Annotated in this window: 423 protein-coding genes, 1 tRNA gene, 81 pseudogenes, 1 riboswitch and 1 other annotated feature; of the genes and pseudogenes, 78 read left to right on the top strand and 427 right to left on the bottom strand. The window is 40.1% G+C overall.

What is annotated here, in order from left to right; all coding sequences use genetic code 11:
- Nucleotides 1–8 precede the first annotated feature (8 nt).
- Nucleotides 9–770: an MBL fold metallo-hydrolase gene (locus M5V91_RS10770; RefSeq protein ID WP_071156555.1), complete on the top strand. Its 762-nt coding sequence runs from the start codon at nt 9–11 to the stop codon at nt 768–770.
- A 39-nt stretch (nt 771–809) separates the two neighbouring features.
- Here the strand turns inward: M5V91_RS10770 and M5V91_RS10775 are convergent, their stop codons facing one another.
- From M5V91_RS10775 to M5V91_RS10785, 3 genes are all read right to left on the bottom strand, one after another.
- The gene (locus tag M5V91_RS10775; protein WP_071156557.1) at nt 810–2603 is read right to left on the bottom strand and encodes an ABC transporter ATP-binding protein; all 1794 of its coding nucleotides are present in this window, start codon (nt 2601–2603) and stop codon (nt 810–812) included.
- Nucleotides 2604–2607: 4 nt separating this feature from the next.
- On the bottom strand, nt 2608–4362 hold the full coding sequence (locus M5V91_RS10780) for an ABC transporter transmembrane domain-containing protein (protein WP_284522110.1): 1755 nt from the start codon (nt 4360–4362) through the stop codon (nt 2608–2610).
- Nucleotides 4363–4461: 99 nt separating this feature from the next.
- The gene (locus tag M5V91_RS10785) at nt 4462–4902 is read right to left on the bottom strand and encodes a DUF6376 family protein (RefSeq protein ID WP_232292452.1); all 441 of its coding nucleotides are present in this window, start codon (nt 4900–4902) and stop codon (nt 4462–4464) included.
- Between the two features lie 429 nt (nt 4903–5331).
- On the opposite strand from M5V91_RS10785, the gene M5V91_RS10790 reads away from it, so the two are divergent.
- A complete protein-coding gene (locus tag M5V91_RS10790) occupies nt 5332–6435 on the top strand; it encodes a DUF4236 domain-containing protein (protein ID WP_251175436.1) in 1104 nt (367 codons plus the stop codon).
- Nucleotides 6436–6553: 118 nt separating this feature from the next.
- Here the strand turns inward: M5V91_RS10790 and M5V91_RS10795 are convergent, their stop codons facing one another.
- The 5 genes from M5V91_RS10795 to M5V91_RS10815 all read right to left on the bottom strand — a co-directional run bounded on the left by M5V91_RS10795 (nt 6554) and on the right by M5V91_RS10815 (nt 9501).
- On the bottom strand, nt 6554–7471 hold the full coding sequence (locus M5V91_RS10795; RefSeq protein WP_284522111.1) for a helix-turn-helix domain-containing protein: 918 nt from the start codon (nt 7469–7471) through the stop codon (nt 6554–6556).
- On the bottom strand, nt 7461–7601 hold the full coding sequence (locus M5V91_RS10800; protein WP_251175433.1) for a hypothetical protein: 141 nt from the start codon (nt 7599–7601) through the stop codon (nt 7461–7463). The genes M5V91_RS10795 and M5V91_RS10800 overlap by 11 nt, the downstream gene beginning before the upstream one ends.
- A gap of 152 nt (nt 7602–7753) precedes the next feature.
- Nucleotides 7754–8491 (bottom strand): hypothetical protein, encoded by a 738-nt coding sequence (locus M5V91_RS10805; protein ID WP_284522112.1) that lies wholly within the window; start codon nt 8489–8491, stop codon nt 7754–7756.
- Nucleotides 8492–8936: 445 nt separating this feature from the next.
- Entirely contained in the window at nt 8937–9209 is a 273-nt protein-coding gene (locus M5V91_RS10810; RefSeq protein ID WP_251175430.1) for a hypothetical protein, read from the bottom strand.
- Between the two features lie 88 nt (nt 9210–9297).
- The gene (locus M5V91_RS10815; protein WP_251175429.1) at nt 9298–9501 is read right to left on the bottom strand and encodes a hypothetical protein; all 204 of its coding nucleotides are present in this window, start codon (nt 9499–9501) and stop codon (nt 9298–9300) included.
- A gap of 143 nt (nt 9502–9644) precedes the next feature.
- Between M5V91_RS10815 and M5V91_RS10820 the strand changes: the two genes are divergently transcribed.
- From M5V91_RS10820 to M5V91_RS10845, 6 genes and pseudogenes are all read left to right on the top strand, one after another.
- Nucleotides 9645–9860 carry a helix-turn-helix transcriptional regulator gene (locus M5V91_RS10820; protein ID WP_251175428.1) on the top strand — a complete coding sequence of 72 codons (216 nt, stop codon included), beginning with the start codon at nt 9645–9647 and terminating at the stop codon, nt 9858–9860.
- 12 nt (nt 9861–9872) lie between these two features.
- Nucleotides 9873–10019, top strand: coding sequence for a hypothetical protein (locus tag M5V91_RS10825; RefSeq protein ID WP_251175427.1), 147 nt, complete (start codon nt 9873–9875; stop codon nt 10017–10019).
- A gap of 10 nt (nt 10020–10029) precedes the next feature.
- Nucleotides 10030–10290, top strand: a complete 261-nt coding sequence (locus M5V91_RS10830; protein ID WP_251175426.1) for a hypothetical protein — start codon at nt 10030–10032, stop codon at nt 10288–10290.
- A gap of 30 nt (nt 10291–10320) precedes the next feature.
- A complete protein-coding gene (locus M5V91_RS10835; RefSeq protein ID WP_251175425.1) occupies nt 10321–10566 on the top strand; it encodes a DUF7662 domain-containing protein in 246 nt (81 codons plus the stop codon).
- Between the two features lie 160 nt (nt 10567–10726).
- Nucleotides 10727–11554 (top strand): annotated as a pseudogene (locus tag M5V91_RS10840) (ComEC/Rec2 family competence protein); the annotation flags it as partial.
- 331 nt (nt 11555–11885) lie between these two features.
- Nucleotides 11886–12098, top strand: coding sequence for a DUF3006 domain-containing protein (locus tag M5V91_RS10845; RefSeq protein WP_251175424.1), 213 nt, complete (start codon nt 11886–11888; stop codon nt 12096–12098).
- 545 nt (nt 12099–12643) lie between these two features.
- On the opposite strand, the gene M5V91_RS10850 is transcribed toward M5V91_RS10845, so the two are convergent.
- The gene (locus tag M5V91_RS10850) at nt 12644–13240 is read right to left on the bottom strand and encodes a restriction endonuclease (RefSeq protein WP_251175422.1); all 597 of its coding nucleotides are present in this window, start codon (nt 13238–13240) and stop codon (nt 12644–12646) included.
- A gap of 128 nt (nt 13241–13368) precedes the next feature.
- On the opposite strand from M5V91_RS10850, the gene M5V91_RS10855 reads away from it, so the two are divergent.
- Entirely contained in the window at nt 13369–14031 is a 663-nt protein-coding gene (locus M5V91_RS10855; protein ID WP_251175421.1) for a hypothetical protein, read from the top strand.
- A 49-nt stretch (nt 14032–14080) separates the two neighbouring features.
- On the opposite strand, the gene M5V91_RS10860 is transcribed toward M5V91_RS10855, so the two are convergent.
- The 12 genes from M5V91_RS10860 to M5V91_RS10915 all read right to left on the bottom strand — a co-directional run bounded on the left by M5V91_RS10860 (nt 14081) and on the right by M5V91_RS10915 (nt 26899).
- Entirely contained in the window at nt 14081–16570 is a 2490-nt protein-coding gene (locus tag M5V91_RS10860) for a phage tail tip lysozyme (RefSeq protein ID WP_284522113.1), read from the bottom strand.
- Nucleotides 16522–19044, bottom strand: a complete 2523-nt coding sequence (locus M5V91_RS10865) for a phage tail tape measure protein (protein WP_284522114.1) — start codon at nt 19042–19044, stop codon at nt 16522–16524. Before M5V91_RS10865 ends, M5V91_RS10860 begins: the two co-directional genes overlap by 49 nt.
- A 101-nt stretch (nt 19045–19145) precedes the next feature.
- Complete coding sequence (locus tag M5V91_RS10870) at nt 19146–19586, bottom strand: hypothetical protein (RefSeq protein ID WP_284522115.1); 441 nt, start codon at nt 19584–19586, stop codon at nt 19146–19148.
- 160 nt (nt 19587–19746) lie between these two features.
- Nucleotides 19747–20079 carry a hypothetical protein gene (locus M5V91_RS10875; RefSeq protein WP_251175419.1) on the bottom strand — a complete coding sequence of 111 codons (333 nt, stop codon included), beginning with the start codon at nt 20077–20079 and terminating at the stop codon, nt 19747–19749.
- The gene (locus M5V91_RS10880) at nt 20079–20393 is read right to left on the bottom strand and encodes a phage head-tail connector protein (protein ID WP_251175418.1); all 315 of its coding nucleotides are present in this window, start codon (nt 20391–20393) and stop codon (nt 20079–20081) included. Before M5V91_RS10880 ends, M5V91_RS10875 begins: the two co-directional genes overlap by 1 nt.
- Before the next feature lie 20 nt (nt 20394–20413).
- Nucleotides 20414–20563 carry a hypothetical protein gene (locus M5V91_RS10885; RefSeq protein WP_251175417.1) on the bottom strand — a complete coding sequence of 50 codons (150 nt, stop codon included), beginning with the start codon at nt 20561–20563 and terminating at the stop codon, nt 20414–20416.
- Nucleotides 20564–20635: 72 nt separating this feature from the next.
- Nucleotides 20636–21520: a phage major capsid protein gene (locus M5V91_RS10890; protein ID WP_251175416.1), complete on the bottom strand. Its 885-nt coding sequence runs from the start codon at nt 21518–21520 to the stop codon at nt 20636–20638.
- A 33-nt stretch (nt 21521–21553) separates the two neighbouring features.
- Nucleotides 21554–22135, bottom strand: coding sequence for a DUF4355 domain-containing protein (locus M5V91_RS10895; protein ID WP_251175415.1), 582 nt, complete (start codon nt 22133–22135; stop codon nt 21554–21556).
- 395 nt (nt 22136–22530) lie between these two features.
- Nucleotides 22531–22788 (bottom strand): hypothetical protein, encoded by a 258-nt coding sequence (locus tag M5V91_RS10900; protein WP_251175414.1) that lies wholly within the window; start codon nt 22786–22788, stop codon nt 22531–22533.
- A 72-nt stretch (nt 22789–22860) separates the two neighbouring features.
- A complete protein-coding gene (locus tag M5V91_RS10905) occupies nt 22861–23547 on the bottom strand; it encodes a hypothetical protein (RefSeq protein WP_251175413.1) in 687 nt (228 codons plus the stop codon).
- 288 nt (nt 23548–23835) lie between these two features.
- The gene (locus M5V91_RS10910; RefSeq protein ID WP_251175412.1) at nt 23836–25134 is read right to left on the bottom strand and encodes a phage portal protein; all 1299 of its coding nucleotides are present in this window, start codon (nt 25132–25134) and stop codon (nt 23836–23838) included.
- 13 nt (nt 25135–25147) lie between these two features.
- Nucleotides 25148–26899: a hypothetical protein gene (locus tag M5V91_RS10915; protein ID WP_284522116.1), complete on the bottom strand. Its 1752-nt coding sequence runs from the start codon at nt 26897–26899 to the stop codon at nt 25148–25150.
- Between the two features lie 393 nt (nt 26900–27292).
- Between M5V91_RS10915 and M5V91_RS10920 the strand changes: the two genes are divergently transcribed.
- A complete protein-coding gene (locus tag M5V91_RS10920) occupies nt 27293–27931 on the top strand; it encodes a recombinase family protein (RefSeq protein ID WP_251175410.1) in 639 nt (212 codons plus the stop codon).
- 23 nt (nt 27932–27954) lie between these two features.
- Here the strand turns inward: M5V91_RS10920 and M5V91_RS10925 are convergent, their stop codons facing one another.
- From M5V91_RS10925 to M5V91_RS10960, 8 genes are all read right to left on the bottom strand, one after another.
- Nucleotides 27955–28149, bottom strand: coding sequence for a hypothetical protein (locus M5V91_RS10925; protein WP_284522117.1), 195 nt, complete (start codon nt 28147–28149; stop codon nt 27955–27957).
- Nucleotides 28150–28187: 38 nt separating this feature from the next.
- Nucleotides 28188–28409, bottom strand: a complete 222-nt coding sequence (locus tag M5V91_RS10930) for a helix-turn-helix domain-containing protein (RefSeq protein WP_284522118.1) — start codon at nt 28407–28409, stop codon at nt 28188–28190.
- 53 nt (nt 28410–28462) lie between these two features.
- The gene (locus tag M5V91_RS10935) at nt 28463–28657 is read right to left on the bottom strand and encodes a hypothetical protein (protein WP_251175408.1); all 195 of its coding nucleotides are present in this window, start codon (nt 28655–28657) and stop codon (nt 28463–28465) included.
- Between the two features lie 53 nt (nt 28658–28710).
- Nucleotides 28711–28947 carry a hypothetical protein gene (locus M5V91_RS10940; RefSeq protein ID WP_251175407.1) on the bottom strand — a complete coding sequence of 79 codons (237 nt, stop codon included), beginning with the start codon at nt 28945–28947 and terminating at the stop codon, nt 28711–28713.
- A gap of 29 nt (nt 28948–28976) precedes the next feature.
- Nucleotides 28977–29612, bottom strand: a complete 636-nt coding sequence (locus tag M5V91_RS10945; RefSeq protein ID WP_251175406.1) for a hypothetical protein — start codon at nt 29610–29612, stop codon at nt 28977–28979.
- A 186-nt stretch (nt 29613–29798) separates the two neighbouring features.
- The gene (locus tag M5V91_RS10950) at nt 29799–30548 is read right to left on the bottom strand and encodes a hypothetical protein (RefSeq protein ID WP_251175405.1); all 750 of its coding nucleotides are present in this window, start codon (nt 30546–30548) and stop codon (nt 29799–29801) included.
- 130 nt (nt 30549–30678) lie between these two features.
- On the bottom strand, nt 30679–30942 hold the full coding sequence (locus tag M5V91_RS10955; RefSeq protein ID WP_251175404.1) for a hypothetical protein: 264 nt from the start codon (nt 30940–30942) through the stop codon (nt 30679–30681).
- An 86-nt stretch (nt 30943–31028) separates the two neighbouring features.
- A complete protein-coding gene (locus tag M5V91_RS10960; RefSeq protein WP_284522119.1) occupies nt 31029–31238 on the bottom strand; it encodes a hypothetical protein in 210 nt (69 codons plus the stop codon).
- A gap of 286 nt (nt 31239–31524) precedes the next feature.
- On the opposite strand from M5V91_RS10960, the gene M5V91_RS10965 reads away from it, so the two are divergent.
- Complete coding sequence (locus tag M5V91_RS10965; protein WP_251175402.1) at nt 31525–31884, top strand: hypothetical protein; 360 nt, start codon at nt 31525–31527, stop codon at nt 31882–31884.
- Nucleotides 31885–32099: 215 nt separating this feature from the next.
- Here the strand turns inward: M5V91_RS10965 and M5V91_RS10970 are convergent, their stop codons facing one another.
- From M5V91_RS10970 to M5V91_RS11070, 21 genes are all read right to left on the bottom strand, one after another.
- Nucleotides 32100–32678, bottom strand: coding sequence for a type II toxin-antitoxin system PemK/MazF family toxin (locus M5V91_RS10970; RefSeq protein ID WP_251175401.1), 579 nt, complete (start codon nt 32676–32678; stop codon nt 32100–32102).
- Nucleotides 32679–33139: 461 nt separating this feature from the next.
- Nucleotides 33140–33487 carry a hypothetical protein gene (locus M5V91_RS10975; RefSeq protein WP_251175400.1) on the bottom strand — a complete coding sequence of 116 codons (348 nt, stop codon included), beginning with the start codon at nt 33485–33487 and terminating at the stop codon, nt 33140–33142.
- Nucleotides 33488–33544: 57 nt separating this feature from the next.
- Complete coding sequence (locus M5V91_RS10980; RefSeq protein WP_251175399.1) at nt 33545–34042, bottom strand: hypothetical protein; 498 nt, start codon at nt 34040–34042, stop codon at nt 33545–33547.
- Nucleotides 34043–34243: a hypothetical protein gene (locus M5V91_RS10985; protein ID WP_251175398.1), complete on the bottom strand. Its 201-nt coding sequence runs from the start codon at nt 34241–34243 to the stop codon at nt 34043–34045. It lies immediately after the preceding gene.
- A 46-nt stretch (nt 34244–34289) separates the two neighbouring features.
- Nucleotides 34290–34365: transfer RNA gene (locus tag M5V91_RS10990), tRNA-OTHER, on the bottom strand.
- Nucleotides 34366–34371: 6 nt separating this feature from the next.
- Nucleotides 34372–34554 carry a hypothetical protein gene (locus tag M5V91_RS10995; RefSeq protein ID WP_251175397.1) on the bottom strand — a complete coding sequence of 61 codons (183 nt, stop codon included), beginning with the start codon at nt 34552–34554 and terminating at the stop codon, nt 34372–34374.
- Nucleotides 34555–34568: 14 nt separating this feature from the next.
- A complete protein-coding gene (locus M5V91_RS11000; RefSeq protein WP_251175396.1) occupies nt 34569–35147 on the bottom strand; it encodes a hypothetical protein in 579 nt (192 codons plus the stop codon).
- Nucleotides 35107–35616, bottom strand: coding sequence for a YomO family phage-derived protein (locus tag M5V91_RS11005; RefSeq protein ID WP_284522120.1), 510 nt, complete (start codon nt 35614–35616; stop codon nt 35107–35109). Before M5V91_RS11005 ends, M5V91_RS11000 begins: the two co-directional genes overlap by 41 nt.
- 61 nt (nt 35617–35677) lie before the next feature.
- Nucleotides 35678–36436 carry a YomU family phage tail tube protein gene (locus M5V91_RS11010; RefSeq protein ID WP_251175394.1) on the bottom strand — a complete coding sequence of 253 codons (759 nt, stop codon included), beginning with the start codon at nt 36434–36436 and terminating at the stop codon, nt 35678–35680.
- An 18-nt stretch (nt 36437–36454) separates the two neighbouring features.
- Nucleotides 36455–36958: a hypothetical protein gene (locus tag M5V91_RS11015; protein WP_284522121.1), complete on the bottom strand. Its 504-nt coding sequence runs from the start codon at nt 36956–36958 to the stop codon at nt 36455–36457.
- Nucleotides 36940–37197 carry a hypothetical protein gene (locus M5V91_RS11020; protein ID WP_284522122.1) on the bottom strand — a complete coding sequence of 86 codons (258 nt, stop codon included), beginning with the start codon at nt 37195–37197 and terminating at the stop codon, nt 36940–36942. The genes M5V91_RS11015 and M5V91_RS11020 overlap by 19 nt, the downstream gene beginning before the upstream one ends.
- A complete protein-coding gene (locus tag M5V91_RS11025) occupies nt 37194–37679 on the bottom strand; it encodes a YomW family phage-derived protein (protein ID WP_500797326.1) in 486 nt (161 codons plus the stop codon). The genes M5V91_RS11020 and M5V91_RS11025 overlap by 4 nt, the downstream gene beginning before the upstream one ends.
- A 187-nt stretch (nt 37680–37866) precedes the next feature.
- Complete coding sequence (locus tag M5V91_RS11030) at nt 37867–38040, bottom strand: helix-turn-helix domain-containing protein (protein ID WP_251175391.1); 174 nt, start codon at nt 38038–38040, stop codon at nt 37867–37869.
- Nucleotides 38041–38430: 390 nt separating this feature from the next.
- A complete protein-coding gene (locus M5V91_RS11035) occupies nt 38431–40077 on the bottom strand; it encodes a hypothetical protein (protein ID WP_284522123.1) in 1647 nt (548 codons plus the stop codon).
- Complete coding sequence (locus M5V91_RS11040) at nt 39990–41120, bottom strand: hypothetical protein (RefSeq protein ID WP_284522124.1); 1131 nt, start codon at nt 41118–41120, stop codon at nt 39990–39992. The genes M5V91_RS11035 and M5V91_RS11040 overlap by 88 nt, the downstream gene beginning before the upstream one ends.
- Nucleotides 41121–41201: 81 nt before the next feature.
- The gene (locus M5V91_RS11045; protein ID WP_251175389.1) at nt 41202–41765 is read right to left on the bottom strand and encodes a hypothetical protein; all 564 of its coding nucleotides are present in this window, start codon (nt 41763–41765) and stop codon (nt 41202–41204) included.
- 329 nt (nt 41766–42094) lie between these two features.
- Nucleotides 42095–42244: a hypothetical protein gene (locus M5V91_RS11050; RefSeq protein ID WP_251175388.1), complete on the bottom strand. Its 150-nt coding sequence runs from the start codon at nt 42242–42244 to the stop codon at nt 42095–42097.
- 43 nt (nt 42245–42287) lie between these two features.
- Complete coding sequence (locus M5V91_RS11055) at nt 42288–42470, bottom strand: hypothetical protein (RefSeq protein ID WP_251175387.1); 183 nt, start codon at nt 42468–42470, stop codon at nt 42288–42290.
- A gap of 579 nt (nt 42471–43049) precedes the next feature.
- Nucleotides 43050–43373: a hypothetical protein gene (locus tag M5V91_RS11060; protein WP_251175386.1), complete on the bottom strand. Its 324-nt coding sequence runs from the start codon at nt 43371–43373 to the stop codon at nt 43050–43052.
- 10 nt (nt 43374–43383) lie between these two features.
- Nucleotides 43384–43635, bottom strand: a complete 252-nt coding sequence (locus M5V91_RS11065) for a hypothetical protein (RefSeq protein WP_251175385.1) — start codon at nt 43633–43635, stop codon at nt 43384–43386.
- Between the two features lie 27 nt (nt 43636–43662).
- A complete protein-coding gene (locus M5V91_RS11070; protein ID WP_251175384.1) occupies nt 43663–43905 on the bottom strand; it encodes a hypothetical protein in 243 nt (80 codons plus the stop codon).
- Nucleotides 43906–44192: 287 nt separating this feature from the next.
- On the opposite strand from M5V91_RS11070, the gene M5V91_RS11075 reads away from it, so the two are divergent.
- On the top strand, nt 44193–44450 hold the full coding sequence (locus M5V91_RS11075; RefSeq protein WP_251175383.1) for a helix-turn-helix domain-containing protein: 258 nt from the start codon (nt 44193–44195) through the stop codon (nt 44448–44450).
- A 676-nt stretch (nt 44451–45126) separates the two neighbouring features.
- Here M5V91_RS11075 and M5V91_RS11080 read toward each other — a convergent pair.
- From M5V91_RS11080 to yneA, 8 genes are all read right to left on the bottom strand, one after another.
- Nucleotides 45127–45300 (bottom strand): hypothetical protein, encoded by a 174-nt coding sequence (locus M5V91_RS11080; protein WP_284522125.1) that lies wholly within the window; start codon nt 45298–45300, stop codon nt 45127–45129.
- 5 nt (nt 45301–45305) lie between these two features.
- Nucleotides 45306–46229: a tyrosine-type recombinase/integrase gene (locus M5V91_RS11085; protein ID WP_251175381.1), complete on the bottom strand. Its 924-nt coding sequence runs from the start codon at nt 46227–46229 to the stop codon at nt 45306–45308.
- A 194-nt stretch (nt 46230–46423) separates the two neighbouring features.
- Nucleotides 46424–46639 carry a YneF family protein gene (locus tag M5V91_RS11090; RefSeq protein WP_009330559.1) on the bottom strand — a complete coding sequence of 72 codons (216 nt, stop codon included), beginning with the start codon at nt 46637–46639 and terminating at the stop codon, nt 46424–46426.
- A gap of 86 nt (nt 46640–46725) precedes the next feature.
- Nucleotides 46726–47163, bottom strand: a complete 438-nt coding sequence (sirA, locus tag M5V91_RS11095) for a sporulation inhibitor of replication protein SirA (RefSeq protein WP_009330560.1) — start codon at nt 47161–47163, stop codon at nt 46726–46728.
- Nucleotides 47164–47439: 276 nt separating this feature from the next.
- Nucleotides 47440–49446, bottom strand: coding sequence for a transketolase (tkt, locus tag M5V91_RS11100; protein ID WP_071156563.1), 2007 nt, complete (start codon nt 49444–49446; stop codon nt 47440–47442).
- Between the two features lie 229 nt (nt 49447–49675).
- Entirely contained in the window at nt 49676–49909 is a 234-nt protein-coding gene (locus M5V91_RS11105; protein WP_035330672.1) for a DUF896 domain-containing protein, read from the bottom strand.
- 143 nt (nt 49910–50052) lie between these two features.
- Entirely contained in the window at nt 50053–50700 is a 648-nt protein-coding gene (locus tag M5V91_RS11110) for a YneB family resolvase-like protein (RefSeq protein WP_192908502.1), read from the bottom strand.
- A 9-nt stretch (nt 50701–50709) separates the two neighbouring features.
- Nucleotides 50710–51042 (bottom strand): cell division suppressor protein YneA, encoded by a 333-nt coding sequence (gene yneA / locus M5V91_RS11115; RefSeq protein WP_251175380.1) that lies wholly within the window; start codon nt 51040–51042, stop codon nt 50710–50712.
- A 155-nt stretch (nt 51043–51197) separates the two neighbouring features.
- Between yneA and lexA the strand changes: the two genes are divergently transcribed.
- A complete protein-coding gene (lexA, locus tag M5V91_RS11120; RefSeq protein WP_009330565.1) occupies nt 51198–51821 on the top strand; it encodes a transcriptional repressor LexA in 624 nt (207 codons plus the stop codon).
- Between the two features lie 284 nt (nt 51822–52105).
- Nucleotides 52106–52390: a DUF4257 domain-containing protein gene (locus tag M5V91_RS11125; RefSeq protein ID WP_009330566.1), complete on the top strand. Its 285-nt coding sequence runs from the start codon at nt 52106–52108 to the stop codon at nt 52388–52390.
- Between the two features lie 824 nt (nt 52391–53214).
- Here M5V91_RS11125 and M5V91_RS30440 read toward each other — a convergent pair.
- The 7 genes and pseudogenes from M5V91_RS30440 to hflX form a co-directional block, all read right to left on the bottom strand.
- On the bottom strand, nt 53215–53637 hold the full coding sequence (locus M5V91_RS30440; protein ID WP_369425959.1) for a CBO0543 family protein: 423 nt from the start codon (nt 53635–53637) through the stop codon (nt 53215–53217).
- A gap of 41 nt (nt 53638–53678) precedes the next feature.
- Nucleotides 53679–54170, bottom strand: coding sequence for a CBO0543 family protein (locus tag M5V91_RS11130; RefSeq protein ID WP_009330567.1), 492 nt, complete (start codon nt 54168–54170; stop codon nt 53679–53681).
- 121 nt (nt 54171–54291) lie between these two features.
- Nucleotides 54292–54522 carry an HNH endonuclease gene (locus tag M5V91_RS11135; RefSeq protein ID WP_019381829.1) on the bottom strand — a complete coding sequence of 77 codons (231 nt, stop codon included), beginning with the start codon at nt 54520–54522 and terminating at the stop codon, nt 54292–54294.
- Between the two features lie 470 nt (nt 54523–54992).
- On the bottom strand, nt 54993–56327 hold the full coding sequence (glnA, locus tag M5V91_RS11140) for a type I glutamate--ammonia ligase (RefSeq protein WP_009330568.1): 1335 nt from the start codon (nt 56325–56327) through the stop codon (nt 54993–54995).
- A gap of 105 nt (nt 56328–56432) precedes the next feature.
- Nucleotides 56433–56839, bottom strand: a pseudogene (locus M5V91_RS11145) (MerR family transcriptional regulator).
- A gap of 187 nt (nt 56840–57026) precedes the next feature.
- A complete protein-coding gene (locus M5V91_RS11150; RefSeq protein ID WP_251175379.1) occupies nt 57027–58298 on the bottom strand; it encodes a methionine gamma-lyase family protein in 1272 nt (423 codons plus the stop codon).
- A 13-nt stretch (nt 58299–58311) separates the two neighbouring features.
- On the bottom strand, nt 58312–59568 hold the full coding sequence (hflX, locus tag M5V91_RS11155; RefSeq protein ID WP_251175378.1) for a GTPase HflX: 1257 nt from the start codon (nt 59566–59568) through the stop codon (nt 58312–58314).
- A gap of 237 nt (nt 59569–59805) precedes the next feature.
- Between hflX and M5V91_RS11160 the strand changes: the two genes are divergently transcribed.
- Entirely contained in the window at nt 59806–60423 is a 618-nt protein-coding gene (locus M5V91_RS11160; protein ID WP_009330572.1) for a trimeric intracellular cation channel family protein, read from the top strand.
- A 17-nt stretch (nt 60424–60440) separates the two neighbouring features.
- On the opposite strand, the gene M5V91_RS11165 is transcribed toward M5V91_RS11160, so the two are convergent.
- Genes M5V91_RS11165 through M5V91_RS11180 form a run of 4 tightly spaced genes read right to left on the bottom strand, consistent with a single transcriptional unit; the run spans nt 60441 to nt 63327 of the window.
- Nucleotides 60441–61055: a TRAP transporter large permease subunit gene (locus tag M5V91_RS11165; RefSeq protein WP_284522126.1), complete on the bottom strand. Its 615-nt coding sequence runs from the start codon at nt 61053–61055 to the stop codon at nt 60441–60443.
- Entirely contained in the window at nt 61040–61720 is a 681-nt protein-coding gene (locus M5V91_RS11170; RefSeq protein ID WP_284522127.1) for a TRAP transporter large permease subunit, read from the bottom strand. Before M5V91_RS11170 ends, M5V91_RS11165 begins: the two co-directional genes overlap by 16 nt.
- A gap of 19 nt (nt 61721–61739) precedes the next feature.
- Nucleotides 61740–62312: a TRAP transporter small permease gene (locus tag M5V91_RS11175; protein ID WP_009330574.1), complete on the bottom strand. Its 573-nt coding sequence runs from the start codon at nt 62310–62312 to the stop codon at nt 61740–61742.
- Between the two features lie 19 nt (nt 62313–62331).
- A complete protein-coding gene (locus tag M5V91_RS11180; RefSeq protein WP_019381823.1) occupies nt 62332–63327 on the bottom strand; it encodes a TRAP transporter substrate-binding protein in 996 nt (331 codons plus the stop codon).
- 565 nt (nt 63328–63892) lie between these two features.
- Between M5V91_RS11180 and M5V91_RS11185 the strand changes: the two are divergent.
- Both M5V91_RS11185 and M5V91_RS11190 read left to right on the top strand, forming a co-directional pair.
- Nucleotides 63893–64803 (top strand): annotated as a pseudogene (locus tag M5V91_RS11185) (YeiH family protein).
- Between the two features lie 157 nt (nt 64804–64960).
- Nucleotides 64961–65656 (top strand): FadR/GntR family transcriptional regulator, encoded by a 696-nt coding sequence (locus M5V91_RS11190; RefSeq protein ID WP_009330577.1) that lies wholly within the window; start codon nt 64961–64963, stop codon nt 65654–65656.
- Between the two features lie 68 nt (nt 65657–65724).
- On the opposite strand, the pseudogene M5V91_RS11195 reads toward M5V91_RS11190, so the two are convergent.
- The 8 genes and pseudogenes from M5V91_RS11195 to miaA form a co-directional block, all read right to left on the bottom strand.
- Nucleotides 65725–66809 (bottom strand): annotated as a pseudogene (locus tag M5V91_RS11195) (Ldh family oxidoreductase).
- 73 nt (nt 66810–66882) lie between these two features.
- Nucleotides 66883–68040 (bottom strand): UxaA family hydrolase, encoded by a 1158-nt coding sequence (locus M5V91_RS11205; protein WP_009330580.1) that lies wholly within the window; start codon nt 68038–68040, stop codon nt 66883–66885.
- Nucleotides 68041–68042: 2 nt separating this feature from the next.
- A complete protein-coding gene (locus M5V91_RS11210; protein WP_251175376.1) occupies nt 68043–68387 on the bottom strand; it encodes a UxaA family hydrolase in 345 nt (114 codons plus the stop codon).
- A gap of 111 nt (nt 68388–68498) precedes the next feature.
- A pseudogene (locus M5V91_RS11215) lies at nt 68499–69565 on the bottom strand (hydroxyacid dehydrogenase).
- 196 nt (nt 69566–69761) lie between these two features.
- Nucleotides 69762–69995, bottom strand: coding sequence for a glutaredoxin family protein (locus M5V91_RS11220; protein ID WP_009330583.1), 234 nt, complete (start codon nt 69993–69995; stop codon nt 69762–69764).
- Between the two features lie 78 nt (nt 69996–70073).
- On the bottom strand, nt 70074–71024 hold the full coding sequence (gene spoVK, locus M5V91_RS11225) for a stage V sporulation protein K (protein WP_251175374.1): 951 nt from the start codon (nt 71022–71024) through the stop codon (nt 70074–70076).
- A gap of 414 nt (nt 71025–71438) precedes the next feature.
- Nucleotides 71439–71672 carry an RNA chaperone Hfq gene (gene hfq, locus M5V91_RS11230; RefSeq protein ID WP_009330585.1) on the bottom strand — a complete coding sequence of 78 codons (234 nt, stop codon included), beginning with the start codon at nt 71670–71672 and terminating at the stop codon, nt 71439–71441.
- A 27-nt stretch (nt 71673–71699) separates the two neighbouring features.
- Nucleotides 71700–72660, bottom strand: a pseudogene (gene miaA / locus M5V91_RS11235) (tRNA (adenosine(37)-N6)-dimethylallyltransferase MiaA).
- A gap of 276 nt (nt 72661–72936) precedes the next feature.
- Between miaA and mreBH the strand changes: the two are divergent.
- The 7 genes from mreBH (at nt 72937) to M5V91_RS11270 (ending at nt 77222) form a co-directional block, all read left to right on the top strand.
- A complete protein-coding gene (mreBH, locus tag M5V91_RS11240; RefSeq protein ID WP_009330587.1) occupies nt 72937–73944 on the top strand; it encodes a rod-share determining protein MreBH in 1008 nt (335 codons plus the stop codon).
- Between the two features lie 338 nt (nt 73945–74282).
- Complete coding sequence (locus M5V91_RS11245) at nt 74283–74513, top strand: hypothetical protein (protein WP_284522130.1); 231 nt, start codon at nt 74283–74285, stop codon at nt 74511–74513.
- A gap of 585 nt (nt 74514–75098) precedes the next feature.
- Entirely contained in the window at nt 75099–75674 is a 576-nt protein-coding gene (locus M5V91_RS11250) for a Ger(x)C family spore germination protein (protein WP_284522131.1), read from the top strand.
- 5 nt (nt 75675–75679) lie between these two features.
- Nucleotides 75680–76102 carry a Ger(x)C family spore germination C-terminal domain-containing protein gene (locus M5V91_RS11255; RefSeq protein WP_284522132.1) on the top strand — a complete coding sequence of 141 codons (423 nt, stop codon included), beginning with the start codon at nt 75680–75682 and terminating at the stop codon, nt 76100–76102.
- A 302-nt stretch (nt 76103–76404) separates the two neighbouring features.
- Nucleotides 76405–76593: a helix-turn-helix domain-containing protein gene (locus M5V91_RS11260; RefSeq protein ID WP_284522133.1), complete on the top strand. Its 189-nt coding sequence runs from the start codon at nt 76405–76407 to the stop codon at nt 76591–76593.
- Nucleotides 76594–76660: 67 nt separating this feature from the next.
- On the top strand, nt 76661–76933 hold the full coding sequence (locus tag M5V91_RS11265) for a hypothetical protein (protein WP_284522134.1): 273 nt from the start codon (nt 76661–76663) through the stop codon (nt 76931–76933).
- Nucleotides 76934–77015: 82 nt separating this feature from the next.
- A complete protein-coding gene (locus M5V91_RS11270) occupies nt 77016–77222 on the top strand; it encodes a helix-turn-helix domain-containing protein (RefSeq protein WP_284522135.1) in 207 nt (68 codons plus the stop codon).
- Nucleotides 77223–77254: 32 nt separating this feature from the next.
- Here the strand turns inward: M5V91_RS11270 and M5V91_RS11275 are convergent.
- The 31 genes and pseudogenes from M5V91_RS11275 to M5V91_RS11430 form a co-directional block, all read right to left on the bottom strand.
- Nucleotides 77255–78259, bottom strand: a pseudogene (locus tag M5V91_RS11275) (DUF3231 family protein).
- 308 nt (nt 78260–78567) lie between these two features.
- Nucleotides 78568–78771 (bottom strand): hypothetical protein, encoded by a 204-nt coding sequence (locus M5V91_RS11280; protein WP_284522136.1) that lies wholly within the window; start codon nt 78769–78771, stop codon nt 78568–78570.
- A 255-nt stretch (nt 78772–79026) separates the two neighbouring features.
- Nucleotides 79027–79716 (bottom strand): N-acetylmuramoyl-L-alanine amidase, encoded by a 690-nt coding sequence (locus M5V91_RS11285; protein ID WP_284522272.1) that lies wholly within the window; start codon nt 79714–79716, stop codon nt 79027–79029.
- A 122-nt stretch (nt 79717–79838) separates the two neighbouring features.
- Nucleotides 79839–80105 carry a phage holin gene (locus tag M5V91_RS11290; protein ID WP_076256814.1) on the bottom strand — a complete coding sequence of 89 codons (267 nt, stop codon included), beginning with the start codon at nt 80103–80105 and terminating at the stop codon, nt 79839–79841.
- A gap of 12 nt (nt 80106–80117) precedes the next feature.
- Nucleotides 80118–80381 (bottom strand): annotated as a pseudogene (locus M5V91_RS11295) (hemolysin XhlA family protein); the annotation flags it as partial.
- Nucleotides 80382–80565: 184 nt separating this feature from the next.
- Nucleotides 80566–80829: a hemolysin XhlA family protein gene (locus tag M5V91_RS11300; protein WP_284522137.1), complete on the bottom strand. Its 264-nt coding sequence runs from the start codon at nt 80827–80829 to the stop codon at nt 80566–80568.
- A 35-nt stretch (nt 80830–80864) separates the two neighbouring features.
- Nucleotides 80865–81068 (bottom strand): hypothetical protein, encoded by a 204-nt coding sequence (locus M5V91_RS11305; protein ID WP_076256810.1) that lies wholly within the window; start codon nt 81066–81068, stop codon nt 80865–80867.
- Nucleotides 81065–84532, bottom strand: coding sequence for a phage tail spike protein (locus tag M5V91_RS11310; RefSeq protein WP_284522138.1), 3468 nt, complete (start codon nt 84530–84532; stop codon nt 81065–81067). Before M5V91_RS11310 ends, M5V91_RS11305 begins: the two co-directional genes overlap by 4 nt.
- A gap of 133 nt (nt 84533–84665) precedes the next feature.
- On the bottom strand, nt 84666–85352 hold the full coding sequence (locus M5V91_RS11315) for a distal tail protein Dit (protein ID WP_284522139.1): 687 nt from the start codon (nt 85350–85352) through the stop codon (nt 84666–84668).
- Nucleotides 85349–87688 carry a phage tail tape measure protein gene (locus M5V91_RS11320; protein WP_284522140.1) on the bottom strand — a complete coding sequence of 780 codons (2340 nt, stop codon included), beginning with the start codon at nt 87686–87688 and terminating at the stop codon, nt 85349–85351. The genes M5V91_RS11315 and M5V91_RS11320 overlap by 4 nt, the downstream gene beginning before the upstream one ends.
- Before the next feature lie 4 nt (nt 87689–87692).
- A complete protein-coding gene (locus M5V91_RS11325) occupies nt 87693–87998 on the bottom strand; it encodes a Gp15 family bacteriophage protein (protein ID WP_284522273.1) in 306 nt (101 codons plus the stop codon).
- Nucleotides 87911–88294 (bottom strand): Gp15 family bacteriophage protein, encoded by a 384-nt coding sequence (locus M5V91_RS11330; protein WP_284522141.1) that lies wholly within the window; start codon nt 88292–88294, stop codon nt 87911–87913. Before M5V91_RS11330 ends, M5V91_RS11325 begins: the two co-directional genes overlap by 88 nt.
- Nucleotides 88266–88682 carry a hypothetical protein gene (locus M5V91_RS11335; RefSeq protein ID WP_284522142.1) on the bottom strand — a complete coding sequence of 139 codons (417 nt, stop codon included), beginning with the start codon at nt 88680–88682 and terminating at the stop codon, nt 88266–88268. Before M5V91_RS11335 ends, M5V91_RS11330 begins: the two co-directional genes overlap by 29 nt.
- A gap of 35 nt (nt 88683–88717) precedes the next feature.
- Nucleotides 88718–89169 (bottom strand): annotated as a pseudogene (locus tag M5V91_RS11340) (phage tail tube protein).
- An 11-nt stretch (nt 89170–89180) separates the two neighbouring features.
- Entirely contained in the window at nt 89181–89579 is a 399-nt protein-coding gene (locus M5V91_RS11345) for a phage tail terminator protein (protein ID WP_076256797.1), read from the bottom strand.
- A gap of 20 nt (nt 89580–89599) precedes the next feature.
- Nucleotides 89600–89950 (bottom strand): minor capsid protein, encoded by a 351-nt coding sequence (locus M5V91_RS11350; protein ID WP_076256796.1) that lies wholly within the window; start codon nt 89948–89950, stop codon nt 89600–89602.
- Nucleotides 89947–90284: pseudogene (locus M5V91_RS31110) on the bottom strand (putative minor capsid protein). The gene M5V91_RS11350 and the pseudogene M5V91_RS31110 overlap by 4 nt, the downstream one beginning before the upstream one ends.
- On the bottom strand, nt 90278–90652 hold the full coding sequence (locus M5V91_RS11365) for a head-tail connector protein (RefSeq protein ID WP_284522145.1): 375 nt from the start codon (nt 90650–90652) through the stop codon (nt 90278–90280). Before M5V91_RS11365 ends, M5V91_RS31110 begins: the two are co-directional and overlap by 7 nt.
- A 2-nt stretch (nt 90653–90654) precedes the next feature.
- The gene (locus M5V91_RS11370) at nt 90655–90855 is read right to left on the bottom strand and encodes a hypothetical protein (protein ID WP_076256791.1); all 201 of its coding nucleotides are present in this window, start codon (nt 90853–90855) and stop codon (nt 90655–90657) included.
- 17 nt (nt 90856–90872) lie between these two features.
- Nucleotides 90873–91853 (bottom strand): major capsid protein, encoded by a 981-nt coding sequence (locus tag M5V91_RS11375; protein ID WP_076256789.1) that lies wholly within the window; start codon nt 91851–91853, stop codon nt 90873–90875.
- Nucleotides 91854–91872: 19 nt separating this feature from the next.
- Nucleotides 91873–92451: a phage scaffolding protein gene (locus M5V91_RS11380; protein WP_076256788.1), complete on the bottom strand. Its 579-nt coding sequence runs from the start codon at nt 92449–92451 to the stop codon at nt 91873–91875.
- Between the two features lie 158 nt (nt 92452–92609).
- A complete protein-coding gene (locus M5V91_RS11385) occupies nt 92610–93650 on the bottom strand; it encodes a phage minor capsid protein (RefSeq protein WP_369425960.1) in 1041 nt (346 codons plus the stop codon).
- Entirely contained in the window at nt 93650–95152 is a 1503-nt protein-coding gene (locus tag M5V91_RS11390) for a phage portal protein (protein WP_076256784.1), read from the bottom strand. The genes M5V91_RS11385 and M5V91_RS11390 overlap by 1 nt, the downstream gene beginning before the upstream one ends.
- 14 nt (nt 95153–95166) lie before the next feature.
- Complete coding sequence (locus M5V91_RS11395) at nt 95167–96468, bottom strand: PBSX family phage terminase large subunit (protein ID WP_284522146.1); 1302 nt, start codon at nt 96466–96468, stop codon at nt 95167–95169.
- On the bottom strand, nt 96449–97183 hold the full coding sequence (gene terS, locus M5V91_RS11400) for a phage terminase small subunit (RefSeq protein ID WP_284522147.1): 735 nt from the start codon (nt 97181–97183) through the stop codon (nt 96449–96451). Before terS ends, M5V91_RS11395 begins: the two co-directional genes overlap by 20 nt.
- Before the next feature lie 81 nt (nt 97184–97264).
- Nucleotides 97265–97450: a hypothetical protein gene (locus M5V91_RS11405; RefSeq protein ID WP_284522148.1), complete on the bottom strand. Its 186-nt coding sequence runs from the start codon at nt 97448–97450 to the stop codon at nt 97265–97267.
- A 127-nt stretch (nt 97451–97577) separates the two neighbouring features.
- Nucleotides 97578–98045 (bottom strand): helix-turn-helix transcriptional regulator, encoded by a 468-nt coding sequence (locus tag M5V91_RS11410; protein WP_284522149.1) that lies wholly within the window; start codon nt 98043–98045, stop codon nt 97578–97580.
- Between the two features lie 131 nt (nt 98046–98176).
- The gene (locus tag M5V91_RS11415; RefSeq protein ID WP_284522150.1) at nt 98177–98956 is read right to left on the bottom strand and encodes a DUF3800 domain-containing protein; all 780 of its coding nucleotides are present in this window, start codon (nt 98954–98956) and stop codon (nt 98177–98179) included.
- Between the two features lie 68 nt (nt 98957–99024).
- Nucleotides 99025–99318, bottom strand: a complete 294-nt coding sequence (locus M5V91_RS11420; RefSeq protein ID WP_284522151.1) for a DUF3800 domain-containing protein — start codon at nt 99316–99318, stop codon at nt 99025–99027.
- Nucleotides 99318–99530 (bottom strand): XtrA/YqaO family protein, encoded by a 213-nt coding sequence (locus M5V91_RS11425; protein ID WP_284522152.1) that lies wholly within the window; start codon nt 99528–99530, stop codon nt 99318–99320. Before M5V91_RS11425 ends, M5V91_RS11420 begins: the two co-directional genes overlap by 1 nt.
- Nucleotides 99531–99618: 88 nt before the next feature.
- Nucleotides 99619–99774: a hypothetical protein gene (locus tag M5V91_RS11430; protein ID WP_284522153.1), complete on the bottom strand. Its 156-nt coding sequence runs from the start codon at nt 99772–99774 to the stop codon at nt 99619–99621.
- Between the two features lie 276 nt (nt 99775–100050).
- Between M5V91_RS11430 and M5V91_RS11435 the strand changes: the two genes are divergently transcribed.
- Nucleotides 100051–100146, top strand: coding sequence for an aspartyl-phosphate phosphatase Spo0E family protein (locus tag M5V91_RS11435; RefSeq protein WP_284522274.1), 96 nt, complete (start codon nt 100051–100053; stop codon nt 100144–100146).
- 1844 nt (nt 100147–101990) lie between these two features.
- Complete coding sequence (locus tag M5V91_RS11440; protein ID WP_284522154.1) at nt 101991–102122, top strand: hypothetical protein; 132 nt, start codon at nt 101991–101993, stop codon at nt 102120–102122.
- A 10-nt stretch (nt 102123–102132) separates the two neighbouring features.
- On the opposite strand, the gene M5V91_RS11445 is transcribed toward M5V91_RS11440, so the two are convergent.
- The 9 genes and pseudogenes from M5V91_RS11445 to M5V91_RS30445 all read right to left on the bottom strand — a co-directional run bounded on the left by M5V91_RS11445 (nt 102133) and on the right by M5V91_RS30445 (nt 109232).
- Entirely contained in the window at nt 102133–102399 is a 267-nt protein-coding gene (locus M5V91_RS11445) for a hypothetical protein (protein WP_284522155.1), read from the bottom strand.
- 108 nt (nt 102400–102507) lie between these two features.
- A riboswitch (cyclic di-GMP riboswitch) is annotated at nt 102508–102595 on the top strand.
- 945 nt (nt 102596–103540) lie between these two features.
- A pseudogene (locus M5V91_RS11450) lies at nt 103541–104350 on the bottom strand (hypothetical protein); the annotation flags it as partial.
- Nucleotides 104351–104358: 8 nt separating this feature from the next.
- Nucleotides 104359–104847: an HNH endonuclease gene (locus M5V91_RS11455; protein WP_284522157.1), complete on the bottom strand. Its 489-nt coding sequence runs from the start codon at nt 104845–104847 to the stop codon at nt 104359–104361.
- 176 nt (nt 104848–105023) lie between these two features.
- Complete coding sequence (locus M5V91_RS11460) at nt 105024–105932, bottom strand: recombinase RecT (protein WP_284522158.1); 909 nt, start codon at nt 105930–105932, stop codon at nt 105024–105026.
- Nucleotides 105932–106843: a YqaJ viral recombinase family nuclease gene (locus M5V91_RS11465; RefSeq protein ID WP_284522275.1), complete on the bottom strand. Its 912-nt coding sequence runs from the start codon at nt 106841–106843 to the stop codon at nt 105932–105934. Before M5V91_RS11465 ends, M5V91_RS11460 begins: the two co-directional genes overlap by 1 nt.
- 139 nt (nt 106844–106982) lie before the next feature.
- Nucleotides 106983–107186: a YqaI family protein gene (locus M5V91_RS11470; RefSeq protein WP_284522159.1), complete on the bottom strand. Its 204-nt coding sequence runs from the start codon at nt 107184–107186 to the stop codon at nt 106983–106985.
- Nucleotides 107187–107576: 390 nt separating this feature from the next.
- Nucleotides 107577–107840 (bottom strand): helix-turn-helix domain-containing protein, encoded by a 264-nt coding sequence (locus tag M5V91_RS11475; RefSeq protein ID WP_009330644.1) that lies wholly within the window; start codon nt 107838–107840, stop codon nt 107577–107579.
- 142 nt (nt 107841–107982) lie between these two features.
- The gene (locus tag M5V91_RS11480) at nt 107983–108684 is read right to left on the bottom strand and encodes an ORF6N domain-containing protein (protein ID WP_284522160.1); all 702 of its coding nucleotides are present in this window, start codon (nt 108682–108684) and stop codon (nt 107983–107985) included.
- A gap of 14 nt (nt 108685–108698) precedes the next feature.
- Nucleotides 108699–109232: a helix-turn-helix domain-containing protein gene (locus M5V91_RS30445; RefSeq protein WP_369425961.1), complete on the bottom strand. Its 534-nt coding sequence runs from the start codon at nt 109230–109232 to the stop codon at nt 108699–108701.
- Between the two features lie 157 nt (nt 109233–109389).
- Between M5V91_RS30445 and M5V91_RS11495 the strand changes: the two genes are divergently transcribed.
- The 4 genes and pseudogenes from M5V91_RS11495 to M5V91_RS11510 all read left to right on the top strand — a co-directional run bounded on the left by M5V91_RS11495 (nt 109390) and on the right by M5V91_RS11510 (nt 112039).
- A complete protein-coding gene (locus tag M5V91_RS11495; protein WP_284522161.1) occupies nt 109390–109737 on the top strand; it encodes a helix-turn-helix domain-containing protein in 348 nt (115 codons plus the stop codon).
- 85 nt (nt 109738–109822) lie between these two features.
- Entirely contained in the window at nt 109823–110356 is a 534-nt protein-coding gene (locus tag M5V91_RS11500; protein WP_284522162.1) for a hypothetical protein, read from the top strand.
- 65 nt (nt 110357–110421) lie between these two features.
- Nucleotides 110422–110913, top strand: a complete 492-nt coding sequence (locus tag M5V91_RS11505) for an ImmA/IrrE family metallo-endopeptidase (RefSeq protein ID WP_284522163.1) — start codon at nt 110422–110424, stop codon at nt 110911–110913.
- Nucleotides 110914–110927: 14 nt separating this feature from the next.
- A pseudogene (locus M5V91_RS11510) lies at nt 110928–112039 on the top strand (site-specific integrase).
- Between the two features lie 46 nt (nt 112040–112085).
- On the opposite strand, the pseudogene mutL reads toward M5V91_RS11510, so the two are convergent.
- The 6 genes and pseudogenes from mutL to M5V91_RS11535 all read right to left on the bottom strand — a co-directional run bounded on the left by mutL (nt 112086) and on the right by M5V91_RS11535 (nt 119485).
- Nucleotides 112086–113998 (bottom strand): annotated as a pseudogene (gene mutL, locus M5V91_RS11515) (DNA mismatch repair endonuclease MutL).
- A gap of 18 nt (nt 113999–114016) precedes the next feature.
- Nucleotides 114017–116616, bottom strand: a pseudogene (gene mutS, locus M5V91_RS11520) (DNA mismatch repair protein MutS).
- Nucleotides 116617–116992: 376 nt separating this feature from the next.
- Nucleotides 116993–117609, bottom strand: a pseudogene (locus tag M5V91_RS11525) (PH domain-containing protein).
- Between the two features lie 117 nt (nt 117610–117726).
- Nucleotides 117727–118176, bottom strand: coding sequence for a VOC family protein (locus M5V91_RS11530; RefSeq protein ID WP_372675451.1), 450 nt, complete (start codon nt 118174–118176; stop codon nt 117727–117729).
- A gap of 336 nt (nt 118177–118512) precedes the next feature.
- A pseudogene (locus tag M5V91_RS30450) lies at nt 118513–118776 on the bottom strand (VOC family protein); the annotation flags it as partial.
- Nucleotides 118777–118939: 163 nt separating this feature from the next.
- A complete protein-coding gene (locus M5V91_RS11535; protein WP_019381802.1) occupies nt 118940–119485 on the bottom strand; it encodes an outer spore coat protein CotE in 546 nt (181 codons plus the stop codon).
- 316 nt (nt 119486–119801) lie between these two features.
- Between M5V91_RS11535 and M5V91_RS11540 the strand changes: the two genes are divergently transcribed.
- From M5V91_RS11540 to M5V91_RS11550, 3 genes are all read left to right on the top strand, one after another.
- Entirely contained in the window at nt 119802–120176 is a 375-nt protein-coding gene (locus M5V91_RS11540; protein ID WP_009330658.1) for a hypothetical protein, read from the top strand.
- A gap of 44 nt (nt 120177–120220) precedes the next feature.
- Complete coding sequence (locus tag M5V91_RS11545; protein ID WP_009330659.1) at nt 120221–120517, top strand: hypothetical protein; 297 nt, start codon at nt 120221–120223, stop codon at nt 120515–120517.
- A 65-nt stretch (nt 120518–120582) separates the two neighbouring features.
- Nucleotides 120583–120933, top strand: a complete 351-nt coding sequence (locus tag M5V91_RS11550; RefSeq protein WP_009330660.1) for a hypothetical protein — start codon at nt 120583–120585, stop codon at nt 120931–120933.
- 100 nt (nt 120934–121033) lie between these two features.
- On the opposite strand, the gene M5V91_RS11555 is transcribed toward M5V91_RS11550, so the two are convergent.
- The 141 genes and pseudogenes from M5V91_RS11555 to M5V91_RS12230 form a co-directional block, all read right to left on the bottom strand.
- Nucleotides 121034–121459 (bottom strand): YlbF/YmcA family competence regulator, encoded by a 426-nt coding sequence (locus M5V91_RS11555; RefSeq protein ID WP_009330661.1) that lies wholly within the window; start codon nt 121457–121459, stop codon nt 121034–121036.
- Nucleotides 121459–123009, bottom strand: a complete 1551-nt coding sequence (miaB, locus tag M5V91_RS11560; protein WP_180321087.1) for a tRNA (N6-isopentenyl adenosine(37)-C2)-methylthiotransferase MiaB — start codon at nt 123007–123009, stop codon at nt 121459–121461. The genes M5V91_RS11555 and miaB overlap by 1 nt, the downstream gene beginning before the upstream one ends.
- Nucleotides 123010–123468: 459 nt before the next feature.
- The gene (locus M5V91_RS11565) at nt 123469–124335 is read right to left on the bottom strand and encodes a 2-oxoacid:ferredoxin oxidoreductase subunit beta (protein ID WP_009330663.1); all 867 of its coding nucleotides are present in this window, start codon (nt 124333–124335) and stop codon (nt 123469–123471) included.
- On the bottom strand, nt 124336–126072 hold the full coding sequence (locus tag M5V91_RS11570; protein WP_019381801.1) for a 2-oxoacid:acceptor oxidoreductase subunit alpha: 1737 nt from the start codon (nt 126070–126072) through the stop codon (nt 124336–124338).
- A gap of 300 nt (nt 126073–126372) precedes the next feature.
- Nucleotides 126373–127328 (bottom strand): annotated as a pseudogene (locus M5V91_RS11575) (dipeptidase).
- 121 nt (nt 127329–127449) lie between these two features.
- On the bottom strand, nt 127450–127710 hold the full coding sequence (spoVS, locus tag M5V91_RS11580) for a stage V sporulation protein SpoVS (RefSeq protein WP_009330666.1): 261 nt from the start codon (nt 127708–127710) through the stop codon (nt 127450–127452).
- Between the two features lie 280 nt (nt 127711–127990).
- Nucleotides 127991–128787: pseudogene (locus M5V91_RS11585) on the bottom strand (TIGR00282 family metallophosphoesterase).
- Between the two features lie 129 nt (nt 128788–128916).
- Nucleotides 128917–130479 carry a ribonuclease Y gene (gene rny, locus M5V91_RS11590; protein ID WP_019381799.1) on the bottom strand — a complete coding sequence of 521 codons (1563 nt, stop codon included), beginning with the start codon at nt 130477–130479 and terminating at the stop codon, nt 128917–128919.
- 774 nt (nt 130480–131253) lie between these two features.
- Nucleotides 131254–132294: a recombinase RecA gene (gene recA / locus M5V91_RS11595; RefSeq protein ID WP_009330669.1), complete on the bottom strand. Its 1041-nt coding sequence runs from the start codon at nt 132292–132294 to the stop codon at nt 131254–131256.
- Nucleotides 132295–132565: 271 nt separating this feature from the next.
- Nucleotides 132566–133815, bottom strand: a pseudogene (locus tag M5V91_RS11600) (competence/damage-inducible protein A).
- A 27-nt stretch (nt 133816–133842) separates the two neighbouring features.
- Nucleotides 133843–134421: a CDP-diacylglycerol--glycerol-3-phosphate 3-phosphatidyltransferase gene (gene pgsA, locus M5V91_RS11605; RefSeq protein WP_009330671.1), complete on the bottom strand. Its 579-nt coding sequence runs from the start codon at nt 134419–134421 to the stop codon at nt 133843–133845.
- A gap of 120 nt (nt 134422–134541) precedes the next feature.
- Nucleotides 134542–135462, bottom strand: a complete 921-nt coding sequence (locus M5V91_RS11610) for a helix-turn-helix domain-containing protein (RefSeq protein ID WP_019381798.1) — start codon at nt 135460–135462, stop codon at nt 134542–134544.
- 21 nt (nt 135463–135483) lie between these two features.
- Entirely contained in the window at nt 135484–136275 is a 792-nt protein-coding gene (locus M5V91_RS11615; protein WP_009330674.1) for a YmfK family protein, read from the bottom strand.
- Nucleotides 136276–136508: 233 nt separating this feature from the next.
- A complete protein-coding gene (locus M5V91_RS11620; protein ID WP_009330675.1) occupies nt 136509–136766 on the bottom strand; it encodes a DUF3243 domain-containing protein in 258 nt (85 codons plus the stop codon).
- 117 nt (nt 136767–136883) lie between these two features.
- Nucleotides 136884–137606, bottom strand: coding sequence for an elongation factor P 5-aminopentanone reductase (ymfI, locus tag M5V91_RS11625; RefSeq protein WP_019381797.1), 723 nt, complete (start codon nt 137604–137606; stop codon nt 136884–136886).
- Nucleotides 137607–137664: 58 nt separating this feature from the next.
- Nucleotides 137665–138952, bottom strand: a pseudogene (gene yfmH / locus M5V91_RS11630) (EF-P 5-aminopentanol modification-associated protein YfmH).
- Nucleotides 138952–140232, bottom strand: coding sequence for an EF-P 5-aminopentanol modification-associated protein YfmF (gene yfmF, locus M5V91_RS11635; RefSeq protein WP_071156598.1), 1281 nt, complete (start codon nt 140230–140232; stop codon nt 138952–138954). Before yfmF ends, yfmH begins: the two are co-directional and overlap by 1 nt.
- A gap of 588 nt (nt 140233–140820) precedes the next feature.
- The gene (locus M5V91_RS11640; RefSeq protein ID WP_009330679.1) at nt 140821–141780 is read right to left on the bottom strand and encodes an ABC transporter permease; all 960 of its coding nucleotides are present in this window, start codon (nt 141778–141780) and stop codon (nt 140821–140823) included.
- A gap of 5 nt (nt 141781–141785) precedes the next feature.
- The gene (locus M5V91_RS11645) at nt 141786–142826 is read right to left on the bottom strand and encodes an ABC transporter permease (protein WP_284522164.1); all 1041 of its coding nucleotides are present in this window, start codon (nt 142824–142826) and stop codon (nt 141786–141788) included.
- Nucleotides 142819–144354 carry an ABC transporter ATP-binding protein gene (locus M5V91_RS11650; RefSeq protein WP_251175177.1) on the bottom strand — a complete coding sequence of 512 codons (1536 nt, stop codon included), beginning with the start codon at nt 144352–144354 and terminating at the stop codon, nt 142819–142821. Before M5V91_RS11650 ends, M5V91_RS11645 begins: the two co-directional genes overlap by 8 nt.
- A gap of 238 nt (nt 144355–144592) precedes the next feature.
- The gene (locus M5V91_RS11655) at nt 144593–145699 is read right to left on the bottom strand and encodes a BMP family lipoprotein (RefSeq protein WP_009330682.1); all 1107 of its coding nucleotides are present in this window, start codon (nt 145697–145699) and stop codon (nt 144593–144595) included.
- A 69-nt stretch (nt 145700–145768) separates the two neighbouring features.
- Nucleotides 145769–146494, bottom strand: coding sequence for a GntR family transcriptional regulator (locus tag M5V91_RS11660; protein ID WP_009330683.1), 726 nt, complete (start codon nt 146492–146494; stop codon nt 145769–145771).
- A gap of 427 nt (nt 146495–146921) precedes the next feature.
- Complete coding sequence (locus M5V91_RS11665; RefSeq protein ID WP_439649966.1) at nt 146922–148757, bottom strand: DNA translocase FtsK; 1836 nt, start codon at nt 148755–148757, stop codon at nt 146922–146924.
- On the bottom strand, nt 148742–149074 hold the full coding sequence (locus M5V91_RS30960) for a hypothetical protein (RefSeq protein WP_439649967.1): 333 nt from the start codon (nt 149072–149074) through the stop codon (nt 148742–148744). The genes M5V91_RS11665 and M5V91_RS30960 overlap by 16 nt, the downstream gene beginning before the upstream one ends.
- Nucleotides 149062–149247: a hypothetical protein gene (locus tag M5V91_RS30965; RefSeq protein ID WP_439649968.1), complete on the bottom strand. Its 186-nt coding sequence runs from the start codon at nt 149245–149247 to the stop codon at nt 149062–149064. Before M5V91_RS30965 ends, M5V91_RS30960 begins: the two co-directional genes overlap by 13 nt.
- Before the next feature lie 164 nt (nt 149248–149411).
- A complete protein-coding gene (locus M5V91_RS11670) occupies nt 149412–149633 on the bottom strand; it encodes a YlzJ-like family protein (protein WP_019381792.1) in 222 nt (73 codons plus the stop codon).
- Nucleotides 149630–150382, bottom strand: a complete 753-nt coding sequence (locus M5V91_RS11675; protein ID WP_019381791.1) for a ClpP family protease — start codon at nt 150380–150382, stop codon at nt 149630–149632. The genes M5V91_RS11670 and M5V91_RS11675 overlap by 4 nt, the downstream gene beginning before the upstream one ends.
- A gap of 126 nt (nt 150383–150508) precedes the next feature.
- Nucleotides 150509–152176, bottom strand: coding sequence for a ribonuclease J (locus M5V91_RS11680; protein WP_019381790.1), 1668 nt, complete (start codon nt 152174–152176; stop codon nt 150509–150511).
- Between the two features lie 356 nt (nt 152177–152532).
- On the bottom strand, nt 152533–153399 hold the full coding sequence (gene dapA / locus M5V91_RS11685) for a 4-hydroxy-tetrahydrodipicolinate synthase (protein ID WP_009330688.1): 867 nt from the start codon (nt 153397–153399) through the stop codon (nt 152533–152535).
- A 126-nt stretch (nt 153400–153525) separates the two neighbouring features.
- The gene (gene dapG, locus M5V91_RS11690; RefSeq protein ID WP_009330689.1) at nt 153526–154770 is read right to left on the bottom strand and encodes an aspartate kinase; all 1245 of its coding nucleotides are present in this window, start codon (nt 154768–154770) and stop codon (nt 153526–153528) included.
- Nucleotides 154771–154811: 41 nt separating this feature from the next.
- Nucleotides 154812–155861, bottom strand: coding sequence for an aspartate-semialdehyde dehydrogenase (asd, locus tag M5V91_RS11695; protein WP_019381789.1), 1050 nt, complete (start codon nt 155859–155861; stop codon nt 154812–154814).
- Between the two features lie 290 nt (nt 155862–156151).
- Nucleotides 156152–156751 (bottom strand): dipicolinate synthase subunit B, encoded by a 600-nt coding sequence (gene dpaB, locus M5V91_RS11700; RefSeq protein ID WP_019381787.1) that lies wholly within the window; start codon nt 156749–156751, stop codon nt 156152–156154.
- Entirely contained in the window at nt 156748–157650 is a 903-nt protein-coding gene (dpaA, locus tag M5V91_RS11705) for a dipicolinic acid synthetase subunit A (RefSeq protein WP_009330693.1), read from the bottom strand. The genes dpaB and dpaA overlap by 4 nt, the downstream gene beginning before the upstream one ends.
- Before the next feature lie 366 nt (nt 157651–158016).
- Complete coding sequence (locus M5V91_RS11710) at nt 158017–158271, bottom strand: YlmC/YmxH family sporulation protein (RefSeq protein ID WP_009330694.1); 255 nt, start codon at nt 158269–158271, stop codon at nt 158017–158019.
- Nucleotides 158272–158419: 148 nt separating this feature from the next.
- Complete coding sequence (locus M5V91_RS11715; protein ID WP_251175176.1) at nt 158420–159655, bottom strand: M16 family metallopeptidase; 1236 nt, start codon at nt 159653–159655, stop codon at nt 158420–158422.
- Between the two features lie 40 nt (nt 159656–159695).
- Nucleotides 159696–160712 carry a polysaccharide deacetylase family protein gene (locus M5V91_RS11720; RefSeq protein WP_251175175.1) on the bottom strand — a complete coding sequence of 339 codons (1017 nt, stop codon included), beginning with the start codon at nt 160710–160712 and terminating at the stop codon, nt 159696–159698.
- A 180-nt stretch (nt 160713–160892) separates the two neighbouring features.
- Nucleotides 160893–163013: a polyribonucleotide nucleotidyltransferase gene (gene pnp, locus M5V91_RS11725; RefSeq protein ID WP_009330697.1), complete on the bottom strand. Its 2121-nt coding sequence runs from the start codon at nt 163011–163013 to the stop codon at nt 160893–160895.
- Nucleotides 163014–163330: 317 nt separating this feature from the next.
- Entirely contained in the window at nt 163331–163600 is a 270-nt protein-coding gene (rpsO, locus tag M5V91_RS11730; protein ID WP_009330698.1) for a 30S ribosomal protein S15, read from the bottom strand.
- Between the two features lie 122 nt (nt 163601–163722).
- A complete protein-coding gene (ribF, locus tag M5V91_RS11735; RefSeq protein WP_217025427.1) occupies nt 163723–164673 on the bottom strand; it encodes a bifunctional riboflavin kinase/FAD synthetase in 951 nt (316 codons plus the stop codon).
- Between the two features lie 65 nt (nt 164674–164738).
- On the bottom strand, nt 164739–165656 hold the full coding sequence (gene truB / locus M5V91_RS11740) for a tRNA pseudouridine(55) synthase TruB (protein WP_009330700.1): 918 nt from the start codon (nt 165654–165656) through the stop codon (nt 164739–164741).
- Nucleotides 165657–165719: 63 nt separating this feature from the next.
- Nucleotides 165720–166100, bottom strand: a complete 381-nt coding sequence (gene rbfA, locus M5V91_RS11745) for a 30S ribosome-binding factor RbfA (RefSeq protein WP_009330701.1) — start codon at nt 166098–166100, stop codon at nt 165720–165722.
- Nucleotides 166101–166116: 16 nt separating this feature from the next.
- Nucleotides 166117–166398 carry a DUF503 domain-containing protein gene (locus tag M5V91_RS11750; protein WP_009330702.1) on the bottom strand — a complete coding sequence of 94 codons (282 nt, stop codon included), beginning with the start codon at nt 166396–166398 and terminating at the stop codon, nt 166117–166119.
- Nucleotides 166398–168635 carry a translation initiation factor IF-2 gene (gene infB, locus M5V91_RS11755; RefSeq protein WP_009330703.1) on the bottom strand — a complete coding sequence of 746 codons (2238 nt, stop codon included), beginning with the start codon at nt 168633–168635 and terminating at the stop codon, nt 166398–166400. Before infB ends, M5V91_RS11750 begins: the two co-directional genes overlap by 1 nt.
- A gap of 19 nt (nt 168636–168654) precedes the next feature.
- Entirely contained in the window at nt 168655–168957 is a 303-nt protein-coding gene (locus tag M5V91_RS11760) for a YlxQ family RNA-binding protein (protein ID WP_009330704.1), read from the bottom strand.
- On the bottom strand, nt 168954–169238 hold the full coding sequence (gene rnpM / locus M5V91_RS11765; protein ID WP_009330705.1) for an RNase P modulator RnpM: 285 nt from the start codon (nt 169236–169238) through the stop codon (nt 168954–168956). Before rnpM ends, M5V91_RS11760 begins: the two co-directional genes overlap by 4 nt.
- Nucleotides 169239–169255: 17 nt before the next feature.
- Entirely contained in the window at nt 169256–170413 is a 1158-nt protein-coding gene (nusA, locus tag M5V91_RS11770) for a transcription termination factor NusA (protein WP_251175174.1), read from the bottom strand.
- Between the two features lie 258 nt (nt 170414–170671).
- Nucleotides 170672–171139, bottom strand: coding sequence for a ribosome maturation factor RimP (gene rimP, locus M5V91_RS11775; RefSeq protein WP_009330707.1), 468 nt, complete (start codon nt 171137–171139; stop codon nt 170672–170674).
- 412 nt (nt 171140–171551) lie between these two features.
- Nucleotides 171552–175876: pseudogene (locus tag M5V91_RS11780) on the bottom strand (PolC-type DNA polymerase III).
- 425 nt (nt 175877–176301) lie between these two features.
- A pseudogene (locus M5V91_RS11785) lies at nt 176302–178004 on the bottom strand (proline--tRNA ligase).
- Between the two features lie 139 nt (nt 178005–178143).
- Nucleotides 178144–179405, bottom strand: a pseudogene (gene rseP / locus M5V91_RS11790) (RIP metalloprotease RseP).
- An 81-nt stretch (nt 179406–179486) separates the two neighbouring features.
- On the bottom strand, nt 179487–180257 hold the full coding sequence (dxr, locus tag M5V91_RS11795) for a 1-deoxy-D-xylulose-5-phosphate reductoisomerase (RefSeq protein WP_439649969.1): 771 nt from the start codon (nt 180255–180257) through the stop codon (nt 179487–179489).
- Nucleotides 180254–180627: pseudogene (locus tag M5V91_RS30970) on the bottom strand (hypothetical protein). Before M5V91_RS30970 ends, dxr begins: the two are co-directional and overlap by 4 nt.
- A 132-nt stretch (nt 180628–180759) precedes the next feature.
- Nucleotides 180760–181554: a phosphatidate cytidylyltransferase gene (locus M5V91_RS11800; protein WP_009330712.1), complete on the bottom strand. Its 795-nt coding sequence runs from the start codon at nt 181552–181554 to the stop codon at nt 180760–180762.
- Between the two features lie 17 nt (nt 181555–181571).
- Entirely contained in the window at nt 181572–182351 is a 780-nt protein-coding gene (gene uppS / locus M5V91_RS11805) for an undecaprenyl pyrophosphate synthase (protein ID WP_009330713.1), read from the bottom strand.
- A gap of 350 nt (nt 182352–182701) precedes the next feature.
- Nucleotides 182702–183259: a ribosome recycling factor gene (gene frr / locus M5V91_RS11810; RefSeq protein ID WP_009330715.1), complete on the bottom strand. Its 558-nt coding sequence runs from the start codon at nt 183257–183259 to the stop codon at nt 182702–182704.
- Entirely contained in the window at nt 183259–183984 is a 726-nt protein-coding gene (gene pyrH, locus M5V91_RS11815; RefSeq protein WP_009330717.1) for a UMP kinase, read from the bottom strand. Before pyrH ends, frr begins: the two co-directional genes overlap by 1 nt.
- Before the next feature lie 119 nt (nt 183985–184103).
- Complete coding sequence (gene tsf / locus M5V91_RS11820; RefSeq protein ID WP_009330719.1) at nt 184104–184985, bottom strand: translation elongation factor Ts; 882 nt, start codon at nt 184983–184985, stop codon at nt 184104–184106.
- A gap of 187 nt (nt 184986–185172) precedes the next feature.
- Complete coding sequence (gene rpsB / locus M5V91_RS11825) at nt 185173–185874, bottom strand: 30S ribosomal protein S2 (RefSeq protein WP_009330721.1); 702 nt, start codon at nt 185872–185874, stop codon at nt 185173–185175.
- Nucleotides 185875–186021: 147 nt separating this feature from the next.
- On the bottom strand, nt 186022–186621 hold the full coding sequence (locus tag M5V91_RS11830; RefSeq protein WP_009330724.1) for a DUF6115 domain-containing protein: 600 nt from the start codon (nt 186619–186621) through the stop codon (nt 186022–186024).
- 9 nt (nt 186622–186630) lie between these two features.
- Nucleotides 186631–186942: a hypothetical protein gene (locus M5V91_RS11835; protein ID WP_019381776.1), complete on the bottom strand. Its 312-nt coding sequence runs from the start codon at nt 186940–186942 to the stop codon at nt 186631–186633.
- A 56-nt stretch (nt 186943–186998) separates the two neighbouring features.
- Complete coding sequence (locus M5V91_RS11840) at nt 186999–187358, bottom strand: hypothetical protein (protein ID WP_236888016.1); 360 nt, start codon at nt 187356–187358, stop codon at nt 186999–187001.
- A gap of 151 nt (nt 187359–187509) precedes the next feature.
- Entirely contained in the window at nt 187510–187671 is a 162-nt protein-coding gene (locus M5V91_RS11845; protein ID WP_019381775.1) for a hypothetical protein, read from the bottom strand.
- A 37-nt stretch (nt 187672–187708) separates the two neighbouring features.
- Nucleotides 187709–188464, bottom strand: a complete 756-nt coding sequence (locus M5V91_RS11850) for a FliA/WhiG family RNA polymerase sigma factor (RefSeq protein ID WP_009330732.1) — start codon at nt 188462–188464, stop codon at nt 187709–187711.
- A gap of 209 nt (nt 188465–188673) precedes the next feature.
- The gene (locus tag M5V91_RS11855) at nt 188674–189171 is read right to left on the bottom strand and encodes a chemotaxis protein CheD (protein WP_009330734.1); all 498 of its coding nucleotides are present in this window, start codon (nt 189169–189171) and stop codon (nt 188674–188676) included.
- Nucleotides 189164–189804 (bottom strand): annotated as a pseudogene (locus M5V91_RS11860) (chemotaxis protein CheC). The gene M5V91_RS11855 and the pseudogene M5V91_RS11860 overlap by 8 nt, the downstream one beginning before the upstream one ends.
- Nucleotides 189801–190276, bottom strand: a pseudogene (locus M5V91_RS11865) (chemotaxis protein CheW). Before M5V91_RS11865 ends, M5V91_RS11860 begins: the two co-directional pseudogenes overlap by 4 nt.
- A gap of 32 nt (nt 190277–190308) precedes the next feature.
- On the bottom strand, nt 190309–192345 hold the full coding sequence (locus M5V91_RS11870; RefSeq protein ID WP_284522165.1) for a chemotaxis protein CheA: 2037 nt from the start codon (nt 192343–192345) through the stop codon (nt 190309–190311).
- A 19-nt stretch (nt 192346–192364) separates the two neighbouring features.
- A pseudogene (locus M5V91_RS11875) lies at nt 192365–193461 on the bottom strand (protein-glutamate methylesterase/protein-glutamine glutaminase).
- 6 nt (nt 193462–193467) lie between these two features.
- The gene (locus M5V91_RS11880; protein WP_284522276.1) at nt 193468–194208 is read right to left on the bottom strand and encodes a MinD/ParA family protein; all 741 of its coding nucleotides are present in this window, start codon (nt 194206–194208) and stop codon (nt 193468–193470) included.
- A gap of 127 nt (nt 194209–194335) precedes the next feature.
- Nucleotides 194336–195483: pseudogene (gene flhF, locus M5V91_RS11885) on the bottom strand (flagellar biosynthesis GTPase FlhF).
- Nucleotides 195480–197516 carry a flagellar biosynthesis protein FlhA gene (flhA, locus tag M5V91_RS11890; protein WP_009330741.1) on the bottom strand — a complete coding sequence of 679 codons (2037 nt, stop codon included), beginning with the start codon at nt 197514–197516 and terminating at the stop codon, nt 195480–195482. Before flhA ends, flhF begins: the two are co-directional and overlap by 4 nt.
- 192 nt (nt 197517–197708) lie before the next feature.
- A pseudogene (gene flhB, locus M5V91_RS11895) lies at nt 197709–198793 on the bottom strand (flagellar biosynthesis protein FlhB).
- Nucleotides 198790–199568 (bottom strand): annotated as a pseudogene (gene fliR / locus M5V91_RS11900) (flagellar biosynthetic protein FliR). The pseudogenes flhB and fliR overlap by 4 nt, the downstream one beginning before the upstream one ends.
- A 4-nt stretch (nt 199569–199572) precedes the next feature.
- Nucleotides 199573–199842 (bottom strand): flagellar biosynthesis protein FliQ, encoded by a 270-nt coding sequence (fliQ, locus tag M5V91_RS11905; RefSeq protein ID WP_009330744.1) that lies wholly within the window; start codon nt 199840–199842, stop codon nt 199573–199575.
- A gap of 17 nt (nt 199843–199859) precedes the next feature.
- Nucleotides 199860–200525, bottom strand: coding sequence for a flagellar type III secretion system pore protein FliP (gene fliP / locus M5V91_RS11910; protein ID WP_009330745.1), 666 nt, complete (start codon nt 200523–200525; stop codon nt 199860–199862).
- Nucleotides 200518–200847: a flagellar biosynthetic protein FliO gene (locus M5V91_RS11915; RefSeq protein WP_284522166.1), complete on the bottom strand. Its 330-nt coding sequence runs from the start codon at nt 200845–200847 to the stop codon at nt 200518–200520. The genes fliP and M5V91_RS11915 overlap by 8 nt, the downstream gene beginning before the upstream one ends.
- Nucleotides 200848–200870: 23 nt before the next feature.
- Nucleotides 200871–201203, bottom strand: coding sequence for a hypothetical protein (locus M5V91_RS11920; RefSeq protein ID WP_284522167.1), 333 nt, complete (start codon nt 201201–201203; stop codon nt 200871–200873).
- A gap of 26 nt (nt 201204–201229) precedes the next feature.
- On the bottom strand, nt 201230–201592 hold the full coding sequence (locus M5V91_RS11925) for a response regulator (RefSeq protein WP_009330747.1): 363 nt from the start codon (nt 201590–201592) through the stop codon (nt 201230–201232).
- Between the two features lie 18 nt (nt 201593–201610).
- A pseudogene (gene fliY / locus M5V91_RS11930) lies at nt 201611–202907 on the bottom strand (flagellar motor switch phosphatase FliY).
- Nucleotides 202897–203893: pseudogene (gene fliM / locus M5V91_RS11935) on the bottom strand (flagellar motor switch protein FliM). The pseudogenes fliY and fliM overlap by 11 nt, the downstream one beginning before the upstream one ends.
- Nucleotides 203894–203933: 40 nt before the next feature.
- A complete protein-coding gene (gene fliL, locus M5V91_RS11940; RefSeq protein WP_019381766.1) occupies nt 203934–204362 on the bottom strand; it encodes a flagellar basal body-associated protein FliL in 429 nt (142 codons plus the stop codon).
- A complete protein-coding gene (locus M5V91_RS11945) occupies nt 204349–204573 on the bottom strand; it encodes a flagellar FlbD family protein (protein ID WP_009330751.1) in 225 nt (74 codons plus the stop codon). The genes fliL and M5V91_RS11945 overlap by 14 nt, the downstream gene beginning before the upstream one ends.
- Nucleotides 204574–204627: 54 nt before the next feature.
- Nucleotides 204628–205434, bottom strand: a complete 807-nt coding sequence (gene flgG, locus M5V91_RS11950; protein ID WP_009330752.1) for a flagellar basal body rod protein FlgG — start codon at nt 205432–205434, stop codon at nt 204628–204630.
- A 77-nt stretch (nt 205435–205511) separates the two neighbouring features.
- Nucleotides 205512–205901 (bottom strand): TIGR02530 family flagellar biosynthesis protein, encoded by a 390-nt coding sequence (locus M5V91_RS11955; protein WP_019381765.1) that lies wholly within the window; start codon nt 205899–205901, stop codon nt 205512–205514.
- A 14-nt stretch (nt 205902–205915) separates the two neighbouring features.
- Complete coding sequence (gene flgD, locus M5V91_RS11960) at nt 205916–206368, bottom strand: flagellar hook assembly protein FlgD (RefSeq protein ID WP_251175173.1); 453 nt, start codon at nt 206366–206368, stop codon at nt 205916–205918.
- A 12-nt stretch (nt 206369–206380) separates the two neighbouring features.
- Nucleotides 206381–207634: a flagellar hook-length control protein FliK gene (locus M5V91_RS11965; protein WP_009330755.1), complete on the bottom strand. Its 1254-nt coding sequence runs from the start codon at nt 207632–207634 to the stop codon at nt 206381–206383.
- A 29-nt stretch (nt 207635–207663) separates the two neighbouring features.
- A complete protein-coding gene (locus M5V91_RS11970; protein ID WP_009330756.1) occupies nt 207664–208275 on the bottom strand; it encodes a MotE family protein in 612 nt (203 codons plus the stop codon).
- 8 nt (nt 208276–208283) lie between these two features.
- A complete protein-coding gene (gene fliJ, locus M5V91_RS11975) occupies nt 208284–208727 on the bottom strand; it encodes a flagellar export protein FliJ (RefSeq protein WP_009330757.1) in 444 nt (147 codons plus the stop codon).
- A 3-nt stretch (nt 208728–208730) separates the two neighbouring features.
- A complete protein-coding gene (fliI, locus tag M5V91_RS11980) occupies nt 208731–210047 on the bottom strand; it encodes a flagellar protein export ATPase FliI (RefSeq protein WP_009330758.1) in 1317 nt (438 codons plus the stop codon).
- Nucleotides 210044–210829 carry a flagellar assembly protein FliH gene (fliH, locus tag M5V91_RS11985; RefSeq protein WP_009330759.1) on the bottom strand — a complete coding sequence of 262 codons (786 nt, stop codon included), beginning with the start codon at nt 210827–210829 and terminating at the stop codon, nt 210044–210046. The genes fliI and fliH overlap by 4 nt, the downstream gene beginning before the upstream one ends.
- Nucleotides 210813–211829 (bottom strand): flagellar motor switch protein FliG, encoded by a 1017-nt coding sequence (fliG, locus tag M5V91_RS11990; RefSeq protein ID WP_019381762.1) that lies wholly within the window; start codon nt 211827–211829, stop codon nt 210813–210815. The genes fliH and fliG overlap by 17 nt, the downstream gene beginning before the upstream one ends.
- A gap of 12 nt (nt 211830–211841) precedes the next feature.
- Nucleotides 211842–213443 carry a flagellar basal-body MS-ring/collar protein FliF gene (gene fliF, locus M5V91_RS11995; RefSeq protein WP_284522168.1) on the bottom strand — a complete coding sequence of 534 codons (1602 nt, stop codon included), beginning with the start codon at nt 213441–213443 and terminating at the stop codon, nt 211842–211844.
- Nucleotides 213444–213595: 152 nt separating this feature from the next.
- A complete protein-coding gene (fliE, locus tag M5V91_RS12000) occupies nt 213596–213901 on the bottom strand; it encodes a flagellar hook-basal body complex protein FliE (protein WP_009330762.1) in 306 nt (101 codons plus the stop codon).
- A 12-nt stretch (nt 213902–213913) separates the two neighbouring features.
- Nucleotides 213914–214366, bottom strand: coding sequence for a flagellar basal body rod protein FlgC (gene flgC / locus M5V91_RS12005; protein ID WP_009330763.1), 453 nt, complete (start codon nt 214364–214366; stop codon nt 213914–213916).
- Between the two features lie 2 nt (nt 214367–214368).
- A complete protein-coding gene (flgB, locus tag M5V91_RS12010; RefSeq protein WP_009330764.1) occupies nt 214369–214764 on the bottom strand; it encodes a flagellar basal body rod protein FlgB in 396 nt (131 codons plus the stop codon).
- Between the two features lie 430 nt (nt 214765–215194).
- A complete protein-coding gene (gene codY / locus M5V91_RS12015) occupies nt 215195–215974 on the bottom strand; it encodes a GTP-sensing pleiotropic transcriptional regulator CodY (RefSeq protein WP_009330765.1) in 780 nt (259 codons plus the stop codon).
- Between the two features lie 136 nt (nt 215975–216110).
- Nucleotides 216111–217513 (bottom strand): annotated as a pseudogene (hslU, locus tag M5V91_RS12020) (ATP-dependent protease ATPase subunit HslU).
- Nucleotides 217514–217531: 18 nt separating this feature from the next.
- On the bottom strand, nt 217532–218074 hold the full coding sequence (hslV, locus tag M5V91_RS12025) for an ATP-dependent protease subunit HslV (protein WP_009330767.1): 543 nt from the start codon (nt 218072–218074) through the stop codon (nt 217532–217534).
- 72 nt (nt 218075–218146) lie between these two features.
- Nucleotides 218147–219048: pseudogene (gene xerC, locus M5V91_RS12030) on the bottom strand (tyrosine recombinase XerC).
- A 64-nt stretch (nt 219049–219112) separates the two neighbouring features.
- A pseudogene (gene trmFO, locus M5V91_RS12035) lies at nt 219113–220419 on the bottom strand (FADH(2)-oxidizing methylenetetrahydrofolate--tRNA-(uracil(54)-C(5))-methyltransferase TrmFO).
- A 247-nt stretch (nt 220420–220666) separates the two neighbouring features.
- Nucleotides 220667–222741, bottom strand: a pseudogene (gene topA, locus M5V91_RS12040) (type I DNA topoisomerase).
- A gap of 499 nt (nt 222742–223240) precedes the next feature.
- Entirely contained in the window at nt 223241–224116 is an 876-nt protein-coding gene (dprA, locus tag M5V91_RS12045; protein WP_251175171.1) for a DNA-processing protein DprA, read from the bottom strand.
- Nucleotides 224117–224230: 114 nt separating this feature from the next.
- Nucleotides 224231–225133 (bottom strand): succinate--CoA ligase subunit alpha, encoded by a 903-nt coding sequence (gene sucD, locus M5V91_RS12050; RefSeq protein WP_009330772.1) that lies wholly within the window; start codon nt 225131–225133, stop codon nt 224231–224233.
- A gap of 133 nt (nt 225134–225266) precedes the next feature.
- The gene (gene sucC, locus M5V91_RS12055) at nt 225267–226427 is read right to left on the bottom strand and encodes an ADP-forming succinate--CoA ligase subunit beta (protein WP_009330773.1); all 1161 of its coding nucleotides are present in this window, start codon (nt 226425–226427) and stop codon (nt 225267–225269) included.
- Between the two features lie 304 nt (nt 226428–226731).
- Complete coding sequence (locus M5V91_RS12060; protein ID WP_009330774.1) at nt 226732–227028, bottom strand: EscU/YscU/HrcU family type III secretion system export apparatus switch protein; 297 nt, start codon at nt 227026–227028, stop codon at nt 226732–226734.
- On the bottom strand, nt 227025–228884 hold the full coding sequence (locus M5V91_RS12065; RefSeq protein WP_251175170.1) for a hypothetical protein: 1860 nt from the start codon (nt 228882–228884) through the stop codon (nt 227025–227027). Before M5V91_RS12065 ends, M5V91_RS12060 begins: the two co-directional genes overlap by 4 nt.
- Before the next feature lie 11 nt (nt 228885–228895).
- Entirely contained in the window at nt 228896–229675 is a 780-nt protein-coding gene (rnhB, locus tag M5V91_RS12070; RefSeq protein WP_009330776.1) for a ribonuclease HII, read from the bottom strand.
- A gap of 85 nt (nt 229676–229760) precedes the next feature.
- Entirely contained in the window at nt 229761–230633 is an 873-nt protein-coding gene (ylqF, locus tag M5V91_RS12075; protein ID WP_009330777.1) for a ribosome biogenesis GTPase YlqF, read from the bottom strand.
- Nucleotides 230634–230675: 42 nt separating this feature from the next.
- Nucleotides 230676–231227, bottom strand: a complete 552-nt coding sequence (lepB, locus tag M5V91_RS12080; RefSeq protein ID WP_009330778.1) for a signal peptidase I — start codon at nt 231225–231227, stop codon at nt 230676–230678.
- A gap of 199 nt (nt 231228–231426) precedes the next feature.
- A complete protein-coding gene (rplS, locus tag M5V91_RS12085; RefSeq protein WP_009330779.1) occupies nt 231427–231771 on the bottom strand; it encodes a 50S ribosomal protein L19 in 345 nt (114 codons plus the stop codon).
- A 137-nt stretch (nt 231772–231908) separates the two neighbouring features.
- The gene (gene trmD, locus M5V91_RS12090; protein ID WP_026041703.1) at nt 231909–232646 is read right to left on the bottom strand and encodes a tRNA (guanosine(37)-N1)-methyltransferase TrmD; all 738 of its coding nucleotides are present in this window, start codon (nt 232644–232646) and stop codon (nt 231909–231911) included.
- On the bottom strand, nt 232646–233167 hold the full coding sequence (rimM, locus tag M5V91_RS12095) for a ribosome maturation factor RimM (protein WP_009330781.1): 522 nt from the start codon (nt 233165–233167) through the stop codon (nt 232646–232648). The genes trmD and rimM overlap by 1 nt, the downstream gene beginning before the upstream one ends.
- A 12-nt stretch (nt 233168–233179) precedes the next feature.
- Nucleotides 233180–233564, bottom strand: a pseudogene (locus M5V91_RS12100) (YlqD family protein).
- A gap of 441 nt (nt 233565–234005) precedes the next feature.
- Complete coding sequence (locus M5V91_RS12105; RefSeq protein WP_009330783.1) at nt 234006–234236, bottom strand: KH domain-containing protein; 231 nt, start codon at nt 234234–234236, stop codon at nt 234006–234008.
- 11 nt (nt 234237–234247) lie between these two features.
- Nucleotides 234248–234520: a 30S ribosomal protein S16 gene (gene rpsP / locus M5V91_RS12110; protein WP_009330784.1), complete on the bottom strand. Its 273-nt coding sequence runs from the start codon at nt 234518–234520 to the stop codon at nt 234248–234250.
- A gap of 109 nt (nt 234521–234629) precedes the next feature.
- Entirely contained in the window at nt 234630–234953 is a 324-nt protein-coding gene (locus tag M5V91_RS30455; protein WP_369425962.1) for a hypothetical protein, read from the bottom strand.
- A pseudogene (ffh, locus tag M5V91_RS12115) lies at nt 234929–235980 on the bottom strand (signal recognition particle protein). Before ffh ends, M5V91_RS30455 begins: the two are co-directional and overlap by 25 nt.
- Nucleotides 235981–235992: 12 nt before the next feature.
- Nucleotides 235993–236324, bottom strand: a pseudogene (locus tag M5V91_RS12120) (putative DNA-binding protein).
- A 578-nt stretch (nt 236325–236902) separates the two neighbouring features.
- A pseudogene (locus M5V91_RS30460) lies at nt 236903–239307 on the bottom strand (VWA domain-containing protein).
- A gap of 40 nt (nt 239308–239347) precedes the next feature.
- A complete protein-coding gene (locus M5V91_RS12135; protein ID WP_217025445.1) occupies nt 239348–241120 on the bottom strand; it encodes a vWA domain-containing protein in 1773 nt (590 codons plus the stop codon).
- A gap of 7 nt (nt 241121–241127) precedes the next feature.
- A complete protein-coding gene (locus tag M5V91_RS12140; protein WP_284522171.1) occupies nt 241128–241334 on the bottom strand; it encodes a hypothetical protein in 207 nt (68 codons plus the stop codon).
- A gap of 136 nt (nt 241335–241470) precedes the next feature.
- Complete coding sequence (locus M5V91_RS12145) at nt 241471–241992, bottom strand: DUF58 domain-containing protein (RefSeq protein WP_284522172.1); 522 nt, start codon at nt 241990–241992, stop codon at nt 241471–241473.
- Nucleotides 241992–242996: an AAA family ATPase gene (locus M5V91_RS12150; RefSeq protein WP_251175166.1), complete on the bottom strand. Its 1005-nt coding sequence runs from the start codon at nt 242994–242996 to the stop codon at nt 241992–241994. Before M5V91_RS12150 ends, M5V91_RS12145 begins: the two co-directional genes overlap by 1 nt.
- A gap of 5 nt (nt 242997–243001) precedes the next feature.
- Nucleotides 243002–243940, bottom strand: a complete 939-nt coding sequence (locus M5V91_RS12155) for a DUF8809 domain-containing protein (protein ID WP_284522173.1) — start codon at nt 243938–243940, stop codon at nt 243002–243004.
- The gene (locus M5V91_RS12160) at nt 243937–244578 is read right to left on the bottom strand and encodes a hypothetical protein (RefSeq protein ID WP_284522174.1); all 642 of its coding nucleotides are present in this window, start codon (nt 244576–244578) and stop codon (nt 243937–243939) included. Before M5V91_RS12160 ends, M5V91_RS12155 begins: the two co-directional genes overlap by 4 nt.
- Nucleotides 244579–244643: 65 nt before the next feature.
- Entirely contained in the window at nt 244644–245492 is an 849-nt protein-coding gene (locus M5V91_RS12165) for an ABC transporter permease (protein ID WP_009330793.1), read from the bottom strand.
- Nucleotides 245489–246424, bottom strand: coding sequence for an ABC transporter ATP-binding protein (locus M5V91_RS12170; protein WP_009330794.1), 936 nt, complete (start codon nt 246422–246424; stop codon nt 245489–245491). The genes M5V91_RS12165 and M5V91_RS12170 overlap by 4 nt, the downstream gene beginning before the upstream one ends.
- Entirely contained in the window at nt 246421–248796 is a 2376-nt protein-coding gene (locus M5V91_RS12175) for a DUF8725 domain-containing protein (protein ID WP_251175164.1), read from the bottom strand. The genes M5V91_RS12170 and M5V91_RS12175 overlap by 4 nt, the downstream gene beginning before the upstream one ends.
- Before the next feature lie 292 nt (nt 248797–249088).
- On the bottom strand, nt 249089–250093 hold the full coding sequence (gene ftsY, locus M5V91_RS12180) for a signal recognition particle-docking protein FtsY (protein WP_009330796.1): 1005 nt from the start codon (nt 250091–250093) through the stop codon (nt 249089–249091).
- 71 nt (nt 250094–250164) lie between these two features.
- Complete coding sequence (locus M5V91_RS30465; protein WP_369425963.1) at nt 250165–250773, bottom strand: coiled-coil domain-containing protein; 609 nt, start codon at nt 250771–250773, stop codon at nt 250165–250167.
- A 35-nt stretch (nt 250774–250808) separates the two neighbouring features.
- Nucleotides 250809–253160, bottom strand: a complete 2352-nt coding sequence (locus M5V91_RS12185) for an SMC hinge domain-related protein (RefSeq protein WP_369425964.1) — start codon at nt 253158–253160, stop codon at nt 250809–250811.
- 5 nt (nt 253161–253165) lie between these two features.
- Nucleotides 253166–253728: pseudogene (locus M5V91_RS30470) on the bottom strand (AAA family ATPase).
- A gap of 43 nt (nt 253729–253771) precedes the next feature.
- Nucleotides 253772–254511, bottom strand: a pseudogene (gene rnc, locus M5V91_RS12190) (ribonuclease III).
- A gap of 615 nt (nt 254512–255126) precedes the next feature.
- Nucleotides 255127–255360 carry an acyl carrier protein gene (locus M5V91_RS12195; protein ID WP_009330799.1) on the bottom strand — a complete coding sequence of 78 codons (234 nt, stop codon included), beginning with the start codon at nt 255358–255360 and terminating at the stop codon, nt 255127–255129.
- Between the two features lie 90 nt (nt 255361–255450).
- Nucleotides 255451–256194 carry a 3-oxoacyl-[acyl-carrier-protein] reductase gene (gene fabG, locus M5V91_RS12200; protein ID WP_009330800.1) on the bottom strand — a complete coding sequence of 248 codons (744 nt, stop codon included), beginning with the start codon at nt 256192–256194 and terminating at the stop codon, nt 255451–255453.
- Nucleotides 256191–257138: an ACP S-malonyltransferase gene (gene fabD, locus M5V91_RS12205; RefSeq protein WP_019381745.1), complete on the bottom strand. Its 948-nt coding sequence runs from the start codon at nt 257136–257138 to the stop codon at nt 256191–256193. Before fabD ends, fabG begins: the two co-directional genes overlap by 4 nt.
- 26 nt (nt 257139–257164) lie before the next feature.
- The gene (plsX, locus tag M5V91_RS12210) at nt 257165–258169 is read right to left on the bottom strand and encodes a phosphate acyltransferase PlsX (RefSeq protein ID WP_019381744.1); all 1005 of its coding nucleotides are present in this window, start codon (nt 258167–258169) and stop codon (nt 257165–257167) included.
- Between the two features lie 13 nt (nt 258170–258182).
- Nucleotides 258183–258749 carry a transcription factor FapR gene (gene fapR, locus M5V91_RS12215; RefSeq protein ID WP_284522175.1) on the bottom strand — a complete coding sequence of 189 codons (567 nt, stop codon included), beginning with the start codon at nt 258747–258749 and terminating at the stop codon, nt 258183–258185.
- Nucleotides 258750–259012: 263 nt separating this feature from the next.
- Nucleotides 259013–261059, bottom strand: a pseudogene (gene recG, locus M5V91_RS12220) (ATP-dependent DNA helicase RecG).
- Nucleotides 261060–261291: 232 nt separating this feature from the next.
- Nucleotides 261292–262968, bottom strand: coding sequence for a DAK2 domain-containing protein (locus M5V91_RS12225; RefSeq protein ID WP_251175161.1), 1677 nt, complete (start codon nt 262966–262968; stop codon nt 261292–261294).
- A 16-nt stretch (nt 262969–262984) separates the two neighbouring features.
- Nucleotides 262985–263347: an Asp23/Gls24 family envelope stress response protein gene (locus M5V91_RS12230; protein WP_009330806.1), complete on the bottom strand. Its 363-nt coding sequence runs from the start codon at nt 263345–263347 to the stop codon at nt 262985–262987.
- A gap of 448 nt (nt 263348–263795) precedes the next feature.
- On the opposite strand from M5V91_RS12230, the gene rpmB reads away from it, so the two are divergent.
- On the top strand, nt 263796–263984 hold the full coding sequence (rpmB, locus tag M5V91_RS12235) for a 50S ribosomal protein L28 (protein WP_019381740.1): 189 nt from the start codon (nt 263796–263798) through the stop codon (nt 263982–263984).
- Nucleotides 263985–264130: 146 nt separating this feature from the next.
- On the opposite strand, the gene spoVM is transcribed toward rpmB, so the two are convergent.
- The 17 genes and pseudogenes from spoVM to M5V91_RS12320 all read right to left on the bottom strand — a co-directional run bounded on the left by spoVM (nt 264131) and on the right by M5V91_RS12320 (nt 282182).
- The gene (spoVM, locus tag M5V91_RS12240) at nt 264131–264211 is read right to left on the bottom strand and encodes a stage V sporulation protein SpoVM (RefSeq protein ID WP_019381739.1); all 81 of its coding nucleotides are present in this window, start codon (nt 264209–264211) and stop codon (nt 264131–264133) included.
- A gap of 177 nt (nt 264212–264388) precedes the next feature.
- A complete protein-coding gene (locus M5V91_RS12245; RefSeq protein ID WP_019381738.1) occupies nt 264389–265036 on the bottom strand; it encodes a thiamine diphosphokinase in 648 nt (215 codons plus the stop codon).
- A 70-nt stretch (nt 265037–265106) separates the two neighbouring features.
- On the bottom strand, nt 265107–265757 hold the full coding sequence (rpe, locus tag M5V91_RS12250) for a ribulose-phosphate 3-epimerase (protein ID WP_009330809.1): 651 nt from the start codon (nt 265755–265757) through the stop codon (nt 265107–265109).
- A gap of 3 nt (nt 265758–265760) precedes the next feature.
- On the bottom strand, nt 265761–266642 hold the full coding sequence (rsgA, locus tag M5V91_RS12255) for a ribosome small subunit-dependent GTPase A (protein WP_009330810.1): 882 nt from the start codon (nt 266640–266642) through the stop codon (nt 265761–265763).
- 15 nt (nt 266643–266657) lie between these two features.
- Nucleotides 266658–268647 (bottom strand): annotated as a pseudogene (pknB, locus tag M5V91_RS12260) (Stk1 family PASTA domain-containing Ser/Thr kinase).
- Nucleotides 268640–269404 (bottom strand): Stp1/IreP family PP2C-type Ser/Thr phosphatase, encoded by a 765-nt coding sequence (locus M5V91_RS12265; protein ID WP_019381735.1) that lies wholly within the window; start codon nt 269402–269404, stop codon nt 268640–268642. Before M5V91_RS12265 ends, pknB begins: the two are co-directional and overlap by 8 nt.
- A gap of 4 nt (nt 269405–269408) precedes the next feature.
- On the bottom strand, nt 269409–270494 hold the full coding sequence (gene rlmN / locus M5V91_RS12270; protein WP_019381734.1) for a dual-specificity RNA methyltransferase RlmN: 1086 nt from the start codon (nt 270492–270494) through the stop codon (nt 269409–269411).
- The gene (gene rsmB, locus M5V91_RS12275) at nt 270495–271850 is read right to left on the bottom strand and encodes a 16S rRNA (cytosine(967)-C(5))-methyltransferase RsmB (RefSeq protein WP_009330814.1); all 1356 of its coding nucleotides are present in this window, start codon (nt 271848–271850) and stop codon (nt 270495–270497) included.
- Nucleotides 271847–272796, bottom strand: a pseudogene (gene fmt, locus M5V91_RS12280) (methionyl-tRNA formyltransferase). Before fmt ends, rsmB begins: the two are co-directional and overlap by 4 nt.
- Nucleotides 272793–273278 (bottom strand): peptide deformylase, encoded by a 486-nt coding sequence (def, locus tag M5V91_RS12285; protein WP_009330816.1) that lies wholly within the window; start codon nt 273276–273278, stop codon nt 272793–272795. Before def (M5V91_RS12285) ends, fmt begins: the two are co-directional and overlap by 4 nt.
- A 187-nt stretch (nt 273279–273465) precedes the next feature.
- Complete coding sequence (priA, locus tag M5V91_RS12290; RefSeq protein WP_251175160.1) at nt 273466–275880, bottom strand: primosomal protein N'; 2415 nt, start codon at nt 275878–275880, stop codon at nt 273466–273468.
- A pseudogene (gene coaBC / locus M5V91_RS12295) lies at nt 275877–277084 on the bottom strand (bifunctional phosphopantothenoylcysteine decarboxylase/phosphopantothenate--cysteine ligase CoaBC). The gene priA and the pseudogene coaBC overlap by 4 nt, the downstream one beginning before the upstream one ends.
- A gap of 196 nt (nt 277085–277280) precedes the next feature.
- Nucleotides 277281–277502, bottom strand: a complete 222-nt coding sequence (gene rpoZ / locus M5V91_RS12300; protein WP_009330819.1) for a DNA-directed RNA polymerase subunit omega — start codon at nt 277500–277502, stop codon at nt 277281–277283.
- 2 nt (nt 277503–277504) lie between these two features.
- The gene (gene gmk, locus M5V91_RS12305) at nt 277505–278119 is read right to left on the bottom strand and encodes a guanylate kinase (protein ID WP_009330820.1); all 615 of its coding nucleotides are present in this window, start codon (nt 278117–278119) and stop codon (nt 277505–277507) included.
- Between the two features lie 10 nt (nt 278120–278129).
- Nucleotides 278130–278393: an extracellular matrix/biofilm regulator RemA gene (remA, locus tag M5V91_RS12310; RefSeq protein WP_009330821.1), complete on the bottom strand. Its 264-nt coding sequence runs from the start codon at nt 278391–278393 to the stop codon at nt 278130–278132.
- Nucleotides 278394–278453: 60 nt separating this feature from the next.
- A complete protein-coding gene (locus tag M5V91_RS12315) occupies nt 278454–279326 on the bottom strand; it encodes a YicC/YloC family endoribonuclease (RefSeq protein WP_009330822.1) in 873 nt (290 codons plus the stop codon).
- A gap of 178 nt (nt 279327–279504) precedes the next feature.
- Nucleotides 279505–282182: pseudogene (locus tag M5V91_RS12320) on the bottom strand (calcium-translocating P-type ATPase, SERCA-type).
- 459 nt (nt 282183–282641) lie between these two features.
- Here M5V91_RS12320 and M5V91_RS12325 point away from each other — a divergent pair.
- A pseudogene (locus M5V91_RS12325) lies at nt 282642–284356 on the top strand (Rqc2 family fibronectin-binding protein).
- A 54-nt stretch (nt 284357–284410) separates the two neighbouring features.
- Here the strand turns inward: M5V91_RS12325 and pyrE are convergent.
- The 24 genes and pseudogenes from pyrE to spoIIGA all read right to left on the bottom strand — a co-directional run bounded on the left by pyrE (nt 284411) and on the right by spoIIGA (nt 308308).
- Entirely contained in the window at nt 284411–285043 is a 633-nt protein-coding gene (pyrE, locus tag M5V91_RS12330) for an orotate phosphoribosyltransferase (RefSeq protein ID WP_019381728.1), read from the bottom strand.
- The gene (gene pyrF, locus M5V91_RS12335) at nt 285033–285749 is read right to left on the bottom strand and encodes an orotidine-5'-phosphate decarboxylase (RefSeq protein ID WP_009330826.1); all 717 of its coding nucleotides are present in this window, start codon (nt 285747–285749) and stop codon (nt 285033–285035) included. Before pyrF ends, pyrE begins: the two co-directional genes overlap by 11 nt.
- Nucleotides 285721–286662, bottom strand: coding sequence for a dihydroorotate dehydrogenase (locus M5V91_RS12340; RefSeq protein ID WP_251175159.1), 942 nt, complete (start codon nt 286660–286662; stop codon nt 285721–285723). The genes pyrF and M5V91_RS12340 overlap by 29 nt, the downstream gene beginning before the upstream one ends.
- A pseudogene (locus M5V91_RS12345) lies at nt 286659–287436 on the bottom strand (dihydroorotate dehydrogenase electron transfer subunit). Before M5V91_RS12345 ends, M5V91_RS12340 begins: the two are co-directional and overlap by 4 nt.
- The gene (gene carB / locus M5V91_RS12350) at nt 287433–290645 is read right to left on the bottom strand and encodes a carbamoyl-phosphate synthase large subunit (protein ID WP_009330829.1); all 3213 of its coding nucleotides are present in this window, start codon (nt 290643–290645) and stop codon (nt 287433–287435) included. The pseudogene M5V91_RS12345 and the gene carB overlap by 4 nt, the downstream one beginning before the upstream one ends.
- On the bottom strand, nt 290624–291730 hold the full coding sequence (locus M5V91_RS12355) for a carbamoyl phosphate synthase small subunit (protein WP_009330830.1): 1107 nt from the start codon (nt 291728–291730) through the stop codon (nt 290624–290626). The genes carB and M5V91_RS12355 overlap by 22 nt, the downstream gene beginning before the upstream one ends.
- The gene (pyrC, locus tag M5V91_RS12360) at nt 291727–293013 is read right to left on the bottom strand and encodes a dihydroorotase (RefSeq protein WP_009330831.1); all 1287 of its coding nucleotides are present in this window, start codon (nt 293011–293013) and stop codon (nt 291727–291729) included. Before pyrC ends, M5V91_RS12355 begins: the two co-directional genes overlap by 4 nt.
- Nucleotides 293014–293103: 90 nt before the next feature.
- Nucleotides 293104–293940: pseudogene (locus M5V91_RS12365) on the bottom strand (aspartate carbamoyltransferase catalytic subunit); the annotation flags it as partial.
- 122 nt (nt 293941–294062) lie between these two features.
- Complete coding sequence (locus M5V91_RS12370; protein ID WP_284522176.1) at nt 294063–295364, bottom strand: solute carrier family 23 protein; 1302 nt, start codon at nt 295362–295364, stop codon at nt 294063–294065.
- Nucleotides 295365–295503: 139 nt separating this feature from the next.
- Nucleotides 295504–296048 (bottom strand): annotated as a pseudogene (gene pyrR / locus M5V91_RS12375) (bifunctional pyr operon transcriptional regulator/uracil phosphoribosyltransferase PyrR).
- Between the two features lie 210 nt (nt 296049–296258).
- Entirely contained in the window at nt 296259–297170 is a 912-nt protein-coding gene (locus M5V91_RS12380) for an RluA family pseudouridine synthase (protein WP_019381722.1), read from the bottom strand.
- The gene (gene lspA / locus M5V91_RS12385; protein WP_009330836.1) at nt 297142–297639 is read right to left on the bottom strand and encodes a signal peptidase II; all 498 of its coding nucleotides are present in this window, start codon (nt 297637–297639) and stop codon (nt 297142–297144) included. The genes M5V91_RS12380 and lspA overlap by 29 nt, the downstream gene beginning before the upstream one ends.
- A 79-nt stretch (nt 297640–297718) precedes the next feature.
- A complete protein-coding gene (locus M5V91_RS12390; RefSeq protein ID WP_009330838.1) occupies nt 297719–298006 on the bottom strand; it encodes a hypothetical protein in 288 nt (95 codons plus the stop codon).
- A gap of 201 nt (nt 298007–298207) precedes the next feature.
- Entirely contained in the window at nt 298208–300979 is a 2772-nt protein-coding gene (gene ileS / locus M5V91_RS12395; RefSeq protein ID WP_009330839.1) for an isoleucine--tRNA ligase, read from the bottom strand.
- Nucleotides 300980–301074: 95 nt separating this feature from the next.
- Nucleotides 301075–301337 (bottom strand) — a binding site (T-box leader).
- 51 nt (nt 301338–301388) lie between these two features.
- Nucleotides 301389–301906 (bottom strand): annotated as a pseudogene (locus tag M5V91_RS12400) (DivIVA domain-containing protein).
- A gap of 253 nt (nt 301907–302159) precedes the next feature.
- Entirely contained in the window at nt 302160–302933 is a 774-nt protein-coding gene (locus M5V91_RS12405) for a YlmH family RNA-binding protein (protein ID WP_009330844.1), read from the bottom strand.
- Between the two features lie 62 nt (nt 302934–302995).
- Nucleotides 302996–303259: a YggT family protein gene (locus M5V91_RS12410; protein ID WP_009330847.1), complete on the bottom strand. Its 264-nt coding sequence runs from the start codon at nt 303257–303259 to the stop codon at nt 302996–302998.
- 6 nt (nt 303260–303265) lie between these two features.
- Nucleotides 303266–303709: a cell division protein SepF gene (locus M5V91_RS12415; protein WP_009330849.1), complete on the bottom strand. Its 444-nt coding sequence runs from the start codon at nt 303707–303709 to the stop codon at nt 303266–303268.
- A 4-nt stretch (nt 303710–303713) separates the two neighbouring features.
- Nucleotides 303714–304400 carry a YggS family pyridoxal phosphate-dependent enzyme gene (locus tag M5V91_RS12420; RefSeq protein WP_217025465.1) on the bottom strand — a complete coding sequence of 229 codons (687 nt, stop codon included), beginning with the start codon at nt 304398–304400 and terminating at the stop codon, nt 303714–303716.
- Nucleotides 304401–305227, bottom strand: a pseudogene (gene pgeF, locus M5V91_RS12425) (peptidoglycan editing factor PgeF).
- A gap of 69 nt (nt 305228–305296) precedes the next feature.
- A pseudogene (locus M5V91_RS12430) lies at nt 305297–305565 on the bottom strand (YlmC/YmxH family sporulation protein).
- A gap of 94 nt (nt 305566–305659) precedes the next feature.
- Nucleotides 305660–306439 carry an RNA polymerase sporulation sigma factor SigG gene (gene sigG / locus M5V91_RS12435; RefSeq protein ID WP_026041699.1) on the bottom strand — a complete coding sequence of 260 codons (780 nt, stop codon included), beginning with the start codon at nt 306437–306439 and terminating at the stop codon, nt 305660–305662.
- A gap of 167 nt (nt 306440–306606) precedes the next feature.
- Nucleotides 306607–307325 (bottom strand): annotated as a pseudogene (sigE, locus tag M5V91_RS12440) (RNA polymerase sporulation sigma factor SigE).
- Between the two features lie 44 nt (nt 307326–307369).
- On the bottom strand, nt 307370–308308 hold the full coding sequence (gene spoIIGA, locus M5V91_RS12445) for a sigma-E processing peptidase SpoIIGA (protein WP_009330859.1): 939 nt from the start codon (nt 308306–308308) through the stop codon (nt 307370–307372).
- A gap of 394 nt (nt 308309–308702) precedes the next feature.
- On the opposite strand from spoIIGA, the gene hmpA reads away from it, so the two are divergent.
- Entirely contained in the window at nt 308703–309932 is a 1230-nt protein-coding gene (gene hmpA / locus M5V91_RS12450; protein WP_284522177.1) for an NO-inducible flavohemoprotein, read from the top strand.
- A gap of 114 nt (nt 309933–310046) precedes the next feature.
- Here hmpA and ftsZ read toward each other — a convergent pair.
- The 25 genes and pseudogenes from ftsZ to M5V91_RS12575 form a co-directional block, all read right to left on the bottom strand.
- Nucleotides 310047–311191, bottom strand: a pseudogene (gene ftsZ / locus M5V91_RS12455) (cell division protein FtsZ).
- 151 nt (nt 311192–311342) lie between these two features.
- Nucleotides 311343–312629 carry a cell division protein FtsA gene (gene ftsA, locus M5V91_RS12460; protein ID WP_009330865.1) on the bottom strand — a complete coding sequence of 429 codons (1287 nt, stop codon included), beginning with the start codon at nt 312627–312629 and terminating at the stop codon, nt 311343–311345.
- Nucleotides 312630–312751: 122 nt separating this feature from the next.
- Nucleotides 312752–313120 (bottom strand): small basic family protein, encoded by a 369-nt coding sequence (locus M5V91_RS12465; protein ID WP_019381715.1) that lies wholly within the window; start codon nt 313118–313120, stop codon nt 312752–312754.
- A complete protein-coding gene (locus M5V91_RS12470; RefSeq protein ID WP_009330870.1) occupies nt 313120–313851 on the bottom strand; it encodes a DUF881 domain-containing protein in 732 nt (243 codons plus the stop codon). The genes M5V91_RS12465 and M5V91_RS12470 overlap by 1 nt, the downstream gene beginning before the upstream one ends.
- 74 nt (nt 313852–313925) lie before the next feature.
- Nucleotides 313926–314655, bottom strand: a pseudogene (locus tag M5V91_RS12475) (DUF881 domain-containing protein).
- Nucleotides 314603–315393, bottom strand: a pseudogene (locus tag M5V91_RS12480) (cell division protein FtsQ/DivIB). Before M5V91_RS12480 ends, M5V91_RS12475 begins: the two co-directional pseudogenes overlap by 53 nt.
- Before the next feature lie 287 nt (nt 315394–315680).
- Nucleotides 315681–316588 (bottom strand): annotated as a pseudogene (gene murB, locus M5V91_RS12485) (UDP-N-acetylmuramate dehydrogenase).
- Nucleotides 316589–316654: 66 nt separating this feature from the next.
- Nucleotides 316655–317756: pseudogene (gene murG / locus M5V91_RS12490) on the bottom strand (undecaprenyldiphospho-muramoylpentapeptide beta-N-acetylglucosaminyltransferase).
- 302 nt (nt 317757–318058) lie between these two features.
- Complete coding sequence (gene spoVE / locus M5V91_RS12495; protein WP_009330880.1) at nt 318059–319159, bottom strand: stage V sporulation protein E; 1101 nt, start codon at nt 319157–319159, stop codon at nt 318059–318061.
- A 169-nt stretch (nt 319160–319328) separates the two neighbouring features.
- Nucleotides 319329–320681 carry a UDP-N-acetylmuramoyl-L-alanine--D-glutamate ligase gene (gene murD / locus M5V91_RS12500; RefSeq protein ID WP_009330883.1) on the bottom strand — a complete coding sequence of 451 codons (1353 nt, stop codon included), beginning with the start codon at nt 320679–320681 and terminating at the stop codon, nt 319329–319331.
- Nucleotides 320682–321656 (bottom strand): phospho-N-acetylmuramoyl-pentapeptide-transferase, encoded by a 975-nt coding sequence (mraY, locus tag M5V91_RS12505; protein ID WP_009330885.1) that lies wholly within the window; start codon nt 321654–321656, stop codon nt 320682–320684.
- 2 nt (nt 321657–321658) lie between these two features.
- The gene (locus M5V91_RS12510) at nt 321659–322108 is read right to left on the bottom strand and encodes a hypothetical protein (protein WP_009330887.1); all 450 of its coding nucleotides are present in this window, start codon (nt 322106–322108) and stop codon (nt 321659–321661) included.
- A 1-nt stretch (nt 322109) separates the two neighbouring features.
- Entirely contained in the window at nt 322110–323570 is a 1461-nt protein-coding gene (locus M5V91_RS12515; RefSeq protein ID WP_019381710.1) for a UDP-N-acetylmuramoyl-L-alanyl-D-glutamate--2,6-diaminopimelate ligase, read from the bottom strand.
- A gap of 236 nt (nt 323571–323806) precedes the next feature.
- Nucleotides 323807–325721 (bottom strand): annotated as a pseudogene (locus tag M5V91_RS12520) (stage V sporulation protein D).
- 97 nt (nt 325722–325818) lie between these two features.
- Nucleotides 325819–328041 (bottom strand): penicillin-binding protein, encoded by a 2223-nt coding sequence (locus M5V91_RS12525; protein ID WP_019381709.1) that lies wholly within the window; start codon nt 328039–328041, stop codon nt 325819–325821.
- Nucleotides 328041–328403 (bottom strand): cell division protein FtsL, encoded by a 363-nt coding sequence (gene ftsL / locus M5V91_RS12530; RefSeq protein WP_009330899.1) that lies wholly within the window; start codon nt 328401–328403, stop codon nt 328041–328043. The genes M5V91_RS12525 and ftsL overlap by 1 nt, the downstream gene beginning before the upstream one ends.
- 54 nt (nt 328404–328457) lie before the next feature.
- Nucleotides 328458–329390 carry a 16S rRNA (cytosine(1402)-N(4))-methyltransferase RsmH gene (rsmH, locus tag M5V91_RS12535; protein WP_009330901.1) on the bottom strand — a complete coding sequence of 311 codons (933 nt, stop codon included), beginning with the start codon at nt 329388–329390 and terminating at the stop codon, nt 328458–328460.
- A 111-nt stretch (nt 329391–329501) separates the two neighbouring features.
- The gene (gene mraZ, locus M5V91_RS12540; protein WP_009330903.1) at nt 329502–329933 is read right to left on the bottom strand and encodes a division/cell wall cluster transcriptional repressor MraZ; all 432 of its coding nucleotides are present in this window, start codon (nt 329931–329933) and stop codon (nt 329502–329504) included.
- A 277-nt stretch (nt 329934–330210) separates the two neighbouring features.
- A complete protein-coding gene (gene bshC, locus M5V91_RS12545; RefSeq protein ID WP_284522178.1) occupies nt 330211–330894 on the bottom strand; it encodes a bacillithiol biosynthesis protein BshC in 684 nt (227 codons plus the stop codon).
- On the bottom strand, nt 330891–331844 hold the full coding sequence (gene bshC / locus M5V91_RS12550) for a bacillithiol biosynthesis cysteine-adding enzyme BshC (protein ID WP_284522179.1): 954 nt from the start codon (nt 331842–331844) through the stop codon (nt 330891–330893). Before bshC (M5V91_RS12550) ends, bshC (M5V91_RS12545) begins: the two co-directional genes overlap by 4 nt.
- 143 nt (nt 331845–331987) lie before the next feature.
- Nucleotides 331988–332374 carry a DUF3397 domain-containing protein gene (locus tag M5V91_RS12555; protein ID WP_009330907.1) on the bottom strand — a complete coding sequence of 129 codons (387 nt, stop codon included), beginning with the start codon at nt 332372–332374 and terminating at the stop codon, nt 331988–331990.
- 24 nt (nt 332375–332398) lie between these two features.
- Nucleotides 332399–333283, bottom strand: coding sequence for a 2-dehydropantoate 2-reductase (locus M5V91_RS12560; protein ID WP_009330908.1), 885 nt, complete (start codon nt 333281–333283; stop codon nt 332399–332401).
- Nucleotides 333284–333469: 186 nt separating this feature from the next.
- Nucleotides 333470–335010, bottom strand: a pseudogene (locus M5V91_RS12565) (acyl-CoA carboxylase subunit beta).
- A 106-nt stretch (nt 335011–335116) separates the two neighbouring features.
- Nucleotides 335117–335329 (bottom strand): acetyl-CoA carboxylase biotin carboxyl carrier protein subunit, encoded by a 213-nt coding sequence (locus tag M5V91_RS12570; protein WP_009330910.1) that lies wholly within the window; start codon nt 335327–335329, stop codon nt 335117–335119.
- 15 nt (nt 335330–335344) lie between these two features.
- Nucleotides 335345–336688, bottom strand: coding sequence for an acetyl-CoA carboxylase biotin carboxylase subunit (locus tag M5V91_RS12575; protein ID WP_019381703.1), 1344 nt, complete (start codon nt 336686–336688; stop codon nt 335345–335347).
- Between the two features lie 263 nt (nt 336689–336951).
- On the opposite strand from M5V91_RS12575, the gene M5V91_RS12580 reads away from it, so the two are divergent.
- The gene (locus M5V91_RS12580) at nt 336952–337425 is read left to right on the top strand and encodes an N-acetyltransferase (protein ID WP_009330912.1); all 474 of its coding nucleotides are present in this window, start codon (nt 336952–336954) and stop codon (nt 337423–337425) included.
- Nucleotides 337426–337502: 77 nt separating this feature from the next.
- Here M5V91_RS12580 and M5V91_RS12585 read toward each other — a convergent pair whose 3' ends face one another.
- The 4 genes from M5V91_RS12585 to M5V91_RS12600 form a co-directional block, all read right to left on the bottom strand.
- On the bottom strand, nt 337503–338135 hold the full coding sequence (locus M5V91_RS12585; RefSeq protein WP_217030318.1) for an RsfA family transcriptional regulator: 633 nt from the start codon (nt 338133–338135) through the stop codon (nt 337503–337505).
- A 134-nt stretch (nt 338136–338269) separates the two neighbouring features.
- Nucleotides 338270–339028: an enoyl-CoA hydratase/isomerase family protein gene (locus M5V91_RS12590; protein ID WP_284522180.1), complete on the bottom strand. Its 759-nt coding sequence runs from the start codon at nt 339026–339028 to the stop codon at nt 338270–338272.
- Nucleotides 339029–339169: 141 nt separating this feature from the next.
- Nucleotides 339170–339343 carry a 50S ribosomal protein L32 gene (gene rpmF, locus M5V91_RS12595; RefSeq protein ID WP_009791160.1) on the bottom strand — a complete coding sequence of 58 codons (174 nt, stop codon included), beginning with the start codon at nt 339341–339343 and terminating at the stop codon, nt 339170–339172.
- A gap of 118 nt (nt 339344–339461) precedes the next feature.
- Entirely contained in the window at nt 339462–339986 is a 525-nt protein-coding gene (locus tag M5V91_RS12600) for a YceD family protein (RefSeq protein ID WP_009330916.1), read from the bottom strand.
- Nucleotides 339987–340187: 201 nt separating this feature from the next.
- Here M5V91_RS12600 and M5V91_RS12605 point away from each other — a divergent pair.
- A pseudogene (locus M5V91_RS12605) lies at nt 340188–341401 on the top strand (nucleotidyltransferase).
- A 115-nt stretch (nt 341402–341516) separates the two neighbouring features.
- On the opposite strand, the gene M5V91_RS12610 reads toward M5V91_RS12605, so the two are convergent.
- Both M5V91_RS12610 and M5V91_RS12615 read right to left on the bottom strand, forming a co-directional pair.
- Nucleotides 341517–342527, bottom strand: a complete 1011-nt coding sequence (locus M5V91_RS12610; protein ID WP_009330918.1) for a SepM family pheromone-processing serine protease — start codon at nt 342525–342527, stop codon at nt 341517–341519.
- Complete coding sequence (locus M5V91_RS12615) at nt 342524–343315, bottom strand: patatin-like phospholipase family protein (protein WP_009330919.1); 792 nt, start codon at nt 343313–343315, stop codon at nt 342524–342526. Before M5V91_RS12615 ends, M5V91_RS12610 begins: the two co-directional genes overlap by 4 nt.
- A 337-nt stretch (nt 343316–343652) precedes the next feature.
- On the opposite strand from M5V91_RS12615, the pseudogene spoVV reads away from it, so the two are divergent.
- Nucleotides 343653–344868, top strand: a pseudogene (gene spoVV / locus M5V91_RS30475) (dipicolinic acid transporter SpoVV).
- A gap of 82 nt (nt 344869–344950) precedes the next feature.
- On the opposite strand, the gene coaD reads toward spoVV, so the two are convergent.
- From coaD to M5V91_RS12655, 6 genes are all read right to left on the bottom strand, one after another.
- Nucleotides 344951–345430, bottom strand: a complete 480-nt coding sequence (coaD, locus tag M5V91_RS12630) for a pantetheine-phosphate adenylyltransferase (RefSeq protein WP_009330921.1) — start codon at nt 345428–345430, stop codon at nt 344951–344953.
- A 60-nt stretch (nt 345431–345490) separates the two neighbouring features.
- Nucleotides 345491–346045 (bottom strand): 16S rRNA (guanine(966)-N(2))-methyltransferase RsmD, encoded by a 555-nt coding sequence (rsmD, locus tag M5V91_RS12635; RefSeq protein WP_009330922.1) that lies wholly within the window; start codon nt 346043–346045, stop codon nt 345491–345493.
- A 345-nt stretch (nt 346046–346390) separates the two neighbouring features.
- Nucleotides 346391–346726 carry a stalk domain-containing protein gene (locus M5V91_RS12640; protein ID WP_284522183.1) on the bottom strand — a complete coding sequence of 112 codons (336 nt, stop codon included), beginning with the start codon at nt 346724–346726 and terminating at the stop codon, nt 346391–346393.
- Nucleotides 346690–347349 (bottom strand): hypothetical protein, encoded by a 660-nt coding sequence (locus M5V91_RS12645; protein WP_284522184.1) that lies wholly within the window; start codon nt 347347–347349, stop codon nt 346690–346692. Before M5V91_RS12645 ends, M5V91_RS12640 begins: the two co-directional genes overlap by 37 nt.
- Before the next feature lie 109 nt (nt 347350–347458).
- Nucleotides 347459–347800 (bottom strand): hypothetical protein, encoded by a 342-nt coding sequence (locus M5V91_RS12650; RefSeq protein ID WP_284522185.1) that lies wholly within the window; start codon nt 347798–347800, stop codon nt 347459–347461.
- A 178-nt stretch (nt 347801–347978) separates the two neighbouring features.
- Entirely contained in the window at nt 347979–348197 is a 219-nt protein-coding gene (locus M5V91_RS12655) for a hypothetical protein (RefSeq protein ID WP_284522186.1), read from the bottom strand.
- A gap of 223 nt (nt 348198–348420) precedes the next feature.
- Between M5V91_RS12655 and M5V91_RS12660 the strand changes: the two genes are divergently transcribed.
- The gene (locus M5V91_RS12660) at nt 348421–348810 is read left to right on the top strand and encodes a DUF7147 family protein (protein WP_009330925.1); all 390 of its coding nucleotides are present in this window, start codon (nt 348421–348423) and stop codon (nt 348808–348810) included.
- Nucleotides 348811–348850: 40 nt separating this feature from the next.
- On the opposite strand, the gene M5V91_RS12665 is transcribed toward M5V91_RS12660, so the two are convergent.
- From M5V91_RS12665 to M5V91_RS12685, 5 genes and pseudogenes are all read right to left on the bottom strand, one after another.
- On the bottom strand, nt 348851–349126 hold the full coding sequence (locus tag M5V91_RS12665) for a YlbG family protein (RefSeq protein WP_009330926.1): 276 nt from the start codon (nt 349124–349126) through the stop codon (nt 348851–348853).
- Nucleotides 349127–349248: 122 nt separating this feature from the next.
- A complete protein-coding gene (locus tag M5V91_RS12670; RefSeq protein ID WP_009330927.1) occupies nt 349249–349689 on the bottom strand; it encodes a YlbF/YmcA family competence regulator in 441 nt (146 codons plus the stop codon).
- Nucleotides 349690–349748: 59 nt separating this feature from the next.
- Complete coding sequence (locus tag M5V91_RS12675; RefSeq protein WP_019381695.1) at nt 349749–350177, bottom strand: hypothetical protein; 429 nt, start codon at nt 350175–350177, stop codon at nt 349749–349751.
- Nucleotides 350178–350355: 178 nt separating this feature from the next.
- Nucleotides 350356–350598: a YlbE-like family protein gene (locus M5V91_RS12680; protein WP_009330929.1), complete on the bottom strand. Its 243-nt coding sequence runs from the start codon at nt 350596–350598 to the stop codon at nt 350356–350358.
- Nucleotides 350599–350610: 12 nt separating this feature from the next.
- Nucleotides 350611–351017 (bottom strand): annotated as a pseudogene (locus M5V91_RS12685) (YlbD family protein).
- Between the two features lie 162 nt (nt 351018–351179).
- Here M5V91_RS12685 and M5V91_RS12690 point away from each other — a divergent pair.
- Nucleotides 351180–351677: a PaaI family thioesterase gene (locus M5V91_RS12690; protein WP_009330931.1), complete on the top strand. Its 498-nt coding sequence runs from the start codon at nt 351180–351182 to the stop codon at nt 351675–351677.
- Nucleotides 351678–352083: 406 nt separating this feature from the next.
- On the opposite strand, the pseudogene M5V91_RS30975 reads toward M5V91_RS12690, so the two are convergent.
- The 3 genes and pseudogenes from M5V91_RS30975 to M5V91_RS12705 all read right to left on the bottom strand — a co-directional run bounded on the left by M5V91_RS30975 (nt 352084) and on the right by M5V91_RS12705 (nt 354509).
- Nucleotides 352084–353179: pseudogene (locus tag M5V91_RS30975) on the bottom strand (CAP domain-containing protein).
- A 235-nt stretch (nt 353180–353414) separates the two neighbouring features.
- Nucleotides 353415–353846: a CBS domain-containing protein gene (locus tag M5V91_RS12700; protein WP_009330934.1), complete on the bottom strand. Its 432-nt coding sequence runs from the start codon at nt 353844–353846 to the stop codon at nt 353415–353417.
- A gap of 3 nt (nt 353847–353849) precedes the next feature.
- On the bottom strand, nt 353850–354509 hold the full coding sequence (locus M5V91_RS12705; protein WP_284522187.1) for a CAP domain-containing protein: 660 nt from the start codon (nt 354507–354509) through the stop codon (nt 353850–353852).
- 216 nt (nt 354510–354725) lie between these two features.
- Here M5V91_RS12705 and M5V91_RS12710 point away from each other — a divergent pair, with 216 nt between their 5' ends.
- Complete coding sequence (locus tag M5V91_RS12710; RefSeq protein WP_009330936.1) at nt 354726–355085, top strand: YugN family protein; 360 nt, start codon at nt 354726–354728, stop codon at nt 355083–355085.
- A 100-nt stretch (nt 355086–355185) separates the two neighbouring features.
- On the opposite strand, the gene M5V91_RS12715 is transcribed toward M5V91_RS12710, so the two are convergent.
- Nucleotides 355186–355536, bottom strand: coding sequence for an Asp23/Gls24 family envelope stress response protein (locus M5V91_RS12715; RefSeq protein WP_019381692.1), 351 nt, complete (start codon nt 355534–355536; stop codon nt 355186–355188).
- 158 nt (nt 355537–355694) lie between these two features.
- Here M5V91_RS12715 and ytvI point away from each other — a divergent pair, with 158 nt between their 5' ends.
- Nucleotides 355695–356753 carry a sporulation integral membrane protein YtvI gene (gene ytvI / locus M5V91_RS12720; protein ID WP_009330938.1) on the top strand — a complete coding sequence of 353 codons (1059 nt, stop codon included), beginning with the start codon at nt 355695–355697 and terminating at the stop codon, nt 356751–356753.
- Between the two features lie 72 nt (nt 356754–356825).
- Here the strand turns inward: ytvI and M5V91_RS12725 are convergent, their stop codons facing one another.
- The 9 genes and pseudogenes from M5V91_RS12725 to cyoE all read right to left on the bottom strand — a co-directional run bounded on the left by M5V91_RS12725 (nt 356826) and on the right by cyoE (nt 364911).
- Nucleotides 356826–357575, bottom strand: coding sequence for a GNAT family N-acetyltransferase (locus M5V91_RS12725; RefSeq protein ID WP_284522188.1), 750 nt, complete (start codon nt 357573–357575; stop codon nt 356826–356828).
- An 8-nt stretch (nt 357576–357583) separates the two neighbouring features.
- Nucleotides 357584–357997 carry a GNAT family N-acetyltransferase gene (locus tag M5V91_RS12730; RefSeq protein WP_284522189.1) on the bottom strand — a complete coding sequence of 138 codons (414 nt, stop codon included), beginning with the start codon at nt 357995–357997 and terminating at the stop codon, nt 357584–357586.
- 128 nt (nt 357998–358125) lie between these two features.
- Nucleotides 358126–358593, bottom strand: a complete 468-nt coding sequence (locus tag M5V91_RS12735) for a DUF420 domain-containing protein (RefSeq protein WP_009330940.1) — start codon at nt 358591–358593, stop codon at nt 358126–358128.
- A gap of 234 nt (nt 358594–358827) precedes the next feature.
- Entirely contained in the window at nt 358828–359730 is a 903-nt protein-coding gene (ctaG, locus tag M5V91_RS12740) for a cytochrome c oxidase assembly factor CtaG (protein WP_009330941.1), read from the bottom strand.
- A 191-nt stretch (nt 359731–359921) separates the two neighbouring features.
- A complete protein-coding gene (gene ctaF / locus M5V91_RS12745) occupies nt 359922–360257 on the bottom strand; it encodes a cytochrome c oxidase subunit IVB (protein WP_009330942.1) in 336 nt (111 codons plus the stop codon).
- Nucleotides 360258–360261: 4 nt separating this feature from the next.
- On the bottom strand, nt 360262–360891 hold the full coding sequence (locus M5V91_RS12750) for a cytochrome (ubi)quinol oxidase subunit III (RefSeq protein ID WP_009330943.1): 630 nt from the start codon (nt 360889–360891) through the stop codon (nt 360262–360264).
- Nucleotides 360891–362683, bottom strand: a pseudogene (locus tag M5V91_RS12755) (cytochrome c oxidase subunit I). Before M5V91_RS12755 ends, M5V91_RS12750 begins: the two are co-directional and overlap by 1 nt.
- Nucleotides 362684–362784: 101 nt before the next feature.
- Nucleotides 362785–363861, bottom strand: coding sequence for a cytochrome c oxidase subunit II (gene coxB, locus M5V91_RS12760; protein WP_009330945.1), 1077 nt, complete (start codon nt 363859–363861; stop codon nt 362785–362787).
- A gap of 112 nt (nt 363862–363973) precedes the next feature.
- Nucleotides 363974–364911 (bottom strand): annotated as a pseudogene (gene cyoE, locus M5V91_RS12765) (heme o synthase).
- A gap of 648 nt (nt 364912–365559) precedes the next feature.
- Between cyoE and M5V91_RS12770 the strand changes: the two are divergent.
- Nucleotides 365560–366537, top strand: a complete 978-nt coding sequence (locus M5V91_RS12770; protein ID WP_009330947.1) for a COX15/CtaA family protein — start codon at nt 365560–365562, stop codon at nt 366535–366537.
- A gap of 197 nt (nt 366538–366734) precedes the next feature.
- On the opposite strand, the pseudogene pyc reads toward M5V91_RS12770, so the two are convergent.
- From pyc to glsA, 4 genes and pseudogenes are all read right to left on the bottom strand, one after another.
- Nucleotides 366735–370174, bottom strand: a pseudogene (gene pyc, locus M5V91_RS12775) (pyruvate carboxylase).
- Nucleotides 370175–370354: 180 nt separating this feature from the next.
- Complete coding sequence (locus M5V91_RS12780) at nt 370355–371557, bottom strand: FtsW/RodA/SpoVE family cell cycle protein (protein ID WP_009330949.1); 1203 nt, start codon at nt 371555–371557, stop codon at nt 370355–370357.
- A 258-nt stretch (nt 371558–371815) separates the two neighbouring features.
- Complete coding sequence (locus M5V91_RS12785; protein ID WP_019381685.1) at nt 371816–372097, bottom strand: Fpa/YlaN family protein; 282 nt, start codon at nt 372095–372097, stop codon at nt 371816–371818.
- A gap of 127 nt (nt 372098–372224) precedes the next feature.
- Nucleotides 372225–373156: pseudogene (gene glsA / locus M5V91_RS12790) on the bottom strand (glutaminase A).
- Nucleotides 373157–373294: 138 nt separating this feature from the next.
- On the opposite strand from glsA, the gene M5V91_RS12795 reads away from it, so the two are divergent.
- Complete coding sequence (locus M5V91_RS12795) at nt 373295–373792, top strand: molybdopterin-binding protein (protein WP_019381683.1); 498 nt, start codon at nt 373295–373297, stop codon at nt 373790–373792.
- A gap of 460 nt (nt 373793–374252) precedes the next feature.
- Here the strand turns inward: M5V91_RS12795 and M5V91_RS12800 are convergent.
- Nucleotides 374253–375583, bottom strand: a pseudogene (locus M5V91_RS12800) (PhoH family protein).
- A gap of 337 nt (nt 375584–375920) precedes the next feature.
- Between M5V91_RS12800 and M5V91_RS12805 the strand changes: the two are divergent.
- Complete coding sequence (locus M5V91_RS12805; RefSeq protein ID WP_217027488.1) at nt 375921–376526, top strand: YhcN/YlaJ family sporulation lipoprotein; 606 nt, start codon at nt 375921–375923, stop codon at nt 376524–376526.
- A 90-nt stretch (nt 376527–376616) separates the two neighbouring features.
- Here M5V91_RS12805 and M5V91_RS12810 read toward each other — a convergent pair whose 3' ends face one another.
- Nucleotides 376617–377072: a pyridoxamine 5'-phosphate oxidase family protein gene (locus M5V91_RS12810; RefSeq protein ID WP_019381680.1), complete on the bottom strand. Its 456-nt coding sequence runs from the start codon at nt 377070–377072 to the stop codon at nt 376617–376619.
- 237 nt (nt 377073–377309) lie between these two features.
- On the opposite strand from M5V91_RS12810, the gene M5V91_RS12815 reads away from it, so the two are divergent.
- Nucleotides 377310–377510, top strand: coding sequence for a YlaI family protein (locus M5V91_RS12815; protein ID WP_009330956.1), 201 nt, complete (start codon nt 377310–377312; stop codon nt 377508–377510).
- Between the two features lie 255 nt (nt 377511–377765).
- Here the strand turns inward: M5V91_RS12815 and M5V91_RS12820 are convergent, their stop codons facing one another.
- From M5V91_RS12820 to typA, 4 genes are all read right to left on the bottom strand, one after another.
- Nucleotides 377766–379124 carry an IS1182 family transposase gene (locus M5V91_RS12820; protein WP_009336809.1) on the bottom strand — a complete coding sequence of 453 codons (1359 nt, stop codon included), beginning with the start codon at nt 379122–379124 and terminating at the stop codon, nt 377766–377768.
- A gap of 125 nt (nt 379125–379249) precedes the next feature.
- Nucleotides 379250–379540, bottom strand: coding sequence for a hypothetical protein (locus M5V91_RS12825; protein WP_009330960.1), 291 nt, complete (start codon nt 379538–379540; stop codon nt 379250–379252).
- Nucleotides 379541–379555: 15 nt separating this feature from the next.
- On the bottom strand, nt 379556–379870 hold the full coding sequence (locus M5V91_RS12830) for a YlaH-like family protein (protein ID WP_009330961.1): 315 nt from the start codon (nt 379868–379870) through the stop codon (nt 379556–379558).
- 26 nt (nt 379871–379896) lie between these two features.
- Nucleotides 379897–381735: a translational GTPase TypA gene (gene typA / locus M5V91_RS12835; protein WP_009330962.1), complete on the bottom strand. Its 1839-nt coding sequence runs from the start codon at nt 381733–381735 to the stop codon at nt 379897–379899.
- A 214-nt stretch (nt 381736–381949) separates the two neighbouring features.
- On the opposite strand from typA, the gene M5V91_RS12840 reads away from it, so the two are divergent.
- Entirely contained in the window at nt 381950–382135 is a 186-nt protein-coding gene (locus M5V91_RS12840; RefSeq protein ID WP_019381679.1) for a YlaF family protein, read from the top strand.
- Nucleotides 382136–382173: 38 nt separating this feature from the next.
- On the opposite strand, the gene M5V91_RS12845 is transcribed toward M5V91_RS12840, so the two are convergent.
- The 3 genes and pseudogenes from M5V91_RS12845 to M5V91_RS12855 form a co-directional block, all read right to left on the bottom strand.
- Entirely contained in the window at nt 382174–382527 is a 354-nt protein-coding gene (locus M5V91_RS12845) for a GNAT family N-acetyltransferase (protein WP_284522190.1), read from the bottom strand.
- A 102-nt stretch (nt 382528–382629) separates the two neighbouring features.
- Nucleotides 382630–383429, bottom strand: a pseudogene (locus M5V91_RS12850) (inositol monophosphatase family protein).
- A gap of 225 nt (nt 383430–383654) precedes the next feature.
- Nucleotides 383655–383849: a YkzI domain-containing protein gene (locus M5V91_RS12855; protein ID WP_009330966.1), complete on the bottom strand. Its 195-nt coding sequence runs from the start codon at nt 383847–383849 to the stop codon at nt 383655–383657.
- 195 nt (nt 383850–384044) lie between these two features.
- On the opposite strand from M5V91_RS12855, the gene M5V91_RS12860 reads away from it, so the two are divergent.
- Nucleotides 384045–384665, top strand: coding sequence for a YktB family protein (locus M5V91_RS12860; protein ID WP_009330967.1), 621 nt, complete (start codon nt 384045–384047; stop codon nt 384663–384665).
- 78 nt (nt 384666–384743) lie between these two features.
- On the opposite strand, the gene M5V91_RS12865 is transcribed toward M5V91_RS12860, so the two are convergent.
- The gene (locus tag M5V91_RS12865) at nt 384744–385019 is read right to left on the bottom strand and encodes a UPF0223 family protein (RefSeq protein ID WP_019381677.1); all 276 of its coding nucleotides are present in this window, start codon (nt 385017–385019) and stop codon (nt 384744–384746) included.
- A gap of 57 nt (nt 385020–385076) precedes the next feature.
- Nucleotides 385077–386035: pseudogene (locus M5V91_RS12870) on the bottom strand (NAD(P)H-dependent flavin oxidoreductase).
- A 329-nt stretch (nt 386036–386364) separates the two neighbouring features.
- On the opposite strand from M5V91_RS12870, the pseudogene M5V91_RS12875 reads away from it, so the two are divergent.
- Nucleotides 386365–387833, top strand: a pseudogene (locus tag M5V91_RS12875) (aminotransferase class I/II-fold pyridoxal phosphate-dependent enzyme).
- A gap of 41 nt (nt 387834–387874) precedes the next feature.
- On the opposite strand, the gene M5V91_RS12880 reads toward M5V91_RS12875, so the two are convergent.
- Both M5V91_RS12880 and M5V91_RS12885 read right to left on the bottom strand, forming a co-directional pair.
- Nucleotides 387875–388009, bottom strand: a complete 135-nt coding sequence (locus M5V91_RS12880) for a GapA-binding peptide SR1P (RefSeq protein ID WP_019381676.1) — start codon at nt 388007–388009, stop codon at nt 387875–387877.
- Nucleotides 388010–388217: 208 nt separating this feature from the next.
- Nucleotides 388218–388517: a DUF3055 domain-containing protein gene (locus M5V91_RS12885; protein WP_009330973.1), complete on the bottom strand. Its 300-nt coding sequence runs from the start codon at nt 388515–388517 to the stop codon at nt 388218–388220.
- A gap of 170 nt (nt 388518–388687) precedes the next feature.
- On the opposite strand from M5V91_RS12885, the gene M5V91_RS12890 reads away from it, so the two are divergent.
- On the top strand, nt 388688–389125 hold the full coding sequence (locus M5V91_RS12890) for a DUF1885 family protein (protein WP_251175671.1): 438 nt from the start codon (nt 388688–388690) through the stop codon (nt 389123–389125).
- 38 nt (nt 389126–389163) lie between these two features.
- On the opposite strand, the gene M5V91_RS12895 is transcribed toward M5V91_RS12890, so the two are convergent.
- On the bottom strand, nt 389164–389982 hold the full coding sequence (locus M5V91_RS12895) for a polysaccharide deacetylase family protein (RefSeq protein ID WP_009330975.1): 819 nt from the start codon (nt 389980–389982) through the stop codon (nt 389164–389166).
- 409 nt (nt 389983–390391) lie between these two features.
- Here M5V91_RS12895 and M5V91_RS12900 point away from each other — a divergent pair.
- Nucleotides 390392–391916 (top strand): annotated as a pseudogene (locus tag M5V91_RS12900) (glycine betaine uptake BCCT transporter).
- Nucleotides 391917–392055: 139 nt separating this feature from the next.
- Here M5V91_RS12900 and M5V91_RS30490 read toward each other — a convergent pair.
- A complete protein-coding gene (locus M5V91_RS30490) occupies nt 392056–392208 on the bottom strand; it encodes a hypothetical protein (RefSeq protein ID WP_369425967.1) in 153 nt (50 codons plus the stop codon).
- A gap of 288 nt (nt 392209–392496) precedes the next feature.
- On the opposite strand from M5V91_RS30490, the gene M5V91_RS12910 reads away from it, so the two are divergent.
- Nucleotides 392497–392883, top strand: coding sequence for a hypothetical protein (locus M5V91_RS12910; RefSeq protein ID WP_009330978.1), 387 nt, complete (start codon nt 392497–392499; stop codon nt 392881–392883).
- A gap of 47 nt (nt 392884–392930) precedes the next feature.
- Here M5V91_RS12910 and lpdA read toward each other — a convergent pair whose 3' ends face one another.
- From lpdA to M5V91_RS12935, 5 genes are all read right to left on the bottom strand, one after another.
- Nucleotides 392931–394340 carry a dihydrolipoyl dehydrogenase gene (lpdA, locus tag M5V91_RS12915; protein WP_009330979.1) on the bottom strand — a complete coding sequence of 470 codons (1410 nt, stop codon included), beginning with the start codon at nt 394338–394340 and terminating at the stop codon, nt 392931–392933.
- 6 nt (nt 394341–394346) lie between these two features.
- A complete protein-coding gene (locus M5V91_RS12920; RefSeq protein ID WP_009330980.1) occupies nt 394347–395693 on the bottom strand; it encodes a dihydrolipoamide acetyltransferase family protein in 1347 nt (448 codons plus the stop codon).
- A gap of 86 nt (nt 395694–395779) precedes the next feature.
- Entirely contained in the window at nt 395780–396757 is a 978-nt protein-coding gene (locus M5V91_RS12925; protein ID WP_009330981.1) for an alpha-ketoacid dehydrogenase subunit beta, read from the bottom strand.
- A 3-nt stretch (nt 396758–396760) separates the two neighbouring features.
- Nucleotides 396761–397876, bottom strand: coding sequence for a pyruvate dehydrogenase (acetyl-transferring) E1 component subunit alpha (gene pdhA / locus M5V91_RS12930; RefSeq protein WP_009330982.1), 1116 nt, complete (start codon nt 397874–397876; stop codon nt 396761–396763).
- Between the two features lie 602 nt (nt 397877–398478).
- Nucleotides 398479–399147, bottom strand: a complete 669-nt coding sequence (locus M5V91_RS12935) for a YkyA family protein (protein ID WP_019381672.1) — start codon at nt 399145–399147, stop codon at nt 398479–398481.
- A 264-nt stretch (nt 399148–399411) separates the two neighbouring features.
- Between M5V91_RS12935 and M5V91_RS12940 the strand changes: the two genes are divergently transcribed.
- Together M5V91_RS12940 and def (M5V91_RS12945) are read left to right on the top strand one after the other, a co-directional pair.
- Complete coding sequence (locus M5V91_RS12940) at nt 399412–399546, top strand: YjcZ family sporulation protein (protein WP_019381671.1); 135 nt, start codon at nt 399412–399414, stop codon at nt 399544–399546.
- A gap of 169 nt (nt 399547–399715) precedes the next feature.
- Nucleotides 399716–400267 (top strand): peptide deformylase, encoded by a 552-nt coding sequence (gene def, locus M5V91_RS12945; protein ID WP_009330984.1) that lies wholly within the window; start codon nt 399716–399718, stop codon nt 400265–400267.
- 67 nt (nt 400268–400334) lie between these two features.
- On the opposite strand, the gene M5V91_RS12950 is transcribed toward def (M5V91_RS12945), so the two are convergent.
- The gene (locus tag M5V91_RS12950) at nt 400335–401111 is read right to left on the bottom strand and encodes a Cof-type HAD-IIB family hydrolase (protein ID WP_284522191.1); all 777 of its coding nucleotides are present in this window, start codon (nt 401109–401111) and stop codon (nt 400335–400337) included.
- A gap of 613 nt (nt 401112–401724) precedes the next feature.
- On the opposite strand from M5V91_RS12950, the gene M5V91_RS12955 reads away from it, so the two are divergent.
- Nucleotides 401725–401937 (top strand): DNA-dependent RNA polymerase subunit epsilon, encoded by a 213-nt coding sequence (locus M5V91_RS12955; RefSeq protein WP_009330986.1) that lies wholly within the window; start codon nt 401725–401727, stop codon nt 401935–401937.
- Nucleotides 401938–401940: 3 nt separating this feature from the next.
- Nucleotides 401941–403608: a ribonuclease J1 gene (gene rnjA, locus M5V91_RS12960; protein ID WP_009330987.1), complete on the top strand. Its 1668-nt coding sequence runs from the start codon at nt 401941–401943 to the stop codon at nt 403606–403608.
- 91 nt (nt 403609–403699) lie between these two features.
- Here the strand turns inward: rnjA and M5V91_RS12965 are convergent, their stop codons facing one another.
- From M5V91_RS12965 to M5V91_RS12975, 3 genes are all read right to left on the bottom strand, one after another.
- Nucleotides 403700–404359, bottom strand: a complete 660-nt coding sequence (locus tag M5V91_RS12965) for a potassium channel family protein (protein ID WP_009330988.1) — start codon at nt 404357–404359, stop codon at nt 403700–403702.
- A 133-nt stretch (nt 404360–404492) separates the two neighbouring features.
- Nucleotides 404493–406337 (bottom strand): ABC transporter ATP-binding protein, encoded by a 1845-nt coding sequence (locus M5V91_RS12970; protein WP_284522277.1) that lies wholly within the window; start codon nt 406335–406337, stop codon nt 404493–404495.
- Nucleotides 406327–408081, bottom strand: coding sequence for an ABC transporter ATP-binding protein (locus M5V91_RS12975; protein ID WP_019381670.1), 1755 nt, complete (start codon nt 408079–408081; stop codon nt 406327–406329). The genes M5V91_RS12970 and M5V91_RS12975 overlap by 11 nt, the downstream gene beginning before the upstream one ends.
- 337 nt (nt 408082–408418) lie before the next feature.
- On the opposite strand from M5V91_RS12975, the gene M5V91_RS12980 reads away from it, so the two are divergent.
- Nucleotides 408419–409279, top strand: coding sequence for a mechanosensitive ion channel family protein (locus tag M5V91_RS12980; protein ID WP_019381669.1), 861 nt, complete (start codon nt 408419–408421; stop codon nt 409277–409279).
- A 108-nt stretch (nt 409280–409387) separates the two neighbouring features.
- Here the strand turns inward: M5V91_RS12980 and M5V91_RS12985 are convergent, their stop codons facing one another.
- The 8 genes and pseudogenes from M5V91_RS12985 to M5V91_RS13020 form a co-directional block, all read right to left on the bottom strand.
- Entirely contained in the window at nt 409388–410512 is a 1125-nt protein-coding gene (locus M5V91_RS12985; protein WP_009330992.1) for an N-acetyldiaminopimelate deacetylase, read from the bottom strand.
- Between the two features lie 120 nt (nt 410513–410632).
- On the bottom strand, nt 410633–411343 hold the full coding sequence (gene dapD, locus M5V91_RS12990; protein WP_009330993.1) for a 2,3,4,5-tetrahydropyridine-2,6-dicarboxylate N-acetyltransferase: 711 nt from the start codon (nt 411341–411343) through the stop codon (nt 410633–410635).
- A gap of 92 nt (nt 411344–411435) precedes the next feature.
- Nucleotides 411436–412332 carry a transcriptional regulator CcpC gene (gene ccpC / locus M5V91_RS12995; protein WP_019381667.1) on the bottom strand — a complete coding sequence of 299 codons (897 nt, stop codon included), beginning with the start codon at nt 412330–412332 and terminating at the stop codon, nt 411436–411438.
- Between the two features lie 151 nt (nt 412333–412483).
- Nucleotides 412484–413982, bottom strand: a pseudogene (locus M5V91_RS13000) (MDR family MFS transporter).
- A 145-nt stretch (nt 413983–414127) separates the two neighbouring features.
- On the bottom strand, nt 414128–414574 hold the full coding sequence (gene cbpB / locus M5V91_RS13005) for a cyclic-di-AMP-binding protein CbpB (RefSeq protein ID WP_009330996.1): 447 nt from the start codon (nt 414572–414574) through the stop codon (nt 414128–414130).
- A 71-nt stretch (nt 414575–414645) separates the two neighbouring features.
- A complete protein-coding gene (locus M5V91_RS13010) occupies nt 414646–414789 on the bottom strand; it encodes a hypothetical protein (protein ID WP_019381665.1) in 144 nt (47 codons plus the stop codon).
- A 51-nt stretch (nt 414790–414840) separates the two neighbouring features.
- Nucleotides 414841–414990: a hypothetical protein gene (locus M5V91_RS13015; RefSeq protein ID WP_019381664.1), complete on the bottom strand. Its 150-nt coding sequence runs from the start codon at nt 414988–414990 to the stop codon at nt 414841–414843.
- Nucleotides 414991–415094: 104 nt separating this feature from the next.
- Entirely contained in the window at nt 415095–415331 is a 237-nt protein-coding gene (locus M5V91_RS13020) for a YkuJ family protein (RefSeq protein WP_019381663.1), read from the bottom strand.
- A 183-nt stretch (nt 415332–415514) separates the two neighbouring features.
- Between M5V91_RS13020 and M5V91_RS13025 the strand changes: the two genes are divergently transcribed.
- Together M5V91_RS13025 and M5V91_RS13030 are read left to right on the top strand one after the other, a co-directional pair.
- The gene (locus M5V91_RS13025) at nt 415515–416465 is read left to right on the top strand and encodes an MBL fold metallo-hydrolase (protein WP_019381662.1); all 951 of its coding nucleotides are present in this window, start codon (nt 415515–415517) and stop codon (nt 416463–416465) included.
- A 59-nt stretch (nt 416466–416524) separates the two neighbouring features.
- Nucleotides 416525–416767, top strand: coding sequence for a glutaredoxin family protein (locus M5V91_RS13030; RefSeq protein WP_009330999.1), 243 nt, complete (start codon nt 416525–416527; stop codon nt 416765–416767).
- Between the two features lie 85 nt (nt 416768–416852).
- Here the strand turns inward: M5V91_RS13030 and M5V91_RS13035 are convergent, their stop codons facing one another.
- The 3 genes from M5V91_RS13035 to M5V91_RS13045 form a co-directional block, all read right to left on the bottom strand.
- Nucleotides 416853–417560, bottom strand: a complete 708-nt coding sequence (locus M5V91_RS13035) for a DUF3993 domain-containing protein (RefSeq protein WP_019381661.1) — start codon at nt 417558–417560, stop codon at nt 416853–416855.
- 255 nt (nt 417561–417815) lie between these two features.
- Nucleotides 417816–418055, bottom strand: coding sequence for a hypothetical protein (locus M5V91_RS13040; RefSeq protein WP_019381660.1), 240 nt, complete (start codon nt 418053–418055; stop codon nt 417816–417818).
- A gap of 78 nt (nt 418056–418133) precedes the next feature.
- Nucleotides 418134–419351: an EAL domain-containing protein gene (locus M5V91_RS13045; protein ID WP_009331002.1), complete on the bottom strand. Its 1218-nt coding sequence runs from the start codon at nt 419349–419351 to the stop codon at nt 418134–418136.
- Nucleotides 419352–419531: 180 nt separating this feature from the next.
- Here M5V91_RS13045 and M5V91_RS13050 point away from each other — a divergent pair, with 180 nt between their 5' ends.
- A complete protein-coding gene (locus M5V91_RS13050) occupies nt 419532–420314 on the top strand; it encodes a C39 family peptidase (RefSeq protein WP_009331003.1) in 783 nt (260 codons plus the stop codon).
- A gap of 45 nt (nt 420315–420359) precedes the next feature.
- On the opposite strand, the gene fadH is transcribed toward M5V91_RS13050, so the two are convergent.
- A complete protein-coding gene (gene fadH, locus M5V91_RS13055) occupies nt 420360–421124 on the bottom strand; it encodes a 2,4-dienoyl-CoA reductase (RefSeq protein ID WP_009331004.1) in 765 nt (254 codons plus the stop codon).
- A 246-nt stretch (nt 421125–421370) separates the two neighbouring features.
- Between fadH and M5V91_RS13060 the strand changes: the two are divergent.
- The 5 genes and pseudogenes from M5V91_RS13060 (at nt 421371) to M5V91_RS13080 (ending at nt 425452) form a co-directional block, all read left to right on the top strand.
- A pseudogene (locus M5V91_RS13060) lies at nt 421371–422244 on the top strand (metallophosphoesterase).
- A 124-nt stretch (nt 422245–422368) separates the two neighbouring features.
- The gene (locus tag M5V91_RS13065; RefSeq protein WP_009331006.1) at nt 422369–422866 is read left to right on the top strand and encodes a L,D-transpeptidase family protein; all 498 of its coding nucleotides are present in this window, start codon (nt 422369–422371) and stop codon (nt 422864–422866) included.
- Between the two features lie 136 nt (nt 422867–423002).
- Nucleotides 423003–423617 (top strand): helix-turn-helix transcriptional regulator, encoded by a 615-nt coding sequence (locus M5V91_RS13070; RefSeq protein ID WP_009331007.1) that lies wholly within the window; start codon nt 423003–423005, stop codon nt 423615–423617.
- The gene (locus tag M5V91_RS13075; protein ID WP_009331008.1) at nt 423614–424888 is read left to right on the top strand and encodes an MFS transporter; all 1275 of its coding nucleotides are present in this window, start codon (nt 423614–423616) and stop codon (nt 424886–424888) included. Before M5V91_RS13070 ends, M5V91_RS13075 begins: the two co-directional genes overlap by 4 nt.
- Before the next feature lie 96 nt (nt 424889–424984).
- Nucleotides 424985–425452 carry a YkyB family protein gene (locus tag M5V91_RS13080; protein ID WP_009331009.1) on the top strand — a complete coding sequence of 156 codons (468 nt, stop codon included), beginning with the start codon at nt 424985–424987 and terminating at the stop codon, nt 425450–425452.
- A 383-nt stretch (nt 425453–425835) separates the two neighbouring features.
- Here the strand turns inward: M5V91_RS13080 and M5V91_RS13085 are convergent, their stop codons facing one another.
- The 4 genes and pseudogenes from M5V91_RS13085 to M5V91_RS13100 all read right to left on the bottom strand — a co-directional run bounded on the left by M5V91_RS13085 (nt 425836) and on the right by M5V91_RS13100 (nt 430127).
- On the bottom strand, nt 425836–426741 hold the full coding sequence (locus M5V91_RS13085) for a chemotaxis protein (protein WP_009331010.1): 906 nt from the start codon (nt 426739–426741) through the stop codon (nt 425836–425838).
- A 269-nt stretch (nt 426742–427010) separates the two neighbouring features.
- Nucleotides 427011–428325 (bottom strand): annotated as a pseudogene (locus tag M5V91_RS13090) (MFS transporter).
- A gap of 403 nt (nt 428326–428728) precedes the next feature.
- Entirely contained in the window at nt 428729–429193 is a 465-nt protein-coding gene (locus tag M5V91_RS13095) for a DinB family protein (RefSeq protein WP_019381656.1), read from the bottom strand.
- Between the two features lie 394 nt (nt 429194–429587).
- A complete protein-coding gene (locus tag M5V91_RS13100) occupies nt 429588–430127 on the bottom strand; it encodes an RDD family protein (protein ID WP_019381654.1) in 540 nt (179 codons plus the stop codon).
- 277 nt (nt 430128–430404) lie between these two features.
- Here M5V91_RS13100 and M5V91_RS13105 point away from each other — a divergent pair, with 277 nt between their 5' ends.
- Nucleotides 430405–430608: a protein YkzT gene (locus M5V91_RS13105; protein WP_009331014.1), complete on the top strand. Its 204-nt coding sequence runs from the start codon at nt 430405–430407 to the stop codon at nt 430606–430608.
- A gap of 108 nt (nt 430609–430716) precedes the next feature.
- Nucleotides 430717–431868 carry an aminotransferase A gene (locus M5V91_RS13110; protein ID WP_009331015.1) on the top strand — a complete coding sequence of 384 codons (1152 nt, stop codon included), beginning with the start codon at nt 430717–430719 and terminating at the stop codon, nt 431866–431868.
- Between the two features lie 8 nt (nt 431869–431876).
- Here M5V91_RS13110 and M5V91_RS13115 read toward each other — a convergent pair whose 3' ends face one another.
- The 14 genes and pseudogenes from M5V91_RS13115 to ykzS all read right to left on the bottom strand — a co-directional run bounded on the left by M5V91_RS13115 (nt 431877) and on the right by ykzS (nt 443803).
- Nucleotides 431877–432167, bottom strand: a complete 291-nt coding sequence (locus M5V91_RS13115) for a hypothetical protein (RefSeq protein ID WP_284522192.1) — start codon at nt 432165–432167, stop codon at nt 431877–431879.
- Between the two features lie 74 nt (nt 432168–432241).
- A pseudogene (locus M5V91_RS13120) lies at nt 432242–433071 on the bottom strand (NAD(P)-dependent oxidoreductase).
- A gap of 244 nt (nt 433072–433315) precedes the next feature.
- On the bottom strand, nt 433316–433777 hold the full coding sequence (locus M5V91_RS13125) for a hypothetical protein (protein ID WP_009331018.1): 462 nt from the start codon (nt 433775–433777) through the stop codon (nt 433316–433318).
- A gap of 500 nt (nt 433778–434277) precedes the next feature.
- On the bottom strand, nt 434278–435993 hold the full coding sequence (gene ptsP, locus M5V91_RS13130) for a phosphoenolpyruvate--protein phosphotransferase (RefSeq protein ID WP_009331019.1): 1716 nt from the start codon (nt 435991–435993) through the stop codon (nt 434278–434280).
- Nucleotides 435993–436259, bottom strand: a complete 267-nt coding sequence (locus M5V91_RS13135) for a phosphocarrier protein HPr (RefSeq protein ID WP_009331020.1) — start codon at nt 436257–436259, stop codon at nt 435993–435995. The genes ptsP and M5V91_RS13135 overlap by 1 nt, the downstream gene beginning before the upstream one ends.
- A 454-nt stretch (nt 436260–436713) precedes the next feature.
- Entirely contained in the window at nt 436714–437004 is a 291-nt protein-coding gene (locus tag M5V91_RS13140) for a hypothetical protein (protein ID WP_009331021.1), read from the bottom strand.
- 85 nt (nt 437005–437089) lie between these two features.
- Nucleotides 437090–437887 carry an ABC transporter permease gene (locus tag M5V91_RS13145; protein ID WP_009331022.1) on the bottom strand — a complete coding sequence of 266 codons (798 nt, stop codon included), beginning with the start codon at nt 437885–437887 and terminating at the stop codon, nt 437090–437092.
- Nucleotides 437888–437898: 11 nt separating this feature from the next.
- Nucleotides 437899–438558 (bottom strand): ABC transporter ATP-binding protein, encoded by a 660-nt coding sequence (locus M5V91_RS13150; protein WP_009331023.1) that lies wholly within the window; start codon nt 438556–438558, stop codon nt 437899–437901.
- A gap of 114 nt (nt 438559–438672) precedes the next feature.
- A complete protein-coding gene (locus M5V91_RS13155) occupies nt 438673–439638 on the bottom strand; it encodes a hypothetical protein (protein ID WP_284522193.1) in 966 nt (321 codons plus the stop codon).
- Between the two features lie 71 nt (nt 439639–439709).
- Nucleotides 439710–439910: a hypothetical protein gene (locus M5V91_RS13160; protein ID WP_284522194.1), complete on the bottom strand. Its 201-nt coding sequence runs from the start codon at nt 439908–439910 to the stop codon at nt 439710–439712.
- Nucleotides 439907–441103: a DUF58 domain-containing protein gene (locus M5V91_RS13165; protein WP_251175670.1), complete on the bottom strand. Its 1197-nt coding sequence runs from the start codon at nt 441101–441103 to the stop codon at nt 439907–439909. The genes M5V91_RS13160 and M5V91_RS13165 overlap by 4 nt, the downstream gene beginning before the upstream one ends.
- A gap of 1 nt (nt 441104) precedes the next feature.
- On the bottom strand, nt 441105–442043 hold the full coding sequence (locus tag M5V91_RS13170; RefSeq protein WP_009331026.1) for an AAA family ATPase: 939 nt from the start codon (nt 442041–442043) through the stop codon (nt 441105–441107).
- A 673-nt stretch (nt 442044–442716) separates the two neighbouring features.
- Nucleotides 442717–443460: an SDR family oxidoreductase gene (locus tag M5V91_RS13175; RefSeq protein ID WP_009331027.1), complete on the bottom strand. Its 744-nt coding sequence runs from the start codon at nt 443458–443460 to the stop codon at nt 442717–442719.
- A gap of 148 nt (nt 443461–443608) precedes the next feature.
- Nucleotides 443609–443803: a protein YkzS gene (ykzS, locus tag M5V91_RS13180; protein ID WP_009331028.1), complete on the bottom strand. Its 195-nt coding sequence runs from the start codon at nt 443801–443803 to the stop codon at nt 443609–443611.
- Between the two features lie 273 nt (nt 443804–444076).
- Here ykzS and M5V91_RS13185 point away from each other — a divergent pair, with 273 nt between their 5' ends.
- A complete protein-coding gene (locus tag M5V91_RS13185) occupies nt 444077–444265 on the top strand; it encodes a YkvS family protein (protein ID WP_009331029.1) in 189 nt (62 codons plus the stop codon).
- Nucleotides 444266–444464: 199 nt separating this feature from the next.
- Here M5V91_RS13185 and M5V91_RS13190 read toward each other — a convergent pair whose 3' ends face one another.
- Entirely contained in the window at nt 444465–444575 is a 111-nt protein-coding gene (locus M5V91_RS13190) for a DUF6254 family protein (RefSeq protein WP_019381647.1), read from the bottom strand.
- Nucleotides 444576–444827: 252 nt separating this feature from the next.
- On the opposite strand from M5V91_RS13190, the gene M5V91_RS13195 reads away from it, so the two are divergent.
- From M5V91_RS13195 to M5V91_RS13205, 3 genes are all read left to right on the top strand, one after another.
- The gene (locus tag M5V91_RS13195) at nt 444828–445439 is read left to right on the top strand and encodes a CPBP family intramembrane glutamic endopeptidase (protein ID WP_019381646.1); all 612 of its coding nucleotides are present in this window, start codon (nt 444828–444830) and stop codon (nt 445437–445439) included.
- Between the two features lie 198 nt (nt 445440–445637).
- Nucleotides 445638–445844 carry a hypothetical protein gene (locus tag M5V91_RS13200; protein ID WP_284522195.1) on the top strand — a complete coding sequence of 69 codons (207 nt, stop codon included), beginning with the start codon at nt 445638–445640 and terminating at the stop codon, nt 445842–445844.
- Nucleotides 445823–446320, top strand: a complete 498-nt coding sequence (locus M5V91_RS13205; protein ID WP_284522196.1) for a DUF8580 domain-containing lipoprotein — start codon at nt 445823–445825, stop codon at nt 446318–446320. Before M5V91_RS13200 ends, M5V91_RS13205 begins: the two co-directional genes overlap by 22 nt.
- Before the next feature lie 49 nt (nt 446321–446369).
- On the opposite strand, the gene M5V91_RS13210 is transcribed toward M5V91_RS13205, so the two are convergent.
- Nucleotides 446370–447428, bottom strand: a complete 1059-nt coding sequence (locus M5V91_RS13210; protein WP_009331032.1) for a YkvI family membrane protein — start codon at nt 447426–447428, stop codon at nt 446370–446372.
- 197 nt (nt 447429–447625) lie between these two features.
- On the opposite strand from M5V91_RS13210, the gene M5V91_RS13215 reads away from it, so the two are divergent.
- Nucleotides 447626–449770: an ATP-dependent Clp protease ATP-binding subunit gene (locus tag M5V91_RS13215; protein ID WP_251175669.1), complete on the top strand. Its 2145-nt coding sequence runs from the start codon at nt 447626–447628 to the stop codon at nt 449768–449770.
- Between the two features lie 50 nt (nt 449771–449820).
- Here the strand turns inward: M5V91_RS13215 and M5V91_RS13220 are convergent, their stop codons facing one another.
- The 3 genes and pseudogenes from M5V91_RS13220 to M5V91_RS13230 form a co-directional block, all read right to left on the bottom strand.
- Nucleotides 449821–451515 carry a M3 family oligoendopeptidase gene (locus tag M5V91_RS13220; protein WP_009331037.1) on the bottom strand — a complete coding sequence of 565 codons (1695 nt, stop codon included), beginning with the start codon at nt 451513–451515 and terminating at the stop codon, nt 449821–449823.
- A 135-nt stretch (nt 451516–451650) separates the two neighbouring features.
- Nucleotides 451651–452106, bottom strand: a complete 456-nt coding sequence (locus M5V91_RS13225) for a MarR family winged helix-turn-helix transcriptional regulator (RefSeq protein ID WP_009331038.1) — start codon at nt 452104–452106, stop codon at nt 451651–451653.
- A 102-nt stretch (nt 452107–452208) separates the two neighbouring features.
- A pseudogene (locus tag M5V91_RS13230) lies at nt 452209–453790 on the bottom strand (bifunctional metallophosphatase/5'-nucleotidase).
- Nucleotides 453791–453920: 130 nt separating this feature from the next.
- On the opposite strand from M5V91_RS13230, the gene M5V91_RS13235 reads away from it, so the two are divergent.
- From M5V91_RS13235 to M5V91_RS13245, 3 genes are all read left to right on the top strand, one after another.
- Nucleotides 453921–454265 carry a hypothetical protein gene (locus tag M5V91_RS13235; RefSeq protein ID WP_284522197.1) on the top strand — a complete coding sequence of 115 codons (345 nt, stop codon included), beginning with the start codon at nt 453921–453923 and terminating at the stop codon, nt 454263–454265.
- Between the two features lie 122 nt (nt 454266–454387).
- The gene (locus M5V91_RS13240) at nt 454388–454822 is read left to right on the top strand and encodes a hypothetical protein (protein WP_284522198.1); all 435 of its coding nucleotides are present in this window, start codon (nt 454388–454390) and stop codon (nt 454820–454822) included.
- On the top strand, nt 454774–455421 hold the full coding sequence (locus tag M5V91_RS13245) for an ATP-binding protein (protein WP_284522199.1): 648 nt from the start codon (nt 454774–454776) through the stop codon (nt 455419–455421). Before M5V91_RS13240 ends, M5V91_RS13245 begins: the two co-directional genes overlap by 49 nt.
- Before the next feature lie 36 nt (nt 455422–455457).
- On the opposite strand, the gene M5V91_RS13250 is transcribed toward M5V91_RS13245, so the two are convergent.
- Nucleotides 455458–456450, bottom strand: a complete 993-nt coding sequence (locus tag M5V91_RS13250) for a phosphotransferase enzyme family protein (protein ID WP_251175748.1) — start codon at nt 456448–456450, stop codon at nt 455458–455460.
- Nucleotides 456451–456596: 146 nt separating this feature from the next.
- Here M5V91_RS13250 and M5V91_RS13255 point away from each other — a divergent pair, with 146 nt between their 5' ends.
- Nucleotides 456597–457832, top strand: a complete 1236-nt coding sequence (locus M5V91_RS13255) for an MFS transporter (RefSeq protein ID WP_251175747.1) — start codon at nt 456597–456599, stop codon at nt 457830–457832.
- Nucleotides 457833–458010: 178 nt separating this feature from the next.
- Nucleotides 458011–458307, top strand: coding sequence for a hypothetical protein (locus M5V91_RS13260; RefSeq protein ID WP_284522200.1), 297 nt, complete (start codon nt 458011–458013; stop codon nt 458305–458307).
- A 467-nt stretch (nt 458308–458774) separates the two neighbouring features.
- Here the strand turns inward: M5V91_RS13260 and M5V91_RS13265 are convergent, their stop codons facing one another.
- The 3 genes and pseudogenes from M5V91_RS13265 to M5V91_RS13275 form a co-directional block, all read right to left on the bottom strand.
- On the bottom strand, nt 458775–459059 hold the full coding sequence (locus M5V91_RS13265) for a ferredoxin family protein (RefSeq protein ID WP_019381639.1): 285 nt from the start codon (nt 459057–459059) through the stop codon (nt 458775–458777).
- A pseudogene (locus tag M5V91_RS13270) lies at nt 459059–460353 on the bottom strand (FAD-dependent oxidoreductase). Before M5V91_RS13270 ends, M5V91_RS13265 begins: the two are co-directional and overlap by 1 nt.
- A 3-nt stretch (nt 460354–460356) precedes the next feature.
- Entirely contained in the window at nt 460357–461370 is a 1014-nt protein-coding gene (locus M5V91_RS13275) for an electron transfer flavoprotein subunit alpha/FixB family protein (RefSeq protein WP_284522201.1), read from the bottom strand.
- Nucleotides 461371–461373: the final 3 nt, after the last annotated feature.

Genomic DNA, 461373 nt, shown 5'->3' on the forward strand with positions numbered 1-461373 from the left:
ACATTTATATGAATATACAGCAAATCCGCAACGCTACACTAGTCGTCAATTATGCAGGGAAAAAGTTTTTAATTGATCCCTTTTTAGCCGAAAAAGGGACTTACCCGCCTTTTCCAAATTCATTAAGACAAGATGAAAACAATCCTTTAACAGAGCTTCCAATCTCCATTGATGAAATTATTCATAATGTGGATGCAGTGATTGTTACCCACCTGCATTTAGACCACTTTGATGATGCAGCCAAACAGGCATTGCCAAAGGACATTAACATGTTTGTGCAAAATGAAGTAGATGCTGCTGAAGTGAAAAATGCTGGTTTTAATAATATTGAAGTCCTCCATGAGAATACTGTTTTTGAAGATATCCAACTAATAAAAACAAAGGGCGAACATGGCAGGGGCGAAATTCTAAAAATGGCCGGTCTCGTTTGTGGAGTGGTCTTCAAACATCACAGTGAAAAAACACTTTATGTAGCAGGAGATACAGTTTGGTATGATGCTGTTCAGGAAGTTATTGAAACACACAGCCCTGAAGTCATTGTTGTAAATGGCGGAGATAACCAGTTTCTTGAAGGCGGCTCGCTTGTTATGGGGAAGAAGGATATCTATGAAGTTTCCAAAGCTGCCCCGGATGCCAGGATTATTTCTGTCCATATGGAGGCAGTCAACCATTGGACACTATCAAAGGAAGAGTTAAAAAGCTATAGTAAAGAAAACGGCTTTTCCGATCAACTATTAGTGCCTGAAGATGGAGAATCCTACTCCTTTTAAGAGATGAAAAGACGTGTGGCCATTCACACGTCTTTTCTATTACCCTACTGCATCCTCCACTTTTTCAGCAGACCCATTCTGCAGCAGATACATTTTATGATACAAGCCCCGCTTTGCAAGCAATTCCTGATGCGTTCCTCTTTCTACTATTTCCCCCTGATGAAGAACGAGAATCAATTCTGCATCCTGTATCGTAGACAATCGATGAGCAATCGCAATCGTCGTCCGGCCCTTCCGCATTTTTTCCAGTGCGGTTTGAATCGCTTCCTCTGTTTCTGTATCAATATTGGCTGTTGCTTCATCGAGCACAAGAATTTTCGGATTGGCAGCAATCGTTCTTGCAAAGGCAATAAGCTGTCTTTGCCCGCTCGAAAAAGTCGAGCCGCGCTCAACTACCGCATGCTCATATCCGTCGTCAAGCTTTTCTATGAATGCATGGGCCTGAACAAACTGAGCTGCAGCTTTAATCTCTACATCTGTCATTTTCTCATTATGAAGTCTGATGTTATCTTTAATCGTCCCGTAAAATAGGAAAGGATCCTGTAGGACGAGCCCCATCTTCTTGCGCAATTCTTCCGCTGGATAAGACTTAATGCTTTTTCCGTCAATGAAAATATCACCGCGCTCAAATTCATAGAATCGCATCATTAAATTAATGATTGAACTCTTGCCGCTTCCGGTATGTCCAACCAGGGCAACGGTTTCACCCGGCTTGGCTGTAAAAGAAATATTTTTCAACACATCCCGTTTGCCGTCATAGGAGAAGCTGAGGTTCCTGAACTCAATCTCTCCCTCCTTAATTCCATCAGACAGGTTATCCTCCTGTGCAGGAGCAAGCTCCTTTTCGTCCAGCAGTGCAAACGCTCTTGAAGCCGCAATGATTGCCTGCTGATACATGGAAAGCCTCATCATGATCTGATTCACAGGCTCAAAAAAGCGGTCCAGAAAACTGACAAAGGCATACAGCACACCGATTTCGATCGGACTGTTAAAAGAAGAAATACCAAAGAAGCTCAATACAATAATAAGTGCCAGAACATACACAAGGTCAATGGCCGGCCTTAACAGCAATCCATCCATTTTGATATTGCGCATACCTGCTTGGTAATGCTGCTTATTGATATCACCAAATTCCTTCCGCAGCCTTTTTTCCTGCCTGAAAACTTGTATGATGGACATTCCCTGCAGTGATTCACTCAGCTTTGCATTCAGCTGGCTCAGTCTTTCCCTTAAGTCCTTATAAAATACAGAACTGTATTTACGGTACGTACGAATGATCATAAAAAGAATCGGGAGAATCACCAGGCAGAATAGAGCCAGCTTCACATTCAGGATAAACATCGCCACAAAGATCCCTGTCAAAAGGAAGGCACCCTGAATAAAGGTAACCAGGACACTGACAAACATATCTTTAATCGCCTCTGTATCATTGGTAACCCTGGATACAATGCTTCCGGCAGGCGTTTTATCAAAGTATTTCAAGCCCAGTGACTGAACTTTTGAAAAGACATCCACACGCAGCTGCTGAATGATTTTAAGGGCAATTTCCTGAAATTTCAGCAGCTGAAAATAGGATACCAGCACATTCATGATCTGAATGCCCAGATATGCTGCACCAAGAGCAAATAACGGCTCGAAAACCAGGTTCCTTGGTGTTAAATAATCGTCGATAAAAATTTTGACAAGAATCGGCCCCAGTATGTCTCCAATCGTCGTTAACAGAAGCAGACTGAAGGCAAGTATGATTGTTTTCTTATGCGGTTTTGTATAGGAAAGCAGCCGAAAAAGGACCATCCGCTGCTCTTTCCCCTTCATAATCGGTGTCTTTTCCATCGTCTTATCCCCCATGCTCCACAAGCTCTTCCAGCTGCTGGCGCAGATACATATTCTTATACCAGCCTTCTTCAGCCATCAGTTCATCATGTGAACCCCGCTGAACAATTTTCCCTTCATCCAGCACCAATATCAGATTCGCATGCTGAATGGCGCTCAGCCTGTGAGCGGTTATGATCGTTGTCTTGCCTGCCCGCTCACCACGCAATGAAGTGAGAATCGCTTCCTCCGTTTTCGCATCAACGGCAGAAAGGGAATCATCCAAAATCAATACCTCCGGTTTCACCAGAAGGGCTCGTGCAATAGAAATACGCTGCTTCTGTCCTCCGGAAAGAGAGACCCCTCTTTCACCCACAACGGTTTTATAGCCATCTGTGAATTCGAGAATATCTTCATGGATATTGGCCAGTTTCGCCGCCGTATAAATATCTTCAAGGTCTGCATCCGGTCTCGTGAAAGCTATATTTTCAGCAACGGTGGCCGAGAACAGGAAGTGCTCCTGCGGGACATAGCCAATTGCTTCCCTCAGCTTATCGATTTTATAGCGGTTAATAGGATGTCCGGCAAAAAGAATTTCCCCTTTATAGCCTTCAAACTCACGGATCAATAGCTTCAGCAGTGTGGTTTTGCCCGCACCCGTTTTACCTGCTATGCCGAGAGTCTCTCCTCTTTCCAGCCTAAAATGAATATCCTTAAGAAGCGCTTCCTGTTCACCCGGATAGGCGAACTCCTCAATCCTGTACTCAATATCTCCGCTAGGAACTTCATTGATGCCTGTCTCATCATCCTTAATATCGATTTCTTCTGCTAGAAGCACAGAGACTCGATCATAGGAGGCGCGGCCTCTCTCGACAATGTTGAACAGCCAGCCAAATGCGAGCATGGGCCAAATCAGGAGACCTAGATAGGTAGTAAATGAAACCAGCTGCCCGATTGTCAGCTCTCCTGCAATCACATATCTTGATCCAAATGCAATAGATAGGAAGAAAGAGATCCCTACAATAATGCTGATCGTCGGATCAAACAAAGAATCAACACGTGCAACAGAAATGTTTTTTTGCACTACATCTTCAGACTGCCTGCGGAAATCTTCAATATCTTCTTTTTCCTGGCCGAATGTCTTAATCACTTTAATTCCTGAAACACTTTCCTGAGTTTTGTCATTTAGTGAAGAAAAAGCCTCCTGTGCTTTGTGGAACCGTTTATGAAGAAGTGTTCCATACCAGCTTGTCAAAAGTGCCATGAACGGCATCGGAATCAGACTGATAAGTGTAAGCTTCCAGCTGATTGTTGTCGCCATGGCGATGATAACGAACCCGCCTGTCGCCAGTGAATCGACAAATGTGAGGACCCCCGCTCCTGCCGTCTGCTGAATCGCCTGCAGATCATTTGTTGCATGGGCCATCAAGTCCCCCACCCGCTTTTTCTGGTAGAAGGACTGTGACATATTCGTAAAATGCTGATAAAGCCTGTTGCGCAGGAGTTTGGACAGCTTAACCGCTGATCCAAAAATCATGATGCGCCAATAATAGCGGAGCACATACATCATGAGGGCTGTAACAGCAAGTATTCCTATCCACATTAATAAGGCTTTTGCAGTCAGCTTGCCATTTTTAATCGAGTCGACCACAATGCCGACCACCTTTGGCGGAACCAGCTGAAGCATTGCCACAAATAACAGCAGAATAATCCCGTTTACATAAGCCTTTTTCTCCTGCTTAAAAAACCACATCAAATCCAAAAAACCTTCATACCCCATCCTCCGAAATTCGAAACATAATAGCTTAAATAGTTTATCAAATATTGAGAAAATAAGGAAGATTTTTTCTTGCAAGAAAAAAGCACCCATTTGGATGCTCTATTGCCCTAATGCTTCTATTCGGTTGATCAGGCTTGTTGCTTCATTAATGGTAGTGAATAGCTCTGAGTTCTCCAGCTGATCCAATGCTAGGCTGCCGTTCTCCAATACTTTATTGATCTCAGCCAGAAGCGCTTCATTCTGTGTAACCAGCTCCTGATGAACATCCTCTGCCAGCGTCGGGATATCCTGAAGGGCGATAAACTCTTCAACTTCCTGCTTAAGTGTCGTCAATCTGTCTTCAAGTTCCTGCTTTAATGCCGGATCCGCTGCCGCCTCCTGAATCATTTGCGGCGCCTCTTCAGCAAAGTCGCTTAATGTATTAATATGCTCAGTCGCTTCATTAACATAGTCAATGGAATTATTCACTTCTCCCAGAACGGAACAGCCGCTTAATAACATGGAAACGGTAAGGAGCCCTATAAGAATTACTTTTTTCATTTGCTCGTTCCTTTCATGATTTGTCATAGTATAAATACGGTCTGTTTCAAAGAAGGTTTCATTTTGGATATAAAAAAACCACCTTCCTTGTATTGTAACAGAAAAGTGGTTTCAGATGGGATGCTTGTCCCTGATTACTTGCCAGTCTGCTTGTTCATGGCATTCATCATTTGGTTGATCTTCTTCTGAGATGGCTTCATTATAAGACATTCAAAAACATTGATATATAAGGATTTATGTACGCTAACTAATCACTTTTTTCTATTGAGAAAAATATACCATTAATCTACCAATATGTCTACCATTCTTATAAAAATCGGTTTAACCTTCATATTATATATAATAGAAGAAACAAATTCTTTTTTATATAAACTTTCCATAAACTGTATTATAATTAGTACAATTATACCTTTGAAGGGGGAGCTTTAGGTGGGGTTAGGTTTTAGAAAAAGCTTTAAGATTGCTCCAGGTGTCCGTGTCAATGTTTCACATAGGAGTGTTGGAGTTAGTGCAGGAGTCAAAGGTTTACGCCACTCAGTAAATTCAAGAGGTCAAAGCAGAACAACAGCAAGCATACCAGGAACTGGTATCTCATACACTTCCACCTCAAGTTCGAAACGAAAGTATAAGAGTACTGCACATAATAATAGACAGCAGTTGATTAGACAGCAAAAAGAACTTGCTAAACTAGAAGAATTACAACGTGCTCAACATGAGGTCGAATTGTTTGAGAATAAAATTGACCTCATTAAATCAATTCATAAAGAATGTGATGATACTTTTGATTGGTATGAAATTAGTCAATCAAGGCATCCTTATCACACTAACAGTCAAGGAAAAAATGAATTAGAAGCAATGAATAAATTAGCAAACTTCAAACCATCCTTTATGCAGAAAATGCTCAAAACTGCTGATAAAGAAGAACAGAAATTAAGGGATGAAATTATACAAGCCATAGAGCAAGATAAATTGGAATTTGAAGAGCTAAAAAGGACTATTTCAATAGCAAATAAGGTACTGCAGCAAGATGTTGACATCTATTTTCAAGTAATTGATGAGTTATCCCCTTTGGATGACCTATTAGAGTTTGGTAGTGGTTTTGAATTTTTTATTGAAGATCCAAGAATACTAGAAGTTGATTTTAATGTTCACTCCAAAAACATAATACCTACACAACAAAAGTCATTGACTAAAACAGGAAAGTTATCTGTAAAAGATATGCCTAAATCAACTTATTTTGATATTTACCAGGACTATGTGTGCAGTTGTGCAATAAGGATAGCCAGAGATATGTTTGCCATTTTACCATTCGATCAAGTTGTAGTGAATGCCATGGACGAACTTCTTGATACTTCCACGGGAAGGGTTAATTCAGTCCCAATTTTGTCAGTAAAATTTGATAAAGAAAAATTAAACTATTTAAACTTTGAAACCATAGACTGTTCAGACTCAATGAGTAACTTTATTCATAATATGAACTTCAAGAAAACTCAAGGGTTTAAACCAGTAGAGAAAGTCCAAATCAACAATTAAAATGGAAGCCTTTAAAAGGGCTTCTTTTTTTGCTATTCATTAATTCTGAACAATTCAGAACCTACTTTCGAACCCCTTCCAAACCATTCGAAACCAAAAAAAGAGCAAGGAATAATCCTCACTCTCCATCGAACCACTTAAAAAATGATTTTTTTGAAATTTTTATTAACCTTCCGAGTTTTAAAGCATGGAATGGTGGATCCTCCAACATCTCATATGTCTTTCGCCTACTTATGCCTAATACCTCCTGAATGTGTTTTGGACTTAATGCATCCGGTAATTCATCCTTATTTATTGATTTGATTTTAGGCTTTTCTTTTATTATCGCGGGAGAATTGCCTTCCTTCCAATAAATACTTCCGTTTTTAAACTTTGTCTGATCAAGTTCATGTAATTGCTGAATTATAAGAATGTTGTTTTTGTCTGGGAACATTTCTTTTATTTCTTCCCAGGTCTTTTTAGTAAAATCTGTTTCAACTAACAATTTTAGCTCTTCTTTATTCCAATCACTTTTCATAGTCTGTCCTTTTTTCTTTTGATCTATTGTCTTATTAATCTCACGGATGAGCAGTTCCTTATACTCTTCAACTTTCGGATCATCTTCATTTATAAAAAAAGTTTCTAGCTGCATTCTATAAAAAATAGATTCAAGTTCTTTAGTATGCAATCCTATACCGATTTTCTCTATTAATTCTTGGTATTTTGGTTTTGAGATATCAATTATAGCTTTTCCAATGTTTCTAGAAACTCTTTCTTTTGCTTCGATTAGAGATAATCCACCTTTAGCTGGATAACTTGTAGATACAGTTGATTTCACTTTATTATAATTTACATAAGTAACTACCCAGGCATCTTTTTCATCATCATAATACTCAGCAATTAGTTCACTTTCTCGTTTTAATCCTAATTTTACTGCTCTACCTGTAATTTTCCCTTCTCCCTTACCTGGCAACATTTCAAGGAGATCTTCCCAGTTTGCCGAGGAAAAGTTTCCCCTTAGTATCTCATCTTCTTTTTTATTCCATTTATTTGACATTTGTGCTGTCACCATTATTTGAAAGACTTAATTCTAATTCCGCATATAAATTGATTAATGCTTTTGCCATTAATTCAAAGTTAGGTTCATTTATTTCTCTGATATTTATAATCGGTTCTATTATATTCAAATTTTGTACTCCTCAATAGTTTTTTTAATGTCCTGCAGAACACCTTGGTTATTATACGGGTAAAATTATATATTGTCAAAATTATCTGATTAATATAAAATAATTTAATATAAAAAAAGAGTGACTAAAAAAGCCACTCTTAGGATTAGTTATTATTCATACTTTTTTTCTGGATTACGATAAGCCTGTGAAGTAGCTAAAGTAGTCAATGTAACTTTACTGCGCTTTTTAAATGTAGATCCTTCTTTATAATACTTTTCTTTGAACTTTTTTGTTTCTTTTTGCATAGGTAGGGATGAAGGATCACTCATTAACCATTCAAAATTTCTTTGCTCCTTCTCAGATGGAGCATTTCTTTTTAACAATGATACAAGTACTTCGTATCTTCCTTCCTTAGTTTCCAACAAGTGTTTTTGACCTCTTTTTTCAAGAAGTTCAATAGTAGTCTTTCTAAAACGATTTGCAATTCTTACAGTCGGTAAAGGTAAAATTATTACTGGGTGATACAGTGTTCTAATATCCAACTCTGCACTTAGTTCTTTTTGTTTATTATCAAAGAATTTATTGCTGTCAGCTTGACTAGATGTTCCAGCAAATTGAATAAATCTTTTTATACAATCTGATCCGATTTTCAGAAGTTTTTTTGTGTTAGTATTTTGTATAAGCCAGTTTTCCTTGTAATTTCTATGGTTGCACAGTTCGCAGTTTTCAGCAAATTCATCTGAATCATTAGGAATATTCGTGACTAATTCCCATTCTTGTTTAGCTTCATCAAAAATATCATTTAAACTATTTTCAATTAATACTTTAATAACCAAGGGACCGGGAACAGTGGATAATTCTTGCTGCGATTTTTCTTCTGTAGCATTCTTATTAATAATTTGCCTCAAATAAAAACCTCCACAAAATAATATGCAAAGCCAAACAATCAGGAGAACAAGCGTTCTTTAACCTTATTATACCTGTTTTTCTATTAAATTCAAATAATTTAGTATAAAAGTATTAATTTAAAATTTAAAACTTAATTGCTCCATGTTGCCATATAAACAAAAAGTAATGTCTGTTTTAGCGCCTAAAAGTTTTTCCCCCTAAGATACCCTCAAATCAACATGCCTTTTACACTTCACACATTGAAACAAATTATGACTAACCTCTTTATGACGTTTCAACTTCCTACAAGTCTGGCATGATAACGTAACATGTCTCACGCTATAATCACATTCTGCACTATCCATTTCTTCATCTATCTCTACATCTTCCTTTTCACTACCTGAAAACAGAGCAAATGCCATTGCAGCACTCAAGATACCTGTACTAAAGCTGATCCAATCCATATTAAGCTCTTTCGTTCAAGGTGAATACCAATTCCCCTGAATTGAAGTCTTTAACTGGAACAACCTTATATGCATTATGAACACCATATTCTCTCTGTAATTGGTCAATAAATACTGGATTATTTAATCCAACCTCAACAATCATTCCTGCCAGAGTTGTAGGCTTTAAATTACATGATACAGCTAGTCTACATAATTTTTGATTTACTTTGTTGGTCAGTGAAATATTTACCCGATTAACCTTCTTATTACCTAACCCTTCCCCCTCTATCACAATAGCATCCCCTTTCAAAATGTCTTGACAATTGACAGTGTCAACCGTGTTACAGTGTTACACTCTAATCTGATGGGGAGGAGTAACATCAGCTTCCTATTACAATTTTAATACCGCCTCCATTGCTCTTATGGACAATCCTTCTCTCTGCGTTTCTTTTAGCTAGATCAGCCATAATTAACTCTTTAACATAGCCACTAAAGTTAACTGCTTTTATTTGCTCCAGACACGCTTTCTCGTCCTCATTGTTAATATTGAATGATACAGACTTAATACATTTGTTCTTGCTCATATTAACTCCTCCCTTTGTGTTATTAATACAAGGTATGACCTTTAATACTGGATTATTACAAGTTTGACTTGTATTATTATCACGTTTTAATCGTTAAAGGTAATTAGTATACCTTTGTAGAAATTGTTTATTAGGTGATGACAATGAATCTGAAAAGTAATATCGGAAAGATAATAGATGATTCCCCATATAAACGAGATTACATTAGAAAACACTTTAACAAGTCCAGAAATACTATTAGTAGTTGGTGCACAGGTAAAAGCTTTCCTTCTATTCCGGAAATTTTTGAGCTAGCTAATTTATTGGGAGTTAAGGTAGATGAATTGTACGAACGTGATAATTCAAAAGAAGGGAAATAGGAGGTTTTAAAAATGGAAAATGAACTATGTACATGCGAAAATAGTAATAGTGTATATCCGGTAAATGGTGAATGGGGATATTGGTTATACTGTGCTGAATGCGAAAAGAAAATTGAAGATGGATTTCATTATTATGATGAGCCAGAAGATGTTTACTAAGGAGATTGAAATGGAACTTTACTACATAAAAAGAACGGTATTTGAAAGCGATAATAATATATCAGAAATTATATACGTCACAAAGGAAATACGCACTCCTACCCACGCAACCCCTGAAATTCTTTGTTCATCAATAAAAGAAACTCCAATCAACAATGCTTCAAAAGAATTAATTGAATCTGTCTCAGATGAAACAAAACAATATATTTCAAAAGAACAAGCTTACAGTTTGGTAAGACGATTCAAAAATGAAGGAGCTTTTACTTTATAATCCAACTTTACAGGGGAAGGAGAATAAATTATGTACGATGGTAAATATTTACCTATTTATGATTTTCTTAAAAAGATCAAGACAAATGAAGTTACATTATCTTTTGGAGAGATCGAAGAAATATTAAAGTTTCCATTACCCAAATCGGCATATATTCATAGTGCTTGGTGGGCAAATGATATTGGAAATCACACTCAAGCAAAGTCTTGGTTACAGGCTGGATGGAAGACTAAAAACATTGATCTTAGAAAAACTGTTACGTTTGAAAAGTTTTAACCCTTCATTATTGAAGGGTTATTATTTTGTACAAATAATTAAAAGAATACTAATAGTTAAAGTAATATATTACTACCCTCTTCAAATTTATTTGGTAAAAAAGTAATTTTTTTATGGTATTTTTTGAAATCTAGGTAAAATCAGATTTGAGGGGAGAAAAATGAAAAGAAAACTACCAATACTAACTGTTGTATTAGCTTTATTAATTTCTTTATTTTTTGGGCTGAATAGTGTAACTGCAGCAACCAAAAATTTAACTGTCCATTTTATCGATGTTGGACAGGGTGATGCAATTTTCATTAAGACACCTAAAGGTGAAAACATATTAATCGATGCAGGAAATAAAGCAAAAGGGCATAACGTGGTTTCTTATCTAAAAAAGCAGAAAGTATCAACTATCCATGTTATGATTGCCACTCACCCTGATGCAGACCATATTGGTGGATTGGATGAAGTATTAGATGCTTTTTCGGTAAAAAACATATACGCACCGAAAGTATCACATACCACTCAAGCATATAAAGACTTCTTAAGTGCTGTAAAAAGAGAAAAGAAAACCATTAAAACTGCAAAAGCAGGAGTTTCCTTGCCTATAGATAAGTCTGTTCAAGCAAAATTTATTGCTCCTGTAAAAGAGTATTCTAAGAGTGATCTGAATAATTGGAGTGCTGTCATATCGCTTAAGTACAATAAAAACACTTTTCTTTTTGCTGGTGATGCTGAGTTAAAGTCCGAAAAGGATATGTTAGCTAAAAAATATTTATCTAAAGTAGACGTCTTGAAGGTTGGGCATCACGGAGCAAAAGAGTCCACTTCAAAGGAAATGCTTAATGTTGTTAAACCTACAAATGCTGTAATTAGTGTTGGTAAGGGTAATAGATACAAACACCCAACTACTGATACAGTAAACCGCTTAAAAGCAGTAAAATCAAAGGTATATCGTACTGATTCTCAAGGAAGCATTATTGCTACATCAGATGGTAAAACAGTGAAATTCAATACCAAACCTTCAAGCGATCCAACTGTCAGTAAACCAGCCGCTTATAAGTTAACTGCTACAGTTGATAATAAAAGTCCAAAACAGAACTCAACAATAAATCTTGATGTAAAAGGACTTCCGTCAGGTACAAAATATAAGGCTACTTTTAAATATAAAAGCACGAATACACCTTACACTGGTACAGTGGGAAAAAAACTGCCTGTAAGGATCGGAAGAGCAGCAAAAGGATTCACTGTCAAAGTAGATATAAATTCTACATATAAGGGAAAAACTTATAAAGCTCAAACCTCATTCACACCAAAATAAAGGAGTGTGGTCTATGAAAGGAATTATTGATAGATTCGAAGGCGATTGGGTAGTTGTAGAGATTAATGGAGAAACAAAGGATTTTAAAAGAAGCATATTTCCCAAAGAGGCATCTGTTGGAGATGTCGTGAAAATTGATGGGAGTACAGTAAAAGTGCTAAAAGATGAAACAGAAAAACTGCGTCATGAAATTGAAGATTTAATGAATGATGTTTGGGAAGATTAACTTTTAAAAGCTCTTCTAAAGTCAGAAGGGCTTTTCTTATTGAGTAATTGAGATATTTAAGAATCTCGATTATAAATTTAATTTACTTTGAAATCTATATATAAGAAAGATGGTTACAGATAATGAATGAAGATGAATATTACTCCAATGATGGAGGCATGGTATCGGATAGCGCTCTCCGCAAGCGTAAATCAGACAAAACTAAGATACCTAATTTTCGACCAATTGTTAGAAAAAAGTACCGCGTACAGAATTTGGAGAAGTGATGGGGAATCTTACTTTCGGAATGCTGTTTATATTCCCGTTAATAGCTTTTTTAACCATGTCGTTCCCTTTAGAAGTCATTTCAATCATTGGAGTAATTGCACTAGTTATATGGGGAATGTCTCAGAGATTTTCTAACGCAATAATATTTATAGGAATTTGTATAGGTATAGAACTTTTAGGATTTTTGTCCATTGGGATATTAATGGCTATATTGGGCTAAAGATTTGAAGTGAATATCTAGTATAAAATAAGCCCCTCTCTATTGAGAAGGGCTTATTTTATATGTACTCAGGAAGCATCTGCTTTATTTCCCGCTCATCGTCCTCTATACCATCCAACCAAATTTCAACTAATTTTACTCCATCAATTAATTCAATATTTAACCCTTCTGCATACTCTTTAGCATTACTTGTAAAAGAACCTGTAGTAATCACATATCCACCTACAGCCCCATGTTTAATCATATTAGAATGAATTATAGCAATTGGATTAAATGGCTGATCACCTTTAGAGCATTTTACTTGTCCAAGGAATTTGCCATCTTTTGTGTCATGTTCAAAATCAACTCCAAAATCGCCAATAGGTGGAGTTACCCATGTAACTCCTCCCTTAGCTTTTTCAATAACTCTGGCTACAAATGATTCAAAACTAATAGGGTCTTGTTTTATATACATCGACGAATACCCTTTTTCATTTATCTCATCGCTTGTAAATCTTAGATAAAGACCCATTGCCAATGTTCTTTTCATTTCCTCGCTTGAATCAATATGATTTGCTAATAATGCAGTCTTATAATTTGTTTGCCTTTTCACTCTTTGGAATTGAATAAAGGCTGCAACTAATACAACTGCAATCATTATTTCAACTAATAACATTTAACTACCTCCTTATCCTAAGGTATTGGTAATTAAGTGGAAAAATATTCATTAAACCTTTTACCCAGTCAAAAATTCAATTACCCTCTATGATATAATACCCATATATAGGAAATGGAGGGGGAATAATGAGTGTATTCAAAACAATTTTTACTTTAGCATGCATTATATGTCCATCATTATATTTCGGATTTACTGGAAAGCCAGCAGAAATGGGTATCTCAATTATTATGGGTGGTTTTGTCGGAGTGTTTTTAAACCTAGATAAATTTGAGCAATTTAGTGGAGCAGGATTTGAAGCAAAAATGAAAAACGAAGTGCAAGAAGCTGTCAATGAGGCTTATGCAACTTTAGATAGTTTAAGAGAGATTTCAAAGACTCTATTTCATACCACTCTATCAAATTTAACTTTTGGCGATCGCATGGCTGGTATGGATGATTACGAAAAACATAAGCACAAAGATAGAATTTTAGAACTGATGAATGATCTGCAAATTGAGGATGAAGCTATTTCTAAGACTCTGGAAACATTCTATAAATTGCATTCGTTTGATTTATATAATAACTTCGTAAACGGGATCTATCAGGAAACTGAAAATAATGAAGTAAGAGATGAAATGTATAATAAATCAGAAGGCATCTACTTACCTGATGAAGATAAAATTAGAGAAATTCTAAGTTCTCATCAAATTAATCTCTCTGCAGAAACTAAAGATGCTCTAAAAGATTATTTGTATTATCGAGCAAATCATCAATACAGAATATCGGATGAAGCTATGAAGGATAATTAAATTTTTACCACAAAAAATAAGCTCTCCTGTTAAAGGAGAGCCACACATATTACATTTTACCACCAATTATCTTCACACCACTAACCATATTTTCATAAGACTTCTTTAGAGCAGCCTCAGCAACTTTTTCCATAGTGTACTTAAGGCTGGAATCACCATTAATATTGTCAATATGTACATTAAAGTATGTATCCCCAACAGTTTTATTAGAAACATTCGGAGGAGACTGCAGTTTAGGCATTGCAACGTTTGGCAAGATAGAAGGAACTTTGAAATTAGAAAGTGCATTGACCAGCTTTTCAGACATACCCATTGCAGCTAAAAGGTTCTTCGTATCATGCTTATTTGAAATCATTTCTTCTTCATGAACAATCATAGCCTTACCCTGTGAACCCCACGAAGGCAAAATTCCGCCATTCTTAGCTTGTGCAACTTTAATAGGCTTGTAATCTTTCCCGTTTAAGTATTTATTAGCCTGATTAATAAGGTCAATGAGGTTGTTACTTAATGCCTTACCAAGGACATTAGCATTGGCTTTAATATTTGCATAATACTTTACCAGATCCTTTTGAATCTGTTTTGTATTACCGTTAATAATATCTGAGCGCATCTGAGCAAATTTACGTTCATCATTGATTAGATTATCGTAATCTGATTCAATATTCTCTTTCTGCTCGTTTAAGCTGTCAATTCTATCTTGTCTTGATTTTTCATCCTGCATATTTTCAATTGATTCTTCTTGTTCTTGGAATTGTTTTCTTAATTCTTCAATCCTCTTCTTAGCTGCGAAAGAGTCATCGATTGATAATTTTGCGATTTCATCAAGTATTTCTTGTCTGCTCTTCTGGGCATTTTCAAGCTTCTTCTTATAATCAGCCTCTTCTGCCTCTTTATTGATTCCATTTATAATTTCATCAATGGCTTTAATTGCAGCATTCTTCTGAGCTTCTGCAGCTTTCTTATATGTATCAATGGTCTGTTCAGCCATAGAAATACCTTCATCTAACAGATTTTGTTCAAGTGAGTACAGTTCTTGGTATCTATCCACTAATTGGTCTTCAAGCAGGGATCTCTGAGCAGCATTCAAGTCTTTATTTGCTTTTATTTGCTCCTTGAGAAACTTAACAGCCTTCTTCTCTTGTTCAATTTGTTTGTCAATAATGTCTTCTTTCTCAGCTTGTTGTATTAACCATTCCTTTGAACCCTGTGTTTCTCTACGCTGAATAAGATCAATTTTTGCTAAATCGTCAGAGTATGAATTTTTAATCCGATCAAAACTAGATAGCTGAGCATCCACTAAATCCATAAACAATTCTTGCATTTGCTGTTCAACAGCTATTGCATCTTGTTGTAATTGAAGAAGTTGCGATTTTGCAGAATCAACACTAGCCATGTTTTCTGGTACTTCTTTAGATGCTTCTGAGTATGTGCCCCCACTAGTACCCCTGAATTGACTTAAAAATTGATTAGCAAATTGTTGTCTTTGAGGTATATGAGTCCCTTCAGAACGCTCAAAGAGTCGATCAAATGCTGCAGCAATCGAAGCTTCACTTGCCCCTTGGTTACTATTTAAATAGTTAAGCGTTCTCTTTTCTGTGCTTTTCAATTCTTTCCATAAGAAGTTAAGCTGAGTATTTAAATCACTAATACTCGTTCCCATTGAAGCAGCATAATTACTTAGACCTGTTTTACGTCCGCCAAGCCATTGAGCAATACCAAAAGCACCTGAAGATTTGTTTAAAGCATTCGGATTTAATCCTGACTCAAGTTGCAGATTACCCATAATACCTGCTACAACACTATCTGTGAATCCTTTTGACTTAAAGAAATTCCATATCTGAGATGATGTGCCTCCAGATGAAACTGAGGTTGAGGAAGATGATTTTGATGTTACAACTCTTCCAACTTCCATAATCTTACCGGACTTAATCTGGGAATCTAATGACTTTGCTTGTTCTTGAATCAGCTTTTTCTGTTGATCCAGGAGTTTGATTTCATTTTTTAATGCATTTTGATATTCCTTGGAATGCTGAGGGAACTTTGCTTTAATGGCTCTTTGTTTCTCAAGCTGTAAATTTACAGACTCAAGAGCTTGTTTATACTTATCACTTATATAAGTAGATGACTCAAGAGCTTTTCCTGCTTTTTCAGTGGAGTCAGCCAATCCATTGTTTGCAATTGAAGCACCAGTTGCTAAATCTATCTGATCCATAAAAATATCATTAAATGACATTTGCATTCCTGCAAATGAACTAGCAATCTTAGATTGGTTTAACATCGCCAACAAAGATCCACTAAAATGATTACCAGTTGCCATTTGAATCGCAGATGCAGCATGCATAGCTTGAGTATAATGATTAGACCAAGCTTTCGAGATTTTCTCCAATACTCTTTCTTCAATTTTCCATTTAGCTGCTGCTAAGTTTTTAAAGGAGTTTAAATCAACACCATATAACTTATGGAACTGTTTCACTAATTCTGTATTGCCCTTTAAGGCTTGTTTGTAGAAGTGTTCATTGTACTGAAGTTTTGCAAGCATTGCTTGCTTAGCAATCTTCTCTTCTTTTGAAATCTCTTCTTGAACTTTTTTCTCAAAGTTGCTTCATCATTTATATAAGGTAGAAGATTATCATAGTTCTCAATCAAAAGGCTTAGGTTATCCGCAGAAACTGAATGATTTTCATTGAGGTCATTAATAATACTATTCAAATTTTTGATGTTTTCTAAAGCAGAATCAAATTTTTCAGCCTGCCCAGCTGCCGCTTTTTCAGCTTCCGACAATCCCTCTACTCCTTCAGCAGCTTCATAAGCACCATCTTTTAATGTTGAGAGTGAATCGGCATTCCTTTTATTAGCTGAATTACTGCCTTCTGTACTATTGATCAATTCATCTAATGCCTTTTTCCTTGCTTCAATTTCACCTTTCCTACCTTCAAGTTCTTGAACTTTAGCTATTTGATCATTGTAATCGGATAGTTTTCCACCTTTATCCTCAATAATCTTTACATACTCTGCATATTCATTTAGCATTTCAGTTAGCTGAAGGGTTATCTTATTTGAGAGTTCCTTATTCCCATCTTCAATAGCCTTAGATGCTTTATTAGCAAGCTCAATTTTACGCTTGTTGTATTCCTCTTCAGCATCAGTTAGCCCTTGCACATTGTACTTCTTTTGGTAATCCTGCATCCGATTAAAAGCATCTTTAACGCTGTTTTCTAATTTATTGAGCTTATCTTGCTCTTTATCTAAATCAACATTAATGGTACTCATTTCTATAGAATTAGCTGATTGTGCCATTGTAAATTGTTCTTTACTCATCGCTTTTAGTGATTCTATATATTCATCTGCCTTATCCTTATTTAACGTCAGAGCATCTCCATATTTACCAGTTGACTCAATTAAGTGAGGAGCTAAAGTTTTAATATCTGACAGGACACCTTCTAGTTCTTTTTGCTTTTCTGTGTTATTTTTGGCTTGTGGTTCAAGGTCGTTATAAGTCTGAACTAACTTTTGAAGCTCATCTTTCTGATCACTTGTTTTTTGAGCAAGTTCAGTCATAGCTTCTGTATTTAAATCAGCTGCAGAGGCAGATTTAGCAAACATTGATGCAATAGTTTCAACAGCAATTAAACCAAGACCGAAAATTCCCATAGCAGATTTTACACCAGTTAAAGCAACTTTTAAGGCTCCGAACGCTTTTACAGCTCCATATGCCAGTCCAATTAGAATAGGTAATTTGATATTATATCCGTTTGTTGCTTCCGTTACCTGAGTAAAACCTTGAGTCAAAGCAGTAACCGATTCAAGTATTTTTACAATTCCATCACGGGCACCATTTTCACCAATGGTCATGGCTAATTCCTGGAAGGAAGCAATCATGTTATTTGTTTTAAAGCGAAGACCTTCTTGGAATGTACTTAGTTCCTCTGTGGCAGAACCGTAACTATCCATACTGATATTTATATTTTTTAAGACATTATCTTGGTTCTCAAGTAAGCTTATAGTTTTTGCTACATGCCAACCACCACCAAGTTGAGAGGCAATAGCATTCTTCGTTTGAGCATCAAAGGTTTCCCATTGATCACCTAAATCCCTCAAAACATCTGTGGCAGATCTTAATTCACCGCTCATTGTCTTCGTTTCAATTCCTAAACTTTGAAGCATACTTTGTGTTTTATCACGTAAGAAACGAGAAAATAATGTCTTATAAAATGTTCCTGCTTCATTACCACTAATTTTCAATACTTCTTGAGTATTTGCGATCATACCATTTAGTTCATGAAACGATACACCAGCAGTTGCAGCAGTAGAAGAAGCTTTAGATAAACCTTGGCTCAATGATACTGTATCTGCACCAGTCTTGTTACTGACTTCATTTAGAGCATCAACAACTCTTGCTGTATCAGCTATTTCTAGTTTGTATTGTCTCATAATCGCAACAAGATAATTGGCAGCATCCGCATTAGACTTAAATTCACCTACGGTTGAAAGTAACATTGCGTTACTATTCAGTGATTCAGCATCAGCAGTACTAAACCCTAACTTTTGAATCTCACCAAGTGATTCCAATGTGCCATCAATTGTCTGTCCAAATTTTAATGCTGCCTCTGTTGCTTTATCAAATATAGATGCTAAATCAGCATTCTCTGATACTTTATCAATAGTAACTAATCGTTCATCAAGCAAATAAAGAGTGTCAATTAGTCTGTCTAATGCAACAAAAGGGGCAAACAAAGCAGCACTTGCAGCCATATATATTGGCATTCTTCCGAAAGCATTCTCCATTGTAGTTCCGAAACGACTAACTTGGGTATTTGAATTAGCTGCTTCAGACTGAATATTTCTGAATTGCATCCGTAACCTATCCATTTGCTGAGTAGCCATTGGAGTTGAAGTATTTAAAGCATTAACAGAGTTAAGCCAATTCTTTACTACATTATCATCGAAGTTCTTATTGTTTTGATTGGTATTTATTAAATTTTTCGCTTTAAGACTAGCTTCCTGTTTATACATTTCTAATTGATGCTTAAGTTTCTGGTTTTGCTGCTCAATTTGCCTGTTAATTTGTTGTTCCTGCTGTAATTGTTTTTCTCTAACCGATGCAATATTATCTTTTACTGATTCACCTGTAAGCGCATATTTCCCCGCCCCTGAATTCCTTTTAATTGGGCAAGATCATATTGTAATTCCTTTACTTTGCCGTCTGCTTGAGTGACAGCTAATTTAAATGCCTCAATTTCTTTTGTTACAGGATTAATCTTTTGACTATTCTTAACCTGACCAAGTTTACTGTATTTCTCTACTGCTTTATCAATTGAATCAACAAATACTTTCGCTTGCTTCGAATCTTTTTCAGATATCGGAGTAACCTTTCTGTTTAATTTACTTTGAATCTTCTCTATGTCACGAACTAAGCCAGCTAACTGCTTATTGTCTATTCCAATATTCAGTTTTAAGTTCTTTTCGATCTTCTTAAGTTGTTTATTTATAATATTCGTTGTTTTTGTTTCATCTAAATATCCAGTAATTAGTATTTTCATATCATCTTTCGCCATTATTTACACTCCTTATAAAAAATTAAAAAATAGGGCGCTTATACAAAAGCGCACATGAATGCAATTTTGTATAAACGCCCTATTGTATTTTTGAAATGGAATTGAGGAGAAGTTTATGGCTAGTAATAGAGGAAGGGAGTACTAGCCAGTGAGGAATAAATTAAGGTAAGAATTTTACTAAAACTTCAAAATGAGAATTGTAAGGAAATACCCAAGTAATTTTGTATTTCTTATTTTTTAACATTAGCTCTGTATTCAGAGTTAAGCGTTCATCAGGATCACAGAAGAACCTAAAATTAGACTCAACCGCATTTAATCCGAATTTATTATTGGCTTGGTGTGTGCCAAATGGCTGCCAACTTCTTAAAGCAAATGGAATATCAGGACTAGGTTCAGTCATTACTGGTCTGCCAAACTGATCCCTTACGATGTTTCCATTTGAATCATAAAGATATCCGCCAGGAGAAAATAAGTATGCTGTTTCTTCGTTCATTAGATAACCCTGATCTTTCTTTTAGAATCAATCTCATCAATAATCTCTTTAGGATAATCAGTTAAATAACTTTCTTGCATATCTCCCTCTTGCTTACTTTTTAAGAGTCCATTCTTACTGTTCTTTCTCTTTTGAAAGTCATGAATAACCATTTTAACTAAAGTTGAATTTAAGGTTTCTGGGACTATTTCAACTTTGAGTCGGTTTAGAATAAAATAGGTTGCATTCTCCTCCAGAATCTCTAAGACAGTATTATTAAGATCATCTTCTATATTTAGGAGAACTTTCACTTTCTCTCCAACAGATAAAGTCATATTGCTCACCTACCATTAGTTTAATTTTCATTACCCTTCACTTCTTCCTTACTTCCACTTTTCTTCTTACTTTTGGTAGCTAAAGTAAACCCTTGGGCTTTGTATAAAACATTAAATGCCTTTTCAGTAGCATGAATTTCTCTGCCATCTTTGTTAACATATTTATTCATGTATTCATCCCTTTCTTAGTTTTCGAAAATAAAATAGAGGTAAGGGAATAACCCCTACCTCTACATATGTATTTATGCAGTTTGTTTTGGAGTCAGTAGAGCAAAGGCATTTTCCTTTACCGGTAAGAATCCAATTCTCATTGTCGCCTTAATAGCAACCATATCTTGCTCAGCCAGAGACAAAGGCTTGCCATCTGTGTGTAAAGTATTCTGAAGGGTTGCTTCTGTTAAGATTTGATACTCAATACCTTGGCGAATACCAACAATAGAATAATCAAAGTTCCCAGCAATAAGCTCTGCTTTTGTCTTATCGAAAGAACCATTTCCTGAGTATTCGATTGCTTGATTATAAAGCTCTTTCTGATTTACACCTTCTACATAAAGGGCATTTCCATTGGCATCACGAAGTTTCCTTAATGAATTTTTCATTCCTCTATGTGCAACAAAACCGTTAACATCTAGACCACTATCTTCTACAAGAGCCATTACATCTGAAACGTCTAAATCTAAAGAAGTATTTGTGCCGAGTTCAACCTTACTTCCTGCAGCATCTGATACTCCAAAAATACTCTTTGCAAAAGGAGTATTAGTACCGAATAAACAAGCACCATCAATAGCTGTGTAGAATGCTTTAGCAATCTCAGGTGTTAGTTCTGAAAACACATCAATAGTAGTGTCATTAAGTTTTTCTTTTGTTACAGGGATAATTACAGCGAGCTTTTTAGCTTCAATTTCAGGATAGATCCATTTAGCCTCAGAAGTCTGAATACGCTCAGCTTCTCCTACCCAGTAAGCACCTGGTCCCTCTGCTAGTACTGAGAATTTCTTTTTCTCACTTTTCATTGGTTCTACTTTAGATAATTTCAAAATTGTAGATCCTTGAGTTACATCCTTCATAATTCCTGCTGCTTGTTCTGTTGGTACAAATCCTGATAATTGTTCTTTTAAATATGTCATAATAAAATAGCCTCCAATATTTTTATTTAGAAATTACTTTCTAGTTTGATTTTGTTTAATTGCACTAAAGAAATCTAAATTACTTCCACTACCGCTAGAAGCCCCTTCATCAATAGTGGTACCATTCTCTTTGAGAATTTCATCTTTAACTGCTTGAATCTGTGTCGTCCAAACCTCTTCAAATTTTGTTAAGTTTTGAGTAGTAACTTCCTCATCTCTTCCAATAAGGTAATCGACTAGGAAAGTAGGTAACTTCTTGTCAGTCAAAGAAGTGACAGCAGAAGATTTAAGATCCGAACGTAATTTTTCAGCTCTGTCATTAGCAATCATTTCTTCAAGTTCTCTAATTCTTTTTTGATCTGGTGTTTCATTTGGATTTTTCACCTTTGCTACCTCTTCATCAATGAGTTTTTGAAGATGGTTTGACTTCCAAGTTTCCAGACCTTTTGTAAAATTTTGATCCAGTTTTGGCTGAAGAATCTTTTTACCTTCTTCAGTATCTAGGTAAGCTTTTGCTCCTTCAGGTGTCACTTTTGATAACCCCTGTAGGTATGCTATGACTTCCTCATTTTCTTTTTGTTCCTCTAGGAACGTTTTTACTGCTTGTAAATCCATCTTTACCTCCTAACCCTTCATGTGCGAGCCATAAAGTGTCTAATTTGTTTATGTATCTATCCCACTAAATACACTTTTCTGCCCCTATCCTTTGCAGAAATCCCATAATAAAAAGCCACCTCAATAGAAGTGACTTTAATCAATATTGTCATTGAACCAATCATCAAACGATTTCATGGCTTTCCTTTTAGGGTTTTCGATTTTTGATGAGTATCAGCAACCAAGTAGACCTACACCTAACATGAGCAGGAAGAAAAGGCTTATCAGGATCATCTAGACTATACTGAATTCCATCATGATCTCTGCAAAAGTGAGTGGTACGGTTATCGAGAACGGCTGAAAACTCAACACCATCAACAATCTTACTACACTAAAAACATCCTCTTCTGCTCCAATTATTGTTGATCTAAGAACATAATCATCGTTTCTAAGACATTTTCTCGTGTCATTCCAGTTCTTTCAACTTGCTCATCAACATATTCCATTAAGACTTCTTCTTGATCTTCTTCAGGGATATCACTCATCTCTGTACACCAACCTTCATAAAGAAATGTTCCGTTTTCCTCCATACAATCACTATGAGTTAATCCTCCATCCACTGTACAACCAATTAATAAAAAGCATGATAATAATATTGCAACTGGTGTCTTCATGTGAGCATCCTCAATCCAATTTTTTATAATAGGACGGTAAAAGTCTTCTACTCTACCGTCCATACCATTAAACTATTCAACAGGAATAAACTTAGCAGAAGTCGTTAGTTCAATTTCATCTCCTTCATATGCATAAAACACATACTCAGATTCCCCAAATCCGCCACCACCAAGAATGATATTTACATCCATTCCATCATTAACAAAGAAATTCCCTTGACCGCCATTTGGAACAACCTTGTATCTTCCTTCTGGAATATCTTCACCTACCGTAAAGAATCCTGCTGAGAGTACTTTAGGTGCTTCTTTCTTTTCTTTAATCTTTCCTTCTACACTAGCTAACTCATTGTTTTTTGATTTTATCTTTTCATTTATTGATTTAATCTCACCATTCTTTGAATCGATTGTCTTCTGTAGTTCTTCTGTTTCAGATTTAATTGCATCTCTATTCTCAACTGCAGCTAATGCCTCTTCAAACTCTGGCTTTCTCTCATCCCATTGAGTTTGAATTTCAACCAATTCTTTTGTGTATGTCTCTGATTTTTTCTCCAACTCTTCTACAAGTGCAGATCTCTTCTCTATTTCTTTAACAAGTTCATCGTAATAAACTTTTTCTCCATCAATCTTTACTTGCGCTGCATTTTCTCCTGCATTACTACCTATCATGTAGGTAATGACCATAAGTACAATTAATCCTCCAACTGCTGACCATTTAAGAATCTTATTTGTGTTTTTTACATCTTTTGTTTCTGTCTCCATTTGTAAGTTCTCCTCATTTGATTATTTATGATATTAATAAATACAATCAAAATAATTTTACATTACTGAGGTAATTTATCCTATTACTTTCGGAATGCATATTTCGACAATTCCAATCGAAACTCTAGTTCAGTGTTATTAACTTTACTTTCTTTCCCTAATTCGACGAACAAATCATTAAAGTAATCAATAGTCTTATATTTTGATTTCTAATATGAATTAAGCACCTCAAGATGTTTATCTTCATTTTCCTCATACATTTCTTTAATCACTTTAATTAGTTCATCATTAAATTTTCTCATTCAACACACCATTTTGTTTCTTAAGGTGCTCATCAAGAGTATACAGTCCCATTGCATCTCGTTCATTTTTTAATTTTTGAATTGCCGATTGTGGGTTAGTTACCCGTGGAAGCCAAGAAATTAAATCCTCATGAGGCAGCATATCTTTAAGCAAAATAATCATATTCGCTATTGCAACCTCGTCCACAGGAACATTTCGAGTGAACGAAATGGACAAGTCTCTATAATCGAACTCGTTAGATTCAGCAATCATTAGCCATTCACAGAACAGTTTAAAGCGCCTTTTTAATGCTCTCTCAAAAATTGATTCTTTAATAGCCGAGAGGTTTTCTAATTCTTGTAACTTTAGTCGAATGCTCACACCTGAAGTATTTGATTGAAAGTTCTCATTCAAGTTTACAGTGTTTGTCTGAATATAAAATTCATCTTGCCATTGTTTAATCATGTCCTTAAAGAAAGCATTATTGACGTCTTTTACCGACCAATACACTTTGCTACCAGCAGGAGCCAGAATAATTCCATTCTGTTTCATTTTTATTGCCTCATCTAAGTCTAAATCTGCATTCTCTATAACTAAATATGCCGAACGATGATCGAGCATTTCATTTGCTGCAGAACTGTTTACAGCATTATAAAGGTCATTTATTCTAACAATCCCATCAAATGCTGAACGTTTAGAGTCATTGTTGACAACCTCATTAACAGGACAAATACTAAATATATGTCTTTTTCTGGATAGTTGAACTAATTTCTTATTGTTAAGAACATATTTAGTTAAGTACTTATCATCCCACACATCAACATAAGTTGAATCATCATATGGTTTCTGATATCTTCTCACTGCTAATGAAGTGTTCCTTTCAATTGTCCCATCATTTAGAGTGATCATTTCCAGAGGACTGAAGCAAGCACAGAGGAATTCTTTTTGGCTTGTTGAATAGCATACCTCATATGCCAGTCCGTAAATTTCAGTTAATTCCTTCAGCCGTATATTGTGCTCCTTTTCCCAGAAAGCAAAGTGCTTTTCAATAGAATTAATAAAATCCTTGTTCCCCGATTTAGATTGATAATTTATTGGCTTCCCTAATAGATATCCGACAAAGTTTTGAACCGTCTTTTGACAATAGTTAAAAATTGCCCTTTCGTCATTTCGACTGTCTTCAACTTTTGGCTGTTCAAACAATAATTTATGTCTTCCCTCATAATAGTCTAATAGCTTTTTATATTTAGGTGCCTGAACATCTAGTTCATGTAATAACTTTAATATCAAGTCTTCACTTGCCATCTATTTCCCTCCATTAAAATAAGACACTCCTAGGAAGTGTCTTAATTGGTTTTCTTACTTCAATTTCTAATACTTGTTTTGCAAATTCAGCCAAGCAATCCGGAAAGTCATCATATTTACTAAATTCGCAGCCAGCAAAATCCTGTAATTGCTCAATGGCCGCTTCATCTTCTTCGTTAAAAATAATTCTTCCCATATTTACGTCAGCAACGATGGTATCAATTTTGTCATCCTTATTCTTGGTTTGCTGCTTATTTATCCATGTAAACTTTCGCTTACTCAGTTCCTTGTCTGCTTTTACTAATTCCTGAAGCCTTAATACATCTGCCCCAGAGTATACATTCTTTTCAATAGATATATGTGTTATGTCTGGATAAGACTTTAGCAGTTGTAAAGTCTTATCCATATACTCATTGTATTCCATCTTATGTATTTCACTTTTACGAACATAGCGAATATTACTTTCACTTAAACTACCGACAATAAAGGCAAAGTAATTCTTTTTACTTTTTACCTTAACATCAGTACCAGCTGGATCTATAACCAGCATTGTCTTCGTAAAATCATGCTTTTCAATTGATTCAGGAGACTCTGTGATTACAGTTGTAAATTTCTTATGCCCTTTTGAATCTAGTCTAGCCTGTACTTCTTGGTTGAACGAAGCAGGATTAGAGAAGTAATCTAACGCATAATCTAAGCAATCCCAGTAACTATCCCATAGTAATGGGTACTTCATTTCTTCTTCATGATCATAATAGAACCGCTTAGCAGTATCTAATCTGTTTTTATCATCTTTGTTATTAAGTAATTTCTTAAATTGCATCCATAAACCTTCATTAAAAAAATCGTCTACATCATCAATTAATACACCTTTTTCTTTTCTGAACTTCCAAGTCGGATCATTATACAATCTAGAGTAAAAGTCTTCAGGATGCTGTAGAGTTCCGAGAGCAAGCATATGGGCTTGACGGATTATCTTCCCATTAGCATCTTTTTTAGGCTTCTGTATGGCTTTAGTAGCATCATCAGAAAACCTCTTCCACTTTTGATCACGAGCAGCTGCCATTCTTACATCGTCATCATCTTGAAAGTCATCCAGGACTAACAATTCAACCCGGACATTATTTTTAGTTTTACGCCCCCTCATTGGAGAAGTGGAGCTGATACTCTCTATAGTGACGTTATTAGATAGTTCAAGAGCTTCGCTATTGTTTACTAAAGACCTGTTTGAAGGATCAATAAGTTTACCAAAAGCAGATTCAATATAAATATTATCCTCAATAGCATCTTTAACCTGTTTAATAAACTTTCTGGCTGTACTACCTATACTTGAACCAATAAGGATATAACGCTTAATGCCATATACACTAGTCCACGTAACAGGAGCTAAGTTCCCAAATGCTGATTTTCCTGTACCACGAGGCAGGATATAACCTTGTCTACTATGTGTGTTTCTGACTACCATATCTTCAATGTCATCCCAAATTTGAAAATGAATTGGTGCAAGAGGAGCACAGTCGTCTTCATTAACAAATAAATCTTGCAAAAAATATAAATTAAAGAAAGTTAATGATCTCTTGCCTAAGCTCCATGCAAGTCCCTCTTCACCGAATAGGTTATCTGAATACTTTTGCATAAGATACTTCATTTTCTTCATTGCATCTTCTTTACTTAAACCTCGTTTTCTATAATCCTTGTATAGATACTCACGTAACAAATCACGATTTCTTTTAGTGTTAATTAATTTTGGGTATGACTGATCCATTGTCTCACCACCTCCATAAAAAAATTTTGTGAAAAATATTTGTAACCTGCTACATCATTTTTAGCCTCTAATTAATCAGAATGGTGGGGGGATGCTGCCTAATGATATAGCTATCCCATCCTTTAACTCTTCTCCACGAGCCTTATAAAGAGTCTGATCATATGCTTATTCTTCATAGAAACGAGTTAATTCCGCATTACCCACCGTCCATAAAGGTATAGTTTGCGGACAGTTACCTTTACTTAATTAATAACTCGATAAACCTTGATTTATTAAGGTTTTTATTTTCCGTAAAGGTATTAAAAAAGCAGTTAAATGTCTGTATAATAAATTGACCTTTACAGACAATTGGATTATAATTAAGGTAATCAATAAGAAAAGGGAGCGATTAAGATGGCAAATAAATACGGCTACATCCGTGTCTCCAGTAAAGATCAAAATGAAGGACGACAAGTTAAGAAAATGATTGATAAAGGTGTTGAAGCTAGACGAATCTTTATAGATAAAGCATCAGGAAAGGATTTCAATCGTCCACAGTACCAAACACTAATTAAAGTATTAGGCGAAGGTGATTTACTCTATATAGATGCCCTTGATCGCTTAGGACGTAACTATGATGCTGTTATAAACGAATGGAAATACATTACTCGTGAACTTAAAGCAGATATTGTTATACTTGAGAATGAAACCTTATTTGACAGCCGTAAATTTAGAGAAATGGGAGACATGGGAAAGCTTATGGAAGATCAATTCTTATCGCTGTTATCCTATGTAGCTGACCAGGAAAGAAAGAAAATTAAGCAAAGACAGGCTGAAGGAATTGCACTTGCTAAACAACAAGGAAAGCATTTAGGTAGACCTTCTGTAAGCCTTGATACTCTAAGTGAAAAACAAAAGAAGCTGCTAAATGATAACTATCAATCATGGAAGACTAGAGGTATGACAGCCATTGAACTTATGGAATTACTTAACCTAAAGAAAAGCTCATTCTATAAGATAATTAAAGAGTATGAAGAAACTATAAAAGCCTAACTACTTCATTGTAGAAAGGCTTTTTATTCGTCCTCATATTCATCTAATTTGTTTTCAAACTCCATGTCTTCCATGTCCAAGATATCTTTAGGTGTATCACCTTGATTACTGTTAGTCAGATTGGTTGTAACATGAAGACTTGAACTCGGCTTACCTACTCCATATTGAAGAACCCTATCTGCTGCTTTAAGACGGATAGAATCATCGGGAGAGTCCATTAACTCAGCTAAAGTTGCACTGGCTTTATCCAAACTTTTTAGCAGGAGGGACTTAGCCAGATTTTTTTCTCTTGTCTGTATTTGTCAATGGTAGCTATTACTTCTGGCTTCTTTAAATAGGTGTAAAGTGTTTGATGACTTATGCCAACTGTCTTTGATATTTGCCTTCGATCCATGCCTCCGTAAGCTTCTAATATGGCTACTTCATTTTGTTTATCGGTTAGTCCATCTGGAACATATTCTTTAACTTCATTACTCATATGTGTTTCACCTCTTTACAATTAGACACTATCCATTGTGTAATTTTACACTTTCATAGTGTTGTAAATTTACTTTCTTCAAATTCAATATCATCTTTAGTTATCCCTCTGCTATCACCATTAATAACCAATAATCGATTTTCTTGCATCTTAAGAAGATCCTTATTTGAAATCTCTTCACTAATCTCTAACAAGCTTTCATCATCCAATAATACATAGGCCTTATTTTCATTTCGGAGTACCTTCATTTTTCATTTCCGCCTCTTTTTCCCCATATAAAAAAGCCACTCGCTTGAGTGACTCAATGATTATTATTTAATTCATAACATTTCTCTTCAGCTTCTTCCCTGGTGGAGAAAACATTACTATTAGAATAAGATATCACATGTTGCTCATCAAAAGGTTTGTCCCAATATTCTTCGGGTAAAACTTCAATAAAATCAAACTTGGTTTGTCTTTTAAATTTGTACCTCTTCTTATTAACCTTGTACCTTCCACTGTCTTTAAGAATTGTAAAGCAAATCTGATTAGCTTCCATTAAATTCACCTCAATTATCGAGTGTCCCATTAAAATTCATTATTCTCTACTTGATTAATAAGATCTGATATTTCCCCTGACTTTTGTAATTTAGAAAACTGTCCATCGTTTAATAATGTTATTCCTATATCGCAAGTCTTACTAACATAATTAGATGTATCACTAATCTCTTTAAACACTAGTAGCATTTGATAAATAATTTCAGTAATCCTTCCATCCTTACCAAGATTTAAATCATACTTTTTCTCTAACTCTCTAACCTTCGTATAATCTTTAGGAGGTAACATAATTACTTTTTCCTTTTTTAACCCAGTGCATTTTCCGTTCCAAAGAAAACTCAAATTAAAATTTGTTGAAGGATCAAAAGATGATACCAAAATTGCCGTATTATCAATACCTTCAATTAGATGGGGATTACCAATCTTTATTTGTTCTAAAGTTCTTTTATAACTTTCAAGAACATTCATCTTATCCTCAATTAAATAATAAATAACTCTGTTTGCCACTTCATACAAACCTGAACCACTTGCCCAACCTACACCAAATTCTATTAACTTTTGTCCAGTATCCTGATAGCCCTTTTCTTGGTTGTTTCCAATGTTCAACCTTTTGTCAGCTAACATAATAGAACAATCATTCCTACAATAAGCAAGTATAACTGTCATATTCTTACACTCCCCTCATCTAATAATTAGACAAAAAGAAGGAATTTCCTACTTTAAATTTGAGTGATAAAAATTACAGAGACACTCGCTTATAAGTTGCCTGTTAAATTTCTTATCAAATATTTTGTTAATGTTAATTTCTCATTAAGTATTAACGATTCACCTTGAACTGGGTAGATACAACCTTTAAATAATTTCTATGTTATCAATATCACAGAAATCTTTACTATTCATTTTAATAAGGTTTATAAGCTTATCAAAAACTTCTGTAGTATGCCCACTTCCGTCATTATCACTATTTGCCCACCCTGTAAATTCCATGTAACATCCAGTTCTAGAAATCCTGTGTATCAATCCTGGTATTTCATCTGAATTAATATTTAAATCTAAAATTAATTTGTTTACATAATCGTTCCAATACTTATTTGAATTAATTAGTTTTATATATGTTCGATTATTACCTAAAATATCAGAACAAACTTCACTTTCAAATTCATGTAAAGTATATAATATATATATTTCTCTGTAAGTAAGCTCATCTAGAATTTTTAAATAGTCTTCAAACTCATTAATATTTTTCACTTCAGGTAAGTTGTTCAATAAACGAGCAAAGAATCGAATTTTAGCTTTCTGTCTAGTATGGATTGCGTTTTTAAATGTGGAAAAAAATGCATGTAAAAAATCTTCATTTTCAATTAACTCTGGAGTTAAGATGCACTTGCCAGTATTCAATTCATCAAAAAAGGTTTTAGATCTTTCGATTAAAATATTGTTGAAAGTGCTCGTAAGATAGGTGTCCAATACTCCTCCAAAAGGGAATATTTGAATCAAACTTCTTATTACAGATTGCTTATCGTAGTATCTTATTGTAGATTCTTGAACATTGTTTTTTATAAATTTTGCAGTATGAGATAATTCATTTTCATCCATTCCCACTTATATCACCCTCCCAAGGACAATCATACTACAAACAATTGTTCTAATGGAAGGATTATGTAATTACAAATTTTCGACAATATAAAAACAGTCCCTTAAGAAAAAGGACTGTCAAATAAGAGATATTATTTTATATATCTATTACTTCGTAATCAGCGATTAAGAGAAGGTTATTATATTGATCAACAATTCTTTCGGTTATGTGATATTTTGTAATAAAGTCTTTAACCATATCTTTATTGTAAATATCTGGCTTGATATTATAACTAACATAAGTATCAGTATTGGCGAAGACCTCTTTATTTACATCTAACTCATGTGTTGCTTTTCCGCCATCTGATATTAAAAAAACTGCATTTCTGTGCTTATGTATAAATTTCCAATCAATGTCCATTTATTTTTCACTCCTCATCAAATACTTACCAATATAATATTCTCCAAGAAATGACATTAATCCTACTTAAAACACAAAAATCTTTTCTATATTAATTTATCTATTTCCGGGGATCCATTAAGCAATAATTTTTCTATACTTCTTTTAATACCTGTATCCATGTCCTTTTCAACATGTATCACATGATTATCAGAGTTAGGAAACCTTGCAGTACAATAATAATAATTATCAGGTTGTTTCGCAGCCTTAACTAGAATATCAAAACCTTGAACATTATATAGTTCTTCCTTCATCATTATCACTCCTTAAGTTAATCCTAACACTCACCACCGAAAATATCGAAGGATTTATAAACAAAAAGTTTTCGACAAATGGCAAACAACTTAATCTTCTTGCCAACGTTATAAATCATTATTAAAACGACAAAAGTACTTTACTACGAACATGCGATAATATTATCCTTAGTAAATTTGTATCATTTTTTATATTAACTCTTTTATTTATGGTAATTTAATTCCAGTTATTCTAAAATATAGTAGATTAATAATTTAATCAAAATATCCCAAAATTGGAGGTAATTGTATGAAGAAAAGCTTTGTACTCTGTCTTGCTTTGATTCTAGCGTTTCTATCCTATAGTGCTCCTACAGAAGCAGCTACTATCATCGACAAATCTACCACAGAATTAAACATCAACGAATATTCAAAGGCTACTCGAACGTTAACATTAGTTTCTGGTGCTTCCCTTGGTATCTATGTTGATCTTAAAAATACGCCTACAAATTTTAAATGGTATTTAAGAGATACAAATTATAAAATTGTTGATCAAGGATATGGCGATGCGAACAAAATCATCGGTGCTCCAGCAGGAAATTATGTGTTAATATTAACTAGTAATGATGCAAATGCTATAGCTACTGGTATATTAAGCATTCAAAAATAATTAAATAATTTAATGTAAAACAACAAAAATCCACGAGAAGTTAATCTTGTGGATTTTTCTATCTACATATTAAGTTTTGGGTAATGAAAAAGACCTCTCACTAATAAAGTAAGAGATCTTTGCTTAGTTGGCAATTAAGCCAGTATGTAACTATTAAGTGGGCAATTAAGCCAAAGTTATCTTCTATTTAAGAATACATGTTTTCCCAAACTTTGTCAAACAGTTTCTTTAACTTTTATTCTTTCTTTAATTTGTTGTTGTCCAATCGAGTTAGTTATTGCATCCAAAATTGCTTTCATTTGATGAGCGTCTAACATCATTGGATAGTGTTTTCCTTCTTCCTTAACATAATAATCTGTTAAACGCTGCTTGCTAACAGTTTTCATTTGATTAACCAGTGCATAAACAGGTTTTTTATCTTTGGGCATGTCTTCAATAACACCTATAGGAATCATTAAATTGGAAGCACTTTTCCATTCTGGATCATTTTCTTTTTCGGTAGATAACGGAACAACTATTGCAGTATTATTAAACTCTTTAATTACTACACAGAAATGGAAATAATTAAACTCCCTTCCTATATTGACTCCGAAATCTATACAATATACATTCTGCCTAGGACGCTTAGTTGATTCAGAACGACTATTTTGTTTAATCCTATAGTTTCTTTTAACACTATTGTACAACCACTTTTTCAATTCTAAAATAAATCTAGATTTATCTTTAAATGAAAGGGTGTCAAATTTATTAATCTCATTTAGTAAATTTTTTACATTATCATCAACTACACTCATCCATTCCCCTCCAATCTTCACCATATTATACCATATTTCGAGATTAATAGGAGGATAGTTGTAATCTTCTGTAATAAATTGTTAGATTTTTATAGAAATTATGGTATAATTTACTAGAACCCTGCAGATGAAGCAGGGAGGTGATAAAATGGCTAAAACGCAAAAAGGCAAGAAAATCGTAACTGTCAAGCCTCATACTAAAAAAGTGGGAGGTAAAACTGTTAAGGTTCCTGGTCATCGTCGTTCTACTCCAAATTAATCCCTCCTGAGCCTTCAAACTCTCCAAAGTTCGCAGGGTTCACATTATTTAGGACATAAACAACCTTAAATTGGCATATAATGGATTAACTAAGGGACTTCGACCTCCCCTTAGTGCTGGTAAAATTACCAGATGCGACAATAGGTAAATCTTGGTGTGCGTTGGTGGATAAATATATAAATCCACCCTTTTTTATGTGTAGTTAATTAATTATCCCCTCATTTTGGCGCGATAAATTTAACTTCCTCACCAGACCTTTATTCGCCTTATCCAGTTCTTCCTTAGCAATTTCATATTCAATTAAATATTTCTGGTACTGCATCACTGTATACCTGTACATTTGCATTCCAACTTTGGCAAGTATCATTTTGTCATACCACTTATTTGTACTTGAGTGATACAGCCTCACTACATGCTCATATTCACAGTTAGGACACCTGTAAAACCACTTATAGACGGGCTCTCTATCCACATATCCTATAAAAGGCTTACTGTACTTCTTTACTTTAAACTTGGATGGACAGACATCACAGTTTATAAAGTTTCTCATTCGTTATTGACCAAGTATTTTAATTCACTTATCATAAATTTCTCCTCATCTCAGCCCTTAGATATATCTCTCACCGCTATGACTTACACTAATTTTCAATCTATGTGGATTGGTTGCATTAAATTTCCTCACAGCCTTCTTTACAAACTCAGTTCCTGGGTGATGAGTGAACATAGGTGCATCAAAATCAACTTTATCTCTAATATCCCAGCCCACTTCAAGCAACCAAGGTGTGTACCCTTTAGGCTGATCACCCATTACAGAATCATGATTAACTAACTCCTCATCAAAGTAAATTTCAATTGCCCATTCATTAATGCTGTGTTTTCTAGGCTCTCCCACTTTTATTGACTCAACAGTTTTACCAGTCCTCCTATACTCCTGTGGAGTATAGGAATTGAAATATTTATCTAATTCATTCTTCATATACTTCTCAAGTTGTCTTGCAGCTGATGATAATATTCGCTTAATTTTTGTTTCATTCATCACTGCATTTTGACCATGTTTTGTCTCAATCCATTTTTCAATTTGCTTAATCGACTGAAAAGTAGGCATTTATCTTTTCCTCTCGACCTTCTCTAAATCGCTTAATTTTAGAATATGCAACTGAGTCGTCCTAATTTGAAGATCCCTATTTTGACAAAGGATAAATTCCACCGCTGCAGATTTATCATGTATTCGAACACGCTTAACTTTCCCTTGCATTTTATTTTGATGAGAATAAACAAGATCACCATTTTCAATAACTGTTTTCATTTTAATCTCCCCTTATTTTTAATTGTTTCATTTTTTCATTAGGTTAACAGGACGATGGGACTCGAACCCACAATATACACCTTGATATACAATAGTTGCTCTACCAATTGAGCTACGTCCTGACAGTATCATTGGTAGCTTTTATATCTAATTTGCGTAAAGCCCAGGTTAATAATGAAGCCTTTGCTGTCATCATTGTTTGACTTTTTAAAGCCCCATTTTCTTTTTATTACCTTCGGGTTTACTCCCTTGGCTTTCAACGCCAAATAATCCTGCTTATGACTAATAATTGTAATCACCTTGTTCCCCATTCTTTTCCCCTCCTTCAGCTAATCTTCCTTACATCAATCACATGCCAATCTTTCCTCTTCAACAATTGCTTAACACAGTAGCAATAAAAATCTGGCTCAAATAACTTATCCGCCTTCTTTTTGTTTTTACGGCTTATGTAATCGTAATATTTAACTAAGTAATCTGGTCTTTCACGGAAAAAATCGACCATATCTCTAAAATGATTTTCTGCATTAAAAAAGACACCGTACATCCCATATTCATTTTTCCGGTGTATGTAACTGATGAGCCTTTTATCACCACTTAGATACCTTGCAACCCACTCCTCATGATCAAAAACTTCATCTGGTACAGAAATAACACTCAGATCAGAAACGTCACCTAGCCACTCAGGATATGCTACATATGCGGCTTCATTTTTCGGAACATATATCTGCTCGACTTGCCATTTATCAATATCTATCATTCTGTAAATCTCACCGATTTTTTTATCGCTATAGATAAAAGAAACATCATCAGCTTTTGTAACCGGATAATTACTATAAATCATGTAAAAATTAATGGTATACACCTCACTTTCTATTTTTCTTGGCTTCTTTAAGTTTTTTGACACCTTCACCATCAAACTCCTCGTTTACCTTTTTAGCAGCATTAACATAAGCCTCTAAAAGTCCACTGAGGTTGTTTACTTCTGCAATGCGCTCATGTAATTCTCTAAAGGTTTGTTCTGGAAATGTTTTAACAATTGCCTTAAACACTCGGGAATGAAGCAATTGCTTAAATTCCTGGTAAACTGTTTTTGCTTTCTTTGATTTGGTAAAAGTAACATCAGTACTATTCTTAACAAGGAAGTATGCCAACAGATCTGACTTTTCTTCTTCTAAAACATTTACTTTTTCTTGATTTGCATTTTGATAAAATGCTGAAAGTTGATCTACAATATTCGTTAATTTAACTGGGCTGACATACGGATAAGCCTTGATAATATATTCTTTCGCTTCGTACATAACCGGAATTTCAATAAACTCATCATAAATTTCATTTTCCTCAATCAGCATTTTGGTTGTAACTTTACTCATCATTTTCCTCCTTATTCAAATTAAAAGGACTCCACATTATGCGAAGTCCTCAAATATGTATTTATTATTCAGTTTCGAAAATATAGTCGATGTACTGTCCTTCACCGTTAGCATCTTTCACTTCATACATATCAAATGCAATTTCTAGATTGGTAGCTTCAGTTCCAGACATTGTAAAGCTCATATTTTGTTGTGGGCGAGCTTTAAAAACTTGAACGTGGCAAGGGTAGTCTTGTTCATCTTCTTGGTTGCGTGCCAAACCTGTACCATAGATAGCAACAGCTTTAGGGAATTTAGTGGATTTAACACTTACACGCTTAGAAGTTGCAGGTGCAGCATATTGATAAAACGCTACAACTTCTTCACCAGGAGCAGCAGGAGTATTTACATCAACAACCTTTCCTGAAACTGTGCCAATTGTAAACTCTTCACCGATATCTCTTAATCCTTCAAGCTTATATACTTTAACTGTACCAGCAAGAGGCTCTTTGGATAGGTTAATTTCTAAACTCCCTGCATTATCTTCAACAGTTAGAACTTCACGTTTGAAAATTTGTCCTACACCTTCCCCTAGTTCTTCACCAGTAAGAAGTGCAAGCAAATTCAAGTCAACAAGAGGAACAGTCAAGTTAAAAGTTGAAGCTTTAGAGTGGTCAAAAGACATTTGTTTTGCATTACCACGACCACCTGTTAAATCAAGACGATCACCTGTCACTTCATTTGAGCTTGCCTCTGCATAATCGATAAATGCAACAGGCTTTTTAGATTTGAAGTCAACGATGTTTACATCTAAGACTTCTTTAATACCAAATTGTAATCCCATTTTGAAACCTCCATTAAATTAATTTGTTTTATTTATATTAGTCGCCCAATGCTTTAAATCAAGCGAACTAGTATCAGAAGTATGAGGGAGAAGTGTAAATTTATTGTGATACTCATCCCAGATTATTAATCTTGTATATGTTTCATATAGCTGGCAAACTGTTAAATTCCACACAGTCAAAATATTGATGTCAGTGCTATAAGCAGAAACAATTGATATGATATCCTTTAAACCAAGTTGTTCTTCATTATTTTGTTTTTGGATCTTTGCTTTAACCTTTTGAAGCTTATCCATAAGCTGCTTAGCCTTACTATTAGCAGGTTTAAAAGATGAGGACTTTGAATCCTTTAAGAAATTTTGTCTAAAAATAACGGCCTTAACTTCTTCAAATAAGACGGAATTTAAAATAAAACTTCCTTGATCATTTTTAATTACTACATCTTCTTCATAAATGAATACTTCTGATTTAAGAAAAGTTGAAAGCGATTCAGTAAATGAGACCATTATTGTTGGATCTTGCATTCCCCAAAAATAATACATTCGAGGTTGGATAGATTATTTATTTCTCCTATTTCATCATTTGAAAAATCTGGAGAAGATAGTGCATTTATTAATAAATCCTTATTTATAGAAATCACAGATAAATATTGATTGTATTTTTGCTCGCCTAAATCAGCTATTTCACCTAAAGTTAAAGGGTAAATCCTCAAACCATTTTTAAGTTCTTGAGAATCACCTTTTAATAGCTTTAACTCATTCATTTCCTCATGCTTCCAAACGTATAGATATGCCTATAACCTACATAATTGTTAGGTACTGGGATTGGACTTCCTTGAATGTATTCAACTTTACCAATGCCAGTAATTCTTTCATGTACAAGTAATTCATTAATCCGGTCACTAATTCTCATTGAGCGTAAGTCTTTTTCAAAATCAATATGACAAAGAATATCTATGATTATTTGCTGGTTTGCTAATAAATAATTTGTATCTTTATCACGTCTTCCAGCGTAAAGATAAACTCTGCACAAAGGCTTATCTTCTAACTCCTCAGCTTTTGCAGCAGTTTTTAACACCTTATCTCTTATTGTCCAATCCGTATCAATAACTAAGATGTCTTCTAATAATCCGTCTAATGGATCAGGAATTTTTTTATAATGATCTTCAGGCCTATAATGTAATAACCGAAGCAATGTTTCGTCATTACGCAGAACTTGTACAATATCTTTAATGTTTTTAAACATACTCACTTTTGGTTCACCACCTTATTATGAATGCACGATCAACAGTCACCTGACATACCAAGCGACTGCTCATGCATTTAAGAGGAAAAATAAATGTTTGGCTAACATTTATCTCGTTTAACCTTTTATTTATTGACGCAGGATAAACAAGGCGACCAATATTAAACTGACCGATAACGTCAAAAAGCTAATCTATATTTTTAAAGATATCTCTAATCTTATGGTTTATTTCAGGGGTAATTTCTTTTTGCCCTCTTTCCAGGAGAGACAAATAAGATTGACTGACACCTAGCAGCAAACTCAAATGCTCTTGAGTCATCCCATTTAATACTCTCATTCTTCTTAATTTAGAAATTTTCAACTACGACACTCCCTCACCTACTTTTATTAGGATTAAATAAAATATTTTATTACGAAAAAAGTAGCCAGTTGAGGACTGGCTCAAAAAGGAGAAATAATAAGAAACCAATTAGTAAAACTGGTTATTGCTGTTACCGTGTATATAACAACAAAATGGAAGAAACCGATATTAAACTGGGGAGTTTAAATCTTACCTTGTTTGTTGAAATTCCACTTTTCATATGATAAACTATAATTACGGAATCGCATGCAAATATGCAAGTGTGAGGTAAAGAATAATACCTACTTCACCTAAACGTGTTCAGTATTCATCCTTTACCATATAGTCAGAACAAAAACAAGCCCAAACCATTGATATTACTAGGTTTAGGCTCTTCGCGGTGTGAATTTTTTATTGTTTGAGGAAGGCATTTAAGAATATTGTTTCTTGCGTTTTATATAATTGGTTCATCAATCTCACTAAACTCTTATTCTTTTTTACTTCCCCTCCCTCTTTCCTTTGTTTTTCTTCATCCCCTAGATTATTTATTACGACTTTCTCTTTCTCTTCAGGTTCAAACTCCTTACTTATCTTTGATAAAATTACGTACATTGTGTTCTCATTAATTTTCAACTTGTTAAATTTTGTTGTATATTCTTCTGTTGTGTCTTCAATTTTATTAAATTCCTCTTCTTTGCTTACTTTATAATTAACCCTCTCTTTTTTGATCTTAGTGATTTTATCTTGTAATTCACTTGCTAGTTCCTCTGCCCTTGGAATTTGTTTTCTATTCCCCTTCTTATAATCCCTCTTAACTAATAGCTCAGACACATCCAAGTGCTCTCTCGACTCAGCTTTATCTAACTCCCCCATAATTTCATATAGAAAATCCATAGGACAGTTATAATGTTTATAATGTGTATTTTTATTTTCAGTAACGTATCTCCAAAAGTTCGGCTTAGCTGAAACCTCTTTTACTTCTAACTTCTTTGTTTTCTTGTTCTCGATTTCAACTTTTTTCTTTTTTAAGATCAAGTCACTCCTTACTTCATCAATCTCTTCAGATAAGTCAATGTCATATGAACGCTTTGCACTATCAATCGCACACCCACTAAGAACTGTCATGACATCCACTTTTTTGAGCAACTTAACGGGTTTCTTATTTTTATTAAGCACATCAAAATAAAGCGATAACGCTAACTGCCCTAAATTTACAACTTCACCTATATTCATTTGACCATCCGAAAGCAAATTGTCGATTATAGAAGCTTGGGCTTTTGACAATGTATATTCTGTTGGATCAGCATCAATCCCATTTACACAAACATTAAATTTTTTATAGCAATTTTTAGCTAATTTCATTAAATCAGGGTTATCGAATATAGCTATGCAGTCAGAATCCATGTCAGCACCCGAAAGAATTTCAAGGATTAAAGAGCCAATTGTATTAATTACAACAATATTTGGAGTTAACTTAAAGTATGTTTCGATATCTTTATTCCTTACATTTTTAACAATCAAGACATTGGACATAGATGTATGCGGGTTACGAAACGCAACATAATCATTGCCAAATCCTTCATCACCAAAAAGAGTTGTATATACTTCATTATCCTTCAATGCCATAGGCCTATTTATTTCATTTCCAATTTCCCCAACAGCTTTATATAAATATTCCATAGGACAACTTAACAAAGTACAATAGTCACCAATTAAACGCAGCTTTCCTTTTTTGATGTGTTTAACATAATTACTAATCGTTTTTGCTCGAAAATCCCTGAACATTTTAGTTCTCACTATGTCTTTATTAATCTCGTATAAATTCACCAACATCATGTTACAGTTAACATCATTTGCTTCCTGCTTTATGTACTCAATAAACTTGTCATCATTATTTTTCAAATCCTTTATGAAATATATTTCAAACTCACTAAGCTTCCTCATGACTTCCTTATCTGCTCCAAGAGAGTTCAACATCTGGTAAGAAGTCTGCTGTAGTGGCTTATTTTCAAATTTCCCTCTTTTTGTTCCCTTCTCATGTTTACAAATACCAAACAAAGAACCATCTTCTTCAACTTTAATTTTCCAATGGTTATACATTTCACGTTGTTTTTTAATTTATCCCCTTCAAACAAATGACTAAATTTAAGTGCCTTTAAACAAGTTGGATTAATGATCATTTTTATGTCAGTCACTTTTATCAGATTGTTAAACATATCAGGGATGTATTTGGTTTCATAATCATCCCCAAAATGATCTCGGAAGAACAATTGAAGGTTAGTTGCAAACGCTGCTCCCTTGAACATGTGATGACGTAACAATTTCATCGACACACCATCTTCAAAAAATTCGCTTTGCAACAGACATTCGCCATCAAAAATACTATTAGAAATTTTATGTCTCCCTTCCTCAAAGCTATCTAACATTTTTCGCTTTTTATCCTTTTTGATAACATTTACAGTTTCATAAAAGGTCGAGAATACCTTATCAACTATCAGGATTGAAGAGGGGTCAATTTTAACTGTATCTTCTATACTAGATGTAACCAGCGATTCATAAGCTAACAACCCAGGCAGATCAACTTTTTCGTTTTCAACAAAAGGTAAATCCATCCTTGACCAGTTTTTCATAATTTCATGCAATTCTTCTCGAATAAACCAGCATTCACCCTTTCTCGACTTGCTGCTTGAGCGTTTATAAAATTCGTATTTAATTTTATCGCTTTGACCAGTCTCGGGATTCTTTATTTCAACGAAAAATCCATTTAGATATAATAACTCCCGAAGGCTCTTGCTTGATTTTTCTCTCCAAACCTCTTTTACTTTTTTATCTGTAGACTCAGATTCGATTTCAATTCTTTCTTTTAGAGACAGATTATATTCCAAACTTTTTCTTCTTTTATCTAATCGCTTGTGTAACCGTTCGAGATCTAATTTCATCTTCTTGCTTTCTGGATTCTCTCGAACTTTAATGTTTAGTTCATTTATTTCATTTTGAATTTCATTTATCTTATCTTCCCTATTTTTAATCCTGTCAGGAAGAATTTCTTTGAGAATGGATTTACCACTTCTAACCTTTGTATTGAATTTAACGTTAATCAAAGAGTTCGATAATTCTTTTTTGGGATGTTGGTTAGATGTAAAAGTTTTAAAATACTCTTCTTGTTGCCTTAGTTTAATTATTCACATATTTGAGGATAATCCCCACATCATATCATCAATTTGCTGCACATTAGGAGATTCTTCAGTTGCTTGCTTCATTATTCGGTAATCATTAAGATTCATTCTCTGCATCTTTTTAATAGGTAATTTAATATCTGAAAACGCAAAGTACTCATTAGTTATGTATGTGTTGGCTTTTCTTTCACCATCTTCAAGTCCAGGAACAAAGTAATCTTGATTATGTATGCAATTTACCATCCTATAACATCTAATTGCCTCAATGTCTTTCTCAAGAGTGCTTATAGGTATTGCTATTTCCTTAGACAAATTTTCAATTGAAACATCATATCCTTCACCGTAATATTTATTCATTCTTTCTAAGTAGCAATATAGGTAAAAACCTCTAACTCCAACCTCTTTCTTACCCATGCAGAATAAGAAAATCTCAAATGGGATTACGTGAAAATTATGCGGTTCATAAAATATGCCATCTAATATCCCTTCCTCATAAGACTCTGAATCTCTGTATAAATGTTTTAAAGGTATCTTTATTTTGAAGTTTCTCCCCTTCTGCTGAAGCAACATCTTTTGAATCTCTTTATCCATATCGCTAAAAAAAGTGAATTCAAGTTCTGAATCTTTAAATTCCCAAGTAATCGGATAATCATTAGTTGTTTCAGTATAGCCAATTTCATCAAGTATTCCGTTTTTCTTTATTATGTAGTCAACTTCCTGACTTTTTCTTGCATATGTTAAGACTTTCTTTATGTCCTCTATTGTTATGTTTATTTCTCCATATTTTGCATTTCTGTATAACCATGAGATTAAGTAATAATAGGAATACGCAAATGCAATATGTTTTGATATTGCATCCTTATTTCGTCCTCTCTTTTTCCTAATTCCCTTAACAGTTTCTACTTTAATAAAATTATTAGATTGCTCATTTTTTTATTTGCTGCCATTTGGATGAATGGTTTCTTGATATCATTAAATATTTCATTCGGCATAAAAACCTTTGATTCTTTTTCTCTGTACTGAAGTAATGTCTTTAAATCTTCTTCCATTTAATAACCTCCGATTGTTTAATTTGATTTTATTTGGATTATGTTATTTGCTTATTTTGTATTGATTCAAAACTGTTTGCAATTGATCATTTATGTAATATAGGCTGTATAAACGTTGACTCTTCGGCTCCATCCCAATATGGATGAATGGTATTCCATGCTCTGTGAGATAATCAGACACATGTTTGTTATAGCAATAGAAAAAGTCGCTACGTGATAAATTCATTTTTGATCCACCTCCTTTCCCAACTTAATCATTCTGTATTCTTCATGAAACATTCCTATAACAATTATTTGTTAAACTAAAGTTAGCCAAAATGCAGAATAAGCTTTAAAATCTAGACCCCCTATAGATATATTCAGTCCGATCACCTTAGTAGTGGTCGGATCTTTCTTTTGGTTGAATTACGGGTATAATCGTACTTATATAAGCAATTAAGTGTGATTAAGTGTTGACTTTGGAAATATTCAGCCTTATAATGTTGTTAATAGGAAAAGATATAAACTTTTCAAAGATCAGTAGAGCATCAGAAACAAGAGAATAAAAAGCCAGCCCTCCTTACTCAGAAGAGTAAACAAGAAGGGTTATTAGTCATTTATTCAGATGTTCATACTTAATTGTATTGAATTATTTAATTTTAGACAATACTTTTTGGATAAATATTTGTAAATAAATTCCTTGTATTTTCATTATTGACTATGTATAATAGCGTCCATAGAACACTAACAATATTAATAAGATTTCCAATTATGAAAATATCCTAAGCCTCCACAGCTAATACTTTCATAATTGGAAATTTTTTATTTATGCTCGTTTTGGTATACAGCTTAAAATATCTGGATTTGATTGCAATTTCTTCATCATCAACTCTTTTACTTCGAAAATCCCTCCACCTGAAATTAGTTCCAGTAATTGTTCTGATGTTTTGTCCTGATACAAGCCTGCCAATATCTTATATACAAAAGTCTCTAAAATGTATTCAGCTGAATATCCCTGAGACTGCTTTATAGAGAAAATAAGCATGTCTTTGTTTATGCTGACACATTCATCTATTAGTGCTTCAATATCCTTTAAATACGGGTTAAATGGCATTATATGTGATGTTTCTTGTACTACAACTTGATTCATGCCAATCCCCCTAGCAAGGTATCTTTATAAAATTTTCTGCTGCGAATGATATTTGATCTTCAGTTATTTGGAATTCCTGGATTAACTCTTGGATTTCTTCCTCAAAGCCTGCATATTCTTTTTCATCTAGATTACTTAAGTAGTTCAAATAATGGTCTTCAAGATCCCCCTGAAGGATGAAGTCTACTGCAAGAATATATTTTCTCATTAACTTTAATGGGGAATCGCTGTAATTATGATTTGTTGCATCTTTTGAATACATTATTTTACCTCCTAAGAATCTGTTGAATTACAAAGTGTAATCTATATCGTCACTGAGAATTGGTAAGCCTGTTTCTGGGCACAAGGTATCAAGCTGTACATTTTCATATTCATCTACATCTAAAGTAATTTCCTGACCATCTGCCAAAACTAGTTTGAGGTTGCCGCCGATAAGAGTTTGAGGATGAAGCTTAGTCTTTATATCTACTGAAGACATTCCACTTATTAGAGCAGAGACATTTAAAGTAATTGATCCATTTAAGAATTTCATTTTAACTCCCCCAATTATGTAATATTTAGTTTTTTAGCTGACCTGAACGATCCAGTCCTAAAAATAATCCGACAAAAAACGTGAACAGACTATATATCAGCATTCCAACGAACATTTAAACACTCCTCTTTGACAACGGTTTGTTGTCTATTTGATAATTCGATTATATTACGACTAATATTTGTTGTCAACAACATTTTGTAGTTATTTTCAGTTTTTTTACTACATTAAGTAGTCAATTTTTGATATACTACACCTATACAATTTAAAATCGGAGGAACAATAATTTGGTTAAACGAGCAAAATCAGAATTAAAAAAGATACTTGATCAAAGAAATATCTCTATTCGAAAACTTGCTGAAATGACAAAAGATGAAAACGGTGAAAATGGTATTAAGTTTGAAACATTAAGAAGACTTTATAATGACAACACAAGACAATATCAAAGGGATACAATAGGTCGAGTATGTGAAGTGCTTGAAATTGAGATATCAGACTTATTAACTCTTGAAGAAGTAAATAATAATGACCAGGACAGCAAATAGGCTGTCTTTTTTTGCTTATTTATGAAGTTTTCACTTGATTTTGTTTTTGATCTTTGGCTTGATGGGTTGAAAAGTTAGGAAACGGCTTGGGTGAAAAATCGGCTACCTACTAACGAAACAATAAAAAAAGAATCGTTAGCAAGTAGCAGACGATTCATCAATACTTGATGGTATATCAAGCTAGGTATCCGTATTGTAATGCCCTATCAATCGCTAGAGTTCCCTCTAAACAAGCCTACTGTAACAAGTAGCCCTAACAGTTTGGATTAACTTAAATCCTCTGTGGCTTGTCCTACAGCGTCCGTAAACGCTCTACCCTTCCTTCGATCAGCACTTAATGGCAGCTTTCTCCTTTCAGCAGGTTCAGTAATAGGAAACTGATTAACCTGCCTAGTCTTAATTATTGCATCGGTTAAGACATAACCTGACCAGTTTTATTTGAGAATGTGTTAATGGGCAACCACATTCGGAATAACCCTAAAAAAGACAATAAGAAACTAAGCCTTGCACATACGAATTTTTTTCGTAAAATGAAGACAGGGAAATTCCATATTCAATTTTAAGGATAGTTCCATATGTTTGTTTATGGGATTGATAATCGTCGAGATCCGAGCTGCAACTCGGGTCTTATTTTTTGTTTACTATTTGTTACCTTAAAAATTCTTCTTATAAAAATCTAAATTAGGTTTCTCTCCCTTATTATTTGATCTATCCAATTGCTCATTTCGCGTTGGTCATCTGTGAATCTGAAGTTAGGATTATGCTTGATGGTGTAACATAACTGTCTAATTTCTGTTAATATATCCTCTAATTCTGCTTCATCAATATTGTCTAAGTTGTCTGGATTCATTGTAATTATCTCCTGTTCATGTTCATTAATGGACTTGAGGGCATTGCTTTTTTTATAAGTTCGAAGTCCTCTAATGTTGATAAATATCGCTGGGTAGTACTGATTTCGGAATGTCCAAGTAGTTTACTCAATGTGTAGATATCTACATTCCCATGAAAGTTGGCATTTAATAAAAATTGTGTGGCAAAGAAGTGACGGAAACTATGAGGAGATATCCTTTTCCCTTCAACCCCTGCCTTATTTCCAGCTAATTTAATCACGTTGTCCAAACCAACGTGTGATAACTCGGTACCTTTATAGGATAAAAAGTAGTGATCTGTTGTAATCTTATCTTTAAAGTGTTGTGTCTTTACTCGCTCATACTTAATTAGGATCCGTTTTAGCGCTGGACTGACAAAAATTAATCTCTCCTTATTGCCTTTACCATTAACTAATATTGAGGTTTCCTTAACATTTACATTTAACAAACCTCTTAATTCCATTGCACGAAGTCCACAATCTGCGAGCATTGCAATAATCGCCTTATTCCTTGCTTCTATATAATTTTTAAAAGTAAAAGCATCTATCATTGCCTGAATATCACTCGCATTAAATCCTTTCAGAACCTTTTTCGGAACCTTTGGAGTCTCAACTCTTTTAGCTATATTCTCTTTTAAGTACCCTTCTTTTTCGCACCAGGAAAAGAATGCTTTTATCATCTTGAACATTGAAACGATACTCTGAGGCTGCAATCCCGCCTGCTGCTTAAATCGAACATAAGCCTTCAAATCAAATGGAGTAACACTTTCGAGTTCATTAATCCCTCTTCTCTCCACTAAATATTCCTTGAGTTGCTTCAGTTCCTGACGCTTATTTTTCATCGTCTTTGGTGGATACCCCTTTGCCATACAGTGATAGATATACTCCTTTAAAACATCCTCTAAAAACACAAAAAACCACCTCTCTCCGTTGAATCTCTCAACAGAAAAAAGTGGTTAGTTGTAAAATGATGAAGGATAAAGCAATTCGATAATAAATTATGATGAAAGATTCACCATTTCACACTTAAAGTTTGTGAATTTTATAAATCGAAATCACTTTTAATCCTTTAGAAACCCTTTTATATCAAGGTTTGTGTCCCTGATTACTTGCCAGTCTGCTTGTTCATGGCATTCATCATTTGGTTGATCTTCTTCTGAGATGGCTTCATGCCCATTTGCATCATCATCATTTTAAGCATTTGTTCATTAATTGGCGGATTTTTCTCCAGGTAGCTCATCATATATTTTCGAGCAATGAAAAATCCTAGTGCTACACCGGCAAGAAGCGCCAGTACACCAACTAGAATGTACATACCCATACTAACTTCCTCCTTCATGTTGTCTATCATACAGTGTACTAGACCAAAGGTTATTATACAATATTTGCTTCATTATTTCTCATATTTTAGACGAATTTTCTCTCTTTTATCGGTTTTAGCCACCCATAGCGCTTATGCTTGAGGTCAACAGCCAGGAAGGAGGACTCGCTTTTTCGCAGTACTTCGAAAAATACCGTCTCTGCCTCATAGCTGCCGGCCGCTTCTAAAACCAGGCTCCGTTCAAATACTTCAAGCTTCGCCCTGCTTCTTTTGCTCATCTCTATATAGTATGCACTTTTTTCTATTATAAAGTCCTTTTTTCGCTGCAGCTGCTGATGGATGTATTGATGCACTTTCAAACCCGGGATTGGCTTAGTCACAAAATCAATTTGCTTCGATAGAATAGACTTCATTTCACCTGACGAATGCTCATACTCTTCAAACAACTGAAAAAACATCCGCTCTCTGCCAAAATAATGGGCCGCAAATTCATCTTCTATTAAATACAATTGATAAGCTCTCATCTGGCCCCTCCTTCCGGGACAATCCATTTCTTTCAATTATAAGCAACCAAAAATAAGGAATGTGTCTGAAGATGTTAAAAACTTTCACTAATTTTGTCGAAAACGAAGAATTCAGTTGATTATGAGGATTCTTGCTGGGAGAACTGCTATAATAGCTGCTCAAAATATTTACTTCGTCATTTTCCCGCTTTTACTGAAATATAATCCTGTTTTTTTAAATATAAACCTATCTCACAAAAAAGGAAGAGCCTCTCAGCTCTCCCTTTCCGGTAAATATTATCCCTGCAGCAATGCTTTTACGCGTGCCACAACGTTTTCAACTGTGAATCCGTATTCTTCCATGATCTTCTCACCTGGTGCAGATGCGCCGAAGGTATCGATTGCAAGAACATCGCCTTCGTCTCCTGCATAGCGGTGCCATCCAAGTGAAGATCCCATTTCAATGGCAAGACGCTTCTTGACTGTCTTAGGAATTACGCTTTCTTTGTACTCTTTTGATTGAGCTTCGAAGCGGTCCCAAGCAGGCATGCTCACTACAGATGCATGGATGCCTTCGCCTTCAAGCGCTTTTTGTGCTTCAACAGCCAGGCTAACCTCAGATCCTGCAGCAAGCAATAATACATCCGCGTTGCTGTTGGAAGCTGGTGAAACAACATAAGCACCTTTTTGTACGCCTTCGTATGCCGCTGAATCCGTTCCTTTTAATGTAGGAAGGTTTTGACGGGTCAATACTAATGCAGTTGGCTTGTTTGTTGATTCAATTGCTGTTTTCCATGCAGCTGCTGTTTCATTTCCGTCAGCAGGGCGGACAACAGATAGGTTTGGCATTGCACGCAATGCAGCAAGCTGTTCTACAGGCTCATGTGTAGGTCCGTCTTCACCTACAGCGATACTGTCATGTGTGAATACATACGTAACAGGCAGGTTCATAAGTGCAGCCAGACGGATTGCCGGGCGCAAGTAATCAGAGAACACGAAGAATGTTCCGCCGAATACTTTTAATCCGCCGTGAAGGGCCATACCATTAAGTGCAGCACCCATTGCAAATTCACGTACACCAAACCAGATGTTGCGGCCGTCAAATGACTCAGCTGTAAAGTCGCCTGTACCTTTAATCATTGTTTTGTTGGAGCCTGCAAGGTCTGCAGAACCGCCAAAGAAGGAAGGCAGGTTTTGTGCGATTGCATTTAGCACTTCTCCGGAAGAAGCACGGCTTGCAAGGCTCTTTCCTTCTTCATAAACAGGGATGTCTTTATCCCAGCCTTCTGAAAGCTCGCCATTGATTGCCTGCTCCAGCTGTTTTCCTAACTCAGGATGCGCTTCTTTATACTGTGCAAAAAGGTCTTCCCATTCCTGCTGCTTCTTAGAGCCGCTTTCTACAACCTGCTGCTTGAAGTGATCATATACTTCCTGAGGAACATGGAAATCTTCTTCGAAAGTCCACTTATAGGCTTCTTTCGTTAATTTCAATTCATCAGCACCCAGTGGAGCGCCGTGAACATCAGATTTACCTGATTTGTTTGGAGAACCGTAGCCAATGACTGTTTTAACCTCAATCATTGTTGGTCGGTTTTCATCCTGCTTCGCTTCCTCAATTGCTTTTGCAATTTCGTGAAGATCATTGCCGTCTTCTACGCGGATATACTGCCAGCCGTATGACTTGAATCGCTGTTCAACACTTTCAGAGAAAGACTTATCAAGGTCACCATCAAGTGAGATATCATTTGAATCATATAGAACAACCAGTCTTCCAAGCTTTAAGTGGCCAGCAAGGGAAGCAGCTTCAGCCGAAACGCCTTCCATAAGGTCTCCGTCACCGCAGATGCTGTATGTATAGTGGTCAACAACATTGAAGTTGTCTTTGTTGTATGTTGCAGCCAGGTGGCGTTCAGCCATTGCCATACCAACAGCCATTGCAATACCTTGACCTAATGGGCCTGTTGTTGCGTCAACACCTGGAGTATGGCCATATTCAGGGTGACCTGGCGTCTTGCTTCCCCACTGTCTGAACTCTTTAATGTCATTCATGGAAACATCATAGCCAGAAAGATGAAGAAGGCTGTATAAAAGCATGGAGCCATGTCCAGCAGAAAGGACGAAACGGTCACGGTTGAACCATTCAGGATTTTTCGGGTTATGGTTCATGAAGCGTGTCCAAAGCGTATAAGCCATTGGCGCTGCACCCATCGGCATCCCCGGATGGCCGGAATTCGCCTTTTCAATGGCGTCGATTGATAAAGTACGAATGGAACTGATGGATAGTTCATCTGTGTGATTAAACATTCAATACATCCTTTCGAGTAGTAATTCTTTACTCTTTTAATATTATCGGGTGTCCTTTTTTTCACAACCAATAGGGTCAGGAAAAGGACAAAAAAGCCGGTTTGTTACTATATTGACACAAAAAGACCCGGCGTATGTAAAAAAAGCGGAGATAGCCGGTAATAGAAGTCATCTCCGCTTTCTATTAAAAGAAGGAATACAGCATTGTGTATCCCTTGCAATTATAATATTAGTGAAGGCGGTTTTTGTTTTGGAAGTCTTTTAGCTTTTTTGGAGTTACGTCATTTCCTTTCGGGTCAACGATTGTAACACCTTTAAGCGTGTTCAGCATGCCAGAGCGAAAAGTCTCCAAATACTCTTTACGGAGAGAAGTCTGTTCTTTTGCTTCTGCTTCTGTTAAACCTGATTCCTTTGCCTTCTTTGCCAGTTCATTAATTCGGGCAAGTTTTTGTTTTGGCAGCATATATTAAAGCTCCTTTATATCAAAAGTTTACCTTTGGATATTCTGATAGAAGTTTTTATTATACAATAGCTTCAGATATGGAACAATACTGAAACTCAACTGCCATCATACTAAAAAAGAACACTTTTGACAAGAAAAGTGCTCTATTCAGCAAGTGATTCCATATACTCTTTATACCTTCTGTGGACTGTTGCTTTTGAGATATTATAGCCAAAGCCTCTGAGTGTTGCAGCAATCTCTGCAAATGTTAACTCGTTTTTCCTTAGCCGGACAATTTCCTCTATCGGCACCTCTATTCTTTCCCTGCCGCCATTTGTTCCCTGATTGCTTAAGTTCTTCTCGGGGCGGTATCCCTTATCAACAGCCCGCTGCATGCCGCGTCTAATTTTGATGTTATGAAGCTTTCTCTGATATTCTTCTACCATCCCAACAATGTTCAGCACCATCGAATCTGATTCCGAAAGCTCGAGCTGGCCGTTATTCGAAATGCTGTACAGCTGAACTTCTTCCTTTAGGATGCAATGGAGTATCGCTATCTTTGCATTACCCCGCCCCAGCCTGGTTTCATCCTGAATGAGGACAACCTTGATATCCTTTTCTTTAATTAAGTCTAAAAGCTCCAATATACCGTCTCTTTCAAGGTCATATCCACTGGCCTGTTCGCGTATCACCTTGACTACTTCAAAATCATGCTTTTTCGCCAGATTCACCAGCTCTTCTTCCTGTCTTGAAAGGGACGTTTCCTGAGTATCCTTTGTTGTACTAACCCTGCAGTAAATAATTGCTTTCATAACTTCTCCTTATTCGTAAAAGTCTGAACTGGCAAGCTCTTTATAAGGCTCGTCATCCAGTGCTTTTACTGGAATAACAATTTCATCGCCCGGAAAAATCCTGCCTGCCGCTATCTCATTATTTTGTTCGACCCAATTAATAAATTGATCTGTAGACAGCGAATGTTCAGCCGAAAAACTCTCAGCAATTTCCCATAAAGAGTCACCTTCTGCAACAGTGACTTTCATAAACTTTTCCGTATCAGGTGTCTCTATCTGAATGAGCATAATAAACGATGCTGTCAGGCTTAAAACGAAGAGAATAATAGCATAAGAATATGATTTCCACAATTTTTTCAGCATGATATACCACCTCTAAAAGAATGTATGTTCGCATTTGATGTTTTTATTATAGACCGAACATTTGTTTTGTGTCAATAAAAATTCGAACTTATGTTTGTATCATATGGTAATTGATGCTATAATTGAGACAACAAAAACATACGAGGTGCGTAAAGATGGTGAAATTATCAAAAAGGCAGCAAGATATATTAGAGTTTATTAAAGAGGAAGTTAAATTGAGAGGCTATCCGCCTTCTGTAAGGGAAATCGGGGAAGCAGTCGGCCTGGCTTCAAGCTCAACAGTTCACGGCCATCTCGCCCGTCTTGAAAGCAAAGGGCTGATCCGCAGAGATCCTACTAAACCGCGCGCCATTGAAATTTTAGATCTGGACGAGTCTTCTCACATCCCTAAGGTCAGTGCAGTCAATGTTCCGATCGTCGGTAAAGTAACTGCAGGGCAGCCGATAACAGCCATTGAAAATGTTGAAGAATACTTCCCTCTTCCAGAAAGAATGGCACCAGCTGATGAGCATGTATTCATGCTTGAAATCATGGGGGAAAGTATGATTGAAGCCGGAATCCTTGATGGCGACTATGTCATCGTCAAACAGCAGAGCACTGCTAATAATGGAGATATCGTGGTTGCCATGACAGAGGAAGATGAAGCAACTGTCAAAAGATTCTTTAAAGAAAAAGACTATATCCGGCTTCAGCCGGAAAACTCTACAATGGAACCTATCATCCTTCGAAATGTTTCCATCCTTGGCAAAGTTATAGGTGTATACCGCCATATGCATTAATAGAATGATAAAAAGCAGGCAGCCACTGCCTGCTTTTTATTTTTCCAATTTTAAGAAGGTTATCAGTTCCTATTACCTGATGCTATTAGCGAAATCATACGAAAGTAACTGATACCTTTTCTGTTGGTACTAAGTTGCAGTCATGTATGACTATTTTATTATTCAGAAAATTCGGTATTTTTATGCATATTATTTTATAGCCACTTTCTATATAATGGTAATACACCGAGAATCAACCTAAGGTCGCTTGTCCAAAATCTCGACTTTAGGAGTGTGAAGAAAAAATGTTTTTGAACATTACCTTCGCTTTGTTGATTGGTGGGCTGGTCGGTGTCGTTGGACATATTCGGAAAGAAGGCAAAATGGTAAAACCCAGAAGGACAAAAAAATTCATCTATCTGGGGGTCTTTGAAGAAGTAATCATGGGGGCTTTAGCGGCTGTTTTTTTGGTCGTATCTTCAGATCCTGACTCTGCCTTAAAGGTAGTGCTCCTTGCGGTAATTGCAGGATTTGGAGGAGATGCACTGCTGACATGTCTCGATTTCCTAAAGATCAGACATAAAGAATAGAGAGATGCAGGGAAATACAAATTAGTTAAAACCTCGTTCACTTAGAAACGGGGTTTTTGTATTTTAGCTATGTAAAAACCCCTGCTCATGCAAACAGAGTGTTTTCGAATTTTTAAAGTAATTGCTCATGTAGTGTTCGTTGCTCCAAGGGATGTACCTGCGTACGAAACATAAATACTAATCCTTGCCGTTAGAAATCCTCTTTAACTATTTTTTCAAAACTGCTCCTTCTGCTGAACCAATGGGCAATTAAGTATAGTGAAACTAAGATAAAAAAGGAATAAGCAAAGGCCCAAAGGATTTTTTTATATAAGTGCAGCATTGGTGTTTTATATCTTTCACAAACCCTTGAAAACAGGACTAAACCGGCTAGCAACCATATTTATTCTTATCTTAGCTTTAGGGAATATTGTGACTGGCTTTATACCAGCAGATATAAATCTATTTTGGCATTCAATAGCAGCTCAACTTGACATGATAACTGTTTTGCCCGGTCTTTGGCTATACGCAAAATCTTTAGAAATTGGAAAACGCTGGACTCAATACTGTTTAGTTACATTACTAGTCATAGTCACACTCAATATGTTAATAATTTTCATCCCTATGCACGCCGGTCTATTGCAAAGGTTATTCTATTTAGTGATTTTCATATGGGGCACTGTACTGGCGTTTATTTTAAGTAAATGATTTGTTGCCACGCCTTTATCGCCTGAGCTCTTAATTCTTATTCTTAATTTACGCCCCCTGCCTTGGTTAAATTAGTCGTCTAACACAGAATCCTTACTCTTAATATTTCTCGGGGGGAACCTAGATATTTCAACTCGTTACACCAGACCTTTTTTAAACCAAAATATATATATCTTTACAACATAAAGAAGAATCATGTTGGTAATTAATCCAAAGAACCAGTTCCAGTGAATATAGTGATACAATGAACTAAATTTTTCGAGAAGATAGGAGTAAGTTGTTATCCCCATTGAAAATAGTAAGTAGTACAAAAATGTTCTTCTTGTCCCTTTTTCTTTTGGATAAAAAAGTATAAAAAACACCGCAATTGTAGGATAAACAATATAATGCAATGAAAAGCTCATATTTGTCGCTTTATTAAATTCTCTATACGGAAACTCAACTAATCCAAATACCAATTGTATATATTCATGTATCCATGCTATTGCTTGAACAAGTATAAAGGTTATCCAAGCTAACCTTTTACTTTCGGTTGGGATGTATCTTAACAACAAGTACAATGATAAAATCTACGAACATATTAAAATCAGGACTTCTCTGGTCATTTTAAGTCCACCAAAATTAATCTTTTAGAAAACCATCGATAAAATTTATCATTTATATATAGAGAAATCATTACTGTTACTAGTGTCCAATACCATTTCCATTCGTGGTACTCAACCAGTTTGGTTTTAGATTCTAATACAGCCTCTAAGAAGGTAAAAAATCCAGCAAAGAAAACATAATACAATAGTGAGCCAAACCCTTTTTTCTTCCTTGGAAAATACAAACTAAAAATAATGGCGACTACCGGGAATAGGAAGAACTCAAAGGAAAAACTAGTCCTATTATATAAATTTGCCTTAGGGTACAATTGAATCGGATATTCAATCCAACCCATTTCTACTGCTATTAAACCGGCTGGCCATGTAATGACCTGCAGAAATAAAAAGATAACCCACGCTTCTCTAACCTTGTCTCTCGGCACTAGAAGCTTGAGGCACATGATACTTAGTATTAATACCCCCAATATAATCCATCTTTCAAGATTCATTTAAGTCACCTTTCATTGGAATTATTTAATACTATTTGTTCACATAATTTAAAAAATCGATACTTAAAATTTCATCATGCTGCCATTTGTTTGGCTTCATATTTTTGAAGTCTGGGCCATGTTATTTGTTATGGCAATCGACACAAACAGTATCCATGTTATCTTCACCAAACGCTAAGTCTGGATGAAGCTCGAGCTCCTTGATATGGTGAACAAGCAACTGGATCTTCCTGCCCTTACCACTCTCACTGTATTCATTTGTTTCAATGCTTAAGCGCCCCTTCCGTTTACATTCCTGGCATTCATAGTTATCACGCTTCTTGATTACTACTCGTAGCTTCTTCCATTCCACACTGTTATAAAACTACTCATAATGTTGCCTGAAAATTACGATTATTTTTGGGAAGGTATAAATTTGGTTTCTTTTTACATCATTTTAGGAATCCATGTTACTTTAATAATTGATGCCCTTAATTTTGGAAATTTGGTATAATTCAGAAAAAGGTGTGATAAGAGTGTCACTTGCCTATTTGCTAACTTTTATTCCTCTTTTGATTATTGGTACGATAATTTCAAGATTTGAAAACCTCTCAGCTAATGCAAGGGTTTTTCTTCCCATATTACTTGTAATTCCAATTTATTACTTAATAACTAAGATTCCTGGAACCGATTATAGAATTAAAAAAGGTTACGGAATTACATCGATAGGCTTGATTGTTGTATTTTTTTCTTACTATGAACTAAGGTTCTTGTGGTAATTTTTTAAATAATTTACCCGAAAACAAAGACCCCTCAACACCAATGGTGTCAAGGGTTTACTTTTTAATACATGCTCAGGTACTGCTCGCGCTCCCATGGATGCACTTGCGTACGGAACATATCCCACTCAATTTCTTTCGCTTCAATGAAGTGTTCGAAGATATGGTCGCCTAGTGCGGATACGATGACTTCATCCTTCTTAAGCTCATCAAGGGCAGCAGCCAATGTAGCCGGAAGATCCTTGATGCCTTCTTCTTCACGTTCCTGCTTGTTCATTACATAGATGTTGCGGTCTACAGGTGCCGGTGGAGTCAATTTGTTCTTGATTCCGTCAAGACCAGCTTTTAGAAGTACAGCCATAGCAAGATATGGGTTAGCAGCAGGGTCAACGCTGCGAACTTCAACACGTGTGCTTACACCGCGTGAAGCCGGGATACGGATAAGCGGTGAACGGTTTTGAGCAGACCATGCAACATAGCAAGGTGCTTCATAACCAGGAACCAAGCGCTTATAAGAGTTAACGATTGGGTTTGTTACAGCAGTAAATGCTGTCGCATGGTTAATGATACCTGCGATAAAGTGGCGAGCATCTTCACTTAATTGAAGATCGCTTGTTTCGTTGAAGAATGCATTTTTGCCATCCTTAAATAATGAAACATTACAGTGCATACCTGATCCGTTAACACCGAACAGCGGTTTTGGCATGAATGTCGCGTGCAGGCCGTGCTTGCGGGCAATTGTTTTAACAACAAGCTTGAATGTCTGGATCTGGTCACAAGCTGTTAATGCATCCGCATATTTGAAGTCGATTTCGTGCTGTCCAGGTGCAACCTCATGGTGGGAAGCTTCAATTTCAAAGCCCATTTCTTCAAGCTCAAGCACGATATCGCGGCGGCAGTTTTCACCAAGGTCAGTTGGCGCAAGATCGAAGTATCCGCCATTATCGTTCAGTTCAAGAGTTGGCTCTCCAGCCTGGTCAAGCTTGAATAGGAAGAATTCCGGCTCAGGCCCTAAGTTGAAATCAGAGTATCCTAACTCTTCCATCTCTGCCAAAATACGTTTTAAGTTGCTGCGCGGATCGCCAAGGAAGGGAGTTCCATCCGGATTGTAAATATCACAGATCAGACGTGCAACTTTTCCTTTTTCTGCTGTCCAAGGGAATACCACCCATGTATCAAGGTCTGGATATAGATTCATGTCTGATTCTTCAATACGCACGAAACCTTCGATTGAAGATCCGTCAAACATCATTTTGTTATCAAGCGCTTTTTCAAGCTGGCTGATCGGAATTTCTACGTTCTTGATTGTTCCAAGAATATCCGTAAACTGTAAACGGACGAATTTTACATTTTCCTCTTCTGCAATACGCTTAATGTCTTCTTTAGTAAACTTTGCCACTGGTAGTTCCTCCCTTAAAAAATTACATGAGTGATTTATTTTTTGCTCTGTTAATGTTTCTCTCAGAAATCCAAGACAATATCAACGAGCTTAAAAACGGCGTTTTTAATGGAAAAAGCGGTGCATGTTGCCTTGCCTCAATGATGAGCGATTAAACCGGCCTGCCTGCACAATTTCCTTGCGAAGAAGTTTCCGGATTTCTTCATCTGATAGATCGCGTCTCGCTTTTTCTGCCTGCTTATTCAAGTTTTCAGTTATCGCTTGCTGTTCTTTCACGAAAAATAGCTGCTTGATCCCAGCCATGTTCACGCCTTGATCAATCAAATCTTTGATTTCCAAAAGGACATCGATGTCGTTTAAGGAAAAAGCCTTCTATTTCCGTCAGTTCTAGCTGGAGAAATTAATTGGTGCTCTTCATAGTAGCGAATCTGCCTGGCGGTCAGGTCAGTCAGTTGCATGACAGTACCAATCGGGAAAAGCGGCATGGAACGTCGAATTTCGCTTCCAGTCAACTATTTCTCCCCTTTTCAATTACTTCTTGAGATTATTATATGTAATGTCAGATAATCTGTCAACTATATGTTAGCTTTTATAACATGATTTTTTCAAAAAATTTTTGCCTTTCATATTTTCATATAATTCTCTGTAAAGCAACAGAAAAGGACAACTAACTATGTAGCTGTCCTTTTTAATATTCACCTAATTTATTTGGACTAAACCTTTTTCCAGCAATTGGTCCAGCGCGATGCATACAGCCATTTTCACATGTGAATAAGTCAGCCCGCCCTGAACATAAGCAACATAAGGCGGCCTGATAGGACCATCAGCGGTCAGTTCAATGCTTGCACCCTGAATAAAAGTCCCAGCTGCCATGATTACATCGTCTTCATATCCAGGCATATAAGCAGGATAGGCAGTTACATGTGAATTAACAGGAGATGCAAATTGAATTGCCTGGCAAAACGCCACCATTTTTTCTTTATCATCAAATTGAACAGATTGGATTAAATCAGTTCTATTACTGTCCCACTTTGGGTTGGAGTTCATGCCAAGCCGTTCAAGAAGCGCTGCTGTAAAAACAGCCCCTTTCAGCGCCTGGCCGACAACATGGGGAGCCAGGAAAAAGCCCTGATACATTTCCTGAAGGCTGTAAAGGGACGCACCCGCTTCTGCACCAATTCCCGGTGAAGTCATTCGGTAGGAGCAGACTTCCACCCATTCCTTCTTCCCGACAATATAACCGCCCGTCTTTGCAATCCCGCCGCCAGGGTTCTTGATGAGCGACCCGGCCATCAAGTCTGCCCCAACATGGCAAGGCTCACGGTCTTCAACAAACTCACCATAGCAATTGTCAACAAACACAATCGTATCCGGCTTAACTTCTTTTACAAACTGGATCATTTCTTCAATTTGTTCAATTGTAAAAGAAGGTCTTGTCGCATATCCTTTGGAACGCTGGATACCAATCATTTTCGTGTTCGGCCTGATTGCTTTTTCAACGGCAGGATAGTCGATGCTTCCATCTTCGTTCAGCGGGATGCTATTGTATCCAATGCCGAACTCTCTCAGCGAACCGTTACCTGTTCCCCGAATCCCAACAATTTCTTCCAGTGTGTCATATGGCTTGCCGGTGATATACAGCAATTCATCACCTGGCCGCAGTACACCAAAGAGTGCAATGGAAATGGCATGCGTGCCTGATATTATCTGCGGGCGGACCAATCCTGCTTCCCCGCCGAAAACTTCTGCATATATTCCCTCAAGCGTATCCCGGCCGATATCATCATAACCATAGCCGGTTGAAGGATTGAAATGCGAATCGCTGACTTTGAAATTTTGAAAGCTCTTTAAAACACGGAATTGATTCTCATCAATCCGCTCATCAATGCTCTTTAATACCTCTGAAATTTGCTGCTCCACTTCTTTTACAATCGGCTGGAGCTTTTCCCCTTGTGATAACTGTTGAAACATGATGTTCTCCTAACTATACGGTATATTTCATTAAAGGCCCTGAAATCTGATGGTCTTCGAGGTAATAGCCCTTGCAAACATAAAGTTCTTTGTCTTCGTTGAAAGTCAATTCCCGCAGGATGGTTTCGTTCTTGAGCTGCGACAGCAGCTTTCCTTCTGTTGACGGCACCTCCACATGGTAATGCTTCATCATTCCCAGAATCATCTGCTCGATTTTCCGTTTCAGCTCATTGCGGTCATCTTCTTCAAAGGCACTGATCTGAATCGTTTCTGTTCTGGCAGTCGGGACAAAATCAGGATGCTTTAAATCTCTTTTATTATATACCGTCAGCTGCGGTATTTTATCATTTTCCAAATCTTCTATCAGTTTATTGACTGTCTGCTCATGCTGGTAATAATCCGGGTTGGACATATCGACCACATGAAGAAGAAGATCTGCTTCATTAACTTCTTCCAGAGTGGAACGGAAGGCTGCAATAAGAGTAGTCGGCAAATCCTGAATAAAACCGACCGTGTCTGTCACAAGTGTAATAAATCCGCTTGGCAAAATCAGTTTGCGGGTCATCGGATCAAGTGTGGCAAACAACTGGTTCTCTTCATAGGATTCCGCCTCAGACAGCCTGTTAAAAATGGTGGATTTACCTGCATTTGTGTAGCCGACAAGTGCAATTTGAAATGCTTTGTTTTTCTTCCTTCGTTCACGATACCTGTCACGGTGCTGCACAATGACGGAAAGCTGGGTTTTAATATCATCAATACGGCGGCGGATATGCCTGCGATCTGATTCAAGCTTGGTCTCACCTGGTCCCCTTGTGCCGATTCCCGCTCCAAGTCTTGAAAGCTGAACACCCTGGCCTGACAGGCGCGGCAGCAGATACTGCAGCTGTGCCAATTCGACCTGCAGCTTCCCTTCTTTAGAGCGCGCCCTCTGCGCAAAGATATCTAAAATCAGCTGTGTGCGGTCAATGATCCTGGCATCCAAATCTGCTGATAAGTTGCGCACCTGGCTTGGTGAGAGCTCATCGTTAAAAATGATAATATCTGCTTCCATTTCTTCCTGAAGTGCAGCCAGTTCCTCCACTTTCCCCTTTCCTATATATGTAGACGGATGAACTCGTTCCCTTTTTTGAGTAATCGAAGCTAAAACTTTTCCGTTTGCCGTTTCAGTCAGCGATTCCAATTCTTCCATTGAATATTCAAACCGCTGGTCATCTTCATCAGTATGGCAGCCGACAAGAATGACTTTTTCATAATCTGGCTTACGTTCCAACCAGCATCCCTCTTTCATATGCTTATTTTAATTGATAACATCATAACAAAAATCATATTCAAATACTAATTTTTACCGCTAATCACAGGCCTTTGCACCGTCCATTTGAAATGATAAAAAAAATGGTTGTATTTCTTTTTTCCGTGTTAAAATCATATTGTTTGGAAAGAATTTACGTTTTTAAATAACTTAAACTTAAATAGATTTATAGATCTGCATCAAGAGGAGAAATGGCATATGACATGGGAAGTTTTAAGTATGATCGGCACTGTTGCTTTCGCTGTCAGCGGTGCAATTGTGGCGATGGAAGAAGAATATGATATTTTAGGTGTATATATCCTTGGGATTGTCACCGCTTTTGGCGGCGGAGCGATCCGAAACCTGCTAATCGGTGTTCCTGTCTCTGCCCTTTGGGAACAGGGTTTATTTTTTCAGATTGCCCTTTTATCCATCACAGCAGTAATGCTGTTCCCGAACAACCTGCTCAAACACTGGCAAAGATGGGGCAATTTCACTGACGCAATCGGGTTATCCGCCTTTGCCATCCAAGGAGCACTGTACGCAACGGAAATGAACCATCCTTTAAGCGCCGTAATTGTGGCTGCTGTATTGACTGGAAGCGGAGGGGGCATCATCCGTGACCTTCTTGCAAGAAGAAAACCGCTTGTATTGCGGTCTGAAATCTATGCGGTCTGGGCTATCCTTTGCGGTTTTGGAGTCGGACTCGGAATCGCCTCAGCACCATTTGAACTTTACACTTTGTTCATTATTATTACAGCTTTACGGGTTTTATCTTACACATATAATTGGAAGCTTCCGGTTAAGAGGCTGGGAACAAGTAAAAGCATCGGCTAGCCGATGCTTTTAAATATTTATAGGGTTGTTAAAAACATTGATATAGCAGGGAAATAAGTAATAATAAATAAATCAAAAACCATTACAGCAATAAAAGGAATTACAGCCTTTATTAATTTATCATAGGAAACTTCAGCTATTCCCTTCACTATAAACAAATCCAATCCAACTGGAGGTGTAATTAAACCGATTGATAAGTTAACAACCATGATTAATCCAAAGAAAACCGGGTCAATGCCTGCTCCGAGAGCAATCGGGAGAAGCAATGGCGTTAGGATTGTAATCGCTGCTGATGCGTTCAGGAAGCACCCTGCAATAAAGAAAATAATATTGAAGATAAATAGTATCAAATATTTATTTTCTGTTGCGTTCATGACAAGCTGTGCAAGCTGCTGCGGAATTTGTTCAGCCGTTAATAACCATCCGAATAAATTTGCCCCGGCTATAATAAAGACAACCATCGCAGACATTTTTCCTGCGTTTATAAACGCTTCGGGTATATCCTTCCAATCCATATCTTTATAAACAAACTTATTAATGATAAAAGCATATGCAGCTGCTACTGCACCGGCTTCAGTAGGAGTAAAGATCCCTCCCCTGATGCCGAAAATAATGATTAACGGCAAGAGCAAAGCCAATATCCCTTCATATAAAGTTTTCCGGAATGTTGTGAATTCGAATGTCCTTTTTCTTCAGAATAATTGTTTTTCCTTGTTAACCAGTAATTTAACATCATTAAAGACAAGCCTATTAATATCCCGGGTATGATGCCTGCTGTGAACAGGTCTCCTATGGATACTCCTGCGGTTACACCGTATACAATCATGGGAATGGATGGAGGTATAACCACAGCTATTGTTCCTGCACTTGCAACAGTGGCAGCTGCAAACCCTTTATCATATCCCTTTGACTCCATCATCGGTATCATCATTTTACCTACAGCAGCTGTATCTGCAGCACCTGAACCGGATATCCCTGCAAAAAACATACTTGTTAAGGTTGAAACCTGTGCAAGACCTGCCCTTACCCAGCCCACAGCAGCAAAAGCAAATGCTGCTATTCTTTTCCCCATGCTTCCTGACATCATAAATTCCCCTGTAAGCATGAAGAATGGAATTGCCAGCAGCGGAAATGAATCAACTGATGTAATCAAACGCTGTGGAACCACTTCAAGAGGAATATAATATATGCTTGATATAAATCCGGAAATGGAAGCTATAATTAAAGATATTGCAATTGGCACACCCAGAATCATTAATAAAAACAATACAGCCAATACTATTATTGCTACCGTCATCAATTTCCCTCCCTTTCAACTAACCCATATTTGTATTTTGGGATTCTGCTTGAACGACCACTCTTTCATCTCTTTTTGCAGTGCGGAGCTCCAAAATATTGACCGATGAGTGAACAAAACAGACAATTGAACTGACTAGGACTGCTCCGTAAATAAAAGTCATATTCAGCCCAAGCGAAGGAGAAATCTGCTGAATGGAGAACTTCAATATTCTTGATCCATAAATAATGAGAAACAGAAAAAGTGCACTGTTAATACATTCAACCAGCAGCATTACTTTACTTTTCCATTTTTCAGATAAATAATGATGGAGAATTTCTACTTGTGCATGCCCTTTGCTTTTATATACGATTCCGATTCCTAAGAACACGATCCATACAAACATGTACCTGATAAGTTCTTCAATCCAGGTTAAGTTGAAAATACTGAAATCTGCAAAAGGGAGTATACTTTTTGCAAACGCACTTTGCAGGACGTATCTTGAAAATACCTGATACACTGTGGAGATAAAGGCAATGACAAAAAACAAGATAACAATTTTTTTCGATATCTTATCCGCTTTGTCACTCAATTTCCTGAAAAATTCACTCATTTTTCTACACCCCCGCCATTTATTTTAAGCTTTCTATCTTATCAAACAGTTCCTTTCCTATCGTTTCTTCATATTCCTCATAAACCGGCTTTACTGCTTCTCTAAATGAATCCAAATCTGGATTTTCTTCAATTTCTATCTCCGTCTTTTTAAGGTCCTCCAACAGTTTTTTCTCATCCTCCATTGCTACTTTGCGTTCATAATCAACTGCTTCTGCAGAGGCTTCAGATACTGCCTTTTGCAGTTCTTCAGGCAATGTGTCGAATGTTGTTTTACTCATAAGAAAAACAGCAGCATCATAGTTATGGGCAGTTAATGTCAAATAGCTCTGCACCTCTTGAAATTTATTTAAATAGATTTGCGCAAGGGGATTTTCCTGGCCGTCGACCACTTTCTGTTCCAAAGCAGTATATAGTTCACCGAATGGAACAGGAACAGGAGTTGAGCCAAGAGCTTTAATGAATGAGATGTATGGAGGTGACTCCTGGACCCTCAATTTTAATTTCGCTGCATCGGCACTTGTCTTAATGGGTTTCTTATTATTCGTCATATGCCTCCAGCCGTTCTCCATATAGCCGAGGTTGATAAGGCCCCTGTTCTCTAAATCAGAAGCTATCTCTTTGCCGATCTCCCCATCCAGGACCCGAAAAGCATGCTCCCGGCTTTCAAATAAATATGGAAGGTTAAGCAAATTAAATTTAGGGGCGAAATTGGTTACTGGTGCTACTGAGCCAATATGAAAATGGATGGAGCCAATTTGCGCTCCTTCTATTTGGTCTCTTCCATTTCCTAATTGGCTGCTTGGAAATATATCGATTCTTATCCGCCCGTTAGATTTTTCTTCCACCAGTTCTTTAAACTTCAATGCCCCTTTGTGGTAAGGGTGAGTTTCCGTTTGAAGATGGCCCAGTCTCAAAACATATTCTGCATCCCGCTCTTTGCCATTAACATTGCTGGAGCAGCCGCTCACAAATATTAACAATAGGATTGATAAGATAGACAGGTATACTCTCATATAATTCGCCTCCCGCACTATATTGTAAGCCCTTACAAATACATGATTGAAAAACTGCTAATATCCTCAGATTTACCGCCGCCAGGTCTACACAAATAAGTTGTTAATATTGTTAATTGATTAGACTAAATTGATTTTCACTTAAAATTCCTCCTTTTTATTCACTAGCCTGCTGATCTATTAAAATCTTTATGGACTGACTTTTCTTAAAGGAGAATACTTAAGTTATGGTACAGTCACCCAACCACTATCCATATTCTATTTATAATTTTCTAAAAAATCAATACTTTCTAAATTTTTTTGTTTAATTTTTATATTTTTCTTGATAACTCTTTTTAAAAATGCTTAAATGAGATTATATTGGTTGGGTCTCCTGACCATTGGACCAATTTTGCGGAAAAGGAGGCAGAAGATTGAGCAATGCTGGAGCAACAAAACTGCATAAAGCAAAAACAGTTCCCCTTCACACAAGAAAAAAATTAAAACCCTAAAGCTGCAAAAGGGCTGGCTAAAAGGAGTCCTGCTAACTTTAATACTTGCTGTATTAGCTGGTTCCATAGCGAAATTGCCTGTTTTTTCAGTAATGGGAATTATGATTGTTTCCATACTGCTTGGCATGAGCTGGAAAGGAATAATGGATGTACCAGCCGATGCATCTGCAGGGATCACATTCAGCAGCAAGACTCTTCTTCGTGCGGGTATTATTCTGATGGGATTAAGACTGAATGTTGAACAAATCTTTGCCGCTGGTTTCTCTCTTATTATTGTCGATATCCTTGTAATCGCTTTCACTCTTGTCCTTATGATGTATATCGGAAAACTTCTCTCGATCGACCGCCATTTATCAGCACTGATTGCCGTTGGAACAGCAATATGCGGGGCTGCTGCCATAGTTGCTGTTGCCCCCTGATCCGGGCTAAAAATGAGTTTACTGCAATCTCCGTAGCTTTTATTGCCATTGTGGGTACTATTGTGACAATCATTTATACTTTTTTGTTCCCCGTACTGGGCCTGAGCCCTTATGATTATGGAGTTTTAACAGGGGCAACCTTGCATGAGCTTGCGCATGTCATTGCAGCTTCTGCTCCAGGAGGAGATGTGAGCAGTGATACTGCCATTCTGGTAAAACTGGGACGTGTAGCATTATTAATTCCTGCAGCGATTATACTTGGAGTGATATTTAATAAGAACAGCTTAAAGAAACAAAAAACAAGATTCAGAGATTTGCCGGTCCCCTGGTTCATCTTCGGCTTTCTGATTATGTGCCTGGTTAATACGGCTGGCATATTATCTGATAGAATGACCCAAATGCTGATCGCACTAAGTATCTTCTTATTATCCATGGCCATGGCAGGCTTAGGTTTAGGAGTTAATTATACTGAATTTAAAAAGTTAAACAGCAAGGTGATTTTTACTGGAACTTTCGGAGCTGCCGCCTTAGCAGCCTTGGGATTTTTAATCGTTTATTTCATTTAAAGCTGCCTATGAAGGCAGCTCTATTTACCTTTTTGAGAAAATTAAGATAGCGGTGTTGATTACTTGACCCGTTAATGATTTAATAAAATAGGTTGGGCCATTGAACCATTTTTCCTATATAAAAAGCCCATCAGTAAATTTGCTTGGAGGGGTATATTTGGACATTAATAGAAAAGGAATTTCGGAGCAGGTAGCCGATAGTATAAAGAAAAAGATCCACAATGGCGAATACAGAGCAGGTGAAAAAATCCCCGGCGAAAGAGAAATGGGGATGGAGCTTTCTGTCAGCAGAAATACAGTAAGGGAAGCCTATAAAATACTCGAAGCATATGGTTATTTAACCGCCAAACATGGAACAGGGGTCTTCGTCGCTTCTCCTGAGCAGCAGATACAAAAAATGACTGAAGCTTTTTTTGTATCCTCTGATCAATTTAAGGATTTCTTCTCCGTCAGAAAAATTCTTGAGGAATGGACAGTAAAATGGTCCATAGAAAATTCAAGCCCGGATCTTATTCAGCAATTAGATCAAATCCTAAAGGAAGCAAACGAAATTGTAAGCGGTGACCAGGATTTTGACCGTCTGGCTGAGTTGGACCATAAATTTCATATGACGCTTGCTGATCATTCAAATAATGTGGTTCTAGTAAGGATTATGCACTTTTTAATCGATCTTCTGTCAGAGTCACGTACAAAATCAATTAACATTCCGGGCCGTGCTTTAAAATCTGTCCAGGAGCACGAAAGGATTCTTGAGGCAATAAAACAGAACAACATTGAGTTGGCTCAGGAACGTATGATTGACCATATTGAAAGTGTAGAATGTTCGATTTCTCAAAATACATTATCCAGCTAAAAAAAGCTGTTATGGTGTTTATATGCCTCATCCAATTGGATGGGTCAATAATCACCATACAGCTTTTATTAAAGAGAAAGGCTTTTACTGGAATGATCAAGTGACCTTGCCTCAGGAAACGGGATATTGAACTTCTCCCCCAAATCTTTTAATTCCTGTTCAACATTGCCTGATAATTCAATACCTGTTAATAGCCTGCTGGCACTTTCTCTTTTTCTTCTTTCTCCCGGATAGCGTATTTCACTTACATCTGGTTTCTTAGGAACTTCTTTCATTTCCTGCAGCAGATTTTGAATAGAGGTAAAGAACAATGTTAAATCCATAAATTTTTTAATATCTAATAACAAAAAGAAGTGTCCAACATTCGCATTCTCTGTTTCATTGTCATCATAAAGATTTTTCACATGGGGACCAAATGCTGCTCCTGAAAGTACACCAGTTAATATCTCAACAGCAAGCGCGAGTGCAGCCCCTTTTGCTCCTCCAAGCGGTAATACAGACCCTCTTAAGGCAGCCGCCGGATCCTTGGTGGAATTCCCATCTACATCAATTGCCCAGTCACCCGGTATTTCATTCCCCTGCTTTGCGGCCAATATGATTTTCCCTCTGGCCACTATACTGGTTGATAAATCAATAATTACAGGCTGATCGTTGCCAGTTGGAAAGCCAAAGGCGATTGGGTTGGTGCCAAAGAAAGCTTCCTTCCCTCCCCAGGGTGCAATCCCTGGCGGGGAATTAGTAAAGCCTATACATGCGAGATTCTGCTCGCATGCCATTTGGCAAAAATACGCAGCAGTCCCAAAATGATTGCTATTACGAATTGCGATTGCTGCTGTGCCATTTTCTTTTGCAGCTTCCATGCCTTCTCTAATTGCCTTCCAGCTGACTACATGGCCCAGGCCATTATCGCCATCAATCTGGAGCACGGATGGGGCTTTTTTGTTACTTTTATATCCGGATTTACATTTATTCTTTTATCCATAAATCGTTTGGCATAAATGGGAAGTCTGCTGATCCCGTGGCTATCCGTGCCTTCTAGGTTTGCTTTTACCAGTGAATCCGCGACAACTTCATAATAATCTTTGGGCATTCCCATTTTTTCAAGAACTTTTTCACAGAATTCCTTTAGATCCGACTCATTATATGTGTTCATGTCTAAACTCCTTTTTTTGTACTCTCTTTAAAAAGGATTCTCCCTGCTCAAAAATGTGCAGGGAGAAATTGAATCAGGCGCTTCGGTATAGTTTTGTCATGACAAATTCACGATGTCCCAAAGCTTCAGCACTGGTCAAGCGGCCATTTACCGTGCGGCAAATAACTTCCATTAATTTGTCGCCTGCTTCTTCCAGGGAAATCTGACGGGACAATAATCCCTGTACATCTACATCAATATGCTCGCTCATTGTTCCTGCAGTTATGGGATTTGCGGTAATTTTCACAACAGGCTCAATTGGATTTCCGATAATGTTCCCCTGCCCTGTTGGGAAAAGATGGAGTACTGCTCCGCCAGCTGCCATTAACGTAATGCATTCTGCGGCTGCAGAAGAAGTATCCATAAAATACAATCCATTGCCATTATCTGGATTTTCTGCCGGATCAAGGACCCCAATTACTTCCTTTGTACCTGTTTTGGCGATATTACCAAGAGCCTTTTCTTCTATAGTTGATAGGCCTCCTGCAATATTTCCCTGTGTTGGCTGTGAACCTAGCAAATCTACTCCTTTGGATTCGATTTCACCAACATAATCTTCATAAATAGCCATAAACTTTTCATGAAGTTCAGGAGTTGCCATTCTTTGTGCGATTAGATGCTCCCCACCAGTCAATTCAGATGTTTCCCCAAAGAATACCGTCGCACCGGCATCAACCAGGCGGTCAACTGCCTGAGATACTGTTGGGCATGATCCCAGTCCTGTAGTCGTATCCGATTCCCCGCACTTAATGCTGATCGTTAAATCTTTTAGTTCAATCGGTTCTCTCTGCAGTTCAGATGCCCATTGAACATACTCTTTTGCTTTCCATGATGCTTGACGGATGGTTTCAAAGTCGCCATTTCCCTCGATAGAAAAATAGGATACAGGTTTGCCAGTTTCTGCAATACCTTCCGCGATCTTCTTGGACCAGTTTTCTTCAATGCCGATGACAATAACCGCTGCCACATTTGGATTTGAGCCGGTTCCTATCATTGTTCTGAAATGAAGATCAAGGTCCGGTCCATACTGGAGTCTTCCATATGCGTGTGGAAGTGCCATCGTTCCTTGAACTTGTCTTGCAACAGCCTCACAGGCAGCATTTGAGATATCATCAACAGGCAAAATGATGACATGATTGCGTATTCCAACTTTTCCATTTTCTCTGCGGTAACCCATTAGTGTATTATTCATTTCTACCACCTCGCCGTTTTAATATTATGAGTATGGACATAATCTCCTACAGCCCATTCTGTTGTAGTTAAGCCAATTTGAATTCCGTATTTTAAGACTGGCTGATTACTCTTTAAGTCTACTAATGAAATTTTATGCCCTAAAGGAATATCCCCACGAGACTTTACAGACACCTCAGAATTATCATCCATAAAGATTCCGATAACCTGTTCTCCTTCTTTTATTGGACTAGTCGCTACCCCTACATGATCTCCCTTATGATGAATTAAAAACTTATGTGTGCTAACCTCTTTAGACTCAGGAGAATGCGTGTCTGCCAGAGTTGTAGTTTGACTGTTATTACTCATTCAATTGCCTCCTTTTGTATTTGGTTGGGTGACCCAACCACTATTTATAGGTTAATTAAACCACTCCCAAATGTTAAAGTCAATTATTTATTTAAATTTTCGGAAACTTTTTTAAATTACACATAATGACGGCTGATTTTTCATAACCTTTGCTACTTCTTTTGCCACCAATAAGGAAGTTCTAATTTGTGATTCTTCAGTTAAACCAGCAATGTGCGGAGTAATAACAGCATTCGAGCATGTCAATAGTTTGTTCGACGGAAGGATTGGTTCTGTCTCAAGCACATCCAGAAACGCTCCTGCAATCGCACCATTGGTTAAAGCAGCTGCAAGATCACGTTCATTTATAATACCGCCTCGGGAGGTATTAATAATATAGGAAGAAACCTTCATTGATTGAAGTTCTGACTCGGAGATTAAATACTTGGTTGAAGGTGTAAGCGGAACATGCAAGGAAATAAAATCAGATTCAGCAAGCAGATCTGCTAATGATTCTATTATTTGAACCCCTGTTTCAGAAACAATGTGATCATAATCCGCAATAAAGGGATCATAACCAGCCACTTTCATTCCAAACGATATTGCTCTTTTAGCAACGCGATGAGAGATTTCCCTAATCCTATAAGGCCCAGCGTTTTACCCGCAAGTTCCATGCCGGTGTATGTTTTTCTATCCCAATTGCCGTTCCTGACATCATAATCAGCAAGATGAAGAGGCCGGGAAACACTTAACATGGCCATCATCACATACTCGGCCACCGAAGTAGCATTGGCATTTTTAGCATAAACCACTGGGATTCCCATTTTCTTTGCTGATGCTGTGTCTATATTATCAAGTCCAACTCCAAGCCTGCCTATAACCTTTAATTGAGGACCAGCTGCCATTAATTCCTGATCTGCAATTGTTTGATTTCTTACAATTAAACCATCGTAATTGTTAATTTTTCTTAATAATTCTTCACGGTTACTCCATAGATTCTCGTCATAATCCACTTGGAAGCCATTGTTTATTAACTCTTCAATTCCTTCTTTCCAGATTAATTCAGTAATTAGGATTTTCATTTTCTCAAGCTCCTTCCAGAATAAATGGTTAGGTGACCCAACCACTATAATTATTAAAACACCCCGGGAAGTTCGGTCAATGTTTTTAGAAAATTCTTTCTTTAAAATCAAAAACATCAGATTATCCTGATGTTTTTTTAAAGATGTTTATTTGCCGTTTTAAGCTGTTTGTTTGCAAGTTCATGCACTTTCTTTGCAAAATTTCCTATTAGTTTGCGAATACAGCTGCTTTTTTTGCTAGTATGCAATTTTATTTGCAGAGTTCACAATTCAAAAAAAGACCTGCTCAATCCACGAGCAGACCCCCTTTATATTATTGCTTCACATTCGCCATAATCGTATTTGGATCAAAGCCAATGACCCAATTGCCATTCACATTGATCTGCGGCACTCCCATTTGTCCGGTGGTTGCAACCAGTTTTTGTGCCTCTCGCTGGTCATTCTGCACATTAACCTCTTTATACTCCAGCCCTTTCTCATCCAGAAAATTCTTCACCATCGTACAGTAAGGACATGTATTGGTCGTATAAACCGTAATATTATTCATTTTATATTCCTCCTTCAGTAAAAAGACAATGCCAATGTTCTTTGACACTGTCTTTTTTATTACAATATCAATATCCCCTTAATCGGCTTCTTCAAACAACAAATCATTGCTTCTGATGGTCATCAGATCATGTTTGTCATAGCTGTTTTGCATTAATAGGCGCATGGCCTGTGCCCGGATTGATTTTTCAATGATATTCCGGATATAGCGCCCATTCGAAAAACTGTTTGGACTGAGATTATTTTTCACAAAGTGTAAGTGCTCTCTCAGCTTCTTTTCAGATTCGTGGCTTAATGTATATTCCCGTTCCTTCAGCATCCGCTCGCCGATTTCCATCAGCTGCTCAATCGAGTAGTCAGGGAAGTCAACAACCAGGGGGAACCGGGAATGAAGACCAGGATTCAGCGTCAAGAAGTGATTCATTTCTCTTGAGTAGCCCGCCAGTATCAGAATAAATTCATGCTGGCGGTCTTCCATATGCTTTACGAGAGTGTCAATGGCTTCCTTGCCAAAGTCTTTTTCTCCGCCTCTTCCTAAAGAGTATGCTTCATCGATGAACAGGATCCCGCCTATCGCTTTTTTCACCAGATCCCTTGTCTTCTGGGCAGTATGACCAATATATTCACCGACAAGATCAGCCCGCTCAGCTTCAATCAAATGGCCTTTTGACAGTACATTCATTTTTTGAAAAAGCTTGCCTATTAATCGGGCAACCGTTGTTTTACCGGTGCCGGGATTGCCTTTGAACATCATATGCAATGCCTGCTTTCCAGCTTTGAGACCGGCTTCCTCCCGCTTTTTATTCACATAAATCCACGCATAGATCTCCTTGATCATTTTCTTCATCTCTTCCATTCCCACAAGAGCGCCAAGTTCTTTTTCAATTTCTTTCAGAGCTGTATGCTCAGGCGGAATGGCTTTTGGAGCCGCTTGGGATTCGGGAAGCTCTTTTGTGTATGTTTTTCTCTTTTGTGAATTGAGCACGATGCTGATCTGTCCGTTATTCTTCAGGCGAATCGGCTGGTCCAAAAGCTATCACCTCACATTCTTAGCACAGTATACGCATAGAAGTAATCGTTGTGACAAAAGCCTATATGCATCCGCGAGATTACGGTTATTAGGCTAAAATCCGACAAGTTCCCGTGCGTTTCAGCAATCACTGATGCAGGAGTGTCGGTTCATGCGGTTTCCCGAGAAATAAGGTGAAATTTTCACCTCTTCGGGCTTTCCTCCGCTTTAGATGCTGCTGATACCTGGGAGCATACTGCCTGTTCATGGGAAACAAGGCCAGCAGTCAGGCTCCCTCATATCTACAATAAATTCTCATATCTATATGTATTCAGCCAACCTCCATTTCATTAAAAATATTTATGCTGTCTTTTCATAAGAAAATAGCCCGCTTCAATCAAAGCGGGCTTTTCTTCTGAATGTGCAACTTTTATATTATTGCTGGTTTTCCATATCCAGCTGAACATTGCGCTGTGGAACGAAGGTAGAAATGGCATGCTTATAAACGAGCTGCTGCTTGCCTTCTGACTCGAATAATACCGTGAAATTATCAAAGCCTTTGATTTGGCCTCTAATTTGGAATCCATTTAACAAAAATACAGTACAATTAATATTATCCTTGCGTAGCTGATTAAGAACCTGATCCTGAATATTGATTGCTGATTTCATTATAATCCTCCTCTTTTATCTCTATCATTATGTATTCGATTTTATTTTCAGCTTTCCTTCAATATGAGCAGAAATTTCAGCGAATTTTTTCAAACTCATGAGGGTCGGCTGTATCGGACATATCAAACCATTCCACATTCATCTTGTTTCGAAACCATGTTAGCTGCCTTTTTGCATATCTTCTTGAATTTTGCTTCAGATTTCCTACGGCATCCTCCAGTGATACACGTCCATTAAAGTATTCATACAGTTCTTTATATCCGATGGCCTGTATGGACTGGCAATCCTTTAATCCCAGATCATACAGGGCTCTCACCTCTTCAAGCAAGCCTTCCTTCATCATGATCTCAACCCGGAGATTGATGCGTTCATATAAGGTATCCCGGTCCATGGTCAACCCAATCAGCGCCGTATCATAAAGAAGTGCTGGATCCTGATTCTCCTGATACTGAGACATCGTTTTCCCTGTGCAATGGTAAATTTCCAATGCCCTGACCACTCTTCGAATGTTATTGGGGTGAATTTTTTCCGCACTTTCAGGGTCTATGGCCAAAAGCTCCTTGAAAAGGGCATCGTTCCCTTCACTTTCTGCGCGTTCCTCCAAAGTTTTTCTGAATTCTTCATCTGAAGGGGCATCAGAAAATTGGTAATCATAAATAACGGATTGAATATACAATCCAGTGCCTCCAACGATCATTGGAAGTTTGCCTCTTGAAGTGATCTCTGTGATTTTGCTGCGGACCAGTTCCTGAAATTCAGCTGCCGAAAAGGGATCTTCAGGATTTTTGATGTCAATTAGATGATGCGGAATTCCTTCCATTTCTTCTTCTTTAATTTTTGCCGTGCCGATATCCATGCTTTTATATATTTGCATAGAATCTCCGCTGATGATCTCAGCATTAAATCTTTTCGCCAGAAGAATGCTTAATTTTGTTTTTCCAACAGCTGTAGGGCCAATCAGCACTGCAAGCTTTTCTTTTTCACTCATCTGTTCACTGCCTTTACTGACATTCTAATTATTATCCCTACCATATAGCAGGAAAATTTTTCAGGTATCATCTTACCATTCTTTTTATAAAAACAGAACATTTATGCATTATGAACAAGTTTCACCTTTCCTATTCGACAAGTTTCCTAAAATTTTCTTATAAAATTACATTTTATTAACGATTCCATAACAAACAAAGGGTAACCCCCAAAATCATGTTAATTTATTAGAAGGTTATATTGTTACAATATAAATTTGAAATTGGGTGAAGAATTCATGTTAAATACATCTGAAATTGGAATTGACTTAGGAACTGCTAATATACTTGTATACAGCAAAACAAAAGGCATCATCCTTAATGAACCTTCTGTAGTAGCAATTGATACAGAAACGAAAAAAGTGTTAGCTGTTGGTAAAGAAGCAAAGGAAATGATCGGGAAAACACCAGGCCGCATCGTTGCCATCCGTCCGCTCAAAGACGGGGTTATTGCCGATTATGACACCACTACTGAAATGCTTCGCCAGGTTATGCGAAAAGCATCGAAAAAAGTAGGATTTGCAATCAGAAAGCCGAATGTCGTTGTTTGTACGCCATCTGGTTCGACAAGTGTTGAAAGAAGAGCCATCCATGATGCTGTCCGCAATGCGGGGGCGAAGAAAGTACATCTGATCGAAGAGCCTGTGGCAGCAGCAATTGGTTCAGGAATGCCTGTCGATGAGCCTGTCGCGAACGTGGTTGTTGACATTGGCGGCGGCTCAACAGAAGTAGCCATCATCTCTTTCGGCGGAGTGGTAGCCTGCAATTCCATCCGGATTGGCGGCGACAGACTTGACGATGATATTATTCAATATGTACGTAAAGAATACAACGTTCTGATCGGAGAGAGAACAGCCGAACATATTAAAATGGAAATCGGCTACGCGCTGGTTGACCATGAAGAACTGACAATGGAAGTGCGCGGCCGCGACCTTGTTACCGGCCTGCCTAAGACGATTACTCTAACTTCCTATGAAATCCGTGATGCAATCAAAGAATCATTGCTTCACATTCTTGAAGCAATCCGCGCAACATTAGAGGACAGCCCGGCTGAACTCAGCGGAGACATCGTAGACCGAGGTGTGATTCTTTCCGGCGGAGGTGCCCTTTTAAACGGCATGCAGGAATGGCTTTCACAGGAAATTGTAGTCCCTGTACACCTTGCACCTAGCCCGCTTGAATCTGTAGCGGTTGGAACAGGAAAAGCCCTGCAATTTATTGATAAGCTGCATACGGCAGTGAGATAAGCTATAAGAAAAGCATCCATTCCGCGAAATGGATGCTTTTTTGTTTTGTATATTGACATTTTGAGCGAAATAAAGTTTTATGAGCGAAAAAAGAAAAATTATGGGCCAAACACCACTTAGTTTACATAATAAAATTATCGTCGTCTATGAATAAAAAAACGCCGAACCACTCTGGTTCAGCGTCGTTCTTTTCTACATTACCCTCTTAAACATTTTCTCCATCTCATAAGTGGAGTAATCAGACTATATAATAGAAGAAAATAAAAGAAATCAAACATTGATATATTGATATTTTTACATTCTATTCGATATATAAAGAAGTGAAAATATGGGCAAAGATGGGCAAAAAGTGGGTAGAGTTAAATCAGACTTTCCAATACCCTATTGCTTCCGGCTGGGATCGAACCACCGACCTCTCCCTGTCAAAGTGGCAAACAGTCACGGAAGCAATAAAGTTATTAAGAAAATCCTTACATATTAAGGCTTCAGCAGGAATGAAGTATGTTCTTGTAGGTTTAAAACGGAAAGTTGTTGACCGTTTTCGTAAACAATTCGTCAAAACCCCATAATTTAGACCTCTCTTGCAAATCCTGAATAATACATAATTACAGTTGCCTAATAAAGATGTTCTAATGGTAAAGTTAATTAATGACATAGACTGCCTCCTAAGCTGTAGGTCGTGAGTTCGAATCTCGCCTGGGACGCTACAAAAGAAAAGCGCGAAACCCATATACATCAAGGGGTTCGCGCTTTTTATTTTATTCAATTATTTTATTCGTAAACCTTAAAATAGTAAGTTTGGGGTCGGTTTGGGGTCGAAACCATTTTTAGTGATCCATACCGTCATTCGGGTCTTGTTTTGGACATTTATACTTAGCTAGCGACTTCTTCCCCCGGATTCTTAATCTGTCTTCGTACCAACACTCAATTGACAACACACTATAAAGAAGTCATCCCCCTTAAGCTTCTACTTTCATCGAAATAACCAAAACTTCCTTATTATGAATATTCTCCCACACAAAGATAAATAATAATTTTGTACTCATTTTCATTACAATATTATCCCGTTTGGAATAATTGAATTTACTATTACTTAAAATATTCAAATGTATTTCATTGTTGTCATAATTCACAAAACTAAAGGTGAATCTGAAATGAAAAGCTTTATATTAATATGCCTCTCCATGCTCCTTTCAGGATGTGTGGAAAAAGAAATCATTGATGAAATTAATTTTGAGGCAGGAGTCGGCTTCGATTTAGCAGAGGATGAAGAAAATACCTATAGAGGAACTGTAGTATTTCAGGAATTCGAGCCTGACAAAAGCGTAATTAATAGGACATTTTCTGCAAATGGATTACTTAGACAAGACATGCGTCTAGATGTTTCCAAGCAGTCATCAGAACCACTTGTCACAGGCGGGCTACAGTTGGCTATATTCGGTCCTGAAATTTCTAAAAAAGGGATATATGACATTGTAGATTCTTTTCATAGAGATGCAAGTATTGGAGCGCGCGTATTTGTTGCTACTGCGGATGGGAAATCAGAAGACTTGTTAAAAGGTGAGTATGGCACGAGAGGGAATGCAACATATATCTATAATCTGATTCAACACAATATTGACCATCGTGATATTCCTTTAACCAATTTGCATATTTTTTCTCGTGACTACTATCAAAAAGGTAAAGACCCATTCCTGCCCCGACTAAAAAAACCGGCAATGATAAAGTAGAAATAGTGGGAATAAGTCTTTTCCAAAACGACAAAGAAGTTAGCACTCTCCCCGCAGAGGAATTGTTCTTTTTTAAATTACTCGTAGATAAATATAGCGAAGGAAACTTTGAGGTTAAGTTAAAAAAAGGAGATATTGCTGCTGTAGAGAGTATAAAATCAAAGAATAAAATCAATATGACTGATGATCTCGCTACCATAACCATCCATCTTAAAGGTATTATTCGTGAGTTTACAGGAGATTTTTTAACCCCACAGATTATTGGAGAGGTTGAAAAGTATCTAGAGAAAGAAATTGAGAAAACCTGCTTAAAATTGTTAAATCAATTTCAACATCTTAGAATAGACCCTGTTGGCTTGGGACACAAGAAAAAAACCAAAATCGGAACTTTGACTTTAAAAAGTGGGAAGACGATTACAAGATGTTAGACTTTGATGTTAAATGTAATGTAGTGATAGAAGAATCAGGCGTTCTTGAATAAGAGAGGACCAAATAAAGATAAACAATATAAATATGCTTTTAATAACTTCTCGTTTTAAAGAAAAACCCTGTTAACAAGCACACAAGTACAATTTGTGTTTTTAATTATTTTTATTCTATAATGATACTTGCAACGAGATAGTTGCTATGACTAGATAGGCCCTTTCCTAGGAGAGGGCTTTTTTTAATCAAAATTTACGAATCTTATCCGAAATAACTATTAGGTGATAATATGTATGGGAGTATAGGGATGAACTTAAGAATGCTTAGAGTGAAGAAGCGACTGACACAACAGGAAGTAGCTAAATCTATTGGGGTTTCTCAAGACACTATCAGCAATTACGAGCGTAACTCCCGTGTTCCTAAGAAGAGGAATTTAGTGAAACTTGCAGAGTTTTATGGGGTTACTGAGGAAGAAATCACTGAAGAAAGTAGTTGAACCTCCTCTCAAGTGCATTGAATTAAAAATTCTGAGTTAATTCCGATATAACTCAGAGGTGATAGATATGGAACCAATAAAAACATTTTACATTTTTAATCGGGTTGTTTTTAGACATGGGGATGGAATCTCAGAGCTTACTTCGGTTACGAAAGAAAGTTGGGTAGACAATATAGTCACTCCTGAGGTTCTTTGCTCCTCGTTAAATGAGACACCTTTTAATAAAGCTTCGAAAGAACTTAAAAGCAGTATTGGTGTAGTTTATAAGGAACATATTACAGAAGAACAAGCCTATGCCCTAGTAGTACGATTCGAAAAAGAGGGGAAATATTCCTACTGAACATCAGACTCTCTCGATTGAGAAGGGCTTTATTTTGCTTTGTCTATTATGTTTAAATTCTGAATAAAAAATAGGTGATAACATGTACGGCAGCATAGGAATCAACTTAAGAATGCTAAGGTTCCAGAAGAACATGACTCAAAATGAAGTAGCTGGAGCTACTGGAATCAATATTAGAAAACTCAGTTATTACGAATGCAACAAAACTAAGCCCTCATTGGAGGACTTAGAAAAGTTAGCAAAATTTTATGGAGTAACTGTTGAGAAAATCAAAGACGTAATATACTAACAAGCCCCTCTCAATTAGAAGGGCTTTTATATTTATACTTCTTTTGCTAATTCACTTCTATTTGGAGCAAGTGGCGGCTGTTCTAACCAATTATTCTTAACCATAAGATCAAACCATTTCTTAGTAACCATAAGGTTTTCAAGAATTGTGGTTTCATAAGTAGTTACAAGGTCTGTTCGCATAGCCGAAGCTAGTCCTGCCCCATGGTAGTTTTGAGAAGCTTGATACAGGAATCCTATGTGATGCAGCATTAGCTTATCGGTAAAAGGAGAATCCGTTGAAGTTGTCACTTCTGTTTCCCAAGATTTCGGAACTGGTAAATTATCTCCTTGCATGATCTTAGAAAATGTTTTTATTTGGGAATCAGCTGTTTTCTCTGAATCGGTTAAAAACTTCCTAACATCTTTCGATTGAGCAACTTGACTGAAAGCCATAGAAAGGGTTTTAGCCATAATGCTTTTTTAAAGATTTAATGAAATGCTAATGATTTCTGTAGAGGCTAATTTTCTGCCCTTTCCGAAATATCCATCAGTAAAATCTTGGCTAGTTACATATTCAGGGTTTTTAGTAGGATAAAACAAAGGATCTCTTTGGAAGTATCCTTTCTCAAGCAATAACTCAATTGTTCGATGATACATTATTTTTGCATCGGTATCACAAGAATCATAAAAGTCCCTTAAGTCTTTTCTAACGGAAACACCTAATGCTGTAGTATGACCTAGCATGCCGTGTAACGTCATGATATGTAAATAATTCAAGCAAAAAATATCCGTGAACAATCTTTCTTTGCCTTTATAGAGGTCAGATTCAGTAAATCCTATCGGAATTGGGAACCCCTCTTTTTCCAAAAAGGATACAATTTGATTCTTTTGTTTTTCAAATGTATTAATAGCATCCTCAAAAATGTTTTTTATTGTTTCATCCTCAATAATAGTGACCATATATCGATTTATCACGTCTACCAATGTGCCATTCACATATTCTCCCCATAGTGTACCTATCTCGGAAGATGTAAGTTTTAATATATTCTCTTCCACAAAGTCACCTCATATATCATATACTTATCGTTTTCATTCTTTTTTTGAGTTTTATAAATGTACTTTACCATCTGCATCGTTTTAAGACCTAAAACTGTAATAATGATGGTATATATTGTTGTTAAAATTATCGCAGAATATCCTAAATATGTAATGTTGCCTGTTGTTTTAGAAAATCTCAAAAGTCTCACTTCCTTTGAATGAACTTGTATAATATTGTTCCCAATCTAAAAGCTTCAATGTATTGTGAATACATTTTGTAAAAATTTTCATTTGATTAAGAGGCCCCTCTCGAGTGAGAAGGGCTTTTAATATTGATTTCCCAAAAGCGAACTATCGTTTCCCCGGTCTTCTCTTTCTATCAAGGTCAAGAACCAGACAATGAATCCAAACCATATAATTGAAGCTACCTCAGCAACACCACTCTCCCCTAATGAGATCAAATACCAAACCAATACGCAGAAAAATGTTGTTACTGCCAGGCATGCAACTGTATACAGAAGATTTAACATCTCCCGTGCCTCCTTTATAAACAACTAATACGCTAAAAATAACACAAAGGGCTCTTGAAATATTAAGATGTTCCAAAGTGGCACATTTTTATATTCCTAAATAAAATAAGCCCTGGACTATTCATCCAAGGCTGATCTTTCCACTTACTTTTAAGATATTTTGCACCAAGTATTCTTGTCTGCAATTCCAACAATAGCTAAACCACAACGGGCATGATATTCCATAACCTCTCTCGATTGAAAAGGGTTTGTTTATTATTTAACACGTATGCGCTGACCAACATAGATAGTATAGTCTGCATCAAGGTTATTCCAATCCCTAATCTGTTGGATATTACTACCGTAAGTTCTACTTAGAGAATATACTGTATCTCCAGAAACAACAGTATGGAAAACTGCTGAGTTCTTCTTAGGAAGATTAAAACTCTTAACAATTCCATTCACATGGCCACGTGCAAGATTCTCAATAAAAGTGCTTGATTTCAGCTTGGCTGCATCATTGGTATTATCAATAAAGCCATTTTCTGTTAACAATGCCGGCATGCTTGTTTCACGAAGCACATAGAAGTTTGCCTGCTTTTTACCACGATCATTAAAATTAACCAGCTTCATAACCTCTGCATGGATGTTATTTTGATAAGTGGTTGTTGGAGCCCCAACTCCTGGATATACATAATCTTCATATCCTGTTCCCCCGCCTGCGTTAATGTGAACTGATAAGAAGAAATCAGCTCCCCATGCATTCGCAGCGTTTGTGCGCTCTGATAAAGATACTGTTTGATCCCCTGTACGGCTCATGCGGATTGAAACATTATCATATTCAAGGGTTAAAATATCTTTTATACGTGTGGCGATTTGTAGTGTTAAATCCTTTTCCTGAAGACCATTTCCTACCGCACCTGGATCTGTGCCGCCGTGACCTGGATCAATAAAAAGTTTTACCATATTTAAATCACCTCTAATAATATTTTTATTCACAAATCGATTAACTGCTTGTACTGCTGTCCTTCCTTTTCACATAGCAATCACTCCTTTCAATGAACAAAAAAGCCACCCCAAAGGGCAGCTTATTTTGGCCATTGATAGCGTTTAGCTTGTTGGCTATCCTCTATTCCCCTTGTTGTAGGATCATTTAAGGCATTCCACACACTCACCATTATTAGCAGCAAAATATACGGATTAGAAAATGCTCCTACTAGCAAATTAAAAACAGAACCCCACGTAGTGAGGTCCTGTGCGGTTAATCCATAATAACCAAGTATAGGTGCAAAAAATGCTAAAAATAGTTGTGCTAGGAATATTGGATTTTTAAAGCGTACTTTCCAATTTATCAATTTATTGCCCCCTCTTAAAACATTATAGATAATAGCGATTGCTCCCCCGATAATACCGGTGCAAGTCGCAGTAATAATGGCTCCTGTAATAGTTCTTTTAATCCAGGTTGTATTTTCGTCAATTTTATTTAGCTTTTCATTTATTGAAAAAATTTGTTGATCCTGTCTAGTTGTAATTTTTTCAAGGTTATTCACTCGATTCTCAATATTTCTAAGATCACCTTTTATTTCTGCAATTTCTTTGTCGTATATATTTTCATTAACCGGCTCCTTCAAGATAACCACCCTCCTTATAAGGATATCTTGTGCTTGTCCAGCTACATGGACTTAAGTGGCTAAAATTTATATTCTTTTCCACATTGAGCACTCTATAAGGTAGTAAATGAAAACCTTCTGCATCAAGTAACGGCAACTATCTCCATTTTGCATTAATAGTTCTTTTACAAAGTAATTTATTTCACTAACCTTTAAACACTGTAAAGATAATTGCAATACCGCCGCCAATTATAGCAGTGAAAACGGACATAATAATGGCATTTGTAATTGTTCTTTTTAGCCATTTAGTATCTTCTTTAATTTCCTTTAGGTCACCTTGGATGTTCTGGATTATTTGGTCTTGTAAGAGTGTTTTATCCTGTAGCCGGCGAATATCACCTTTCATTTCTTCAATGTCTTTATTTACAGATGTCTTCCATAAATCCATTGTTTCCGCCTCATTTGTCACTTACAATACCTCCTTTGAAGGTAATAAAAAAACCCTTAAATCTTAGGTTCTTTTGTACCATTTGCTTCCTTTGATTCAATTAGTTTGTTTTCAAGTTCCTGGACTTTCTGCTGCAATCCTTTATTTTGAGAAACCAAATTATCATGTTGTGCCTTCAAGATAATATTTTCGTATTTTAGTTTTCCAAGTTCACTCTGAAAATAAGAGTCTATAGAAATTGTTTGTTTTTCTTCGCTCATTGAATACCGTTCCTTTCAAGCTTCATTTTTAGTTCTTCAAATTCAGCAAGAGCATTTGATAGTTTTTCGTCCATTTCCTGAACAGCCTTCCATATCATAGAAGACATTTGATATATATCAATACCATCAGGCATTTCTGCCGTGTCCCCTTTAATGACAATGTTTTCAGGCGCTTCATCGGCAATCATCCCCATGAAAATTTTAGAATCATCATAATTAACCATGTTGTAAGTGTATATTGGAGTTGCAAGCACTTTTTCCAACGCCGATTCTTCATAGGGGAGGATATTCCTCTTTAGTCGTCTGTCGGAAGCATTGGATATAATAGCCTGTAAAGTTCCATATGCCCCATCCGAAGAATTTCTTATTTGTATGGTGTCAGAAGAAGAAAGCCATTTTATAATGGCCCTGTTCGCCATTCTTAATCCATCATGCCCACTAAGGCCCATGAACTCAGCTACACCGCCATCAGATGTGTTTATTAAAACCCTTCCGATTGAGTTGGAAATGTTGAGATTGTCATTGTTCAGGCTTCCATATCCAAACCATCCGCTTCTTGCACCACCTGTTTTGAAAAACTCTATATAACAATGGGTAGATCCATAAAGTTGAAGTAAATCTGCATCAGCATCAATCCAAACTTTATCCTTGAAAACGAATTCTCCGCTGTTTATGCTTTTGAATGTGATTCCATCAGGAGTTGAAAGCAAAGTTCTATTGCCGAGATTCCTATCTTTTCTTATATCAAGAAGCAATCCTGTATATTCAGGATCTGTTTCATTCACTTTAGATTTTCCGATTCCCAGCCTGTCTACATGAAGGTACAAAGGCCAACCAGTTGAAGTTCCATCAAGTGAATCTTTAACTCCCACAATATCAGCAGCAATCAAGCCATTATCTATGATCATATCGCCAAATTCATACTTGTATTCATAAGGCAAAAGACTTCCTTTAACACTATAGGTAATGTAATCTTCTCTTAATCTTTCTCTGATGTTTACACCATTTGAATAATCCAGTCTCCCTGATCTAAGAAAAGTAGACCTAACACGAGTGTAATCTCCTGCAGTTTCATATTTATCTTGGCTTATCGAACCGTTAGAAATAATTGTTCTTTCGGTTTGGTTGTCGGGATCATCCACTGTATAATAAATGGCTTGTTCCCCATACATGTATATCCTTCCTCCAAAGAATTCCCCTGCGTTAATGGTAGGTGAATTGATGGAAACGCCCGCTTCAAGTGTTCCTGCAAATTTAACATTTCCGTTTTCATCAACAATGAATTGATCATTGACGTTTAAACCTTCCCAAGCTTTAAGGTTCTTAACTTCAAAATCACCTTGAACGACTAAGTTCCCTCTCAGCCTGATTCTTACGTCTGTATCTCTTACATAAAGTTCCGTTCCTGAAGTCGTTGTATAGAAAGACATTTCAAAATGGCTTGGTTTTTTACCTGAATAAGCACCTTCAGGAACCTTCCTTGAAAACTGTACCCTTGTAGGGGTATTGGCGGGAACAGGCTGAAATGTGTGTATCTGAAATGGATCCGTCCAACTTCCCCCGCCTTCAAAATAAACCGTTATTGTGGCAGTTAATGTTGGCGCTGCCCCTGAAGTGTTTTTCGCATAAAGAAGGAAATCAAAAGCTATTTCATCCCCTTCTTCAGGCGCTGGCCTGTTGTATTTGTCAGCTGTTGTATCTTCCATAAGATATATATAACTTTTATACGGCAGCCATTGATACCAATTTTCACCGTCCCCAATATCAAGGAAACCATGACCCATATATCCATAAAGTAATTCTTCAGCTGTTGAAATGTTGGCCCCAAGCTGTGCCCTAACGTCAATTCTTGCAGCGTTTAAAACCCCTGTGTCGATAACGTCAGCATTAACACTTCCGATCTTGGCCCTGCCTATTGAAGCATCAGCCATTTTCGCCCCGTCAATATTGGCATTTAACGCAATGAGATCATTTGTTATCACTTGGGGAGTTATATCTCCTGCAACAATTCTTGCTGTTGTGGCTGTTTTTTGATCAGAAAACGGCCCGGCAGTTCCCGCCCTGTTCATCCCTCTAACCCTAATGTAATATTGCTGATTTGGCTCACCTTCATAAACAAATACGCTTGTCGTCGCCCTGGCTACTAGATTTGATATGTCAGGTGTAAAGTTAGGAACTGTTGAAACGTAAACTTCATACTCTTTCACATAGCTACTTAAATCTGCATCCCATTCAATAATGACCTTTGAAAAGGCTCCTGAAGCAGTTACATTTGGTTTTTGGGGTGTAATATCAGCAAAATCGGTATCATCAATAGGGCCAATTTCTCCGGGATTATCCCAGACCCCGGTTCTTCCATCAACCTTGCTTTCAATATTTTTCAGCCTTGATGCAAGATCAGTAAACAAGGGAAGGAAATTCCCAAGAATTATTTCTGTGTTTTCAGGATTTACTAAATCCCTTTTGATTTCGATTACTCTGGCTTCAACTCTCAATTCAGGTGTAAATTCTTTATCAATGGCAAAAACAGTATCACCCAAGCGAACTTTTTCATGTGAAAGTCCTGTGATTTGCTCCAAGTCTAAAACATTCATTTCATAAGTGATTCTTGGTGTGTTTGTGCTTTGCAGGGCATTCCATGTTTTGTCCAATAAAGCTTCAGGATCTGTTTCTTCCCCATCCTCAAAGACTCCGAATCTGTGAATTTTCTTTCCTGTGTCTGGATCTATTCGCCCAAATTGTTCAAGGGCCACCGGATCCCCAACCCATTGTTGGCCTAAAGGTTTATCAACAGGATCAAGTCCGGAACCGTTCCAAACAACATCTGCAAAAGTTAAACGCCTTGTATATCCTCCCGTTTCTGTCTGTTCGCCATTCCCACGCCCATATAAGGCCGTTTTCAGGTTAGAAGTATCAACAGTTCTTTTAATGGAAACCAGATCTTTTGTGAATTCAAACCGCTTCCCGGTATCAGCTCCCCGCCTTGCAAGAAGATCCACAAAACGCCCTATAATGGCTGAACCGTCAAAGTTTATGCGTTTCTTTAGTTCCCCGCCCCATGTACTGATGATCTTCTGAATTGAAGAAATGGCAGATTCATAGTAAAAATTTGTTGTTCTTAGGCCGAGATCCGCAACAGTTCCTTTTTTGAACCGGCTTTTTGATAGGGCATCAGTCATAGCGCTGTCTGCTGTTCCGTCAACGGTTCGCAAGTCCTCGATAATATCATCATTCATTTCAAAGAAAGCATGTTCAGCATAAGCTTTTGTGACAATTTCAATTCCGTTGTGTTCTTCTTCGATTTTGTAAATCTGGAATAACTGAAAATCTCCATCTTCGTCTTTGAATGTGACAAGATTGTTTTCTTTCACGTGTGCAGCCGCTTCATGATCTGCGGGAACTGAAAACTCAAAAGTATGATCTTTATTTAATTGCTCTGTGTGAATGGCATCAAAAAAGGGCATTTCTTGCTGTTGTCATTTTGTAACACAGCAAGAAGCCCTTCAGATTGTCCATCCAATATAAAAAGTTTGTTCATTTATAGCCACCTTCTTACATAAACAAGGCTTACTGTACTAACCCCAGCAGGCGTAACAGTTAATGTTGTATCTCCTGGATCCAAAGAGAAAAATCTGAATTAATATCAAGTGCAGTAATTAAGTTTGTTTTGCCGTTATAAGTAATTGTGCCAACTTGACAATCAATCACAACTTCATCGCCAGCCACAAAATTACGCACAATCCGTAGAAATTCATTAGAATTCTTTTCAATCTTTAATTCAGTAGCTGAAGCTGAAAAATCGACAGTGATTATAGGAAATGCTTCTGCCGTTCCTGTATTATTTATTGTTGCAGAATCGTTTGAAATCGTTGCAGAACTTTCTGTTATGGAATAAGCAAATGGATCCGGGCAAAGGAATTCAATTTCTGCCACCCGCTTTGCAAAGATCCCTTCAAAATCTGTATTTTCGATTACAACCGCATAATATTTCTTATCAGTTTCATCATCAAAAATCAGTTCTTGTGGTCCATTTTTGGGATTCAGCCACGAAGCCAAATCCCTTATTTTTGTTCTGAAATTAAAAAGAGAAGCACCGAAAAGGTTAATTTCAACCGTTATTCTCCGCTCCATAAACCGAAAACCAAAGTAATGAACCCCATTTTTTGATGGCGCTTGTGCCGTTCGGCTTTCAATCTCCGGGAGTGTATCACGACCTTGTATATTCGAGATTCTTATCCCTTTTGATGTTGAATGAATCCCATTAAAGGAAAATCCCCAACTCATGGGCTAACACCCCCTACACGTAAAGACCTGCTTTCTAAGCTTGCCAGTTTTTGAGAAATGCACCTTGCATCATTTTCAGTTCGGACATTAGGCATAATTAGCTGAATGGTTTTATTGACCACTCCTGCTGCAGCACTTGAAGCAGTTTGTGCAGAATGAACTTTCTGCTTGGAAATGTCTAACCTGGCATCTTGCAAAGGTTTCCTTGTGCCGATTGCAACAGTTTCCCCTACTTGGGTTGCTGCTTTCATCAGCTGTTTGGCCCTTGCTAAAAGCCCATCCTCTAAACCTTCCGTAAAGAATGAACCTAATTCAATAGCTACCCTTGAAGGGCTATGAATATCTAGAGCACTCTGGATCTTGTTTGCTATGCTTTTCGCAATGCTTCTGGCTGTGTCCATCAGGCTTCCAAACATGCCCCACAATCCACGAATAAGACCGCTTATGATGTTTCGCCCTATCCATTCAAGATCAACACCTTCTAGCCAATCTTGGGCCTGATTCCATATGTCCATGATCTTCTGTTTGACTTCATAAAGCTTTTCTTGAACCCCTTGCCTTAAAGCAACAAATTTTTCAATAGCAGTTCTGCGTATGGCTTCAGCTGTGTTTTGGACAATTCCCTTTGCTTCATTCCAAGTATTTTGTATTTTGGTTTCTATGGAATTGTATATTTCATTTGTTTTGTCCTTTAACGCTTGCCATTTTCCAGAAACATAGCTCCTTATATTCTCAGCTACATTATTTGCAGTGTTTTTCATGGCCAGCCAAGTATTGGAGAAAAATGTTTTTATTCCTTTCCACGTATTTTCTGTTACTGTTTTAACAGCTTTCCAAGTTTTATCTATGAAATCAGATATGAACTTTAGGGATTGCTCAAATAAAATCTTGGTTAAACTCCACATGTTAGAAAGGAAGTTTTTTACCTGTCCCCATTTTTCAGTTGTCCATTTGCTTATAGAATCCCAATTTTCATAGATTAAGAGTGCTAAAGCTACAACGATTCCCGAAATAATACCAACCGGGCCTGTGAGTGCAAGCATTGCTGTTCTGATTAACGGGAATATCGCCTTTACTTTAGATAACCATTGCCAGGCTGTTGTTAGTGGACCAATCATTGCCCCTAATACGGTTAAAAACGGGCCTATTGCAGCTGCTATTAGTCCGATTCCAACAGTTATTGCCTGCATAACTGGATCCATTTTTGCAAAGGCATCAGAAACAAATTGGATTGCTTGGGAGACATACGGGAGAACTGCCATGGCAAAGTCTAAAAGAACTTTCCCTAAAGGCTCCAGGGCAATCAAAGCTTCCCTTGTGAATTGCTTCCACTTGGTCCCAAAGGATTCTTCAGTTACCCGGTTCATTTCATCCATGGAACCTTTGACTCCTTTGACCCCTCCATCAATATTTCCAAGGGCATACATGGCATCAGCTTCAAGATCTTCCCACTTAGTCCCGTATAGACCAACACCAATTTCATTGGCTTTAACCTGATCATCCATTCCTTTTAATTCCGCTATGACTGCATTGTGAACGTCTTTAACCGTACCCTTACCGGCTAAGAAATCCTTCCATACCTTCTGGGTACTTTTAGACATTTGGCCCATAGCATCAGAAGTTGATTTGGATCCGTCTTTAATTTTGATTTGAAATTCCTTCATTGCATCATTGATGTAATCGAGGTTATACACTCCAGCTTTACTGCCTTGTTCTAACAGCTGAAAGTATTCAGAAGCAGAAAAGCCCATTTCAGCAAACAAAGGCGCATATTCGCTGAGATTATCGAACATTTCATTAGAGAAGTTCAGTCCGTTCTGCGCCCCATGTGCCATGAGATCAAATGCCTCTTCTGCAGAAATTCCAAACCCTTTTATAAGGTTTCCTCCAGCCCTTGTAACCTCATTTACATCTGCATCAAAGGTTTGGGCCAAGTTCATGGCTGATTTTGTTACGGTTTCAAGTTCTTCTTGATCCAATCCCTTGATATTTTGCCGGGTTTGAATCAAGGCGTTTGAAACATCTTCAAGGCTTTCACCGAATCCCGCTGTATAAATGTTTTTGGCTGTTTTGGTTAGTCTTTCAGCCTCTCCTTTGGTAAGTCCCAAACTATTTCTTATTTTCGCTTGTGCATCACTAACGGAAGTTGCAGCAGCAATCCCAGCAGCTCCCATTGCAGTAAGAGGAACCGTTACGGCCTTGGACATGGTTTCCCCAATGGATCCCATTCTGTCAGCTACATCTTGTACCCGGTTTTCAATCTGCTGAAGCCCTGACTCCACGTTATTTGTGTTTATTTCTGTATTGATGACAATGCGCCCATCACTCGAAGCCATGTTTTCACCTACCCTTTTTGTAGGATTTCTTTAACGCGTTACCTATCGCTGTTAAAGTTGCATCAGCTTCTTCAAGGGAAGGCCATTCATTTTTGAGCCTATAAATCCGCTTCAATTCAATAATCCTGTTCCGTTCTTGCTGGTTGTATTTAGTAGGTGCAGGGATTTTCTGCGCTCTAATTGCCACAACCTCTTTAAATTTCGTATTATCAGATAAGCTATCTAATAATGCCAAAAACTTCTGCCAATGCAGTTTGCCTTGCATTTCAAAAAGGTCAATCTTGTAATCTTGGAGGAACGAAGCATAAATAAAGGCAGCATCTTGTTCAAAATCAAAATAGCTTTTTCCACCGTTTTCAGGTTTCTTAGGAAATAGGATTTCGTCAAAAGAAAGCCTATCAATTGGCTTATCTCGAAAATAGAGAGTTCCAATTCATAGGCATTTTTCACAAGCATTTCAAATAGAATATCAAGCTTTTCTATTTCATCAAACGTTTCATCAGATAGGAGTTCAGAAACCCGTAGAACATTATCAAAGGCAAGATTTAGCTTAATTATTTGGCCTTGAAATTCTGTTTCATCTATAAATCTTTCCGTAAGTTTCATAAGCTTTATTTCCCTGTGTAATAGGCTTTTTCTCTCTTTTAAAGGCCTGCATTCTCTTTCCGACTACTTCCATCAGCTGCATGATAATATCAGCCATAACAAGCAATGAATTCCCAGTATCTTTATAGACCTTTTCAAAGGATCCTTCACCCAAAAGAAGTTCCACAACGCTAAACATAATTTCGTAATTCTCTTTTTCCGCTGACTTTTGTTCTTTATCCGTCATTTTGGAATAATCCCTTTCGCTCATTTTCACGGATTCTTTACGGAACTTTCTAAAGACCTTGTCATATTCCCTCAATTTCGCATCATTGAGATACATTCTATAAATCTTGTCTGCAATCTTAACTTCTTCATAAGTTTTTTGAACATCAATTTTGATTGCCATTGTTTTGCTCCCCTTTGTCAGGTAGGTTTGATTAATTAAGCACCTGTTGTTGGTGGCGTGTAAGTTGGTTTTCCATTGAAATGCACCTCAAAGCTGAATGTACTTTTTTCATTAGCAGCTCCTGAACCTGCAACTATATTTGCAATAGTTGCCCAACCTTCAAATGATCCCCCGTCAGGTTCAGTCCAACGGAAATTAGTTTTTCGTGCTTCCCCATTTCAATTTGAAGGCCAGCAATAAAATCTTGAGCAGCATCACCATATTTTCTGTGGCCCTCAAAGGCAATTACTAATTGTGCACTTGTTACATCAGAAGAACCGAACCCATCACCATCAAAATAAGGAGTTTGATCAATTTCCTCATTCCATTGTGGATCGAATGTGTTGATACCAGCTGCAACCCGCTCATAAGTTGAAGCAGTTGCGCTTATATCCTGTGCTGTATCAATTTCAAATTTGTGTGCTGAATTGAGTTCAAAACCCGCCATTCATAATCCCCCTAATTTTTAGTTATAGTGGCATTAAATAATGCTGAATAGATATAACTGCCCCGGCTGTCTTTCTCAACCAAAATAGGCATTGTATAAATCTCTGACTTAATAAATTGATAGGATCCTTCAGCAGAAGTAACCGCATTCGGTCCCAATTCATCAAGGTAAATGGTTAATTGATTCATAGTATCGATGGCTTGGCCTTGATTTTGATGTTTAACAAGGATTTGAAAGGCTATGATCCAATCCCTTGAATCGTCCAAATATCGCTCCAAAGGTGCAGCTGGCGTTCTTCTGATTGTGATAGCATTTAAATCCTCTGGCAGAACATCAACTGACAGAGAGTCAAATAAAGAAAAGTTTTCTTCCAAGTGATTTGCCATGTCATCAATAAAATCTGAAGGCATTGGGAAAAATCATCCCTTTCTTACAAGTGCCGATTAATGGCCTGTTGTGTCATGCGCACCCAATCACTAAGGAACCTGGCTTTTGCAGCTTCAAACCATAGCCCTTGTGCATTTGGGTTTGCATCTTTGGAGAAGTTATATTGCGGGTTGTAATAAAGCTTTCTGGCATATGGTTGATCCCAAATAATCTTTCCATTTCCGATTTGTGAAGCCCGAATCCCTGAACGTTCAAGTTCCCCGGTATCTTTGGGAATGAAATAGTTTGAACCCTTCAAAACTTCCTGATCCAGCTGTGTCTGTCCAGCATCTACCGCTTCTTCAACCCGTTGTTGGATATTCCCCAATTCCAAATTCACGCTGAAACTGATCATATTAACTCCACCTCATAATGATGAAGGGTGTCGGTATACAGAGGATTAACCCGCTGAACTTGCATCGGTACGCCCTGGAATGTCACCTTTGATTTTTCCTTGAATTCAAATATGCCAGAGGAACTTGAATTATTTTGGTCAAAGAATAATAGGGCTTTTACACTTTTGCTTTCTGTATCTCCTGCCCGGCTAAAGCTTTTTCAAAGTTGATCCTGATGTTTTTTAGGGTGACGGCAGGCAAATAAGTTTCACCATACCGCCCATTCTCTTCAAACTGTTCATAAGTAGCTTCATGGATTAATAGATTCCGGGGAATCGGCCTTATTCTTAGCATCTAACCTCAACTCCCATGTACAGCAATCCCGTTGGCCTTAAAAAACTGCGGGCCATTTCAGAAACTACTTTCACACCGGATCCTTTGGTATAACTAAAGCCCCCTACACTAACTGAAGAAGGGGAACCGCCATGAACTGACAATTCCCCACCTTCTGAATACATAAATTCAATTTGGGCTGCAACCGCCTTTTTAACATTGTTTCTAATTAGTTCTGGCTTATGTGAAAGGTCTACTCTGACTAACCGATAATTTGTTATCATATCAACGACATCTGAAGCCCTTTCTTCAAGCATTGTGAAGGTTTCAGCATCCATGGGAGTACCTTTGTACACATCATTATAAAAAGCCTGATCAATATAAGGCATGACTACTCATCCTTCTTACCTTCAGGCTTTTTAGCTTGACCTTGGTTCTTCTTTTTAGGCTCTTTAGATTCCTCAACTGTATAACCTTTATTCTTAAACCACTCGACCAACCATTTATTATCGGTTTCAGCCTCTCCATTAACAAATTGAAGGGATGCGCTATTCCCATTGTAATTAGGGTTAGGGCTTTTAATTTTAACCATATAAAAAGCTCCCTTCTTTATTGAACTTTAATATTTCGGAGAACACCGGCTTTTCGGGTAGCTTTAAGGGCTACAGCAGCCACCATTTCAACCTCGCCTGTCTTAACCGCTCCTGGAGAGTTGAAATCAGGCAAGAAAGTACGAATTACTTTATTACCGGTAGGTGATACACCATGAAATCCATCCATTCCAAGGGAAACAGCATAAAGATCTGTTAATCCTGTTTGCTCGGTACCAACCGTACGATTAATGATTGGAACAACTGGAATTGTTGAAGTACCGTCATAGAAATACTCAAGATCAACCAGTGGGATTCCATCATACCCTGTTACTGTGCGTCCAAAGCCATCCTCAGATTTTGTAGCATAACCAGCCCGGCGGGCAACCGATTTGATTTTGGTGATTAATTTACTGTTCCCCATCAGCATCGTTGGCCGGCCATCTAGTTCCGCTAAGAAATTATCGATTTCATCCAACAAAGCAAACTTCTTACTTTCTAATCCTGCTTCATCTGAGATATCAATTACAGAATCAGTGTTTAATTCTGTATTAGAACCAGTAAGCGCCTTGTCTAACCCATCAAACGCTTTGGAATCGACAGCTGAATCTCCATTAATTACAGTGTAATGAAACAGATTGGCAGCACCTTTAATCTTTTGCTGCATTTGAAAATTCATTTCGTTGATTTGACCACTAGTATCTTGAATTACACGGTCAATTTTAAACGCTCCACCAAATATTTTAAGATTCACATATTGGTTTTCGCGGTCTGCTTCATTTGCTGTGTATTCGCTATTAATTTCACGGAAACCAGCAGTTGAAGGAGTTTTTAAACGGGTGTAACCGTATGTTAAAGTTGATCCACCTGTACCAGGTGAAACAGCATTATCGAATGTTAGCTGATCTAATAGGAAGGAAGCACGACGAAATTCATCGATAACCTGCTGGTCAATATGGTCTGCCATTCCAACCTTTGCTTGCTCTAAAGTAATTGGCATGAGCAATCATCTCCTAATCTTAATTATTGGTTGTTGAAAACCTTTGATTTAGTGCATCTAAAAGAGTGCTAGGCTCACCACCTGAAGTGGTTTGGTGTTGTCCTTGAGAGAATGTTGGCTTACTTACCTGCTGCTCTGTTTCAAATAAATAAGCATCGCTTTTCTGCAATGCTTTCAACTGATCTTCCAAGCCAAGGAGCTTATCTCCATCAAGCTTGATAGAATCCTTATTTAAAAGAGCTTCAACTGCTTTAGGGTTCTTGGCCTTTGCACCCGTTAATGCCGTTTTAAGGGCAAAATTAAAAGCCTGATCTTGGATCTTGGCTTCATAGTCTTGAACAGTCTTTTTATTTAAGTCGGTAAGTTCTTGAATCTTGGCTGTTAATTCCTCATTGCCTGTAGCTTTGGCTTTAAGATCTTCAAGCTGAGAGTCGCGATCTTTTAGCTGTTTTTTAAGATCCTTTGCGTTATCAAGGGCATCATCAAACTTGCTTTTCGGGATCCAATTTCCATCAGAAACAATCGCAATCTTATTATCTCCCACTTTTTCCATGACTTGCTTATAAAGTTCTTCACCAAGTAATTCTTTTAAATCCATCTATATTAATCTCCTTTTTAATGTTTTTTAACGTGTCACACCTCACGCAAAAGGTTCCGTTTCTTTATGGCGTCTAACCTTTAAAAAGACGCACTACTATTAATAAGCCTTTTCTCGCTCATACCGCCTTGTTCGGCCAGTATCGTCAATAAAATCTCTCATGTTAGCTTGTCGCTGCCGTACTTTCTTTTAGCAGCATCAATGGCTTCAGATTCACCCAGGGCTTCAGCAACGGCTAATTGTCTTTTAGCTTTCCTGATTTCCCTTTCTAAGTGCCTCTGTTTCTGGCTTTCCTCGTAGGCCTTCCTGTTTTCTGCAGCTGGGTAAGGCCTATAGACACGCTTTGAAAAACCTTCAATAAAGGGATAAAAAACATGCTGGCAATTAATCCCCCTAAGTCCATCGGGTTCGCCATAGCTAGTAGATGAAAGAGGAGGGTATTTATTACTGCTCCCTGATCTTGAAAAGATTTTCCCCTGGTACTTTGCACATTTTGGCCTTGCTCCTATATGGGAACTGACTTCAACCAAATCTGCGCCGTATTCTTCCATTCGAGCAAATTGCATTTCATTGGCAACACTGTTTGACATTGACCTTGTAACCATAGATACATAGGCTTCCGTTGACATTTTGGCCCCATCTTTTCGAATAAGAGCAGGAACTCCGTGTTCTGCCCATCTTGCAGCTGTCTCTGCCAGCGCTTGTCTTGGTGTTTTTGTGCCGGCCAAGACCTTTCCTGTTGTTTCATTCAAGATATTTAAATATATTTGCTGAGACTGATTTAACATAGTTGTATTGATCAGGTTGAAAGATTCCCTTGCTTGCCTTTGAAAAGACACTAATACCGCTTCAAGAACAGGGCTTTCTTTAGGTAAAGGAGGTTGCAGCAAGATTCCTTGAGCAACAGCTTCTATCAGTTCCATTTCTGAATCAGTGACAGCCTCATATCCAGCTTCCTCAAGCATAGCTGTTACAGTTTCTACCGAAAGTTCCGCGTATTTTGCTATGGTTATAATATTTTGCTGTGTTAATTTTCCTAATTGTCCAAGCTTCTCGGTTTGCCACCTTTCTACATCTTCTTCCAGCAGGCTTTTTCCTTGTTTCAGGATCTTGGCTATGTTTAAAAGGATTTCTTCCTCAATAGATAGAAAGACTTCGATAACAGGCATTGTTAATTGCTGCTGCCTTAGTGGTTCCATTAGGTCCCACCCTGGTCTTGTCTATCTTTGTTAAGACCAAAGAAATCAATTGCTTCAGCCGTTGCTGTTTCATTTTCTTCTGCAATTTCCTTCAGTAATTGCTCAGCTTCTTCTTCTGAAAAACCATGGATCTTCATAATCGCCTTTTTCTTAGAAGTCAGTTGATTGGTAACCAGCTGAACCTGCTTTGCAATCTCTGCGTTTTGGTCTTCTGCTATAGAATCATCAAAAGCAACTGTGACTTCATATTCTCCTTCTGGCCGAGAAAATAACTGATATAGCTCAGCGACCTGAATGATACATTCGACTAGTTCCTGAATGCCTGCTTCAATGAGGTTTTCATGACTTTGCTTCGTACGGAAAGTCTTAGAGTTTTCCGAAACAACCTCTGTTGCTGTCTTAACTCCCTGGCCATCAAAAGTGAATGCACCTGAAGAGAAGCCTATTTGCATTGCCAAGACATTGAGCAAGGAATTGATAGCTGAAATATGTTCCTCTACTCGAAGTGTTGCTGAAATGTCTGCTATTTTATTGGCATCCATATCGCCAAGAGCCATTGCCTGGTAAACTTCATCTTCGGCATCAAAATAACGGTGCATCTGACCAGTTAGTGGGTCAATAACGGTTTGAATAGCTGTATCCGGTACTAAGATCCTCTTTTTCCCAAGCTTGAATTCCCGTTGATAGGAGTCAAAAGCGATATCCAAGGAGTGCAGCGTATCAAGTGCATTAGCGAAAATCGAAATACCTAATGGACTTGTAGTATCCAAGTTATTGGCTATGTTTGGCTTAAAGTAGACAAAACCCGGTCGCTTGTAATTGGATATCCTAATCTCCTCTTCAAGATTCGGGAAAAATTGCTTCAGTGGAACCTTAACCCCTAATTCCTCACCTGGATTATTTTCATAGACTTCATTCCGGATTAGATAGGTCTCCCCATCCCACAGGTGCCATTCCAGGTGAGTGTATTTCTTTCCTTTCTTAGAGAATTCATTTATGAAAACAGCCTCTCGAATGGTGTTATGGTCCCAGCTAATCGGGATAAAACAATCAGCTGTTACATAGGAGAGCTTTAATTTTCCATCCTCTACATAAGGCTTGATCACCATGCCACCCATAGCAAACTGGTATTCTAAGTAATCCTGAAATTTCTTAACGAAATTATTATTCTTAAAGACATCATGAATGTTCTCAGACAAAGTCTTGTCTGAAATATTTATCTCGCAGCGCTCATTAAAGATTAATGTGGCTAGCTCCTGTGAAACCACCTTTGGCATGTTCAAGGAAGCCATACGGCGTTTTTTCTGCCCAGAAATCGTTGTATATTTGATATCATGCCATTCGCTAAAATACCCTTTATAGAGAGCTTTCCAATTCCCAATATCTTTGTAGAAATCCTCATTAATCTGGATATCCTTGTGATCAGCCAGCTTCTGAATACCTTTAATTAATCCCATTCTGTACATCACCTGCCTTATGCGGGCCAGCATGTTTTTAAACATCGGTTGTCACCGCCTTAATATTTCAATCCAAGCTTCCTCAAATTATCCTGAACATAATATTGGAATGCATCGCAGGTATGATCATCAATCTTTATAACCTTCGGATCATCGCTCTGTAAGGTATCAGCATCCCATTGGTATTTTTTATGTTCAGTCAGGAAAATCTCATTGGCTGCTGTTTTAAGCACAAAAAAACGCCCCTGAGCTAATAAGTCCTGGACGTTGTCGATCATATCTATTTTCTTTTTCTTAACTACCGGATGAAGACGTATTCCATAATCTTTAAAGAATTGGTTCCGCAAAGCTCCATCTGCAGAATCGATGGTTTGCTGATCAAAGTGCCGATGATAGGTTTGCTGGATTTTATCCATCCATTCTCTTAAATCCTTTGACAGCTCGCTCGGAGCCTTTTTTACGACTTTATTTTCCGGGCTATAGTAAAAGGTATCAAGTAGAATTACATTCCGTTTTTTCGTAAATCCGAAGGCCAAGAATGTGGTCGCAGAAACTTGGTGCCCTGTATCAATGGCAATATCGATAAGAACAATATCGTCATCTTTCGGCAGCTCATCGATCTCTTTAAAATGAGCCATATTGTACACCATGTCACCAAGACCAATAACCTCACCGGCATACATCCAACGCCAGTAATCCTCATCATTCTCTTTGTACTTCTCAATCTTCCGGATCATCTGCTCGGATAAAAACCCTTTTTTATCATCAAGGTACGTTGAATGATGAATGAAATAATCATCATCCCTGGCCTTAGTTTCTAACCACTCATTAATCCAACTATAAGGATTTCTGGGAGGGTTGTATGAGAAATATACCTTAACCTCTTTGCCTTCAATCTCCTGCCGGATAAAGGTATCTTCTACAATATCAATATCTTCCACACCTGCAAATTCAGCAGCTTCCTCAAACCAGAGGGCCATGACATACCCTTTTGCTATTTTGGCCGACTTAATCTTCATTGGATCGTCAACGCCATAAAAATAAAAGGCTGTATTGGTGGCCTTATGACGAATTATGAGGGGAGACTTTCCGAAATAGAACTCATCCTCAACACCAAGCATGTAAATGGCCCATTTAATCTGCTCATAAATAGAGGTAGAAAGATATTTTCCTACTTTCCTTAAACAAACGACATTGCCCTGGTCATCTTCCAAAAAATCAACCACAAGCTTAAGACTAATCACTGAGGATTTCATTGAGGAACGGCCGCCTTTTGCGACTATATGAGACTGTTCAGCAAGCCAGAGGGAATAGAAATTGACGTTCATTAGATCCATGACATTAATTGTGTTGACTGTCATTTTCTAACGCCTTCCTCATTGCTTCTTTGTCATTAACAATAACGACCTTGCTGGCATCTCCACCCTCTTGTTTGATTTCAGCTTTAGTTTTCTCAATATTAGCCCTCATAAGTTCAAGTTTCATCCTGCGCTCATCATGAATGTGTGCCATCTCATCAAATTGCTTAATAAGGGAACGCAGCTCACCCATAGCCCTGGACTGAGCATTTAAAAAGTTAGCATGCTTATCCCAAGCGAATTGATATTCCCATTCTCTTTCCTCGCCAAAATTTGAGTCCTTTTTCTTTTTTAAGACCTTAGTTATATCGTCTTTGTTTTCAACAAACATGATTTTCTGTGCACGAATAATAGCAGCATATTGAATCTGTATTTGATCCCAGATTAAATCAGCTGGGGAATGCTCCTGCAAATGGTTCATGATTTCTAATGATTCATCTGGAAGGAACTTAGAAAACAATCCATGAGTAACTGCATTTGAGTTTCCTTTTGGTGCAGCTCCTCCTCTGTTGCCTTTTGCATTGATATTTCCTTTTGGAGCACCTCGCTTTTTTGTGTGCACACCTTTTTCTTTTGGTGCACCCCTTTCACGTTTCCAGCCATATCTCTTTTTCCACGACTTGACAGTATTCAGTGACACCTGATATTTCTCAGCAATGTCTTTGTACTTCATGCCTTTGACGTAATCTTTTTCAGCAAAAACATATTTCTCAGCCATGCTACATCACCTGCCACCTCCAAGTATTTAAGTTTGTTTGGGAGCAAAAGAAAAAGCACCCATAAGGATGCCCTCATCATATTAGTTTTCTTCATTAATTTGAAACGACATTACTTTCTCCATATTGTAATAAATATCTGTATCCTCATCTTTAACCCATTTATTTTTCTGCAAATAAGAAAGTGCATCCGCCATAACATTACACTTTACCTTGATGAAAATTCTACTTTCTCTATCATAATTAAGCTGCACACTAAAAATCTTCATAGTAATCACCCCTTATCAAAATAATACGACAAAAGGATATATTTCCCTGCAACTTTTTTACCATAAGCTAATTAATAATAAATAAAGGAAACAGCCAGTTAACCGCCTCCCCGTCCTGCCTTCAAGTTTAGCAAGCAGATTTATGTTTTAGCAATTTCGTATCATTTGTACCGTTTGTAACATTTGGAACATATTCACTCATTTTCTTTACTATTGAATCTTTAATGCGTCCAATGTGAGAGTGAGATAAACCCATATGCATAGCAATCCACCGGTAGCTTTTACCCTCAAGTAACCAATGAAGAACCTCAATTTCTTTATTATCCGTAATAAGATGCATACAATCCTGAATAACAGAAATCTTAGCCTCGTACTTTTTTATAACAGAATATCTCCTTTCTCTGCGGGCAATCTCTTTATAAACAGGATCACTTGTGGTGCCTTTTGCCTTCGGCATTCCAGCTGCGACTCCATATTGACCCACTAGCCCTTCTCCTGCATCTTTGATCGAGTCCCTGAGTACTTTTATTGAGTTCATCATCCAATGATAATCCTTAAGAATGGATTCAATTTGTTTGCTGGCAGCTTCTTTCATTGAAAACACTCCTTTTCAAAATAAAAAAGGACACCAAACGACGCTAAATATACGTCATTGGGTGTCCTCCAGATGGCTGGTAAAACGTAATTTCCATTTTAGAATAGTTGATGGATTTAGTAATAATTTATTTAACTTTTATATATTGATAAACCAGGAAAATCACTATAATCATTTATAGGTAATTCACTGATTAAGCCATGATTATACAACAACTTTTCTTTAAAATATTGTGAGCTAATTAGATCACAGAACCTATCCACCCCAGATTGTTCACTTGCTAATAGACCTCCGATTAATAATTTTCCAAGCTCTTTTAGCTCCGGAGACAGTTTCTTTTCATGTATGGTTTTTGTAGCATACATATTAATAAAACTAGCTAAAAGATCAGCAGCTTGGATTAACGGTGAATCCTTTGAATCAGAAAAGCTGATGCTCCGTAGTGACTTTAAAGAAGACAATAAAACCTGTCCATTCTCTAAAACAAATTCAATATCTTCCTTCTTCTTTCTACTATACCAACTAAATGCTTCGGGATATGCCAATTCAAATTGTTTAGTATTGTCGTGAAACATCTTCACATTTTTAATCCCTACATTAGATGTGAATTTTTCAATTAACTGTATAAAAGCTGTAAATACAGGAAGATTTAAACTCCTCATTGCTTTTTGAGGCATATAATCTATCATTGAGAATTCTTCTTTAAAAATATCCTCCATGTAATCATATGCACCTGTAAATATATCTGCTAATTCTTTGAAACCATTTATTAATAAATTATTTATTACAATATCAAGTGATTTTGAAAAGTTTTCTAATGAAGGATTTTTGTATGCACTTCCAAATTCTCTTAATCCTTCTTCGCAAAAATTATATATTAAATCTGCTATTTTTTTCCTCTCTTTGTTCATCCATGTATGTGATTTTGGAACAAGAGGATTATGGATAGGATCTAAATATGTTTCTACTATTTTAGCAGCTAAGCAATATTTTTTTCAGCAATTATAAAAAAAGGACTACAATATTCTCCTAATTCTTTAAATAGATTATTAGCATTATGTTGACCTATGTTACCTTTTAGGATTTCCACCCCCTTTAGTTCATCCTTGTTTGGGTAATGTTTACCTTTAAAAAAAGTTACCCTATTTTTAGCTCTATAACTTAAATTCCTCTCAACAATCCATCCAACCAATACATAAAACGGTTGCTGCTCATCCAAAAAATTCCCACCACTATTACCAGATTCATCACAATATAAATTAAAGTTGGCCACTAAAACTCTTCCCCTTCATCAAACTTTACCCTTTTTACTTTACCCTGATGTGTGATAATCTTGGTTTCACCATATAGAGGTAGTTCTGTTAACCTGGCTTTACCATCACACACCACAACCACAAAGCTTCCTTTTTGTTCCATTATATCGATTTCCAGTCTGTTTGTCCTAGGATTTATTTGAATCGTTTTTAACCTGCCAGCTTCTTTCATTAGAACCCCTCCCATGTTATAATTTGATGTAGGTATGTCAGGAGAAGTCCTGGCTTTTTTTGTGTTTACAAATCATTTTTTATTTTTTTCAGGTATCCTGGAATGATTGATCTATTTCCACAGTTACAGCAATAAACCCCGTCAACCCCTTTGATAAAGTAAGTTTCCATAATGTATGGTGGGATTGGCCGAGGAATGCCACATTTAGAGCAAAACAATAAATAGCTTGTTTTTTCTCGTTCATAACCCTTCCCCCTTATATATAGTACTAAGTGAAATTCTTATTAATATAGTTCGGGAAGTCCTTAGCTTTTCCTGTTTGAAAGACCGTAAATCAAAACATCTATTTACCGCATTGTCATTGTCGTTTACAGACAAGTTTTGTCGAAGTGATTTTTTATTTCTCCTTAATCTGCAATAATGGCTCTATGACTTTTATTGGGTAAAGGAGCAAATTAATGTGTAGCACGTGTCATGAGCTAAAAAAAGGATCCAATTCCTTAGAAGAGTCCTAATAAGTATAGGGCTAAATAAAGGGTTAAAGCATCCTGCGACTATAAAAAATAGTCAGATGCTGGACGAGCTGATTTTTAGATATCAATCCAAATGTAAGTAGTAATATCTACAGAATCTCTTTTAAACTTTTAATAATTCACAGTATTATCCCCCATTTTGGGGATTTTTTTATTTTCAACACCACTTATGATTCACATCTTGGTTCAAATTAATATTTAAATTTCAGAAAGTGGGCAAGAATAGAAAGAACTTAAATTTTAACTAGATGGAGAAAAAAATGGTATACTTCTTTACTATTACTTCGCTTGTAGTCAATTTAATTTTGATATTAATCATCCCATTAAAATTAACGCGTCAAGAACTTTACACAACCTGGCTTGCTGTTACGTTAAATGTATTATTCGCAGACCTTTTCTTAGCTGATGTACTTGACTTATATGATTTAATGGATCCTGGTCCTCAAATATATGACCTGTTGGTTCAAACAACCATACCAGCAACATTCGGTATTCTTTATTTAAATTTCATGCCTAAGTCTAAGAAGAAATTTATATTCTACCTCATTTTTTGGGTTGCCTTTTCGGTATTTTACGAAGTTTTATCCAGTTACTTTGGCTACGTAGTGTACAAAGGTTGGAAGGTATGGTGTTCAGCAATTTATTATTGCCTTGCCTGTCTATATATGCGTTGGCATTATTTCTTTATAAGAAAAGAAATAAATGTATAGAAAATGAATATAATTACTCGAAAAAATTGAATACATTAAAAGAAGTTGGTAATGATAATTTACAGAGTAAGGTCAGGTTCGTTCGTTCCTTCTTTCAAACCTCAATGGCTTTAGAACTTAGACCTTACTCGCACTAATTTTTATATAAGGTCATATACTACAAAGCATGAATCGCTCACTTACCGCAGAGATGCGGTTTTTTTAATGGAATAAAATATTTTCATGCTATCTGCACGAGCAGGGCCAATCCTCCACTAACCATATCCAACACCATTTGTTCCTTGCTCGCATACTGATGAGGTGATATCGTTTCGAACTAAGGCTAGCGTTTTTAGCAAGGCTCTTTTAAAATCTCCTCCTACCTTGTTAACTAACGTATAATCACCAGGAAATTACATACCTTAAAGATAATCGAGGTGAATGAAATGCCCGCCAATTTTTTTAGAATATTTAATGCAATCGTTTTATGGGTAATTGTTTTAATCTTTCTGCCTAAACAATCTTTTAGAAGGTTTTTGCCAGTAACATTTTTTTGCTCTTTTCTTCTACTTATTTTAGAAATGTTAAGTCCAATATTTAATTGGTGGAAAGTAAAGGGTGGATACAAATATATGGTATTTGACGCATTAGCATTTATCTTAGGCCCCTTTTTTACAATTAATTTATGGGCATTCCATTTTACATTTGGAAAATTTTCTTTATATGCTATCTCAAATCTCATTATGGACTTAATTTTTGCATATATTTTATGTCCACTTTTCCAAAAGATTGGACACTTTAAATTAAAAAAATTCACATCAACTAAAATTTTTATCCTTTACTATTCCCTTTCTCTACTGAATTACGGATTCCAAAAATACATCGAGAAACCAACCGAAAACATACATAGATAATTTTTCATATAGTCCTCTCATTTTGTATTAAATGTATATTTCTGTAATTAAAAGGAAAGTTTAATCATACCGAGCAATGGCGAACTCCACACTTACAACTCCATTTTGATTCCAGCCCTTGCTCGCACCCTTTTTGATTAATGGGTATATAATACAGGGCACACATTCAAACACCTTATCAATTTGCCGCAATTTTGCGGCTTTTTTATTTGTGCATATTTCACTCACTTTAGTAAAAGATAAATTTAGCGAGCAGGATCACCCTTCCTAATGACCGGCTGTAATTGCTTCAGATCCTTGCTCGCGTACTAATGAGGTGAAAATATGTTTGACTGGATTGATCAATATACTTTAAAAAATGTATATTTCGTGACACTTGGAGTTCCAAGTATGTTGACAGCTTTTTGGCTTTTAGTAGTTGCTTGGACTTTTAGAGCTGAGAAAAAAGGTAAATAAAACTATTTGCTTATTTGGTTTCATTCCAACTCCCGTTATCTAGCCAATGCTCTATTTTTCCTACAAAAGTATCTAATCCACTAAATACACCCTTTTCACTAACATGAAGCGCGTATCCGGAGAAGTCAGGTCCCTGATAAAAGTAAACGTCCTTGTATTTCTCATGTTTCCGAATAAGCAGCCGTTCATTTCCCTTGAAAAATTCCAACTCCTCACCCTGTTTTAGTCTAAAGATTTGATCTTCAAAGGAGAAGGAGAACAAGTCTAATTGCTTCATTCCCTCACCGCCAGTACGCCTAATAATGTTATTTCCCATTTGTAAACATCATTTCATTATTATTACAAATTCCAGCAAATTACGACATCACACCTAAATTATGGTAGTATTTCCTCTGGGCAAATTTTACGAAAGTAAAAGACGCAAAGCCACGGGCCTAAAACAGCTTATTTGTCATGGCAGCCGGGTTGCACAAGTATATTACCTATACATTACCTTTCTAGTTTGCCTGTATTTTAGCTAAGAAGGGTTGGAAGTCATGATTTTCCCGACAGTTTACTGTAAAGGAACAGATATAAGACATGTAGTTAAAGACCGAAACACATGTATATGTGGTTTTAAATATCATGTGTTTTCTACTTTTACAAAAAGTGATTTTAAGAAGATTCAATTTAAGAAAGTAGATAATGTCTCCTGCCCTAAGTGTAAAGCCATTATAACTGCTCATCACTCTAAAACTACTACATACCGATTTTATTAACTTCAGACGGCATTATGTTTTTCTGAATAACATTTTACGCAGGGACCCTCAACGTAGAAAAAATTTGGCTTTCCACAAACCTTGCAGGTTTTTGAGTAAGTATTCCAGCGTTTATTGCAGTCCCTGCATTCAAGTAATAAGAGATTATTTCGATGTCCTATCACTGTCCCCTTGGCCAGACATTTTGGACAGCGAGTAACTAATTTAACATTTGTGATAGTCATTTTTCATATCTCCCTTCAAAACCAGTTATTTTGTGTAGCCTCTGTATTAATCTCCCGAAAAGATGCCAGTAAAAGCTCATATTTCAGTTCCTCGTAATCACAATCGTGGAATCTCTTTCCTGACTGAGCCTTAGAAATATTCAGTTCTGACAATCTCTTGATGAGGATATTCCTTTTCTGTTGCATAACGGATTCATATAGGATCCCCATGGTTTCAACTCCCTGATCTTAATATTTTTAGCTTTTCATTTAGTTCTGCCTTTTTACGGGCCAGCTCATCTTGATTGCTAGGCACTTCCCGCTCTTGCATTTTCCTCAGCATTTCATCAAGTTCAGCCTTATCGGCAGCAATTTGGTCAGGTGATTTTTCCTTTATCGGTTGTTTTGGTTGCTCATTTTCATAAAACCAATCTGGCAGCATTTCCGTACGTATTGGCTTTGATCGCATACCCTTTGGCTTATAAGAATTATTGCTTTTAAAAGGCTTAACGTTTTTAGCTGCCTCCTTTGCCTGCTCTCTTGCTATTAAGGCTTCATAATGATCCATGATGTATTTTTCACAGTAACCAAAGGCTTTAATGGCTCCATTTGGCTGACGTTCTTTATATTCAGCAAAACACTGTTCAAGCAATTTGATTGTTTGTGGCAACGGCATACCACGGGCGACAATCCGGGCGATTGCTTCATAATCTTTTGTAGTTGGGTAAACAGAACGTCCTTCTTGTATCGTTCGTAACTCTATGAATCTTTCAGCAATAATATCTACTGGGTCATTTTCTTTAGTAATAGTAATAGTAGTATTATTTATCTTTGTAATATCTTTATTAGAGTGGACACTTTTGTCCACATAACTGGACATTTCTGTCCACTCTGGACTGGACGTTTTTGTCCGGTCTCCATCAGACTGGACATTTTTGTCCACTCTCTCTTTATTGTATTTTTTGGAGTTTTTCACAGTTAAAATGTAGCCATAAGGAGCACGGGTGATCTTTATGTAACCATGTGTTTCCAGATCATCCAGCCACCTTTGAACAGTTCTTTCGCTCACTCCAAAAGGTTCTGCCAACTCGGAGCGTTTTAATGGCTTATTTCCTAACACGATGCCCCAGGTTACTCCATCTCGTTCAATTTCTTTTGTAGTGGAGCTGACGCACCAGAGAAAAAGCCACAATGCTGATCCAATTTTTTTGTAATGTTTCGGCTCTAATAATCCTGAATAGGTCGGAAATGGATAACTTTCGGGCACCGTATCACCTACTTCCTATGGACATTTTTATGACATGGCACGCATAAGGTTAGACCATTTGAAACTTCGAATCTTAAATTCTCATATTTAGCAAACGGTTTTATATGATGAGCGTTTAACTCTCCCCCAACTTGCCCACAATGCTGACATGTGTATTTGTCTCTTTCCAAAACCGTAGTTCGCCATTCTTTATATTTACCGGAGCTCCTAATATCCTTATTTGTCTGCTCCCAGGGTGGTTTACTGCCTATCCATATCAAGATTTCCCCATCAATTACCGAAGCATGAGAATTTGGTACGGACACCCCTGAACATTTTAGGAACTCCACTTCCGTTATCTTTCCTAAAATGAAACTGCATTCCCAACAATAATGTTTTTGCTCCTCTGGTATGTGTGGATCAGATTCCCCAATAGTTTCATCGCATCTATCACATTTGAATATAAAATACTTTGAAAACATATCTCCATTTGGTATACGAATGGTCTTAACAAGCATGTGACTCACTCCCTCTCACAGACAGCAAATCCGTTTTTAACCCCTTTTACTTTGTAATCCGGATACCGCCGCATATACTCTAAAACAAGCATTTTCAAGTGTTCTTTATCTCTAGCCTCCTCCCAGATCCATGCTGGAAAGAGGACTTTTGTTTGGTTACTCTGCAGCTTCAAAATCTATGTCCAATGATTCCTGGGCGGACATATTTTTGCTAGTTTTTTCTTCTTTTGATCCGTGTCAATAATTTCAGGCTCTTCATCTGATACATGCTCTTGCTTGCTTGGAGAGTCGTACTGAATTGGCTCATCAAACTCATTAGCCTCATCCGTAATATCTTTTACCTCACGCTCCTGCTCGTCTTCTGAGAATGCTTTTTGCATATCAATGGACAAGATACCCCATTTGCCTAACATGTTCCTAAGAACTGTTTTCATTGCCATGGCATCATAATCAGTACGCCAAACATTATTAAGTGACTTCTTATCTTTTGCCTTGTTATGCTTAATCCTGTGCGCCTCGACCTCATCTCGGGTCCAATAAACCGTTTTTTCAAAGCCATTGACCAACCTAAAGTAGCCACAATAACCGATGACCTTATCACTTTTCCTGGCATCCAAATCAAGGTCAATTTCCTCCGTTAGACGATTCCACTTTAGGAGTTCTCCTTCATATACCGGTATTACATTTATGGCCTTGTACTGGCCACTTCTTAATGCCAACTGAATGTATCCTTTGTATCCCAGCTGGAACTGTGCTGTCTTATACCCCTTTTTAGAATCATAAAAAGCAACAATCCAGGCGTAACCTAAGTTTTTATCAACTGGTAAATCGAGAGATGCAGCAACCATTGCACTGGACACTATGGACATAGGCTCAGCTTCTCTTAGGCCAGGATCTCCGTTATACAAATTAAGAACGGAAGCCATAAATTGAGGAGCTTTATTGGCCAATACCTGCTCAAATTTCTTTTGCATTGTTGGCGTATTTAATAAACTTTTAAGTCCAAGTGATTGAGCTGATACCTGCTTTGCTGCTGTCTCCTGCCTATTAGCTAATTGATTTTTCAATTCTGTATTAGTCGCCATCAATTAATCTCCTTTACAGCAAATTTTCGGAACGAGGATTCTTTCAAAACTTTTTTGTATATGTCCGGAAATTTCTCTTTCAGAGCTTTCGAATCCACACTTTTTCTACTCTGATTCTTCCAAGTGACGATAAATTGATCAGTAATACCTGTTTCAGCATCCTTCAATACTTCTTTTAATTTGTTTTCAATTTCCCTTTTTGCTGTTTTTATCAGCTTTTCATCGGATTTCACTTTCTCATATTGGACCAGTAAATCTTTATAATCAGCTGAAAGGACAATTTCTTTATCCTTCACAGCGCAATCGTACCTCTCTTTTAAATACTTCTCAGCTGCACTGGATCCATCAAGTTCTGGAGCATGCCCTTTCAGTACGTGATATTCCCAAAAGTGCTTTTCAGCATTGAAAATCAGCTCGATAAGCTCCTGGTCTCGCTCTACTTCCTTCCAGATGAACTTGTTTCCGCCGACAAGGACAGCGATATAACCCTTTTCCTTATCTGTAACTCCAAGATAATGTTGGAGCTGCACAAGGTAGCTTGCCGGAACTTCTTCACCTTCCCACTCTTTAGCAAGATACGCGCTAGCTGTCTTGCATTCCAAAACTGCTGATTCTCCAACAACTAAACGATCAACGTTTGCTTTTATAAATGGATACTTGGCATGGCTGTACATGAAATTTGTTCGGCGCACTTTTTTACCTGTACGCTTTTCAAACTCCTTGGCAACCACATTTTCCATTTGATTTCCCCAGTAAATTGCTTCATTATCAGTTTCCTGTGGTTCGACCTGGCCAGTTTTTTCTAGCCAAAGCTCAAAAGGTGTACGAAACTTATTAACACCAAGGATGATTCCTGCATCACTCCCGCCGATTCCTTTAGCCCGTTCTTGCAGCCATTCATAACGGCTCATTTCTTTTGTACGTACTGCATTAATGGCCACTATCGAGTCCTCCCTTTACCGCCAGGGGCCTGTATGCTACAATGACGGTACTATAATTGTTTTTCGATTTTCATCGAACCCGGACACCTGCCTCCCAACAGGTGTCTTTTTATGCAGTTTTAAATTCAAATTCCATGACTTGTGTTAAATACCGCTCCAAGTTATCCCTCAAAATGATTTCACCGTCATATTCCACTATGTCGTCACCATCTAGGATCTCGTCACCAAAATAATCAATTCCTACATGTTCAGGCTGTTCAACCATATTCGGGTATCCAGACTTCTCTATTTGGTCAATCATAGGATGATTCATTTTTATCCTCCTCTCTATGTATTAGGTGCTTTATTCACACCGCGATAAGCCTAAACGTAGATGATGGGGGAAAGGTAGATATTCGTTCCGACTTATCGCGGCAGGAACAAAGATTCTTGCCGCCCTATTCTAGTGGTGGTAGAATAAGCTTATCGATATTCAGTGGCAGTGAGCTGTGGTGAGCTTACTGCTTTTCTTTTTGATTTGAAGTAAAATCTCCAATTAAAATGCCCATAATGAAAATAAAATAGGTTCCGAAAATCATAGCTAGGACATAACCCAAGTCCACTTATGAACCCTCCTTTGAACTACAGATTCTAACTGCCCACTCAATCTTGACTCCTTGGCTCTTTAATTTCTTAATCAATTGTTCCAGCTTCTCTTTTCTGGTTAGAACCATTGGATTATTCCTCCTATCAACGGCATTAACTGTTGCAATATCATCACTGGATCTACCCCTGTAACAATGGCACATGCCACATCTTTAGCTGAGGTAACATCTGCCCACTTAATTAAAGTAGCGACATCCAGTGTCTTTTTATCTGTTTCAAATTTTGAAATACAACTCCGTGAACGATGAAGCTTTTCTGCGATTTCCTCCTGTGTAAGACCTGCTCGCTCCCGGCATGCTTTCAATACCGCGCCGAAAGTCAATCCATTCTCCCTCCCTTCTTTGTTCCAATTTGGAAACGTTCCAGTATGGAACCGACAAATTAATAGATTGCTATTAAAATTAATAGATGAAAGGAAGTGCACCGAATTTTTTGAGCCTGGCAGCTTCGTTTGGTGCCTTCGCTCATGAAACTTTTCTTGGAAACCAGTTTTCTATATAGCTGAGGGCTGATTGAAGCTCCTTTCTCTTAATATCTTTGTAGCTTGCTACACCAAAACGGTTCTTTAATTCTCGATGCAGTTCCCTAAATAGCTTTGAACGGAACTCTGGATTACTTTCCAGCTCATAAACCTTTTGAGCGATTCCTTTCTGCACACGTCGTTGTTCGCCACTGGATAAAGTGATATGCTCTTCGACTTTATTATCAATCTCATAGACTAGCTTTCTGATTTTATGTTGTTCAGCTTTAATTGTTTGAGTATCCTCCATAAGATCTGCAGTTGTTCTCAGCACTGTGACAAGAGCCTGATCTTTTGATAGAGGAACAATGTCTTCCTTAATCGAGTAGTATTCATCGACCAGCATTTCGTAAGCATCCCATGCTTTCTCAGTATTTAAAGATTTAGCATGAAGCCAAGCTCCTATTTCTGTCCAAAGGTAGAGAATAGAAGTAAATTTAAGGCTGTCGTCAATTTGACGTGACCCTTTGAATTCCCGTAATTCTTCTCCGGATAAGGCAAAATAATGTTTGCCTTGAACATACCGATCAGCATTTCTCTGGAAGTTTCGGTTTATGATTTTTGCTTCTGTTCCAAAAACTTCAGCCAATTGGATAGTAGTTAAAACTCGCTTTCCTCCCTGGCTAATTGGTTGAAGATGATTCATAACATCAGCTCCTTTTAATAGTGAGGTTGTTCTTTTAACCATTTGATTAAAAAATCTTCTGTTTCCTTTGCTGGGAATAACCATTTCCGTCCAACCCTGAATTTTGGGAAACGAGGATCGAAAAAGAATTGCTCTTTAATGAATGGTTCACTCATGCATGTCTGTTGACATAGCATTTTCATGTCCCAAAAAACTGTACGATATTGAATTTCATTTAGGTGCTTGCGTAACTCTTCATGAAACTGCTGTTCAATTGTTTGTTTATCAACCTGCACACTTAACATTTGAAATACCTCCTTATGCACTTTGATTTTTTGCCATTTTGGCAATTTCATCTTCAAAAAAAGTTCTGTTATAGGGACTTTTAAGATTTCCGAAACTCTGGCTAATGTCTCGGCTGGGAACTTGCCACGACCAATTTCAAGATAATAGTATCCATTTGGGCTCTCGTACCCCAAATGCTTTGCCATTTCTTCAAGTGACAAATTATGTTCTTTTCTTAATTTTTTTATTTTTACTAGATCCACTTTCAACACTTTCTGTTTCATTGTTTCACCTCCGTTTTTGCCATATCGGTAACTCATGTTTATAATATATTACCATTACGGCAAAGTCAATCGGAAAATTACCTTTTTGGCAAAAATATTTATTACCATATTGGTAAATGATATGATTTAATCAGTTAATAATTAGAGGGGTTTTTTAATGTCATCTTTTGGAAATCGAATTAGGAAATTAAGAGAGAAAAGTGGAATTAATCAAAAAGATATGGCGAAAAAATTGGAACTTTCCAATGTCCAACTATCGCGATATGAATCAGATGAACGTAGACCTGACTTCGAGACATTAAAAAAAATCTCGGAAATATTTGATGTTTCAATTGATTATTTGATTACTGGTAATGAAAAAAACAGCTCTAGCGATGAAATGTGGAGAGAGATACTTAATCCTAAAACACAAATCTTTTTTAAAGATTTAATGGATGCTCCAGAGGAAAAGATAGAAGAACTCATCAAGTTCTGGGAGATTATCAGAGATAGAGATAAAAAATAACACGCGCTTGCGTGTTTTTATTTGAGGATATAATGGGTTATTTACCCATAAATACATAAATTTATTAAAAGGGAGATTAGATAAGATGAAGTACAAATTTTTACTAGTTATCTCTGTTCTATCTCTAAGCTTTATTTTAGGGGGATGTTCAGGTACAGAGGAAACTAAAGAGCCGGTAGACAAGCCTGTTGAAGAAAATACAAAATCAGAAGAACCGAATGTAACTGAAAAACAAATATCCGATCAACAACAGAAAACTATTGATTCTTTAAATAATTTTCCGGAGTTCATTAATAATTATAAAGAACTCGGTGAAGACAGAACACCAACTTGGGATAATTACCTATACGGACAAGAAGTAACTTGGTCAGGAACTATAATGGAAATAGGTTCTTCACAAATTTGGGTATTAGGTGCAGGAGAGTACACCGGTCAAACGTGGGATGATGTTAATACATCAGGTAATGAAGCTTACAATGTTTTTGTTGCAGATTTTACGAGTAATCTTCTAACCGATCTAAAGCCAGGTGATAGTGTTACAGTCAGGGGTACATTAGAATCACGCGGGGACTTCGATTTGAATTACCATTGGAAAATTTATAATTCAGAGATTCAATGATTAGCCCTTTTGGGCTTTTCTTTTCAAACTAAAATAGAACACACATTCCCATCCGGAGGTTCAAAATGAATTACCGCACAACTTTGCTAGAAGATTGGATAAAAGACTTTTATTACGATATTGGAATCTTACATCCCCATCAAATTGATATGCACGATATCATTTATCGCTTAGGGATGTCCGTGAAATATATGAATATATCAAGTCGTATCTATGAAGATGAAGTAATCATTGATGAAAGACTTAGTAAGGAAGAACAGTGGGAAGAATTTGGACACGAATTTTGCCATTTTAAAAGGCACTTTGGAAATCAACTAATTATGCCTGAAGAATTTTTAAAACTTCAAGAATTCCAAGCCAACTATTTTTCTTATCATTTCTGTGTCCCGACTTTTATGTTAATACAACTGACATTTCCTCCTACCAGAGGAGAGGTTATTAAACAAGTTGCACAAATGTTCAAGGTAACTTATAAGTTTGCTGAAAAGAGATTTGTAATGTTTGAGAATAGAATCAATTCAATGATATTTTTCAAAAAATTACATACTTACATATAGAGGTGAAGGTATTCATGGCTAGTTTCAGAAAAAGAGGTAATTCATGGCAATACAGAATTAAATATATAGACCCTGCTACTGGAAAACCAAAAGAAAAAAGTAAAAGTGGATTTAGAACTAAAAAAGAGGCACAGATTGAAGCAGCTGAAGTGGAGAAAAAGTTTTATCTCCGGCAACATTCTGTTATTGCAAATAGCGAAACTATACTTAAGGATTGGCTTACCGAATGGTTAGAAATTTATGGAGCCCAATGCGCAGAAAGAACATTATTTAATCGATTTTGGTATATCAATAATCATATTATCCCAAGTCTCGGAAATTATAAAATGAATCAGTTAACACGGATGGAATATCAAAAATTTATTAATACATTAATTGAAAAAGGATACGCTAAAAAAACCATCCAGACGATTCATTCTATTTTTTGTACTGCAATCAATAAAGCTGTTGAACTAGAAATGGTTACATATAATAAGTATCAAGGGATATCTATAAAAGTTGAGGAACAAGAAAAAATTAATTATTTATCGAGAGATGAAGTAGAAATCTTCATGGATGCAGCTAAAAAATCTCCATATCATCATTATATTATCGCATCAATTTTACTCCGAACAGGAATTAGAAAAGGTGAAATGTTAGCCTTAAAATGGGAGGATATTGATTTTGAAAATAAAACTATTTCCATCACAAAAACGAGAAGTGACAATGGTGTAAAAAAACCAAAAACCAAATCAAGTAACCGCACAATTGGGATTGATAATACTTTAATTGCTGATTTAAAACAGTATCAGTTATGGCAAAAGAAAAATAAAATGAAACATGGTGCCGATTACCATAAATCAGAGTTCTTAGTAAGGTGCCCAAACGGAAAAGAAATTGGAGAATACGGAGTCAACAAGACGATTGATTCTATTTTAAAAAAGCTAAAACAAACCTCCCCCACATTTCCCCGCATGGATTGCGTCATACTCACGCAATTATGCTGCTGGAAAGTGGTGCAGATATAAAGTTTGTTAGTGAACGATTAGGGCATTCAACTGTCAATATGACAGCCGATGTCTATGTTCATATTACAAAAAAATATGAAACTGAAAATTTACTAAAATTAGAGTCATATTTAAGATAAATGGGCAAAAAGTGGGCAAGGAGAAATTCCCTTGCCTCAAATCCCACTACATTACACGTTTGAACATCTTTTCCATTTCATAAGTGGAGTAATGTATGATGATCGGCCGTCCATGCGGGCATGTGAACGGATCGGAAGACCTCCGCAATTCATCAAGCAGCGCCTGGATTTCATCATTGCGGAGATGGTGATTCGCTTTAATGGAAGCTTTACAGCTCATCATAATGGCAGCTTCCTCACGCAGCTTTTTAATATCGACTCTCTTCATGGCTAAGAGCTGTTCAATCATATCCTCAATAATTTCCTGTTCTTCGCCTTTAGGCAGCCATTGCGGATGAGAACGGACAATAAAGCTGTTATGTCCGAACTGCTCCAGAAATACCCCCACTTTTTCAAGCTCGCCTTTGTATTCATCAATTTTAATATAATCATCCGTTGAGTATTCAAATGTCAGCGGTATAAGCATTTCCTGCAATTCACTTTCAACCTGGCCGACTTTCTCCCTGAAATACTCGTACTTGATCCGCTCCTGGGCGGCGTGCTGATCAATGATATAAAGGCCCCGGTCATTTTGGGCAAAAATATATGTCCCATGCATTTGCCCAATCGGATAGAGCGGCGGCACCCGGGATGGCTCCTCCACTGTGGCGGTCTCTGCAAAAAACTGTTCCAGTCCTGCAGCTCTCGGCTCTTCGGGCTGGAATATGTGCTGATCAGCTTCAGGCAATTCTTCAGCTGAGGGGCTTAAATCTATGAGAGGAGCATCCTGCAAATCAGGATATCCAGCTGCTGCCGGTTCACCTGATAGACTTTGCGGATCTGCCCCATTCGGGTACTGCCGGATAGCATCCTCCCTCGCTTCACGAACAAAAGAAGGCACATGCTCCCGATGCTCAGGCAAATGATCCAGTTCAAGAGCCGTCTGTTCTGACTTAGGCTTCATGGTCTTCGGCTGTGTAAATCCGGATGGGATCAGTTCCTCTTTTTAAATGCAGCCTTCAAAGCACCTGATACAAGCTCATTCAATTCATGTTCCTTGCTTAAGCGTACCTCCATTTTCGACGGATGGACGTTCACATCGACAAGGAGCGGATCCATTTCAATGTTCAGGAGCACAATCGGGTAGCGGCCGATTGGCAGCAGAGTATGATACCCCTCCTGAATGGCTTTGGCCAAAGAATAATTCTTGATGAAGCGGCCGTTGATCATGGTAGAAATGTAGTTTCTTGATGCTCTTGTAATCTCCGGCATTGCTGCATATCCGCTGATTTTAAAATCAAGTGAGCTTGCTTCAATCCGAACCATCTTTTTCACAATATTGAGCCCATAAATAGCTGCAAGCACCTGCCGGACATCCCCGTTTCCGTTCGTCTGCAGGAGCTTTCGCTCATTATGGATCAGGCGGATGGCGACCTCCGGATGGGCGAGCGCCAGCCTGTTAACCACATCTGTAATATTGCCAAGTTCTGTGTGAATCGTCTTCATATACTTAAGCCTTGCCGGCGTGTTGAAAAATAAATCCGTCACGGTCAGGTCAGTCCCTTTTCTGCCGGGTGCCTTTTCCATCACTTCCACTTTTCCGCCTTCTATGACAACACGTGTGCCGTCATCCCCAGTTGAGGTTTTCATTTCAATCCTCGATACCGACGCAATACTTGGCAATGCCTCGCCGCGGAATCCGAGCGTGCGGATGCGGAAAAGGTCATTTTCGTCTTTAATTTTACTGGTGGCATGGCGATGAAAGGCATTCAGGACATCATCTTCCTCAATGCCATCGCCATTATCGATAATGCGGATTTTGGCCAGGCCGGCTTCTTCCGCTTCAATTTCAATAATAGTACTTCCGGCATCGATCGAATTCTCCATCAATTCTTTTACCACCGATGCTGGCCGCTCCACCACCTCGCCGGCAGCAATTTTATTAGAAAGCGCATCATCCAGCTGAATGATTTTCCCCATCTCGTCACCCCCTGTTTATTAATTCTTCAATTTTCTGTGCAGTTCATATAATGTATTTAATGCCTGCATTGGCGTCATATCAAGGATATCGAGCGCTTTGACTTTATCAATAATCTTTTTTCCTTAGAGCTTATTGAAGGTTTCTTCACATCTTCAGAATCCTCAAAGAAAGATAATTGGGCAGCAGGCTCTGCCATTTTTTCTGCGGCAGGAATCTCTTTTTTCACAGGAGCGGGATCGTTCGATTCCAGTCCCGTTAAAATTTCATTTGCCCTTACAATTAGTTCATTAGGGAGCTCTGCAAGCTGGGCAACATGGATTCCGTAACTCTTATCTGCCGCTCCTTCCTTAATTTTATGAAGGAACACAACCCGTCCATTTTGCTCGACTGCGCTGACATGGATGTTTTTCACCTTCTGCAGTTCTTCTTCAAGCACCGTCAATTCATGATAGTGCGTGGAAAATAAAGTCTTCGCACCAATCCGGTTGTGAATATACTCAATGATTGCCTGCGCCAATGCCATCCCATCATAGGTGGATGTTCCGCGCCCGATTTCATCGAACAGAATCAAACTGTTTTGAGTGGCATTCACAATAGCATTTCGCGCTTCAAGCATCTCGACCATGAATGTACTCTGGCCGGAAATAAGGTCATCGGCGGCTCCGATTCTCGTAAATACCTGGTCAAAAATCGGCAGCACGGCTTCAGAAGCAGGTACATAGCAGCCGATTTGGGCTAAAATCGCAGTCAGGGCGATTTGCCGCATATACGTACTTTTACCGGACATATTCGGCCCTGTAATCAGCAGCACTTCCCGGTCCGCATCCATATAACAGTCATTCGGCACATATTCTTGTGCGTTCAGCACTTTTTCAACGACTGGATGGCGGCCGTCTTTGATATAAACCCGTCTTTCATTTGAAAAACTTGGCTTTATATAATGCCTTTGCTCGCTGACAGCGGAGAAGCACTGAAGAACATCCAGCTCACTTACCGTTTTCGCCAGCTTTTGCAATCTCGGAATAAATTCTTTTACATGTTCGCGGACATTCGTAAATAATTCATACTCGAGCTCCACACACTTTTCCTGTGCTTCCAGTATGAGTGATTCTTTTTCCTTTAATTCAGGCGTAATAAATCGTTCGGCATTGGTCAGGGTCTGTTTGCGCTCATATTGCCCTTCTTTTAGAAGATGAAGGTTAGCGCGAGTAACTTCAATATAATAGCCAAACACACGGTTAAAACCGATTTTCAATGATTTAATGCCTGTTTTTTCACGTTCCTGCTTCTCAAGCTGGGCAATCCAGGTTTTCCCGTTGCGGCTGGCATCACGGTATTTATCCAGCTCTTCATGATAGCCGTCCTGAATGATGTTTCCATCCTTCAATGACAGCGGCGGATTTTCCATTATCGCGCTTTCCAAAGTATCCGTGACTTCTTCACACGCATCCAGGCGCTCAGCAAGCCTCACTGCTTCCTCATTCGGCAGATTTGAGACCATTTCTTTTAGAACAGGTATCTGCTGAAGAGATTTCTTAAGCTGCACAAGGTCGCGGGCATTTACATTTCCAAACGCCACTCTTCCTGCAAGGCGTTCCAGATCATAGACTTCCTTCAGTTTTTCCCGGATTTCTTCCCGTTCAAAGAAAGAGTGAATAAGCGTTTCAACCAGCGAATGGCGGCGTTTGATTTCCTGTTCATCAATAAGCGGCCTGTCGATCCATTGCTTTAAAAGCCTGCCGCCCATGGCAGTCTTCGTTTCATCCAGGAGCCATAACAGCGAGCCCTTCTTGCCTTTGCTGCGGATGGTTTCTGTCAGCTCAAGATTCTTTTTAGAAAAATAATCGATTTTCATGTATTGATTAATCTGATAAGTAGCCACCTTTTGAAGGTGATCCAGGCTCCTCTTCTGCGTACGGTACAGGTAATTAATCAGTCTGCAAGAAGTTGTCCTGAGCTTGTCCTGATTTAAATCAGCCAGAAGTCCCTCGAAAGAGTCCCGGACTCCGCAATCATCCTCGAATGAAATCGCCATGACGGAGCGTTCTTTCATTCTCCTCTGCCATTCTCCATCAAAGTCGGAAGAGATGACTACTTCCTTTGCACCTGACATAGACAGCTCGTTTAAGACCTCATCAAACCCGCTGCTTAACATCGTTACCTTCGTCTCACCTGTTGATAAATCATTGGTGGCAAATCCAAAGGTTTCATCTTCAAAGACCGAAATCGATGCAATATAGTTGTTTTCTTTTTCCTGAAGGCCTTTGCCTTCCATCATTGTTCCAGGTGTGATAAGCTGAACGACTTCCCGCTTCACAACTCCTTTTGCCTGTTTCGGATCTTCTGTTTGCTCGCAGATTGCGACTTTGTATCCTTTTTCAATCAATTGTTCAATATAAACCGGTGCTGAATGATACGGCACCCCGCACATGGGAATCCTTTCTTCCGTGCCTCCCTCGCGGCTGGTTAATGTGATTTCAAGCTCCTGTGATGCTTTAAGTGCATCATCGAAAAACATTTCGTAAAAGTCTCCAAGGCGAAAAAATAAAAAGGCATCCTGATATTCTGCCTTTACCCTTAAATATTGCTGTATCATAGGCGTGTATGCTGCTGCCATAACTTCCTCCAACGATCCATAATCTATTATTTTATAATCCTGTTTTAGAGATTTCCTCTAAAAACGTCTTTTTCATTATATCATAGATTATCGGCTGACTCAGAGGTGCAATATTTGCCTTGGCTATTCTCTTATATTGATAGGCTTATATATTATGCCGTTGATTTCAGCACGGGACACTTGCTTTCCGCGGGTAGGTTCCCGAGCCTCCTTGGCTTTGCCTGCGGGGTCTTTCACTTCCCTCTCCTCCCGCTTGAGTCAAATATCCTCCGCTGCGATCAAAGCAGTGGTTAAACTATACTTGCGTTTAATGAGCAGTAGAAAGTCTTGCCACAAAAAAAACAGCAGCCCCCAAATGGAGAGCTGCCAGGATTTCTTAGTTATTTATGTATTTTTCAAACACATATCCGAAGTCTTTCACATTATATTTCTTGCGGCTGTTCATCAGCCAGTTGAAGGCTGTTTCATTTAGTACACGGAAATTGTCCACCACATTGGCGTCCTGATTGGACACTGAACGTCCAAGAGTGCTTGATGCCAAATTCAGGCTTTTTTCAGCATACTCCATGGACACTTCATTTTCGCGGCAGATTTCGGAAATGCGGATCAGTGCTTTATATAAATCTTTCAATTCTTCGATATGCTTTTTATGTACGTCAATAGAGAATGCCTGAGATCCAATCACGAATTTGATTTCCACATCCAAATCGACTGTACCAGCTGTTTCAGCATCACATTTGAAATGCTGTATTCGCGGTAGCTGTAGCGCTTTAGAGTTCGTTTTTTGCTGACAGCACTTGTACCATCCAGATGAATTAGCGCCTTATTCGTAAAGCAGTATTCATCCGATTTGGACTTAATCAGGAAGTAAATTTTCTCATTATCTTCGTGAAGGACGTAATCGTCAGCATCAACTTTGTCATAGTCAGCCGGCTGGATGACGCTTCCCACATCGCTTAATCCCAGCACATCAGAGGCAACCTTTTTAAACATAACCCCTCAACCTTTCTGCATTCATTTTACTACTTTGCTATTTTAACATATTTAGGAAAACGATGGCTTATTCAATTAAAAATTTACGCTGGAAAAGCTCCCGGCAAACCGGAAGCTTCATATTCCTGGCGTATTCATTAATACAATCGGCCATCCATCTGGATCTTCTATTGTCACTCCGCCTCTGCCCCAATATGGATTTTCCGGTTCTGTTTCCATATACCCATAAGCAGCAAGCCTTTCGGCAATGTTATCACGCTCCAGGCGGTCTCCCACATAAAAAACTAATAGATGCTCCTTTGTCGGCTGCGGAAGCTCCATTTTTTCCTTAGATTGAGTAAATTCAAGATGGTATTGGCTATCAGGCAGACCAATCATAATACCATCATAGCCTTCATGATTCCAAAACTCGCCAACTCTCTTCAGACCCAGTCCTTTTTCATAAAAGGAAATGAGTTTATCAAGCTGGTTTGTCGGACGTGCAATGCGAAATTGCACAGCCGGGATGCTCCCTTCCCATTCCTTCCTCACAATCACTTCATAAGGATATTCCTGATGCTGAAACATAACATCCCTTGGTCCTGATGCAAATACTTTAATTGGTGAAATAACGGAAGCCCTTTCTGTTGGATACCAGTTCCGCCCTTCCTTTACAAGCACAAAAACCCCTTTCCTGTCTCCGTAAAAAGCAAACGTCTCACTGGAATCCATCTGTTCATTGTACAGATACTGATCTAATTCCTGCTCCATTGCAGCTACATCATTGACTGGCAAGCCAACTTCCCCAACATCATGCCAGCGGAGACCATCCTTTTTCACACCATCCAAAGGCCGCTCGAGCATCTCCATAATATTTCCGTCCGGATCGATAAAATATGCCTGCTTTCCTTTCCAAAACATACTGTACTCGCCGCTCTCATTTGGCAGCAGCACACTTTCAGCACCTAATTTCTGATACATATGTTCAAAGTATTCAGCATTAGTCCGGAAACACACATGATAAAAGGGGATTGCTGCATCTTTCTCAAAAAGAATCTTTGTTGAACCGGCCATAATCGTAAAATAACTCTGAGTCTCCGTCAACAGTTCCATCTCCAGCACATTTGTATAAAATTCTTTCATCCTGTCTAAATCATGGCACTTCAAATTCAATTGAAATATTTTCATCCTCGCCTCTCCCCTTTACATCTTATACCTCCATTCTAAGGTAAGGCTCTGCAGATGCATTCAGACTAAAGGCGGAAGGTGCTGTCATTAATTCGCTTGAATTTGGCTGACATTATGAAAATATAAAAAGAAAAACTAGGAAGCAAAACCTCCTAGTTTGTCATTACTCTTCTTCAGTTCCCACCAAGAAATCCGGATTTAAATCCTCGAATTCTTCATCCTCCACATCAAGTCCCCAAGCGTCATCATCGCACTCGCACTTGTCTGGATGAACAGCTACACAAACTTTTGTTTCGCCGATCACCTCGACCATGAACTCTCTTTCCACAGTGACGATGATTTTGTTGCCATTTGGAGAAATGACTGCTTCACAGCAGCTCGGCTGCTGCAGAACACGGGCGATGACATCATGATCATCCAAACAGTCCGGATCACGGTACTTCAATTTAATGACATCTTTATACTCAACCCGTTCGGTAACAACTTCGGTTTTTGTATTATTGTTGAAAGAGTACCAAACGTTAATGTCATAATGGCCGCAGATTTCCACTGTTTTTCCAGCTTTTTTCGCCTCGTACGTATGGTTTATGATCCAGCAGCCAAGTATGCTTGACGGATGGTGTGACGGGCAGATCGTATGATTGGACTGTGTGAATTTACGTCCTTTCGCAACGACCGCTTTCGTTATAATCTCTCTGTAATCTCCCATTGCGAGCGAACCCTCCTCATTCATTTTCAATTCATCCTATGCGGGATATTAGACTAGTGTGCGATAATTTTTATGAATGTTAGGCAAAAGTATTGGCATGATTTATAGTATGCCGGGAGCGGGCGAATGTTCCGGTCTGAACAAATCCAGCAGGAGAATTCTCTATATAAATAAGGAAACTGCCTGCCTATGGTAAGGACTTAAAACTCACTAATAGGTATGTAATTGAAAAATGCACGTTTGTCCTACTGCATTTGCGGAGACAGCTTGGCTCTTGAATCAATATAATAAACTATCGATAAGGAGGTGAACAGGAATGGCAGACAAGGAGAACTCCAACTATAAAGTTTCAATCAATGGCAAAGAGATGACAGGGGAAGAAGCAAAACAATATGCAGAAGAAATGGTGGCCAAGTTTACGGAAACATTGGGCGGATTCTATACAAAAGGATTAGAAAAAATTCAGTCTGAAGAGTTAAAAGGAAATCTTATGGAATCTCTTAAGCCGTTGAGAAACTTAGAAGGGCTCTTCACAAAAAATTCCTCCGGGATCGGGAATATGATTCCTGCATTAAAAAATCTGCTGCCTGTTGTGGAAACATCCGAGGATTATAAACAGGTGAAACTATCTGTAAACGGTAAGAAACTTCTGGATCTGGATCTTTCAGACATGATGAAGAAAGACTCATAATCTGGAAAACAGCCACTTCAATCAATTGAAGGAGGTGAAAAAATATGCTATCAAGATGCTATGATGATTACGAAAAAGACAATGGCGTATTGCCGAGCGGCGGAGCAGTAAATGGAGCAGACAGCGGCAATGAAGCGGAAGCTTTTACTTTCGCTGCACAAGCAAACCTTCCTCAAACAAACCTAAACGGCCAATTGCCGATTTCTGGTGGAGGATTTGCTGTTAACGCTGCACTGATCAACATTCCAATTCTTTCAGCCCAATACAATATTGCAAATGGAGGAGACTCCACAGCCATTTCTGTGAACACTACAACTCAGCAGCAAAGCAACAAAGCGTAATTAAAGATAAAGCAATTCTTTCTATGCAGAGTCTAAAAATGTCCAAAAAGAAGGGAGGGAGTACCATGCTAAGTCAAAATATGCAAAAGCTGGATCTGGATCCGGAAGTCCTCAAGCAGCTGGGTATTCCAAAGGAGTTTATTGATATGGCTGCAGAAGCCGGAATACCGTCGATTAATAACCATGCTGCCGGCGGAAAGGGCGGACGGGCCATCAATCTCACATATGTGGATAATTACTCGACATTGCTTCTTGTGTATACTTTTCTCCTCAACTTTTTGGACAAAAAATCTGATGATGCAGGGACTAAAATGCTGAATCAATCCCTGCTGTCAACGTTAAATGCAGCAATCATCGAACAGCAGGAGTACAGAAAAGAATTTTTAAAGGCAGTAGAACTATTGCGAAACCAATAAAAGGCCCCCACAACCCATGGCCAATACCAATTCCTCCCTTAAATATAGAACGTAAAAACACCCTGCACCAATTGGTGCAGGGTGTTTCACTATCTGTTTATTAATGTGTACAGCTGCTGTTGCTGATTTTTGATCCTGTTTCGCCGCTCAGGAGATTTCCGCCTGTAGAAGTAATGACTTCGTCTGTTACAGTGTTGGAAATCGTATTAGCCACAATCTGCAGCAATTCATTAACATCCACCTGGGATTGCTTGAATTCCTGAACAACCGGGATTTCATCCAGCTGCTGTTCCAATTGGGCAATTTTTTCTTCCGTTTTCTTTAATGCTTCAGCTTTACCATAGTGCTGAAGATTCACAGCCTGCTTTTGCAAGCCTTTGATTGTTGTAATGGTAGCACTAACCTTATCGTTTTCATTAATCTGTGCTTCAGCACGCTTGAAGAAATCCACTTCTTCTGTCTCTGCAATCATGCGTGCCAATTCCTTAGCACGTTCTACAATCTCATCTTTTGTGTATTTAGCCATTACTGCTTCACCTCAACCGCGTCTAGTTCTTCTACCATTTCTCCGTTTAGGGACCAAGTCTTCGCATCAGTTACTTTGACATTCACAATTTTGCCGATCGCTGTTTTCGGTCCCTTAAAGTTTACCAGCTTGTTCTTTCTTGTGTACCCTGCAAGAATTTCAGGATTGTTCTTGCTTTCCCCTTCCACAAGAACTTCGACAGTCTGGCCTTTATATTTTTTCATTGCTTCTGCCGATAATTCATTAACAACTGCATTCAGGCGCTGAAGACGTTCTTTCTTCACTTCCATTGGCACATTATCCACCATTTTGGCCGCTGGTGTGCCTTCACGAGGTGAGTAAATGAATGTATAAGCAGCTTCAAAGCCTACCTCCCGATACAGGGATATTGTTTCTTCGAATTGCTCTTCTGTCTCATTAGGATAGCCGACGATGATATCAGTTGTGAAAGTAGCCTCTGGAATAGCCGCTTTAATCTTGCGAACAAGTTCCAAGTATTGTTCCCTTGTATATTTACGGGCCATGATTTTCAGTACATCTGTTGAACCCGATTGAACTGGAAGGTGAATATGCTCTACCAGATTGCCGCCTTTGGCCAGCACTTCAATCAGATGATCATCAAAGTCGCGCGGATGACTTGTTGTAAAGCGGACTCGCGGAATGTCTATTTTGCGCATTTCATCCATTAAATCGCCAAGACCGTAATTCATATCCTCAAAGTCTTTTCCATACGCGTTTACGTTTTGCCCAAGCAGGGTAATTTCCTGGTAGCCCTGTGCCGCTAACTGGCGCACTTCCTGAATGATATCCTCAGGACGTCTGCTCCGCTCTTTTCCTCGTGTATAAGGTACGATGCAGTACGTACAGAACTTATCACAGCCATACATAATGTTGACCCATGCTTTAATATTGCCGCGGCGCACTTTTGGAAGGTTTTCAATAACATCCCCTTCCTTAGACCATACTTCTATAACCATTTCCTTCGACATATACGCTTCTTGAAGAATGTTAGGAAGACGGTGGATGTTGTGTGTTCCAAATATCATATCTACCTGGTTATATGTTTTAAGAATCTTGTTAACAACAGATTCTTCCTGTGACATACATCCGCAGACACCAATTAGAAGATCGGGATTTTCCTTTTTTAAATGTTTAAGATGGCCAAGTTCGCCAAATACTTTATTCTCCGCATTTTCACGGATGGCACATGTATTAAGCAAAATGACATTTGCATCTTCCACTGATTCTGTATGCTCATAGCCAAGACCAAGGAAAATACCAGCCATAACTTCGGTATCATGCTCATTCATCTGGCAGCCGTAAGTGCGGATATAGAATTTGCGGCCATTCCCCATTCCATGAAATTCTTCTGGAATGTTAAAGTCTTTATGATATTTCACTTCTTCTTTACCGCGTTTTTTCGCTTCCTTTAAGGAAGGTGCAGTATAAACAGTTTCAAAGTATTTGCTGTAATCCTTGACGGATTTTTTGTCCGAAGGATTTGCTGTTTGCACTTGCTGGCTTTCTAAACGCTGTTTTTCGTTCATCATGTATCCCCTTTCTCTTTCTCCTGAGCAGCATCTATCATTTAAACTCATTTTTCAGCTATTATTGGTGTGCATTTTATATATGTGCACATTATTATAGTATAAGGCTTTCTTATAGTTAAAACAATAGAAAACCGCACTCAGCCTCTTATCAGCAGCTATTACTTGTATGTACGTTCTGGTAAAGTTTTAACCCTTCACAACCACTAATACTAGACTAAAATTAACATTTTGTGTGTGATAAGTGTCACATTATATTCAATCTCCCTAAGCTTCGTCTCTGGTGGAATGCTTTCCCCATTTTGCAGATTTTTATCCCGGATTACTCTAAACTTTCCCTATTTTTCTGATTGCTACTTCAATCCTGCTTTCATATCCCCAGTTTTTACATATTATTCGCCAAATTCACAATAGCCGTATCTGCCTCAAAAAAGAAGCCCGGGAGCCCCGAGCTTCTTTCCATTACATAAATTCAGCTGCAAGTTTATCAAAGTGAGCTTGATCTAGTTCAAGATCTGCTTGTGATAAAGGAGTTTCAGAGTAACCTGAAAGCAATTCCTGATAAGACTTCCGCTCTGTGTCCTGATAGATTAATCCAGTTACAAGGCCGCTGTGCTTCATAAGAGTCTGCATGGCCATTTCACGGCTTGAATTATCATAGCCTTCCACATCGCTAAGCTTTGTCAGATTTTCTTTAAACCAGTCATATGTGTTTACTTTATTGTATGTAACACATGGGCTGAACACATTAATTAAAGAGAAGCCATCATGCTTAATGCCAGCTTCGATTAACGCAGTCAGATCTTTAAGGTCAGTTGAGAAGCTTTGTGCCACGAAAGTCGCACCAGCAGTTAATGCCATTTCCATTGGAGAAATCGCCTGCTCAATAGAACCTTGAGGAGTGGACTTAGTTTTGAAGCCAGCCGCAGAACGCGGTGAAGTCTGTCCTTTTGTTAAACCATAGATTTGGTTATCCATGACGATATAAGTGATGTTCACATTACGGCGGATCGCATGGATCGTATGGCCCATACCGATCGCGAATCCATCTCCGTCACCACCGGATGCGATAACTGTTAAATCGCGGTTTGCCATTTTCACACCCTGGGCGATTGGAAGTGAACGCCCATGAATGCCGTGGAAACCGTAAGAATTGATATAGCCGGAAATACGTCCGGAACATCCGATGCCTGATACAACAGCTAAGTTCTCAGGCTCTAAACCAACATTTGCTGCCGCACGCTGAATCGCAGCCTGCACGGAGAAGTCTCCACAACCTGGGCACCAGTTTGGTTTTACATTATTACGAAAATCTTTAAATGTGGCCATTTAGAACAACTCCTTGCATTTTGTGTGAATTTCATGCGGCAAGAATGGATTTCCGTCGTACTTTAATAGCTTATGTACTTTCTCAGCATGTCCGACGTTCATCTTCATGATGTTCGCTAATTGTCCTGTAGCGTTGTTTTCAACTACAGCGATTTTCTTAGCTGATTTCACAAGCGGCAATAACTCATCAGTTGGGAAAGGATGAATCAGGCGAACTTGTGCATGGTTCACTTTAATACCGTCCTGTTCCAGTCTGCTCATTGACTCCTCAATTGCACCGCGTGTTGAGTTGAAGCCGACAATCAGCAAGTCTGCTTCTTCATGAGGAGCATGCTTGTGAACAGGTGTATTGAATTTAATATTTTCAATCTTGCGGAAACGCTTATCCATTTGCGCATTCCGGTTTGCAGCTGATTCTGAAGGTTTTCCAGTTTCATCATGTTCCACACCTGTCACATGGTGAATTCCGTTCTTCATACCTGGGATTACGCGAGGTGAAACTCCATCTTCTGTAACCTCAAAGCGCTTGAAGTAGCCTTTGTTTTCAATTTCAGGAAGATCTTCTGTAACAAGCTTTCCACGGCGGATTTCCACTTTGCTGAAATCAAGCGGCTCCACTGTCTGCTTTCCAAGGGAAAGCTGCAAATCTGAGAGAACAATAACCGGGCACTGATATTCTTCCGCAAGGTTGAAAGCTTCAGCCGTATCATAGAATGCTTCCTGTACCGTACTTGGAGCAAGCACGATTTTTGGAATTTCGCCATGAGTTCCGTAAATCATTGCCATTAAGTCAGATTGCTCCTGCTTTGTCGGAAGTCCTGTAGAAGGGCCGCCACGCTGCGTATCAACGATAACAAGCGGTGTTTCAGTAATCCCTGAAAGGCCTATCGCTTCCATTTTAAGGGAAAGTCCCGGACCAGCAGATGCTGTAAGTGAGCGGACACCTGCGTAGTTTGCACCTATTGCCATAGTAACTGCGGCAATTTCATCTTCTGTCTGGATGACAGATCCGCCAAGTGCCGGAAGCTTTTTAATCAGATATTCCATGATTTCGGATGCAGGTGTTATTGGGTAAGCGGCCATGAAGCGGCATCCGCCTGCCAGCGCACCAAGAGCGATTGCATCGTTTCCGATCATGAATAAACGCTTCAGCCCGTCAGCTTTTTCAAGCTCCATTAATTCCACATCATCACTAAGCTTTTCTTTCATGAAATCAAAGCCAGCCTGAATGGCTTCCATGTTCTTATCGACAACCTGCTGTCCTTTTCGCCCAAAAATCTCTTGAACTACTTCTTCAAATACTTTAATATCTAAATTTAGAACCGCACATGTTGCACCAACAGCAACCATGTTTTTCATCAGGGATGTTCCAAGCTCTGTAGCAATCTCTGTAAAAGGGACTGCAAACAAAGCTGCATTCGTATCTTCTGGCTGTTTAGGATCAAACTTTGCATCTGCAATCATGATCCCTTTATCGTGTAGTTCTTTGTAGTTTAAATCGATTGTTTCCTGGTCAAAAGCTACCAGAATATCTAAATCGTCCGAAATAGAACGAATTTGTGACGTGCTGACGCGAATCTTGTTGTTCGTGTGCCCGCCCTTAATACGTGATGAAAAGTGGCGGTAACCGTACAGGTAGTAGCCTAAACGATTTAGCGCAATGGAAAAAATCTCCCCGGTACTTTCAATACCTTCCCCTTGCTGTCCTCCAACTTTCCATGAAAGTTGATTGATCATGTCTTACACCCCTTTAGATACGTTAAGAAATTATGTAAAAACGTTTATTTAATATAAGTGTAGTACTTGTCCAGTCAAACCGGTCATTCAACATGCCTTTAAGGCTATATTTTTGGAAGATGGATGGGTACTAAACGCTTTCAATTCTAGACCTATGCGTCTAAAAAAGCAACCCTTTCTGAATATTTATTGGCTAAAAGATGAATATTTTTTTATTTTTTGAAAAATACTAAAAAGATCATTCTATTTTGGATTCAATAGGTCTCTAACAACCCTTGATATACAGTTTTTTCACCATTTTCACCTTGGAAATCTGCTATAAAAATTCCGAAATAGAAAATTTTCAGCTTGTATATCAGAATAATATTTTATTAGTTCATTTATCAGGCTGTCGTATTTTCTTGCATCTTCCAAACCTGTAACTCTTCCATCGGTGCCGTCAAAATCCGAACCAAATCCAACATGATTTTCTCCTCCAAGTGAACAAACATGTTCAAGATGTCTTAGGATATCAGTAATTGTGGCTGATTGTTTTCCTGATAAAAACTCCGTCACAAATGTAATGCCCATAACACTGTCCCGGTCAATCAGGGCTTCAATCTGTTCGTTTGATAAATTGCGGGGATTTGGGCACAGCGAATAGCAGTTCGAGTGAGAGGCAAAAGGATAATCCGCCCATTCTATCACATCCCAGAACCCGCGTTCAGAGAGATGGGATACATCGCACCATGCTTTGCTGGCATTTAATTCATAAACCACTTGTTTGCCAAACGAGGAAAGCCCTGCCCCCTTTCTTCAAGCACTCCATCAGCAGCACAGTTTGCATAATTCCAGGTCAATCCCACTGAAGACACCCCCAGCCTGAGAAGCGTCTTTAATTTCAGCAGATCGCAGCCAACTGCATCACATCCCTCCAGTGTCAGCACTGCCCCTATTTCATCATCCTGCAGCAGGTCGATGTCCCGGCAGCTTCTAATGAGCTTTAATTGAGGGCTGGGCTTAAGCACTTTGTCGTAAAACAGATCGGCCATATATAGGGCCGCGTTGAACTTCATTTCCGGATGTACAGATTCAGGAACATATATGGCAAAGCACTGAACTTTGAAACGGGAGGCCTGCAGACCTTCCATGTTTACCTGAAGACTTCCTGAATTTTTAAAATCAACCTCTCTGTTCAAAAACATTTTATATAGGACATCACAATGTGCATCAAATATTTTCACGCTGTCTTCCTCCCTTTTTCTGTATAGCTTCATCTTATTAAAAAAAGAACCTGTTTGCCTATGATGCAAACAGGTTTTAATATTTTTTCACGAATTTATATTTTGCTGACTTATGCATATGACAATGGATGATTTCCCATTCTGAAGCTTTTGGCTAACGCGGCTCCACAATCAGCTTAATGGCAGTCCGCTCTTCGCCGTCAATCAGAATATCCGTGAATGCAGGGATACAAATTAAATCCACTCCGCTAGGCGCTACGAATCCTCTTGCGATCGCTACTGCCTTAACAGCCTGGTTCAATGCACCCGCACCAATTGCCTGGATTTCTGCATTTCCTCTTTCGCGAAGAACTCCAGCAAGCGCACCAGCTACAGAATTAGGATTAGATTTTGCTGAAACTTTTAATATTTCCATTCCTAGCTCCTCCTCGTTTTACCCCTCCTGTATGCATTGCTCAAAGCGCTGATTCGCCTTCTGCAAAGGCCGAATGCCTTCAGAGAGGCAATTACTTTCCGTTCATGTCATACTGCTTTGATGGAATTTAGCACCAGGTCTATATATCATTCCATTGCTACTATATTCAGCTTGGAATTCACATATTCCGGCTTGGACAAAAAAAGCAGGGTTTCAGGCTGATTTTCATTAAAAAAACTAAAAACTGCATTCGGACATCCGAATGCAGTTTTTTATCTGTTTATGTGTAAAAAGGATGGTCATCGTTAATTAAGATCCGGTCAATTTTTTTGCGAGCCCCGTTTTTGGGTTCAGCTCAATGAATGCTGCACTTAATTGGGTCCTGCCTTCTTTCGGAACCTCAAATCGAACCGGTAATCCAGTCAAAAACCTTTTGATCACAGCTTCTTTTTCAACACCAAGGATACCGTCATAAGGGCCTGTCATTCCTACATCAGACATAAAAGCTGTCCCGCCAGGCAAAACACGGTTATCGGCTGTCTGCACGTGCGTATGCGTACCTACTACTGCTGATACTTTTCCATCCAAATACCAGCCCATTGCCTGTTTTTCACTTGTTGCTTCCGCATGAAAATCAACAAAAATGAACGGAGTCCTTTCACGGGCTTCCTTTATCAGTTCATCCGCCTTTTGGAAAGGACAATCACTTGTATTCATAAAAGTCCTGCCCTGAAGGCTGATAACCGCTACTTCCTCTGTATTGAATTTTAAAAACACCATGCCTTTGCCAGGATTATTTGAAGGAAAATTGGCCGGACGGACCATGTATTTAGCGCGGTCAATGAATTCAAAAATCTCCCGGTTATCCCATGTATGATTACCGAGCGTTACCGCCTGAGCACCGGCCTCCAGAAATCCCCGGTATATCTTTTCTGTTATTCCCTTTCCCCCTGCTGCATTTTCCCCATTAATAATCGTGATATGCGGGCGGTATTTTTCTTTTAGCTTCGGTACATATTCAGTGATCATATCACGCCCCTGGGATCCCACTACATCTCCGACAAACAATATATTCATGTCATATCCCTTTCTGCTTTTAAAGATATATGTATGCTTTTCCAGTCTTTTTTATTAGTTTAACACAGTTTCCTGCATCAATATAAAGCACACCCCGAAAAAGAAATAAAGCGATGCATGTGCATCGCTTTATTTTGCATATTCAACGGCCCTCGTTTCACGGATAACCGTGACCTTGATGTGGCCCGGGTAATCAAGTTCCTCTTCAATCTTCTTACGGATATCCCTTGCCAAACGATGAGATTCAAGGTCATCAATTTGTTCAGGCTTAACCATAATGCGAATTTCCCGTCCTGCCTGAATGGCAAATGATTTTTCAACGCCATCATAGGATTCTGAAATCTCTTCAAGCTTTTCCAGACGTCGAATATAATTTTCAAGAGTCTCTCTTCTTGCTCCAGGTCTTGCTGCTGATAAAGCATCAGCTGCAGCGACAAGCACGGCAATGATCGAAGTAGGCTCTGTGTCACCATGGTGGGAAGCAATACTGTTGATGACAACAGGATGCTCCTTATACTTAGTGGCAAGTTCCACACCGATTTCAACATGGCTTCCTTCCACCTCATGGTCGATTGCTTTTCCAATATCATGAAGCAATCCAGCACGGCGTGCCAATGTTTCGTCCTGTCCTAATTCGGCCGCCAGCAAACCTGAAAGCTGAGCCACTTCCATTGAATGCTTTAACACATTCTGACCGTAGCTTGTACGGAATTTTAAACGGCCAAGAATTTTGATTAAATCTGGATGCAGACCGTGAACACCAACTTCGAAAGTAGTTTGTTCACCAATTTCGCGGATGTGTTCATCCACTTCACGGCGGGCCTTATCAACCATCTCCTCAATCCGAGCTGGATGGATGCGTCCGTCCTGAACCAGTTTGTCTAAAGCTAAGCGTGCAGTCTCACGGCGAATCGGATCAAAACCGGATAAAATAACCGCTTCCGGCGTATCATCGATTATGAGATCAATTCCAGTCAGAGTTTCAAGAGTACGGATATTACGGCCTTCACGGCCAATAATGCGCCCTTTCATCTCATCATTTGGCAGGTTGACAACTGATACTGTAGTTTCTGCTACATGATCAGCTGCACATCTTTGGATAGCCAGTGACAAGATTTCCTTCGCTTTCTTATCTGCGTCCTCTTTCGCTCTAGTCTCGCTCTCTTTTACCATAATAGCGACATCGTGAGCCACTTCCTGCTCCGTGCGCTCTAAAATGATGGACTTTGCCTCTTCACGAGTCAAGCCTGAGATGCGTTCCAGCTCAGCTTGCTGCTCTTTAATCATCTCGTCCACTTTGCTTTCCATCTCTTCAATATGCTGTTGTCTTTTGCTAAGAGAATCGTCCCTCTTTTCTAAAAGCGCTTCACGTTTATCTAACGTTTCATCTTTGCGATCAAGGTTCTCTTCTTTTTGCATTAAGCGATTTTCTTGTTTTTGCAGTTCATTTCTTCGATCACGAATTTCACTTTCCGCATCTGTGCGAAGCTTGTGAATTTCATCTTTCGCTTCAAGCAGGGCTTCTTTCTTCGTAGCCTCAGCTTCTCGCTTTGCGTCTTCCAAAATCTGCTCAGCAGCATCTTTAGCTCCTGCAATTTTTGCTTCGGCAATAGATTTGCGAACAAAATAGCCAACAATAGCACCGACGATTAGGCCAAGCAAAATGGAGATGATTGCTGTTACTAGATCCATCATTTCACCTCCTCTTGCTATGAACTTGTTTGTGTTACGTTTTTTAAAGTGTCGGCATGTACATTGTCCAATTCAACATACAGCACTAAGGCTTTTAAACGTTTCAATCTCAATAAAGCACTGGGCATCCATTTGAGGGCTGGCATAATATTAACGTATGAATAGCCAATGGAGCCTGGAGAAAGACAAAGTCTAACTCAGTAAGAATTTCTTTACATATAAAATGTAAAATATACATTTTTAATTGTAAAGCTGTGGAATTTCATTGTCAAGGGTTTGTCCTATAGGCTTTTCTTAATATTTCGATTGGTTTGAACACTTTTGATCATTTAGTCAATTCATTTTTTTATGTCTTAAGATTACAACTGGTTACAATTAAGATTTTGTTTAGCGTCCGTTGAATATGGGTGTTGATTTCTGATGCAGTCACTCAGCGGCCGAGGGCGGTCCGGGAGCCTCCTCAGCGCATTCGCGCCAACGGGGTCTCCCGTTTACCGCACTCCCGCAGGACATTGAGTAAGCTCCTCTGTTAAACACCGCACGAAGAAAATGCGTTAGCATTTTCGAGGATCTCGCGCCTTCCACTACAATCAGCATGTACTAATTAAGTAATTTTAGTTATCAAAACCCTTAAACCGATATTTCAAAGGATATTTTCAATACTACTGATGAACTGTCGTACCATGAGCTCAAATCCACATGTAACCTTCCCGTTTACATAATTTCATACCTATAAGAAAAGCAAAGCCGCCCGGGCTTTGCTTTTGCTTTGTATTAATCGATCAGCTCGAATTCTTCCTGCTCTTCGTCTCCGCTGATTACTTTATCTCCATCAAGTCCATAGTGTTCACGGATTTGTTTTTGGATAGTGAGGCGGATTTCAGGGTTTTCTTTTAGGAATACTTTGGCGTTTTCACGGCCTTGGCCAAGGCGCTCTTCATTGTATGAGTACCATGAGCCGCTCTTTTGGACAATATCCAGTTCAGAGCCAAGATCGATGATTTCGCCTTCCTTAGAGATTCCTTCACCGTACATGATATCTACTTCCGCCACTCTGAACGGAGGAGCGACTTTGTTTTTGACAACTTTGATCTTTGTCTTATTACCAACCATTTCATTGCCCTGCTTAAGAGTTTCTGCACGGCGCACTTCAAGACGGACAGAAGAGTAGAATTTCAAAGCGCGTCCGCCAGGAGTGGTTTCAGGGTTTCCGAACATAACTCCGACTTTTTCACGGATCTGGTTAATGAAAATCGCAATGGTTTTAGATTTGTTGATTGCGCCTGATAGTTTACGAAGTGCCTGGGACATAAGGCGGGCCTGCAAACCAACATGGGAATCACCCATTTCCCCTTCAATTTCAGCCTTTGGCACAAGGGCTGCAACAGAGTCAATTACCAGAATATCAACAGCTCCGCTTCGAACAAGTGCTTCTGCAATTTCAAGCGCCTGCTCTCCTGTATCCGGCTGGGAAAGTAAAAGCTCATCAATATTCACACCAAGATTTTGTGCATAAACAGGGTCTAGAGCATGTTCAGCATCGATAAAAGCAGCTTGTCCGCCGCTTGCCTGAACCTCTGCAATTGCATGCAGGGCTACAGTTGTTTTACCTGAGCTCTCAGGTCCATAAATTTCAATAATGCGTCCTCTTGGATAGCCCCCTACCCCAAGAGCTGCATCAAGGGCAAGGGATCCGCTTGGTGCAGTGGAAATTTTCCGGTCAGTCTGTTCACCAAGCTTCATAATAGAACCTTTACCAAATTGCTTTTCTATTTGTTTTAACGCCATTTCAAGAGCTGCTTGACGATCACTCACTAATAGTTCCTCCTTTTATATAGACGAATCTATCTTTTGATTAGATTCGTTTTGTCTCATCTCAAAACCTAACTCTACTATAAACCTTTTCAATGCATTTGTCGAGCAAAAAGTCGAACATCCATTCGATTTTTTTCACCAGGACATTTTGCCCGAAAATATCAATTCATGCTGTGGAAAATGTAATTTTCAGATGTGAATCAATAGAAGAAATGGCATTTCGATAAGAATTCTGTCTATTTTTCAGGCTATTAAAAAATCAGAACGCTTTTCAGGCGCTCTGACATTCTTTTAATGCTTTTATAAGAAAATGGCAGCCATATTTTACCGTACGGACACGGTTTGCCGCCCTGGTTCCCCCAAGGTTCAGCTTTTCAGTCTGGACAGGCTTACCTTTTATCCAGATGCCTATATATACGGTTCCCACCGGGTTGCCTTCCAGTTCGTCAGGACCAGCAACACCTGTGAAGCTGATTCCGATATCTGAGTTAGTCAGACTGGCGACATTCTCAGCAAGCTCTGCTGCACACTGAGCACTGACGACCCCGTAGTTATCAATCGTTTCTTTGCGAACTTTTAAAACCTCAGCCTTAACTTCGTTTGTATAGCAAACCACTCCGCCTTTTAGAAGTCCGCCTGCTCCCGGAATGGATGTAAACTCCTGCTGAAACATGCCGCCTGTTAAACTCTCAGCAGCGGAAATAGTCATATTGTTTTCCTTGATCAGCTTGGTGAGCTCATGCATCAAGGAAGTGTCATCGTAGCCATAGAAGAAATCGCCGACACGGCCGAGGATTTTAGCTTCAGTTTCATCCATCAGCATCATTGCCGTGTTAGGCTGGCTATGCTTTGCCGTAAGCCTTAGCGTGACTTCTCCGTCAGAGGCAAGCGGAGCAATTGTTGGATTACTCTGCGCATCGATAATATCTTCAATCTCAGTTTCAAGCATGGCTTCTCCAATCCCGAAAAAGTGCAATACCCGGGAAACAATCACATCATCTGTGCCCAGCTTGGATTGCAGGGCCGGAAAAGCATGTTTCAGGAACATAGGCTCCATTTCATTTGGAGGTCCCGGAAGTAGCATAAAAACATGCCCGCCATTATCGGAAATCATTCCAGGAGCCATTCCATGCTCGTTAGGAAGTACTTGTGCATCCTCAAGTACAAGTGCCTGTTTTTTATTATTCTCAGTCATCTCTCTGTTGGTCCGTTTAAAATACATCTGTATGGATTCAAGCGCCTGCTCATCCATGACAAGCTCTTTGCCTAGATGGCGGGCAATCGTTTCTTTCGTCAAATCATCCTTTGTCGGCCCCAGCCCCCAGTGAAAACGATCAGATCTGATCGATCTTCCGCAATTTTGATCACAGACTTCAGGCGCTCAGGGTTATCGCCAACCACTGAATGGTAAAAAACATTAATGCCCAGTTCAGCAAGCTGCCGGGAAAGAAAGCGGGCATTTGTATTAACGATTTGTCCAAGTAAAAGCTCAGACCCGACAGCTATAATTTCTGCATTCATTCAAAAGCCCCTTTCTGGCTAAAAAAATTATTTTGAGTTAATGAAGGCCTGCTTGTTTTTTGCAAAATAGTCCCAGCCGGACCAGATGGTAAAGAACATCGCAACCCAAAGGGCAATCAGATCAAACGGAATTGAAACCATTTCAAAAATAATATTATGTAAAAGCAGTGAAGAAATGGCCACAATTTGAGCCCAAGTTTTGATTTTGCCTAGCTGATTCGCTGCGACTACTTCTCCTTCCCCCGCCAGAACAAGCCTTAAACCTGTTACGGCAAATTCACGGCTAATGATAATAATCACAATCCAGGATGGAGCCAGCTCAAGATCAACAAGGACAATCAATGCTGCAGAGACAAGGAGCTTGTCTGCAAGCGGATCAAGAAACTTACCTAAATTTGTAACCAGATTGTATTTGCGGGCAAAATAGCCATCAACCCAATCGGTAACTGAAGCAATGATAAAGATAAGAGCTCCAATCAGGTGGGTTACCGGCATTTCCGCTCCAAGGAATTCTATATTTCCCCACGAAAAAGGAACAAGCATTACGAGCAGAAATACGGGTATCATCATGATACGTGACACTGTAATTTTATTTGGCAGATTCATGTTTTACCTCCAAGTATAGTAAATGAAGCTTCTTGCAGAAAAAGGTGTTAGACATTCGCTGCAAACCTTTTAATGATAATTTTTACATAAAAAGCGAAAATAGTCATCTAAAGAAGATGACTATTCGGTCTTCGGCGCGTACTTAATGGTTATATCCTGCTTGACGGATTGTGAAGGCGGCACCTTATACTCAATTTTTTCGCCGTTTACATAGATTTCAGTTTGAGTCGAATTTCCGACTACAATAGAAGCTTCCGTTTCCTTTGAAAAGTCTACCTTCTGGCTTTTCGTGCCATCAGCTGTCAGCATTCCCTGGTAGAAGGAATTTCCTTTGCCGTTTTTGATATTCACCCAAGTTTCTCCTGTAGACACAACTTCCAGTTCAAACTTGTCCGCATTTTTCAATTCATAAACCGTTCCATTTCCGCTGGATTGCACCACAGCAACCTCCTGCTTTGGCGCTTCCTCGGCTTCTTGGTCCTCGGCAGTTTCCTCAGCAGAGTCTTTGTCAGCAGATTCTTCTTTCTCTCCTGCTGATTCATCTTTATCATTTTCATCTTTTTTACTATCTGAAAGGTTTTCAGACTCTTCTATGACCGTCTGCCCATCTGTCCGATCAGATGGCTGCTCTTCATTATCCGCCTGATCTTTGGCACCCAGGAAATTATAAAGGACTGCGATGAGACCAATTATAAAGACACCAATAAGTACCTTTGGGAGAATATCGAATACCTTTGAAGTCCTGCCAGAAAGATCTTTTCTGGATTGAACACGGGATAGCTTTTCCGGAATATCATCATTCATCTGTGCCGGAATGTCATTTTTATACTGCTCGAAAATTTCTTCAGGCTCAATTCCCACCGCTTCAGCATACTGCTTTATAAATGCCCTGACATAAAACTTCCCGGGCATCATGCTATAATCGCCCTCTTCAATACCCATCAAATAGCGCTTTTGTATTTTTGTGACCTTTTGCAGATCGTCAAGGCTCATATCCTTAGCCAGCCGCGCTTCTTTTAAACGATTTCCTAGTTCTGTCAATTTACAACACCTTCCAACTTACTAAAAATCAAAGCCTCCAAAATCAGATTCAGAGAACATACTGTTTTTCTCTACTACATCATAAGTAATCTCTTCCTCAGGATCGTGTCGGAGCTCAATAATATAATCGAAATCATTAAGGGAGTATTCAGTGTTTTGCACAAAGATATCCGGATGCTCTACTACCTTTACTGCAGGAAGGCGCATAATTTCCCGCACAAGCTGCCAGTGACGTTCATTTGCACGTCGGGTTGAGACAATTCCGTCTATTATGAACAAATTGTTTTCATTATATTCATCCTCGATCAGCTGGTTGCGTATCGTCTGCTTTAGCAGAGTGGATGAAACAAATAGCCATCGTTTGTTGGCACAAACACTTGAGGCCACAATGGATTCAGTTTTTCCAACCCTTGGCATTCCCCTGATCCCTATAAGCTTGTGCCCTTCCTGTTTAAATAATTCCGCCATGAAGTCGACTAATAAACCAAGCTCGTCCCTGACGAACCTGAACGTTTTCTTGTCGTCGGCATCCCTTTGAATGTATCTTCCATGGCGCACAGCAAGACGGTCTCTAAGTTTAGGCTCCCGGAGCTTAATCACTTTAATTGTATCCATAGTATTTAAAATCGATTTTAAGCGTTCAATCTGTTCGTGGTCTTTAGCCAGAATCAGCAATCCTCTTCGGCCTTCATCCACACCATTGATGGTAACGATATTAATGGAAAGCATACCCAGCAGGGAAGAAATGTCACCAAGCAAGCCGGGACGATTCTTTTGGATTTCATATTCCAAATACCATTCTGTTTTCTCCACCGGAAAACCTCCTCCTGCATGATGCGCGGCTCATTGCGCATTTTATATGTATATGTATATCTTTTATTAATGTAAATTTTTATTAAACCTACCCTGAATTTTCATCTAGATTCTATAATATATGATTTTTTACCAATATGAAAGGAAAAACCCGTCTGGCTGTGGAGGAAATTCTTTTTGGGGAAAACGAAAAGAGAGGATTTCCTCTCTTTTCGCTGATTTACATTAAATTCTTATTGAGAGCCGTCGTTTTGAACAAGCTTTACCATCATATTTGCAATGGCATGCTGCTCATCCGGGCTTGCTACAGACCAAAGATCAGCCAGGATTTTTTCCTGGTCATTCTTCGGCTCCACTTGCTTGGCTAAATAATCGCCGATTTGGTAAGCAAGGTCATTTACAGTTTCCTTATTCATTCCCTGGTTCTGTCCCTGATGAAGACGATCTCCAAGGAAGTCTTTCCACTGCTGCCAGTTATCTAGTACAGACATAATTATTGCCTCCTTTAAATGTTGTACAATTATATTGTGCTTAGGGGCTGAATAAAATATGCATGCACTAATACACATGAACAAAAAATATGTGAAACTTCAATGAACGATAGGCAGTTACGTATACCAGCCGCCATTTACAGCCAAGACCTGTCCGGTAATATACGAGGCCCTTTCTGAAAGAAGGAAGGAAACGGAGTTGGCAATGTCAGCAGGCAAGGCAAGCCTGCCCATAGGAATATCGCTTTTTACGGCATCCAGCTCCTCTTCAGTAAAATCATTCAGCATAGCTGTCTCGACTGCACCTGGGGCAACCGCATTAACCCTCACTCCGCTTAGGGCAACTTCCTTGCTTAAAGCTTTTGCAAAAGCAATTTGGGCGCCCTTTGCTGCCGAGTAAGCAACTTCACAAGCAGCACCCGTCTGGCCCCATATAGAGGAAATAACGATGACATTCCCGCTGCCCTTTGAAATAAGTTTTGGCAGAAGCTCTTTGGTCAGCAGAAGAGGTGAGGTCACATGAAGGTTCATCAGCGCCTCAGTTTCCGCTTCCGGCAATTCCGTCAGAAGTCCGTATTGTGCTGACCCGCTATTATGGATAATGGCATCAAGCGAAAAGATATTTGGTATAATTTTTTTATAGCCGCCTTGTACAGACAGGTCTGCCTGGATTGGAATATATTCTCCATCAAAGGCCTGCAGGCGGTCCAGCAGACTGTTTATACTTCGCTTATTTTGATTGTAATGCAAATAGAGCGAATAGCCTTCCTCCGCCAGTTTAATGCTGATTTCCTGGCCGATTCCTCCGCTCGCTCCAGTTATTAACGCAAATTTCCTCATTTCATACACTCCCGAAAAAAGCAAAGCGCCTTTTATGGCGCTCTGCTGAAACAGCTTTTTATTTTTTAGGCACAACCTGACAAACCGTAAATCGTTCTTCGCTAATCAAATGACCAGCCGCATTTTCCACATCCTCAAGTGTGATGCTTTCAAGCGTCGGCACAACATCAAACAAATCCATTTCATTAAAAGCATACCGGGTAAATTGATTGGCTATATACTCAGGTGAATTGACAGCACGCAGGAATGCACCTATTTTCTTCTTTTTGTCCGATCAAGTGTTTCCTGTGAAATAGCTCCCTTTTCCCTTGCATCCAGCAGCATCTTTTGCAATGTATCAGCTAAACGGTCAGGATCATTTGTGTCCCCGCCGACCATGGCAAATCCAAAGCCCTGTTCCTGTGTATAATCAAAGGAGAATGTGTCATCAATTAACCCTTCATTATACAGTGAGCTGTAGTGCTCAGAGCTTTTACCGAATAAGATATCCAGCAGCACATTCAGACTCAGTTCATTTTTGAGCATTTCTTTGCCGGACTGATTTGCATTACTGCTCTTTATCCCAACAAGACACTTTGAGGTCTGAACATTCATCTCAAGAACCTTTTTCTTTTCGGCCGCTTCAGCAGGCTCTTCTTCGAATTGGCGTTTAATTTCCGGCATCTCTTTATAATCCTTCTTGCTTTGATTCGTTCGAACCTGAGACATAATCTGATCCGGATCAACGGGTCCAACGATGAACAGCAGCATGTTGCTTGGGTGGTAGAAGGTTTCATAGCATTCATACAGCATATCTTTTGTAATATGGGAAATGGACTCGATCGTACCTGCTATATCGATTTTAACCGGGTGGTTTTTATACATATTTTCGATCAGTCCAAAATATAAGCGCCAGTCAGGATTGTCATCATACATGGTGATTTCCTGGCCGATGATGCCTTTCTCTTTTTCAACAGTCTTTTCTGTAAAATAAGGGTCCTGCACAAAATCAATCAGCGTCTCAAGGTTCAACTCTACGTTCGATGTGCTGGAGAATAAATAAGCAGTCCTCGTAAAAGAAGTAAATGCATTGGCTGATGCTCCCTGCTTGCTGAATTGCTGGAATACATCTCCGTCTTCTTTTTCAAAAAGCTTGTGCTCCAAAAAATGGGCAATCCCATCAGGAACATTTACAAAATCATCTTTCCCGGGGGCAGGAAATGATTGTCGATCGAACCATATTTCGTTGTAAACGTGGCATAGGTCTTGTTAAATCCCTTTTTCGGCAAAACATATACATCCAGCCCATTTTCAAGGTTTTCATAATACAGCTCTTCCTGAAGCTGGTCAAAAGTGATTTTTTCCATTACTTGCCCGCCTCCTTTCCTGTCAGGAAATACACTGTATCCAAACTGACCTTCTTAGCTGTTTCGGCAATTTCCTCTTTAGTTACCTTATCCATTTCATCCATCCAGGTTTGAAGCGTAATTTCTTTGCCTGACACAACATTATGATAGAGGACTTCGACAATCCCGCGGGCTGTATCAACAGTCTCCAAAAGCTGATTTTTTATGACAGCTTTGGTCTGCTCCATTTCCTGTTCCGTAAAGTCCCCGTTTTTCATGGCTTCCAGCTGTTCTTTAATAATATTAACTGCCTGGTCATAATTACTATTATCGATCCCCGACATAACCATCATTAAGCCTTTATGGCTTTCAAGACGGCTGGCTACATAGTATGCGAGACTGGCTTTTTCGCGGACATTCAAGAACAATTTTGAGTGTGAAAAGCCTCCAAAAATTCCATTGAATACCTGCAGGGCATAATAATCAGAATCACCGTAAACGACTTTTGTCCGATAGCCGATATTTAGTTTCCCCTGCTTCACATCCTGTTCTTCCCTGACTTCGTTAACAGATTCTCTGATTCTTCCTCCAGATGCCGGCGCTGCCTGCGGGGTTCTTTCCTCTAAAGATAAAAGCTCCCTTGCGTAGGATTCGGCATCTGCCTCGTCCACATCACCTATTACATATAAATCAAGTTCATCCTGCGCCATTGCCTGCTGATAATATTCATATAGACTTTCAGGCGTAATTTTATCCACATCTTCTTTTTCGCCATGCACATGGAGCGCATATGGCTCATCCTTGCACATTTCCTGTACCAGCCGAAAATTGGAATAGCGCATTTTATCATCATAAACGGATTGAATCCGCTGTTTCAGCGTCCTTTTTTCTTTTTCAACCGTATCCTGGTCAAAAGCCCCGCCTTGCACATTTGGCTTAGTCAGGATCTCCGATAAAAATTGGAACGCTTTTTTCAATAGAGGCGTTGGGTCTGAAAGAAACTTCTCATTTGCAATTTCAACAGAAATGGTAATGACATGATACTCACCCTTTTTCGCCAAATCGACAAAAAGAGTTGCACCATATAATTCATCTAGATAAGAGCGCAGCTTTCCGGTTGCAGGGTATGACGAACTGCTGCTTTGCAGGACATGCGGCAATAAAGATCTTAATGTAACAGTATCCTTTTCAAGCGGAGCTTTCATTTTCCAGACCAGTGTATTGGTTTTATATTTCTCTGTTTTAACTACATGAAGCTTAAAGCCATTCATGGCTTTTACGGATTCAGAGATTACAGCCATTTCTTTTCCTCCTGTCGGTAGATTGATGAGTCCAAAGTACGGTCAGTATTAAGAATTGGGATCAACACCTATATGTAAACACTTTGCTGCTATCTTCTATAATATCCTTTGTATTAAATCATATTCTTACTATACCTTGCCCTATTTCTTTATTTCAAGTTATTGGCTGTCTTGGAAGGTTATAGAACAAAATAAAAACCCCTTTTAGGGGTTAGCTTACAAAGACTGACTTAAGTTTAGTATCATGATTTTTCATCACTTTTCCGCATTCAAAATGCACCTGGTTTTTCCCGGTATTCTTCGCCTGATACAGATACTAAACGATTCACTATTCCATCCTAAAGTGCCGGAAGATACCGGCAAATAAAACAATAAAGCCGCAGCGGCAAAAAAAGCCAGCGCAAATAGGAAAAAATCTTTTCTGTTTCATAATCATCCATATATAAGGAAAAACGCATAATCAAACCTCTAATCTCTTATCTAATTAACAAAATATTAACACATTTGCCTCAATGAATCACAAATTAAAATAGGATAAGATTTGCGCTGAAAAAAGCCCCATTTCTAAATGAAATGAGGCTTTGCTGTTTAGCGCTTTCCTTTTATATATGGAGTGCCAGATGCTTTTGGAGCATCGGCGCGTCCTATGAAACCAGTCAATGCCAGAATCGTTAAAACATATGGTGCAATGAGAAGATATACATTTGGAATATTCTCAAGGAATGGAAGGCTCGAGCCGATGATACTCAAGCTTTGCGCAAACCCAAAGAATAGAGCCGCCCCCATAACACCAAGCGGATGCCATTTACCAAAGATCAATGCTGCCAATGCCATAAAGCCCTGGCCGCTGATCGTTGCATGGCCGAAATCTGAAGAAATGGATTGTGCATACACACCGCCGCCAATTCCTGCTAGGGCACCGGAGATTAATACCCCAATGTATCTCATTCGGGTAACATTAATACCCATTGTATCTGCAGCCATTGGGTGTTCACCAACCGCTCTCAGCCTTAGCCCGAATGGAGTTTTAAACATCACAAACCAGGCAAGAAATGCCACGGCAATCGCTGCAAATGAAGTATAGTATGTGTTTGAGAAAAACAGTTTTCCTATTACGGGTATATCGCTCAAAAATGGTATATCCACCTTGCTGAACCCTTTTTGAATAATATCCGTCTGGCCTTTTCCATAAATGAATTTAACCAGGAACAGTGCAGCTCCAATTGCCAGAAGGTTAATCGCAACACCTGAGACTACCTGGTCTGCTCTAAACGTAATGGAAGCAACAGCATGCAGGATGGATAAAAGTGCTCCTACAACCATAGCTGCCAATAATGCTACCCATGGGGTCATGCTGCCAAATACATCTACGAACGTAAGGTTAAAGACTATGGCAGTGAATGCTCCAATTACCATCAAGCCTTCTAAACCAATATTTACAACACCGGAGCTTTCTGAAAAGTTTCCGCCCAAACCAGTGAAAATAAGCGGGGCTGCCCAAAGCAATGTTGATGGAATAATAATTAATAGGATCTCCATTAAGCCCACTTACTTCACCCCTTTTTGCTGATACGGTCAATAAAGATGCGAATCATATAGCTTGCTGCAACAAAGAACACAATAAGAGCAATGATAATATCCACCAGTTCATTTGGAACTCCAGCTTCAAGCGGCATGTTTAAGGCGCCGACCTTCAAGCTTCCGAATAGCAATGCTGCAAAAATAATTCCGATTGGACCGTTACCGCCCAGAAGGGCAACCGCAATACCATCAAACCCTACTCCGGTAAATCCGCCTTTGATGGCTGCGTATCCGAATGTACCCAAAGCTTCCATCGCACCTGCAAGACCAGCAAATGCTCCTGAGATTACCATTGAAAGAATAATGTTTTTGCTGACGCTCATGCCTGCATATTCAGATGCATGCTGGTTAAAGCCTACGGAGCGCAATTCGTATCCCTTTGATGTTTTTTCTAATAGGAACCACATTATAAACACACAAGCTAAAGCAATTAAAATTCCCCAGTGCAGACGGGAATAGTCAGTTAAGCCCTCAAGAAATGGGGAACGCAGTGATGCAGAGTCTGCAATCATCTCAGTACGGTCACTTTTGTCTGAAAGGACCGTACGGATTATATAGTTGGTTACATGCAATGCCACATAGTTCATCATGATCGTGACAATTACTTCATGGACTTTAAACTTGGCTTTCAGCAATCCCGGAATAAATGCCCATAGTGCACCCGCTGCTGCAGCTGCAAGAACTGCCAGCGGCAGATGGATGAACTTTGGAAGTTCAAATGCAACCCCTACCCAAACAGCAGCAAGCCATCCGACGATCAGCTGCCCTTCAACACCGATGTTAAATAAGCCTGTACGGAAAGCAAATGCAACTGCCAAACCGGCAAGAATATAAGGTGTGACCTGTCTGACGACTTCACCAGTGTAGTAGATTTCTCCAAAAGCACCGTTCCATAGGGCATTAAATGCAGATCCGGCATTATACCCTGTTGCTATCATTATGATTGTACCTACTAATACGCCGAGCAGAACGGCAACTAGAGGCACGACAATATTCTTCATGCGATTAGACATGGTTTTCGCCACCCGCTTCCTTCCGTTTAGAACCGGCCATCAATAAACCTAATTCTTGTTCAGTTGTTTGTTTCGGGTCAACTACTGCTACAATTTCACCCTCATAAATAACAGCAATACGGTCGCTGACATTCATGATTTCATCCAATTCAAATGAAATAAGCAGCACAGCTTTCCCCTGGTCACGCTGTTCAATCAGACGCTTGTGAATGTATTCAATTGCTCCGACATCCAATCCGCGTGTCGGCTGAGCAGCGATCAGGAGATCTGGATTGCGGTCAATTTCACGTCCGATTATGGCTTTCTGCTGGTTACCTCCGGAAAGTGCCCTAGCAAGTGTATATTCACTTGGGGTTCTGACGTCGAATTCTTTAATCAGCTTTGTTGCTTTTCTGTAGATTTCTTTAAAGTTCAGAACACCTTTTTTAGAGAATGGAGCTTTGTAATAGGTTTGCAGAACCATATTCTCTCCAATTGGAAAATCAAGTACAAGTCCATGCTTATGACGGTCCTGAGGGATATGCCCTACGCCCGTCTCCGTTACTTTCCGCGGTGACATATTAATAATTTCTTTGCCATTCAATTTAATTGAACCGCTTTCAGACTTCCTCAAACCTGTAATAGCTTCTATTAACTCAGACTGTCCATTTCCATCTACACCGGCAATACCGACAATTTCCCCGGCCCGTACATTAAGGTTAAGCTTATTAACCACGCCAAGCCCCCGGGAATCTTTTACATTTAAATCCTGAATTTCAAGCACTTGCTCCTGTGGCTTCGATACTGTTTTATCCGTTTTAAAAGTAACTTCCCTTCCCACCATTAGACTGGCAAGTTCATTAGGATTCGTCTCGCTGACATTAACCGTACCGATGCCGACCCCTTTGCGGATGACCGTTACTCGATCACAAACTTCCATTATTTCCTTCAGCTTGTGGGTGATTAAAATAATAGATTTGCCTTCCTGGATTAAGGTTTTCATGATCTGAATAAGCTCTTTAATTTCCTGTGGAGTAAGAACTGCAGTAGGCTCATCAAAAATAAGGATTTCTGCTCCCCGATAAAGGGTCTTTAAAATCTCTACCCTCTGCTGCATTCCTACAGAAATATCTGAAATTTTCGCCTGCGGGTCAACAGCAAGTCCATATCGCTCAGAAATTTCCCTGACTTCCTTCTCAGCCTTTTTAATATCTATTTTTCCGCCTTTAGTCGTTTCTTTTCCTAGAATAATATTTTCAGTGACGGTGAAACGGTCTACTAGCATGAAATGCTGGTGGACCATCCCGATGCCCAAGTCGTTTGCTATATTTGGATCGGTGATGCGCACCGGCTTTCCTTTAACTTTTATTTCACCCTTTTCAGGCTGATATAAGCCAAAAAGGACGTTCATTAATGTTGATTTGCCCGCACCATTTTCGCCAAGCAGCGCATGAATTTCACCTGGTTTCAGCTGAAGCGTGATATTATCATTTGCTACGATTCCAGGAAACTCCTTGCGGATGTTGAGCATTTCAATAACATAATCCATTTGTTTCACTCCTTGCTCAAAATATATGGAAATCATTAGTAGTAAGAGGTCAGACCTTGGCAATTCTTAGAAAAACCTGGCCAAAATGCCAAGCTCATCTTAATGAATAGAAAAATATGATTATTGCATTAAAAATCTAAGTGAAATACAGAATTTTTTCTGTCCTTCAATTAAACTTTTAATTTTAAAAAAAGGAATAAGAGGCCGCAGTGCAACCTGCTTATTCCTTGTAAGTTAATTATTCAGCTGAAAAAGAAGCCAGTTCATCTTTTGTAGATGGAACAGTCAGGTCACCATTCTTGATCTTTTCCTGCCATTCTTTAACTGCACCTTCGATTTCTGCTTTAGTAGATACTTCCGGATTGATAGTAGCAAGGCCTACACCGTCTTCAGCCAATCCGTAAGTAGTCGTTTCTCCGCCAGGGAAGCTGCCGTCTTTTGCCTTTGTAGAAAGGTCCTTAACAGCATTGTCTACACGCTTAAGTGCAGATGTAAGGATTACATTGTGCTCTTTGCCATCGATTTCAACTACACCTTCAGCTGTCTGGTCTGAGTCAACACCAATTGCCCAAAGTTCTCTTGCCGGGTCTTTCTTTTTAAGGTCACGAGCTTCCTTGAATAGACCGTTGCCTGTTCCGCCAGCAGCGTGGAAGATTACGTCTACGCCAGAAGAGTACATTTTAGAAGCAATTGTCTGACCTAATTCAGCTTTATCAAATGCTCCAGCATATTGAACTTCTACTTTAATATCAGGGTTTACCGCTTGAACACCAGCAAGGAATCCAGATTCGAATCGCTCGATAACCGGAATCTCCATTCCGCCGATGAAACCGATTTTGTTTTCTTTAGTTGCTTTTGCTGCAGCAACACCTGCAAGGAATGCAGCTTCCTGCTCTTTGAACATGATGCTTGCTACGTTTGGCTGATCAACAACCGCGTCAACGATTCCGAAATGCGCATCCTTTTGCTGCTGGGCAATCTCATTGATTGCACCTTCCATTAAGAATCCGATACCGAAAACAAGATCAAAATCTTGACGAGCTAATGTATTAAGGTTTGTAGAATAGTCAGCATCTGACTGTGATTGAAGATAGTCAAATCCGCCTTTTCCTTTTTCAAGTCCATTCTCTTCACCAAATGCCTGTAATCCTTCCCAGGCAGATTGGTTAAATGATTTATCATCTACACCGCCGACATCTGTTACCATCGCTACAGAGAATGCTTTTTCTTTTTCGTCTCCGCCAGCTGTTTCTCCGCCTTTTTCTTCGCTTTTGCCGCAAGCACCCAGAATCGTTCCAGCAGCAAGAACTAAAGATAGCGCCAATCCGAATTTACGCTTTTTCAAGGTTGGTACCCCCTAAGAAATTGTTTTTGCATTAGCGGAATAATTGTGTTTTCGTATATCCCCCAAAAGCTAGATTCTCTTTCTGAGGACATGGAAACTGAACTTATCAGCTCTGAAATAATTGACCGAATAGAGAATCGGTGTATCCGCTTCATCGAAATGCATCTGCTTTAATACCAGCAATGCAGTTTCAGGGTCACATTCCAGAATAGGTGAAATTTTCTCGTGATAGCCAATAGGCTCGATTTGGGCAACAGCATAGGTGATTTTCCGGTTTGCCTCTTCTTCAAGCATGTTGAGGAGCGACTCTTGTTCGTGGGAAAATGTGTCCGGGAGAATATCCTCAGGAACTTTATCCACACAATAAACGACCGGTTCACCATTTGCAGTTCTCACCCGCTCAATCACGGCAATCTCCTGGTCTAACGAACATGAGAATCTGCGGATATCATCTTCAGTCGGTCCCATAGTTACAGAACTTAAGAAAACGGTTCCCGGCTTCATCCCTGCCTGCAAAATCATATTTGTGACACTATTAAGCTGTTCGATGCCTGATGTGAAAAGCGGCTTTGCATTGACAAAGGTGCCTACACCATGACGGCGGATAATTACGTTTTCTTCTTCAAGAATGCGCAATGCCTCCCTCAGTGTAGCTCTGCTAACACCAAGCTGTTTGGCAAGATCAAATTCAGACGGAAGTTTTTCTTTTTCTTTATAAACTCCATCTTCAATGTCTTGTTTTAATCGATCGATGACTTGCAAATATAAATGCCGGTTATCTGACTTAATAGACATGCAGGGTTCCTCCAACTTCAGTTCTCAAGACATCAGACCTCTGATGTTCAATCATTCCTACTAATCGAAAATACTATAACACTTTTTACCCAATAAAGAAATAGAAATTTATCAATTTGTCGAAAAAAGGTGAAAAGAACAAAATGTTTGTGAATCCCTCTGTACCAATTCCTTTTTTCTGGTATAATACTACTTTGAAAACGATTACATTTAAGATTTCTGCTAAAAAAGTAACTGACAATGAATCCTATTTTGTGATGAGTTTAAAGTACCATACCTCTTCATTTTATGTAAGCGTTTTTAGTAGTATGGCATATTCCCATACCTTTTTTTATTGACGTCATTTTTTTGCCCTATATCTCTCAAATACATTAAAAAATGGCCGTCCGAAGACTGGCCATTTTTTAATGTGTCATTCTTATAAAGTTTAGGAACTTGCTTCTTCCGAAGGCTTGCCCTGCAGCACAGCTCTTGGCTTGCTGCCTTCATATGGACCGACAATGCCCCTTGCTTCCATTTCATCAATCAGCCTTGCAGCTCTGGTATAGCCGATCCTGAATCTCCTTTGAAGCATGGATACAGAAGCAGTCTGCATTTCCAGAATCAATTCAACAGCTTCTTCATAAAGATCATCATCCACTTCTCCTGACGCTTCAGGGATATCCTCTGGAATCATCTCTTCCTGATATTGTGCCTTCTGCTGACCAATGACGAAATCCACGATCTCTTCTACTTCTTCATCAGACAGGAATGCACCCTGTACACGGACTGGCTTGGAAGCACCTACAGGCAGGAAGAGCATATCGCCTCTTCCCAGAAGTTTTTCAGCACCGCCCATATCTAAAATGGTTCTGGAATCCGTCATGGATGAAACGGCAAATGCAATCCTTGATGGTATATTCGCTTTGATCACACCTGTGATAACATCTACTGACGGACGCTGGGTTGCGATGATTAAATGGATGCCCGCTGCCCTTGCCATTTGAGCAAGGCGCGTGATGGCATCTTCGACATCGGAGGACGCTACCATCATTAAATCTGCAAGCTCGTCCACTATAACTACAATGTACGGCAGAAGGGGCTGCTGTGCTTCCTCTTCGGCATTATGCCTTTTTACATACTCATTATAGCCTTCGATATTTCTTGTCCCGGTATGGGAGAAAAGCTCATAGCGCCTTTCCATCTCATTGACGACTTTTTGCAGCGCCTGAGCTGCTTTCTTCGGATTTGTCACTACCGGCGCCAGCAAATGCGGCACCCCGTTATATACATTCAATTCCACCATTTTTGGATCGATCATCATTAATTTTACTTCATGCGGTTTTGCCCTCATCAAAATGCTGGTAATGATTCCGTTAATGCACACACTCTTTCCGCTTCCTGTTGCACCGGCAACAAGAAGATGGGGCATTTTGTTGAGTTCTGCAAGGACAGCCTCTCCGGTAATATCACGGCCAAGCCCGATTAATAGCTTCGAGTCCGGTTTGTCGTTTTGCTTGGATTCAATAACTTCCCTAAGAGAAACCATGGCTACTTCAGAGTTAGGAACTTCTATTCCTATGGCGGATTTTCCGGGAATTGGTGCTTCTATCCGGATATCCTTGGCTGCCAGTGCCAGTGCCAAATCATCATTCAGACTAACGATTTTGCTTACCTTTACCCCAACATCGGGATGAACCTCATATTTTGTAACAGCGGGTCCTAAATGAACCTGTGTCACTCTCGCTTTTACCCCAAAACTCTGAAATGTTCTTTCGAGCTTAGCAGCATTCGCATGGATAAGCTCATACTCACCACTTTGATCCGTCTGCCTTGGCAATTTCAATAGTCTGATTGGCGGCAGCTCATAGTCTTTGTTTTCCACTTCAGTAAACGTAATTGGCGGCGCATTCTCATCCTCCGGTTCAGTCTCTGCTGCTTCCTGAACCTGATTAGAAGCCGCTTCCTGAGGATCCTCCTGATAAGCTCTTTCGGCAAAGCTTGAAATAATCGGTTCTGGCGCCGGTTCAGCAGTATTATTGATGGTAATAACAGTCTCTGGTTCTTCTTCGTGCTGGAGAGCCTGCTGTTCTTCTTCTCTTCTTGACTGTCTTTCTTCTCGTCTTGCCCTGCTTTTTTGTTTCCATTCTTTCATATCATCTATAAAAGCAGCCCATTGTTTTTTACAGAAATTCAGCATTGCGGCCATCATTTTTCCGGCAGCATCTCCGAACGTTTTTCCTGTAATGAGAACGAAACCGATAATAATTAATAAAAAGGCCACAATCTTTGAACCTGCTTCATCAAAAAGATAATAAAACAGTGCGAAAAAATTGCCCCCAGCATTCCGCCGCCTAAATCGGTTGTGCTTGTTTCTCCCCGGACCTCCATCCGGAATAGTTCCCATGTATTGGCTATCACACTTGGATCATCAAACTTCCCGCCATTTGAGAGAAGCTGAAATAATGTGACATGGCTTAACAGCAGCAGGGAGCTGATAATGAGATAAATGCCAATTAATTTTGTGTGGAATAGATAGGGAAGAGATCTCTTCCACATCAGGTAACCTGAAAATATGACTAATCCTATCAGGCTGAGCATGTACCATTCTCCCATAAAGAAACGGAAAAAAGCACGGTTGCTTTGCCGACCGCTCCCAGTTTAGCAATTGATATTACAGCAAGTGCCAGTATGATCAGCGCAATAAGTTCAAATTTCATTGTCCGTTTCAGTGTTTCGCTCTTTTTAGATTTTCTTTTCTTTCTTTTGGCCATTTTATCACCTTATCATTGTTCTTATTAACAGCATCATCAAAAATCCATTATGTAATACATCATGTCTGCTATGAAAGAAGAAGCAGCCATTTTTTGGCTGCTTCTAAAGTTACTTTTATTATATCATATCAATTCTTAATTAAGTTGTTTTTTGAATGTATTTCTCAGCTTAACTGCGTCAAGGTGATCATGGACCCGGGAGTATATCTTTCATCCATATAATGGGAGGGGTCGCTGCTCATGATTCTTAAGATTCGGCATTCCTGTCCTGAGTTCATTTCAACTAAGAGCGGGATTCCTTCATAAGACACAATTTTCTGTTTGCCAAAATCATCCTGCTCATTTTGGTAAATGAGCTCTTGGGGCATCATTGTATAAATGATCATTGAACCATCACTTCTTCTTTAGGTTTATTCATATCTATCAGCTCATTCAGCTTTGCCAGCGCAGGCCCTACCCCGCCAACTTCATCAATCAGGCCATATTCAACAGCATCCCTGCCGACCACGTTTGTCCCAATATCCCTGGTTAGGTTGCCTTTATCAAACATCAGGTCTTTAAATTTCTGTTCGGAAATATTTGAATGCTTTGTTACAAAATTAATAACCCGATCCTGCATTTTATCCATATACTCAAAAGTTTGCGGCACACCGATTACCAGGCCGGTCAGTCTTATAGGGTGGATGGTCATCGTAGCCGTCTCTGCAATAAATGAATAATCGCATGAAACAGCAATAGGCACACCAATGGAATGGCCTCCTCCAAGGACAATGGAGACGGTTGGCTTTGATAAAGATGCCAGCATTTCTGATATTGCCAGTCCGGCTTCCACATCACCGCCTACTGTATTCAAAATGACCAAAAGACCTTCTATCTTTGGGTTTTGCTCAATCGCTACAATTTGAGGAATTAAGTGTTCATATTTTGTTGTTTTATTTTGCGGCGGAAGCTGAAGATGTCCTTCTACTTGTCCGACAATGGTCAGGCAATGAATTTTGGAATCCTGAGACAGCTGAGGCACATTCGTTTGTCCAAGCTGCTGAATCTTCTCCATAAGAGCAGATGGTTTATCCTCTTTTGGCTGTTCTTGCCCTTCCCCGCCCTCATTGCGGTTATTTTTCATATCGTTTTCCATCCTTATTTCTCCCTTCAAGCAATATATTGTTAGTATGAACGCGGGATTCTTTTTCATGCGTTTTATTGCTGAAGACAGAAGGCAAAAAACACAGCCTGGCATGAATTCCAGGCTGTGTTTTATTTGTTATCCCTCCATCAGAATTGGAAGGATCATTGGTCTTCGTTTTGTTTTTTCATACAGATACTGATTCAGGCTGTCACGCATATCCTGCTTAATGCCGGACCAGTCAAAGGATTCTCTGGCAAGGTTTTGCTCTACCGCTTCCTTTACTATTTTTACAGCTTCCTCCAGAAGCTTTTCTGATTCCCTGACATATACAAAACCTCTTGTAATGATTTCAGGGCCAGCTGATATTTTCTTTTCCTTTTTATTAAGAGTGACCACCACTAATAAGATTCCATCCTGCGAAAGCAGCTTTCGATCCCTTAATACGATATTTCCGACGTCGCCGACACCGATTCCATCAATCAGCACATTTCCTGAAGGGATTTTTCCTCCGGGAACGATTACACCATCTTTAATTTCTGCTACATCGCCTTTATCAGGGATGAAAATTTGTCCGCTTGATATTCCGCAGTCCCTGGCAATTTTAGCATGCGCTTTCAGCATACGGTATTCCCCATGAACTGGAATGAAGAATTTCGGACTCATCAGATTAATCATAAATTTAAGTTCTTCCTGGCTGCCATGGCTGGAGGTATTAAAAGTTCCCTTTCCAGGGATGACTTCAGCACCAGCTCTAAACAGCATATCAATCGTTTTAAAAATTAATACCTCTGTTCCCCTTAATGGAGATGCGGCCAGTAAAACGGTATCATCCTTTTTGATATTCACCTGTCTATGAGACTGCTTCGCCATTTTTTGAAGGGCTTCAATCGGCTCCCCCTGATTACCTGTGGTAAGAACAACGATCTGGTCATCACTGTATTTGCTGATTTCAGCGACAGGTATTATCACATCTTCTCCGACCTGCAAATATCCAAGCTGCATGGCAATATCAAAGATCTTTTGCAGACTTCTCCCGACCACTGCCACTTTTCTGCCCGTTTCCATGGCCGCATCAAAAATATGCTGTATGCGGATTAAGTCAGAAGCAAAGGAAGCTGCAATGACTCTCCCCTTAGCAGCATAGAATGCAGCTGTCATCTCTCTGGCCACTTTCGATTCTGAGTTGGTGTACCCCGGCTTTTCTGCTTCTGTACTGTCAGATAGCAGGCAAAGAACCCCCTCTTCCCCTAAGCGCGCCATTTTGCCGATTTCAGGTTTGTATAAGGCAGTCGCTGCCTGATCAAATTTGAAGTCTCCTGTATATACAATCGCACCTTCGGAAGTATGGATAGCCACTCCGACACTATCCGGTATGCTATGGCCAGTCCTGAAAAAAGTTACATCTGCCGAATCAAATTCAACCTTGGTATCTGAATTTATTTCAATAAACTTTGCTTTGCCTCTGTATTCCTGTTCCTTCATTTTGGCTTTGGCCAGCGCCAGAGTCAGCTTTGTCCCATAAACAGGAACATTGACCTTTGTCAGCACATAAGACAGGCCGCCAATATGATCCTCATGCCCATGTGTCAGAAAAATTCCTTTCACTCTTTCCTTGTTTTGAACTAAATATGTAATATCCGGTATCACGATGTCAATTCCGAGCATTTCATTTTCAGGGAACATTAATCCGGCATCGATTACATATATGTCCTCGTCCACCTCTGCCAAATACATATTCTTCCCAAGTTCTCCGACTCCTCCGAGTGCTGCTAGCTTGATGCTTTCATTCTGTCTCTTTTTCAATGTACGTATCCTCCCATGCATGTTCAGCCGATCAAGATCAGTTATCCATATTATACTTGAAGTCATAAAACCATGACAACCAAATTTATACATAGGGCTTAATAGGGCGGGCAAGATACTTTTGCCTTCTCATAAACTTACAGAGTTTCATTGTAGAAAAATGTTGGCTCTGGTTTAGGGTACTTGGAAGACCCATGACGACCATTTCCACTTTCAGCTTTTGATTTTGGGCTTCATGCGGGCTCCATGGCCATTCATCTCAAGACATTATATTTCTGGTTTCATGGAAGCTCGAAAGACGGCTTATTAACAAAAATAAAAACCAACCAGCAAAACACTGGTTGGCAAGCACGGAATTATTTAAATAGGGCAGCAACTGCGCTGCGTTCCTGTTCTGTTAACGGAACCATAGGAAGACGGACGGATCCGACATCCAGCCCTCTAAGCTGCAGCGCTGTTTTTACAGGCACTGGGCTTGGGGCAGCAAAAAGGCCTTCCATGATCGGAAGAATTTTCTGATGGATTTTTGCAGCCTTTTCATTTTCACCATTCAGGTAAGCTGTGATCATTTCCTGCATTTCATTGCCAATCACATGGGAAGCCACAGACACGATTCCAGTTCCCCCAATTGCCATGCATGGAAGAGTAAGGCCGTCATCACCGCTATAAAGCATAAAGTCCTCATCCGTATTGGCAATGATTTTTGCCATAGCATTCAGATCTCCGCTTGCTTCTTTAACTGCCGCAATGTTTGGAATTTCCGAAAGGCGGATGATCGTTTCAGGCAGAATATTGACCGAAGAGCGTCCAGGAATATTGTAAACCATTACTGGGAGGCTCGTGTTTTCTGCAATTGCCTTGAAATGCTGATAAAGCCCTTCCTGATTTGGCTTATTGTAATAAGGTGCAACGATCATGATGGCATCTACACCAATTTGCTCTGCTTTTTTCGTTAATTCAATGGATTCGTACGTATTATTGCTTCCAGTGCCTGCAATTACAGGCACACGTTTGTCAGCCACTTTCACTGCGTGTTTGAATAATGCCAGCTTTTCCTCTTTGGTCAATGTTGGCGACTCGCCGGTAGTTCCGGCAATAACCAATGAATCTGTACCGTTTTCAATAAGATGATTGATAAGCTGTGTTGTTTTAGGGAAATCAATATGTCCCTTATGATCGAATGGCGTTACCATTGCTGTTGATACTCGGCCAAATAGAACCATGTTTACACTCCTTGCAGATGTTTAAAAGACCGGAAGAAACGGGCGGATCTGCCGAATAGGATGCAAATCCGTCGTTAACCGCTGAAGGGCTTTCTTCCCCTTTTTAAACATGATATTTTTCTTAGATTAAATGTCTGTTCTCTCATATTCTGCCAAATCTTCTTCCAGGCGAAAAGCATCGTGCAATGCATTAACAGACTTTATCAAATCTGCCTGCTTCACCAGAACCCATATTGTTGTATGGCTGTCTGCAGATTGCAAGATACGAATTCCCTGCTCGGACAATGCTGTCACAATTCGTGAAGCCACACCAGGAACACCCTGCATTCCTGCACCTACAACCGAAACCTTTGCGCACTCTCTTTCAACCAGTGGATCGTGACCCAGGCCCTTTAGAATACTAATCGCTTTATCAGTCATTTCTTCCGTAACCGTGTAGTTGACGCCATTTGGATATATATTGATAAAGTCGACGCTGATCCCCTGGTTTGCCATCGCTTTAAAGACCTCAGACTGAAGATCATATTGATCTTTCTTCGCAAGAACCTTTATTTGAGTCACATTGGATACGTGGGCAATTCCTGTTACGGAGCGCTCTTTAATATCTGTCCCGCGCCTGTTCTTATTCAAAGTTGTGACAAGTGTTCCGAGACTATCGGAGTATGTTGAGCGGATTCTGATCGGAATCTTGGCCTGCATGGCAATTTCGACAGCACGAGGGTGAATAACCTTAGCACCCTGATACGCCATATTGCAGACTTCCGTATAAGTGACAACTGATAATGGGCGTGCATTTTCGGCTATGCGCGGATCAGCAGTCATGATGCCTTCCACATCAGTAAAGATATCAATCCACTCGGCATTTAGGGCTGCGCCAAGAGCCGCTGCGGAGGTATCACTGCCGCCCCTTCCGATCGTTGTGACATCACCGGTTTTAGAAGAACCCTGAAAACCTGCAACGACGATGACATCTTGATTCTCAAGCTCTTTCAATAGTCTGTCGCACTTCATATCGATAATTTTTGCATTTGTATGATCATTATTTGTTCTAAATCCTGCCTGTGCCCCTGTTAAAGCTGCTGCTGTGATTCCATGTTCATTCAGCATGTTTGAAAAAACGACACTTGAGATGACTTCACCGCAGGATAAAAGCAGATCCGTTTCGCGTTTGCTGATCTTGCTGTTATTGCCTTCTACAAGCGAAAGCAGTGTGTCTGTTGCATAAGGATCGCCTTTTCGGCCCATCGCTGAAACAACAACAACAACCTTATATCCGTCAGCCAGCGCTTTTTTTATGTGCTTAAGCGCATGTTCGCGGCTATTTTCATCGCGAACTGATGTGCCTCCATATTTTTGAACGATGATATTCATTAAAACACCTCTAACCTCTCAACATAAAGAGAATACGTTAACTATTTCACTATTCCAAGTTTAATTAAGCTTTCGGCGATCTGCACGGAATTCCATGCAGCCCCTTTAAGAAGATTATCAGAAACCACCCACATATGGAAGCCTTTATCCTCATCCAAATCTTTGCGGATACGGCCGACAAACACATCATTTTTACCGACACAATCAGCAGGCATTGGGTAAATCTGATTATCCGGATCATCCTGCAGGACAACACCTGGTGCACTTTCAAGAAGGCTCTTTATTTCATTTGCAGCAACGCCGTCTGTATCCACTTCAAAATAAAGGGACTCTGAGTGTCCGGTTGCCACCGGGAGACGCACACATGTAGCAGCCACTTGCAGCCCTGGCATATGCATGATTTTCTTTGTCTCATTGATCATTTTCATTTCTTCAAAAGTGTAGCCATTATCCTGAAACTTATCAATTTGCGGAATCGCATTGAAAGCAATCTGATAGTGTTTTTTATCGCTCTTAACAGGAAGAATTGCAGGCTCATACTCTTCATTATTTATAATGGCTTTTGTCTGCTCATTCAGCTCTTGAACTGCAGCTGCTCCTGAACCTGAAACAGCCTGGTAAGTAGAAACAATCACTTTTTTCAAACCGTATTTTTCTTTAACCGGCTTTAGTGCTACAACCATTTGAATCGTAGAACAGTTTGGATTGGCGATAATGCCATTATGTGTATGAAGGTCGTCTTCATTTACTTCAGGTACGACAAGAGGCACATTTGGATCCATACGGAATGCACTTGTGTTGTCTACCACAATGGCACCATGTTCAACCGCATGTGGAGCAAGTTCCTTGGATACGCTTCCGCCGGCACTGAATAATGCGATGTCCACGCCTTTAAAGCTCTCTGGCTTTGCTTCCTGAACCGTATACTCCTGTCCATTGAATGTTACCTTCGAGCCTGCAGAACGGGCTGATGATAAAAGTGTTAATTCAGAGATTGGAAATTCTCTATTTTCAAGTGTTTGAATCATTTGCTGACCAACTGCACCTGTTGCTCCAACTACCGCGACATGAAATCCTTTTTTCTGTTCCAAATTTCTTTTCCCCTTCCAGTACCATTATATTTTTCTAGCAAAATTAGTTTTTTAGTGAAAAAGCAATATGCCCAAAATTCAATAGAACGGCAGCCAAATACAATTGGCAGCCGTTTTCCTGCCTGATTTTGAAGATGGCAGGCTTCCATTTATATTATCAGCATATTGTCATTACTCCAAGGTGTTAATATTAAATTAAACACAGCTTGGAGGTTGGTTATCTTAATAACCTTTATTCTAACATATTCGTTCACTAAAGGACTAAAAATTTTTGCTAGAAAAAATAGGGGCTAACTTTCGTCTTTATATCTTTCCACTAAAACAGGCTGCAGCTGCTTGCCTTCCATGGCATGAATCACTGTGTCAGATAATGCTGTCATTCTTGCCACCATTGAATTTGGCTTCTTTACAGGATCGTCCTGGCCATATGGAATAAAATAAATATTTTTCGTAGCCATTAGTCTCATTAAGTTTACCCCGTTTAAACCCAATGCATCATTGGTGGATATTCCGAGCACAACTGGTTTGCCGTTTCTTAAAGTTGCCTTTGCTGCCATCAGGACGGGCGAATCGGTCATGGCATTGGCAAATTTGCTCATGGTATTTCCAGTTAGCGGGGCAATCACCATACAATCTAGAGGTATCTTAGGTCCCAGCGGTTCCGCTTTCACAATTGAATCGATCACTTTATTTCCAGTCAGATCTTCAATTCTTTGAACCCAGTCTTCCCCTTTCCCGAATCTAGTCTCAGTGCTCTTTACCGTAAAGGTTACAACCGGAAGCACTTCAGCCCCTGCAAGAACGAGCCTTTCTATTTCCGGAAACACTGCATCGTATGTGCAATGTGATCCTGTTAAACCAAATCCGATTCTTTTTCCTTTCAAACTCATTTTGTATTCCCCTTTCTCTTTTGCAAATCTTCCATAATCAATTGAGAAAGAACATTCGCCAGTATCTGCCCCGCTGTTTTCGGAGCAACGATTCCAGGCAGGCCTGGTGCGAGCAGCGCTTTCACTCCCCGTTTTTCCGCATAGCGAAAATCGGTTCCTCCGGGCTTTGAAGCCAGGTCAATGATAAGCGTATGTGTAGGCATTTTCGAAATGACGGACGCTGTTACAACTAAATGAGGAGCAGTATTTATGCAAATATCAACATCTTTTACAGCATCTTCAATCTCTTTCAGGTTGAATGGGGTAAGACCCATTTCTGTTATCCGGGCAATGTGTTCACTTTTTCTCGCGCCTACTTTTACTTTTGCACCCAGTGCACGAAAGGTTCTTGCTACACTCATTCCAACTCTGCCAAGGCCGATTACGGCTATATTAGATCCATGAATGGTGAAATCAGTATGCTGGATCGCCATCATGATAGTTCCTTCTACTGTTGGAATTGAATTGTAAATGGCTACATCATCTCTTTCAAATAATTGAACAAGACGGCGGTCTGCCGACTTGGTAACTCCTGTTAAATACGAGTTGGTTATGCCGGAATAAACTGTACAGTGTGCTGGAGTCTGCGAGAGAATTTCCTCTTCAAGAGTCACCTTTTCATTGGAAAAAATTGTTTCAATCTGCCCCTCAAGGCCCGTGCCGGGAACAGGCAAAATAATCGCGTCTATATGGGAAAAATCCACTTCATCTATTTTTTCTTTTACCGCACCAGAGAACGCATGATCCAGCTGCTCAAATCCGATTAATGAGAGCTTTGCATCAAGCTCAGTCAGTTTCCGGATGATTTCGAGCTGCCTTGCATCACCGCCGATGACTGCTATTTGGGTTCCTGTCAGCATGCAACACTCACCTTCTTTTTCTTTCTTTTTAAGAAAGCATTTATTTTTGAAGCCAATGACCGCATGACTCCTGGTAAAAAATATCCTCGCACCGGCATCGCCACTATACAACAGCTGCGGCACGAGACAGCAATTGCACAAGCAGATTTATCTTAAACGAAATGTGGCGTTTTTTTGGCCGGCAATTCATCTAATAACCATAAGGGAATTGTTGTATTGAACTACTTCAACATCTTATGTATGAAGGGGGCAATAGGTGAGTTTTCCATTTAAAAGAAAATGGATCAGCGTGGAAAGAAATTTTTAGACATTAAGGAGATGAGATTCCAAAAAACAAAAAGGACCTAATCGGCCCTTCTTTCAAGATTATTCCTGCTGACCATCATTTTCCGGAATATCAATAATGATCATGTCATTGCCTATCTTTCTTATATGCTGCCATGATACCCGAATTTCGTCTCCTTGCCGCTTGAAGCCGAACCACTTTAATGAAGGAATGAGCAATGCCTGGATCTGTCCACTTTTTTCATTTATTTCAAGATCTGTCTGCCCAAGCACCCCAAGCCGTTCCGCACGCTTCACATCCACGATTTCCTTTCCGCTCAGCTCACTTAATCTCATCCTCTGCCCTCCTCTTTTCTCTTTCTCTATATTTTTATCGTTCTGGGAGAAGTTTTAGAAGTCCAAGACAAAAGAAAACAGCCTGCAGAATACAGGCTGTTTCTCTCATGTTGATTTCCGGTTTTGCAATCGGGACACATCAAATTTATTAAAGGTTTTTCGGAAGTTCTCCCTCCGGGCTGATTAAAGCCACAGAGTAATGCTCTGTGAAAATGGAATTCGCCATGTCATTCACGCCTTGCATGGAAACTGCATCGATTTCTTCTACAATTTCATCCATAGAACGATGGCGGCCCAGCAGAAGTTCGTTTTTGCCATTGCGGCTCATTCTGCTGTTTGTACTTTCAAGGCTAAGCATCAAGCTTCCTTTAAGCTGTTCTTTGCTGTTATTCAGCTCTTTATCTGTGATGCCTTCTTTTTTAAGAGTGGCAAGAGTTTCCTGAATCGTATCAAACAGTACATCCAGCTGTTTAGCGCCTGTTCCGCCGTATAGCGTCACTATACCGCTATCCTGGAAGGCAGAATGATAAGAGAAAACAGAATATGCCAATCCTTTTTGTTCCCTGACATCCTGGAATAAGCGGCTGCTCATGCTTCCGCCCAAAATATTATTTAAAACAATCAGATTGTATATATCCTCATGCCCTACCTGCAGCCCCTCGAACCCCAAGCAAAGATGTGCCTGCTCGGTATCCTTTTTACGGGCAAGATGGTTTGAATGGAATTCTGGCTTCTGCTCTGGGCGTTCTCTATTTCCGCCTTCATAGGATCCAAAATATTTTTCTACTTCTTTGATGAAAGACTCATCGATATTTCCGGCAATGGAAATCACAACGTTTTCAGGTGTATAGGTTTCATGCATATACTGCTTTAATGTTTCACCATTAAACGTGGCTAGCGTTCCCTCAGTGCCAAGGATCGGATAGCCAAGAGAGTGGTTCTCATAGATTGCCTTACTCAAAAGATCATGTACAATATCATCAGGCGTGTCTTCATACATTTTGATTTCTTCATAAACAACATTCTTTTCTTTGTTCAGTTCCTCATCCACAAACGTGGAGTTAAAAAACATATCAGAAAGGACTTCAAGAGCAAAGTCAGAATGGGTATCGAGTACTTTTGCGTAATAACATGTATATTCTTTTGAGGTGAATGCGTTCACCTGGCCGCCAATGCTATCAAAGCTCTCGGCAATTTCCCGGGCTGATCTTGTTTTCGTTCCCTTAAAAAACATGTGCTCGAGGAAATGAGAGATTCCATTATTTTCGGGAATCTCGTTTCGTGAACCTGTTCCGATCCATACTCCGATCGCAACAGAACGGACGGTTGGAATGTTTTCTAGTACGACTCTTACTCCGTTTTGGCATGTATATTTCTTGATCAAGTAAATTCCTCCTGTTCTGAAACCCAAAGACATACGTCCATTAGTTTATATTATTATTGTTATTTTTTCCAAAATCCTGATTATTATTTTCCCGATTCTGGATTCTCTTCTCGCTTAACAATTCGGATACAGTTCCAATCTGAAGGTTCTTTTGCTTAAGCCCCGTAATAAGTCTATCGAGTGCTTTTTCGGTGGAGTCAGTAGGGTGCATCAGAATCAGTGCTCCATTATGAACCTTTGATAACACCCTATTTATCAGCACATCCGGGGATGGCTTTTTCCAATCCACTGTATCAACAGTCCACATAACAGTGCCGAGGTTCTTCTCAGCAGCAATCTTCACTGTTTCATCTCTATAGCTGCCGCTTGGAGGAGCAAACCATGTAATGGGCTTACTCAGTTTTTCATCCATCGTGGCTTCAATCACATCATTTGTCTTTTGGATTTCTTCCCTTGTTTTAGCAGAAGAGATCACCTTCATATCCGGATGAGTGTACGAGTGGTTGCCCACTTCATGTCCTGCATCCATAATCATTCTGGCAAGTTCCGGATTATTCTTTACCCATCTTCCTTCAAGAAAGAAACTTGCTGACACATTATGTTCCTTTAAAGTTGCCAGCATACCGGACAAATATTCATTTCCCCATGCCACATTGATAATGAAACTGACCATCGGTTTATCGGGATGGCCTTTATATACAGGTGACGGAGGGAGGTCCTTTAGCTTCACCTTCGGTTCAATTTGTTTAAATACAAGCTTATCTTCATTGAACCTCTTCTCTGATTTCATCTTTTTATAAGATGCCTCAACATCTACTTCAATTCCGTTAAGCCCTGGAATGGCTTTCCATACACGGTCTATTTTTGCATCCTGTGCAGGAATGCTGTATTCATCTTTTTTTGCTGTAATCTCTTCATAAAGTAAATCCTTAGACTTGGAAACAGGTACGGCTCCCGTCTCCTGTTTGAGGCCAGATACATACTGATCAGTAAAAGGATTATTGATAAAAGCAAGTGCCATAACAAACATGATGGCGATATGGATAAACTTTCTCATTCTTCATGCCTCCTTCAATTCATAGTATGATTCAAAGGGACAAGGTAGAACGGAAGCAAATTACAAAGGTATAGGGCAAACGCCCCCATGGATATTCGTATATGTAAAAAGCCAGGGTTTCCCCTGGCTTCTAGGAAATTCAGCCCAGCAAAATGCTTCTCTTCTAAATAGAGGTTAGTATTATTGCTGTGCTTTTTCCTTTTGCTCACGCTGTTCACGCAATACGGCTTTGCGGGAAAGGTTTACGCGGCCTTGCTTATCGATTTCAGTAACTTTTACGAGAAGTTCGTCACCGATGGATACAACATCTTCCACTTTTCCTACACGCTCTTCAGCAAGTTCAGAAATGTGAACCAAACCATCTTTACCGGAGAAGATTTCAACAAATGCACCGAATTTTTCAATTCGTTTCACCTTGCCAAGATACATTTGTCCAACTTCCACTTCACGTACGATATCTTCAATAATCTTCTTCGCTTTTTGATTCATCTCTTCATCTACAGATGAGATGAATACTGTGCCATCTTGTTCGATATCAATCTTAACGCCTGTTTCTTCAATGATCTTATTGATCTGCTTTCCGCTTGGCCCAATGACATCACGGATTTTATCAGGGTTAATTGACATCATCAGAATCTTAGGAGCATATTCAGACAGCTCTTTTCTTGGCTGCCCAATAGTGCTCAGCATGGAATCAAGAATCTGCATGCGGCCTTTTTTCGCCTGCTGCAATGCTTCCTCAAGAATCTCACGAGACAAACCTTCAATTTTAATATCCATTTGCAGGGCAGTAACACCCTTGGATGTACCCGCCACTTTGAAGTCCATGTCACCCAGGTGGTCTTCCATACCCTGAATGTCTGTCAGGATTGAATAATGCTCGCCTGATTTAATAAGACCCATTGCTATACCGGCAACTGGCGCTTTAATAGGCACACCTGCATCCATCATTGCCAATGTACTTGCACAAATACTTGCCTGTGATGTTGAACCATTGGACTCTAATACCTCTGATACTAGACGGATTGTATAAGGGAAATCCTTTTCAGATGGAATGATCGGCTCAAGAGCGCGTTCTCCAAGAGCTCCATGTCCGATTTCGCGGCGTCCTGGCCCTCTAATTGGCCCAGTTTCACCTACACTGAAGTTAGGGAAATTGTAGTGGTGCATGAATCTCTTTTCTTCTTCAATGCCCAGACCATCAAGAATCTGTACATCTCCAAGAGCTCCTAATGTACAAATGCTCAGAGCCTGAGTTTGTCCGCGTGTAAACAAACCGGAACCATGTGTGCGCGGCAGAAGGCCTACCTCTGATGATAGCGGGCGGATAACATCCAATCCGCGTCCATCCGGGCGAACTTTATCTTCTGTGATTAGACGCCTCACTTCAGCTTTAACAATTTTATCAAGAATCTGCCTGATTTGCTTCAGCTTGTCATCGTCTGCTTCTTCACCTTCATATTTAGCTGTAATTTGTTCTTTAACGGCTTTAATGGCAGCTTCTCGGGCATGCTTCTCCTGCACCTGGATAGCTTGAATCATATCTTTCTCACAGATGCCGCGTACTTCAGCCTCAAGGTCCTGATCAACCTGGTATAGAACAATTTCCATTTTCTCTTTGCCGATTTCAGACGCAATTTCTTCCTGGAAAGCAATAAGGCGTTTGATTTCCTCATGGCCAAACATAATCGCCTCAAGCATTGTTTCTTCAGGCACTTCATCTGCACCTGCTTCTACCATGTTAATTGCATCTTTTGTACCGGCTACAACCAGGCTGATATCGCTCTTTTCAGCCTGATCCACAGATGGATTAATGATGAATTCTCCATCGATGCGCCCTACGCTGACCCCTGCAATCGGTCCGCCGAATGGAATATCCGACACAGAAAGAGCTAATGATGACCCAAACATTGCAGCCATTTCAGATGAGCAGTTTTGATCCACACTCATCACCATGCTTACAACCTGTACATCATTTCTGAAACCGTCAGCGAATAATGGACGGATTGGCCTGTCAATCAAGCGGCTGGCCAAAATCGCTTTTTCACTTGGACGTCCCTCTCTCTTAATAAACCCGCCGGGAATCTTACCAACAGCATATAAACGTTCTTCATAGTTAACTGTCAGCGGAAAGAAATCCAGATTTTTCGGTTCTTTTGATGCTGTAGCAGTACTTAATACTACAGTATCGCCATAGCGCACTAAAACTGCACCGTTAGCCTGTTTTGCAAGCTGGCCAATCTCAACGGTCAATTTGCGCCCAGCCCACTCAAGGCTGTAGACATGTTTATCTTGTCCCATATTTGTACCCCTCTCTGCTTTCACTTAAGGACAGGCGTCTATTCTGCCTGGTCCGTTCAATTGTTATTTATCCTGCATTAGCTGCAGATAATCCTGCCATGACATCAGCATAGACTGATATCCTCTGCATTGCCAGCAGTCCAGTTTTATATAAAAGCATGAAATGCTCTTTAATCATAATAAAATTAGGCATCTTATAGTATGCACAATTTTTCCGTTTGCTAAAATAAGAATAACTTATGTATGTACATGATTAGGAACAAAATTCAAGTTTTTAAAGCTAATAAAAAAGCGGGAAAAAATCCCGCTTCTGTTGATTATCGACGTAAGCCAAGCTTATTAATTAACTCACGGTAACGAGCAACGTCTTTGTTGCGAAGGTAAGTTAATAGGTTACGGCGCTTACCAACCATTTTCAAAAGACCGCGACGTGAATGGTGGTCTTTCTTGTGAGTACGTAAATGGTCGTTCAAATTGTTGATTTCTTCAGTAAGGACAGCGATTTGAACTTCTGGAGATCCAGTGTCGCTTTCATGAGTTTTGAACTCATTGATTAGCTCATTTTTACGTTCTTTAGTGATTGCCATCCGGTTCACCTCCTAAATTTTCAATCCCCTGTTACTGAGCAAGCGTCGGTGACTCGACTTGCCAAGCAAAGGTTCATTTGGTACGTTACTTAGAATACAACTTTTTATGACAAAAAGCAAGGCTAAACCCTGTTTTTCTCAAAATATTGCTCAGTCTGCTGTTTATCCTTCGCAATTTGGGCGATTAATTCCTGAACGCCAGCAAATTTCCTTTCGTTTCTAAGATGTTTATGCCATTCAACCGTAACTTTCCTGCCATAAATATCTGAAGAGAAATCAAAAATATGGACTTCAACCGATGGCCTATCCCCCTTTTCCTTATTAAAGGTAGGTTTGTAGCCAACATTGCATACCCCTTCATACCAGCTGCCATCTACTAAGAATCTCACAGCATATACACCTGGCGGTGGGATGATACAGTCATCCGAAACATCCACGTTCGCAGTAGGAAAGCCGATTGTACGGCCCCTCTTATCGCCATGGATAACGGTACCTGATGTTTTATAATATCTTCCTAAAAGGTCGGGAAGCTCAGCTGTTTTCCCTTCCCGGATGTATTTCCTTATAAGCGTAGAGCTGATTTTTTCGTCTTCTTTTGCAAGCTTTGCAACGACCGAATAATCAAATTGATCCCTTGAATGGAACAATAGTGTTTCCATTGTACCGCGCCCCATTCTCCCATAGGAATAATCAAAGCCTGCTACAACATGCTTTGCATTAAGACCAATCAGGTATTGATCAACAAACTCCTGCGGCAGGAGATTTGCAAACTCCCTTGTAAAATTGATGATAAACAAATAATCTATGCCCAAATCAGCCATGATAGCAATTTTATCCTCAAGAGGCGTAATATACTCCACATGCTGAACGCTTTTCCCCAAAACAACCGATGGATGCGGGTCAAATGTCATAACAGCACTTTTTAATCCTTTTTGTTCCGCTATTGATTTTGCTTCACGGATGACTTTCTGGTGACCCAGATGAACACCATCAAAATATCCAAGTGCTATTGCCATTTCAGGCAATACGGTTCTATCCATTCGATGGGGATGATTTATATGAATAACTTCCATATTATTGATTCACCTTTTTCTACAGAGCCTGGACCTATAAAAATGCACAGCTTTTTAACGAGTGCTTATTGATCATTTCTTAACACCTTTACTGGCTTCATCATCCCAGGTTTGCGCGGATGATGCTCATAGATAGCCAGCACGAGGCCTGCCTCTGTTTCCACTGCAATTGGCCCTTTAGTGTTATGCAAATGATCAGGGATAGTTAATACAGCCCCATTTTTTACTTTCTCTGCTACTTTATCACTTATTTGAAATTTCGGCAAATGAGAAAGCGCGGCTTCCATAGGACGAAGAACCTCGTCCATTGTCCCCTTCTCCACTCTTTCTTCTATTTCTTCAAAAGTCAGGCAATCATCAAGTGTCAATGAGGCAGACTGGATTCTGACCAGCTCAGACATATGAGCAGGGTATCCCAGTTCACTTCCAATCATGACAGCAAGAGTACGTATATATGTTCCTTTGCTGCAGGCTACACGGAAACGGAAGGTAATATTCTCACCCTCAAACATTTTTCTGCCATCGAGCAGTTCGATAGAGTAAATAGTAACTTTCCTGGACGGTCGTTCTACTTCTATTCCCTGTCTTGCATATTCATAGAGGCGTTTCCCATTCACTTTTACTGCTGAAAACATAGGAGGTGTCTGAGTAATTTCCCCGGTCAGACTTTGAAGTGCATCCATTATTTGATTTCTGGCAATAGGTGCTGTAACATCTTTTCTCTCCACGACTTCTCCTGATGCATCTTCTGTTGTCGTAGAAAAGCCTATTGTGACTTCTCCCTCATATGACTTTCCAGCATCTGTTATGTATTCAGCCACCTTTGTTGCCCTCCCAAGGCAGATTGGGAGTACACCAGTTACGTCTGGATCGAGTGTGCCAGTGTGGCCGATTTTTTTCATCCGCAAAATCTTCCGAAGCTTAAAGACACAATCATGGGATGTCATTCCTTTAGGTTTAAAAAGCGGCAAAATTCCTTCCATATCATGTACCACCTTGTCTTGTAATTAGAAAAAAATGGATAGACAAAATGTCTATCCATTCCATTATTCTTCTTCATTGGAGCGATCCTCATCTTTGGAACGGCCTTCGTCCTGAATTTGATGGAGCAATGATTCTATACGGTTTCCGTAGTCGATTGATTCATCAAATTCGAAAAGAATTTCCGGCGTTTTTCTCAGCCGGATTCGCTGGCCAATTTCAGATCGGATAAAGCCTTTTGCTTTAGCCAGACCCCGAAGCGTATTTTCCCTTTGTTCCTCATCACCCAGAACTGAGATAAATACGGTTGCCTGCTGGAGATCCCCAGTAACTTGAACATCGGTAACTGTTACAAATCCAACCCGCGGGTCCTTTATTTTCCTGCCGATGATTTCGCCCAGTTCTTTTTTCATTTGTTCTCCAACTCGATTTGCTCTAAGGCTCATTCTATATCACCTCTTCTTAAAGCCACTCTAAATCTGTAATTGTCCGTTCTATTTCCGGGAACGAATCAATCATCTTAAGCGCATTTTGCAGCTCGTGTTCCGTTGAAACCTGGGTGGACGAAACGGCCACAATGGCAATTTTTGTCCGCTGCCATAGGTCCTGATAGTCCACCTCAGATACAGATACATTGTATCTTTGCTTCAGCCGGGTGAGAATCCGCTGCAAAACAGCCCGTTTCTCTTTCAAAGAATGTGTGTCATAAATGATACATTCACAGGCTGCAAGCCCAATTATCATTAACGTTCCACTTCTTCCATAATATATGCTTCGATAACGTCGCCTTCTTTAACGTCATTGAAGTTTTTGATGGTAATACCGCATTCATAGCCTTGAGCTACTTCTTTAGCGTCATCTTTGAATCGCTTAAGAGCATCAACTTCCCCTTCAAAAATAACAACTCCATCGCGGATTAAGCGGACACCGCTGTCACGAGTGATTTTTCCGTCTGTGACATACGAACCTGCAATGGTACCGATTTTTGAAACTTTGAATGTCTGGCGTACTTCGGCCTGGCCGATGATTTTTTCTTCGAACTCAGGGTCAAGCATACCCTGCATCGCCAGTTCAATTTCCTCAATTACTTTGTAGATGATGCGGTGCAGACGGATATCCACATCTTCAGCTTCTGCTGCACGTTTTGCATTATTGTCAGGACGTACATTAAATCCGATGACAATAGCATTGAAAGCTGCAGCTAAAGTGATGTCAGACTCATTAATGGCACCGACACCTGTATGAAGGATACGAACATTAACACCCTCTACATCTATTTTATGAAGCGCAGCAGTTAATGCTTCCGCTGAACCTTGAACATCCGCTTTAACAACGATGTTTAAGTCTTTCATTTCCCCTTGTTTCATATGTTCAAACAAGTTATCAAGACTTACGCGTGTTTTTTCGTTTCTTTGGGCCTGTAATGCCTGCTGGGCACGAGCTTCACCAATCTGGCGGGCTGTCTTTTCATCATCAAGTACAGCAAAGCGGTCACCAGCTTGAGGAACATCGTTAAGACCTGTAATTTCAACAGGTGTTGAAGGTCCGGCAGTTTTCACCCGGCGGCCAAGATCATTAACCATTGCACGGACACGTCCAAATGTGTTGCCGACAACGATTGGATCTCCTACTTTCAATGTACCGTTTTGCACAAGCAGAGTCGCAACTGAACCGCGTCCTTTGTCAAGCTGTGCTTCGATAACTGTACCAACGGCATTGCGGTCAGGATTAGCCTTGTATTCTTCCACTTCACCTACAAGAAGAATCATTTCAAGCAGTTCATCAATTCCATCGCCTTTTATAGCAGAGATTGGAACAAAAATTGTGTCTCCGCCCCATGCCTCAGGAACTAGGTTATGTTCAGTCAGTTCCTGCATGACACGGTCAGGATTTGCTGCTTCCTTATCCATTTTGTTAACAGCCACAATGATTGGCACTTCTGCTGCTTTTGCATGGTTGATTGCTTCAACCGTTTGCGGCATAACACCATCATCTGCTGCAACAACGAGAATTGTAATATCGGTAATTTTCGCACCGCGGGCACGCATAGTCGTAAACGCTGCGTGTCCAGGAGTATCAAGGAAGGTTATCTTTTTGCCGTTCTCTTCAACTTGATAAGCTCCGATATGCTGTGTGATCCCGCCAGCTTCTCCCGCTGTTACTTTCGTGTTGCGGATGGAGTCTAGCAATGTTGTTTTACCATGGTCAACGTGTCCCATGATGGTTACAACAGATGGACGTTCCACTAGTTCGGCATTTTCATCTTCTGTGAAGTATACTTCAAGATCGGTTGTATCAACCAGCACCTCTTCTTCTACTTCTACACCATATTCACCTGCAATCAGCTCAATGGCATCTTTGTCAAGATCCTGGTTAATGGTTGCCATAACACCCAGCATGAATAACTTTTTAATGATTTCAGAAGGTTCGCGGTGAAGCTTCTTTGCCAGTTCCGCTACAGTCAGTGATTCGCTGAAAGTAATTTTTGAAGGAAGCTCCTTCACTTTTTTAGGAGCTGGGGCCACAAAAGTCTGCTGCTGTTTGCCTTTGTTGTTTTTATTCTTATTGTTGTTTCGGTTATTGTTTCGGTTGTTGTTATTGTTGCTTCTATTGTTGTTATTATTGTTTCTATTGTTGTTGTTATTGCCCCGGTTATTGCTGGACTGGCTGCCCTGCCCCTGGTTTCTGTTTTCACCTGGTTTATTCTGGGGCTTGCCTTTAACAGCTGTTGAACTGGCAGCACTATTATTTGAAGCTGGTTTTTGATTCCCTTGCGGTTTTTGCTGGTTTTGAGGTTTGCTCTGTTTTTGAGACTGGCTGTCATTCTTGATAAAGATGCCGTCAAGTTTCTGGACTGCAGCCGGCTCAATCGTAGTCATATGATTGGAAACCTCAATATTCATGTCTTTTAATTTTGTAATAACATCCTTGCTTGAAATGTTATGTTTTTTCGCATATTCATATACGCGCATTTTACTCATACTTTCACCCCCGCTAGTATTAATCGAGCAACGTTAACAGCTTTTTTGCAAATCCGGCATCTAACACTGCCACAACAACGCGGGCTTCCTTCCCTATAGCCTTACCAAGCATTTCCCGGTTTTGAATCAGCTTATAAGGAACCCCGAATGATTTACATTTATCTGTAACTTTTTTTGCCGTATTTGCGGATGCATCTGCAGACAGCAAAACAAGCTTTGCTTTGCCATTTCTGATCTCTTTAACAGCAAGCTCTTCTCCCGAAGTAATTTTCCGTGCCCGATTGGCTAAGCCAAGCAATGACATCCATTGATTTGAGTTCATTTGGATTGCCGTTTCTCCTTCTCTATTAACTCCAAGAGTTCTTCATAGATAGCATCATCTATGGAAACTTCTAAATGATTGGCTAAGATATTCTTTTTCTTTGCTAATAAAACTGCTTCCTTTTCTTTGGAAAGATAAGCCCCGCGCCCTGATTTTTTTCCGGTCGGGTCTACAGATACTTCCCCTTCTTTGGAGCGAACGATGCGAACGAGTTCTTTTTTCGGCCTCATTTCACCGGTAGCGACACATTTTCGCAAAGGAACTTTTTTACGATTGTTCACGATCATTCACCTCTTCCCTATTCTTTTCCCTCTAAAAGATTATCCTGAAAATCGAAGTCTGCATCATTTTCGTAGTCTTCGTTTTCGTAACCATCATTATCAAAGTTCAACAGTGTTTCATCCCGCGGATAAATTCCGGCTTCACGGGCATCTGTTTCTGATTTGATATCAATTTTCCAGCCTGTAAGCTTGGCTGCAAGTCTTGCATTCTGGCCGCGCTTTCCGATTGCCAGGGATAGCTGATAATCCGGGACTACAACTGTTGTTGCTTTGTCAACTTCATTTACGATTACGTCAAGCACCTTTGAAGGACTAAGTGCATTTGCAACGAAAACTACCGGATCTGAAGACCACTTTACAATATCAATTTTTTCGCCCTTAAGCTCATTTACTACCGCCTGTACACGTGTTCCCTTAGGGCCTACACATGAACCTACCGGATCTACTTCTTCATTGTCTGAATGTACGGAGATCTTAGAACGGTCCCCTGCTTCACGCGCAACAGATTTGATTTCAACAGTTCCATCATAAATTTCTGGAACTTCAATTTCAAATAATCTCTTCAGCAGACCAGGATGCGTTCTGCTAACAAAGATTTGTGGTCCTTTTGTTGTCTTTTCTACTTTTGTAATAAAGACTTTAATGCGGTCATGGGGCTGATAACGCTCATTTGGCATTTGTTCGTTCGCCGGAAGGATTGCTTCAATCTTTCCAAGGCTCACATAGATGAACTTAGGATCTGTACGCTGAACAATTCCCGTCATGATATCTTCTTCACGGTCGATAAATTCAGAATAAATGATGCCTCTCTCCGCTTCACGGACACGCTGTGTAACAACCTGTTTGGCCGTTTGGGCAGCAATGCGCCCAAAGTCCTTAGGAGTTACTTCCATTTCGACGACATCTTCCACCTGGTAGTTCGGGTTGATCTTTTGAGCATCTTCAACTGAAATTTCAAGACGCGGATCAAATACTTCATCCACTACCTCTTTGCGTGCAAAGACTCTCATCGTTCCGTTTCCTAGGTTTAAATCAATGCGCACATTCTGTGCCTGGTTAAAGTTTCTGCGGTAGGCTGACACCAATGCAGCTTCAATTGCTTCGATAATCACATCGCGAGAAATGCCTTTTTCTTTCTCAAGCAATGTCAGAGCATCCAAAAGTTCACTGCTCATGAGATTTATATCCCCCTTTATTTCTCTTATAAAAATGATCAACTCTAAAGTAGCAATTTGCTTTAATTAATAAGACAAGTAAGTATTGGTTTTTGAACGTCAATAACTGTCTAGCTCAAGCTGCCTCCCCCTCGAGGTGAGGCCCCAGGATGAGGGTCATGCAGACGTTGCCACAGGACACGGCGCTCTTAGTCTGCGTTCCTTCGTGGGCAAGACGCTTCCGCTTTTCTTAATAAGCAAGCCCGCAATCAGCCGTCATTAGAAAACAACGGCTAAACGGGCATTCGCTACCTTCTCATAAGGAATTTCGATCCTTTTCTTCCTTGTTTTGATTGTCACTTCAACCGTAACGGTCTCCCCGTCAAATTGGGTTAATACACCTTCGAACGTCTTTTCTCCATCAATCGGCTCGTATGTTTTTATGAAAACATTCTTGCCGACTGCCTTAACAAAATCACTGTCTTTCTTTAGAGGGCGTTCAGCTCCCGGCGATGAAACTTCCAAGAAATAGTTGTAAGGAATCGGATCTTCAGCATCAAGCTTTTCACTAAGCCTTTCACTGACCGTTCCGCATTCCTCGATATCAACACCAGTTTCTTTATCAATAAATACGCGAAGGAACCAGTCTTTCCCTTCTTTTACATATTCAATGTCGACTAATTCTAAATTAAGTTCATCCACAATAGGGGTGACCAGTTGTTCCACCGTTTCAGTCACTTTGCTCATTCATTTCCCTCCTTTTTACTGGATTCTTAGCTCTTGTTTTACAAAAGTTTTATTTTGATATACAGGAAGACTTTTTCGGATATATTGTTGTTTTTCATCTATCTATATTGTCCTTTGATTTTCGCTCCAGGCTGCTCAGCGAACCGCGTGGCGGGCGGTGAGCCTCTCCCGCATAAGTCTTCGCACCTTCCGCTACAATCAACTCAGCAAATAATATACAAAAAGCAACAAAACTTACGAAAACAATCTTCAGGAAAAAACCGTACACAACACGAAAGAGTGGGTTGCCCCACTCTTCCTTTTGCGAGAGTTATTCTTAGTATTTCCAATAAAACTATACCATAACCAATTTTTTTATGCAAATGGAATAGCTGTCAGCAGAAGGGGGCGGACCATTTGCCTGCCCTCTTTTTTAGAATAGTGAAAGCTGATTTTGTTCAGGAAGAGATTCAAGGCAGCCGTGATTATCCAGATACTCGATAATCGTCTTGGACACTTTTCCGCGCTGCTGCAAATCTTCTTTGGATAGGAATTCTCCTTCTTCCCTTGCTTTAACAATATTGAATGCTGCGTTTGTACCCAATCCTGGAATGGAATTAAACGGCGGTATCAAAGAATTTCCATCAATGATAAACTCATTTGCGCTAGAGCGGTATAAGTCCACCTTTTGGAAGTTAAAGCCCCTTTCGTTCATTTCCAAAGCCAGCTCCATTACAGTTAATAGATTTTTTCTTTCGTAGAAGCATCAAGTCCCTTTGCATTGATTTCTTCGATGCGGGAACGTATCGCCTGGGATCCTTTAACCATGGCATCAACGTCAAAGTCCTCTGCACGAACAGTGAAGTATGCTGCATAGTAAAGAAGCGGATGGTGCACTTTAAAATATGCAATCCGGACTGCCATTAATACGTAGGCTGCCGCATGGGCTTTAGGGAACATGTATTTAATCTTTTTACAGGAATCAATATACCATTCCGGCACTTCATTCTTTCTCATTTCAGCTTCCATTTCATCGCTCAGGCCTTTACCCTTACGAACCGATTCCATAATTTTAAAAGCAAAAGCAGGCTCAAGCCCCTGATAGATTAAATAAACCATAATATCATCGCGGCACCCGATTACTTCACTTAAGTTACAAATATTATTATGGATCAATTCCTGGGCATTCCCGAGCCAAACATCTGTACCATGAGAAAGACCCGAAATCTGGACAAGTTCTGAGAAAGTGGTCGGCTTTGTATCTTCAAGCATCTGGCGGACAAATCGTGTACCAAATTCCGGTATGCCTAGTGTTCCAGTTTTACACATGATTTGCTCTTCTGTCACACCAAGTGATTCCGGCCCGCTAAAAATTTTCATTACTTCAGGATCATCTGTCGGAATCGTTTTTGGATCAATACCGCTAAGATCCTGAAGCATCCTTATGACGGTTGGGTCGTCGTGCCCCAGTATATCGAGTTTTAATAGATTATCGTGAATTGAATGGAAGTCAAAATGAGTCGTTTTCCATTCAGATGTCCGGTCGTCAGCAGGGAACTGAATAGGCGAAAAATCATAAATATCCATGTAATCCGGCACAACAATAATACCGCCAGGGTGCTGTCCAGTTGTCCGCTTTACTCCTGTGCAGCCGGAAGCAAGCCTGTCAATTTCGGCACCCCTGATTTGAAGATTATTATCCTGCTGGTATGCTTTGACATAACCATAAGCTGTTTTGTCTGCCACAGTACCGATTGTTCCTGCACGGTATACATATTCCTCCCCGAATAGCACCTTTGTATAGTTATGTGCCCTCGGCTGGTATTCCCCCGAAAAGTTCAAGTCAATATCGGGAACCTTATCTCCCTTGAAACCAAGGAACGTTTCGAACGGGATATCATGTCCATCTTTTTTATATTTTGCTCCACAGTTCGGGCAGTCTTTATCAGGCAGGTCAAAACCGGAGCCAACTGACCCGTCATTGAAAAACTCGGATGTCTTGCATTCCGGGCAAACGTAATGGGGAGGCAGCGGATTTACTTCAGTTATTTCGGTCATCGTCGCAACAAAAGAGGAGCCGACTGATCCACGGGAACCAACAAGATAGCCATCATCCAGTGATCTTTTTACAAGCTTATGTGAGATCAGATAGATAACCGCGAACCCATGCCCGATAATACTCTTAAGTTCTTTTTCAAGGCGGGCTTCAACGATCTCAGGTAGCGGATCACCATAGATTTTCCTAGCCATTCCGTAACTCATGCTGCGCATTTCTTCATCTGCGCCTTCAATTTTTGGTGTATACAAATCATCTTTAATCGGCTTAATTTCTTCAATCATATCCGCTATTCTGTTCGTATTCTCTACCACAATTTCCTTCGCTTTGTCTTTGCCAAGGAATGAAAAAGCATCAAGCATTTCATTAGTAGTCCTGAAGTGAACATCCGGGAGCTGATGGCGATTCAAAGGATTTGCTCCTCCCTGTGAATTAACAAGGATTTTCCGATAGATTTTATCATTTGGATTCAAGTAGTGTACATTGCCTGTCGCGACAACCGGCAGATCAAGCTTTTCTCCCAGCTTTACAATATTGCCGATAATCTCTTCCAGCGCTTTTTCATCTCTTACAAGTTCAAGCTCCAAAAGGTGTGCATAGACAGCTTTCGGGTGCACTTCAAGATAATCGTAGAATTGCGCTGTATCTTCCACTTCATCTGGAGATTTCTGCATCATGCCTTCAAAAACTTCGCCTTTGTCACATCCCGATCCAACCAGAATTCCTGCACGATGTTTTTGCAGGACTGACCTCGGAATGCGGGGCACTCTGTAAAAATATTCAAGATGCGAGATGGATACGAGTTTAAAGATATTTTTCAAGCCTTCTTCTGTCTGAGCAAGCAGGGTGCAGTGCGCTGGTCTTGCACGCTGATAGGCATTTCCCTGACCCATATTATCATTGAATTGATCATGATATTCGATCCCTTTTTCATCTGCATGCTTAAGCATCTTAAGAAGCAGATAACCTGTGGCTTCCGCGTCATATATAGCACGGTGATGCTGGGTGAGTTCAACGTCGAACTTTTTGGCAAGCGTGTTCAGACGATGATTTTTCATGTCCGGATATAGAAAGCGTGCAAGTTCAAGAGTATCTATTACAGGATTAGACGCTTTGCCTATGCCCATTTTTTTATAGCCTACATTTAGGAAGCCCATGTCGAAGGATGCATTATGAGCTACTAAAACAGCATCTCCTGCCCATTCATGGAACTTCTTCAGTACCTCTTCCACTTCCGGTGCATTCTCCACCAGATCATCGGTGATTCCAGTCAGATTGATCGTTGTTGCCGACAAAGGGTGATGAGGGTTTGCAAAGGATTCAAACCGATCAATGATTTCACCATCATGAATCTTAACCGCGGCAAGCTCAATGATCGTATCATATACAGCTGATAAGCCTGTTGTCTCAACGTCAAATACAACATACGTATCTTCAGTAAGCTTGCGATGCGCATCATTATAGGCAATCGGCACACCATCATCCACAAGGTTCGCTTCAATTCCGTATAAGATCTTTATATCATTCTTTTTCCCGGCACCATAGGCTTCAGGGAATGATTGAGCAACAGCATGATCAGTAATGGCAATAGCTTTGTGTCCCCACTTTTTCGCCTGTGAAACAAGTGCACTGACAGATGAAACTGCATCCATTTGGCTCATCGGTGTATGAAGATGAAGTTCAACCCTTTTTTCTTCAGCAGGTGATGTATCCTGTCTTTGAATAGGTTTAATTTCATTGATATCGTTCCCGATCATTACCAGGTCACGTACAAATGTATCGTTTTGTATGCTGCCTCGGACCTTTAGCCACATACCTTTTTGCACATGCTGAAATAAAGCAGCATCCTCTTTGTCCCGCGAGAACATTTTTACAAGAATGGAGCTGGTATAATCAGTAATTTTGAAAGTTAAGAGTGTCCGGCCGCTGCGGAGTTCTCTCGTTTCAGCAGCAAACACATAGCCTTCAACGGCTACTCTGCGCTCTTCATCAACTATATCAATCAATTTGCGGTAATCTGCATCATCCTTAATGGTAAGACCGATTGTAAGCGGCCCCTGAGGTGCTGAAGGATCTGCTGATTCAGCTTCTGCTTCTTTCTTCTGCATCTCGATTGCTGCCTGGAGACCGCGCTCCTGATCTTCTTTGCGTTTGGCCTCCATGAATTTTTCATATTCTTCATTGGATCCTTCAGAAGATACTTCTGTATCAACTGTTAAGGCCGGAAAGCCAAAAACTTGAAAAACATCTGAAATAGTGCCGGCATACTTTTTCTTGATAGACAATCCTTCCAATTCATTTCGGACCTTAATGATAAGTTTGTTGCCCTGAACAGAAGGAACCTGTTCATTCAGAAGCTTTATGAGCGGGGGCGCCATGCCATCCATTTCTTTGATGCAGTTGTGCCAGTATTCAAGAACAAGCTGTTCAGTAAAATCCTGATTTTTCACAGATATGCTGTAGGAAATTTCTGCAATATGGGAAAATGTCTTTTCCAGCTGATCTGTGAAGCGGCTATATACACTGCAAGGCACAATCTTTGGAAAAGCAAAATAAAAATGCCATTTCCGTGACTGTCTTTCGACTATGACCCTTTCGATCTGGGCATCATGAAAGTGCTGCACAAAGGCATCTTCAGTTAGCTGCATCTGCTGGAGCAAGAGCTGAAATCTAGAAGGTTCGCTCATCTTTCTCTCTCCCATCTAATAAACTTGGTTTCTATGTTTTACACTTTTGTTATAATCCTTGTTTTAATTCAATATTCTGCCCGTTGATTTCATCACGTGGCACTTGTTTCCCGCGGGGAGGAACAGGGCTCCTCGGCTCCGCCTGTGGGGTCTCCCACTCCCTCTCCTGCCGCAGGACTTTGAATAATCATCCTGACTTAGCACCGCACGAAGAAAATGCGAAAGCATTTTCGAGGATCAAGTACCCTCCACTCCAATCAACTCAGCATTAGAAATATTGTTATAATGTTAGAAAACTGAAAATAAATAAGCACCGCCATATTTAGAAATGGACAGACGGACTTAATTATAACATATCGAATCAGATAGTGAATGAAAAAACGGATTCCATTTTGGAACCCGTTTTTTCGTCTAAATCAAAATGAACACTGCCCATATTTTTATATTGCAGACATCATTTCAGCAATTTTATCTGCAAGCTGATCTTTGTGAATTTCCTGCATTTCACCTGTTTTTCTAACTTTCACTTCGACGATGCCTTCAGAAGCTTTTTTGCCCACAGTTATGCGGATTGGCAAACCGATAAGGTCGGAATCTGCAAATTTGACACCGGGACGTTCCTGGCGGTCATCCATTAATACTTCATAGCGATCACGCTTTAGCATTGTATATAATTCCTCAGCAACTGCAGACTGAGTTTCGTCCTTCATGTTAATAGGGATGAGATGCAAGTCGAATGGAGCCAGGGAGCGCGGCCAGATAAAGCCGTTCTCATCGCTGAACTGTTCGGCAACTGCAGCCATAGTACGGGAAACTCCGATGCCATAGCAGCCCATAATCATTGGCTGTGTTCTCCCATTTTCATCTAAAAAAGTCGCTTCCATTGCCTCACTATAGCGGGTGCCCAGCTTAAAGATATGTCCAACTTCAATTCCTTTGGCAAATTGAATCGTTCCTTGTCCATCTGGTGAAGGGTCGCCCTCTTGAATGAAACGGAGATCTGCATATCGGGTTACATAGAAATCACGATCTGGATTAGCATTGACATAATGAATTCCTTCTTCATTTGCGCCACATACACCATTCACAATGGCTTCCACTGCATGATCTGCAATGATCTCAATATCCTTCACTCCAATAGGTCCCAAAGAACCAACAGCACAGCCAAGAATTTGCTTAGTCTCTTCGGCATCAGCTAGCTCAACGGCAGCGGCTTCAAGCAGATTTTTAAGCTTGATGTCATTTACTTCATGGTCACCGCGGACAAGAACAAGAACATATTTTTCATCAGCTTTAAAAAGAAGCGTCTTTATGCACTGCTCTTTAGCCACGTTTAGGAAAGTTGAAACTTCTTCAATTGTTTTTTTGTTTTCTGTTGCTGCCTTTTCCAGTTCCTGAGGCTCCTCATTGCTCTTTGAGTATTGTGCAAGAACCGGAGCCATTTCAATATTGGCAGCGTATTCGGAAGTATCTGAGTATGCGATAGTATCTTCTCCAACTTCTGAAAGAACCATAAACTCATGTGTGTCTTTACCGCCCATTGCACCCGAGTCAGCAATGACAGCTCTGAAATTCAGGCCGCAGCGTCTGAACACATTAGAATAAGCTGTAAAAAGTTTATCATACATTTCATCAAGGCTTTCTTGATTTGAGTGAAAGGAATAGGCATCCTTCATGATAAACTCACGCCCGCGAAGAAGCCCAAAGCGAGGACGCTTCTCATCACGGAACTTTGTCTGAATCTGATAAAGAGCCAATGGTAATTTCTTATATGATTTTACTGCATCACGAACCAGGCTGGTAATCACTTCTTCATGAGTGGCACCCAAAGCGAACTCTCGCTCATGGCGATCCTTCATTCTCATCAGTTCAGGTCCGTATGTATACCAGCGCCCGGATTCCTGCCATAGTTCAGCCTGCTGAAGGGCTGGCATCAGAAGCTCGACAGCCCCTGCATTATCCATTTCTTCTCTGATAATAGCTTCAACCTTTTGCAGAACTTTTTCGCTAAAGGCATATAGCTATAAATTCCGCTTGCGTTCTGGCGGATAAAACCAGCCCTCAGCAATAATTGGTGGCTTCTGGTTTCCGCATCTGCAGGCACTTCTTTTAATGTAGGAATAAGCGTCATGCTCTGTTTCATTTATTTGCACCTCAATTAAAAATATGTAATGAATCTGCTTCCTCAACAAAAGAAGGGTCTCCCGGTCTTCAGAAAAAGCTAATAGCTTCCTAAAGACCAGAGCCCTCATCCTTCTTCTGCATGCAGCTCTGCTAAGTTTTTACAGGAAAAATCTCTGAATATCATTCCAAGTGACCACGAGCATTAATAGCATTAAAAGGGCAAACCCAATAAAGTGGACCATTCCCTCTTTATGGCGGTCAATTGGCTTCCCTCTTACAGCTTCAACAGCAAAGAACATTAATCTTCCGCCATCGAGAGCCGGAATTGGAAGCAGGTTCATAATTCCCAGATTTATGCTTAGGATACCTGCCCATTTCATTAAGTAATAGATACCTGATTTGGCTACTGTATCTGTTGAAACATAGATACCTACCGGGCCTGATAATGCATCAATTGAGAACTGTCCAGTGACAAGCTTGCCTAGCATGACAAAAATCTCTTTAGTCCAGAAATAGGTTTCCTTAGCTCCATAGGTAATGGCCTTTAAAGGTGATTTCTCCATTGGACTATATACTCCAATGATTCCAATCTTTTCGCCTTCAACATCCTGAACCTTCGGAGTAACCGGTATTGTATGTTCCTGGCCGTTTCTTTCCACCAAAAACTCCAATTCTTCACTTGGGTTTTGTCTAATGATTTCTACTACATCTGACCAGCTTGAAATTTCTGCTCCATCGACACTTTGAACCAAATCGCCTTCCTTAAGCCCAGCTTCATAAGCTGCACCATCAGGGGTCAGCTTGCCTAGTGCAGGTTCATTAGTCGGAATACCCTGCAATAAGGCTATTAGTACAAAAACAATAAAAGCCAGAACAAAATTCATCATCGGGCCTGCGAAAATCGCCATTGTTCTCTGGCCCAATGTCTTTGATGCAAATTGACGGTCATACGGGGCAATGAGCGTCTCTGTTCCATCCTCAACCAGCACAGCTGAACGGCTGATTTTAAAAACTTGGATTGACTCTTCCTCTTCACCCTCAACATACCCTTTTATTTCAAGGGCATGCTCAATGTCAGCATCTTCAACTTCAACTATTCTTGCATCTGGATATTTATCCTTATTGTTTAAAATAATTTTGCTTACTTCCTCGTTATCATCAAGGATCAGGCCGATGCGGTAGCCAGGTTTAATTTCCACCATCTCGGGATCTTCACCGGCCATGCGCACAAACCCGCCTATTGGCAATAGACGAATCGTATAAACTGTTTCATCTTTTTTAAAGGAAAACACTTTAGGGCCGAATCCAATAGCGAATTCGCGGCAGAGAATTCCTGCTCTTTTGCAAAAATTAAGTGTCCCAGTTCATGGAAAAATACCAGTGCCCCGAAAATAACAATAAAGGCTATTACTGTACTCAAGTTTTAACCACCTTTTTTTAGAGGTTGTTCAAATGTGCTGGTGAGTGTTAATAAATTTATTGCAGCCATTTGAACGCAAGCTTATAGAAGCGAGTTAACATATTTCCTCGTTTCCAAATCTGTTGCCTGGATCTCATCAAGACTTGGATTTGAGATAATATTATGGCTGGCCAGTGCTCTTTCGATGAAATCTTCTATTTGCAGGAAGGTAATCTTTCCATCTAAGAATGCAGCAACAGCAGCTTCATTTGCAGCATTTAATACAGCTGGCATTGATCCGCCAGCTTTTCCGGCTTCATAGGCAAACTTCAGGCAGCGAAAGCGCTCAAAGTCCATTTCTGCAAAATGGAGCTTGCCAATTTCAGCAAGATTCAGCCGGTTTGCTGTTCGGAGCGGGAGCCTGTCAGGATAAGTTAAAGCATACTGAATCGGTACTCTCATATCCGGGGTGCCAAGCTGTGCGATTACACTGCTGTCATGAAATTCAACCATGGAATGGATAATACTTTCTTTATGAAGAAGGACGTCAATTTTACTGTAATCCATGGAGAAAAGCCAATGTGCTTCAATTACTTCAAGTCCCTTATTCATCATGGTAGCAGAATCGATGGTGATTTTTGCTCCCATTGACCAATTCGGATGATTAAGTGCCTCTTCAACTGTCACATTTTCTAATTCCTTGCGTGAGCGGTCTCTGAAGCTTCCTCCAGAAGCTGTCAAAATGAGCCTTTCAATATTTTTCTCTTTTTCCCCCTGAAGGGATTGAAAAATAGCCGAATGTTCACTGTCTACAGGAAGAAGCATAACACCGTTTCGCTTTGCTGCTTCCATGACCAGATGGCCGGCAGTCACAAGGGTTTCCTTATTTGCGATGGCGATTGTCTTTTTTCCTCAATCGCCTGCAATGTGGAATCAAGTCCTACGCTGCCTAAAACTGCATTAACCAGTATTTCAGATTTTGGATAAACAGCTACTTCTATCAAACCTTCATGTCCATATGTAAATGTTATGCCGGGAAACTCAGCTTTAAGAATATCTGCAGAACTTTTTCTGATAGTGAGACAAGTTCCGGCTGAAAGTCAGAGATAATTTTCCGGGCAAGGTCTATATTTCTGCCTGCAGACATGGCTGCTAGCTTAAATTCTTCTGGGTGTTCCTTAATGATATCAAGGGTCTGTGTCCCAATCGACCCTGTTGCACCCATTAAACTGATATGTTTCATAGTCTCCTCCTAAAAGAAAAGCGGAAGCGCCTTGCCCACCTCCGAATATTGGTTTGACACCATTAGGGGGCAGGCGCTGGAGCTAGACAGTTATCTATTAATCAAATGCGGACTGCTCCCTGGCCACCAGCTTTAGAGCAAGTGAAAAAAGTGCAGCAATGGCAGGACGAATAATAAGCTGTCAAAGCGGTCCAGAATTCCGCCATGGCCAGGCAGAATATTTCCTGAGTCTTTTACATTATAATGACGCTTTAATGCTGATTCCACTAAATCCCCTATTTGCCCGAACACTGACAAGATTGCTGTAATCACTAATAATCCCAGCATGGACTCATCAATATCTGTGAAGATAATAAATAATACCGCAACGGCAAGAGCACAGACCACACCACCAAGTGACCCTTCCACAGTCTTATTCGGGCTGATTTCAGGCCAAAGCTTCTTCTTTCCCATTGCTTTTCCTATAAAGTAGGCACCTGAATCTGTTGCCCAAATAAGAAATAATGCAAAAAAGAGATATGTCAAACCCTGATCTGCGAAGCGGGTCTCAATAAAATAGAAAAACCCAATGCCAACATATAAAGTAGACATAATCGAAAAAGCCACATCATCAAAAGTAAATTTATTTTTTGTTGCAACAGTATACGTTAGGAAAAGAAGCACCCCAAAAAGAGCTACCTCAATTTTTGTATAATTCAAATCATCCAGGATTGACTGAAATTCTTTAGGCAATAGGAAAACCCACAATAATAGTAAAGAAATAATGCCTGGAATCGAGAATAAACTTAAATTTCTCATTTTCAATAGTTCATATAGTGCAATGGATGCCAGCAAGTATGCCAGGATGATTATAGGCATGCCTCCAAAGATAATGACTGGCAGGAGGACTGCACCGAATATAATTGCTGTGATAATACGCTGCTTCATTCAATTTTTCAACACCTTTATTGTACTCCCCCAAAACGCCTTTGGCGGCTTTGGAATACTTCGATTGCTTCGAGCATTTGCTCTTCATTGAAATCCGGCCACAATACATCTGTAAACCAGAATTCCGTATACGCAAGCTGCCAAAGCATAAAATTGCTTAATCTGATTTCACCGCTTGTACGAATCAGCAGATCAGGATCCTGCAGTCCGCCCGTCATGAGGTAGGATGAGAATTTTTCTTCATTCAATTCATTTTCATCCATTATACCACTTTTGCAATCATTTAAGACATGCTTGACGGCTTCGAGTATTTCGGCTCTGCTTCCATAATTAAGTGCAAAGTTCAACACTAGGCCTGTGTTATTTTTTGTCTCTTCCATCGCTTTGGAAACTGCATTTCGGGTATGGGCAGGCAGGTGGTCAAAATAACCAATCATTCTTACTTGCACATTCTCTTCTACCAGCTCTGGCAGGAAAGTTCCCAGAAATTCCTCAGGCAGTTTCATAAGAAAGTCCACTTCCATTTTAGGCCTTTTCCAATTTTCAGTAGAGAATGCATATAGAGTTAAGGTCTTTACTCCAATATCGCTTGCAAATCTGGTAATTTTTCGGACAACTTTCATTCCCTCATGATGGCCGGCAACTCTTGGAAGAGCTCTTTTCTTCGCCCATCTTCCATTTCCATCCATAATGATGGCAACATGCTCAGGGATTTGCAATTCTTTTATTTTTTCAACTCTCTCTCGGAGATCGGAAGAACTGTTTTGGGACTTCCATAACTTCATTTTATCAAACATAAGTCTGCTCCTTTAAAATAGGTTAATCCTCCGATAAAAGATAAGTGAAACTTCAATCAGCAGGGGCTTGATCCCGGATGATTGATAGCTGATATTCATTCATAGTATCTTTTAGAGATTATTCTAATGGTAAATTATGATATTGCCTCTTTCCGCATGATAATATCATACCAAAAATAAAAAAATATATCTCTATAAAAGAGTATGTTACCAGAAACTAAATTCAGGATAGGAATACTGGCTTCTATACATATTCCAGCGAAGTCAGCATGCAAATACACAAACTGATTATGTAGCTCCCAAAGAGTAAAAGAACCCCCTATTGATAGAGGGTTCTCAGTATAGAGTCATTAGACTGCAAGAATTTCTTTTTCTTTTTCTTTTGTTAATTCGTCAATCTTACTGATGTGATCATCAGTAAGTTTTTGAATGTCATCAGAAAAACCGCGAAGATCATCTTCTGTGATATCTCCATTTTTTTCAAGCTTTTTAAGGTCATCATTGGCATCGCGGCGAACATTGCGGATAGCAACTTTTGCGTCTTCCGATTCTTTTTTGACAACCTTCACGAGGTCTTTGCGGCGTTCCTCAGTAAGCTGAGGAATAGCCAGTCTGATAACACTGCCGTCATTAGACGGATTTAAGCCGATATCAGATTTAAGGATGGCTTTTTCAATTTCTCCAAGAATGGATTTGTCATAAGGAGTAATGACTAAAAGGCGCGCTTCTGGAGCAGATACCCCGGCTAGCTGATTTACAGGAGTCGGTGCACCATAGTAATCAACAGTAATGCGATCAAGCAATGAAGCATTTGCTTTACCTGCTCGGATGCTCGCAAGCTCCCTTGTATAAGCTGAAATTGCTTTAGTCATTCTTTCTTTTGCATCTGCAATAACTTGTTTTGGCATTATTTTTTCCCCCTAACGATTGTTCCGATTGTTTCACCCATTACGGCGCGGTTAATATTGCCTTTTTCCATAATTGAGAACACAATTAATGGAATGTTGTTATCCATGCATAAAGATGAAGCTGTAGAATCCATAACAGCCAATCCTTCTTTCAAAACATCAAGATAGGAAAGCTCATCATATTTTTTAGCATTTTTATCAATGCGAGGGTCAGCTGAATAGACGCCATCCACATTGTTTTTCGCCATTAGAATTACTTCTGCTTCAATTTCTGCAGCTCGCAATGCTGCTGTTGTATCAGTAGAGAAGTAAGGATTTCCGGTTCCTGCAGCAAAGATCACAACCCGCTTTTTCTCAAGATGGCGGATGGCTCTTCTGCGGATGTACGGCTCAGCGACCTGCCTCATCTCGATTGAGGTTTGAACTCTCGTCTCCACTCCGAGATTCTCGAGGCTATCCTGCAGCGCCAATGAGTTCATGACAGTAGCAAGCATTCCCATATAGTCGGCATTTGCCCTGTCCATACCCATTTCTTCTCCAATCTTTCCGCGCCAGATGTTTCCTCCGCCGACAACAACGGCAACCTCAACACCTAATGCAGCCAGATCCTTAACCTGTGCAGCAATTGATTTAATCACTGAAGGATTAATTCCAAATCCTTGCTCCCCTGCTAAAGCTTCTCCACTTAATTTCAAGACCACGCGTTTGTATTTAGGGCTGCTCATAAGAACCTCCATATGTAGTATAAAAACTCACCATTGCTTTTTAATTTTATCTCATTCTTGAAAAACAGGGAACACAAAGTGTTCCCTGAATCATAGCTGAATTAATTAATATTAAAAAATTACTTCTTAACTTGGTTCATTACTTCTTCAGCGAAGTTGTCTTCACGCTTTTCAATACCTTCTCCAACTTCGTAGCGAACGAACTCACGGATTTTTCCGCCTTTAGATTCAACGAATTTCCCTACTTTTTGATCAGGGTTTTTAACAAAAGCCTGGTCATTTACGCAAACATCTTCGAAATATTTGCCAAGGCGTCCTTCTACCATCTTAGCAACGATGTTCTCAGGCTTGCCTTCGTTAAGAGCTTGCTGAGTCAATACTTGACGCTCGCGCTCTACTTCGTCCTGTGATACTTCATCACGAGATACATATTTTGGGTTTAGGGCAGCAATATGCATTGCAACATCTTTCGCTGCATCCTCGTCAGTTGTTCCTTCAAGAACTGTTAGCACACCAATGCGTCCGCCCATGTGAAGGTACGCACCGAAAGCATCGCTGTCAGTTTTTGTTTTGATTTCGAAGCGGCGAAGAGAAAGCTTTTCTCCGATTTTAGCAATCGCACTGTTGATGTGAGATTCTAATGTTGCACCGTTAGCCATTGTCTGGCCAGCTGCTTCTTCAACAGAAGCAGGCTTTACAGAAAGCAAATGCTCTGCGATTTCTTTAACAAGAGTTTGGAACCCTTCGTTTTTGGCAACGAAATCTGTTTCAGAGTTTACTTCAAGGATAACAGCTTCGTTTCCGTCTACTTTAACAGAAGTAAGACCTTCTGCAGCAATACGGTCACCTTTCTTAGCAGCTTTAGCGATTCCTTTTTCACGAAGGAAGTCGATTGCTTTTTCCATATCACCTTCAGTTTCCTGAAGTGCTTTTTTGCAGTCCATCATGCCTGCGCCTGTTTTTTCACGAAGTTCTTTAACCATTTGAGCAGTAATTGCCATTATGAGATCCTCCTTAATGAGTTATGTAATAATATCTTTACCATTTATAGCTGTATGGAAAACTAAACTTTGCCTTTTCTTTAAAAAGGTGATAAAGGGTGCTCCCTCTTATCACCTTCTTTTAAATCAAGAAAAAGCACCTTAGAGCAGTTCAGCTCCAGCGCTCCAAGGCGCCTCCGCTTTTCTATTAAGCAGTTGTAACTTCTTCACCTTGTTTAGCTTCAAGGATAGCATCTGCCATTTTGCCTGTTAACAATTTAACAGCGCGGATAGCATCATCGTTTGCAGGAATGACAACATCAATTTCATCCGGATCACAGTTAGTGTCAACGATACCAACGATAGGGATGTTTAATTTATGTGCTTCTGCAACAGCGATGCGCTCTTTGCGTGGGTCAATGATGAATAGAGCATCCGGAAGGCTCTTCATATCTTTGATTCCGCCTAAGAACTTCTCTAAGCGCTCTTGCTCTTTCTTCAATTGAACAACTTCTTTTTTAGGAAGAACTTCGAAAGTTCCGTCTTCAGACATTCTTTCGATATCCTTTAAACGCGCAATACGCTTTTGAATTGTTTCAAAGTTTGTTAAAGTTCCACCCAACCAGCGCTGGTTCACATAGAACATACCAGAACGGATTGCTTCTTCTTTAACAGAATCTTGAGCTTGTTTCTTAGTTCCTACGAAAAGGATTGTGCCGCCGTTACCAGCAAGCTCCTTAACGAAGTTATAAGCTTCTTCTACCTTCTTAACAGTCTTTTGAAGGTCGATGATGTAGATGCCGTTACGCTCAGTGAAGATATATTTCTTCATCTTAGGGTTCCAGCGGCGAGTCTGGTGTCCGAAGTGTACACCAGCTTCAAGCAATTGCTTCATTGAAATTACTGACATTTGTGTTTCCTCCTAATGGTTTTTAGTTCCTCCGCCCATATCATTTTCAGCCGGCAACTGCATTTGAACAGCACCATCCGGCTAAATCCATAAGCGTGTGTATTAACACCATTTGTTAATATAGCATAAGTGTTTTTCACAATCAAGCTATTCTTGCTGATTTTGACGAAATTTAAGCATTAACTCGATTTCTGTCTTCCCTTTTCCTAATTTCTTTGCAATATCTTCCACATTCAGTCCCTGTTTTTTCATCATAAGCACTTGATCTTCCATTGATGAAGGAATCTCTTCTTTAACCCGCTGACTGTTATCTGACTGCATTACAGATTCAGGTACCTTTAAAGATGCTAAACCTTCTGATTCATTCGATTCTTCCTCCGCAGCCCTCAAGTTCTTTTTGTAGGCTTTAGATGCCTGATATACGGATGCTCTGGCTAATCGCAATGATTTCTCAGCAGCTTTAGCTATATTTTCATCACTTTTTCTTTCGGGATTTACCCTGATGCTTTTTTCTTTTACAAATGATTGGTTTTTAGCATTTATCTGCGAAAATTTGTTAATAAAGTCATCGTTTTCTTCCTTCATTTGAATTAGGTAAGAAGATATGACTTCTTCCATTTCAACAAGCATTTTTTCCTGTTTTTTCTCTGTTTCCATTAATTTGTTCTGACGCAGAAACAGCAAAATAATGGCTAATAACGCTACAATATTCAGCAGCAGGCTAATAGCTAATAGAAAAGCTGTCATGATATCCCTCTATCCGCTGTAGTCAATAACCTTCCCTTTGTATGGATGGTTCTGTATGTCATTGCTGTCTTTTTTCTGATTATCTTTCCGTTCATGTCCCCCGGCATCATTTTGGCTTTCGCTGTCATCATTGCCAAGATTGACATTTTGTTTTTGCTCATGTTTGATCACGGTCTTCCGCTGCTTCTCAGCATTTTCCCGTATACTCTCGGCAGCAAACCCGCTTATTGTCTGTCCCCTCTGCTGAAGCTGTTCCTGGATTTTACCTGCGTCAAACGTTCTCGGCAGTGCTATCTGCATTTCTATTGATTTTAAACTCATCCCGGATCACTTCCTTAATAAAGGATCGTTTCTCCCTGTTTCTAAAGGATTACTTCTTATTTCTCCCTTTGAAAAATGGAACTTTGAAGATTTGAACTGTCTGGCGAATCACTTTTGAATATTTTCCAAAATGCATAGAAGTGTTTGGATAGACCTTCCCATAAATAACAATCGAAGCTTTCATTTTTCATCTTTATCTTTTTCCAGTTCGGTAGCTCTTCATTTATTTTGGTCAATTTAACCTGCAAATGAGCTTTGGTTGCCCTTTGTTTGAGAATAATGATTCTATGTTCTTCCGACAGCTTTCCTGTAAGCCTTGCCATTTCTGTCAGTCTTCCATCAATACTATCCAGCTTTTTGATTGCTTCCTGCAGTTTGGCTGATTCGTTTAGGAGAGCTTTATCGGCCTTATCCAAATCGGTGTCCATCCCTGTAAAAAGCTCCGTTTTAGTAAATAGGTGATTGCCCAGCTTTTAATTTTAACAGATATGCATCACTGCCGTTTTCTGCAGGAATTCCTTTTGATAATAGAATGGGGTATTCCACTGAGAAAGGATTTCTGCAGATTCACTGGATTACTTCTTCGCTCATACCAAATGTGATTTTTTCGTCAGCAAGCAGTTTGTACAAATCTTCAGGGTGGACGGCTCTATCAAGTTTAATATCTGACGGCTGAATCAATGCAGCTAAACGTTGAGCATCAACTAAAATTTGAAATTGGCTTTTCATGCTGATTCCTTCCTTTGCAGAAAGAAATGACACTAGATTATATTGCTTTTTCCAGCAGCTGCCTCAGCTTAAAAATTGACTTTGAATGAATTTGAGATATACGGGAGGTAGATAGGCCCATCACTTCGCCAATTTCTGTCAGTGTTAATTCCTCTTTATAAAATAAACTTAGCACCATCTGCTCTTTTTCATTTAATTGTAAGATTTTTTCAGCCATTTCTTCCAAAAGTTCATTCTTTAATACCTTTTCTTCTGGAATAATTGCTTTTTCATCCTTAATGGAGTAGCTGCCATCCTTTTCGTCAGCATCGGGCTGTTCATCAATTGAAAGGATGTTTGCGTAAAAATGTTCATTCATAACAGAATACACTTCATCTTCCTGCATCTCTGCTTCTTCAGCAATTTCATGCACAGTTGCATTGCGCATCAGCCGCTGCTCCAGCTTCTCAATGGCAGCATCTATTTTTTTCGCTTTATCCCTCGTACTTCGCGGAAGCCAATCTTCCTTCCTTAATCCATCCAGAATTGCACCGCGAATGCGAAAAGAAGCATATGTATCAAATTTCAAATCTCTTGCAGGATCAAATTTTTCCAGAGCGTCATATAACCCCATTAGCCCCAGGCTACGAATATCATCTCTTGAAACATTCTTCGGCAGGGTAGCGGATATCCGCTGTACATGATAGCTTACAAGAGGCAAATATTTTTTCACAAGAAAATTCCCCGCTTGAGCATCACGAGAGTCGACCCATTTAGCCCAGTATGTGCTTTCTTCGGTTATCAGGTCTGTCATGGCCATCCTCCTCAAACGTTTCCATTTCTATTAACTATTGTTAGTATATCAAAATGTTTCCTATAAAAATATTAACTTCAGCCTTCACCGCTCGCTTTTAACCCATAAAGAGGGGACGTGTTCTTCGGAGAGGTTATTGGAGAGATTTATAAAAAAGCCGGAAAAAAAAGCTGATTCTCTAAAAACTGCACATAATTAAAAACAGGAACTTAAATAATCATTTGGCCTTTGTTTACAGTCCGAATCATCAATTCACCTGATTGAGGGTTGAATTCGATTGTTCTGCCGCTGTGGCCCCCAACATCTTCACCTAAAATGGCAATTTTCAAGAATGAAAGTTCCTGTTTTACTGCCTCTACGTTCCTGGGACCAATCCTCATTAAATCACTTCCGGAGGAGTACTTAAACATTTGGGCTCCACCGGCAATCTTCGCTTTTAATCCTGAAGGCCTTGCCCCGCCTTTCGCCAGAAGGCTCACTAAGTCCCTGATTGCAGTATCAGCATATTTAGCTGAATTAAAGCTTGCACCTTTGGCAAGAGAGGAGTCAGGCAGCATAATATGTGCAAGTCCGGCAATTTCTGCGCTAAGGTCATAAAGAACCACACCTACACAGGAACCAAGTCCTGATGTCCTGATTAAGCTGGGGGTTTTAACAATATTCATATCTGCGATGCCTACTTTTACAACTTCAAGAAGATTATTCATGATCCGGGACTCCCAAGGCCTTAAAAATGATTTGAAATGATTCAGGATCGGGAAGCAAAAAAAGTGGCCATTTACAGCATCCGTATTTTGAAATTCTTCATTTAAAGCTGTATCAATTACAATCGCGTAATCGCTCAACTGTGAAATTTCCAGCAGCCCCGTGCCAATTATTGCTCCCACCATATCAATGCTCAGCATTGGCACAGAGGGGAAAAGTGATAGTTTGGTAAAATCAGATAAAGAAGATAAATAAGAGCCTGAGAGAATGTTTCCAAGCTCCTGCAGTGCCGATAGGGCAAGCTCATCATATGGCAATTCATCTGCACAGAAAGGTATGTTTCCAGGCAGTTCCCGAATGAAGATTTCAGCCTGTTCAAGAGGCAGTACAAAAAACATGCTGCCTGGGGCGTCTCCGTCTATCCTCAGAAACACCCCGGCCACTACATTGTCTGCCCCTCCAGCCATATCGATCATTTCATCAAAAGAAACAATTTTCACATCCGGCACAGACATATCAATTTTTTTATTGAGAAGCGTTGATAATGCAGTCGCCGCATGCCCAGCTCCAATATTCCCGATTTCTTTAAGAATATCCAATTTCAAGCTGCTGATATTCTTGTCTAGAAAACTCATCCCGCTATCCCTTGTCCATCATGGGCTGTCAACTCTTCAGGATTCAGGACTCTTTCCAAATCTATCAGAATAAATAATCGCTTATCGATTTTCGTTACACCTTTGATAAAATCGGCCTCTTCAGTACCGATTACCTCCGGCGGGGTTCAATAGATTCAAGGTCCACATCAATGACATCATTTGCAGAATCTACAATCAGGCCAACTTCCATATCATCCAATACCGCGATAATTACTCGTGAATGCTCATTATATTCAGCCTCTTCCAGATTAAATCTGCTTCTGAGACTAATAATCGGCGTTACAACCCCCCGTAAATTGATTACTCCTTTTACAAAGCCTGCTGTTCGTGGAACCCGGGTTATATGCTCAACCTTTTCAATTGAACGCACCTGATTCACCGGAATTGCATACTCTTTCTCTTTCAGCTGGAATACAATCAATTTTAAATCTGCGGCTGCCGTTTCACTCATCCTGTTCACTCCTTTATAAACGTCAATCTTAATTATTTAATCAATGCATTGCAGTCCACTATCAGGACGACCTGTCCATCACCTAAAATGGTTGCACCGGAAATGGCAAATACGCTGGTTAAGTAGTTTCCAAGGGATTTTAAAACCACTTCCTGCTGTCCAATAAAGGAATCTACAACAAGCCCTGCCATCTTTTCCCCTTTTCTGACGATGACAACGGAAATGAATTCTTCTTCATGATTCTCAGATGGCACTTCAAAGATTTCCTTCAAAGATAGGAGCGGAACCACTTTTCCTCTGAAATCAATCACCTTTTGATTATGCGCACTTAAGATGTCTTCTTTTCTGATAATAGCTGTTTCAATAATAGACGATAGAGGGATTGCATATTTTTCCTTCTCAATCTCAACGAGCATGACTGAAATAATGGATAAAGTTAATGGCAGCTGTATGGAGAAAATGGAACCCTGCCCCATTTTTGAATCAATTGAAACTGATCCTCCCAATGACTCGATTGTATTCTTTACAACATCAAGCCCCACACCCCGTCCGGAAACATCTGAGATTTTATCCGCAGTCGAGAAGCCAGAAGCAAAAATCAGTTCATAAGCCTGTTTGTCCGTTAGAGCAGAAGCTGTTTGCTCTGTAATGATGCCGTTTTTCAGTGCTTTCTTTATAACCTTATCTTTGTTTATACCTGCACCATCGTCCTCTATTTCAATGAACACATGATTGCCGCTGTGATATGCCTTTAATACGACATTTCCTTCTTCACTCTTTCCGTTTTCTTTGCGGACTTCCGGCGTTTCAACCCCATGGTCCAGTGCATTTCGAATTAAATGAACAAGCGGATCGCCAATTTCATCAATAACAGTCCGGTCTAGTTCGGTTTCTGCCCCGACTATTTCGAGATTGATCTTTTTATTTAAATCTCTTGCCAATTGTCTGACCATTCTTGGGAAACGATTAAATACCGTTTCTATTGGGACCATGCGCATATTCAGAATAATATTCTGAAGGTCTCCTGAGATCCTTGACATATGCTCAACCGTTTCATGCAGTTCCTGATTGTTTAATTCCTTGGATATTTGTTCAAGCCGTCCCCTGTCAATCACCAATTCTTCAAACAAATTCATAAGGATATCCAATCTCTCGATATTTACCCTAATCGTTTTATTGCTAACCTGCTTTACTGTTGGGGCTTTTTTGTCCTCTTTTGGCATATCTGAAGCAGCCTCTGCGGCCACTTCCGCGGCAGGCGGTGCAGCTTCTGCCTCTTTCAAAGCTTCCTGAGTGCTGTAGTTCTCCATAGATAGCCGCAGCACTTCAATTCTTTCCACTTCCGATACCTTCAAAAGTTTTTGACGGATATCTTCAGGCGTTTCTTTGGTAACAATTGTTACAGAAAATTCCTGATCAAATTGCTCTTCTTCAAGCTGCTCAACTGAAGGTGTGGCTTTGATCACTTCCCCGCTCTTCTCAAGTACTTCAAAAACCATAAATACTCTGGCGGCTTTCAGCAGACAATCTGCCCGCAATGCTATTGATATTTCATAGGATTCAAAGCCCTGCTCCTTGGATTGCTGAATAACTGTCCATTCAAAATCATCATATGTACTCTTGATCATTCCTTGCGGTTCTGCAATTGCTGCTGCCGTTTCGGCTCTTGCTGCAGACTGCACCGGACTTTCCCCTTTTTCGATCAGCATTAATTTTTCTACAGCTTCGGAAACATCCCTTTTGCCGTCACCGCCTTCTGCAATTGACTGGACCATTGCTTCAAGATCATCAACAGCCAGAAAAACGACATCCAGAATTTCAGCATTCACTTTTATTTTCTGATTTCTGATTGCATCAAGCACATTTTCCATTTGATGGGTTAGATTTGCGAGATCTTCATACCCCATAGTGGCTGACATGCCTTTTAGCGTATGCGCTGATCTGAAGATCTCATTAACTATTTTGATATCCTCAGGATTTTTCTCTAATTCCAGAAGCTGCTCATTGCACGCCTGCAAATGCTCCTTGCTTTCTTCAATAAATACCTCTAAATATTGATTCATCTCCATGTGCCTGCACCCCTCGGCTTTAAACAAATTTCAATATGGATTCTGCTATATGTTCAATATTCTGCACATCATCTGCCAGACCGGATTCAATCACTGCTCTTGGCATTCCAAATACTATCGATGTTTCTTTTGATTCAGCAATAGCCTTTACTTCACCGTTTTTCTTCATTTCCATCAGGCCATTTTTTCCATCTGCACCCATTCCTGTCATGATGACAGCAATTTTTTGAATCCCTTTGATTTCACCTAAGGACTCAAACATCACATCAACTGAAGGCCTGTGTCCGTTCCTTGGCGGTGAATCATCCAGATGGATAACAAGATCCTTGCCTAATCTTGCAGCTGTCAGATGAAAGCCTCCTGGAGCTATATATGCCGTGCCGTTCTGAAGAATATCACCATCCTCGGCTTCCTTTACCGATAAATCTGATAAACCATTAAGTCTGCTGGCCAGCGATTTCGTAAATCCGGCAGGCATATGCTGAACAATGAGTACCGGCGCATTCAGATTTCCAGGGAGGTCACACAGCACTTTTTGAAGAGCCCGCGGTCCGCCTGTGGAAGTACCTATGCAAATTAACTTTCTGAGATTTGAACTCGATACGGAAGAAGAACGGCCGATCTGCATAAATTGACATGGTTCTATTTTACTAAATTTTTGCTGTAATACAGCAGTTTTTTTCCTTTAGCCGGAAATTTAACCAGCCCTTTCATATTTGCATTGCTCGCCTGCACTATTTTTTCTGTTAATTCAGTTTTTATTTTATGCAGGTCCAGTGAAATGGGACCTGATGGCTTGGCAATAAAATCTACTGCACCATATTCCATAGCTGTGAAGGTGTTTTCAGCACCTTCCTTCGTGGTGCTTGAAAGCATCACTACAGGGACCGGCATGGTCTTCATAATAATTTTTAGAGCTTCCAGGCCATTTAGAACCGGCATTTCAACATCCATGGTTACTACATCAGGATTTAATTCTTTTATCTTCCTTAGTCCCTCTTCCCCATTTCTGGCTGTCCCGACAACTTGAATTCTGTCATCTTCAGAAAGGAAATCCCCAATCAGTTTTCTCATAAAGGCTGAATCATCTACTACAAGCACTTTGACTGTCTTCATGCTGGTTCACCCCCTATTAAAAAGAAATTCTTTCAGTTTTGATATAAATTGGACAGAATGGTGTTCACCAGTATGTCCGATAGGCCTGCCGCCAACTTTCTCAGTCATATTCCGAATTGCTTTTGAAGCAGCTGAATTCCCTTGATGCAAAATGAAAGGGATTTGCCGTTTAACAGCCTGCTGTACGCTGCGATCATCCGGAATGATTCCTAAGAGGTCAGCCTTTCTCCCTAAAAATCTTGATAAGACAGCTGAAATCCTCTTATACGTTTCCTTCCCTTCTCTCTCTCCTTCAGATCGATTAATGACCAAATGAAATGGGATTGTCCCATCCAAAAGATGTATATGTTTCATTACAGAGTATGCATCAGTGATAGACGTTGGTTCAGGTGTCGTAATAACTGCAATTTCCTGGACCGAGAGTATGAACTTAGCCGATTCCTCTGTAATGCCTGCACCCATATCAAAGATGATATAATCATAGTTTTGGATGAGATCAGCAAGTTCGTCTGTGAATCTTGAAATTTGCCCAGCATCCAGTTTCACAAAATGCGAAAGGCCAGTCCCTCCGCCAATATAGTCAAGTCCAAAAGGACCCTCAGAAATAATATTTTTCAATGGGATATTCTTTTCTAAAAAGTCAGCAATCGAATATTTAGCCGACCTTCCCATTAGAATTTCAAGATTCCCCATACCAATATCCAAATCGAATAACAATACCCTGTGGCCAGTTCTGCATAGGGAAATGGAAAAATTTAATGAGAAATTGGATTTGCCTACTCCCCTTTTCCGCTTACAACTGCTATTGTTTTAACTTGATGATTTCGGCTGTCTTCTTCTTTCAGCCTGGTTCTTAGCCTTTCTGCCTGATCGTTCATTTCTTATTCCCCATTAGTTGTTTTACAATAGCCTCTGGCCCTGCCATCAGAATATCATCAGGAACATCCTGTCCATTTGTAATATACGCGGCACCTTTTTTATATTTATGAATTATGTTGTACATGGAACCATAAGTTGACGTTTCATCTGCCTTTGTAAAGATAAGCTTATCAATGTCTATAATTGAAAATTGATTATAGATCTCTTCCATATCCTTTTGTTTCGAGGTTAGTGAAAGCACTAAAAAGGTTTCCATTTCATTTTCAAAATCAATGACATTCTTTAAATCTTCTACATACTGTTTGTTTCTGAAATTCCGCCCTGCTGTATCAATTAAAACCACGTCAAATTCTTTCAGTTTATCGGCAGCCTGTCTGAAATCTTCTATTGTATAGCAAACTTCCAAAGGCATGTTCAGGATACTTGCATAGGTTTTTAATTGATCGATCGCTGCTATCCTGTAAGTGTCGGCTGTGATAAATGCAGCCTTTTTTCTATGTTTAATAACACACTCTGCTGCCATTTTCGCCAATGTAGTGGTTTTTCCAACTCCTGTTGGGCCTGCTACATTGATATATTTTTTGCTGAAAGAAATCCCTTCGAATGGAATATCCTCTATTTGCTTTATAAGTTCTTCGTGCAGCCAGGCCTCTATTTCAGAATCCTTAGCATTCGCACCGCGCAGGTACCATTTTTCCAGCAATGCTTGAAGAACATGATCCTGAACGGACTTATCAATTTCCTGTTCATCAAGAATGAACTGGGCTTTTCTTATCGCTTCGGGATGAACAGGAATTGCCTGGTTTGAACTGGCCAAAGAGGACATCATCTGTTTCAGGCTGCTTATCTCCCTAATCAGCTCATCTGAAGTTTTCAAGCTGGAAAATTGAGCATCTTCTGTATTCCCCTTGTAATCGTCTGAATGATCTTGGACAGCTGCCGGCTTTACCGAAGGCTTTTGTTCTGATTCCTGATTTGCATCCAGCGCGGCCATTACTTCAATATTCCTTTTTTAAAAAAGCCCAGAACTCCGCCGGTATATACTACTCTTGAATTTAGAATTACAGCATCCTTGCCTAGCTCCGTCCGGATTTGTTTCATCGCATCAGGCATCGATGCTGCCATAAACTTTTTTACCTTCAATCAATATTCACCACCCCGACACTCTGAACTTCCGCATTTGCTTCCAGTTCGTTATAGGAAAGAATCGGTATTTGCGGAAAATACCTTTCTGTTAATTGCCTGACGTACATTCTGACTGCTGGAGAACAAAGGACAATTGGCGTCTGCTCCATCAGTGAAAGCTGTTCCACCTGCGAAGCAATGGATTCCAGGATATTCTGCGATACTGTTGGGTCCATGGATAAATAATTGCCATGCTCTGTCTGCTGAACACCTTCTGCAACCAATTTCTCGACTTTCCCTGATAGGGTTACGACTTTTATGGAGTCACCCTGCTGTGAAAACTGGTTAGTAATTTGTCTGGCCAAAGCCTGACGGGCATACTCGGTAAGCAGGTCTGTATCACTTGTAGATTTTGCGAAATCAGCAAGTGTTTCAAAAATAACCGGCAAATTCCGGATTGAAACGTTTTCCCTTAATAATTTCGCAAGCACCTTTTGAACTTCCCCCACTGACAATGGGTTTGGGGTCACCTCTTCAACAAGGATTGGATAGCTTTCCTTGACATGGTCAATCAGCTGTTTTGTTTCCTGGCGGCCTAATAGCTCATGGGCATTGCTTTTTATTACTTCTGTAATATGAGTAGAAACAACAGATGGAGGGTCAACGACTGTATAGCCAAATATTTCTGCCTGCTCTTTCATTTCTTCTGTTATCCATTTTGCCGGCAGACCAAATGATGGCTCAATCGTATCAATACCTTCTATGCTATCATCTTCAATACCAGGACTCATGGCTAAATAATGATCGAGCAGAAGCTCGCCGCGTGCCATTTCATTTCCTTTTATCTTCAGCCTATATTCATTCGGCTGCAGCTGAATATTGTCACGTATCCTTACCACAGGTATGACAAGTCCCAATTCGATCGCCAGCTGTCTCCTGATCATAACAATCCTGTCCAGAAGGTCACCGCCCTGATTCGTATCGGCAAGAGGAATCAGCCCATAGCCAAACTCGAATTCAATTGGATCTACATTTAAAAGATTAACCACACTCTCAGGACTTTTCATTTCATCGGTTTCAATTTCTTCTTCCATCTCCAGCAATTGTTCCTTATCAGGCTGGGGAGTCTTTGCAATCGTGTAACCTCCGAAAATCATTAAGCCGCCAATCGGCAAAGTTAGCACTAGCCCTATTGGTGTCAGTAAACCTAAAAGAATAATAGTACCGCCAGTAACATATAACATTTTCGGATAAGCAAACAGCTGGGAAGTAATATCTTTACCAATATTTCCATCAGATGCTGCCCTTGTAACCACAATACCTGTTGCAGTGGAAATTAACAGTGCCGGGATTTGGCTGACAATTCCGTCACCAACCGTAAGCGTCGAATATTTCATGGCTGCCTCTCCAAACGGAAGCCCAAGCTGCATCATCCCGATGACCACTCCGAACAGAAGGTTTATTAGAGTTATGATGATCCCAGCAATGGCGTCACCTTTAACAAATTTGCTCGCACCATCCATTGAACCGTAAAAATCAGATTCACGGCTGATTTTTTCGCGGCGTTCCCGGGCTTCATGCTCTGAGATCATACCTGCATTCAAGTCTGCATCGATACTCATTTGTTTACCCGGCATCGCATCAAGTGTAAAACGCGCAGCTACTTCGGAGACCCTCTCAGATCCCTTCGTAATAACGATAAACTGGATAATGATGAGTATTAAGAAAACTACAAGACCAACAATGACGTTTCCTCCGGTTACGAAAGAGCCAAAAGTTTCAACAACTTTACCGGCTTCCCCTTCTGATAGAATGGATCTGGTCGTAGAAACATTTAACCCCAGCCTGAATAATGTCATTAACAATATTAACGAAGGAAAAATGGAAAATTCGAGCGCTTCCTTCATATTCATGGCTGTCAGCAAAACCATAAGTGCAAGCGCAATATTAATGATGATCAGTACACTTAAAAGCCATGGCGGAAAAGGTATAATAAGCATGGCTACTATTAAAATTACACTCATCAATACTGATAAGTCTCTTACTTGCATCGAAACTCTCTCCTTACAAGAAAAGCGCAAGCGCCTTGCTCACCCCCGACACCTCGAGGGGCTAGGCGCTGGAGCTAGACAGTTATCGCAGTTCAAAGATCAATACTTTCTTATTTTACAAAAAGCGGAAACGCCTTGGCAGCCATTCAACAGCTTCCTAAGACCAGCTATTTCTAATAAATATTTATCTGGTTAAATTTTGTTTTTGGTTCTGTACACATAAGCTAAAATCTCTGCAACAGCTTTAAAAAATTCTTCAGGGATGGCCTGGCCAATTTCCGCCTGGCTGTATAGAGCCCTTGCAAGCGGCCTGTTTTCAACAGCAATCACATCATGTTCCTTTGCGATTAATTTAATCTTTTGGGCAACAAAGTCAACACCTTTTGCCACTACGATGGGGGCATCACTCTTGGTTTCATCATAGCTCAGAGCTATCGCGAAATGAGTTGGATTGGTGATGACCACATCCGCTTTAGGAACTTCCTGCATCATCCTTCTCATCGCCATTTCCCTCTGCCTCTGCTTCATCTTGGATTTTATTAATGGATCCCCTTCAATATTTTTGTACTCATCTTTAATATCCTGTTTTGACATTCGGATGTTCTTTTCAAAATCATATTTTTGATATAGATAATCCAGGACGGATAAAAACAGGAGTGCCGCTGAAGCAATTAAACCCATTTGAACGGTCAGGCTGGCAAGTGTGGCCATCGCTGTTCCAACCGATTTTTGAGAAAGAATTAATATTTCATCTATCCTTAACCATAAAACAGCAAACGCAGCGACACCTACGAAAGCAATTTTGAGCATCGACTTCAGCAGCTCCACAATCGCTCTCATGGAAAAAATCCGCTTGAATCCTTTTATTGGATCCATTTTCTCCAATTTAGGCTGTATAGCTTCTGTTGAAAAAAGAGTGCCCACCTGCATAAAGTTTGCAGTAATCCCCGCCAGCATAGCAACCAGCATAATTGGACCTAAAAAAAGAACCAATTCTTTTAAGACATCGAGAAAGATTACCTGTATATTCGCCTCTGTCAGCGGCATCAACATATAATCATTAAATGAGTGCGTAAAAATATATAAGATGATATTCTTCAAATACGATCCCGCAAACAGCAGAAACAGAAACACTGCAAGAAGGACGATGGCTGTATTAACATCCTGGCTTTTTGCTACTTGTCCTTTTTTCTGGAATCCTGCCTCTTTTTCGGTGTGGCTTTTTCTGTTTTTTCTCCGGAAAAAAGCTGAAGATCTAAAGAGAGCAATAACTTCATTCTATGACCCCCATAAGTTCCATGAGCCCTCTCATTGTCTGCAGCATCGTTTCAAACGCAAGGGAAACAGCATACATTAATACGCTCATAACAATGACTAGAACAATAAAACTAACGCCAATTTTCAAAGGAAGGCCGACGACAAAGACATTTAGCTGCGGAACTGTCCTGGCAACAATCCCTAATGCGACATCTACAAGAAATAGACTGCCGACAACAGGAATGGACATCTGAAAGGCAATAACGAACATTGTATTCAGGGCTTTTATGACATATTCAGCCATATCCTCATCTCCAAAAGAAATCCATGCCTGATCCAGAGGAATAAAATCGTAGCTGTAGAACACTCCATCAAGCATTAAATGATGCCCATTGACAGTTAATAGAAAAAAGAGCGCTATCGTATACAAATACTGTCCCATTAATGGACTTTGTGCGCCTGTTTGAGGATCAATCACATTTGCAATGGCAAAACCCATCTGGAAATCAATGAATCCCCCGCAATTTGAATCGCAGAAAGAATCAAATACGCTATAAATCCGACCATCAGCCCTACTAATGCTTCTTTAATTATTAAAAGAAAATATGTGCCGTCAATTTCTAGCATTGGCACATCCATTCCCAGGAACATTATCCATGCCAGAAAGAAGCCAAGGCCAATTTTATGTGCGGCCGGGATGGATCTGTATGAAAAAAGGGGCATCATTAAAAAGAAAGATGTCACCCTTACAAAAATAAGTAAAAAGGCAGGAAAAGAAGGCAGAAAATCTAACATGTCATCAGCCAACAAACCTGGTCAAATTAGAAAATATTTCATTTGCATAAGAGAGCATATGACTAAGCATCCATGGCCCAAAGAAAACAACACCTACAAGGACCGCTACAATCTTAGGAATAAATGCCAGAGTTTGTTCCTGAATTTGTGTTGTTGCCTGAAAGATACTGACAACCAAGCCTACTACTAGAGCCAGAATTAGCAAGGGACCGCAAATCATAAGTACGGTGATAATCCCTCTTTCTGCAATGGATATAACTGTTTCTGGAGTCATTCTGAATGTTCACCTGCTTAAAAGCTTTGTAAAAGGGATTTAACTACTAAATACCAGCCGTCTACAAGTACAAATAATAATATTTTAAACGGCAAAGAAATCATAACCGGAGGAAGCATCATCATCCCCATGGACATTAATACACTGGCTACAACCATGTCGATAACGAGAAATGGAATAAAAATCATAAAGCCAATTTGGAAAGCTGTTTTGATCTCACTTATGGCAAATGCCGGAACAAGACTTGTAAGCGGAATATCTTCAATGGAAGATGGCGCTTCCGCTCCGGAATATTGAAGAAATAAAGCCAAATCTTTCTGTCTTGTGTGGGCACTCATAAACTCTTTAAAAGGGATTGAAGCTTTTTCATAAGCTTCTTCCAGATTAATTTCTTCATTAAATAAAGGTGTTAAAGCCTGTTCGTTCACTTCTTGCATCGTCGGTGCCATTATAAAAAATGTCAGGAACAAGGACAAGCCGATTAAAACTTGATTCGGCGGCATTTGCTGAGTAGCCAGCGCCGTTCTGACAAAGGAAAGAACGATGATAATCCTTGTGAAGCACGTCATTAAAATTAGAATACTGGGCGCGAGAGAAAGTACCGTCAGCAATAAAAAAAGCTTCACAGATGTAGATACATTTTCAGGAGAACTGCTATTAAAAAACTCCATGAATTCATTCATCTTTCTTCTGGCCCTTTCTTTCTAACTCATCAAACAGTTTCTTTCTGCCCTTTTTGATATCGTCCAGCTGCATCCCGAGCAGCGAGCTGAAGTTTGGGCTGCTTTGCTTGCTTCCTTCTGTTTGCTGTGTTCTTTTCATCACCTTTGTCACAATATCGCTTGGACGGATAAGCTGTTCCAGTTTGTCATTATGCTCTTTGATGATTTGACTGTATTCTTCCGAATCGTCTATTTCTTTTAACAGCTGAATATTTTCTCCTACCCCTACTACAAAAATGCGATTCCCCACTTTTATCAGCTGAACTGATCTGTTCGCACCCAAAGCTGTACCCCCGAGGTTTTCAACTAACTGCGACCTGTTATATACCTTACTTTTTTGTTAATGAACTTTAGAAGAGCGTACAAAAGTCCGATAGTAAAGCCTGTTGCTAAAATCATCTTTATAAAGTCCCAAAAAGTAAGACCAATTTTGCCGCTTTTATCCTGCTGAATCTGCCCTTCGTCTGTCTTTAAATCTTTTGATTCCTTTGTTTCCTGCTTCTCGCATTCCTTAGGATTTTCCATACATTCTTTAACACTATTATTCAATTGCTCTGCCTGGGCCAGCGGCTGCAAGCCCAGCAGAACAATTGAAAACAACAGCAGCAAAGAAATCACTTTCTTTACATTCAACACCATTTTGCACCCTCTAAAAAGAATAATCACTAGCCCAAAGTTTTGCCGATTGCCTCAAGCACTCTATCAGCCTGGAAAGGTTTTACGATAAAATCCTTGGCGCCAGCCTGAATGGCATCTATGACCATTGCCTGCTGGCCCATAGCAGAACACATAATGACTTTTGCACTCGGGTTTAATTTTTTGATTTCTTTTAGAGCTGTAATTCCATCCATTTCCGGCATGGTAATATCCATTGTGACAAGATCAGGCTGAGTTTCCTTATATTTTTCAACTGCTTGTGCACCGTCAGCAGCTTCACCCACTATCTCATAGCCATTCTTGGATAAAATATCTTTTATCATCATTCGCATAAAAGCTGCATCATCAACTATTAAAATTTTATGTGCCATTTTAATAACCCCCGCTTATCATCTTAGTTTTTTTATTCGGTCGCTCTGGCTGATAATATCTGTAACCCTCACACCAAAGTTTTCATCAATGACAACCACTTCACCCTGGGCGATTAATCGATTATTCACCAGAATGTCAACAGGTTCACCTGCCAGTTTATCCAGTTCAATAATCGATCCTGAAGACAGTTCAAGAATTTCCTTAACGGAACGTTTGGTCCTTCCAAGTTCGACCGTTACCTGAAGCGGTATATCCAAAAGCATATCTAAATTCTTTGTTTCATGATCCTGCATGTGGTATGGTTCAAAGCTCGAAAAGGCTGCCGGCTGCACATTCGGCTGTACTCCATTTGCATAAGAGCCTCCGAAATGCTGTGGACCGGATTGCTGAGCCTGGTTTTGAGCCGGTATATAGTTTTGAGGGCTTGATGCCTGATTCATAACCGGCTGTGAATATGCCGGCTGCTCTCCGGAAAAACCTGTTTGAGTGTAAGACTTGTCTAATCCGCCTGTTTGTACTTCAGGTTTCTTATCAAACGGAAGCTGGCTTTCCTGATAATCGGGCTGTCCTTGCGCTGCTTGATTCTCTCCTGAAACAGCGCTATCTGCCGGAAGATCCTGACCCGGATTCAATAATTCATTTACTAGGCTTTTGCCAAATTCCAGAGGAAGCAGCTGCATAATATTCGAGTCGATCAGACTTCCTATTTTTAGTCGGAATGAAATCCTTATAAGCATGTCATCAGCAGGAACCCGATCAGCCCCTTCTCCCTGCGGCAAATCAAGTATATCAATTGCCGGCGGTGAAATATCAACCTTTTTCCAAAGATGGTTGACATCGAAGTTGCTGCAGAACCCATCATCTGGTTCATTGCCTCCTGAACCGCGCTTAACTGAATTTCACCCATTAGTTCAGCCGGGTTGGTTCCATCTCCCCAAGCATCAAGTCAGCAATGATGGCTGCATCCGATTGCTGAATTACAAGCAGGTTGCTTCCGAAGAAACCTTCCGTATAATTCACTTGAATTGCTACATAAGGATGCGGGAATTCCTCAGCTAATTTCTGACGCAAAACAACTGAAACAGCTGGAGTTGTGATATCAACTTTCTGATTCAATAATGTAGACAATGCTGTTGCAGAGCTCCCAAATGAGATATTGCCGATTTCCCCTAACGCATCCTGCTCCATATGGGACAGATAATCTTCAGTTTGAAAAAATGCCTCATTATAACTTTCTGTTTCATCGCTGTCGTCAGCTGCTCCCCTTAATAGAGCATCAATTTCATCTTGCGAAAGCATATCATCACTCATCATCCTCATCTCCCCCTTTCACAGTGTCTAAAATTTGCACGGCCATTTTTTTATTCATTTTCCCAGGCTGTCCGATGAATTTAGGAATATTACCGACTTTTATTATGAGCGCCTGGTCAATTCCCTGATTTAACTCAATGACATCACCAATATCAAGAGATAAGAAATCCTGAATGGCTATGTCAGAACTGCCGAGTTCACATATGACTGGAACTTCCGCCTTATGAATATTTCGTTCTAGCCGGGCAATGACCTCCGGCTCCCTTTCCTTTTTGTCCGTCTGCATCCAATAATGTACAGACAGCTTTGGAATAATGGGCTCGAGAACGACGTGAGGTATACATATATTAATCATCCCGCTTGTTTCCCCGATAGTCGTGTTTAATGAAATAACGACGACTGTTTCATTTGGAGAGACCATTTGCAGAAATTGCGGATTCACCTCAAAATCAGCCAAAAGCGGATCAATATCCGCGATTGTGCTCCAGGCTTCCCTTAGGTTTTCAAATGCCCTTTCAAATGTAGCAGACATGATTTTTGTTTCAATTTCTGTTAAATTGTCAACCTTATTTATGCTTGTCCCCCTGCCGCCCATCAGTCTGTCCATCATGGCATAGGCGACATTTGGATTCACTTCCATAAGAATTCTTCCATCCAGAGGCGGCACTTCAATTACATTAAGTATTGTCATTTTCGGGATGGACCGGATAAATTCCTCATATGGTATCTGATCCGCAGAAGCAACCGATATCTGCACATAGGTCCTCAGCTGGGCAGAAAAAAGGTGGTTAAGAGCCTGGCAAAATTCTCATGTATTCTTGTTAAGCTGCGAATCTGATCTTTAGAGAATCTTAATGCTCTCTTAAAATCATAAACTTTTACTTTTTCTCTGTTTGTTCTTTTTTCAGCTCATCTGCATCCATTTCTCCTGTAGAGAGAGCGGAAAGCAGTGCATCAATCTCGCTTTGCGATAAAACCTCACCTGACATGAATCCTCACCTCCATCTATTGCAGTTAGTTATTTGGTTATCACTGGAGGAGAGATTCAGTAATGTACACCTGAACGATCTTTCCTTCTTGCATTAAACCGTTAATCTTGGTTTTCAAATCTTCCTGCAGCTTGATTTGGCCTTCTTTTCCCTGTATATCCTCTGCTTTCATTTCAGACAATTCCTGAATGATGAGGTTTTTCACCTGAAAATCTCTTTTCTGCAATTCCTCTTTAGCTTTTTTGTTTTCAGTCTGGATTTTAAAGGAAATCCTTATATAATCATCACTCGCTAAATTGGCTGTAATTTGCGGGATATCAACAGAGGCTTCCAGTACATCATCAATGGTCGGCTCTTTTGTTTCATCCTCACCCGAAAATTTCATCACAATCACCAGAGCAATAGCTCCTACAAGTGTGATCGCTACAAGCATCATCAACATTATCATTAACAGCTTATTGTTCTTCATTTTCATTTCCCTCCGCCAGCTGCTGCCCCAGAAGATTAACAGATTGATAGAATCCTAGTATCGATTGCATGACTTGATCTTCAGATTCCTTTACAACATACTTCTTTCCATTTGTGAGCGTTATCGTCGTATCTGGAAAAGATTCCACTGTTTCTATGTACAAAGCATTTAATATAAAAGTTTTGCCGTTCAGACGAGATACTTTAATCAATGTTTATTCTCAGGGCTAAAGATTCTTTGCCTTCAGCCCTGACCCTCCTTTAGATTATCGTTTTAAATTAACAAGCTCCTGCAGAATTTCATCTGATGTTGTAATAATGCGAGTATTTGCCTGGAACCCGCGCTGAGCTGTAATCATTTCAGTGAATTCTTCTGAAAGGTCTACGTTGGACATTTCCAGGGTTCCGGAAACGAGTATTCCTGCACCGTCTTCTCCTGGGGTTAATGGGACTGCATCACCTGAGTTTACAGTGTCCTTATATAGATTGTCTCCAATTTTTTCAAGACCGCCATTATTATTAAAGCGTGCTATTCCAATTGGTCCGGCAGCCTGCAATGTATCGTTACCATCTATTAAGAAGTTTATAGTTCCGTCATTCGATATACTTAAGCTTTTAATTACGGTAGCATCCCCTCCATTTAATTGGATAGCTGCCCCATCAGCTCCTTTTATTTTATCTCCTGATGCCGTAACAAGGTTTGCATCATCATCAAGATACAAATTTCCAGCGCGGGTATAATAGGTGTTATTCCCTCGCTGAACCATCAAGTAGCCATCACCTTGAATCCCTATATCCAATACACGGCCAGTGGTTTGCAGGCTCCCCTGTGTATCAATTGTATCTATAGATGATAATTGCGAACCAAGACCTACCTGCTTAGGATTGATACCGCCCGAATTTTCTCCGCTTCCTGTTGCACCTGAAATAGTCTGACTCACCATATCTTTAAAATTCACGCGACCTTTTTTATATCCAAATGTATTAACATTCGCAATATTATTCCCAATAACATCCAGCTTCGTCTGAAAGTTTTTCATCCCGCTTATACCTGAATACATTGAACGTAGCATTAATTTTTGCTCCTCTCTTTAATGCTGCTTCTGTCAGTCGGCAGCATAGGCTTCCTTAAAAGGTCCAGCCCTTATTTTTATTGATCCAGAATTATGGTTCCGTCAATATTAGTGAATATTTGTGTTCGAGTTTCCTTACGATCCATCGCAGTGATTACTTTATTATTCTTAGCACTGACTACAAGTGCTGCGTTATCGAGCAATACCAAGGATTCTTTAACACCCATTGCCTTGGCTTCCTTTACCTTTTCTTCAATTTGCTTCCACCGCTCTGCACTTATATGTATACCTCTCTGTTCAAGTCTCTGCTTTGCATGTTTGCTGACAATTAAATCGCCCTCAGTCTGCAAGGCTGTTTGGAGGTGGTCAGAGAATTTATTATGTGATTGCTTAGAAGTTTGAACAGCATTCCCCTTTGGTGTAATTACCGGCTGGGTGTGGATCGGACGAAAAATAAGTTTATCCACCCACTCACTTCCTTTTATTCATTTAGTTGAGAAATATTTGCAGGTTCAAGCTTTGTTCCATCATCCAAAATAAATACTGCTGTATTATTCTTATACTGGATAGAAACTACTCTTCCAGTTCCCTCTTCAATAATTGGCTCCTCGTTTGGTTCACTTGATTCAGTCAATTTATGCCAGGTGACATTTTTGCCTAAAAAGTTATTGTAAGTCATTAGCTGGTTCTGTTCCTGAAAAGCCACTAACTTCTCCATCGTCTTATTCATATTAGTCATCTGCTCCAATGATGAAAAGGTTGCCATCTGTGCAATAAAGTCCTTGTCATGCATAGGGTTCATTGGATCCTGGTTTTGCAGCTGTGTCATTAGAATTTTTAGAAAATCATCTTTGCCTAATATATCTGAGCCCGTTTTTCGGGGTTGGCTTTGGTAGTTTGATAGCATTAGGGAAGAATCTATTGTGTTTGCCAATTACTATCACTCCTATGCTTCTGTATTAAGAAGTGCTTCTTCAAAAGAGCTGTTAAATTCGCTCTCAGGCTGCAGATCATTCTCATCCTTGTTCTGCTGCTGCCTCTGTTCCTGCTGCTGGGGGTCCCTGTTAAAGGAGCGATCCTGCTGCGTCATTTGCTGAGAGATTTCAATTCTCTCAATCTGAATGTTTTGTGAACTGAAGGCCTGCTTTAGACCATTAATATGTGAATCAAGAATTTCTTTGGCGGAGCCAGTTGATGTAAGTATCCTGGCAATCATTGCAGAGTCCTTTTGAATAAGCTCTATGCGCAGCGCTCCAAGATGTTCAGGATTCAGCTTGATAAATAACTTTTGTGTTCCTCCCGTTTTGAGAAAGCTGCTCTTGGATAATATGTTTTCAAATTGCTGCATAAGCTGATCTGGACTTACTGTCCTTCCCTGCGGATTCAGCAGAGCCATCTGTTCCGGTTTTGAAAATGATTGGACCTGAACGAATCCCTGCAAAGCAGTTTCCGGTCTGTTAATGATTTTATAGGCTCCCTTACCCAAATTTTCATTAGCAGAGCTATTTTGTTGTTTTGCAGTGTTTAATTCGTTTGCAAGCGGGGTAAAAACCTTTTGTATCATACTGCCTTTATCAACAGAAGTACTGTTTATTAACCCATCAATTTTTACTTGGACATGATTTAGAAATTCCTTCAGATTGATTTTGCTGCTGAAAAAATCCTTCTTTGCAGACAGAATATCAAACAATTTCAAAGCTTTTAATGCTCCGCTAAAATCTTTTCCCTGCAGGATCATGCCTTCTTTCTGATCAAAATTTGAGATTGCTGAAATTAATAATTGGATTTTGCTGACACCATCTAAATCTTCTACAGAATATACATCTTCAAGCTTTACACCCGGCAGAACCTGGTCCATAAAACCCTCCAGCATCTGCACCAATTCTTCCTGTGAAAGATTTAGCTGCTCTGAAATGACCACTATAATGTCAGATTCTGTTTGCAGGGAAATCTTCTCCAAAAGCCCACTTCCGTTTTCTAATTCGGTGATCTCACTCACTTTAAGAAACTCCATTAATTCTTTTAACTGTTCGATCTTCTCCTCATCAGCTGCTGCAGGTAAGCTTTCTGCTTGCGGTTTGGCAGTTCCGGTTAAAGAAAAGAAAAGACTCCCAAAACCAGTGCTGCTCATATCTTGAAGAGATCTTTTATCTTCCGATGAATATTGTGCCTGAATAAATCCTAATCCTCCGATTTGCACTTAAATTCACCTCCTCTCAAGACTTTTTGTTAATTATTCGAACCGCTTTTTTCTTTGGCAGCGGTCAGGAGTGCTGTATACCGTGCTGCATCCTCCGGGTTCATCTTCTCCATAATGGCAGCCAGCGTGTCAGAATTAACATTTGATAATATTTTTACAGCTTCTTCATCCTTCATCTCTGTTAAAATGGGTGCTGCTTTTTTAGCGGAAATATTTTCATAGGTCTTTACGATATCTTTAAATGCTCGCTTGTTTTCTTCCTTTATTGCCGTAAGCTCGTTGATTTCTTCTTCCAGCCTCTGCTTTTCGAGCCCTGCTCTTTCTAATTCCAGGTCTTTGCTGTCAAGCTGGCTTTCCAGTTGAGATATCCTTGCTTCTCGATCCTTAACTTCTGCCTGCAGTCCGATGAGCTCCTCCTCCATCACTTCCTGTGAATGGGATTTCTTGTCATCAAAAACGGAAGCTAAAAATGGCACCTTTTGGCTATATTCTCTGGCTGTTTCAAAAATATTGTTTCCTGATAATGTAAAAACCAGCAGGGCTACAGTTATTCCAAAAAGGATCGGAATCAAGAAAACGAATATAAACCATTGAAACCTGCTTGTTTTGGGTGTCTCTTGTTCTTCTGGCATTCTTTCCATTTAACCACCTAATTTCCTCGATTCATATACAGCTGAATCGAGATATCATCCATTTGCCTTCCTTCTGCTTGTTTCATGCTTTCCAAAAAGCCAGTTAAATCTTTTTCCTGCATTTTTTCATATTTCTTTACTTCAATATTCTTTTCCATTAGTTTTTCCTGCTGGAAATTCATTTGGGTTCGCGCATTGGCGACCATTTTTTGATAATGGTCAATGGTTTTTTCAAGGCTGCTCACAAAATGCTGGTGATGCCTGATTTCCTGAACCGGAAGACCTTCAGCCAGTCTTGATTGCTGATATTCCTCCAGATCCTCTTTCTTTTTCAGAAGATCGTACAGTTTCCTGGCAGTTTCTTCAAATCGTTTGACAGCCTGATTGTATACATCAAACGCCTGATCTTTTTCTCTTTCTTTTATCTTCAAGATTTTATTGAACTTAAATTGATACTGCAATTTTTATTCCCCTTTTCCAGCTAATCCTTTTAATTGGCCAATGCTTTCCAAGATAGAAATTTTTTCATTCGTTTCTTGTTTCAAGAAAGAGATAATCGAAGGATATAATCGAATGGCTTCGTCTATTTCCATCGATGATCCGCGCTTGTAGGCTCCAATATTAATCAAATCCTCTGCATTTATATATGTGCTAAGCAGTTCCCTTACTTTTTCTGCTGATTTAATATGGGAGGCATCTGCAATATGGTTCATAACCCGGCTTACACTTTTCAGGACATTAATAGCCGGATATTGCCCTTTGTTCGCTAACGCCCGATCCAGAACAAAGTGTCCATCCAGGATTCCCCTGACTGTATCAGCGATTGGTTCATTCATGTCGTCACCGTCGACCAATACGGTATAAAATGCAGTTATAGAGCCATATTCATTTGTTCCTGTTCTTTCAAGCAGCTTAGGAAGAACAGCGAAAACCGAAGGTGTATATCCTTTTGTTGTTGGCGGTTCACCGACTGCGAGGCCGACTTCACGCTGCGCCATAGCCACCCTGGTTACTGAATCCATCATTAACATGACATTTAAGCCTTTGTCCCTGAAATACTCAGCAATTGCTGTGGCAGTGTATGCACCTTTAATTCTCATGAGTGCCGGCTGGTCTGACGTAGCTGCCACCACGATGGACCTTTTTAATCCTTCCGGGCCGAGATCCCTCTCAATAAACTCCCTAACCTCTCTGCCCCTCTCACCAATAAGTGCTATCACATTTAAATCTGCATTAGTATTGCGGGCTATCATTCCAAGAAGTGTACTTTTTCCGACACCGCTTCCGGCAAATATCCCGACCCGCTGCCCGTTTCCAACTGTCAGCATGCTATCGATCATCCTTACTCCTACTTCAATAGGTTCAGAGATTGGCGGTCTTTTCAAAGGATTAGGAGGCGTTTGTTCGGTTAGTACTGGCGTTAAACCCTTTGGCAAATTTCCCCCATCAAGAGGCTGTCCCAGTGAGTCTATTGCCTTTCCTATAAGAGCAGGACCAATTTTCACCTCAAGAGGTCTCGAGGTTGTCTCGACAAGAGAGCCTGGTGAAATATCCTGTACGTCTGTATAAGGCATAAGAATCACATTCTCATTCTTGAAACCGACTACTTCAGCCTGGATCCTTCTTGTCCGTCCTTTGCCAATATGAATAATGCATACATCCCCTATTGAACTTTCCGGACCTTGAGACTCAATCATCAAACCGACTACTCTTTTTACTCTGCCAAAACGCTTAAAGCTATCAATTTTATCCACCTCGTGGATCAGCTGTTCAAGTTTCAATTGAGTTCACTCTCCAGCATCTCAAAGAGTTTTCTTTTTATTTCTTCTAACTGGCTGTCAACACTGGCCTCAATTCGTCCATTTGCTGATTCAATAATGCAGCTTGTGTTGCTTAGTTCCTCATTTGGATATATATATAAATCTGTCTCTTTTGGAAATACCCTGGTTAGTTCGTCCTTATGGGATAGAATCATATCATAATGCATAGGGTGTACATGGAGCTGAATCTCAGTGTATTCTCTCGCTTCCTTTATTGCTCTTTTTACAATGGAAAGGAATTTGTCACTATTTTGTTCAAGAACTTCTCCAAGAATTCTTTCTGCAACCTTTAACCCCAAATTTAGAATGGTCTGTTCTGATGATTCGATATGCTGCTGATAATCATGTTTGGCTGAGTTTACAACTTCTCTTGCCATATGAATCAGTTCGCTGTATTCCCGGAGACCGCTTTGTCTGCCTTCATCAGCTCCAGCAGCAAATCCCTCAGAGCGGGCTTCCTCAAGAACCTTTTGTTTTTCCTTTTCTAGCGCTCCTAGCTGCTCCTCAATTTGCCGTGTCATATTTTCTGAATCTACTCTCGCAGTATTCACAATCCTTTCAGCTTCCTCACGGGCACTTTTCAGCATGGCCTGAAGTTCTTCGTCAGTTCTAACCGCGTTTTGCTCCATTGCATCAGCAATTTGATTTGAATTGCTTTGCAGAAGTCTAATAGAAATGACTTTCTTTTCTTCTTTCGGCACTGCGGAAGAATATGATTTAATAAGCCTAGACAATAATATCATCCCCTCCGCCGCGAGCGACGATGATCTCTCCTGATTCTTCTAGTCTTCGGATAATGCCGACTATTCTTGATTGAGCTTCCTCAACATCTCTTAATCTTACAGGACCCATATATTCCATCTCGTCCTTAAAGGTTTCAACCATTCTGGATGACATATTTTTAAAGACGATTTCCTTAACTTCATCACTGGACACCTTCAATGAAAGCATGAGGTCCTCACTTTCACAGTCGCGGATAACACGCTGGATGGCGCGGCTATCAAGCGTTACGATGTCCTCAAATACAAACATTCTCTTCTTAATTTCCTCAGCAAGCTCTGGATCCTGAATCTCCAGTGCATCCAGAATAGTCCTTTCTGTCGCCCGGTCAACCCCATTAAGAACATCGACAACTGATTCAATTCCGCCAGTCTGAGTATAATCCTGTGTTACAGTAGAAGACAGCTTTCTCTCGAGAATCTGTTCAACTTCATTGATAATTTCCGGAGATGTACTATCCATAACGGCAATCCTTCTTGCAATATCCGCCTGCATTTCCTGCGGCAGCTCTGACAGGATTTGCCCGGCCTGCGCTGGATCCAGATAGGACAAGATCAATGAGATTGTTTGCGGATGTTCATTTTGTATGAAATTCAAAATTTGTGCCGGATCTGCCTTTCTGGCAAAATCGAATGGCCTTACCTGAAGGGAAGACGTCAATCTGTTAATAATGGCTGAAGCCTGCTCGGTGCCAAGTGCTTTCTCGAGAACTGTTTTCGCATAACCAATACCGCCCTGAGAGATATAGTCCTGTGCCAGTGCAATTTGATGGAATTCTTCAAGTATTTCTTCTTTAGCAAACGAATCAACTTTTCTGACCCCGGAGATTTCCAGTGTAAGCTTCTCAATTTCATCCTCGCTTAAATGTTTATAAACAGAGGATGCAACATCAGGACCAAGTGAAATAAGAAGAATTGCCGCTTTTTGTTTACCTGTTAGTTCTCTTTGCTCTTTTTTTGGCATTTTTCATCCTCCTTAGTCTTCTGCGATCCAAGTGCGAAGCAGTTTTGCAAAGTCTTCAGGCTTTTCCTTCGCCATTTTTTCCAGCTGCTTGCGTCTCACTGTACTTTCTGTTTCATGCTCTTCATTTACATCCGGAAGATTGAATGTCTCTGCAGTTTGTACTTCCATCTCTTCTTCTTGCTTCTGCCTCTTTCTCGCTTTAACAAAAAGGAAGATTAATAGAACAATGATTAAAAGCAGTACTCCTCCGATTGCATAAATCCACCAAGGAATGCTGGTGCTTGTCTCATTTGTGAACTCAACTTTACCATTGAAAGGCTGTACTGAGACGACAATCTTATCCTGAATTGCCTCATCTGTTAATTCTGCATCAGCTGCAGCATCCTTATTAATGGTTGTACGAACAACAGTCCCAAGTATCTGGGTAATATCATTAATTCTTTCCTGCGGAAGTGATGCAGGATCATCTGCCGTCGGCGGCTCCACCATTACCTGAATGCCTAGGTCTCTGACTTTATACGGGCTTTCGACAATTTCCCTGCGGATTTTATTTACTTCATTATTAATAGTCTCTTCTATCCGTTCATAATCACCGCTTGAATCCCCGGTCGCTACATATGAATCTGTCCCAGCTGGTTCATCGTTTCCTCCCAGCGCCGGAGTTCCTCCTGCCCCTTCGCCATTGCCGGTAAAAGTCTCCGTAATCTTTTGAGCACTGATAGCTATACCTTCCATATTTTCTTCATCAACAGGCGTAACCAGGTTTTCTTCCCTGTTTTCCTGTGTGAAGTCAATATCAGCGGTTACAGATACAACAACCTTATCCTGCCCCATTAAAGTGCCCAGCATATTTTGCACCTGGCGCTGTACATCGCGTTCTATTTCTTTTTTAATTTCGTGCTGTGCTGCAAAAGTGCTTTCTGATGAAGAATTTTGTTTATTTTTTAAGTCAAAATACTCAAAAAACTGATTGGTAATGACGATATTATCAGTGGGAAGATTTGGTATACTTTTCGCAGCCAGGTGATAAAGCGCCTGGATTTGCGATTCTTCAAATTGATAGCCTGGCTTGGTGTTAAGAACAATAGAGGCAGATGCTTCCTCCGAAGAATCATTTACAAAGATGCCTTTCTCCGGAAGGTTAATCATTACCTTGGCATCGTTTACTCCATCGATCCCTTTCATCAAATTCGCAAGCTCAGTCTGCATTGCTTCAAGCTTTAGTACATTAAATTCGTTTTCAGTCATACCGATGCCGGCATTCTGGCTGAAAAATGAGTAATCAATGCTTCCGGATTTCGGAATTCCTTCAGCTGCCAGTTCCACTTTCAGAGTATCCACTACCTCTTCAGGTACTTTGATCGTTGTTCCCCCATCTGCAATTTCAGATACAACGCCCCTGGTATCGAGACTTTCTTTGATCGTCCCAGTCTCCGAGGGTGTTAAATTGCTATAAAGAGGAACTAGAGTAGTCCTGGTACTTAGGAATGCGGCAGCCGCAATCAGCAATATACATATCGCAGCGGCACCAATCATAACCGTCTTTTGTTTTTTTGTCCTGCTGCTCCAGTATTCTTTCACTTTACCTATATATCTCTGTAGTGTCTCATTCATTACAATCCTCCGGTTATTCTGTCTAAGCTAATAACCGCCATAACTAGTTTTTAGCTTTAATCATTTTCATTCATGAAAAAATTGAAAAAATCTCACCATAAGTGGATCCTTTCAATTTTTTTAATTTTTATTCCAAGGGAACAGCTGTAAAATTAAACTTGCATTCTCATCGCTTCCTGATAAGCTTCAATTACTTTATTTCTGATTTCCAGTGCAGCCTGCATTGTAATGCTCGCTTTCTGTGATGTAATCATCACCTGGTGAAGATCGACATTTTCTCCCTTTGCTAGCTTTTCAGTCATAACATCTGACTGAATCTGTGCATTATTAATTTTTTCAATTGATTGCTTTAAAACGGACGAAAAACTTTGCTGAGCATCGAATGCTGTATATGTATGAGTCTTTTGATTTTCAGCAGGCTTTAAAGCATTCACTGGCATAAAAGTTACATTATTCATTTAACGTTCTCCTTATTTGCCGATTTCCAAGGCTTTCATCATCATGCCTTTAGAGGCATTAAAAACAGTTACATTGGCTTCATAAGATCTTGTCGCACTAATTAGATCCGTCATTTCTCTTAAAGGGTCCACATTTGGCATTTCAACATATCCATCCTCATTAGCATCGGCATGGGTGGGATCATAAACCATTTTAGTTGGCGTCTCCCGATCTTCTACAATTCTTGATACCTTTACACCGTTTCCTGCAGAGCTTTCGCCTCTTCGGCTCATTGCCATATTTAAAAAAGATGAAAATTGTCCTTCTTTCGGTTCCAATACTACTGATTTCCTTCTGTAGGGTCCATCTCCATTCACACTTCTGGTAGAGTCCGCATTGGCCATATTAGAAGAAATTACATCCATGCGGAGCCTTTGGGCAGTAAGTGCCGATGCTGTGTTATTCATACTATGAAACATAGACATTACTATTTTCCTCCCCGCAATACATTCTGCAGACTAGAAAACTTGCCGCTAACCCGTTCAATCACTGCATTATAGTAAATCTGATTTGTAGCTAATTCCGCCATTTCCTTATCTACATCTACACTATTGCCATTATGATTGTAAGAAGCATTGCGTTTTGTAATTACACCTTGCGCTGAGGATAATCCATTCTTAAAATCGTAATGCCTGATGTCACTTTTGTTTGCTTCCATTGATCCTTCTAGAGCGCTCTGAAAAGCCTCTTTAAAGCTTGCATCTTTTGCTTTATAGTTTGGAGTGTCTGCATTTGCAATATTTTGAGATATTACCTTTTGCTTCAGCGAAGAGTAATCCAATGCTTTTTCTAAAGTTGATATAGTGCCTGAAAACAGTTTCAATCATAACACCTCATATAAAAACAATTTTTATCATGGTAATTATTGTAGAAATTTGGTGATAATGGACAAATTATGTCATCATAAACATTATTGTAATGAATATGAAATAATATGTCTATGAACATAAGGTTAATTTTAATGATTCTTTTGTCCTATTTTCCGCAAATCCTTTAAATATGCTGAAAGTTATATTGATTTATTTCTATTAATTACCAATGGCACATGATTCTTTCTCCCAACTGAAATTTACCTACATCCTCTTCGTGGTTCTTTTGAACTATCTATTATAAACATGGCAAATGCTTATAATGTAAAATAAGTCTAAAATCCTTATAAAAAATGATAAAAATGCATAAATTTACCAACAGCTTATGTAATCTATTTGTAATAAAAAAACCCGTCATTTAAGGACGGGTTTTAGAGGACTATATTAGTTAGATTTAAGTTTTTCTAATTCAACCAGAAACTTATCGTTTAGAACTTTGATATAAGTACCTTTCATACCTAAAGAGCGGGATTCAATAACCCCTGCACTTTCCAGTTTTCTTAGAGCATTTACGATTACTGAACGCGTAATGCCTACACGATCAGCAATTTTTGATGCTACAAGAAGCCCTTCGTTGCCATTAAGCTCTTCAAAGATATGCTCGATCGCTTCCAGCTCACTGTATGAAAGTGAACTGATTGCCATTTGTACAACAGCCTTGCTGCGTGCTTCTTCTTCAATTTCTTCAGCTTTTTCACGAAGGATTTCCATACCAACTACAGTAGCACCATATTCAGCAAGAATTAAATCATCATCATGGAACTGTTCCTGTAATCTGGCAAGAATTAATGTACCCAGACGCTCACCGCCGCCGATGATTGGAACAATAGTAGTCAAACCGCTTGCGAAAAGATCCTTGTTTTCAACCGGGAATGCAGTATATTCGCTTTCTACACCCAGATTTGATGAAGTTTCCTGGATGTTAAATAAATTTTTAGTATATTCTTCAGGGAATTGACGATCTGCAAGCATTTGCTTCATACGCTCATTTTCAATTTGCTGGTTTACAGCAAATCCAAGCAGTTTGCCTCTTCGGCTCACTACGAAGATATTTGCTTCGATTACATCACTTAGTGTTTCTGACATTTCTTTGAAGTTAACCGGTTTTCCGGCCGCTCTTTGGAGCATTGCATTAATTTTTCTTGTTTTTGTTAATAAATCCATTGTATTTCCTCCTATTTGCTACAACCATAAACATATATTTTGTTAAGATTAAATAACTTATTACTTCTTGAAGATTCGTAAAAAATTTAAGATTCATTCCTCGTGTACCCTATGACATGGTTCTTTAAACAATGGGTCATAGAATAAACTGGCTTAAATCCTTATTGCGGGAAATGGCTCCCAGTTTCTCCTCAACATACTGAGGGGTAATTGTGATTTTTTCCATTGTGACATCCGGTGCTTCAAATGATAGATCCTCAAGCAGTTTTTCCATGATCGTATGAAGACGCCTAGCACCAATATTATCTGTATTTTGGTTAACTTCGAAAGCAAATTGAGCAATCCTACGAATAGCATCGTCAGAAAATTCAATTTGTATACCTTCAGTTACCAATAATGCTTCATATTGTTTTATTAATGCATTATCGGGCTCAACGAGTATTTTGTAGAAATCTTCAACGGTTAGTTTCGTGAGCTCCACACGGATCGGAAAACGTCCCTGTAATTCAGGAATCAGGTCGGAAGGCTTAGCCATATGGAATGCCCCGGCAGCAATAAACAATACATGGTCTGTCTTTACAGAACCGTATTTGGTTACTACTGTTGAACCTTCTACCACCGGCAAAATGTCTCTTTGAACCCCTTCCCTTGAAACATCAGCTGAAGAACCTCCGCTGTTTTTGCTAGCTATTTTATCGATTTCATCAATGAAAATAATTCCTGACTGTTCAGCGCGGAATACAGCCTCCTGGCCGACTTCGTCCATATCAATCAGCTTTTGGGCTTCTTCATTTGTTAAGATCTTTCTTGCTTCCCGTACAGTCAGTTTCCTTTTCTTCCTTTTTTCGGCATAAGGCTGCTGAGAGCATCCTGCATATTCATGCCCATTTGCTCCATACCAGAGCCCTGCAGCATATCAAACATGGAAGGCTGCTGCTCCTCTACTTCAACGGTAATTACTTCATTTTCCAATTCGCCAAGAGCAAGCTTCTCTTTTACAATCTTGCGTTTTTCCTGGAGGTTTAAATCTTCTGTCTGATACGTATCCTGCTGCTGATCATTACCTCCGCCAAATAGCATTTCGAGAGGATTTTTATAGTTAGCTGCCTTTTTGGCACCCGGTACAAGCAGTTCAAGTATGCGGCGGTTGGCACTTTCTTCTGCTCTTTCCTTTACACTGGCCATCTTCTCTTCTTTAACCAAACGGACGGATGTTTCTACAAGGTCCCTGACCATGGATTCAACATCCCTGCCCACATATCCGACCTCGGTGAATTTGGTTGCCTCCACTTTAACAAATGGTGCACCGACCAATTTAGCCATTCTGCGCGCAATTTCAGTCTTTCCTACACCAGTCGGGCCAATCATCAGTATATTTTTAGGATTTACTTCATCCCGTAATTTTTCTTCAAGCAAGCTGCGGCGATAGCGATTTCTAAGTGCAACAGCGACTGCTTTTTTTGCATCTTTTTGACCGATGATAAATTGATCCAAACGCTCAACAATTTGGCGGGGAGTTAAATTTGTTCCTTTACCCATGCAACAGCACTCCTTTTATTAGAGTTCTTCCACAATGATGTTGTGGTTTGTATATACACATATTTCCGCAGCCATTTCAAGCGAGGCCTTCGCAATTTCTCTTGCTGACAGGTGTTCGCCTGCAAATCTCTTTAAAGATCTTCCAGCTGCGAGGGCATAGTTGCCTCCTGATCCAATAGCCAGAATTCCATCATCCGGCTCAATCACTTCACCTGTACCGGAGATAAGCAGCAGACTATCCGTATTCATAACAATAAGCATTGCTTCGAGCTTGCGCAAAACCTTATCGCTTCTCCACTCTTTTGCAAGCTCAACAGCTGCTCTCTCAAGGTTTCCATTATACTCTTCAAGTTTTCCTTCAAACATTTCGAATAATGTAAATGCATCGGCTACTGAGCCTGCAAATCCAGCCAGCACCTTACCATTAAATAGCTTTCTGACTTTTCTTGCAGTGTGTTTCATCACAACTGCATTTCCAAAGGTAACCTGGCCGTCGCCGGACATTGCACATTCTCCATTATGATGCACAGCAAATATTGTTGTAGCATGAAATTCGGACATGAAAGACTCCTCCTTTGGAGCATATTGCCTTTGATTTTTTTCTGCAGACTAGTTGGTATTGACTTTCTTTTGCTAAGCCCGCGGATGATGGGCCATATAAGTTTTTTTCAAGTATTCATTCGTAACATGTGTATATACCTGGGTTGATGATAGAAATGCGTGTCCAAGTAATTCCTGAACTGTTCTCATATCAGCCCCATTTGCCATTAAATGCGTCGCAAATGTGTGGCGAAGCATATGGGGATGAATTTTGCCTGTTAAGGAGGATTTCTCGATTATTCTATCCAGTATAGTCCTGATTCCCCTTGCTGTAAGCGGACCACCCCGGGCATTCAGAAACAAATTTTCCTGCACGTTCCCATTGGCAAGCAATTTTTTACGTCCATGGTTTATGTATGTGTCAAGTGCATCCTGGGCAAAGCTTCCGAAAGGGACATACCGCTCTTTACTGCCCTTGCCGCGGACTAGAACCGTTGATAGATACATATCCAGGTCTTTTAAGCGGATTTGGCTGCACTCGCTGACGCGGATGCCGGTTGCATACAATAGTTCAAGAAGTGCCTTATTTCTTTGCCCTAGAGGAGTGCTGGCTTCACAAGCATTGAAAAGCTGCATCATTTCCGCCTCATAGAAAAATTCCGGCAGCTTTTTCTGCGCTTTCGGAATCGAAACAAGTGCAAAAGGATTTTCAGCGACTTTTTCTTCTCTGAGCAAAAATTTAAAAAGCTCCTTAAGCTTGATATTTTCCTGGCAACTGACTTACGGGACATTTTTTTATCGTAAAGTTCAGTAAGATATATCCTGACATCCTGATATGCGACTTTGGTTAAATCAGCAATGGCTTGTTCAGCCATGAACATAAAAAATTCACTAATATCATGCTGGTAATGCTCAATAGTATATTGTGAATAATTTTTCTCAATTTGTAAATATTCAATAAACAACTTTAAAGAAACGTTCACATTTTCAGACATTAAATGTTCACCTCGCAAGGGCTACTAAATAGTATCACAACTCAGCAGCCCAACGCAACATAATTTACAAATTTTTCACAAAGTTCTGAATTGTTCCTAATGCTCTCTCCGCATGCTTCTCATTTCTTTCTTTTTTCCTCTGATTTTTTCAGGAAGTTCAGGAAACAAACCAAAATTAGCGTTCATTGGCTGGAAACTTTTCGGGTTAGCAGTGGTAATATAACGCGCCATGCTTCCAATCGCTGTCTCATGAGGAAACTCTATAGGATCTTCTCCTTTAACAAGCCTTGCAGCATTGATGCCTGCCACAAGTCCGCTGGCAGCAGATTCAACATACCCTTCAACCCCTGTCATTTGCCCTGCAAAGAACAAATCATCCCGGTTCTTGAATTGATATGTTGCGCGCAGAACTTTTGGAGAGTTGATAAATGTATTCCGGTGCATAACGCCATACCTTACTATTTCAGCATTTTCGAGACCAGGAATCAAGCGTATTACTTCTTTTTGCGGCCCCCATTTCAAATGTGTCTGGAAACCTACAATATTATAAAGAGTTCCGGCAGCATCATCCTGTCGAAGCTGAACAACTGCATATGGCCTTTTTCCTGTTTTCGGATCTTCTAAACCTACCGGCTTCATCGGGCCAAAGAGCATTGTTTTCTTTCCCCTGTTTGCCATGACCTCTATTGGCATACAGCCCTCGAAAAAGATTTCCTTTTCAAATTCCTTTAATGGAACTGTTTCGGCCGTGGTAAGAGCCTCATAAAAACGGTCGAATTCTTCTTCTGTCATAGGGCAATTCAAATATGCCGCTTCTCCCTTATCATACCGTGATTTCAAATAAACTTTATTCATATCGATTGAGTCTTTTTCTAATATTGGAGCAGCCGCATCATAAAAATATAAATAATCTTCTCCGGACAGCTCTTTTAATTTTCCGGATAGGGCTTCACTTGTCAGCGGTCCAGTAGCAATTACAGTTGGCCCTTCCGGAATATCTGTCACTTCTTCGTTGATTACCGTTACATTCGGATGATTTTTGACTTGCTCTGTAACACGAGCGGCAAAATCATGCCGGTCAACTGCCAATGCGCCCCCAGCAGGAACGGCACTGCTGTCAGCTGAATGAATGATAACAGAATTCAGCTTCCGCATTTCTTCTTTTAATACACCAACTGCATTTGTTAAAGTATTTGCACGCAGAGAGTTGCTGCAGACAAGTTCTGCAAATTTATCTGTGTGGTGGGCAGGAGTCTGCCTTACTGGCCTCATTTCATAGAGCTTTACTTTTATTCCCCTGCTGGCCAGCTGCCACGCGGCCTCACTGCCTGCTAATCCCGCTCCTATTACATTTACTGCTGTATCTTTCATAAAATGAACCTCCATATATACTTATGATGACGATGTCATGATTAATTTATATTTTTTAAAAACAGTCTCTCTTACTTTACCCTGTTCTTATTCATTTTGCCATTTTACAATACGATTTAAAAATAAAAAAGTTTCGTGAACGATTTGAAGCTAATATACTTTGAAACAAACCAAAAGGAATACACCGGCTGGAAGTATTCTGGATACACATCCCGCAATAGAAAAGAGTGAGCATTTAAGCCCACCCTTAACTTTGCTTTTCTTCCTTATAGTCGCATTCAACACACTGAACCTGGACACCTTTTTTGAGTTTTTTCTCAACTAGAAGGTTATCGCATTTAGGACAGCTTCTTGGCAGCGGCTTATCCCATGAAATAAAGTCACATTCAGGGAATCTGTCACAGCCGTAGAAGATCCTGCGTTTTTTGCTTTTTCTTTCTATAATATTTCCTTCTTTGCACTTCGGACACTTCACACCAATATCCTTTACAATTGGTTTGGTATTGCGGCAGTCAGGGAAATTGCTGCATGCCATGAATTTTCCATAGCGCCCCATCTTGAACACCATTGGATTTCCGCATTGCTCACAATCTTCACCTGCAGGTTCATCCTTAATTTCTACTTCCTGCATTTCTTTTTCCGCTATCTCAAGATTCTTTTCAAAATCTTTATAGAATTCATCAATGATCTGTACCCAATTGACCTTGCCTTCTTCAACATAGTCCAGGTCCTTTTCCATCTTTGCTGTAAACTCGATATCAAGGATTTCAGGGAAGAATTCCATGATCAGCTCAAGAACAATTTCCCCCAGTTCAGTCGGAATAAAACGTTTGTTGTCCAGAGCAACATAACCCCGTTTTTGAATTGTGTCAAGAGTCGGAGCAAAAGTGGATGGCCGCCCAATTCCCTGTTCTTCAAGTGTTTTTACCAGCCTCGCCTCAGTATACCTTGGAGGAGGCTGGGTGAAGTGCTGTTTGGGTTCGATGTCTTTTTTAAGGACTTCATCCCCTTCTCTCAGGTCTGGGAGCATATTATCTTTTTCCTCTGACTGATCATCTGTGCCTTCAACATAGACTTTCATAAATCCAGGGAACTTCACTTTTGAGCCTGTTGCCCTGAAGATCACTTCTCCATTCTTTAAATCTACACTCATTGTATCCATAACAGCTGGTGCCATTTGGCTTGCAACAAAGCGTTCCCAAATGAGCCTGTATAATCGAAGCTGATCACGCGACAAGTATTCTTTTAAACTTGCAGGCGACCTTAGTGTGCTTGTCGGGCGGATGGCCTCATGGGCATCCTGGGCGTTGCTGTTTTTCTTTTCTTTTTTCTTTTCACCCTGCAGGAATTCTTTTCCGTAAGAATTTTGAATATAATCTGCTGCTTCATTTTGCGCAATTTCAGATATGCGTGTTGAATCAGTTCTCATATAAGTAATTAAACCAACAGTTCCTTCTTTGCCGAGGTCAATTCCCTCATAAAGCTGCTGTGCAAGCATCATGGTTTTCTTGGCACGGAAATTTAATTTCCTTGCAGCTTCCTGCTGAAGTGAGGACGTAGTAAAAGGGGCGGCAGGATTCCGCTTTCTTTCCTTCTTGGTAACCGATGCCACCTTAAATTTATTGCCCTTCATTTTACTTAATATATTTTGAACATCGCTTTCAGACTTCAATTCCACTTTTTCATTCTCCAGCCCGTAAAAAGCTGCATCAAAGGCTGTTTTTCCTTTTAGGAACTCTCCGTCAATGGACCAGTACTCTTCTGGTATAAAGTCCTTAATTTCCTTTTCGCGGTCGATAATCAAACGGACTGCAACAGACTGTACTCTGCCCGCACTTAATCCTTTTTTCACTTTCTTCCATAATAATGGGCTGATATTATAACCGACTAACCGATCAAGCATCCGTCTTGCCTGCTGGGCATCAACAAGATCCATGTTGATTGGCCTTGGATGCTTAAAGGATTCTTTAATGGCATCTTTCGTAATTTCATTAAAAACAACACGGCAGTCCGAAGTAACGTCCATGTCCAGGCTATGTGCCAGATGCCATGCAATTGCTTCCCCTTCTCTGTCGGGGTCAGCCGCGAGATATATTTTCTTGGCTTTTTTGGCCGCTGACTTAAGTTCCTTTAAAACTGGGCCCTTTCCACGAATGGTTATGTATTTTGGTTCAAAATTATTTTCCACATCTATGCCCATTTGGCTTTTAGGAAGATCCCTGACATGTCCCATGGAAGCTTTAACTTTATATTTTTTCCTAAATAACGCTCAATCGTTTTTGCCTTTGCAGGTGACTCAACGATTACAAGAAACTCTGACATCAGTAGTCCTCCTTGAGAGGGATTTTTAAACATTCAGGCAAAATCATCTTTGAATGCTGCATTTTTTACATGCTAAACTTGCCTGCTTTCATTTATCACTAACCTATATTAAACAGCCTCTGGGTTGGATATTTACATCCTGAGGAGCGGCTTAAGTGTCTTATAGCATAATTGAAGTAATATTGCTTATTCTTCGCCAGCTTGCTGATATCATCAGCTTTACTGCTTGAGTATTGAAATATTCATTATTATTCTACATTCTATTCAAGTTTGTCAAACTTAAGCGGATTATTTCCGCAACCGTTTCCAAGAAAATATTCTAAAGCGAATAAAGAAGCAGACTTTTTCTTTCCATAATACCTGTTGCAAAATGTATAACAGTTTTAATAGAATTTCAACCTTTTTGTAAAAAATCCTTTAAATTAACACATTTAAAATGAGCTGAAGTAAGAAAAAGGAGCACTTAATCTATAGCAAGGCTCCTATTTCATTTTCCTGATTAGTAAAGGAATTCTTCTAAGATCTCCTCAGCTGATTTTACCAATTTAGCGCCTTGCTGAATTAATTCATTAGTTCCCCCAGAGAATGGGCTAAAGATATTTCCAGGGACTGCAAAGACTTCTCTTCCTTCATGAACCGCATAATTTGCTGTAATAAGGGAGCCGCTTTTGCTTTTAGCCTGGATTATCAATGTGCCTCTGCTAATGCCGCTGATGATTCGGTTTCTCATTGGAAACTGCCATCTCGAGGGTCTTGTGGCTGGCGGATATTCAGAAATAACCAGCTGATTTTTCATCATTTCATATGCTAGCCTTTGATTAGCCTGAGGATAAATATGGAACAGCCCGCCAGCTATGACACCAATTGTTTTCCCTTTATTTTTGATTGCTTCCTTATGTGCAATGGCATCAATACCAGCTGCCAGCCCGCTTACAATAATAACCCCTTTTTCGATAAGCTTTGGAAACATGTATTGAATTGCTTTTTCTCCATACTCTGTTGCCTGTCTGGAACCGACAACGGCCAGGTGAGTTCCGCTATTCAGAAGACTGATATCACCTCTTGCATAAATAACCCATGGCGGCTGATACGTTTCTTTTAATAGAATCGGATATTCCTTATCAAAAATTGTAATGGTTTTAATGCCATTTGGTGAATATTGGCGAATTTGTTCCTGGATTTGATCTGAATGAAGATCTTGGAGTACATTTGAAAGAGAATCTTTGGTGGTGAATAACTGGGGTATTATTCGGAAAAGGGTATGATTATACATACAATTTAATTGGGGATCTTTCTTAAGAAAGTTATAAATCATCTTCCAGCTCATTCCTCTGCAATGATGGAGATGGGTGAGCCTCATATTAAATTCATTCATGGGGAGCCTCCTGAATTTTTTTATAAAGCGGGGTATGTGCGGGGATAAACGGATTTGGCAATGCAGAAATAGTCCCTCAAACAGAGGGACTACTCTTAAGTTATTTAAATAGGATTAATGAGTTTTACACTGATCATAAAGGCCTTTTTCTTTTAAAACCTTTATCAGGGTTTCACCCATTACGGATGGAGTATCTGCTACTTGAATACCGCATTCATTCATAACACGGATTTTTTCATCAGCTGTTCCTTTGCCTCCTGAAATAATTGCACCGGCATGGCCCATACGCTTACCTGGAGGTGCAGTGCGACCGCCGATGAAGCCTACAACAGGCTTAGTCATGTTTGCTTTAACCCACTCTGCAGCTTCTTCTTCAGCTGTTCCGCCGATTTCACCAATCATGATTACAGCATAAGTTTCTGGATCTTCATTAAATGCTTTTAATACATCAATGAAGTTTGTTCCGTTAACCGGGTCTCCGCCGATACCAACAGCAGTGGACTGGCCGATTCCAGCCTGTGACAGCTGGTGTACCGCTTCATATGTCAATGTTCCAGAACGGGAAACAACCCCAACATGACCTTTAGTATGGATATATCCAGGCATAATGCCGATCTTACACTCATCAGGAGTAATAACACCAGGGCAGTTAGGACCTACAAGGCGAGTCTTCTTGCCTTCCATATAACGCTTAACTTTAACCATATCCAATACAGGAATATGCTCGGTGATACAAATGGCAAGATCCAATTCTGCATCTACCGCCTCAAGAATAGCATCTGCAGCAAATGGAGCTGGAACATAGATAACGGAGGCATTGGCACCTGTAGCCTTAACTGCTTCCTCCACAGTATTGAAGACAGGAACACCTTCTACTTCAGTACCGCCTTTACCAGGAGTTACACCGCCGACAATTTGCGTTCCGTATTCAAGCATTTGCTTAGTATGGAAAAGGGCTGTTGAACCAGTAATCCCTTGAACTATAACTTTAGTATCTTTATTAATAAATACGCTCACGTTAATTCTCCTTTCTGGTCTAAAGAGTGCCATTCTGTACTCAAAGGTCATAAGCAAAAGCTCTTTCAGGCAAACAAGCCTTTCGGATTCCGCCAAATGCCTTAGACACTGAACGGCCGCTCATTTTTGATTCCTAGCCTACTAAAGAAACGATTTTTTGTGCGCCGTCGGCCATTGATTCAGCCGCAATGATATCGATATCGGATTCAGCAAGGATCTTCTTGCCCAATTCAACATTTGTACCTTCCAGACGTACAACTAAAGGCACAGTCAAGCCTACTTGCTTCGCTGCTTCCACTACGCCAGTGGCGATGACGTCGCACTTCATGATTCCGCCAAAGATATTAACAAAAATACCTTTTACGTTTTTATCAGAAAGGATGATTTTGAAAGCTTCAGTAACCTTTTCAGCAGTTGCACCGCCCCCAACATCAAGGAAATTGGCCGGGTCTCCGCCATAGTGTTTGACGATATCCATAGTAGCCATCGCCAATCCTGCACCGTTAACCATGCAGCCGATATTTCCATCAAGGGAAATATAGCTCAGGTCATATTTGGATGCTTCGATTTCCTTTGCATCCTCTTCTTCAAGGTCACGAAGAGCCATGATGTCCTTTTGACGGTAAAGAGCATTTCCATCAAAGTTCAGCTTTGCATCCAGAGCCATTACCTTGCCGTCTCCAGTTACTACTAATGGATTGATTTCAGCGATAGAGCAATCTTTTTCAATGTAAGCTCTGTATAAGCCCATCATGAATTTAACAGCTTGTCCGACAAGCTTTGATGGGATATTGATATTAAAAGCGATTCTGCGCGCCTGGAATGCTGTTAAACCAAGCACAGGATCAATTTCTTCCTTGAAGATTTTTTCAGGCGTCTGTTCAGCTACTTCTTCGATTTCTGTGCCGCCCTCTTCAGAAGCCATTAAAACTACGCGTGACGTTGCGCGGTCCAAGACTAGACCAACATAATATTCCTTCTTAATGTCACAGCCCTCTTCAATCAGTAAACGCTTTACTTCCTTGCCTTCCGGGCCTGTTTGATGTGTAACAAGTGTTTTCCCCAGGATTTCACTTGCATATGTACGAACTTCGTCAAGATTTTTGGCAACTTTTACACCGCCAGCTTTACCGCGTCCTCCGGCGTGGATTTGTGCTTTTACCACACATACCTCAGTGCCAAGTTCTTTAGCAGCTTCAACAGCTTCTTCTACTGTAAATGCCACTTTTCCGTTCGGAACTGCGACCCCGTATTGTCTGAGGACTTCTTTACCTTGATACTCATGTATATTCATTTCCCATCCTCCTATCTAACTCTTCAAAAAAATAACTGCGCTTTCATTTTATAAAATGACACAACCCTTGTCTACCATTTACTCTAAAATATTATATTTCTTTAAAAATTAAAAATATTAAAAAGTGCAGAAACCCTGTCATAATAGATGTTTTACACTTATTTTATTTTAAAATTATTTTTTTAAAATAAAGAAAAACTGCCTTTTCGACAGTTTTCTTTTTTATTAGACTCAAGTAAAATCCCGCTGTCATCCCTTCGAATTGAATTACTGAGAATAAACCATATTGGTTTACCAGAATAGATTATTCTTCATTTTCCCTCTTCCCGGCTTCCTGATCAGCCCTGTAGATAAAAACAAACACCTCAGCAACAGCCTGATATAGTTCTTCCGGTATACCCTCATTGATGTTAAGCTTGCCAAGAAGCTCTACAAGAGCAGGATCTTCCTGCACCGGAATATCATGTTCCTTAGCCTTCACAAGGATATTTTCAGCAACCAGTCCCTTCCCCTTTGCGGATATCCTTGGTGCTCCCTGATTCACAGGATCATAGGTTAATGCTACCGCTTCTTTCCTTTTTTGATCATGAACTTTTTTCATATCCTTATATCTACTCCGCTGAATTGATTTGATTGCACAATCGATGTCATTGTATCTTTTCCAATAGGTGAATCCCCTGCAGACTCCGGCTTTTGGACTGAAACAGAGGACAGCTTATAATTTAATTTTAATAGATTTTCTTTTAGTTCAGCGGCAAATGGAGCTGTTAAATCCTTTATTTCTTTGTGCTCATTAATAACTGAAATTTTAATAATTCTGTTTTGAACTTGAAGATCGACAATAGTTTCATTCAGATGCTCTAAATTCAAATAAAATATAACCCGGCAATGGCTGGGATCAATTTTCCCCTCTTCCGTTTTGCGGCCCCTCCATTGCATTGTCAAATCGGAGATTTTCCCCCATAAAGAAACAGGAAGCTGAAAAATATAGTGCTGCAATGGGCCGGATTCCTGCGAGAGAGCCTGAAAGCCGGTTAATTTATGCAGAAGCCGTTCAGCTGCATCTTTAGCTATGTGCGAAGTTTCTTCATTTATAAAGCCCATCAGGAGCGGTTTAAGGGTATCCAGCTTTTTGGAAGCTCCTTCATCGGAATGTTTTAATAAATTTATGAAGTCATGTTCATAAGAAAGCCCCAATGTTCTGATTATTCTCTTCAATTCACTATGAATATTCCGCTGGTCATATGTAAGGTTAACCTCTGTTTGCAGGCTATTTTTCAGTTCTTCCATCATTGTCTTTTCCCGCAGATTGAGAGCCGCTGCTGCCAAAGGTTTCTCACCTGCCAGTAATCTCCCCGCCTGAACAGCAGCCTGCTTTATCCCATAAGCATCTGACAATAATTGGTCCAAATCATCATTTAATGTGTGGGAAAGAACTGATTTGAAAAAGGTGTTAAGCAAATTCTTTTCTGCTGGAAAAGAATTCTTTCCATTTCGAATATCATTGAATAAGATTTCCAGAGTTTGAGATAGTCCACTGCTTTCCGATCTTTGTGCAATAAATCCATTTAGCTTTGCCAAGTTCAATATAAATTCCTGCCTGTTCCCGGAATCGTTTGCTTTCATAATTTCCGTCAGGACATGACTAATCGGTTTATTTTGGATGCTTACCTCCATAAGCTGCTGTAAAGCCGCATCCTCGGCCGTTTCACCCGGCATCAGCCCCAATACTTTCAGGAGCTGGAAAGCAGTGTGTGAACTTGCCTGGTTTTTTGTATTCAGCCATTCAGAAAACAATCTGTATATTGCCTGCTGACCCCATTTTTCTCTTGAAGGCTTTGTCAGATCACCAAGCAGCGAATATATTTGCTGCCCTTTAGTTGATAAACCACCACCCTTTAATTCATCCAGCAATTCCCCCATAAGGGATGAAAGAGAGTCCCCATGCAAGACTGAGGATATCGCTGAAAAAACATCCTTTGAAAAGGGAAGCTGCCTTATAAACAGCTCTTTTACTGTCCGCAGTCCATCTTCAGCTGATCGGCTTTCCTTGATCCATTCAGATGCCATCTTCAGAGTTTCACCTGTAATCGGAAGCTGTTCTCTAAGAAAAAATTGAATAAGCATCTTATTTTCTCTGGATAACTGCATTCCCAGCTGTCTTAGAAGGCTTTCAGCCGGGGCTTCCGCACCTGGTCTGTCTGCTGATTCCATTACCTTTAAGCGCAGCATTCCCTCACCTGGCTCAACTTTAAACCAATATCTGATGTTGGCTGATAAAGGGATTTCCAGCTGCGCTATCGCTTTATGTGACCCAATTTGCACCTCTGCCGTCTGGTTTGGAAATAGCTTTACTATCTTTCCGCTGACAATTTGGCCAGGTATAAATGCAGCCGTTTTTACTGCATTGTTCTGGTCATGCCTTATTATTCTTTGGATAATATCAGACGGCTTCATGCCTTCACCTTCTATTCTATTTCACTAATAAGATTTTTTATTGGTGCAAAGCTTTTCCGATGATAAGGAGATATTCCATGCAGTGTGATGGCTTCAAGATGCTCCTTCGTCCCATAGCCCATATTTTTCTCGAATCCATATTGAGGAAACTCTTTACCTATTTCAGCCATCATTCTGTCTCTCGTGACTTTAGCTATGATAGAGGCTGCAGCAATCGATATGCTTTTGCCATCTCCCTTAATGATAGCTTCCATTGGGTAAGGAGTTAATAGTTTTACGGCATCTGCAAGCAGGAAGTCCGGTTTTGGGCTCAGCCCTTCAATTGCTGAAAGCATTGCTTTTTTTGTCGCTTCAAATATATTGATGCGGTCGATTTCTTCCGGATCAATGATTCCAACGCTGAACGCTGCAGCCTTAGCCTTAATTATCTCAGAAAATTCTTCTCTTTTGCTCTCCGGCACCTTTTTTGAATCATCTAAACCCGGGAGGAAGAAGTCTTCTGGCAAAATAACTGCTGCAGCTACCACTGGTCCTGCAAGCGGGCCCCTGCCTACTTCATCAATTCCGGCAATAAACTGAAAACCCTGGCTCCGGTAACGAACTTCATACTGACTCATTTCTTTATGCTTTTCATATATCTTTTTTTGCTGCAGATTTCGGGAATGCCATCTTTCTAATAGCTGCTGTACTCCTTTTCTTTCATCATGCTTTATGGAATAAAGGAAAGGGTCATCCTCTGACTTAATTGTTTTGATTTTTTCTTCTATTTGACGAATAGTTAATTTTTCCATAGACTTCTCCATTTCAATCTAATGTATGTATCGGCATTTCCGCAAAAAATAAAGGCCTCCTGTGAACAGAAGGTCTTCATCTAAATTATTCAGCTTCACTCCGAACTCCCATCTCTTCGGGCAATTCCAAAGTGATTGGCCCCAATTTTTCAGAACGGAATTCTCTGATTACCAGCTCTGTTACCTTATCATAATCAATTTCGCCGCCGCCCATCAGGCAGCCGCGCAGCCTGCCGATTTTATCAAATACTTCCACAATATCCTCCGGAATTTCATCAAGCTGATATCTCTCATGCAGGCGATCTGGATACCTGAGGCCGAGAAAGCGCAGAGCATATACTGCAACATCCTGAAGATTTAATATAGTATCTTTTATTGCTCCAGTCAGAGCAAGCTTAAGACCTACTTCCTGATCTTCAAATTTTGGCCATAGAATCCCAGGGGTATCGAGAAGCTCCAGCTCTTTCCCTACCTTTATCCATTGCTGGGCTTTCGTAACGCCGGGGGTATTTCCTGTCCTGGCTATATTCTTTTTGGCCAGGCGATTGATAAGGGTGGACTTTCCAGCGTTTGGAATACCTACTATCATTGCCCGGATTGCTCTAGGCTTAACACCCTTCGCCTTCATTCGATCGAACTTTTCCTGAAGAATACTCTGAGATGCGGAGACGATTTCCTTCATGCCTTGTCCCGCCTGCGAGTTTATCGCAAGAGCTCTTATACCCTTATCTTCAAAATGTTTGATCCACTTTTTTGTCGCTTCTTTATCAGCCATGTCAGCTTTATTCAATAAAACAAGCCGCGGTTTGTGCTGAATAATTTCATCGATCATCGGATTTCGTGATGAATAAGGGATCCTTGCATCAACGAGCTCAAAGATGATATCGACCAGTTTTAATTTTTCTGTAACCTGCCTGCGGGCTTTCGCCATATGGCCGGGAAACCACTGGATCGTCACAGCTGGTCACCTCCATCCAATATGTATTTATTAAAGAAAGAATCAATCAACGATTCGAATGTCCTCTATAGGCCAGTATATTACTCCGGCATCACCCAGTACTTCTTCCATCGGAACAGGGCCAATGTGACGGCTGTCCTTGCTGAAGCGGCGGTTGTCACCCATTACAAATAAGTGGCCTTCAGGCACTGTTTCCTGTCCTATCTTTTCTTTTAAAGTAAACGGCTCTGTCAGCGGCCCATCGATTACCTGTTTTTTATATTCCTCCAGGTAAGGCTCTTCATAAGCTTTCCCATTTACATAAAGAGTATCATCTTTGTATTCAATCTTATCTCCAGGAAGGCCTATTACCCTTTTGATGTAATCTTTGTTTTCAGGTGCATGGAAAACAATGATGTCGAAGCGCTCGGGCTCGCCAATCTTATAACTGAACTTATTAACAATCATTCGATCCTGATCATGCAATGTTGGCATCATGGACAAGCCGTCAACCACAATCGGAGCAAATAAAAAATATCTGATGACTGCTGCTAACAGGACTGCGATTACAAGTGCTTTTGTCCATTCCCATAATTCATTTTTCTTTTTCGCCATTAAATCCCCCACCATTCTTCTAAGCCATTAATTAATCTGCATGGAAAGTGTTGTCTTTTTTATTTTACAAAAATTCTTCTTAATAAACACGATGGGAACCTTATTTATATATTATTTAACATTTATGTAATATTATTTATATTCTGCTGTTTCATGAAAGAAAAAGGAGCTTGATTTAACAAGCTCCTTCTTTTCTTTATTATCGAATTTCTTTGATACGAGCTTTTTTACCGCGAAGGTTACGCAGGTAGTAAAGTTTCGCACGGCGGACTTTACCGCGGCGGATAACTTCAAGCTTCGCAATCTTAGGTGTGTGTACAGGGAATGTACGCTCAACGCCTACACCGTAAGAAATCTTACGAACTGTGAAAGTTTCGCTGATTCCACCACCACGACGCTTAATCACAACACCTTCATATACCTGAACACGCTCACGAGTTCCCTCAACAATACTTACGTGTACACGTACAGTATCACCAGGACGGAAAGACGGAAGGTCAGTACGAAGCTGTTCTTTTGTGATTTCTTCAATTAGTTTTTGCATCGTTTTCAACTCCTCTCAGCAGACGCTCTTGCACAACCTATATGTTTGCAGCGGAACATCTTTATCAGACGAAAACTGAACAAGTTCAGCCTAAGTCACAAAAAGTATCATACCATACTTGGACGGCAACTTCAATGTTATTTATCTTCTTTTTTAATTTCATCCAGCCACTTTTGCTGTTCTTTTGTTAATTCTGCACCCTCAAGAAGATCAGGACGCCTTAAATACGTCCTTCTTAAGGATTCTTTGGCTCGCCACTCGTCGACAAGGCGATGATTCCCTGACATGAGGACATCCGGCACTTTAATGCCCCTGAATTCCGCTGGACGGGTGTAATGAGGGTGTTCAAGAAAACCTGTGCTGAAAGAGTCCTTTATGTGTGATTCTTCGTTGCCCAATACACCTGGCAGCAAACGGACAACACTATCGATTACGACCATGGCTCCAAGCTCTCCTCCAGTCAGCACAAAATCACCAATCGAAATTTCATCGGTTACCACATGTTCACGTATTCTTTCATCATACCCCTCGTAATGTCCGCAAACAAAAATCAGGTGATCCATTTCAGCAAGCTCTTCAGCTTTCTTCTGTGTAAAGCGTTCTCCTTGAGGACACAGGAGAATAACCCTCGGGGACGCCCCGCTTTTACTGCGAAGATCATCTACAGCATCAAATATGGGCTGGGGTTTTAAAACCATTCCCGCCCCTCCGCCATATGGATAATCATCTACGGTTTTGTGCTTATTGTCGGCATATTCCCTAAAGTTGACCACGTTGTAATTCACTGCTTCATTTTCAGCCGCTTTTTTTAGGATGGAATGTCCAAAAACGCCTTCAAACATTTCAGGAAACAGAGTGAGCACATCAATATTCATCATGAAAGCAATCCTTCTATCGCATTAATTTTCACAAGTTTGTCTTTCACATTAACTTCCTTAACAACATCTTCAATATACGGGATCAGTATTTCCTTCCCGCCTTTTGCTTTGATTACCCATACATCATTTGCTCCAGGAGAAAGAATTTCCTTGATTTTACCTACTTCCGCTCCATCAAGCGTTTCAACAGTACACCCTATGATTTCATGGTAGTAAAACTCATCTTCTTCAAGATCGCCTAGCTGATCTTCCGAAATTTTCAGGATGCCGCCCTTCATTTTTTCAATCCCATTAATATTTTCGTATCCTTCAAAGGTAAGCAAATCGAATGTTTTATGGGTACGGTGAGTTTTCACTGTCAGCTCAATTGGATCACCTTTTGTATCAGGCATGAACAAATAAAGTTTATTTCCCGGCTTATACCTTTCCTCTGCAAAGTCTGTTTTGGAAATGACCCTTGCTTCCCCTTTTATGCCATGGGTGTTCACGATTTTTCCTACGTTGAACCATTTCTGCATGTACTATCACCTCTAGCGTATTTCATCAACAATTCCATCTCTTATGATGATGGTTTTCCCTTTTTCTATGTCTTCCCAGCGGGTACCCTTTTGAACCTCAATAATCGCCTGGACTTCTTTTTCTTTCAATTCGCTTCCTAACGGTAGCATATGTAATTGTTCTATTTGAAAATCGAGCAGCTGGACTTTTTCCTGCCTCATTTGAATTTCCTTTTCAAAATGCTTTTTTAGACTGGCCGGATGCAGTTTTTTGGTTTTTTCCTGTTTTTTCAGTTCAAACCTCAGCTGATCACTTTCTTTCTGCAGCTGCTTTTTTGGCCATATAGCCTTCCAGCAGTTCTTTCTTGCTGTTCTCTGTCAGCACCTGCTTAACTGTAACCGATTGAATGATGTTCACGTACAGCGCCTCCCAAATTGATCCGATTAAAAAAACGGCTTTACTGACTGCTGTCAAATTCTTAGTTGGCGATGTTTATATTTTAACTTTTCTGGTGTAATGCTGTGTTACTTTATATATTCTGCCCGCTGATTTCAGAACGGGTCACTTGCTTTCCGCTGGGAGAGATGAGAGCCTCCTCGGCTTCGCCTGCCTGTGAGGTCTTTCACTTTCCTTACTTCCCGCAGGAAATTTGATAAGCTTCCACGAAATTACACCGCACAAAGGAAATGCGTCAGCATTTTCGAGGATCAAATGCCCCTCCACTCCAATCAACTCAGCAGATTGAATAATATTTTAAATCAGAGGACAATAAAGTTCAAACAGCAGGATTTTTTAGATTGTAAAAAAAGGAGGGGAAGCCCCTCCTTTTTTGGTAATACCCTGCTCAATGCAGGATAATTATTCTATGATCTCTAAAAAGATCTTCTTTTGTTCTGATGAACCTGCTGCATAGACAACGGTCCGTATTGCTTTCGCAACGCGCCCTTGCTTCCCAATTACTTTCCCCATGTCATTCTTGTTGACGGAAAGCTGATAGGTTACGCGCTGATCCTCTTCTTGGACATTCACTTGAACATCTTCCGGAAAATCAACTAGGGGCTTAACAATCGTTTCGATAAGCTCTTTCATCTTATAATGAATTACTTACCGTTTTTAGCGTTATGGAATTTCTCCATAATGCCTTGCTTAGAGAAAAGGTTGCGTACTGTATCAGATGGCTTAGCACCTGTCTGAAGCCATTTAAGAGCCAACTCTTCATTGATTTCAACGATCGCTGGTTGAGCAACCGGGTTGTAAGTTCCTACTGTTTCAATGAAACGTCCGTCACGAGGAGAACGAGAATCAGCTACAACAATACGATAGAAAGGGTTTTTGTGAGCACCCATACGCTTTAAACGAATTTTTACTGCCATTTTAAATAAGCACCTCCGAATAGTTTCACACAAGATAGTATAATATCAGATTGTTAATTAGTTTGTAAAGGTTTTTTCTTTACATCTTATGAAAAGCTTTGCTGACAGCTTAAAAAGGGTTAAAAGGAAGCTTAAATCCGCCTTTTTTCTTGCCTTTTTGCTGCATGCCAGCCATTTGCTTCATCATCTTTTTCATGTCTTCAAATTGCTTCAGCAGACGGTTAACTTCAGGCACGGTTCTTCCGCTTCCCTTGGCAATCCGTTTGCGGCGGCTTGCATTGATGATTTCAGGGTGAGTTTTCTCTTCCTTCGTCATCGATTTAATAATCGCTTCAACATGAGTGATTTGCTTCTCGTCGATTTGGATATTATTCAAGCCTTTGATTTTGTTTGCACCAGGCATCATTTTCAGCAGCTCATCGAGCGGTCCCATGCTGCGGACCTGACCAAGCTGATCCAAAAATCATCGAATGTGAAAGAAGCCGTGCGCATCTTCTGCTCAAGCTCTTTTGCCTTTTCTTCATCCACATTGGCCTGTGCTTTTTCAATTAGGGATAGGACATCTCCCATACCTAATATACGGGACGCCATCCGTTCTGGATGGAACGCTTCAAGCGCATCCAGTTTTTCCCCAAGACCGACGAATTTAATCGGCGTGTTTGTTACGGATCTAATGGATAGAGCGGCACCGCCTCGAGTATCGCCATCCAGCTTCGTCAGGACAACCCCAGTAAGACCCAGCAGATCATTGAAGCTTTGCGCTACATTAACCGCATCTTGACCAGTCATGGCGTCTACAACAAGGAAGATTTCATCTGGATTGGAAAGCTCTTTGATTTGCTTTAGCTCATCCATTAAGGCTTCATCCACATGCAGCCTTCCTGCTGTATCGATCAGAACATAATCATGATGATCCTCTTTTGCCTTTGCGATTGCCTGTTTTGCAATTTCAACAGGACTGACTTGATCACCAAGGAGAAGACCGGCATATTAAGCTGTTTGCCAAGTGTTTCGAGCTGTTTAATCGCCGCAGGGCGGTAAATATCTGCAGCAACCAGCATCGGATTGCGGTTATACTTTTTGCGGAGCAGGTTTGCAAGCTTTCCGGTTGTAGTCGTTTTACCGGCACCCTGAAGACCGACCATCATAATGACTGTCGGGGGACGATTGGAGACAGCAATTTTGCTTTGCTCTCCGCCCATCAGTTCCGTTAATTCTTCTTTAACAACCTTAATGACTTGCTGTCCTGGCGTCAGGCTCTTTAATACTTCCTGTCCGACAGCACGTTCGCTGACTTTTTTAACAAACTCTTTGACGACTTTGAAGTTTACGTCCGCTTCCAAAAGGGCGAGACGGACTTCACGCATCATTTCTTTTACATCCGCTTCATTGATTTTGCCTTTTCCGCGGATCTTCTGAATTGTATTTTGCAGTCGGTCGGCCAATCCTTCAAATGCCATATATGCCGCCTCCTAATCTAATTTCTCAAGCTCTGCCACTGCTTCTTCCAATGCTTCTCGGGAAGGGAGCCTTCCTGAAGCATCACTTTTATTTCTGCAATCAGCTTGCTGCGCTCTTGAAATTTATGAAATAATAATAGCTTTTCTTCATACTCTTCAAGCATTGCTTCTGTTCTTTTAATGTTGTCATATACCGCTTGCCGGCTAACATCATATTCCTCGGCAATCTCTCCAAGCGAAAAATCATCCAGGTAGTACAGGGACATATAGCTTCTCTGCTTAGGAGTTAACAACGATTGATAGAAATCATATAGGTAGTTCATCCTCGTTGTTTTTTCGAGCATTCCCTATTCCCCCTTGTTAAGTGAAAAGCCTTTACAAAGTAAGTTTACATAGAAGTTCATAGCATGTCAAGAAAATATCTTTACAGGGTTAATTATTCATTTTATTTTCACTTTATAATTTAGCCCGTTGATTTCAGCACGGGGCACTTGGCTTTCCGCGGGGAGGAACGGGAGCCTCTGAGCAGGAGTCAAGTGCGCTGCAATCAGCTCAGCGATCTATAATACTTTTCTAAATCCAGCATACGTTATTGAAAAATCCCCACTTACTTTTTCCTGTTTTTTGCATCCAGCAGCCTTTTCATGCGTTCTTCTCTTTCTTTCGGCGAGGATTCTGCTGGAGGTTTTGGCCGGTTTGTTTTTTCTTTTCTTTTGTTTTTTCCGGTGTTTCTTTTACAGTAGTTCCCCCTTGAAGTTTATCAGGCATCTGCACGGAAGGAGATTTTTTTCCCTGGAAGCTTTAAGGTTTTGAATTTTAATAGGAGCCTCTGGCTTTTCCTTTTTATTTCTGTTTTTCTTCAAAATTCCCGCAGCGATAGCAGTCAAGCCAAAGCGCCTTAAAGCGATTTCTGAAAAAAAGATCAGGAATGCAGCGAGAAGCAGCCATTCGCTGATTGGCTGTTTGGTGCTGGCTGGTTTTTGAGCGGTCGGAAAGCTTCTTCTCCGCTTTCCAGCTCCTTGCCGCCAGTCATTTTTGAGAGTGTCTCCAAATGCTCTTTATTTGTACCCTTTTGCAAATACTCTTCTGAATAGGGAATAGTAAAACCAGTCTGATGAACCTGTATATTCCCATTTTGATCTGTCTGTTTAATATTTAAAAAATACATTCCTGCACTTTCAGGCATTGCCGCCTCATATTTACCTGGAGCAGTAAGCCTAATATTGGCTTCTATCTGATCGCCCGTTTCCGATACAATGGATGCCTCAATTGGCAAAGATCTGCTTGCCGCAGACTCCAGGCTGAGCACTGTATTGCCATCCTTATTCTCAACAGCAACCCTGTATGGTTCACTTTCATATTGCGGCAGGGTTTTGGTGACAAGCTGATTAATAAATGATGGCCACTTTTCCCATCTGGCCCAATCTCCTGACCATTTGCCCGAGGAGTCGGATGTAAAGGCAGCTGCCCGCCCCATTCCGTATTGCCATTCAGCAAGTACAGGATCCTCTATTTCGCTTAACAGCGGCACCTGTGCTCGCGGCTTGGCCGTAGCAGCTATATAGGCATTCATTTCCGGAACACCTTTTTCAAAGAGTGAGGACCAGTCCGGGTAGGGCTGAACACTTGGAAAGAATGGATTGTCTTCGATATAGGTTCTCGTAGCCATTACGGTTTCACGTGATAAAATGCTCGGAATGACGGAAGAGTCTGTAACATCATAAAAACGCCCTGATCCCATTCCCGCAAGATCTTCAAGAAGCCCTCTATCAGCATCCTGACCAAGTGCAACAGTTGATAGAGTGATATTTTTCTCTTTCCCGTCTTCGATTAAAAGCTCATAGTCTCCATTTGTGGCAGATTGGCCATCTGTCAGCAAAATAATATGCTTTCTCTGAAGCTGCAATTCTTCAAGCTCACTGTAGGCTTGTTCCAGAGAAGTAAAGATTTCTGTCCCCCGCCTGGAGTTATAGATCTGATTTTTTCAATTGCCTTCTTTTTATCTTTGAGAGGCTCGGTTTCAAGGATTTCCCATGGCCGGTCATCAAATGCAATGAATCCGAGTGTATCTTCTTCACGCAGCAGTTCCACTGATCGGACAGCCGCTTCTTTTGCCAATTCAATTTTATTCCCGGCCATGCTTCCAGAGCGGTCCATAACTAATACCAGGCCTAAGGAAGGCATTTCTTTCTTGCCCTTGATATCCATATCCACAGGCAGCAATTTCTCAATCGGAGTTTTAAAATAGCCCCCCAGCCCGAAGCTTTCTTCACCGCCGAACATAATAAAACCAGTGCCGAATTCCTTAACTGCCTTCTCCATCAGCGTCATTTGATGCTCTGAGATAACTGTTGCAGGAACATTATTAAAAATAATCGACTGATATTGCAAATACCCTGAGAGAACGGTTGGAAGCTTCTCTGGGAGAACCGTGTCTGTCTCGAGGCCTGAACCTTTTAACAGATTCGCAATATCACCCGCGTCCTTCCCTTGTACGATCAGGACCTTAGGAGTTCCCTTAACATTAACAACCGAGTGCAGTGTATTGTTTTCAGAGAAGGTGTCCTGGTCAGCAGCTATCTCTGCCTTATATACCGTTAACCCTGCAGTATCTGCCTTGTGAGTAAAGGTATATACATTTTTCCCTTCATTCACTTGAACGCTTTCCTTTAAAACCTCTTTATGATTTACAGATAATCTGATATCAGCTTCTTTGGCAATATTGCTGGTAACTTCTATTGTAATCGGAGCCTCTTCTCCTAAATAAAGTGATGGAGGCATCTTTAATTCTGAAATTGATACATCGTCACCTGCTGCTGTTCTTAATGGCACATGGTCAATCTCGATATTTCGATTCTTTAAAACTGAGGCAGCCTCCAGGCTTTTGCCTGCCGTTTCATTTCCGTCCGTCATCAAGACAATTCTGCCAGAAGAATCCCTCGGAATGAGTGAAGCGGCAAATTGCAGGCCTGCTTCCAGATTCGATTGAGAATCATCTGCTTTCCCGTTAAATTCGGTAATAGCTTCACGGTTCCTGCCCAAATTCTGTTCAAGCACCACATTTTTGCCAAAAGCCGCCACCGCAAATTGATCCTCACTTTTCCTTTTGCTGGCACTGTTTTCTATCCAGGCAAGTGCTTCATCATTTGAACCGATGCTTGCAGAGCGGTCTGCAAGATATACGACGGTCTGCCCCTTAACCGGAAGGAGGACCTGCGGGACGGTTAGTGCAAAAATTAACAATGAGAAAATGACCAGTCTTAGACTGGCAATCCAAAATTTTTCGTTGCCTTTTCCTCTGTGATTTCGAATAAACAAAAAAACCATAATGACAGCAGGAATCAGGAACAGAAACAGGAAGGGATATTTAACCTCGATGCCCACGGCGATATACCTCCCATTCGATAGCAATCAGTATAAAAGCAATTAAAGCCAGCCAGAACCAGAGGCTTTCGTTGGGCCTTTGGATCATGCTGTTTTTTTCAGATGATTTGTCATTCACTGTAAAAGATTCTGCTATTTCTGCATTTTTCTCCCTTTCATCCAGAAGGACAGAAAAATAATAAATTTGATTTCCTGATACCGCCTGGTAAGTTCCGGGAATCACAGGAGCTTTAAAGTTTTCTTTGTTTAGATCAAGGGAGTAGAGATTTTCGTCTTTATTATTGAAAATCTCCCATCTTCCATTTCCTTTGCCAATATTTATCCATCTCTCTTCTCCGGCGCTGAAATATCCAAGGAAATCTGATTGCTGGGATAACCACTGGTAAGAGTTATACAAAAAGATCGGAAAACCTGGCAGGAGCGGCCAATCTGTGTCGGATAGATCGAAATTGACAATAATAATTGGCTGTCCATTCTGCATTCCCCTCTGTATTAAAGGAATGTCTCCACTTTTCAAAACAGTCTCCCATTCTCCTTTCAATGCAGCGGAAGCGGAACTGATATACACACGCCCAAAGTCTGCATATTCAAATAAAGGATCCTCATCCCCCGAAATTGCCTCTTTTAGTTTTGTTTTTTCCTTGCCTGTGTTAAAAAAGATCATTGGCAGCTCTGGAAGTTCCGATAATGTGCTTCCTTCTGCTACAACCACACCCTTCATTTCAAAACCTTTGAGAGCAGCTGGATCCGTCTGCAGCAATTCGGCTCCTATGGTTTGAAAGCCCTTCACCGCAAACGGATTTACATCCCCCATTGTGTATACCTTTGGTTTTGGGTCTGTGTAAATAGAGGCTGCGAAATTATCTGCTCTGTAGCCGTCATTAATGGAAACGGATGCCTCATAATAAGGTTTTTCAGGCAGGTTTTTAATTTGGACGGTTGTTTGTTCATTTGCTTTCAATGATAAATTTTGTTCAAACAAGACTTCATCCTCAAATTGGACGGTAAAACCTGTTTCTATATTTTCGGAAGACTGGTTTTCTATCACGGCAATGGCTGAGATACCATCACCAGCTGCAGCTGTCCCAAACGATTGCAGCGAGACGTTCCTTGCATCCTCTCCGATATTATGTGCAACAGTGTATAGGCCAGCCAGTTCCTCCATTAAATCATTCTTTACAGCCGAATCTGAAAAAATATGAAGAGCTGTGTCTTTTCCAGAAGATAAGGAACCTGCCAAAAGAATGGCTTTATCCATATTTTCATGTTCATAAGTAAGTTTCAGCCCATCAATGGTTCTGCGAATGGCATTTGGATCATCTTCACGGCTTAATAGGATCTCATTTTTCTCTCCTGCTTTAATCAGGGTTACCTGATGGCCATTAAGTTTGCCGGCAAGGTCAAGCATTTCCTCTTTTGCCATCTCAAAACGGCTCTTTCCTCCGTGTTCAGCCGACATAGAGGCGGATGGGTCTATAATGATGATTAAATGTTCTCCTTTTAAAGAATCTTCAAGCCAAAATGGGCGCACAAGGGCCAGCATCAATAAGATCAGAGCCAATAATTGCAGCCAAAATAATAGATTCTGCTGAAGATTTTTCAGCCAAGGGGAAGCCTGCCATTCGTTCAGCACCTGCTCCCAGAGCAGATTGGATGAAACGGTCTTTTCAGTGTACTGCTTCCGAAAGAAATAAAATAAGATAACAGCCCCTATGAAAATGGCTAATACAAAATAGATAGGATTTAAGAATTGCATTGTGTCCTCACCTGACCAGCCCCTTCGCATACAGATCCCTGAAAAGAACGGACTGAAGATCTCTTGTTTCCGGAGCAAAGATATACTGGCCGCCATACCGTTTGCATAAAATCTCAAGCTGTTCATTATGTTCTTTTAGGCGCTTTTCATATTCAGCTAATATGGAAGGGCTCATGCTGACATTTACAGCAGTCCCAATTTCACTATCAATCAACTTTATATCTCCAGAATATGCAGGAGTAAGCTCTTCATCTGCCTGCACCTGAAATAGCCAGAACTCCTGTTTTAACCCCTGAGCTTCCTAAAAAGGCTTTCCCAATCCTGAAGGGGCTCAAAGCCATCCGCTATTATTACAGCAAGCTGCTGATGTTTAGAAAGAGTTTCTTTAAGACAGCCCAGAAAGTTTGTGGACTGAGCTGCAGGTTCAATTTTTGGATTTCCATGAACGTTCGCCTGCTGTAAACAGAGCCTTTCCTTTTGATAGGCTGTACGCCTGCAGAAGAAACTGGTGAAAAGAAAAGCCGGTCTTCACTTGAAAGCACCATAAAGCTTAAAGCTGATGCCAGCGCTTTGGCATATTCCCATTTCTGCTGGATTTTTGTCATTGAAGACGTTGCATCCAGGTAAACTGCAATAGAAAGCTCCTGCTCATCCAGGAAGCGTTTAATATAATGTTTTTGTGTTCTGCCATAGACATTCCAATCTATTTGCCGAATATCGTCACCAGGCTGATAGGCCCTGAAATCAGAGAATTCCATGGAAGATCCGAATTTATGGGATTTCCTGGACCCTGAATGATATCCTCTTTTCCTTGTCTTTGCAGCAATCTTTCGTTTTTGAAGCTTTCCAAGAATAGCTTGATGGCTGTTCATCAGCTCTTAGCTCCCCAGGAAGTTTCTTTTAACAAAACTTCAATAATTGAATCCGCTGAAATACCCGCTGCTTCTCCCTCAAAGTTCAAAATAAGACGATGCCGCAAAACCGGATAGGCAACGTTTTTAATGTCCCCTATTGATACATGGAATCGTCCGGAGCACATGGCTCTTGCTTTTGCCATACTTATCAGACTCTGAAGGCCGCGTGGACCGCTCCCATATTGGACGTGCTTTTTCACTGTTTCTGGTGCCCCCTCTGAATCCGGGTGCGTTGCAGTGACCATCCAAACGGCATAATCCAGGATTTCATCTGATAGGAGAATTTCTCTCGAAAGCTCCTGAAGAGCAATGACATCCTTCAATCCGGCAGCTTTATTTAAATGGATTTTTTGCGACCCCGTTGTCCTCCTGGCAATTTCTTTTAATTCTTCTTTAGTCGGATACACAACATTCACCTTGCATAAAAACCGGTCCGTTTGTGCTTCCGGCAAGGGATAAGTCCCTTCCATATCAATCGGGTTTTGAGTTGCGAGTACAAAAAATGGCTTTTCCATCTTTTGGGTTTCGCCCATAATCGTGACCGTTTTTTCTCCCATTGCCTCGAGCAGGGCACTTTGTGTTTTTGGTGTTGCCCTGTTAATTTCATCTGCCAGAATGATGTTGGCGAAAATGGGCCCTTTATGAAAACTGAATGTTTGCCTGCCAGCTTTATTAGGCTGAAGCAGCATGGTTCCAGTTATATCTGAAGGCATAATATCAGGGGTGAATTGAATGCGTGAAAATTTAAGATCAAGTACTTCAGCAATGGTTTTAATGAGCATAGTTTTACCCAGCCCTGGCAAACCTTCAAGCAAAACATGCCCTCCTGAGAATATGCTCCATAGTACATGTTCGACCACTTCTTCCTGGCCGACTATAAATGATTGAATTTCATCTTTTACTCTTGCAATGATATCTGCCGCTTGTGCGAATTGCTGTTCTTTTTCCTGTGTTACCGACATTGCAGTCACTCCTTGTCAGGATCTATACTAGTAAAATAACTTTTAACGATTTCCTCTAAATCAGCCGGAAGCTTGTACCGGTCCGTACTTTGCCTGTATGCCTTTTCATAATTCCCAAAAACTTCACTGTATGGTCTGATATTCCCTTTTAAGACAGGGCCTTCCCCTTCAAACTGTTGTCCTGGATTCCCCTGTCCAAGGCTGCCGTTGTCATTTTCAATATTCGTCTTCCCTTCCATGCCAGATGGGATGGTGAGCAGCTCCCTAGACCCCTGTCCGAGCCCGGCACCTCCTCCAAGACCGCTGCCTGAACCATTCCCTGAGCCAGCCCCGGTACCAGATCCCGAACCATTTCCTGAGCCGGCTCCATTTCCTGAGCCGCTGCCTGAACCCGCTCCGCTGCCATTGCTGCTGTTTGAGCTATTGCCAGCTTGATTTTGATTATTTTGCTGATTTGAATTATTCTGCTGCCCCTGCTGAGGCGTATTGGAGGCGTTTCCTGAACTGCCAGGCTGGCCAGGCGGCGAAAACGCTAGCTGTCCCGAGGGCATTCCATTCGCAGCCATCTGCTGCTGTAAAGAAACCCCTGAACTCTGCAGAGCTTCCTGTGCTGCAGCCAGCTGTTTTAAAAGCTCTTCTGATTGCAATGCCTTTTCGAGCTGATCCAGGAGACTTGTCAGCTCTTCTTCAGACAACTGTGCATCACTTCCAGTAAGCTCTTTCAAGGCATTTCTTTGATATTCATTAAGTTCCTTTCTCTGCTTATCAAGCTTTGAAAACTCTTCCCTAAAGGAAGCCAGATCTTTTTCTTTCAGCATTCGGCTTAATTGTTCTAACCCGCTCTTATCAAGATTATTTTTAATATTATCCAGGGCTATTGATTTTTCTTTTTCTTTAATTGCTTTCAACTCAAAGCTTTTTGTTTGTTTCTCTAATTCCTTCAAAGCTTCCTCAGCTGACTTTTTTCTGCAATCTTGTCTTTTGCTTCTTCTAATGCTTTTTTCACTTCAGGATTCTTTTCTTTCTCAGCTTTTTTCTCAAGTTTCTCTTTAGCTTCTTCAATTATCTTGATTTCTTTTTCCTGTTTTAGCGCCAATTCCATTTTCTCGCCGGGAATCATGTACAAAAGCACTGCCAGACCTAGGAAAGACAAAAACATTAGAAAAGGTTTAGGAAGAATGAAAGTTTTCTTCCTGCCTAAAACCTGATGATGCACCTTTTTCATATGCTTTACTGCATCTGCCAGCTGCAATCTTGCAAGAATGCCATCATCGTGAAGGAAAGAATGGGCTGTAATGACCCTGTCTTCAGCTACAAACGTGTTATACAATGATGCAGTCTGGATCATGTCAGGACGCTTCTTCCAAATTCGAAAAGCTGCATAAATAGCAGACAGAAATAAAATCAGCAGGAGATAATTTTGGAGAAATGGGATAACAAAAAATCTTGCAGCCATCATAAGAAAAAAGGCCAAGACAGCAGCCGATAAAAGGAACACCTGGAATTCCTTAACGATCAGCTGAAATAGGAGCTGTCTTTTTACCGGTTTTAAAAGTCTAAGATATTGATTGCGGTTTTCCACCGATATCATTCCCTTATTAAAATTTACGGGCAATCCCGTCTCCCAGGGATTTGCCCGAATAAATACTAGCCCTTTTTCATATTGGGACGGAGTTTTTTTATGCTCAGCAGAATAGCTCCAATGAAAATCAATGTGTACGAAATTAAGTATGAAATCCATAAAGGAAATTCAATGCCTGTTGATCTAGTAATTTCATTGGTCATTTCCGGCTCAAAGGTGCTCATTAGAATAATGACCGGGTTAAGCATAGCCGGGAAGTATGCAAGAGGATTTGTTGGCTGAGTCCCTGTATAGCCATATGCATTGGTTAATTGCATAAAAATCAAAGTCAGGAATGCCGTTCCTCCAGCTAGAAATAAAGTAACCCCATAGGTGGTAACCATCGAGACAATTGTTTTTCTAATGAGCGTTGAAAATAAGACCCCGAGACTTCCATAAACCAGGATGGTAAATAAATAAAATCCCATTGTCGTAAGCAGCTGACCTGGGGAAATACCTCCAAATAAAAACACAAAGCTATAGAGAGGCAAACTTGCCGCAATAAGCAAAATCAAATATGAAATGGAAGAAATCAGCTTGCTCAAAATAATGCTAGAAGAGCTTTGGGTCGTCGTGAGCATGATATTTAAGGTCTGCCTCTCTCTTTCACTGCTGATAACCCCAGCTGTTAAACCGGGAGTAATAAACAGAATTAAGCCAAGCTGCAATATAGATAGGACCATAAACATTGTCCGGCTCTGATCAGGTTTAAAAAAGCCCTGCATATTATTTGACAATGATTCTATAAAGATAAAACCAACAATGATCAGCCCTAATGCCAAGAGGTAAAAGAGTACCCCCAGGTAGCTTTTAAAGCTGCGGAAGCGGAGCTTAAACTCTTTATTCAGAACAGGATTTACGACTAAATTCTTCATGTCAGCTCAACTCCCTTTGTAATTTCCATAAAGACATCTTCCAGATCCGTTTCTGCTTCTGCAAAGCTGGTGATCGCTAAATTATTTAAAATGGCTCTTTTCAGCAGTTCTGTTTGTTCTTCAGCTGTCCCTTTATAAATAAACTGAAAAGATGCTCCGTCTTCCAGTAAAGCCAATTTAAATATATTAGGATCATCCTCAAAGAAAGAAACGGCCTTTTCTGAACTTCCATGAACTTTTACAATGATCAGCCTTTCTCCCCTCAGCTGTGACTGAATATCAGCAACAGACCCCTGAGCCACCAGTTTTCCCTGGTCAATAATGCCGATGGTATCGCACATTTCTGCAAGTTCAGGCAGTATATGTGAAGATATTAAAATTGTTTTGCCCATGCTTTTCAATTCTTTTAATATTTCCCTCATTTCAACCCTTGCTCTTGGGTCAAGTCCTGATGCAGGTTCATCCAGAATCAGCACTTCAGGATCATGGATAAGACACCTGGCCAGGCAGAGACGCTGCTTCATGCCTCTTGATAATAGGTCTACATATGACTCTCTTTTATTTGACAAGTTGACTAGGTCGAGAAGCTGCGGTATCAGCTTCTCGCGTTCTGCGAATGGTATGCCGTAACTCGCACCGTAGAAGTGCAGATATTCATCAGCCTTAAGCTGGTCATAAACCCCGAAGAAATCCGGCATATAGCCTATCTGCTTCCTCACGAGTTTTGAATCCTTTTGAACATCATACCCGTTTACGTACGCAGAGCCCGAAGTGGGGGCAAGTAAGGTTGCCAAAATGGAGAAGGTTGTGGATTTTCCTGCACCATTCTGTCCGACAAAACCAAATACACTGCCTTTTTCTATATTTAAATTTAAAGAATCAAGTGCTGTAAATTTTCCGTATCTTTTCGATAAATCCATAATTTCGATCATTTTGCCACCTCCCCTTTGATCGTAACAGCCGGCAATTGAACGAAAGGATCACCCTGAGCTGATTTATTCAGCTTCATAATAAAACGGCCTTCTTTCGAAACGTACTGGGTTAAGTCATCTTTACTTGTCAGCTTTATGCTCCTTTGATCTGGTTCAATCGGCAGCCACTCACCCGTTTTATGGTTTTTTATCGAATACTGTACGTTTTGGCTATTGATCCTTACCGAAATTTCTTCTAATCTATATGTTTTCTCTTTTAGCTGCTTCGGGAGGCTGAGAATATATTCATATTCTCCGTCTTCAAGCATCATTTCTGCATTCGTGCTGCCCATGCCTTTTTCATAAATCTGACCCTGGATCACATTCCAATCAGCTGCCATCATTCCATCCTTCAATGTAAAGGATCCGGAGAACTCATTTATGGCCTCAAATGGCTGAAGGATCAGATTTGTGTTATTCTGTTTTTCCTTCTTCCCTCTCATGGCTACATCAATAATTGATTCTTTTGTAATCCCCGCAAGGACTGGCTGAGCAACATCCCCAAGCAGAAATGTAGTGGAGGCATATTCAAGCTTTTCTCTTCTTAACCTATTTATATCATTTTGGCCATTGGCAGGATATGCCCCATTAAAAGTTCCTCCATATGGTCTGCTCAGCAGGGACTGCTTTATGGTTTTATCCACTTTAATTGCCTCATCTTTCTTGATTGGCCCTAATTTGATTGCTTCATTGCCTGACCAAATATATAATTCTTCAAAATCATACTCACTTTCGTTTTTGATTGTTCCAGTTAATCTCTTTTCCTTAAGGGTGAGGTCCGCTTTAAACTTCCCATTGATATCGGTCTGGGCCTTTCCGTAAATTGTTTTGGATGACCAATATTCTACCTCAGGGAAAATAATCTCATTGTTTTTTACCTTTTCAGCCATGATTCCGCCTCTAAGGGGATCTGATGTATTGGAATTGTTTGAATAAACCACTGCATTAAATTCACCTTTGGGCATTGAGAGGGTATATTCACCGCTTTTATTTGAAAGCAGGGTTGATGCCTGATATCCGGTAAGCAGATTGTTATTCACTTTATAGATCCCCATCTGGTTCAGCTGCGGCTGAGAAATTCTATCTTTTGCTCCCATTCCAAAGACAGCTGTCCCCATTAATATGGCGATGGAAGGAATGATCCACCAGGAATGCTCCCGTTTATCAAGCTTTCTTAATACAAAATAAAGAACAGGCACTATCAGAATAATATAACCGGCAAAAAGGCCAATAAGCTGCCCGATTGAAAAATTGGATGCAGGAAAGAATTCATTCACTTCTGCAAATTCCCAATACAGCTGGTCCAGGTAATCCTGAGAATATGGGCTGGATCCAATGCCGGCACCTGTTGCCTGATTAATAAAGTCTGCAAACCATGTGTCGTATCCCTGCCATGAAGATAAAGGCTCATCTCCCAGTGAAAAAGCTGTCTGCAGAATTGTCCCGCTTCCATACTCCTTTTTCACTGCTGCTGGAAGATCCCCGCTTTCAGCGATAACTTCTGCACCCGCTTCAATGGGACCAGTAAAGAAGTTGAGTTCTTTAAAATCCGGCTCCTCGCTCTTTGCTGACTGCAGGAATTTTACTGTACCGGCGGCCTCGTTTTCAGATTTCATTGGCAGCAAAGAATATAGTTCTCCATAGGCACCGCTTGCATCAGGTCCTCCTCCGGCAATCAATGCTCCACCGTTGTAAACCCAGTTCCTTATAGCTTGTTGCTGTTTGTCACTAAGCTGGGATATCTTGAATTCATCAATCAGCAAATAATCGAGTGTTTCCAATCCTGTCGCTTCATCCGGCAAATCTTCCTTATTAAGTTCAATCATCGATTTTGAAGGAAGCGTCCTCAATTCTTTTACACGGTCATAGTTTTCACTGAGAACACCAATTACTTCAGTTGCCGTATCTATAAATTTCGGCTTTAATGTATTTTCGCCTTTAAAACTAACCTTTTTTCCGTCTTTCCAATCACCTTCATAAAGAGTCAGTAAAGGAATGTTCTGATACATGGAAGGGTGGTCCTCTGTCATGCCAGGGATGGAAACCAGGTATTCCTTAGCTGTTCCGGCAGGAAGCTCTACTTTTACAGTAACCGCACCGCTCGTATTGTAGGATGGATGGTAACTTATCAGCAAATCCCCGCTAAAAGCCTCTCCTGTATTTTCCATCTTAATCCGCAGAGGAAACCCCTCTCCTCTTTTCACTTTTCCGCCAAAGCCCTCATCTATAGAAACTTTGATGTCTGTGCTGGCAGCTTCTGCTGTTTGGAATGGATGAAACATTAATACAAAACAGAATAAAGCCATGATGAACACTTTTAATTTTCCGTGCAACCCAATCTCCCCCATTAAAAATCTTAAGTATCTGCCTTATGTTTTTTTTAGGCAGTCTTTAAAAATATAAATTATTGCCAGCCTGATGACTTCTTCCTTAGTATAGACGCTGCCGGCTGACAAAAAGTTCCTGCGGATATTTATTTAATTTGTTTGTCAGACCAAACTTGAAAGACATTTATTAACACAGTGTAATTTTACACTAAAAAATATAAATTTCAAACTATTTTTTATATTGTAAATTTCGTAAAAAAAACAGCCGGAGAACTCGCTCTCCGGCTGTGTAACAATTTTATTCTTCCTCTTCTTCTTCTGCTTCTCTTTCGACTATGTCGGCAAAGAGTCCATAGACATACTGTTCTGCATTGAATTCCTGCAGGTCATCCATTTTTTCACCTAAACCTACAAATTTCACCGGGATTTCAAGTTCATTTCTGATTGCAAGAACGATGCCGCCCTTTGCAGTTCCATCCAGTTTTGTAAGAACAATACCAGAAACATCAGTAGCTTCCTTGAAGGTCTTAGCCTGAATCATGGCATTTTGTCCAGTTGTAGCATCAAGTACTAGCAATACTTCATGCGGGGCCCCCGGTACTTCCCTTTCTATTACACGCTTTACTTTCTCTAATTCTTTCATCAGATTGACTTTATTCTGCAGGCGTCCCGCAGTGTCACAGATTAAAATATCAGCTTTGCGGGACTTGGCAGATTGAACGGCATCATACATGACAGCTGCAGGGTCAGAGCCAGCTCCCTGCTTAATGACATCAACGCCGACACGTTCTCCCCACACCTCAAGCTGTTCAATCGCTCCTGCACGGAAGGTATCTCCTGCTGCAAGCAGGACATTTTTTCCTTCATTTTTGAACTTATGGGCAAGTTTTCCGATCGTGGTCGTTTTACCGACTCCGTTAACACCAACAAATAGGATAACAGTTAGTCCCTCAGATTGAATATTTAATTCTGTGGAGGTTTCGCCTGCACTGTCATAAATTTCTACAAGCTTTTCTGAGATGACAGCCTGCACATCGCGAGGATCCTGAATATTCTTGCGTTTTACTTCCCTTCTCAGCTCTTCGACCAATTCCATGACAGTATCGAATCCAACATCCGCCCCAATTAAGATTTCTTCCAGTTCCTCAAAAAATTCCTCATCCACTTTACGGTACCTGGATACAAGGTCATTTACCTTATTTGAAAAATTATCGCGCGTTTTGGTTAATCCGTCTTTAAACTTTTCAGTAACACTATCTGTCTGCTTAGTAATTTTTTCTTTTAGTTTTTTAAAGAAACTCATGTTTTCACTTCCTTATAAAAGCAATATGTATTAGTGCGGAACAGGTTGTAAACTGTCCCGCATTAAAGCTGCTATTGAGTAATTAGTTCCCTGGTTTCTTCCAGACGTACAGATACCAGTTTGGAAACACCGGATTCCTGCATGGTTACACCGTAAAGGACATCCGCTTCTTCCATTGTTCCTTTTCTGTGGGTAATAACGATGAACTGGGTGACGTCGCTGTATCTCTTTAAGTATTGGCTGAACCTTTGCACGTTTGCTTCATCCAAGGCTGCCTCTACTTCATCAAGGATACAGAATGGAACAGGACGTACTTTCAAAATGGAAAACAGCAATGCAATTGCTGTAAGTGCCCTTTCTCCTCCAGATAATAATCCGAGGTTCTGCAGTTTCTTGCCTGGAGGCTGTGCGACAATTTCCACACCTGTATTCAATAAATCATCAGGCTGGGTCAAGCGTAAATCGGCTCTGCCGCCGCCGAATAAAGATTGGAAAACCGACTCAAAATGGAAACGGATCCCTTCGAAGGTTTCTTCAAATCGCCTTTTCATTTCAACATCCATTTCATCGATAACCTGGAATAACGTATCTTTTGCTTCCTGAAGGTCTGTTTTTTGTTCAAGCAGGAATTCATATCGTTCAGATACTCTGTCATATTCTTCGATTGCCCCGAGGTTCACAGCCCCAAGCTCTTCGATTGCCAGCTTTATGAGTTTTACTTTTTTCGTGCTTCATCAATCTCAATCTCCAGCGGATATTCCTCTTTAGCTCCTTCAAAAGAAAGCAGATATTCTTCCCTTAAATGATTCAGCTTATTTTCCAGCTCAACATCAAGCCGGTTCTGCTTAACTTCCTCATCTTTCAAAACTTCTACCAGCCCTTTATGCTGGCGTTTTAATTCTTTTGCCTCAAGTTCCAAGTCCTCTAAAGATGTTTGGAGCTTTAAGCGCTCATCCCTTCTTGAAGCAATCAACTCAAGCGTTTCATTCTTTTCCTTTAATTTTTGCTGTGCTGCCTCTTCCAGATGCTGCTCACCTGAAGAGCTATTCGTCATTTCAGATGATAGCAGTTCTAAATCCTCTTTTACTGTTTTCAGCTTATCCCTGTTAGCAGCAAGCTCAGAAATTAGTGCGGCTAGTTTGTCCTCAGCATGATTCAGCTGTTCACTTTTGGAAGCGAAGCTGATTTTCAGCTCATTTATTTCAGATACAAGAGTTTCCTTTGAAGTCTGCTGGGTGTTTTTTCTTTCTGTTAATGCTTTAATCACATTATCAAGATCAGCTATTTGTTTTTGCTGCTGCTCCAATAGATCTGCAAGCTCACTCTTTCTGGTCAGCAGTCTTTCTCTATCTTCCGAAAACTGTGCTTTGTCCATATCATAAAGAGATAAGCGCTCATTAATGCTTTTCTCCTCAAACTCTACTTCTAGAAGCTCTCCTTTTACCCTCTGTTCCATCAAACGAAGCTCTTCACCTGTTTTTCTAAGCTGTTCAATGCGTGTTTCCTGTTTTTGAATTTCGCTTTTTTGCAGTTTCACTTGTTTTTCGAGGTTAGCTGTTTTGGATTCCATGTCCAAAATTCGTGATTTCAGCTCTTCAAGTTCACCTTTGCGTGAAAGAATGGAAGTGCTTTTCTGTTTCAGGGCTCCTCCCGTCATGGACCCGCCGGGATTAACCACATCTCCATCAATAGTAACGAGTCTCACACGGTATTGAAGAAGCTTCGCCAGTTCATTGGCTCCTTTAAGGTCACGTGCAATAACAACATTGCCAAGCAGGTTTTCAATAGCAGACTGATGCCTTCCTTCAAACCGGATCAGCGTAGCAGCTTCACCAATAAAGGCGGGATGGCCTTGAACCGATTGCAGTTGCCCGGCATTAAGCCTTTTCCCCTTCACTACGCTTAACGGCAGGAAAGTTGCTCTTCCGTATGAATTCTTTTTCAGGAATTGGATGGCACTTCTCCCATCCTGCTCATTTTGTACGATGATATGCTGCATGGCACCGCCAAGAGCAGTTTCAATCGCCGTTTCGTACTCTTTTGGCACCTGAATTAATTCCGCTACGGCTCCTTCAATTCCCTGCAGCTTGCTGCCCCTTGCTTTCAATATTTCCTTTACACCTTGGAAAAAGCCCGAAAAGTCTTCTTCCATTTCTTCAAGCATTTCCTGCCTGGATTTTGCCTGCTGCAAATACTGATAAGCCTGATACAATGTTTTTTCCTGCTTTTGATAATTATTCTTTAATGATTCAAGCTTGCGGTCTTCCGTTCGAAAAACATGTACCTGACTCTCTATTTCTTTTTGCAGGCTTTCAAGTTCTGATTGTATCTTTTGCTTTTTCTCTTCATTTTTCTTGCGGTCGGCAATATACTTTTCGTTATCCATCTCAAGCTTAGAACTGCGCTGACCCTGCTGGCTGAGCTGCTGATCAATATTCTGCAGTTCGTTTCTTGAAGCCGCCTGGCTATTCAGCACTTCAATATAATCACTTTTCAGCGATTCAATTTTCTCTTCCGTATTTTCACTGAAGAGTTTGAGCTGTTCCTGCTTTTCCTTTAATGCTTTCTGAAGTTTAACTGCTTCTTCCTTTATTTTTCCTTTGAGAGCCGACTGCTTTTCTTCTTGCTCTTTTAATTCAGTTATCTTCGAAGAAAGTTCCTCCATGTTTCGATGAAGCTGGTCTTTATTCTGGCTGGCATTTTTCTTTCGCTCTTTTAGGACTTCTTTTCTGCCTTCCAGTTTTTCAAGCTCTTCACTGGCATGAAGGAGTACGTCCTGTAAATCATTTACTGATTCATCGATTGCAGCAATATGATCCTTTAACTCTTCCATTTTGGCTTCTTTGTTCTGAATAACTGCCGATAGCTTCATTTCATCTTCTGTATGCCGTTCAAGCTGACGTGAAAGCTGCTCCCATTTTGAATGCAGGTCTTCTATCTCATAGACTGTAAGGGCAACTTCAATTTTCTCAAGCTCTTCCTTCTGCTGCAGATAATCTTTTGCAATCGAAGCCTGAATTTTCAAAGGCTCTACCTGGCTTTCAAGTTCATGAAGAATATCATTCACCCTGTTTAAATTATCCTGGGTTTCAGAAAGTTTGCCTTCCGCTTTTTCTTTCTTGTCTTATATTTAAGCACACCAGCCGCTTCTTCGAATATCGTCCGGCGTTCTTCAGCTTTGCTGTTTAGAATTTCCTCTACCCTGCCCTGGCTTATTATTGAAAAAGCTTCCCTGCCAAGGCCTGAATCCATAAATAAATCTACGATATCTTTTAATCTGCATGTTTGCTTATTGATTAGGTATTCACTGTCTCCAGATCGGTAAACCCTTCTTGTAACACTGACTTCACTGTATTCAATCGGCAGACCCTGATCGCCGTTATCAAGGGTCAGTGTAACCTCAGCAAAATTCTGCGCTCTCCGGGAATCACTGCCAGCAAAAATGACATCCTCCATTTTCGCGCCGCGAAGGACTTAGCTGATTGTTCCCCCAATACCCAGCGTATGGCATCTGTTATATTGCTTTTTCCGCTTCCATTTGGACCTACAACTGCCGTAACGCCTGGAACAAAATCAACCGTGATCCGCTCAGCAAATGACTTAAAACCAATAACATCAAGCCTTTTTAAAAACAACCTTGCTCCCCCTCTGTCTCCTCCAAGTTTCTATTCTTCGATGTCACTTGATATGATTCTTCAATACTTCAAGGGCCATTTGGGCTGCATGCTGTTCCGCTTCTTTCTTTGATCGGCCGGTGCCTGTCCCAAGCTCCCTGCCATTTAGGGAAACAGTGGAAACAAATTCTCGATTGTGGGCAGGCCCTTTTTCCTGAAGGATTTTATATTCAATTGTACCTGCACCATCCCGCTGCACAAGTTCCTGCAGCTGGCTCTTGAAATCCATCACATGCGAAAAAGCACCTGAATCAATCTTCGGAAAAACAACTTTCTCCAAAAAACCGACAACCGTATCTAATCCTTTATCCAGGTATAGTGCACCTATAAAGGCTTCAAATACGTCTGCAAGCAGGGCCGGACGGGTTCTTCCTCCTGTCATTTCCTCCCCTTTTCCAAGCAGTACCAGGCTGCCGAAGGACAATGCATGGGCAAATGAGACCAGGGATGGTTCGCAAACAACCGCTGCCCTCAGCTTAGTTAATTCCCCTCGCTCATCATGGGATATTTTAGGTAAAGGAACTTCGAAACAGTCAGTTCAAGTACAGCGTCACCCAAAAATTCCAGTCTTTCATTGTCTTCATAGGGCTTTCTCCGATGCTCATTCACATAAGATGAATGGGTAAAAGCTTGCTTTAATAATTTTTCATTTTCAAATTGGATTCCGATTTCCGTCTGGAATTCTTTAAATTGTTTTTCGATTGCGCGAAATGATTTTCTTTCCTTATCCTTATTGCTGCGCATAATGCATCCACCTTGCTAATATTAATATTCTTTTTATTATTAGGGACATCTCAAAATGATGTTCTAGTTTTAACTAAGCCTGTTGATTGCCGCTGCATGTACTCAAGCTTCCGTGTGGGCTGCCTGGACTCCTCGACGCTCTGCGTCTGCGGGTCTCCCTTGGTATGCTGCTCCCGCAGGAAAGCTTCCTCGAACAACTGCGCACGAAGAAAATGCGGTAGCCTTTTCGGAGATCTCGCATCTTCCGCTCCAATCGCTCAATGTAAATATAGATAACTGCTCAAAACCCGCAAAAATTAAGTAAACTGAAATTCATATAAAGCTTAAATGGTCTTTTCTAAGTTTACGTAATAAAAATCAAAAACGCAAAAAAATTTCTATTTACAAAACACTTTTAAGTTTCATTCGGATACAGCCATCTTCACAGAAGAAAGCCCCGTTATTCAACGGAGCTTTTGCCTAACATATTTACTGTCCACAGCCACCTGCTGCCGTGCGACAGCTTTATCCATGCTGTCCTCTATGCCACAGGTAACACCGGACAGTAAACATCTGCTGATAAAAAATTGCTGCAGCGAGGGGTATACCCTCACTGCAGAGTGGTCCAACTAACGATTATTGGCTAGCTTTTATGTAATTTACAGCGTCACCGACTGTTGCGATTTTTTCAGCATCATCGTCAGAAATTTCCATGTCGAACTCGTCTTCTAATTCCATTACTAATTCTACTACGTCAAGGGAATCAGCACCCAGATCATCTTTGAAAGAAGCTTCCAATTTCACTTCAGACTCTTCTACACCAAGACGGTCCACGATGATCTTTGTTACACGTTCTAATACTTCTGCCATGCTTGTCACCTCCCCTCAAGTATTATAGATTATTTTTAGCCTTTATTGAAAGGTTTTATAAAAAATTTTGCATTACAAGCCTGTTACAAACTACATGACCATACCGCCATCAACATGAAGGGTTTGTCCTGTCATATAGCGGCTGTCCTCTGAAGCAAGAAATACTGCCACATTCGCAATATCTGCAGGGTCGCCAAAACGCGCCAAAGGAATTTGCTTAAGCATCTGCTCTTTTACATCCTCGTTCAGCTTATCAGTCATATCAGTTGTGATAAAGCCTGGTGCAATAGCATTGACCGTTATGCCTCTTGTTGCAAGTTCCTTTGCAGAGGTCTTTGTCAGGCCAATAACACCTGATTTGGCAGCGACATAATTAGCCTGGCCAGGATTGCCGCTGACACCAACGATGGATGAAATATTGATAATGCGGCCGCTGCGCTGTTTCATCATCTGCCTTGTAACAGCTTTTGTACAAAGGAATACACCTTTCAGGTTAATGTTAATAACATCATCCCATTCGTCTTCCTTCATTCTCATAAGCAGGTTGTCCCTCGTAATTCCAGCATTATTAACCAAAATATCAAGCTTGCCAAACTTTTCTACTGTTTCTTTAACCATGCTTGCCACGGAATCACTATTTGACACATCGCATTGGATAGCAAAAGCATTTCTGCCTAATGCTTTTATTTCATCAACGACTTCGTTCGCCCTTGCCTCACTTCCGGAATAGTTAACCGCGATATCTGCACCTTGCTTAGCAAGACCCAAAGCAATTTCTCTTCCGATTCCGCGGGAAGCTCCCGTTACTAATGCGGCTTTTCCCTCTAGCTTCATCTCAATTCCTCCTTTAAGGATTCTGTAACTGCCTGGCAGGATTCAGCATCGGAAACGGCATACGTTTTAAGGGAACGATCTACCTTTTTCACTAAGCCTGACAGTACTTTCCCTGGTCCAATTTCAATAAATGTATCTACTCCTAGCTCTATCATCCTGCGGATTGAATCCTCCCAGAGTACAGGTGAATACAGCTGTTCAATTAATCTGCTGTTTATTTCTGCAGCAGAAGTCATTTCAGAAGCTTTTACATTTGCAATGACAGGAACAACTGCATCTTTGATCTCAATATCGTCCAGGACTTGCCTGAACTTCTCCGCAGCAGGCTTCATTAATTCAGAATGGAAAGGACCGCTTACCTCCAGTGGAAGCACTCGCTTGGCACCTTCTTCTTTAGCCTTTGCAGAAGCTTGTTCAACACCTGCCCTTGAACCTGAAATAACAATCTGTCCAGGACAGTTCAAATTTGCGAGCTGAACCGGATTGCCGCCTGCAGTAACCTCTTCTGTGACAGCAGTAAGCTTGTCCCTGTCCAGTCCCAGTACCGCTGCCATTGTTCCCTCACCGTTAGGAACTGCTTCTTCCATGAACTCTCCTCTTTTACGGACAGCATAAACACCGTCCTCAAAGGATAGTGCTTCCGCTGCAACGAGTGCAGTATACTCTCCAAGGCTGTGGCCAGCCACAAAATCAGGTGCTACGCCAGATCTTTTAAAATAATCGAGTATGGCAATGCTAGTAGTCAACAATGCCGGCTGTGCATTTGTTGTTAACGTCAATTTTTCCTGAGGCCCTTCAAAAATAAGTTGTGATAGTGAAAAGCCAAGTTTTTGATCAGCACTCTCGAAAAATGATTTTACTTTCTCATCCTGTTCGGCTAATGCTTTTCCCATTCCCGCAGCCTGTGATCCCTGCCCAGGAAATAAAAAGGCGATTTTACCCATCGTGATTCCCCCCAAATAAAATAAGTTTATTTAACGGCTGTTTTTTCTGCTTCTTTTTCAACAGCTTCCTTAATCGTTTGAGCGACATGGTTTTCTACCATAACCCTGGTCTGTCTGACTGCACTGAATAAAGCAGTCGCATCTGAGGAACCATGAGCCTTAATAACAGGCGCCTTTAATCCGAATAATCCAGCACCGCCGTATTCCGAATAATCCATCTTAGATTTAAGCTGGTATAAATCAGGCTTTAAGGCAGCTGCTGCCAATTTCGTTTTAAAGCTGCTGGTCAGAGCTGTTTTTAGCATTTTAAACACAGAAAGAGCAGTACCCTCAATTGTCTTTAGGACCATATTTCCGGTAAAGCCATCTGTCACTACAACATCTGCAGCTCCCTCAAGCAAATCGCGTGCTTCCACATTACCGATAAAATTGATATCAGCATTCTTCAGCAGGTCAAATGTATTTTTCGCCAGTTCATTGCCTTTTTTCTCTTCAGTTCCTATATTTAGAAGGCCCACTCTAGGATTGGAAACACCCCGGACTTTTTCTGTATATATCGATCCCATGATCGCATATTGAAGAAGATGCTCAGGTTTCGCGTCAACATTCGCCCCTACATCCAGCAAAAGGAACCCTTCCCCGCCTATCGTTGGAAGCGTAGGTGATAATGCCGGGCGTTCAATGCCATCAATCCTTCCTACCACAAAAAGGCCTGCTGCCATAAGAGCACCCGTGTTTCCTGCAGAAATGCATGCATCCGCTTTACCGTCTGAGACAAGCTGCGCTGCAAGCACCATTGATGCATTTTTCTTTCTGCGCACAGCCCTCACTGGTTCATCATCCGGCAAGATGACTTCATCTGTATGTAAGATCTCAATCCGCTCGTTTGAAGTAAGGTATTCCTTTATTTTTGACTCATCGCCAACAAGAGTAATGTGTATATCCTTAAACTCTGCGGCAGCTTTCATTGCGCCAAGGACAATTTCCTTCGGGGCATTGTCGCCTCCCATTGCGTCTATGGAAATTTTCATGATGCTTCATCCTTTAGTGATTATTTTTTCTGAACATGTCGAATTCGCCCTTAAATACCTGTTCGTTATTCACAAAGCTATTGACTTCAACAATCGTCCTCCCGCTGTCAACATCAATTGTAAGGACCTTGGCTTTAGCTATAACACGTTCATTTAATCGCACTGGCCTTGTGAATTGAATATTGGCTTTCGCTGTCAATGCCAGTTCATCATTTATTACAGCAACTGCCAGTGAGTTGGCCTGTGCAAACAAGTGATGCCCCCGGGCTATTCCATTCCGCTTGAATACATGTTCATTTTTTACATCGAAAATGGAAATTGCCGTTTTATCCAATTCTATATCTATTATTTCACCGATTATTTCTTCTATGGGTAAAGATCGGACTTCATCCTCGAAAGTTTTTTCAGCAACATGCTTGATTCTTTCCCGCAATTCCGGAATAGATAATTCCAGGCGGTCGAGCCTTATTGTCTGGACGCTGACAGTGAACTTTTCTGCAAGTTCCTCGTCCGTGACAAATGGATTTTCTTTTATTGTGTCCGTTAATAAATGCTGGCGTTCTTTTTTATTTCTTTTCATTAAAAATCCCACCGTCCGAGATATTAAGACTAGGTACTAATAGTAGTATATAATCAAAAAAAGCAGATTGCAAGGAAGAACTTTTCTGCAATCTGCTTTAAGTGTGATTGAATATTTGTTTAGCTTACATATTCTGTCCGTTGATTTCCGCTGGGAGGAACAGGAGCCTCCTCAGCCAGCACCGCACGAAGGAAATGCGAGAACATTTTTCGAAGATCAAGCTCCCTCCACTCCAATCAGCTCAGCGTGTGACATTCGATCCTTTAGTCCAGTTTTTCCCCTTCCAGCACTCCTGTTTCCTTTAAATAATTTCTCAAAGGCAGGTACTCATCTGAATGCCAGAATTCATGGGATTCAACAAGAGAAGCTGCATCGTTTCTGGCGGTTTCGAGAGCGCGGTAATCATGGACCATATCGGCGACTTTAAATTCCGGGAGCCCGCTTTGTTTTTCCGAAAAAGTCCCCAGGTCCCCTCAGCTCAAGGTCCTTTTCACTTAGTGCAAATCCGTCATTGGTTTCCGTCATGATTTTCATTCGTTCTTTTCCAACTTCCGATTTGGGGTCTGCTAAAAGAACACAATAAGATTGTTTATCTCCTCTCCCTACCCTGCCCCTTAATTGGTGCAGCTGTGCAAGTCCAAAGCGCTCAGCATCATAGATCACCATCATCGTTGCATTTGGGACATTTACACCCACCTCGACAACTGTAGTAGAAACAAGAATTTGAGTTTCATTTCGGCTAAAAGCCTTCATTACATTTTCTTTTTCATCTGGGTGAAGCCTGCCATGCATGAGGCCCACATCATAGCGGCCATGAAAATGATGCATCAATGTTGCATGGACATCTATAGCATTTTGAACATCCAGCTTGTCCGACTCCTCAATTAGGGGACATATCACATATACTTGCTGGCCTGCTGAAAGCTCCTTTTCCATAAAACCAAGTACTCTATCAAGCATTTCAGGTTTTGCCCAATAAGTTTCAATCGCTTTTCGCCCTGCCGGCATTTCATCTATGATGGAAACATCCATTTCCCCAAAAACAGTAATGGCCAATGTTCTCGGGATTGGCGTGGCAGTCATAAACAGAACATCCGGACTCTCGCCTTTTTCCCTGAGGATGCGCCGCTGCCCGACACCAAATCTATGCTGTTCATCAGTAATAACAAGCCCCAGTTTATTAAATTCCACTTCTTCCTGGATAAGTGCATGTGTGCCTATAAGAACATCAATTTCTCCATCCTTTAAATGCTGAAGAATTTCTCTTCTGCGCTTTCCTTTGACGGAGCTTGTCAGGAGTTCACATCGCAGGCCAAATGGCTCAAGCATCGTTTTTAAAGATTCCGCATGCTGCTCTGCAAGGATTTCGGTCGGCACCATTAAAGCTCCCTGGAAATCTGCTGTCCTGCTGGCAAATAGGGCGATCGCCGCAACAGCCGTTTTGCCGGAACCAACATCCCCCTGTAATAGCCTGTTCATCCGATAAGGCGATTTCATGTCAGTCAGAATCTCATTAACCACCCTTTTCTGGGCATTGGTTAAGGCAAATGGCAGAGAGTCTATAAACTCCATCAGCCTCGAAAGATCATAAGCTTGCGCAATCCCTTTAGACTGCTCTCTTTCAATCTTTCTTAGTGCCTGCATTTTTAATTGAAAATAGAAGAATTCTTCATAAACAAATCGCCGTCTTCCCTGTTTAAGTTCCTGATCATTGGCAGGAAAATGGAGCGATCTCATAGCATCTCGCCTATCCAAAAGCCTATATTGCAAAAGATATTTTTCAGGCAAAGTTTCTGATATCTCATTTCCATACTGTGAAAAAGCCAGTTTTATAAAACGTCTGATTCCCTTGACAGTGATATTTCCTTTCACAGCGTAAACAGGCTCAAAATCCTTGTTACTGGAGGCACTCCCTATTTTTAATTCATTGGCTGTTATGATCTGGCGGTGCTGGTCCCATTTGCCTGTCACTGTCACAGTTTCGTTCAATGTAATTTTATTCTTTAAATATGGCTGATTAAACATGACCACTTGTATCAGATATCTGCCTACAAGAACTCTCACAGTCAGCCTGGACCGTTTCCTTCCATAATAGGCGAGTGAAGGTTCACTGTGGATCCTTCCTTCCACAGTTACTCTTTCATCATGCTTAATCTCTTCCAGATCCTTGAGCCTGTAATCCTCATATCTATATGGGAAATATTCAAGCAAATCTTTTACAGTGTTTATGTTCATTTCAGCAAGTGATACTGCTGTTTCCTCCCCGATGCCTTTAACAGCTGTAACAGACTGATTATAATTTGGATTCACGTTTATTGAACGGCTGCCAAATATATTTTCTCAAGGCAGTCCGCCACCCCTCCCTGCTCAATTACTTTTAACTGCAGGCTTATACAGCGCCTGCTTTATAACTAGCACACTATAATCTAAATAGGCAAGTAAGCAATCTTTAACCAAATAAATTAATATTTCCGAAGTTCACTAAAATGTAATCGTTTTAAATGGACAAAAGCGAAGGCTGGGCCCTCGCTTTTTTTATTGTTTATTCGATTGAAAATATAAAAGAGTATAGCGGCTGTTTGCCATCATGCACTTCGACTTCAACATCTTCATACTTATCTTCAATATAGCTGATAAGTGAATCCACTTCCTCTTCTGCCGCATCTTCACCTTTTAATACGGTTAGGATCTCAGAGTCTTCATCAATCATTCCATCGAGAAGATCTTTGGCAGCCTGCACTCTATCCTTGTTCTTGACAACAATTTTCCCATCTGAGATGCCCATAAAATCATCTTTTTCAATTTCGAGGCCATCGATGCTTGTATCACGGACAGCAAATGTAATTTGGCCTGTCTTCACATGCTGAAGGGCATCTGTCATGCCTTCTTCATTTTCTGCGAGTCCGGCACTTGGATTAAAAGCAAGCAGGGCAGCCATTCCCTGAGGGACGGTCTTGGAAGGAACAACTACTGCTTCTTCTTCAGTCACTTCTGCAGCCTGCTGTGCAGCCATGATGATATTTTTATTGTTTGGCAAAATGATTACTTTCTTGGCATTCACTTCTTTGATGGCCTTTACAATATCTTCCGTACTAGGATTCATCGTCTGGCCGCCCTCAATGACTGCATGTGCTCCGATGCTTCGGAAAAGATCCGCAATCCCGCTGCCCATTGATACTGTAACGATTCCGTATTCCTGCTTTTCCTTTGGCTTAGCTTCAGCTGCCAATGGTGTAGGAACGTCATCAATCAAATTGGTGTGCTGCTGGCGCATGTTTTCAATCTTCATATTGATTAAGCTCCCATAGCGCTGTCCGTATGTCAGGCAATCTCCTGGCTGTTCAGAGTGGATATGTACTTTTACAAGCTGTTCATCCGCAATCACAAGAAGCGAGTCGCCATATTTGCTTAAGTCCTGGCGGAACTTGTCTTCTGAAAAAGGATTAGCAGATAGCTTTTCAGTTTCGAACTTGACCATAAACTCTGTGCAATAACCAAATTCAATATCTTCAGTGTTCATAAAACTATGAACATTTTTATGGTGTTCTGCGTTAACCAGGTCATCCATCTTTGGAAGGGCTGCTGGTGTATCAGGAAGTTTTTCGCCCTTGAGCTCTGCAAGGAATCCTTCATATACAAAAACAAGACCCTGCCCGCCGCTGTCTACAACCCCAACTTCTTTTAAGACAGGAAGAAGATCCGGAGTCCGGTTTAAAGAAGCCCGTGCTTCTTTTAACACTTCCTCCATAATCACTACGATATCATCTTCATTTTTTGCAGCCTGCACCGCTTTTTTAGCGGAATCTTTAGCAACGGTTAAAATTGTTCCTTCAACCGGCTTCATAACAGCTTTATAAGCAGTTTCTACACCTGAATTCAAAGCATCAGCAAACTCTTTGCCATTGATGGAAGATTTCTGTTCAATATGCTTTGAGAAGCCTCGGAACAGCTGGGAGAGAATTACTCCAGAGTTCCCGCGGGCCCCCATCAGCAAACCTTTAGAAAGAGCAGAGCCCACCTTCCCAATATGTTCCTGAATATTAGCTTTTACTTCCTTTGCACCGGAAGTCATTGACAAATTCATGTTCGTTCCTGTGTCTCCATCAGGAACAGGGAAAACATTTAACGCATCCACTAATTTTGCATTAGCAGATAAATGGTTCGCTCCTTGTATGACCATTTCGGCAAAAAGCTTCCCATCTAAATCTCTTTTTGACACAAGTCTTTCCTCCTCACTACGGGTTCGTTACACGAACTCCCTGAACGTAAATATTAACCGAGTCCGTACTTAGCCCAACTGTTTTATCAAGGGTGTATTTCACTTTAGATTGCACATTGTGGGCAACCTCGGAAATTTTCGTTCCGTAACTTACAATAATATACATATCGATATGTACTTCATCTTCTTCCTGGCGTACAATAACACCGCGGGTAAAATTCTCTTTTCGAAGTATATCTGTAAGGCCATCTTTAATTTGATTTTTAGAGGCCATCCCTACGATGCCGTAGCAGTCAACTGCTGCTCCGCCTGCGATTGTTGCAATTACGTCATTAGAGATATCAATTTGCCCGAAATTCGTTTTTAATTCGATGGACATGGTTCGTTCCCCCTTTGGAAATTGCTTTTAATAAAAGCTTCTTCAAGCGCTCCCGCTTTACGGAAACGCTGGCGTTCCCCCTTAATTGTAAAATGGAGGCAAGCTTGCTGTTAAAGGAGAATGCATCCTTTTCAGCTGGGCAGCGATCTTTCTAACTCCAAAGCTTTATGCATACCTTATGATATTTTACTATATGGGCTGTAATATTGAAAGCCATACTTCCCCATCCCTATTATAGCTCATGTTCCATACCCCTATGTCAAGGAAATTTTCTTGAAAGCAAACTATTGCAATCAGAAGGGTTGTATGATAAATTATTAAAGTATCTTTTAATGTCGAGATCCGAAACGGAATTCCTCATTAATTCAGATGGATGAATCTGACTATTGCAAATGAAAGCATTGAAAAATAGTTTCAGCTTATGCTTTTAGTAAGGAGGGAAACATACATGCCACGCAAATGTGTTGTAACTGGTAAAAAAACAACTTCAGGTAACGCACGTTCTCACGCGATGAACGCTAACAAGCGTACTTGGGGTGCTAACCTTCAAAAGGTACGTATTCTTGTAGACGGTAAACCTAAACGTGTTTGGGTATCTGCAAGAGCACTTAAATCAGGTAAAGTTGAGCGCGTTTAATCTGCTCAGGGACATCCTTTTAGGATGTCCTTTTTATTTTCCTTTTTATAATCCACTATTCATTCTCCCCCATTGAATCAAAAAATAAAAGCACCCCAGAGAGGTGCCCAGTTTTTAATGCTATTTTCTTTTTCATTTATGGGAGTTTACCCCTTTTTGAAGGTCCCTAACATGGCACGCACAATGCCCCCTAAAAATTTAGGAAGTTTGATTGTATAAAATCTCATTACTCGTGTCCCTCCTCACGATCTTACGCATCCATTCTGTCCTTAAATCGTCTTTACCATCTTATTCAAATAACGAAAGATGAGTACTCATGATTACAAAAAATGATCAGAAAGCAATTCATGCCAGCACTCATATCCAGATTCCCAGCACCTTGCAGGGCAGTACTGGCCCGGCTCTTAATCCTTGCTTCTTACAACCATTAATATGCCTTCAGTAAAAGAAAAAGTACCACAATCATCAATAAGTTCATTGCTGATACAAAGAGTAGAACCGGCAGAGACGGTCCGATCTGTGAGCGGATACTTGAAATTTCTTAATGTGAGGCCCTTAATTTCCATTGTGATCGGGACAAAAGAAATGTATTTGAAATTTGGATTTTGCTTTATGGTGTATTCACCTGGAGCTTTAATATTAATCTTATTTTTTTTGTCAATAATTTCGACAGGAACAAAGTTTCCTTCAAGTACAGGCTTTATTAACAGCTGAATATTTGCAAATAAGTGGTCAAGCCGGCCGCCTGTGGCGCCAAACAGACGGATTTTCTCAGGATTTTGTTCCAGTGCCCAATTCAGGGCAAGCTCCATGTCGGTTTCGTCTTTCTCCGGCTTGAACCTGTTCAGCTCTTTTACTTTTTCTTCAATGATTAATAGTTCTTCATTTGACACAGAATCAAAATCGCCAAATGCCATTTTCGGCTGCATGCCATTTTGAATGAGTGTAAGCACTCCTCTATCTACCCCGACCCAATTGTCACCGGCATTACTGAATGAAGACAGTTCAGGCAGCAAATCCTCAGGGCCGCCAGCTAAAATATTTATAATCATTTCATATTGCTCCAATCATGATATATATCTTATATTATAAAAAGCCAGCTCTATTCAAGCTGGCTCTTTTTTATTTCGAACCTTTTAAAGCAGCAATCGCCACGGCTCTGTCTTTCTGATTATAAATTGCCGACCCGGCAACAAGCACATTCGCTCCAGCTTCAATGCACAATTGTGCTGTTTCTTCATTCACTCCGCCGTCCACTTCAATTTCAATATTTAGACCTTTTGCGTCAGCCATTTCCTTAACCGCCTTAATCTTAGGAAGAACGCCAGGGATGAACTTTTGTCCTCCAAAACCAGGATTAACAGTCATAAGCAATACCATATCAATATCATCAATAATATGCTCAATCATATTAACTGGTGTAGCCGGGTTAAGAACCACTCCTGCCTTGACCCCGAATGATTTAATAAAATGAATCGTTCTGTGAAGGTGTTTGCATGCTTCTGCATGTACAGTGATATAATCTGCCCCCGCATTAGCAAATGCCTCAATGTAGTTATCCGGATTTTCTATCATCAAATGAACATCCAGGGGCAGCTTTGTCACAGGACGGATTGCATCAACAATTAATGGACCAATTGTAATATTCGGTACAAAATGGCCGTCCATTACATCGACATGAATATAATCAGCTCCGCCGCGCTCTACATCTTTAATCTCTTCTCCCAATTTGGAAAAATCTGCCGATAAAATCGAAGGTGCGATTTTTACCATGAATTAATACCTCGGCTTTCTATCTTTTATTTCCTGCAGAAAGGTTTTGTAGTGTTCGTATCTGTAGGAAGGAATTTCACCGTTTTCACTGGCGGCCTTTACAGCGCATTTCGGTTCTGCCATGTGCAGGCAGCCTCTAAATTTGCATTGATCGCTTTTCTCCTGAATTTCCGGAAAGCAATAATTCAGATCCTCCAATTCGATATCTGTAAATTCAAGGGAGCTGAATCCCGGGGTATCAGCAACAAGCCCTTTCCCAACCTCTATCAGTTCTACATGCCTGGTTGTATGCTTTCCCCTGCCCAAATGTGAAGAAATATCATTTGTTTTCAGCTCTAAATCTGGTCTTAATACATTTAACAAAGATGATTTCCCCACACCTGACTGTCCTGCAAAAACGGAGATCTCGCCTTCCAGATATGGCATTAAGTCTTTAACGCCTTCTTCTGTTTCGGAGGAAGTCAGCAAAACATCATAGCCGGCTTTGCGGTAATCTGATGCATATTGCTGGATTTCCTTATACCCATGTTCGTCTGTCAGATCTATTTTAGTAATGCAGATGATTGGCTTTATACGATTGAATTCAACCAGCACCAGGAAACGATCTAATAGAGAGGTGCTGAAGCCCGGTTCAACAGCTGAAAACACTAGAATGGCCTGATCAACATTTGCAATTGGCGGACGGATCAACTCATTTTTCCGTTCTTTTACTTCTAAGATGTATCCTTCTGTAATACTTTCTGCCTGAAACACGACTTCATCACCGACCAGCGGGTTAACCTTATTTTTCCGGAAAACTCCGCGGCCTCGGCACTGAATGATTTCATCTCCGCTAAAAACATAATAAAACCCGGCTAAGGCTTTAATAATTTTGCCCTCAGGCATAGCAACACTCCTTGCTTATGATTCTTCTTCCGGATAAGGGATTTCCTTTTCTTCAAAAACCTGGCCATCCCGCAGAACCTTATAAGTGGCATTCTGTCCGGGAGCAATTGTTATATCAATTGGGATTACCGTATCTTCATAAATCAGCTCTGTATGAACTGGTTCAGAACCAGGATTATTCATATCCTTAATGATAATCTGAACTTCATTTGGCTCACCTTCGGCTGCAGGCTCATAGGGAACGCTGATCTCAATATTTTCTGTCTTAGGAAGAAGTTCTTTTTCCCTTTTGAAAGAACCACCGTCACTTTCTGTCCGCTTGCCAGGTTTGTGCCTGGTGCCGGATCCTGATTGATGACTAGTCCTTCTGGGACTTCCTCATGAAATTCTTCTTCTCCATATTCTACTTTTAATCCCGACGATTCTTCGTACTCCTGCAGCCCCTTTTCGTTATAGCCGCGCAGGTCTTTTAAGGCAATTGGCGCCGGACCTTTGCTGACAGTAAAAATCAATTCTGTATCCTCGGGAACGACAAGATCGCCTTCTGAGAAGTTTTGGTCCAGGATTGTCCCAGCCGGCTCACTCTCATTATTTTCTTCTGTTTTTTCAATGCTTTTAAAATTTTTGCTTTCAAGCAAGCGGACTACATCGTCGTATTGCCTGCCCTGGTAATCAGCTAATTCAAATTTTTCCTTGCCAGTGCTTTCATAGATATCAATGGAAGTTCCTTCTTTTACGGTTCTGCCTGCTTTCGGATCTGTTTTTACTACCAGACCTTCTTCCACATCAGGGTCACTTATCGGCTTTGTATCCCTAACCGTAAACCCAGCGGCAATAAGCTCTGCTACTGCGTCTTCCACCTCTTTTCCTGACACATCAGGAACCTGGACATCCTTGGGCGCAATAAGATCAGGTAAAACAGTTATGGCCAGGATGCCTAACACAGCCAGAAACAAAAAGACGGATACCAGAATAATTGGCCATTTCTTTTTCTTCTTTTTTTCTTTTTTCCTTCTTCTTCTTTTCAGGAAGAGGTTTTGCCACAGGCTGCGTGTCTCCCTTTGGATCCTTAGCATGTACAAGTGTTTCGTCCATGCTTTGGTATGGGCGGTCATCCGTAATAACAGGGATTGCCTTTGTAGCATCATCGTCAATCGGGACCATAAACTTTCCTTCATGAAGCCTTTCGGGTTCAAGCGCTGTACTGATATCCTCTTCCATATCTTCAACAGAATCATACCTGTGAAAAGGATCTTTAGCTGTCGCTTTTAAAACGATATTTTCAACACTTTGCGGTATTGAAGGATTCCATCTCTTAAGGGAAGGCGTCTCTGACTGCAGATGTTTGAGAGCTATTGATACAGCGGATTCACCTGAGAAAGGAAGCCTGCCTGTCAAAAGCTCAAACATAACAATGCCAAGGGAGTAGATATCAGACTTTCTGTTGGCCATCCCCCCTGGCCTGTTCCGGAGAAAGATAATGAACAGAGCCTAAAACAGAATTGGTCTGAGTTATACTGGTAGCGCTTAATGCCATGGCAATTCCGAAATCAGTAATCTTTACATTACCATGCCTATCTATCAAAATATTATGCGGTTTAATATCCCGGTGTATGATATGGTTTTGATGTGCATGAGATATGGCTGAGGTGAGCTGTTTCATAATTTCCAGCGAATCATCTATGCGAATCGGGCTGTTTTGCTGTATGTATTGCTTTAACGTTTGTCCATCTACATATTCCATCACAATATAATAGATTGAATCCTCTTCGCCAACATCATAGATACTGACGATGTTCGGGTGGGCTAAGCTGGTAGCTGATTGGGCTTCACGATGAAAACGGCGGATAAATTCTTCATCTTCGGCAAAATCCATCCGAAGCACTTTCACCGCTACATCTCGATCCAGAATCATGTCATGGGCCAGGTAGACATTTGCCATGCCGCCTCCGCCAATCATATCAAGAATCTTATAGCGGCCGCTTAATCTTCTTCCCTTAATCATCATTTATCATCCCGCTCTCATTGCTTTCAAAATACTCAGCAATCACGAGCGTAATATTGTCTTCGCCGCCATTATTATTGGCCTGTTCAATCAGCACTGAGGCTTTTTCCTCCAGAGTTCGTCCGCTTTTGAGGATTTCAATCATTTCAGCCACATCTACCTTGTTGGACAAACCGTCAGAGCATAATAATAATAAATCGCCCTCTTCAAACGTTATGGTTTTGATATCCATCTCAACCGCTGCTTCAGTTCCCAATGCCCGGAGGAGCACATTTTTTCTTGGATGATGCTCAGCATCTTCCTTGGTAATCTGCCCGGACCTTACAAGTTCATTCACTAGGGAATGATCTTCCGTCAGCTGCTGAAAACCCGATTCATTCAAGATATAACATCTGCTGTCGCCGATATTGGCAATTGTCGCAAAACGATCAGTACAGATTGCAGCCACAACAGTTGTTCCCATGCCTTCACATTGTTCATTTTCTTTCGAATGTTCATAAAGAATGGTGTTGACCTCTGCAATATACTTCCGCAGCCATCCTTCCGCCTCTTCGGCAGTCTGAAAGTCATCTGTCTGATCCCAGAATCCTTTTAAACTTGTTAGCGTCATTTCGCTTGCCACATCGCCAGCCCGGTGGCCGCCCATGCCATCTGCTACGATGGCAAGGCGCTGCCCCTTGCTGTTCACATAGATGCCGCCATTATCTTCGTTATGCTGCCTGACTTTGCCTTGATCTGTCATAAAAACAGCTTTCATTCTGTCACCTCGTCTCCTCTTTTCGCTCCTTTGCACGAAGTTGTCCGCATGCTGCATCTATATCATGACCGTGCTCCCTGCGAATGGTTACATTAATGCCGTGGTTCTTCAGTGTCTTTTCAAAAGCAAAAATTTGATCCTTGGGTGTCCTCACATAATCTCGTTCAGGCACATAGTTTACTGGAATCAGGTTAACATGGCACTTCACATTTTTTATTAGCTTTGCCAGCTCTTCGGCATGTTCCACCTGGTCATTGACCCCTCCGAATAATCCATATTCGAAACTCACTCGTCTGCCTGTTTTATTTATATAGTACCTGATTGAATCCATAAGGTCCGGCAGCTTATAAGCTCTATTTATTGGCATCAGGCGGCTTCTGATTTCTGTGTTTGGAGCATGTAATGAGATCGCGAAATTGATCTGCATATTTTCATCTGCAAATTTATAGATTTTTGGGATGATTCCGCTAGTCGAAACAGTGATATGGCGCGCACCGATATTCAGCCCTTTATCATGGTTGATTATCTTCAGGAATGACAGCATACTGTCATAATTATCAAATGGCTCACCGATCCCCATAATAACAACCGAGCTGACCCGTTCATCTGTCTCATCTAGTGCCTGTTGTACTTTTACGACCTGAGCAACGATTTCTCCTGCTTCAAGATTCCGTTTTAATCCGCCTAAAGTTGAAGCACAGAATGTACAGCCGATTCGGCAGCCCACTTGAGTAGTTACACATACTGAATTACCATAGTCATGCCTCATCAGTACGGTTTCAATGGAATAGCCATCATGAAGTTCAAATAAAAATTTTATTGTCCCATCAGCTGACTCCTGCTGAATGATCGTTTTAAGAGTTGTCAGCGAAAAATTTGCTGATAGCGTATCTCTTAACCCTTTTGACAGGTTCGTCATATCCTCAAATGATGTGATTCTTTTTGTGTAAAGCCAATCAAAAATTTGCTCAGCCCTGAAAGCTTTCTCATTATTTTCTTTAAGCCAATCCTTCAGCTCATTCAGCTGTAAAGTATAAACGGATGGTTTTTGTTCTGCTTCTGTTATTTTCTCTGCTGCTGTTTGTTCCATTTATTGCACCTTCTTTCTCAGACAGGCTATATAAAACCCGTCCGAACCAATATCCTGCGGTAAAATCTGCAGTTCAAAATTATCTATAAACGGAGCAATTGCTTTAGGCATTCGCTCACGAACTGATATATCTCCCTCAAATTCCGCATTATTCTTTAAAAACGACTGGACAACATGCTGATTCTCTTCCTTGTCCACTGTACATGTACTATAAACAAGAATACCACCTTTTTTCAGCAAAGGTGAAACGGCATCCAAAAGATTTCTTTGAATCTTATGAAGATGATATAAATCATCTTCTTTTTTTGTGTATTTCATATCAGGCTTTCTTCTCATAACTCCAAGGCCTGAGCATGGGGCATCCACTAAAATACGGTCAAATGATTCTTTTTCATAATGCTCCTGCACTTTCCTGCTGTCAAGGGCATTTGTCTTAATATTCGATAGTCCCAGTCTATCGGCATTATCATTAATCAGCTTTACTTTATGCTCGTGAAGGTCCAGCGAAATGACTTGTCCAGTATTTTGCATTTTTTCTGCAATATGTGTGGTTTTTCCTCCGGGTGCTGCGCAGGCATCCAGAATCTTTTCATTTGGATTTCCTCCAAGGGCATAAGCAGCGAGCATGGAGCTTTCGTCCTGAATAGTAATCAGGCCATCTTTGAAGACACGCGAATTGGCAAGGTTTCCTCTTAAACATTTAATGGCAACTGGTATAAACTGACTTGGTTCCACTTCAAATCCTTCTTCCTTAAGAAGTGACAAGCATTCTTCCCTCGAGGCCTTTACCTCATTTACCCTTGCAGTCTGAAGTGGAGCAGTCAAGTTAATTTCACACATTTTCTTTGTTTCTTCAAACCCAAGCTGATCGGCCCATCTTTTTACAAGCCACGCGGGATGACTAGTCTCAATGGAAAGGCGTTCAACACTGTCTTCAATTTGCTCAAGATCAGGAAGCCCCTTTCTTTGAACGTTCCTGAGCACGCCATTGACCATGCCGGAAATCCCTTTATGCCCCCATCGTTTTGCTATTTCTACTGCCTCGAAAATAGCTGCGCGATCTGGAATTTTATCAAGAAAAACCATCTGATACAGTGTAAGCCTTAAGAGCTGGTTTACCCAGCTTTCAATTTTTTTATTGCCTGCTAAAAAAGGCTGCAGGTAAAAATCGAGTGTCATCCGGCGTTGAAGGGTACCATAAGTCAGTTCAGTAAGAAGACCGATGTCCTTCTGGTCAATTTCGTTCTTTTTTATGGCGTTATTAAGTAATAGATTGCTGTAGGACTGATTTTTTTCAATGGCTTCGAGAAGTTCCAGTGCAGTTTCTCTTACATTTTTCTTTTTTAGCTTTTTCATTCGGAGTCTCCCAAACGGCCGCCGGGAGTTAGATGGGATCCTGAGCCTCTTAAAAATTGTTCTGCTGGCATCTTTTTCTTTCCGGAAGGCTGCAGTTCTGTAATTTTAATGGCTGTCTCATTCCCTGCTGCCACAACGATTCCATCTTCCTCAAGCCTGATAATTGTTCCCGGTTCTTTGTTTTCAGCAGATTTAACCTTCTCCGAATTCCAGATTTTAATCACTTTGCCGTCAAAAGTTGTATAGGCAACCGGCCATGGATTTAACCCTCTAATGTGGTTATAGATTTCTTCACCAGTTTTGCCCCAGTCGATTTTTTCCTGTTCTCTTTTAATGTTATAAGCAAAAGTGGCTTCTTCATCATTTTGCCTGATGGGAGTGAGTTCACTATTCAGGAGCTTTGGCAGTGTTTCAGACAAAAGCTTTGACCCAGCAGCGCTAAGTTTATCGTGAAGAGTGCCAACTGTATCTCTTTCCGTAATCGGCACTTCCACTTGTGTTAAAATATCGCCGGCATCAAGCTTCTCAGCCATGTACATAATGGTGATTCCCGTTTTTTCTTTCCCCTGCAGAATGGAGTAGTGAATAGGTGCACCGCCGCGCAATTCAGGAAGCAATGATGCATGTACATTTATGCAGCCGAACTTGGGTGCATCCAAAAGCTCCTTCGGCAAAATTTGTCCAAATGCAGCCGTGACAACCAGGTCAGGCTTAAGAGCAAGAACTTTCTCCAGCTCTTCTGGCTGGCGGATTTTTTCGGGCTGATACACAGGGATGCCCTGTTTTTCAGCTTCGACTTTTACAGGCGGGGAGTAAGAACCTTTTTCCTTCCAACAGGCCTGTCGGGCTGAGTAACCACTCCGATTACTTCATATCCGTCCTCTATTATTTGCTTCAGTACAGGCACTGAAAAATCGGGTGTGCCCATAAATACGATTTTTGTCATTCAGCTTCCAATCCTTCCAACTCTTCTTCGTTCAAGTATCTTGTAACTTTTGAGGTAAATAGCACCCCATGCAAATGATCAATTTCATGGAGGATCGCTCTTGCCAGGAAATCCTCAGCCTCGAGGGTAAAATATTTCCCTTTTCGATCCTGCGCCTTGATTTTTACATATTCAGGCCTTGTTACTTCACCATATAACCCAGGAAAGCTCAGGCACCCTTCAGGGCCTGTCTGTTCCCCATTCGTTTCAAGGATTTCCGGATTTATTATTTCAATTGTTCCAAATTCATCATCTATATCAACAATGGCAATTTGCCTGCTAAGCCCGATTTGCGGAGCAGCAAGCCCGACACCATCGAATTCGATCATCGTATCATACATATCATTTAACAGCTTGCCCAGTTTTTTATCAAACACCTTAACGGGTTCGCATTCTGCCTCCAGAACCTCAGCCGGATAAGATACAATTTTTTTTACTGCCAAAACATTTCCTCCATTTTTATCTATTTTCAACCAAATTGAGTTTATTCATAACCACAAAAACAGAAGCTCCTGAGAAGCTCCTCCTAAATAGCTAACGCTTTTAGACGTATGATTTGATGCTGTAAAACGTTCTTAGTAAGGCCAACAGTTCTGTAAGTTCAAACAAACTAACCTTATGGTTAAGAAATTACATTAAAATATAAGGATTCAGGTCAATTGAGACGGATAGGCCCCCAGTAGCAATATCCTGCTGATAATTATCCAGGACTTTCTTCAGCGCCAGGCCAAGTTCCGGCTCCCGCTTGTATTTTATCAGACATTGATACCGATATCTATTATTGATCCGCGGTATCGGCGATGCAACTGGACCAAGGACTTTACTCTCTGCAGATAATTTTGACTGAATATACTGCGTGATCTTCTCAGTTACCGAAACAGCCTTCATTAATTCCTCGTGGCTGACGGTGACAAGGGATATATAGTAGAAAGGGGGATATCTATGAATTTTGCGGACCATCATTTCTCTTTCATAAAATTTATCGTAATCCTGCTCCCCCGCCAGTTCAATACTATAATGTTCAGGAGTGTAGGTCTGAATAATTACCTCCCCTTCCAATTCATGCCTCCCTGCACGCCCGCTTACCTGAGTCAGAAGCTGAAAGGTTTTTTCAGAAGATCGGAAATCAGGCAGGTGCAGCATCGTGTCTGCCGATAGTACGCCTACTAAGGTAATATTGGGGAAATCAAGACCCTTAGCAATCATCTGAGTCCCAAGAAGAATATCTGCATGCCCTTCCTGGAATTGATCAAGGAGCTTTTCATGTGCTCCCTTCCTGCTGGTTGTATCGACATCCATCCGGATTACCTTCGCTTCCGGCAAAATTTTCGCCAATTCCTCTTCCACTTTTTGAGTGCCTGTTCCAAAATAACGAATATGCTCACTTTCGCATTCCGGACATGCATTTGGAACTGGTGCCTCATAGCCGCAGTAATGGCATTTCATCTGCTGGTTATACCGATGATAAGTCAAAGATATATCACAATGAGGACAATTAATAACATATCCGCAGTCCCTGCACATAACAAATGAGGAATGTCCTCTTTTATTTAAAAATAATACGATCTGCTCTTTTTTCCCGAGACGGTCTTTAATTTTTTCGAGGAGTTTCCTTGAGAACATCGAGCGGTTCCCTTCACGCAGCTCTTCCCGCATATCAATGATATCAACGGAAGGGAGAGCCTGATTGTTCATTCTATTTTCGAGAGTGAGGAGATGGTAAACTCCTTTATGTGCTCGCGCAAAAGATTCCAATGAGGGAGTTGCACTTCCAAGCACCACAGGACATTTATGATTTCCCGCTCTTTCGATGGCGACATCCTTTGCATGGTATCTTGGGTTCTCTTCCTGCTTATAGCTGGTTTCGTGCTCTTCATCAATGATAATGATTCCGAGGTTTTCAAAAGGGGCAAAGATAGCCGATCGCGCTCCCACAACAACCTTGACTTCCTTCCGCTGAATCTTTCTCCATTCATCATACTTTTCTCCAGCTGAAAGGCCGCTGTGCATTACGGCAACCTGATTGCCAAATCTGCCCTTGAAGCGTTTGACCATCTGCGGAGTTAAAGAAATCTCAGGAACAAGGACAATGGCTTCTTTGCCATTCTCAAGCACTCGCTGAATGGATTGCAGATACACCTCAGTTTTTCCGCTTCCTGTTACCCCATAAAGCAAAAATGTTTCATGCCGGTTATTTTCAATAGAATTAAGGATCGGGATTATAGCCTTTCTCTGTCCATCGGTCAAAAAGAGCGGTTCAGTTCTTTCGAATTCACGGTCTCCAAATGGATTTCGATAAATTTCCACGTCCCTCTGCCCAAGCAGCCCTTTTTGCATAAGCCCTTTTATGGTGGACGATGTTATTCCAAACAAGGAAAATAACTCTTTCTGATCGACCGGTCCTTCCTCATGAAGAAAATACTCAAGCACTTCTTTCTGCTTGGTTGCGTTGCCCGGAAGCTGTTGAAGATAATCAGCAAGCTTATTAGGGTCAGCAGCCGCGAATACCTGCTTTACTTTTTTCTTTTTCACTCGTTCTTTTACTTGGTAGATAATTTCGATATTTCCATTGGATGCTTCCTTTTGAAGAAGCGGCAAAGCTCCGCTCTTTACTGCATCATCCCATAAAATTTCTTCAGTTTTCTGGAAGAGAGCAGATACTCTTTCAGGAAGCAGTTTACGATCTGCATTTTTTGCCATTACAAGCTTCTTTTCGTATTTTGCCTTCAATGCTGCAGGCAGCATTGCCTGAAAGGCAGAGATTTTGTAGCATAATGTTTTTTCTGTCAGCCATTCACCTAGAGTCAAGAGCTCCTGATTAAGGACTGGATTTAAGTCCATCGGCTCTGAAATGGATTTAAGCTGCTGAAAATCGGACTCTGCTTGTAATGCTGTTACAAACCCCTGGATCTTCCTAGGTCCAAATGGAACAACAACCCTCATGCCGGGGAGAATGACACCTTCCAGATGAGAGGGTATTTTGTAGTCAAATGCCCGGTCTGTCTGTTTGGCAGGTACATCGACAATGACTCTCGCAATATTCATTCATGCTCATCCTTTAGCAAGATCGCAGCTTCTTCAAGAATTTTTACTGCAACATCCTTTTTTGCCATAAGCGGAAGCTTTTCCGAAGACCCATCTTTTTTAAAAAATGTAACAATATTGGTGTCTGTTCCAAAGCCTGCTCCTTCTGCAGTTACATTATTGGCTACGATCAGATCGGCATTTTTCCTCTTTAGCTTGCCCTGTGCATACTCATCAACCTGTTCAGTTTCAGCCGCAAACCCTATAAGGATTTGCTTCTTCTTTTTTGTCCCAATTCGAATAATATATCTTTTGTTCTTTCAAGTTCCAATAATTCATCCCCGGGCTGTTTTTTCATTTTTTGCGCAGAAGTCACCTTTGGACGATAATCGGAGACTGCAGCGGTCTTAATGACAACATCCGCATGATCAAATTCGCTTATTGCCGCTTGATACATTTCCTCAGCAGATTCTACCTTTATCAGTTTTAAGCCAGCAGGAGCATTAATTGTAACCGGACCGGATATCAATACAACTTCAGCTCCTGCAGATACAGCTGCTTCCGCAATTGCATAGCCCATTTTACCTGAAGAATGGTTTGTAATATAACGGACAGGATCAATTTTTTCCCTTGTTGGGCCGGCAGTTATGACCACTTTCCGGCCAGATAGCTCCAATCTGGAAGGCTTAAAAAATTCTTCAATTGTATCTATAATTTTCTCTGGTTCTTCCAGCCTGCCTTTTCCAACATAGCCGCATGCAAGATACCCTTCTGAAGGCTCTATGAATCTGCATCCAAAACGATATAAGGTTTCAATATTTTTCTGGACAGCAGGATGGCTGTACATATGTACATTCATTGCAGGCGCAATCCAGATTGGTGATGAGGCCGCCAAAAGGGTTGTTGTGATCATATTGTCTGCAATTCCATTGGCCAGCTTTCCGATTACATTTGCTGTAGCAGGAGCAACTAGAATCAAATCGGCCCAATCAGCCAGGTCGATATGAGCAATTACTTTCGAATCTTTTTCATCGAAAGTGTCGGTGTAAACATCATGTCTTGAAAGAGCCTGAAAGGTTAATGGTGCTACAAACTTAGCAGCCGATTCACTTAGGATAACTTTCACCTGCGCTCCAGCCTGAGTAAGCTTGCTCGTTAAGGCTGCAGCTTTATAAACAGCAATTCCGCCGGTTACACATAATAATATCTTCTTTCCAGTCAGCATTATATGACCCCACCAATCTAAAAAAATAATTCATCTCTATGAAAAACGGCCTGCTATATATTTCTATAAGCAGCACTGGCCGTTAATGGCTTAGTTTTCATGATAGTTTTATTATGCAAGAAGAGCAGTGAATTTTCATCTAATAAAACCTTTAAACAAAAATAACAACCTTTTAAAAGGTTGTTATTCAGCGATTTTACTCGTATGATTCATTCGCAGTCTTTTCACCAAGCCGATAATGAAGCTGGTCCGCATGGATTTCCTCAAGTGCTTTTCCCACATTTTTATGTGATTTATAGCTCTCAAGCTGTGGTCTGGCATTAAGCTGAAGCTTACGGGCACGCTTGGCAGCAACAGAAACAAGTGAATATTTGGAATCAATCTTTGTCATTAGAGAATCAATAGAAGGATAAAGCATATTTATTCTACCTCCAGCATCTTTTTGTATTTAGGTTCTACACGTTCCCTGCGGCAGTGTTCTGCTACTACAATGGATTTAATTCTTTCGCAGGCAAGATCGATTTGATCATTCTCTACAACATAATCATATAAGTTCATCATTTCGATCTCTTCTTTCGCTGCACTCATGCGATTGTTAATTATATCTTCTGTCTCTGTTCCCCTGGTTACGATACGGTTCTTAAGCTCGGATAAACTAGGTGGAACCAGGAAGATGAACAAGCCGTCAGGGAATTTCTCACGCACTTGGCGGGCACCCTGAACTTCGATTTCAAGAAAAACATCTTTGCCCCGGTCCAGTGTTTCTCTTACATAATCAACTGGCGTTCCGTAGTAGTTACCGACGAACTCTGCATATTCAAGCAGCTTATCCTGCCTGATCAGCTCTTCAAACTCTTCACGCGTTTTGAAAAAATAATCAACTCCATTGACTTCTCCTGCTCTCGGAGATCTCGTTGTCATTGATATGGAGTATTCAAACGCAGTATCAGGCTGAGCAAATATCTCTTTTCTTACTGTTCCTTTTCCTACACCTGAGGGTCCGGATAGAACAATCAATAACCCTTTTTCTTTCATTTATAAAATCCTACCCTTCCTCAACAATTTCATCACGGTCATTTAATCGGTGCGCAACAGTTTCCGGCTGGACCGCAGACAAAATGACATGGTCACTGTCCATAACGATAACAGCCCGGGTGCGCCTTCCATATGTAGCATCTATTAAAGAGCCCCGGTCACGTGCGTCCTGAATGATCCGTTTAATCGGGGCAGATTCTGGACTGACTATTGATATTATCCGGTTGGCAGAGACAATATTGCCAAATCCGATATTGATCAGTTTAATTGACATTTGGGTCCTCCAATCATCAGTTATTTATTTTGACCCCCAGAGCCGGAATCTAAACAACTGCTATTCAATATTTTGAACTTGTTCCTTCATTTTTTCCAGTAAACTCTTTATTTCAACCACTTCGGCAGCTATCTCTGCACTGTTTGCCTTGGAGCCGATTGTATTGGCCTCCCGGTTCATTTCCTGCAGAATAAAGTCAAGTTTTCTTCCAGCCGGTTCTGAAAGCTGAAGGGTCTTTTCAAATTGGCTAATATGACTTTGAAGTCTTGTCAGTTCTTCACTGATATCCGCTTTATCAGCGAACATCGCTACCTCTGTTAAAATTCTCGGTTCATCCACCTGGCCATCAAGAAATTCTCTCATACGCTTTTCCAATCTCTCCCGGTAAAGCTGCACGACTTTTGGAGTGTACTCTCTCAGCTTGAGGACCCTGCTGCTTAAAAGACTAAGATGGCTTCGTAGATCTTTTTCCAGCTCATCCCCCTCAAGCCTCCTCATCTCAGTTAACTGCAGGCATGCTTCTTCAGCAGCAGAAAGGACCAGCTGGCTCAATTCTTCATTGCCGGACTCCTTTTCTTCTATACCAATCAGTTCTTCCCGTATGATATTCCCGATGGATAGATCCGTTGAGATTTGGTACTTTGTTTGAATTGCAGTTATGTATTGATAATATTCATCCAATAGTTCCCAATCAACATTAACTTTCCTGCTGGACAGGCCATCGCCGTCAATGGTGATATAAACCTCGATTCTGCCTCTTTTGATATGCCCGTTAAGCTTTTTCTTAATCTTGTCTTCGATATGCATCAGCTGTCTGGGCATTCTGATCTGAAACTCGGAAAAACGATGGTTTACAGTCTTTATTTCAACCGTAATGGAACATTGCCCGGATTCTTTCTTGCTTCTGCCATAACCAGTCATGCTTACTGCCATTTCTCACACTTCCTTTTGGGAAAAGCACAGCTTATAAAAAGCACTATTACTTTCAGTTAGCGGCATGATGCCTGTGCAGTTATGTATAAAAATCAAGTAATGATGTAGATTTATATGTTTGCGCAAAAAAGAAAGGTAATAGAGTTCTTCTCTACTACCTAAAGGATTATAACATATTTCATTTTGTTTTTCTTGCCAAAAATGTGCCTGCCAGTAAAAATGTTGGTACGGCTGAGAGTCCTGTGATCATAAACCAGTCGCGCAATTCAATTGGGACGGTGTGAAAAATTGGCTGAAGCGGCGGATAGTATATGACAACCAGCACTAAAGCAAGGGACGAGATGACTGCCCAGACTAAATATTTATTGCCGAAAGGATTTCTCGAGAATACAGATTTTTCACTGCGGCAATCAAATACATGAATCAGCTGTGCCATTACCAATGTAGCAAATGCTACTGTCTGTGCATACGCAAGATGTTCCGGATTTGCCCTATAGGCAAAAATGAACGCCAGCAATGTCACAAGGCCAATTAAAAAACCTCTGGAAACTACTTTCCAGCCAAGCCCTCTTGAAAATACACCTTCCTTTGGACTCCTCGGCTTCCGCTTCATCACATTTTCCTCTGGCTGGTCAAGGCCAAGAGCCATTGCAGGAAGTCCATCCGTTACAAGGTTCACCCAGAGAATCTGGATTGGCACTAAGGGCAGCGGAAGGGCAAGAAGCATAGCAAACAGCATAACCAGAATTTCACCAACATTGGATGCAAGCAGATATCTGATAAACTTTCGAATATTCTCGTAAATATTTCTTCCTTCTTTTATCGCGGCTTTTATGGTAGCAAAATTGTCATCGAGCAGTACCAGAGCGGAGGCCTCTTTGGCAACATCGGTCCCTGTTATGCCCATCGATATTCCGATATCTGCTGCTTTAATGGCCGGGGCATCATTGACACCATCCCCTGTCATGGCAACAATATGGCCTCTGTTCTGGAGAGCCTTTACAATTTTCAATTTATGCTCAGGTGATACTCTGGCAAATACTGCGACATCCTCAACCACATCTTCAAGATCTTCAACCGCCATCTCTGCCAGGTCTTTGCCCTGAAGGACTTTAGAGCCTTGTGTTAAAATGCCTAACTGCTTGGCAATTGCCTGTGCAGTAATCACATGATCTCCTGTAATCATGATCGTTTTAATTCCTGCTTCCTTGCATTCCTTGACTGCTTCCCTTACCTCAGGCCTTGGCGGATCAATCATCCCCTGCAGCCCGATAAATGTTAATCCCTTCTCCGCCTCTTTCTCATCAAGAATGACATTTTTTGAGGGGATTTCCTTAAAGCCAATCGCTATCGTTCTCAAGGCTTGAGAAGCTAGATCTTCTATCGCTCCCTGAATTTCACCTGTGAGCTCCCTCGAAAGAATCTGACGCTTCCCCTCCCAAAGAACCGATTCACTCTTTCCGACTAATACATCGGGTGCTCCTTTGGTTACTATAAATTGCCTTCCGTTATGATCCTTTACCACAACACTCATCATTTTTCGGGCTGAGTCAAACGGAAACTCATTGATAATCTGGAATTGGTTTAACAGACTGCTCCTGTTATAGCCCGCCTTCATGGCCGCTACTAGCAGAGCCCCTTCTGTCGGATCTCCATCAATCACAAACTCATTATTTTTCTGCTGTATTTCAGCATGGTTGCATAACATGCCAAACATCAGCATTTGCTGGAGTGCTTTATCACTTTTCGGTTCAATTTGATTCTCATTTCTATAAAAATGGCCTTGCGGCTCATAGCCGATACCATCTACTCTCCACTCTTTCCCGCCGCTCCAGAGATGCGTAACTGTCATTTTGTTTTGAGTCATAGTGCCAGTTTTGTCTGAACATATCACAGATGCACAGCCCAGTGTTTCAACCGCTGGAAGCTTCCGGACGATTGCTTTTTTCTTATCATTCTTTGTACCCCAAGCGACAGAGCTACCGTCACGATGGCCGGGAGCCCTTCTGGAATGGCTGCTACTGCCAAGGAAACACCGGCAAGGAACATTGTATATAATTCCTGCCCCTGCACCACACCAGCCACAACAACAAGGACAGTCAGTAAAATCGCTGCCGTAATGAGGATTTTGCCCAGCTGTTCCAATCTTCTCTGAAGCGGAGTCGTCATTGTTTCAGCATTCTGCAGAAGATCAGCAATCTGCCCCATGGCAGTATTCATCCCTGTTCCGACAACTACGCCCAGTCCATTGCCACGGGTTACCATAGTCCCCATAAAAGCCATGTTCTCCATATCTCCAATAGCCAGATTAGCAGTTTTCAAGGAACCGGTCCTTTTTTGGACAGGAAGAGATTCTCCAGTCAAAGCGGATTCCTCAATTTCCAGGCTATTGGACTCTACGATTCTCATATCTGCTCCAATTCTGTCACCTGTCGCAAATTTCAATAGGTCCCCTGCCACCACTTCTTTGGAAGGGATCTTCTTCCATTGTCCATCACGCAATGCAATAACTTGAGGAGCTGATAATTCCTTAAGTGCGTGCAAAGACTTTTCCGCTTTTCTCTCCTGAAAGAAACCCAAAAAGCCATTTATGACTACAATTGCAATAATGGCAATTGCATCAATATATTCACCAAGCAGCCCTGATATTAAGGTTGCTGCTAACAGGACAAGAACCATGAAATCTTTAAATTGACTAAAAAATAAGAGTAAAGCTGACTGCTTTTCTCCCTCTTTCAACTCATTATAACCATATTGTTTATGCCGTTTTTTTACATCATCCTCTGTTAAGCCCGCCTTAATATCTGTATTTAAGGCTTGCTCAACCTCCCTTTCATTCATTTCATGGAACTTCATCCGGACATCACACTTCCTCCTTTGTGGTTTGAGAAAAGCCATGAGCTGCATGGAGAAGGGATACAATAGTAAAGAAATTCATCAGCACTCACAGCCAGACTTTAAGAGAATCCGCCAGATGGCAGACCGTCCTGCTTCTTCTGGTCAATCAAGTGAAGCAGAGTTGTCCAATCTCACTCTAAAGAAAGCATATTCAGCCCTGTCCAAAAAAATGCTATTATTAAAAAGAAAAGCGGAAGCGCCTTGCCCACCCCCGGTATCTCGAGGGGGTAGGCTGCTTGCGCCAGACAGTTATCGAAGTACGAAGATATATATTCTGATATTATAGAAAAGCGGAACCCCCTAGCGAAGACATTAAGCCAAGTCTTAAAACTTGATTTTTATTATTTAAATGAAAGAATAATGTATATCTGCAGCAAGTGATAGGCTGTTATTTTTAATAGAAGAGGATGTTCCAATATGTCATTTGATGGTTTGTTTACAAGAGCAATGACGAAAGAGCTTATAGATACTTTAAAGGGCGGCAGAATCAATAAGATTCAGCAGCCTTATAAGAATGAAATTATTTTAGTTGTGCGGGCAAATGGGAGGAATCACAGGCTCTTGCTGTCAGCCCATCCAAGCTATGCGAGAGTCCAGCTTACCAATGAAGCACATGAAAATCCATCAGAGCCTCCGATGTTCTGCATGCTTTTAAGAAAGCATCTGGAAGGATACATACTTGAAGATGTCCATCAAATCGGGCTTGACCGTATAATCGTGTTTGAAGTTAAAGGCAGGAATGAGATTGGTGATACATCCTATAAACAGCTGATTGTTGAGATAATGGGCAGACACAGTAATATTACATTGGTGGATAAATCCCGCAATATTATTCTAGATAGCGTCAAACATGTATCTTATGCAGTTAATAGCCATCGTGCGATTTTGCCTGGACAGGAGTATATTCTCCCTCCGTCCCAGGATAAAATGAATCCTTTCGAAGCAGACAAAGACGATATACTTCGTAAGATCGACTTTAACAGCGGGAAAGTGGATAAACAGCTCGTAGCGAGCTTCGCTGGAATTTCACCGCTTTTTGCAAAAGAAGTCATACACCAAGCTGGTCTTATAAACAGAACAACTGTTCCAAACAGCTTCCAGCAATTAATAGGCTCCCTAAAGGACCATTCCATAAGGCCAGCCATTACAGCAGGTGAACAAAAGGAAAGCTTTTATTTATTGCCTCTCCAGCATATAAAAGGGGAAAGCAGGGAATTTAATTCCTTGAGCGAAATGCTGGACCGCTTTTATTTTGGAAAAGCGGAAAGAGACCGGGTCAAACAGCAATCCAATGACCTTGAACGATTTATAGTAAATGAGAAAGAAAAGAATGAGAAAAAATTGAAAAGCTAAAAAGAACCCTCCATGAAGCAGAAAATGCCGATAAACATCAATTATATGGAGAATTAATCACAGCCAATATTTATGCGATCCAAAAAGGGATGAAGGAAGCGGAAGTCATCAATTATTACGATGAAAATGGCGGAGCGGTTATCATTCCGCTGGATCCACAGAAGACTCCTTCAGAGAATGCACAAAAATATTTTACAAAATACCAAAAAGCAAAAAATGCAGTAATTGCCGTAAAAGAGCAAATTAAGAAGGCGGAAGAGGAAGCGTCATACTTCGATTCTCTTCTGCAGCAAGTAGAAACTGCATCAACAAGAGACATTGCCGAAATTAGAGAAGAGCTTGTTGAAGGCGGTTATATTAGAGAAAGGCAAAGACGGGGCAATAAAAAACAGCAGAGCCTTAAGCCTGTTCTTGACCGCTATACTTCCACAGACGGAACCGAAATATTGGTTGGAAAAAACAACAAGCAGAATGATTATTTAACGAACAAGTTGGCCGCAAGGGATGAGATCTGGCTGCATACAAAGGATATCCCTGGTTCACATGTGGTTATCCGAAGCAAGGAACCGGCAGAAAATACAATTCTTGAAGCTGCATCTCTCGCAGCATACTTCAGCAAAGCCCGTAATTCCAGTTCAGTACCAGTTGACTTCACCCAAGTCCGGCATGTTAAAAAACCAAGTGGAGCGAAACCTGGATTTGTCATATATGACCATCAGCAGACAGTTTACGTTACGCCTGATGAAGAAACGGTGCTGTCATTAAAGCAAAGTCTGTAAATAAATGAAAAAAGCAAGCTCAGATGCTTGCTTTTTCATTTATCAAAAACTGCTTTATTGTGTTACTTTTCCCCACTCTGCAGGATCTTTTCGCCATTCTACCAGCTTCTTCATATCCTTTTCCTGAATATAGCCATTTTCAACGGCTACTTCTGTCAGAGCTTCAATATCGGTCAGGGTATATGCTTCAATTTTCTCTTTGTCCAGCATTTCCTTTCCTTTTTCCAGCTGGTATGTAAAGATAGCTGCAACACCCAGCACTTCACAGCCCGCTTCTCTTAAAGCCTTGACAGCAGTGATAGCACTTCCTCCTGTTGAAATCAGATCTTCAACAACAACAACCTTCTGGCCTTTGTCAGCTTTTCCTTCAATTTGCTTGCCTTTCCCATGGCCCTTAGCCTTTGAGCGGACATAGCACATAGGCAGTTCCATAATGTCACTTACCCAGGCAGCATGCGGAATGCCTGCTGTTGCTGTACCTGCAATTAGTTCTGCTTCAGGAAATTTGTCCAGAATGATTGATTTAAGGCCAGCAGCTATTTCTTTTCTAACTTCAGGGTATGACAATGTAAGACGGTTATCGCAATAGATTGGAGCACGTAATCCTGAAGACCATATAAATGGATCGTTTGGGTTTAATGCAACTGCTTTTATATCTAATAATTTTTCTGCTATTTTACGCTTCATTTAGAACGCCCTCCCAAGATTGCTTGCATTGAATATATTTTTCAAATGGATTTTCCGCTCTTGTAATCGATCGGCCTACTACAATTGCGGAAGCCCCTTCCTTTCTGGCGAATTCAGGTGTTGCCACTCTTTTCTGATCTCCGGAGTCGTCAGATAACAGTCGTATTCCCGGTGTTACAGTCAAAAAGGAAGATCCTATTCGCGAACTTATCTCCCTTGCCTCAAGACTTGAACATACTACCCCATCAAGTCCTGCTTCTTTGGCAAGCTTGGCATAATGAAGAACAGATTCGTTTAATGAAGCAGGAATTAACTGCTCTGATTTCATTTGCTGTTCGGATGTGCTTGTCAGCTGCGTCACAGCAATACAAGATGGCCTTTTCCCTGAACTACCGGCTTCAAGTCCTTCACGTGCTGCTTCCATCATGGCTTTTCCTCCTGCGGCATGGACATTAACCATATCGCAGCCAAGCCCGGCAAGCCTCTTCATTGCACTTTTAACAGTATTAGGAATATCATGAAGCTTGAGATCAAGGAAGATCTCATGCCCTTGTTCTTTTAGTTCGTGAACGATGGAAGGACCCTCCTGATAAAATAACTCCATGCCGACCTTTAGAAATAATTTTTCATTTTCAAAGTTTTTCAGAAAATGATTAACTTCCATTTTCCCTGAAAAATCAAGAGCAATAATGAGCGGCTTTTTCATTCTTCTTCCAGCTCCTTCCTATACATTCTGAAATATGTTCATATCCAAGGTTTTCAATAAGTTCGGGCAGCCTATCGATAATTTTCGGACACACAAAAGGATCTACGAAGTTAGCTGTTCCAACCGCTACTGCACTTGCACCCGCATAGAAGTATTCGATTACATCCTCTGCAGATTCAATGCCGCCCATTCCGATTATAGGAAGGGACACCTGCTGGCTCACTTCATAAATCATCCTTAGCGCGACAGGCTTAATGGCTGGCCCTGAAAGTCCCCCTGTTCTATTTGCCAAAATCGGATTGCCTGTTTTTAGATCGATTCTCATGCCAACAAGCGTGTTGATCATTGTTAAACCGTCAGCTCCGCCATCTTCCACTGCTTTCGCCATTTCTACAATATTTGTGACATTTGGTGAAAGCTTTACATAGACAGGAACCTCTGAAACCTCTTTTACTTTTTTCGTTAGGTTTTTAGCAATTTCCGGTATAGTCCCAAAGGCAATTCCGCCTGTTTTTACATTCGGACAGGAGATGTTGAGCTCAAGCGCATGTACATTCGGGCTTTCAGAAATTCTTTTGGCAACCGCAACATAATCCTCTTCCTGCGAACCAGCTACATTGGCAATGATCGGTACATCATATTGTTCAAGCCAGATCAGTTCTTCATTCACCACTTTTTCCAGTCCTGGATTCTGCAGTCCTATTGCATTCAGCATTCCTGCTGAGGTCTCAGCCACTCTTGGTGTTGGATTTCCAAAACGGGGCTCAAAGGTTGTCGCCTTAATCATGATCGCACCCAATTGGCTCAAATCATACATTTGGCTGAATTCTCTTCCGAAGCCAAAGCATCCTGATGCAGGCATGATTGGATTTTTTAATTCCAGTCCAGGCAGATTGACATTTAATGAGTTCATAGAACTACCTCCCCTGCTTTAAAGACCGGTCCGTCACTGCAGACTTTTTTATAACTGTATCCATCAGGATCATCCCCTGTATGGCAAACGCATGCAAAGCACGCTCCGATGCCGCAGCCCATTCGTTCTTCCAATGAAAGGTATACCGTTTTATGAGAGTATTGATTTTCAAGCGCCTTCAGCATCGGCGTTGGGCCGCATGAATATAAAACATCGAAATTAATATTAAATTTATTAATAACATCTGTAACAAAGCCTTTCGTTCCTGCACTTCCATCAGCTGTAGCCAGATAGGTCTCGCCCAGCTGAGCAAACTTTTCTTCATAGAAAACCGCACTTGCTGACTGAAAGCCAAGGACATGTATCACCTTAACACCATGGCTTACAAGCTGTTTGGACAACTCATATAAAGGGGGACTCCAATTCCGCCTCCCACAAGAAGTGCTGTATCCCCCCGGCCAGCTTCACTGATAGGAAACCCATTTCCCAGCGGCCCCAATACATCTGTGTAATCGCCAGGTTTTTTTCTGAAAGCATCACCGTTCCCCTGCCTTCAGCACGATATATCATCTTAAACTGGCTTTCATCAGGTAAAATCTCTGCAATGCTGATCGGCCTTCTTAGCATCGGGTCATAACCCCCGGATATTTTCAAATGCACAAATTGCCCGGGCACTTTCATTTCATGAACAAGCTCACCTTGAAGGGTGAGCTCGTAAATGTTTTCGGCAAGTTTATTTTGCGATATTACAGTGCAGTGTTCCTGTCTGATCAAGATAAAACCGCCTCCCGGACTTGTTCTGGCTTATCCATCGCATCTGCTGAGAAATTCATTGATTCGATTACTTGAAGGATTGCTTCTGCCGTATCCAGGGAAGTAAGGCATGGCACGCCATTTTCCACCGATTCACGGCGGATGCGGAAGCCATCTCTGGCAGGCTGCTTTCCTTTTGTTAGAGTATTTATAACAAATTGCGCTTCGCCATTTCTGATGACATCCAGAAGGTTTGGCCCTTCTGAGCCGATCTTTCCAGTCACCTTTACAGGAATGCCGGCAGATTTAAGGAATAACGCTGTTCCGCTCGTTGCCATTAGCCTGTAGCCGATGGATACAAATCTCTTTGCCAGCTGCAGCGCCTCATCCTTATCCTTATCTGCGACAGTCATTAGTACGGTTCCAAACGGCTGGATTTTCATGCCGGAAGCAACAAGGCCTTTATAAAGGGCTTTTTCAAGCGTTGAATCTTTTCCCATAACTTCTCCAGTTGACTTCATTTCAGGCCCTAAAGTGATGTCTACTCTTCTTAATTTTGCAAAAGAGAACACTGGGACTTTTACAAACACGCCTTTTCTCTCCGGCAGGAGGCCAGATCCGCAGCCCTGCTGAGCCAATGTTTGGCCCATGATAACTTTCGTGGCGATTTTGGCCATTGGCACGTTTGTAATCTTGCTCAAGAAAGGAACCGTCCGGCTTGAACGCGGGTTGACTTCCAGGACATATACTTCCCCTTTTGCCACTACATACTGGATATTCAGGAGACCTATAATGCCAAGGCCCTTAGCCATCTTCTCGGTATACTCAACAAGCTTGTCTTTGATTGCTTCTGATATATTTTGCGGAGGATAGACGGCAATGGAATCTCCTGAGTGTACTCCAGCTCTTTCAATATGCTCCATGATGCCTGGAATAAGCACATTTTCTCCATCCGAAATGGCGTCCACTTCTATCTCCTTCCCAGTCAGATACCGGTCGATCAATACTGGATGCTCTGGATTTACTTTAACAGCGTTTTCCATATAATGAAGAAGCTCGGCTTCTTTATATACTATCTCCATGGCCCTTCCGCCAAGTACATATGATGGTCGGACAACTACGGGATAACCGATTTCACCAGCAACCGCTACTGCCTGCTCCACTGATAAGGCAGTCTTTCCTTTTGGCATCGGAATGCCAAGCTCTGCAAGAGCTTGCTCAAATTTATCCCGGTCTTCTGCCCGGTCTACATTTTCAAGAGAAGTTCCGAGAATTTTCACGCCTCTCTTTACCAGATCTGCTGCAAGGTTAATCGCTGTTTGTCCGCCAAATTGCACAACTACACCTTCTGGCTTCTCAAGATCAATGATGTGCATAACATCTTCAATCGTCAGCGGCTCAAAATATAGCTTATCGGAGATGCTAAAGTCAGTAGAAACAGTTTCCGGATTATTATTAATGATGATTGCTTCATAACCTGCTTCCTTGATGGCCCATACTGCGTGGACAGTTGAATAGTCAAACTCCACTCCCTGGCCAATTCGGATAGGTCCTGAGCCGAGAACAACAACACTTTTGCGGCCGGTTACATCCGATTCGTTCTCATCTTCGTAAGTTCCATAGAAATACGGTGTTTCAGATTCAAATTCTGCTGCACATGTATCAACCATTTTATAAACCGGTACAATATCTTGTTCTTTTCTCCAGCTGTATACTTCCATTTCACTTGAATCCCACAGCCTGGCAATCACCAGATCGGCAAATCCCATTTCCTTTGCAGCTTTCCCTGTTTCAGGGTCAAAAGGATTTTCTGTTAATACACTCTCAAAATCTATGATTTTCTTAATCTTATGAAGGAAGAATAGATCAATCATACTCCATTCATGGATCGTCTCGATGGTGACTCCCCTTCTGATGGCTTCTCCGATATAAAACAAACGTTCATCGCCTGCTTTTCGAATCCGCTTTTCGATCAATTCATTCGAAATTTGGTCAGCGTCCTTCAGCTCAAGATGATAAATGTTGGCTTCAAGTGAACGGACTGCTTTCAGAAGAGATTCTTCAAATGTGCGGCCTATTGCCATCACTTCACCTGTAGCCTTCATTTGGGTCCCAAGCGAACGGTTCGCAGATTCAAATTTATCGAACGGCCAGCGTGGAATTTTTGAGACAATATAATCCAATGCCGGTTCAAAGCAGGCATATGTTTTTCCTGTCACAGGATTCATCATTTCATCAAGTGTCAGCCCCACCGCTATCTTGGCTGCCAGTTTGGCAATCGGATATCCTGTTGCCTTGGATGCAAGTGCTGATGAACGGCTGACACGCGGGTTAACTTCAATGATGTAATAATTGAAGCTATCCGGATCAAGTGCCAGCTGGACATTGCATCCTCCTTCAATCTCAAGGGCGCGGATAATTTTTAATGAAGTGTTTCTAAGCAGCTGATATTCACGATCACTTAAAGTTTGGCTTGGAGCTACAACAATGGAATCACCTGTGTGGACACCTACAGGATCGAAGTTTTCCATATTGCAGACAACAATCGCATTGTCATTGGAGTCTCGCATCACTTCATACTCAATTTCTTTGAAGCCCGCAATGCTCTTTTCAAGCAGGCACTGTGTTACAGGGCTGTTCTTCAAGCCGCTTGTCACAATTTCGATTAACTCTTCTTCATCGTGGCAGATTCCCCCGCCTGTCCCCCCTAATGTAAAAGCAGGGCGTACGATGACCGGATAGCCAATCCTATTTACAAATTTATAGGCTTCTTCAAGATTATGGATAATTTCACTTTCAGGCACCGGCTCGCCTAGTTCATTCATCAGATTCCTGAAAAGATCCCGGTCTTCCGCTTTTTGAATAGCAGATAATTTTGTACCGAGGATTTCAACCCCGCATTCTTCCAACACACCTGATTCAGCAAGTTCTACTGCCAGGTTTAATCCTGTCTGTCCCCCAAGAGTAGGTACAAGGGCATCAGGGCGTTCTTTTCGGATGATGCGGCTGACGAATTCCAGCGTAAGCGGCTCAATATATACAGCGTCAGCAATTTCAGTATCTGTCATGATGGTGGCAGGATTGGAATTTACTAGAATGACACGATAACCTTCTTCTTTCAATGCAATGCAGGCCTGTGTTCCAGCATAATCAAACTCTGCTGCCTGTCCGATGACAATTGGTCCTGATCCGATAACTAAAATGCTTTTTATATCTGTACGCTTTGGCATGCTGCAGCACCTTCCTCTTTATGTGATTCAATCATTTGCAGGAATTGTTCAAATAATCCATTTGCATCCTCCGGTCCCGGTGAAGCCTCAGGGTGATATTGCACAGTGAACGCCGGGACTTCTTTATGTTTCAAACCTTCAATCGTTCCATCGTTTAATGCAATATGTGTTACTTCCAGAGGACTACCCGAGATGGAGTTTTCTTCCACTGAATATCCATGGTTTTGAGATGTTAATGCGACTTTTCCGGTTTGCAAATCTTTTACCGGATGGTTTGAACCGCGATGGCCGAATTTCATTTTTTCTGTATTGGCACCGCATGCGAGGGCAAAAAGCTGATGTCCCAGGCAAATCCCAAAAATCGGCACGTTTCCTAACAGACCTTTAATCATTGTGATGGCTTCCGGAACATCTTTCGGGTCTCCCGGCCCATTTGAAAGCATAACCCCATCCGGGCTCATGCTGAGTATTTCTTCAGCTGTTGTATTATATGGTACAACAATCACATCACAATCCCGTTTGTTTAATTCTCTTAAGATACCGTGTTTCATGCCGAAATCTACAAGGACTACCCTTCTGCCGCGTCCGGGGCTTGGATAAGGTGTCTTAGTTGAAACTTTCTTAACCTGATCGTTTCGCAGCTTGGTTGCCCGCAGTTTTTCTAAGATTAATTCCGGGTTTTCACTTATGCTGCAAATAGCACCTTTCAGCGTACCATGCTGCCTGATAATCCTTGTTAATTTTCTAGTATCAATCCCAGCGATCCCAGGGATGTTTTTCATCTCAAAGTATTCAGCAATTGACTGTTCATTTCTCCAGTTTGATGGAAACTCGCTTGCTTCTTTTACAATGAACCCGGAGATGGCAGGGGAGATGGATTCAAAATCATCTCGATTAATTCCATAATTTCCGATTAAAGGGTATGTCAATGTTACAATTTGTCCACAGTAGGAAGGGTCAGAGAGAATTTCCTGATAACCCGTCATTCCTGTATTGAATACTACCTCTCCAATCGAATTCGTATCGCTTCCAAAGCCTTTTCCAATAAAAATTGTTCCGTCTTCCAGAATCAGCTGTTTTTTCATGCTTTTACACTCCTTCTGTTCCAAACAATTTTTCCTTCAGCTATTGTCATGACTGGCCAGCCTTTACAATCCCAGCCAGTAAATGGCGTGTTTTTCCCTTTTGATAAGAACTGAACAGGGTCAATCTTTTCCTGGCGGTTTAGATCAAGCAGGACAAGATCAGCGATTCCACCTGCTTCCAATTTTCCTGATTGAATGCCGAATGCCTTTGCTGGCTTGATTGTTAAATAATCAATCAGCTGTTTTAGCGTGAATATTCCCTTCTCGACAAAGTGTGTGTATAGAAGCGGGAAGGCTGTCTCAAGTCCAACAATCCCAAAAGGCGCCAGCTCCATCCCCTCTTCTTTTTCCGCTGCTGTGTGAGGTGCATGGTCGGTCGCGATAAAATCAATCGTGCCGTCCAATAATCCTTCTATTAAGGCAGCTCGGTCATCTGCCCCTCTTAATGGAGGATTCATTTTAAAGTTTGCATCCAGACCTGGGATATCCTCTTCACATAGAAGGAGGTGATGAGGTGTCACTTCGGCCGTTACCTTGATGCCTGCCCGCTTTGCATCTCTTACCACCCTGACAGACTCTTTCGTGCTGATATGGCAGACATGATAATGGCAGCCAGCAGCTTCGGCAAGGAGTACATCCCTTGCGATTTGCACTGATTCACAGACGGAAGGGATACCATTTAAACCATTCTCTTTAGCAAAAACTCCATCATGTACGGAACCTTTGTTAATGAGGGTATTTTCTTCGCAGTGCGCAACAATCGGCATTCTTATCTCTGCGGCATTCCTCATTGCCTGCAGCATCATGGCTGCTGATTGAACCCCAACTCCGTCATCTGTAAAAGCAAACGCTCCAGCTTCTTTCAGTGCTTTAAAATCTGTTAATTCCTGGCCAAGCTCACGGATCGTAATCGATGCATATGGCAAAACCTTGACCGACGCAGTCTCTTCAATACGGCAGTTCAATTTATCAAGCTGTTCTTTCGTATCAGGTACAGGCCGGGTATTCGGCATGGCAGCAACCGTTGTGAAACCGCCTTTGGCTGCTGCTTTAGTGCCAGTTTCAATGGTCTCTTTCTTTTCACCGCCAGGTTCACGCAAGTGTACATGGAGATCTATAAAGCCTGGTGCAATCAATAAGCCTTCAGCATCAATCACTTCCTGTGCCTTTTCCTCGATACCTGCACCTATCCCGGCAATTTTTCCTGACTTTATGTAAATGTCAGTTTTTACAAAGTTCCCTTCTTTAGTAAGCAACTGGCCATTTTTGATTAATATTGACATGATTAGCTCCCCTTCAATATGTTCAATCGATCTTTTTAGTACAGCCATTCGGATGTACACACCATTTTGCATTTGTTTGAAGATTCTGGAACGCTCACATTCCACCAGGCAATCTGCTATTTCCACACCCCGATTTACAGGGGCCGGATGCATGATAATGCTGTTTGGCTTCATTTTTGTTTCACGCTCTTCTGTAAGGCCGTATGCCAGGTGGTATTCTTCAGCCGTTTGATTGGCTTTGGATTCATGCCGCTCATGCTGGATTCTCAGCAGCATGACAGCATCAGCGGTTTCAATAGCTGTATCAACATCTTCATACATGCCATTTTCAAGCAATTCTTCATTGAACCATTCTTTTGGTCCGGAGAAAACAACCTTCGCACCGAGCCGGACAAGTGCATCTGCATTGGATCTTGCGACACGGCTATGGGCAATATCACCGATGATGGCTACTTTTAATCCTTCAAAGGAACCGAATTCCTGTTTAATTGTCAGCAGGTCTAGCAGGGATTGTGTTGGATGGTGGCCGCAGCCATCCCCTGCATTAAGGATAGAAACACCGCTTTTATCTGTTAATTCGTCAAAGTAGCGGTCCTGGCTATGGCGAATGACTACTGCATGCACTCCGATTGCTTCAAGTGTTTTTACCGTATCGTATAGTGACTCACCCTTCGATACACTTGACGTACTGACTTCAAATGGGATTATGTCCAATCCAAGCCGCCTTTCCGCAACTTCAAAGCTGCACTTTGTCCTTGTGCTATTCTCAAAAAAGAGGTTGGCGACAAAAACCTTTTGTTCAGGAGTCCATGTTCCGCCGTTTAAAAAGTATTGTGCATCATTAAGTATTTTATTGATTTCTTTAATCTCTAGCTCTGAGGTAGTGAGCAAATGTTTCAATTTTTTCCTCCTCTTCAAAAAAAGCACCCTGCCGATTTGGTCAGGGTGCTGCAAAGTTGAGGCAGCCAGATATACGGATACACTGATCCCCGTATAGCAGGTTTGCCGCCAACACCCTTATAAGCCTCTCGGGACTTAGTTAAAAAGCGTTAAGCTACATTATTTTTTTCATTTTCAGCTTCAAACATATCTTCCTTAGCCTCTTCTCTTCCAGGGAGAATCAGGTTCAGGAGAACGCCGCTGATCGCTGCCAGAGCCATTCCTTCCAGTTTGAATGCCCAAATTTCGATATGGGCTCCGCCAATTCCGAGTACAAGGATGACGGATGCGATAACCAGGTTACGGTTGTTTCCAAAATCCACCTTGCTGTCAACAAGCATTCTTAATCCTGATGAAGCGATGATCCCGAACAGCAGGATCGACACGCCGCCCATTACTGGAGTAGGGATCGAGCTGATCAGTGCTGTTACCTTGCCAATGAATCCGAAGATGATGGCGATGACTGCAGCACCTGCCAGTACATAGACACTGTATATTTTTGTGATGGCCAGTACGCCAATGTTTTCACCGTAAGTTGTCTTTGGCGGACCCCCGATTAATGCCGAGATCATTGTTCCTGTTCCATCAGCAAGGATGGAGCGGTGAAGACCCGGTTCTTTAATATAGTCTCTCCCAACTACTTTTCCAAGGACAAGCTGATGACCGATATGTTCAGAGATTGTCACAACAGCCACCGGAATCATTAGAAGTGCCAGATCCAGGGTTATCCTCACTTCATAATCAGCGAACGGAATTATGAACTCCGGCATTTCGAACCAGGCTGCCTGCTGTACAAGTGAGAAGTCTATAAGGCCCACAGCCAGTGAGTAAACATACCCGATGATGATACCTGCAAGAATCGGCACCATGCTGAGCATTCCTTTTGCATAGATGGAGAAGATAATTGTTGCACCTAAAGTGATGAGCGCCGCTGAAAAATGCAGCATGCTGTATTCACCCGTTTCAGGGTTGTTCATGGCCATACCGACTGCTGTGCCTGCTAATGCCAAACCGATTACGATGATAACCGGGCCGACCACGATGGGTGGAAGCAGATTCATAATCCAGCGGTAGCCTGCTTTTTTGATGATTAATGCTACGGCTCCATATACTAGCCCTGCCATAAAGCTTCCGATCATGGCAGCACCTGGTCCGCCAGCTGCTTTTGCTGCTATGATCGGAGCAATGAAAGCGAAAGATGACCCTAAGTATGCCGGTACCTGCCATTTTGTTATGATGAGGAAAGCGATTGTTGCCAGTCCGCTTGAGATTAAAGCTATGGCAGGATTTAATCCTACTAAGAAAGGTACAAGTATAGTGGCTCCGAACATTGCGAATAAGTGCTGTAAACTTAATGTCAGCCAATGGGCTGGTTTTGGAACATCTTTTATATCTAGAATAGGCTTATGCATCCCAATCTCTCCTCTTCATTTTATTAAAAAACCCTCCTTGCCAGATCCGCAAAGAGGGTATAAGAGCACAGCAAAAGACAGACTGCTTCTGCTGAGTTCCCCTTTGCCAGCCTCTCTGGACTGCATTTAAAAGGGCTATTTAATTTTCAAAAATGCTTACTTGATCGTTTTCATCCACTTCCTTCAGCTCAACAACAATTTTCTCCGAACTGGAGGTTGGAATGTTTTTTCCTACATAATCAGCTCTTATCGGAAGCTCTCTATGGCCCCGGTCCACGAGTACTGCCAGCTGAATCTGCGATGGCCTTCCGATGTCAATCAGCGCATCAAGAGCGGCTCTGACCGTTCTTCCTGTATAAAGAACATCATCGACCAAGATCACTTTCTGATCATTTATATCTTTTGGAACATCTGAGCCTTTGACTAGCGGCTCCTGATTATCAGTCTTTTTTGTAAGATCATCTCTATAGAGAGTGATATCAAGTTCGCCTACATCAATTTTGGCACCTTCTATTTGTTCGATCCGCTCGGCCAGGCGGTTCGCCAGGTAAATCCCCTTGTGCGGATTCCAATCAGGATGCAATGTTCGATCCCTTTATTTTTCTCTATGATTTCATGAGCTATCCTTGTCAGCGCTCTCCTGATTGCCTGGTCATCCAAAACAATTGCTTTTTGCTGCGGCATTCTGACTCACCTCTATTATCTGATTCTCTTCTGTTAATGTTATATATATAAAAAACCCTCTCACCGATCGGGCGAGAGGGTAAACGATTCTGCTGCTGCAGAATAAGGGATACAAATTTCCTTATTCAATCCGTTTCCTTCCCAGCCTCACGGGACTGTTTTAAAGGACTTATTCAACTATTGTCATCTTAAAGCACAATTGGACAATTGTCAACGATTATTTGCCAGTTTATCTAATAGCTCCTCGAAATAAGCAGGTATAGATGCCTCAAATTCTAGGTACTCTCCTGTTCTTGGATGTTCAAATCCAAGAACACCTGCATGCAGTGCCTGTCCGCCAATATCAAGAGTCTTTCTTGGACCGTATTTAGGATCTCCTGCCAGAGGATAGCCAATATATTTCATATGAACACGGATTTGATGAGTTCTTCCCGTTTCCAGCTGGCATTCCACCAGTGTGAAATCCCTGAAACGCTCCAGGACCTGAAAATGAGTAACCGCATGTTTTCCATTGTCAACAACGGTCATGCTTTGACGGTCTTTGGGATCGCGGGCAATAGGCGCATCAATCGTACCATAATCATGGGGAATAACTCCATGAACAACGGCACGGTACTTACGTGTAACCGTTTTATTCATCAGCTGGTTCACAAGACTTTCATGTGCCATATCATTCTTAGCAACCATAAGAAGTCCTGATGTATCTTTATCGATTCTATGAACGATTCCTGGCCTCATAACCCCATTAATTCCTGAAAGATCTGTGCAATGTGCCATAAGTCCATTAACAAGAGTGCCAGTACCATGCCCGGCTGCCGGATGGACCACCATTCCTTTTGGTTTGTTTACCACCAGGACATCTTTATCTTCATAATAAATATCCAGATCCATTTTTTCCGGCACGACATCTAATTCCTCAGGTTCAGGAATTGATATTTCAATTTTATCATTTGCCGTACATTTGTAATTGGTTTTCGGCTTCTGCCCATTTACAAGGACATTGCCGTCTTTGATCCATTGCTGAACCTGCGTTCTTGACCAATCCGCATTCAGTGTGGATAACACTTTATCTATTCTTTCTCCTGCCTGTTCATCAGGAATGATGTGTTCCATTTTCTCCATAAGATTTCTCCTTTTTCTTTGCTTCTCTCTCTTCAAGCAGCATCTGAATCATCAATAATCCTACACCAATGACCAGTGCCGAGTCAGCAATATTGAAAACGGGAAAGTCATAGCCAAAAATATAAGTGTTTACAAAATCCACCACTTCTTTTCGAAATACCCTGTCAATAAAGTTTCCAATCGCTCCGCCCAGCATCAGGCCCAAAGAGACTCCAAGAAGCAATTTGCCTTTGGCTGCTTTTTGAATGTAATAAATGATACCAATTATGACAATAACGGTTATTACGTAGAAAAACCACATTTGCCCCTGCAGGATGCCCCAGGCAGCGCCACGGTTGCGGTGCGATGTAATATAAAGAAAGTCCTCAATAACTTTAACACTTTCCCCTAATTCAAAGTTCTTAACAATCAGCCATTTCGTAAACTGATCAAGTGCTATCACGAACAATGCAATTATGTAATAAAACACAAAGGCAACCCCCAAATCTCATATCATTACCTTTGCATTTTAGCACAAACTGAATAAAAAACACAGCACACGCCTAAACTCAGTGGAAAATAGATTTTCTGTAGAATTTCCCAAGCCTGCTGCAATCCTCCATTGTTTTTAAAGTAGGGATCATATGAAGCAAATCTGACGGGAGCAGCTCACCTGAAATTTCACATATGCCAAAGCTTCCAGTTTCAATTTTGCTGAGTGTTTGCTCGATATCATGCAGTTCTTCCAATAAAATAGGTTTTATCAAAGCGGAACTATTGCCTTCCATTAGTCTTTCCAATATTTCCTGTCTTGTATTACGGAGTTCTGTATATAGCCCTTCTGCCTTTGCATCCATGCCGTTTCCTCCGTTCTATGATGTTTACTTTATTATCTTCTCGGAACGGATTTCAGACACGGGCAAACTTTTAGCAAACGGCACAACATTTAGTGAAGGTGGAATTATTTATAAAATGGATTTCGCATTCGCCTTAGGATAAAAAAGAACGTCATTTATCAAAAAAAACAGTCCCCCAAATATTTGAGGGACTGCAGGTATTTAAGCCAAGTGGCTATAATTATTCTTTACAACCTCAGCACAGCGGGGGCAAAGAGTGTCATAGCCTTCTGTCTGGCCGACTTCTGGAGTAACTGTCCAGCAGCGATCACATGTTTCGCCTTCTGCTTTGGAAACCACAATTGCAGTATTTTCAAATTTCACGGCATTTTCAGGTGCATCTGACAGGCTGCCTGCAACCTCAAATCCAGAAACGATAAAGATTTGCTGAAGATTTTCCTGAATTGAATCCAGCAGGCTCTTTGCTTGATCGTTTACATAAAGTGTCACTTTAGCAGTCAGAGATTTGCCGATCACCTTTTCATTACGCGCTTCCTCCAATGCTTTAAGAACATCATTGCGAAGCTTCATAAATGCAGTCCACTTTTCTTCCAGCTGTTTCGCGTTCGGAAGCTCTTGATATTCAGGCATATCCGTCAATTGTACACTTACTTCCTTCACATTCGGAATAAAGCTCCAAACTTCATCTGAAGTATGGGAAAGGATAGGTGCAACAAGTTTTGTCAAAGCAATAAGGCTCTCATATAAAACAGTTTGGATAGCACGGCGTTCTGCATTATCTTTCGCTTCAATGTATAGGACATCTTTTGCAAAATCAAGATAGAATGCACTTAGATCCAATGTACAGAAATTATTGACAGCATGGTAGATGCTGGCAAATTCATAGCGGTCATAAGACTCGCGAACATTCTTGATCAGTTTATTCAGCTTAACAAGCATAAACTGGTCAACTTCACGCAGGTTTTCAAATGAAACCGAGTCTGTTGCCGGGTTAAAATCATCCAGATTTCCAAGCAAGAAGCGGAACGTATTGCGGATCTTTCTATATACTTCTGCAACCTGCTTCAGAATAGCATCAGATACCCGGACATCTGCCTGATAATCAACTGACGCCACCCATAAACGCAGAATGTCAGCACCAAGCTGATTCATGACTTTTGCCGGAACAACTACGTTTCCGATGGATTTACTCATTTTTCTTCCTTCGCCATCAAGTGTGAACCCGTGGCTCAGGACACCTTTATAAGGAGCTTTGCCTGTTACTGCTACAGCAGTTGAAAGTGAAGAGTTAAACCAGCCTCGGTATTGATCAGAGCCTTCAAGGTATAAATCTGCAGGACGCTGTAAATCGTCGCGCTCTAAAAGAACTGCCTGATGGGAAGAACCGGAATCAAACCACACGTCCATGATATCCGTTTCTTTTGTAAACTGGCCATTCGGGCTTCCTGGATGTGTAAATCCTTCAGGCAGCAGTTCTTTCGCTTCTCTCTCGAACCAGATGTTCGAACCATGTTCACGGAAAAGATTAGACACATGTTCAATGGTTTCATCTGTGATAATTTCTTCTCCATTTTCCGCATAAAAGACAGGAATTGGCACGCCCCATACACGCTGTCGGGAGATGCACCAATCACCGCGGTCCCTGACCATGTTAAATAGTCTTGTCTCGCCCCATGCAGGATACCAATTTGTTTCCTTAACAGCTTCCAGAAGTTCATTGCGGAAATCTTTAATGGATGCAAACCATTGGGCAGTAGCACGGAAAATAACTGGTTTTTTCGTTCTCCAGTCATGCGGATAAGAGTGAGTAATAAAAGTAAGTTTTAATAAAGCCCCGGCTTCCTCAAGTTTTTCAGTAATCGGCTTATTGGCTGCATCATAGAATAAACCTTCAAAGCCAGGAGCTTCACTAGTCATGTTTCCTTTATCATCAACCGGGCATAATACGTCTAACCCGTATTTCATGCCTACATGGAAATCGTCTTCCCCATGGCCAGGGGCAGTGTGAACACACCCAGTACCAGCATCAGTTGTAACATGCTCACCCAGCATGACAAGGGAATCACGGCCATAAAGGGGATGCTCGGCAACTACATTTTCGAGGTCGGTCCCTTTTACTGATTGGACAACTTTATAGTCTTCCCATTCAAATTCTTTAGCCACTGAAGCCAGTAAATCTTCAGCAACCATAAACTTTTTGCTGTTTGCCTCAACTACACTATAGGTAAGGTCCGGATGAATTGAAATTCCAAGGTTTGCCGGGATAGTCCATGGAGTAGTAGTCCAGATGACAATATGAGTGTCCTGATCCAATACGTTCTTGCCATCTTTTACTTTAAAAGCAACATAGATGGACGGTGAACGCTTATCTTTATACTCAATTTCAGCTTCAGCCAGAGCTGATTCAGATGATGGTGACCAATATACAGGCTTTTTGCCTTTGTAGATATAGCCTTTTTTCGCCATTTCCCCAAATACTTTTATTTGCTGGGCTTCGTACTCAGGCTTTAGAGTGATGTATGGATTCTCCCAGTCACCGCGGACGCCTAAGCGCTTAAATTGACCGCGCTGGCTGTCAATCTGCTCGTATGCATACTCTTCACAAAGCTTGCGGAACTCAGCAATACTCATTTCTTTCCGCTTTACGCCTTTGTTTGTCAAGGCCTGCTCAATTGGCAAACCATGTGTATCCCAGCCAGGAACATATGGAGCATTATAGCCTGTCATTGACTTAGAGCGTACGATGAAATCCTTTAAGATTTTATTCAGCGCATGGCCGATGTGGATGTCGCCATTCGCATATGGAGGACCATCATGCAGAACAAACATTGGACGGCCTTTGGTCCGTTCCTGGACCTTCTCATAAATATTCATCTCTTCCCATTTTGCCTGAATTTCTGGTTCGCGCTTTGGTAGATTGCCGCGCATTGGGAATTCGGTTTTTGGCATTAATAAACTATCTTTGTAATCCATTCCTTTGCCTCCTGTTTATAACTCATTAAATACCATGATAGCCAATGAGAGCTGATAAAAACCACAGTAAAATACAAAAAAACCTTCCCATCCCAAAAAGGGACGAGAAGGTTATATTCTCCCGCGGTACCACCCTTGTAGATGAAAAATGATTGTATTTCATCCGCTCAAAGAATTCTTAACGTGAATGAACCGCCTTGGCCTACTGATGGTTATACGTTCGGCAAGGAACTCAAGGGTGATTTTCCAGCTTTTGCTTATACCCGGGCTTCCACCATCCCCGGCTCGCTTACAGAGTAAGAATGCCATTCTGTACATAAGCTTTGAAAGACTGTACTGTCCCTCTCATTGTTGATAAACATCGTATTTTACTTTGTTTTAAAATTATATGCGATATTTCCAGCTTTCGTCAAGCCAGTGATTCTTCTTCTTCTCTTAATGACTTAAGTTCAGTGGAATCCAGCTTATATTCCATTAAATGATCCCAATCATCGTTGTTTAGCATATCCAGCTGTGCTTCAACAAGCATCTTGAAACGTGTTCGGAATACTTTGGACTGTTTCTTTAAATCTTCAATATCCAGTGCGATTTTTCTCGCTTTAGACAGGGATTCGTTCACAATTCTGTCAGCATTCTTTTCAGCTTCTTTAATGATTAGCTTCGCTTCTTTATGGGCATTGCGCTTTACTTCCTCTGCTGCTTCCTGTGCAACCACAATAGATTTATTAAGTGTTTCTTCAATTGTAGTAAAGTGGCCTATGCGTTCGTTTGTATCATTGAGCTTTTCTTCAAGCTCCTTTTTTCCCTGATCAGGATTTCGTAGTCCTTTATGATCTGGTCGAGGAATTCGTTTACTTCATCTTCGTCATAACCGCGGAATCCTTTGCTGAATTCCTTGTTATGAATATCTAACGGTGTTAATGGCATGTGTGCCACCTCCCAGGTCTGTTGATCTTATGTAAATTGGTTTGAGCCTGCTGGTTCATTTTAATTATAGCAGACTCCGTAGTCTTTTGATTATTTATTCGACAGGTTGTTTCAAATTCCTTCAAGATTATAAAAAATTTTATCTGTTTGCTTAAGTGTTGACTTCCGCTGCAGGCACTCAGCGACGGCGGGCTTCCGGCAGCCTCCTGAGTGCGCTGACCCCAGTAGTCTCGCTCCATACTTCGCATATAGGCTATCTCTGCCTCCCAGCAATAATCCTCCATTTGTCCTTCTTTGTTTTCCCATCTATATCTATGATTTTGGAACGGCCTTGACCCCTGACTGAGATGATGTCGCTTTGCTGGCATTCAAATGAGGGGTTTTCTATTTGCGTCCAATTGACTTTGACTAATCCCTGCTGGATATAGAGCTGGGATTTTTGCCTGGAGATATTGTAGATGGCTGAGATGACTGTATCCAATCTCAGGGATGAAGAGGTGATGGAGCTTTCTTTCCACACTTCTGCTGATTGGATTGCCTCTGAAAAGGGCAGTTTTTTCAGGGACACGGAAGCTCTGCCAATTGACTGCAGCTGCAGGCTGATGTAATCTTCAATTTCTTGTGCTGCAAAAAACTGGATTCTGTCGTCTTCAAAAAGGATATCACCGAATTTCCCTCTTTTTAGCCCTAGAGACATTAGACTGCCCAGGACTTGCGGGTGTTCTATGGTGACAAACTTTTTTGGGTATTCCAGTTCAAACAGCCGAATTTGAAAATCTCCCTCATCGCTTTCATAGTAATCCGGAAATATGAGGGCTCTCTTTCTCTCAGCATTTGGAGTTCCGCCAAATAAAGCAAATAAGATTCCGGCATGCTGCCCTATGACGCTTTTAAGGATTTGCTGCTCCCTTGGGTCAAGAAAATCAGTAAGCTTTGGTGCATATGTATTTTCTACAAGGTCTTTCCAGTTAAGAACCTGATCGATAAATTCTTTTTCTTCCGGCCGGAAGTGCTGATAAATGGTCATCTTTAAGGAACCTCCTTTTTACACAAATAAAAAAGGGCCATTTGATAGCCCTGTTTGTAGTCTTATGAAATCCAATAAAAAAGCTGCTGCAAACCTCCAGTGGCAAATCGCAAAACTAAGATAGCCACAATAGGAGAGATATCAATCATTCCAAGCGGAGGTATGATTTTGCGGAATGGCTCAAGGTACGGTTCACAAATCCTTGCAAGAAACTGGCCAAAAGCTGATTCCCTGGCATTAGGGAACCAGGACAGCAAAATATAAATAATCAGTGCCCACGAGTAATAATAAATTGCAGATGACAATATCCCAAATACTAATTCCATTAAATGCTACCACCTCGTATTTTCTAATTCTTGTTCTTTCATCAGCTGAGAGATGTTTCCTGATACCTCAACATTGTCAGGGGTACATAGAAAAATATCAGTTCCAATCTTTTGAATATCTCCGCCGATGGCATAAACGGTTCCGCTAAGGAAGTCAACAATCCGCTTTGCCTGATCTTTTTCTATTCTCTGCAGATTGACAACAACAGCTCTTCTGTTTTTCAGCTGATCCGCAATATCCTGTGCTTCTGCATAAACACGCGGTTCAACAAGAACTACTTTAGAAGATTTCTGCACACTTTGGAGGCTGACGATGTTTTGTTTTTGAACTGGCTGCTGCTTCTGCACCTGCTTCACCGGCTCTCTTTCTTCTTCGATGATTTCCTCTTCCTTATAGTCATATTCATCATCCAGGAAGAAAAATGTTTTAAATTTTGATTTTATACTCATTTTATCAAACCTCCTGACTCTTTTGACCTACTAAAGCAGTACCAATCCTCACCATTGTGGCACCTTCTTCAATTGCCAGGGAAAAATCATTAGACATGCCCATTGAAAGCTCAGTACAAGGAGCAAAATCAAACCCCAGATCTTTCACCTTTGTTTGCAGGTTCTTTAGCTTCCGGAAACAGGAACGAAGCAATTCCTCGTCATCTGAAAGAGGTGCCATTGTCATAAGGCCGATAACATTGAGATTTTTATAATCAGCCAGGCATGAAATAAAGTCAGCTACCTCTTCAGGATTTATTCCCTGTTTCGACTCTTCCCCTGAGACATTAACCTGAACAAAACAATTTATCTTTCGATCAGCCCGCTTGTCGATTTCCTTTGCGAGGGAAAGCCTGTCCAGTGAATGGATATAATCAACTTTATCAATTATATTTTTCACTTTGCGCGTTTGCAGCGTTCCAATAAAATGCCATGTCGGCTTGTCCTTTAACACATCCCACTTGGCAAGCAGTCCTTCATCCCTATTTTCACCTAAATGAACAATTCCTGCTTCAAGTGCTTCTTGTGCCCGTTCGGCTGATACATACTTAGTAACAGCAATGAGGGTAATTTCTTCTGGCTTACGGTTGGCCTTTATGCACGCTTCCTTTATAGCTGACTCAATTTGCTTTAAATTATCTTCTACTCTCATTTAGCTTCCGACTTCCTCCTTCCAGCCAATAAAGCTCATCATTCTGCCCGTCTTTCCCCTATCTCTTCTGTGGGAGAAAAAATAGTTTTCATGACAGCTTGTGCAATAATCAGTAATCATAATATTTTCATGAGGAATTCCTGCATTTGTCAGAATTGTCCGGTTTAGTTCTTTCAAATCAAGCTGGAATTGATTGTCACTAATTTGATTATATGGCTTAATATCGACATCTTCTAGTATTTTTTGCACTTTTGAAATAACATGGTCATCAACTATATAACAATTACCGCAAATGGAAGGGCCAATCACGGTTTGGACCTCACTTAAGTCAATGCCTTCTTTGGCAAATAGCTCGGCCATCTTCCTGCCAATCCCCCGACAGTACCTTTCCAGCCTGCATGGGCCATGCCTATGGCTCCTGTCTTTTCATGCAAAAAGTAAAGCGGCACACAATCTGCATAACAGAGAGTCAGCATGACACCTTTAGAATAAGTGAAAAACCCGTCAGTACCAGAAAAGGAATCCTCGTAAACAAGAGCACCTTTCCCTTTATCTTTTCTGGTAACTTTTTTTATGTTTATTTCATGAGTTTGTTCAGCACCAACCCATTTTTCATGAGAAAACCCAAGCAAGTCAGCCACATGCTGCCGATTTCGGCTGACTGCTTCATTGCTGTCGTTCACGTGCAATCCTACATTAAGCGTTTTGTATTCATTACGGCTGCAGCCGCCATTTTTAGTTGTAAAACCGGCAGTTATATTAGGAAAACGATCTGCCCACTCTTTTATGACAAAATACTCTTCCGTTTTTAAAGAAAATGGTTCCATGCGATTAACCCCATCTTATTTTTCTATAGTTTACCACAAGGCAGGCAGTGATGACACCATTAACAACTCTTATGCTTCCTCCTCAATATATTTTGGCTCAATCGCATCCTGATAGCGGACCAGTATGACATCCTCACCAATTTTTATAATATTTTTCCACGGTATGACAATATCAGCATCTCTCCCAAAAAACCTAACACTTTTCCCGTTCCCCCGATAATGACGGCTTCAATTTTTCCTGTATTTATATTAATATCTATATCCCCAATATTTCCAAGCTTTTTGCCGTCAGCTACATTTACAACATCCTTCATTTGAAATTCAGATATTTTCACCATCGACATTTCACTCCCAATTTATGTTCTTATTCAATATATGTTTGCCCCTATAGGAAAAATGTTTGGTAAATATAAAAAGCAGCCAAATTGGCTGCTAGCTTTGAATATTTTTATTCATTTGTTTGATTGCCGCTTTTTCAAGCCTTGAAACTTGAGCCTGGGAAATGCCGATTTCCTCTGCCACTTCCATTTGAGTTTTGCCCTGGAAGAAGCGTTTTCTAAGAATCAGTTTTTCCCGTTCATTCAGTCTTCTCATTCCCTCTTTTAAGGCTATCTCTTCAATCCATTGAATATCTTTGTTCCGTTCATCACTCAGCTGATCCATCACATAGATCGGATCTCCGCCATCATTATAAATGGGTTCAAATAAGGAGACAGGATCCTGAATTGCATCTAATGCAAAAACGATTTCTTCATGAGGCACATCCAGCTCTTTTGCTATTTCTTCCGCCGTAGGCTCTCTGGATGTTTTGCTCATTAAACGTTCTCTTACCTGCAGAGCTTTATAAGCAATGTCCCTTAATGAACGCGAGACGCGGATCGGGTTATTATCACGCAGATACCTGCGTATTTCCCCAATGATCATCGGAACTGCATAGGTGGAAAACTTAACGTTTTGACTTAGATCAAAATTATCAATAGATTTCATTAGACCGATACAGCCGACCTGGAAAAGGTCATCAACAAATTCGCCTCTGTTATTAAAACGCTGAATCACACTTAATACGAGACGCAAATTGCCGTTGACGAGTTTTTCCCGTGCGGTTATATCCCCCTTATGCATTTGCTTGAAGAGCTCTCTCATTTCTTCGTTTTTTAAAACTGGAAGCTTTGAAGTATCAACACCGCAAATTTCTACTTTATTTCGAGTCAATCCATTTCCCTCCTCACAGGAGCTGCTGTACAAAAAACAGTATCTCCTTGGAAAGGAAAAATATGCACCGGCTAATCTGACTGCCGGATGGGGAAACGGTCAAAGCATCATAAACACTAGGTTTTCTCCTTGCAAAATTTTGTAAAAAAATATTCCTGTTTAAAGTTTCAAACCATCTTATTAAATTCTTTTTTTAATCTTTTTATTATTCGTTTTTCCAGTCGTGAAATGTAGGACTGAGAAATACCCAGCATATCTGCCACGTCCTTCTGAGTTTTTTCTTCACCCGATCCAAGGCCAAATCTAAGCTCCATTATCTGTTTTTCCCGATCTGAAAGCTGATGCAATGCCTTTAGCAAGAGCTTTTTATCAACATTTGCTTCAAGGTCTTTTGTGATGATGTCATCCTCAGTGCCAAGCACATCGGAAAGAAGGAGTTCATTGCCATCCCAATCAATATTGAGGGGTTCATCAAAGGAAACTTCAGAACGGATTTTATTGTTCCTTCTTAAATACATTAGAATTTCATTCTCAATACAGCGGGATGCATATGTAGCCAGCTTGATTTTTTCTCTGGATTAAACGTATTTACAGCTTTGATAAGCCCAATGGTTCCAATGCTGATCAAGTCCTCTATATTGATGCCTGTATTCTCAAACTTTCTGGCGATATATACAACAAGACGCAGATTTCTTTCAATTAAAATGGATCTTGCAGCTTTATCTCCTTTCGGAAGCTTGATCAGGAGCATTTCTTCTTCTTCCTTACTAAGTGGAGGAGGTAGTGCTTCGCTGCCGCCTATATAATATACTTCATCTGTTTTGATCCCCAGCTTAATCAATAATTTATACCAATAGTAGGATAAGCGAAGTTTTAACTTTTTCATGATTTGTCCTCCTTCTAAATTAGGTTTTTGCAGAGTATAGTATATTAACTTACTTTTGCATCCTGCTTCATTGTACTTGTACCTGTAAGCATCTTAGGATGAACAATGCACTGGAACGCATCGTCCGCAGATAGCTGCTGCATGGAAAAGGAAACTAATCCTCGCTCCGATTCTATTATTTCATTCTCTTTTTCAAGGAGAATGCGGTCAGGCTTGAATCCTATAATCAACTGGTGTTCTTGTCCAACAACCTTACATGGAATAACCCTCATTTTATGCTCCCAATTCCCGCCAATTGAATCACTGCCCATAATGATATCTTCCGGGTTCCCTGCCATTTTAATTATTTCAGGCGGGAACTCGTCAAGCCTGTCTTTAATGGATATAAACATCACTGGCATTTTCGAAATGGGATCGTATAACTGGTTGCCGCTGTCAATCAGGCCTCTGAAACGGAATTCTGTTTCATTGATAACAACACGCACCATAATTAAAGAGTCATATTGTATTTTTGTCATCTCAATTCCTTCAACGTTTCTCTTAGAGAAATGCCAGGCAAGAGGAAACCCAAGAAGTACAAACAGCCAGCTGATTGGATCACCAAAGCCTTTAACACTGGCGAGCATGACAGATGAAGAAAGCTGAAAATCAAAATTAATAAAATAATGAATGCCTATTAATGAGCCTCCAACTAAAAAAGTAGCAAAATAAAAAGTCATGAGCCCTTTTAGAAAGTAACGCAAACGCTTAAAGCCAAAAACAGCCAATACCATTGCAACCGAGAATAATAATTTAGTGACTGGGTGACCTGAAAATTCATTAAATGGTGTAAATACTAATAAAATGATGATCGATCCTATTAAGCCGCCTGCAAAAATCCTCCAAAGCCTGATTTCCCTTTTTAGTATTATGGCTGTTAGATAAAGGAGAAGGCTGTCAAACATAAAATTCAGCGCCCAGATAATATCCAAATAGACTGTCAATTATCTTCCCCCTTAGAAAAGCGCAAGCGCCTTGCCCACCTCCGACACCCCGAGAGGTTAGGCGCTAGAGCTAGACAGTTATAAAGATTATAGTTATACTTCTTGCTTCCTCTTCAAAATCAGCATCTGGCAGATTGACTTTAGCAGTCAAATTCTCTCATATATTTATTGTGCTATGATTCTGTTAGAAAAAAGTATAGCGCATTTCAGTAAAGGAAGTGTGTCGCTTTCTGTATGCAAAAAGATAGAAATTTTCCCTATTCCCAACGGATTTTGTCATTATTTTTCTATTTAATGCTCCTTCATTTTTCACTGGGTGTGATTTATATCACATTTATTATTTTCAATATCAACTATAATGACAGTGAAAATAATAAAAAGGAGTTTTGCTGATATGCTGGACACAAAAACAATTGAAATTATTAAAAGCACTGTACCTGTACTTGAAAAACATGGCGAAGATATTACGAAAACCTTTTATAAGTTAATGTTTACAAATCACCCTGAACTGCTGAACATCTTTAATCATGCTAATCAGAAACAGGGACGACAGCAAAAAGCACTGGCAAATTCAGTATATGCTGCTGCAAAATATATCGATAACCTGGAAGCTATTCTCCCGGTTGTCACACAAATCGCTCATAAGCACCGATCCTTAGGCATTAAGCCTGAACATTATCCGATTGTTGGAGAGCATTTAATTCTTGCAATCAAGGAAGTGCTGAAAGAGGCTGCTACTGAAGAAATTATTGATGCATGGACTAAAGCTTATGGTGTGATTGCGGATGCATTCATCGGATTAGAAAAGAGCCTTTATGAGGATGCCGCTGATAAGCCAGGAGGCTGGGATGACTTCAGAACATTCACTGTTGCAAAAAAGGTGAAAGAAAGTGATGTAATTACTTCCTTCTATTTTACACCTGACGATAGGGGGAATATTTCCAGTTATCTTCCTGGCCAGTATATTAGTATGAAATTAAATATTCCAGGAGAAGATTATACACATATCCGCCAATACAGCCTTTCTGACTCTCCGGAAAAGTCATATTACAGAATTTCTGTTAAGAAAGAAGAAGGCCATTCTGAAAAACCGGACGGAAAGGTTTCCAGCTATCTTCACAATGATCTGAAAGAGGGCGATCATATAGAAATAAGTGCTCCTGCCGGAGAATTTGTTCTGGATAAAATGAATAATCCTGTCGTTCTGCTTAGCGGCGGAGTAGGCATTACACCAATGCACAGCATGCTGCGTCATCTTGATGCAACAGGAGTAAATCATGAAACTATTTTTGTTCATGCTGCACTAAACGGGAATGTACATGCATTTTTAGGAGAAGTACATGAAATTGAAAAAAGGAATTCATTGGTAAAAACATATTTCTGCTATGAAAGTCCAACAGAACAAGATATAGCCGAAAAGACCTTCAGCAAAGAAGGCTATATTACTTCAGACTGGTTAAACACCATAGTGCCAAATAAAGATAGTATGGTTTATATGTGCGGGCCAGTACCATTTATGCAGGCTATGTACGAGGCATTGCTTGAAGCAGGCTTTCAGAAGGAAAATATCCGATATGAATTCTTTGGACCTTCTATGCAGCTAAAGGAAACTCAGATGGTTTAAATATAATTTTTGCATGGCTCATAGAGCCATGCTTATCTGTGTAAAAAACCTTCAATAACAATTCTAAAAAACCCCTGGAATCAAATTGATTACAGGGGTTTTTTCAATCAAATTTTATCTTCTGCGGTTACGGTTGCGTAAGAACGTCGGGATATCCAAAGTTTCTTCCGGCTGTTGAGATTGGCTGCTTCTTACAGGTTCTTGCGGAGCTTCCTCTCTTTTGGTTCACGCTTCATAGACGTTCCCATGCCTGGGGAAGATTTAGGCTGTCCGAATGTTGGCCTCATAGGCTTAGGCTGGATCACCTCTTCATTAAATCCAGTTGCAATAACCGTTACAACAATTTCATCTTTAAGGTTTTCATTAATTACGGAACCGAAGATCATATTCACGTCCTGATCTGAAGCTGAAGCAACAATGTCAGCTGCTTCCTGTACTTCATATAGGCTTAGATTTGATCCGCCAGTAATATTCATTAAGACGCCTTGTGCACCATCAATTGATGTTTCAAGCAAAGGTGATGAAATCGCCTTTTTCGCCGCTTCTGCTGCACGGTTCTCTCCTGCAGCGACACCAATACCCATTAGTGCAGAACCTTTATTGGACATGATTGTCTTCACATCTGCAAAGTCGAGGTTAATTAATCCTGGAACAGCAATCAAGTCGGAAATACCTTGAACACCCTGGCGCAGAACATTATCCGCTTCGCGGAATGCTTCAAGCATCGGAGTGCTTTTATCAACAATTTCCAACAGTCTGTCATTAGGAATGACGATCAGCGTATCAACCGCTTCCTTCATAGCAGCAATACCGCCGGCTGCTTGAGTGGAACGCTTGCGGCCTTCAAAAGTAAATGGGCGGGTTACAACACCAACAGTCAGCGCTCCTAAATCACGTGCAATCTGGGCGATAACTGGAGCCGCTCCTGTTCCTGTACCACCACCCATACCAGCAGTGACGAATACCATATCAGCACCTTTCAGTGCTTCTTCTACCTGCTCTTTACTTTCTTCTGCTGCTTTTTTACCTACCTCAGGGTTGGCACCTGCTCCAAGTCCCCTTGTAAGTTTGCCTCCGATTTGCATTTTCACTTCTGCTTTTGATAAGTTCAGCGCCTGAGCATCCGTGTTAACAGCAATAAACTCGACACCTTGAACACCATGCTCAATCATTCTGTTTACTGCATTGTTACCGCCGCCTCCAACGCCGATGACTTTTATAGTTGCTAATGAATCCAAATTTGTATCAAATTCCAACATGACTAATCCTCCTAATTCGTCGATATTCCTAAGAACACCTTTTTTGATTCGCTTTTTTATACGCACTCCCAAAATGGCTTTTCAGTGCATTTTTCTATCCGCCGTATGGCTTTTGATTTCCGTTTCCCTAACCCTTGCGAATCAAATCAAGTTATTCGAAAAAGTATCCGAGGAACTTTTTAACTCTTGATGTGATTTTTTCTTCCGGCTGTTTTTCCGGCTTTGTTTTCGGTTGCGGTTGCGGTTTTTGCACTCGTTTTTCTTTAGCTTCAGGGACAGTCACTGGCTGCTCCATTTTTCTGCCCTGTATTTTAGCATTCTTATATGCGAACTTAATCAATCCAACAGCAGTCGTATACTGCGGTTCCCTCACGCCAATATAATCAGGGATTGCGATACGCACTCTATTTTGGAATATATCCTGTGCCAGTTCAAGAATTCCCTGGGTATTAGCTACGCCTCCAGATAGTACATAGCCCCCTGGAAGATCTTTTGCTCCAAGACGTTTCACTTCGTGCTGGATAAGATCAAAAATCTCTTCCATCCGGGCTTCAATAATATCTGAAATTTCCAATTGATTAAATTGCTGATGCTGATCGCTTCCGATGATGGGAACACTGAATACCTCATCTTCAGATGCATGGTCATAGAACGCGTAGCCATATTTTGTTTTGATTTTTTCTGCATCTTCTGTAGATGTGCGGAGTCCGATAGATAAGTCTTTTGTGATATGGTCTCCCCCTACAGGAAGCACACTGGTTGCCTTTAATGATCCATTTTCAAATATGGCAATAGTTGTGGAGCCGCCGCCAATATCAACAAGTGCAACTCCCAGATTTTTCTCATCTTTTGAAAGAGCGAATGCACCTGCTGCCAGAGGCTGAAGCGAAATATCCATGATTTCAAGGCCAGCGCGTTCAACACAGCGCAGGGTGTTATGTAAAATCGTTTTCGATCCTGTAATAATGGTGCCTTCCATTTCCAGCCGCACACCAATCATTCCGCGGGGATCACTGATCTCGTCCAATCCGTCAACGATAAACTGTTTTGGAATGACATCAATAATATCTCTTTCCGGCGGGATCGATACAACTTGTGCCGCGTCTATGACTCTAGCAACATCTTCGTCTGTAATTTCCCTATTTTCACTCGAGACTGCAACAACACCATGGGATGGCTGAAGCATAACATGATTGCCGGTAATTCCTACAATCACATTCTTTATCTCCATTCCTATCATTCTCTCAGCCTGTTCGATTGCCTTTTTAATAGAATGAACGGTTTCGTCTATGTCAACAATGGAACCCTTGCGTAACCCTTCTGACTGTACATTGCCAACACCAATAATATTTAAAGAGTCATTGACCATTTCCCCAATGATTACTTTTACACTGGATGTACCGATGTCAAGACTAACATATATTTCATTGCTGTTCATTCTCTGGCACCTCCTTTTTTTGCAATTCCGATTATTGAACAACAATCTTTTCTTGCTGTTGTTTGTTTTAATAAGTTAGTTTATCTATAAAATTATTCGTCAAAACTAATACTTTCCCTTTTTTAAATATCATTTTTTTCTGTTTTTTCTCTGTTTTGGGACCATTTTGCGATTAAAATTCTTCTGATGACCGCAATATTTTGGAAAAGCCTGACCCCAAAAGCAAATACTGCTGCTAAGTACAAGTCTACACCAAGATGGACACCCAGAAAAGCTAAACTTGCTGCCAGCAGGATGTTAAAAAAGAAACCGGAAACGAAAACTTTTTCATCATAAATATTTTGAAGCTGCGCCCTGATCCCTCCGAATAGAGTATCCAATGCAGCAAGAACAGCAATGGAAAGATAATTCGAGTATTCATCCGGCACTTTTATATCTGTCATAAGTCCAAGTATCACACCAATGATCAATCCTAAAACAGGAAGCCACATTATGATTTGCCTCCTTCGTCAGGTTTCACAGGCTCCATATGTCTGATTCTCAATGCCTCATCATATGCAGGAATCGTGACAGGCTCTGCAGACTTTTCCACCTTAACCCTCAGATTGTCAATGAAAAATTCTTCGGCAGTATTTGATACTTGCATGCGATTAAAAAGCTTCTCGGCAGATTGGGTATTCTCAGTTATTACTTTCACTTCTATAGGCAGGCGATTTAAGGCAAATCCATCTATCATGGTCTCACTGTTGATATCCCTTATGACTGTCGTGTTGATGATCCTTCTGCCTCCAATGGAAATGTGCTTGGCATCATACATATTTAACTCATTGACAAGCCTCTTGAGCAAATCCGGGGAAACAGAATCAGCCTGTTTGCCCAGAAGAAGCTCCTCATGCACCGGTTCAATGCTTATGATTATGCCTGGTCCCGTCACTTCACTTAGTCCGGCTTCCATTTTTAATTCTTCCAGCGTATCACGAAGCACTTGCTCTTTGCTTTGTTTGCGCTTTGTTTCATATTGGGCAATTTTTTCTTCATTTGAACTAATTTCCCGCAAAAGTTTTAATTGCAGTTCTTTTTCTTTAAGGATGTCACCTCTAAGCTGCCAGGTATCCCTTGTATCCCGGACAGCCGGTTCCTTAACTGTTTGAAACTGTATGGCAATCATAAAGCCAATTATTACGGTTATAAAGGTAAAGCTGAATTTCTTCTTGCTGTCCACTTTAATTCCACCTTGCTTTCCCGAATAAATTATTCTGTGGACAAATTAATACTGCTTACAATGCTGGATTGGCTTTACGAACCCAGTAATGGTTCCATGATGATTTCGCCCTTTTTTCTAATGTGAAATGGATGTTTTCATCCACCAATGTGTCTTTTACTCCGCCTGTCAGATTCAGAGCAGAGGAAAGCACCTCGTCATCACCAATGGCAGTGATGACAAAAGGGGCGGGATGCTGGTAGCCGTCAACTTCTATAACAGGCCCATTGCAAACAATATAGGAACTGTGTGATAATCTTTGGCCATTTATAGCTACTGCGGAAGCTCCGGAAATATAGAGTTCATTAATAACCTTAAAAACATGGTGTTCATGGACGATATAATTGTTAATATTATCTTCATCCGGATCGTAGTCACCGTCTGCCAGAGTTACTTCCACTCCTGTACCTTTTACTTTTACTTTACCAAGATGCATCCTGTACTTCTCAGCATCCTCGGCAAGATTAAAATAAACCTGGGCTTCCTGTGAAAGCTCTTTTTCAATGTCAAGAACGTTTTCCTGTTTTGTATTTAATTCTTTTTGAAGAGCTCTGTTTTTTCCTCCAATTCGACAAGCTGATTACGAAGTTCCAAATCTCTTTCCCACTGTTTTCCGCTTAATGCCGGCTTTTCATCTTCTCCCTGTGTAAGGTGATAGGAAAAAGCCATCATGTAACCCAGTACGAGAAACACCAGGGAGAATATTACATGATTACCCTTCACCTTCATTTTCTTTTTCAACTTCTTCAGCTCCCTCTGTTTCATAAGCTTTAAAATAAGAGCCTACTTCCAAGTCGATGATTCCTTTTTTCTCAGGATCCAGCTGGCTTATGATAGAAGGGTAGTGTGCCATTTTTTCTGAAAAGCTTCTTAAAGTAGCACTTACTTCAAAACCATCATTCATATACAAAGTAATATGGTTGGAATCTGTCTTTTTGGGAGAATGATGGATTTCGGAAATCGAATTTAACACCTCTTCAGGCAGTGATTCAAGCTCCCCAATCATCATGTTAAGGATGTCGCCCTCAGAAAAGTCATTAAGGATGGGAGCGTTGACAGGGATTTCCGCAACCTTTTCATCCTTTAATATGCTCCCATTCTCCATAACAGGAAGGTAATGCTTCTCTTTCGCTATGTAGGCAATGCGCTTCAGTTCATCTACCTGTATATTAATTGTGCTTGGCAGCTGAATTTTAACAGTTGAAGATTTTATTTCAGGCAGTTCTTTAAGCTTACCCTCAATAGCCTCTTCGTCAACCTTCCAAATATTTGTTTTTTCAGTAACACCGCTAATTTGAATAATTTCTTCTTTATCGTAAATTGAATTGCCGGATACCTTAATTTGTTTAATATGGCTTAAGGGCGATTGAAAGTAAATAACTAAAACAATCAGCGAGAAAAAAGCAGCAGCAAAAAGATCAGTCTTCTGTTCGCTTTCTTCTTTCTTTGCTGTTTAAGCTTCGGTATTCGATCCTCAAGCGAGACAACCTTACTTTTCTCCACTTTTATCACCCCATTAAGAAAAGCACAAGCGCCTTGCCCACCCCCGACAACTCGAGGGGATAGGCGCTGGAGCTAGACAGTTATAGAAGTTTAGAGTATACCTTCATATTTTTTCAGAATAGCGCAAGGACAATAAATTAAAACAAAGCAGCTTGTCCAGCAAAATTTATGCAATACTGAATTAGGGAAGAGAACGGCATGTAAACCATGCCGTTTTTACTACATTTACTGTTATCTAATAAATTATTATATCACAATAAATGGTATACGTAAGGTATTATTCCCCGTTACTTTCGACCGATTATTTCCACTTCTGTCTCCATCTTTACTCCATACAAATCAAAGATTGTATCCTTAATATGCTGAATTAATGCAAGTACATCTTCCGCTTTGGCATCTCCCGCATTTACGATGAAATTCCCATGCATATTGGAAATTTGCGCACCGCCGATGCTATGGCCCTTCATTCCGGCTTTTTCTATCAGCTGGCCAGCATATTCCGGAAGCGGGTTACGGAAAATACTGCCTGCACATGGGTAGTTCCAAGGCTGGGTTTCCTTTCTGTAATCCTTATTTTTTTGCATTGCAGAGGAAATTTTTCCCTGTCTCCCTCTGTAAGCCGGAAAACGGCCTCCAGAACAATACCCGGACGTTTCTTTTGAAGGACGGATGTTCTATAAGAGAATTCCATTTCTTCGTTCGTGAGCCATTCCATCTTCCCATCTTCGAAAAGAACATGTGCTCTGGTCAGGATCTGCGAAATATCAGAACCGTGAGCACCAGCGTTCATATAAACTGCTCCGCCTACAGACCCCGGAATTCCGCTGGCAAATTCAAGACCTGACAAGCCTTTTTTGCTGATAATTGTGGAGAGGGCAACCAATGAATAACCCCCGCCTGCTCTTAATTCCGCACCATTAAGATCCAGTTGATCCATGCCGCGGCCCAACTTAATGACCACTCCTTCTATGCCTCCATCAGATACGAGCAAATTAGATCCTCTTCCAATTGCTCTCCATTTCATTTCATAGCTCTGGATCAGTTCCATCGCTTTTGCCAGGTTTTCTATGGAAGAAGGCTCAATAAACAAATCGGCGGGTCCGCCAATTTTCATTGTTGTATGATTAGCCATCGGCTCATTTTCTTTAACTGTTCCGATGTTTAATTCTCTAAGCTTGCTGATAAATTCGTCCATATTTACCTCCCTTTCTATTGATCTGTGCCTAAATTTATTTATTCTATGCAAATTTACTATTTGGGGCTACTTCACCTTATTGGAAACCAATTCGGCCATTAATGTGTATAGCCTATTTGAAGCATCACGGATTCCAAGTTTTTTTGAAGCTTCCTTCATGTTACTCATCTTATCTTTATCGAGAATGATTCGGTCGATGCTGTCAATAAGCTTTTTCCCTGTTAACTCTTTTTCAAGCAATAGTTCTGCAGCACCATGGTCGCTTAGCGCCCTTGCATTTTTCTCCTGGTGGTTATTTGTTACATATGGGCTTGGGATTAAAATGCTCGGAATTCCTAAAGAGGTAATCTCTGCCAAAGTTGTGGCTCCAGCACGTGACACGACCAGGTCTGCTCCGGCCAGCACTTCTGGCATATTGTGAATAAATGGTTTAATCATTACATTTTCAGGGCTTCCGACCAGTTCTATTTCTTTTTGTACATCCTCATAATGGACGTCCCCTGTGATATATAAAACCTGATATGGCTTTTCACCCAGCTCAGCCAGAGTTTTTAGAACTGCATCATTAATTGGCCTTGCCCCTCTGCTGCCTCCAAAGATTAACACAGCAGGGACACCCGTTTTTAATCCTGCTGATAGTCTCCCCTGATCCCATCCTGTCCCAGCACCTCTGAAGCACGAGGATTTCCTGTCATGACTGTTTTAGTATCCGGAAAAAAGCCTTTGCTTCTTCAAAGCAGACTGCGATTTTATCAACATATCTGCTTAAAAACTTATTGGTTAATCCCGGGACGCTGTTTTGCTCATGGATTATGGTTGGGATGCCAAGCTTTGATGCAGCATATACAACAGGACCACAAACATAACCGCCGGTGCCGATCACGACATCCGCATTAAATTCCTTAAGCATCTTTTTACTTTCACGAACGCCTTTCAGGAACCTTAAAACAGTTTTAACATTTTCCAAAGAAAGTTTTCTTTTAAAACCCGTTATATGTATTGATTTAAAAGGGATATTTTCACGATTGACAATCGTATTTTCAAGCCCTTTTTCAGTTCCAATATATAAAAATTCGGCATCTTTATGTTCTTTCTTTATTTGTCTTATAAGCGCAAGTGCCGGATATATATGTCCGCCAGTTCCTCCGCCGCTAACAGCAATTTTCATTCTTTCACCTCAAAAAAGAGTCTAATTATCAAAGAAATCAAAGCTTTATTTTATGAACAAATATAAAGCTTACAGATTTAGTGAAGGTCATCCAGCGTTCGAGCGGAAAACACTCCCCCTCTTTTCCCTATTCTACTATATTCAAAACAAATAGATAGGAACGTACATCATAATGTTAAAGAAATGTAATAATGTGCAAAATTGCAAAGAAGTTTGATAATTCTTCTATGCTGGATAAATTATTTCTTCCAAAAAAGAAACCCTGCTTCACAGGGTTTCCGAAATGCATGTTATAAAATGCGCTAGTACCTTGCATATCTGCTTATATTAAGCAGAACCCCTATAGCCATGAGCATCAGTGTCAAAGACGATCCCCCGTAGCTCAGAAACGGAAGTGTGATGCCAGTAACAGGCATCAGTCCTGTTACTACACCAATATTTATCATTACCTGAATAGCGACCATTGCTATGATCCCAACAGCCAAGAAACTCCCATATAAATCAGGGGCGCCCAGTGCTATGCGGATGCCGCGCCATAAAAGAAGTGCAAATAATAAAATGACAAAGGATCCGCCTATAAATCCCAGTTCCTCAGCTAAAATAGCAAAGATAAAATCTGTCTGCGGCTCAGGAAGATAAAAAAACTTCTGTCTGCTCTGTCCAAGGCCAAGGCCAAACAATCCTCCAGGCCCTATTGCATATAAGGATTGGATAATCTGAAATCCGCTGCCCAGAGGATCTTCCCATGGGTCTAAAAATGAAGTAATCCGCTTTATCCTGTATGGGGCTGACAGAACAAGTGCGACAAATCCGGCTAAACCTGCAACGCCAAACCAGACAAAGTGGCTGATCCTCGCTCCCGCGATAAAAATCATGACGACGCAAGTACCCACCATTACAGTTCCAGTGCCTAAATCAGGCTGCAGCATTATTAATCCAAATGCTAAAAATACAAGCCCTAAAGATGGAACAAGACCTTTTCTGAAAGAGGTGATCAGCTTTTGTTTTTCGGAGAGGAATTTTGCCATAAACACAATCATGGCAAGCTTCATAAACTCGGAAGGCTGAACAGAAAATGCTCCTACACCAATCCAGCTCCGCGAGCCATTTCGCACATTGCCGATTCCCGGAATGAGCACCAGGAGCAAAAGTACAAAACAGACAATGATTAAAACCTTTGCCCATGTTCTCCAGGTCCAATAATCCACATTCATGATAAAAAACATCGCAATAATTCCAACTCCGGCAAAAAGCATTTGCCTTTTCGCAAAAAAGAAAGAATCATCAAATTTATAATCTGCCCAAATTGCACTTGCACTATATACCATAGTCAATCCTACAGCAAGCAGCATAAAAGTGACGATCATTAATATAACATCGGGAGTGGTTTTTTTGGTCGGCAACGAAAACACCTCGAATGCAAGTTTTAGGGCTATCAAGGAACTTTTTCCTGCCGCAAATAAACTTACCTGTTTTCCGGAAGTCTTATTGCGTTCCTTATTAAAGCTCTAAATGTCACGCGAAGCAGATGTATGCCTTTGCTGAAGTTCCCATAGTCCCGCAGACAAGCCCTTAATTAAGCTTATGCACCGCATCTATAAACATGTCTCCCCGAACCTCAAAAGTTTTATATTGGTCCCAGCTTGCACAAGCAGGAGAAAGCAGAATCACATCTCCTGGCTCTGAAAGCTTAAAGGCGGCAGGTACGGCTTTTTCAACATTATCGACACGCTCAATTGTTTTTATTCCCGCTTCCATCGCTGCATTTTCAATCTTTTCAGCTGTTTGTCCAAAGGTTACAAGAGCTTTTACCTTTTTGAGAGATGGGATGAGTTCATCAAAGCCATTTCCGCGGTCAAGACCGCCTGCAAGAAGAATGACAGGCTGATCAAATGCTGACACTGCATTCTTCGTTGCTAAAATGTTCGTTGCTTTAGAATCATTATAAAATTTCCTGCTCTGGTATTCGCCTACATACTGCAGGCGGTGTTTGACTCCGGTAAACGAACTTAGAACTTGGCTAATGGCTTCATTCCCGACACCGGTCAGCTTGGCAGCAGCCACTGAGGACAGGATATTCTCAAGATTGTGCTCTCCCGGCAATGAAACATCTTTTCTTTTCATCACTTGTTCATCATTAAAATAAATCCAGCCATCTTTGACATATGCCCCTTCAGACAGGACTCTGGAAGTTGAAAAAGGTATTATTTTCGCCTCTGACCGTGCAGCGGCTTCCATTACTTTATCTTGATCGGCATTGACTATGAAATAATCCTTTTCAGTCTGATTCATCGTAATATTGGCTTTGGCTGCATGATACTCTTCTCTAGTACCATGATAATCCAAATGGGCATCATATAAATTTGTTAAAATGGCGATTCTCGGCCTGAAATCCTGAATACCCATCAGCTGAAACGATGAAAGCTCAATCACGATATTATTTTCTTCTGCAGCATTCTGGGCAACCTCGGAAGCTACTGTTCCAATATTTCCTGCTATCAGCGGCATTTTGCTTCCTGCCTGAAGCATTTCAAACACAAGAGTAGTTGTGGTGGTTTTTCCATTGGTACCTGTAATCGCAATAAAAGGAGCTTCAGAGACCTGAAAGGCAAGCTCCACCTCTGTAATGACCGGTATGCCCTTTTCAAGAGCTCCTTTTATCATTGGATTATGGTAAGGAATACCCGGATTTTTTACAATCAGCTCGAACCCCTCTTCCAGAAGTTCAATTGGATGGCCCCCGCATATAACCGTAATCCCTTGTTCAAGCAGTCCTTGAGCTTCAGGATTTTCCGCAAGAGGCTTAAAATCGTTAACAGTTACAAATGCTCCAAGCTTATGTAAAAGGGAAGCTGCACTCACTCCGCTTTTGGCCAGACCCAGTACTAATATTTTTTTATGTCGATAGCGATTGACTTCTTTCACTTACACCCACACCTCAATATAGATTCCTAAGATTGCAAATAATAGGCCTACGGTCCAGAATGTAACGACAACACGCCATTCTGACCAGCCCACCAATTCATAATGATGATGGAGCGGGCTCATACGGAAGATCCGCTTCCCGGTGGTCTTAAAAGATGCCACCTGTAAAATAACAGATAATGTTTCAATAACAAAAACACCGCCGATAATAATCAGGATGATTTCAAGTTTTGTCAAGATGGCTATGGTCGCAATAGCCCCTCCCAAAGCCAGTGATCCTGTATCTCCCATAAACACCTTTGCAGGGTGGGCATTAAAGACAAGGAAACCCAATACCGCTCCCACTACAGCTACAGAAAAAATGGAAACTTCAAATTGGGATTGATTCCATGCCAGTACTGCAAATGCTCCAAAAGCGATTGCAGCAGTTCCTGAAACAAGACCATCAAGTCCATCTGTCAGATTGACAGCATTCGAGAATCCGACCAGCCAGAAAATAATAAATAAAACATACCACCAGCCCAAATCAATCGAAATGTCTGTCAGCGGAATATGCACTTCTGTTGAAAAATCATTTTGCTTGAAAACAAAATAAAAAATAACAGAAATAATGATTTGGCCCAGCAGCTTTTGCTTTGAAGTCAGACCTAAGTTGCGCTTTAATACTACTTTAATAAAGTCATCAAGAAAACCGAGGAGTCCAAAGCCCAGGGTAACCAGCAGCAGCAAATAAGTTTCTACAGTAGGCCCTGAAAATTTCCCGGTCATAAGCAAAGTGGTCACCGTAACAGAAAGAAGAATCATGATTCCGCCCATTGTCGGGGTACCTGTCTTTTTCTGATGGGATTTAGGGCCTTCTTCACGGATGCTCTGCCCGAATTTCAGTCTTCTCAGGAAGGGAATAAAAATGGGAGACAGCAAAACAGTTATTAAAAAGCCTGCCAATATTGTGAAAAAAATAACTTGCTCCATCATACTTATCCCCTCCTTTCCCGCTTGGCATTTCCTGCAGCTTCCGCTAATCTTTCAGCCATCACAGCAATATCATATGTTGCTTCGTTTTCTTTAAGACTTTTTTCACCTGAAATAAGGAAATTAGTTGTGTTCATCTTTTCTTCTGATTTGTTTAATTTTTCTATATATAATTTCATGATGTCCTTTAAGCCTTTCGTTAAGTCGTTAGTATAAAAAATAGGGAAATGATTAGGGGTATATGCCGGCGTCTCTGCATTCTCATGCCAGAGAGCAGCAACAGCCCCATTTTCTATAGCTTCTTTCAGATTTCCGGCCTCTCCAAAAGGAATATAAATTCCTTTTGGCTGCAGAGCGGAAGAGGAGGAAGCGACCGTATGAAATTCAAGCTCATTATCCTTTATCCCTTTTACGGACGGAAACAATACCGCTAAATCCCGATACATCAAATACATTTTATCGCTCCTCTATAGCCTCTTTTGCGACAAGACGGTCATCAAAGTCGAAAACCTGGTTCCCTACCTGCTGATATGTCTCATGGCCCTTGCCAGCTATTAAAATAACGTCTCCTTTACTGGCATTTTTCACGGCATAGTGAATGGCCTCTTTTCGATCGGCGATTGTTTTATAACTTTCACCTTTTACTCCCTCTTCCATATCCCTAAGGATTTGGATTGGGTCTTCACTTCGGGGATTATCAGAAGTAAAGATTGGGTCTGTACTGTACTGGCATGCAATTTCAGCCATTAGCGGCCGCTTGGATCTGTCCCTGTCTCCTCCGCATCCCACGATGGTAAAAATGCGTTTCAGGGCAAATTGCTTTACCGTTTCCAAAGCATTTTTCAGGCTGTCAGGAGTATGTGAATAATCAACAATCACAGAAAAATCCTGACCTGCATCTACGGTTTCAAATCTGCCTGCTACGCCTTTAACTTCTTCAGCAGATTTGATGATTTGCGAGATTGATATCCCTGAAGCGATCCCTGCACCTATGCTGGCAAGGACATTATAGATGCTGAATTTGCCTATCATTTTCAGAGAAACTTTATGCTTTCCAAATGGAGAGATTAAGTCAAATTCTGTCCCGCCAGAAGTCATCTGAATATTAATTGCCCGAAGGTCAGCTTCCTGATCAATTCCATAGGAAATGACATGAGCTGCCGTCGATTTTTCATATTCTGCAGAAGCAGGGTCATCTGAGTTTAAAATGGCATATTTCGGCTCTTCATGATTATAGGAGCTTCCGAGCTGGGCAAAAAGCAGCCCTTTTGCTCTCCTGTATTCATCCATTGTTTTGTGATAATCCAGATGATCCTGAGTCAGGTTTGTAAATACGGCTATATTAAAATCACACCCATGAATGCGTCCTTCATCAAGTGCATGTGAAGACACTTCCATTACGGCTGAATCTACACCTGCATCTGCCATTTTTCTAAATGTGCTTTGCAGAGTCAAACTTTCAGGAGTGGTATTTTTCACTTCAAAGGTTTCATCGGCAATCTTCGTATACATCGTGCCAATTAAGCCGGTTTTTCTTCCTGCATCAGCAAGGATCTTCTCTATTAAATGGCTTGTTGTTGTTTTGCCATTGGTTCCTGTTATGCCAATTAAATGAAGCTGCTTGCTCGGCTGTCCATAAAAAGCATCAGCCAGCACAGCCATGGCCCGTTTTGTATTCTTTACCACTATAACCGGGATATCCAAATCCAATTCTCTTTGGGCAATGACTGCTGCTGCACCTTTTTTGGCAGCAGAAGCCGCAAAATCGTGGCCATCCACCGTATAGCCCTCAATACAAACAAACAGACTTCCAGGTGTAACTTTCCGGTTATCGTTAACAATCGCTGTAATTTCCGGGTTTTCCCCTTTAAAAGTCATATATGGCTGCAAAAATCGCAGCAATTTATGTAATTCCATGTCTACCAATCCTCTCGTGTTAAACAGAACAATCTAATCCTTTTTTACTGCCTCTTGTCATATTCATTTCTAAGTTCTCAAACTAACATTCTATATGATGGCGATATATATTGTACATGATAATTGCTTTTTTAGCTATTTAATATATAGAACCCAAACCCTGAAAGTATGTTGCAGTTTCCTTACAAACAAAAAAATTCAGGCGGCGCAGGATAATGCCGCCCTCAGTCCTATTCTTATTTGTCGTCAAAATACAGCCGGATCGTTGAACCTTCCTTTAACTTGATGCCAGGCTGAGGCGTTTGCTTGACCACTGTATTTCCTGTGCCGCTCGCATCAATTTTCAGGTTAAGGTAGAGCTCACCCAGATCCTTCTTTGTCAGGCCGACCATATCAGGAACTTCAATCATTGGTGAATCCATCCATGTCAGTTCTTTTTCAATTTGATTTTTCCGCGGCTTTACACCCATCGCCCGCAAGCTGTCCCCCATGATCTCTCCGACAATTGGAGCAGCAACTACCCCGCCAAATTGAATAGTTCCTTTTGGATTATCCACAGCCACATAAACAACAAGCTGCGGATCATCTGCAGGTGCGAATCCTATAAATGATACAATATGGTTATTTTCCAGGTAACGGCCGTTTTGCGCTTTTTGTGCAGTTCCAGTTTTACCGCCTACACGGTACCCGTCTACAAAGGCCTTTTTCCCCGACCCTTTTGCCACAACTGATTCAAGCGCTTTTCGGATTTCATCTGATGTTTCCTTTGATATTACTTTTCTCTTTGCATCAGGTGATTTTTTCATTAATATTTCCCCGGTAGCCGGATTAATAAGCTCTTTGGCTATATAAGGGGTATATAATGTTCCCCCATTAACGGCAGCCGAAATGGCTGCTACCTGCTGAATCGGAGTCACAGAAACTCCCTGTCCAAAAGCAGTAGTTGCCTGCTCAACTGGGCCAACCCGGTCGAGATTAAATAGAATCCCTTTCCCTTCGCCCTGCAGGTCGATACCGGTCTTTTCTCCGAATCCAAAGTCGCGGATGTATTTAAACAGTTTATCTTTGCCTAATCGCTCACCGAGCTCTACAAAACCAGGGTTACAGGAATTCTGAACTACTTCCAAATAAGTCTGGCTGCCATGGCCGCCCTTTTTCCAGCATCTTAGTCTTGCACCGCCAACTTCAACAGATCCCGGATCATGAAAATGATCCTTTTCCAAGTCTACCTTGCCCTCTTCTAACGCAGCTGCCAGAGTGATGATTTTGAATGTAGAACCAGGCTCGTATGTACTCCAGATTGGCAGGTTGCGGTTGTAAATTTCCGGGGGTACATTCCTAAAATTCGCAGGGTCAAAATCAGGCCTGCTGGCCATGGCAAGAACTTCCCCGTTATTTGGATTCATGGCAATTGCTATTATTCCATCAGGGTTGTATTCAGCCTGAGCAATATCAAGCTCCCTTTCTACGATTGTCTGAATCTTGGAATCGATAGTGAGCTTTAAATCCATACCATCAACCGGCGGCTTGTAGTCATCCGCCATATCGTTCATCCGTTCTCCCTTTGCATTCGCATAAAACTTAACAGATCCTTTTTTTCCTTTTAGTTCTTCATCATAATATAATTCCAGCCCCATAAGACCCTGATTATCAATTCCCGAAAACCCCAAAACATGTGAGAGATAATTCCCGAAAGGGTAATGGCGTTTTGAATCTTCACCAATGTATATGCCTTCAATTTCCAGTGCACGGATTTCTTTCGCTTTTTCATGGGAAATTTTTCGGCCTTCAGGGATTTTCACACTTGATTCTCTTTTGGTGATCAGCTGGTAAGCTTTTTCTTTTGACATATTCAGCACCGCAGCCAATTTCTCTGCAGCATCAGCAGGATCTTTTATTTGCCTGGGTACAACATAGACAGTTGGAGCACTGACATTCGTAGCCAGTGGAATACCGTTGCGGTCGACGATTTCTCCTCTTTCCGGTTCGAAAGGGATGTCTCTGCTCCATAGTTCCTTTGCACCATCTGTAAGCAAATTCCCCAGAAAGAATTGAACATATCCAAGACGCAAATCAATAATAAAAAACGAGAATACCAACAAACAACGCTACAGTCAGCCGTTTTCGAACGGTTACATTTGAAACACGCATGTACGGACGAACCTCCTTAGATTATGGCTCGTTCCAATATATGCTTGTACATAAATGAATAGAACGCACTGCCGCTCATCCGGCAGTACGTTCTAATTTAATCCAGCACTGCTTCCTCTTCTTCCTGCTGCTCTTCTGATTGTGCATTTTCCTCATTATATTTCTCTGCAGGCGGCTCAAGTTCGACGATTAAATAGTCACCTTCCCTGAGTGCAGAACCAGCCTTCAGATTTTGCTTCACCACATATCCGCTTCCTACAGTATTCAGCTTTAAGTCAGCAAGCTTTGCCACCTTCATAACGTCCCTCAGCGACCATCCATTCATATCGGGCACTGTTAAATCGCCTTCAGTCTTTAAGATTACTCGTTCTCCTTCCAGCAAATTGTACATATTTCCAGGGACCTGTCTTTCAACCTTGCTTCCCTTTCCCAGTACAATAGCTTCAAAACCGGACTTTTTCAATTCTGCTTTTGCTTCCTCAACTGTTTTCCCTTCCACTTCAGGTGCCTGTTCAGAGTTCGCCTTCAGTTCCTTTGCCGGCTCGATATTTAAATATTGAAGACTGCTTTTCATAACCGGTGTAAAAATCTTGGAAACCGGCTCTGCACCGTTTGTACTCAGGTCAATATCCGGCTGCTGGACAGCTACATAGATGATCAGTTCAGGATCATCTTTTGGCGCCATGCCTAAAAAGGAGAAGATAAAATTTTCATGCCCAGTTAAATATCCTCCGCCATTTGGGTCAGGGATTTGGGCAGTCCCCGTTTTTCCGGCAACCTTGTAGCCCTCAATATTATACCTTTTGTAACCCGTTCCGTTTTCAGAAGACACAACCGTTTCCAGGATATCCCTTGTTTTCTTGGCCGTTTCTGCTGAAACTGGATTCCCCTTCACTTCCGGCTTTGTTTTTTTTAATACTTCATTTTTATCACCATCAACAATACTGCTGATCACATGAGGCTTCATCATTTTGCCGTCATTTGCAATGGCAGTAGCTGCCTGTACCTGCTGAATCGGCGTAATGGCAGAACCTTGCCCGAATCCGGTAGTTACCTTATCAAGCGGCCACTCGTAAGCTATTTTTCCGCCTGTTTCATTCGGCAGGTCAATTCCAGTTGGATTTTCAAATCCAAACTTTGTTATATATTCCCTGTATTTTTCATAACCAAGCTTCTCTTTAACTATTTTCGCGAAAGCCACGTTCGACGAACGCTGAACGCCTTCAAGGTAAGTAATGGACCCCCAGCCCCGTCCCTGGTTATGGTCGCGTATAGCCGGTGAATTTTCTGTTACTTTATAACTTCCTGATTTATACCATTCATTCGGATCAAATTCTCCCTCCTCAATGGCTGCAGCCAAAGTAAAGATCTTCATAGTTGAGCCGGGCTCAAATGAGTTTTCGATCACTTCATTATGCCACGTCTCTTCAATGCCTTCCTTTGTTTTCGGGTGGAAGGATGGCCTCTGTCCCATTGCCAAAATCTCACCCGTTTTGGCATCCGCGACAACAGCAACCATCTTTTTCGGCTTATACTCTTCGTCTACTTTATTCATGGAATCTTCGAGGAAAGTCTGGATTTTCTTATCGATTGTCAAATACACATCTTTGCCATTTTGAGCCGGCTGGATTTTTTGATCTCCATTTGGAAGGAGATAGCCCCATATATCGCTTTCATAGCTGAACTTTCCATCTTTTCCTGTAAGCACATCATTCAAACTCTGTTCAAGACCCAGCATCCCTACTGTATCGGTCTTATTCGTCTTCGATTTTTTCTTTTCAACATATCCGACTAAATGCGAGGCGAAGACGCCATTTGGGTAGAACCGTTTGGAATCAGTTATGAATGTAATTCCCGGTAAATTCATATCTTCAATTTCTCTTTTTGTCTTTAACGGAAGATCGCGCCCTTCTTTACCAAATTCAACCTGGAATGGCGGGTCCCCTTTTTCTGTTTTCTTCGTTAAGATTCTATATATCTCCGACTCTTCCAGATCGATTGCTTTCGAAAGCGCCGCTGCTGTTTTTTCAGGGTCTTTCACATAATCCGGCTTCATACTTTTGTCAAGGATTGCTACAAGCTTGTAGGAAATAGTATCCTCGGCAATGACTTCACCATTGCGGTCATAGATAGTACCCCTTTTGGCTTGAATTGTCTTTTCACGTTCATATTTTTGCTGAGCTTTTGCCGCAAGTGCATGTCCCGCTGCTTCCCCTGTAACCTGAATGGAAACAAAGCGGAAAATTAATACAAAAAAGAGCAGGCTGAATATTAAAAATAATATCGCTGCTCCAAAATTGATATTTGGCTGTTTCTTCATTAATCTTCCACTACCTTGACATTATTTCCGCTGAATTTAAGTCCCATTTCCTCAGCTTTTTCTTTAATGCGCTCGTATGTACTTAATTCGCCCACTTGCATTTTGAGATCTGTATTCACTTTATTCTGCGTTTGGATTGCTTCTTCTGTTTGCTGAATTTCTTTATTCACTTCGTATATGGCTGCCTGGTTTGAAACCATTTGTACAGCACCAAAACAAACAATGCCAGTGAAAGCAAGTCCCAGTATTTTTTCCCCGGGGGAAAGCCATGACTTTTTTGATAATTTCTTGGGAGCCTGGACGGGCTGGGTTTGGATATCAAATTGTTTTTCTTCTTGAATTTTTCGGGCTAAATTGCTCATAATTCCCCTCCTGTAAATTTTTTATTTATTCTCTACATGAGTATTCGTAATCCCTTAAAGCTTCTCTGCTATTCTCAGTTTAGCGGACCTTGCCCGATTATTGTGTTCCAGCTCTTCTTCTGAAGGCAGAATCGGCTTTCTGTTAATGAGCTTTAAGATTGGTTTATATTCATCTGGAATAATCGGGAGGCCGGGAGGAAGATTTGGTGTTTCACTGGCTTTTTTAAATGCCGCTTTACAAATCCGATCCTCCAGTGAATGAAACGTGATCACGCTGATTCTTCCATTGGGATTTAATATGTCAATAGCCTGGTGAAGAGAATCCTCAAATACACCAAGTTCATCATTAACAGCTATTCTAATGGCCTGAAATACACGCTTGGCGGGATGCCCGCCTTTTCGTCTGGCAGGAGCAGGTATTGCCTCTTTAATCAGCTCAACCAGCTGGCCTGTTGTTTCTATCGGGGAAACTTCCCTGGCCGCTTCAATCTTCCTCGCAATTTGCTTCGAGAATTTCTCTTCTCCGTATCTGAAGAAGATTTTCACAAGTTCACCATATTCCCATCTGTTTACTACGTCATAAGCGGAAATGTCAGCGCCTGTATCCATTCTCATATCAAGCGGGGCATCATTATGATAGCTGAAACCTCTTTCAGGTGTATCCAATTGAGGTGATGAAACGCCAAGGTCATATAAAACACCATCTACTTTTGACACACCCAGGTTTGCAAGCTCTTCCTGAAGATACTTGAAATTACTTTTGATGATCGTAATTCTGTCACCATATTCAGCCAGTTTTTCTTTTGCGTGAGCAATCGCTGTGTCATCCTGGTCAAATGCATACAGCTTTCCCTTTTCAGACAGCTGGGAAAGAATTAATTCGCTGTGGCCTGCACCGCCCAGCGTACAATCCACATACACTCCATCAGGATGGATATTTAAGCCTTCTACTGTTTCTTTTAATAGTACTGTTGTATGTTCAAACATTGTTGTATGAATCCACCTTTCCAATCCGAGAAGCACGAGATGCATTAATGGCACCTGGAGCTAAACAAATATCTTTGTATCATGGGAAATTATATTACTAAAACATTCCCATTATATATCAAACCCAATCATGTTTTCCGCAATATCAGCAAAAGATTCCTCTGATTCTGCAAAATAATCTTCCCAAAGATTTTTGCTCCATATCTCGATCCGATTGGAAACGCCCAGCACTACACATTCTTTTTCCAATTTTGCATATTGCAGAAGAGGGGAAGCAATATTTATTCTTCCTTGTTTATCAATTTCACATTCAGTGGCACCTGAAAAGAAAAAACGGGTAAATGCACGGGCATCTTTTTTGGTAAGCGGAAGGCCCTTTAATTTTTCTTCAAGCTGCCTCCACTCATCCATGGGGTAGCCAAACAAACATTGATCAAGTCCGCGTGTCAAAACAAATGTTTCACCCAAGTTATCACGAAATTTGGATGGCACGATGAGACGGCCTTTATTATCAACGTTGTGATGGAACTCACCCATGAACATACCCACTGCACCCACTTTCTAACTCAAATGTACCACAATCCCCCACTTTCCTCCACATGTTTTTAATTATTCTACCACTTCATATAAAATCCTGCTTCCCATAAGGTATTCCCCCATTTTCCGTTCGTCTTTTTATTACATTTTCTTTAAATTCTTTACTATGCTTTTCACAGATTTTCACGCTGGGGAATAGTCAGGATATAAAGGGATTTCATCTTTTTTCATCAAAAAAAAGACCTCATCCGTATGGAAAAGGTCCGAAGAATAATGGCGAATATTAAATTTTTATGACTTTGTGTGTCCCATCGAAATGAAAGGAGTACTCAATCAATTCTTCAAGGAAATTCATCCCATATTTATTAAGGTAATAGAGAACATTCCAAACTCTCTCCTGAGGAACTCCACCCGGCCTCAGTGAGTTTTCAGCTTTTTCATATTTCATAATGATTACTTCATGTTTTTGCTGGATGGACTTCTGGATTTTATTCTCCATGAAATCTATCTGCCTTATTAAAAGATCTTCATTTTTCTTTAACATAGGAAGAAGGGCGTGAACCTCTTTCATTGTAAGTTCTTCGATTAGCTCATAGTTTTGTTTTACTTGAGCTTTTGTTTTTTGGAATTGGGCTTCTATGCTTTCATTTTTAATACTCCTCAGATACTCATCTTTCTCTGCTTTCGTGCCTGATACAAGCACGCCCTGCAAATCAAGTCCTAATTCTCTCAAATCACTTTCCACAGAACGTTCTAAGATAGTGATATTTAAACGGGGCATAATCGGAGGCATTTTCATTCCAAACCATTCAAATGCCATTTTTAGTTCAGCCCAATAGGCAATTTCGCCAGGACCGGCTATAAAGGAAAGAACCGGAAACAGGCATTCCTGTGTGATAGGCCTTGTCACCACATTATTGCTTAGTCGTTCGGGATGATTTTCTGAAATCTCCAGGAGCTCATTCATTGAGAACTCGTGAGTTTGTTCCCTACCGGTAAATACCTTTTTTCCTGATTGAACTCCAAAAGTATTCTTTCTTTATGCTTTTCATCATAATAAAATAGGTTTGCAGCATTTTCACTTAAGTCAATAGCATTTGGAAACCCGGCATTCTCCAAGTTTTGCTGCTGGCTTTTCACACGCTTTGTGATATCTTCAAAACCTTTGATCTGTTTGCCAAAAATGCTGCTTTCAAGTCTGCGAAGCTTTTGGTCACCTGAATCAACCAGAAGAAGCCCTGTTTCTTTAAATAAATGCATAATAATGCCGGCAAAGAACTCCACATAGGTTTGTGAATGCATAATAATTCCTTCTAAACTCAAAAGAAGGTCTTTTGTATGTTCCGTCTCTCCGAAAGTCTCAATGATGTCTTCCACCCATGCCCTGCATTTTTCACGGTTCAAAGGGATATTTGAAACCATCTTCTTCTCTAAAACTTTTTCAGGATAAGTCATTTTTTCCATTTTATTATTCTTCTCGATGAAAATATGATTTACTTCCTGATAGTCATGATCCTCCCCCGCAATCCAGAATACCGGAACAACAGGGATTCCCAGCTTACTTTCCTGCTGTTTTGCAAGATTTATGATTGAGATGATTTTATGTATAGTATATAGGGGTCCCGTCAAAATACCGGCCTGCTGCCCTCCGATAATCACTGCACTATTTTCTTGCTTCAGCTTATTTAGTGAGTCATGAACAGCCGGGGAAGCAGGGAATTGATCCATAAACTCTCCAATATATTCAGAAAGTTCATTTCTCATAAACGACCGGCCCTTCAGTTCAGCTAACCGTGCTTTATAATCAGAGTCGGAATTATAACGATAGTGAAAAAACTGCATAATTTCTTCTGTTTGTGCAATATAATCTGTTGCAAACCGGTTTGTTGCCGGCAATGAGAGATTAAGAATCTCCATTAATGAACTTCCTTTCTCATAGCTGATCAATTTTAATTTTCATCTTATGAGTATAGCATTGTCTTAAATGAAAAGAAAAAACTTTGCTTACCTAAATGCTTTAATTCTAGAGGTAAAATAATTATATTCCGGACCTGCTTTACTTATGGAATGAAGACAACAGAAGTTACCCTTTGAACAAGCCCAATTAACATTAGAACTATATAGGCGGTGAAATAAAGTAAAAAATTGAATCTCCAGAACCCTTTGAATAAGGCACGCAGATTGATTTCCTGCTTAATTCTCCAATGCATGATAATAAAAGTGACCGCTGTAATCAGCAGTGATAGGACTATCATCCATAGATAGGATTTATCCCAGATTACGACAATTAAATAGTGAACCGCCAGAATAAAAAATAATGTGCTGACATCCAGGGCAATATGTACAGATCTTTTGTGTTTTTTAGTGATTTGTTTGCTGATAATAAAAACAGCCAGATATCCGAGCAGCGGTATGGTCACCAATGTTGCAATTAGGCTTGAGAACACAGTATTCAACTCATTTCCCCCTTTTTACTCCCTGCCTTTGATCTGACAATAAAGACTTTCAGAATATGGAGCAGACATCTTCTTCTTTTCAGCTTCCTCAAGGATATATCCTAAAATAGCATCTATCTCTGTTTCTCTGCCTTCTTCGATATCCTTAAGCATTGAAGATCTGTTCATCCCTGTTTCCTCACAGACACTTTTTACATGGGTTAATGCACCTGCTTTATCAGGAATGCCTAATATGCCACTTACCTCGTCAAACAACCTCAAAAATAACTGATAATAATATTTATTAGCTAAGAGTTCACCATTTCTCACACGGAGAACTGCTGTAAGCGGATTTATAACACAGTTTACGATTAATTTTTCAATTAGCATTTCTATGTGATTCTCGGCAAATTTAAAAGGAAAATAACAAGATGCTGAATCGGATATTTTCGATAAAAGTTCCACATCTCCCTTTAAAGCAGCCACTTTGGTTACCCCAATTCCAGTATGCAGCACTGTGTCAGGCTCTGACTTTAAAGCACCATGCTCTACACTGCCCACATAAATATTTTCCGCTTCAAGCATTTCAGCCCATTTCAAATGCCCCATGCCATTTTGCAAAAACAAATATGATCCACACTTGCCAGTATTCATTTCCATTAAGTCCTTTACAACTTCAGGAATGCTGTATTGCTTAACAGCAATGATTGTTAAATCCTCTTCTCCCTTCCATTCTTTGAAATGGAATGCCTTTAAGGGGGCATTGCTGCGAATGCCTTTTCTCTCAGTTGTAAGTCCTTTTTTGCGCAGCTTTTGCAATTGAGTACTGTTTCTAATATAAACACGCACTTCATGATTTTCATTTAAATAATGGGCAAACAGAAGGCCAATGGCGCCTCCACCGATAATAGCTATTTTCATAACAGACTCCACCATTTTTACTTTTTAAGCATATTTTAACAAAATAAGATAAATTCATGGGTAAAATGGAATGTTTTAATTACTAATTCCAATATTTATTTTCTTTATTCCATTTTTCATCAGCTAAATCCTTTAAAAAATCCCTTTTTCGAAGATCGAAAAAGGGATTTTTAAAAGGATAAAGTATTAAACTGGATAAACCGGATGTTTGCGGATGCTGAATGTCAATTCTTTAGTCTCATACAGGTTAAAACGGTTAATTAAAACATTTCTTAATTCTGAAGGTGCAACAATATCGTCAACAATTAATTCAGAGGCAAGTTTGTAGATATCAATTGTTTCTTTATATTCCTGCTGTTTTTCCTGAACATATTTAATCTTTTCTTTCGGATCTTCAATCGCATTGATTTTATTGGAATAAACCGCATTTACTGCTGCTTCAGGACCCATAACTGCGATTTGTGCTGTAGGCAGGGCAATACAGCAATCAGGTTCAAACGCTGGTCCAGCCATTGCATACAACCCGGCTCCATATGCTTTTCTGACGACAACTGAAATTTTCGGCACTGTTGCAGAACTCATCGCAGCAATAAGCTTTGCACCATGCCGGATAATCCCTGCTCTCTCCACCTTAGTCCCAATCATAAATCCAGGGACATCTGCAAGGAATAATAGCGGAATATGGAAAGCATCACAAAGCTGAATAAATTTCGCTGCTTTATCAGCAGAATCCACAAATAATACCCCGCCTTTAACCTTTGGCTGGTTGGCAATAATCCCTACAGGATTCCCCCAATCCGTGCAAGTCCCGTAATGAGTTCCCCTGCAAAAAGTTTCTTAATTTCAAAAAAGCTGCCTTCATCAATTAAGGAATCAATACACTCATACATATCAAATGGGGCATTTTGATTTTTAGGGATAATTTCTTCGAGGCTGCGGCCGGATTTGGGCATTACCGCCTCGAGCTTCACTGGTTTTTCTTTAAAACTTGCAGGAAAGTAAGCCAAATATCTTCTTGCTGAATCAATGGCCTCTTCCTCACTATATGCAAGCAAATCGCCACAGCCGCTGACAGAACAATGCATGCGGGCACCGCCCATTTCTTCAAGGGTAACCTTCTCCCCAATAACCTTTTCTGCCATTCTTGGTGAACCCAGATACATAGATGCATTTTGATCTACCATAATAACAATATCACAAAACGCAGGTATATAAGCTCCGCCAGCAGCAGAAGGTCCAAAAAGCAGACATATCTGCGGTACCATGCCTGAAAGTTTTACCTGGTTATAAAAAATTCTCCCTGCTCCTCGTCTATTCGGGAACATATCAAGCTGATCCGTAATACGGGCACCGGCAGAGTCAACCAGGTAAAGGATCGGAACTTTTAATTTCTCAGCCGTTTCCTGTATACGGATAATCTTTTCAACCGTCCTCGCACCCCAGGAACCGGCTTTTACTGTGGAATCATTAGCCATTACACAAACGGTCTGGCCATTTACCCTGCCAACTGCTGTTACAACCCCGTCTGCCGGAAGATCACTTTCCTGACAGTTCGCAAACTTGCCATCTTCCTCATAGAATCCGTCATCAAACAGGAGTTCAAGCCGTCTTCTGACAAAGAGCTTATTTTGGGCTTCATTCTTTTCATGATATTTTGGATGTCCGCCAGCTTCTATTACCCTGCTTCTTTCCTGCAGCGTCTCTGTTAATGTCTTTGCAGTGGTCATTCCCATCCTCCTAAAATATAAATTTTCCATTCTTCGTTATACTTGCTTATTGCTGCACGGTACTCAGCATCAGCCACCTGTATTGGATATCCGTGTCTCAGCCTTCTTATTCGAATACGATTAGCACATCGCCTTCGTTAACAAAATCTCCTATGCTTACCTTCACTTCAGCTACTTTTCCAGCAGCTTCGCTTTCAACTGGAATCTCCATTTTCATGGATTCAAGCATTAATACTTCCTGGCCTGCATTAACCTCCTGACCCGCTTCAACCAAAACATTTAATACAGTACCTGCCATTGATGATGTAATTTCTTTCATTGTATTTTCCTCCTTTTAGTTAACGGCAAAAGCCTTCTTTGCTAGAAATGATGTAGAATAATTCCCTTTACGGAAATCTTCGTCTTTTAATATTTCTTTAAATAACGGTGCATTTGTTTTAATGCCTTCAATTCCCAGTTCCTCAAAGAATTGTAAGGCATTTTCTATCGCTTCATCCCTTGATTGGCCATATATAATGCATTTTGCAATCATTGGATCATAAAATGGGCTGACTGCCGTATTTGAAGCATATCCATAATCAACGCGTATTCCTGGGGTATCTTTCCATTCAAATTTAGACAATTTGCCTGGAGAAGGCATAAAGCTTACAGGATCCTCAGCATACAGCCTAAATTCAATTGAATGGCCAGCCTGCTTGATGCTATTTTGCTGCAGCGGCAGCTTTTCTCCTCTTGCTGCAAGCAGCTGCCATTCTACAAGATCCAGCCCAGTTACTTGTTCAGTTACGGGATGTTCAACCTGAAGTCTTGTGTTCATTTCAAGAAAATAAAAGTTCTCCTGCTCATCCACAATAAATTCAATTGTTCCGGCATTTTTATAATTGACTGCTTTGGCAGCAGTCAAAGCCGTTTCATACATCTTTTGTTTTGTTTGCTCTGAAAGGAAAGGTGACGGTGATTCCTCTACTACTTTCTGATGTCTCCTCTGAATAGAGCAATCTCTTTCAAATAAATGTACGATATTCCCATGATGGTCACCAAACACTTGTATTTCGACATGTCTGGCATTTTCTATATATTTTTCAATAAATACTTCATCAGATCCAAAATAGGCTTTGGCACGCGCTTTTGTGGAGTCGAAAGACTTAGCGAGCGCTTGCTCATTTTCACAGCGCACCATTCCAATACCTCCGCCTCCCCCACTGGCCTTCAGCATGACTGGATAGCCCATAGAATCCGCAAGCCTGCATGCTTCCTCAAGATTGGATGTTCCCTCTCCGCTTCCTGGGACAACCGGCACTCCCGCTTCCTTCATAGTATTGCGGGATACAATTTTATCCCCCATCAATTCAATGGTTTCAGGATCTGGTCCAATAAAAGCAATACCCGCATTAATTACGGCTCTTGCAAAGACGGCGTTTTCTGATAAAAAACCATATCCCGGATGAATTCCATCTACATTTTCCCTCTTTGCAATTTCCAAAATGGCCTCTGTCTTTAAATAAGATTTATTAACAGGCGGTTCACCAATACGGAAAGCATATGTAGCTTCTTTAACAAATGGCAGATCTTTGTCTGCATCAGAATATATGGCAACAGTCTCAATTTCCATTTCACGGCAGGTTTTAATTATCCTTAAAGCAATTTCTCCCCTGTTGGCAATCAGAATTTTTCGCACAATCGGTCCCCTTTCTCATTGTAGTAATCCTGCAATAATATATATTTCTACAATCTTCTGCCTATTTCCTTCTGTTTTTGTAAACGCTTTCTGATTTTTATAAAAAAACTAAAAATATATTAAGTTTTTCATATGTGCAGAATTTTTTGTTTACTTGTTATATAATAATAGACATAGAAAAAACCTTTCAACTATTAGGAAGGCATTATAAAGCGGTTACATCTGCAGAATTCCTATACATCGATGGCTAAGGGGGAGATTTTATGAACTATAAAGTTGAAAAATTAAAAGTAAATTATAAAACACTGGAAGAGTTTAAGAAATTCAAAGAGTATGGACTGCAGGAGCTATCCATGCTCGAAGACCTTGAAGCTAATATTATTGAAAATGACAGCGAGTCGCCTTTCTACGGCATTTATTTCGGGGATAAACTTGTAGCACGTATGAGCCTTTATCAGATAGAAGCAAGATTCGATCGATATTTCGATCCCGCACAGGATTATCTGGAGTTATGGAAGCTTGAAGTCCTGCCTGACTATCAAAACAAAGGCTACGGCCAGAAACTTGTAGAATTTGCCAAAGGATTTGGACTTCCTATTAAAACAAATCCACGAGTAAAATCGAAAGTTTTCTGGGAGAAAATGGGATTTGAACCCGTCAATTATGATATGGAACGCGACCTGGGAGAGAATCCGCTGGCCTGGTTCCCGGCAGGAGTTAAAGAACAAACCCATTAAGATGCTGTCTACTACTACTAAGTCATTAAATAAGCGGACTATTGCAGTCCGCTTATTTCTATTTATTTTCGCTACATCTATTTCTCCACCTTCTCAGGCTTTATATCGGGATTCACAGTAAAATTCAAGTTTTTGTGGCGGGTGCCGTCTTTGAGCCCGACAAGCTTTCTTGCACTTTCCATAATTTCTACCAGAGCTTTGTAATCCTGCTCCATTGTATTCAATTCTTTAATTAATTTTTCATTTTCCGCTGCCAGGTAGTACATTTGCTTCTCAAGCTCCTGAATGCGTTTTTTAGGATAAGGATCTTCTGAGACAGCAGGCTTCTGAGCTTTTTCATATAACTCTTTCAGGAAAGAGGCTAATTCCTCAAACTCGATAGTCCTTTTAATTGACTGAACTGAGTTTTCATTTCTTTTTTCCGCATTTTCCTCTGGAACAGCTGGAAGCTCTTGTTCCACTTCCACAGCCTGCGGACTTTTCTTCATTTCTTTCCTCTGCTTTTTTGCCAGTTCAATTCCTGATTTATATTGTTTTCTTACAAAGGAATTCCAGCGAAATCCGCAGGCAGCCGCGGTTCTGCTTAACTGTTTGCCAACTTCTTCAAATGCCTGAAGCTGAGTTCCTCCTTCACGAATATGACGGAGTACGATTTCTGCAAGCAGTAAATCCTCATCTTGAGACCAAGCATCCTGACGGGTTGAAGACATCAGTGTATCCCTCCTAGTGTTTTTCTTTATACATATGCCAATGCTAGAAAAGATAGACTGATATCGTATTATAAAGTGTAACTTTATTCATCCCCAGGAAATTAATGGTTTTTTCTAATTTTGGAAGGATATGCTTAAGGCTTATTCAGGAAACTGTCAACTTTATTATGGTGCGCTTCTCCCTCCCATAAAACCGAACAGCGACGCACTTCTTGATCAATTCTCTCTTCTAAGCCAGCTGCAGCCCACTTTTTTACAAGAAGGTCTTTATAAGCTTCCAAAACCTCACTCTCAAGCTTAAGCATTCTTTCCAGAAAGCTCTTGCACCCGTCGATTGGATTCCCTTCAAAGACAGAATGTATGAAGCCTAATTCTTTTAATTCTTCATCAGAATATAATTTTGCTTCCATCAGCATTCTCATGGCATTGGCAGGAAGCATCTTTTCCATAATGATGGAACCGCCGCCCCAGCCGGTTGTTATGGCTAAAGTTCCCTGGATAAAACCGGCTTTAATTCCTGCATTGGCAATCCGGTAATCACATGCAGCAGCAAGCTCACAGCCACCGCCGACAGCTGTTCCATTCAATATGGCAATAGTTGGTTTTGGCAAGAATAGTATATCTTTTAAAAGACCAGCCATTCTGCTTAGCATTCCAAAAGCTTCATCTTCCGTTTTTAAGCTGTGAAAGGAAGATAGATCACCTCCTGAGCAAAAAGCCTGGTTTCCCTCTCCTGTAATCGCAAGTGCCTTAACTGATTTCTTACCTGCTTTATGAAGTGCGTTCTCCAGGCCATCCATAACTTCATAGCTTATGGCATTCCTTTTTTCAGGCCTGTTAATCTTAAATACTAAAAGTCCATTCTCGAATTCTTCAATTATGTAAGGGTTCATGGCTGCCTCCTTGTAATTGGTTAAACTATTTATAATATTAGCAAAAATATACATAGACAGGTACTTATTGATGAGGCAAAATCACTGCCTAAAAACGACAAAAGCACAAGAACTAAGTTCTTGTGCTTTATATCTAAAGGATTAGTCGTTTACTACTTCTTTTCCTTTGTAAGTTCCGCAAGCTTTGCAAACGCGGTGAGCAAGTTTCATTTCACCACAGTTTGGGCATTCTACCATACCAGGAACCTGTAATTTAAAATGGGTACGACGTTTTCTCTTCGCAGTTTTAGATGTTCTTCTAAAAGGTACAGCCATTCTTCCCACCTCCTTAAAGAGTATTAGAGGATGTCCATAGGAATTGGACACACCCATTAAGAAAGTTATGAAGGCCAGAGCAAGCTGGTGTCTTCAAGTGCTTCTTGTTTTTCTTCCGTTATGAATCGGAAGAAGGATCATTCTGATCAAAAAATTGAGCAAGTCCGGCAAGACGAGGATCTACTTTATCCTGTTTATCCTGCTCCTGAATGACCTCCCAATCCTTACCGGATTGAGGAGCTCCTTCTTCACTGCTGTCTTCGCAGAAAACTTGCATTGGGACTTCGAGTAAAAGGATCTCATGAAGGATCGGATTTAAATCAATCACATCCCCTTTTACCTGGTGAACCTCCTCTTCAGTCTCATAATCAAGACCTTTTAAAAGGAAAGTTTCAGTTGTTTCAACATTAATTGGATAATTTACGTCAACTAAAGTACGAGAACAAGGTAATATTAAATGACCCTTTATATTTAAATGAAAAGTCACTTTGGCAGAATCAATATCCGTACGGCCCGTCACATGCATTGGTGATGCACCGCGTATTTCCGGATTCAATTTCATGACCTCATCAACATTGACAGTTTCATCAATGGGAAAATCCTTGCTTCGATATTTTTGTAACTGACTTAAAGTCCATTTCATACGAATCACCCCAAGGCAACAAAGGTAATTATAGCCTTCCTATAATTATTTGTCAATATTTTTTCTTTACACTATAATGTAGCTAATATCCTACTATTGAAGGCTTCTTCAGTAAAAAAATTTTGCAGGATTTAAAGATTTTGTTTCTTAATACTTTTTCCATTACATATCTTTTTAAACCTTTTCGAGGAGTATGTCAATATGAATGCAACAGGTGTAATTGTAGAATATAATCCTTTTCATAACGGCCATGTTTTTCATTTGGAGCAGGCAAAAAAAGTTTCAGGTGCAGAAACCATTATAGCTGTCATGAGCGGCAACTTTCTCCAGAGGGGGAACCTGCATTAGTTTCCAAATGGAAACGTGCTGAAATGGCATTAAGAGCGGGTGCAGATATTGTATTTGAGCTTCCATACCAGTTTGCTGTTCAGCAGGCAGATATTTTTGCAAGCGGAGCTGTATCCATTCTGGAAGCAGCCGGCTGCAGGAGCCTTTGCTTCGGAAGCGAATCCGGCAGTATGGAAAGCTTTCACCAAACTTTATCTTTTCTTGAGGAACATAATTCTGCCTATCAAGAAAGGGTCAGAGTGCATCTGGATGCTGGCTTCAGCTATCCCAAAGCAACATCGATGGCATTCCTCGATCTGAACCCTGAAGGTGAATTGGTAGACCTTTCAAAACCTAATAATATTCTTGGCTTTCAGTATTTAAAGTCAGCCCGAAGGCAATATTCATCCATGGAACTTTTTACAGTTGCAAGAAAAAGCGCAGGATACCACGACGAACAATTTGCTTCTGATTCTATAGCAAGTGCCACAAGCATAAGAAAAGCACTTTTTTCCAAGAATGGAGAGATTGAATCCATTCGCCAATATGTTCCGGAAACTACATATCAAGGTTTACTCCAGTATAAAAAAGAGTTTGGCGGGTTTCACCAATGGGAACAATATTGGCCCTTCTTAAAATTCCGACTGGTTCATCTACAGCCGGAAAAGTTACGGGACATTTATGAAATGGAAGAAGGCTTGGAGCATAGATTTTTATCAGCAGCACTCCAGGCTCAAACTTTTCAGCAGTTTATGGAGAAGATTAAAACTAAGCGTTACACCTGGACAAGACTTCAGCGGGCATGTGTGCATATCCTTACAAATACAGAAAAGTCAGAGATGCCCAACAAACCATTAAAAGCAGATTATCTGCATCTTCTGGGGATGTCCAAGAACGGCAGGAAGTATTTAAACAGGCATAAATTCGAATTAAAACTGCCGCTGATTTCAAGAATTTCTTCACACGCTGCACAGCAGCTGCAGCTGGATATTAAAGCTTCCCGGGTATATGCAATGGGTATAGATGGTGGTCGGGACCGGACTCTAATGCAGAAGGAATTTAATCAGCCTCCTATTATGGTTGATTAAATTCTGAACTCCTTAATTCTATAAACTGAAAGCTGCAGTTTGCCAGCAGATAATAATGAACAGCCAGCGGTTTCTTGATTGCCGCTGGCTGTTCATTGCTTGGTGCAAGCTCCTGTTAATCCAGGCTCCTTAAATATTCAACCGCATCATCAAAGGTTTCCACAGGAACGATTTTCATATCAGTCTTGATATCCCTGGCTGTTGCAACAGCAGCTTTGTAATTGGAGTCTTCTGCTCCTTTTTCATTAGGGGCAAGGAAGATTTCTGCTCCGGCTTTGTCAGCGGCCACAATTTTTTGCTCGATGCCGCCTATTCTTCCGACTGTACCTTCCGAATTAATAGTTCCGGTTCCTGCTATTTTATAGCCTCCAGTCAAATCTTCTTTTATAAGCTGATTGTAAATTTCAAGTGAAAACATCAGCCCGGCGGAAGGGCCGCCAATTTCTTCACTGTCAATATTCACTGCCGGTTCAACCTCTATTTCTTTGTCATCAACCAGGGTAATTCCCACTCCCGGCTTTCCTGTTTCTTTGAGTGTCTTTAAAGGAATCGAGGTTTCCTTAGTCTTATCCTGGCGTTCAAAGGTTAATGTTATTTCACTGCCCTCCTGTTTATTGGAGACCATGCTGATAAATTCATCAGAGGATTTGAACTCCTTGCCATCCACTTTAAAGATGCGGTCACCAGCCTGCAGCTTGCCGTGAGCAGGCATATCAGGGAGCACATTAAGGACATATACGCCATTATAATGATAATGAATAGGTATGCCAGCTTTTTTATAGGCAGTTTCAATAGCAGCCAATTTGGATGTTGCCATCAGATGCAGCTGCCGTACATTATATTCTTCTTCTGTTTCATTTTCGGAACGTATTTCTTCTACAGGGTATAGTTCCTGATACTTGCTGAATTTAGCAGCTGCGTATGCATATATGTTAGCCCGGCCCATTCTTACAGTCGTAAGCATAAAGCTGCCTTGTTCTTCATTGCCGTTTTCGACCTCAATAATTGGTTCCAGTTCTTTAGCCATACCTGGCTTTGATACATAATAAGGCAGATAATAAAACGAACTAACCAGAAGAATAACTGCCAAAACCAAGAAGGAACGGGTATAAAACTTGCTTCTCATCTGTCGGGATGCTCCTTCCACTTTGTTATGTAATGATGAATACTGTCAATATGCTTTTTTGCTTCTTCTTCGCCGATTTTGATGATTTCTTCTATATTGGTAAATGCACGGGAGCTATACATTTCCACCCGGGGCCTGATCATAAAATCGGAAGCTATCTCCCGGTGAGTAACCAGCTCCATCTGCATGATATCCAGACTTTGCATAATAACATCATAGATTGAAGTGATTTCCGCATTCGTTTTGACATGTGAGACATCGATGGCGATGATAATATCAGCCCCCATTTCTTTAACAACAGACACAGGAACCCTGTCCACTACTCCTCCGTCCACTAAAAGGCGCCCGTTTAATTTTTCAGGCACAAAAATGCCTGGGATGGAAATGCTTGCCCTTACAGCATCAGAAATGGGGCCGCTTTTAAAAACAACCTTTTCTCCAGTCATTAAATCAGTAGCCACAACATTGACAGGAATATCGAGGTCCTCAAGATTTTTTCCATGAGTAAATATACGGATCAGTTCCTTTACTCGTTTCCCTGCAACAAAACCCATTTTAGGAACCGTGAAATCTAAATAATACTTCCTTTTAAATGCTTTGGAAAGTTTATATAAACGATCAACATCAAGTCCGGCCCCATAAAAGCAGCCTACCATGGCACCCATGCTGCTGCCGGCAATATAATCAATCGGTATGCCGGCTTCCTTCAAGACCTTGATGGCACCCAGGTGAGCGAATCCCCGAGCTCCTCCCGAACCAAGTGCCAATCCTATTTTCGGTCGCTGCAAAAGACTCCCCCTCAAACGCCAATGGCCGATTAGAACTTTTGCCTTCAAGTTATTCTATTCTATTTATTTCCAAAAGGAGCATACAATAAAAATCTTCAGCTGAAAAATACAATATGCCTGTACCTAATTCTATGGTCTATTTTAAAGTTCTATGAGTATATTGGGTTATATGGGGACAAGACTTGACAGCAAAAGTTTGACCCTTGTATACCTGCATTTCGTTCATTCAAGTAAAATAAATGAAAAAGTCATGAGAAAATATATATTTAAACGCTTCTTTATTTTACCATTGTTTAAAATCATTGCACAGTCAGTACAACTTGAGGGAGGCTTGTCCGTGTTTCGTTCCAAATTAAAAACGGTTACTCTTGCACTCTCTGTAACCTTAATAGCCATCTCATTAATTTCCTTTCCCCAGGAATCGGTTGATGCATCAATCAGGGGATTAAATATGTGGTGGGAAATTGTGTTCCCCTCATTGCTGCCTTTCTTCATTGTATCGGAAATGCTGATCGGCTTCGGTGTAGTAAAGTTCATCGGGGTACTCCTTGAACCTTTGATGAGACCTTTATTCAGAGTACCTGGAGTCGGAGGATTTGTATGGGCAATGGGGATGGCTTCAGGCTATCCAGCCGGTGCCAAACTGACCGCAAGACTTCGGCAGGAAGGACAGCTATCAAAAACAGAAGCAGAGCGCCTGGTTTCTTTCACTAATTGTTCAAATCCTTTGTTTATCTTTGGCGCAGTATCTGTTGGTTTTTTTAATAACGCCAAGCTTGGTGTTATATTAGCCCTGGCTCATTATCTCGGCAATATTACTGTCGGTTTATTAATGAGGTTCTACGGAAAAAACCAGGCAGCCTCCACCTGGTTCAGAGACGTCAAAACCATCGTTACGGGCAGCCTTATCAGCTCTTCATCGGACAAGAATAAAAGATAATCGCCCTATAGGCAAGCTTCTTGGGGATGCAGTCATGTCATCCATCCAAACACTTTTAATGATTGGCGGATTTATCATATTATTCTCTGTTATTAACAAACTTCTATTTCATCTGGGAATCACGGCATTCCTTGCTAAAGGCTTAGAGGCGGTACTGTCAATATTTAGTCTGCCAACCGAATTGAGCATCCCATTCATTTCAGGGTTATTTGAAATAACACTTGGCAGCCAGATGACAAGCCAGGTTCAGCAGGCAACATTAATGCAGCAGGTCATTATTGTCAGCTTCATACTCGCATTCAGCGGATTCAGCGTGCAGGCTCAGGTAGCAAGCATCCTTGCCCAAACTGATATTAATTTCAAGCCATTCTTTTTCGCAAGAATCCTTCACGGCTTTGCTGCTGCCTTTTATGCATACATCCTTTGGCAGCCTATTTATGAACGGTTTTACAATACAGAACAGCCATCCAATGCCATTCCGGTCGGATTTTTTGAGAAATATTCATTTTTCGGCAAATTATTTGATGGAATAGCTGCTTCAGGACCGCTTATAACCATACTTGCACTTTCTGTTTATACCTTTATGCTCGCAAGGCGCTTGGATAAGAGATAACAAAAAACGGGTACCTATCAATCGGGCACCCGTTTTATATTATTCCAGTACAATCAGCAGGAAAGACACCACGCTCTAGTGTTTAGCTAAACTTGGTCTTAAGAGCCTTTTCTACAGTGTCAGGAACGAGTTCTGATATGTTCCCGTTATATTTTGCCACTTCTTTCACAATACTTGAACTTAAGAACGAGTACTGATTATTAGTCATGATAAAAAAGGTTTCCACTTCATCATTCAAGACTCTGTTCATGGATGTTATCTGCATTTCATATTCAAAATCAGAAACAGCCCGCAAGCCCCGAATGACAGCACTCGCATTAACCGATTTTGCATAATCCATCAGTAGCCCCTGAAACGAATCTACTTTAACATTTTTAAGATCCTTTGTTACTTCTTCTATCAGCTGAATTCTTTCTTCAACAGTAAAAAGAGGTTTTTTTGAAGAGTTATTCAATACAACTACATAAACCTGTTCAAATACCTTTGCCGCCCTCTTAATAATATCCAAATGGCCATAAGTTATTGGATCGAAGCTGCCTGGACAAACCGCGATGCCTCCCATTGATATCCCCCTGTCATGTTCTTATTATGTATCGTTTTCCATAAGCATTCTAAGTATGTATTATTCAGCCCAGCTGTAGATTGAGATAGAAATTATCCCGTAATTTTCATGTTTCCGCTGAACCAGTCTTCCGACTGAATCAGGGAGCTCTACATCAGAACCATGTTCGCATAGAATCGTTCCCTGAACCGAAAGCAGATCATTCTCATCAATTAACTTCAGAAGCTTAAGAAGCTGCTGCTTGCGGTAAGGCGGATCGAGAAATATATAATCGAAAACCAGATCCCTTTTTAATATTGCCTTAATGGCACGATCTGCATCATTTCGATATACTTCCGCCTTTTCTTCAAAACCGCATGTCCGAATATTTTCATGGATGGTTTGAATGGCCTTCCCATCCCGATCCACAAAAATAACCTTATCTGCTCCTCTGCTGAGGGCTTCAATGCCAAGACCGCCGCTGCCCGCAAATAGATCAAGCCCAAGGCCCCCTTCGAAATACGGCCCAATTATATTAAAAATAGCTTCTTTAACTTTATCAGTAGTCGGACGGGTTGAACTGCCCGGAACAGCTTTCAATATCTTCCCTTTTCTTGTTCCTGATACCACTCGCATACTATCACCGCTAACCTGCAAATTGTCAATTTTCCTGTCTGCTGAGATCGGAAAACTGCTTTTTTCTATCCTATCCTACCATATCTTACAATTGGTAGCCACCCGGCAAATTGTAAGCGGAATCATCAGCTGAAAAAATTTATAGCATGAAGTGTATATCCGTGAGGATTGTGGAAATAATGTAATTAACAGCATCTATTCGAGGATGTTGTTGCCAACCGCGGAGAAGACTTACGTTTCCCCATAAGTTCTTCCTCCGGTTTCTCCTCTCCCTTTGCCTTCTATCCTGAAAAGGATATAGAAGGACCCTGCAGTTATCTGCAGGGCTTTTTATTTTGGATTCATTTAGTCTGGATCGGACGTCAGATGAATCTCGTCTTCTCTTTCTTCAGCAGTCACTCCAAACAGTGATTTAAACCATTGGATTTCTATAAATACGGTTCCGTTTTGATTGGTTAATGGATTTTCAAGCAGTCCATAATCTTCTTCATTATAAATGAAAACATTTTTATTTAAGTAAAATCGATAGCTGTTATTCCCTTTTGACATAAGCATCGTTTCCTCACCGGATAGGATCTTAACTTCATATCCTAATGACTTCATCGTCTCTGCAAATGGAAGAAGCCTCTTTCCATCCCTATAGATTAAATCAATGTTTGCTTTCTCAGCACCAGATACCAAAAGCTTTTTTCTTCCTGGAAATACAGAGGAACAAACGGAGCATCGCTTTTTGTATTCATCGTGAAAAACTGTGTGCTAAGACCTTTCACATCACTTAAGAGCTTGTCCAGCTTTTCTGGAGTCAGAGAATTCACCTTGTTTACTATCATAAAGAAAGCTTTCAGCTCATCATCGGTTAACTCTCCCTGCAGCTCCTGCAGTACTATGCTTCCTTTTTTTGAACTGGGTTTCAGATCTAATAAGCCTGAGGATAAAACATCGATTATCCACACTTGAGTGCTGTCTGCAAGCTTTCTTCGAAACTGCAATGTAATAATATCTTTTTCCAGCATTTTGGCCTCAGTGCGGGGAGATGCAATAAGGATATTTTCATCCTTATATTCAGGATATTGATCAGTAAAGATAATCGTCAAGAATGGGAAATTTCCAATCTCATTTAGTTTTTGGAAATTTAAGCTGGCTGCCTGTATGTCTTCTGAGTATACTTCTGCGTTGTTAACAGCTTTCTTTAACAGTGGTTTTTGCTGCCAGTAAAGTGGTGGAACATTCCCTTTGCCCTCGAAATAATAATAATCGATAAGTTCTAATTTCTTTCGGGCTTTTAGGGGATTCCCGCTGCCCACGAACCCTCTCTTTTGAAAGAATCCGAAATAGTAATAGACAAGCTTTCAGCCTTAATGCCGGGAATTTCCACAAACCAATCAGTTAACAAAAATGCCTTATTTCTTTCATTTATCGGTACAGCATACTCAAATACCATCTGATCATCAGAAGAAAAAAGGTAAAAGGATTTTCATCTGCTGAATCACAGGCTTCTCCGGCTCCATTCTTGCATTTCCATTTGAACAGAGCTTCGGGGATAACAAGCCTATATTCTTCCTGTGCCATAAGTCCGTGTATCTTTTGAGTGATTTTAAGTTCATTTAGACGTGTGTCAACTGTGATATCCTGTGTAATCGCCCCGGAACTCTCCAAGGCAATCGCATGCTCAGAATAAGCCTGCCACTGCCACAACAGCATGCCTGAAATGATTCCAGACAAAATTATAAAAATAAATAAAGATGCCTTCCACATTGCTATTCCCTCTTAGTCAATTTTCTTCTAACCTAACAATACCAAAGGGAAGGTCATCCGTCACAATTTTTTTGTATAATTTGTATGAAATTTCATATTTTATGCCCGGGAATTTTTTCATGAACAGAGATCATAAAAAGGACCATAAAAACTTCTCCGCCGGTTACGTTACTTTAATTTATGCAAAATCAAAGTCCACACCATGATCTAAAATACCGCTCACATCCCCAATGCTCATGCAGGTAATTGCCCAATCATCAAACGATACACCTTGTGACGACGTAAATTCTTCAAGTTCACCAAGTGTCAGAGAAAAGACATCCATATTATAAGCTGCTGTCAGCATCCCCTTTGCACTGAGTGCTGCAATGATAGAGACCACAATAAAACCATTCATATGATGAATATGCTTTTTTCAATTGCAGAAATATCCCTCTTTACCAAATATGCTGCCCACAGAAAAAATGTCATCGAAAAAAAAGGTAAAGCATACATACACTCTCCCCTCTGCTTTTTAGGTGCTACTTCTATTTTTATGCTGAAAATGATAAAGTATGGATGGACAAAAGGCATTTTATTTTTAAGAAGTGAATGCTATGAGTTTTAAGGGGGCTTTAATTTTGATACAGCGTTTTATAGAAATTGGTGAAGGTTACTCTGATATTTATGAATTAATTGAAATTGCCCAGGCAAATAAGCATCGATTGTCCCACATGGCTGCTTTCCATACGAGCATTAATAATAAAGAAGTGACATCCCTGGCAGTGATACTGAAGCCGACAGACCCTGGCGGATTTCAGCCTTTATATATTTGCCGGGAAGGGATACCTAATCCAAAGACATCACCAAATAAACGATATGATTTATTTGCGGATGCTGCGAAAGCACTTAATAAGGAAATTATTCAGCTGGCAGTAAAGCCTTCTGCTATTTTTAATGAAAAGGAATTATATTATCAGTATTTGATTGGGATTTTAAGGCTTAATCACTATATTGCACCGCTGCAGTAAAAGATTTCACAAAAAGGCATGAGCTTATGCTCACGCCTTTTTAGATTCCCATCTTATAATCATATTCTTTAGCCTTGTCCGGTTTGGAATTTTCAAATTCCGTTTTTAGGAACGGCTTATAGGATGGTTCCACTTTTTTAACAAAAGAATATGAATTTATCTTCTCCATAATTGTTTCCGTATCAGCAAGATCACAATATAGCACAACATATTTCAGCCGCTTTGAAACATAATGCACATTTCCAAATCTTCTTAACATTTTCGCCTGCTTTAATGAATAAAGCCAGACAATTATTCCTTGCCTTTGACCAAGCATATAGTTTTCCCCTTCAGCGATCGTTTGTTTTATTTAGTCTAGCATAGAAAAATGTCAGTTTTCAATGGGAAGGTTCAAACTGTGTACTAATCCAAAACAAAAAACCAGCATTTGCTGGTTTTTTAAGCAGAGCAGCCACAGCTGCCTCCAGAACCGCAGCCCCCTCCGCAGCTTGATTCAAAGAAGGGATTGCCGGCAGGAACTTTAATATGTTCAGAAACAGAACGCCCTATCATCATGCTTATCTCATCCAGCAGATTTTGCAGGCCCGTTTCAGCTCTTCTGAATTCTGCCACATGGTCATCCATATCCATGTCGCGCTTTAGCTCTCTAATAGACATCATTACCCTTTTGTATTCGGGATGATATTTGCCAAATCGCTGAACTTCTTCATACAGTTCTTTCATTTTGACAAAATCCTGTATCTTCCTTTGTGTTTCACTGCTGTTCTTTAATTTATATAAACTTTTGCGGTAATGTTCCGCTTCTTCAGATTCTGTAATCATAGCTGCAAGTTCGTCAGCTTTGTCCAAAATAGCCATTCTTTCTAATGTAGCAAGCAAAACAGCTCACCTCCGTTTCTTATTTTATCATGAAACGGTTTAAAGCTAAAGCAAGTAAACTAAGGGATCACCACAATAAACTCTCTTTTTGAAGATGCTTCAGCACTTTTGCCTTTTATGAGCTCCAATCCAATTCGATGTTTGCCTGATGGAAGTCCTTTGACTATAAAAGCAGCAGAATGGATTTCATCCTTTTTCTTTCCGTTTACATACAGAAGAATTTTGCCCTTTTCTTTGCTGCTTTGTTTCCTAAAGGAAACATCCTGCACAATACATTCAACGAAAATGTCTCTTCCTTTCACCTGGTGTCTGACATAAAAAGGATCTTTAGCTGCGCTTTCAACACCTGAAGGACCCATAAGCGATGCTGCTTCAACTTCTTTTACCGGACTGGCTTCCAATTTTGTTTCTGGTTCTGGCAGATCTTTCTGGCATGCTGCAAGTACAAAAATAACCAGCAATAATAAAATGCATTTTTGCCTCTTCATTATTTTACACTCCTTAATGATGTCATCCGTAACCATCTGATAAAGATAGTGTTTGCCCAGCAGCTTATTTTTACTCTGTAATTATTAAAGTGACAGCTCCTTGCCTGCCTCTGACAAAAGTCAGGCGGGGAGCAGGACAGAACAAATAAAAAGCTCTCTCGGGTAACGAGAAAGCTTCCTAACTGGATTGAGAATTCATAGCCTGAAACATGCTCATCATCATGGAAGCCATTTGCACTCCATTAGTAAATTTTTCAACTTGGTGGGGAATCGTTTTTTTGTAATAATGCAGTGCGGCCACTTCAAGAGATTGAATTTCATTTGGATTTCTGCTCAGTGTTCTATACCAATGAGGCTGCTCACGGATAAATTGCTTTAGTTCCTTTTTTTGTTCTAGATACTCGACAATATCTTTTCTCATCTGTTTAACCCCTTAATCCTTTTTAAATGTAAAAGGGCTGCTTGGTTTAGACACACTTGATTTTGAGCCTCCTGATGGTTTCTGGCCGCCGCCCTGGAATTGGGAAATGACACCCTGTACTGCTGAAAGGGCCTGGCTGAGATTACTGATGTACCCCTGCATTTGATTCGCATCCATTTGCTTAAGAGTACCCATGATACTTCCCATCCAGTCATTTTTTTCTCTTCTGGCTTTTGTGCTTCATCTTTGTTTTCTTTATAGGAATCCCACCTTGAATCTTCTTCCCCAAGCAAATACCAATCCTCATATAATTCCTGCCAAGTTGTATTTCCAGCCCTGACTTCCTTGATGATTTGCGGATTCTGTTTTACAAACTCTTTAAACTTTTCGACTGAGGGATGAAGTTTCGTTTTAGTCATGCCATATCACCTCGTTCTGATGCAAATGCCTATAATACCATATGAATAGGAATGGAAAAGGTGAATGAAATGCCTGCTATATTCAGCCATTAAAATAAATTCAAAAATTCTGCCATTAATGATAATATATGAATGCAGAAAGTTATCGAAAGGTGAATTAGAATGAACAGAGAACTTATGGAATTATTTGATCAGTGCACCAAGAATGCAACTGAGGAAGAATTGAGCGCCTTAGAGTCCCTTCTATTAGGTTTTCATAAAAGACAGACCGGTCAAAACAGTTCCTATATCGGCGGACTTCTTCATATGGAACGGCAAATAACCGCGGATGAATGCATTCTGACTGTTCCTTTAAGTCAGATAGTCAATAATCCGCTGGGCATTCTCCATGGAGGAATAACCGCAACCATTATTGACTCTGCCATGGGAACACTTGCAGCATCACTTCTTCCTGAAGGCTTTGGGGCTGTTACGACACAGTTGAACATTCATTATCTTGCAGTTGGTAAAGGAGAATACGTGACATGCAGAGCGACGATTGACCATAAGGGAACAAAAAGCATGGTATTATCTGCAGATGTACTCCGCTCGGATGGAAGAAAAATTGCTCAGGCAACAGGCAGCTTTTTTATCATTGAAAAGAAGAACGTTAATAATTAAAAGCAGGTGGGAAAATGGTCACCGCTATCGTTATACCAATTATTTGCCTTTATTTTTTTGGCTGACAAAAAAGGAAATGCGTGAGGGTTATGAGAAGTGGGCAAGCTTAAAAAATGTCCCTGAAGAGGCCATAATGTCCGGCGAAGTCGTCCAGATCAGCGAGCGCAGGCAGCGCTATAATTACAGCCGCTATGTTCATGTTCTTGAGCTGACCATCCAAACAAAGAGCAACAAACATTCCAATATTAAAAAAATCACCCCTTTAATGAAAAATACCAGAGTCCCTTCTGTAAAGATTGGCGATTCTGTTCACCTATATGGAAATTGGAAGGATGACTTTTTCAGGTTGGCCGTATTCAAAATGCAAAAACTGAAAAAGAGCCTCATACTTAGGCTCTTTTTAATTTTAGGTTTCTTCATCAGTTTTTTTTATGAAATTTTGCGTATAATGCTTTTTATAAACTCCAACTCCAAGATGTGTAAATTCTTCGTTCAGCAGACTATCCCGATGGCCTTTGCTGTTAAGCCATCCTTCAACGACGGCGAGGGCATCCGTATAATTTGCAGCTATATTTTCCCCTGCAGCCTCATATGAGACTCCCCCAGCTTCAAGGCGGTCCGACAAATCTCCATAAGTTTTAGAAGTATGAGAAAAGTCATTGCTTTCATACATATCTTTACTATGGGCAAAAGCTGCAGCTGCAGTCATATCATCCCATTTCAACGGCTGTAAATGATGTCTGACCCTTATTACATTTGTAAGGTCAAGAATTTGCTTTTCTTTCGCTCTCTCTACATCTTCCTCAAAGGCAGGAGAAGCCAGGGGGCTCCAATAATTCACCACGGTAAACCATTTCATACGGGCGAAGCTTAATTAAGGTGGCTGCATCCATTACTCTCACACTGGAGAGTGTCCCTGTAAATCTATCTATATTCAGCTGTGCATAATACTCTCCAACCATAACCAGCGGCCTTGTATTCAGGTCATCTTCGGACAATTCGAAACGATATGAGCTATCTTTTACTTTAAGGTTGAAATCTGTTTCAAAAAAGACGGATGCATATAATTCACCAATGGGCTGCCCTATTTTGAAAGGATAAATGTCTGCATCTTCACCTGTCGCAAACAAACTAACCACTTTATTTTTGCTTACTCCAGCCTGAATGTACTCAGTACCGCTTTTATTATATATCCACCATTCGTAGCCATAGAAAGAAGGATCTATTCTTGAGGGTGCTCCTAAACTTTCTTTAAGCTCCGCAGCGGATTTCCCTATAAAGGATACCATGCCTTTTTCAGGGAACCCTGTATTGGAAGATAAATTATTGTCATCGTTACTTATATCCTTAATTGCATCAGGCTGTGTATTTTCCTGATTGACAAGTATTTCCCCTTTCTCATTACGTCCAATATCTATGTAAAAGCCCGCTGCCAGAAAAATGGAAATCAAAACTAAAATTCGAAAAAGTGCCCTCAGAGAACAGTCCCTCCCTTCTCTCATTCATTGTATTTAATGTATGTAAAAAGTATAACTTGCAGTGTGTTCTGCATAATGGAACCTAATTAAAATCATGCAATCTATACTATTAATCATACCATTAGGTGTATTGTTTATCTATTCTTTTCACTGAGTTCCCCATGTAAAATAATCTATGTATACAAAGAGCGGTTTCCTTATTAGATTGCTGTTTTGGTCTAGGCAGATAATAAAAAAAGAACACCCTAATGGTGTCCTCTTAATGCTGTGCTTCAGTTCCGTGTTTTGAAATATCAGTAAGCGCTTCTCCAGCCTGGTCATCCGTTAAATGACGGACAGCAAAGTCCCCGAGAGATACTATTCCAACAAGCTTGTCACCTTCCACAACAGGAAGCCTGCGAATTTGATGTTCAGCCATCAAGCGTGCAGCTTCCCGAGCCTCTGTATCCCTGGTAACGGTTACTAAATGGCTGCTCATAATATCTTCTACTTTGGATGAAGCAGGGTGTTTTTCTGCCACACAGCGAAGAACTATATCCCGGTCTGTTATCATTCCTACTAGCTTCTCATTATCCACAATTGGGATAGCCCCTACGTTTAATTCTTTCATCTTAACTGCCACTTCATACACATTGTCCAGTAGAGAACAGCTTTCAACATGGCCGGTCATAATATCACGAATCATTTCCATTTTTTATCCTCCTTGTTTTTTCTCAACAATAAATATGGTCCAATAGTGACCGTGCAGGCCTCCTTGAATATAGCCAACACCAATATGTGTTGCCTTTTTGCTTAGAATATTTTCCCGGTGGACTGAGGAATTCATCCAGGCAGCAAACATTTCATCAGCTGTTTTATAGCCCGCCCCAATATTCTCCTTTACGGTCAGGAAAGAAATCCGCTGATTCCTTAACATTTCAATAGGATTTCCATATGTAGGAGAATTATGTGAAACATATTCTAATTTCATCATGTCCAAAGACTTTTTCTTGGCTGCACCATTCAGATGCAAATCGGCAGATAATGGTTTAAGCCTTAATTCTTTTCGTTTTTGGTTGGCAAGCTTGATAAGCTCAATTTCATTCACATCCATTTTGGGAATAGCAATTTCCCTTCCATCACCGGGAATGATAATAATTTCACCAGGAAAAATTAAATCAGGGTTTTCTATTTGGGGGTTGCTATTAATAATTTCTTGTAAATCCTGCTGGAATCTTAGCGCAATTTCCCAAAGAGTGTCCTTTTGCTCAACCCTGTAATCTGTTGCTGCGCCCGCATGATCTGCTGTGAAAAAAATAAGAAAAAGAAGATAATAATGGTTTTGAATTTCCGCAATTGACGCTTCCCCTTTCACAGTTTGGCAGCACCGAGTTTATATTTGCTAATGTTAAGGCAGCCAGTCATTCAATTATGGCATTTCAACTAACGTTCTTTCAGAGATCGATGTTTTCTTGCATGAATCCGTTGCAAGTTATCCTTTTTTCTACTATTATTAAATTTGAGATAAACTTGTTAAAATTATGCATGGATCGTTCATCTGAACCATGGATTGTTTTCAGGAGGGACAATTATGAAATTTGAAAACACAGGTCTGGAAAATAAAAAAGCAGACTTAACCCGCTTAGATGAAGTAATGCTTTCACACGGCCTGGTCCGTGAAGGGCAATGGGATTATGAAAGAGTTACATATGACCGTAAGTTCGAATTAAAAGAGGGTGTATTTTACCTTCGTGTGTTTGGATATGCTGCTGAAGGAGATGTAGGTGCACATAGAGCAAATATCCAGCTTATGACTCCCCTGCTTGGCAAACATTATTATCCGCATGGGGTAGAATACGGTGAAGGAGAAACCTTCCCTAAATCATTAGTAAGTCAATGCGAAAAAATTCTAAGTGAGATCAAAGCAGAGATTGACCAATTCGCTGAGTAATTTTTGCTTTTTCATTATGATTTATGAATTTATTTTTAACATGGAAAAGACGCATGAACATCATGCGTCTTTTTACATTAGCTGTATGACCTTCAAAAAATCATCGTTCCGGAAGACTGTTTCCCGCAGGTATAATTTTTTGAATTGAGAGATCAACTCTTTTAACTTCCAGACCGGTTAAATGAACAATTTCATCTTTGATTTCTTCCTGAATCTGGAGAGTTTCTTCCAAAATATTTTTTCCCTTTATAAAGTTAAGCTTAATCTTCAGATATACTTCAGTGTTTTTAAAAGATATTGAGATCGGGTCTTTTATTTTCTTAAAGAATGTGAATCTTTCATGATTAAGAGGAATGACGCTTTCTCTTTCCTGCAGGGTCGATTCTACGATTGCGGAGATTATATCACTGGCTGCCTGAATCGTCTCGAAGTCAAGATGATCATTATGCATCTTTCTTTCACTTCTTTCTGTACGATTTATTATATATCGGGCAATAATCTCTCAGTTTTAAACCAAATTACTTTCAGTTTTTATAATATTTAATGCATACTATAATCAAAGTGTTACGATCTTTTGATGGTTAACAAAATTGGGGAAGGGGACTTATTTTGTCTGCGATATTCACAAAACGTTTTTTATTAATATTGATTGCTGTAATTCTTATAACTGCCGTTTTTTATTTCATTTTGCCTGTTTCTGTTCCGCTGATTGTTGCATTTATTACCGCATTAATCCTGGAGCCGGTTGTGAAACTGCTGCAAAATAAAATAAAAATAAACCGAAGAGTATCCGTGCTGATTACTTTTCTAGGATTTGTCCTCTTCATTGGCTTATCAGGCTATTTTATTACGACAAAAGTGATAACTGAAGCCATTAAACTTGTTGAGAATGCTCCTATGTACATTAATGAAATCACAAAAGCATGGCTCAGGGCAGAAGCGGACTTTTCCAATGCCGCCAAAGACCTTCCTAAAGACCTTGTTGATGAAATAAGCAACCAGATTCAATCCTTCTTGAATAAAACGAAGAATGACCTTGTCGCTTACGTAAATATTGATAGCTTAAAAGCACTTCTGACAAACATCCCGAATTATCTTGTCAGTTTCATCGTATATTTGATTGCATTATTTTTGTTTTTAATAGATCTTCCCCGATTAAGGAAAGGCTTATATAATCACCTTACAGAAAAAACAGCAGATAAAGTCAAGTTTATGACTTCACGGCTGTCCTATGTCGGATTTGGCTTTTTTAAGGCCCAATTTCTAGTAAGTGTGATTATCTTTATCGTTTCCCTGATTGGATTATTATTCATCAATCCAGAAATGGCATTGATCATGTCTATAATCATTTGGATTATTGACTTTATCCCTATTATTGGCTCGATTGTCATTCTTGGCCCATGGGCATTGTTCCACCTGCTGACAGGAGATTTAGCTATGGGTACACAATTGGCAATTCTTGCAGCCGTCCTGTTAATTATCCGCAGAACAGTAGAGCCAAAGGTAATGGGCACCCATATAGGGCTATCTCCGCTTGCTACGCTAATAGCCATGTATCTAGGCCTGAAACTCATCGGAATACTGGGCTTCATTATTGGCCCATTACTGGTCATTGCGTTTAATTCCGCAAAAGAAGCAGGACTTATTAGGATGAATTTCAAAATATAAACTCAATGAATAAGTAAAAAAGCGTCCACTAGGACGCTTTTTCTTTCCTGCATACATCTCTACTGAGTTTTCTTAAAAAAAGTCATAGAAAAAGGATTGTTGAACAGGAATTTTTCTTTCCAGTATCTCAGCATCATTTCTTGGTCCTTTAATTTCGCCTAAATCATATAACTCCATTGGCCTCTTATAGCCAATTATAATCGCTGAAAGGGCATTGATAGACAAGTGCAGACCTCGAGCTGGAGGGTTTGTGCATCGGCTTCCTTCTTTTTCTTTAAACACCCTGACACCATCGCCTGCAATTAAGTAGCTTCCATTATTCCATGGCGCATGGTGATCCTCAATATGCAGAAAGACATTTTCACTATTTTCATTGAATGAATATTGGCTGAGACACTTATCAGCATTGACGATTCTCCCCATAAAGTAAGGGAAAACCTCCATTTTTAAATGTGGCTGATTCAGGTAATAAGGAAATGGATCGTGTACTGATGTAATGATCTTTACTTCCCCAACCATCGAATCATGCTGACAGATAAAATTCCATAAATTCACTCTGGCTTCCTGATTTAAAGCCGTAAATTCTTCGACCTCCATTTTATTGTCTTTTACTTTGAATAAAATATAGCCCTGTCCTTCACCTGCTTCGTCAAAGTACACCGCAATCTGATAGTCTGAATAAACAAAGTTCTCCCACCAATATGCGTCTCTTACAAGCCCGCCTGAATAACGGAGCATATATTCTTTATAAATTTTTTCTATGGTTTTTGTGTGCTGGTTCTTAGTATATCGTTTAATGGTCCCTGAAGATTTTCCGGCCATTTGTAAATCTATTTTGTTAATAAGGGATTTCTTATATTCGGTGAATATCTCCCATCCGAATTTCCGATAGAAAGAAATATTAAAAGGATGCAAAAATGAAAAAGCTGATCCTTTTTGTCCATCTCGATCAAAGCGTGCTTTATCAGGCTGCTTACATACCCTTTTCTCCTGAATTCAGGATATGTTGCCACACCTGCAACACCTCCCATGTTCCATTCAAATCCATTAATATGAACTTTAAGTGGGATGATGTGGAGCTTCGCAGCCAGACTTCCCTCTTCCCAGATACCAAAAATGGAATGATTTTTTAATCGGTCCTTCCTGGCTGGGATGTCGGCTTCAGGCACATTGTACTGAAAAGCATACATGGAAAGCTTCATGGCCTCTATATATTCATTCTCTGATAATTTTCTTACAGACACAACATTCACTCCCAATTAAATATCCTTATAATATTCTCCATAAATTTAATAAGTCCTTTTAAAACAGGAAGTGGATATAATTATAAGCATAAAAATACCGCTGAATAGATAGCGGCATCTTTAACCTGTTACGTACCCAAAATCGCCTTAATGACAGAGGTTGTTTCTCCGCCGTGATAGAAAACATACAGCAGCAAATAGACTGCAACACCTGTTATGCCAGTAAAGAACCAGACCACACTAGTAACCGGGCCTAATTTTCTATGTGCTGCCAATTTATTTTTATAGCCTGTATATAATGAGATAATTCCTAATACTGCTCCTACAGTTGCAAGGGTAATATGAAAAATTAAGAAAATTGTATAATAAATTTTTATATCATCAGGGCCCCCAAAAGCAGTATTCCCTATAAATACTGTTCTGCTGGCATATATGATAAAGAAAATAACAGCAAACACAGCAGCCAAGGTCATTGTTTTTTTATGAGCTTCAAGCTTCTTTTGGCTAATTTGGACCCATCCAATCGCAACCGTTATTGCACTGAGTACAATAAAAGTAGTGCTGATGGTAGGCAGTATAGGCAATGAGTATTCCATAGATTCTTCCTCTCTCCAATATCGGTTTGAAATTCAGCAGTATGTTGTTGATTAGTACAAAGTTAATTTTAGTAGAGTGCACTGTTTTTTTCAACAAACTGTAAGGGCTTTTCATAAAAGTTCCTTAATTGTTCAATATTTATCAATTAGTAAGTGATAGATTTCATTGCTGGTTTAAGAAAAAGGAAAAATAAGTATTTTATAAAAAAACTCCAGCCGCTGACTGGAGTTTCATTATTTTACTAAATGCGGATTTAGCATTGTTTCTTCCTCAGAAGGTGTAATTTCCTGTTCTTTTTTATACCATGCATAGAAGATTTGCGCGAGGATGATGCCATAGACAATTTCCTGGATGATCTTCATAATTACGCCGCCAAGCTGCTGGTCGTGTATAAGTGACATTGAATTAAACATTTCGGGTCCGCTGAGGTTCAGGCTTGCCAGTGTTGCAGAAGGGACACACAACTGAAGCGCCTGCGCCCAGGCATTCGGATCAGAATATGTGTTGTACATTGGAGTATCTGCAAATATGATCAGTGCACACGCTGGTGTCAATAAAACACCATTGGCAAAAACATATCCTACCTTTTTCAGACCGTCAAGGGATTCCATTTCAGGGAGCTCATTAATCGTCGGCCACCACATAAAGATTGCAAGCAGGAACAGAGCAGATGTATACACAGTATGGAACATCATATCTGTTTTGACTACATCAAAAACATCCGGTATGTGGTAAATGGAAAATACTCCATTAAACAGGATTATGGCTATTAATGGCTTTGTAAAAAGACGGAATACAGGTTTAATAGCTTTGTGATTAATCACTGCTCTCCATAACCATTGAGGGACTCCCATGACAACAAGGGGAGGAACAACTAAATACAGGATAGCCATTTGAATCATGTGGGCATAGAACATTAAATGGCCCATCAAATCCACAGGGGAGCCCTTAATTACATATAACACGATCATCGCGACAGTAAAATAAACACCCTGCCTTCTAGTTAAAGGCTCGCTATTCTTGAACTTTCCGCGGTACTTTATTGTAATCATATAGTAGCCTGTAAGTATCAATAGTACAAATAAAAAGAAATATGGACTCCAAAGTGCACGAAAACCGAATATGTCTAAAGACATGCTTTCACCTCATTCAATATTGCTCAATTGCCATAAACGCATCCTGCCATGAATATTCTGCTTTCCATCTTGACAAGTATCATTATACTCTTTTCAGCCTGTAATCTCAATAAGTCAATAAATGCTTATTAACTTGCTAAAGCTGCGTTACATAAAAAGAAAATCGGCCATCAGCCGATTTTCTCTTATACTTACCACCAAATAACAGTCAAGAAAGCAATGATTGTGATAAATCCGACTAATGCTCCGGAATATAAGAACAATGCAGGTGCTTCATGACCTTTGTGACTCATATGCATGAAATAATATAATTGAAAGATTACTTGCACAATAGCAAGAATCAGGATGAATGGAACAATAAACCATCCAGAGAAACCTTCATAACCTGCTGCTACGAACGCAACAATTGTCAGGAAGATCATAAGTGCAAAGGTGATAACTTGATGTTTCATCTCTTCTGCACTTTTTTTGCGTCTATATTCAATGTCTACTCTTGGGTTACCTGAGTTTGGTTGTTGATTGGCCATCAGTTTATCCCACCATTCCCATTAAATATACTACAGTGAAGATGAATACCCAAACAACGTCGATGAAGTGCCAGTACAGGCTGGCAACATAGAACTTAGGAGCATTGTAAAGGCTTAATCCCCTCTTGCTGTTGCGGATCATTAAAGTAGTGATCCACAGTAAACCAAATGCAACGTGACCACCATGGAAGCCGACTAATGTATAGAAAGCTGAACCAAAGGCGCTGCTTGTAAAGCTATGATGGAATTCATGCACATAGTGATTGAACTCATAAATTTCCAATCCTAGGAATCCAAGTCCAAGCAAAACAGTAATTCCAAGCCATAGCTGCATCTTTTTAAAGTTAAAATTCTTCATGTGGTACATAGCGTACACGCTTGTTAACGAGCTTGTTAATAATAGCATCGTCATAATGAATGCCAATGGAATTTCAAACAAGTCCTTCGCTAAAGCCATATCACTGCTAGGTACTTTATCTTTTAAAGCAAGGTATGTTGCGAAGAGGGATGCGAATAGAACCGTCTCTCCCCCAAGGAAAAACCAGAAACCTAAGAATTTGTTCTTGGCTTCGAGGGTTTGCTTTTCAGGCGACGCCGGCCAAGTTTCATAAGTCATTTTTTGTTCAGCAGCCATTATGCCTTAACCCCCTTATCATTATTATCTTCCAAATCTTCTTTATGAATGTGGTATCCATGATCATCCTTAACAGAACGAACAAACATAGAACCTAAGGTAATAAGCATACCAGCGATCAGGACTGGAATACCCCAGCTATGCTCCGCTCGGTACATTGCACCAAATGCAGCAACAAATAGACCTAAAGAAATTACAAATGGAATGAAAGAGTTGTTTGGCATATGAATATCACCAAGCGGTTCAGCAGGTGACATGCCTTTTTTGCCTTCCATTTTTTCAAGCCAATATGCATCAAGACCGCGAACCAGCGGAAGCTGCTTGAAGTTGTAGAATGGAGGCGGTGATGGAATGGCCCATTCTAAAGTACGGCCATCTCCCCAAGGATCATTGCCAACTTTTTCATTTTTAACACTTGTAATGACAATATTAATTAACATAATGATTACTGCAGCTGCCATGAAGAAGGCACCGACAGTACTAACCATATTTGCCGTTTCAAGTCCCTGTCCAGGAAGGAAGGTGAAGATGCGGCGAGGCATTCCCCAAAGGCCGAGGAAATGCTGGATAAAGAATGTTAAATGGAATCCAATAAAGAATAATACGAATGTAATTTTTCCAAGGAACTCGTTTAGCATTGTTCCGAACATCTTTGGCCAGTATAGATGTGCACCTGCAAATAATGCAAACACAACACCGCCGACAATAACATAATGGAAGTGAGCAACTACAAAGTAGCTATCATGGTACTGATAATCCTGTGCAGCAGATGCAAGCATTACACCAGTTACACCGCCGGCTACGAAGGAAGGAATAAAGGCAACAGCCCAAAGCATTGGAGTTGTGAACGTTATGCTTCCGCCCCACATTGTAAATAGCCAGTTAAAGATCTTAATACCAGTCGGTACTGCAATCGCCATAGTGGCAACAGCAAAAATTGCGTTAGCAATCGGCCCCATACCAGTTGTAAACATATGGTGAGCCCATACCATGAATCCTAAGAAACCAATAAGAACCGTTGCGAATACCATGGAAGAGTATCCGAAAAGACGCTTTCTTGAAAAAATCGCAAATATCTCAGAGAAAATACCGAAAGCCGGCAATACCAAGATATAAACTTCAGGGTGACCAAAAATCCAGAAGAAGTGCTCCCAGATAATTGTATTACCGCCCATTGCCGGATCAAAGAAGTTAGATCCAAACATACGGTCGAAAATTAACAGGAATAATCCTACTGTTAAAGCAGGGAATGCAAACAAAATCAATGCAGATGTAACAAAAGTTGCCCATGTGAACATCGGCATACGCATGTATGTCATACCAGGAGCACGCATGTTAATGATGGTAACAAGGAAGTTAATACCCCGATTAACGTACCAGCCCCTGATATCTGCAGCCCAAGTGCATAGAAGTCGATCCCATGCCCTTCAGAAGCAATTGATAAAGAAGCATAAGAAGTCCAGCCGGCATCAGGAGCTCCGCCTAAGAACCATGATAGGTTCAAGAAAACTCCGCCAAAGAAAAACAGCCAGAATCCTAAAGAATTCAAGAATGGGAACGCAACGTCACGCGCACCGATTTGAAGTGGCATAACTGCATTCATAAAAGCAAAAATTAGTGGCATAGCCGCCAAGAAGATCATCGTTGTACCGTGCATTGTTAATATCTCATTATACAATCCGGCACTTACAAAGTCATTATTTGGTACTGCTAGCTGGATACGGATGAACATGGCTTCCAATCCGCCAAGCAAGAAGAAAAATCCGCCAGCTATAAGATAAAGGATTGCGATTTTTTTATGGTCAACTGTTGTTAAGTAATCCCATAAAACCGCTCCGAAACCTTTTTTTGTGCTAAGGTACTCACAATTTTACCTCCCTTTTCAAAAATCCCCTATTGTTCGGTAACTTTCAAGCCCATTAAGTATTCTGTAAGGGCATCAAGCTGTTCTTCAGTCAATTCGCCATACGTACCTGTCATTTTATTTCCAGGCTTGAATGTCTCTGGATCTCTTAACCAATCCTTAAGATCTTCCTCAGTATGGTCAAGGATACCAGCAATACGGTCACGATCACCGAAGTTCGTTAAGTTAGGAGCTAGACGAGCTGCTTCAGGAGCAGTGTTAGCCGGTGTTACAGCATGACAGCCGATACAGCTGTTATTGAAGACTTCCTGACCAGCTTGAGCCAGATCTGTCTCTGCCTTTTTAGGTTCTTTAACGTCCTGCATGGCAGTTACCCATTGATCGAATTGATCTCGTGGAACCGCTTTAACTTTGAAATCCATTAGAGCGTGGGAAGGACCACAAAGCTCAGCACATTTTCCATAGAAGAAATTATCAGCCTCAGCAGCCTTTTCACCATCAAATTTCAGCCAGAATTTGTTCACATTGTCAGTGTTCGTATCCAGCTTACCGCCTACAGCAGGGATCCAGAAGGAGTGCTTAACATCTGAAGCAATAAGATTGAAATAAACTTTTTCATCAGTTGGCACAACCAATTCCTGGCCAGTGATAATTTCCTGGTTTGGATATTCAAATTCCCACCAGTATAAGTTTGCACGCACATTAACAACAAGTGCGTCTGTTTTGCCTTCTTCATTCTTCTTTTCCATTGGGCTTACATCTGCAAGCTTAAAGGTAGCAGAAACTGTAGGTACAGCAAGAATTAGAAGCAAAAGAATAGGAATAACAGTCCAAATGATTTCCAGTTTGTGGCTTCCTTCAACTTGTTTTGGAATTCTGTCGTCCTTGCGGCGGAATTTAAAAATAACAATAAAGAAGATTACTGTTACGACCGCAATTACTCCTACCATAATTGCAGTACTTAACACCATCAAATCAAATTGTGTTTGCGCCACTTCGCCGGCAGGATTCAGCGTAGATAAATACGGTTTGCCGGAGCAAGCGGAAAGAATGAGCGCCATCATTGCAAACAGAGAAAAAAGACGCCACTTTGCAAGCCTTTTCATAGCTTAATCAAACCCCTCTTTCGTAAAAAATTTCATTTTTTGAATTGTTTGATCAAAAAATATGGATAAATCCTCTCTCGTTACTAGCGAAAGAAAGAATTTCCTAACTAAGTTAGATAATTGTGATGATCACCATAGCTACAAACATGATGGTCAGATATTGCAGGGAGTATACAAACATTAATGTAGCCCATTTTATATCATTGTTAAATCTCCTTGCATATAATCCCGTCAATAACCATCCAATATTCAATACTGTGGCCAGGATTAAAAAAGGCAATCCAAGTGATGGCATAAGAAATGGCAGCGGCAATAAAGCTGCAACCCATATGTAAATATGCCTTTTGGTAGCTTTAAACCCTTTTACAACTGGAAGCATGGGAACTCCCGCAGCCCGGTATTCCTCCACCCTTCTCATTGCTAAAGCATAAAAATGAGGAGGCTGCCAGATAAAAACGATAGCGAACAGCACCCAAGCCATTGGGTCGAGATTGCCATCGGCAGCTGCCCACCCGATCAGCGGGGGAACTGCTCCTGAAATGCTGCCTACAATCGTATTGGATACAAATCTGCGTTTCGTCCACATTGTATATAAAACAACATAGCTGAAAACGCCAATTAATCCAATTACAACTGCTGCTGCTGTTGTAAACATTAAAAAGGCCGTACCAAGGCCAATAAGCAGAAAGCTCAAAAGTGCAACCTTGCCCGGTTTACTTTCCCAGTAACAGTTGGCCTCCCTTTTGTTCTTTCCATTAATGGATCAATGTCGCGGTCAATATAATTATTTAGGCTGCAGGAGCCTGCAATAATCAATGAGGAGCCAATGACTGTATAAAGAACCAGATCAAGATTATTGAAAAATCCCTTTCCGGAAAAATGCAGTGCAAGCCAAAGTCCGGTGAAGGTTGTAATCAGATTGGAGTTCACAATGCCTATTTTGATTAGGGCAAGAAAATCCTTCCAAACTGTAGTTTCAGGTATATCTTTTTGAAGGCTTCGCTTACTGTCCTCAATTGCAGCATCACTCAAAGCCCGTGAGTTAGACATATCTTTTCCTCCTTTATCTCTTATCGCAGACAAAAGCTATCTTTGCACAACACCTACTATAAAGCATAAATCCCTGCAAAGCTATGTACGCGATAAAAAACGAGGGGTAAACCCTGGATGAATAATAATAATCCTAATAGTTTTCTTCCATTAATAATGTATTCAAACTGTTTATTATCTAAATGAAACTAAACCATTTCTCTGTATATTAAATCACACTTTAAAACTCTTTTGTGAATTTTTTTAGAATAATTTATGACTAATTTGTGTCAAAAAATAAATTCACTTAAAGAATGGTTGCTTTTTTGAGATAATAAAACTGCTTCAGAAAACTACAGAAGAAAAAATATACTCACTTTTATGTATTTTGTGATACTTTCCGCGACAGGGGTTATCCATTTTATACCCCCTTTATATTTCTAGCAAACTCCATTACAAGTTTCAACCTTTTTTACTATAATTAACTTTATAAATTTTATAACTGTTGTAAAAAAAGCTTTATTCCTGTACTATCGAAAAAGTAAAATGACGCACATTACTATATGGCTTTTTATAGAATCTTTGATAAGATAGATAACGGACAAATACTTAGTAATTCAATTGTTTTCCCATTGATAGACATAGAATATTTAAAGAAGGTGAAAGGCTTTGCAACGATCTTTAAAATGGTTTGCCGTTCTTACAACTATCGGCATGCTCTTAATTTTGCTCGGCGGTGCCCTGGTAACTAAAACTGAATCAGGAATGGGATGCGGAAAATCCTGGCCGCTTTGCAATGGCGAATTTGTTCCAAGCGACATTACTCCTGAATTGATTATCGAACTGGCGCACAGACTTGTTTCAGGCTCAGTTGGTTTTATGGTCCTGATATTATCGATTTGGACATGGAGAAAATTGGGACATATAAGGGAAACAAAGTTTTTATCACTCACTTCATTCTTCTTCCTTGTCCTCCAGGCTTTAATTGGAGCGGCCGCAGTAGTATGGGGGCAATCTGATTTTGTACTTGCCCTTCATTTCGGGATTTCCTTAATATCATTTGCTGCAGTACTGCTTTTGACTTTGCTTATCTTTGAAGTAGATAAGAAATTCGAAGCCGAGAAGCTCATTATTGATAAAAGAATGAGGAAACATATTATTGGAGTTTCTATATACAGCTATGCTGTTGTATACACTGGCGCGCTTGTGCGCCATGTTAATGCAAGTCTTGTCTGCCGTGACTGGCCGCTTTGCTTTAACGGTTCTTTCGCTCTTCCGGAAAATATGTATGAATGGGTGCAAATGGGCCACCGAGCTGCTGCCGGATTAATTTTCATATGGATCGGTTACATTACTTATCTTGCAATTAAGCATTACAAGGAGCAGAAAGTTGTTTATTGGGGCTGGATCATTTCATTTATCTTAGTAACCCTGCAGGTTGCTGCTGGTGCATTAGTTGTTTTAACACGACTTAACCTGTATATAGCTCTTGCCCACGCATTCTTTATTTCCTGCTTATTTGGAGTATTAAGCTATTTTATCCTTCTGTCCTCACGGAGCAGGAAGAATGAGCTTGCTGTTTCAGCTGTTAGGGAAAATGAGAAAAATGATGAAGCTGCTATCCCGACCATTACTTCCATTCCATAATTGCTTTAAACAAAAGAGCTTCGGCAAACTGCCGAAGCTCTTTTGTTAATTTTTCGCAGTCTTATGGGAGTGAGACCCCCACTTCATGACACAGTGGAATCAAGGAGGATAGAAGGGCCCAAAAAGAAGAACAAAGACTGTGGCCTCCTCAACTAACAATCAGTGGGGATAAGATCCACACTGATTGCAGTTTCACTTTATTTTGACAGCTCTATCAATAAGTCTCCTGATTGAATTGCTTCACCGTTCGAGACATGGATGTCTTTAACTGTTCCAGAAAATGGCGCCTGTACAGTTGTTTCCATTTTCATAGCTTCTGTAATCATTAAGTGATCGCCCTTTTCGACTTTTTCACCTTTTTCTACAAGCACCTTGATTACAGTTCCCGGCATGCTGGCAGCAATATGACTTTCATTATGCGGATCAGCTTTTGCCTTGGAGGCTACAGTTGCTTTAATGCTTTCATCTTTTATGCTTACTTCACGAGGCTGGCCATTCAGCTCAAAATAAACAATTCTTGTGCCATCAGCTTGAGGCTGGCCAATAGAAACTAATTTTACTATCAATGTTTTACCTGTTTCAATTTCAATTTCGACTTCCTCACCCAGCCTTAGACCATATAGGAATGTTGGGGTGTCAAGAACAGAAATATCACCAAATTGTTCACTGGTCTTAATATAGTCCATAAATACTTTTGGATACAATGCATAGGCAATTGCATCAAAGCTTGTAACTTGCCTGCCCAGTTCTTTAAAGAGTTTTTCTTTTAAAGCATCGAAATCCACGTCTTCAAGAAGCTCACCCGGGCGGACAGTGATTGGCTCTCTGTCTTTCAATATGACCTTTTGCAGTTCTGCCGGGAATCCTCCATACGGCTGTCCTAAATAGCCTTCAAACAATTCTACAACTGAGTCTGGAAAATCCAGAGATTTGCCTTTATTCAAAACATCCTGCTCTGTCAGCTGATTCTGGACCATAAATAACGCCATATCACCAACTACCTTGGAAGAAGGTGTAACTTTAACGATATCACCAAACATTTGATTCACACGGGAATACATGTCCTTAACTTCATCCCACTTATCTCCAAGGCCAACAGCTTTAGCCTGCTGCTGAAGATTACTGTATTGTCCGCCAGGCATCTCATGCTGGTAGACTTCTGAATGAGGGGCCTTCATGCCGCTTTCGAAGTCCTGGTAATATTTGCGTACATCTTCCCAATAGTAAGATAACTGCTCAAGCGACTGGATATCAATTTTTGGCTGTCTGTCATTCCCCTGCAGTGCGTAATATAAAGAATTAGCACTTGGCTGGGATGTTAAACCTGCCATTGTGCTTAGGGCCGTATCCACAATATCCACTCCAGCCTCAATAGCTTTTGCATATGTGAAAATTCCATTTCCGCTCGTATCATGAGTATGAAGGTGAATTGGAATATCAACAGTCTCTTTCAATTCAGATATAAGGGTGTATGCTGATTGCGGCTTCAATAAACCAGCCATATCTTTGATTGCCAGTATATGGGCTCCCTGATTCTCTAACTCTTTTGCCAGGTCTTTATAGTATTTAAGATTGTACTTTGTTCTGGCAGGATCCAAAATATCACCTGTATAGCACATGGAGGCTTCTGCAATTTTCCCTGTCTGGCGGACAGCATCAATTGCGACTTCCATCCCTTTAACCCAGTTAAGGCTATCGAATATCCGGAAGACATCAATGCCAGCGTAGGCTGATTTTTCAACAAACTCTCTTATTACATTATCCGGATAGTTTTTATATCCTACTGCATTTGAAGCACGAAGAAGCATCTGGAATAAAACATTTGGCATTTTTGCGCGCAATGTCAGCAGCCTTTCCCAAGGATCTTCTTTCAGGAATCTATACGCGACATCAAAAGTTGCACCGCCCCACATTTCAAAGGAAAACATATCAGGAAGCAATTTTGCTGTCGGTTCTGCGATATGCTTCAGGTCATTCGTCCTTACTCTTGTCGCTAGCAATGATTGATGGGCATCACGGAAGGTCGTATCAGTAATTAAAACTTCTTTTTGCTCTTTAATCCATTTAACAAGTCCTTCAGGACCGTGATTATCTAATATTTGTTTTGTGCCATCCTGGTAATCTGTGCTGTATTTTAATTTTGGCACCCGCGGCTCATCAAATACCGGACGTTTCTTCTTTTCAATTCCCGGGAATCCATTAACAGTTACATTCCCGATATAACTCAGCATCTTTGTTCCGCGGTCTTTCCTTTTTGGGAACAGGAATAGTTCAGGTGTTTCATCAATAAATGATGTATCATATTCCCCTCTTAAGAATTTCTCATGTTTTACTACATTCTCAAGGAAAGGAATATTTGTTTTAATGCCCCTGATTCGGAACTCTTGCAGGTTCCGCACCATTTTTGATGCTGCCTGCTGGAAAGTCATAGCGTGCGTTGAGAGTTTAACAAGCAGTGAATCATAATAAGGGGTGATTACTGCCCCCTGGAAACCGTTCCCCGCATCAAGCCGCACGCCGAAACCGCCGCCTGATCTGTAAGCCATTAAACGCCCAGTATCAGGCATGAAGTTATTTAAAGGATCTTCTGTTGTAACACGTGATTGAATGGCAAATCCATGAATGTGAATATTTTCCTGTTCCGGAACACCCACTTCTTTACTGTGCAGCGAGTAGCCTTCAGCCACTAAAATTTGTGTTTGTACAATATCTACTCCTGTTACCATTTCGGTGATCGTATGCTCAACTTGCACACGCGGATTTACTTCTATGAAATAAAACTGATCACCTGATACAAGGAATTCCACAGTTCCTGCATTAATATAATCTACATTCTTCATAAGATTGACAGCAGCCTGGCATATATCATCTCTTAATTTTTCGGAAAGAGATACGCAAGGTGCTACTTCTACAACCTTCTGGTGACGCCTCTGGACTGAACAATCTCTTTCATACAGGTGGACAATATTCCCTTCATTGTCACCAATAATTTGTACCTCTATATGTTTTGGCCTTTCTATGAATCTTTCAACATAAACTTCATCATTTCCAAAAGCAGCTTTAGCTTCCGACTTTGCACGCTCATATGATTCTTTAACATCTTCCAGGCTCCTTACGATGCGCATGCCTCTTCCGCCGCCGCCAAGTGAAGCTTTAATGATAATGGGGAATCCGTGATTTTTGCCAAAGCTAATCACTTCATCCAGGCTTTCTACAGGGCCATCACTGCCTGGAATAACCGGAATTTCTGCAAGCTGTGCCTGGGTTCTTGCTTTAACTTTATCCCCAAACATGTCCAGATGCTTAGAAGTAGGACCGATAAATATGATGCCCTCTTCCTCGCAGCGTTTTGCGAATTCAATATTTTCCGACAGAAATCCGTATCCCGGATGAATGGCATCAACATCACTGCTTTTCGCAATGTCAATGATTCCTTCAATATCCAGATAGGCATCAATCGGTTTTTTCCCTTCCCTACCAGGTAAGCTTCATCTGCTTTATAGCGGTGATAGGATCCGGAGTCCTCTTTGGAATAGATGGCTACCGTGCGGATATCCAGCTCTGTGCAGGCACGGAACACTCGAATGGCAATTTCTCCTCTATTGGCTACTAATACCTTGTTAATTCTTCTGCTCAACCAAAACACCTCGTCTTTATGTATTTTTTGGCAATATTCTGCCAAATCCAAGTTGAGGCCGGGTGGGTTTCCCGCTGGCCGGCCTTAGTAACTTTGAATTGGCTGCTCCCTGATGGAAGCAATTATGTAATCAGCTTCTGCTGATTGATGTATAAATAAAGCACTGAAAAGTTTCTGTGCCTATTTACGAATGGAAAATGTTTTTTCGGAAGCCAGTTCCATGGATTCCGGTTTTGTCTGTTCATTTTTATTTTTGTATTTTTGTTCATAATTTACAAACATAGATACATTGACTAAAATCCCCATTGCAATCGAAAGCTGAAGCAGAGATGAACCTCCATAGCTGATAAATGGAAGTGTGACACCTGTCAGCGGCATAACACCGGAAATCCCTGCAAGATTGATGAATGCCTGAATACCTATCATAGCTGATATGCCAATAGCCAATAAGCTGCCAAAAGCATCTTTACACTTTAAACTGATAAAGATTCCCCTCAGGACAATATACCCGAGAAGCAAAATTACAAAACCTACTCCAAATGCCCCAAGCTCTTCAGCAATTACAGCCATAATAAAGTCTGTATGCGCTTCAGGAAGATAACCAAGCTTTTGTATGCTTTCGCCAAGACCCAGCCCTTTTAATCCGCCTGCACCAAGGGCAATATAGGAATTCGATAGCTGATACCCGAATTCTGATCCAAAGGGATCCCTAAATGCTTCGACCCTGCCCAATCGATAAGGTGCGAAAATCTTATCTTTTAACAGAAGGATAAAAGGCGCAGCTAATATTACCCCGAATAGTCCTAGCCTAAATATGTTTTTGAAATTCATGCCTGAAGTAAAAATGACGGCAGCTGCTACCAGAAAAATAATCATCGCAGAACCAAAGTCAGGCTGAACTGCAACAAGCAAAGCAGCTAGAATCAGATAAGCAAGCGGGGGAAGAACCCCTTTATTAAACTCATTAATATAGGGCTGCTTTTTTGCATAGACAGCTGCTAAATATATGATGACTGAAAGCTTGACAAATTCTGCAGGCTGAAGGCTTCTGCTTCCGATTTCAAACCAGCTCATCGCCCCGCCGGCTACTTTACCAAAAATAAATAGCGCAATCAGGCCGAATAACGAAATGAACACCATCGGAACAAGAAATTTATTGCTTTGCATTGCTTTGTAAGGAAATAGAGCGACAATAATAAAAACAATTGCACAGATAATTAAATGCATTTTTTGCTTATTATAAAAATAGTCGCTTTCCTGATCATAGATCTGCACCGCTGTTACCATGCTTGCACTGAATACCATAATGAGTCCAAAAACAGATAACAGGGCAACTGCAATAATCAGGGTATAATCATATGATTTTAATATTTTTTTAAACATCCAGCCCTCTTCCCTTATCTTCTAAAGTTTATTACTTATTCTACTATAGTATTGAATATCCTGCTTTGAAGAAAAGAAAAGTTAATTTAAATGTAACACAGCAAAGAAAAAAATTCTATAATTATGCCATACTAATTTAAAAATAAGTTATACAACTTAGGGGTTTCTTTTCTTGTGGATATACTATTTCATTTCTTTTAAAATTCATGCAGTTATAAAAAAACTCAAACAATCTTTAAAAGATGTTTGAGTTTTTTTTTATTTTTTTACTGAGGCTTCGTGGAGCATGGATAGCTCCCTTTCCAATTCATCTAAAATAGCCTTGCCTTCAGCCTCTTCAATTAATCCAAGACGGACAGCAAAATCTATTTCTCTGGATAAGCCAAACATCTGGGTATCAAGAACCTCTTCATATAGAGGACATTGAGGCATAGTCAGATTATCCATTTGCACCTTAATTAATTTTAATATTTTAGCAGCATCTGCCTTTAATAGAGCATTTGCTTTTTCTTTGTGATCAATAATCATGTCAGAAGCCAACTTTCAATCCCTCCATTTCCGAGCGATCATCCTATCTATAAATTTTATACTTAAGCTTGGAAAAAAGCAAGGATAATAAGGGATTCGACCAGGAATTCCTTCATAATATACTCACTTTCCATATATTTCAAAATATACTGTAGTCATTTCGATTTGAAAGCATTTCAAGCACTTTTACACCAGCGATGCTATTTCCTCTCTTGTCCAGGGAAGGGCCGAATATGCCAATTCCGCATTTATTTGGCACCACAGCTAGTATTCCACCGGATACCCCGCTCTTTGCTGGTATGCCAACTTTAATAGCAAACTCTCCAGAAGCATTATACATCCCGCATGTCACCATTAACGTCTTGCAAACCCTGGCAATATCAGACGGAATAACCTCTTCATATGTTTCAGGATCTTTTCCATCCAACGCCAGTACTGCACCTGCCCTGGCAAGATCAAAGCAGTTCATTTCGATTGCACACTGTTTTGTATAAATGTCTATTAGTTCCTCTACATCACCATTAATTACACCATGCTGTTTCATAAAATAGCATAAAGCCCTATTAAGCCATGAGGTTTCAAATTCAGATTTTGCAACTATTTCGTTACAAGATACATTTTTATCATTTACGAGCCTCCCCACAAACTCTATTATACGATGCCATTTTTCATCGGAGCTCTCACCTTTTATCATATTAGTTACTGCTAAAGCTCCTGCATTAATCATTGGATTTAATGGTTTAGAAGGGATTGAAGTTTCCAGTTTGGAAATAGAATTGAACGGGTCACCAGTTGGTTCCATTCCCACTTTTCCGAAAACATATTCGTATCCCATATCCTGGATCGCCAAAGCCAAAACAAGAACTTTGGATATGCTTTGAAGAGTGAATTTATTTTGATAATCACCCGCGTAAATACAGCTTTTTCTTGGATATTATATACAGCAGCTGAGAGGTCATGCCTATTTACCTCTGCAAGTGCGGGAATATAGCCTGCCACCTCTCCATAAACAGTATGCAGGGCTGCCTCATTAACAATCTTCTGAAGATCAGCGTTTGTATGACATGTCATCTGTGAACCTCCCGGATTCGTTCTTTTCATATTGATATCTTGTCCCAACTCACTGCGGGGAATGCCTGTATGACAAGCCGCACAAAAATCTGTATACTTACCCTATACATACATTAATGCGCCGACAGGAGGATCAATATGGAAAATATAATTGCCTTTAAAGGAAACGTTAAATACCAAATCACCTTAGATCCAGGAGTCTGGATATTCGATGATCGGAGACTCGATTTGACAACATACTTTATTCAAGATGGCATCAGGAAAAATGAACTTGAGGAATATACCAAGGCAGTCTCAAAGCACTGGGATAGAGAAATCATGGAAGGCGCAGTATTTCCTCCAACACTTAAAACAGAAAAGAAATTTGAAAAAGAAAAGGTTCTGACAGGCACTTTCGGTATACCTTTTAAGCCATTTCTTAGGAATGCAGAACCAAAGGAGAATGCTGAAACTGTTATCATTGAAAGTGAAGATGGGGAAACTCGATTAACTTTATCTCAAGCCGACGATTTGATATTAGGGTTCTCAAAGGATGGAAAACCTTTAAAAGAAGATGGGCCAGTTCATGTCTATTACGGGGATGGAAGCAATCAAAACTCACCCATAAAAAGAGTGAAGGCATTTAGAGTGGAATGACCGGAGAGGGCGATTGTGCATCGCCCTTTTATTTAATATATAAAATATTTGAACGCCCAAAAATATCTAGCGAATGAAGCCTGCCCCCCTCGAGGTCACATGCTTGTCTAGCTGAGGCTCCTAGGGACGAAAGACTAGCCAATCCCTTTCCAGAAGGAAAAAACACCTTCATGCAGGACTTTCTTATGCTTGTCGTCCCTGGGCAGTCGCCTGCACATTTCGGGCAATCCTCCCAAAAAGGCAAAGGACGCCTTTCCGGGAGGCTCGTCTTGTGCTTGAGGCCCCAGGACAAGGAAAGGAAAGCTTCGGCTGCATAAAATTCGCACCACCTAAAGCGGTAGCTTTTGGGAGGACGTGTTGTTCTTAATCTGGTTTATTCGTGGGCAAGGCGCTTGCGCTTTTCTTTCGGGAGCCAAACGGGCATAAAGACTGCAGATTCCAGAGCCGCTTTCATTGCAGGCTATAATAGGTCAGCAGCAAGTTGGGCAAGGCCAGATCTCTCACCTTTAACAAGCTTAACATGCCCTGAGATAACCTGATCTTTAAATCTCTCCACCACATAGGTGAGCCCGTTGTTATAAGCATCCAAGTAGGGATGATCTATTTGCTCAGGGTCTCCCATCAGGACAATCTTACTTCCTTCCCCCACCCTGGTTAAAATAGTTTTAACTTCATGTTTTGTCAGGTTCTGTGCTTCATCAATAATAATAAATTGATCTGGTATGCTTCTCCCCCTAATATATGTCAGAGCTTCAACCTCAATAGAGCCCATACCAGCCAATATCGCATCCAATTCACCTGGTTTTTTGACATTAAACAGGTACTCTAAATTATCATATATCGGCTGCATCCACGGCCTTAACTTTTCCTCTTTTTCTCCGGGAAGGAATCCCAAATCTTTTCCTACCGGCACAATGGGGCGAGCCACCAGTAATTTTTTGTACTGGCCATAATCTTCTGTCTGCATTAATCCGGATGCCAGCGCCATAAGAGTTTTCCCAGTCCCTGCCTTTCCGATAAGAGTAACAAGCGGCAGATCATCTCTCAGCAAGAGCTCAAGAGCCATTGTTTGCTGGACGTTCCTTGGCTTGATCCCCCAAATATGATCATGGTCAAAAATAAGCTTTTTCACTTTTTTCCACCTTTGTCCACAATACCAAGCGCAGACGAAGATGAACCCAGCGCATCCTTCATCACCAGAAACTGATTAGGGTAGAAAGGATGGTTCGCTATTTCTGATAACGGCAGTTCTCCTTTTTCATAAAAGCGGTTCATAATATCGAGTCCGATATAGACTTCCAGAAACCCAGGATATAAATGATCATTTTCAACCACACGGTCACTTAAGAAATCTTCTGATATTAGCCCGATAGCATCCGCTTTAACTCTGACAAGGGCATCTTTGCTTACAAGAATAACCGTTCGTCCATTTTCTTTTGTCTCTTCCTCAAGTGATAGGTTTTTTGCAACTGCCAAAATCCGATTATCATTTGTTTTTTCTACAAAAATCTCTTGAAGTTCATGAAAAGACCTATGATTTAACTCAATTCGCAGGCTTCCGCCATTTTCAAGAGGTATTTTCTCATGCAGCTTACCCGTCTCCCTCATGCTGTCAATCAGCCGGGATACTTGCCTTGCGTTCCTCCCAATTTCATCCATATACCTTTTCTTAGAATCAACTTCTTCTAGTACTACAGCCGGAATGACTACTTCATTTTCTTCAAATGAAAATATGGAATTAGGATCCTGCAACAAGACATTGGTATCTAATACGTAAATTTTACTCAATATGATGCCTCCTGCTCCTCTTGTGTCTTTATTTAGCAAATTACAAAAGCGAGGTCCCCTGCTTGCGGATTTGCAGCTTCATGAAAGAATCACCTTCAATCTTGATGGATATTCTCCTGTTGTTTTATATTATTCATTCTTTTACAGATGTTGATTAATCAGGAATAAAGCTACCTAATGAAGTGGACAAATCTATCTTGGTAAAAATATATGTAATGCCGAATAAAGATAGAAGAAATTTTGCACAATAACATTAAAGAATCTCATTATTCCTGAACCTGAAAAGTCAAGTGACCAATTTCAATTTCAGGGAAATTTTGATCGCCCGGAGGTGTCAAATATGAATAGATGGCTGCTGATATGCATGACAGGATTGCTATTATCAGGGTGCGGTATGAACGGCAATCAGGCGCTAGACCATCAGGAACAGCAAAATACCAACACGATAAATGTTAAAAATAGTACAATACAGGAAGTTGACAGGGAGACTGGACAGCAAGTTTCCAGGCATCTTGTCAATTTGGCTACCAGAGTTCCTAATGTGAATGATGCCACTGCTGTTGTCCTTGGACGTTTTGCTATAGTCGGAGTAGATGTGAACAAAAACCTCGACCGTTCTGAGGTTGGAACAATTAAATATTCAGTTGCCGAAAGCCTCAAAAATGATCCTCATGGTGCAAGAGCAATTGTAGTGGCTGATCCGGATATTAACGCAAGGCTGCGGGAAATAGCTGATGACATCCAAAACGGTGAACCCTTGCAAGGAATCATGAATGAACTGGCAGATATCGCAGGCCGGCTTATGCCTGAAGTTCCAGCCGATTTAGTTGATCCCAAAAAGAAAAATGAGAAAAACGCAACCGAAGATCCAAAGAAAAAGCTCGACAATGATCAGGAAAAACAGCTCGAACAAAAACAGGAAGAACAATCGAATTATCATAAATAAAAGGGTGACAGGCATCTATAGCTTTTTAGCTAATCGGTATAGGTGCCTGCCGCTTTTTAGCCCCCAAAAAAGCTTAGTTCCAAGAGGGAACTAAGCTTTTTTCATCGCTTCCATAACCTGTTTATCCAAACGGGCTGCTGCGTCTTTATCATATGTTTTATCATATTGCGGCTCTACAGTGATCTTAGACCCGTAAAACATAACATCACGGACTTCTTTCACAGTGATTTCCATAAGGGCAAGCTTAAGAGGTACTCCTTCCATCTTTTCTGCCTTAACAGAAGCTTTACCAGCGATGGAATATGTAGATTCATTCGCAATAATATTCAGAACAACCATGTTATTGCTATTTATATTTTGAACAATCCTGGAACGGTTATCGACTGCAAAATACAATGTTTCCTCATTTTTTGCCAAAACCCATGAAATCGCATTGACATTAGGACCGCCGGTTTCAAAATCAACAGTAGCAAGTGTAACAAAACGTTCCTTTTGCAGTTCGTCATATAATGGTTTAATTAATTTCGGTTCTACCTGATTTGCCATTCTTTTCCCTCCTTTATTAACTTCATCATAGTATGATAACGCTTTTCTTTCAACCAATAACATCCTATCCTTAAGTTTGGTTGAAGCCTTTGCACTTTCTATACTAATATGAACTAACACAATAAACCCGATACGGTCTGACCGTAAAAATTTTAATTTGCCGTTAAAGCATTCGAATCAATCCTTAACTTATACTATAATGGTATTAACAACAGCAAAAACAATATGAGGTGTCCTATGCGAGTAAAATGTGTACTTTGTGATAAAATCGAATCAATTGAAAACGAGTCCTTACAGGCTAAACGGCTTCGAAACCGCCCTATTCACACATATATGTGCAAACCATGTGAAACAAGAATTACCGAAAAAACTCAAGAAAGAGCAGATACCGGAAACTTTAAGCTCTACCGAAGCAAAGTCCAGGAGGAAGAATGGTAAATCGGGCAACACCGATCATGAAGAGCAGAATAAAAGCGGAAGCGCCTTGATCAGCTGAAGTTCAACTAAAACCGCCACGTCCTGTATATTTTATAAATTCCTAAACTATAAAAAAGCCGTCCCTAACAACATATAGGGACGGCTTCAGTTTGTAGACAAAAAGAGTTCGGAATAGTCTCATTCCGAACTCTTTTTTCATTTTTTGTAGGACTTCAAGTAATTACAGAGAATTGCAGACCTCTCCGAGGTTATCATTTAGGCCATTTCTGGACCTTGCCAAGTCCAGTTGGCCATTTTCTTCAAATTCATGGCAGCGAAAGTAAGCATCGCCTGCATCGACATTTTTTTAAGTCCCCTGAGGGTTGTCCAACGCATGCCATGCTTTTCTTTTGCATCTGCGAATACTCGTTCAATTGTTTCTTTGCGTTTTTCATAGATCGGTTTGACGTCTTGATGGTGGCGAAGATGATCTGCTTCTTCCACATGTTCCTCCCACACATGACGTTGAATCAGTTTTTGATGTGCTTGACTCTGTGTGCATTGAGACAAGAAAGGGCATCCAGCACAAATTCGAGGATCTGATTTATATTGACGATACCCTTCCTTTGTAGTTGTAGTATATTTTAATATCTCACCAGTTGGGCAAATGTAACAGTCAAAATGCTCATCATAAACATACTCATGTTTTCTGAAGAAACCCTCTTTTGTGCGAGGTCGTGTGTAAGGTAAAGCAGGTGTGATGTCGTTTTTCAATAAGTAGCTCGTGATAGCAGGTGTTTTATAGGCTGCGTCTGCCGCAACAGCTTTTGGTTTACTAACTTTCTCAATGACTTGTTCTACCAATGGCTCTAAAATATGACTATCATGCGTGTTACCAGGGGTTACAATTGCGCCTAACACGAAGCCGTTGCGGTCTGCGGCCGCATGGAAAGAATAAGCGAACTGTTTTGTACGCTCATCTTTTACATAGTAGCCACTCTCTGGATCTGTTGTACTTTCCTTGATTTCTTTGTATTCTTCTTTATCAAACTTATCTGGTGGAAACGGCTTTTTTCCATGATCCTCGCGGTCTTGGTTAATCTCCTCTTGAAGGCGTTCTTGATAAGCACGGGTTTCTTTTCGAACAACTTTCTTTTCAAATTTGCGTTTATTTGCACTCGCTTTTACATGAGTAGAATCTACAAAAACGTGTTCAGCACTAATTAAATTCTTTTCAGCTGCGGTTTTTAAGATTCGGTAAAATATTTGTTCAAAGAGATCGGTGTCTTTAAATCGGCGCTCATAATTTTTACCGAAAGTTGAGAAGTGAGGAACTTTATCGTGAAAGCCATATCCTAAAAACCATCGATAAGCCATATTCGTTTTCAATTCTTCAATTGTTTGACGCATGGAGCGAATACCGAAGGTATATTGAATAAATGTGAGTTTAATTAATATTACAGGGTCAATACTTGGGCGGCCTTTTTCTGAATACTTATCTTTTACCAAGTCATAGATGAATGAGAAATTAATCGCCGCTTCAATTTTGCGGACCAAATGGTCCGCCGGTACAAGTTCGTCTAAAGCAACCATTTCAATTTGATCCCGTTGAATTGGATTATGTTTTGAAAGCATTTAAATCACCTCAAGCATTGTATTACTTCTATTTTAAAATAAAAAAGACTGCAGACAAGCACGATTTTCATCGAGTTTGTCGACAGTCTGAAGCCGTCCCTAACAACATATAGGGACGGCTTTTCTTAATCCTCTGGATAATTCACATACTTTTCTGGTTCATTTTGAATCTGATTAAGCATCACTTCTATTAATTCACGGGGAAAACGGCTCTTTTTCCGTTCTTTATCCTTAGAATAATGCACAAAGTACATTAGATCATCTTTCTCAACTTCGATATCAGAAATCTTATGCTCTTCTGAAAGAATGTCAAAAAACATTTTTTCTGTGTCTGCTGCTGCTGTATCATCCGGACGTTTATCACAGACAATTTTTATCGTTAACCAGTTATACAGTGAATCCTGCAAAGATTTCATCTCAGCCTCTCCCGGTTATTCCGCCTTTGCCTGTTCTTTCTTTTCCTGGTGAAGGCGGATTTTATAGATAATCAAGATTAACGCAGCCACAACAAGACCTTCTGCTACAGGAAGGAATACCCCAAGAAATGTAAGCACGGTACATCCTAAAATCAAGAAGGTATATATAACAGCTGATTTTATTATAGGAAGTTTCTTGGCAAAACCTAATTTAAAAACCAGTATGGATAGTAGAACAATTGTTATATATAGAAGCCACATTCCAGTTGTGGGATTCTCATGGACTTTGAACAAAGCAGCGAAAAAAGAAAGGCGCTGTGAAACATCCATATCCTTCTCTCCTCCCCTTCTTAGCCTTAGTTAGTTTCAGCGTATTTCTTCTTTTTGGCCATTCTTTCACGTTCATTTTTATCAAGAATTTTTTTGCGCAGTCTGATTGACTCAGGTGTTACTTCAAGCAGCTCATCATCATTCAAATATTCAAGAGCTTCTTCAAGAGTCAAAATGCGCGGCTTTTTAATTACATTCGTTTGATCCTTATTAGCAGAACGGATGTTGGTTGCATGCTTCACTTTAGTGATATTGACAGTAAGGTCATTTTCGCGAGTATGCTCTCCAACTATCATTCCTTCATAGATTTCAGTACCTGGTTCAACGAAAATGGTACCTCTATCCTCTACTTGCATAATACCATATGTGGATGACTTTCCGCTTTCCATGGAAACAAGCACACCCTTGCTTCTGCCTCCGATTTGTCCTTTAATTTCAGGCTGGTAGCTGTCAAATGTGTGATTGATAATACCATATCCGCGAGTAAGCGTCATAAATTCTGTGGAGTAGCCAATTAGTCCGCGGGCTGGGACGTTGAATGTTAGTCGCACTTGGCCATTTCCGTTATTGACCATATCAAGCATTTCACCTTTACGTGTACCCATTGATTCAATGATTGAGCCGGTATTATCCTCTGGCACATCAATTTGAACACGTTCTACCGGTTCGCAGCGAACACCATCAATCTCTCTAATAATTACTTCAGGCTTGGAAACCTGTAATTCAAAACCTTCACGGCGCATATTTTCAATGAGGATTGATAAATGAAGTTCTCCACGTCCAGATACAACCCAAGCGTCAGGTGAATCTGTATTTTCGACACGAAGACTCACATCTGTCTCAAGCTGGGCACGCAATCTTTCTTCAACTTTTCTGGCTGTAATATACTTTCCTTCTCTTCCTGCAAATGGGCTGTTATTTACAACGAAAGTCATTTGCAATGTTGGCTCATCTATTCTTAGAACAGGAAGTGCTTCCTGATGCTCGACAGGACAGATGGTTTCTCCAACGTTGATGTCCTCCATTCCGGAAACAGCGATCAGATCTCCAGGAAATGCTTCTTGAATTTCCTCGCGCTTAAGCCCGAAGAATCCAAAGATTTTTGTAACGCGGAATTGCTTGACCGAACCATCAAGCTTCATTAAAGCAACTTGCTGGCCGACCTTGATTGTTCCACGGAATACACGGCCAATACCGATTCTTCCCACATAATCATTGTAATCTAAAAGGGCAACCTGGAATTGGAGCGGCTCTTCACGATTATCAGCAGGTGCTGGTATGTGGTCAATAATTGCTTCATAAACCGAATGCATATCATCATCCTGTTTATCAGGAGTAGTACTTGCAGTCCCAGCAATAGCTGAAGCGTATATGACCGGAAATTCAAGCTGGTCTTCGTCTGCACCAAGTTCGATAAATAAATCGATAACCTCATCAACAACTTCTGTTGGGCGGGCAGATTCCTTGTCAATTTTATTTACTACTACGATTGGTGTTAATTTTTGCTCCAAAGCCTTTTTGAGTACGAAACGCGTTTGAGGCATACACCCTTCATATGCATCAACTACTAATAAGACACCATCAACCATTTTCATGATACGTTCTACTTCACCGCCAAAATCTGCGTGGCCAGGCGTATCCAGAATGTTAATCCTTGTATCTTTATATTTAACTGCAGTGTTTTTAGCTAAGATCGTAATACCGCGTTCTCTTTCCAGATCATTTGAATCCATCGCGCGCTCTTCCACATGCTCATTTGAACGGAAAGTCCCGGACTGTTTTAAAAGCTCGTCAACCAATGTTGTTTTACCATGGTCAACGTGGGCTATAATTGCAATATTTCGAATATCTTCTCTTAATTTCAAAAGATTTCCTCCTATTTATAAAAACTGAATCACTTTTTAACATTTTTCACAACTGATACATTATATCACAATTACTATAGAAACCTAAAAGCTTTTTGTGTAAAATAATGTAGAAAAGGATTTATTCCTCATGTATGCTTTTTATTTTTATTCTCTTTACATATTTTTCGCCAGTATTTACTTAAAATAATCCGCTTGGGAGTGGAAAAAATTTATGGACAAAATCAAGTGGCCTTTATTAGCCTTTGCGATTGGCGCAGCTCTATGCATGATGGGCATAGGCGTTGCTGTAGCTGAAAGAAGCATTATAGGCATGATTATTGCCATCATTGCTTTAATTTTTGTAATGGGATACGGTTTTAAAACAAAGAAGAAAATGAGGGAAGACGGTTTATTATAGAAACGGCATAAAAGCTGCAGCTCTGCGCTGCAGCTTTTTCAAATTAATGGACAGACCATTATTAAGAATTCTTTTTCATCAGGAGAAGCCTCCATTTTGAATTGCTCAAAACCGGCGTCAGCTAAAAAATATATCCAATTTTGCCGGTTTTCAGGAACACCCGCAAAGAAAGACTTTTCTCCTTTTTCCTTTAATTCTGCGGCCAACTGCTCGATAATCTTAGTACCGATTCCTTTCCTGCGAATACTGTTCTTAACCAGAATCGTACCGAGCCATGGTTTCCCGTTAGAAGGAGATGAATTCACATGGAATGTGACGGCTATCCGTTCTCCATCAAGCCTCCAAATTCTCCACTCACCATTCAATTTCTGATACCTGGCCATATATTCCATTAGGTTATGCCCGCTTTTCTCTTCTTCTTCCCAAGCAGCACTATCCTTGATGATCTCTAAAAAAATGTCAAGTCTGCATGTGTGACGCTGCTGCTCGATAAATTACCAATTGCCATTTTTTAAGTATTCTTTCATAATTTCCTGATGAAGCCCTGGCTTAGAGACAAAAACAGAATTGTTTTCAAGATAGTTCAGCGGATCACCTTTAACGGTTGTTGCAATTCCTCCCAATTCCTCGATCATGATCACACCTGCGGCGAAATCCCATGGAGCCAGACGCATTGTTATGTATGCATCAACCCTCCCGGATGCAATATATGCCATTTCAATTGCAGCTGAACCATAGGATCGAGTTCCTCTTGCATTTCTAACAAGAGGAGCCAGGAGTGATGGATCAATTCTTCTATTTTCCGTAACCCATGTAGCATTCAGTCCGATTATTGCCTTTGATACTTCCGTTTCCTTTAATGGCGGAAGTTCCAAATCATTCATGAAAACACCCTGTCCCTTCATGCAATGATATAACTCATCATGGACTACATCGTAAATTAATCCAATTTTCCCTTTTCCATTTTCATAAATGCCTACTGATATGGCAAAGTTTCTTTGCTGATGGACAAAATTCATCGTTCCGTCAATTGGATCAATAATCCAGACAATTCCTTCCATATCACTTAGCTTATCCCCGAAACCCTCTTCACCAAGGATTCGATGGCCGGGATATTTTTCATTAATTTTTTTATGAAGAATTGTTCTGTTTCCTGATCTATATCTGTCACTAAATCGTTTGCATTTGACTTGGTGGTGATGGTCAACGTTTTGCTGAAAGAATTTTTAATATTCTCGCCGGCCTCTCTAATCAAGGCTTTGGCATATGTATGAATTTCACTCCAATTTGTCATTGGTCAGCCCTCCGCTTAGTATATCATTAAAATATAACTAGCTTAAATGAATTAGCAAGGTTCTTCAAGTTATATACTCTCCTATGATGCGGGTTATCATTTGCAGTAAAAAACAATTGCCAAAATAATAAACGAACTCCTCATGTAATCAGGGAGTCCGTTTCTAATTATTCTTTCTTTTCTTTTGCATTTTTTCTGCCTTATCTCCTTTAGTCACAATTAATCTTAAAGTGCTTTTAATCTGAGAAGTTCCTGCCTGATTTTTTCAAGCTTTAGTTTTGATTGTTTCTGGAGATCTTCATTCCTTTCTGACATGGCATCAAACAAAGTAGCTAACTCATAATCCATTTCCAGCCTTAAGACCGCTGTTCTTTCCCTATCACCATTTTTCTTCTTCACTGTATTCATAAGTTGTTTCATTAGACAGTACACCCCTTCCAATAGTGTTTAATTTTCTGATTATTTTTACTATTATCATATGAAGGACAATTCTCAGTTGCAACTAATTTGTGCGATAACCTAAAACTTTATTTAGCCTCTTCTTTAAAGCTTAAAATTTTTCGATTGTTCGAGGTTATGCTACAATATTTGACAAAGCATATAGGAGGTTAGCTTATGTCTTTTCCTGGTTTCACAAACGATGATTTCGATGTCTTTAAAATAGATGGACTTGATGAAAGAATGGACAGGTTAAAATCTGTTATTAGGCCTAAGTTAGAAGAGTTGGGACGCCATTTTGCACCCTCTCTCTCAAACCTGTCCGGAGATGAAATGTTCCCTCATGTTGCTAAGCATGCCAGAAGAACAAAGAATCCGCCAAATGATACTTGGGTCGCATTTGCAGGCAATGCAAGGGGATACAAAATGCTTCCTCATTTCCAGATAGGTTTATGGGAAACGCATGTATTCATCTGGTTTGCCATCATCTATGAAGCACCGAATAAAGCTGCCGCAGGCAAGTCTTTTGAGAACAGCCTGGATAAATTTTATAAAGAAATACCCAAAGATTATGTCTGGTCCGGCGATCACACAAAACCAGATGCTGTTATGCATAATGAACTTTCCAAAGAAGAATTGAGATCCATGTTTCAGCGCCTGCAAAATGTTAAAAAAGCTGAAATTCTTTGCGGCTATCAAATTTCTCGAGAAGATGCCGTTCTCATGTCACCTGATCAGTTTATTGAAAAAGCTGAATCTGTATTTAGAAATTTATTACCCTTATACAAAATGGCATAAACATGTTTCGCATAACGTGGATCAGGCAGCTCAAAAAAAAACAAACCTTCAATTTGAAGGTTTGTTTTTTTACCAAGTCTATTTCTGCATTCTTACTTTATCCCCAGGTGAAAGTTCTTTGGCCAATTTAACTGTCCGGTAAGAGGAATAGCCGCTTTGTTCTTCAAATTCATCACAGATGTTTTTCTCCTGGGCTTTTCCCGGAACAATTTCCTTAAAGCGTCTATATGCATTCATGAATTGTTCTCGCTCAATTCCTTTTTCGTATGCCATTTCAATGCTTTCAAAATATTTGATGACGTCAACTATTTCTTCTGTTGACCAATCCAGGTCAATCGGGTATTGATATTCCATTTCACTTCACCTCATTTATGATAATTCATGGTGCTTTGTCACATTATTTTATCATAATTATTTAATCCATTTCCCTCTGATTGATTCTCCATCTGCAATGATCCGCTGGAATAATTCCTCAACAGACGGGATATCCTTAATTAATCCCATAACTTGTCCAGCCCATGCAAATCCTTCATGGTCTTTCCCTTCATATATATATTTTTTATTAGCATTCCCGCTAATGTAGTCTTTTAACTGCTCATAGCCGCCGTTTTGTTTTTCGATATCGAGTATTTTTTCCGACCATGAGTTAGCGATAACCCTTGCGGGTGCTCCTATAGTTCTTTTTATGACTACTGTGTCATTTTCTGTGCCTTCGACTAAACGATTTTTATATAATTCAGAAGCATGTACGCATTCTTTTGTTGCAACAAATCTTGTCCCCATCTCAATACCCTCTGCGCCAAGACTTAATGCTGCCATCAGGCCCCTGCCGTCTCCGATTCCTCCTGAGGCTATAACAGGAATTGATACAGCATCAGCCACCTGAGGTACAAGAACGAAGGTTCCAATATCATCCCTGCCTAAATGTCCGCCGCCTTCCTGACCGACAACCATCACAGCATCGGCCCCAAGTTCCTCCGCCTTTACCGCCTGCCGTTTTGCCGCCACAAGTACAAGTTTCTTAACATTTACACCCTTTAATTGATCAAATATAGGAGCAGGATTTCCCCTGTCATAGAAATAACAGGGACTTCTTCTTCAATCGCAACATCCAGGTAGTGAGAAAATGGCCTTCCATGCTGTCCAATAGCAAAATTAACCCCGAACGGCTTGTCTGTCAATTTCTTCACCTTTTGTATCTCATCTCTAAGTTTTTCCGGGCTGCTGAGAGACATTGCGGTAACCTGCCCTAATCCTCCGGCATTTGAAACAGCTGCAGCCAAATCTGAATAGGCAAGATGGGCAAGACCGCCCTGTATAATTGGATATTTAATTTTCAATAATTCTGTCACACGTGTGTTCCAGTTCATTTATATAACCTCCATTTCTTCCTAACTTTTATTTCTATTTGCAAGGTTTAAATTCCTGTTAACTTCTAAAACTAATGGCAAACCGAAATAGCAGGCGACTGCTCAGGGACGGACGGCAATCACAAGACGAGCCATGCGAGGAGGTATTCTTTCCTTCCGGAAGGAATTGGCAGGTCTTTCCTCCCTAGGGACGGAAACTAGACAGGCATTAACAGAATCAGTATGCAATAAAACTTTCTATGCAAAGGGATTGAATAATGCTATAATGCAAATGTTTTATAACAGCATGAGTATATTGAAATATTATTTTAAAGAGGTGTGGGAATAAGTTGTCTCAATACAAAACACCGCTGTTCAGCGGTTTGCTTGCACACGCAAAAAAGGATCCGGTACAATTTCATATACCCGGCCACAAAAAAGGTGCCGGGATTGATCCGGAATTCAGGGAATATATAGGTGATAATGCACTCGCTATTGACCTGATTAACATTGGTCCTCTTGATGATCTTCATCAGCCCAAAGGCATTATAAAAGAAGCACAGGATCTTGCAGCAGAGGCCTTTGGGGCGGATAGAACATTCTTCTCTGTACAAGGAACGAGCGGAGCCATCATGACCATGGTTATGGCTGTCTGCGGGCCAGGGGATAAAATCATTGTTCCGAGGAATGTTCATAAGTCCGTCATGTCTGCAATTGTGTTTTCAGGGGCAACCCCTATTTTTATACATCCTGAAATTGATGAAAACTTGGGAATATCTCACGGAATAACAACTGAATCCGTCTCGAAAGCCCTGGAACTTCATCCGGATGCCAAAGGGGTATTAGTAATTAATCCTACCTATTTCGGTATTTCTGCCGATCTAAAAAAATTGTTGAAATAGCCCATTCATACAATGTGCCTGTCCTTGTGGACGAAGCCCATGGTGTGCATATTCACTTCCATGACGAGCTTCCATTATCCGCCATGCAGGCCGGAGCTGATTTAGCAGCAACATCAGTCCACAAACTGGGCGGGTCCATGACACAAAGTTCAATCTTAAATATGAAAGGGAATCTTGTTTCTGCCAAAAGGGTACAATCCATTTTAAGCATGCTGACAACAACTTCCACTTCTTATTTACTGCTTGCCTCATTGGATGTTGCCAGAAAACGTCTTGCCACTGAAGGAAAGGAACTCATTCAAAAGACTATTGATTTGGCCCAGTCCATTCGCCGCCGCATCAATGAAATTGACCGGCTATATTGTGTCGGTGAAGAAATACTGGAAACAAAAGCGGCGCATGACTACGATCCGACCAAATTGATTATTTCTGTCAAAGAACTTGGCATGAATGGTTTCGATGTGGAAAATTGGCTTCGGGAACATCATAATATTGAAGTAGAAATGTCCGATTTATATAATATCCTTTGCATTGTTACCCCCGGTGACACGGAAAGAGAAGCTGATATTTTAGTTTCCGCTCTTGCCGAACTCGCTAATGAGCGTAAAGGAAATACTGAAAAGCTTGAAACTCAAGTGCTGCTGCCTGATATTCCCGTTTTATCGCTTACTCCCCGTGACGCATTTTATGCTGACACAGAACTGGTTCCATTTGACGAATCAGAAGGAAGAATTATCGCCGAATTCATTATGGTTTATCCTCCCGGAATACCTATATTTATTCCAGGAGAAATCATTACTAAGGAAAACCTGCGTTATATTAAAACGAATATGGAAGCGGGACTTCCAGTTCAAGGGCCGGAAGATTACGACTTCAAGTATCTTCGTGTCATTGAAGAGCACCGGGCCATCAGATAATGCAAAAGAGCCTTCCATTTTAGGAAAGGCTCTTTTTATTATTAACGATTATTTTTTGTATTCTCTGTTTTTTCTCCATCACAGCAATTGCATTTTTTTGAATATAGTACTGTTACTTTTTCATCCTCAAAGTGATCAATAGTTGAATTGCAAGCCTGGCATACGATTGTACCCATCTTTTCATTCTCCTTTTCAATGAGTTTTAGAATCATTTGAAAGCGCTTTATCTATAAATCAATAATAATATAACATTATTAAATTATCAAGCCTAATTGTATAACATAATTATTGTTTTTTATTGGTATTTACGTTGACAACATTTATAAACCTTTATTAATAGTATGACATAATAAAAAAACAGACCAATTCGGCCTGTTTTTTTGTTTAATCGTATTGTTCTTCGAAACGTGCACCAGGGATCGCTTCTATGAAAAACTCGCTTAAATCAGCTGCCTGTTCATATAAATCAAGCTTAAATGCCTTTTGCAAGTATTCGATGTCTTCGAGATCTTTTGGGTCAAGGAGAGTGGAGCGGCCGGTCTGCATACAAATAACCAGAGGCTTAGAAAAGAAGAGGTTTGTATAAACAATTCCAAAATCATACCGTGTTGACTCGGTGGTAAATCCAACAAAACGGACATTCACGTTTTCATGCTCATCATAGAGCTTCTCAAAATAATCCATAAAATACCTCCCTTTTAAATAAATATTTAGAATATTATTATAATTTATTTTAGGCGCTTTGACAAGTAATTTAAATTTACCTTACTATTTTAAGTTGTCATAAGATTTTATCTAATGCTAGAATGAAGGAAGATGTTCATTACCATAATTATGGGGATAATGGGGGAAAGATGTTGGCGGCTAATTCTTTTATCAAGCTGGTTCCTTCATCAGCTAAGGAAAATATTTCAACAGAAGAGCTTAAAGAACTTTTCTTATATTATAAGGATATTACAGGCAAAACAGGCAGACAGATTAAATGGGAATATAATGATGCCGCTTTTCCTTATGAGATTAAAGAGAAGCCTGAAGCAAAAGGAACCTGGTTTTACCTATATTCAGACCATGACCGATATAATGCCATATTGCTTGGCATTGATAAAGAAAAAGTTATTGAGGAAGACGGCTCTGAACGGGAGCAGGCCTACATACAGGTTACATTGCCGGAAACTGCAACTTTTGGAGATAAAGGTAAAGCTAATGAATTTTGCAAATTTCTTGCTAAAAAGCTGCAAGGTGAATTGCATCTCTTCAATGGAAGAATCATGTACTATTATAAAAGAAAATAATTATTTATAAAAAACGTTGAGAACAGCAGCTGCTGTTCTCATTCTATTTCCTGGCTGATCTGAGCAGGATCGACAGGTGTAAATCCTTTATTCCGCAACCCTTTCACAATATCCTCTAATGCTTCTTTTGTCCATTGCCTATCATGCATCAATAAGTTTGCACCATTCACTAAAAAGGGTGAATTAATCATTATATCTGCCAAAGCTTCTTTTGATTGATATTCCTTTTCCCAGTCATATCCGTATGTCCAATTCATGAGAATCATGTTTTCATCCTTAGCAACCTTTCGGCTGTAGTCTGAAATGGATCCAAATGGTGCCCGGAAGAATTTTGGCCTCTCTCCGATAATCTCTTCTACTCGATCATTAAGACTAACAATCTCATTATATTGCTGTGCCTCGGATAAGGTTTTTAAGTTGTAGTGGCTGTATGTGTGATTACCGATAGCAAAACCAAGTTCGTGAATTGCCTTCAAAACTTCTGCTTCTTCCGGAGTATCAATGAAGTGTCCATTAACAAAGAAGATTGCAGGTGCTGAAAGTTTTTTTAAGATCCTGGCCATCTCCAATGCATTTTTATCTGGAGCATCGTCAATAGTCAGTAATACAACCTTTGAGTTTGCATGATTCATTGGTTCTACTGTCCAATTACTTGCATTTATCTTGTATTGCGGCTCTGATAAGGATACTGCCTCTTCTTTAGGCTCTCTTTCGTCATCTCCCTTGTTCTTCTGCAATTTTGATTCATGAACTTTGGAATGGTCATCCGAATTATTTTCTTCTTGCTTATACTCTTCTTTTTCCAATTCTGATGGCTTTTCAACCGCAGTAAGATCCGTGCAAGAAGCCAAAATCATTAGAAAAAAACACCTATGATAAGCCCCGTTATTTTCATATTGCCCCCCTACAGTGCATATCCCTTTAATCTCACTCCAATTAGTGTTAGTATGTGAAATGGCCTTTTAAAGGAGTTGTCCCCCTTTTTGACACCTTACCATTACCTACTGATTTTACCCGAAATAGATCCGTTTTGAACATTCAAAAAGTAAAATTTAGAATTTCTGTGAGGATCTATACATCCTTTAGATTTTACATAGTCGATCTTTTTCGGGAAGCTGCTCTCCCCTGCTGAGCTTCAAAATGCTTTAAAAATCAAGCTATAACTGTCAGGAATGCGGAATTCTTATTTTCCTGCATTTTTTAGGATTGGGAGTTTTACGGAATTATTTTATTTACGTTCATTATAATAAGATTTGGAGGGATTTGATGAAGAAACTGACACCAGTATTTACGGTTTCAGTCATATTCACAGCAATTTTTATTTTATGGGGACTTGTCCCAAAGACTATACTGCCAAAAGGCAATCTTGATTCTGTTACAGCATCTGTTCAAGGATTCATATTGGAGAAGTTCGGCTGGTTTTACCTTTTATCAGCTTCTATCTTTTTAATTTTTTCTATCCTATTAGCATTCAGCAAATACGGCAATATTCGTCTGGGCAAGGATGCAGATAGGCCCGAATATAGCTATTTATCATGGTTTGCCATGCTCTTTAGTGCCGGGATGGGAATAGGCCTGGTTTTTGGGGAGTGTCGGAACCTATGTATCACTTTTATGCCCCCCTTTTCTCGAAGGACAGACACCTGAAGCAGCCAGGGCTGCCATGAGGTACTCCTTTTTCCATTGGGGTCTTCATCCATGGGCTATTTATACTGTCATTGGGCTTGCATTGGCGTATTTCCAGTTCAGAAAAGGAGCACCGGGAGTTATCAGCTCCATTTTGAGGCCAATTTTAGGAAGCAAAGTGGACGGGCCGCTGGGCGTATTAATTGATTTTATTGCCGTCTTTGCTACTGTTTTCGGAGTTGCAACATCATTAGGTCTGGGTGCCATTCAGATTTCCGGAGGACTTTCTGGAATATTCGACAGTATCGGTAATAATTTCAACACTCAATTAATTATTATTGTCGTTGTGACGGTCTTGTTTATGTTTTCAGCCCAAACCGGATTAAACAAGGGAATAAAGTATTTAAGTAACTTAAATATTATCTTAGCAATATCCTTATTATTATTTCTGCTGTTTGTAGGTCCATCTAACTTTATTATGGACCTGTTCACAACGACAATTGGGTCTTATATTCAAAACCTTCCATCCATGAGCTTCAGGCTCAGCCCTTTTGATCAGGAGCTGACATGGTTTCAGGATTGGACCATTTTTTATTGGGCATGGTGGATTGCCTGGGCGCCATTTGTCGGTACGTTCATAGCAAGAATATCCCGTGGAAGGACAATAAGAGAATTCGTCATTGGTGTGCTTGCTGTTCCAACCCTATTTGGAGCCCTTTGGTTCTCTGTTTTTGGAGGAACAGGTATATACCTTGAATTCTTCGAGGCGAAGCCTATCTTTGAAACAATCGAGCAGCAGGGAATGGAGGTAGCACTATTTACTGTGTTTGATAACTTCCCTTTCAGCACTGTTCTTAGCTCAATGGCTATTTTCTTAATCAGTACATTCTTTATTACTTCTGCAGACTCAGCTACTTTTGTTCTTGGCATGCAGACGACTAACGGAAGCCTGAACCCTCCGGGAAAAGTGAAATTTGTCTGGGGCATTATTCAATCAGCATCTGCAGCCATCCTTTTATGGACAGGAGGTCTTGAAGCTCTCCAAAGAGCTTCCATTATAGCTGCACTCCCTTTTACCATCATTATGCTTCTAATTGTGGCATCGCTGGTTAAATCGTTTAAAGAAGAGGACATCCTGAAAAAAACAGCTGATAAAGCCAAATAAAAAATCGGCACCTAAAAAAGGTGCCGATTTTTTTATCCTTATACTTATCTTTACCAATGGGACAGGTAGGACATTGCAAAATGGAAAGATGCATATAAGCTTAAGCTCATAACAGTTACCATAAATGTTTTTTGCAGACTTAATTACCCAATTTCCAATGTTTATTGCCAAATAAAAAAACAAAAAACATAATGACTTTATATATGAGCTGGTCATATTTTGACAGCCATTCAATAAAAGTATATCCGCTCCAAATTAACATCTGCAGCAAAAGAGCTGTATAAATCTTCATGCACTCCACCACCAAATTTTTTAATCCTTACCCGCTTTTTTAATAGAAGAAACACTTGTGTATGTAATATATGTTGAAAAGGATATTCTTATTTTTCATTTCTGTAACATTTGAATGACAAGCCAAAATTTTCTTTCACTATATGATAAAATACTCATAAATATTAGGAGATTATTATGAATTGCTCATCAACTGTCAGAAGACTGGAAAATCACCGAGACTTCTATACTGCTTTAGATAAAACAATCTTATGTCATACGGTGGAATTTATAATAAAGTGAGGGCAAAATGATGAAAGGTCTGCCGCTGATCTTAATTACTGCACTCTTGTTTGTAACCTCTTCATGCAATCATAAGGAAGTAAAAAAAGAGCTGAAGATAGACGATAGTGTTAAACAGCTCATTTTTTTCACGGATAAAAAACAATATGAACAGGAAATATCCTATTATGATGCCATCATCGAATTAAAGAGAAGCTATCCGGATCTGATCAAGAATATGAAAATCATAACAGCATCTGAATCCAGCCATATAAGCAATTATAATGTAGAAAACTGCCCTGCCATGCTGCTGGTCTATCAAGATAAAGTGATTGTAGAAATTAATGGCACGGTACCTAAAGAGAAGATCATTCATCCGCTTGCTGATGCAATGGATGAAAAAGACGAAAAATAGTCATCATATACAAAAAAATCCTCCCCTGGCAGGGAGGATTTTTTTAATTATTTTACAATGTGAATTGGGCTTCCAATAGCAACTTCTGCTGCTTCCATTGTGATTTCACCCAATGTTGGATGAGCATGAATAGTCATGGCAAGATCTTCTGCAGTCATACCTGCTTCAATAGCCAATCCAAGCTCAGCAATCATATCAGATGCACTTGCACCAGCGATTTGCGCACCGATTACAAGGCCATCCTCTTTGCGTGTCACTAGCTTTAAAAAGCCGTCAGTGGAATCAAGTGCAAGGGCACGGCCATTTGCTGCGAATGGGAACTTCGCTGTCGTTACTTCGATTCCTTCTTCTTTAGCCTGCTGCTCAGTATATCCTACAGAAGCCAATTCAGGTTCAGAGAATACCACAGCCGGGATTGCTAAGTAATCAATTTCTGCGTTATGGCCTGCAATTGCTTCTGCAGCAATCTTGCCTTCGTAAGAAGCTTTATGAGCCAATTGAGGACCTGCAACAATATCACCAATTGCATAAATATTGCTTACATTCGTACGGCATTGTTTATCGATTTCAATAACACCGCGTTCAGTCATCTTAATGCCGGCTTGTTCTAAGCCCAGTTCGTCTGTATTTGGACGTCTTCCAACCATTACAAATACATAATCTGCATCAAGAGATTTCTCTTCGCCTTTTTCTTCAAACTTAACGGTAACTCCATTTTCATTCTCTTCAACACCTTTAGCAAGTGCCTTCGTAATGAATTCAACGCCTTTTTTCTTTAAGTTCCGTTTAACAAGTGATGTCATTTGCTTCTCAAAACCGACAAGGATATCATCCGCACCCTCAAGAACCGTTACTTGAGAACCAAAATTCGCATAAGCTCCGCCAAGTTCGATTCCAATAACACCGCCGCCAATAACGACGATTTTCTCTGGAATCTCTTGAAGTGCCAGTGCACCTGTTGAATCAAGAACTCGTTTAGAGAATTTAAACGTTGGCAATTCTATTGGACGCGATCCTGTAGCAATGATTGCATTTTTAAATGTATAAGTTTGTGCCGAATTATCATCCATTACACGAAGGGTATTCGCATCAACGAAATAAGCTTCCCCGCGTACGATGTCAACTTTATTGCCCTTTAAAAGACCTTCTACTCCTCCAGTAAGCTTATTAACTACACCGGATTTAAATTCTTGTACTTTTGTAAAGTCAACTTTTACATTTTCAGCTGTAATACCCATTACATCTGAGTGCTTTGCATTTTCATAGCGGTGGCCTGCTGCGATTAAAGCCTTTGAAGGAATACATCCAACGTTTAAGCAAACACCGCCCATATTAGCTTTTTCTACGATTGTTACTTTCTGTCCAAGCTGTGCTGCACGAATCGCTGCAACATATCCACCAGGACCCGCACCAATGACTATAGTATCTGTTTCGATTGGGAAATCTCCTACTACCATTTGTTATTACGCCTCCATTAACAATAGTTCTGGATCGTTCAGTAAACGCTTGATGTGATTTAATGCATTTTGTGCAGTTGCTCCATCAATAATTCTGTGGTCAAAGCTTAGTGACAATGCCAATACTGGAGCAGCAACAATTTCTCCGTCCTTCACTACTGGCTTTTCAGCAATACGGCCAATTCCAAGAATGGCAACCTCTGGATGATTGATAACCGGAGTAAACCATTGACCGCCGGCAGAACCAATATTTGTAATTGTGCATGAAGCCCCCTTCATTTCATCTGGAGCAAGCTTGCCATCACGGGCTTTACCAGCCAGCTCATTGATTTCATTAGAAATGGCAAATGTCGACTTGCGGTCTGCATCCTTAACAACTGGCACAAGAAGACCTTTTTCAGTATCCGCTGCAATACCGATATTGTAGTAATGCTTATGGATGATTTCACCTGCTGCATCATCGATTGAAGTGTTTAGTGCTGGGAATTCACGCAATGCACTTGTTAATGCTTTTACCACATAAGGAAGGAATGTAAGCTTAATTCCTTTATTAGCTGCAACTTCTTTAAACTTCTTGCGGTGTGCAACAAGTTTCGTAACATCAATTTCATCCATTAATGTTACGTGTGGAGCTGTATGCTTAGAGTTTACCATAGCTTTTGCAATTGCTTTACGGATTCCGCTCATTTTCTCGCGAGTTTCTGGATATTGTCCAGCAGGAATCGCCTGTGCAGCTGCAGGTGCAGTTTCTCTTGCTTCAGCTTTTGGTGCGTCTTCTTTAGCAGTGGCTTCAGCAGCTTTTGCTCCGCCATTCAGGAATGCATCAATATCATCTTTCTGAATGCGTCCATTTTTGCCGCTTCCAGCTACCTGGCGAATATCTACACCTTTGTCACGAGCGTATTTTCTAACAGACGGCATAGCAATAATACGGCGATTAGGATCTACTTCCGTCTCAGAAATAACTACTCCTTCTTTTGGTGCATCTTGAGCAGGAGCTTCTTCCTTCTTCAAATCCTGGCCAGCTTCAGCAGTTGCCTGAACTTGCGCTTCTGTTTTTTCTTCTTTAGGAGCCTCATCTTCATGATCTCCCTTGAATTTAAGGTCTTCATAACCAGGAGCATCAAAAGTAATCAATACTTGACCTACAGTTGCAACTGTACCTTCTTCAACAAGGATTTCTTCAACTTTACCTTTAACTGGGGAAGGAATCTCAACAACCGCTTTATCGTTTTGAACTTCACAAAGCACGTCATCTTCTTGTACTTCGTCACCTGGCTTTACAAACCACTTGACGATTTCACCTTCATGGATACCTTCACCGATATCAGGCAATCTAAATTGGAATGCCAATGGAATTCACCCTCCTATTATTTCGATCGTTCATTATAAAACACGTCAGGGGGATATTTCCCCCTTGTGTCATCAGTTAAATGCGATTAAAATTCAAGAACTTTTTTAGCTGTTTCAATAACATCTTTATAGTTTGGAAGCCAAACAGTTTCAGCTTGCGGGAAAGCAAAAACAGTATCTGGAGCAGCTACACGCAGAACTGGTGCTTCCAGGCTGAGAATAGCACGATCATTGATTTCTGCAACGACACTTGCTGCAATACCAGCCTGCTTTTGTGCTTCTTGAACAACAATTGCTCTTCCTGTCTTTTCAACAGAAGCAATAATTGTTTCAATATCAATAGGAGCAACTGTACGCAAGTCGATAACTTCTGCAGATTTTCCTTCTTTTTCAAGCTCTTCAGCCGCTTTTAGAGATTCATGAACCATTGCTCCGTAAGTCACAATAGTCAGGTCGGAACCTTCACGTTTAACTTCTGCTTTACCAAGAGGAATTGTATATTCTTCTTCAGGCACTTCCTGACGGAAAGAACGGTACAATTTCATATGCTCAAGGAAGATAACAGGATCGTTATCGCGAATTGCAGAGATAAGCAGTCCCTTTGCATCATAAGGAGTTGACGGAATCACAACCTTTAGCCCAGGCTGTTGAGCCATTAAGCCTTCCAGGCTGTCAGCATGCATTTCAGGAGTATGTACCCCTCCCCCGAATGGTGAACGGATTGTAACTGGTGAATTATATCTTCCGCCGGAACGGTAACGCATGCGTGCCAGCTGGCCGGAAATAGAATCCATTACTTCATAGACGAATCCAAAGAATTGGATTTCAGGCACCGGACGGTAGCCTTGTAAACCAAGACCGACTGCCAGACCGCCGATTCCGGATTCAGCTAGAGGTGTATCAAATACACGCTCTTCGCCGAACTCTTTTTGAAGGCCTTCGGTAGCACGGAAAACGCCGCCGTTTACGCCCACATCTTCACCGAATACCAATACATTCGGATCGTTGCGCAATTCTGTGCGAAGAGCATCAGTAATTGCCTGAATCATTGTCATTTGCGCCATGGCTTACTTCGACTCCTTTTCTTTGTATATTTCATACTGTTCTTTTAGGTTATAAGGCATTTCTTCATACATAATGTTCATAAGGTCAGTAACCTTTTGTTTAGGTGTATCATCAGCCTTTTTAATAGCTTCTTTAATATCTTCTTTTGCTTGTTCTATTACTTCGTTTTCCATGTCTTCATTCCAGATGCCCTTATCCTCAAGGAACTTGCGGAAACGAACAAGCGGATCTTTCTTTTCCCATTCATTATCCAGGTCAGAAGTACGGTAACGCGTTGGATCGTCACCGGCCATTGTGTGTGGTCCGTAGCGGTAAGTCAAAGTTTCGATTAGTGTAGGACCTTCACCATTCAATGCACGTTCACGCGCTTCGCGAACAGCTGCATAGACAGCAAGAGGATCCATACCATCAACCTGAATTCCAGGAATTCCGGCAGCCACTGCTTTTTGTGCAATTGTTTTTGCTGCTGATTGTTTTTCTACTGGAGTAGAGATTGCAAAGCGGTTATTCTGAACAATGAAGATAGCAGGTGCTTTGAATGCTCCTGCAAAGTTGATGCCTTCATAGAAGTCACCTTGTGAAGCACCGCCGTCTCCAGTATAAGTGATGGCAACCTTCTTTTCGCCGCGCTTCTTCATTCCAAGGGCAACCCCTGCAGTCTGAATATATTGAGCTCCAATGATAATCTGAGGTGAAATGACATTTACACCTTCAGGGATGTTTCCGCCTTCAAAGTGTCCGCGGGACCATAGGAAAGCCTGGTATAACGGAAGGCCGTGCCAAATGATTTGAGGAACATCACGATATCCTGGAAGAATGAAATCTTCTTTCTCCAATGCAAAATGAGATGCTAGCTGAGAAGCTTCCTGTCCGGCAGTAGGAGCATAGAAGCCCAAGCGGCCTTGTCTGTTAAGTGAAATGGATCGCTGATCAAGAATGCGAGTATAAACCATACGGCGCATTAATTCCTGAAGCTGCTCGTCGCTTAAGTCAGGCATTGCTGATTCATTAACAACCTTGCCTTCTTCGTTTAAAATTTGTAGAGTTTGGAACTGTTCTTCAACTGTTTCGAGCTGTTTTTTAGCATCGAATTGTGCCTTCTTTGTTTTAGAAGCCATATCAGTCACCCTTTCCTTTCATAAAAAGACGTTTATAGAGTTTTATACACAAAAATTAGGTTACCCAAAACGAAGCCATATTAGATACTCTTTCCAAAGGCAAAAAGTTTTCTCTTTCCGGCATGTTTTATTAAGCATCTCTAAAAAGCAGAACATTCGTTTCTGCCATATGCATACTTTTAAATAGTGTTCCACAGATCACTTCTAAAAAAACGTCTTTCTGTTCATCTTTAACTATCATATTCTGTATCAATTTATTTTGCAACATAATTGATACAGAATTAATTACGAGATTTAGTTTAATACACCTCCAAGACCTTAGTCAATTACCTTGCTTTTTGTTTTTCACAGTTTCCATACTTTTTATATTTTTTATTGATAATCAAAACTGTATTATCGACTGAATCGCATCTGTACTATAAAAAACTATTATATTTCGATGTGTTATAGTAAAGAAAACCCTCCCGTCATTATTTTAAAATAAAAAGTACCGCCCTCAAAAAGAAAGCGGATTCATCCCGAGCGGCATTTCCTCTCATTCAATTGCTTTTAAGAATAGCAAAAGCAAAAAAATGCCGGGCATTAATATGCCGGCATTAATATTATCCTTCTGTTTTTATTTCAAGTCCTGCTTCTTTATAGAAATCCAGTTTGGCTTCGTTATACTCTTTTGTTTTTTCATTGAACTGTTTATTTGAAGCCAGTATCTTTTCATACATATCATTTATTTTGCTCACTTGGCCTTCCAGCTGTTCTAGAGTAAGATCCTCCTTTTTAAACATGGCATACAACTCTTCATCTAATTGAGTCGCTTTAGAATAATCCTTGTAAAGAGCATCATGGATTTTATACCTTTCCATCATGATCTCATACAGCTCTTTAGCTTTATCTTTCAATTTTTGATCCTCTATCTCCTCTATGGTCGGAGATAATGTCTCAAATTCTTTTTTCGACGCCTGGATGCTTTCCTGCTCTTTCTCCATGTGAGCTACCCGCTGATCCACAATGGCGGAAGCTTCATCAGACAGCTTTTTAATTTCCTCGAAATCCTTCATTCCCAGGTTGATAATTTTATCGTATAATTCCTTTTCTCTTTTCTCCAGCTTCACGAGCGGTTCCTGCTGCTTTTCAAAATCCTTTTCTTTAGCTACAACACTCTCCAGCACATCATATATTTTTTCCTCGGGATCCGGACTGTTCATACAGCCTGTGAGGATGAAAGCCCCTATGATAAAAACAAGCAGCAGTCTACTTTTGTTCAAAATCAACACCTTGAAACCTCCTTACTTATAACATTTTTAACTATAAAGGTACCTGCCCGGTTTGACAATAGCCCTTTGGTTTGACACTCTTCGCATCATTGCAGAAGCTTGTCCTCATTACAAGTATAATTTAAATCTATTCACTCCATTTTTCCTTTATGACTTGGGCATAGGCCTACACCAAACATCATTAAAAACATAGGCTATATTAATCGTCCGATGCGGCAATTCAAAAAAATGGACGATAATCTTACTTTAGGGAGGTTATCCTTCATGTACGGATATGGCGGTTACGGTTTTGGATGCGGATATCCAGTAGCAGGAGCCGGCTGCGGCAGAGGTTTTGCGTTAATAGTAGTATTATTCATTCTCTTAATCATAGTTGGCTGCGCTTGCTGGAAGTTTTAATTATTTGGGAAGGTGCCAAAGGCGCCTTCTCTTATTAACTTTTTTGCCCCGCTCTGATAGACTGAATATAATTAAATAGACTCATGGTTTTTTTGGCTATGTCATTTGATCTTCTTGCCAATAATTTAGCCATTTTTCTATTCTTTATTACTTAGCGGGAGTGATAATCATGCTGAGCATGAAAGATATTATTCGCGACGGCCACCCAACTTTAAGGAAAATTGCCGCGGAAGTGAACATGCCACCATCTGCAGAAGAAATACAAATCTTAAAAGAAATGATGGAATATGTAAAAAACAGCCAGGATCCAGAGCTTTCTGCAAAATATGGCTTAAGGGCAGGCATTGGTTTAGCTGCTCCTCAAATTAATGTTTCCAGGCGGATGATCGCTGTTCATGTAACCTATAACCAGGATCTATACAGTTATGCTCTCTTCAACCCTAAGATCATTAGTCATTCTGTGCAGCTTTCTTATCTGGCTGAAGGAGAAGGCTGTTTATCTGTTGATGAATCCATACCCGGTTTTGTACCCAGATATGCAAAAGTGACAGTAAAAGGTACTGATTTGCAGGGCAATGAAGTAAAACTCAAGCTCAAAGGGCTGCCAGCCATTGTATTTCAGCACGAAATTGATCATCTGAACGGAATCATGTTTTACGATCACATTAATAAACAAAATCCGTTTCATCCAATTGAAAATGCAATTGCTATAGAGCGGTAGCTTGCTGATCCATAGCATGACAAAAGGAAAGCCTCCAGCTAATTACTCGGATGCTTTCCTTCATTTCCTATATTAATTGATGTTCCTTTAGCCCCTTCCAAATTCCTTCATCGTCAACACCGGAGGTTACATGGTCTGCAGCCTTCTTAACCACATCTTCTGCGTTGCCCATTGCTATTCCGGTTCCTACAGCGTTTAGCATCTCTATATCATTTAGTCCATCTCCAAACGCGTATACATCCTTCAAATCAAACCCAAGCCTTTTAATCATTTGTTTTATTCCCTCAGCTTTAGAACCGCCTGCAGGCAAAACATCAACAGAGTATGGATGCCATCTGATAAAGCCAAAATCAGGATATATAGAAGAAGAAATATACTTTTCCTCATCTTTTTCCTCGCAGAACAGGAGCGATTGATACAATTCCCTTCCGCTGTAAAACTCACGATCTTCCTCAGGATGCGGAAACTTTAAGCTGCCCATGCTTTTTTCAATAAATGCATGGTGGTGTACTGTGGATTTCATCGTTTTCTCATTCATAAACACCAATGGATGCCCATTTAACTGTGCATGAAGATATAGCTTTTCAATCTCAGATGATTTAAGAGGATTACGATAAATGGGTTCGTTTTCGAATACTACATATTGGCCATTAAAGCTGACAAATGAATCAATATCAAGTTCTCTGCGAAGACTTTCAAACATGAAAGGCGCCCTGCCAGTGGCAATTGCCACGAAAGTTCCGTTCTTTTTCAGCTTGCCGATTGCCTCTCTCGTACTGTCCGGCAAGTTTTTATCGTGATCCAATAAGGTCCCATCTATATCAAAGAAAACAATCTTTTTCATTTTAAAATTAACTTCCTTTCAAGCGTTTTTTTACTGGCTGCTATGACATGATTTATCGTAATAAAACACTAAACCCATAAAGTTAAAAAGTCAATTTCCATGCTATTAACAGACAACATTTCCATTTTTACCCATGAGAGATTTAACTATTTTACCATATAATATAATTAAGAAAAGCAGATGCGCCTCCCCGCCCCTTGACAACTCAAGGCGGTAGGCTCCCTGCGCTAGACAGTTATTAAAAGAGACCTCATTATTTACAAAAATCTGTTTAAAACGTCCTTGCTGCCTTTACTTTGGACAAGGATCGTTTAAAATAGAAAGTAAGGAGTTGATCCACTATGTTAAAGAAGCTGAGAAAGAAGCTTTTAAAACAGTGGAATGAAATGCTTCGAAAAAAATCAATTGCCTGACAAATTTGAGCCCTTCAAACTTGCGAAGGGCTCCTTCCTTATTGTAAATTGGTTATCAGTATACTTTTTTACATAGATTCGGGAGCATATTAGCACTGAGAAGAATTTATTATTCATATCCGGCAGGAAAAAACATGTAATACATGTTATTATTTTATATATTAGATAAAAGTTTTTTATCGGATTAAGGAGAGATAGAAATGATTTTCAAGGTATATTATCAGGATTCTAAGACAGAGGTACCGGTTAGAGAAAAAACAAAAACCATTTTTGTGGAAGGCGATTCTGAGAGAGACGTTCGCTTAAAGCTGGCTGACCGCAACTATAATATTGAATTTGTAACATCTGTCCAAGGAGAATTCCTGGAATACGAAAGACAAAATGAAGACTTTAAAGTATTGGAGATTGAGTAATTTATGAAATTTGTTAAAAATGATCAAACAGCCGTTTTTGCCCTGGGCGGACTGGGTGAAATCGGAAAAAATACTTACGCTGTCCAATTCCAGGATGAAATTATCCTGATTGATGCTGGAATTAAATTCCCTGAGGACGAGCTACTTGGAATCGATTATGTTATTCCTGATTACACTTACTTAGTGAAAAATGAAGATAAGATTAAGGGATTATTTATCACTCATGGGCACGAAGACCATATCGGTGGAATTCCATATCTCCTAAGAGAAGTTAACATCCCTGTCTACGGCGGAAAGCTGGCCCTTGGCCTACTAAGAAACAAACTTGAAGAACACGGACTCTTGAGACAAACCACTCTTCATGAAATCAAGGAAGACGATATCATTAAATTCCGGAAAACTTCTGTGACTTTTTTCCGGACGACTCACAGTATCCCTGATTCATATGGCATCGTTGTTAAAACGCCGCCTGGACAAGTTGTTCACACTGGGGACTTCAAATTCGACTTCACTCCTGTGGGAGAGCCGGCCAACTTGACAAAAATGGCTGAAATCGGAAAGGAAGGCGTCCTTTGTCTGCTTTCTGACAGCACAAACAGTGAAATACCTGAATTCACCATGTCTGAACGCCGAGTTGGCGACAGCATACATGACATCTTCCGCAAAGTTGAAGGACGGATTATCTTTGCCACTTTCGCTTCTAATATTCACCGTCTTCAGCAGGTGACTGAAGCGGCCGTCACGAATGGCCGAAAGATTGCTGTTTTTGGAAGAAGCATGGAAGCAGCTATAAATATCGGACAGGAATTGGGTTATATTCAGGCACCAAAAGACACCTTTATTGATGCCCATCAAATTAATAGACTTCCAGCCAACCAGGTGACAATCCTATGTACAGGAAGCCAGGGAGAGCCAATGGCAGCCCTATCAAGAATTGCTAACGGAACGCATCGCCAGATCCAAATCATTCCTGGCGACACTGTTGTATTCTCTTCCTCACCCATTCCCGGGAACACAATTAGTGTCAGCAGAACTATTGACAGACTTTCCCGTGCAGGTGCAGAAGTCATTTATGGCAAATTAAGCGATATTCATACATCCGGTCATGGCGGCCAGGAAGAACAAAAACTAATGCTTCGTTTAATTAAGCCAAAATTCTTCATGCCGATTCATGGTGAATACAGAATGCAGAAAATGCATGCCAAATTAGCTGTGGATTGTGGAGTAGATGAAGAAAACTGCTTCATCATGGATAATGGTGAAGTCCTGGCCCTGAGCGAAGATTCTGCTCAAGTAGCAGGTAAAATACCGTCTGGTTCTGTTTATATTGACGGAAGCGGAATTGGTGATATCGGAAATATCGTTTTACGGGACCGCCGCATTCTATCTGAAGAAGGTTTAGTGGTTGTCGTAGTGAGCATCAATATGAAGGATTTCAAAATTGCTGCTGGCCCTGACTTAATTTCCCGCGGATTCGTCTACATGAGGGAATCCGGAGATTTAATCAATGATGCACAGGCACTCATTACAAAACACTTAAGCAAAGTTATGGAACGCAGAACAACTCAATGGTCAGAAATCAAGAATGAAATCACTGACACACTTGCACCCTTCCTTTATGAAAAAACAAAGCGCCGTCCAATGATTTTACCGATTATCATGGAAGTTTAATAACCTTCATGGGCTCGTGTGGATCTATAATGTATTTAGTATAAGAAAAAAAGGCTGTATCTCTCTAGTAAGAGATACAGCCTTTTTCAAATTAAGACATCACTTTCTTTTCAAAACGGTTGATATCTACGTCTGCTCCAATAACTATAAGGATGTCGTCAAATTGTATTTTTTCATTCGCCTGCGGAGACACAATAATTTCATTTTTTCTTTTGATGGCAACAATGTTGATTCCGTACTTTGCACGGATATCAAGATCAATAATGCTATGGCCAGCAAGTTTTTCATTAGCAACAATTTCTACTATGCTATGCTCATCTGATAGTTCCAGATAATCCAGAACATTATTTGAAACGATACTATGGGCTATTCTTCTGCCCATATCCCGTTCAGGATGAACAACATGATCTGCCCCTATTTTCCTCAATACCTTTGCATGATAATCATTTTGAGCTTTAACCGTAATTTTTTTAACTCCTACCTCTTTTAAAATTAAAGTCGTCAGGATGGAGGCTTGAATATTATCGCCAATTGCTACGATAACATGGTCAAAATTGCGTATTCCCAAACTCTTGATAACGGATTCATCCGTGGTATCGCCAACCACTGCGTGTGAAGCGATTTTCGCGAATTCGTTCACCCGGTCTTCATTTACATCAATCGCCATTACTTCCATTCCTTCTTCAGCCAGAGCATGGCAGATGCTTCCTCCAAAACGTCCAAGTCCGATAACAGCAAATTCTTTCTTCATCCTATCTTCCCCCAGAATAGTTAGCAATATAGACAATAATACCATATTAGCATAAACAGAAGTATAGCTATTAGATATTCCTTCCTGATAAAATAAAACCTCCGCTCGGACGCTCGGAGGTTTTTTTGTTCATTCACATTGCATCAAGCATATTGAATTGTGCTTTTACCAAATGATAATATTCACCTTTTGCATTCATTAATTCTTCATGATTTCCTTTTTCTAAAATATTTCCATGATCAAGCACAAAGATTTGATCGGATTCACGGATTGTGGATAGCCTATGGGCAATAATAATTGCCGTTCTTCCCTTTAAGAGTGTTTTTAAAGCCTGCTGGATTTTGACCTCTGTCTCAGTGTCAATACTGGCAGTAGCTTCATCTAGTATAAGAATACGAGGGTCTGCAAGTAAAGCACGGGCAAAGGAGAGGAGTTGCCTCTCACCCACCGATAATATATTTCCTCTTTCCTCCACTTCAGTCTCGTATCCCTTTGAAAGTTTTGCAATAAACCCATGTGCACCAACGGCTTTGGCTGCTTCCACTACTTCTTCATCAGTTGCATCAGGTCTGCCAAAACGGATGTTATCATAGATTGTTCCGGAAAATATGAAAGTGTCCTGCAGCACCACACTGATTTGCTTGCGCAAACTTGATAAAGATACATCCTTCAGGTCATAGCCATCTATTTTTACAGAACCTCCCGAAGGATCATAAAAGCGGCTGATTAAATTTGCTATGGTCGTTTTACCTGATCCTGTATGCCCCACAAGCGCCGCGGTTTGCCCTGCTTTTATCTCAAGGCAAACCCCATTTAAGGCTGTTCTTTTTTCATCATAGGAAAATGTGACATTCTCAAATTCAATCTTCCCTTTTATCTCCTGTAAATGAAATGCATCGTTCCTTTCTGATACGATTGGTTTCTCATCAAGAAACTCAAAGATTCGTTCAGAGGAAGCCATTCCCATGAGAAGCTGGTTATAAACCATTCCAAGACGGGAAATAGGCTCCCAGAACATCCCTAAATAAAAGGCAAAAGAAACAAATACACCGATTGAGATTGACCCATCCTGAATCAGATGTGCCCCAAACCAAATCAGTACAGCGGTACCCAGGGCATTGGTCAATTCAACCAGCGGCCTGAACATTGCATTTTTCTGAGATGCATTTCTCCAGCTTTCAAAGTTCTCAGTATTCACACCATCAAAGAATGCCATATTCTCTTTTTCCTGTGTAAAAGACTGGGTAATCCTTATCCCCTGAATGCTTTCATTTAAGTGAGAATTCAATTTGGATTGTTTTAACCGGACCGTTTGCCACGATCTGCGGATATTTCTGCGCAAGCTGGTCGAGATAAAAAACATGATGGGCAAAATGACCATGATTGCCAGAGTCAGTTCTGGGCTTAGTGTAAATAAAATAATAAAAATCCCTGCCAGCATAATCAGATCCATCAGCAGATTTATGACCCCATTGGTAAACAGCTCCTGAAGCGAATTTATGTCATTCATAATCCTTACCAGTATGGATCCTGCTGAACGCTGATCAAAAAAACGATGCGAAAGCGTCTGTACGTGTGTAAATAAATGTTTCCGAAGATCATAAATTACACTTTGGCCAAGCTTATTCATCCATTTTATCCTGTAATAGTTTGCAGCATATGAAATGGTATAGAGTACTGCAATCACTGAAACCAGAATGGCGAGCAGCCTGCCGTCCTTTTCAATCAAAGCTTTATCTAACGTATACACACCGATTAAGATGGGAATTATAAGCCTGACTGCTGTATTTATTAATACCATAATAATTGAGAGCGGAAGTAAATTTTTTCTGTATGGCTCCATATAACTGAATAAGCGCAGCATTTGCTTCCAGTTAAAAGGCTTCTCAATAATTTCGTCGGCTGAGTATTGAAATCTATTTAACACATTTTCATTTTTTGTTTTATTTTTTTCAAGGAGGCACCTCCTAGCCTGCATTTGATTGGAGAACCTTATCGCGGTCCTGATATTGAATATCGTAAATCCGCTGATATGGGCCATTATTTTTAAGAAGCTTTTCATGTGTTCCCCGTTCTGCCACTCTCCCGTTCTCTAGTACAAGTATTTCATCTGCATGCTTCAGGGAAGAAATCCGGTGGGCAATGATAAAGGTAGTTCGATCAGCCATTACTTCTTTCAAGGCTTTTTGTATTCTGAATTCTGTTTCCATATCCACAGCACTTGTTGCATCATCCAATACTAAAATACTGGGATCTGCACAGATGGCCCTTGCTATCGCAATCCTTTGCTTCTGGCCGCCTGAAAGCCCCATGCCCCTTTCGCCAAGAACGGTATCGTATTGATCAGGAAGCTCCATGATAAATTCATGTGCCTGTGCACGTTTGGCAGCTTCAATGATTTCCTCCATAGTGGATTCAGGCTTTCCGAATGCAATATTTGCTTTAATCGAAGAAGAAAACAAAAAGGATTCCTGGAGAACAAAGCCGATATTTCTTCTCAGAGATTGAAGAGAGTATTCCTGCACATTTACACCATCTATAATCACATGACCTTCAACTGGCTCATAAAATCTTGTCATAAGCTGTGTTAAGCTCGTTTTTCCTGATCCTGTCGAGCCTATTAACCCAATTACCTTTCCTGGCTCAGCATGAAAAGAGATGTTGGATAAAGCGTCATTATCATCCTGGGTATATTTCAGCGTAACATTGCGAAATTCCACCTCACCCAGCAAACGTTCTGCTTTAACACATGATTCTATATCCTCAATTTCATTATCTGCCTCAAGGATCTCAATAAGCCGCTCTCCGGAAGCTTTGGACTGAGAAAAGAGATTAACGATGAATCCAAGGTTCATAATAGGCCACATAATATACCAGAGAAGGCTGTAAAAAGCGACAAGCTCCCCTGGCTTCAGACTGCCAGCCATAACAAGATAACCTCCGTAAGCCAGGAGCAATACAACACTTAAATTGCCCAGAAACTCCATTAAAGGAAAATACTTAGCCCAAATATCCGATGTAAAGAGATATTTATCTTTATAGTCACTGTTAGAGTCATTGAATTTATTTATCTCAAAATCTTCCCGTGATAATGACTTCACTGTATTAATTCCGCTTATATTCTCCTGAACTTTTGTATTCAGCCGTCCGAATGATTTGCGGATGCTCCGGAATGCCGGATGCACAGCTTTATCGAATTTAAAGGTGACTACCGCAAGAAAAGGCAGCGTAATAAGAGTGACAATCGCCAGTGGAATAGAATAATAAAACATGACCGAAACACTGATAAAGATCAGTAAAACAAAACGTATGAGTTCAGAAAATCCGAATGAAAGAAAAAAACGGAACCCCTCAACATCAGCAGTAAGCCGAGACATTAAATCGCCTGTTTTTGCATTGTCATAATATCGAAACGGCAAGAACTGCAGCTTTTCATAAAGTACATTTCTAAGTTTATAGACCGATGTGATCCCAAACAAATCACCAGTGTACTGATGGATATATGTCGCTGCCCCTTTTACACCCATTATGGCAATGAAGCCTAAAGCCAAATAAGGTATCCACCCATAATTTCCCCCAATGACAACCTCATCAATTGTCAGCTGAAGGATCATTGGATACACAACCGTAATCGCTGTCACAATAAACAGAAAGAATATGGACCAGAGAAAGTAATGTTTATATGGCCAGTAATATTGCTTTAACTTTTTAAATGTTTCCATCTGCATGCCCCCTTTAATTTGCGGAAAAATTAGAAAAGTTAGAACGTAATATTAAATATATCGAGTTTCGAAGTATTTTTCCACCCCTTTTTGTTTGATTTTTCCACTTTTTTTAAGCTTATCTTCTTAATGAGTCTATTCAAACTCCTAATCTTTATTAATACCCTTTGAAATCGCTAAAAGGCTTTCGATCTAAAATCCTGCATATCAGTAATTTAGTTTTTCACATCCAGCCAGTATATAGAGCTGCCCGAATGATAGAAAGGCTAACCGTTTGCATATAAAGTGCTGTTGCGATAAAATGATGACTTTAATCATACTGAAAGGAAGCGTTAGAATGGAGAATCTAAATTTATCGCAAATAAATTGGGAAGCCCTGTTGATTGATGCCGGACTTATTCTATTAAAGCTGGCAGCTATCTATTTTGCATTTTTAATCGTTAAGTCTGCGGGGAATAAAATAATACATAAAAGTTTTGAGGGAATCGGGAGGAAGGAAAGAATATCTCCGGGAAGATCGAAGACACTGCAAAGTCTTGCTAAAAACATTTTCTCTTACGTACTTATTTTTATTTTTGCTGTTACGATTCTTCAGATTTTCGGTATAAAAGCAACTGCCATTCTTGCCGGTGCCGGGGTAGTCGGATTGGCGGTCGGCTTTGGAGCTCAAGGCCTTGTCAGCGATGTAGTAACAGGATTTTTTATATTGCTGGAAAGGCAAATTGATGTCGGTGATTATGTTACTACCGGAAGCTACTCAGGAATAGTGGAGCAAATTGGATTAAAAACTACTCAAATCCGCGGTTTTGACGGTACATTGCATTATATCCCGAACCGGGAGATTACCAGTCTGAGCAATCATTCCCGCGGCAATATGCGCGCACTGGTTGATATAGGAATCTCCTATGATGACAATATTGATGAAGCTATCACAGTACTTCAGGAAACCTGCGACAAAATCGCCGAAGTAAACCAGGCGATTGTGGAAGGACCTAATGTCATTGGCGTACAAACATTAGGCTCATCGGATGTTGTATTAAGAATTATTGCAAAGACAGAAAACATGGAACAGTGGGCTGTCGAACGGCAGCTGAGAAAAGCACTGAAGGAAGCCCTGGAAGCTAACGGAATCGAAATTCCATTCCCTCATCAGGTGCTCATTCAAAAACACGCAGGATCAGAAAGTGCTGCCGGATAAAACCGTAAGCAAAAAGCTGATTTCGCAGAACCTAAAAAGGTGCTGCGAAATCAGCTTTTTTAACATTTCCACTTTATTTAGTAAATACTTATTGCAAAATGAGCTGACTTATCCTTTATACCTTAAATATGCTGCAATCAATTCAATCGCTTTTTCGATTGCCGCTTCATTTGGATTCAGCCTGGCATGATGAAGTCCGTATTCTGAATCGACCCCAAGCCAAAACATGAAGCCTGGAATTTCTTCAAGCATATATCCGAAGTCCTCACCTGTCATGGCTTCCCGGCATTCAACAACGTTTATGTCTGTGTTGGAACGCGCAAACTCCATGAATTCCTTCGTTAAGGCTGTCTCATTGTAAACCTGATGATACATGCTTCCATAGTCGATTGAAGCTTCACATTCATATCCAACTTCAATTCCTTTTACTAGCGCCTGAATCCTGCTTTTTACCTTTTTCATTGATTCAGGGGATAACGTTCGGATGGTACCTTCAAGCCTCGCTTTTTCAGCTATGATGTTTTGAACGGTGCCACCTGTAATTTTTCCGATTGTAACGACTGCACTGTCCAAAGGATCAATGTTCCTTGAAATGATGGACTGAAGCTGGCTGACCAAAGTACATGCTGCCACAACCATATCATTGGTATTATGCGGATATGCTGCATGTCCCCCTTTTCCTTTTAAATCAATGAAAAGTTCTGAGGTATTTGCAAACAGCAGCCCTTCTCTCAATGCGATTGTTCCGACGGGATATTCTGGAGCAATATGGAGAGCCAATATCATATCCGGCTTCCATTCTTTCATTATTTCAGATTTAAGCATGGGTTCTGCTCCGCCAGGCCCTTCTTCTGCTGGCTGAAATATAAACAGTAAATCATCGTTAATGCGTTCTTCTATAAATTTTGCTATTAGGCCAAGTGCAATCGACATATGAAAATCATGTCCGCAGGCATGCATTTGTTCACTATGCACGGATTTGAACGGCAGGCCTGTTTCCTCAATGATTGGGAGGCCGTCTATATCAGCACGATACCCAATCATCTTGGACGGATTCCTGCCGCTGATTTTCACAAGAATACCTGTTTTCCAAGTTTTAATTTCCATGCTGTCCTGAGGAAGAGAATACAGGTAATCTAATAGAAACTGCTGTGTTTTAAATTCACGGAACCCTAACTCCGGTATTTTGTGCAGCTCCCGCCGTAATGCAACGAATGGATTGTTTGTGTCCAAACTTTCTTCCCCCTTGTTAAAAATGCCCCTTATATTTCATTAACGCTATAGCAGTCTTGGGTAACCAAAAGGCTTTCACCTTTAGAAAAAGCGCGGATCGCAATCCACGCTTTCAAACTCTTATAATTGGCGAAGCTCCTGCTTAATTTCTGTTTTAGACTTAGTCTTTTCATCAATCTCTTTAATTACACGAGCTGGTGTTCCTGCCACCACAGTGTAAGGAGGCACATCATCAATGACAATCGCACCTGCCGCAACTACTGCACCCTTACCAACAGTTACACCTTCCAGAACCACTGCATTGGCTCCTATAACTACATCATCTTCTACAACAACAGGTTTTGCTGAAGGAGGCTCAATAACTCCAGCCAACACAGTTCCTGCTCCAATATGGCAATTCTTGCCGACTGTTGCTCTTCCGCCAAGGACAACATTCATGTCAATCATTGTACCTTCTCCGATCACTGAACCAATATTAATGGATGCCCCCATCATGATTACAGCGTTATCACCGATTTCAACCTGGTCGCGGATGATTGCCCCCGGCTCAATGCGGGCTTTAATATTTTTCATATCAAGCAGTGGAATCGCTGAGTTTCTGCGGTCATTCTCAATAACATAATCTTCAATTTGTGACTGATTTGCTTCAATTGCCTGGCTAATTTCAGACCATTCACCAAAAACCACACCGGTACTGCCATTTATAAAGGCCTTTGCTGAATCACCGAAGTCGATTCCTTCTAATTCACCTTTAATATAAACCTTTACAGGTGTTGATTTTGTGCTGTTCTGGATAAATGAAATAATCTCATTGGCATCCATCATTTTCATATTAAAAATCCTCCTCTATGTATAACATTGCAACTAGCATTACTTTAACAAACAAAAGCGCTGAAAACAAGAAAAATAAATGAAAATAGAAGTCATGGGTGATATCCTTTTCCTTCTTCTTCAATATGCTCCTTAATTAACTCAACAAATGCCTGAACTTGCTTGAGCTGAAAGGCGGATTCATATCCCAGCAGCCATGTATCACGCTTAATCGGCAAATTATTTTCATCCAGCAGCGGGATTTTAAAAATATTTTTCTCCGCACCATTCAGTGTAATGGCTGGAAGAATGGCATATCCTATTCCATTGAAAGTCATTTGCTTGCACGTCTCAATTTGATCAACTACTATTGTCCGTTTTGGAGACGTTTTGAACTGCCGCAGCCACCAGTCCTGAATTTCCTGATAATAGTTGGAATCACTCTTAAACTGAATGAAGGGCCTGTCTGTTTCAAGGACCTGCTCCGGCCTTGTAATCTCTGTATCCACTAGATAAAGACTGTCCTTAAATAAAGGGATTTTAATCCCCTTCCAGTCCGGAGTCCCTCTAATAATTCCAATGTGAACCTGATCATCATAGAGCGATTTTAATATTTCACTGCTCCAGCCGGTGATCAGTGAAATTTTTGCCTGGGGATAGCGGCTGACAAACTTCTTAAGAACTTGAGGCAGCCAATTCTGCCCTACGATTGAAGCAACTGCAATTTTTAAGGTGCCATGGACCTCTGAATTCAAGGCTGTAATTGACTCCCTGACCTTTTCTTCCTTCGCAAGAACTTCATTAATGAATTGTAATACGATTTCTCCAGCGGGCGTCAGTGACAAACCCTTTTGTGAGCGGAGGAATAGTTTGCTGCCCCATTCCTTTTCAATATTTACAAGACGCTGTGAAAGGGCTGGCTGCGAAACAAATAAACGTTCAGCCGCTTTTCTCATATTCATTTCCTGTGCCAGCACTGATAAAAGGTGAAATTCCGTAAGTGAAGACATAAACATCTTCCCCTCATAACTTTTTCTTATAGTATATCTTAATTGAATTAGAGTTTCATTATCATTAGAAAGGACATCAGCACCTTAAAAGCTTACAGTTCTTTAAGAATATAAAAATCTCTGCAAATTAAATGCAGAGATCTCTTGCCGTTTAATCGGCAGCTTCCTTTTCATGCTTTGGCAGAGCAATTACCAGTAAGAAACTTATAACAGCAAATAATAGTACCGCATAATACACTGAATGAAGTGAAATGGTGAGACCATTTTGCAGGATGTCCTTCACTCCCGTATTCAGGCTGTTTCTCGCTTCTTCATTTAAAAGTACATTTGCTGAATCTAAAGATAGGCTGGAATCTATGCCTTCACCATTATTCTGTATATATGATTTTATCTGGCTGTTCAGAATCCCGCCCAGCAAGGCTGCTCCTATAGTGTTGCCAAGATTTCTCATAAACATATTGGCAGCAGTAGCTATTCCTCTTTGCTTCCATTCCACTGTACTCTGAATGGATACAATAAAAGCAGTGCTAGTTAATCCCATGCCGGCCCCGACCAGAAAGCTTCCAGCCGCCGCCCATACAGGTCCTGCTTCAGGAGTGAGTGTGACAAATAATATGCTCCCTGCAATTAAGAATACTCCCCCTATTACAGAGGTGCTTCTAAAACCAATTTTCAAAAGAAGCTTGCCTGCAGCTGCAGAAGCTATTGGCCAACCTATCGACATGGTCGTAAGTGTAAAACCTGCAACAATCGGCGACCTTTCCATCACACCCTGGACAAATGCCGGCAGAAAACTGGAAATCCCTATCAGCATCACACCAGTTGTCAGTGAAGCTAAATTAGCAATTAAAATCGGTTTTTCCTTCCAAATATTAAAAGGCATCATCGGCTCTGCAGCTTTTTGTTCCTGCAGGATAAATAAAATAAAGGAAATCACACTAACCGCTATAAGGCTGATTGCTTCGATGGAATTCCATGCCCAATTTGTTCCTCCCTCAACAAGCACAAACATCAGAGATGAGATGGAAACCGTTAATAGCACAGCCCCTGCATAATCGATCTGATGCTTTTTTCTTTCCACATTCTCATGAAGGAAGAGCCATAAGCCTGCTATAGCCATAATGCCAAGCGGAATGTTCACCCAAAAAACATATCGCCAGCTGACGAATTCAACTAGAAGCCCTCCTATTGCAGGACCCATTATGGCTGAAATACCCCATACGCTTGATAAATAACCCTGAACCTGTGCCCTTTCCTCTTTTGTATAGATATCCCCGACTATGGTGGTTGCTATCGGCATGACTGCTCCAGCTCCAACCCCTGGATTAATCGGAAAATGATCAGTGCTGTCATCGATTCAGCAAAACCGCATAAAATGGAACCAATTAAAAATATGATAATCCCGAATGTCAAAACGGGCTTCCGCCCAAATAAGTCTGAGAGCTTGCCATAAATTAAAACAGTCACAGCATTCATTAACAGATAAGCTGAAAACACCCAGCTATATAAAGCAAATCCGCCTAAATCCCCTACAATGGCAGGCATTGCGGTTGAAACAATGGTTGCCTCTATAGCTCCCATAAACATGGCAAGCATAACTGAAGCAAGCACAAAAGGCTTTTTCGTAACTTTTCTCTTTCCTTCCGGCATTTTTTTATGTAAAGTCTGACTCAAGCATTTCCCCTCCAAAATGAATAAAAACATGAATAACGCCTGCAAGTAGCGGAAATAAATACACCGGTACTCTCATCATTGAAAATAAAGCAAGCTCCCACTGCTGGGAGCTGAATGATGTTTATCGCTTATTTAATCGTCTGATGTGCTTATTTAATTGATCCAAAACTGTTCTGCGAGTCAGTATTCCCTCAAAGTAGCCTTCCTTGTTTTCTATACATATAAAGGGATGGTCAACTAAAAGCTCGATCGATTGTTGTATAGAGGACTCAGCATCAAGCCGCGGGATATTTCTGTTCATAGCCTCTTCAACCCTTTTTTGCTCCAGCTGCTCAAATTCGATCCGCTCTAGCCCGAGAATAGAATCCATGATTATGGGTGTGCTGATTAAGCCCTGCAGCTTATATTGCGGGTCTAGTACAGGTATTGCTGTATATCCGCTTTTTGTTAACACTAAGAGGGCATGCTCCAGGTTATTGCCAACCTGTACATGTGCTACCCGTTCAGAAGGAATCATGAAATCACTTATGTTAAATTCTAAAAATTCCTCGCTATGGAGACTGATCATCGCCGAAAACTCCTCAAAAATTAGTTATACTTCTTACCCATTTTATCATAGTCTCCGGCATTTTGCCCCTATTAACCTTTGCTCGTTTGAATGTCTTTTACTTCATAGCCGCAGTCAGGACAGCGAAAAATAACATTTTGATTGGACTGTGCGGTTAAAACGGCATCGATGTCTTTTTCAGCCATGCATCCTGGACATGTTACAATTGGCATCATTCTGCTTCACCTCAAATCAAAGGGTCCTTTATTACTTATTGTTCTCAATACCTATTTTTTCGAGTCCTTATTATCTTTTAAAATTTCTTTCATTTCTTCAAGAGTTTTCCTGATCCGGATTACTTCTTTTTTTGTATTAATTAAATCTGCAAGCAAAAGAAGAACTGTAAAAAACAGCAAAATCATGAGCAGATAATACATTTCACACCTCTGGAAGATTGATATTTCATATTATAGCACGCTTTTTCTTCAAGCTGTTTTTAATAAGAAAAGAGGCCCAAAAGGCCCCTTATGTATATGGTGGATTATTGAATCAAATCGAAAATTTCGATCGTAATCATATCAATGTTGTCGAATTGATATCTTTTTGGCTTTTCTTTATCGTAATATACTTCCAGTTCAAATGTTTCATTTTTCGGATGAAAAGTTACCTGGCATTTCCTTTCACCATTCACCTCAAAAAATCTTTGCATTGGCTCTCCGCCTGTTGCTTGTTCCTGTAAGCTCTTTAAGCGTGTTAATATACCTTGAAGCTGTGACATGCTCTCTCTCCTTTCCAAAACAAAACCCATAATTCTACATTTAGGTTTCTCTTTTGGCATGTTTCTATCCTAAAGAAATAAATTCAGAATATTCAAGCTCGATGCTTTACATACCAATATTAACAGAATAAAATATTGTCAGGTGTTTGTACAAGCAAAAGCTTTATAAAGGATGTGATTTTTTTGGCAAAACCTGAAAAATTAGCGGAAAATCTATATTTAATTGACGATTTTGATCTTTCACTGGAAAAACGTACCGGTACATATGTCTTAACAGAGGAAAAGCTGACTTTGATTGAAACTTCCGCAAGCCCTTCAATTCCCTACATACTGGAAGGGCTAAGCCAGCTTCACATTCGGCCTGAGGAAGTTGAGTATATCATCGTTACCCATATTCATCTTGACCATGCAGGCGGCACAGGCCTTTTACTAACCCATTGTCCGAATGCAAAGGTTATTGTCCACCCGAAAGGCGGCAGGCACTTAGCAGATCCTTCACGCTTAATTGCTGGTGCAAAAGCTGTTTACGGAGATAAATTTGATGGACTGTTTAATCCTATTTTGCCTGTTCGAGAGGATAAAATTATCACAAAAGAACATGAAGAAGAGCTTAAAATAGGACCAAATTGCACTCTGAAATTTTTTCATTCACCTGGGCACGCTAATCACCACTTCAGTATCTTTCATCCTGCTTTAAATGGAATGTTCACAGGAGACACGGCTGGTGTGTCTTATCCTCAATTAAAAGAAAATGGAATTGAAATGTATCTGCCCTCAACTTCACCAAACCAATTCGATCCAGGCAAAATGCTCGAATCCATTGGCATGTATGAAAAAATGGATCTTGATTTTATTTTCTTTGGCCATTATGGAATGAGTACAAACCCAAAAGAGGTCTACAGGCAAATTAAGGATTGGCTTAAGATATTCCTCCATACAGGCAGAATTGCCGTATCTGAAGGCGGTTCTATTGATCAGCAGACACAGGCAGCGCAAGCCATGCTTGAAGAAAAAATTAAAGCCAATCTAAATGGCAGAGGCATCCCATCTGACCACCCTGTATATAAGATCCTTTCTGTGGATATCGCTGTCTGCTCTATGGGATTGATAGATTATATGCAAAAAACAAACTGATTGCTTACTTTAATATCCTGCATTATGATGGAATAACAAAAAACTCAGGGGGAAGCACTTTGAAAGAAATTGTTTTATACACACAGCCGGATTGTCCGCCCTGTGAGATTACGAAGATGTTTTTGAATGAAAAAGGATATATTTATACGATAAAAGATATTAAAAAAGATGCAGCAGCCCACAAAGAGCTGACCAGACAATATAAATCTTTTTCCACTCCAACAATTGTCATCGGAGATACTGTCATTAGGGGATTTGACCTGGAAAGACTGCAATCTGTATTAGATGATGGCATAAAGTGAAACTTCAATTGCATGGATCTCCTGCCTGTCAGGCTGCAATAATAAAAATAGGAGCTTAAAAGCTAAGCTTTTAAGCTCCTATCATCTAATTGGATGCCAGCTGCCCGTTTAATTCCTGATGTTCAAATAAAGCAATTATACCTTGTTTATTATCTGTTAAAACCATACTTCCGGAACGAAACAAAGCGTCGAATGGATTCAGCAGGAAACCGAATTGATACGACGGTTTGTTAATCCAATTTGGATTTTCAGGTGTTTTAAATGAGCTTTGTGTTGCTGCTTCTTCATTACTCTCGGCTTTCTTTAAAATTTTCTCGGGTATATTTTCACCCAGGAATTTGGCGACTTTAAATTCCCCTTCTTGTTCCACAAGTAAAAGTCCCTCATAGTGACCTTCGTATTCTACTGGGCCTTCATTATTTTCCGGAAAGTATTCATACACATAAATTTTGCTTCCTTCTTTAACTACTTTTGTACTATCTGAATACGTAAAGAAGGGAATGTAATATGCAGCAGCATCAGATCCAAGGGTAAAATACTTGCCATTCTCTGAAACAAGGTTTTCATTCAGAAATTCAGCTTTAGGCTCTTCAGAAAAATATGGGTCAAGCAATTCATCGACTTCCTTCATGCTTCGCTCTTCCTCGCTCAGCGAAACCTGTGTATGAAATGCATTTTGCAAGAATTTGTATACCTCTTGGTTATTGTTAAGGCTCTCGGCATTTGTATGGGAAGGAATCGCTGCTGCCATGACTGCAATTGTTATAATAATTCCTGCTAAGTGCTTGTACATTCCACTCTCCCTTTCTTAATCGTTTACTATTGTGTACCATCAATTTTACCAGCAAATAAAGCTGCTGTTGCCGGTTTTCGCACCCGAAATTCTCTTACGTTTTGACATAATAATTCTTTTCTTGTTATGAATCTACCCGAATTGACAAAGAATTAACGCAATAAGCGGAAAAGTGTATATAAATAATGATGTAAATATTGTTAATCAGCAGCATGTACCCATTTCAATAAAAAAAGACCCTGCCTATGAGGGTCTTTACCAATTCCATGTAAGTGCAAAATAGATAATCATAACAAGAACAATTCCAAAGAAAATCACATACGTTAGAAAAATCGGATTTCTAATATATGCATGCTTCTGAACATTATCCGGCAATTCTGCATCAATATCGCCCTTTACGGCTTTTCGCTCTTTTGCAACAAACAAAGTGTAAACTAAGGAGTATCCAAGGATACCCACTCCAATTAGTAAAATGATCAATGTGTACATGCTCATGTCTAATCTCTCCTCAAGGAAAGTTCTACACTTACATTTCCTCAAATTAAGATTGTTTATACTTTTAAAATTTTATGCTTATAATAACCCATCATGGTTGTATAAAAATTCATACGATAGATCCACAAATAAGTAATCATTGGTATTAAGCGGAAAGGAAAACGTCCTGATTGTTTCACCTGTCTCAATATCAGTATACAAATCAGAGAGGATACCTTTTTTATTTATTCGCATTTTCATGATATTTTCAAGAAAGTATGGCCGCCAGCTCCAGTTTTTGTGAAGATATTCTTCCTGGGTTATCCATTCCCCATCCCGTTTGAAGTAATTCGCAGATTTCTGGAATCCATCTTCATCGCAAATATACAGGCGAAAAGCTGCACCATCCAGAAGAACCGCAATCTGCTCCAAGGTTTCTTCATATACAAAAACCTTTTTATTTTTATTTGCAAAATCAATCATCTTTTCGTTGAACTCAAGTGTAACCTGATACAAGGACTCCAGTTTTTTCTTTTCATGTACAATAAACCGATGGCATTCACTTCGAAATTTTTCCTTTAAAATATCTCTATCAGTGAAATTTTCAGCCGGTTTTTGCAAATAATAACCTTGATAATAACGGCCTCCATTTTTCCAGGCAAACTGAAGCTGGTAAACCATTTCAATATTTTCAAAAAGCATGCTCGCTCCTATTTTCCTGGCAAGCATGGATAAAGAATAGAGGATATCATTAAAATTATAAGCAGAAGCATTTGATTTCATGGACTCCAGATCCACCTTTAAAATGTCGGGAGCCAATTGCCCGATCCTATCGAGATGACTGCTTTCATTTCCAAGTTTATCTATTGCTAATTTAATTCCATAAGTCCTGTAATAATTCAATAGATGGTCCAGATGGTCAATATCTCCCTTATAATTCCGTTCTGTAATTTCCAATACAATCCTGTCAAGGCTTATTCCTTGTTTTTCATATTCCTGGAGGGTATTTAAAAATTGTTCCCCGTCATTATACATGAGCAAGTCAGCATCCCTGTTGACAAAAAGCAAAATATCCTTATCCAGGTCCCGGGCCTTATCCAAAGCCTTTTTTAATACTTCATAATCTACTTCAATCCGGTATTCTTCAGGAATATTCTCATCCTGGAAGAACGGCCCCAGACTACTTATAACTCCATCAGATCCTCTATATCGGCCTAAAACCTCATAACCAATGACACGATGCTCATCTGCACTGAATATTGGCTGGAAATAAGGAAATACATTATCCAAATCTGTAAGGATATCCAATGCATCCATGTCCTAGCCTCCCTATGTATATTAATGAGTTATTATACCATATTCGCTTAAAACTTTTACTATTCAAAATATAGATTCCACTTTTTGATAAAACAGCATTGTTTGGCAAAAGCTTTGCATCATATTGCCGCGCCTTCTCTCACAAGCTAATATCAGGACATCAAAGAAAGAGGGTATTTCATGAGAAATCTCCTATTTATATCCCTTCTTATTCCTTTGCTTGGCTGCGGCCATTCAGAACCTGCCAGTCCTTTGCAAAAGCCTGACATGGCCTCAAAAGATCTGGATGCACAAATACCAGTAAAGGCAAAGAAGGTACAGCAGAAAGCAACAGCCCAATCTCCGAAAACTCCTGCGGCTGTGAAAAAGGAATCTGTCATCATTGATGTTCCACTAATCAGACAAAACCCCGAATTGAAGTATGGATGCGAAGTAACCAGCCTGACAATGGTCCTGCGGCATGCAGGTGTGCAAGTAGGGAAAATGGATTTGTATAATGCAGTAAAGAAAGATAATGATCCGCTGATACGTTCAAAAGGCGATATTTTAAAATGGGGTAATCCAGCAGAAGGATTTGTAGGAGATATGACCGGGACAAGTGCAGGCTACGCTGTTTTTGATAAACCAATTGAAGAATTAGTGAATAAATATCTTCCCGGAAGAGCCGTAAATTTATCCGGCCAAAATTTTGAAGCGATTCTTATGCATGTATCCAAGGGATATCCTGCTGTGGTCTGGACAACAGGAGATTATAGGCTTCCTGACCGCTGGGAGTCCTGGACTCACTCCGGCAAAACCATTAAAACTCCTTTAGATCTTCATGCAGTCGTATTGGTAGGCTATGATGAACAGTTTGTTATTCTAAACGATCCCCTCTCAGGGAAAAAACAGGTGAAGGTTTCTAAAGAACGATTCATCTCATCATGGAAAGCATTGCAATCCAGAGCAGTAAGTTACCAATAGATAATGGCAACCGGCTGAAATTAATTCAGCCGGTATTCATAAGCATTAAAATGGAAATTGATTCAGCCACTGTCCTCCATCCATAGTGATGCACTCCCCATTAATATAACCTGCATGCTCAGAGAAAAGGAAGAATGCCAATTCTGCGATTTCTTCCGGCTTACCGAGCCTGCCAAGGGGCACACTTTGGAGTGTCCTGTTTGCAGCTTCTTCTGATTCCCAAAGCCTGTCAGCCCCTCCTGTCCTTTCAATCGGACCTGGGGCTATTGCATTCACTCTAATTCCGTATTTTCTTCCCCATTCTACAGCCAAGGTTCTTGTCATGGATAATACACCTGCTTTTGCTGCTGCCGAGTGTATAACACCCGCTCCAGCATCCCATGCATATGTAGCCACCATATTAATGATGCTTCCCTTAACTCCTTTTTCAATCCAGTGTTTACCGACTTCACTCGAACAATAAAAGGTTCCATTCAAGACAATATTAATAACAGAATTCCATCCATTTGCACTCAAGCTCTCTGCAGGGCATATAAAATTTCCCGCTGCATTATTAACAAGGAAATCAACTTGTCCAAATACATTTAGTGTTTCGTTGAGCATATGTTTAACATGTTCAATTTCACGGACATCCATTTGAATTGTCAAAACTTGACCCTGGAAGGTTTGAATTTCAGCTTTTGCTGTCTCGAGGCGTTCCGGATTCCTTCCTGTTATCACCACATTCGCTCCGGCTTCAGCAAACCTCTTTGCCATATATTTTCCCATACCGCTGGAACCGCCAGTAACAATGACTGTTTTATTCTTCATTCTAATTCCTCTCAAAAAATGAATGATCATTCATTTATATTTTACCATTAAATATAGAATTTTCGAATTATTATTTACAAATTAATTAATAATTTTAAGGAAAATGAAGGATAAAAAACAAGCATAGTTATTTCTTCTTTTTAATAGGATAGTTTGATAGTATTAAAGATACTGCTATGAGAAGCATTGCCTTTACTCATGCTCAATACTTCAAAAAAAATTTTAATAGATAGGTTGGTATGCTAAATGCCGGAAAAAGTGTCCAGAAGATCTTTTTTAAAAAGAGCTCTCGGCTTTTTTGCTGCTGTTTTTGGTATTAGTGCAGGCGGCTATTATTATGCACGGGATATTGAGCCGCGGCTCTTGGAAATCACAAACTACAAAATTTCTGACAACGCTATTCCACAAGCGTTCCATAATAAAAAAATCATCCAATTCAGCGATACCCATTTAGGATTTCATTATGACCTGAAACAGCTTGAAAAATTGATTGAAAAGATAAACAGCTTGAAGCCTGATATTGTCTTCTTTACAGGTGATCTGATGGATGAACCCAACAAATATAAAGAGGCAAACCAAATCGCCCCCTCCTGAAAAGGATTCAGGCGCCGCTTGGAAGGTTTGCTATTTATGGAAACCATGATCACGGGGGCTATGGTTCTGATATCTATAAATCTATTATGGAAGAATCCGGTTTATTCTTTTGCTGAATGAAAATCGGAAAATCGAGTTTTCCGGAAGCAGCATCCAGATTATCGGCATTGACGATGCCATGCTCGGCAAACCGGACATAAAGCTTGCCAGCGGAAGTCTGGACGATTCTTCCTATAACATTTTATTGTCCCATGCACCGGATTTAGCAGATGAAGCCTCAGCTTTCAACATCAATCTGCAGTTGAGCGGCCATAGTCATGGAGGACAAATAAAACTGCCGTTCATTGGAGCGTTAGTTAAACCGCCGCATGCTGAAAGATACTATGAAGGCTTCTATGAAATCGGCAGCCAACGCCCTTTAACTCTTTATGTAAACAGAGGGCTTGGTACAACCCGGCTGCCCTTCCGGTTTTTATCCAAACCTGAACTGACGGTATTTACCCTACAATCAAACAGCGGGAATTAAAGGAAAGCACACCTTTGCAGCTTTCCTTTTTTTGCTGCCTTCGTGACACAATTTATTCAATAAGTTACAAGATCATTTTTGCAGGCATATATTTGAATAGACCTTTCAGAAAGAGGTGATTGTTATGTACCATATAGTAAAACCTGGTGAGACATTGTCTGTCATCGCAAAGAATTACCGCCGCCCTTTAAGCGAGCTTCTGGGGGCAAACCCTTCCATTGTAAACCCAGGCCTGATCTATCCCGGCCAGCGATTAGTAATACCAGGGCTGCCGGAACCAGATTCCATTCCGTATACCATCATTGTTTCAAGAGGTAAAAGAAGCTTAACTCTTTTATATAACGGTGCCATTCAAAAAGTGTACCCCATTGCCGTCGGAAAAATGCTGACACAGACCCCAATTGGAGAGTTTGTTATTGTGAACAGAGAACCTAATCCCGGCGGCCCATATGGTGTCATGTGGCTTTCCCTGTCGAAAGCCGGCTATGGAATTCACGGAACTAATAATCCTTCCTCAATTGGCCAATCTGTTTCCCAAGGCTGTATACGCATGTATAACCAGGATGTGCTCGAATTGTCACGCATAGTGCCAAATGGCACCAGGGTACGGATACAGCCTTAGCTGTTACTTACAATCGTCCTTTCAACAAAACTTTCGCTGAAAAATTGCGAAAGTTTTTATTTTTTAGTTGATATTTTTTTAAACACAACATATCATATTGATATATCAGCATGATACATTGAAAGGAGTTTTATAATTGTCTATAGAACATACCATTCTTGCTGTGCTAAGCTTTTGGCCCAGCACAGGATATAATATTAAATCTGAATTTGAACACAAAGCTGCTGGCCTTTATTGGGGAATGAGCTATGGGAGCATTTACCCGAAATTAAAAAAGCTGGAGGAAGAAGGATTTATCTATGCAATCGAGCAGGAAGATGAAGGAAGAAAGAAAAAAATGTATGAGCTCACTGCAAAAGGCTGGAAAGAGTTTGAGAACTGGCTGAAGATTCCTCCTTCTTTCCCGGTTATTAAAGATGAATTGCTAATGAAAATGTCAACATGGCATGAAGATATGGATAATGAAGTGTTAATTAGCCATTTATTAAAAAGAAAAGAAGAAACCTCTGATATTCTAAAATTTGTACAAGAATGGCCGCGAAATGGATACTCCTATGTCAGCAAGCTTGGCTGCCTCTCTATTCGATATGCAGAAATGAAGCTGGAAACAGAAATTAAATGGATTGAAGAATCAATTGAAGCGCTGCAAAATAATAATCTGCCAGATGGCCAGGACCCTCATGGCAATACTGAAAAGCTGCTAAACAGGCGAAGGAGGGCCATTGGCGGGGATAAGGGGAATTGCCAATGAAACCCGGCATTTTTAAACCACTCAAGCTGAAATCCTTTCGCTCTCTATTTGGTGCCCAGTTATTTTCCGATTTGGGTAACTGGCTCGATTTTATTGCTTTGCAGGTTATTGTCGCTTATCACTGGGGGCTTGATGAAACGGCAATTGCCTCTGTTATTATTGTTCTCGGCCTTCCCTGGGTCATTATCGGTCCATTTGCAAGTGTATTTGTGGATAGATTACCGAAAAAAGCTGTTATGATCGTTTGCCTCCTTTTAAGAATTGTCTTTGTCGGAGGCTTGTTTTACGCTCCCAACCTATACATTCTGCTATTATTTGTCTTTTTAAAGGGAACCGTATCAGCCCTTTACGACCCGGCAAGGCAGAGTGCTATCCGGATGATTGTACCTGACAGCATGCTGCCTGAAGCAGTAACTCTAAGCCAGCTTTCAGTCAATACCATGAAAATTGCCGGGCCAGCATTAGGCGGAGGGATAATAGCAGTTTTCGGACCAAAAAGCCCCTTTCTATTTGAAGCAGCAGGATTCATTGCAGCCATTGTTTTCCTTCTATTTCTTCCCAGCTTAACTTCTTTTGAGGAATCAGATAAAAGAATGGCAGAAGACTATACTGTCAAAACAAGTTATTGGAAAGAATTTTCAGAGGGCATAAAACATATTTTCCACACTCCCCTTTTAAGGGTCTCAATTATTCTTTCTTCTGCAGCATTTTTCATCATTTTCCTTTATGATGGGTTATTTATTTTTATTGCAAAGCAGATTGGATTTAATGAGGGCAATTTTGGATTACTGATCAGTGCAGTGGGAGCAGGCAGTGTTGCTGGCTCACTTTTGCTGGGCCATTGGACAGGGTGGAACCGAAAACCCGTCCATTTAATGAGTTCTTCGGCCATATTAAGCGGCACTTTTATTGTAGCTGTTGGACTTGGAGGCTTAGGTCTTCTTAATTTCCCTCCACTGGTCTGGATAATCGGTGCATGTCTATTAGGTCTTTTAGGAGCTGGAGAATCTGTTCCTTACGGCTATGTGCTCCAATCTGAAACACCAAAGCAAATGATGGGCAGAGTTTCGGCTGCCGCCATGTCCCTGCAGACTTTTTCCATGCTTATTGCACCTGCTGCAGGAGCTCTTCTTGCAAAACAGCTAGGTGCCTCTTTTGTTATGATTGGCGCTGGCTTGGCAACAACATTATTAGGTTCATCAATGCTGATGGTTATATGGAAAAAGTCAGGATCCTTACAACCTATAAGCAGAAAGCAGCTGGATGGATAAGCTTTTGTATTAAAAGCCTTATCCAAGTTGGTTTTATTGACTAAAAAGGGTATAATATTGTTTATACCCCTTTATAATTTGAAAGGAGATTGGAAATTGAATTCTGATAAGAAACAATATCCCCATCTGCAACCAACGGTTGAAAACCTCTCTCAAGCCATCTTCACCGTTAACCGCCATGCAAAGACAGCACCAAACCCTAAATTTTTGTATAAATTAAAGCACGATGCACTTCAAAAGTTAATTAGAGAAGGAAAAGCCCAGAAAGCAGGCCTTCACTATTCTGGCAATCCAAAAAACAGCCAGCAGCAGTCAGATGTTCTCGTAAAATGCGGGAATTATTCTTTCCATCTTCCGCCTTCTAAAGAGGATTTCTCAGAGCTTCCCCATTTGGGCAAACTCGATTCCTTCGTCAGAAATCCAAAATCTTCTCTATCTCTTAATGCGGCGAAAAAATTGCTTATGTCATATACAGGGCTAAAAGAGCTTAATAGCAAGCCAAATGCAAAAAAGCACCGCTATGAAAAACCTGTATTTAAGAAATTAGGAGAAAGTTACTTTTAATCAAGAAAAGCGCAAGCGCCTTCGGAACAAGCCGAAACCGCTTGTTCCTGCGAAGAACATCCAAGGAAGCTTTCCCTAGGTGCTCACCCCCGAAAAGCCTAAGACGGGCCTCATGGAAAGGCGTCCTTTGCCTTTTTAGGAGGATTGCCGAAATGTGGAGGCGGCTGCACAGGGACGACAAGCATGAGACGAGCCATGCAAGAAGGTGTTCTTTCCTTCTGGAAGGGTTTGGCTAGGCTTTCGTCCCTAGGAGCCGCAACTAGACAGGCTTGTGACCTCGAGGGGGCAGGCGCTGGAGCTAGACAATTATCAAAGTTCAAAGTTATACTTTCTTACCTAACAAGAAAAAGCTGGAGTATTCCAGCTTTTTCTTTGTGGTGGTTCTATAATGCATACTGATCTATCAAAAGCACCAATTCTGCAATTTCAGGCTTGCTCACCTGCGCATTGGCTCCAACCATCTGACCCTTGTGGCGAAGATCTTCGGTAATCAATGAAGAAAAAATAATAACTGGAATTTTTGCAAGCACAGGATGATCTTTAACTTTTTTAGTAAGGTGATGCCCATCCATTTGCGGCATTTCGATATCAGTGATCATGATTTGCACTTCCTCAGTGACATCACGCCCCGACTCGGCTAAGGAATGCAAATATCTATAAGCATCGTATCCATTTTCAAAGAATTCAATTTGACAAAAGCCAGCTTCATTTAAAGTATCATTCAAAAGCTTTCTTAGGAGTGGAGAGTCTTCAGCAATAAGCAGCTTCTTGTCAGACCTTTCACGCTTTCCAAGTTTCTGCACCTTCTGGATGCTAATCCCTGAATCAGGATTTATCTCAGTGACCATTTTTTCAAAATCAAGGAGCAGCACCATCTCATCCTCAAGCTTTATGATTCCGATAATCTGGCTTTCCTGACCCTGATACATTTCAGAAGGCTTCTCAATTTGGTTCCAGGAAATGCGGTGAATTTTTGAAACATTATGAACATGAAAAACAATTTTCTGCTGATTAAACTCTGTCACAATAAACTTATCCTGCTGAGGGCTTTCTGAGGCCGGCATATTTAATGATGATGCTACATCCACTACTGGAAGAACCTCTCCCCTCAGTTCAATGATCCCTTCAATATTACGATGAGAATGCGGGACAGGAATGACAGGGACAGGATTAATAATTTCCTTCACTTTAATAACATTAATCCCAAATTTATTCCTTCCTATTGAGAATTCAACAATCTCCAGTTCATTCGTTCCGCTTTCCAGTAAAATGCCTTTTTTCTGTTCCACTTTTTTCGCCCTTCCTTTTTCATATGCTTATATCTAAGTTCGCGGCTCCTGTTTGTATGACACTTGTTTTATGAGCAGCAAGACACCGAATATGAATTATGAATCTTTTTCTCTATTAATATACCATGAATGGATAAAATTTCTTATAAAAATTTCAGTTCATTATGAAAAAAGTCCTTATTTCTGAGACTGGAAGTCAGCTGCTTTGCTAAAACAAGAAAAAGCAAGCCATTGGCGGCTTGCTTCTTACATGCGATACAGATGCATACCTATTCAGGAATGCTGTCATCCTTAATTTTTGAATGAACAAGCAGTCCAATTATAGTTAATATCATCAATGAACCTAAAGCAAGTCTGCTTGCCAGGTTTCCATAGCTGGCAAAGATCAAAGTAATGCTTCCATAAATAACGGGTCCGATTATGGAAGATACTTTCCCTGAAAATGCAAACAAACCAAAAAACTGCCCTCTTTTATCTTCTGGAGTCAATTCCACAATATAAGTCCTTGTGGTAACCCACATGGACCCCAGAGCGACGCCAAACATGCTGCCCGCAATCCAAAACATGATTTCATTGACAGCCCCAACAGCAATTGCCAGAGCAACAAGAAGAAGGATCCCAACGTATTTAACCGCTTTGTTGGGCCCTTTCGCCTTGGTAATATATCCAAATACAAAAGAACCAATTATACTGGACACCGTTGAAGCAAGATATAGCAAAATGAATTGGCCAGTTGAAAAGCCGACAATGGTTTTTGCGTAAACAGCCATCATGGCAATCGTTGTGGCAATTGCATCATTTAAAAAAATAGGCAATCATGAAAGTGAAAATCGCCTTATAATGTTTCATATCTTTAAAGGTCTGCCAAATTTCCTTATAGCCTGATAAAAATTTTTGTTTTTCTTTTGCCTGGTAAGGCTTATCTTTTACAAAGAAAAACAGCGGCAAAGAAAACAGCAGAAATAATATGGCAGTTGGTATAAAAGATTCGTGAAAACCGTCATCTCCTACAAATAAATAAACTGTCAGCCCTACAAGGGTTCCGATATAGCCAACAGCCACTCCAAAGCCTGAAATCAGCGGTATATCCTGCTTTGTTCCCAAATCGGAAATCATGGCATCGTAAAAAACCAGACTGGAATGGAAAAAACTTTGCAATAATAAAACATATAATAACGAGTGCAAGATAAACTGGAAGCCCAAATATTTTCCCGCTAATCTGGCTTGATGCAAAAACCCCCATTAAAATGGTCGCCATTACAGTAATAAGCGTAAAGATTACTATATATTTCTTTTTCTTCCTGTCCTGTCTATCATAACCCCAAACAATGGAGAGAACAGGACAAGAAAAAAGCTTGCCAGCGCATTTGAATAAGAAATAAAGGTGCTCGCTATCTGATTCAAAACTTCATTCTCTCCTATTACTTCCTGCAGGTAAAAAGGAAAGAAAATGGTATTAATATTTGAGGAAAAAATAGTATTCGCAAAATCGTAAAGTGCCCATGATACAACGGGCAGTGTCATATACAGCCGCCAGGAATTGAAATTCCCCTGTTTCTGCAGCTCCGTTTTTTCTATTTCCATGTCATCAGCTCCTTCAGGTAAAAAATACCTTAATCCTTATTCAAGACCTTTCTTTAAAACCCTTTTATTTTACCAAATTTTATTCAATGCAACATTTTTGAAATTTTTATGAATATTCAGTTAAGTTTGTTATGCAATAATGGCAGAAATTAATTTAAAGAGGGGAAAAGCGAAAAGAAATGAACAAAAAGCAATTAATCTACTTGTCTGATTTGTGAAGGCCAAAACAGGGGAGGAGTTAAATGAACAGGCAGAATCTTCCCGTATTGCCGCAATGATGGTGCCTTCTTTTTTGGGCATTTTGTTTTATTGAGTGCATCATCCCGATCAGGAGCCTCTGCCTGTTTTGCTGCATGACGTTATAGCATCTTACTTTACAGTAAAATCGGACTGCCAGCCTGTGTTATACACTGATGCCGGCTGCATGCATTATTTGCTTTTTATGGTGAATGTCATGTTCTATAAAGTCTGCAAAATAATCGCGCACAGTTAAGCTGGTGCCGCCGATTTTAAAAGCTGTATCCAGTTTTTCTTCTGACATGCCTTGAAGCATCTGAAGAAATTGACTCCGTACTGATAAAAGTTCTTCAATAATCTCTAATTGTGCATGCTTTTTAGCGTATTCTCCTGCAGCGTCATTCACACTTTGAAAATCAGGATAGTTCTCAAGTACTGCACCCTCTTTAAAAAATGGAAAACGCTGTTCAAGAGAATATTTATCCCAAAATAACAGATGGGCAACTACTGCCGCAACCGGCCATTTTCCATCCGAGACAGGCTTTACCCAATTTTCACGGCCAAGATCTTTTATCGACTCAAGCCATACAGAATATGATTCGTAGTGAGTAACAATATCTTGCTTCTTCATTTTCATCCTCCCTTCCTAAAAATATATTCTGCATGCAGATAATAAATCCTTCCTATTGCTGACCCCAAAAAAGCTGCGTTGCAACTCAGTTGCCCAGCAGCTTAATTAAGAATTATTATTGGTCTATCTGCATAGAATACCGTTTTGCTTATGAATACTGCCCGTTGATTTCAGCATGGGACATTCAGCGAACCCGAGGGGAGGAATGAGAGCCTCCTTGGCTCCGTCTGCGGGGATTCCCTCACTTCCCGCAGGACCTTGATTAAGCTTCATTGTATGAATCCCGCACGAAGGTAATGCGTCAGCATTTTCGAGGATCAAGTGCCCACAGCGAAGATCAACTCGTTTTTTAAACTTATTATTCAGTAATAAAGTAACTACTTTACCAAATACCTTATTTTTTTAATACGACTGTGCTTGCAATTAAATCATGCAATGCCTGTTTTTTCTCTGTAAAGGCCGCAATGATATAGCCGATAAGGAAAATTCCAGACAGAATGGCCATGGCCAAATATCTTCCAAGCGCCCTCCAGAAAGAAATACGGTTACCATTTAAGTCAGTCACTTTTAATCCCAGCAGCTTTTTGCCCACAGTTCCCTGCCATTTGGATGCGTGCAGGCCTGCAAAATAGGCAACAGCAACGACAAGATTGACAAGAAAGGTTACTCCAAGTGCGCCAAAATAAGATCCCATGAATGCAAAAGCTTCTTCATTGGTCATTTCTGTTTCCATATAAGATGGGTCGCTTATCATCGTATTAAAAGCGTCAGAAGTGCCAAAGAAAATCATAAAGATAACAATGCTTAGAATTGTAAGCGGAATTCCAACAATAATAGAATCGATTAAATAGGCCGCAAATCGGAGCCAGAACCCGCCATACTCCTCATATTCCTTAGTGCTTTCATAAGGCTGCTTCTCTAAAGATGTCTCCACTTTAAAACCTCCTTTATTTATTCAGCTGGAAAACTAACAAACTAAAAATGCAGTTTCCACTATCTACTAATGTTAATCTCTAAATGAATTATATTCAACTATTTGTAAATTTTTACACTCATTTATTTTTTACAAAAATTCCTCTAAAACGTTTTCATCTTGACTTTTTTGTGAACAGTCTTATAACAGTGTAGACACTGTTTTTACCAAGTCATAAAATAAGTTTGTAAAGCTGAAAGTAAGTTTTACATAAATTAAAAAAGAGGTGCGATCAGGCATGAAAGGTACAGCAATCCTTTACCATGATGAACATAAAGTTACAATCCTGGAAAATGTGGAGCATTCTGTGTTTGAGGAAATGAAAGATCAATGCGGCGACAAACATTGCCGATGCCATATAGAAAATAAAGTAATCGATTTTGGTGCTGTATCCCCGGTATTATGGCATGAAGACGAAGTCGATTGGGATTACGGATACTAATTTTATTTTTGGAGGCTCTGAATAGAATTCAGAGCCTGTTTTATTTTTTCTGTTTGCTCCCGCATCAAAGTGATAGAATATACATTATGATTATGCGAGGTGAACACATTGGAACATTTAATTAACCAAAGAGTGAAGGACATTGAAATTTCCGGAATCAGAAAGTTTTTCAATATGGTTGCCGGCACCAGGGACATGATTTCTCTTACAATTGGACAGCCTGATTTCCCGACGCCATTACATGTTAAAGAAGCAGCTAAACAGGCAATCGACGAGAACTTTACCTCCTATACACACAATGCGGGCGATATTCGATTGCGGGAAGCTGCAGCTTCTTTTGTAAAAACAAAATATAACCTTACATATAACCCTGAACTAGAAGTCATTGTGACATCGGGGGCAAGTGAAGCTATCGATATTGCATTCCGTACAATTCTGGATGAAGGATCGGAAGTAATTCTGCCTGGTCCTGTTTATCCCGGTTATGAGCCAATCATAAAGCTTTGCGGTTCAGTTCCGGTACATACTGATATTTCCAGAAACAAGTTTAGATTTACTGCGGATTTAATTGCAAAACATATGAGTGATAAAACAAGGTGTATTGTTCTTCCATATCCTTCGAACCCGACAGGTGTCAGTCTGAGTTTGGAGGAGCTTGAGGAAATTGCTGCTCTTGTTAAAGGCAAAGATATCTTTATCCTTGCTGATGAAATTTACAGCGAACTGATCTATGATCAAACACACCACTCAATCGCCTCCCTTTTGCGGGAGCAAACTATAGTAATTAATGGACTTTCAAAATCCCATTCAATGACAGGCTGGCGCATTGGTCTTTTATTCGCACCGGAAAACCTGGCTAAACATATCTTGAAGGTGCATCAGTATAATGTGACATGTGCAGCTTCTGTCTCCCAAATGGCAGCTCTTGATGCGCTGACAACAGGAATCAACGACGCCCTGCCAATGAGGAATGAATATGCCAAACGCCGTGATTATGTATATGAACGATTAATACAAATGAACCTGGATGTAGTCAAACCGGATGGTGCATTTTATTTTTTCATAAAAATACCAGATGTATCAATGAACTCCTTTGAATTTGCCCTTTCTCTCGTTAAACAAGCAGGAGTTGCAGTAGTTCCAGGCAGTGCATTCTCCTCATATGGAGAAGGTTATTTCCGGATTTCCTTTGCATATTCCATGGATACATTAAAAGAAGGGCTTGACCGGATTGAAAAGTATCTGGAGGGTATATTGTAGCGAATCACTCAGTCAATAGCGCCATTTTCCTTTTTAGTAGGAATGGCGCTGTTTGTATATTCATTGCTTCTAATTTCAATCAAAGCAAAAAGGCAGGCTTCCTGCCTGCCTTTATCACCCTTACTGCCCCTGATAGTGCCCGTTGTTTTTTGATGCTTTTTCCTTTTTGGCTTTATCCTTATGAATTTTATTTGTGTCAGCACTTCCAAATTCGTGGGAGAATTCAGAATCAATGACAGCGGAATCGAAGCCTTTTTTGTTCTTTTGCTGAGGATCGTTTTTCTTATTTTTTTAGCCACCTGTCTAACCCCCTTTTCACTTTCATTATTAGTTTGAAGTGAAAAAAGGGGCTTTATTCATTAACGGGCGCAAATTACTTATCCCAATATTTATATAACGCCTGTGTACCGCTGTTTTCTTCCCCTTTTTCAGAAAGCTCGGCATACATTTTTTTGCAAGAGCAAGCCCTGGAGTCATCATGTCCATTGCTTCTGCTTCATCTAAGGCGATATTCATGTCCTTAATAAAATGTTTTATATAAAAGCCGGGTTCAAAGTTGCCATCAATTATTCTAGGTGCAAGGTTTGATAGTGACCAGCTGCCTGCTGCACCAGATGATATGCTTTGAAGCACCGTCCTTGGATCTAAACCTGCTTTTTCAGCATAAACTACCGCTTCACACACCCCGATCATATTTGATGCAATCGCAATTTGATTACACATTTTCGTATGTTGTCCGGCTCCTGCTTTTCCTTGATAAACGATATTTGTTCCGAGAAGGTTGAAAATCGGCTCCACAGCCAGAAATGCGTCCCTGTCTCCTCCGGCCATTATTGAAAGCTTTGCATCCCTGGCGCCGATATCTCCCCCTGAAACAGGGGCATCTATTGCATGCATTCCTTTTTTGCCTGCTTCTTCGTATATCTTTTTGGCCAATGTAGGTGTCGAGGTGGTCATGTCAATTACATATGTATTTTCTCTGCCATTTGTGATAATGCCATTTTCCCCAAGATACACTTCCTCTACATCTGCCGGATAACCAACAATCGTAATTATGACATTTGCCTTCTTTGCAACTTCCAACGGCGTCTCAGCCCACTCTGCCCCATGTTTTATTAGTTCAGAAGCTTTTTCTTTGGTTCTTGTATAAACAACTAATGGATAACCTGCTTTCAGCAGATGTCCCGCCATGCTCTTGCCCATAACCCCTGTTCCCACAAAACCGATAACTGTATTTTCAGGTGAAATCAATGTACCCGCTCCCTTTAAATATCTGAATTTTTTATATTAATTCTACCATTCCTTTTCTCATATTAAAAATATTAGATGTCCCAATAAAGACAAAAGACCAGGCAAATACCTGGTCCATCCCCAATTTTATGCGCGTAATTAATATTACCCAATTTAGATAAAACCAAAACTATCCTGTCATCACATTTGATTCTATTTAAAGCTGTGATGAAAAATTATTTAAGAATGCTCTAGCGATCACTACCTCTTCATTTAAGATTTCTACAGATACCGCATCTTCATTCACGATCATTTCTTCTATTTCGAAAACATGCAGGTCCTGTGTAAGAGGAATGGGATTCATAAAAATAAAGTTTCCCTTTTCATTATTGACTTCTATATATTCCCCGTCGATTATCGTGTCCTCCCCATATACAAACTCATCCGTACCCAGGGCAGCTGCCAGTTTTTCATTATGTATGGAAACTTTTACTTTGTATAATTCTTCTTCTGAAAGGATTTTATCATTAATTTTAAACCGGAACTGCAGCTCATTGTTTTTAGTCAGCAAGGCTTCAGCATGACTATTAACGATTGAGTCCTGGGGACCCTGCATGCAGCCTGACAAAGACAGGGCTAATATGGCGGTAAGGATTAGGCAAATGAGCTTTTTATTCATAAGAATTCCTCCTTTTTCATCACCTTTTCCATTCTCGCCTTAAGATAAACCCCAATTATAAAACTAAAACGTTACCTTAATTTAAGCTCACAAAATACAAAAGAAACCCTTCCGGGCTTCTTTAGTGGAGGACACGGCTTAAAAATGAGCTCTGCTTCTCATATAAGTCGTTTTTCTGCTTATCTTTAATACATCTATATCGGTCATGAAAGAGAAAGCTGATTATCATGGTAACCATTTTCCATCTCTCCTTTTTATGTTGTAGCTTTATTATAGGAGAGTTTCAGATTCCGGATAACAATCATAAGATGTGATTGCCGTCATCCTTAAGGCTGAATGGCAGTTTCGACTGGAGAAGGATAAAAAATAAACCGGCCATTATTGGCCGGCTTAAAAAGGGGGAAAATGAGAATGATCAGCTTACTTAAGACTGACCTAAGTGCTTACTTCTTATTTACCCGGGAAATTATATTTAAAACTCTTTAATTATTTCAATTTAATTACAGTTTCGCTGCTTCTTTTACAGCTTGGACTACTTCTTCTGCTGTATTCATATGAAGCGCTTTTTCAGCCAGTGCTTCCATGTCTTTTTTGTTTAGGTGACTGATTTGAGAACGAGCTTTAAGGATCGACGTAGCGCTCATGGAGAACTCATCAAGTCCTAATCCCAGCAGCAATGGAATTGCAGTTTCATCCCCAGCCATTTCACCGCACATGCCTGCCCACTTTCCTTCCTTGTGTGCTGCGTCAATAACCATTTTAACTAAACGCAAGATTGCAGGATTATACGGCTGGTAAAGATAAGAAACACGCTCATTCATTCGGTCTGCAGCCATTGTGTACTGAATTAAATCGTTTGTGCCTACGCTGAAGAAATCAACTTCTTTAGCAAATTGCTCAGCCATAACAGCAGTTGAAGGAATTTCAACCATAATACCAATTTCAATGTTGTCAGCAACCTGTGAGCCTTCGCTTATAAGCTTTTGTTTTTCTTCTTCAAGGATTGCTTTGCCCTGACGGAATTCATCGAGAGTTGCAATCATAGGGAACATGATTTTCAGGTTTCCATAAGTGCTTGCTCTTAACAAAGCCCTTAATTGTGTCCTGAACATATCCTGTTCTTCCAGACATAGGCGAATCGCCCTGAAGCCCAGGAATGGGTTCATTTCCTTAGGAAGATTTAGATAAGGAAGCTCTTTATCCCCGCCAATATCAAGCGTACGGACTACAACCGGTTTTCCGCCCATTCCTTCCAGGACAGCTTTGTAGGATTCAAACTGCTCCTCTTCAGTTGGAAGCTGGTCTCTTCCCATATATAAAAATTCCGTGCGGTAAAGGCCAATTCCTTCTCCGCCATTTTCAACTACGCCCTTCAGATCTTTTGGAGTGCCGATATTGGCAGCCAATTCAACATGATGGCCATCAGCAGTAACTGATTTTTCGTTTACTAGCTTTGCCCACTCAGCTTTTTGATCCTCGAATTTGCGGTGTTCTTCTTTGTATTCGGCGATGGCCTCTGGGGTCGGATTAATATGTACCAGACCTTTTAATCCATCCACGATAACCAGGTCACCATTTTTAATTTGCTTTGTGGATTCCTTTGTCCCCACTACTGCTGGAATTTCCATGGAACGGGCCATAATGGCAGAGTGAGATGTCCTGCCTCCAATGTCAGTTGTAAAACCTTTTACGAACTGGCGGTTCAGCTGAGCAGTATCGGAAGGGGTCAGGTCTTCAGCAATAATGATTACTTCTTCTGCAATCATGCTGGGATTCGCAATTTGCACTCCAAGCAAATGAGAAAGTACGCGTTTTGTTACGTCACGGATATCCGCTGCACGCTCTTTCATGTATTCATTGTCCATTTGTTCGAACATTGTAATGAACATATCTGCTGTCTCTTTTAAAGCAGATTCAGCATTTACTTTATCTGTTTTGATTTTATCTTCAATTGGCGAAATTAATTCAGGATCACTTAATACAAGAAGATGAGCATCGAAAATAGCAGCTTTATCAGCCCCAAGTTCTTTATGGGCATTATCGCGGATGACTTCCAATTCACCTTTAGATTCAGCTAATGCCGACTGAAAGCGTTCCACTTCTTGTTCCGCATTTTCTACTGTCTTTCTATCAAAAGAGAGATCCGGCTCAACCAAACGGTATGCTTTCGCTATTGCGATACCGCTTGACGCCGCAATTCCATTTAAAAAGCTCATTATTCAGCCAAACCTTCTTTTTTCAGTGTTTCTTCAAGGCTGTTAAGGGCATCCTGTTCATCACTGCCTTCAGCAATAATAGTTATATCTGCACCTTGTCCAACACCTAAAGACATAACACCCATGATTGATTTTAGGTTTACCTTCTTTTCCTTGTACTCAAGGTGAATTTCTGAGTCAAATTTGCTGGCAGCTTGTACAAGCATTGTAGCTGGACGAGCGTGAATTCCTGTTTCTGCAATTACTTTAAATTGTTTTTGAACCATATGGGATCAATCTCCTTCTTATTAATGATTGTATTAAGATGTGCAAGGCGTTGCCTCACGAACTTAAAGACGGGAACTGGAACTTATTCTGCAAATCAGCAGCAGGATGAAACAGTAATGATGCCGGATATTTCGTCCTATATGCTGTTTTATTTTTTCCAACGCCCTATTATTCATGTATATAGTTGTTCAAAAAGGCTGAGAAAAATTAATAAAATCACTTCGTCTCGAAGCTTCTCTGCACTTTGAAAACTTCCATAAAATCAGGAAATATTACCTGGCTGCAATTAAGTCATCGGACAACTTACATCTCAGACAAAAGAATAGCATTTCACATTCATTTAGACAATGAAAAACCCTTAATTTTTCACGTTTGTTCACACTTTTTTGAGTAAAACGCTTTCATTTGCCAATGATTTCTACTTAATGTTTCAGATCCAATATTCCTTTTGATTTATGGCTGTGGATGATACTTATCTTGTTTTCTAACCAGTTTTGAAGTTTCTTTGTATTGAAGTACATTATAGCTGATTCGCATTTTTGAAATGGTTCCCTTTAGAGCCGTTTCATGATCGCATTCCCGGTCCGTATACAATGTGGCAAGATCCGATACGGATCGCGAAAGCATTTCTATGACATGTTTCAAGTCTTCATGATTATAAGAAGTGCTGTCTTCCATCAGATGCTCTAAAATATCTTGAGATAAACTTTTCACTCTTAATGCTTTTTCGGATTCAACTTTCATTATTTTATCCCGCCTTTTTGATTGATTTTTTCATTATATGCGGGCCAGAAGAGTGAAATGCTGTGAGCTTAGGCTATTAAGCAATCTAGTTCTTTCCTTCCGGAAAAAATTGGGCATCCAGATTGAAAAAATTCCTATGAGCCAGAAGGATGAATAAGATTACCGATAAACCTACGCTTCCCAATATCCCCAGCAGAATAACAATCTGATATTCAATCGCAAGCAATGGGCTGACTCCTGATAGAATCTGCCCTGTCATCATCCCAGGCAAAAATATGATGCCCATTCCCAGCATATTATTGATAGTCGGCAGAACAGCAGAATCAAAAGCATGATTAACATATGGCTTAACTGCAGCTTTTGGATCAGCGCCAAGCATTAGTGCACCCTCAATCATATCTTTTTGAGTTGTAAAGGAATTTAGAAGCTCCTTTACACTTAAAGTAATGCCTGTCATGGAGTTGCCAATTATCATCCCTGCTATTGGAATAAAGTAGCGTGGATCATACCACGGCTCAAAATGAATAACTACAAAATTAAAAAACACAAGACAAAAGGATGTACCGGCTATCATGGATATCGCAATGGTTTTCTTAAGGTTTACTGAAAGCCTGGTTCCAGCCTGTTTATATATTGTATAAATAGCAAAACCTTCCATAATCAAGATAACACCTAATGTCAACAGCGGATTGGAAAATTCAAACAAGCAAGTTAATACATAGCCTGCAATTACGAGCTGAAGTGTCATTCTGAAAGCTGCAATAGTCAGCTTTTTCTCACGGGCGATTCCTCTCACTTTAAAGATAATGATAAGAAGAAGCACAAATAAATAAGCTGATATTAGCCGCCAAAATTCAATATCAATAATGGAGCTATTTTCCATCATAATCCCCCTTAGATATTCTTCTCCATCTCCTCCCTGAACGGCAGCTGGGATAAATCAATCCTTTCATCTGCATATTGCTCATTGACTTTCCTGGAGTGAGTAATCATGATTAATGAAGCATGCTTCTTTTTAATTTCCGCGATAAAATGACCCAAAACCATCATTTCGGTGTCTTCGTCCAATGCAGCAGTCGGTTCATCCAGCAGATAGACATCAGCTGCAAGAAGCAGAATTCTTGCCAATGCCAGCCGCTGTTTTTCCCCGCCGGAAAGAGTCCCTGCATCTTCATCAAGCTCCTTAGTCATTTGCATATTATGTAGTGCCTGCTTAAGTACTTCATCACCATCAGGTTTAGATCCGTTGAGCATATAACCCATCATCAAGTTATCTTTTATTGTGCCAGGAAATATTAATGGAACCTGCGAAAGCATGACTGCCTTTCTTCTGTGCTGGACAGAATCTATATCTTTTAGCGGGGCGCCTTCATAGAAGATTTCACCAGAATCCGGGGAAATCATTTTGTTCAGCAATTTCATGAGAGTTGACTTTCCAGCGCCGCTTTCACCCGTAATACAAGTTACTTTTTCTTTTCTTATGTCAAGATGATCCACATTCAAAATATTATTAACCCTTACTCCTCTTATTGCGAATAGCAAATCTGTTGTCATATGCAGCTCCTTTTCCAGTTTCCGTATACCCTCTAGCTTATCCCTTTAAACGCAATAGCTTGTATTGGTTTTAAAAAAGCCCTTTCCCATATGAGAAAAGACTATACACATTATTTATTTAGAGTTTTTCTTTGCCTGTTTCCTTTTCAAATTTTCCTTATGAATCCTTTTTATTTCTTTTTTTATTTGATCCACTGCATGTTTATATTTCTCAACGCTTTGAGTGGACATGTTATTGCTGTATCGGACTATTTCATAGGCATCTACAATCTTTTCGGGGTCCTTGAGCCCTATTCTATCAAACCATTCAGGCAAGCTTTCGGACTCTTTTCTTCCCAGGTCAAATTTAGCTGCATGTCTTTCCAGGTGAAAAATCTCTTTACGGATTTGATTTTCAGGAGCAATATGCTGAAACCTCCTTGACAGCAATGTTCCTTCATCTTCAATCTGCTGACTATAAGAGGCAAATACAGCTCCATTTTTCACGAATCTTACCTTTATAGTTTTTTTATAAATATAAATGAACAGAAAAATGATAACTATAATAAACAGGATAGATATTAAGGCAGCAGGATCTATGTATTGCCCGCTTTCCCCCAAATCAGCAGGTTCCTTGAAGAGTACATCGTTATCACGGCTTTCATTCTCAGATAAGAACTTCATATGCACTGCCCAATCCTGTTTCTCTGCCCAATTAAACAGCGGTGAAGCAATGATGGCAGCTGCAGAAGCAATTAATTTTAGGATACCAAAGAATAGGAACTTGACAGTTCCCATACCGAAGGAAACTACCATGCCAACTGCAAGAATTGAAGCAGTCAGTGACAAGAAATAAATTAAAAACCTTTTCTTTTCTTTCGCATTTGCATCCGATTCAATTATACGTTTTATAAACCCTCCAGAGATGATAAAAAACAGTTCAAATATCATTAATCCCACAATTTCTCCAGTATAAGCACCGTCCTTTATGGCCGAAAAGATAACCAGGAAAGTTCCGAAAAAAACCGTAAGCAGAATCCACCAGCCCTCAGGCCGGTTATTATGTTCATTGAAATGAACATAAGTTCTCCAAAAAACCAAAAAACTCATCAGTACTATAAAAAACCAGGAAAAAGATAGAAAATTTCCGATTACATATAATAAAGGAAGCTCTAAAAGAAAAAAAGAACCTTCCCTTTTTCTCTAAATCTGATGAGCAGAATTATAAAGGCCATTCCTGCAGGAAAAACAAGCACAAAATATTCAGTGAGAGGAACAGCCGCTTCATTAGCCATATAAAAAGGGAATAACACTAGTGCTCCAAAAATGATTTCAATGCCAAGAAGAAAACTCACTTCAAACATTTTTTTCATTGTATTGCCACTTCCTTCGCTTTCACTTGAAGCGGCCTCAATTCGGCTTCTTCATTAAGCAGTTGCAGTTCAAATAAAAATGCTCCTTTTCGGCTGATATTAGTTATTGCGCTGGAAGCCGCTGGATTCAATTCTCCTGCATGAAGGAAATAAGGCTGACTAGTCAAATGTCTTTCATAAAAGGAAAGCATTTTTTCATAAGGGTAAATAGAATAATGATTATCTACAACAGCCAGCATTTCAAGCACCTTTTGCAGATGATCTTTTCCAGATGCAGCAGATATAAAATAAAAGGGAGTGCTGCCAGCAGTCCGGATATTTATACACATGGAAAAAGGGATATTTTCCTTAACACAAATATAGGCAATTTCTGCTGCGCTGCTGATGCGTTCTTCCAGTTGTGCAGATATTGAATGTCCAGCTGAAACATTAAGCGAAATATTCCAGCCTGTTTCCGCAGCTTTTTCAAAGACCTTTGTTTGCAAACTCTGTTTCCTCGCACTTGCCTTCCAATTGATCCGATTAAAACTATCAGATGAAACATACTGCCTTGTTCCGGCTGGCGAAAAATGATCCTCAAAAAGTGAATAGGCGGAAAGAAAAGTGCCTGGGCGGTCTGTAAAGAGTGACAGGATATTTTTAACTGGCAGACGACTTGGATAGACCAATGCATCCTGCAGCAGTTGAGCACGATATTCAAGAATGGTTTCTCCAAAACCTATAAAGTTAGGAATATATAACTCCAATTTTCTTATTTTTGAAACTCCCCTTTTCCTTGCAGAAATGGGGATTGTTATTATTTTTCTTTCATTATGATTTAATGAAAAAGGGATAGAAAGCTCAAATTTCCCCAGCCTGGGCTCCAGATTTTGATCCACCGGACAAATACAATCGTCAAATAAAATCCTTAATTCTCCTTTTAAAATGGGAAGCCCTTTATTATCAAATTCCAAAATCCATTTTGCTTCTTGTCCGGCAAACAATTTGTATCTGACCTTCGTGTTTTGCAGACTCAGCTTTTCCCCCAGGTGCTTCATATAATATGTATTGGCAGATATTATAAGCAGAAAAAGGATTGATGCCAGAAATACTTCCCATGATTTTAAATAAAAGCTTGCTATTAATAAAAATACGGAGAATACACTTGAAAGGGACAAATACCCGTCTTCAGCATGATACTTTTTCCACTCCATACTAGAGAGCACCTGACTCTACAGGAACTGGCACAGATTCCAGCACTTCTTTCAGAACCGACTCAGGGCTTTTTGTCATAGAAGCTTCAGTGGAAAGGAAAATCCTATGACCAAGCACAAATGGAACCATTTCTTTAATATCATTAGGTATCACATAGTTTCTTCCCTCCATAAGCGCTTTGCCTTGGGAAGCTTTCATTAAGGCAAGCATTCCTCTGGGACTTACCCCCAATACAATATCCGCATGTTCACGTGTCTTCCTTACAATATCCAGCAAATAAGCTTCAACAGGCTCATTTAGAATAATTTTGCCGGCATCCTTCTTTAAATTAATGATTTGATCTAAGATGAAAATGGCATTGACTTCCGAAGGAGCGGCACCGCTTCGATACATTTGAAGCATCGCCTTTTCCTCTTCCCTGCTAGGATAATCCATTTTAAGTTTCATAAAAAAACGGTCAAGCTGAGCAACAGGTAGCGGAAATGTCCCCTGCTGAGATTCAGCCGGATTCTGTGTAGCTATAACCATAAAAGGTGGGTCAAGTCTAATTGTGTGTCCATCAATGGTGACCTGGCGCTCCTCCATAACTTCGAGAAGACTTGACTGCGTTCTTGGTGCTGCACGATTAATTTCATCAGCAAGTACAACATTCGAGATAATTGGCCCAGGATGAAATTCAAATTCCTGATTTTTCGGATTGAAGAAACGTATGCCCGTGACATCACTCGGCAAAACATCCGGTGTAAATTGAATGCGTGAGAAATCCCCATTAATAGTGCGGGCAAATGCTTTGGCAAGCATTGTTTTTCCAGTTCCAGGCACACTTTCCAATAAGATATGGCCATTGAATATTAAGGAAATGGCCATCAATTCAATTTCCAGGTCTTTCCCTGATATTACTTTCCCAATTTCTGTTTTAAGCTTGTCCATATATTTCATTTTTGCCCTCCTGTTCACTTCCATGCTGCTCTCTGCGTTTTAGATTGACTGGTATAATTTTACTAAAAAATATTATTATTTACAATTATCTGATAGTTCGCCTGACAAAAAGAAAAACGCATGAATAATAAATCCAATACGCTAATTCCTGACTAATCAGCTTATAAAGTTTTCAGTTTGTTCATACGAAAATTAAAATTCCGGCAGCAGTAATAGCGGCTCCAATAGCAGTACCAGGAAGAAAGGCATTAATCTCCGTTACCAGGACCAAGGATGATTGGAAGCTCTATATAATAAAGCCAGAAATGCCACAAGTAAACCTATATGGACATGGACAGGCGTTAATAGGTATGAATGAGTACTTGACATACAATACCCAAGCAAAATTCCCACCGCAAATTAAACGGATGAAATCATAATCATAGTAATTCCCACTAGAATCACTCGCTCTAATTGTTCTAAAGCATTTAAAGGATATGAGCCTGTTCGTGTTTATAACTTATTTATCATTTTTCACAGTAAATTTACAAAGAACTCACCGCGATTTAACGAGGCTATTTTACAATGTCTTTAAGACAGGAGGCGAGAATAATGATTAACATCCTGCTATGCCTTATTTTCATTGGTGCAGTTTTTGTGCTGAATATCGTATTATTAAGAAAATAGACAGTTATTATGGTTCATAAATCATTTTCCTTGTCATGCCTCCATCTACCGTTATGTTTTCTCCTGTTATAAAATCATTTTCTGGATCGGCTAAAAATAGGCAGGTCCTTGCAATGTCCCCGGGTTTTCCAACCCTGTTGGCAAAATGCTGTTTATGATCAATCTTCCTGAGACTTTCATAATCTCCTGTTTCAATCCAGCCGGGACTTATACAATTAACTCTGATCCCTTTTTCAGCGAGCGTGCTGGCCAAAGCATGGGTGATCGCCATAATTCCTCCTTTTGATGCTGAATATGCTTCTGTATTGCTTTCAGACATTACAGCTCTCGTAGATGAGAGATTAATAATACAGGATCCTTGTTTCATCAATTTGGCAGCTTCCCTGCTGCACAGGAAGACACTTCGAAGGTTCGTATTGATCACTTCATCCCACAATTCCACAGTCAGCTCAAAAAATGAATGAAACTTTGAGATGCCAGCGTTATTTATTAGAACATCAATTGCTCCAAATGAATCATAAACCTTTGTTATAAGTCCCTTGATTTCTGCTTCATTCTTAACATCTGTTCTGATAAACATGCTTATAAGTCCATTTTTGTTCAAGCTTTCTTCTAAATTTTTCCCCTTCATCTCATCTAAGTCTGCGATGACTACATTGGCCCCGTTCGCTGCGAACGTCTCGGCAATTCCCTTGCCAATTCCGCTGGCTCCTCCGGTAACGATGACTGTTTTTCCTTTAAATTTGCTCATACCTTTTCATTCCCTTCAAACTTGCAATATTGCTTTTATACCCTGCTTGCTTATCTTTCTATTCAATTTTTCATAAAGGCTTGCAGGAAAGACACCTGAGACACTCAGGTGTCTTTCCTATGCTTTATATTTCAGTGTCATTCCTTTTTTAGCTCCGGGGCGAATCTAAATATTGATATATAACGTGTCCGCCTCTTTGGGCAACTCCGCGGAAGTGTTTAAAATCCTCCCTGTTCACTATGACACTCCGAAATGGAAGAAAGTCATCTTTTGACACATGATATTCAGAAATGATTCCATTTTTTAATTGATCGAGCACTTCCTGGATTTGTTCATGATTCATTACTCAGAACTCCTTTTATTTCTATTCTTTCCTTATCATAAATAAAGTGCTGTCAATTTTGAAGTATCTAATATTATATTTGCATACCAATCATTTTTTCTGAATATTAAATAATTTGAATGTACAAATTTTTTTATCTGGTATAATATTACCAACCTAATGCTGTAATAAATTACCTAAGCATCAGTGGAATTGCAAAATTCTTTACGCATTTCATAATATAGTGCAAACTGTTATTACCAGCGAAAGAAATGGACAAAGGAGAGATGCTTTTTGAAGAAAGCAGAGGTTGGCAATATTATTGAGTTTCGTGACGGATTACAGGGAATTGTAGAAAAAGTAAATGAGAATTCTGTTATTGTTGATTTAACGTATATGGATAACTACCGTGATTTGGAATTAGATCAAAGAACAGTTGTCAATCATAAAAATTATAAGGTAGTAAGAGAATCAGCAGTATAAAAGAAAAAATGAAAGCGTATTCTTTCGGAGTCTAAAAAAAGCAGCTCTCTTGCTGCTTTTTTTATTTTTTTATTTTATCTTTGCCATTCAAGCCTTTTGATGCTTTTTGCTCCACCGTCCTCTTTTTAGTTTGCAAATTAAACAGGCGCAGCCTTGGAATTCTGCACATACGCGGCCTCCTGAATAGGAGGCCAAGATATTATTCCTTTTCCCCTGACAGTTCTTTTAAGGATTTCACTTTGCCATGAGGATGCTGATCCTGCTTTCTTACCGTCCAGGCACGCTCTTTTTCTCTTTTTGATTTCGTCATTATACATACCTCCCTTCTCATGGGTTTATGATTAGCATTTCTGCATTATTTTATCTTATCGTTTCCAAAGAAATCTTTTCCTTACTTTTTAGGATTGTTTTTTGTTAGAATAGTGTTTGGTTATTTTTAATAGATAAGAAAGTTTTTTTGCTTTGAGAACTGTCCAGCTGCAGCGCCTGCTCCCTCGAGTTCATAAGCTTGTTGGGGGTGGGCAGGGCGCTTCCGCTTTTCTTATTGAAAGGAGATTAAAAATTGAAGAGTGTTGCCGCAGATCTCCGCTTTATTGGCGGGATATTACTCGCTCATCTGCTTATGTATTTTACATTTCAGGATAAATCAATTTTTTGGTATATCTTTTCTGCCTCTTTACTGCTTCTAATCAGTTATTCCATCATAATGGAGGAAGTGGAAGACAAGGCCTCATTTGGGATATTTATTACCTATGGGGCCCTTTCAGGTTTTCTATTGTACGGTCTTTTTTGGGCCGGCTACAGTTTATTTGAAATACTCAATCTTCCCCTTGTTAATCAGGTTGAAAAACTATATGGCCGTTTTTCGCCTTCCTTTATCTGGCACTATATTGTGCTGATTTTAATCATTGTTCCAGGAGAAGAAGTCTTTTGGAGAGGGTTCGTTCAAAAGAGATTGATGAAACTTACGACTGTTAAGTTATCCATCATCCTATCGTCTCTCCTCTATTCTTCAGTTCATTTTTATTCAGGATACTGGATGCTGGCCTTTGCAGCGTTAATCGCAGGCCTCTTCTGGGGATGGCTTTACGCATGGAAAAGAAGCATTCCGCTAGTAATCGTTTCCCACCTGATTTTTGATTTATTGATGTTTGTCCTGCTCCCTTTTTATTAAAATGGCCACGTGCAGATTCAATGTTGATTAGACAATCCTTAATGGATTGTCTTTTTTTAAAGTTTTTGTTGAGTCTTGTCGATGTTTTACATAAATGGTAATGTACTAATTAATAGGAATTTATATGTAACTCTTTTATTCCACTTACGTCTAATTATGCAAAAGCGCTAGAAGTAACAACGGGAGGATGGAACATTAATGAAATTCATGGCGAAATTTATGTTAATTCTGGTTTATTTGCTGTTATCCTGGCAGGCTGCGGCACGTCTCAGAATGATTCCGGCAATGGATCAGATCCTGGGCAAAATGAAGAAGAAACAGCTTCAGATGGACAGGATGGACAAGAGCAAACTGAAGAACAGGATCCAGCAGAAGAGGGCACTGTGGATGAAGGACAGAGCGTAATCAGAATCCTTGAACAGAACATGACTTATACGGTTGAGGGTGAAGCCAAGGAAGAGACTGCCTTCCTGAAACATAGTGATAATCAGAATTATTCTATGTACGTTCTGCCCGCCTATGAACTAACTGCCGAGGAGCCTAATAAGGATGTTTTATACCTTTCAGAAAATGATCAGGTATTCATGCGTATTGAACTTCTTCCGAATGATGCAGATTGGAACATGATCGAAGAAAACACAAAAGCACAATTAGGAGCTGTTAGCGAAAATGTGCAGACAGCTGATGCTCCTTCAGATGATTTTTACAAAGATGCTAATGTTATGAAGGCTGAAGGAAACGGCGAGAAGGTTTCAGCCTATCTAGTGAAAAACGAAGATCTTTCACTGAAGCTTACCCTATTCAATAAGGAAGAAGCTGATCATGAAGAGGCTTTCCTTCAGATGGCGAAAACCATTATGAAAGAGGAGCCGCAAAAATAATGGAGTGAATAAGAGATCCGTGCAATACGGATCTCTTTATTTAGCTTTTTTAAGCTTTCTTGCCTTTACTTCCATTATCAAATGGTTTCATCCACAGAAGAATAATAAATGTCAAACTTACATATCCGAAAACCGGATATAAATAGGAAAGCAAGGTTCCGTAATTGATCAAACTGATAAAGTAACAAACTATAAAGATAAAGCCCACAATTATAATACTCGGCACGGAAATATATTTTTTTACCTGCCTCTCGATCCCAAACACATTCCCAATAACAGAAGTGAAAATTTCACCATAGATGACAAAAACAAATATCCAATAGAAAGATGATGCCAATGTCTTCACAATTGCGGCCATTGGGATATCATAAGCCTGCAGATTTGGGAGCATCATCAGTGTCAAATGGCTGGAAAGCAGGATAAGAGTCAGTGCGGCTCCACCAAGGTATCCACCCCACTTTATTGTCCGATCATCATTTATTTCTGAAGCCACAGGCACTAAGACTGCTTGTGCTAATGTCAAATTCAGAGCCGTATATGAAAACGGAGCCACAACTGCTTTCCATCCATCTTCAGCATATGGGATAAATAGAACCTGATCTGCAAAACTAGGAAGCTTCATGCTTATGAACAATAAAATAAAGCTAAATGCAATCATCATTGGAACAACAAACGTATTCACAGCGAATAATCCGCGAATGCCCACTATCATTGTGATAATCGTTAACCCTATCGTTATGAGCAACCCTGCAGTTTTGCTGATGCCGATCTGTTCTTCAAACACTGCACCAGCTCCCGACAGCATGACGGCGCAAACGCCCAGCAGCATAAACAGCATCAATATATTAATGGCAGAACCAAAAAATCTTCCAAATAAATATTCATTCAATTCCTGATATGATGCAGCCTTTATTCGTGCAGAGATTCTCATTAATTTGGAACCGAGAAAAATAAAGATATAGCCGCTCATTATAATCCCAATTAATCCGATAAAACCAAATCGGGAAAAAAACTCCACAATCTCTCTGCCAGTGGCAAAGCCCGCTCCCACCACGGTTCCCACATAAACGGCAGCGATCTGGAAAGCTGCCCCCCAATTTGTCTTCACTTAATCTCCTCCTTCCTTTCCAATATATGTAGGCTAGTACAAACAAAGACGAGCTTTTTTGCATTATGGCTAAACTTCAGTTTTGGTTAAAAATAACAATACAAATCACTTGAAAGTCAAAGAAGGTCAAATTATAATGTGGATATTAGGTCAAATATAGTCAAAGTCAGACCAAACTATTAATGGAGGGATGCAAAATGCTTTGTCAAAAATGTCAAACAAAACAAGCAAATGTACAATTAAGACTGAATGTGAATGGAAATGAGCGTAATCTACACCTATGCCATAACTGTTATGAAAAGCAAAATAGCCTTACTTCCTTTGGGCCTGCTTTGAGCAGTTTTTCAGGTTTTGGCCAAATGCCATTAGAGGATTTCTTCAAGAAAATGGCTGCATCCCAAGGGAATGAAAACTATGCTCTAAACGAAGCACCGGGATACAGTCATGGCAACGGCGGTTTTATAGATCAATTCGGACAAAATCTTACACAGCTTGCCAAAGCTGGTTTAATCGACCCAGTCATCGGACGGGACGATGAAGTATATCGTGTGATTGAAATATTAAATAGAAGAAGCAAAAATAATCCGGTCTTAATCGGTGAACCAGGAGTAGGAAAAACAGCTATTGCCGAAGGGCTAGCCATTAAGATTGCCGAGGGAAATGCACCAAAGAAACTTCAAAATAAAGAAGTCTATTTGCTTGATGTGGTGTCTCTGGTTGCAAACACAGGCATCCGCGGCCAATTCGAGGAACGCATGAAGCAGCTGATCTCTGAGCTTCAGTCACGGAAGAACATTATTCTCTTTATAGATGAAATTCATCTTCTTGTCGGAGCAGGATCAGCTGAGGGGTCAATGGATGCAGGCAATATTCTGAAGCCAGCCCTTGCAAGAGGAGAGCTTCAAGTGGTCGGAGCAACCACTTTGAAAGAATACCGCCAAATTGAAAAAGATCCTGCACTAGAACGCAGATTCCAGCCTGTACATGTAGATGAGCCGACACCTGATGAGGCAATTAATATCCTGTTTGGACTGAAACAAAAATATGAAGACTATCATGATGTTTCTTTTACAGAAGATGCCATCAAGGCATGTGTGCAGCTGTCAAGCCGCTATATTCAGGATCGGTTCCTGCCTGACAAAGCCATTGATTTAATGGATGAAGCAGGTTCTAAAATGAATCTTCAATCAGGATATATACCTGCAGATGATATTGAAAATCAGCTGAAAGAAATCAGCAGGCAGAAAGAACTTGTATTAAATGAAGAAAAATATGAAGAGGCTGCAAAACTCCGTGAAAAGGAACTAAAACTCCAGCAGGCACTAAACGGGGACAACAAGGCAGAACGGCCAGTTATTGACGTTAGCCATATTCAGGAGATTATCGAAAAGAAAACCGGGATTCCTGTCGGCAAATTAGCAGAAGATGAACAGGAAAAAATGCAGAACCTTGAGGAAAGCCTTGCTGAAAAAGTAATCGGACAGGCAGAAGCCGTGCAAAAAGTTGCAAAGGCAATTCGCCGAAGCCGTGCAGGACTTAAATCAAAGGACCGCCCAATTGGATCATTTCTATTTGTCGGGCCAACAGGGGTCGGAAAGACTGAGTTAACCAAAACACTTGCCCAAGAGCTATTCGGCTCAAAAGAAAGCATGATAAGGCTTGATATGAGTGAATATATGGAAAAACACAGCGTATCAAAAATTATCGGTTCCCCTCCAGGATATGTGGGTCATGAAGAAGCCGGACAGCTTACTGAGAAGGTGCGCAGAAACCCGTACAGCATCATTCTGCTTGATGAGATAGAAAAAGCACATCCGGATGTACAGCACATGTTCCTTCAAATTCTGGAGGATGGACGCCTGACAGATAGCCAAGGCCGCACTGTCAGCTTTAAAGATACAGTCATTATCATGACCAGCAATGCAGGAGCTGGGCAAAAGGAAATCCATGTTGGATTTGGCACAGCTGACGCCGTCATGGAGTCAAACATTCTTGAATCACTCGGCAGCTTCTTTAAGCCTGAATTCCTGAACCGTTTTGATAGCATTATTGAATTTAAAGCTTTGGAAAAAGAGCATTTATTGAAAATTGTCGACTTAATGCTCAATGACCTTCAGGAAACATTAAATGAGCAGGATATAGAATTGACTGTTACCCAGGAAGCCAAGGAGAAATTAGCAGCAGAAGGATATCATCCTGCTTTTGGCGCACGGCCATTAAGAAGGATCATCCAGGATGAACTTGAAGACAAGATTGCTGATTTCATCATTGATCATGGCGGAAATAGCCAATTACAGGCCAATCTCGAAGACGAAGCAATTGTTATTAAACCCATCCGCTAAAAGAACGAAAAGAGCCGGAATTAAATAACTTCCGGCTCTTTTTTATTTGTTTATAAACTTTTATCATCCACTGAATTCAGCCAATTCTCAATTTCCCCGATAACTGACTCGACACATCCCTCTTCAAAAGGAGAAATCAACCCAGCTTCTTTTACCAGTCCGGTAAAAGGTTTGCTGCCGCCAAGCTGGCACAGTTTCAAATAATCTTTCCATGCTGCTTCCTGATTCTCCCGGGACCGTTTCCAGAATTGGAATGCACAGATCTGTGCCAATGTATAATCGATATAATAGAAAGGTGAATTGTAGATATGGCCCTGCCGCTGCCAGAATCCGCCGTTCTCCAAATACTCATTGCCATCATAATCTTTATGCGGCAAGTATTTCTTCTCAATTTCTCTCCAAGCCTGTTTTCTTTCCTGAGGTGATGCATCCGGGTTTTCATATACCCAATGCTGGAATTCATCAACTGATACGCCATAAGGCAAGAATAGCAGTCCTCCACTCAAATGGGAAAACTTGTATTTCTCAGTATCATCTTTAAAGAAGCCCTCCATCCATGGCCATGTGAAAAATTCCATACTCATGGAATGAATTTCTGCAGCTTCATAAGTTGGCCAGTTATATTCAGGTATCTCATAATGACTGCTTGAATACACCTGGAATGCATGGCCTGCTTCATGAGTAAGAACATCAATATCTCCTGACGTTCCATTGAAGTTTGAGAAAATGAATGGGGATTTATAGTTCTCAATATAAGTGCAATAGCCGCCCCCTGCTTTTCCCTTTTTGGCCACCAGGTCCATAAGATTATTTTCTCTCATATAAGAGAAAAATTCACTGGTTTCTCTGGAAAGCTCATCATACATTTTTTGTCCGTTTTCAATAATCCATTCAGGATTGCCTTTGGGTACAGCATTTCCTGTTTTAAATTCAAATCCTTCATCGTAAAATTTCAGCTTGTCAACGCCAATCCTCTCTCTTTGCCGTTCCTTTAGCCTTGTGGCGATTGGGACGATGAAATCCTTCACCTGCTTGCGGAAATTTGCAACCATTTCGGCGTTATAATCAGTTCGATACATACGGAAATAAGCCAGTTCAACAAAATTCGAATATCCAAGTTTATGGGCAATCTCTGTTCTAACCTTGACAAGCTCATCATAAATACGGTCCAGCTCTTTCTCATTATCTGCCAGGAAACCAAAGCGTGCCTCGCTTGCTTTTTTGCGCATTTCCCGATCTGTAGATTCAGTAAATGGCTCCAATTGGGCAAGAGTGCGTTCTTCACCTTCAAAATGAATTTTGGCTGAAGCAATTAACTTAGTATACTCTGATGAGAGCTTATTTTCTTTTTGCAAAAGCGGAACAATCTCTGGCGAGAACACCTTCAATTGGGCTTCCGCAAGTGCAAAAAGCTGATTCCCCCATTTTTCTTCGAGCTCTGCCCTGAACCTGGAATTAACCAAAGCCTGATAATACTTTGTAACAAACCCTTCTACTTCAGGCTGAATCTCATCCATATAATCCTGCTCTGCTTTGTAAAATTCATCATTCGTATCGACTGAATGACGGATATAACAAAGGTTGAACATAGTGCCGACATCATTGCGAATATCATTAATTTCTTTCATAGCTTGATTTTGCTGGTCTGCAGAAGCTGCGTTTTCAAATTTCTCAAGCGCTGCTTCGAATTTCCCCTGTACTGTATCAAGATCCGGACGAACGTATGTATAGTCTTCAAATCTCACATTATTGCCCCCTCGTGTATATGTAAATCGATTTTAATTAAACCACTAAACTATTTCGACAATATTTGGTTAATTCCTCCCCTGAACATATCTATAAAGCACAAAATAAAAAACAGCCGGTCAAGGCTGTTTTAGTTATTGTAAGCTATTTTTATCATTGGAGATAGATAGTCCAAGCTTCTTTAATAACTCAATGGCTGTTCCTTTTTCTTCTGGAGTAAGCTCGGACATTAAAGAATGGATATGCTTTTCATGGTCAGGGAATATGTTTTCGATAAAGTCTTTACCCTTATCTGTTATTTGCGCAAAGGTAACTCTTCTGTCATTAGGGCATGCGACCCTTTTCAACAAGCCTTTCTGCTCAAGCTTGTCCACTACATAAGTGATGCTTCCGCTGGCCAATAGTATTTTCCCGCCGATTTGCTGCAAAGGCTGGTCACCCTTATGGTATAGCAGTTCCAGAACAGCAAATTCAGTTGGATTCACTCCATATGTTTGTATTAGTTTATTTACATTTTCATTTATTGCCCTATAAGCCCTGGACAGGACAATAAACAATTTCAACGATTGGTCAATTTGTTCAGACCCCATTTTATCCAATCCCTTTTCCTTTTAATTAGTAGCGTATACATAAATTCAATTCTCAATCATTATAGAAAACAGGAAGAAAGCTGTCAATTTAACACATCCGGATCATTTGCCCGAAACAACCTCCCAATTGTGATTAAGAGTTGGAATTACCTTTTTCTTTTCCAAAAATAGTCTGCAATCAATTCGGTCATATCGGTTAAAATCTCTTTCACCACTGGCTTATCCTTGAACATGTTGTAGCCTCCCCGCCTGCAGCGCGGTAATTGTTCATTACTACATGATACTCTTCATCTTCCCTGATTGGATGCCCTTTATACAAAACCTTTGTAATCCGGCTGCCCTTTTGTCGTGAAACATCTATTTTATACTCAATACCTTCCCACATATCGTAATTATAATGCTGTGGCTTTGGATTTGAAAAATCAGGATTCACTATAATTTTTCCGTCACTGTTCAATTCAAAATAAGCTGCAGACCGCTCCAATGCATCTTTAATGTCCTTTCCTGCAACTCTGAGGACACATAATGAATTTGGATAAATATAGTTAGAAACAATTTCTCTCATCGTTACTTTAGACTTGAATCCTGGTGCCCCCTCATGAAATAAGGCAGTGCAGGAAATATCAGCACCTGAGGCTTCCATCTGCACTTTATTAATAAATTCAATCAGCGGATGCTCCCCTGTACGTGCCTCAAATATATCATCAATCAGCATATCACCATCAATTTCACCGATCTCCGTATCCAGCCATTTCTGGGTTTTGGATTCATAATACCCAGCCAGCTGCAGAACCTCATTATCAGACGGTATTCCGTCGGGATAGATTAACGCAGAGTGTTTATCATCAATCAGCCAATCATTATGTTTCTTTCTGAATTTAACGGTGACCTTTGCAAGCGCTTGACCATTAAATCCCGGCTGAACAACAGCCACACCATTTACTTGTTCTCCTTCAATAAAACGGTGCTGATGCCCGGTAATCAGAACATCGATTCCAGGAACTTCTGTACAGATCCGGTATGCTTCATTTTCTCCTGTTTGTTCTTCCGTCTCTTCACCAGTTCTGATATCCTTTTCAAAGCCGCCATGATAAGAGACAATAATCACATCCGGCTTTTCTTCCTCCTGAATATATGAAACCCACCTTTTTAAGCTGATCACCGCAGATTCAAAAACAAGATGTTCAATATGCTGCCTTTTCTCCCAATTGGGAATATACTGGGTTGTAACACCTATAACTGCTGCTTTCAAGCCATTTGGGAAGGATTTTATTTTATAGGGAAGCCCGAAATACGTTTCTTTTGTTGAATTAAATAATATATTGGCTGACAGCCATGGGAAATTGGATTCACTGACAGCTCTTGCAAGTGTGTTCTTTCCATAGTTGAATTCATGGTTTCCGATTACAGCTGCATCGTATTCAAGTTCATTTAATATTTGAATCATGGGATTTTTTTGGTTATTTAAGTATCTGGAATAATAATAAGTTAGAGGAGTTCCCTGGATCAGATCCCCGTTATCAATAAGTATAGAGATCTCAGATTGTTCCTTTTCTTTCTTTATTATTGCTGCAAGCTTGCCCAGCCCATGACCAGCATGCTCACCAGTTCCATAATAATATGGATAAACATGTCCATGGACATCACTTGTAGCCAAAACCGTGAGAAAAACTTCTGATTTCATCAAACCCCTCCTTACATATAAAATATCATTCCTTTGTTAGAAATAAACCTCTTTTAACACAAAATGGTATAATATTGATAATGTCAGTTAGATATGAATAAATTAACCTAATTATGCTGGAGTTAACCTGATGAAAAGTCGAAAACGAAATTTACTACTATATTTAATCGCAGTAATTATTCCCACTTTGGCCGGCAGCATCTTTTTCTTTATGGATTCTGTTAAACAAAATGATGAGGAAAGGCTGGAAGAAGCAAAATGGATTGGCTCCATACACCAAAGAAGCTGGGACCAGTTTATTTCCGAAACTGTGACCACACTTGATATGTTATCACTGACTGCTGGAAGTGCTGACACTCCCTCTGATAAACTGGAGCCTCTGCTCCAAAAGCCAATCAGCTGGATCCGCGATATGGCGGAATTTACCTTCTTAATCCCAGCGGAAAGGTTCTTACAGGGTCCAATCAATTCTTAGCGAACTCCGATTTATCTAATAAGAAATATCTTAAAGAGGTTTCGCGCACGAAAGATATTGTAATCTCTAACTCCCCTGAAACACTAACCAATGGGCAAACAGTCGTTGGGATAGGAAAACCCGTGTTCAATGACAATGGAGATGTAATCTCTATTATTGTGGCACATATGAGGGTGGATTACGTACAAAATATCATGAGACTTCTTACTCCAGAAGCAAGACTTTCTGTCCTTAATTCTGAAAGGGAAACGATTATGGATATCAACATGAATGGTGACTCATCATTTTCCAGCCAGAATAGCATCTCAATTCCAATTGACAGGCTTCCCTGGAGTGTAAAAGTAGAATTGCCGCCAAGAGATATGCTGGCAATTGTCAAAGATGCTTTTAAGGCTATCCTTGTATTAATGATTATAAGCCATATTCTATTTCTCTTTATTAAGTATTTAAGGCTTAAAAAGCAGAATGAAGAGGAAAAAAGGAAAATGAGCTCCAAAAACTGGAACTGGTGGGTACTCTGGCTGCCAGCACAGCCCATGAAATCAGGAACCCTTTAACAGGAATAAAAGGTCTTATACAGCTATTAAGTGAAAAATATACGAATACACATGACCAGTATTACTTTTCAGTTATAAATGATGAGATCAGCAGAATTAATGAAATTGTAAGTGAATTTTTAATTCTGGGTAAACCTGCAGCTCAAAAGATGGAAACCCTGGATTTGAGAAACATCATAAAGGAATTGGAACCGTTGATATTCTCCGAAGCCAATTTACACAATGTCACTTTTGAATCTGCTATTTCAGATGAACCTGTCATGGTCGAATGTACGAAAGACCAGATGAAACAGGTTATCCTGAATTTAACGAAAAACGCTTTTGAATCGATGGAGGGCGGAGGAAAGCTGACAATTAAACTAAATAAAATGCATTCTAAGTGTCAGCTTAAAATTGCGGACACAGGTTCAGGCATCTCTGAAGATGAAATTGAAAAGATTTTCCATCCATTCTACACTTCAAAGGAAACGGGCACGGGCCTTGGCCTCGTAGTCTGCAGGCGCATTCTGCATTCTTTCGGCGGTGAAATTTTTATTACAAGCAAAGAAACTAAAGGAACGCATGTAGATATTTTTCTGCCCATCAAAAACGACGCATAAAAGAAGGAAGGTGCTCGCTCGGAGGCACCTTCTTTTTTAACTCACATAGATTGGAGCATTTCTTTCAATTCTTTTCTTGATCGTCTCCATCATAAATAATAGCTGCGAATTCCTTTCCTCAGGTGCGATTTTTTTATGCAGGACAGAATAAAGTGTGATATCTCTCAGTCTCAGAAATAAGGGCAGCTGCCTTCCCAAATCTTCGGGAATTTCATTTTCCAGCCGATAGCCATCCAAAAAGGAGTCAAGGAATTGCTTGCCGAATATTTCCATTTCCGCTTGATCTGCCTCTTTAAACTTATATAAAAGTGAGTAATACAGCGGTATGGCTATATCTGATGCAAACCAATGATAGCAGCAGTCATCGAAATCAAATACTTGTATATCTTTCCCATTATAAAAGAAGTTTCCGGAATGGAGATCAGTATGAATAAGGCCATAATTGTTTATATGTTTTGGCAAATTTTGAAGCAGATTCAACAAATCTTCTGTATGCTTAATGACCAATTGATCCTCTTCAGGTATATATTTCTCAACTTTAAGCAATTCTTCGTCATCCCATTGCATCCGCGGTACAATTCCAGCTGATGGCATATATGATTTAGTGGCTGCATGCATTTTCCCTACCGCACTTCCCCACGCATGAAATAACTCCTTATTGAATTCCGGTGCCCGAACACTTATTGGTTTTCCCTCTGCTTTTGAAAACAGGCAGGCGTAAAAGGCAGAATCGTCCCCAGCTGTTAACCGCTCAACCAAATTCCCATTCTGTGATGGAAAAACTTCTGGAACCTTTAAACTCTTCGATATCAGATAACTCATCCAGTCTGCTTCTGATAAAAGCTCCTCAAGCATGCGGTGAGATGAGTGGGTAATCCTCAAAATATATGCTTTTTCATCTTTATAAACCTCATAAACATAGTTTTCAAAGTCACCCAGCTTTTTATAATTTCCTATATTTAAAGAATAGATTCTAAGGAAATTAGTGAGAATATCGTCCGTCATTAAAGCATCAACTGCTTTTTCCATTGGCTTCCCTGCCCTCTTATTTAATCTGAATAATGTAAATTATATAATATTTAATAGATTTCCAAAATAACTATTTTGAAAGGCTAATGAATAAGGTAAACTATATTTAGTTTTACGAAATGTTCAGTGAAAAAGGAGACTATACCATGAGTACTACCGCTGCTTCAGTCAGTTCAAGATATGAGCCACATCAAAAAACGGCCTATCGGATCTTATTCATTATTGGCCTTTGCCACCTATTAAATGACTCTATTCAATCTGTCATTCCAGCCATGTTTCCCATTTTAGAAAAATCTATGGGGCTTTCATACTCACAGCTGGGTATGATTGCCTTTTCACTTAATATCGTGTCTTCAATCATGCAGCCGGTTGTTGGAATGGCCACTGATAAAAAGCCGTTCCCTTTCGCCTTGCCAATCGGTCTGACTTCAACTTTATTTGGCATATTAGGATTGGCTTTTGCCCCGGATTATAAATGGATTATTATATCAGTATTGTTCATTGGTCTCGGTTCAGCTGTATTCCACCCGGAAGGATCTAGGGTGGCTTATATGGCAGCTGGCCAGCGCAGAGGTCTGGCCCAATCAATCTATCAGGTAGGGGGAAACACTGGACAGGCACTTGCTCCTATCATTACGGCCCTTATTCTTGTTCCGCTAGGTCAAATGGGTGCTGCCTGGTTTACTGCAGTTGCTGCTATTGCAGTCGGGCTGCTGATTTATATAGCGTTTTGGTATACTGGACGCCTTCAGGAGGAATTGATTGCCGGCAGAGCAAAAAAACAAGCTGGTGGCCATAATAATAAAAGGATATCAAAAAAAATATGGAGTGCACTGATCCTGGTTCTCTTTTTGATATTTGCCCGTTCATGGTATATTTCGGGTATGACAAATTTCTATGCCTTTTATGCGATAGAAAAATACTCTTTCTCCATTAGTCAGGCACAGCTCTTCTTATTTGCATTTTTAGTATCAGGTGCATTGGGCACATTTTTTGGCGGGCCGCTCGCAGATCGGTTTGGAAAGAAAAGAATTATTTTTCTGTCCATGATCCTGACTGTTCCGCTATCCGCCATGATCCCTTTCGTTCCATCTCCTATTGCATTTATAATGCTGGTGGCAAGCGGATTCATATTGATGTCAAGCTTTTCGGTGACGGTAGTATACGCTCAGGAATTAGTTCCCGGCAAAATCGGCACTATGGCGGGACTTACAGTGGGTCTGGCTTTTGGTATGGGGGCAATAGGCTCAATCGCTCTGGGCTATATAGCGGACACCGTTGGTCTGGTAAATATGATCATATTTACCGGTTTTCTTCCCGTACTGGGGTTGCTGACATTATTACTCCCACCGGATGAAACTGTTTCAGAATGGAATAAATAGGTAAGGAGGAGGGGGCGTCCCTCCTTTTTATAAAGGATATAGATTATTTTTATTAAAATTTTCTAAAAATTTTAATAATTGTGTGCAATCTTCTTCTTTTTTGCCATATAATAAAGGTAAGATATTAGCTCTCTTTGGCGCAGCTAAATACCCTGTAAAATGTTAGGAGGGATTAAATATGCATCTGCCAAACTACTTTGATTTTTATCAAAAATGCCTTATTCCTGCAAATGGAGCTGATACATTCCTTCCGGCCGGGCAAACCCATTGGCTAATTGCTCTGGAAGGACAGCTTAAGGAACAGGAAAAAGAATATTACCTCTGGAAAGTAACCTTATATCCATCCAATTCAGAAGGAAGTTTTATATGGAATAAGGCGCTTTATTCTTCATCTCTGTACGAATGCATCCATAAAGCTTTTGAACATGCTAAAGAACTTGAAGCCAATGTAAAGGACTCCCAGTTCAATTTTTAAAGAGACAAGAGAAAATCAGCTAACCTCAAAATCCATTCCCCTATGCGTTACTCTTTTTTTACCCTCGAATGTGAAATAACATACATATAGGTAATTTCTACTTTTAAACAAAATCCCAAAAAAGTGAATTCTTAATTCAGATCAAAAAAAGAGCCTAGACTTCTCTAAGCTCTCCAGATTATAGGGGGTCAACTATAATAGTCCGACCACATTTAGTTTAACAAATCCTGCCTAAAAAATTAAGATACTAAAGTACTATTACTTAAAAGCTTTAACGCGGTAATTTATAATAAAAAAAACAGAATGATATGTATGCTGCAGGATTAATAGTTTTGATATATGTTGTTAACAATTTGTTAATATTTCTTAACTATAATATAAATGTACCGAAAGATAAAACCTTTTTCATTACCCCCTTTTCAAACCGGCCAAATGCGGCCGGTTTTTGTATGAAATAGGGGTTAACTTTATGCAAGTCTGAATACTATACCATGGCCGCCTTTTGGGTATTCCCATTTAATATTCTGATATGGGCATCCAATCCTGCAGCTGCCGCACTCATGGCATCCTTCATAACCCACCTGCATTCTCAATCCTTCCCACTTATACACCTCAGCCGGGCAGAAAATAGTGCATATTTTATCGGGGCATTTTGTCATACAGATATCATGATCCAATACGGTAAGATGTGATTTGGTGTCTGCCTTAAAACGAACTAAATATTGCTTTTCTTCGATCGTTTTCGTTGACATTATTTCACCGCCTTCCATGCCCTGTACATGTCTTGAAGCACACGAATGGTCCCGCGTTCACTGGTAAAGCTCTTCATAATTTCTTTTTGCTTTTCTTTCTTAGGAGTTCCATCAACTGTAAAAAATTTGCTCGCTGCCCTGTTAAGCATCGGAACATATTCTTTAAAATACTGAGGGTAGTGTTCAAACGTGTGAGTTGCATCTTTATATTTTTCCAGGTCTTTTATAATAAAGCTTTGATAAAGTGTTTCCCTGTACTGATTCAAGCTTGTTTCGCTGAAGTCACCCCGTTTTTTGGCATCAATGATGGTTTCTGCAGCCATTGTTCCGGAAGCCATTGCCATATTGGAGCCTTCGCGGTGTATGGCATTAACCAGCTGTGCAGCATCACCTGCAAGAAGGACACCATCCCCAGCCACTTTAGGCACTGAATGGTAGCCCCCTTCAGGAATCAAGTGAGCCAGATACTCGGCAGATTCTCCTCCTTCTATTAAGGGTCTTACCATAGGGTGTGTTTTTAAATAATCCAGCAGGTCATAAGGCTTAAGCTTCGCCTTAATCATACTTGACAGCGTGGTTCCCACACCAATATTAATACTATCTTTATTGGTGTAAATAAAGGCAGTTCCCAGATTGCCTTTCGTGGAGTCCCCGAATATTTCAATCGTACAGCCCTGGTTGTCTTCCAGGTTAAAGCGGTCATTAATTTTGTCTTTAGAAAGATTAATGACTTCCATTACCGTCAGTGCCACTTCATCAGGGCGAAATTCTTTATGGTAGCCCAGCTGTTTTGCCAGCAGTGAATTTACACCATCTGCCAAAACCACTACATCTGCATATACCTCCCCATCCGGCCGGTCAGTTCTTACACCAACCACTTTTCCATTTTCAGTCAGGCACTCAAGTACGACTGTTTCATTTATTAATAGAACGCCCTGTTCAACCCCTTTTTTGCAAACCATTGGTCAAATGGCGCCCGGAGTACTGTAAAATTATTATATGGTTCCTTCCCCCACTCAAGACCTTTATAGCCAAAACTCACTGTCGATTCTTTATCCATCATCCAAAACCGCTGCTCTACGACAGGCCGCTCCAGCGGTGCTTCTTTCCAAAACTCTGGAATGATTTCCTCCATTTGCTTACGGTATAAAACTCCACCCATTACATTTTTGCTGCCGGGATATTCTCCTCTTTCAATTTGAAGGACTTTTAGACCGTTTTTGGCGCATGTGTAAGCACAGGAAGTTCCTGCAGGCCCTGCCCCCACCACGATGACATCAAACTTTTCAGACATAACTCATTTCACCCCTCTTTCCCTTGCTTCCTTTAACTCTTTAATCAGCTTCGGCACAATTTCAAGTGCATCACCCACGATTCCGTAGGTTGCTACATCAAATATAGGTGCGTCTGGATCCTTGTTAATCGCAATAATGAACTCTGAATTCTTCATGCCTACGACATGCTGGATTGCCCCTGAAATCCCAATAGCAAAATAGACCTTTGGGGTAATGGTTTCTCCGGTCTGCCCTACCTGCTGTTCATGCGGCAGCCATCCTGCCTCCACTACATCCCTTGTGCCCCCTACAGTTGCTCCAATTGCATCAGCCAGGTCATGGATCAGCTGGAAATTCTGAAAATCCCCCATTCCTTTTCCGCCCGCAACAACAACATGCGCATCTGCTAAATTCACTTTTTTTGTGACATCTTTCACAATTTTAATTACCTTTGTGCGCATATCATCTTCACTTAGGGTAATCGCTTCTTCTATAACCTCGCCCTGTCTATCTGGATCTGGCTCCAAGGCTTTCATAACCTTAGGACGGACAGTAGCCATCTGCGGCCGGTGCTTTTTACAAAGGATGGTTGCCATTATATTTCCCCCAAACGCCGGGCGGCTAGCTTCAAGCAGCCTTTTATCCACTTCGACATCCAGCATGGTTGTATCAGCAGTCAATCCAGTGCTAAGATCTGTAGCAACAGCACTGGCCAAATCTTTACCATTGGAAGTGGCCCCATAGAGAAATATCTCAGGTTTATACTTTTCTGCAAGATTGATTACTGCCTTCATATAAGACTCCGTCCGATAATCTTTCATCACTTCATGGTCAATAACATATACCTGATCAGCTCCATAAGCGATCACTTCCTGGCATAAAGACTTTATTTCATATCCAAGCAGAACACCGGAAAGAGGCACATCCAGCTTATCTGCCAGCTTTCTGCCTGCACCGAGCAATTCAAGGGAAACCCCTTCTATTTTCCCATCATTTTGTTCTATGAATACCCACACTCCCCGGTACTCATCCATCATGTA

It is taken from the genome of Cytobacillus pseudoceanisediminis (assembly GCF_023516215.1).
Classification (GTDB): domain Bacteria; phylum Bacillota; class Bacilli; order Bacillales; family Cytobacillaceae; genus Cytobacillus; species Cytobacillus pseudoceanisediminis.

Excerpts from the sequence above, each read along its gene's own strand:
- M5V91_RS10770 (WP_071156555.1), top strand. The coding sequence starts at position 9 with ATGAATATACAGCAAATCCGCAACGCTACACTAGTCGTCAATTATGCA.
- M5V91_RS10775 (WP_071156557.1), bottom strand. The coding sequence starts at position 2,603 with ATGGAAAAGACACCGATTATGAAGGGGAAAGAGCAGCGGATGGTCCTT.
- M5V91_RS10780 (WP_284522110.1), bottom strand. The coding sequence starts at position 4,362 with ATGGGGTATGAAGGTTTTTTGGATTTGATGTGGTTTTTTAAGCAGGAG.
- M5V91_RS10785 (WP_232292452.1), bottom strand. The coding sequence starts at position 4,902 with ATGAAAAAAGTAATTCTTATAGGGCTCCTTACCGTTTCCATGTTATTA.
- M5V91_RS10795 (WP_284522111.1), bottom strand. The coding sequence starts at position 7,471 with ATGTCAAATAAATGGAATAAAAAAGAAGATGAGATACTAAGGGGAAAC.
- M5V91_RS10815 (WP_251175429.1), bottom strand. The coding sequence starts at position 9,501 with ATGAGCAAGAACAAATGTATTAAGTCTGTATCATTCAATATTAACAAT.
- M5V91_RS10820 (WP_251175428.1), top strand. The coding sequence starts at position 9,645 with ATGAATCTGAAAAGTAATATCGGAAAGATAATAGATGATTCCCCATAT.
- M5V91_RS10825 (WP_251175427.1), top strand. The coding sequence starts at position 9,873 with ATGGAAAATGAACTATGTACATGCGAAAATAGTAATAGTGTATATCCG.
- M5V91_RS10830 (WP_251175426.1), top strand. The coding sequence starts at position 10,030 with ATGGAACTTTACTACATAAAAAGAACGGTATTTGAAAGCGATAATAAT.
- M5V91_RS10835 (WP_251175425.1), top strand. The coding sequence starts at position 10,321 with ATGTACGATGGTAAATATTTACCTATTTATGATTTTCTTAAAAAGATC.
- M5V91_RS10845 (WP_251175424.1), top strand. The coding sequence starts at position 11,886 with ATGAAAGGAATTATTGATAGATTCGAAGGCGATTGGGTAGTTGTAGAG.
- M5V91_RS10850 (WP_251175422.1), bottom strand. The coding sequence starts at position 13,240 with ATGTTATTAGTTGAAATAATGATTGCAGTTGTATTAGTTGCAGCCTTT.
- M5V91_RS10855 (WP_251175421.1), top strand. The coding sequence starts at position 13,369 with ATGAGTGTATTCAAAACAATTTTTACTTTAGCATGCATTATATGTCCA.
- M5V91_RS10860 (WP_284522113.1), bottom strand. The coding sequence starts at position 16,570 with ATGCTTGCAAAACTTCAGTACAATGAACACTTCTACAAACAAGCCTTA.
- M5V91_RS10865 (WP_284522114.1), bottom strand. The coding sequence starts at position 19,044 with ATGTATAAACAGGAAGCTAGTCTTAAAGCGAAAAATTTAATAAATACC.
- M5V91_RS10870 (WP_284522115.1), bottom strand. The coding sequence starts at position 19,586 with ATGGCGAAAGATGATATGAAAATACTAATTACTGGATATTTAGATGAA.
- M5V91_RS10875 (WP_251175419.1), bottom strand. The coding sequence starts at position 20,079 with ATGAACGAAGAAACAGCATACTTATTTTCTCCTGGCGGATATCTTTAT.
- M5V91_RS10880 (WP_251175418.1), bottom strand. The coding sequence starts at position 20,393 with ATGACTTTATCTGTTGGAGAGAAAGTGAAAGTTCTCCTAAATATAGAA.
- M5V91_RS10885 (WP_251175417.1), bottom strand. The coding sequence starts at position 20,563 with ATGAATAAATATGTTAACAAAGATGGCAGAGAAATTCATGCTACTGAA.
- M5V91_RS10890 (WP_251175416.1), bottom strand. The coding sequence starts at position 21,520 with ATGACATATTTAAAAGAACAATTATCAGGATTTGTACCAACAGAACAA.
- M5V91_RS10895 (WP_251175415.1), bottom strand. The coding sequence starts at position 22,135 with ATGGATTTACAAGCAGTAAAAACGTTCCTAGAGGAACAAAAAGAAAAT.
- M5V91_RS10900 (WP_251175414.1), bottom strand. The coding sequence starts at position 22,788 with ATGAAGACACCAGTTGCAATATTATTATCATGCTTTTTATTAATTGGT.
- M5V91_RS10905 (WP_251175413.1), bottom strand. The coding sequence starts at position 23,547 with ATGGAGACAGAAACAAAAGATGTAAAAAACACAAATAAGATTCTTAAA.
- M5V91_RS10910 (WP_251175412.1), bottom strand. The coding sequence starts at position 25,134 with ATGGCAAGTGAAGACTTGATATTAAAGTTATTACATGAACTAGATGTT.
- M5V91_RS10915 (WP_284522116.1), bottom strand. The coding sequence starts at position 26,899 with ATGGATCAGTCATACCCAAAATTAATTAACACTAAAAGAAATCGTGAT.
- M5V91_RS10920 (WP_251175410.1), top strand. The coding sequence starts at position 27,293 with ATGGCAAATAAATACGGCTACATCCGTGTCTCCAGTAAAGATCAAAAT.
- M5V91_RS10925 (WP_284522117.1), bottom strand. The coding sequence starts at position 28,149 with ATGGACTCTCCCGATGATTCTATCCGTCTTAAAGCAGCAGATAGGGTT.
- M5V91_RS10930 (WP_284522118.1), bottom strand. The coding sequence starts at position 28,409 with ATGAGTAATGAAGTTAAAGAATATGTTCCAGATGGACTAACCGATAAA.
- M5V91_RS10935 (WP_251175408.1), bottom strand. The coding sequence starts at position 28,657 with ATGAAGGTACTCCGAAATGAAAATAAGGCCTATGTATTATTGGATGAT.
- M5V91_RS10940 (WP_251175407.1), bottom strand. The coding sequence starts at position 28,947 with ATGGAAGCTAATCAGATTTGCTTTACAATTCTTAAAGACAGTGGAAGG.
- M5V91_RS10945 (WP_251175406.1), bottom strand. The coding sequence starts at position 29,612 with ATGACAGTTATACTTGCTTATTGTAGGAATGATTGTTCTATTATGTTA.
- M5V91_RS10955 (WP_251175404.1), bottom strand. The coding sequence starts at position 30,942 with ATGGACATTGATTGGAAATTTATACATAAGCACAGAAATGCAGTTTTT.
- M5V91_RS10960 (WP_284522119.1), bottom strand. The coding sequence starts at position 31,238 with ATGATGAAGGAAGAACTATATAATGTTCAAGGTTTTGATATTCTAGTT.
- M5V91_RS10965 (WP_251175402.1), top strand. The coding sequence starts at position 31,525 with ATGAAGAAAAGCTTTGTACTCTGTCTTGCTTTGATTCTAGCGTTTCTA.
- M5V91_RS10970 (WP_251175401.1), bottom strand. The coding sequence starts at position 32,678 with ATGAGTGTAGTTGATGATAATGTAAAAAATTTACTAAATGAGATTAAT.
- M5V91_RS10975 (WP_251175400.1), bottom strand. The coding sequence starts at position 33,487 with ATGAGAAACTTTATAAACTGTGATGTCTGTCCATCCAAGTTTAAAGTA.
- M5V91_RS10980 (WP_251175399.1), bottom strand. The coding sequence starts at position 34,042 with ATGCCTACTTTTCAGTCGATTAAGCAAATTGAAAAATGGATTGAGACA.
- M5V91_RS10985 (WP_251175398.1), bottom strand. The coding sequence starts at position 34,243 with ATGAAAACAGTTATTGAAAATGGTGATCTTGTTTATTCTCATCAAAAT.
- M5V91_RS10995 (WP_251175397.1), bottom strand. The coding sequence starts at position 34,554 with ATGGGGAACAAGGTGATTACAATTATTAGTCATAAGCAGGATTATTTG.
- M5V91_RS11005 (WP_284522120.1), bottom strand. The coding sequence starts at position 35,616 with ATGATGAGTAAAGTTACAACCAAAATGCTGATTGAGGAAAATGAAATT.
- M5V91_RS11010 (WP_251175394.1), bottom strand. The coding sequence starts at position 36,436 with ATGGGATTACAATTTGGTATTAAAGAAGTCTTAGATGTAAACATCGTT.
- M5V91_RS11015 (WP_284522121.1), bottom strand. The coding sequence starts at position 36,958 with ATGCAAGATCCAACAATAATGGTCTCATTTACTGAATCGCTTTCAACT.
- M5V91_RS11020 (WP_284522122.1), bottom strand. The coding sequence starts at position 37,197 with ATGAATGAGTTAAAGCTATTAAAAGGTGATTCTCAAGAACTTAAAAAT.
- M5V91_RS11025 (WP_500797326.1), bottom strand. The coding sequence starts at position 37,679 with ATGTTTAAAAACATTAAAGATATTGTACAAGTTCTGCGTAATGACGAA.
- M5V91_RS11045 (WP_251175389.1), bottom strand. The coding sequence starts at position 41,765 with ATGTTGCTTCAGCAGAAGGGGAGAAACTTCAAAATAAAGATACCTTTA.
- M5V91_RS11050 (WP_251175388.1), bottom strand. The coding sequence starts at position 42,244 with ATGGAAGAAGATTTAAAGACATTACTTCAGTACAGAGAAAAAGAATCA.
- M5V91_RS11055 (WP_251175387.1), bottom strand. The coding sequence starts at position 42,470 with ATGAATTTATCACGTAGCGACTTTTTCTATTGCTATAACAAACATGTG.
- M5V91_RS11060 (WP_251175386.1), bottom strand. The coding sequence starts at position 43,373 with ATGAATCAAGTTGTAGTACAAGAAACATCACATATAATGCCATTTAAC.
- M5V91_RS11065 (WP_251175385.1), bottom strand. The coding sequence starts at position 43,635 with ATGTATTCAAAAGATGCAACAAATCATAATTACAGCGATTCCCCATTA.
- M5V91_RS11070 (WP_251175384.1), bottom strand. The coding sequence starts at position 43,905 with ATGAAATTCTTAAATGGATCAATTACTTTAAATGTCTCTGCTCTAATA.
- M5V91_RS11080 (WP_284522125.1), bottom strand. The coding sequence starts at position 45,300 with ATGAATCCAGACAACTTAGACAATATTGATGAAGCAGAATTAGAGGAT.
- M5V91_RS11090 (WP_009330559.1), bottom strand. The coding sequence starts at position 46,639 with ATGGGTATGTACATTCTAGTTGGTGTACTGGCGCTTCTTGCCGGTGTA.
- sirA (WP_009330560.1), bottom strand. The coding sequence starts at position 47,163 with ATGAGAGCTTATCAATTGTATTTAATAGAAGATGAATTTGCGGCCCAT.
- tkt (WP_071156563.1), bottom strand. The coding sequence starts at position 49,446 with ATGTTTAATCACACAGATGAACTATCCATCAGTTCCATTCGTACTTTA.
- M5V91_RS11105 (WP_035330672.1), bottom strand. The coding sequence starts at position 49,909 with ATGCTGCCAAAACAAAAACTTGCCCGAATTAATGAACTGGCAAAGAAG.
- M5V91_RS11110 (WP_192908502.1), bottom strand. The coding sequence starts at position 50,700 with ATGAAAGCAATTATTTACTGCAGGGTTAGTACAACAAAGGATACTCAG.
- yneA (WP_251175380.1), bottom strand. The coding sequence starts at position 51,042 with ATGCTGAAAAAATTGTGGAAATCATATTCTTATGCTATTATTCTCTTC.
- lexA (WP_009330565.1), top strand. The coding sequence starts at position 51,198 with ATGGTGAAATTATCAAAAAGGCAGCAAGATATATTAGAGTTTATTAAA.
- M5V91_RS11125 (WP_009330566.1), top strand. The coding sequence starts at position 52,106 with ATGTTTTTGAACATTACCTTCGCTTTGTTGATTGGTGGGCTGGTCGGT.
- M5V91_RS11130 (WP_009330567.1), bottom strand. The coding sequence starts at position 54,170 with ATGAATCTTGAAAGATGGATTATATTGGGGGTATTAATACTAAGTATC.
- M5V91_RS11150 (WP_251175379.1), bottom strand. The coding sequence starts at position 58,298 with ATGTTTCAACAGTTATCACAAGGGGAAAAGCTCCAGCCGATTGTAAAA.
- M5V91_RS11160 (WP_009330572.1), top strand. The coding sequence starts at position 59,806 with ATGACATGGGAAGTTTTAAGTATGATCGGCACTGTTGCTTTCGCTGTC.
- M5V91_RS11170 (WP_284522127.1), bottom strand. The coding sequence starts at position 61,720 with ATGACGGTAGCAATAATAGTATTGGCTGTATTGTTTTTATTAATGATT.
- M5V91_RS11175 (WP_009330574.1), bottom strand. The coding sequence starts at position 62,312 with ATGAGTGAATTTTTCAGGAAATTGAGTGACAAAGCGGATAAGATATCG.
- M5V91_RS11180 (WP_019381823.1), bottom strand. The coding sequence starts at position 63,327 with ATGAGAGTATACCTGTCTATCTTATCAATCCTATTGTTAATATTTGTG.
- M5V91_RS11205 (WP_009330580.1), bottom strand. The coding sequence starts at position 68,040 with ATGAATAATACACTAATGGGTTACCGCAGAGAAAATGGAAAAGTTGGA.
- M5V91_RS11210 (WP_251175376.1), bottom strand. The coding sequence starts at position 68,387 with ATGAGTAATAACAGTCAAACTACAACTCTGGCAGACACGCATTCTCCT.
- M5V91_RS11220 (WP_009330583.1), bottom strand. The coding sequence starts at position 69,995 with ATGAATAATATTACGGTTTATACGACCAATACATGTCCTTACTGTACG.
- hfq (WP_009330585.1), bottom strand. The coding sequence starts at position 71,672 with ATGAAATCAGCAATCAATATTCAGGATCAGGTTCTTAATCAGCTACGC.
- mreBH (WP_009330587.1), top strand. The coding sequence starts at position 72,937 with ATGTTAAATACATCTGAAATTGGAATTGACTTAGGAACTGCTAATATA.
- M5V91_RS11245 (WP_284522130.1), top strand. The coding sequence starts at position 74,283 with ATGGGCAAAAAGTGGGTAGAGTTAAATCAGACTTTCCAATACCCTATT.
- M5V91_RS11250 (WP_284522131.1), top strand. The coding sequence starts at position 75,099 with ATGAAAAGCTTTATATTAATATGCCTCTCCATGCTCCTTTCAGGATGT.
- M5V91_RS11260 (WP_284522133.1), top strand. The coding sequence starts at position 76,405 with ATGAACTTAAGAATGCTTAGAGTGAAGAAGCGACTGACACAACAGGAA.
- M5V91_RS11265 (WP_284522134.1), top strand. The coding sequence starts at position 76,661 with ATGGAACCAATAAAAACATTTTACATTTTTAATCGGGTTGTTTTTAGA.
- M5V91_RS11270 (WP_284522135.1), top strand. The coding sequence starts at position 77,016 with ATGTACGGCAGCATAGGAATCAACTTAAGAATGCTAAGGTTCCAGAAG.
- M5V91_RS11280 (WP_284522136.1), bottom strand. The coding sequence starts at position 78,771 with ATGTTAAATCTTCTGTATACAGTTGCATGCCTGGCAGTAACAACATTT.
- M5V91_RS11285 (WP_284522272.1), bottom strand. The coding sequence starts at position 79,716 with ATGGTAAAACTTTTTATTGATCCAGGTCACGGCGGCACAGATCCAGGT.
- M5V91_RS11305 (WP_076256810.1), bottom strand. The coding sequence starts at position 81,068 with ATGAGCGAAGAAAAACAAACAATTTCTATAGACTCTTATTTTCAGAGT.
- M5V91_RS11310 (WP_284522138.1), bottom strand. The coding sequence starts at position 84,532 with ATGCCCTTTTTTGATGCCATTCACACAGAGCAATTAAATAAAGATCAT.
- M5V91_RS11315 (WP_284522139.1), bottom strand. The coding sequence starts at position 85,352 with ATGAGTTGGGGATTTTCCTTTAATGGGATTCATTCAACATCAAAAGGG.
- M5V91_RS11320 (WP_284522140.1), bottom strand. The coding sequence starts at position 87,688 with ATGGCTTCGAGTGATGGGCGCATTGTCATCAATACAGAAATAAACACA.
- M5V91_RS11330 (WP_284522141.1), bottom strand. The coding sequence starts at position 88,294 with ATGAAACTTACGGAAAGATTTATAGATGAAACAGAATTTCAAGGCCAA.
- M5V91_RS11335 (WP_284522142.1), bottom strand. The coding sequence starts at position 88,682 with ATGGCAATCAAAATTGATGTTCAAAAAACTTATGAAGAAGTTAAGATT.
- M5V91_RS11345 (WP_076256797.1), bottom strand. The coding sequence starts at position 89,579 with ATGCCTTCAGATTTTATTGATGACATGGCAAATCACTTGGAAGAAAAC.
- M5V91_RS11350 (WP_076256796.1), bottom strand. The coding sequence starts at position 89,950 with ATGATCAGTTTCAGCGTGAATTTGGAATTGGGGAATATCCAACAACGG.
- M5V91_RS11365 (WP_284522145.1), bottom strand. The coding sequence starts at position 90,652 with ATGCCTTATATTGATCAGGCTTTTTATAATGATGTGTACAAAGGTACT.
- M5V91_RS11370 (WP_076256791.1), bottom strand. The coding sequence starts at position 90,855 with ATGGTTAAAATTAAAAGCCCTAACCCTAATTACAATGGGAATAGCGCA.
- M5V91_RS11375 (WP_076256789.1), bottom strand. The coding sequence starts at position 91,853 with ATGCCAATTACTTTAGAGCAAGCAAAGGTTGGAATGGCAGACCATATT.
- M5V91_RS11380 (WP_076256788.1), bottom strand. The coding sequence starts at position 92,451 with ATGGATTTAAAAGAATTACTTGGTGAAGAACTTTATAAGCAAGTCATG.
- M5V91_RS11385 (WP_369425960.1), bottom strand. The coding sequence starts at position 93,650 with ATGGAACCACTAAGGCAGCAGCAATTAACAATGCCTGTTATCGAAGTC.
- M5V91_RS11390 (WP_076256784.1), bottom strand. The coding sequence starts at position 95,152 with ATGTTTAAAAACATGCTGGCCCGCATAAGGCAGGTGATGTACAGAATG.
- M5V91_RS11395 (WP_284522146.1), bottom strand. The coding sequence starts at position 96,468 with ATGACAGTCAACACAATTAATGTCATGGATCTAATGAACGTCAATTTC.
- terS (WP_284522147.1), bottom strand. The coding sequence starts at position 97,183 with ATGGCTGAGAAATATGTTTTTGCTGAAAAAGATTACGTCAAAGGCATG.
- M5V91_RS11405 (WP_284522148.1), bottom strand. The coding sequence starts at position 97,450 with ATGAAGATTTTTAGTGTGCAGCTTAATTATGATAGAGAAAGTAGAATT.
- M5V91_RS11410 (WP_284522149.1), bottom strand. The coding sequence starts at position 98,045 with ATGAAAGAAGCTGCCAGCAAACAAATTGAATCCATTCTTAAGGATTAT.
- M5V91_RS11415 (WP_284522150.1), bottom strand. The coding sequence starts at position 98,956 with ATGAACAAAGAGAGGAAAAAAATAGCAGATTTAATATATAATTTTTGC.
- M5V91_RS11425 (WP_284522152.1), bottom strand. The coding sequence starts at position 99,530 with ATGAAAGAAGCTGGCAGGTTAAAAACGATTCAAATAAATCCTAGGACA.
- M5V91_RS11430 (WP_284522153.1), bottom strand. The coding sequence starts at position 99,774 with ATGAACGAGAAAAAACAAGCTATTTATTGTTTTGCTCTAAATGTGGCA.
- M5V91_RS11440 (WP_284522154.1), top strand. The coding sequence starts at position 101,991 with ATGTTTGACTGGATTGATCAATATACTTTAAAAAATGTATATTTCGTG.
- M5V91_RS11445 (WP_284522155.1), bottom strand. The coding sequence starts at position 102,399 with ATGAAGCAATTAGACTTGTTCTCCTTCTCCTTTGAAGATCAAATCTTT.
- M5V91_RS11455 (WP_284522157.1), bottom strand. The coding sequence starts at position 104,847 with ATGCTTGTTAAGACCATTCGTATACCAAATGGAGATATGTTTTCAAAG.
- M5V91_RS11460 (WP_284522158.1), bottom strand. The coding sequence starts at position 105,932 with ATGGCGACTAATACAGAATTGAAAAATCAATTAGCTAATAGGCAGGAG.
- M5V91_RS11465 (WP_284522275.1), bottom strand. The coding sequence starts at position 106,843 with ATGAGCCGTTATGAATGGCTGCAAGAACGGGCTAAAGGAATCGGCGGG.
- M5V91_RS11470 (WP_284522159.1), bottom strand. The coding sequence starts at position 107,186 with ATGAATCATCCTATGATTGACCAAATAGAGAAGTCTGGATACCCGAAT.
- M5V91_RS11480 (WP_284522160.1), bottom strand. The coding sequence starts at position 108,684 with ATGAATCATCTTCAACCAATTAGCCAGGGAGGAAAGCGAGTTTTAACT.
- M5V91_RS30445 (WP_369425961.1), bottom strand. The coding sequence starts at position 109,232 with ATGAAACAGAAAGTGTTGAAAGTGGATCTAGTAAAAATAAAAAAATTA.
- M5V91_RS11495 (WP_284522161.1), top strand. The coding sequence starts at position 109,390 with ATGTCATCTTTTGGAAATCGAATTAGGAAATTAAGAGAGAAAAGTGGA.
- M5V91_RS11500 (WP_284522162.1), top strand. The coding sequence starts at position 109,823 with ATGAAGTACAAATTTTTACTAGTTATCTCTGTTCTATCTCTAAGCTTT.
- M5V91_RS11505 (WP_284522163.1), top strand. The coding sequence starts at position 110,422 with ATGAATTACCGCACAACTTTGCTAGAAGATTGGATAAAAGACTTTTAT.
- M5V91_RS11530 (WP_372675451.1), bottom strand. The coding sequence starts at position 118,176 with ATGTTTCAGCATCAGGAATATCCTTATGAAGTGATTGTGAGGAAGGAA.
- M5V91_RS11535 (WP_019381802.1), bottom strand. The coding sequence starts at position 119,485 with ATGGGAGATTACAGAGAGATTATAACGAAAGCGGTCGTTGCGAAAGGA.
- M5V91_RS11540 (WP_009330658.1), top strand. The coding sequence starts at position 119,802 with ATGGCAGACAAGGAGAACTCCAACTATAAAGTTTCAATCAATGGCAAA.
- M5V91_RS11545 (WP_009330659.1), top strand. The coding sequence starts at position 120,221 with ATGCTATCAAGATGCTATGATGATTACGAAAAAGACAATGGCGTATTG.
- M5V91_RS11550 (WP_009330660.1), top strand. The coding sequence starts at position 120,583 with ATGCTAAGTCAAAATATGCAAAAGCTGGATCTGGATCCGGAAGTCCTC.
- M5V91_RS11555 (WP_009330661.1), bottom strand. The coding sequence starts at position 121,459 with ATGGCTAAATACACAAAAGATGAGATTGTAGAACGTGCTAAGGAATTG.
- miaB (WP_180321087.1), bottom strand. The coding sequence starts at position 123,009 with ATGATGAACGAAAAACAGCGTTTAGAAAGCCAGCAAGTGCAAACAGCA.
- M5V91_RS11565 (WP_009330663.1), bottom strand. The coding sequence starts at position 124,335 with ATGGCCACATTTAAAGATTTTCGTAATAATGTAAAACCAAACTGGTGC.
- M5V91_RS11570 (WP_019381801.1), bottom strand. The coding sequence starts at position 126,072 with ATGATCAATCAACTTTCATGGAAAGTTGGAGGACAGCAAGGGGAAGGT.
- spoVS (WP_009330666.1), bottom strand. The coding sequence starts at position 127,710 with ATGGAAATATTAAAAGTTTCAGCAAAATCTAATCCTAATTCTGTAGCT.
- rny (WP_019381799.1), bottom strand. The coding sequence starts at position 130,479 with ATGGATCTAGTAACAGCAATCATCTCCATTTTGCTTGGCCTAATCGTC.
- pgsA (WP_009330671.1), bottom strand. The coding sequence starts at position 134,421 with ATGAATCTGCCAAATAAAATTACAGTGTCACGTATCATGATGATACCC.
- M5V91_RS11620 (WP_009330675.1), bottom strand. The coding sequence starts at position 136,766 with ATGTCTGTACTAGATAACTGGCAGCAGTGGAAAGACTTCCTTGGAGAT.
- ymfI (WP_019381797.1), bottom strand. The coding sequence starts at position 137,606 with ATGAGGAAATTTGCGTTAATAACTGGAGCGAGCGGAGGAATCGGCCAG.
- yfmF (WP_071156598.1), bottom strand. The coding sequence starts at position 140,232 with ATGGCTGTAATCTCTGAATCCGTAAAAGCCATGAATGGCTTTAAGCTT.
- M5V91_RS11645 (WP_284522164.1), bottom strand. The coding sequence starts at position 142,826 with ATGTCTAATCGCATGAAGAATATTGTCGTGCCTCTAGTTGCCGTTCTG.
- M5V91_RS11650 (WP_251175177.1), bottom strand. The coding sequence starts at position 144,354 with ATGGATTATGTTATTGAAATGCTCAACATCCGCAAGGAGTTTCCTGGA.
- M5V91_RS11660 (WP_009330683.1), bottom strand. The coding sequence starts at position 146,494 with ATGTCTATTAAGTCAGATAACCGGCATTTATATTTGCAAGTCATCGAT.
- M5V91_RS30960 (WP_439649967.1), bottom strand. The coding sequence starts at position 149,074 with ATGCTCAGCCTGATAGGATTAGTCATATTTTCAGGTTACCTGATGTGG.
- M5V91_RS30965 (WP_439649968.1), bottom strand. The coding sequence starts at position 149,247 with ATGGCCAAAAGAAAGAAAAGAAAATCTAAAAAGAGCGAAACACTGAAA.
- M5V91_RS11670 (WP_019381792.1), bottom strand. The coding sequence starts at position 149,633 with ATGATCATTTATACAATGATGCCCCAAGAGCTCATTTACCAAAATGAG.
- M5V91_RS11675 (WP_019381791.1), bottom strand. The coding sequence starts at position 150,382 with ATGGAAAACGATATGAAAAATAACCGCAATGAGGGCGGGGAAGGGCAA.
- dapA (WP_009330688.1), bottom strand. The coding sequence starts at position 153,399 with ATGGTTCTATTTGGCCGAGTATCAACAGCAATGGTAACGCCATTCGAT.
- dapG (WP_009330689.1), bottom strand. The coding sequence starts at position 154,770 with ATGAATATCATCGTTCAAAAATATGGAGGCACATCAGTTCGCGATGAA.
- dpaB (WP_019381787.1), bottom strand. The coding sequence starts at position 156,751 with ATGAGTTTGAAAGGAAAAAGAATCGGATTTGGTTTAACAGGATCACAT.
- dpaA (WP_009330693.1), bottom strand. The coding sequence starts at position 157,650 with ATGCTGACAGGAACCCAAATAGCAGTCATCGGCGGTGATGCAAGGCAG.
- M5V91_RS11710 (WP_009330694.1), bottom strand. The coding sequence starts at position 158,271 with ATGAGATTAAGTGAGCTGAGCGGAAAGGAAATCGTGGATGTGAAGCGT.
- M5V91_RS11720 (WP_251175175.1), bottom strand. The coding sequence starts at position 160,712 with ATGAGAAAGTTTATCCATATCGCCATCATGTTTGTTATGGCACTTGCT.
- pnp (WP_009330697.1), bottom strand. The coding sequence starts at position 163,013 with ATGGGACAAGATAAACATGTCTACAGCCTTGAGTGGGCTGGGCGCAAA.
- rpsO (WP_009330698.1), bottom strand. The coding sequence starts at position 163,600 with ATGGCAATCACTAAAGAACGTAAAAATGAGCTAATCAATGAGTTCAAA.
- ribF (WP_217025427.1), bottom strand. The coding sequence starts at position 164,673 with ATGGAAGTTATTCATATAAATCATCCCCATCGAATGGATAGAACCGTA.
- truB (WP_009330700.1), bottom strand. The coding sequence starts at position 165,656 with ATGGAAGGAATTTTGCCGCTTTTTAAACCTAAAGGAATGACATCCCAT.
- rbfA (WP_009330701.1), bottom strand. The coding sequence starts at position 166,100 with ATGAGCCTTAGAGCAAATCGAGTTGGAGAACAAATGAAAAAAGAACTG.
- M5V91_RS11750 (WP_009330702.1), bottom strand. The coding sequence starts at position 166,398 with ATGATAATTGGGCTTGCAGCCTGTGAATGTATCATTTATGACACACAT.
- infB (WP_009330703.1), bottom strand. The coding sequence starts at position 168,635 with ATGAGTAAAATGCGCGTATATGAATATGCGAAAAAACATAACATTTCA.
- M5V91_RS11760 (WP_009330704.1), bottom strand. The coding sequence starts at position 168,957 with ATGAACTCAAATCAATGGATGTCATTGCTTGGCTTAGCCAATCGGGCA.
- nusA (WP_251175174.1), bottom strand. The coding sequence starts at position 170,413 with ATGAGCAGTGAACTTTTGGATGCTCTGACATTGCTTGAGAAAGAAAAA.
- rimP (WP_009330707.1), bottom strand. The coding sequence starts at position 171,139 with ATGAGCAAAGTGACTGAAACGGTGGAACAACTGGTCACCCCTATTGTG.
- M5V91_RS11800 (WP_009330712.1), bottom strand. The coding sequence starts at position 181,554 with ATGAAGCAGCGTATTATCACAGCAATTATATTCGGTGCAGTCCTCCTG.
- uppS (WP_009330713.1), bottom strand. The coding sequence starts at position 182,351 with ATGTTTGATAAAATGAAGTTATGGAAGTCCCAAAACAGTTCTTCCGAT.
- frr (WP_009330715.1), bottom strand. The coding sequence starts at position 183,259 with ATGCCAAAACAAGTTATTGCAGATGCAAAAGAAAGAATGACTAAAGCA.
- pyrH (WP_009330717.1), bottom strand. The coding sequence starts at position 183,984 with ATGAGCAGCCCTAAATACAAACGCGTGGTCTTGAAATTAAGTGGAGAA.
- tsf (WP_009330719.1), bottom strand. The coding sequence starts at position 184,985 with ATGGCAATTACTGCTCAAATGGTTAAAGAACTTCGTGAAAAAACAGGC.
- rpsB (WP_009330721.1), bottom strand. The coding sequence starts at position 185,874 with ATGTCAGTAATTTCAATGAAGCAATTGCTTGAAGCTGGTGTACACTTC.
- M5V91_RS11830 (WP_009330724.1), bottom strand. The coding sequence starts at position 186,621 with ATGACAGCTTTTCTATTAGCTATTAGCCTGCTGCTGAATATTGTAGCG.
- M5V91_RS11835 (WP_019381776.1), bottom strand. The coding sequence starts at position 186,942 with ATGAGTTTAAAATCAATAGAAATGCAGATAGCACTGCCGAGAACGTTT.
- M5V91_RS11845 (WP_019381775.1), bottom strand. The coding sequence starts at position 187,671 with ATGAAAAGCCAATTTCAAATTTTAGTTGATGCTCAACGTTTAGCTGCA.
- M5V91_RS11850 (WP_009330732.1), bottom strand. The coding sequence starts at position 188,464 with ATGACAGACCTGATAACCGAAGAAAGCACATACTGGGCTAAATGGGTC.
- M5V91_RS11855 (WP_009330734.1), bottom strand. The coding sequence starts at position 189,171 with ATGAATAATCTTCTTGAAGTTGTAAAAGTAGGCATCGCAGATATGAAT.
- M5V91_RS11870 (WP_284522165.1), bottom strand. The coding sequence starts at position 192,345 with ATGGAGATGAATCAATATTTAGAGGTATTTATTGAAGAAAGCAAGGAG.
- flhA (WP_009330741.1), bottom strand. The coding sequence starts at position 197,516 with ATGCAAGTAAGAGACTTATCAGTATTGATGAGTGTAATTTTAATAGTA.
- fliQ (WP_009330744.1), bottom strand. The coding sequence starts at position 199,842 with ATGACTCCAGAAACAGTTATATCCATTGCAGAAAGAGGGATTATCACC.
- fliP (WP_009330745.1), bottom strand. The coding sequence starts at position 200,525 with ATGAATGAATTCATGGAGTTTTTTAATAGCAGTTCTCCTGAAAATGTA.
- M5V91_RS11920 (WP_284522167.1), bottom strand. The coding sequence starts at position 201,203 with ATGGTGTTGAATGTAAAGAAAGTGATTTCTTTGCTGCTGTTGTTTTCA.
- M5V91_RS11925 (WP_009330747.1), bottom strand. The coding sequence starts at position 201,592 with ATGGCACATAAAATTTTAATAGTTGATGATGCAGCTTTTATGCGAATG.
- fliL (WP_019381766.1), bottom strand. The coding sequence starts at position 204,362 with ATGAAGAACAATAAGCTGTTAATGATAATGTTGATGATGCTTGTAGCG.
- flgG (WP_009330752.1), bottom strand. The coding sequence starts at position 205,434 with ATGCTACGTTCAATGTATTCAGGTATAAGCGGGATGAAAAACTTTCAG.
- M5V91_RS11970 (WP_009330756.1), bottom strand. The coding sequence starts at position 208,275 with ATGGAAAGAATGCCAGAAGAACAAGAGACACCCAAAACAAGCAGGTTT.
- fliH (WP_009330759.1), bottom strand. The coding sequence starts at position 210,829 with ATGATATTATTGTCTAGGCTTATTAAATCATATTCTTCCGCAGTGCCG.
- fliG (WP_019381762.1), bottom strand. The coding sequence starts at position 211,829 with ATGCCAAAAAAAGAGCAAAGAGAACTAACAGGTAAACAAAAAGCGGCA.
- fliF (WP_284522168.1), bottom strand. The coding sequence starts at position 213,443 with ATGAATGAGACACTACAGAGATATATAGGTAAAGTGAAAGAATACTGG.
- fliE (WP_009330762.1), bottom strand. The coding sequence starts at position 213,901 with ATGAATAATGTAACTTTTATGCCAGTGAATGCTTTAAAGCCTGCTGAA.
- flgC (WP_009330763.1), bottom strand. The coding sequence starts at position 214,366 with ATGTCTATGTTTCATAGTATGAATAACACAGCATCGGCACTTACTGCC.
- codY (WP_009330765.1), bottom strand. The coding sequence starts at position 215,974 with ATGGATTTATTAACAAAAACAAGAAAAATTAATGCAATGCTCCAAAGA.
- hslV (WP_009330767.1), bottom strand. The coding sequence starts at position 218,074 with ATGTCCGAATTTCATGCTACAACAATATTTGCTGTGCATCATAATGGA.
- dprA (WP_251175171.1), bottom strand. The coding sequence starts at position 224,116 with ATGAATGAATTTAATATGAGGCTCACCCATCTCCATCATTGCAGAGGA.
- sucC (WP_009330773.1), bottom strand. The coding sequence starts at position 226,427 with ATGAATATACATGAGTATCAAGGTAAAGAAGTCCTCAGACAATACGGG.
- M5V91_RS12060 (WP_009330774.1), bottom strand. The coding sequence starts at position 227,028 with ATGAAAAAAGTTCATGATCAAAAAAGGAAAGAAGCGGTAGCATTAACC.
- M5V91_RS12065 (WP_251175170.1), bottom strand. The coding sequence starts at position 228,884 with ATGAAGCCGTCTGATATTATCCAAAGAATAATAAGGCATGACCAGAAC.
- rnhB (WP_009330776.1), bottom strand. The coding sequence starts at position 229,675 with ATGGAAAAATTAACTATTCGTCAAATAGAAGAAAAAATCAAAACAATT.
- lepB (WP_009330778.1), bottom strand. The coding sequence starts at position 231,227 with ATGGCGAAAAAGAAAAATGAATTATGGGAATGGACAAAAGCACTTGTA.
- rplS (WP_009330779.1), bottom strand. The coding sequence starts at position 231,771 with ATGCAAAAACTAATTGAAGAAATCACAAAAGAACAGCTTCGTACTGAC.
- trmD (WP_026041703.1), bottom strand. The coding sequence starts at position 232,646 with ATGAATATTGATGTGCTCACTCTGTTTCCTGAAATGTTTGAAGGCGTT.
- rimM (WP_009330781.1), bottom strand. The coding sequence starts at position 233,167 with ATGCAGAAATGGTTCAACGTAGGAAAAATCGTGAACACCCATGGCATA.
- M5V91_RS12105 (WP_009330783.1), bottom strand. The coding sequence starts at position 234,236 with ATGAAAGAGCTTATCGAAACGATTGTTAAGCCCCTAGTTGATTTTCCG.
- rpsP (WP_009330784.1), bottom strand. The coding sequence starts at position 234,520 with ATGGCAGTAAAAATTCGTTTAAAGCGTATGGGTGCTCACAAAAACCCT.
- M5V91_RS30455 (WP_369425962.1), bottom strand. The coding sequence starts at position 234,953 with ATGGGACCGCTCGATGAGCTGCTGAAAATGATGCCTGGTGCAAACAAA.
- M5V91_RS12135 (WP_217025445.1), bottom strand. The coding sequence starts at position 241,120 with ATGCAATTCTTAAATCCTATCTATTTTGTATTAGCCATTTTCATAGGG.
- M5V91_RS12145 (WP_284522172.1), bottom strand. The coding sequence starts at position 241,992 with ATGAACAGCCATCAAGCTATTCTTGGAAAGCTTCAAAAACGAAAGATT.
- M5V91_RS12150 (WP_251175166.1), bottom strand. The coding sequence starts at position 242,996 with ATGTCGGTAACACAGGAAAAAGAACAGCAATTCGCACAAGCGGCAGAT.
- M5V91_RS12165 (WP_009330793.1), bottom strand. The coding sequence starts at position 245,492 with ATGAAGAATTTAGTCGTAAATCCTGTTCTGAATAAAGAGTTTAAGCTC.
- M5V91_RS12170 (WP_009330794.1), bottom strand. The coding sequence starts at position 246,424 with ATGATCGAAATTATGGATTTATCGAAAAGATACGGAAAATTTACAGCA.
- ftsY (WP_009330796.1), bottom strand. The coding sequence starts at position 250,093 with ATGAGTTTCTTTAAAAAACTAAAAGAAAAAATTACTAAGCAGACAGAT.
- M5V91_RS12195 (WP_009330799.1), bottom strand. The coding sequence starts at position 255,360 with ATGGCAGAAGTATTAGAACGTGTAACAAAGATCATCGTGGACCGTCTT.
- fabG (WP_009330800.1), bottom strand. The coding sequence starts at position 256,194 with ATGAAGCTAGAGGGAAAAGCCGCATTAGTAACGGGAGCTTCCCGCGGA.
- fabD (WP_019381745.1), bottom strand. The coding sequence starts at position 257,138 with ATGGGTAAAATCGCCTTTTTATTTCCTGGGCAGGGATCACAGGCTGCG.
- plsX (WP_019381744.1), bottom strand. The coding sequence starts at position 258,169 with ATGAAAATTTCCATAGACGCAATGGGAGGCGACAATGCCCCGAAGGAA.
- fapR (WP_284522175.1), bottom strand. The coding sequence starts at position 258,749 with ATGAAAAGAAATAAAAAAGAACGCCAGCATTTATTAACGGACACAATA.
- M5V91_RS12230 (WP_009330806.1), bottom strand. The coding sequence starts at position 263,347 with ATGTCCATCGAATTAAAAACGAATTTCGGGCAAATTGATATCTCTAAT.
- rpmB (WP_019381740.1), top strand. The coding sequence starts at position 263,796 with ATGCCACGCAAATGTGTTGTAACTGGTAAAAAAACAACTTCAGGTAAC.
- spoVM (WP_019381739.1), bottom strand. The coding sequence starts at position 264,211 with ATGAGATTTTATACAATCAAACTTCCTAAATTTTTAGGGGGCATTGTG.
- M5V91_RS12245 (WP_019381738.1), bottom strand. The coding sequence starts at position 265,036 with ATGATTATAAATATTTTAGCTGGCGGCCCTGAGGATTTGCTGCCTGAA.
- rpe (WP_009330809.1), bottom strand. The coding sequence starts at position 265,757 with ATGGTAAAAATCGCACCTTCGATTTTATCGGCAGATTTTTCCAAATTG.
- rsgA (WP_009330810.1), bottom strand. The coding sequence starts at position 266,642 with ATGCCTGAGGGCAAAATTATTAAAGCCTTAGCCGGGTTTTATTATGTT.
- M5V91_RS12265 (WP_019381735.1), bottom strand. The coding sequence starts at position 269,404 with ATGAAAGCTGTTTTTATGACAGATCAAGGCAAAGTCAGGCAGCATAAC.
- rlmN (WP_019381734.1), bottom strand. The coding sequence starts at position 270,494 with ATGGAACAAACAGCAGCAGAGAAAATAACAGAAGCAGAACAAAAACCA.
- rsmB (WP_009330814.1), bottom strand. The coding sequence starts at position 271,850 with ATGAAAAAGCTAAAAAAGAAAAATGTAAGAGAAACTGCACTGGAACTT.
- priA (WP_251175160.1), bottom strand. The coding sequence starts at position 275,880 with ATGAATATTGCGAGAGTCATTGTCGATGTACCTGCCAAACAGACAGAC.
- rpoZ (WP_009330819.1), bottom strand. The coding sequence starts at position 277,502 with ATGCTTTATCCTTCTATTGATTCTCTAATGACAAAGATTGATTCCAAA.
- gmk (WP_009330820.1), bottom strand. The coding sequence starts at position 278,119 with ATGAAAGAAAAAGGGTTATTGATTGTTCTATCCGGACCCTCAGGTGTA.
- remA (WP_009330821.1), bottom strand. The coding sequence starts at position 278,393 with ATGTCAATTAAACTGATCAATATCGGATTTGGCAATATTGTCTCTGCC.
- M5V91_RS12315 (WP_009330822.1), bottom strand. The coding sequence starts at position 279,326 with ATGGCAGTAAGCATGACTGGTTATGGCAGAAGCAAGAAAGAATCCGGG.
- pyrE (WP_019381728.1), bottom strand. The coding sequence starts at position 285,043 with ATGAAGCGTAAAATAGCAGAAAAATTATTAGATATAAAAGCAGTTGCA.
- pyrF (WP_009330826.1), bottom strand. The coding sequence starts at position 285,749 with ATGAAAAAGCCGCTCATTATTGCTCTTGATTTTTCAGGGAAAATGGAA.
- M5V91_RS12340 (WP_251175159.1), bottom strand. The coding sequence starts at position 286,662 with ATGAACTCATTAAATGTCAATCTGCCTGGACTGGAATTAAAAAATCCA.
- carB (WP_009330829.1), bottom strand. The coding sequence starts at position 290,645 with ATGCCAAAGCGTACAGATATAAAAAGCATTTTAGTTATCGGATCAGGA.
- M5V91_RS12355 (WP_009330830.1), bottom strand. The coding sequence starts at position 291,730 with ATGAAAAAACAGCTGATTCTGGAAGACGGAACAATTTTTATTGGAAAA.
- pyrC (WP_009330831.1), bottom strand. The coding sequence starts at position 293,013 with ATGTCAATATTAATCAAAAATGGCCAGTTGCTTACTAAAGAAGGGAAC.
- M5V91_RS12370 (WP_284522176.1), bottom strand. The coding sequence starts at position 295,364 with ATGCATAAGCCTATTCTAGATATAAAAGATGTTCCAAAACCAGCCCAT.
- M5V91_RS12380 (WP_019381722.1), bottom strand. The coding sequence starts at position 297,170 with ATGGAGAAAATGGAACACATCATTCCTGATGAACAGGCAGGAGAAAGA.
- M5V91_RS12390 (WP_009330838.1), bottom strand. The coding sequence starts at position 298,006 with ATGGATGCAAAGGCAGAAGGGCTATATACAGAACTCCGTAATACAAGA.
- ileS (WP_009330839.1), bottom strand. The coding sequence starts at position 300,979 with ATGGATTACAAAGATAGTTTATTAATGCCAAAAACCGAATTCCCAATG.
- M5V91_RS12405 (WP_009330844.1), bottom strand. The coding sequence starts at position 302,933 with ATGACCATTTATCAGCACTTCCGGCCGGAAGAAAAAGAATTTATCGAT.
- M5V91_RS12410 (WP_009330847.1), bottom strand. The coding sequence starts at position 303,259 with ATGGAATTAGTATTTGGGATATTGTCATCTGCAATTTATTATTACTCG.
- M5V91_RS12415 (WP_009330849.1), bottom strand. The coding sequence starts at position 303,709 with ATGAGTATAAAATCAAAATTTAAAACATTTTTCTTCCTGGATGATGAA.
- M5V91_RS12420 (WP_217025465.1), bottom strand. The coding sequence starts at position 304,400 with ATGAGAGTAGAAGATAATTTAAAGCAAATTGAGTCAGCTATAAAGGAA.
- hmpA (WP_284522177.1), top strand. The coding sequence starts at position 308,703 with ATGCTGGACACAAAAACAATTGAAATTATTAAAAGCACTGTACCTGTA.
- ftsA (WP_009330865.1), bottom strand. The coding sequence starts at position 312,629 with ATGAACAGCAATGAAATATATGTTAGTCTTGACATCGGTACATCCAGT.
- M5V91_RS12465 (WP_019381715.1), bottom strand. The coding sequence starts at position 313,120 with ATGTGGCTTCCTGTTTTAGGATTGATCATTGGTGTGATACTTGGACTT.
- mraY (WP_009330885.1), bottom strand. The coding sequence starts at position 321,656 with ATGATGGAGCAAGTTATTTTTTTCACAATATTGGCAGGCTTTTTAATA.
- M5V91_RS12510 (WP_009330887.1), bottom strand. The coding sequence starts at position 322,108 with ATGTATTTGATGTATCGGGATTTAGCGGTATTGTTTCCGTCCGTAAAA.
- M5V91_RS12515 (WP_019381710.1), bottom strand. The coding sequence starts at position 323,570 with ATGGAATTACATAAATTGCTGCGATTTTTGCAGCCATATATGACTTTT.
- M5V91_RS12525 (WP_019381709.1), bottom strand. The coding sequence starts at position 328,041 with ATGAAGAAACAGCCAAATATCAATTTTGGAGCAGCGATATTATTTTTA.
- ftsL (WP_009330899.1), bottom strand. The coding sequence starts at position 328,403 with ATGAGCAATTTAGCCCGAAAAATTCAAGAAGAAAAACAATTTGATATC.
- rsmH (WP_009330901.1), bottom strand. The coding sequence starts at position 329,390 with ATGTTTGAACATACAACAGTACTATTAAAAGAAACAGTAGAAGGCTTA.
- mraZ (WP_009330903.1), bottom strand. The coding sequence starts at position 329,933 with ATGTTCATGGGTGAGTTCCATCACAACGTTGATAATAAAGGCCGTCTC.
- bshC (WP_284522178.1), bottom strand. The coding sequence starts at position 330,894 with ATGAATGAGCTCCTGGAGATTTCAGAAAATCATCCCGAACGACTAAGC.
- bshC (WP_284522179.1), bottom strand. The coding sequence starts at position 331,844 with ATGGAGATTCTTAATCTCTCATTGCCGGCAACAAACCGGTTTGCAACA.
- M5V91_RS12560 (WP_009330908.1), bottom strand. The coding sequence starts at position 333,283 with ATGAAAATAGCTATTATCGGTGGAGGCGCCATTGGCCTTCTGTTTGCC.
- M5V91_RS12570 (WP_009330910.1), bottom strand. The coding sequence starts at position 335,329 with ATGAAAGAAATTACATCATCAATGGCAGGTACTGTATTAAATGTTTTG.
- M5V91_RS12580 (WP_009330912.1), top strand. The coding sequence starts at position 336,952 with ATGAACTATAAAGTTGAAAAATTAAAAGTAAATTATAAAACACTGGAA.
- M5V91_RS12585 (WP_217030318.1), bottom strand. The coding sequence starts at position 338,135 with ATGTCTTCAACCCGTCAGGATGCTTGGTCTCAAGATGAGGATTTACTG.
- M5V91_RS12590 (WP_284522180.1), bottom strand. The coding sequence starts at position 339,028 with ATGAACCCTTACATAATTGAAGAATTCGAGAATGGACTTTTAGTATTT.
- rpmF (WP_009791160.1), bottom strand. The coding sequence starts at position 339,343 with ATGGCTGTACCTTTTAGAAGAACATCTAAAACTGCGAAGAGAAAACGT.
- M5V91_RS12600 (WP_009330916.1), bottom strand. The coding sequence starts at position 339,986 with ATGAAATGGACTTTAAGTCAGTTACAAAAATATCGAAGCAAGGATTTT.
- M5V91_RS12610 (WP_009330918.1), bottom strand. The coding sequence starts at position 342,527 with ATGAGAAGCAAGTTTTATACCCGTTCCTTCTTGGTTTTGGCAGTTATT.
- coaD (WP_009330921.1), bottom strand. The coding sequence starts at position 345,430 with ATGGGAGGCATCGCGGTTTGTCCAGGCAGCTTCGATCCAATAACTTAT.
- rsmD (WP_009330922.1), bottom strand. The coding sequence starts at position 346,045 with ATGCGAGTGGTATCAGGAACAAGAAAAGGGAAGATATTGAAAGCTGTT.
- M5V91_RS12650 (WP_284522185.1), bottom strand. The coding sequence starts at position 347,800 with ATGTGGAAGGCATCTTTATTTATTTTTATAATTTTGTCTGGAATCATT.
- M5V91_RS12655 (WP_284522186.1), bottom strand. The coding sequence starts at position 348,197 with ATGAATGGTTTTATTGTGGTCTCTATCATTGCAGCACTCAGTGCAAAG.
- M5V91_RS12665 (WP_009330926.1), bottom strand. The coding sequence starts at position 349,126 with ATGCTTGGTCAAAGGCAAGGAATAATTGTCTGGCTTTATTCATTAAAG.
- M5V91_RS12675 (WP_019381695.1), bottom strand. The coding sequence starts at position 350,177 with ATGAAGAGGCAAAAATGCATTTTATTATTGCTGGTTATTTTTGTACTT.
- M5V91_RS12680 (WP_009330929.1), bottom strand. The coding sequence starts at position 350,598 with ATGAGAAAAGATATTGTCGAGTATCTAGAACAAAAAAAGGAACTAAAG.
- M5V91_RS12690 (WP_009330931.1), top strand. The coding sequence starts at position 351,180 with ATGAACAGAGAACTTATGGAATTATTTGATCAGTGCACCAAGAATGCA.
- M5V91_RS12700 (WP_009330934.1), bottom strand. The coding sequence starts at position 353,846 with ATGGAAATGATTCGTGATATTATGACCGGCCATGTTGAAAGCTGTTCT.
- M5V91_RS12710 (WP_009330936.1), top strand. The coding sequence starts at position 354,726 with ATGAAATTTGAAAACACAGGTCTGGAAAATAAAAAAGCAGACTTAACC.
- M5V91_RS12715 (WP_019381692.1), bottom strand. The coding sequence starts at position 355,536 with ATGCATAATGATCATCTTGACTTCGAGACGATTCAGGCAGCCAGTGAT.
- M5V91_RS12725 (WP_284522188.1), bottom strand. The coding sequence starts at position 357,575 with ATGGCCGGAAAATCTTCAGGGACCATTAAACGATATACTAAGAACCAG.
- M5V91_RS12735 (WP_009330940.1), bottom strand. The coding sequence starts at position 358,593 with ATGGAATACTCATTGCCTATACTGCCTACCATCAGCACTACTTTTATT.
- ctaG (WP_009330941.1), bottom strand. The coding sequence starts at position 359,730 with ATGTCTTTAGACATATTCGGTTTTCGTGCACTTTGGAGTCCATATTTC.
- ctaF (WP_009330942.1), bottom strand. The coding sequence starts at position 360,257 with ATGGCCAATCAACAACCAAACTCAGGTAACCCAAGAGTAGACATTGAA.
- M5V91_RS12750 (WP_009330943.1), bottom strand. The coding sequence starts at position 360,891 with ATGGCTGCTGAACAAAAAATGACTTATGAAACTTGGCCGGCGTCGCCT.
- coxB (WP_009330945.1), bottom strand. The coding sequence starts at position 363,861 with ATGAAAAGGCTTGCAAAGTGGCGTCTTTTTTCTCTGTTTGCAATGATG.
- M5V91_RS12780 (WP_009330949.1), bottom strand. The coding sequence starts at position 371,557 with ATGTTTAAAAAAATATTAAAATCATATGATTATACCCTGATTATTGCA.
- M5V91_RS12795 (WP_019381683.1), top strand. The coding sequence starts at position 373,295 with ATGGAAAATATAATTGCCTTTAAAGGAAACGTTAAATACCAAATCACC.
- M5V91_RS12805 (WP_217027488.1), top strand. The coding sequence starts at position 375,921 with ATGAATAGATGGCTGCTGATATGCATGACAGGATTGCTATTATCAGGG.
- M5V91_RS12810 (WP_019381680.1), bottom strand. The coding sequence starts at position 377,072 with ATGGCAAATCAGGTAGAACCGAAATTAATTAAACCATTATATGACGAA.
- M5V91_RS12815 (WP_009330956.1), top strand. The coding sequence starts at position 377,310 with ATGCGAGTAAAATGTGTACTTTGTGATAAAATCGAATCAATTGAAAAC.
- M5V91_RS12820 (WP_009336809.1), bottom strand. The coding sequence starts at position 379,124 with ATGCTTTCAAAACATAATCCAATTCAACGGGATCAAATTGAAATGGTT.
- M5V91_RS12825 (WP_009330960.1), bottom strand. The coding sequence starts at position 379,540 with ATGAAATCTTTGCAGGATTCACTGTATAACTGGTTAACGATAAAAATT.
- M5V91_RS12830 (WP_009330961.1), bottom strand. The coding sequence starts at position 379,870 with ATGGATGTTTCACAGCGCCTTTCTTTTTTCGCTGCTTTGTTCAAAGTC.
- M5V91_RS12840 (WP_019381679.1), top strand. The coding sequence starts at position 381,950 with ATGGACAAAATCAAGTGGCCTTTATTAGCCTTTGCGATTGGCGCAGCT.
- M5V91_RS12845 (WP_284522190.1), bottom strand. The coding sequence starts at position 382,527 with ATGGAATATATGGCCAGGTATCAGAAATTGAATGGTGAGTGGAGAATT.
- M5V91_RS12855 (WP_009330966.1), bottom strand. The coding sequence starts at position 383,849 with ATGAAACAACTTATGAATACAGTGAAGAAGAAAAATGGTGATAGGGAA.
- M5V91_RS12860 (WP_009330967.1), top strand. The coding sequence starts at position 384,045 with ATGTCTTTTCCTGGTTTCACAAACGATGATTTCGATGTCTTTAAAATA.
- M5V91_RS12865 (WP_019381677.1), bottom strand. The coding sequence starts at position 385,019 with ATGGAATATCAATACCCGATTGACCTGGATTGGTCAACAGAAGAAATA.
- M5V91_RS12880 (WP_019381676.1), bottom strand. The coding sequence starts at position 388,009 with ATGGGTACAATCGTATGCCAGGCTTGCAATTCAACTATTGATCACTTT.
- M5V91_RS12885 (WP_009330973.1), bottom strand. The coding sequence starts at position 388,517 with ATGGATTATTTTGAGAAGCTCTATGATGAGCATGAAAACGTGAATGTC.
- M5V91_RS12890 (WP_251175671.1), top strand. The coding sequence starts at position 388,688 with ATGTTGGCGGCTAATTCTTTTATCAAGCTGGTTCCTTCATCAGCTAAG.
- M5V91_RS12895 (WP_009330975.1), bottom strand. The coding sequence starts at position 389,982 with ATGATTTTGGCTTCTTGCACGGATCTTACTGCGGTTGAAAAGCCATCA.
- M5V91_RS30490 (WP_369425967.1), bottom strand. The coding sequence starts at position 392,208 with ATGAAGATTTATACAGCTCTTTTGCTGCAGATGTTAATTTGGAGCGGA.
- M5V91_RS12910 (WP_009330978.1), top strand. The coding sequence starts at position 392,497 with ATGATGAAAGGTCTGCCGCTGATCTTAATTACTGCACTCTTGTTTGTA.
- lpdA (WP_009330979.1), bottom strand. The coding sequence starts at position 394,340 with ATGGTAGTAGGAGATTTCCCAATCGAAACAGATACTATAGTCATTGGT.
- M5V91_RS12925 (WP_009330981.1), bottom strand. The coding sequence starts at position 396,757 with ATGGCGCAAATGACAATGATTCAGGCAATTACTGATGCTCTTCGCACA.
- pdhA (WP_009330982.1), bottom strand. The coding sequence starts at position 397,876 with ATGGCTTCTAAAACAAAGAAGGCACAATTCGATGCTAAAAAACAGCTC.
- M5V91_RS12940 (WP_019381671.1), top strand. The coding sequence starts at position 399,412 with ATGTACGGATATGGCGGTTACGGTTTTGGATGCGGATATCCAGTAGCA.
- def (WP_009330984.1), top strand. The coding sequence starts at position 399,716 with ATGCTGAGCATGAAAGATATTATTCGCGACGGCCACCCAACTTTAAGG.
- M5V91_RS12950 (WP_284522191.1), bottom strand. The coding sequence starts at position 401,111 with ATGAAAAAGATTGTTTTCTTTGATATAGATGGGACCTTATTGGATCAC.
- M5V91_RS12955 (WP_009330986.1), top strand. The coding sequence starts at position 401,725 with ATGATTTTCAAGGTATATTATCAGGATTCTAAGACAGAGGTACCGGTT.
- rnjA (WP_009330987.1), top strand. The coding sequence starts at position 401,941 with ATGAAATTTGTTAAAAATGATCAAACAGCCGTTTTTGCCCTGGGCGGA.
- M5V91_RS12965 (WP_009330988.1), bottom strand. The coding sequence starts at position 404,359 with ATGAAGAAAGAATTTGCTGTTATCGGACTTGGACGTTTTGGAGGAAGC.
- M5V91_RS12970 (WP_284522277.1), bottom strand. The coding sequence starts at position 406,337 with ATGCAGGCTAGGAGGTGCCTCCTTGAAAAAAATAAAACAAAAAATGAA.
- M5V91_RS12975 (WP_019381670.1), bottom strand. The coding sequence starts at position 408,081 with ATGGAAACATTTAAAAAGTTAAAGCAATATTACTGGCCATATAAACAT.
- M5V91_RS12980 (WP_019381669.1), top strand. The coding sequence starts at position 408,419 with ATGGAGAATCTAAATTTATCGCAAATAAATTGGGAAGCCCTGTTGATT.
- dapD (WP_009330993.1), bottom strand. The coding sequence starts at position 411,343 with ATGAAAATGATGGATGCCAATGAGATTATTTCATTTATCCAGAACAGC.
- ccpC (WP_019381667.1), bottom strand. The coding sequence starts at position 412,332 with ATGTCTTCACTTACGGAATTTCACCTTTTATCAGTGCTGGCACAGGAA.
- cbpB (WP_009330996.1), bottom strand. The coding sequence starts at position 414,574 with ATGATCAGTCTCCATAGCGAGGAATTTTTAGAATTTAACATAAGTGAT.
- M5V91_RS13010 (WP_019381665.1), bottom strand. The coding sequence starts at position 414,789 with ATGATGCCAATTGTAACATGTCCAGGATGCATGGCTGAAAAAGACATC.
- M5V91_RS13015 (WP_019381664.1), bottom strand. The coding sequence starts at position 414,990 with ATGTATTATCTGCTCATGATTTTGCTGTTTTTTACAGTTCTTCTTTTG.
- M5V91_RS13020 (WP_019381663.1), bottom strand. The coding sequence starts at position 415,331 with ATGTCACAGCTTCAAGGTATATTAACACGCTTAAAGAGCTTACAGGAA.
- M5V91_RS13035 (WP_019381661.1), bottom strand. The coding sequence starts at position 417,560 with ATGTACAAGCACTTAGCAGGAATTATTATAACAATTGCAGTCATGGCA.
- M5V91_RS13040 (WP_019381660.1), bottom strand. The coding sequence starts at position 418,055 with ATGAGCATGTACACATTGATCATTTTACTAATTGGAGTGGGTATCCTT.
- M5V91_RS13045 (WP_009331002.1), bottom strand. The coding sequence starts at position 419,351 with ATGGATGCATTGGATATCCTTACAGATTTGGATAATGTATTTCCTTAT.
- M5V91_RS13050 (WP_009331003.1), top strand. The coding sequence starts at position 419,532 with ATGAGAAATCTCCTATTTATATCCCTTCTTATTCCTTTGCTTGGCTGC.
- fadH (WP_009331004.1), bottom strand. The coding sequence starts at position 421,124 with ATGAAGAATAAAACAGTCATTGTTACTGGCGGTTCCAGCGGTATGGGA.
- M5V91_RS13065 (WP_009331006.1), top strand. The coding sequence starts at position 422,369 with ATGTACCATATAGTAAAACCTGGTGAGACATTGTCTGTCATCGCAAAG.
- M5V91_RS13075 (WP_009331008.1), top strand. The coding sequence starts at position 423,614 with ATGAAACCCGGCATTTTTAAACCACTCAAGCTGAAATCCTTTCGCTCT.
- M5V91_RS13095 (WP_019381656.1), bottom strand. The coding sequence starts at position 429,193 with ATGAAGAAGCAAGATATTGTTACTCACTACGAATCATATTCTGTATGG.
- M5V91_RS13105 (WP_009331014.1), top strand. The coding sequence starts at position 430,405 with ATGAAAGGTACAGCAATCCTTTACCATGATGAACATAAAGTTACAATC.
- M5V91_RS13125 (WP_009331018.1), bottom strand. The coding sequence starts at position 433,777 with ATGAATAAAAAGCTCATTTGCCTAATCCTTACCGCCATATTAGCCCTG.
- ptsP (WP_009331019.1), bottom strand. The coding sequence starts at position 435,993 with ATGAGCTTTTTAAATGGAATTGCGGCGTCAAGCGGTATCGCAATAGCG.
- M5V91_RS13135 (WP_009331020.1), bottom strand. The coding sequence starts at position 436,259 with ATGGTTCAAAAACAATTTAAAGTAATTGCAGAAACAGGAATTCACGCT.
- M5V91_RS13140 (WP_009331021.1), bottom strand. The coding sequence starts at position 437,004 with ATGAAAGTTGAATCCGAAAAAGCATTAAGAGTGAAAAGTTTATCTCAA.
- M5V91_RS13145 (WP_009331022.1), bottom strand. The coding sequence starts at position 437,887 with ATGGAAAATAGCTCCATTATTGATATTGAATTTTGGCGGCTAATATCA.
- M5V91_RS13150 (WP_009331023.1), bottom strand. The coding sequence starts at position 438,558 with ATGACAACAGATTTGCTATTCGCAATAAGAGGAGTAAGGGTTAATAAT.
- M5V91_RS13160 (WP_284522194.1), bottom strand. The coding sequence starts at position 439,910 with ATGAAAAAAATGTTTGAAGTGAGTTTTCTTCTTGGCATTGAAATCATT.
- M5V91_RS13165 (WP_251175670.1), bottom strand. The coding sequence starts at position 441,103 with ATGGAGTGGAAAAAGTATCATGCTGAAGACGGGTATTTGTCCCTTTCA.
- M5V91_RS13170 (WP_009331026.1), bottom strand. The coding sequence starts at position 442,043 with ATGAAATATATGGACAAGCTTAAAACAGAAATTGGGAAAGTAATATCA.
- M5V91_RS13175 (WP_009331027.1), bottom strand. The coding sequence starts at position 443,460 with ATGAGCAAATTTAAAGGAAAAACAGTCATCGTTACCGGAGGAGCCAGC.
- ykzS (WP_009331028.1), bottom strand. The coding sequence starts at position 443,803 with ATGAATCATGAACAAATCCAGGAAGTGCTCGATCAATTAAAAAATGGA.
- M5V91_RS13190 (WP_019381647.1), bottom strand. The coding sequence starts at position 444,575 with ATGACGAAATCAAAAAGAGAAAAAGAGCGTGCCTGGACGGTAAGAAAG.
- M5V91_RS13200 (WP_284522195.1), top strand. The coding sequence starts at position 445,638 with ATGAAATTCATGGCGAAATTTATGTTAATTCTGGTTTATTTGCTGTTA.
- M5V91_RS13215 (WP_251175669.1), top strand. The coding sequence starts at position 447,626 with ATGCTTTGTCAAAAATGTCAAACAAAACAAGCAAATGTACAATTAAGA.
- M5V91_RS13225 (WP_009331038.1), bottom strand. The coding sequence starts at position 452,106 with ATGGGGTCTGAACAAATTGACCAATCGTTGAAATTGTTTATTGTCCTG.
- M5V91_RS13235 (WP_284522197.1), top strand. The coding sequence starts at position 453,921 with ATGAAAAGTCGAAAACGAAATTTACTACTATATTTAATCGCAGTAATT.
- M5V91_RS13250 (WP_251175748.1), bottom strand. The coding sequence starts at position 456,450 with ATGGAAAAAGCAGTTGATGCTTTAATGACGGACGATATTCTCACTAAT.
- M5V91_RS13255 (WP_251175747.1), top strand. The coding sequence starts at position 456,597 with ATGAGTACTACCGCTGCTTCAGTCAGTTCAAGATATGAGCCACATCAA.
- M5V91_RS13260 (WP_284522200.1), top strand. The coding sequence starts at position 458,011 with ATGCATCTGCCAAACTACTTTGATTTTTATCAAAAATGCCTTATTCCT.
- M5V91_RS13265 (WP_019381639.1), bottom strand. The coding sequence starts at position 459,059 with ATGTCAACGAAAACGATCGAAGAAAAGCAATATTTAGTTCGTTTTAAG.
- M5V91_RS13275 (WP_284522201.1), bottom strand. The coding sequence starts at position 461,370 with ATGATGGATGAGTACCGGGGAGTGTGGGTATTCATAGAACAAAATGAT.